Source organism: Legionella rowbothamii, assembly GCF_900639985.1.
Lineage (GTDB): Bacteria > Pseudomonadota > Gammaproteobacteria > Legionellales > Legionellaceae > Legionella > Legionella rowbothamii.
Genome location: NZ_CAAAIM010000001.1, coordinates 57,672 through 519,044, shown reverse-complemented (window position 1 = coordinate 519,044; position 461,373 = coordinate 57,672). Strand labels below are relative to the sequence as shown.

Genomic DNA, 461,373 nt, shown 5'->3' with positions numbered 1-461,373 from the left:
ATTGGTTTGGCCACTCTATAGTTGCCTTGGGTTGTATATTTAAGGATATAAATTGCATTCCTAATGGGAATGCAATTTATATTATTTTTAATGTTCCTTTTTAAAAACAGCCATTTCTGAGCCTATTTCAAGCAATTGCGCTTTACTGAGTATTTTTACAACCTCCGGAAATAACTTTTCTTCCTCTTCTTGAGCATGATGCTGTACTGCTTCTTTGAACTTTTTAAAGTGTTCTTTCCAAGCTGATTCTGTTTTTAATTCATTCATTTTTTGGATTTCTTTTTGCGCCATATTTTCTTCTTTTAATAAATGTTTCACTGTATCAGGTAACTTATTTTTAAAATGCGGATACCATACAGTGTGTTCCATTTCTTCATGGCGAATTAAATCCTTACTTAAACGCTCAAAGCGATTTTGCTGGGTTTCAAAACGATGAGATTCATCAGCTATATCGTTTAACATAGCTCGCACTCGATTATGTTCAGTAATTAAAAAGTCGATACCATTCATTTTCTTCTCCTTTAAACTATCTGAATTTGAAGGTCGAAAGCTCTTTTACATAAATAAAATGAGTTTTTAAGTTGTTATTCAGCCTTTTTGAATCAAAACTTTCTAAGTTGGCGCATAGCATATTTAAAAACCTAACTTATAAATTATAGAATGTTTTAAATTAAAAGGAGAAAATAAAGAGAGCTCAACTGAGCTCCCTTCAAGTTGAACAACTAAAACACCATCCTCGATGAATTAATCAGTGTACTTAAATAGATACGTGATTGTACAAGCTCTTCTGTTCTTACTTCATCAAGACGAGTTATTGCATCTAAATCTTGAGCGCATCCTACTCCACCTTCGTATCCACAACCGTTACAATTATTTTGACCACGTGTTATTGCGAAATTGTAGCCAAGTCCTTCTTGGGATGAAGTTAGCGGAAACCAGGAATCAACTTGTCCTGTTTTTTCATTGTAAAAGGTTAAATTCCGGGGCAAGCTCGCTTCTTTAAATTTAGGTGTTGGATAAAACGAGCGGGTTGGCTGACAGTATTCTTGTGCTACATGGGCCGGAACATCGCGTTGCGCTTTGCCAAGATTCAGCCAAGCATTGCGTAATGCGTTCAAACCATTCGCAGAGAAGAACCACGCAGTAGCGCCCGTGTTAAAATGATGTAGTGCCTGCCTTAATGGAGTAAAGTCGAAATGGGGAGAACGATGGATCTTACCGTGCTGTTGATACTCTAATCCCACCGCCTTTTTAGTTTCGGGATCGATACGATCTATTTCCTCAATACGGATAGATAAAATGGCTTTAGTTTTCTCATCCATATAGTGCTCAAGCATGTGGCGCATATGGGTGTCTTTAGCCCAATAGGCGTATTCATAGGCGGTGCAATTAAAAGTTCGGCCCGAATAATCGGTAAAAAGGCCTGGGGTTTGCAGCAGGGTTTGCGCAATGCCAGTATTTTGATTTAAAGAAATATCCGCTTCCTGTTGCTTTCCTGTGGCAACGTCGTGTAAAAATTGACGTATTTGATAGTTAGTGTGAGTACGGCACGCCTCTTTGACTGCTTCAGGTAGTTTGTCAAAAAACTCATCGGGGCTGTTTGCGATCAATTTTTCAAGTTCTATATCTGCTTCATTTAAAACCCATTCATTTTTGTGAAGAATGGTTGACGAGTGGCCTGAAAAATCAACCCGAATAGCTGAGAAATAGTTTTGATTTGGAAGGGCTGAATTAATAACTTCTGCAAAATTCACACAAATAGCCCCCTGATGAGCTACAAATTTGGCTGTTTCTCCTTTGGATTCAGTCTCTAAAATCATAAAATCATCCATGTGAGAATTTTCTTTAGTGGCTGTAATCGTGTGATAAGTACGTGCAAATTTTTGTTTAATTGCAGTTACATCATTGCCATCTAATAATTTAGATAAATCAAATTTATTTATATGCTCATTACAAAAGGTACAAATTTGTTGTTCAACATCTTCCCTGCGAATTAATGCATTGCAAATTTGTTCGACTAACTTATTGCTTAACTCTGCATCTGCATCCAGAACGGCACCAAAGTTTTTGTTACTAATGCCTTTAGCTTTACAATAAACATTAAGGAGCGCTAAAAAGAATTGAGTGAGTATGGATAAGCGCTCAGTTTGTTCTTTCTTTTTTGTGGTGGTTAGAACACTATAGAAGGGGGGAAGTGGTATATCGTTCCATAAATAGGGCGCACAAGCTCCCACTAGTGCATCAATATATTCTTTGGGGGTAGCATTATTGTTAAACCCCATAAGGGTATCGATTGTGGTTTGGGTCACCTGCTCGCTATTAGATTGCTGCGTAAAATCAATAGATAGACCAAACACAGCTAAGCATTGAGCTTTTAACGCATCTTGAATCTCTAAAAAGCAAGGATTAGCGGATAAAGTCTTTAATACACTTTGAGTTAAGGTAGCTTGCAAAGGAGGTTGTGGGATTTCAACTTGGGGATAAGCTGCATACATTGCATTATACAAGGGCGAAAGAGGGTTTCCTTCGAAATCATTTCTTCGCTCAATAGTGAATAGTGGATTAATAACGTTAGAAATTGGATCGGGTACGCGTGGCCGCAATTGAATGGTGTATAAATTAGATGTTTTTTTCAGTAAGGCATCAATCGATTGGCCATAATGATTTTTCATGGCAGAAACTGCAGTTATATAGAATTCTATTTGTTCAAGACGTTCCTTTTTGGGGGCGTACGCTGGGTGGCCCTCACCAAGCAATGTAAGATCTAGGAGTAAGGCCTTTTTATAGGTAATTAATTCATGCAGTGCTCCTCCATCAAAAAACTCACGCAAGGCTATGATGGCTTTGCACGTATTATCGGTAGAGATTTCCTCCCCTCCGACAATGGGGACCAGCAGGTGCATCTTATTGGTATCGGGATTAATGTAGATGTACCTAGGAGATACAGGTTCGGCTAGTGGAATATACATCTTGTCTCACTTTAATGATCATTAGAACAACGAATTTTCTGGCGCTTTCTTCCAGCGCCAGTTTTTTAAATAAGGTAGCTGAGAATAATAAAGCAGATTTTTTCCCAAGAGAGAGGTTCCGGCCATTAGAAGCAGGCTTAGACCAAGCAATAGGCTATAGAGCAGCTGAGAGTTCTGTTTGAATGAGGGTGGTTGAGCGAAGCTCACGGTGAATACAATTCCAATACCAATTAACCCCATTAGCGATGTAAGTAAAATACCCCATCGGTGCAATGATTTTTGTTTCCAGGATAAGCGGATTGCCCCAATAAACATGAGCACATACATGAGCAAATACATTTGAGTTGCCAGAGTAATCATAATCCAATAAGAGGCGTTAATCGAAGGAAGCATTAGGAATAGGGTGCTAATCAATGAAACGCCAAAGGCTTGTATGCACAACAGCTGGGTTACTTTCGTTTTAGTTGGTTCTGCTTTAGTGATGTCTTTGCTTGCAAATAAAAGCCCTTTTAAAGGGGAGTTTAACCAGCTATTTGCGCAGCCAATACACCCAATGACAATAAGTCCATTGATAAGGATGGTAATTTTTTCAAGATGAATTTGAGTAAAAAACAGCTTAAATAATTCTGGAATGCCACTGATAAAGTTAAGTTGTTGTGGCGAGAGAAGCATAGCTAAAGTTAATGAGCCAAAAAGCATTGTTGCAAAGATAATTAGTACGGAAAGCATGATGGCCTTTGTAAAAACTCCGGGTTTACTGTCATGGGCATGTACCGCTGCAATTTCAATGCCACAGAACGATAGGATAATGGCCGTTAATGAGGTCCATGTTTCTTGATGCGCGGGAGTGCTGAGATGAATTGATTGTGGGTGCATTATAAGCCATAAAACGCCAATAACCAAGATAAGTACAAACGGGATTAATAAACCGCATAAAGTGCATAAAATAGTTATGCGATGCGATAGATTAATGCCTCTGATATTGAAGTAAGTTAAGCCCCAAATAAGGCCATTAATGATAATAAAGAGAATGCTTTTTTGTTGGGTTAGTTGTGGATCAATACAGTAAAGAAATGCTCCGGCAATAAAACTAAAAAAAGTAGGGTAAATAAGAAGGTTTTGCATCCATTGAAACCAAATCGCTAGAAAACCGGTCTGTTGACCAAGACTGGTTTTTATCCAGCCGTAAATTCCTTCAGGTGATTGTTTTACAAACCAGCAGGCGATAAGGGCACAGGGAAATAAAAAGAACAGGAAGGCTAAAACAAAATATAGGAATAAGTCAGGCCCTACCAGGGCTGCGACAGGAAGATTGCGGATACTGTCTACCGAGCCTACCGTAATTAGCGTTAAACTCAGTACAGTGAGCGGTGACTTAGCCATCAAAATCTCAAGGAGAGACAGCTTAAGCCACCATCAATTTTTTGAAATTCACTCATATCAAGAATAATGACATTAAACCCATGACTTTGTACCGTCTTAATAGAAAAATCAAAACCAGCTGCCATGATGACTGTATCATTGACGCGGATGCAATTCGCTGCATAGGCTTCATTATCGGCAACGATGATTTGTTCGTAGGGACTAAGTTCGGGGTGACTAATTAATTCACCATTTACCAATATTTGATTGTTACCAAGATAAGAAATTCCTGTTTTTAAATGCAAGAAATGCTTAAGTTCAATAACGGAACTGCTGTAGCCATATTGGGTTAAAATCGTACTTAGTTGGCGCGCACCATCGGCATTGGTACGTTTTGATAAGCCGATGTAAAAATGATCATTGATGCGTAAAACATCGCCACCCTCAACGGTTCCAGGCATTTCTATTTGTCGTATTCTTTCTTTATAAAATGCTTGGATTGCTGGTTCAATGAACGCAACTTCACCTTGACGAGATGGAGCTCCCGGACAAGTGAGAATAGCCACCTTTTCTGTGAGTAAGGCTGGGTCTTCAACAAAACAGGAATCAGGAAATTTTTCTAAGGCTGGTAAGACAGTGACTTCAAGACCACAACGAATAAGCGCAGCAATGTAATTTTGATGCTGCTCTAATGCTTTTGCGTAATTGGGCTGACCTAGGTGAGTGGCGGATGTTAATCCATGAATTAAGCTAGCTGCCGGTGTACGTACAATCGCTTGTTGAAACATAAAAATCCTTTTTACTTATTAGATTGTAAATAATCCCAAATCATTTGTCTAAGAGCAAGAGGGTATTTAATTTTCCCTTAATATTGCTCAGATATAATGCAATCCGAATTTATTTGTTTCCTTTTGTGTTCTTTAGAAATATAAAAAACATGGGTTAATGACTTAAGTTAGAGTGAGTGAACTATGCCAACGATTTATGAGCAGATGCTAGAAGGTAAGAATAATTATGATGGCGTAACCTTGTCTTATCAAGGTGCACGATTTATCGACTCATCATTTGTAAATAACTCCTATAATGCAGATGATTCAAGTTTAACTCCACTTGAGGCATTTACCGAACGATTTAAAAATATTGGCGCCCTGTTGATTCGTTTCCATTTAGGTCAAGGACAGCGTGGCGGATTATTACAACAAGTGACCCGCCTTAATTATGCAGAAAACCCCATTGAACGCCCCGCGAAAGGCGGGGATGATTCAGCGGTTTTCTTTAAAGAGGATGCTCAATCGACCGAAAATATACTGGAGTTTTTAAGCCATCAACCTTTAGGGCGCTCCAAAGTATTAAACGAACGAGCTCAGCCCCTGCTTCATGTAAACAAAGCTCATGTTTATGGAGAACAAGGTCTCTGGGATATTTTGCATGCACCTATATGGAATGTGGGGCGTGCCATGAAATATGAATTAAAAAAACAGGGATTTATTTATTTGGCTTGCCCTCCTGGAATGAATAGTAAAGATCGGGCTTTTTTAGATCAGCGATTGGCTACATCAGGAATGCCTTTTAAGAATGTTTTTGATGAGCAAGGATTATCAGCTATTACCGGCGATATTAGTAAATTATCGTTTTGCCTGGATGATGAGAAGAAATATACTCACGAAGAAAATGGTTTAGCTATTGGCTTAGCTAATACTGATTATGCGCCTTTAGGGTGGATAATACATGCAGAGACAGGAGAAATCTTGCCTCAGGGGATTACTGAAGAGATCATTCGTGTTTCAGCAATTGCTGAGGGTGGATTTTATGAAAAGCGCAAAACACAACAGCAGATCCTGCAATCCGGATATTTAAAGAATACTAATGGCTTGGGGCTTTTCATGCAAAATCAAGCTTTTAATGCGATGTATGTTATTTTTGATTATTTGCAAAAATATAACTTTGATCCGCGTCCTTTACTTGATGGCTCCCTTTTGGCCATGAGTAAACGTGTCGATGAGTTAATGAAAAAAGATCCTTCGGTTATTGATGATTTTCTCACTGGAGCTCTTCAAGCCGAAATGGTACAGCCATTGAGGGTCAGTCAGGCTAAAAGTAAACGGACTGTATTGCCTTTGCGTTTTACGAATCCATTTGAGGTGACTATAAATAACTTAAAAGGCATCGCTTATGCGTTTGATTTAAAAGACAGCAATGGGCAACCTATTTTCAGAGAATATGATGATGCTCCAATTATTTCTCCAGCAAAAGAACTTACTGATGCGAAAGTTAATGGCATCTTAGTTGCCCCTTCATTTTCATCAGGGGGACATGTTGCTGCTATTTTATCTACTGCTGAACTGGTTGCTGAGCAAATGCTTCTTGAGCAATTATTACCACAAGCATTTCTAGGGAATGAGGCAGAAAATATTTTAGAGCAGCTTCTCTTAAAATGTCTTGGTCCGGTAAAAGGTGGGAATTTATTAGGCCTATTAGTCTATGAAGCCTCAATGTTGCCTATATCAGATAACAAACCGGTCTGTGGTGTACAATTTGAGTATTGTAATAAATTAGTCCAAGTATTACGTCAAGGTTTAGGCTTTGATAAGTTACAGAGTGCCTTGGCTCTGTTTGCAAAACCAGGTGTTAGTACCCAAGAAGTTCTAGAGAGTATGACCCAAGATGAATTGCGTGAATTAAGCGCTACGCTAAAGGTTTTGCATATTACGGGCAGTATGTTACAAAAATCCCCATTAACTAGTGCTCAATCAGAACATTCTAGAGGTATTAATGCTGGATTAGAGCCGCTAATTACTGCCTTAAATCCACATTTGGCCCAAGAGTTAGAAATTGCTTCTGAATCTATAGAAAGGGCGGTAGTTTCTCCAATTGCTCAAGGGGTTGTTAAAGACCGCCTTTCAACCCAAATTTTTACTCAATGTCCATTTCTTAGTGGTCAGTTAAAGAAACAAAAAGAAGTGGCAAGCGAAGGACACGTGGAGCATCAAGCGACACTCCAAAACTCAGGGTATTCATTTTTCAATACCTTATGGAATAACAAAGGAACAATACTCACTGCAACAGTTAGTGCTGCTGTAGTAGTTGGTGGCATTATGATGAATCAATAATAACCCAGGGCTAGGTTGTTTATAATTAATAATATCACTTAAGAAGTTATCAAGACGCAGGCTGGGCTTAACAGCTCAGCTACAGTCAGTAATGGCTAAACCTGCCCCATAGTTATCACTGCTGCACCGGTAAAGCGTCCGTGGCGCAAATCATCAAGTGCCTCATTAGTTTTTATCAAGGGATAGGTATGAACTTCCGTTTTTATAGGAATGGTCGGCGCTAAAGATAAAAATTCTTTGCCGTCGCTGCGAGTTAGATTGGCAATAGAGCATAAGGTGCGCTCTCCCCAGAGAATATCATAGGGAAAGCTAGGAATGTCACTCATGTGAATTCCTGCACAGACCACAATTCCACCTTTAATTGTGTGGCTTAAGGCAATAGGAACTAGGGCGCCAACAGGTGCAAAAATAATTGCGGCATCAAGAAGATGAGGGGGCGTTTGATTTGAGTCTCCGGCCCAATTGGCACCTAATTGATAGGCGAATTCTTGGGCCGCATAATCTCCTGGGCTGGTAAATGCATAAACAGTTCTCCCTTGTTTGCATGCAACCTGAATAAGTATGTGTGCGGCCGCGCCAAAACCATATAACCCTAAATGCTCAGCTTGTGCTGTTTTTAACAGAGCTCGGTAACCAATTAATCCCGCGCAAAATAATGGTGCCGCTTGATAATCTGAGTAGCCTTCAGGTATAGGAAAACAAAAGCGATGGTTGGCAACACAGTATTCTGCAAATCCACCATCAATTTGGTAACCTGTAAAGCGAGCTCGATTACATAAGTTTTCGCGCCCGGTTAAACAAAATTGGCAGGTTTCACAGCTACCTCCTAGCCAGGGGACACCAATTCGTTGGCCAACCTGAAATTCAGTGACCTCTGAGCCTAAGTCTTCAATCGTTCCTATGATTTGGTGTCCGGGGATAAGCGGTAATTTAGGGTTAGTTAATTCGCCGTCGACAACGTGCAAATCAGTTCGGCAAATCCCACAGGCACTCACTTTAATTAATACTTGGTTTCGGGCAGGGATTGGTTTAGCTACTTCTTTATATACTAGTTTTTGTAAGGGTTTTTCCAAAATCATTGCATACATCGAGCTTATCCTTTATCCATACATTCTATTAAAATGTAGCACTTTATTACCCACTCTGCTCAAATGGGGTAGGGTTTATTCAGCTTGACAATTAGGGTTAATGTATCAAACTTAATTAAAAATGAATCCCATTAAGGATATAAGGACGAAAAGGATGGCCTACATTGAAAATCGTGTTTTTGAAGAGATTGTTATTGGTGATTCTGCCTCCTTAAAACGAACTTTAACGCAAAAAGATGTGGAGCTTTTTGCGGTGATGTCAGGGGATGTGAATCCAGCGCATGTTGATGCTGAATATGCTAAAACGGACATGTTTCATAAAATCGTTGGGCATGGTATGTGGGGCGCATCATTATTATCCACTGTGTTAGGGACGGAGCTACCAGGACCTGGAACCATCTATTTAGAACAAACTTTAAAGTTCGAAACGCCAGTTGCTATTGGTGATAGCATCACCGTAACGTTGATTGTTACTGATAAGATTCCGGATAAAAATATTGTGGTACTGGATTGCCTTTGCGTAAATCAACAAGGGAAAACAGTGATTAGCGGTTATGCTAAAGTTATTGCACCTACGGAAAAAATAAAAAGAAAACGAATGGTACTGCCTGAAGTTGAATTTAAAGAGGAAAAGGCCCACTGGTATCAAGACTTAATTGCAGTAAAAAACCAATATAAACCTTTAATTACCGCAGTAGTGCATCCCGTTGATGTTCTTTCATTAACAGGGGCAATTAGTGCCGCCCAAGATGGTTTGATTACTCCCATATTAATTGGCCCGAAACAAAAAATCCTAGAGGCTGCAAAGGAAGCTAATCTAGATATTTCTGATTATGAAATTGTTTCCACAATGCATAGTAATGAAGCTGCGGAAAAAGCGGTGGAAATGGCGCAAAAATGTTTGGTTGAAGCTATTATGAAAGGCAAACTCCATACTGAGGAGCTGATGACTTCTATCGTAAGTAAGAAAGGGGGGTTGCGCACGGCGCGGCGTATGAGTCATGTTTTTTGCATGGATGTACCCAATTATCCGAAGCCAATCTTTTTAACCGATGCAGCAATTAATTTATTCCCAAATTTAAAAGATAAATGTGATATTGTACAAAATGCAATTGATTTATTTAGTACCTTAGGTTTTGGGGTACCCAATGTGGCTATTCTTTCTGCTGTAGAAACAGTTAATGAAAAAATTCCCTCAACCCTTGATGCCACCGCCTTATGTAAAATGGCTGAACGCGGCCAAATTAAAGGAGGGGTTCTTGATGGACCTTTAGCATTTGATAATGCTATTTCTATTGATTCTGCACGAGAGAAAGGAATTTATTCGCCAGTTGCGGGAAATGCTGATATTTTGGTAGTGCCTGATGTGGAATCTGGAAATATGCTCTACAAGCAAATGACGTACCTTTCTGGAGTTGAGGCTGCGGGAATTGTCATGGGAGCTCGCGTACCAATTATTCTTACTAGCCGTGGTAGTGGTGAGTTATCGCGTAAAGCCTCCTGCATTATGGGATTACTCTATGTTCGTAGAAAAACGGAGGGAGTTCAATAGCATGGATAAGGCGATTTTGGTTCTTAATGCAGGCTCATCCAGCATTAAATTCGCATTGTATACCTGCGCTGATTTAAAATTACTTTATCAGGGTAAGATTGGGGCTATATTTGATAAACCTCAATTTGTTGCTTATAGTCCCCAGCATGGGCAAATTATCAAGGAGTCAGTGTCATTTCCTGGATATGAATCCTCCTTAGCACACTTATTTGATTGGTTTAGCGGTCTCCCCCACCGTTTTGTTTTAAGTGCCGTAGGACATCGTGTGGTGCATGGAGGCAATATGTTCCATGAACCCTGTTTAATTAATGAAAAGATTACCACTCAAATTGATTCGCTAACCCCGTTGGCCCCTTTACATCAACCACTGAATGTGACAGCCATCAAGAGCATTAGTAAACTGTATCCCACTTTGCCACAAATTGCGTGTTTTGATACGAGCTTTCATCATACACAAGAAAAGTTGGCAACTCTATTTGCTATTCCCCGAGAATTGACTGCGGAAGGAATTGTTCGTTATGGATTCCATGGGATTTCTTATGAATACATCGCTTCAGTATTACCCAAGACGATTGGCTCGAAAGTCATTGCCGCGCATTTGGGCAATGGTGCAAGTCTTTGCGCCATGCATCAGGGTAAAAGTATGGCCTCCTCCATGGGGTTTACTGCTTTAGATGGCTTGATGATGGGGTCTCGTTGTGGAACCATTGATCCTGGAGTTCTGCTGTATTTGCAGCAAGAAAAAATGTATACAGTGAACGAGGTAAATGATCTTTTGTATTATAAGTCTGGGTTACTTGGTGTTTCTGGAATTAGCTCAGACATCCAAGATTTAGAGCTTAATCCTGATCCACGAGCTATTGAAGCGATTGATTTATTTAGTTACCGTGTGGCTGAGGAAGTGGGTAAGCTACTTTCTGTATTACAGGGATGTGACGCGATTATTTTCACAGCGGGCATTGGTGAAAATTCAGCTGTAGTGAGAAAAAAAGTGTGTGAGCGCTTGCATTGGCTTGGTGTGCGCCTGGACGAAGAAGCAAATCTTAGTAATCATTTCATGATAAGCACTCCAAATAGTGGGGTCTATGTTGGTGTTATTCCTACGAATGAAGAATATATGATTGCAAAACATGCAATGAACTGTCTTTTGCATAGTGAAGAGGATAAAAAATAGACAATAAATAAAACTTAAATTAAACTTAACGATAATTTAATTGGTAAGTGTTCACAAGGACCATAGTTGCATATCGGTGAAGGCTTATTGTATAAGGTATGCCATTATGTCTTTTGCGCCTAAGAGTAATCAAATGTCATCTAAAACAACGTATCTCCAAGAGGCTGTCCAGGAGGCCCAATCAACTCACCCTGAAAACTCACCATCTATGCTTCTTTGCCCAATTAGCGGTGACTTCATGAAGAAGCCGGTTATTACTCCTGATGGAAAGGTTTATGATGAGGCGTCTATTCATACTAGCTTAGCAACAAAAAAAGAAGATCCCCTAACGCGTAAGGAATTAAAAGCAAAGGATCTTAAGGATTTTCCTGAGTTATTAGGGATTATTAAAGAATTTACGCAACGTAAAGAAGAGTATGTAAAAAAGAAAGAAGATTTTATTCAGCAAGTTAGGAAAATTGTCCATCAAGGAGGAATACTTCCAGAAAAGCCTGCATTGTTTTTATGCCCAATAAGCCATGAATTGATTAAAAACCCCGTTATTACGTCGAAAGGAAAAGTATACGATCGTGATTCGCTACTCACCTATCTTCATAAATCTCAAGGTAAAGATGAGGCTGGGTTACCCTTATCTTCAAATGATTTTGTAGCATTCACAGAATTTAAAGAGCAATTAAAAGTATTTAAGTTTTATTTAACAAACCAACAACCTCAAGAAACAAAAGAACCTGAACTATCAAGTAGCCCTTTTAGTATATTTAAGACTATATATTCTGCGCTGTTTGGGGGGGATAGGCATTCCGATGATAATTCTAACGATAATAGCCCAACCCCAAGAATGTAGTTCATAATTTGCTCACTTGGTTTTTATTGTTATCAAAAAAAAAATTAATTGTTAAGATTTTGCTAAGTTCTCGAGCCTTATTGCCAAATTGGTCTCTTTTTCGACTATTATATATATAGTTAATTCATTATTTGGGTAACAATTATGAATCATAGAGACCTTGAAAAATATATCATCCAGTTTAAAGAAGACTTAAAAATTGCGGATACTTGTAAGAATATAAGAACAAGTATTCTTGATGCGATTACACAGGGTGAGTATTTTTCTCCTGAGCTAGCCGCTTACTTTGTAAGGGATGATGAAAAAGCTCCATTTAAGGTTTCCTCAACTGACCCATCACAAGTTGCTGTTCTTAAAAAACTACTTAATGCCTTGGAAAATGTTGAAAAGGCAATCTCCAGAATTGAAAATCTTGATATTAAACGAGATAGATACAAGATAGGTATTTATACAGATCTCGCTAAAGCTGGATATAATGCGGTGCATGAAGTAGCTGCTGCACTGGAATTAATTAACCACAGTAGTTCTGATATTCAAGAAATTGTGGCTCCCCATATCAAAGATCTAATGCCGAAAATGGCTGTTGCGGCTAATGCATTAGGACAATTTACTCCATCCAAACCCGAAGAAAGTGCGGGTGCGCTTCTTGCTGGAGCAATACAACAGCTTCCCCATGCCAAGCATACCAAAGAGCAAAGTCTTGAAAACTTAAGTACATTTATTTTTGATTTACCTCGTCGTTTTGAGGCCTTGCAAAAACTTGTGGCAACAGGGGCTTCAGGTATTGCAACTAAGTCAATTACCAGTCCAGAAGACTATCAAAAGGCAATGATTCAACGAGCAAATGAAACCAAAGAGTACTTTGAAAAATTGAGTACCAAAAGTGGTCTCTTGGGATTACCTAGTTATATAGGAGTCATACGTAAGTTAATTGCTCACAGTACTGATCTGGTAAATACAGCAGCCCCATTAACAAAACAAGCTTATTTGGATGCCGCCGATAAACTGAATGAAATTAAACACGACTTATTGCCTCAATTACTTGCTGAATTAGAAAAAATTGAGGAAGGAATGAGTTTAAAACCAGGAACCTTAACGGATCCGGTGTTGATGCAAATGAACACTTATTATACTCAATTAGCTACTCAAGTCGAAGCCATTGCGCAAACAGCAGGGGTGTTGGATTCCGCCACTGAGTATATGGATTCAAATTTAGGCACTATGGTGCGCTATTTGGCCGGGGATAAGGGCAAGTTGGAGGTAGGTGAAAAAATCAAGCCAATTGAAGGCTTAAAGGTTATGATGGATGAGCGATTTGTTGAAAAACGAAAAGCAAATCAAGCTACTCGATTGAACGAAGCACGATTTGAGGCAGACGATAATACTGCTAAAGAGGCTGCAACTCGCTTCTTTGACCGACTCAATTCCTACAACAGTATTCACCAGGCTTTATGCAAGTGGAGTTTAGCGAATGTTTCTCAAACTGAGCGAGATGCTCTTTTAGCTGATTACAAACAGTTTCAAACTCATTTTGCTGCCCAGCATCCAGGTATTGATAAACTTATTGTTGATGCATTAACACTGCCTACAGGAACTAATATCGTCTCCAGATTATGGAGTTCTGAATACAAACAACTGTATGGTTCAAATCATTTCTCTAAAGTATTAGCCTGTAAAAATGATGTGATGGAACATATTGAGCAAAGTAAAGCACAAGCAAACTTTAGAACGAGACTTATTGATAACACCATGAGTCACGCTGAAGAGGTTGCTTATGTGGCAAATGAGAAGACGACGAAGTTAAGCGCTGATGTACAACCTTATGCACCTTATGTCATTCATTTTGAAGACGGTAAATCTGCTGAGCATTATCATAAACAAGGTATTGTTGCAGCAAATCACGTCACAAAGTTAGAACAGGCTCGTGATGGGGTGAAACAATTTTTTGACTATTTAAGAGAATATGCGCAGCAAGGCGAGCCACCAAGAAATACCGTAAATGATGAGCCTTTGTACAAGTCATTAACTGCAGAAGATAAAGAGTTTTTACGTGTTCAATATAAAAAGTTTCAACCTCAGTTAGTTGGAATGGGATCTGCTTATGAGAGTCTTAATGAGCAGTTAGTTGCTATTTTAAATTCGCCAACGGCTCATGATCCTAAAGATCCTCCTTTATATTTAGCTCATATGCTCCAGCAGGATACGTTAATCGATGGCAAGTTAGCAGCATTAGAAACTAAGGCCAAACAAGATAGAAACACATATCTTGACAAGGAACAAGTGCAAAAAGCAAAAGAAGTCACTTCTGAGCCACTTACTGCTAAAGGAGAGGAGGTTGGTAAGAAAACATTGTTTGGAATGCTCAGTGAATTAAAGCTCTCTCAATCAGTGGATAACTTCTTGCAGGATAAATTCCAAAATTATTTAAGAGATAATTTATCTCCAGAAGTCTGGAAGCAGTTACCTAAAAAAGAGGGCACTGATGAGCTGGATCTGGACCCAAAACATTTGCCATACAAGGATCTTCATAAAGATAGTGAAGACGTGGTCATGTATAAACAGCTGATTAACTCATTGCATTATATGCACGTTGGTTTGAAGGAGCTTGAAGCATTAAATAACACCGCGGATGCTACGAATATTTTCACGCGCACTTGGCACTTGTGGGGAGCTTTTAGTGCGTTACTCCAAAACATTAATACGAGTAAATTCCATTTAATTGAAGCGGCTCGAAACCCTGGATTAAAAGCGATTCTTCAAGAAGGACTTGATTTACTTGAGCCTATAAAAAATATTCCGATTCTAGGTGATTATGTAAAAGAGCCTATGGCGAAAAGTGGGGACTATTTAAATGCTTCTAATGACGCATCTCAGATTGATGTGATTCAGGCTTGGAAAAATCAGCAAAAAATTGTAGAACGAGGTTTAGCAGATAGAGTTCCTTCTGAAACCACGGTTGTTGCTCCAGTGGAAGAAGAGCAAGGGCCTGTATATGGTCCTGAGCCCGCGCCAACCTCATATGTGCAATTAATTGCAGAAAAACTATATCAATTGCCGGTAGCTCTTAATCGCCTTAAAGGCGTAGATGAAGCTTCTTTAGCTTCGCAAGAAGAGGTTAACAAGCAAGTTAAAAGTTTTGTTGATGGATTAAATGGCTTGTCATTTGGACCTGGTACAGCCAATAAAGTATTGAATACCATTGCTAAGTTCCAAATGCAGGTTTCAGAAATTGGCGCGCTTAGCCATGATTTAGCTCTGGCGCGTCTGAAAGAAATTCGTTCTGAATTTGGTGCTATTTTTATGGAAGCAGCGGATAGTGCTGAGTTTCATTTAGGCTTAAAGCCAGGAACCTATTCGGATGTTGTTAAGGAACGTTTTGACCGTTTTTATGAGTCCCTTATAGTCAATGTGGCTACTGAGTTTAAAAAAGATCAGGATGGGCTTGTATTGCTCTTAGATCTTTCTGACACTCAAAAACGTTTAGCTAGAGAAGAAAAACGAAAAAATGACATACACGCTGCGAGTCCTGCCGATGTTGCACGAGGAAAGCTGACAAGTGCAAATTATAATGAGTTCGCCGAACAAATTGATGCTTTTGATGATTTGGCACAGATTCGTCTTGAATGTGACGTTCCTAGCTCTGCACTTACCAATGATTTTCCAGAATTGCAAGAAAAAGCATCAAGAGCCTATGATTTGGTCCAACCTTTACTCGCTGAAGTTGATCCAAAATTTACCGTAGATTTTATTGATAATGCTTATGATGAGCTGGAGTTACAGGACTTGTTGGGAGAAGTTCTTGCTGCACAAAATGAAGTGCTTAAACCAACAACTATTTTTGAAAATTTCCAACTTTTAGTAAGAGAATCAAATTTTGAGTCTGAAGCAGATCAGAAAAAGTTTTTACAATATTATGCAGAACTTCAACCTTACCTTAGTAAAATAGATAATGTGCATAATGTGTCTAATTTCAATGCTTATTTAAGAGAGCTGCAGGAGCCTTCAGATTTCAAAGCTCAGGGGAAAAAAATCGTTGCCATAGCCCCCAAATTGCAGGAATTAATTAAAGGGCTTGAGGATGCAAAAGAGCTAAAAATAAAATTATGTGACGAGCGTATTAATCATCTGAAGGGCATGATCAAAGAACAACAAGAGGTTATTGGCCCTGAAAGAATCGCCGCATTTAAAGATAAGCTCTTTAGTAATTATCTCAATGCTAATTTGAAAAGTGCATTAGAAGCTCAAATTGGTCCTCATGCAAAAGCATTTTTCGAATATATTTTGCCCGAGCTCAATAAGAAAAAAGCTGAAATAGTTTCAGGAATTGATATTACCCAAGATATGGAAGCGCTCATTGCCCAGCGAATTGATGATGCGTCTCAAATAATTATTGGCGAGCAAAAAGAATCATTCAAAGCAGTGTTGTTTGAGCAACAGGTGCAGGAGGCCGTTAAAAAATCTGCTGGAGAGTCCCTTGGTTTTTATGCCGGGGCATTTCTTAAGGCGATACAACCTGATTATAAGCAAGCAAAAGCAGTAGCTCTTAATGGGATTGAATTCAATGAGCAGATGGGAGAGAAGATTGCTTCCTCAGTAGGTACCGTTGTTCCTCTTGTGCTTGAGATAAACAAAGAGTTACAAGGGGCTCTGTCTAAGTTAAATAAAACTTTAGAAACAGTAAATAACTTGATTGAACAAGAACAAGCTTTTGCAGAAACTAATCCTTGCAGAGCAAAAAAACTGGCTTTATTAACTGAGCTTAAAGAGCAGCTAACACAACTTGATGTGAGCAAGGAAGCAGATAAGGTTGATAAGGTTAATGCTTATGCAGAAGAACGTATAACCGCCGCAGTAAATTATGATGCAATCATCAATATTTATGATGTGCTTAATGAATTAAAAGAAAAAATTACGACTGAATCAATGGTACCACAGGAAAAAGAAAAACGACTGCACGTAATTTCTGCAATCCAAGATGGTTTAGCTGATGAATCTTTATTGCCTTTTGAGCGATTAGAAAAGGCGTTGAGTAGGTTAAGTGCTGCATCAGAGCAGAATGTATTAAGAGGTGCTAATCATTATTTGGTTGGTGATGCTTATAAAGGACAACTTTTTGATAATCATTTAAACGTTACCTTGGTTGAGCAAATGCAAGGAGAGTTAGGTCCTTATGCTACTGCGTTTATTCAACAGATAAGTCCTGATTTTATGACTAAAAAGTCTGAAATAATTATGGATTTAGCGGTTGATGATAAAACTGAAGCTCAAATTGCAGAGAAGTCTAAAGGACATTGGGCTCAGGTTTGTTCTAAGAATCATGAGGCAAAAGATTTATGTACTTTACTGAATCAATCTTTAAAAATAATAAGTCAGGTGATTGAAGAGGAAGAGCGTATAAAGAGTGCAAAACCAGGTAATCCAGGACGAGAAGAAAAAATCAATCAATTGAAAAAATATCAAAGTATTCTCGCTGAAGGAGATAATATTCCTGAGCAGGGACGGATGCAATACCTACAAAGACGCAATGCAGAAGTTCAAGACTTTTTAGCCCGAGTACCACATTATGACTCGATCATTAAGGTACACGATAGCCTTAATGAGATGAAAGCCTATGTTAATACTAAGGAAACCTCCGTACTTATTAAAGGCAAGAAAATAGAGGAAATCTCCAAGATGCAAGCAATGTTAGAGGTTGATTCTAAAGAGCCTTCTGAGCGTCTGGCTGATGTAAAAAGTCATGGATTGAGTGAGAAATGTCAGGATGTATTGCATAAAAACTCGGATAATCCGTTTGTTAAATTGATTAAAAAGTTTGTTTCGTTCTTTACAGGACCGACTCAGGAAGAAACGATGATGTCTTCATTCAAACAACGTCTACAAGATATTAAAGTTCCCGCTGTAGACACACCGCAGGAGCAAAGTAATATCAACCTTGGGATGTAAAGTCAAAGGATTTATCCGGAGGCTGCGGTTCCGTAAAGTCCCAGCAGGAAAAGTTGTGCTGGGCTTTACAGCCCAGCCTTCGTCTTTCAATGCTTTTTAGCAAAAAACCACGGAATTAGGACGAATAAAATCAAACCACCCACTAAGAACGATTCAAATAGGAACACGTCACCGATTGGAATTTGTGAGGGGGGAGCAAAGCCCACTAGCATTGCGCTGAGGCAACACAAAATACCTAATCCCGAAATAAACCACATCGCTTTATTTCCACCAGGTATTTTATATCCACGTGGCTGATCTGGTCTTGAATATCTAAGTTTAATCGCGGCCGCGAACATAATGACATAAACCAATAAAGCCATTTGGGCGCTTAAATCACTCAACATCCAATAGGCTGCATTAATTGAATTTAATAAAATAAAGACGGTACTCAAGATGGTAACAATGATTGCTTGTGTAAATAGAATGGTAGTCGGTGCACCATATTTATTGGTTCGGGCAAATCGTTCAGGCAAAGAACCATCGCGCGCGGAAACAAGCAAACCCTTCGTTGGGCCAATGATCCAGGCAGAAACACCACTTAAACCGCCAAGAATGATTAACACGGCAATTACTGAGGTCATCCAAGGCATGTGATAGGACTTAAAGAAAACGGCATAAGCATCAATTAGGCCTGATACAACACTTAGGCTATCATTAGGAACTACGACCACAATAGCTAATGAACCTAATGAAAGGGTAGATATAATTAAAATGGTTGAATATAACAAAGCCCTGGGATAATCGCGTTGCGGATTTTTTACTTCTTCGGCATGCACGGCGGACATTTCCATCCCAATTAGGCCAAATAAAACAGCAGCAAATAAGGAAAGATTACCCAATGACTCAAAATTAGGGAACCATGACGAAGGATAGTCGACTGCCATTGGTTTGCCTTGCAGCGCCCACATGAGAGCCAATCCAATAATCACCAACATGGGAAGGACTGTGCCTAGAGTTGCGCCGATAATACTCACAATACTTGATACTTTCATACCAAAGCAATTTAAGAAGGTGAATAACCAGAAGAGCCCAACTACGGTGCCCAATAAATAAAACTTATTGTTTGCAAGCTCAGGGGCAATTAAATAAGACAGAGTAGCAGCAATAAAGGCAAGTATGGTGGGATACCAAACAACGTTGTAGATCCACTGTAACCAAATCGTAATAAACCCCGCTCGTTTACCAAAAGCCTCTCTCACCCAAACATATAATCCGCCAGTATTGGGATAGGCGGTGGCTAGCTCCGCTGCTACAAGAGCAACTGGAATAAAAAAGGCAAATGCAGCGATCACATAATAGGAAACTAAGGATAAACCTAGTTTGGCACTAATCGGTAAGGTACGTAAGCTATCAACAGCAATTACGTTAATCATTACCAAGGAAAAAACGCTCAAAACCTTTTTTGGTTGACTCATGATTAATCCTTAACGTACAAATAAATCATTAGGTTGCTTGGGTACAAAGCTATTTTAATTAAGGATTAAGAAAGCAAAAAATTCTCCACGCACCTATCTGAATTCATAGTAAATAAGCAGTCGCGCAGTATAACAGCGGGGGGTAGCTAAGACAATAAGCGGCGGGGAAAAACATAGGGTCATATTGAAAAAAGATATTACAAGTGGGCAGCTTGGTTTAAGTAGGAATACCTGGTTGCAAGCAACCAGGTTATAGGAAATAATATTTTGAAAAATTAAATTGGTGTAGCCTGGTTGCTTGCAACCAGGTTTTCCTTTACGCGATGTTTCTTAATACGTACTGCAGAATTCCACCATTTTTGTAGTATTCCAATTCGTCAGCAGTATCAATACGGCACAATGCTTGAATTTGTTCGCTCTTACCATTAGCTCGCTCTATAGTCACATTAACCATAGCGCCGGGAGTTAATGAATCAGAAGCATCAATACTGATGCGCTCATCGCCTGTTAACTCAAGCGTTTTACGTGTCATATCTTGAATAAACTGCAAAGGTAATACGCCCATACCAATTAAGTTAGAACGGTGAATACGCTCGAAACTTTCAGTAATTACCGCTTTAACACCAAGTAAGTTCGTACCTTTCGCAGCCCAGTCTCTTGACGAGCCAGTACCGTACTCCTTACCCGCAATGACAACTAAGTCGTGATGACCTTTTTGATAGAGCATCGCTGCATCATAGATTGGCATTACATCGCCAGTAGGAATATAACGAGTGATACCACCTTCCTGACCTGGAGTCATTTCATTACGAATACGAATATTCGCAAAAGTTCCTCGCATCATCACTTCATGGTTACCACGACGTGAACCATAGGAGTTGAACTCTTTCTCACTAACCCCTTTAGATTTTAAGTATAAGCCCGCAGGTGAGTTGGCTTTAATTGAACCCGCAGGAGAAATATGGTCTGTAGTAATGGAGTCGCCAAAAAGAGCAAGGACATAAGCTTGTTTAATTGGCTTAATTGGATCTGGAGTAGCTTTTAAGTTATCGAAGAATGGAGGATGTTGAATGTAGGTTGAGTCTGCGTCCCATTCGTAAGTTTTGCCCGTGCTGGTCTTGATTGCCTGCCAGTGTGCATCACCTTGGAATACTTCCGCATATTCTTTACGGAACATGCCACCAGTAACTTTAGAAACTTCCGTAGCAATTTCTGCATTTGTTGGCCATATGTCTTTAAGGAATACATCATTACCTTCATTATCCTTGCCAATTGGCTCTTGGGCTAAGTCAATGCAAGTAGTACCGCAAAGCGCATAAGCAACAACTAATGGAGGTGACGCTAGCCAGTTTGTTCTTACTTGCGGATGCACACGCCCTTCGAAGTTACGGTTTCCAGATAATACAGAGGCAACAACTAAATCATTATCGCTGATTGAATGGGAAATCGCATCAGGAAGAGGGCCTGAGTTACCGATACACGTAGTACAACCATAACCAACCAAGTTAAAACCTAATTGATCCAGATAAGATTGTAAACCCGCATGTTTCAGGTAATCGGTAACCACTTTAGAGCCAGGGGCTAATGATGATTTAACCCATGGTTTACGCTGTAAGCCTTTTTCAATCGCTTTTTTAGCAACAAGACCTGCAGCCATAAGCACACTTGGGTTTGATGTATTGGTACAGCTGGTAATTGCAGCAATAACTACATTACCATGTTTCATTTCAAAGTCATGACCTTTTACTGGGAATACTTTGTCTTTTTCTTGCTCTTTACCTGCTTCTTTTAAGAAAGCAGCAAATTCAACCGGTAATGTATGTAGATTTACTTTATCTTGGGGGCGTTTTGGACCCGCTAAAGAAGGTTCAATAGAGGCTAAATCCAATTCTAAAGTATCAGTAAATACTGGATCTTCACTGTCTTTGTCGTACCACATACCTTGAGCTTTGGCATAGGCCTCAACCAGCGCAATTGTATGGGCGTCACGACCTGTTAACTCAAGATAACGAATGGTTTCTTTATCCACTGGGAAGAAGCCACAGGTAGCGCCATATTCTGGAGCCATGTTAGAAATAGTTGCGCGATCAGCAAGTGGTAAATCACTTAAGCCCGGGCCGTAGAATTCAACAAATTTGCCCACAACGCCTTTCTTTCTTAACATTTGAGTTACTGTGAGTACTAAGTCGGTGGCGGTGATTCCTTCTTGCATCTTGCCATGTAACTTGAAGCCAATAACTTCTGGAATGAGCATAGATACAGGCTGGCCTAACATCGCAGCTTCTGCTTCAATACCACCAACACCCCAGCCTAAAACACCCAAGCCATTAATCATTGTTGTGTGAGAGTCAGTACCTACCAAGGTATCAGGATAGGCGTATAATTGGCCATCATCACTGCTGCTCCATACGGTCTTGCCTAAATATTCTAGGTTTACCTGATGACAAATACCTGTTCCAGGAGGAACAACTTGGAAGTTGTTGAATGCTTTTTGCCCCCAACGTAAAAACTCATAACGCTCGTTGTTACGTTCCATTTCAATTTCGGTATTAATGGTTAAGGAATCACTCGTACCAAATTTATCAACCATAACTGAATGGTCAATGACCAAATCAACTGGAGATAAAGGAGAAATCTTGTCTGGATTACCCCCCATTTTAACAATCGCTGCACGCATGGCAGCTAAGTCAACAACAGCTGGAACCCCTGTAAAGTCTTGCATCAGTACGCGAGCTGGTCGGAAGGCAATTTCATGCTGTGATGTTTTTTTGTCTAACCATGCAGCAATCGCTTCAATGTCTTTGGTGGTTACAGTGTTGTTGTCTTCAAAACGTAATAGGTTTTCGAGAAGTACTTTAAGAGAGTAGGGAAGGCGGCTAACCCCTTTTAAATTTTTATTTTCAGCCTCTTTTAAGCTGTAGTAGTTATAGGTCTTTCCATCTACGTGCAATTGACACTTGGTGGATAGACTGTCGTGGCCAACTTTCATAAAAAAACTCCTGGAATTAAAAGTTGAATCATAGCTCAAATTTTAGAATTTTTCATGGGGCTGATTCATGAAAACACAGAAAATGTGAGCTTTAAAAGCCGCGAAGTAAGTTTTGTTTGGGTTACAGTTTTTCTATAACCCAAGATGTGTTCTTTTTATACTGCCATGCGTTGATGTTTGTGCTCGGCTTGCAGAGTGTCTTCGTTATTCAGCTGATCCTGTAATATACTTATTCCTGTGTCAAAAATAAGCGACTCTTCAATTTTTTTCTGGGTTGTATCAAGCATTTCAGGTACGCATAAAGCAAACAAGCTAGGCGCTAAAATAGTAATGCCTATCGGAAGCATAATTGCAGAGATTAATGGGCTAAATACAAGAGCAGCAAATGATGCCATGATCAATGAGGCACCTACTGTTGTACCTGCAATCGAACCGTAATATTTCACGGGACTGGGTGTATGGTACTCATCTACGCCAACAGGAAAATAGATCTGATTAAAATAACTATTTGTATAATACTGGGCTTTAGCGGGGTTGTTTAAACAAGCATGGAGCGTTTTGGCAAATCGATAGTATTGCCATAAAACGTCAGTTTTATCGGATTTTGATAAGTTATTTCTTGAATCAAGTGCGAGGGTAAAATCACTGATTCTTTGGTCTAACATCAGAAAGAAGGCGTTATCATCTTCCATGGCATTCTGAGGGAGCAGCTGTTTCGCATCGCTGATTTTTTGCTCAACCTGTTTGCGAGTTGGAGTGGGACTAAATAAGGGATGAGTCATCGGTAGTTCCTCCTATCTTTTTGATAAAAAAAGAGTATCATCTCTGTTAAAATGCGAATAGATCTCTTTACAAAGTTTTACGCTCAAGTAATATTTATTAACGTGGTCTTAATTGTCTTTGCAGTTCGTTTGCAGTGAATAGGGATATCGCTACAATGGTTTGTAGTAAACGAAGGAGTGTTGGATGCTGGAGTTAAATAACATAGCTTTAAGTTCATTATTTATGCTTAATAGCCAAGAGAGTATTGAACCGGAACAGATAACTACAACTCAAAAAAATGGGTTACAAGACGATGATTCAGTTGAGCCTAGCACTTTTCTGTTTTTATTAGCGCAAGTTACTCCAGAGTTTGTTGCAGAAACTCCAAAAGACTCCGCAACGTCACATTCGGTCAGTTTTATTGAATCAGAGGCTACACAAAGCCCGTCTACTCAAGATCTTAGCCCTGAGGCGTTGAACAAAGAGTTTGGTAATAATTTAGAAGATAATATTGCTGTGACCTGGATTAATTCTGAGTATTATCAAGTAGAGCACAATTCTAGCGCCGCTATCTCAGTAATGGAAGCAGAGCGCATAGCCCAGGCTACAGAATTTTCCAAGAATCTTATTCCTGAGTCTCAAGTAACTCAAACGGAAACGCATTCTACGACGGAAATACCCACCACTTTATTTACATTGGAGCCACTAGACACTAGCCATGGGCAAGGGACCAATGAGCAAGTGCAATTAAGTGTGCTTAATTTAGAACCTGAATTAGCCCAAATCGGCATCGATAAAGAAGGTTTGAAAGAGTTTGAGATAAATAAACCAGAGGTTACAAGTAAGGGTTTAGTTGTTGATGGCCAATCAACAGACCGTGGTATATCAGCAAATGATGCGTGGCCTATAATGTCAGCGAATTCTAAAAATCAAAGTGATTTATCTTCCAAAGAAGAAGATATTAATTATTTTGAATCGTTGGATTTTGATATTGAAAATTTACCTCAATCCAAAACGAAACAAGCAATTTCTGAGTTTACTTTATCCGGGACTGAGGTTAATTCACCAGAACATTCAGGGGCTGTGGATCGCTCTTTAGCAAGCCATGTGGTTAGTAATTTGGAACTTAATTCGGTTGTCAGCTCGAAACAGGTAGAACCCAGTACTTCCCTGTCAACTGCTCTTTCTATTCCATTGGATGTTGATGATCCACAATGGTCAAAGCAATTTTCTGAGCATGTAATGTGGTTGGGGCAGCAAGGAGTTAAAAACGCGACCATTAGATTACATCCCGAAGAGCTAGGGCCTTTGGAGATAAGTATTAAAGTGGTTAATGATTCAGCATCGGTAAATATAATCAGCCACAGCCAGCAAGCTCGAGATGTTATTGATCAGTCTGTTTCCCGATTACATATGATGATGGCAGAACAGGGGCTTAATTTGACTGAATTTAATGTGGGTTCTGATGAAGGAGCAAGTCAGTTTGCCCAACAGCGCGAAGGCTCATCTCAAGAAGAGGCTGGTTATTTGAGCGAGACAGAGGATGAAGTAGTGTTCACGCCAGTAAAGAATAAGACTAAGCAACAGGGTGTCATTGATTATTTTGCTTAGAATGGATGCTGGGCTTTCCGCCCAGCCTACTTGTGAACACGTATGATTTAGCTATTATCTGCGACATGTACGGTTGCATCGTATAACACGTCCAGTCCAACGGTCTACTAAGCAATTTTGACGACAACCATGACCGACGTATCTCCAACCTGTCCAGCGAACACTTCTGTGGTGGTGTTGAACACGGGGGCCAACATAAACACGAGGCCCAACGTAAACAGGGGCATTGGTGTGGTAGCCTACAAAATAAGCAAGTTGTTGTCCGGCTACGGGTGATGTAGGTAAGGATTCGGCCTTAGCCGTGTTGTATAGCGCCCCGCCAATTAAGAGTACAAAAGAAAAAAGAAGTATTGATAAAGCTTTACTGTTTTTAGTTTTTGCTCGTTCCATGATTGAGGTCCTTTTTTGTTATTCAATGAAATTATAGACTATAAAATGAAGTGATTAATTTTTCCACAGGTGATTTTAATAATGAATAAAAAAACAATATTAATAACAGGTTGCTCAAGTGGTATTGGATTAGATGCAGTACAAGCGTTACAGAAAAGAGGATATCACGTAATTGCTTCATGTAGGAAAAAAGAAGATCAACAACACCTTATTGTTTTAGGTTTAGAGACGGTTCTTTTAGATGTAAATGACTCAGATTCAATCAAAACCGCTTTTGCTGAAGTGCTCACAAAAACAGGTGGTCGATTAGATGTTTTAATTAATAATGCAGGTTATGGACAGGTAGGCGCGTTGGAAGATATATCCCGTGAGACATTACGCCAGCAATTTGAGACGAATGTTTTTGGTTTGATGGAGCTTAGTGCCTTAGCAATACCCGTAATGCGCCAACAGGGACAGGGGCGGATAATTAATATTAGCTCCATCCTTGGTATTATAAGTATGCCATTTCGTGGGGCATATAATGCGTCCAAGTATGCTGTAGAGGGGATAAGTGATACTTTGAGATTGGAGCTTAAATCGTCGGGAATCAACGTAATTACCATAGAACCAGGGCCTATAGAGAGTCGTTTTCGCGATAATTGTGTTGAGAGTACACTTACAACGCTGCACCTAGACAAGAGCCATTTTAATACACAATATACCAAACTTATTGAAAGCCACAAACAAAAGGGTTCTAACTCATTTTTTACCAAAACACCCGCGGCAGTGATTGATAAGTTGATTCATGCAATTGAGTCTAAAAGACCTCGTGCAAAATACCCTGTTACGTTTCCTGCACATTTTATGATTTTTTTAAAACGGATATTAAGTACAAAAATGTTGGATAGATTTTTGTTACGCGCATTTAAAAGAGAAGTATCCTAGATATCACCAGAATCTAATTTTTATACAAAAGAGAAGAAAACTCCCAAATTCTTTGCTAATATCAGTTTTGAGTTAAAACCCATTAACCATCAAGGAAAGTTATCCTATGAAAAAAACAACAATGGCTGTAGCTGCCTTGTTAACAGTGTTAGCTGTACCTGTGCTTTCTGTTGCTTATGCTGATGAGGCTACTACTCCAGCAGCTAGCTGCAAAACTTGTAAAGGCTGTGCAGGTAAACACGATTGCAAAGGCTGCACCGGTTGCAAAGGCGATGCTGGTTGTAAAGGCTGCAAAGGCTGTGCTGGTGAGAATCATTAATTCTTAGTTCTCAAGAGGTAGTTTCCTACCTCTTTTCTTTATTCACAGATTGGCTTATATCGGTTGAGTGTAACTTAAGCCTATTTCTCAAGCAGTACATTTTGTAGGTCTAAATGCAAATCGCATAAGGACTTGTGTTATTTGCTTATTTATTAGTCTTTAGGTTACAATAATAACCACCATGAATTTCTTTTGGTCTTCAATTGCATTTTGATCTTGTAAATTTATTTAATCAATTAGGCTATGCGGAAACAGCTGGGCTTTGCCATGGTTTGGCAGTTCGTTGGATTGAAGCCAGCCTGCTTAATGAAGAACAATTATTTTTAGCACGCTTGGATGCAATTCTTGCACGAGGCGTGAATCTTAAAAAAGATTTTGCTTTGGCAAAAGCCAAAAAAGGAAAGAATTTAACCGCAGAAGATTTCGTATGTTTTGATTTTATGGGATTTTTTGATAGCCTTGCTGTTTTTCAAGAACCTGGGGCGTATTCACTATTCAGTGGTCAAAGAATGGATCAAGGAAATGTTGATTTGTTTTCATCATCAGCTTCTTCAAATAAAATACGCGAGCTTGGCGGGTTAGCCACAGTATACTCATCATCTAATCATTACCATCAGGAAGAAATAAAAAATTATTTTGATGGCTTAACTAATATAATTGATGCTTTAGACATTCCTTCTGATGAAACTCTTGGTTTCTTATTATCGAGCGTAGACCATAGTATTGCTTTATCTTACACAAAGAGTAGAGGATGGTTCTTTATGGACAGTAATCAATATCCTCCTAAATCGGTAAGCACTGCTGAATTACCACAATTGATTACCCAGGCTTTTTTCTTGACAATAGATGAAAATTATTTGGCATTTACTACTCGCGGTATAACTACTCAAAATAATCCTAAGTTAACAACGTTGAGAGATACATTTAATCAATTGGAACAAAGGTATTTATTAACTGAAGAACGAATAGAGGGTAGCTTGCGCTTATCAAGTTTGGCTCAACTTTTGGTGGCTAATAATGAGCTTCCAAAATTAAAGCAGTTAATGAGCTTTAACGCAGATATACGACGGCAACTCATGGATAATAGCGCAATACTTGCATTGACTGCTGCTCAATGTGGGCATGTAGATGTTCTTGCGGAACTAGCTAAGTGTGGTGTTGATCTGGATCAGCCAGCATTGAGTGAGGTGAAACCAATATATCTTGCCGTCCGATACGGGCATGCAGCAGTTGTTGCTGAGCTAGCTAAACATGGTGTTGATCTGGACCAGTTATTATTTGGTGATGTAGCTCCAATATATTTTGCCGTTCGATATGGGCATGCAGAAGTTGTTGCTGAACTAGCTAAACATGGTGTTAATTTGAACCAGTTATTATCTGATGAAGCAACTCCGTTATATATTGCAGCTGAATATGGACACGAAGCTATAGTTATGGACCTAATCAGTCGCAATGTTGATGTAGATAGACCATCAGCAGAAGGAGCAACTCCTATTTTTATTGCTGCACAACTAGGGCATCGTCCGGTGGTGGAATTGCTGCTAAAACAAAAAGCCAATTTGAATCTGCATTTAGTTAAATCCGTAAAGGAGCTGATCTATTTTTCAGTCTGCATGAAGGACGAGCAAGTCATAAAAAGAATGAATGACTTTGTCATACAGCAAGTACTTAAAGAGACCACCGAAAATAAGGATGTATGGCTTAATACATTCTTTAGATGCGTAATGAATTCTTTTAACGAAATGCCAGAGGGCAGCTCTACTTGGTTTTTTAATCTATTTAGACCGATGGCAAATTTTATGTTCTATTGTGTGTATAGGACTACTTCTATTCAAGTATCTCCCTGCGATATTGCTCTCATCATGGGGCATAGTGATGTTGCTAACTTACTGTGTCCTCCTCAGCCACAGATAAACGTATCATCGCATAGAGAGTCATTTTTTTCCTCTTTTACCTCTCCTCAAAATGCTTCTGAGCCCATTGTAATGAAAGAACGAACTGAATTTTTTAATGAAGAGATTCAGCAACATCCCCCCATCAGCGCATCTTGATGCTCCGAGTCAATCGAACTAATTAATCTGTACTATACTTTACATGCAAACGACAATAAGCGGAGCTATTGTATGTCCCCCCACGGCAAAAATGTATATAAGCAAGACGAAATTGAAGCCATCAATCATTATTACATGGAGATTATCAACGCAATGCCTAACATTGTTTATTGGGTTGATACGGAGTGTAATTTGAAGGGGTGCAATAGTAATTTTCGCGATTTATTAGGTTTGAAAAAACTAAAGGATTTTAATGGTACTCCTTATCAAAAAATGATTGAATTTGCTCATTGGGATAAGGCACGGATTGACGCTTTAAAATTAGAAGATATGAAGGTGCTTTTTTCCGGAGAGTCACAGCATCATATAGAAGAAGAACCAATTCAGAATCAAAATGGCAAAGTATTTTATTTTCATTCGTCACGAGTGCCTATTTTTGATTTGCAAAAAGAGGTCATTGGTTTAGTTGTGGTTTTAACCGATGTGAGCATGAATAAAGCACTTGCTGCATCAACATCAATTATTGAAGACACAGATCAAGAGGCACAAATTGCTATTAAAGAAGGGCACCTACCCACTGTACTGATGGTTGAGGATAATATAATTGCCCAAAATGTTGAAAAAGCATTGCTTACCTCCCTAAATTGTCATGTAGATATTGCTGAAACAGCTGATAATGCTCTTAAGTTATTCCAACCTGGAAAATATGACTTAGTCTTAATGGATATTGGTTTAGAAGATTCATCGGGCTATATTGTTGCGAAGCAATTAAGACAAAAAGAGAAAGACACGAAATTTCATGTGCCAATTATTGCTTTAACCGGTTATGAGGCTGATGTAGTTAAATACGATTGCCAGCATTATTTTATGGAAGGAGCAATTAGTAAACCCTTAACTAGTGAGCAAGCAGAACAAATTATCAAACATTATATTTATCATTTGGACGTTTCCGTTCGTGGTTTGAAGAGCATTTAGCATATGCTATGATGGTTTTATTTTAGTAATTGCTCAGAGCCAAAAATACGTCAACTAGTCCTGCATTTATTTAGAAAAATACTCTTGAATTATCGCGGCCTCTCAACAGCCTGGTGAAACTGGAGCGCTTAGGATGATGACGATTCAATAAGAGCTATTACCTCTTTTATAGTGAAATAATCCCTCATGAATGGAAATTCCGAACGTATATTATCTTTAGATGTGTTTCGCGGTTTAACTATGGCATTAATGGTTTTAGTGAATAGTCAGGGAACACATGATGCCTATCCTTTGCTCGACCATGCTGCCTGGAACGGTTGTACTTTCGCTGATTTAGTCTTTCCGTCTTTTTTATTCATTGTTGGGGTAACAACCGTCATTAGTTTAAAAAGACAAGTAGTAGCTAATGCTAAAGTATCTTCGGATGTTTATAAAACTATTTTTAAACGCAGTGCGTTGCTCTTTTTGTTTGGAGTCTTTTTAAATGCCTTTCCATTGCATTTTGATTTTGCAACCATTCGTATTTATGGAATTCTCCAACGTATCGCGCTTTGTTATTTTGTGTGTTCTGTTCTTTATTTAAATACGTCCGTTAGAACCCAGGCGGTGATTTTTGTGGCTATCCTTATCGGCTATTGGTATCTGATGGTTTTTGTTCCTGTGCCTGGAGGAATAGGGGCTCCCTTAAGTATAACGAATAATTGGGTGCTTTATATTGATCAAAAACTTTTATCCCCCCCACATTTTTATAAAAACTTCGATCCGGAGGGTTTATTAAGTACTATTCCCGCCATAGCGACTACTTTGGCAGGACTTTTGACTGGAAGCTTGTTGCTTACCTCATTCAGTAAACAAAAAAAATGCGCTTTAATGGTGTTGGCAGGATTAGTTTTTCTTTTATTAGGTTGGTTTTGGAGCTATAGCTTCCCTATAAATAAAAATTTGTGGACTAGTTCTTTTGTTTTATGGGTGGGGGGCGTTTCTCTTTGTGTCTTTGCCTTGTGTTTTTATGTAATTGATATTTTAGGATATAGCAAATGGGCTTTACCCTTTAAAATTTTTGGCATGAATGCGTTACTTATTTTTATTTTCCACGTTCTGTTACTTAAACTGCAAGCTATATTCAATGTCCCTATGCCCAATGGATCTTCGGATAATTTGCGCGTAGCAATTTCTGAGTATTTCTTTGGTGGCTTTAGCCAAGAAAATGCAGGGCTCCTGTATTCGTTAGCTTTTCTTTTTATAAATTTTCTTTTTGCTGCGTTTTTATATAGACGGAAAATGTTTTTTAAATTATAAGTGGGAAAATGTGACCTCATTAATGTGTGCTGAGGGGTAGGGAACATATTGTTCATCCCGCTTGACTTAGCTATAATTAAAGGTTGAATTTATTAAACTGAAGTTAATGGAGTTGTTTTAGATGCCAATTTATGAATACCAATGTACAAATTGTCATCATCATTTTGATTTAATGCAAAAAATCAGTGATGAGCCTGTCAAGCAATGTCCAGAGTGTGGAAAGGATACGGTAATTAAATTGATTTCTGCAGCGGGTTTCCAGTTAAAAGGAACAGGTTGGTATGCTACTGATTTCAAAAATAAAAGCAGTGCTCCGTCAACTACTTCTGCAAGTACAGAAACTACTTCTACAAAAGCTGGCTCAGATACTAAATCGACAAGCACGGATTAAGTAGTATTTCTGAATTTTTGGTAACGGTTCCAAATCTTAATAAAATTTAAATAGGCGGTTTTTATGCGTACACACTACTGTTTGGCAGTGGATGAATCTAGTTTAGGTAAAGAAGTTACTGTGTGTGGGTGGGTACATCACCGACGTGATCATGGAGGAGTAATATTTCTAGATATCCGCGATCGCACAGGCTTAGTACAGGTGGTATACGAGCCAGAAAATCAAGAGATTTTTGCAGTTGCAGAAAAGCTGCGTTCTGAGTTTGTTGTAGCCATTACCGGAATAGTACGCAATCGACCTGAAGGCATGATTAATGAAACTATGGCTACAGGACGAGTTGAAGTTTTAGGCACCAAACTGGAAATTTTAAACCAATCGCCTACGCCACCATTCTTACCTGATGATTTTCAAACAGTAAATGAAGACTTACGCTACAAATACCGCTACATTGATTTGCGCCGCCCTTCAATGCAAGCAAAATTGCAGTTAAGACACCAGTTAAACACCTGTATGCGCAACTACCTAAATCAACAAGGTTTCCTAGATATCGAAACGCCCATGCTGACTAAAGCAACCCCAGAAGGCGCGCGTGACTATTTAGTTCCATCCAGAGTGCACCCAGGTGAGTTTTATGCATTACCACAATCACCTCAACTGTTTAAGCAGTTGCTGATGGTAGCAGGGTTTGATAAGTACTACCAAATTGTTCGTTGCTTCCGTGATGAAGATTTACGTGCAGACCGACAACCTGAATTTACCCAGCTTGATATCGAGATGTCCTTCATTGATGAAATGGACATTCAAAATTTAATTGAAGGTTTGCTAAAGCTCGTATTTAAAGAAATTCTTAACGTTGATTTACCTGAAAAGCTACCTAGAATGGCATATGCTGAGGCCATGCGACGTTTTGGTAGTGATAAGCCGGATATGCGTAACCCACTGGAGTTGGTGGATGTTGCTGATCTGGTTAAAGAATGCGGCTTTAAAGTATTTTCTAGTGCCGCCAATGATGAAGACTCTCGAGTTGTGGCATTAAAGCTTCCTAAAGGCAATGAGTTAAGTAGGAAAGAGCTGGATGATTACGGTAATTTTGTAGGTATTTACGGCGCGAAAGGCTTGGCTTACATCAAAGTCAACGATCGGAGTAAAGGCATGGAAGGCTTACAATCCCCAATTATTAAGTTCCTTTCTGAGGAGGTAGTTGATGGGATTCTTAATCGAGTGGAAGCTGAAACTGGAGACGTCGTATTCTTTGGTTCAGACAAAATTCATATCGTAAATGAAGCGATGGGCGCTTTACGTATTAAATTAGGACATGATAGAAAGCTACTTAGCAATAAGTGGGAGCTTTTATGGGTTGTTGATTGGCCAATGTTTGAAATGGATCATGAAAACAATAGGTTACAAGCGATGCATCATCCCTTTACTTCACCAAAAGAGTTGTCCCCGGAATCATTATGTGCAAATCCTACTCACACTTTAGCTAAAGCTTATGATATAGTAATAAACGGCTATGAAATTGGTGGTGGATCCATACGTATTCATCAGTCCGATTTACAGAAGGCTGTATTTAATTTACTTGGTATTAATGAACAAGAAGCTCAAGAGAAGTTTGGCTTTTTACTCGATGCCTTACAATATGGGGCACCGCCACATGGTGGTATCGCCTTAGGTATCGATCGTTTAGCTATGCTGCTTACGGATTCTACTTCAATTAGAGACGTAATTGCATTTCCTAAAACTCAAACGGCTTCCTGTCTTTTAACCAGTGCACCATCCCCCGCTAATAGTGCACAGCTTAATGAATTAGGAATTAGACTTGCTCCAACTAAATCGACAAAATAGTATGTTTCGTCATAACACCAGCGCTACCCGTTGGTGTTATGCTTTTTTTATATTTTTCTTTTCGCTATGTTATTCCAGCTATTCTTTAGCGAAACCTGTGCCTGCACCTAAAAAATCTACAGCGGTTGCGGTACCAGTGCAACGACCCGCGAACTTCATTGAATATTTAACTCAAGAAAAAAATCATCTTACGGCCGCAATTAAAGAGGGAAAACAGCACCTGCAACCTAAAGATGAAAAAGAATATCAAGCTAAGCTGGGACAGGTATCCTCGATACTCAAGATGACTGCAACCAAAATTGAGAATTTAAATGGATTTCTGGAACAACAAAATATAGAGCAAAATACTCTTAACCAGCGCTTAAAACATTTGCAACAATTACCTATTGTCAAAGAAGGGATTACGATAGAAGAGCGGGTGGCCAAGGTCGAAGCATTGCTGACAATTAATAAGCAAGCAACCCAACTAATTAATGATAATTTAGCACTTGCGAAAGAGTTTCATGAAGTACTTACAGAAGAAGGGAAACATTTACAGTTTTGGCATGCAAACTTTGTTTTAGAGCAAAAACTACTGCAAATTAAGGCCATCAAGGATAAATTAAATCAGGATTTAAATAAACTTTATCAAAGTGATCTAGCAAAGACCAATGGCAAAAAAGCAATTGCACTAAGTGCAAACGATGCTGATTATGAAACACGGTTGTTGGTTAATAACCAAAATATTGCGGCAATTCAATATGAGCTGAATGCTTTGAGTGCGCAGAAAACGGTGGTTCGAGCTGATATGATTTATCTTAAAAACCCGGATAGTAAAAATTTACAATTGGTCACTGATATTTATAAAGACGCCGTGAGTCAATATAATAAAATTGCCAAGTCGTTGCAGCAGATTAGTGTTTTTTTGAGTTCCGAAGCAGATGCAATTAAAACACCAGATCTTAAACAGAAAGTAAAAACATTGGTGAATACTTTAACGTTGCGTCTTAATGATATTGGATTCCAAAAACAGGAAGCCTTAAAAAAACAAGCAGATTATCAAGCTCAATTAAAACAATTAATTTCTTCCAGACAAACACTGGCTGAATACAACATTAACAGTTGGCCAATTATTGTTAAAAAAATTGCCGCCATTCCCAGTTTATTTTATAAATATATAAAAACCTTAAGTTTAAAAGTTTATGACAGTTATTTATGGTTAACTCCTTTAGCCCAGGCGATATTTTGGGGAGGGCTGGGGTTGATCGCAAGCTTGTTCTTTATGTTGAATCGCTTCTTAAAAATGTTGCGCAGTGATAAAGAGCGTTCACGTTTGGCGGGTTATCTTCTCGATGGGTTTTTAGTATTAGTACAAAGAAATATACCTTACCTTTGTCTCACGGCGATGCTCATGATGGTATTCTACGTGACGCATATTTCTTTTTCTAATTACCAACTTGTACTGAAACTTATCGCAGTATGGTTCACATTCCGTATTGCTATCTTAATCCCGCGATTGGCTTTATTGGAGACCCTGTCTGATTCTTCAGGTAAAGACGTTAAACTTTATTATCGGTTGAAGTGGCTTTTACTGTTTGGGGGATGGACAACCGCACTGATGACTATTGGCCATTTATTGCCTTTATCCTTATTGCTTCAGGACATCTTTAACCGTCTATTTATGTTGTTCCTCTTAGCGGTATCTGTAGTGGCTTGGAAAAGCCGAGAGGTAGTGCGCTATTTGATCCATCCATTATTAACAAATAAGAAACGTTACGTGCTTAACGCGATTTCTTTACTAATTATTTTGGTGCCTATTACTGTATTTTCGACTGCAGTAATTGGTTTGTCAGGCTTTATTAATCTGGCGTGGACAATGAGCCAATATCAGGCTAACGCTCTTACTGTGTTAGTCACTTACATTATCGCACGAGGTTTGCTTTTTGATGCGCTTGAGCTTTTTTCAGAATGGATGATTTCTTCGTTACGTAATGGGTGGTTATGGATAGAAGTCTTTTTAAAGCCGATTGATAGTATTTTGCGAATCGGTATGCTTTTTTTCAGCTTTAGTATGCTCTGTAACTTATTTGGCTGGAATTCTGATTCCTGGGTCATTGTCAGTTTGGAGCGTCTGGTGCAATCCTCTATTGTCAATGTGCCTGGAATTCACATTACCGTTGCCAGTACGCTTGCATTTTTAATTTTGCTAGCCATTTTCTTTTGGGCTGCAAAATGGACGCGGGAGTTTTGTTACCGTTGGTTATTTAAAAATACTAAAGATGTAGGTATCCGCAATAGTCTTTCTGTCTTTAGTCAATACTCTGTGGTACTCATTGGCGGTTTTGTTACTTTGCACGTTTGGGGTTTTGATTTTAGCGGAATGTCCATGATTATTGGTGGACTTGCTGTCGGTATGGGTTTTGGTTTGCGCGACTTTGCCAGTAATATCGTGGGCGGACTTATGCTATTGATTGAGCGACCTGTGCGTGAAGGGGATTTAATTACTATTGGTGAGTATGAAGGCCAGGTAAAACATATCGGTATCCGCTGCATGCGTGTTTCGTCTTGGGATAATATGGAAATATTAATTCCTAATGCAGAAACATTTAACAAGCCATTTACTAACTGGACTCACCAAGATGGTATTGTGCGCTCAGTTGTTCCCATCAAGGTAAGCCGGGCCGATGATCCTGTAATGATTCAACAATTAATTCTTGATGTACTAGCAATTATTCCTGAAATTGTACCGGACCCTCCGGCACAAGTATTTCTTAAAAAAATTGATGAGGCACTTATTGAGTTTGAAGCCCGCTATTATGTTAATGTCCAATTACACTCACGCTTTGAAGTGCGCTCGAACGTACTTTTTGCGATAACGGCTCAATTTAAAGCGGCAAATGTTAGGCCCCCAGTTGAACCACTTGCCATTGAAATTAAAGAAGGATATGGACAACTTGTTGCAAAGGATTAGCCCCCCAACAACTGAAGCGGAGCTAATCCAACGTTGCGCTAATCTCGTAGGTTTAAGCTTTGCACAGTTGAGTTTAAGCTTGGGCTTAGCTATTCCCGAAAATCCGGATCAACGCAAAGGTTGGATAGGACAAGTGATTGAGCTCGCTTTAGGAGCAAATGCATTTAATCAGTCTTTGCCTGACTTTCAAGAGTTAGGTGTCGAACTTAAGACTTTACCTATAGCCGTATCTGGAAAACCTACAGAATCTACCTTTATTACCTCAATTCCTTTATTGACCATCCATCAGCAAGAATGGAAAACATCGCAATGCTATGCCAAATTAAAACGCGTGCTCTGGATCCCTGTTGAGGGGGATACCGATATTCCGTACTCACAAAGACGAATTGGTCAGGGATTCCTATGGTCACCAAGTGCTGAGGATGAGAGCGTCTTGGCTGCTGATTGGAATTATTTAACCCAACAAATCAGCACGGGGTATCTTGAAGCCCTGGATGCCCGTGTAGGTGAGTATCTGCAAGTGAGACCCAAAGGGGCTAGTGGTAAATCGCTCTGTTATGGATTTGATAGTGAGGGAAATAAGGTAAAAACACTACCTAGAGGATTTTATCTCCGAAGTCTATTCACAGAAAAGATACACTGCGTGCAAGACGAATTAGAGTAGTGATAGAGCGTACGACCTCGCATGTAATGACGGCAACTCAGATAAGCATCGATTTACAAAGGTTATGGTGACACCTCAAGTCTTGTTTTATAAGGGATGGACAGTGCTATCTGGATAAAACCCCTACATGATGCTGTCACGTTAACCCTAGCATAAATTTATTTTCTTAATTATTATTTAATTTTTATTTGTTATAATGCTGAATAAAGCTTGGCTACATAGGATTTTGATGTCTCAATTTAATGTCGTATTTTGGAGTGAAAACAGTTCAGGGCAATCCGCAGTTATTCAGGCCTTAGGAGCGAAAGAGTTTAAACCTGAACATAGCCCAACTATAGGGGTTAACTATTATTCTATGGAGCATAATTTTTCAGATGAGTTTCATCTTTGGGATATACCAGCTTCTCATGATGGCGCATTATCTTATCTTTATCGTGCACAGGTAGTTGTACTTTGCGTTGATTTAAGCCTCCCTTTGAATGAGACGGAAATTGCAATTAGAACACGATATATTCAACGACGCCTCATTGACATACCCATTGTTTTAGTTGGAACAAAGATAGATATGCTTTCTGAGGATGAAAAGGAACAACGTTTGCTAGAGTTTGATGAATTGGATTTATTAGAAGAATTGTTTATTAGGAAAATGATCACTTCTGCCAAAGACAATAATGGAATCGAGGAGTTGGGTATTGTTGTTACTGAGTTTGCGAAAAAGAAGCAACAATCATTCTGGCAGCGCTCTTCAAGAGTCTTATTTCGGGATTTGAATCAATTACCCGAAGAAAAGCTAACCGCTATAAAGTCAGAATTAGACATATTAGAAAGGCAATTTGTCCCTTTTGATATTCATGATGATTCTGTAAATAGTTTACAAATTAAGATGAATGCTATTCAAAACTTTAATAGCCGTTGCGAAGAGATTTTAGATGGGAAATATGCTCAACTAAAAAAAGCACTCATTTCTTTTTCCGCGGGTTTAGCGGTTGCGCTCCTTACCGCTGCAGTGGGTTTTGGTATTGGATTTTCCTTAGGTTTTTGGAGCGGCCCTGGTGCTTTATTTACTGGTGCTGCTACGGCTTATTTGTCGTTAAGCGCTACCGCGGGCATAACCACTGGAGCCTTTACAGCATATGGGCTGTTTAAGCCTTCGAAGGAACAGGTTGAATTAGAAAATTTTAGTGAACAATTAATTGCTCCAATTCAGCATTTATCTAACTCATAAAAAATATAGGCCTGCTTTCGAGCGCTCTTTCTCTCTCTTCATCAACATCGGTTTTTAGAACCCATGACGATGTTAGGGTTTGAAAGAGCAGGTATTACCTGTTTTGATACAACTTATTGTTTTACCTTAAGCATACTTCTGAATATTTTACATGGGCCACACCATTCACCCAAAAATCAACAAATAATGGAATATCATTGTCTCTTGAGTCTTTAATCCGAACGGCATTTAAAATTGCTTGAGAACACGCTCCTGATTTTTATCCAGGATATTATGAACGGCAAGCGGCAATCAACCAATAGATTTTGTTAGGGCACATTGTTAACAAAGCATGAGCTAATTTAGACTCCGTTTTTGCAACGGAGTCTAAATTATTGCGAGTTATCTATACAATCAATTAATTATTGATGGAAATAATGAAGCAATTCTTTTTTGTGGCAAATCCAGAATCAATACGTTATTTTCAATGCACTTTTTCTGCTCTTTAAATAAGCCATATGAGGTTAGAGCAGCACCTACCCCAAAAGTCGCACTTGCTCCAACTACAGAAGCTGCTGCGGTCTTAGCTCCAACTAATGCTGTAATGAATGCACCAGGGCCTGTCCATGCCCCTAATGCCAAACCAATAGCAAAACCAAGCATCGCAGTGAGCGTGGTTACCACTGCAGCGGCTACAACCGTTAATAAGGCATTCCACACCTCTGAATAATTACCCCTTAAAATAGACTGGCATTTTTTTTGAAACAATTTTATTGCCTCTTGTTTGAGTTCGTTGTTAGCATTTTCAACAACATTGGTAGGAAATACAATCTGTTCTAGCAGATTAAGCTCCTGCGTTATTGCATCATACTCCTTGTTAGGCAATTGGCTCATTTTCGCTAATAGATTACTAATTTCATCATCCCACCGTTTTTTTAGTGGTGGAATGCCGCAGGCATCAGTAATAGCCTGAAGAAGCACATCAATATCAAGCCCATCTTTTGCTGAAGTAATAAAGATTTTTTTATCTAAATTCAATTGCCGAAATTCTTGAATACGCGCTTGAGGATGATCCGATTGGGTTCCTACTAAAAACAATGTGGCGTAAGGATTATCAATAGAAAATTCTTCAATTTTTTTCAGAATTTGGTCTTGATTAATTTCTTGCGTTAAATTAATACACAATAATGCGACATTAGCTTTAGCAGCATAGCTCAGAATATCGACATCTCGACAAAATCGCGCAGCGCCACTTAACTCCCAGATATGCAATTCGTGATCATTAGCAATATATTTGACACCATAGCTAGTCCCTAAAGTAGTTTGATGCACAGCATTAAATCTATATTTCTGACTATAAACCAGGCGTCTAAATAGTTCCGATTTGCCTGCGCATTCTGCTCCCATTAAAACAACCTTATATTGCTTCACATAAATTCCTTCTTAAGTTATCAGTAAGTAAATGCATCAAATAAAAATAGATAAGAACCAATTACATGGTTTTATCTGTAAAGGATTACCTCGTAGGATGGGATATATTAAGGGATCAGCGCTGATTTACATAGTTTATCATATAAAAATTAAAAAAGTCCCTGTCGTCTATTAAAGGATTCTCGTATTTTTAAAACTGTTACAGTAGAGTTGGCTATAAGATTATGGACTTTGACCTTGAGAAACAACGTGTTTTGTTTAAAATCATAGAAGATCGCTTATTTTTTTATAAAAAACTTAAATAGTTACAATTAATTCGTTGATAATTTGCAACCAGGACTACAAGTTCGTGCACACAGCAATATTAGCTGTTTCAGGGATCTGGCAGCAATCGATCAATATCTATTACAGCAATATGCAAATGCTAAAAAATCGCTAACACTATGGTTGTACAACATCAAGCAGCATTAAATAATAGTGTTAACTATTATGTTAATAGCTATGGCACATCTCAGCTTCGCCCCCCTTATCCAATTCCAAAGATTTATTGACCCAGTACACACTAGGGACAGTAGTACGAAAGTATTTACCAGCCGACCATAATAAAATAGGTAAAGGTTTGAGTAGCCTCTTTTTGGCGAGCTACTCAAACCTTAGACTTATTAAGCCATCTTCTGGTGAGACAAGCTGGAAGTAATCACTTCAGGAATTATTCCTTTGACATATTCCATAGGTTGTTGAATTTTTGCCTTCAATAAATCTCGACAATAGGGGCTGGTGGCAAAATAACGTAGAGATTGTTCAAAGCCCGCTAAAGCGTTAATGGATAGGGCTTCGGTTTCTACCTGAATTTGCAGTGGTTTGAGTTTATCCGAAACTTCAGGAGCAGAGGCGAAGAATCGACCATAGAGACTTTGCCCCACAGCAAATACTGCACTAAAGCCCGTTTTTACTTCTTCTTCTGCAGTAACTTTAGGCCAAGCTAGCATAAACTGAAGAGAACATAGAGGGGTCAATAAGGTAATTAATCGTTGAACTTCTGGGGTATTTAACTTTTCTGTATTATTGGTTTTCCCATCATAAATGTCTTTGCCATCCTTTAGTGCCCAGTTGTAGATTTCTTTCATTTCTTGCAATTCGTTATAGAAATCAGTGGTACTAAATTTTTGGAGAATATATCCTGCTGCACCTAAATAAAGAAAAGCAGATAAGATGTAGTTGGCAAATTCCGGCAGAGGCAATAGCATTCTGACCGTGGTAAATATTCCCCAGGCCTGAAGCCCAGTATTCATACCTTGAAATAGATACATCTGATTCAGAGTAAACTCAAAATCATCAATGCGTTTTTTCAATGCCTCTAATTGCTCTTTATTGGATGGGTTAAATGGTTGGGACACAAATCGTTGTAAATTTGCTTCATGCTCTTCTCTTTCCCTTTTGATCTCTTCCATTCCCATAGCATTTACTTTGCCCATGATTGCACTCCTCCGTAAGATTTTTAAATTACCTACTCATCCTACCTGAAACGCTCAGAAAAAAGCCATCGATTTTTAATGATTAATAGCAAATTATTCTTGCAGTTTTCCATGATTAGCATCAAATTATAATCGCTGTACAATCCCACATATTATTTAAATTTATTCCATATGATTTTTATGACTTACTCTAAGATAATTACAGTAAACCCCTTGAAAATGGAGTCTGCTTTATTGGATTTTCAGTGTTTAGAGGTCTTGGCGGAATTTTTTAGGAATGTACCAACGGGAACTTTATTGAATAAGGAGTATTGTTACGAGTATAAATATCAAAATATTAAGTATCGACTTTGGTTCACCCATTCATTGTTAAAGCCGGATGAAATGGAAGAGCAATTTGCAATTTTTGATACAACTCAAGCCCCTCTAGGTAAGGGATTTTATGGGGCGGTATATCCCGTTTTGGGGACAATACAATTTAAAGCATCTCAGAGTTTTTTAAACCGTTATGCTAAGGAAGTTATCAAAATTGAAGATCATATGCACCATGAGCGAAAAGCATTAGTTGAGGCAGAGTATCAATTTTTAAAACGTGCAGGTTATCTTCAAGTGAAACCACCGGTTTTTGTTTTTGAAGATAACAGTAAAAAAAGTTATTTGCTTATGGATAAGGCAGAAGGCTGTACTTTAGAGACTCTGCTGTGGGATAAGGGGCGCCATGGTAGGCTCACGGTAAAAGAACGATTAGATATTACTTTGGCCATTTTGCATGCGGTAAAGTCCCAAGTCACGGATAAAGGAATCGTGCATCGTGATTTAAAACCATTAAATATGCTTATTGATATGAAAAAAAATCCTCCCATAGTTGCAATTATTGATTATGGACGTGCTATGTTCAGAGGAAAACAGGACGCGCGTATAGTGGGAACACCGGCATATCGCTCCCCCGAATCATTTATCACTCCTGTAAGATATTCCGAAAAGTCAGATGCTTATGCCGTAGGAAGAATATTGAGCTATGTATGGGGTGATTCTTATAAAAATTATTATCTAAACAATCGAAAATCTTGGTCTTGGCCTGAGACGAAGCAAATGACGAAGAATCATCATTTATTTACGTGCACTGGTGCTCATCTGTTTAAAAGTGATGAGGCGATTATTAGAACCTGTCTCAATGGACTATTACACGAGGATCCTGCTACTCGTTTTTCATTGGAGGAGGCGATAGAGTTATTTTCAACAGTTGCACGTCCAATGTATCAATTAGAAACAATCCAAACTTTTTCAAAAGCGAAGCTACATAATTATGAACATCGGCTTAAATTAATTAATAAATTGTTACATACTCTGGCTGAAAAGGAAGTGGATTTAGGGGAACGAGGTTTTATTGAAATTGCGAATAAGGTTAAAAAATTACATAAAAAACTTGCTGAATATACTAATAAATTTATGGAAAACCCGGATCCTATACTTCTTCCACAATACAGTAAGCGTTGTTTCGATACAATAAATAAGTACCGACCTTTCTTTCAAAAAAATCGCGATCTTCAATGGTTAATTAGTGAGATTGCAGCAGTGATTGGGCTCTTAGTAGTAGGGTATGGAGTTGCGGTAGGAGTTAATTATCTTTTTACGAAACGATGGGGATTATTTTCTCAGCCTCGAACAGATCGGATTACAGAAAATATTAAAAATAATATTCATGGTTTATTAGATTTGACAAATTGATGTAGGATTACTAATCTTGAGTTGTGCACTGCCGCATAGGGAGAAATAATGAAAAATATTCACTTTGATCAAAAAGTATTTAGTAATATGCAATTTCCATTACAAAAATTAATGGAACTGAATATCAAAACGATGCAAGGCTTTTCCTATATGAAACCTGGTGAGCTTTTGAGCATAAAAAAACCAGAAGAGCTTTTAGAGCGAAACATGAATATGTTTATTCGTAATAGTCACATGGCTCTTGATTATATGCGTGATACTTTTAGTATTTTAGAAAATCATTGGATAAATGCATCTCATCACACTGAAGAAGCAGCAAAAGACGTAATAAAAAAAGCAAGCTCAACAGTAAAGCAAGCAAGTTCGACAGCAAAAAAAGCAAGTTCAGCAGCAAGCAAAACAATAAAAAAAACAGCTAAGCCCGCAGTTAAGAAAACAGCTGCTCATACTAAATCCGCTGCAAAACCAAGCACCAAAACTGTTGCTAATGCAAGTGAGAAAAAGAGCGCGAAAAAAGCGACTAAGCCTGTAGTTCAGCACAGCAAATCCACTATGTCCCATAGTCCACAGGTTGTGAAGCAAGAACCACGTGCTGCTGATGAGAAAGCAAAACTTCATCAAGCAGAAAATAAAGAACATGGTCATAGTACTTCAAAAGTAAGCCCAATGCATGACAAGGAACATGGATTACTTAATAAGGGAAGAAATTTTCCTAATTAATATGATGTAGCCTGGATGAAGGCTATTTCTCCATCCAGGCTGTAGTTAGGATAAGCCCATACTGTTGTTTGGTTCAGGCGATCTTGATTGCTGGGTTAAGAATTTTCGATAAAATTGAGGATCTTTCTCTTCGACAAGTCTTAGCTGGAATCTACGAATTTTTTCAGCAAGCAAATCTGGAGGATTGGTTTGTCGCCAAGATCTATTGGTTAAATGGCAATAAATGCTTTCAATTAACAATGGACCACAACTGGATGCATCATCTTGGATTAATGTTTTCTCATAGGTTTTTAATGAGGGCTGTGTCCAAGAAGTGTTATAGTTCCGTATCGCTCTATTTACCTCTAAAAGTATACTGACTTGCAATGCTTCGTCATATTCATAATCTTCCACGGTGTTATAATAGGTGATTTGAGGTGATTGACCATGATTCAATTGGATACGTATACCTACCCAATGATGGTTATGTACAATAGGGATAATAATATTATGTTCTGCTTGGTTATTTATAACTAATTGTCCTTCATACCCAGCAAAGTATTGGTTTAAAACATCAAAAACTCTATTTCTTTGAGCACCTTCCCTCATATTCGCAGTGGTTAATATGCTGAGGCTCGGAGTGTTTTCTTCCCTAAGATTTAAATTTCCAAGACGTAATTGCAAAATTCGATTGATATCTTCTGTCTCATAGGAATATCGTCGATTAACTACTAGACGCCCAGGTTGTGGTGCAAACATACGTTGAGGTATTTGCGTTGATGGTCTGCGTTCTGGGTGTGGTATTTGTGTCTGAGATGATTGGTTTGTATCCGCTGTCATTCTTAATGCGAGCGCTTTTTCTGTCCTAAGATTACTAAGTACATTAGTGTGATATAGACGAGTATGAAACTCAATTGCTCGGTCGAGAAGTTGAATTTGCAATTGTTTGATCCGCTCTAGTTCCTCAGGATGTTGTGCGGCTCTAGTTTTTAGATTATTCACAAGCTTGACTAAGGCTTTGCTATCTCTATAGAGTTCTAAACTAAGTAAATTTGGTATATAACGTTCTAGCTCTTGAATCGGTAAATAAAGTAGAATGGGGAGTAGCGCATTTTTCTGCGCTAATTGATATCGTGCATGATTCGAACATGCACGCAATAACAATTCAAAATAAGCGGCATTTGCTTGGGTTATTAAAATACGTAATGCATTAGTTTCTGTTTTTTGCAACAATTGATTAACCGCAGTATTAGCTGCTTGCTGTTCGTTGCTTTCTACTTGAGAGAGGCTTCCCCACTGATTATTGCCCGTACTTGATGAACTTGATGAACTTGATGGGCTTGAAAAGGTATGAGTTCTAATGGGAAAATTTACGCCTAGTAATACCGCAAGTTGGTGCATGTTTTTATCAGCTATAGCCTTAAATAAAGCATCTTTCCTATATGCACTGTCCCAGCTTTGATGGTGGTCGGTGTTCTCGGATGGTGATGTTCTGGTAAACGTAGATCTTACCGACTGGGGCCGGGATTCTGTTCTTGTTGTCTGAGCATCACGTACTGGGGCAGATCTTTCTGACGCTAGCCTTAGCTCTGATGTTGTCGTTATTTCAGTTCTTTGTCTGGACCTTCTAGGAACAGGGACAATCCTTACTAGGGGAATTGTGCTTGTTGGCCTTACTTGGAGTGCCTCTGTTCTTCTTTGAATAGAAGCTACGCCCAATTTAATTCTTAATGATTCAGCCCAGGTGGGGTTAGGAAGAGCGGATATCATTTCGTTCAATTGTTCTTGCTCCACTCCGCTTAAAGAGCCAAATGAGAAGTTAATCGAAGATAATAGGGTTTCAAAGCCAGGGTTAAGTTGAGCCACAGGGTATACTGAACTGAGTTTAATAAACCAATCAATATACTTAATAACCTCGTCGCTAGCTAAGGGGTTTTTTGACCCAAGGACAGAATGTACTATTTGTTGTAATTGCTCCGGTCGGCAGCGCATTCTTGTTCTAAGTTCTATAAGTCCAACCAGAATTTTTTCAGCATTAATGGGGCGTATTTGGTGGAGAGGGAGAGCTTGTAGTAATGAATATAAACTGACATTTATTTGATTTATATTTACATTTTGGGTTTGTACCAATAGCCCAAGACCAGCAAAGATATCACCTACATCAATCTCATTAAGGCGAATTGCTTTAGGAAGTGTATCAAAAAGATTTTGTAGATCTTGAGCCTCAATCGTTTCTTTTATGTGGCCTTTTTGCGCTAATAGGCCAGAGATATAAAGTAGTCTAGCCATATATTGAATATTTGGAGCGCGCTTATTAAATGCTTTGATTATCTGCGAAAAATCCATAGTTCCATGTAAAAGATTTTCTTGAACTAATTGTTTTAGAATAGAAAAACCTAAGTTTAGATACTGATTTTTATCATTGAGTAATCCATACTCTAATAGCTTGGGAACGATATGGGCATCAAAGCTTCCATACAGTTTTTTTGCAGAAAGCAACCATTCCAAGCCGATGAGCATTTTATGATGGTTTGTTTCGTTTAAATAAGAAAGGTTATAAAATTCTTCAATAATAGGTTGTACCAAAGCAATCTCAATAGGTGTTGTTAATGCACCAGCCTTTGCTATGCGGCCTAATAAATTGATGGTACGGGTTATCGACGTATGATTTTCGGACTTTCCTGAACTAATTCGCTCTAGTAGTTGCTGTATTATTGCTGTATTAATTGGAGTATCTAAGCTTGGGGCTAAAAATCCAAGGCCAGTAATGCAAGCAGAAAGTTCAATGTCAGAAACTATTGGGAATTGCAGTAGTTGTTTTAAAAGATTTTCAATTAATACGGTTGGGATTTTTCCATTGCTCTTGTTCCAATCAGCGATAGTTCCCAGTCCCATTATAGAGCGTGATATAAAAGAGGGAGTATCTATTGTTTGTTGTTCTAACTGGGTGAGAATTAATGCCAATTTATCGGCAGGTAGCGATACATTCGCTAATGCTGCAAGTTTACCTAAATTATAGAAAATATACGAAATAGTTTTATTCGCAAGGTGCTTACTGCCATCAATAATTTCTCGTTGATTTATCCAGTCCTCAACGTATCTTGCTGCATGCTCAAATGAGTTAAATAGCTCTTCTACTTTTTTGCGGAACTGATTATCAGCATTATGAATGGAAGAAAATGCTTTTGTATTTTCTATCAAAAAATAGAGGCAATATTGGAATTTATGAAAAGGATTCTCTTCTACAATTCCTACAGCACCTAGTGCTTGATGTCGTCTGGATTGATGGTCGTAACTATATCCTGATCTTCTTCTTTTGGAAGAAGACTCTCCTGTATCATATTCATCATCATATCCTTTTATACATTCTCGATTACGTTTAGTCATAGTAGATTTTTTTCTTATAGAATGAAAACAATGGGTTATGATATCCCAAGGTTTAAAATCATTCAATCTGATCTTGCGATGATGACTAAGTTCGATTAGTTTTCTTTTTGTGATTTTTTAAATTCTTTTGTTAAAGCATATAATAAACTAGGGTATTTAAAATCAAACTGGTACTTTGTAAGACGTTCGGGAATTACGGATTGACCTGATAATAGTAATTCTTCACCCATCTGTCCTAACAGCATTTGAATCAGCCATGCAGGTATATGAAGAAAGGTTGGTTTTTTTAATACTTCTGCAAGGGTTTTATTAAATTCTTTTTGAGAAATCAGTTCTGGCGCTACCAGGTTTACTGGCCCGGTAATTTCAGGGTGGTGGATAAGAAATAAAATGGCATTAACCAAATCGCTATGATCAATCCATGCCAGAGGCTGTTTTCCCGTGCCGATAATTGCCCCCATTCCAAATCGAGCGGGCAATTCCAGCTTTTTTAACATTCCTTCACCGTGTTTAAGTACTACACCAAAGCGCATAAGGGTTACGGGAATATCATAGTGCATGCCTTGAAGAGCCGTTTGTTCCCATTGGTTGACCAAATGATTGGAAAAACTACTTTTCTGAGAATTGAGAGGACTTTCTTCAGTATACGTTTCATGTGAATTAGCTAATTCTTTTTGTAAGCCATAAATGCCAATAGCGCTGGCATTATATAAATGAGGTTTTTTTGAGGCATTTTTAGCCCACAGGACAAATTTTTTTGTTGGTTCAATACGGCTCGATAATAATTTATTTTTGACTTTAGAGGACCATCGGTGGTCCGCGATGTTTTCCCCGGCGAGATTAATTATCACATCAAACTCTTCAGGGTTTAAGTTAGGTAGTTCATTCCAAGTGATTCCATGTACATGATGATTAAATATTTCTTTTATTTTATCTTTATTGCGGCCAACAACCCATAAATCATGTTGAGCAACCAATAATTCGGTAATTAAAGAGCGTCCAACCAATCCTGTTCCACCACCAATAATGATTTTCATAAATTGAATTCCTTTAAAATCATGTCCTGTACATGAGCGGTAATGATATAATAATTTTCTGGTCAAAAAAACAAAAACAAAGATGGCAAAACTCTACTTTTATTTTGCAGCAATGAATGCAGGGAAAAGCACGGTACTTTTACAATCAAGCTATAATTATCACGAGCGGGGAATGCAAACCTTATTGTTTACCCCTGCAATTGATGATCGTTATCAAACAGGCACTGTCCATTCGCGTATTGGTTTATCTGAAGAAGCACTTGTTTTTAATGCTTATGATGATTTATATAAAAAGGTCATTCGCCTAGAGCAAAAATATGCTTGTATCTTGATTGATGAAGCGCAATTTTTAACTCGTGACCAAGTGTATCAATTAACAGAAATTACCGATAGATTAGGTATTCCAGTTCTGGCTTATGGCTTGCGTACTGATTTTCGTGGCGAGTTATTTGAAGGCAGCCAATATCTACTGGCTTGGGCTGATGAACTTATTGAAATTAAAACAATTTGCCATTGCGGGCGTAAAGCTACTATGATTTTACGACTCAATGAGCAAGGTGAAGCGATTACTGAGGGTGATCAGGTGTTAATTGGGGGGAATGATTTATATTCATCTACTTGCCGTAAACATTTTAAAGAACGCCAACCTCATGCACCTTTAAAAATTCACGAAGAATTAACAGATTAAGGTACTACTTTTAGGAGCGCTATGAAAGCACAAACTATATCATCTTTTGGTGATTATTCCGTTTTTAAAACAGTGGAAGTTTCTATTCCTAAAGTTAAAGCAGGTTATGTATTAGTTCGCCTTAAAGCAACAAGTGTTAATCCAGTTGATTGTAAGGTGCGTTCAGGAGCATATGGGCAGATTTCCCCTGCATTTCCTGCAATTTTGCATAGTGATATGGCTGGAGTGATTGAAGAGGTTGGGGAAGGCGTTACCGAATTCTCCGTGGGGGATGAGGTTTATGGCTGTGCGGGTGGTTTTACAACAGAGCCAGGGGCTTTAGCTGAGTTTATGCTTGCTGATTCGCGTTTAATTGCAAAAAAGCCTAAATCTTTAGACATGCTGCAAGCAGCTGCATTGCCTTTAGTATCCATTACTGCTTGGGAGGCTTTATTTGAAAAAGTTAAAGTTACTTTTGGGCAAAAGGTATTAGTTCACGCGGGTACTGGAGGCGTCGGGCACATTGCAATACAATTAGCCAAGTGGGCTGGGGCGGAAGTTTATACAACCATTTCTTCCCCTACAAAAGCAGAAATAGCTAAGGCTTTAGGTGCTAAAGAAACAATTGATTATACTAAAGAATCAGTTGAGGACTATGTTGCTCGCTTGACGGATGGTAAAGGCTTTGATGTAGTGTTTGACACCATCGGTGGTGATAATATAGATAAATCACTTGCCGCGGTAGCCATGTATGGACATGTGATTAGTATTCAAGCAAAAATGTCCCATGATTTAACACCCTTACATGCACGCTCAGCCAGTTTACATGCGGTGTTTATGTTGCTTCCCTTATTAAATAATGTGCAGCGCAAACGCCACAGCGCTATTTTAAAATCGATTGCCACTTTAGTTGATAATGGCGATTTAAAACCTCTTATCGACTTGCATCAATTTTCTCTCGAGAACGTTGGTGAGGCCCATAAGTTAATGGAGTCTGGAAAGGCTATAGGTAAGATTGTGGTTGAAATTTAGTTTATTATAGAGAACTAAGGCACATTCCAACTTTTCCAGAATTACCGCGGCCAAGCCGCGGTAATTCAGTTTTATTAATTAAGATAAAGTAGTACTTATTCTACTAGCTCACATTTCAATTTGCTTTTTTCAACAATTCAAACTAAATTTATGTCTGTAGTACGCAATTTAATCTTATTTTAATCTTATGGAGAAAAGGAAATGTCCAAAGACAATAAATTTAAGAATGAATCACAAGATGCGCGTCGCCATGATCAACAACATGCCTCTCATGATAAAATGAAAAAGCACGCAGAGAAGCCAAAATCAGATAAAAGAAAATAGGCCTTAGTGTCGCAGAGTTTCTCGCGAATTACCGCGGCTTGGCCGCGGTATTTATCAATTGGATAGCCACAAATTTATAATTCACCCAGACATTAGTTCGAAACTTGATACATTTTCCTTACGCGTCCTGGGAACGTTGGTTTAGTGTCTTTCAATTAGAGGAGATACGTTGTCCAGATCAAAAGCAAAATATGAGTAATACCTTGGTAAAAACCAGCCTAGTTTTTGGATTAATGCTTGTATTTTACTGGGTTCAAGTTGATTCTTCTCAATCGAGAAGACTAATTCATGCTGATCAGTTTCTGGAAAATAGACGAGTTTGATTTTGGCATCGTTGATACCGAAATGTTGCATGATCGCTTCAAGTAATTTTATTGAGGTAGCGGGTAAAATTTGTGCTGGCACGTCGTTGATGAGTATATCAGCGCCTTCGCGAATAATAGAGGGATGTGGTTTTTCTGTTTTAAAGGGATGATCCTCGGGTTCAGAGAACGTCCGATAGAGATGAAAACCTAAGACGTCGCCATAACTGAGATCTATAGCTTGTTTTGGATTACGTGCCTCGATGGCTATGCCAACCCCTTCGCTTATTAAGAACGTATCGATGAGGTCAGGAATGGTATAGCTTGTTATGGTACTCCCCTCATTAGGGATAGTTACAGGAAGTTCAAGATTATAGTAAGTGAAGCCTTCGGGATTGAATATAATCCCAGGTTCACCACTAGTGAAAATAGCATGGGGTAGGCATGTTATGAGACGATTATACCAAGCCGCTTTTCTGTTGATATTGTCGATCTCAAACAGTGCTCTGAGCTCTTGAGTGGTTGAAACGGAAGTAGGTTTGTTTTCGGGTTTATCCATGAAGTATATTTTCATTTATAAAAAAGCTATTGTATCAAAAATAACACAATGAAGCATATTAACTTCCTAAAAACACAGGATCCATATAATTGACTATTCCGGTCCGAGAAACCGGATTAGTCCAAAGCGGTTTTTAAGAACTGGCTGCCATCAACTAGACTACGGCCCAAATCAGTATCTGTGATATACTTAACTGGGTAATTCCATTTTTCTGATGACTCGTTCAGGGTTGATTTCTGTGAATATTGATAACAGTCTTGCTTGGGCCCATCCGATAGTACAAGAGTGGTTCTTAGAAAAATTTGGTTCAGCAACCGAACCACAAAAACAAGGGTGGCCATTTATTCGTTCCGGGTGTAATACCCTAATTTCAGCCCCAACAGGCTCAGGGAAGACTTTTGCCGCTTTTTTGGCCTGTATTGATCAGTTGGTACGCCAAGCACTTAGTGCCCAGCTGTGCTATGAAACCGAAGTCCTTTATATTTCCCCATTAAAAGCTTTAGGCAATGATGTACAGAAAAACCTAATGGGTCCTTTACAAGAAATTATGGCCTTAGCTAAAAAGCAGGGCTTAGCTATGGCAGAAATTAATGTGCTCGTACGTACTGGAGACACATCACCCAAAGAACGCCAAGCAATGCTCAAACATCCCCCTCATGTTTTAGTTACCACGCCAGAGTCGTTCTATATATTGCTAACTGCCGCTAAAAGTCGTGAAATTTTACGCAGTGTTAAAACGGTTATTGTCGATGAAATCCATGCTTTGGCTGATGACAAACGCGGTGCACATCTAGCCTTGTCACTGGAGAGATTAGAAGCTTTAACTTTTCATTCACCATTGCGTATAGGCTTATCTGCCACCCAAAAACCACTAGATTTAGTCGCTAATTTTTTAGTAGGTAATGACAGACCTCAACCAGCAATTATCAATATTGGACATGCGAAACATTTAGAACTTAACGTCGAGATTCCACGTAGCGAACTGGGCGCGGTTGCCTCTAATCAAATTTGGGATGAAATTTACGATCGTATTGCTGAGTTGGCGCAGCAGAATCGTTCGACTTTGATTTTTGCTAATACCCGTAGAGTAGCAGAACGCGCCGCGCATCATTTAGCAGAGCGTCTAGGAAAAGATTTAGTCGTCGCGCATCATGGGAGTTTATCGAAAAAACTACGTTTAGCGGCAGAAACCCGATTGAAGAATGGGGAACTAAAAGCCTTAGTGGCAACAGCCTCTTTGGAGTTAGGAATTGATATTGGTTCAGTGGATTTAGTGTGCCAATTAGGTTCACCACGTTCCATTGCTGTCATGTTACAACGGGTAGGCCGTGCAGGCCATTGGCGGGGGGCGATTTCCAAAGGACGTATTTTTGCAACCACACGCGATGAATTATTAGAATGCGCTGCAATTGTGAATGCTATTTTGGATGGGGATCTAGATCAATTAGTCATTCCTCAACAACCGATTGATATTTTAGCGCAGCAAATTGTGGCAACCTGTGCCACTGATGATTGGCAGGTTGATGAGTTATTCGCTTTAGCTCGTAAAGCCTTTCATTATAAGGATTTATCGCGTGAGCAATTTGACGCAGTGGTCCATATGCTTAGTGAAGGAATATCAGGGATGCGTGGTCGTTATGGTGCTTATCTGTTTCATGATCGTGTGAATCATCTTTTGAAAGCACGGCGAGGCAGCCGTTTGATTGCCATAACCAGCGGCGGCTCTATTCCTGATAATGGTTTATACACAGTAAAAGCAGAAGAGTCTGGGGGCGTAGTAGGGACCCTGGATGAGGATTTTGCAGTGGAAAGTCATCGTGGCGATATTATTTTGTTGGGTAGCACTTCTTGGAAAATTAACCGTATTGAAAGTGCTAAGGGTTTAGTTTTTGTAGAAGATGCTCATGGGGCTTCGCCGAACGTGCCATTCTGGCGAGGAGAGGCTCCAGAGCGCACCGCAGAGCTTTCATTACGTGTTTCTAATTTGCGAGAATGGCTTAGCTCTCAATTAACAACTTCAGAGGATTCATTCCCTGCAATGAAACAATGGCTTATCAACTCGTGTCATGTTGATGAGTTGGGGGCACAACAACTTATTGATTATATTCTCCAAGGCCGAGCTTTATTAGGTGCAGTTCCAACGCAAGAACGAATTATTGCTGAGCGTTTCTTTGATGAATCAGGAGGCATGCAACTGGTGATTCATGCTCCTTTTGGTGCCCGAATAAATAAGGCTTGGGGGTTAGCGCTACGAAAATGCTTTTGCCGTTCTTTTAATGTGGAATTACAAGCTGCCGCTACAGATAATGGCATTAATATTTCTTTAACGGAGCAACACAGTTTTCCTCTAGCGGATGTATTTGCATTCCTAAGTACTCAAACAGCCAGAGATATTGTGGAAAAAGCCGTATTACAATCCCCTTTATTTCCAACTCGTTGGCGTTGGGATGCAAGTAGGGCTTTGGCTTTAGTGCGTTTTAGTAATGGACGAAAAGTTCCTCCTTATCTTTTGCGAATGCGGGCAGAGGATTTATTAGCTGCTGTTTTTCCTGATGCTGTCGCGTGTCAGGATAATGTGGATATTGAGGATATTGAATTACCTGATCATCCTTTAGTTAATGAAGCAATGAAGGATTCGTTAACGGAAGCTCTAAATATTGATGGGCTTTTGGATGTGTTAACGAAAATCAAAAATAAAGACATTCAATGTGTTGCGATCGATACTACAACGCCCTCGGTCTTTGCCCACGAAATTTTAAATGCAAACCCCTATGCCTTTTTAGATGACGCTCCTTTAGAAGAGCGACGTGCATGGGCTGTGGAAATGAGGCAGACTTTGCCTGCGAATTTAGCTAATAAGTTAGGTAAGCTTGATCCAGAAGTGATTAATGAGGTGCGACAACAGGCATGGCCTGATCTTCGTAATGCGGATGAATTACAGGACTTATTGCAAACGGTAATTGCTTTTCCTGCAAATTATGATTCCTATCTACCGGCTACAAATTTATGGCAAAAGTTTATGGATGAGTTAATTGCCTCAGGTCGAGCCAGTATCGCTTTTTTGAGCGATCGGATGTTTTGGTTCGCGGTAGATAAGGCAAAAACTTTTTCCAGAATTTATCCTGATGCATTAATTCAACATGCTTTACAGGACATAGAAAATAAGCCGTTAGAGTCAGATGAAGGTATTTTCCATTTAGTTCAAGGTTGGATCTATCATTTAGGACCTATAACTGCTTTAGGGTTAAGCCAATCCTTAGCTTTACCCGAATCCACCATTTACCAAGTCTTAGTCCGCCTTGAAGCCTCAGGTCTTATTTTACGTGGCACATTTACAGATGAATCATTGCAACAAGAATGGTGTGAGCGTCGCTTATTAGCACGTATTCATCGTTTGACCTTAGCTAAGTTGCGTCAGGAAATTGAGCCTGTAAGCCCGAAACAGTTTGTTCGCTGGTTATTGACCTGGCAGCATATAACACCCGGATCGCAACTCCATGGTGAGCAAGGCTTATTGGCTATTATTGAGCAATTGCAAGGTTTTGAAATCCCGGCGAAAGCTTGGGAACCACTTATTTTTTCAAAGCGTGTGAAGAATTATGATTCATCTTTGTTGGATAAATTATGCATGATGGGAGTTGTTGGCTGGGGGCGCTTGTCTTCTAATTTAAATCCTGCTGACGAAGACCGCAAGCGGGTAGTGCCAACAAGTATAGCCCCCATTACTTTCTTTCTCCGCAAGGATGCCTCGTGGATGGCTGACGTTAAGGAGGGCTTAAACGAAGAGGCCTTGGTTGGCTTAAGTCATATTGCTAAGGATATTTATTTTTATCTGCTTCAAAATGGAGCCTCTTTTTTTATGGATATTACTGAGGAAGTTCGCCATCTGAAATCAGAGGTAGAGCTGGGCTTATGGGAGTTGGTCGCTGCAGGACTTGCAACAGCCGACCTTTTTGATAATTTGCGGTCCTTAATTGATCCTAAGCGACGTTTGATTAAAAAAAGACGCAGAGTAAACCCTCATTTGTACAGTTCCGGACGTTGGTTTTTGTTGAAGAAAAGTGTAGGCTCCTTTACACGTGAACAGGTAGAAGCAGTTTGTTGGATTTTACTGAAACGCTATGGTGTGGTATTTCGCGATCTTTTGGTTCGCGAAAAAAATATTCCGAGATGGCGTGAGCTACATGTGGTATTAAGAACTCTTGAGGAGAGGGGCGAAATAAGAGGTGGACGGTTTATAAAGGGGTTTTTAGGCGAGCAGTTTGCTCTACCTTATGCCGTTGATTCGTTGCGTGCCTTTAAAAATAAAGAAGCAGAACATGAGCCAGTCTCTGTTGCTGCAGTTGATCCTTTGAACGTTTCCGGATTTATTTTGCCCGGGCCTCGTGTTTCTGCAATTTCCGGTGAGATGGTTGTTTTTTAAATATTAGGAACCCTTCGTTATGGAACAAAGACAGATAGGTAAAAATGGACCTTGGGTTAGTTCAATAGGGCTTGGGTGTATGGGGATGTCGACATCTTATGGGCCCACAGACGATGCTCATTCTATAGAAGTCATTCACCGTGCGCTGGAATTAGGTGTAACACTATTGGATACGGCAGACATGTATGGCTGGGGGCATAATGAAGAGCTCATTGCTAAAGCAATAAAAGGGGGGCGGGATCGCATTGTTTTGGCGACCAAAGTGGGATTTACTAAGCAAGCAGGTGGTGGACCGCGAGACTACATTATTAATGGCTCGCCTGCCTATATTAAAAAAGCGTGTGAGGCTAGCTTAAAGCGTTTAGCAACAGAAGTTATTGATTTATATTATTTGCACCGTGTGGATAAGCAAACCCCAATAGAGGATTCAATTGCGGCGATGGCTGAGTTAGTAAAAGAAGGTAAGGTACGGTATATCGGTATTTCTGAGGTAAAACCTGATACTATTCGACGTGCTGCTCAAGTTCATCCTATTGCTGCCGTGCAAACAGAATATTCGTTATGGGAGCGCAATCCCGAGCATGAAATTATGCCTACTTGCCAGGAGTTGGGAATTGGTTTTGTAGCTTATAGTCCTTTAGGGCGAGGATTTTTGACCGGAGCAATCGCGAATATGGCACAATTAGCGGCGGATGATTTTCGCCATTTACTGCCTCGGTTTCAAGGAGAAAACTTTAATAAAAATCAATCGATTATTATTAAGTTAAGTGAAATTGCCGAATCAAAACAATGTAGTTTAGGTCAGCTAGCCCTGGCTTGGATTTTGGCTCAGCCCGGTAAGGTGATTCCAATTCCAGGAACAAAACGTTTAAGTTATCTTAAGGATAATATGGGGGCGCTTGATGTGGTGTTGTCTGAAGAGGATTTGCAATTATTAGAGCGATTGGTTCCTGTGAATGCAGTAAAGGGGGATAAATATCCTGATGCATTTAAACGGGAGGCCTAATTGAAATTGTGCAATGACGTGTAGGTTGGATTTTGGCCTAACCTTGAGTTTTGAGGCGACTCAATGTCCTATGGGCTATGGGCCACCTAAAATTTGGGTGAGAAGAGAGGTCGCTTGCAGCGGTACACGTCATGAAGTAGGAAGGAATTTATCTTGGAGTGTATAAAATAATGTCTTTATTAAAACGGTTTAAAAAGTTTTACCGAGAATCAGCAGAAAATAGAATTCAAATCCATGTTTTTTTGGGATTTGTGATTATTCCTATAATTGGAATGACTCTATTGTATATTTTTGTACGGATGTTTTGGTTGTAGAAATAAACTACTCACCAAATTGAGGGACCTCGAGAATGTGGCAGACACCACAATCAGGAGATCCTTCGCCATAAAACCTCTAAGACTATGATCCTACGGTTTCAAATAAGAACCAGACTCTTCGCTCGGCCTCGTCAATATAATTTTCTAAAAGACTAGTTGTAGCCACATCATTTTTTTCGCTGCAAATTTCATGGGCAGCGCGCATGCGAGTTAAAAAGTTTTTATTTTCTAGCATTAAATCATGTAGCATATCTTCAGGAGATAATACTGAGTTGACATCTTTAACGTGTTGTAATTCTTTAATTTGACCGATTGAATGAATGGTTTCTTCACCTAGCTTGCGTACACGCTCAGCCAATACATCAATCATCGCAAAAATCTGATCGCTTTGCTCATCAAGTAATAAATGATAGTCACGGAAATGACGGCCAGACATGTGCCAATGATAATTCTTTGTCTTAACATATAAGGCAAAAGTGTCTGCTACGAGTGGGTTAATTACTTGGGCAATTATGCGTCGATCTTTCGGTGCAAGATCATTTGGGGTAGCAAGTTTAATTGATTCCATTTTTTTCATTTTAACCTCGTTCAAGTGGTTGGTGTCAATATCCTTATCAGCTTGCCTGTATAACATACAAGTTCAATATAAAGTGTAGACTAATAAATGAAAATAATGGTCTTTTTTGGGGCGGTGTAGCCTGGTTACATGCACACAGGCTATATAGTTTTTATTTTCCTGGCGTCACGGTAATGCTCGAAGCAGCTCCGCGACCAAAGGTATTCGGATCATACATCGCTTCAGCAAATATCGGAGGAACAGTATATTTACCAATGTTAACCGCTTTAATCTTATAAATTAATTCCGTTGCGGTACTACTCAAGCCACCGAAGAAATTAACTCGGTCTTCGCGTACATCGAAATAATCCATATTATTAAGTTTTACGGAATCACGCACCACTTCAAATCCACCTGGCAATAGATCTTCAATAACAATATTGGTTAAATAATCTACTTCTAAAGTACGAACTTGAATATGAACTTCAATTTCACTACCTAAAGCAGTTGATGTAATTGCATGTCCCTGAGCATCGCGGTACTCCCTAAAGATCTCAATACCTGATTTCTCAGGTTCTTTGGGAAGAATCGTATTAAATCCTGATTGTATGAGCTGATAAAAGAACAGTTCTTTCCCTGGATTTTCAAAACGGATTTGCTTGGTATCAGCACCCAAAGAGGCCTTTTGGTAATTGGCATTATTAACTGGTACAGGAACCTGCTCATTATTGGCCAAGATTTTGGTCATGGATAAGCTAGAGGAAGTATTAATTGTGGTATTTTGAGGATAAGATCCTAATGCTAGGCTGACATAACCTGATAATACCGTATTAATTTCATTGTTATTAATCGCATCGATCAAGCGCATTAATACTGTATCACTTACTTGAGGCAATAAATTGGGGAAATGCTTGGCCACAATATAGAGGTATTGTGCATCCGCAATATTACTGTCGTAGAAGTCTGTATCTGAAGACAGATCAAGCTGCGCCTTGTATTGGCCAATCAATTGATTTGCTTCTTCATGACTTTGCAGCAATTGATAAGCACCCGCAAGATAAACCGCAGTAATGTCATTGTGCCATTGCTTTGCGTAATTTTGTTCTAAATACAATTGCAAATTCGTAATGTAGTTTGTGGTAACAATTTCATTACGTGTCAAAATGTAGATTGCATAAGCTTGGGTTCGTGCTGCATCCAAATCAGAAACATTTTGACTTGCCAGCGTTTTTAAGTAATTTATGCCATTAAAGAAGAGATCATTAGGCACGGTAAATCCTTGAGCTCTTGCTTCAGTTAAGAAATGCATTGCATAAACGGAAGCAAAATCGTTTCCTTGGTTATCACCAAGGCCTGGCCAGTAGCTGAATCCACCGCTAGACATTTGACGTTGGCTTAGCATTTGCACAGTAGCATTTATTTTACTCGTGATTTCCTTCGTTTCACTGGCAAAACCGGTTTGATTGTTCATTGCTAATAAAGGCATAACCTTGCTGGTTAATTGCTCTGTACAACCATAAGGATAATTATCCAAATAACGTTGCAAACCAAATACCAGGATTAATGGGCTGGTAGAGAGCGTTGCGTTTACATTACGGTACTCAGGATAAAAAGTTTGCATGATATCCAAAGTTTTTTGTGCGTCTTTAGATTTACCACTATCAATATAAGTCATTAGAGGTGTTGCCGGTCTGACACTTAAGGTGGCACTCATGCTACCTGACTTATCCGCTGCTGTTGCTTTAAATCCAACAGTTGCAGAACCTAATAATGATTTGGCCTTTAATTTAAAGTGAACAGTTTGCTCTTTGCCTTCTGCAATCTCTAAGGTTTGTGAGGAAGCACCAATAACTTCAACCTCAGGTGAAGTGGTCAAAACTACGTTAACTGAAGCGTGTTCTCCTGAACCCTTAATGTTATTGGCAATAGATGAAGAGATTTCAAACTCATCACCAGGAGCTACAAAGCTAGGCACGTTGGGGTTAATGATAAAATCACCCCGAATTTCTGTTAAGGTATCTTTAGAGCCAACTGAATCAGTTGATACAGCCACGGCCATTACTTTAATACTGCCATTAAAATAATCTGGAACTTGATAAACAAGCTGGCGTGGGGTGCTATCTGCATCCTGAAGACCAGACCAAAACACTACGGGCAAATCAGTCTTACGTTTGAATGGATTGAGGCGGCTCGCCATATTTTCTTCGCCATTATCACCACCAATTGCGGACAATTCTCGAGATTGAATAAATTGAGGAATAATCTGATCCACAGTTTGCTCGGTCAACACTTCCAGCGCTTGTTTTTGGAAGAAGAAGGCAAGCGGGTCAGGAGTTGTGTAGCGGGCCACCTGTAAAATGCCTTGGTCTACTGCGAATACAATGATTTTTCCAGGTTTATCGGTACTGTACTCAATAGTCAATGGTTCACCAGGGCGAGAGACTGTTGCTGTATTTAAGTCAATTTTAACACTATGGTTATCATGATTTACTGAAAAAGGTGCGATACTGTAGCTTAATGGACTAATAAAGAGCTCCGGAGAATTCCAGTCACGTATAAAGGCTACGTTAATGTACCCATTTCCTTGAAAATCAGCAGGGATATGGATGGTTTGCACCGAATTGGTAGTATCAGTTTTAAACCATTGGGCAGCATAGACTTTATCTCGCTCTATGGTGATTAATCCTGAACCGGTATAAGGTGCAGTAATCTGAATTTCTATGTCGTTATTGGCATGATATTCAGCTTTATTTAGTTTAATTGATAATTCAGCATTTTTTGCTAAAGGTTGTTGGCTAGCACCCACAATGCTAAATTTTAATTGATTAAGTACCGTATCATTTTTACCCAGAACACTTAGAGAATAATCACCAATGGTTTGCGTTGGTAAGCTATACTTTGTACCTTCTTTACCAATAGCAAACGGGGTGGTACTGACAATACTGGATTGGATTATGGATTGATATTGGTAGGTACCATCAGGCTTTTTAACCAGAGTGGTTATGGGATGTAAAGAAACCAATTGTATTTTCAAGTCACTTACATCGATATTATTCAACTCAGGGTTTACGGCAATATAATTAACGGTACGCGCAGTGTTTTGTTTGATAAACGCTAGGTCGCCGTCTGCTTTATAGCCTACAAAATAAGACAGTGGGCTGACTAGGGTTTGAACCTGACTAGTAACACTACGACCTCCATCTGCTTCAAAACCTTCCGCAAAAAAGGTTAGTTGATAGGTTGCTTGTTCAAAACGTCCAAGATTTAAATCAAACTCAGCCTCACCTTTTTCATTGGTTTTCGCGTTTGCTAAGGCTTCTGTAAATACCTTGGCCGTTTTTTTCGGATCCATTAATGGATCTGCAAATACATAGTCTGGGTATTTGGAAAACTGTACTTTTTGGGGGACTAGCAGAATTTTGCCGCTTATTGTCCGATTTGCAGCAGGGGCTCCATAAAGATTCCACAAGCTAACTTGACCTTTAAGGTTTACCGGAGAACTCCAGCCTGAGGCAGGCTTAGGTGATAAGCTAGTGTTAATACGCATTCTATCGGGTAAAAACTCAGAAACTCGCAGAGTAGTAGAGCCTAATAGATTTTGTGGGTGATTATCCTTAACTAAGAACAAGTTCACAGTGTATTGACCAGTAGGGGCGCTTGCATTGGTAACAAAATCAAGGTCCATGTAGCCTAAATCATTGAGTGTAATTTTCTCATCTTTTACGGTCGTACCGCGTGGATCAACAATGGTAACCTGCAAGGGCAAGCCTGCGGGTTGTGACTGTGCAAAGGTTTGCTTCACAATCATGCCAATATGTGCTGTGTCGCCTGGTCTGTAAATACCGCGATCAGAGAACAGAAAAGCAGTTAAACTTTGCATGTCTTGGCTGTAGTAAGTATAAAGTCCCCCGACGTCAAATTTGGAAAAATTTAGTTGGCGATTTGTATTATTAAATGGAATAAAGGAAACATCATTATTCAGTTGTGCAAGATATACAGTAGGTTCTCTATCCTCAATAAAATCCTTTAAGGTGGGGAAGTTTGCACGACCTTGGGCATCAGTAACTCGAGATAAAATAGGTAGGCCATTTTTACCTAAAACCGTTACGGTGGCATTAGCTACTGGTCCTCCTTGAGTAATGGAGTTAACAAACACATCATGACTGCCGTTATTATTATCTTTCACTAAGAGGGCAAGGTCTGTAATAAGTATTAAGCGACTGGCTTTGACATCCATAGGAGAATTATGGGCTGTGTCCCACTCAGTTGCTTGTAAGAGGAACAATCCTTGAGGGCCAGAAGTATTTGTTTCAGTAGCGAGATACTTACTAAAATCTAGGGCAGTATATTGCTGTTTCGCTAAGTCCGAAGTGTCAAATTGCTGAATATCACTAGAAATTTTACTGATGTTTTGTTGATTAAACGATGGATTAATAAAGTAGGGGTTATTAAAGTCGCCTTGGGTCTGCGTGACGAGTTGGTTGACATTGTCTGGCAGTACGCGTGCAAAATCAAATTTGACCGCGGACACACCACGTACTAACACGGATAGTTTCTTTTCCCCCCCTAAAGCCAATAGAGAGCCTTTATGTAAGAAGCTGATTTCTCTAGGAAGAACTGGAACAGGTATTACACTAGCATATCCGTTACTCAGGCTAAAGTTGCCAAATCCTTTCATGCCCTTATCGATTTTAACGTAAATGTAACTAGGCGTTTTTGCCGTGAATTTAAAGCTATGTAGTGTAGAATAGTTTTGCTCAGTTGGCAGTGTTTCTTTTGTCAATGGAGTGGCTAAAGCCAAAATATCTTGAGTTACTTCTCCAGGGTTTTGCCATTCATAATTTTCTTTTGCAGGCTCCGCTGCTGTAGCGGGGCGATCTTTAGGTAATAAATAAAAATGTACTGATTTATTAAATTCACTTTCGTTAATGCCTAAAGTTGTTTCAACCGTCAGAATTTGTTCGGGACGGTCTTTTTCATTTCTGATAATAGAGGCTGATGCGGAGGTCACTTTAAGGAAGCCATTGGCATCGGGAATTAATATTTTATCGGATAGCTCTTTGTTTAACGTTGCTGATTTAGTTAATGAACTTACGTCTTTATTTAGTGCTAATCGTAAAAAGCGGGCAACATCTTTAATGTTAATGGTGTCTGAATTTAAATAAGCAACCCGTTTATGCTGATCATAGGTATAAGAGAAGGGAAGCGATTCGGTGGTGTTCCCTGCCTTTCCTTTTTCTTGAGTTTGAAATGCTAAAGCTGTATTTTTTTCTAGGCTTTCAGGATTTACGGGGAAATTGAATTCAATCGTAGCTACTGCTTTTCTTACTTCTACATGTACAGGATCTTGATAGAGTTTGAATTCGGCGATTTTAGCGACGAATGGCTGAGTTGAAAATGAATAACTATTAGACTCCATGTTCGCTGTAGCTGCAAAAAAGTCCGGTGCAAATTTAATTGTGTATTTTTGTCCTGCAGGCCAATCTTCAGTAGGGACAAAGGTTAATTGACTGTCGGTGCTCCAGCTCCAGGTGCCTGGAACTGTTGGGGATATTTCAATACCTTTGGTTATTATTTGGCCAACTAAACTTAAAGGGGCAACGGATTTATTAATAAAGCCATTCTTATTTTTCACCCCAAAATCAATCACTAAATTTCCCGGAACTAAAGTTTCTTCGTTGGGAGTAATGGCTGGGGGGGTAATCTCGGCGATGGTGTATATTGGCTGAGGGCGGTTTTTATACCAATGTGCAGTGTATCCTGCGGCGCATAATATGAGCAAGGCGAGTAAACTTCCTCCCCAAAATGTCTTGGGAGATGCTTTCGATTTATTTTTTAGATAGCTCAGCCAGGGAGGACTATTCCAATTTAATTTGCCAAACACAGCAGAGAAAGCATTTAATATTTTTTTGCTCATAATATATCCTGGCTGTTAAGCGAGCCTTGGCTCGACGGGATTTTTTGTTTAAAGCTAAGTTAAAGTCCTCATTTGCGGGAAGGACAACTCCTTAAATCTAATGGTAGTGCTAAATGGACTTTATTTCCTTTTTATTAATTTCTTTTCAAAATTGGCGCCATTTTACTCTTTTTGGTGCATAATAGCGAACATGAAAAAAAATTTAAAACGCTTAAGCATAATCCTTGTTTTGCTGTTTGTCAGCGGCTTTGCATTATTATTTTTTTTACCCAAACCGGTTTTATTGGATGACACCCGTTTTTCCAGGGCGGTTTATGACGATCATCACCAATTATTAAGGCTCACTTTAAGCCAAGATGATAAATATCGCCTGTTCACCCCGTTGCCCAAAATTTCAAAACAATTAATTGATGCAACTCTCTTGCAAGAAGATCAATATTTTCATTTTCATTATGGAATCAATCCTTTAGCCACAGCGAAGGCAATTTGGCAAACTTATGCGGTTAAATCCCGACGGGTAGGCGCTTCCACTATTACTATGCAAGTGGCGCGGATGCACTATGGAATCAACTCCAAAAAAATAACAGGAAAGCTGTGGCAAATTATTCGCGCAATTCAAATTGAGATGCATTACAGCAAAGATGAAATTTTAGAAGCTTACCTCAATATGGCTCCTTATGGAGGCAATATTGAGGGGGTGGGCGCAGCAAGTTTGGTCTATTTTGGTACATCAGTGGATAAACTAAGCTTACCTCAGGCATTAACTTTGAGTATTATTCCTCAAAATCCTGGAAAGAGAACGCCCAATAATCAAGACTTGAAAAAGATTAGAGCGCACTTGTTTCAACGGTGGCTAGATCAGCATCCCGAGGATAAAAATAAAAGAGTAATGTTTGATCTGCCTTTAGTCATGCAAACAAATCGTTCTTTGCCTTTTGCAGCGCCGCATTTTGTGAATAAAGTTTTATCAGAGGTTTCTAAACAGCAAGATATTGTGACTACCTTGGACTCACGTTCACAAACTATTATTGAACGGATTACTCGAAGTTATTTAGCGAGAAAAAAAGGCTTAGGGGTTCACAACGCCGCGGTTTTATTAGTGGACACTCGCGATATGGGAATTAAAGGGTTAATGGGGTCTGCTGATTTTTTCAATCGTGAAATAGGTGGGCAAATTAATGGTACTGAAACCAAACGTTCCCCGGGCTCTACCTTAAAGCCATTTATTTATGGGCTGGCATTGGATCAAGGCTTAATCCACCCCAATACAGTTTTAAAAGATGTGCCGCATAGTTTTAATGGCTACAATCCAGAAAATTTTGATTATGACTTTATGGGGCCAATCAAAGCACGGGATGCTTTAGTGTTAAGTCGTAATATTCCAGCTATTTATTTGTCTAGTCTATTAAGTAAGCCTTCACTGCATCAACTATTAGAGCAAGGGCAGGTGAGTCATCTGCGCTCGGAATCATACTATGGTTTATCGTTGAACTTGGGCGGGGTGGAATTAAGCATGCGCGAGTTGATTGGTTTCTATGCCATGTTGGCTAATGATGGAGTTTGGTATCCTGCGCGTTTGTTGCAAAAAGAAATGAAGCCCAAAGGGCTGCGTTTATTAAGTTCGGAGGCCAGCTATTTGGTTTTGGACATGTTGCAAAGTACACCGCATCAGGATGTAAACTACCGAGGTTGGTCGCAATTACCGGTGGCATGGAAAACGGGCACGTCTTCGGGATATCGAGATGCGTGGAGTGTCGGTATTTTTGGACCTTATGCTTTGGCGGTTTGGGTAGGTAATTTCGATAATAAAGCAAACCCAGCTTTTATTGGAAAAGACATCGCAGCCCCTTTGTTTTTTGAATTAGTAGATGCCCTTAAGCAAGAACGCGGCCCTTTGCAATCTTTAGATAAACATCCCGAACACATGAATCTTAAAAAGGTTGAAGTCTGCAGTGCCTCGGGGATGTTACCCACACGTTTTTGCAAAGCTCGGGAGTGGACGTGGTTTATTCCAGGAAAATCTCCTATTAAAACAGATACAATTTATCGTGAAGTAGCGATTAATAGCAAAAATGGATTGCGAACCTGTCATATTGATGAAAATACTCGCTTTGAGGTGTTTGAGTTTTGGCCCTCCGATTTATTGCATATTTTTAAACGGGCAGGGATACAGCGACATATACCGCCGTTCTTTGAGGCCGATTGTAGCTTATCAAGTAATATAGGAATCACACCACAAATTACCTCGCCACAGGCGGGTATTAGTTATATTGTCCGTGCTAATTCGCAACAAAATAATACGATTCCGTTTACGGCAGTTACTGATGCAGGAATTGCTTATGTGTATTGGTTTGTTAATGAAACCTTCGTTGCGAAAACAAAGGCGGGAAAATCTTTTCTATGGAGTGCCCGCCCGGGGAAGTTTGTAGTAAGAGCTGTAGATGACCATGGGCTTTCTGATGCTCGGGATTTGTTGGTGCAGTTGGATAGTTAATTATTTGTCCGCAACGGCTCAAAAACGTTCATGTAAAAGACTGCTAAACTTAGCTATAGGTATGTCTTTAGGTGCGGCAATTAATGGACAAAAAATCGCAAGGATCCAAGACACGAGGGAAGCCTGTTCTTATTGATTTGGCATTGCAAGGCGGCGGTGCTCATGGAGCGTATACGTGGGGAGTTCTCGACCGTTTGCTTGAAGAGCCTCGCGTGAAAATTGAAGGAATTTCAGGGACCTCAGCGGGTTCTATGAATGCTGCGGTTATGGCTAGTGGTTTTACCCGTAATGGAGCGGAAGGTGCGCGTAGGGCTTTACATGCATTTTGGTATCGGGTTTCAGAAACCGCTCGCTTTAGTCCATTACAAAGAGGATGGTTGGATATTGTCTCTGGGAAATGGACTATGGATTATTCTCCATCCTTTCTTACTTTTCAGTTGGCTAGCCATGTGTTTTCACCTTATGATCTAAATCCAATCGCGCTTAATCCATTGCGTGATATTCTTGCAGAAAGTATTGATTTTTCATTACTGACCGAGTCCCCAATTAAGTTATTTATTACGGCAACTAATGTGCGTACGGGGCGTGGTAAGGTATTTAAAAATAAAGAAATTAACGCCGATGTTTTATTGGCATCAGCGTGTTTGCCCTTAATGTTTCAAGCCATTGAAATTGATGGGGAAGCTTATTGGGATGGTGGATACACCGGTAATCCTACTATTACGCCATTGGTGCAAGAGTGTGAGTCTAGTGACACGGTATTGGTGCAAATTAATCCAGTCGAGCGACCAGGAACTCCGAAAACCGCTCGTGACATACTCAATCGCCTTAATGAGGTTGCTTTTAATGCAACCTTGATGAAAGAGTTACGGATGATCGCCTTATTACGCAAAACCGTTAATGCGGATTCCGGAGAGCGAGATCGCTGGGCAAAAATGCGCATACACCGAATTACCAGCGCGAAAATGGTCAAATTGGGCTATTCTTCCAAGCTTAATGCTGAATGGGATTTTTTACGTATGCTTTTTAAAGAGGGGCGTAAAACGGCAGATGCTTTTCTAGTGAGTCATGGTAAAGCCTTGAATAAGTATTCTACTTTTGATTTAGATTCGTTTCTTTAAGCTAACTCGAGTAGGAATGCAGGGAGCGATATTATGTACAAGGTAATTTTGGTCGCAATTGATGGCAGTGACACTGCCCGAGAAGCCTTGCATGCTGCAGTGAGTTTAGCAGAAAATAATAATGCGAAATTATTTATTCTTCATGTAGCTGATGAACGTTATGTCTATCGTGGAGGGCTTTGTATTGATTGTTGTGCCCAAATAGAATTAATCAGAAGAGAAGGTAAAAAAATATTAACCTCAGCAAAAAAAGTTCTCGCTAAACATCATTCGGTAGACTATACGACTCTATTGAGCGAATTAAGATCGGTTCACGAGCATGTGGCTGAAATAATTATTGCCCAGGCATTGGAGGTAAAGGCTGATCTGATTGTTGTGGGTAGCCATGGACGTCGTGGGTTTAGTCGGTTATTTCTGGGTAGTGTGGCTGAGAAAGTACTTCGTCTTACAGACATTCCTGTTTTATTGATTAAAGGTAATTCTGTAACATAAATGTTGCTGAAATGGAGTATATAAATGGTTGAATGGATTATCAAATTGCTTTTAGTCATTTCAGGTTCACTAGCTAGCTGGTTTGTGGCACGTGATGCCTTAAATTTTGCAATAGTTGAAATGGTTATTGCAGTTTTATTATTTACCATAGTTATTTTTATTGTCGCTTTTTGGTCTACAATAAGAAACTTGTTTAAACATAAGGAATAATAAAATGAAACAACATGCCTCAGGATTTTTAGCGCTTGTAGCTGAATCTAAAAAGCATATTAAGGAAATTAATCCCCAAAAATTAAAAGAAAAATTGGATAATCATGAAAACATCCATGTAATCGATGTGCGTGAAGATCATGAGTGGACTTCCGGACATATCCCTACAGCCATCCATTTAGGTCGTGGAATTATTGAGCGAGATATTGAGAAAAAGATCCCCGATATGCAACAACAAATAATTGTTTATTGCAGTGGTGGGTTTCGCTGTGCTTTGGTTGCTGAAAGTCTGCAGAAGATGGGATATTCTCAGGTGTATTCGTTAGATACTGGGTTGCAAGGCTGGATTGACTCGGATTATCCACTTGATAAATAAATTTTATCGCGCGGTCCTTTACTATTGGCGGGATAATGTTTGAGCATTCTTTGTCAATGAAATCCCTTCGTCCTCATCAAAAAGCGAAGCACTAAAGGGGCCGTGCCCCGAACCTTTGGGTTGCTTTATCATGTTCCTTGCAATAACGCGTATAAATTAATAATTGAGCATATTATATTTGAGCTTAAACTCAATCTTTATTGCGGACGAACTGAAGCAAACCAGGGTTTAGTGCTTCGATCTATTGCCTATCACTGTTTGTAATGATGAAATAGCTATTTATTAATTTAAAAATTTGTGTGGCGGATTAATATCATGGTCGCCACCTTTTTGTTTTAGTTCTCTTTTTTCTATATAATAAGCTTCAATTCTATTTGCTTCAATTTTGGCTTTAGCCGTCAACTTGTTGACTTCTTCCGGGCTTAATCTTAAATGTTCTTGCATTCTTAATTGTGCTTTAAAAAAGGTTGAAAATGCTCCCTTGCTAGCCTCTGTTAATGATTGTCCTTGATATGCATTGTTAAGCATTGGGCCAGATATTGGCTCTAAGTATTTTGCCATTGTATAAGATTGAAAAGCCAATTGTGCAAGCTGAGAGGGCGTCCAATCCGTATTATCTTTATAGCGTATCAGTTCTTGGCATACAGATCCCAGCAATAAATACCCCGGGGCTAAATAGAGCTCGGCTGCAAGGGTTGCATAATGAAAAACGAGTAAGGCGGTGTCTTCACGGAAGGCTTCTTTTAATGTTAAAAGTCCTTCCCGACATAAAGCATTCATAGCAAAAAAACATCCGCAATCGGCTGATGCCAGTAATAGCTTTTTAGCATCAGTGAGCTCTTCTTCTGATAAGTCTCCCTCCATGTCAACTAAAGTGAGATAGCGCTGATAGAGATAATAACCTTTTAATAACTCAAAACAGGAAGATACCGTAAGCATAGGAGAGAATTCTTGAATAGGCTCATTGTTTTCTTCTGCCTCTTCCCTCGGATTAGTACCACATAAGCGCCAAAGATTAATCCAATGTGGCTCTAAGTTAGGTGATTTACACACCTCATTAAATTCTGAATTAGTTAAGGCGAGTTTGAATATTATTTCTGTATCATATTCCTTGATGAGCGCTTCAATTAATTCGGGGCTGTTGTATTGTTTACTTTTTTTCCAGGCCTGATAGAGTTTTTCTTTGTAGAATTCCTCAAGTTTAGTTAATTGATAAAACCTATGGGGGGGTATCATATTGAAGTCCTATTTATACCATCTTAATGCAAAGAGGGACTCCTGAATGAAGTATTGTCCACTATTCAGGAGATTCAACAAATCTATGAGTATATTTTGATGGTAGTCGATTGAGCTTGTCCAGTATCTTTTGAAGAATCTTCCATGTTTGTTTGTGGCGCATCAACAGTAGAGAGGAGAACATTTGCATCCCCCGTTTTCTTTTTATCCTTCTTCAACCAGGATAAGAGCGAATGAGCTGGCTTGGTTTGTGGCACTTCCACCGTAGGTATCGCATCAAGTTTTTTGTGAACTAAATGTCCGTGTCCATGAATTTCAATGAAATCATGAATATTATGTTGTACTAATAACATCTCAAGTACATCGCGTTTGCAACCTGCGGTACTATGTTTTCGTGCTTCAAGTAAATCATGAACAAAACTTATGGCATCCGAATGGCCAGCACCTGCATTTTCAAGGTATTGAATAATTAAATGTTGGCTATCCATATTGGCATTGATGCTTTCTGGCTGAATCCCCTTCAAAAAGTTATAACGCTTAATTTGTGCTCGTGAAGGAGGCATTGAGCCTGGACCTACGTCACCACCAATGTTTTCTTGGTGCAACCATTTCCATGTTTCTTTTGAATATTCTGTTTCGCGAATAGCCATGGCTGCAGCTCCAAAGAACACTACTTTTCCATCAGGTGAGCTGATATTAAGTATCATTCCATAGTTATCAAACGTAGGAACCAAGGTGGGCTCAATTTCTGCATAGACTTGTTTCATCGCACTGTCATCCTGGCCAATTGAATAGACCAACTGATCGCATTCAGTTTCAAATATTTCATCGGTACTGGAGTCCATTTTTTTGAATATCAGGACTAATTTTCCATTAGATTCTTGAGTAACTTCAATGAGCTCGCCTTGTAATAACTCACCTCGCTCTTTTGCTGTTTTTAAAGCTGTGGTTGCTAATTTACCCGTACCTGCTTTATCGAATTGTTTGGCAATCCAAAAGACTGTGTTGGATTGATTTGTGGTACTAAATTCACGGCCTTCAGTACGAACATCATTACCAAAGAACCCTTTTCGATACACTGCTGCTGCAGTTCCACCCCCACCGTAAATGACAATGGTTCTTGGTCCAGTGCCTTGTTCCTCAGTGCCCGTTAATATGAATTGGTTACCATCGACTATAGGAGTAAATTTCTTTGTGTTATCCCAGGTATTTAATCGTTTAAATTCTTCGCGAGAAAGTAGTTTGCCAGCAATGGCATTTCGAGCAGGGCCAAGGCCTGTACAGATATTAAGTTCACTCGAGTACAGTGTTTTTACTGCACCAGCAACCTCAATGAATACACGATAGTCCTGACTTAAAGCATCATCAGCCCAGTCGTTTAAATGATTTTCTTTTTTCTCTATTTTTAGCACGGTAGCGTGCATTAATGGGGCTTGAGTTTTTGCCAGGTTCACTTGGTTTGCTTGATACACATGGCGCCCATTAGCATAGGGATTATTTAAATAGTAGTTCGTTGATAAATAAGCTGATGGATTTTCGTTTGTTTGTGCACGTTCAAGGATATTTTGTGGCTGTGCAAGGGTATAGTTATGTTTCCAACTACCGCTGCCATTGCCGAGCATCAATACTGGTGGAAGCTGGTTATCTTCTAATAGAGCTGTTGTGGTTCCATGATATTCTTTATATTTTTCCAGCCAAAGGGTAGTGCCCGTATCACCTGTTCCAATAATAATGTGTGAGAAAACCGCATAGTCTTTTTTTTCTAATAAACTGGGAATGCTTGCTTGTACCGTTTTTTTTATTTGATGTGCCTGAGATAAACGATCATAACTGCACGTTACTCTGGATAAATCATCATCAGTAGGAATATTTACCAAGGCATGTGGTACGGGCGTGTCGTTTTGGGCTGCCCAGAAATTAATTAATTCAGGAGTAAAACGAATCTTTAATGCATTTACATCGTTATAAACATCAATTGCTACTTTTAATATATGATGCGCTTGTTTTTTTGATAAGCCTTTAAAAATATCAGGGTTTTGGTTGATTTGTGCAATCAGGTCATCAAATCGTTCGCCTAAATCTTTTGTGGTAGAAATCTTGCAAACTAAAAGACAAGAACAAATATAATTGATAGTAAACTGTGCAACCCTATGATTAGCTTTCATTACTTATACCTCAACAGCGAATAGAGAAAACAAGTGTTGGAGATTATTTTAACAGAGAAGCCTTAAGAGATTATTAATGAGGCAGATTAGATTGTTTTTGTTTTATATGTGGTTTTTTTTTCTAATTTAAATGTAATTAGGTTACTTGCAATTAAAGCGCACTACTTAAGAGTTTTATCAAATAATATGCTCGAATTACCGTGGCTTGATCGCAGCATCCAGATTTATCTTGCCTGTCACTTCGAACTTATGGATACAGTGGTCAAGTCACGGTAATTGGCCTTCTATGTCAAATAATATTTTCGAGCCAAATACTAAGCAAGTTATTAGTTTGCAGCCAGACTAAAACTCACGTCTATATATTAGTTTGCATCCGCGTGATGTCCGTTACCGCTGACCAATCCTTTTCACCCATTTGATGCGCTAAGGCAATGATAAATTTATCTTTAATTACATTGCCAATTGCAGGAACTATACCCATATTGGTGAACGCTTGTTGGAAAAGGCTAATGTCTTTAAATTCTCCATGTAAGTCAAAATTCACGTCGTCAAAATCACGGTTTTTAATTTTATCTACATAAAGTTTGGAATGTAGGGTGGCCATAAATTGAGTGGAGCATAGTGCTCACAATGGAGGTATCTACTTCGCTTTTTTCTGCAAAGGCATAAAGTTCTCCCATCGTTTCTATAGCGGAAACCAACATATAATTCATACATATTTTTATTACATTATTTTTCCAAGACCGATAAGGGTGATTTTCACAACTTTTCTCCATGTTATCTTACGATTTTTGTATGCCACCTAATTTATCACTAATTATTTTGATAAAGTGCTCGATTCTTATCTTAAGTGGTTGATGAATTTCATGGCCCGCATCACTAAAAAGCCAGTATAGGTATTGTGAGGACATTGCATTATTGGGCATGGTTCTTTCTTTTAAACGGTCCTTGACTTGACTGTATAATAATTCCTGTTGATATGATTCAGAAATAATTTCATTAGTAAGTACTTGTGAGTAAAAACTTTTTATCCAGTCATTTTCGCTTATTTCTTTCAATAGAATACGTACGTTGCGCAGATTTTTAGTTATTTCTTCATTCCAGATCGCGACACTGGCGCATGCGCGTGTAAATTCTTCATGGCTGATATCTTGTACGGCATAGCCAAGCCAATATGCAAACAAGACTAAATTAACGTTAGCCGAATCGGTATCCTGAAAGACATGGCAGGCTTCCTGAATATTGGAATCACCATAAATAGATAATGAAAATTGCCAAAAAGGGTTTTCAGGAGGTACCACAGAAGAGTTATTAAACATGAAATGCTCCTTATTTTTAGGGATTAATGTTCCTTAGGCGCCCTAATTTTTATTAATAGTTCTTGAGCATTGCTCAAACTAACGCGTTTATTGGTGCTAAGCCAATTTTGCAATTCTTTTTTTAATAGTTGGCTTTCCTCGTAAGTCGCTCCTACTGCGAGTACCAGATTATTAATATGTAGTTTCATATGTCCTTGCACAATACCGTTGGTACATAATGCGGTAATCGCGCCTAAATTTTGTATTAAGCCCACAGCAGCAATCACCCGAGATAATTCATTAGCTGAGTTAATTTTCATCATATTTAAGCAGAATTTTGCAGTGGGATGCAAAGAGGTTACTCCCCCAACAGTACCTACAATAATAGGAGCGGTTAATTCGCCAGTTAAAACTCCATCATTGTAACGCCAACGGGTTATTGCTTGGTAGGAGCCATTGCGGCAGGCATAAGCATGCATGCCGGCCTCCACAGCACGCCAATCGTTGCCCGTAGCAATCAATATGGGATCTATCCCATTCATGACTCCTTTATTATGGGTTGCTGCACGATATGCATCTGTTTCTGCAAAAATAGAGGCTTCTTGTAAATTATACCCCAGTTCATCGCCAACCTGTTCTAAAGTAACTATCGCTGTAGTTAGTTTTTGATCATTTAGGTTGGATAAAACGCACATGGTTACTTTTTCATTAGTTAAGCGCTCTATAGGGTCTTTAAGATATTCTAATACCTGATTAATCAAATTTGCTCCCATGGCGTCGCAACTATTAAATAGCAAGTGCACAATCATCATATTGCCTCCATCATCACGTACCCTGTGACGAAGGATTAAATCAATGACCCCCCCACCACGTTTTACCATGCTGGATGCGACATTTTTATTTGCAGAATCAATTAATGATTCACGATGTTGTGCAAAAATTTGAGTGAAAAACGCAACATCGTTTACGTTGGCTAATTGGATTTGTCCTATGATGCATGTACCTTCAACTTTCGTTTCTATTTTACCCTGTTGCCGAACCCATTTGGCTGTTTTAGATAAAGCTGCGATAATGGATGTTTCCTCTACTGCGAGTGGAATCACATAATCTTTGCCATCAATACAAAAATTTGTGGCGACACCTAATGGAAGTTGAAAATAGCCAATGGAGTTTTCAATTAATTTATCGGCTAACTCCAAATCGCGAACACCTCCATTTAATAAGTAGGCCACGTCTTCTGTGGTAAGTACACCTAACTCCTGTAAGCGGGCAAAACGTTGTTCCGAGTTCAATTTGGAGAATCCCTGGAGTAGCTCGGTAACTTTATTTTCTATTGTGGCCATAATTAATTCTCCAAATCTTATAACTCGCGGCTTCCAGTACAAAACATAGTTACCTTGAACTCATGTACTGTTTTATTGCTCATTGGTACTACTCACATAGAGATACTATGAAGTAGCTTGTACATCATGATGGCGGTGTTTGCTAGTTCCACACCTTTATGCCCATATTTACCACCAAGTCGATCCCAGGCTTGTTCTTCGTTTTCCGTGGTTAATAAGCCAAAAATAACAGGTATGTCACACCTGCATGCAACCGTGGCTCACAACATCACATACCAAATCGTAATGACTCGTGTCACCGCGAATAACCGAACCTAATGTAATAATTGATTGGGCTTTTCTTTGAATTGCCAAGCGTTTAGCTATTAAAGGAATTTCAACGGCACCTGGTACTTCAAAAACTATAATATCTTTTTTGTTGAAACCACGTTTTAATAGTTGCGAGATAACTCCATCTTGAAGCTCGTTTGTGATGTCCCTATTAAACATACTGACAACTAATGCAACAGGAAATGAGTCTACGGGGGAGGCATCTGATGTCATAGCCATATTTTGCATGATTCTCTCACTTAGCATTTTAAAATGCTTTGATGACAATTATTTGTCTGCGTTAATTTGTTGGGACAAATGGTGCATGGTAATTGCATAATCTACGCAATTTACACCTTTATGACCGAATTTTCCGCCTAATGCATCCCATGCTTGAGAGGTATGCTCTGTAGTTAATACGCCAAAAATTACTGGTATGTTGAATTCCTTGGAAACATCAAAACAATCACGGCTTACCTGTGGTCCGACCCAGGTATAATGATTTGTTTCTCCATGAACAATAGAGCCAAGAGCAATAATGGCTTCATAGCGTTTTGTAGCCGCTAACACACGTGCGAAATAGGGGATTTCAATGGCGCCAGGTACTTCAACCACACAAATGTCCTCATCTTTGAAGCCGCGCTTTTTTAAGTGCTCAATGGCACCATCTTGTAAGGGTTGAGTAATATCACGATTAAATAAACTAACTATTACAGCAATTGGAAAGGATTTTACTACTCCAGTCATCTCCGTATTTTTATAGACTTTCATTTTCTTTTCCTTGATAAGGTATTATGTAAGACATAACTTTGCTCTTAGGGCTAATCCTATTTTTAAAGTAAATGTCCTAACCTCTCTTTTTTAGTTGTTAGATAAAAAAGGTTTTCTTCAGTTGGCTTTATAATCACAGGAACACGTTCACTCACTTCCATACCGTATTTTTCTAATGCAATTATTTTTAAAGGGTTGTTTGTCATGAGACGAATACTATTTATCCCGTGTAGACGAAGGATTTGATAGGCGATGGCATAGTCACGGTTGTCGACAGGTAAACCAAGCTGAAGGTTGGCTTCTACAGTATCAACTCCTTTATCCTGAAGCGCATAGGCTTTAAGTTTATTAACTAGGCCTATTCCACGTCCTTCTTGGCGTAGATAAATGAGAATTCCACCTTCCTCATCAAGTTTTCCCATTGAATATTCAAGTTGTGTACCACAATCACACCGACAGGAACCTAAAACATCACCTGTAATACATTCTGAATGGATGCGGACTAAAGTTGGCTTACTAGGATCACGTTCTTTTTTATAAAGTTCGAAATGCTCCATTTTATCTAAATGATTTGTAAATACATTAATGGAAAAACCATTATATCCATGTAAAGGCATGTGAACCGTTGCTTGAGATTCAACGAGCTTTTCATGGCGAATTCGGTAATTAATTAAGGCTTTTATAGTAACCATAACCAAGTCATGCTTTTGTGCAAACTCAACAAGAGTATCCCGCCGACTCATTGTTCCATCAGGGTTCATAATTTCACAAATCACAGAAGCTGGAGTTAATCCTGCTAATTTTGCAAAATCAACACTTCCCTCAGTATGACCTATACGTTCCAGAACGCCTCGATCTTTTGCACGTAATGGGAATATATGTCCTGGAGAAATCAGATCTGCTGCGGTGCTCTCTGGGGCGATTGCCACTTGGATTGTACGTGCTCGATCATAGGCTGAAATACCTGTGGTTACTCCCGTTGTTGCTTCGATTGAGATCGTAAATGCAGTACCAAAAGGTGAGCCATTGCGATCAACCATCATTGGCAAATTAAATTTATCGATGATTGAACCATCCATTGCCAGGCAAATTAATCCTCGTCCATAAGTTGCCATAAAATTAACCATTTCTGGTGTCGCGAATTCCGCTGCGATGCATAAATCACCTTCATTTTCCCGATCTTCATCGTCCATTAAAATAATCATTTTTCCAGCTTTATATGCGGCGATTGCTTTTTCAACTGATGCAAATGTATCGGCCATTTTATTCTTCCTCATCCTAAGTATTAATAATAAAAATAGAGAAACTCTTATGATTTATGGTCATGGTTTTACATTGATCCAATATTGATAAATATCACCTCCAATCCATTCGTAGCATGATGTTGTTACCCATCATTTGCCAAGTAACGGATTTAGATCCTTGAAAGTAATTATTGGTGTAATTAGAAAGGGCATTAACACCAAGTATTTTTGGTGCAATGTAGATGTAGGTTCTATCAATTAAGTTGGCTTCATGTAATTGTGAAAAAATACGAGCACCTGCTTCAACCCATACATCATGATAACCCATTGTACCTAATTGGGTTATTACATCCTCTAACTTCAATCCATGTTCATTTGATGCGACAACGTGGTAGGTTACGTTCTCACGGTCAATAATTTGTTTAGGAGCATTACTACAAAAAATATGTATTTTCTTTGCGCTGGTAAAAATACGCGCATCCGCGTTTAATGAATAATACGTATCGATAATGGCAATGATTTTTGCATGAGTCTCCTGATCAACACGTGCATTTAATAAGGGATTATCATTATTCACCGTCCTTGCTGAAGTTAAGATGACGTCGGCTCTCTTACGTTGATCGTGTGTAAATTCATCACAGCGTTCATTGGATATTTTGGATGGTTTTCCCTTTGGCTCAGCAATTTTTCCATCTAGAGTCTGGGCTATTTTAGCAGTAACAAATGGTTTTCCAGTACGCCGCCAATATGTGTAACTTTCATAAAACTCATCTACTTGGTTTAACTGAATGAACGTACTTTTAATACCATGCTGCTCTAAGATGATGGGGGTATCATTGTTTCTGACTATAGGATTTGGATCCTTATAAGCATAAAAAACTTCTCGTATCCCATGATTGATGATTGCATCAACACAGGGAGGTGTTCTACCCCAATGGTTGCAGGGTTCTAAGCTTACATAGAGTGTTACATTATCAGTATTTTTAGGGAATTGTTTAAATACGAGCACTTCAGCATGAGCCGTTCCAGCTCCTTTATGATAATCTCGCGCTATAATTTTATTATTTCTTACTGCAATTGCACCAACACTTGGATTTGGGGAGCAAAAACCTCTACCTTTAATTGCCTCCCCTAACGCATATAACAGATATTGCTCATGTATCATTTTTATCTTCTTTGTTTAGCGTTTATCTTTTATACTAGAAGATCTTTTTTAACTGTGTGAAAAAAAAGAATTATTTTTTTATGAGTAATCACAGGCCACAACGTTTAATTAAGTATTTTCCCTTTTTCTATGTGATCTATACGGTGGCAACGTATCTTTCTATAGATGCTTATTTGCCTGCAATGCCCACTATTGCGAATCAATTTGGTGTGTCGCAAGAAAAAATACAGTTAAGCTTAACTTTGTTTTTTTTGGGTAATTTAATATCACAGCCGATCGTGGGGGTGCTTTCCGATCGTTATGGAAGACGCTCGCTCTTATTGTTTGGAGGTGTACTTTTTATTGCATCCTCTCTAATGGTTGTAATTCCCTGGTTTAATATATTGTTGTTAGCACGTTTTTTACAGGGGGTTGCTCTAACATCAATGCTGGTTACAGGTTTTAGCACGATTCATAGCTTCTATCAGCAGGAGGAGGCAATTAAAAGAATCGCGTGGTTAGGAAGTGTGACCATTTTATCTCCCGCTTTAGGTCCATTATTAGGCGCTTTAATTATGAAATTGGCAAATTGGGAATTCATCTTTATTTTTCTTGCTGTGATGACTTTTTTTGCTTTGATAGGACTGTTTTATTGCATGCCTGAAACAAATAATCATCAAGAGTATAGGTCATTTGAAAAAGCCTCTGAGGAATATTGGAGCACATTGACTGATTGGGATTTTCTCAAACCTATGGTTGCTGGGGGAGCATTATTTGCAGTAATGATAGCATGGAATGTATGTGGTTCATTTTTTATTATTAAGACCTTAAACTACAGTGTTTTTACATTTGGTTTTATTCAAGCATTGGTGCTAATAGGGTTTATTATTGGTAGCCAATTATTGGAAAAGCTACTAAGCAAGTATTCACTTAAAGGACTATCTACTTTAAGTGTAACGATTGTAGGCATTTTTAGTTTGATTAGTGTTTTTTTTATTCGCTTTTCTTCCAATGAATTATTAAATCTTATTGTTCTTCTTTTCCCAATTCATTTAGGGCTGGGAATAGGGTATTCTGTTTTTAACCGTTTATGTATTGAATGCAATGATAAACCCATGGGTATTAAAATCTCCTTATCAGGATTAGGGATGAATGTAAGCGCGTTATTAAGTAGCATTCTCGCTACCTCTTTTTTTAGTGAGCAAATAACCTCCTTTTCTGTTTATATTCTTGGTCTTGCGGCACTTGCGGTATTCTTTGGGTTTTATACCTTGCCTATAGAACCCACCGAGGGGTTCGATCAGGCTAAATAAAACTCTAGGGCATTATCAAACTTATCTTGAGCAAATAATATAAACTCACAAAGCTCACGTACCGCACCTTCTCCCCCTTTTTTTTGGGTCATTAAATGAGCGCGGTCAATCACTTGGGATGCGGCATTGGGAACAGCTACTCCTAAGCCTACTTGTTTAATGATGCAAAGATCAGTTAGGTCATCGCCAATATAAGCTATCTCTTCATCGTGGAACTTAAATTCTTCTTTAATTCGTTGATAAGCGCCTCTTTTAGTAGTTTGTCCAGTAAAATAGGTATCAATCCCAATCTGCTTCATACGTTGGTGTATTACATTATTTTCAGAGCTGGTAATTACTGCTAATTTAATACCGGCGGCCATCAGCATTTCTAGACCTGTGCCATCCTGTGCATAAAAAACACGCATATCATTACCGTTATTATCTATAAATATTTCTCCTTTAGTTAATACTCCATCAATATCACAAATGAGACATTTGATTTTTTTTGCTCGTGTAATTAAATCGGAATTTGCTTTACTATTCATCATACGTCCCTTTTAGTTGCTTAATGCCACTCTTTAGTATAGGAGTAAGCTATTTTCTTTTTCTTGGTAAAAATAAAAATCTTTTAAGGATTCTTTATAATTTTTTTTTTGTGAAAGCAATTGATTTTACAAAAAACTTGCTATTCTTAGGTTGTTGCCCTGTAATTTAATTTAGAAGGATAGCTATGGAAAAGAAGTCGCGCATTGTTGTGGGGATTAGTGGTGCCTCAGGTATCATTTATGGAATAAGACTCTTAGAGATATTAAAAAAACTTCCTGTTGAAACCCATTTAATTGTGAGTAAATCGGCTCAATTGACGCGAGAATATGAAACTAATTTAACGGTTTCTGAGTTAAAGGAGCTGGCTGATGTATATCATCCATGGAATGATATTGGTGCCAATATTGCCAGTGGTTCCTTTAAAACTTTAGGCATGATCGTTGCTCCTTGTTCGATGAAAACACTTGCAGAAATTGCTCACGGAATTAGTACCAACTTAATCGGGCGAGCTGCAGACGTTATTTTAAAAGACAGAAGGAAATTGGTTTTGATGACCCGAGAATCTCCTTTACATTTAGGACACTTACAAAATATGGTTTCAGTAACACAACAAGGAGCCATTGTTTGTCCTGTAATGCCAGCATTTTATAACAAACCTGAGACAGTTGATGACATTATTAATCATAGTGTAGGAAGAGCCCTCGATTTATTTGATCTGGATGCAGGTATCGTAAGACGTTGGGAATAAAATGAATACAGCTGAGAGACGCGAATGAAGTCTTTATATAATCAGCATAAGGATGTAATCCATAATATAAAAGCACATCATGCTGCTCATATGCTCGACGAGCCGTTTAGTTTTATGGGAGAAGTTAAGCATGGCAATAAACTGGGGCGCCTGTGGGGTACTCCTACAGCGAATCTGGAGGCAGATTATTTATATCCTATGTTAAGGGGGATATATTGCGTTATGGTCCGAAGAAAAAACAGTAGTTATTACTTGGGTGTTGCAAGCATTGGTGATCGACCTACCATAAAAAATTGCACTAAAAATGTACTTGAGGTGCATATATTTAATTTTTGTGGCGACTTGTATGGTGAGGTTTTGGAAGTGACTTTTCTAAGTAAATTACGGGATGAAATTTAGTTTTCATCAATTGATGCATTAAAAAAACAAATTATGAGCGATATTACTCATGCAAAGTTTACATTTCCTGATATGGTAAGCGCATTCTCTGTTCAACAAATGATGCATAAACATAAACAAATGACTTGGAAAACTAGAAAAACTAATTAGACTATCCATATTTAAAAATACCGAGGATGTCATGTTTACTGGAATAATTGAAAAAAAAGGGCTGGTGCTTAACAATCTCCGTAAGGAGAATGATAACCGCCTTATCATTGCCCCTGTTTTTGAGCAATTACAAGTAGGGGAAAGTATTGCTGTCAACGGAGTTTGTTTAACTCTATTACCTACAGACAATAACGAATTACATTTTGATGTCTCTCCAGAAACATTAAATGTGACTACCTTGGCAAATTTAACTGCAGGTCACTTTGTGAATTTAGAGCGAGCGATGCTGGCCTCCACTCGTTTTGGTGGACATTATGTCAGTGGGCATGTGGATGCAATCGCAACAGTTCGAGTGGTTAATCAACTTGAGGAGTATCTGGAAGTCGAATTAGCTGGCTTTCAGGAGGCTGCCATGGCGTACTTGCTTCCCAAAGGCAGTATTACGGTTGAGGGGGTTAGTTTAACTATCAATTCAGTTGGGGATCGAAGTATCAAATTAATGTTAGTCCCACATACTTCGGCAAATACCACATTGTCTGCATTAAAGCCTGGACAACAGGTTAATATAGAGTTTGATTATTTGACGCGTATTGTTGCGCATCAGCTTCGCGTTTCAGGTCAATTAGCATAACTTTCCTCGAATCGTCATAGCGAACTCAGCATCTTTGGGGTACTGAATTTCTTTACAATTAAGAATCAAATGAAGCAACTCAGTGGTGCGTGCTTCTAACCTCAATCACGGATTTAGCGATGAAGAGGAGCTGCCTTCAGTGTGGCTTCCTCTGGTTGAGCACTAAAGAGTAAGTTTCTATTTGTTCAGTTTATCAATTAGCTTACACATAATTCAATTTTTAATCAAAAGGCTTGGTGCTTAATCTCTGGGCTCTGATGTAAGCCACTGCAAGAATAAAATAATCGTTTTGCTTGTTCGAGCAAAATTTTAAAAATTTACCAAGTCAAGACTGTTTTTTATTTTTTTCTTTGATAAGATACACGGGTCGTAGCTTGTTACCCGTGAAAAAATCCTGTGGATATCTCTATCTAAGTTTAGCTCCTCTAATTCCTAAGCTTTTCAATTTCATGTATCAATCCCCTTATTTTATAAGGATCTTAGGGTATTTATCTTATTTTCCGTATTAGATTAGTTATCCACAAAAACTGTGGATAACTCTGTGTATAGGGTGTAAATGTTCTTGTATTATCAGTCAAACTGATGCCTGCTTTAGAACTTATCAATGTGTGTTTTTTGATGAGGCAAATTCTCTCTGTGGGGAAGGGAGGGGGACTGCTATTTAGTTAATGATGATTTTTGTAGGTTTGGACCCATGCCACAATATGGAGTTCTTGTGTTGCTTGATGTCTTGTAGGTTGGGCCATGGGCCCAACCTACAAGACATAAGTACTCTTATGGTCTCATTCCAATAGGTTGTTCCTGTTCTAGTTCATGGTTTTGTTCTTGTACGGGCTCAGCATCTAGCTTCTTCATTGATTTTACGTCTTGCTGAATAAAAAATCGATTTTGATAAGTGTTGGGGCTTGGTTGTAAAACTAGATTATTATATTTTTTAATTAAAAGTTTTTTCGCGATTGCCTCTGTTGCTAAATTTCTAGAGGACAATGTATTCTCAGGTGAGAGTTGATGCCATAGGCTGTAAAAGCTATCGGCGGCATTAGGTGCGGCGCAGAAAAAAAGATTTAGGCTACGAAGAAGTGCTCTGTTCACTTGAATAGTCACCTGTGGACTTTCTTGTGGTAGTTCCAATAGCATTCCGATGACTTGCATATTAATTTCAAACTCTTTATTTGATTGCTCCTCTGCATAAAAGCGATCAGCGATATTTAAAATTAGCCTATTTATGTTTCGGATTTCTTGTCGCAGGGTTTTAATAGCTTCTCGATTACTAAGTAATAAGGTTACTAGCTGTACTAGGTTAGGCTTCAAGATGTGGGTTACTTCAGGATTGAAATGATGGAAGATACAAAGATCCATGAATGTTTGCATATCTGCGTTGATTGATGTTTGTAGAAGGTAATGTAACAGTTTTTTATGGGTATATTCACTATTAGGTTCTATGCTTGAAAAATAATGCAGAATAATGGATTCGAGCCATTGCTGATTTTTAGGGAGCTGCTTTTGTTTTTTATTTAGCAGGTCAAAGAGTTCAATCGCGGATGCCTGCATATTTATCTGTGGGTTTGTAACCATAATGCTAATTTGCTTTTGAGCCCACACCTCCTCAATTCGATAAATTAGCGCGGACTCAGGAAAAAGTGTTTCAATTTCAAGTTGAATTTGTTCTTTTTGTTTAAGAACGTTATTAAAATTGTCAAAGGTACCTTTTTGCTCCGAGTCAGGTATGTTCTCTGGTAAACGTTTGATTAAGTCGATAGCCTCTTGAGCAAGGTTATAAATTTTTTGGTTTCGGTTCAATAAATGTTCAATTTCCGTAAGATTTTTCTGACTAATAAAGTTTCTTTTAAGATATAAGGAACTTAATGTACTGTTTTGTCCAAGCATCATTATTATACTCGGGACGCAGGCGTCACTAATTTTATTATTACTTAAATCAAGAAAAGTAAGGGAGGTATTAACCTCTAAAGCTGCAAACAATGCTAAAGCGCCATGATCATCAATCTCAGCACGTTCAATGTTGAGTGAACTTAATTGCGAATTAACTACTAATCCTTTGGCAATTGCTTTGGCTCCCTCACCGCTAAGGTCATTTTTTTTAAGGGTAAGGGATATTAATGCCTCATTTTTTTCTATTAATTCACCTACATATGCTGCTCCCACTGCGGTAATCTGATTGCTACCCAAATTTAGTGAGGACAGTTTTTCATGATCCTCCAAAGCTTTGGCTAATATTCCAAGATTTTCATCGCCAATCTGATGGTCCCATAGATCAATCTGAAGCAGGGAGCTGTTGTTAACTAAAGCGGAAGCTAAACTCTGAGCTCTATCATCATTTATGAGCCAATCTGGTTCAAAATGCTTAAAAGAAGGGTCATTATTGGCTATTTTTTGCAAGTCACTTGAAAAACTGGTCATGTTTCTTCCATTTTAAAGGTTATATGTAATAACTCAGAGGGGATAAAAAATACATAATTAAGAGCTCCCTCTCTATATTCAAGACAATGTGTTTTATAATGAATTTAAAAAAAGCGTATATTCTGTTTCATAGCCAATACAATTGGGCAAATTCGCTACCGAGTTGATGTGATAGGCAAGAGTTGTTTCCAAGCTAGTTGTTTGTGGGGGGCTATGATGAACATGGCAATAGTTAATTCCAAAATTTTTAGCTCCATGGCCATCGCTAATTATTGAGTCACCGACCATTAGAATTGAGTTTTTGTGGTAGCTGTGAATGGGTTGATTATGCGTATAAGAAAGGTTCTGTAATGCAATGTCGAAAATTTCCTTATTAGGCTTAGCGAAGCCAACGTCATCAGAAATCACAAAACAGTCAAACCAATTTTCGAGGGAAAATTTTTCTTTTTTCCTGAGTTGAGATGCAGCAAATCCATTGGTAATAATACCTAAAATGTGACCTTTTTGATGCAGGAATTCAATGGTTTTTCTAACATTAGGAATCCACTCAATATGGTCAATCAGATAATGCTCATAAGCATCAGCAACTTCATGTGAGGAGGTTGTGCATTCGATGGCTTCATTTAATTGTTTAAAACGTAAAAACCGCACCTCATTTGGCATCAGCCCATTTTCTTGGGCACCAACGCGTGACCAAAGTTCATTATTCAATTTTTTAAAGTGTTGTTCGAAGAGAGGGTAAGGGGTTGTTGGATAAAACTGGCCATGAATTTTACGTATACCGATTTGTTCTGCAGCCGCAAAATCAATTAAGGTATCATCTAAATCAAACAAAATAATTTGATACAACATCCTACTCCTCATAATAATCGTTTTATAAATAGTAGGTTGGGCCCATGGCCCAACAAGAATGCATTAAGCCCATATCTGAACTCAATGTTGACCATGTACCTAACATTGCCCACTTAATGGCTATCTGGAGCTACTTTTAGAACCACAAATGCAAATACCAATCTAAAAGCTCTTGTCCCCAAAATAATGTGGCTAATCCTGAAATGCATAAAAAAGGGCCAAATGCGATTGTAGTATCTCTTGATTTATCGTTCAAGTATAAATATAAGAGCCCAATTATTGTGCCAGCAATTGACGAAAACAGGAGAATCAAGGGTAATAATTTCCAGCCAAACCAGGCACCAAAAGCAGCAAACAATTTAAAATCCCCATTTCCCATGCCAATTTTACCTGTAGCTAAATAAAATAGTTTAATAAGAAACCACAACAGAAGGTATGCGCCAGCAGCACTAAGAACTGCATCAGGCAGGGAGGTAAATAAATTTTGCGTATTCGCAATTAAACCTAACCACAATAAGCTTAAAGTTAAACTGTCTGGCAGCAATTGATAATCTAAGTCAATAAAAAAAAGGCAAATTAAAAGCCAGATGGCGCTCAGTGCAAAAACTAACTGCCACGTAAAGTCAAAATGCCAGCACGCAAAAAGGGACAACAGCATAGTGCCTACTTCAATTAATGGATAGCGAGGTGAAATAGAGGTTTTACAGTAATAGCAACGACCCCGTAGTATTAAAAAACTTAGGATGGGGATATTTTGCCAAGCCTTAATCATGGTATTGCATGAGGGGCAAAATGAACGAGGCAAAAACAAATTTAGCGTGGTTCTTTCTTCATCTTCAATGCTCATTAATTCATTGTATTCATGCAGCCATTCGTTTTTGAGCATAAGGGGTAAACGATAAATGACCACATTAAGCAAACTCCCTATTGCTAGTGAAAGTAAGGCCACGGCCACATAAAGGAACCAGGGGTGGTAAGTGATGAGTTCATGCATCATTTTATTTTTCCTTCTAAATTACCGAGCCCAATTTAAACAAGGGCATATACATTGCTACAATCAGCCCTCCGACGAGAACTCCAATGATGGACATGATAATCGGTTCTAATAAACGGCTTAGTGCGTCCACTGAATTATCTACATCTTCTTCATAAAAGTCTGCAATTTTACTTAACATTTTTTCCAAGGCTCCAGACTCTTCACCAATCGCGATCATTTGCATGACCATATTGGGGAATAAGCGAGTATTTTCCATGGCTTTGTTTATAGGTATGCCAGTAAAAACTTCATTTTTTATATATTCTATTGCTTTAAAATACATCATATTTCCTGTTGCACCGGCAGCTGATTTAAGGCCATCAACTAAGGGCAAACCGGCGGCAAAAGTAATGGATAAGGTTCTTGAAAACCGCGCAATAACGGTCTTTTCTATAATTAAACCAATAATTGGTATTTTTAATAGCAGCTTATCAATAGCTAATGCGAAAGATGCTGAATGTTTTTGTGCATAAATAAATGCATAAATACTTAAGGCCGAAGAAGCAACAATACAATACCAGCAGGACTGAATATATTGGGAGATATTAACCACAGCTAGCGTTAGGGTGGGTAACTCGGCGCCAAATGATTGAAATAAGATTTCAAATTGTGGCACAACAAACATAAGTAAGCCTACAGTGACAATAACCGCAACGCTGATAATTGCTATTGGATAACTTATTGCCTTTTTTATTTTCTTTTTTATGGATTCAATTCGTTCTTTATAAATGGCAATCTTGTTGAGCATAATATCTAGTGTGCCTGATTGCTCGCCTGCTTTAACTAAATTACAGAATAAACTACTAAAATACTGGGGATGTTTTATTAATGCTTCAGAAAGTGTTAATCCCGCTCCAATATCATGCTTAATCTCATTAATTAACTCCTGAAGATGTAGCTTTATTTGTCCTTTAGCGATAATATCAAGCGCATGTATTAACGGTATTCCTGATTCAACCATGGTTGCGAGTTGGCGACTGAATAATGCAATGTCTTCTGAAGTAAGCTTTTTATTTAATTGATTAAAAATCATTAGATTTCTATTCGGGACTACTTTATTAATAATGATACCTTGTTTGCGTAGGTCAATTTTAGCGAGCGTTAAATTCCGTGCTTGAATGACCCCAGATATTTTTTGCCCTAATGCATTTTTACCTGTATAACGAAACCTTAGCAGGCTGCTGGTATTTTTTTTAATCTGAATCATAATTTACTCAACGGTTACCCGATTGACCTCCTCTAAGGTAGTTATTCCTTGCTGTACTTTTTCAATACCTGATTGATAAATGCTGGTCATACCTTCTTTTTGGGCTGCTTTTATAAGATCCAATGAATTAGCGCCGGCCATAATGAGTTCGGTTAAGGTATGTGTCATTGGTAATACTTCGAATAATCCAATCCTGCCTCGATATCCATCCGTACATTGAGAACAGCCTGCAGCTTTATAAAGCTGGTCTGTTTCATTAAGGCCCCAAGCTAATAAATTGGATTTATTAAGATCAGTTCGTGGAGTTTTACATTGCTCGCAAAGTTTTCGTGCTAAACGTTGCGCAATAATAAGAGTTATTGAACTCACAATATTAAAGCTTGGAATACCTATATTGCTTAAACGTGTTAAGGACTCTACAGCACTGTTTGTATGCAATGTTGATAACACTAGATGTCCAGTTTGCGCTGCCTTAATTGCAATTTCGGCGGTTTCTAAATCACGAATTTCCCCAACCATAATAATATCGGGGTCTTGTCGCAAAAAAGAACGTAAAACTTTGGAGAAGCTGAGCCCAACTTTGGGATTGATATTAACTTGGTTAATGCCAGTGATTTTAATTTCAACAGGATCCTCCGCGGTGGATATATTAACTTTATTTGTGTTAAGCAGATTTAGGGCCGCATACAGGCTTACAGTTTTCCCACTCCCTGTGGGGCCTGTCACCAAAATCATTCCTTGAGGACGTTTTATTGCTCGCATAAAATATTCGTGTTGTTTGGGGTTAAATCCTAAAGCCTCAATGTGTAGTTTTGCTGTATCCGGATCTAATATTCTGATAACTACTTTTTCACCGTTTGTGGTAGGACAGGTGCTTACACGAAAATCAATAGGGTGTTTAGTAGGCTGATTTATTTTAAAACTACCATCTTGGGGTATACGGCGTTCGGAAATGTCTAATTTTGCCATCACTTTAATCCGTGATGTAATTCGTGTAGACAGATTGACTGGCGGGCTTGCTACTTCATGCAAAATGCCATCATGTCGATAGCGAATGCGATATTCTTTTTCAAAGGGCTCAAAATGGATGTCAGAAGCTCCTTGCTGAATGGCTTTAAATAGGATTTGATTAACAAATTTTACAATAGGGGCATCATCGCTATCTATTGGATTGATAGTAAACTCATACTGATCATCATGCTGAATCGGTGTATCGTATGTAGACAATTCCTGATGATGTTTAAGACTTAATAAATGAGCGAATAAAGCAGTCAATTTATTCGCTTCTACTGCAATCGCATGGGTATTCAAACCAGTATGAAATTGAATTTCTTTTAAGCCATTATGATTGCTGGGATCTTCGGCTGCTAGATACAAATGGGTTCCACGGCAGAATAGAGGGGCCATGGCATGACGGAGCATCAGCTTTTCATCCACCAATGATAAAGGCAGGGTGCTGATCTCGATACTGTCTAGATCCAGCAGGGGAACCCCAAAGCTTTTCGCTGAGGCTTGTGCAATATTTGTAGCCGATAAGATATCATTTTTAATGAGGTATTGGGCGAGCGACATTTTTTCTGTAGAGGCTTGTTTATAATAGATTGCGGTTTTTGCTTTGCCTAAAAATTGTTCCAAGGCAAATTGTTGTCCGGCTACATTAAATTCCATTAATTTATTCCTAACCATTTTTCTATATAAAAAGGTAAAATGGATTGTTTGCGGGTGAAACTCGTTGTATTGTAGTTTAATTCAGGATTAACCTTTTTAAAAGGCATTACTTTGTTGATTAAACAGCAAAAAAAATACTATCGGGCATTGAATAAATGGTTTCAATCACCTCTGGGTCTTTTTGCTGCGCATGAGTTTTCTATTAATTTGGAAGCAACTGGCCTGGATATTTATGGGAACACCCTAATCCAGCTGGGGAGTTGTGGCGAGAATCCATGGCTAAAAAAATTGGATTTTGAACATAAATGGATTGTTTCCCCTTTTGCATTATCTCATCAAGTTCACATTGAAAGTGAGTTAAATCATTTGCCATTAAATGCGAATAGTATTGACTGTATTGTTGCTCCTTTAAGCTTAGAACCGTTTAATATGGGCTCCAGTTTAATCGATGAGATTGATCGGGTGCTAAAACCGATGGGGCATGTTATTTTGCTTTGCATTAACCCTTGGAGCTTGTGGGGTGGCGCCATAAAGTGTGGTTTATTGAATTGCTATAGTGATCACAATATAAAAATGCGTACTCCCTTAAATTTAAATCGCATGTTCATTCAACGAGGTTATAGACAGGTTTCATTAAACAATTTTTGCTATATACCTCCTGTAAATAGTGCCACATTGATTAAAAAATTAACTTTTCTAGATGAAATTGGCAAGATGCTCTGGCCTTATCCCTCAGGCTTTTATTGTTATATTGCGCAAAAGTATCAAGTAATACATCCTTCATTAACGCTAAGGTCCCTAGCACAGCCAATTAATGACTTTCAATCACCGCTGCAACCGGTTACTTTGACCTCTACGAAGTGAAAAGTAGCAGATGGGTGGATTATCTATACCCAAAACACACGTATTTTTGTATAATTCCTCTAGCGTTCAGAACAGGCTCATTTTATGAAGAAGAAAACTTTATTCAGAATTACTTTCGCTAATCAAGAGGCAATTTATGAAATATATGCACGATCTATTAAAGAGAGTGAGTTATTTGGCTTTCTAGAAGTGGAAGAGCTGGTATTTGGCGAACAGACTACATTAGTAGTCGATCCTTCTGAAGAGCGTTTAAAGTTGGAATTTAATGGTGTAAAGCGTACCTTTATTCCCATGCCATCGGTTTATCGCATTGATGAAGTAGAAAAGCAAGGAATAGCTAAAGTTAAGGATAATCCTGCCTACGGTAGTACTGTCAGTCCATTTCCTGGGAAAGGAAAAAACAAAGAGTAATATATAACCCCTATCTTTACCGAGAGACACATAAATGACTATTCCTAGTAAAATTAAAGAAGTATATGAAAAATCTACTTGCTTGTTTACGACTAATGAAGTTGAAGCAGCTTTAGATCGAATGGCGATTAACATCCATAAGGAATTGGAGGATGAGAACCCTGTATTGTTATGTGTTATGGTTGGTGGACTAGTTCTTTTAGGCAACTTGCTCCCTCGGTTGGATTTTCCTTTAGAAGTAGATTATGTTCATGCAACCCGTTATCGGGGCGCAACTGTTGGTGGTGATATTCAGTGGAAAGTTAAACCATCTCTTAATTTGGCCGGAAGAACTGTTTTAGTGGTTGATGATATTCTTGATGGGGGCATCACCCTTGCTGCCATTATTAATGAAATTAATCAATTAGGCGCTAAGAAAGTTTACAGCGCTGTACTGGTTGATAAATACCGTAAGCGTGTTGAAAATGGTTTGCAAGCAGCGGATTTTGTTGGATTACAAATAGAAGATCATTTCATCTTTGGCTATGGAATGGATTATAATGAGTATTTACGCAATGCGCCGGGTATTTTCGTTGTTCATCCGGATCACGAATAAGCAGTGTAGGTTGGGCTTATGGCCCAACCTCCCAGTCTTTATAAGATATTCACTTCATTCACTATATCATCGAACAATCCTGACGAATCGTCTTGCTCTAGAGAGTTAGGTTCATCCTTAGGTTTTTTTTTGACCCGAGAAGAGGTCTCATCTGCAAAGAAGTCCCAAATAATTCGTTGGGGATCGAGAATAAGGCGCGGTTTTGGAGAAGGTAATGTTACGTTAGCCTTCTCTAACTCCTTTTTTGCCATGTTTTTCACATCTTCAGTAGATGCTTGTTCATAAATATGAGACAAGCAATCTAACATTAATTTTTGGCGTTTCGGTTCTACCTTAATCCAGGTACTAAATTTTTCAGTGATATTCGCGGCTAAGCTTGGGTTAAGTTGTTCCAATTTCAAAATAGTTGAGGCAACTAATTCATAACCCGCACCGGAGACATCATGGAAGCCATATGGATTTTTGATAAATACACCTAATAATGCATATACTTTATTTGGGTTTGTAATATCAAAGGCTTCATGTTTCAAGAGAGCAGCTACTCGACTTACCACGGTGGTTGAATGAGACGCTGCTTGTAAATTAAACCAATAGTTAATAGCATCAATATCGTGCTTCCAGTAAGTATAGAAATGATCTAATAACTTATTCACTTGGCTGCAATTGATATTAACTAATAAGCTTAATGCCGAAACAGTTTCGGTCATATTTTTACCTAAAGCTTCATTAAACTGATTAATTAATGCTTGTTGTGATGTTTCAGGAGCAACTGTCAGCAAATAAGAATAGCACACTGATTTAAGACGACGATTACCTGCTGCATTAATATCAAAAAGGTTTGAGGTGTCTGCTTTAGCTGGGGCATTGAGTTCGTCAATCATTCCTTGTAAATCAGATTTTAAGGTCATTCCAAGCTCTTTTTGTATCAACCGGCGTGCTTCGGCAATTTTTTCAAAATTAGCATTAGGTAAACTGGCAATCAATGCCTCTTCTGAGGGCAGTGCCAACAACTCAGCTAAAACCCAAGTTTTTTGTTGGTTATTAAGCACCAAGTTCATGTACGCAACAATGAAATCGGAGTTAAATTCTAGTTCCTTGCCCGCACAATAATCACGGACCATATTGGTAATAAGCATTTTTGCAGCTTTACACTTGTTATAAATATCCCCATCATATTGCATTAACAAAAGTAGTTGCGCATTACTGTAGTCATATTCCAAGTGTATTGGTGCCGAAAATCCGCGTAGTAATGAGGGTGTTGGGCGTTTATGAATATTGGGATATTCAAACTCCATTTCCGGTTTATCAAGCATGAGCACATCTTCTTGAGAAATCGGGGAGCCATCTTTGCTGAATAGCATGAGATTCACAGGAATTGGACGGTCTTTGCCATCATGAGTGACGCATTTTATTTTATAAGTTTTTGTTTCTGGATTGTATTCATCTGTTACCATAACCTTGGGGGTGCCGGTAGTGGAGAACCAGTTTAAAAATGGACTTAATTCAATACCAGATTGACTACTTAAGGAATCAATAATGTTTTCGAGGGTGATCGCTTTACCTTTGTTTTCTTTCAAAAAGACAGACAAGCATTTATTAAATGTTTTTTCGCCCATGGCATTCATGATCATGCGGAAAATTTCTGCTCCTTTTTCGTAGGCTGCGGTGGTATATAAACTTCGTACTTCAGTATATGACTCAGGTCTTGGGGCGCGCTCATCAAGGTTTTTTCCATCAAACATGCGGTCTAAATCCACCCCTAAACAATGCTCTAAGAATAAAGAGGCTCTTAGGGTGGTTAGTCCCTCTTTATACGACAGGTTAAACCAGTCGCGAATGGTCACTAAATTACCGGTCCACGTATGGAAATATTCATGTGCTACTACGTCAAGAACGCGGATGAAATCAGTATCTGTTCTACTTGCTTGAGTAGCTAACAAATTAGCAGTATTAAATAAAATTAAACCCGTTGTTTCAGATGCGCCAGAGGCATATTTATTAACTCCCGCAATTTTAACTAGCTCTGGGAGGTACTCCAGATTAAAGCGATCTTCGTCATATTTCATCGCGCCTTTTAGTACATCTTTAGCGAAGTCGCATTTTTCAATCTCATTTTTGGGGAGATAAAATTCAATCGGTATTTCTCGGCCTTGTTTCGTTTTATATGTGGTGGTAGAACATGTTAAATCACCTGCGACCATGGCAAAAAGATAACTGGGTTTGGGAATGGGATCATTCCAGGTAACTGAATGGACTTCATTATCATAGGTGCGTTGCCCTGTAAGAGTTCCATTAGAGAGCAGGGTTGGATATTGATTTTTATCTGCGATGATGGTGGTAACATACTCCACTAAATTATCGGGTCTGTCGATGCAGGGAAATACACGTCGTAATCCTTCGGTTTCTGCTTTCACTAAGACGGTGCCCTCTGTTTTATATAAACCAAATAAGTCCGTGTTTTGGCCTAACTCAGAAATGGCCTCAATATAAAAAGGGCCGCCTTGAGGCACGTTTTTAATGGTTAATACGTTGTCCTTTAACTCGTACTCGTCAGGCTGCAGTTTTTTTCCACTTAAGGTGATACTGATTAACTTCATATTTTCACAGTTCAGATTAAGGTCAGTGACCTCCGATGAAGAGTTTGGATTTCGTTCAACCACAAGCAATGCTTTTGTTTGCACAGGCTCTTGAGTCAGATCGAACGTAAGAGAAACGCTGGGGGTAATAAAATCCAAAACTTTATAGTCACTCAGCTTGGGCATAACAACTCCTTTTTAGTTACATTTAATCCCGGTGTCACAATATAAGATCAATCTATTTATTGCAACTGTTTCAAATGGTTTTAAATCTAAGAATACGAAGGGAGGACTTGGGAACTTACCAGGATAATTATGTGTGTTTATGTTACAATATGAGTATAATTTGAAATTACTGGGGCCCCAAAATATGCGCGTTAGTAGAAGTAAAATTTCTCTGCCCAATAATCTTAAATCACTGATGCAACAAGATGGTGATAATCCGATTCAAATGATTGATAGAGATGATGTAGAAAAAAACCAAAAACAAATTCAATCATATATTGATTCATCCCGTACACATCTGATGGATTTGAAAAAAGAACTCTATAAGATTCTCGATGCTGGATACGCTACGGCAGAATTGTATCAAGTAAGCCCTGATTCCACTGCAGATTACAGTAAGAAGCCTTCGGATTTTTTAGAGAAGGCTTATACAATTCAAGAATATGATGATGAGGGCGTTGGGATTGAGAACCGAGATCAACCTTATATTAAAGCAGGTACTGATTTCACTCGTTATTGTAATACTAATGAACGCACACTGAACGGAGATCAGTTGTTATTAAATGATGCCGGTAAAATGATTGGGGCTATTAATTCGGCTTTAAGCCAATTGAATAAAATTGAAGCATCGCTGGTTAAAGCAAAAGCAGATGCAGACGAGTATGAAATTGTGGGTGGGGCTTTCCCTGTATTAGAGGGATGTATTGATACGGTTATGGATAATGCTAAAGAGTCAAAACTTATCAAGGAAGCGCCTAGCGAAAGTAAAGGATTTATAGCAAACATCCTTTCAGAATTAACAAATACTCTTTCGAATATCCGTGACTTTTTCGCAAATTTAGGTAAATCTGAAGAACAGAAAAATAAAGAGAAGTTTTCTGATTTTAAACAGCAATATCAATCTGAAATCTCAGAGCGTAAAGAAGATGTGACCAATACCGAAGAGTATAGCGGCCCAGGCAACTCAATGTAAGTAATTTATCTGATGCAATAGTGTCAATAAGTAGTGGATTGTATATTTAGGTTTGCAAAACATTTTTGAGTGTTTCATTTAGCTTAAAACGAAACGCTTTTTCTTTGTCGTTGTGTATGCCACGGCAACAATTTTTTCACTCCAATTCGAACTTGCACTGAGTATAGTTGATAATTTTGATGGTCTATACTTGATTAAAGGGCGTGATGTTCCTGTGTAATGGAGTGATTGACATGGCTATAGCAAAAAAATCATTAAGCAGTGACCAACTAGAGCAACAAAGGGTCGATGCCTTGAATGCCTTGCAAATCATGGATACCCATAGTGAAGAGGGGTATGATCGCTTAGTGCGTTTAGCTGTTGATTTATTGAAAGCGCCCATTTGTTACATTGCTTTTCTAGATGAAAAAAGACAGTGGTTTAAATCATTGCATGGCTTAAAGGAGAAAGAAACCCCAAGAGAAATTGCTTTTTGCAATGAGACAATAAAAAAAAATGAACCTTTAATTATTCAAGATTTAACCTTGGATCAGCGATTTGTAAACAACCCTTTTGTACGAAAGGCACCTTTCATTAGGTTTTATGCTGGTGTGCCTCTTACTTCTCCTGATGGTTATAATGTAGGAACTTTTTGTTTGGCTGATACCATTCCTAAAGAACTTAAGCCGGAACAACTGGATTTGTTGATAAACCTGGCTAATATCGCCAAAGATGAACTTTCTTTACGTTATTCAAATCATGTATTGCATAAAATTAGAAAACAATTAGAGATACGTAATGATTTAATTCGTAAAACCTTCAGCTTTTATATGTCTGATGATGTGGTAAACAGCATTTTGGCTTCTCCAACTCAACATAAATTGGGGGGGGACGAAACTAAAATTACCATTCTATTTAGTGATTTAAGAAATTTTACTCCTTTATCAGAAAAAGTCCCTGCTGAGCAGCTCGTTTCGCTTTTAAATGCGTATTTTACTCGAATGGTCCGGGTGATCGAGAAACATAATGGCACTGTTAATGCCTTTATTGGCGATTCGATTATGGTCTTATTTGGTGCACCATACACGACCGATAATGATTCGTTGCGGGCCGTGAATTGTGCATTGGATATGCAAAAAGAGCTTAAAAAATTTAATCGAGAAAATGCCCAAAAAAACTTACCCCAATTAGATATGGGAATTGGTATTAACACAGGAAATGCTATAGTAGGTAACATTGGTTCAAAAAGACGAATGCAATACAGTGCCATAGGTTCTTCAGTTAATTTATCTTCTCGCATCCAGGGATTAAGCTTGGGGGGACAAATTTTAATTTCTGAGGCTACCTATTCTGAGGTTGGCCAAAATATAGAAACAAATGGGCATTTGCGTGTTAAAGTCAAAGGGATTCAAGACCCGATTACGATTTATGATGTGGCAAAGGTTAAGAGACAAGCCTAGTTGCTCGCAACTAATGACACTTACTAAAATGCTATTAGTTACGAACTACTAGCTACATTACATTTTAATGCTTTTTCGCAAACACTGAGCGCAAGTGGGCATTAATGGTTTCGATGGCATTACGACAGGCAGGAGTATCTGCTAAATCATTGAGCATCAAAAAGTCATGAATCGTACCATGATGACGAATTCCAGTTACAGGAACTCCTGCTGCATTGAGCTTATGTTCATAGGCTTCCCCTTCATCGCGTAAGACATCACACTCACCATTAATAACTAAAGCGGGAGGTAAGCCTTTTAATTGCTCAACAGTTGCTTGTAAGGGAGAGGCTGTTATTTCTTTTCTTCGTTCTTTATCGGGTAAATAATTGTCCCAGAACCACTGCATTGCTTTTTTAGTAAGCCATGGGCCTTCAGCAAATTCAGTATACGAACCGTTTTCAAAATTGGCATCAGTTACAGGATAAATGAGCACTTGATAGTCAATTCTTGGGCCCCCACGCTGTTTGGCCAACAAAGTCATTGCGATGGCCATGTTTCCACCGACGCTATCACCGGCAACGGTTAATCGGGATGTATCCAGATTTAATTCTTTCCCATGTTCAGCCACGTAGTTCATTGCAGTATAGCCTTGCTCTATTTGAGTAGGATATTGGGCTTCAGGAGCTAAGCTGTATTGCACAAATACAACTGCCGCGTGGGTGCCTACAGACAATTCACGTACAAGTCGGCCGTGTGTCTGATAATCACCGAAAACCCAGCCCGCACCATGATAAAACATAATCACTGGCAAAGGCTCTTTGGCTCCTTTAGGGCGAACAATACGAATATGGAGCTCACCTTTTGCGCCTTGTTTAATCACGTGGTCATCAATGTCAACTTCGGGTTTATCCGTTGATAATGCCTGTAATTTATCAAATATAGCTCTACCTTCCTCTACAGGAAGATCATAAAGTGGCTTCCCACCGGTTTGTTTAATTTTTTCTATAAAAGCCCAAGTTTTGGGTTCGATGCGTTTACTTAAATCCATTTTTCACACCTCGTAGTTAATAGTTAACATTACAATGCGAAACAAAAGCATCCACAATAGAAGATTATAGAACATATTGGTTTGTTTGCTGGTTTAATTTTGTTAGTGAGGTATAAATAAGCTGTCCATGTGGGAACATTTTGTAATCTAGCGGTGTTATCTGGGCTGTTAAGACCAGCATTGGGATCTGGCCCTAAGAATGTTTGCTGGGCTTAACAGCCCAGCCTACGCTTTGCGCTACAATATTCCACAAGAGCGCTTACATACGACTAGATTAGCGACGAATATACTGTCTTAATTTTAATGGAGTTGGAAATTCATCTTGAATTGCTACAGCATAAACATCGGGAACGCCCGTGTCATAGTTACAAACACCATTATCGATAAGAACGCCAGGGGCTGTCATGCTGTTTAAGATGTCGTTTGCATTTTCTACTGCTTCTTCTTCAGAATCAGCCTCAACAGGCGCCATCACAAAACCCCAGTTTTCATCGGTGCCAAAATCACTGATTTGATAAGCGGCATAAACACCATAAACTTGCATTGACATTGAAAAACCTTCAGCTTGAATCGCACTTAGATCAGGGCATACTTCTGAGCTAGCAAAAGTAGTTCCAGCAAGAATTAAGGCGCTGGTAAAGGCAGCTAATTTTGCTTTAAACATATATATTACTCCTGTATTGTTAAAAAAATCATTTTCTGGATAAAGCAACATCTGGTTAAAGTACGTTAATTTACTGCCACGTATGTGGTGGAAAAATCCCTGGAACCCGCTGCTTATCTGCGGGACGTAGGCTGGGGAGAGTTAACATACTCTATGTTTAGCCATTAAATTGCTAGTGTTAAATGTACAGTAACTGTATTTATAGTCAACAAACTTTTTTTAATTCAACGTTTTAATGGCCTTCTTCATTAATCACATGGGATACAGCAGTTTGACTGAGTATTTTGTTCGTAAATGCAATTGCAAGTGCGGAAACAATAAGGGTTAAATGAATAACTACTTGCCACATAATGCCATAATTATCTAATTTGGTTGGATCAATAAATGTTCGTAAAAGATGAATAGAGGAAATTCCTATTAATGCAAGAGCCAATTTAACTTTCATACCTCCGGCATCTAAATGCCCTAGCCACTCAGGTTGGTCAGGGTGGGAGTCTAGCCGTAAGGGAGAAATGAAGGTTTCATAACCTCCTAAGATAACCATTATGAGCAGATTGGCAATCATCACTACGTCAATCAAGTCCAACACACCTAGCATAATAAGGGTATCATCGGCTTTATTGATGTGAATCATAAGCTCGGTTAACTCGCATAAAAAACGATAAACATAAGCAGCCAGAATGCAAAGAAGCCCTAAATATAAGGGTAATTGAATCCATCTGCCCATAAATATAAAGCGACTCATGATTTTTCTGATGGAATTCATTGCTGTACCTCTATTTTTAATTTAGGGCAGCATCATACTGTGTTTTATTGAGTTTGTTAATGGTTTGATAAGAGTCCGTTGCCCGTATTAGGGGAGGGCGCAATACGGGCGATGGTGCTGTAGAACTATTTAGAGGGTCATTTTTGATGCTAGAAGGTTCTGTTCTGAGTTATAATCCTCCGGAAGACGACCCTTTTTATCTGGTACACTGGAGAGTTTGGTATTCTCAGATAACCATTTTTGAGACGCCTCTATATTGTATTTTGTTGCTAGGTGCAATAGCGTTAATTCATCTTCCCCAATTCGCTCTTTAGATAGGCTTTCTATAGGAAAACCCTGAAGAGCCTTATCATTACCCATAAGGACTGCACGCATGGCTGGAGTTTTTTTGTTCACCTGGTAATGTTCGTCGAGGCCTGCCTGTAAACAAGCCATAATGTCACCTTTTGAGCCTGAATCCGCTGCGTAATGCAGTAGGGTACCTTTTTCATCGAGTAAGTTTCTTATTCGCTCATCCTCAAGCAATAGGATTAAGCTGGAGGTTTGTCCTGTAGTAATTGCTAAATGGGCTGGTGTAAGCTCTAGGATATCTCGTGCTAGAAGTAGTTCGCTTTTGGCTTTAATCAATTCGCTCAATAGGTTATTAAATCCATACACGACCATGTGATGAGCAATATTTCTTCCTTCTGCGTTCGTTTTTTGTAACACATCAGGTTTGGCGGCTTTTAACAGTCGATAAATTGTTGTCCTAGTGAGTATGCTTTGGTCTTTTAGGGAAGGTGTTTGCTCTATGATATTTAAAGTTAAGGCCAAATGAATAGGATATTCCCCTCCGCGATCCGGAAGATTTTTTGCGCCGTTTTTTAATAAAAAGTGTACGACAGCTAATAGCCCATAGCTTGTGGCTAAGTGTAGCGGAGTTCTTTTATGAATCGGATCTACATTATTTACGTGTTGTTCTAAAAAATCTTTGTATCCTTTACGTACAGCCCATTGTATCGGAGTATAACCTGCGAGATTTTTATTTGGGGTATTTAAGTCACGATTATGTTGCGGGAACAAATCTAAGTACTCTTCTGCTTGTTTTTGTAACAATTGGTATTCATCTTTGGGAGTAGATGCTGTAGGCTTGTGGGAGTCCTCTAAAAAATGATCAGCACACCAGCGTCTTAGTGCACTAAGTTGGGCTTCATTTTCATAGCTGGGTGTTAGATTTAATTCTGTAGCTAGTTGAGAATAATTTTGAGGCATATTTAACTCCTTTACTTGGAATATTTGTCTTGAGTCTCTATATCAGGAGGGGGCTCATTAGCATTTGTTTGTATTTTACTTTCGTGCTGCTCTTTCATTTGTGAGCCTGCTAAAAAGGAATAGGGATTAACAGAGGCTACATGGTGTTGCTGATTAACAGCTATATTAGCATTTGAAAGCGCCATCGAATTAACCATTGCTCCAAGAAAATTATTAATGTCTTCGAGTGACATATAAGCATAAAAGCCGACTCTATTTTCGATTTGCGCTAAATTATCCCGGATTTGAGGCAAGTGTCCATAATTTTCTTTCAACTTGTGTGTTAACGTTTCAAATGTTTGCTGTTGTTGATGAATAAAAGCTTGCTCAGCTTTATTGAGCAACTCATTAAGTTGCCCCTTGGTTGCCATTAAGTCGCTTAGTCTTAAATCAGCTTTATTAAGACTACCTCTAATTTGGTCTAATTCTTGTTGTACCTGCTTATCATTTTTATAGCGTTCTCTAGGGTGTTGCATGGTGTCAATAATAATGGCATAGGTTTGCATTGCTTCATTAATAAAGGTTAAGTCATGGTTAGTTAATAATGGACTAAGCATTTTATTTTGCCAGGAAACCATTTGATTCGCTATTTCTATGGCCATATTTGGATATTTATTTTGCATTTGATACAAGTCTGTATAATTTTTCTGATATGCGGTTAACGTTTGAGGATTTTGTCCTAAGCTTTGTATTGCCTGCATTGCTTGTTGCACTTGAGACAGAGTTAGTCGTTCAGCAGGCTTTTCTCTAATACATAGTTGAATCAATGACACATATCTTTTTCCCACGGGGGTTTGAAAAACTGACGCACTAAAATCGTATGCATCCGCATTTGCATGCTGTTCCATAAATAATTGAATTTCATTGGTTGAGCGTGAGGGAGGGGTCGCGGCTAAAAATTCATAGAGATTTTTTCCAAACATAAATGTTTCAGCATGTCCAACTGAAATATACTCATCGGGATTGGTGTTCCAGTTGATAGTCTCTGGAGGGCTTATATAATTAGTCTTAAGCCATTTATATCCGTTGCTTGATAACATGTTCAAGTTAAGTAGGAGGCCATAGGTAGGAAAAGGTAACTGTGCAGGACATAAGGATTTTGTGTCGGCTATTTTTAACAGGTCATTTTTATCCAGTAACCAATTTGAGTTTTTCATATCCATATAAAATGTTGCATTTTGTTCCATGCGAACTAGCGCATGTGCCATTTGTGAATAGATATTACCCGCAGCAGTGAGTCGTTCTGCGTCTGAAAGCTTCATATTGGCTTTAGTGCTGAGATCATTGCCAGGACAAAAATCAGTTATTTGCAAGCATCGTTCATTGTGACCATTATTGCTTTTAGTAATGACGACGGTTCTACTGGAGTGAACTGGAACAAAATATTCTTGTAAGTTAGGAATGCTTTGTAATGATCGAATATGCGTTTGGGGATTTCCCATTCGATGTTCAAGTTTTAAAATTTCTTTTTCACCAGTTAGTGCGTTAATGACTAATAAATTTTTCGAGTTTGTTCCGCCACGATACTCTACTTTATAATTGCTTAATATAAATAGTAATTGGCTTTCTTCTAAGGGAGAAAGGGGTTTCATCTCTTGTAGCATTAGAGATAAATCAAAATGTGCTCCAAGGCTGTGTAAACTATCAGAAAGAGCCACAACTTTTCGAGCATCCAATCCGGCAATCCAGCTTTTGAAGGAGACTGGCGATATTGGTGAATTAATCAATACCTGGGAGCTTGGATTAAATTGAGCCGCGTGCAATGGTTGAGCTATCGGTGTTATAGGTTGGTATGGCTCGGGTAGGGGGGACACCCCAATAGCTTGCTGCAGGTGGCCCCACGGGGCTCGCTGGCCAAGGTTTTGAATTGATGGAGGTGTTTCATATTGTTTAAGTACTTCGTCAATGATTTCTTTCGTATCCTTTATTACAGTTACTGGATCACAATTTATTATCCAAAAACCGTTAACTTCAATTATCTCAGCGGTGTTAACAGCCAGAGCCTTTAATTGCTGCTGAATTGCTTTTGCTTCTGTGTAGTAAGAGCAAGATATTTCATAATATTCAACTCCATTAGGAGTTTTTCGTAAAAAAAGCTGGACTGGGTCCATATTAGGCTCTGGAAGTTGCTCTATAGGAGGTCCTTGATTTATTAAGTTCTTTAGACGGGGAGAGGCTGCATCAAAAACAGAAAAGCGACAGTGCCTTGTCTTAATTTCAGAAAGTGTAAAGATTTCTTGCTTTGTGTTGTCCCATGGATTAACTAATACTACTTGATAATCACCATGTTGCATGGGCGTAATTTGTTCTATTCTTAATGCATGTCGCCCATGGATACGGCCAGAACCATCTCTATTTCCATAATCCATACTAATATAGATAGGTTCATTTGGGTATTTCGTTTTTAAATTAATAATTGCGTTAATATCGTGAGTATCTACTGCTTCAAGGCCTAAAAGCTTGCCGGCAAATACCGTAGATGATTCTTGATGTCGCTCAGCGATATCATGCGCAACAAGACTGGCGGATGGATCGCCGTTGTCCCAGTATCCGATATAATAATAAGAACTAATGTGTTCTAAAATTTTTACTGCAAGAGAGTTTGACTCCACACCCCGAGGATCACTATCTATTGCTTCAAGCTTGTAATTATCGATAAAAATAACATCTTCATCTGTTTGAGCATCGTAGGAGTAGCTATATTTTCCTTTCATTTTTTCTGGGTTTAAATTTTTACTTTGATCTGTACGTTTAATACGTAGAATCACGCCTTCTGGGGTTTGAGTGAATTGTGATTGAACTAGGTCTCTGTTTTCTGTTTCTCCATTAAGAATGCAATCTAATGAACATAAAAGATAACAGTCACCTGCTTTTCTTTGTTTAATAAGGATAAGTTGCCCTTTTTCTGGAAATAATGGTGTCATAGTTTCTACTTAACTACCTTAGTTATATTATAAATGTAGCATTCATTTTAATCTTCATGATTGAAAAATAATTTAATAGACGGATTGTTGATCTTTATTCTGATGGTGGTTCTAGGTCAAAATAGCCTCCATCTTTTTGCCTTAGGCATTAAAATTACCCTGCTTATGGCACCCAAGGAGGCTTAGTAAGTGATGTGCACAAGGAGAAATGTTTCTTGAAGATATTTTTATTATTGAAATACAGGGGAATGTGTATACCCGGAGCCCCTGGCCCCATAACAAGGCAACGATTCACACCATAATTCTATGTTGGCCATGGGCCTAGCCTACCATTAAATGGTTATAGCCTAATACTTCGCTGTTGCATCACTAGCAGGAAAAGTTTCTTTCAATGTTTCATCTAATTCCTTTTCACGCGCTTTTTGTTTTTCTTTTCTAGTGCTGTCGGGTTGATTGGCTTGGTTTCTTTTCTTTTGTGGCTGAGTGTTTTTGCTCATAATAATCTCCTTTTTGTTAATTATAGCAAATTGAAGATCTTGGACTCACATCAGGTTATGTTAGTCCAACGCTGGTAGCAGGAGGCCCATCATTATCCACACTTATAAATCGATAAAGATCATGAGCCACAGCATCTTTCTCATGAATATGGAGCTGTTTTTGATAGGATTTATTCAATTGATGGCCAATATACCCTACGGTAACCACTAAGGCTACAGGCCAGCAAACAACGGTGGCGGTAATGATAAACGCGATCCCACCAAAGTTAAATGCCAATGAGTTCCATAATTCAGCATGGGCTTCGTCACGTTCTTTGCGGAGCAAGCTTAATAATTGTTGATGATGCTCATTATTTAGGATTTCTCCGTTAGTTAGTTCACGAGTCACGGCAATTTGAGTTTTTTTGTATTTTTTATATTCTTCTGCGGTATTATATAATGCATTTCCTAACATACTAAACAAAGCCACTCCCGCTATGGCTAGAGGACCGGTATAAATCAGAGTGGCCGCAAAGCTGATGGCTAAGATATGAGCGCCTAAGATATTAATCGCGTAATAAGAGCATTGAGACTCCCATTCATCTTTTAGTAAATCCATTTGTCGTTGAATCACTAGAAGTTCAATCGCTTCAGCACCTATTTTTTGCTGGGTTAATTCGTATACATATTTTTTGTAGTTAGCAGCCTCATAAAGCCATTGGGTTAGGAGCAATAAGGCATCAAAGACTAAAAAAGCAAGAATTATGGGGGATACAGATGAGATTGGAACATGGAAAAAATTAGGATATGTAGTTAATAAACCGACTAGAGACCAAACTAAATCACTTGCCATAGTAAAACCACGTTTCTCTAGTTCTTGTTTGAAAACTTTAGAAACTGAGAGTTCTTTCTCAATCGATGCCTGTACGATTTGCTTAATTCCAATAATGAGATTAATGATAAAACGAAAAGCAAATAGAATAATGCCCAATGCCGCTAAGGCTTCACGGGATTGGTTTAATAGATTAATGCTATCTACAAAACCATATTGATTACCGAGAATTTCATTCATTTCCTGGATTAATTCAAAAAGCGAACTATGTTCCAGATAAGCTAACAGTTGCATGGCAAGGGCGCGGCTGTAACCAAATTTAGAGCGATTGGTATTTAGCTCCCCCACTTTTTGACGGATAGTGGTTAACGTATCAAGGCTAACATTAGGGTCATCGAAGTTACTTTTAATTTGTTCTAATAAAAAGATAAAAAATGTATTTCCGGTTGATGTGTTTTCGTTAGAAAAAGAGTGGCCTTTTACGAGCGAATCAATTTCCTTTTTTTGTTTCTTAAATTTTTCGATTTCGGCTGGGTGATAATCTATTTCATAATAGCGAATCATTAAATCACAGACATAGCTAGCATAAAGCACCACTTCAACATGGTTTGCCCAATATTCTTTATTCGATCGGAGTATTTGGTATAAAGAGGAAAATTCATTTTGTAATTGGATTAAATCAAAGTTCGCCTGAGTAAACGAAAAATTACTATCATTCCTGTAGGTACGATTAAAAAATGCCTGCTTTATACGGCTGATTTGTGATTTTCCCATAAACAAATCTCATAAATGTTGAAAATAATCAAATAGTTTTATACTGTACGATGAGTTAAGGACTTATGACCAGTCTTCATGACTGGTCGATTATAAACCAGATAATGAGATCAGGAAATAGTTAGTTAACTATTTAACCTATTGAGCGTTTTATCTAAAAGCAGTTTTCCAGGAGGAGTTTGTATGAATAAGGGTAGAACAGGCATTGCTGCTTTATTTCTTTTAGGGACAATGAGTAGTGTTGCTGCGCCAACAAGTTCTGTAGTAACTTTAAGTGGGGGCGGAAATGTAGCTCCGGGAACAAGTATGAAGGTATCGCTTGCAGGTTTGATTCCCTCGGTGACTTATAATGTTATTTGTTACATTGATACCAGTTACCCCTTTCAGTATGTTTTACTCGGCAGCTCTTTTAGTGATACTACCAGTACCGTTACTTCATATAGCTTGAATGGAAACTATGTGATGCAAGACCAGCTCATTACTGGTCATAATATCGCAGTAATTACTGGTTTTTTCACCAATCCAACAACAGGATACTTTGTCTTCACTAATTTGGATCAGAGTAATCCATTTAATGTGAATAATTGTTTTGGCGTGCCTGTTCAAGCTCATGGCCTAGTTTAACTTGTTTTGAGGGATATACGATGAAGAGAAAAGGGATTCTCAACACACTGGTAGGGCTGGTCGTCTCGACGGGTCTTTGTGCTGGAAATGCGCCAATTCAGCGGATTGATGTAGTTAATTTGTTGGGAGCAAATGGTTCTGTACCAACTTCAGTAACACTTTCTTTTGAAAATGGGCCTACAACCCCTTGCTTTACCACAACGCTCCCTTATCAAGGGAGAATAACGGTATTGGCAGGGGTCGGTCTGGCCTGTATTGCACCCATTACAAATATTGTTGTTACTCCTGTGATTGGAGCAAGTGGGGAGGTGTATACAGCACCAAGTCCTGTGGGGGTTAGCACCAATTATTATTTAAGTCAGTTAACGGTTAGCGAAAATGCGCCGCCAACTTATGATCCAACTAATGGTGCTTTAGTAATGCCTGGCACAGCTCAGGCAGTTCTGAAAAATTATTGAGATTAGAGTATCATCCCGTAGGCTGGGCTGTAAAACCGGCCTACTCCTTGCGCTCTAATTTTCTTAATCACATCGATGGAATATTATTCGGGAATGATAGAACTAATTTTTCAAGTTGATTCGCTGACATTGGCTGATTAAAATAAAAGCCTTGAACCTTATAACATGAATGCGATTCAAGAAACTTAAGCTGTCCCAGAGTTTCAATTCCCTCAGCAACTACATCTAATTTTAAACTATTAGCCATATTGATAATTGCTTGAATAATTATTTCATCAGAACGATTTGTATTTATATTTTGTACAAATGATTGGTCGATTTTTAGCTGATCAATTGGCAAATGATGCAAATAATTAAATCCAGAGTTTCCGGTACCAAAATCATCAAGCACAATGTTAACACCCATTTGTTTCAGTTGCCGAATCGCATGAATTACACTGTTGGAATTAATAAGAACATTTTCGGTAATTTCTACTTCAAGATATTTAGCTTCAAGCTTAGTCTCGGCTAAAATTGTCTTTATCATAGAAATAAAATTGGGTTGCATGAATTGTTTGGTAGCAATGTTTACCGCAATAGGGAACGGAGCAATCCCTTTATCTTGCCAAGCCTTGTTTTGCTGGCAGGCAGTACTAATCAGCCACTCCCCCATTGGAACGATAAGGCCTGTTTCTTCGGCAAGTGGGATAAACTCCATGGGTAAGCGAATGCCGTGTTTAGGATGATTCCAGCGAATTAAGGCCTCAACACCAATTAGTTTATTATTTTTAGTATCGTATTGTGGTTGATACTCTATAAAAAACTCATTTTCTAATAATGCTTGGCGTAAGTCAGTTTCTTCCTCTAAACGTGTAACACATTTTTCTTGTAATTCATGAGCATATAACTGAAATTGATTGCCGCCTAATGCTTTTGAGCGATACATCGCTAAATCGGCATGACGTAAAAGCTCTTCAACGGTTTTGCCATCTTGAGGATAAATACTAATCCCAAGGCTTGCAGAGATCATCAGTTCTCGATGAGCTATATCCAATGTTTTATTAAGTGTATCTAAGATTTTTTTTGCAATATCCGAACAATCATCACGATGCTCTGTTTGGGGGGGGACTGCAATAAAAATGAATTCATCTCCACTTAAACGAGCGATCAGGTCTTTTTTACGCCTAATACTAGATAATCGTTCGGCAACTTGTTTAAGCAAGATATCCCCTGTTTCATGATTAAAGCTGTCATTAATTAATTTAAATCGATCCAGGTCGATAAAAATTAATATAAAGCTTGAGTTGTTCTGTTGCGCATAAGCAATCTCTTGTTTGACTCGCTCCACGAGCAATACTCGATTGGGTAGATTAGTTAAACTGTCATGGGTGGCTTGATACTCCAGCATTGATAGGGTTTGTTGGAGGGAGTCAGTGCGATCTTTTACCGTTTTTTCTAATATATCCTCACGATTTTTTGATTCTTGCATTAAGCGCCATTTTTTTGTTAATGAACAGGCCAACTGACGAACTGCAACACTATCAAAGGGCTTTTTGAGAATTAATAAATTGTCTCTCAGGCCTAATGCATTGACAGTTTCTTCCCAACTATAATCTGAATAAGCTGTGCAAATTACAATTTGCATTTCTGGATCTAATTCCCAAATTTGCTTGATTGTCTGCACTCCGTCCAGGCCTGGAGGCATACGGATATCAACAAAAGCCAAGGCATAAGGCTCTCCTTCATTCACCGCTTGCTGAATACATTGAATGCCTTCGTGACCTTGAGATGCGCAGTCTATTTGAAAGTTAGGGAGACTTTTGGAGTTAAAATCAGCTTCTGGGCTCATTTCCTCACCAAAAATAAGCCGATTTAGTTTATTAAGATGATCATTAGAATGTTCGGTTTTTAATATCTTTTGAAAGTCTTGATGAATAGCAGGATTATCATCAATAATTAAGATTCGAAAATCTATTTGCTTACTCATAATAAAACTCCTACATGTTTTTTAATATGGTTGCTTTACTGTTAGGTAAATAAATGGTGAATGTGGAGCCTTGTTCCTCTCCTTCACTTGAAACCTGGATTTCTCCACCTAATTCATTAACAGCCACAGCAGATGCATGGAGTCCGAAACCATGCCCCGATTTTTTAGTTGTAAAACCAAAAATAAAAATTTGAGATAAATTAGAGTTGGAAATACCCACTCCATTGTCAGAAATTTGAATTTTTATTTTATCTTTAGTAATTAACTCAGTTTTAATGGTTAATATTTTGGGTGTATTGGCCGACTCCGCCAAGGCATCCTTACCATTAGAAATAATATTGTTTAGTATCTGGAACAGTTTTGTTTGATCAATCACAATTGGTTTGATATCACCATATTCTTTTATAACGCGAATCTCTTTATTTAAATAAGTTCCCGATAATAAAAGAGACTCATCAATGAGCTCATTAAGTGAAATAATTTGTTCGAAAGGCTCCTTTTTAACGGCTGTTTGCTGGGTGTTAATGATGCTCTTAATTAGCGTTATATTTTTAGTCATTTCTTCCAGTTCGGCGACGTCATGTGTATGTTCTTTTTCCCAGCAGAGCGCCAGTTCATTAATATAGGCTGGAATATGGGCTCCTCGAGTGTCTTGGCTAAGAAATTGGGGCAAATCATCTTTATGAGTATTAAATAAGGTCGCTAATTTTTCTAGTGCTTTTAAGGGGCTTGAATTTCTATTGGCGAGCAGCGTTTCAATAGAAATATTTATTGAGTTGATTACATTGCCTACATTATGTAAAACTGATGCAGACATTTCAGCCATGCCCAATTCACGTGCCTTTTCAAATTGTTGCTGATTCTTTGCTTCCTTATAGTTGGAGGCCAAAAAAGCCACTCCCATAATGATAAATGTTGCTGCTGCAATAATAATTGATAAGGCTGCTGGAGATATCCCTGATATTTCATCGGTGCTAATGCTGGGGGTGCACAGAGGGCTAAATACAGAAGCAGCCATGCCCGTATAATGCATACCGAAAATTGCAAAACCCATGATCATGGCAGATAAAGTTTTAATTCGATTTCTTAATGCAGCAACAACCGTATTGCTTTTTAAAGCAAACCAAATTGCTGCCTCCGATGCGATAATAGCCACTAAAATGGATAACAAAAACAAACTCGGTAAATAGCTGATATTTAAGGAAATAAGTAGGGCGGTCATCCCGGTATAATGCATCGATGCAATAGATAAACCTAAAATGAAGCCACCAGCAATCAGGTGAATAATATTTATTATCGATTTTTTTAATAAAAATAAAGCGAAACCGGAGGCGAATACAGCAACACAGAGTGAAAGAATCGTCCAGTACAGGTTATATTCTAAGGTAATGCCGGGAATGCTAAATGAAAGCATACCAATAAAGTGCATAGACCAAATCCCTGAGCCCATAGCAATAGCTCCCCCAATTAACCAGAGCCATGTGTCTTTTTTGGTATTATTGTGATCTCGTAATCGACCGGTTAAATCAAGAGCAACATAAGACGCCATCACCGCGACCAGATACGATAAGATAACTAATCTTGAATCATATACTCCTTTTAACTGATCCAATGGTAAGGCATTTGGTTGAAAAAATTCAGTATACATTTTCCTTAATGCTCTTTATGTTTTAATCTATTTGTATATCGTTTATTTCTTTAATTTTAGCACGCTATTTTTAAAGTACGTCATCCTGAGGAGTTTACGAAGGATTTCCTGTATGTGGCACAATAATAATTTATAGTATGAGTGTCATATTCAGGTTCACGGAGTTGGGGACTCGTTTTTTTTATTATTTAGGATTGAATAAAATGAATAAGATATTTAGGATGATTTTGTTTTATTTGATTCTTATTGCGCTTCTTATTGCTTATTTTGTTGTTTATCATAACCCTGTTCACTTAAAGCATGGGGTTTATATCAGTCAAACTGAACCGGTACCGAATTTTGAACTTACGGATAATAAAGGGAATTTATTTTCTGAAGCAAAGTTAAAAGGTCACTGGTCTTTGCTTTTTTTCGGTTTTAGCCGTTGTAAGATGGTTTGCCCGTTGACCATGTCTATGTTGAATCAAACCTATGAGCGATTACCACCAGACAAAAGACTACAAGTCATTTTTATTTCTGTAGATCCTGAATATGATTCAGTACAAGAGCTTAATCAGTTCGTACATCAGTTTAATGAGCGCTTTATTGCACTTAGAGGCCCAATGTCGACTATAAATTCCTTACAAAAGCAATTGCATATTACGGTGTCAGCAAGTCCCATGAGTCATGGAACAGAAATTTTGCTGATTAATCCACAGGCGAGGGTGCAAGCCTATTTTTATTATCCGATTGCTGTAAATGATCTGTTAGCTGATTTAAATTGGCTGATTGATTAAGATCAGTGCTACCCGTATTGCGCATTTCGTCTAATACGGGCTACATTTCACCTGTTACTCACTAAAGGTGAAATCATAGGGAAATACGACGGAAACACTATTTCCTGGAAAGCCTAAAATAATTGGGCCAGCTTTAAGTTTTCCTACGCCTACACCAGGTTGGGTTAGTAGTGTGTTTGATGGGGTTTCATAGGAGGTGGCTGTAATAGTTAAAGGATACTCACTGCAAGGAACATTTTCAATATATTGCGGACCTTTCGCTCCGTTTATAGTAACAGATTTACTAAATCCATATTCATTGGCAACGTTAAAAGCAACATTATCTTTGGCATCCAGAGGAGGAGAGGCTACTGCTACTTGAACCATACAACTTAAATCGATACCTCCAGCGTAGGCAGAAGAGAGGCTGATTAGCGCACAGGCTGCGATAACAGATTGTTTCAACATAATTAACTCCTTAAGTGGGCAAAAAACTTGCCAAGGACTTCCATTATATAAAAGCGAACATCAATGTACAGTTAAGGAATAGTAAATTAAAAAAAGCTGTAGAATTACACCCACTGGGTAGCCTTGTTGCGCGCAACAAGGCTACATTGGCAAAAATATCATGATTTTACATATGAGGAGATTCAGATTCTGTATCATCTTCGGAGTCGGTTTCACTAGCCAAGCTTTCTATACCGGGGGCTATTGGACCTTTTGATGCAAGCAGGTTCTCCCGTGACTCAGTTGTTGTGGCTTTATTTCCCGCATTATTTCCATTATTTACATTATGAACTCTATCTTCTTGAGGTTTTATTCCACATCTCCATGCTGGTGTAGTTGACTCTGTTGGCAGCGGACTCGCCATGGCAGGTTTTTCTGGGGTTCCACCGGTGTTTGCACCAGCCAATCTATTGTGTAGATTTGCAATATTTTGTTTCTGTTGGATATCTTTATTCACATCATATGCTAAGGCTATGGCACTGGATGCAGCTACCGCACCACCGACTACAGCGCCAACAACTGAAGTGCTAATTCCTGTCCCCATCAGTGCAGCAAATCCGCCTACTGCAGCAGCTCCTCCCGTAAATACAGACGCAGCAACAATGACTCCAATACCTATTATTGCTCCCGCGATTAAAAGCCCGCCACGCACAGGGTGTTCCTTCATGTAGCTGGCAAAACCGGAAGCCATATCCGATAACTTATTTTTAAGCCGGCTAAAAAAACCTTCTTTTTTAGGCGCTTCGGATTTGTCTGCTTGAGGCTCTATACCACTGGGAGATGAGGGTGGTGCGGACGGTACCTGGTGAGCTGGAATAGGTAATTTGATGTCTATACTGTTAGCGAGTTGGTTAGGACTTTTTTTGCCACTGGCAATTTTTTCCATATCAACCAGATAGGACTTGAACATGGTTTGGGTTTGCCAATCGGGTAAGGCTGCAATGGCCCTATCAAATTGTTCCTTGGGTATCCAGCTGTGTAATCTTTTGACTTGTTCGGCACCATCTACCAATTTTTGTAGGTCTTGCGTACGCTGAACATCAGTGTATTTTGTCGTGAATTGGCCTACCTTTAAGTTATTTTCTGCTGCATTATATTTGGTAACCGTGCTTTGGAGTTTTTTCATTAGTGTAGCATCGTCTAAAATTGGCTCTGGAACAGGCAATTTTATATTTAATTCTTTAAAAAGCTGTTGAGGACTCATGTTTCCTTTTTTTATTTCTACATATTCGCGATAGTTAGAACGTAGTGTTAATTCTTTCTCTTTGGATAAACCTTGTACGCTTTTTTTAAAGTCTTCTCCACTAAAATCTATCATTTTTATCTTTTCAGCTGCATTTACCAACCTTTGCATGTCTTGGGCTCTATCGGCATCGGTATAGGATTTATTGACTACGCCGCCAAGTCTTAAGGCATCTACGATTCCAGCATACTCAGTAACGTACAGTTGGAGCTGCTTTCTGGTCGTTTTCGTGGGAGACTGAACTAGTTTCGCTAAGGGATTAGGTGACATATTATATACTCATACTAAATTACCTGCTTTAAGTATAGACAATTTTCCTATATCTAGATCATTTCTAGATGAGGCGACTTGTAGTCCCATTCCCATAATTATTAAGAGTTTATAAGGCGCATGTAGGATGTTTGTTCTTCAAAAGAGGTAATTAAACTTCCCAAACGGCCGTCTTTTAATGCAATGTTTTCAAAAAAACCATACTGAACAGGAACTCCACGAATTTCTATTAACTTTTTATCCACTGCATCTTCTTTAGTTTGTTTGGAAGGAGATATTAAACTATGTCGGAACCTCGGATCAGTATGACGTACTTGTTTATATTGATTGAGACGAAATGAATAGAGTGCTAAATAGACAATTAGTGATTCATTATGGGCCTCATCAGGTAGTTGCATTTTTATGTGGTTTGCAAATCTAATGCTAGCAGCATAGTCCTGCTCTTTCTGAGTTGCGAAATTTGTTTCTAATAATTCATAGGTATCATCGATAAGGTGATTTCGTGATATGGGATTGTCTTGTTTTGTACTCCAAAGCAAATCATAACTCTGTGTGCTCCTGACAAACGGAGTGTAATTTGCTGGAATTAATTTAAGAATATTCGGTAAAGAATGAATCAGCTGGCGGGATCTCATATTTATACAGTCCACATGCATCGTAAAAAAGTTTAGACAGTTTGCTTTTTGATGATATAGCCATTCAAAAATAGCGAGTTCTGAGCGTCGCTCTTCATCGGTAGTGAGGGGCCGGAAATAGATTAAAAAAGGCAGTAAAGTTAATTGTTCTTGAGTGCAATGTTTTTGGATGAGATAAAAAGCCGCTCTGAGAAAGAAAATAATGTCTTCTAGTTTTGCTTGTTCTTGAGGTCTTTTTTTACTAATTTTATCCGTTAATGTGAGTTGAGGATAAGCATCAAGAGCTTTTGCATTGGCATATCCTACCCATCGACTGCAATGGATAATTAAAGTCAGCACTTCAGTTAACATATCTTGTTTTTTTGTTAATTCTTCATATAACGTATCGGTTATTTTAAGAACGGAAGCGTCCAGTGTTTTATGAGTGAGTTCACTTTCTGGCTCTAATTCATCCAGTGTTCTACTCATTTGAATGAATAAATCCATACTCTGCGTAGAGTCGTCGTCCATTGTTCTTTGTGCTTTTATTTTTTCAATTAGGTTCTGTAATTCTGCAACATTCATTATTTAATCCCTTATTAATCACTTACTCCAAGCTTAGAGAATATACGAAAAATATATAGACTGGTAGAGCATTTTCTTTATAAGGAATGTCCCTTTTATATTGTACGAAATGACAAAATTTCGATATATAACAATTGCATTAGCTATAGGAGCCCATTATGATGATAAAAAAAAATTACAGGCTTTCTTATGTTCAAATTTAAGTTTAAGTATTGGTTTTTTCTTCTCGCCTCACCGTCTTTGTACGCCTTAACAACACTCAATGTCACTTTAAGCACAGATAATAATCCGGGCGGTATGGGAGAGCCGGGTGATTTGAGGTTTTGCTTGAACACCATGAACATAGGTTTGAACTCCGTACCTGATGATTATGCAATTGTTTTTGCGTATCCAATGACTATTCAACTCAATGGAATTCTGCCGATTATTAACAACTCCCCAAATCCTGTGAATATTACACTTGGCAATCCAGGTTCTATGCCTACTGTCACTATTGACGGTAACAGCGGTGCTTATAGCGGATTTTTCATCGCAACGGGGAATGTGACGATTCAAAACATGATCTTTCAAAATCTGACTGCACAAGGAGGAGCGGGTGGTGATGGAATTTCAGGCGGTGGTGGTGGCCTCGGGGCAGGAGGGGCAATTTACGCGCCTCAATCCTTTTTAAATGGGGCGAATCCTTCAATTACCTTATTGAACGTATCAATAAATAACTGTTCTGCCGTGGGGGGAAAAGGAGGTAGTTATTTCAGCTTAATTTCTCCTACAGGTAATGAGGGAGGCGGAGGTGGCGGAGGTTTTGGCGGAAATGGCGGTTTTATTCAAACCACCGGAAGTACTGGGGGCGCTGGAGGCGGGGGCTTTGGTGGTGATGGTGGGAATGTTACTCTTTCGACCGATTTCTCTTCTGGTGGAGGTGGCGGTGGTGGGGGCGGATTGGGCTCTCGTGCTACTACTGGGGTGAACCTAGGCAACGGAGGAGATGATGTTGCATTGGGGGGCGATGGCAATGGTTATGGTCTTGCAATTGCCGCGGGTTCCGGTGGAGGGGGTAATCTTGGTGGAAGCCTTGCTGGCGGCGGCGGAGGAGGGGCGGGGGCAGGATTTCCGGGTGGAGGAGGAGGAGGAAGCGCTGGGGCGCCAGGTCTATCGGCTCAAGGTAGCACTCCCCCTCTAGATAGTCCCCAACCCTCGGGAGGTAATGGAGGAGATGGTGCTGGAGGCGGCGGAGCTGGAATTGTTGTCACGTCCTCATCAAATGGAGTTGACGGGCAAGCCGGCAATGGTGGTTATGGTGGTGGTGGAGGTGGTGGCGCAGGCACCGGCGCTTATGATTTTGATTATACCGTACAAGCTGGCTCGGGAGGTTTTGGCGGTGGTGGCGGCGGCGGTGGAGTTAACTCATCTGGTTCGACACCTGCTGGGGGCGGCAATTCGCTTGGGGGCGGGGGAGGCGGAGGTGGTGGGCCCTCTAATGCCCTAACTACTGCAGGTGGAATTGACGCTGGAAATCTCGGTGGAGGGGCGGGAGGTTTTGGTTCCAATGCTTTTGGATCAGGAGCCGGAGGAGGAGGTGGTGGCGGTGGCAGTGGTCTCGGGGGAGCTGTCTTTGTGGATAGCAATTTGAATTTCACTGTGCGAGCATTTTCGGGGATTCCAACTATCTTTAATACTGTAAACACTACGACATATCCTGGAGCTTCTGGAACTGGTGGCCCTGGAGCTTCAGACGGCAATATTGGCTCTGCATTGGGGAATAGTATTTTTCTACGCACGGGTTCCTCTCTCACATTCCTGGCGCAAGATGCTGATGATCTTTTGACACTGGGCACGCAAGTTGCGTTTGTTGATGACACTTCCTTTGGAGCAGGAGGAACGAATGTCTTTATTAGGGGAAATGGAACTATTGTTTACAACGGAACAACTGATTATCAAGGGACCGTCATGGTTAACAATGCAAACCTCAAAGTGAATGGGCAGATCACTCAAGCACCTATTTTCGTTTGTAGAAACTCCAGCTTTAGCTCACAAAGAGGAACGCTCAGTGGGGTTGGAACCTTGACTGGAGATGTTTTTGCCAATTCGGGGACGATCGCTCCGGATACTGGAGGAACGCTTACTCTTGGTCGTTTGACTTTAAATTCAGCAGACTCCGGTAATGGCTCACTTGGAAGTCTTGTCCGTATTAAAATCAATTCCAGTGGGACGTCTTTAGTTGCGGTTGCAGGACCCGCATCGCTCGCAGGTATTTTAGAAATCAATCTCGATCCCAATACGAAGCCTGGAAAATACACCGTCCTCACTTCTTCGGGCATTACGGGGACGTTTGATTCAGTTAATGTTAATTTCACTACATTGAGAGGGGCAACGCCACGTTATTCGCTCTCTTATTTACCTGCTGGTGCTCCTACTTTTGTGCAATTGGATTATTTAAGCAATCCACAACCGCCTTCGTCTGTTGACATACCGGCAACAGTAAATGGATCGCCTATTATAAATCCTGCTGTCGTTTGTTGTGGTAGGCCAGTTATTCTTGGGCCGTTACCAGTACCGGGATCGGGCCCCACAATTTATAACGTCACCAGCCAGACAGGCCATGTTACTTGTCAAATTGGGCATACCAAATTTCAAACCTTTCTGAAGATGCATGGGAAAAATGGCTCCTGCACCATCATTGGCACAAAAGATGGTATTGTTTCTAATCCTTTAACGGTAATAGCACAATGAATAAACTTTCGGCAATAACTAAGAGTGCTCTAATCACAATGGGGATGGTTGGAATAGCTTATGCTAATACGGATGTCTCCCACAAATCGTTTGTAAAATGGACTGGATTTTATGCGGGTGTGGAGGCGGGAATTGTCTTTAACCAGGACTTATTGAAATCCCAACAATTAGGCTTTACTAGTCAAGATGAGCGTTGCAATATCAGTTCAGACTATTCAACCTTTTCTCCTGGTATGCAGTGGGGCTACATGCATCAATTTATCAACGATTTGGTAGCTGGTGTCGAAGCGGATGTTTCCTTTAACACGAATCAAAAAGATAGATTACGTTGTCTTTGTCCCTATAATCTTAATGTGTCTGATAGTTTTTCTTTTAGGAATCAGATGCAAGGTTCTATTAAGGGACGAGTAGGTCGCGCTCTGAATTGGAATAAAATCGTTCCTCTTCCCTATTTAACAGCAGGGGCGAGTTTTGCTAAGGTAGGATTGTCATACACAAATGAAGGTGGCGATTACTATTCCACACATACTAGTCAAACGGGTTGGTTAATTGGTGCTGGTATCGAATGGTCAATAGGGAAAAATTGGTCCTTACGCGCGGAATATAATCATGTAGGGTATGGAAATGCGGTTAATTTGCAAATACCTACTGTTTATGACCTTGAAGATCCGAACGGTAATGCACGCGTTACTCTCAATTCTAATAATTTTGCTGTAGCGATTAATTATTGGATTTAATCATAAATGCACTACTTAGCAGTGAGTAGTGCACTCTTCAATATTGCAGCCCACACCATTAAAATTCTGTGCTACGCTTATTTTTACATTCGTACGCTAATTCTTGTTTTAAATTCATTTTTTTATAAGGAAAACAAAATGAAAAGACATGTATGCGTCTCTATCTCTTTCTTCTGTTTATTGATCAACTCATTTGCATTTGCCCATCCCGGAGGAGGTTTTCGAGGTGGTCCCCCTCCGCACCGGGGTTTTTCAAATCATGGAAATCATCAGCATGGTAATCATCGCCATCATGGCTATCAGCATCATCAGCATAACGATGACTACCATCATGGGGGGCGAGATTATCAGAAACATAATGATGGTTATGGAGGAAACAACAGTAATTGGGGAAATGATGATCGGTGGTAAACGATTTAATTTTCCTCTAATTGAAGGAAGTAATTTACAAGATTACTTAGTTTATGTTTGAATGAATAGCTTTATGGACTAGGCAAATAACCATGTTTATCAAATCAAGAAGGCCTAAAGATATTCATTTATATACGTGTGAAGAAATGAGTGCGTATGCACTAACATTGCGTAAAGATAAAATAAAACACCTGGATTTATCGGATTCTCCATTTCCGTCAATGTCTGTGGAGCAAATGGCGGCTTTGGGGAAGATGATTCACGACTCTAGGGTTACTCATCTTATTTTAAAAAGAAATAATTTCGGGGCTATTTCTCTTGGTTGTTTAGAGGCATTTGCCACGGCGCTCGATGGTGCTAAAAATCTTGTCGAATTTTCTATCGATGGGAATCGATTACAAGTGTCTGATTTTTCCTTCCATCATTGGCAAGTATTACGTACTCTTTTTGCATCATTGCCTTTAAAAACAATTTCCTTACAATATAACGATCTTGATAATTTAGAGGAAGAGCAATTTAAGCAATTTAAACAATTAATACGGGAAGCAAAGAATCAATGTCTCATTGGCATTAATAACTGGTCTTCGGAACGTTGGATTGAAATTATAAATGCGGTGGATTGGCGAAAACAGAATGTGGCTTCTTCTCGGGCCCCCTAAGCATTCGGACGTGTAGCCTCGATGCAAGTGCAGCATGAGCAAGGTTTCCCTACCTCAATCAAGCTCTCTTCCCGGATTACGCTTGGCCTTTATCCAGGCTAGAGTTCTCTAAAAATTACAGATATAATATTGTGGATATTTGTCTGGATCATGGGGGAAAATTTCTCCCGCTTCCAATTGTTCATCCAATGTAGGTATAGGGACTTCTGGAGCTTTTTGTGCTAGCGGTATGGGTTGTGATAGATTATCGATAAGCATCGGTTCTGGAGTGCTTGGTGCCCATTGAAAGAAGTGATTCCTTGTAGTCAAATACTCACCAGATCTCTGTATTGTCGGTTGAGTATGCGCCTTGGGTGGTGTTGCTCTTTGTTCATTCGTATTGGATTGAGTTATAGCATTTTGAAGTTCTGTATTGATACGACAATAATCATTAATTAATCTTAGGGTGTGTGAGACTTCCTTTTTAAGACCTTGCGTATATTTTTCTAAATCATTTTCAAACACTTGCTCGTTACAAGCCAAAGCCATACTGTAAGTATAATTAACAAAATGACTATAAAGAGTTTCATATTCCTTTATTAACGCCTTTGCCTGTATGTCGCTCATTATTTTTCCCTTAATCGCGTGATTAAGCCGTATATGGATATCAACGATTTGTTGTTTCCATTGTTTAGTAATTGCGTCCAATAGTTCATTAAGCTTCATAATATTAGATCTCGTCATTTTGGGGATGGGCGATCATATATGAAAGGAAAATTTATAACAATGATTATAATGTGATCAAAAAGACCGTTCTGTACGCTTTAAATGGCCCGTTTTTTCGTATAATACCATTTGACTAAATCAGGTGAACTTCCTTCCTCGAGGTTATCCGCGCTGATGATTTCATTTTTACTTGTTTGAGACATGACCTCTTTAAGCTTCCATTCGTGATCAAGCAGCCCAAATGTCCAATATTCTTCAAATAGGGTTACATCAGCATCTTTGCTTATGATGTTGTCATTTTGCTGCTGAATACGTTGAGCGTGTGCGCTTACGCGGGCCGTAAATTCATTTTTTGATTTGTCGTCAAAACTTTTTACTAGAAGTATTTCTACCTTGCGTATGCAAAAATTACGGTATTCAATTGTTCTTCCCGAAGCTTTCCAGGTGGCGATTGACTCATTAAATTGTTCAACAATATCGGGATATAATTGTGCTTGAGTTTCAGTGCTTAATTCGCCGGCTTCAAAAGCCAAATGGACATTCGTAAACACCAAGCGGACGCGGTTAAGCATGGCTTGCTTATTCCAGATTTTGTTGCTTTGAACTAGGAAATTAAGCATACGATCGACTTGGTTTGATTTTTCTTGCACGTTTTTAGCGAGCCAAGGGCCTGCCGTACCTAAGTTATCTACCTTATCTTGATAAATTTTTTCAATTTGCGCGTCGGTAAAGAATTCACAAAAATTCTCTTCCTCTAAATAGTCCGATTCACGTGATTGTTCTATTTCACGCAGTAGCCAAGTAGCATCTTGAAGCTGGAAGGTCCAAAATTCCTGAAATGTTTGGGGCTCTTCATCACCACGAAGGTACTGTCTGGTGCGATCATCTACATAAAAGTCACGTGCGGAAGCGGTTATTAACGCAGTAAATTCTCGCTGGTTAGGTTTTTCAGTATAGCGAACATTCACGAAATCAATGTTTAAAATCTGCAGGCGATCCAGACGGTTAATTTCATGATTACGGATCATTCCGTCAATTTGTACTGTATGCTGTTGAAACAAATCAGGCATCAATAATTTTTTCATCGGGTCATACTTTCTTTTCATCCAACAATCTTGGAGGGAAAGAAAAGTTAAATGCACCATGCTTTTTAATGCATTGGGATCAACAGTTTTATCTTGCTTGGAAAGAAAGGTCAGTAGTTTTAATGTCTTTTCTGATTTGCGCTCGATAGTATTTCGAGAATAGCTGTAATCCAGATTGGTTCTTTGTTCTCGCGCGCTTTTAATGATGCTCCATATTATAATCCCCGCTATGATAAAGAAAAAGAATCCTCCATCATCACTATTACCACTGGAACTACTTCTAAAGCCCCCACCATGACCACCTCCATGACCGCCACCCCCTCCTTTATTATGAACGGCGATGCCTGCAGCAAAATAAGTATGTGGTTCATCCGTTTGTAAGTTATAAACAGTGGCTTTTGCCTTAATTTTCTTTATCGAGGTAATTCGCTCAAACCTTAACTGATTGGCTGCAAACGCATAAATTAAATTCCCAGGATGTAGTGTTTCCACAGTTTTAAACCGACCATTACCCACATAAAATGGATGTTCACCCGTTACTTTGATGGTTGAGCTTGGTGTGCTAATCACATAATAAGAATTTACTTGATGTTTCAGTACCTGCTTTACCTTAGTCGGAACAAGAGCACCATTAATTTCATAAGCCTGGACTATGTCGCCAGGTTTAATCGTGTTAATTGCTTTATTTTGCCCGTTAGCGAGTAAAACGGGAGTATTAGGTAAAAAACAACCTTTGTTATGAACTAGAACCCCATTTGCAAAATAGGTAGCCCCTGAGTCTACTAATAGATTGAATGCGGGTTTCTGGGCTTTAATTGGGTGGATGCCGTTAATGGCTAAAGGCTGCCATTGATGATTATGCCAAATGATAATGTTATCACCAGCTTTGAGGTTACCTGCTCGACGAAACTCTCCTGGTTTTATGGCAAAAAGATGCTCTTCGGTTACATGGATAACGCCTGTCGAAAGCGTCAACTCTAAGTAATTTTGGGGTGTTACTTGGCTGGTAGCGACGACTTTGGCTTTTTGATGTTTTCCTGCAATATTGCTCCAAACCCAATCTCCAGGACGTAACTTTTCTATCGCACGTTCGCCGTGAGGCGTTGCAATTAAGGTTCCTTGTTCAAAACAGCCGCCGCCACCGCGAGTCCATCCGTTAAGGCTAAATGCACATAAGAGGGTTAGTACTAAAAGAAATTGTCCCATCCTTATAGACTCAACCATGTAGTCCAGCAATTAGTCCCCCAAGAACAGAAGCGGCAATGATGATGCTGATGCCAATAATAACGGAAGAAACCACACGCCCATAGTATTCTGCAACTGCGGTATTGCCGCGCAGCATTTCTTTTGCTTCATCTATGTGAGGAGTGTTTTTACTGAGAATTTGAGGGACAATGGTTGATGCCATGAGCATTAACCCGCTACCGAGTATTGCTCCAAAAAAGGTGAATGATAGAGCCCAACAGATATTTATTAAAACTTGTGTAAGCATTTAGTTTACTCCATGGGATTTATATTTAAAGACTCACACATAACCCTGGGATCGTCAAGTATTTGTGGGCTTGACTAATGATTTGGTTTTATTCAAAGTGAGTAGAGAGATTTGTTTTAACTCAAGGAAGAAGAATGTTTTCTAAAAGACACAGTCATTTTAAACGTATCAAAGAGTTACGTGATTTATACCCTTTATTGAATGAATTACGGAATAAGAATAAAGAATTAAAGGAGTTAGTGGATAATAATGCAGGGAATCAGAGCTATAAAAAAAGCATTATCATTACTAATCTTTGTGAGCAATTGGATGAGATTATCCTACAGTTTGATTGCCTTCCTGCCTCACCCGAACGTATCATAGAGCTTAATAATATTCTTATATTAATCAAATTATTACAAAATGCTATTTCTAGTTGTTTGGAAAAACATAGGCTGGTTTTGAATCAGCCACGACCCACGTTAACCCATACTTTGTCTAAAAACAGTACGGAGGCAAGTTTAGCTGGCTCGGCTTTTCTAGGTTTTGTTACGGGTTCTTTTTTATTTGCGAGTGTGCCTTTGTTAGGGGGCGTTGCGTTGGAGTATGGCCTGACTCAATTGGGCTTTAATATGTCAATCACTGCTTCCGTATCTATTTTGGAACGGTTGGTTAGTAAATTGGAAACTATCCACGCGTCACTTACTTTTGCGCTTGATGAATTAAAAAATACCAGTCAGGTAATTGTGGCACCTTCAGCGCCACCCATGGATGAGGAAATGAGACCAGTTTTTAAATGAAAACTGGTTTCAATAACTAATGCAATTATTTAAGAATACTTGGCTAAGATAAATATTATGGGGTCAGCAGATCCGAATGACCGCGGTACCCTATTTTATCTCGCAACTTATGAGCCTAGGGGCAAGTAGCGGGGATTCGGCTGATGGATCACTTGTAGCCTTTATTCGCGTAGTATACGAGATTCGAAGCCTGTCATCAGACAAGTAGTGCTAATACGTTTTCAGGAGGGCGTCCAATAATTGCCTTTCCCTTATAGGTTATAATTGGCCGTTGCATTAGCACAGGCTCTTTTACCATGGCTTCCAAGACCTGCTCTTCATTTTCCAGGGATAACCCGAGCTCTTTAAAAATAGGCTCATTGGTACGAACGAAGTCTTTGAGGGCAAAATGTGTCCTTAAATCATTGAGCTGTTCTCTATTAAGCGGCATTTTCAGGTATTCGACAATAGCGAACTCAATACCTTTTTCTTGCAGTAAGGCTAAGCTTTCTCTAGATTTAGAGCATCTAGGATTGTGGTAAATAGTAAGTACATGCATGTTGTTTTTATAGTGTATTTAGATTTTAACACTATAGCATGTTATCTGGATAATAATCCTGTGATAGGGTACTCTTTATTCAGAACAGGAAAGACCTAATAAATTTAATGCATTTTCAATATAATCAGCGACTAAAGGCCTAGATAAGAGATACTGCCCAGTATGGTTCGTTAATTCTTGGCTTGCGAATTCAATGGCGTTATCCCATTCACTCACATCAAAATCTTCTCGCCCCAGATACATTAAGGCGACTAGGGTTACTTGCTGGTCTGGACGTAAATTATTAATAATGTTAACTGCTTCGTCATAAACAGCATCGTTTTTATAATCAGCTAGAACATAATATGCATCCATATCATCTGTTACTTCCGGAAAAGAAACTTCTTCCTTGGCTTGAAATTGGCGCATTTTATCCAGAATATTGCAAATCATGTCTGTATCTAAGTTGAGCATGTTAATACTCCTTTTAAAATTAGCGATGCTTCTGTTTTTTGCTTCCTTAATTAAATTTTAGAACAACATTGTGCTGTGAAAAGAGAATCAGGAGAATTAAGAGAAATAAAATGTTTTTTTTATAAAATTGTTAAAAAATTCCGAGGTTTAGATCTCCCATAATTATCACTAAAAATTTTCCCCAGACTACACTTGGTTCATCCAGGTTACATTCGATTTAGCCTGGATGAATAAATGCTCTATCGTTATTTAACAAAAACTACTGGTTTTTCAAAGTTATAAATAATTCCAAAGGCAAATTGTGCTGAGACTGGATAAGTACGTGAGCTTTTGTAGACTCCACCATTAGGTTCATAAACACGGCTATGGAATTTCTCATAATTGGTTTGGCTATAATCGGCCATTAAGGCCCATTGATTTGATAGGTTATAGCGCATTCCCACACCATAACGAATACCACTACGATTCGCCTTTGAACTGCGTATGGTTGGGTCTGAGTTGTGAAGTTCCACATGGCCATTTGCATAACCAATTCGCCCATAAACGATCGCATCCTTGGTTAATAAAACTCCGGGAAGAGCACTTACACCTTCACTATAGTGAATAGTAAATGACGATTTCTCGAAATTTTTGTGAATGTATTCTTTATTGACTAATCTGTATTGGAGGGAGCTGGGATTAAAATTAGCTTCGCCCGCTAAATAAAACCAATTGTGGGTCCAAGAATATCCGCCAAAAAAAGTGCCAAAAATACCTGCACCGGAAAAATTTTGTTCATCGATAACGTTAAAACTACCGTAATTGTCCAAAACATGAGTTTTTTGGGTAAATTGAGCATATTCAGGCCCGATACCGGCACCGATGTAGAATCCCGCAATAGATGGACTACTTAGAAGTAAAGAAACAACGCTACCACACAAAATTTTCCCTAACATAGCTATTCCCTAAAAGTGGTTAAATTTGCCTTTTTACCAATGCCTCACGGATAAGCGATGGGCATTGGCGGTGATGATTCTCTCATAGCCTAAGTAAAGCGATTCATTCAGGCTCGAGTGGTCTAGCCTACATAGGTAAGATTTACTAAGAATCCATTAGTGTAGAGGTGGTTTAATGAAATTCCGGTGTTCATTGTTTGGCCTGAGGCTTTTCCTAACGAACTTTTGCCCCAATCAGCAAATTCATAACCAATACCTACTTGGATATGTTCGGTTAATGATCGCTGAATGCCTGCACCTAGTGTATAGGTAAAACTTGTTTGAGTATGAGCAGAAAAGTTAGGATTTTTAATTGCTTCTTCAATAATTGGAACATTATTGAATGCGTATGCGTGATTAAATCCTACACCCACACTAGCGCTAATCCAAGGCATTACCATATAGCCCATATCTGCAAGCAATTTACCTTTCACTGCGAGATGAGTGTGCTGAAGTTTGTAGCTGTAAATGAAGTTATTAAATTGTGGATCAGCATCATCCCAGATTTCTCCTGATAAGCTTGTGTCTGTGGTTGCCCCGACAGCAAGCCCAAATTGAGTAATCAACGTTGGATTTAGGCTGTATTGTGCGCCTAAAAGAACTCCGAAATCAGCCATTGCATGAGTTGATTTATTTGCAGCGTAAGTTTTTTCGATATCTGAATCAAGATAGAACGATTGTGTGCTACCCCCACTTTGCCAAGCTGGGCCAACACTAAACTCTCCAAGCCATCTCCAACTTGGTTTTACTGGCCCCATGGTGCCTGCAAAGGCATTACCAATTAAAAAGCTCGTTGATAATGCTAAAACAAGTCTATTTTTCTTCATACCAAATCGTCCATATTAATTTTATAATCTGCAGATATGTTGCCTTTTCTACGTAGGTGGATTTAGACAATTATCATCTTTTTAATTCTAAAAGCAAAAGTACCACATTTTTGCTTTTAGAAACCAGAGTAATCGTTAAATTTTCTTTAGAGAAAGGTAGTTGGCTGCTTGAGCTTTTTGCGTTTATGGAAATAGCAATCCAATGCAAAAGCAATATCTTTATTTTCCTACGGAATGATTCTTTAAATAATCCATGACTTGTTGTGCATAGGCTGTAGTAAATGGTTTACGTAAAAATAAAATCATACCAACATCTGCGGCTTTTTGTCTGATATCGGAGTCACCATGGGAGGTTAGAGCAATAACCGGAGTGTCCTTATTTAAAGGACTGTGTGATTTAATGTGTTGAGTGGTCTCAAAACCATTGAGACCATCTCCTAGGCCAATATCCATTAAAATAAGGTCATACTGAGTTTGAGTCGTGCTTTGAATGGCTGACTTCCCGTCCTCTGCGATATCAACTATGCATCCCAAATGCGTCATATATGCTTTTACAACAAGTTGGGCAATTCGCGTATCTTCGACGATTAGTATTCGAATAGAGTTGAGCATTATTTGCCTTGTAATAAATCCAATAAGTCTAAGTTCTATTTAATGTAGGGGCGGTCATGCCCCATACTTTACGTTTTAGGTAAGGGTTCTCTGTGTATGCAAATTTCCGCCATTACGATGGAGTTTTGTATTTAATTCAAAAATAGCACCATCGCAAACGCTTACCATTTATTTTTAATTTTTACTGAGAATACTCTAATTTTCAAGAAAAGACTTCAATGGTTATTATTTAAAAGTAAAGGGCTTTTAAAAGGTAATGTACAGATAAACGTAGTGCCTTTATTAAGTTCACTTTGGACTTCAATTTCACCATCAAGCTCATGAATTATTTGTTTTACTACATATAATCCTAATCCTGCTCCTTTGTATTTATTCTGATTGGCTGGAAATAAGCGAAAGAATTTTTCATAAATCAGCAATTGCTTTTCTTCGGAAATGCCTATACCCGTATCAGAAACAATCAATTGCAGAATCCAATGGCGTGCATCTATCCGTTCACCTAAGCGAACCTGACAAGAGACATGACCTTGTTCTGTAAATTTAATTGCATTACTGATCAAGTTCATAATTAAGCGTTTAATACGATACGGATCACCAAGAAATACATCGGGGAGGGATTTGGGGTAATCTAAAGTTAAATCAATTTTTTTTGCCAGTGCGGTTGCTTGTTCTAACTTGACTACTTGCGAGATGGTTTCATGGAGATTAAATTTCATTTCTAAAATGGGAGAGTTTCCTGCCTCATTGCGGGTAAACTCAAGAATATCATTCAATAAATCCACAAATTCCTTTGCTGATTCATGAACCGTTTCCAAATACATTTTCTTTTCAGGATCGACTTCATTGGATGCCAAAAACTCAATCAAGCTATAAATTCCGCTAAAAGGAGTTCTTAATTGATGCTCCATATTGCGTAAGAACTCTGTTTTTGCCAGGTTTGCTGCTTCGGCTGCAATTTGGGATTTGGCGAGTTCCTCTTCCATTTTCTTCCGATCACTAATATCAAATGAAATTCCAAGAACCCCATCGACTTCTCCATTAATATTGAGTAGGGGCGCCTTTTTCGATAAGAATATGGATACTTTATCTGAGTTAGCGAGTTTCGAGGCTTCTTCACGGGTAATCACATCTTTTCGCTGCATTACACAGAGGTCCATTTCACGTAAAGATTCTGCTTCATGGCTCCAGGGCATGTCAAAATCAGATTTTCCAACCATATGTTCCGGATTTGAAAATCCGGCAGACTGTGCTTGAGCAAGATTGCAGCCCTGATAAATAGAATCCTTGTTTTTCCAATAGACGTGTCCAGGTAAATTGTTCAGTATATTAAACAGTCGGTGTTCCGTTGCTTCTTTATCGGCATGTGCTTTTTCTTCCAGTGCTTTACGCATAGTAATATTTATGGAAATTCCCGCCAAACCAATAATTTCGCCTGAGGCGTTAAACAGGGGGATTTTTTGCGTAAGATAAGCTGTTTTTTTTCCAAAGTTATCAGAAATTTCTTCTTCAAAAACACATATATTACCTAAGGTTAATACTTGCTTATCGTTTTCACGTATTATATTAGCTTCATCAATGCAAAGAAAATCATAATCCGAGCGGCCAATAATTTCTTTAGGTAAGGCTAGACCTAAGTATTTTGCAAAGCCTTTATTGCAATCAATGTAATTAAAACTCTTATCTTTCCAATAAATATGTGCTGGCATCCGTTCTATGACTTGACTGTACAAATCAAATCGTTTTTTCATTATCCTTTGTTTTTTAATTAACATGATTATCACTAAGTTGTTGAACATCATAGGCATTAAAGGCCAAATTGACGTATTGAGATTCGAGATATTCTATTTCTAACTTTAATTGGCTTGCATAAATATGTTTTAGAAAAAAGGTAGTTTGATTTTCTTTAGAGCAGCCCTCAGCCAATGCCATCTTTTTCATCTCATTAAAACGGGCTTGATGCATTGTGGTCAGTTCATTAGTCTCTAACTCACGATAAGGGTCTTCACGTAAATTTTGCAACCGTTTACCAGAGTATTGAGGGTGGCTTGCTGTATTTGCCAAGATTATTTTTAAAGGGCTTATTTGCATAATGCGTTGAATGTAGGAGTTAATGGTTTCTGTTGCATTAAGCACTAATCCTCTAACAACAAGACAATAGGGCATTTCTATGTCGATTGGCTGGGCTAAGTTGTGTTGTTTTAGTTCATTACCTTCAATTAAAAAGTAAATAATATCTACTAAATTTTGTTGGTTATCGTATCGCTTAGTAATTAAAATCATAGGGATTTTTTGTAAAATATTATGATGAAAAATAACCTCACTGCTTATATAGCAGGGGAGTACCGTGCGGTTTTCATCCGCAATCTTACATACTTGCGGTAACAGTTCTCCCAGACGCCAGGTGTCTGGAAGTGCTTGGCTAATCGTGATAATAAAGTCGCATCCTAATTTGCAAATTAATTGTTGGTACTTGTGTGTAAGACGTTTTGCTCTGTATTTAGATATTTTAAGTTCTCGAGCAATATACTCTATGTTGATGGCAATAGGAATATGATCGTCGCGGACATTAAAATGGGTCAAAAACCAAGAAAGAATGATAAAGACGATTTCACTATGGAGTGAAATTAATAATTGATGGCGATTTAAAAAGGACTCAATTTTTTCGGGTGCATCTAAATGTTTGTTATAACTAACGGAATGTTTTACGGCATCTTCCCAGTGAGAAATGTGTTCGCTTAGATGTGCTTTATAAGCTTTTATTTTCTCTAATTCATCTTTGAATTGATTTAAAGCACTTTCAGAATGTAGCCACTTATAACAAAGGTGTAGAATCTTATAGGCTCTGATTTGACACAAGTTTTCGCCTACCTGTGCGTCAAATGCAGTGAGCTGTCCGCTTAAGAATGATTCAAGTGCTGTAATTGCAAGTGTTACAATGACGTTTAAAAAATATAAATTATCAAGCTTCTGTTTTTTATGTAAAAGCTCGGCCTCTTCTGTCGAGTAGGGAAGCAGGGCTAATATGGTAACGTTCTGCTCTGTGAGAGAATTCATACGTGTTTATGCTCGTTAATTTTTTTGATGTATCTAAAATAAATGATCAGGAATGTAACTGTGCCACAAGTAATTAAGCTTAAAATGTAACCTGCGACGAGTAAATGATCCGCTTCGATTAATCCGTGGCATACAGTAAAAAACTGGATAACATTAAATCCTGCGAAGGTTAGTAAGGAAACGCCTTGTACTGATTGATGCCTTAAAATGGAGATAATTTGGGGGATAAATAAAAGGGCATTTGCAATTAAGCTGATTGAAAATCCAAAATTAATAAAAAGCTTGGTAACGTCCATTGGGGGTACATATCCTAATTACATGTAATAAATCATGTGAATACTTCACATGTCGGTTTTTTTCTAATTGTTACATATCAAAGAGGAAAATATAAATTAATATTTGAGATTTATTCATCTACCAGGCTTGATATATACTATATGTTCTAAAATAAACAAATAAATGTAGTCATGAAGAATCCACAGAAAATAAAGTGTCCTACTTGCGATAACCCCGATACCTGGAAACCAGAAAATAAATTCAGGCCATTTTGCTCTGATCGGTGCAAATTAATTGATCTTGGAGAATGGGCTAATGAGTCGCGAAAAATTCCTGGTGAGCCAGCCGATCCTTTTGCTTCCAGTGAGGAGTTTGATGAGCTGTAGCCGCATCTGCAAGTGCAAAAGAGCGAATCATTTGAGCCCATCAATAATACTCCCAAATACCACGATCAAGCCGCGGTAATTCGGTCTCTTTTATTATTATGTAGTGCTTAGGGCTAATGGAAGCGTTTGCCGCAATAGCAGCCTTGAAGTAAATATTGTGATTGAGCAAAAATAATTAACTTATTAAACTCTACTTAATGAGCACTCAACCAACGGCTAACTTCTTGCATGCTTTCATGAATCACTGCAATCGCCTGTTGATATAACTTTTCCAGCAACTCAGAGTGGCCTGTTTTCCAGTAGCGCTCAAGGTACTGGCAGGCTATTTTCATTTTTACGGTGCCAACATAAATTGCGCCCCCTTTAATCTTATGGGCTAGCTGCTGAGTTTTATCCCAGTCAAGAGCTTGATGGGCTTCCTCCATGAGCTGTAAATCTTTAGGTAATGAATCCTGAATCAAAAAGCTGAGCATTTCGGCCAATATGGCTGGATTGCCCGTAGTTTTAATTCCTTCGTCAATATCTAGTAGGGGAAAGTCAGTTAGATTAAATAAATGCTCTATTGTATCCGGCAAATCAGCCAAATAGTGTGCAGTTGGGGATTCGTCCTCTTTCTTTTGGTGCTCTGGGATGAACGCATCAAGAATATCTGAGCAGTTTTTTAGGGAGAGAGGTTTTGTCAGTACGGCATTCATTCCGGCTTCAATACAGAGCTTTTTGTTTTCATCACCAATATGGGCAGTCAGGGCAATGATTGGTGTGTGCGTTTTTCTTGGCAATTCTTGCATTCGAATTTGATGTGTTACTTCATAACCGTCTAGATCAGGGAGGCCGATGTCCATAAATATTAAATCATAGGAGCTGCTTTTACACAGGGCTACGGCTCGTCTTCCTGATTCTGCGATGTCGGTATTACAATTTAGCTTGCTGAGAATAGATTTAGCTACGGTTTGTGCAATGGGGTTATCTTCTACAACCAGAACACGAAACTCATGGGTACTTAAATCGCAATAAGATGCTTTATGTTCCTCGGTATAGTTGGGTATTTTCGAAGCCTCAAACTCCTCGTAAAGCCCTAAGTTATCATCCAGCAATGGTTCTTGTAATGGAATGATACAAATAAATTTTGAGCCTTTTCTGGGGGCACTTTCCAGATAAATTTCTCCACCAAGTTCATCAATAAACTGTTTTACCACTGAAAGTCCAAGTCCCACACCTTTATAAATTCCCTGGTATGACGGTGTAAGGCGAGTAAATTGAACATAAATTTCTTGCTGTCGTTCTAGGGGTACTCCTATCCCAGAATCTTCAACAATAAGTTTGATAACAAGTTCTCTGTTGTTTCGTTTGGCAAGCTCTGCACTGAGTCGAACAAAACCATTATTTGTAAAGTTTAAGGCGTTGGCTATAAGTTCAAGAACAATTCGATGGACTCGAGTTTTATCACCAATTAAATGTTCAGGAATTGATGAATCAAAATTCAGAGTAAGTTCCAGTTTTTTTTGAGCCGCTTTGGCTTTATTGAGATCGATAATTTGTTGTAAGGATTTTTTCAAATCAAATTTTTTCTTAAGTTTGGGGATTTCTCCTGAGCTTACAATGATTGCTTCTAATACTTCATCTAATAGAGCCAGCAATGCATGGCTTGAAGCCACTAAGTTTTCGACATATTCTTTAATTTGAGCATTATCGGACTTCAGCTTCAGTATCTCCGAAAAACCTACAATGCCGGTTAATGGCGTGCGTATATCATGACGCATGTTTTCTAGAAATTCGGTTTTGGCTTTATTAGCTATTTCTGATTTTTCCATAGCCGTTTTTAATTCAGCTTCAATTTTTTTTAAATAGGAAATATCAACAGTATTTCCAACAATACCGACGACATTGCCATCTTTATCCCATAACGGTCTTTTTGCAGAAAGATGAACCAATGTTTCACCATTGGGTAGCTTGTTGATTTCTTCGCGGGTAATTTCGACTTTGTTCGCCATGACTTCAAGATCATTCTTTCGATATTCATCAGCGGTTTCTTTACTGAATAACTGATAGTCTGATTTACCGATTACATCGGAGCGGTCAGTAATAAAGCTCATTTGATTTAAGCTTTGCGCACCTTGTTTGTTAACACCAGACCAAATACCATTTTTATCTTTCCAATAAATCTCACCAGGAAGATTATCGATGAGGTTTTTTAACTGAAAACTTTCTGATTCAAGTTGGCTGATTTTATTTTGTTGCACCTTGATGGTGAGTTCCAACTCTTTAACTCGTTGGAGTAGTTTTTTTACAGTAGGATCTTGGGACACTGTATTTCTCATTGGATTAATCTCACATGCAATTTTTTGCAAGGTATGTCTAAATAATAGTCAATACTTGACGGACTCTCAATAACCTCTTTTTTCACCGAATATTAGTTTTATTCCGGATTTGATCAAATAATGCTGCGTAAGTATAATAATTAAACTCAACTTTTGTTTCAAATGGTTGAGGTGGTAAGTGGGGTATATGGATATGAGCTTTTCGAATAGAAAGGTTTAAATACATCAAGTGACTATTTATCGCTTCCTGAAATTAATTTGCTGTTATGGATACTTTATCATTTTGAACATTAATTCCGCAAAAAAGTATTTGTATGGACATTTGTCTCCACATGGTCTAAGATATCCATATGATAGAGGAAGAGAAAAGGTGATTGATATGCATGCTAGTACAAGCCCCATCAATACAATCCCTGATGAAGTTGTATGGAAGTCGTTGTTTAATCTTGTTGAGCGTTTTGACCTTAAAGAGTCTGAGGCACGTATTCTCATGGGGGATATGCCGCGTTCAACCTATACTTCTCATCGGTCAAAGCTCAGCCGAGATCAGAAGGAACGTGTTTCTTATCTTTTAGGTATTTATAAGGATTTGCGCATTTTATTTGATGATGCGGAACAGGCAAGAACGTGGATTAATCGTAAAAATACTTTACCGCCATTTAATGGCTTAACCCCCAAAGAATACATGTTAGAAGGGGGAATAGTTCGTCTTGCGGATGTGCGAAAATTTTTGGACTTTTGGCGAGGATATTAAGTGCACTCATCAATCAATTATGAAAAAAATGTGCATCGACTTGTTCCTTCAAAATTTCCTCCCATATCCTTGTTTGATTGGGCTGACTCAGAGGAAGAGCTTGAGCAAATCGCTTTACTTGAAGGATTAACAAATGAGCGTATACAGGCTGAACTTGGCCGAATAAATTTAATCACAAAAGAAGATTGGATAGGGGGGCCTGGATCAACACCACTTATGGCGGCATTTACTCATATTGGCCAGCCCTCGCGGTTTACTGATGGGAGTTATGGTGTTTATTATGCTGCTTGCTCATTAGAAACTGCCATAAAAGAGACGGTTTTTCACCGTGAACGCTTTTATCATGCATCACAAGAAAAGCCTTGCGCGATTACCATGCGTGAATACATTGCCAAACTCAAAAAGCCATTAATTGATCTGAGAGGTAGTGAGTATAATGAGTTATTAAACCCAGATCCTATGTTTTACGATAAAAGCCAGGAATTTGGGAAAAAAGTTTATGATGAAAAGCATTGGGGTTTGCTTTATCCAAGCATTAGAAATGCAGAGGGGTTATGCATGGCGATTTTTAGACCTCCTGCGTTAACCTTACCTAAGCAAGGTTGTCATCTTCGTTACATGTGGGATGGGAATCGTATTTCTGAGGTTTATCAAGAGAGTAAGATCGCTAATTTTTGATATCTGGTTAACTGTATAAGTAGGTTGGGCCCATGGCCTCAACCTACAGGCAAGAAGCGGGGAGTCAACCCAAACACTGCTCATTAGCAAAACGCTCGGCTTCAGAACGCGTCTTATTCATACCGCCGCTGGAATAAGCAAAATTATAACTATCGATATAACATTGTAATGACTTTGTAGCATAAAACTTAGAAGCTTCATAATCGCTCAATCCAGTGGCAAAATTCTTTGCTTCCGAACGTGTCTTATTCATACCGCTACTTGTATAAGCGAACTTATAGGATAATTTAAACACATCAAGATATCCTGCCCGGCATAATTTTGCAGTAACCAGGTTGGCAAATTTTTCTGCTTCTGATGAGGTTGAGTTTAAACCATCGGAACCATAAGCCCACTTATAGGCCGCTTGAAATGTCTCAATTTTAGTTCCGCAGGTAATGTCATTAGGTAGACTAATCACTGCATCAAGTTGACTTGCCAATTCGTCCGCAATCTGTCGCTGCTCAGTGCTTAATAAGTAGTCAATATAATAAGCTTTCTCAGAAAGCTTATATAATTTTTCATATAAACTAAGGCTGCTTGTTGATGCTGTAGCGGTTATAGATAAAGAGCAGATCATTAAAAATAAGGGTTTTCTAATATTCATCATTTTCTTCCTTGCATAGTAATGAGTCAGTGGGGACTGAGAGGCATTTTCTATGAGATGAATAGTTTTTTCAAGGAGCGATATTTTATGGCCGTCATTGCGAATAATGTGAAACAGTGTAGGGGCTGTGCTTTAAACTCCTGGGGGCTTCTTCACTACATATCTTTCAATTAAATCAATAGAGTTAAGCTCCATTCATTAATTTAAATTCCGATGCTAGACTTTAATTTACGGCTTATTAATGCGAGAACTTTAAGGACAATTTTATTATGGATATAAGAACAAAAAGATTTGCTATCGCATTGACATTCTTGGCCTCAGAATCTGTGTTTAGTGCCATCACCTCAGGGCAAATTATTATTATTAATGGCCTAGCTAATGAAACTGGCTCAGGAACAGGAGCTACAGCATCAAGTATTAATGTTCAGGTTGTAGATGCTACGGGATTTTGTGCCACTACACGAACAGTGAATTATAATGGCTCAACAGTAGTTAAATGGGATTCTACAAAAGCACATTCGACAACTCAGTGCACAGGAATTGTCTCGGTTAAGATTACGCCGTTGAAAAGCCGTATAGGTAGTGTAAACACTATTGTCTACGATACAACAACGTCTACAACTGTACCTGCACCTACAGCAAGTGGTGCAACCACCTATATGGCTCCAACTAATCGGATGTCTAATTTAGTTCTTCTGATTACAGGCTCTGGTAATCCAAGCTCTAGCCAGGTCGTTTCAGGAACTGCATGGGGAATTAATGCTGCATCGACTCCTGTTTTTGATATAAAAAATGGAGAATTAACTACTGTTGGGGTGCCTGGTGGAATGGGTATGGCCGGAGTTCAAGCGGAGCAAACCGCAAAGCTTTATGGGGTTTTACCGTATATGTCTGAATAAAAAAGGAAGAGGGGTTGTTATGAATAAAAGAGAATGTCAATGTATTAGGTTAGCTATGGCTTTTTTTGTATTAATTTCTGGCACGGCATTTAGTGCTGTTACCTCAGGGAAAATTACGATTATTAATAGTTTGGCTAATGGGATAAATGTTGGTTCTACAGCTACAAGTATCCTGGTTCAGGTTTCCGATCATATCGGCGCATGCTCTTTGAAGCAGATGTTAAATTTTAATGGCTCACTTGTTGTAAAATGGGATGCCAAAAAAGGCCATTCTGCCACTCAATGCACCGGAGTTACTTCGGTTTCAGTAACCACTTTGCGAACAATTATCGGCTCAACGAGCACCATTATTTATGATTCAACTACAAGTACGCCAGTACCTGCAACCGACGCAACAGCTCCAGTGCATTATCTAGCTCCTACGGTTCCTGTAACTAATTTAGCTTTATTGATTACAGGAACAGGGATTCCTGCATCAACTCAAGTTGTTTCGGGAACCTCCTGGGGAATCGGTGCGGCAGCAGCCCCCGTTTTTGATTCAACAAATGGTAATTTACTCACTATGGGGATACCTGGTGGGGAGGGAATGGCTGCTGTTAGGGGAGAACCATATTAAGTTTAAGCCTCATTACAAATGTCCAGCATAAGGTCTCGGAGGGAGTAATTTCCTCCGCGTTATCTGATAGAGTTCCATTTGTTTAAGCGTTCTCTGTAGTTATCCCCTAGAAAGGCCTTCAGGTTGAGTTTCATGGGATGAGGTGGCGGCATCTAATTGAGTTTCTTGTGTAAATAGTTCCTGTGCAGCAAGGGCGGATACATTATTTGGCGTAGTTTGTTTCGTGTCCATGAGATCAACGAGTATTTTTAGGATATTGTTTAGCTCCTGTTCTTCATGTTAAGTGTAGGCTGTCACTTCAGCAGTCAGCTCTTTGCTATGCGTTCCTCATTTGTTTTTTTCAAGGCGTCTTCAAAGAGAACAAGCATCAGTCTTGCTGCTGTATCGGGTTCAACATTGGATCTTTGCTCAAAATATTCTATGGCATTTGGTAAATCATTTTTTAGTAAATAGAGTTGGACCATCAACGAATTATACGCGCCGTGTCGCTCGGTAGGTGGAGTTTGGTTGTTCCTCAAAGGGTTGAACAGTTTCATATCCCCTCAATAAAACCCCATGTTTAATATCCATTAATTAATCCGGCTGCTCGTAAAAGTCTAGACTGAGATAATTATAGAATATTTAATAGGCATAATGAGTTGTATGCGGTCTATTTTTCCTTGGCTGCATGCAATTCTACTGTATTTGAGGAACCCCCTCAATTATATTCAGGCTCTGTTTTCTTTGTTCATGTAAGTACGCCAATATGTCGGTGTCTTAAATGTTCTAACTGAGGTTCTAACCTTATCTAGAAAAGTAGGGCCAGGATCTTCTTTATCTGTTTGATAATTCGGATCTAACTCTTGCCAAAGAGGGGTGTTTTTAAAACCTAAATAATCATTATGCCCAATCACATATTCTATTTGTGGGTATTTTTTCTTTAAATGGCAGACTAAAAAGGCATTTGCTTTTACTTGGGCATCTGTTAGGTCATCTTTACCATCTATCCCACCGATATTTTCAATACCAATGGCATAGTGATTAAGGCCAATTACATGGCGTGCCATCCAATTATCGGGCATGAGTTGATAAATGCTGCCATCGCGATCGACTACAAAATGGCTAGATACATTTAATGCTCCTGGCAAATCTTTAGTGCGTGGGGAGTTTTGGGGAAACGCAGGTGAGTCAAATACACGAAAGGTTACTTTTAAGCTTGAGATACAGGTCCAATGTAGCACAATCATTTTGGGCTCAATCTCGATGGATTTAGAGTCTATTCCGTAATGATCCTTTTGATATTGCTGAGTTAAGGCAATACGCTCTTTACCGAATTGAATTGGAGCCTGATGAATCACTTGAGGTTTTTCACAAGAAAAAGCATGTGCAAATGAACTGATAAAACATAAAAAAAGTAGAGAGTTTTTCATATTAGTTTTTTAATACCATAAAATAAGCGTTTACATAGTCCGGTAAATGGCGATTAGCTTTGTAAAATGCTTCATTACCTGCGTATGTCCCTGTCAAAAAGTCGACTTGATATTGATTATGTGTAAAAGCACCGCCCGTATCTGCAAAAATACCTGCTCGCGTGATTAGTTTTCCTGAAGGATCGGGATATTGAACCATTAGTAATTTACCTAGACCAAATTGCTCAAGATCTGCTGCAAAGGTCACCTCACTATTTACCGTAATTTTGTGGTCTGCGTCTTTACCATAGCCTTTAATGCCATTAACCTGTTTAAAGTACCAATAACGTTCCTGCTGGTAAGGTGCTTTTGCTTTATCATAGGCAATGTTATTACAACGATGTACATTAAACACTTGAGTTTTATGGCCTTGATCGATAAATTCGACCACGACAGTGCCTTGTAGCAAAGCGGCTTCGAAATCAGCACGTTTTAAATAAGCTAAGACAGGAACATTTTTATTTACTAAAGCTCCTTTTATAATGGCTTGTTTACCATAATGAAAACGCGTTAATCCTGGCTTGGAATTGGCTTCTTCAAGCGATAAGGCTGCTTCATCTTGAGGAAGAGCGTATAAGGCAACAGGATAGGATGGACTAGGCTTAGACACCCCTTTTGCTCGATGCACGTAATATTTAGTCATCAAAATTTTATCTTGAGGCAGGTGTGCAAGAAGGGCTTTTTGAGCTTTAAGTGGTTTTGCTTGCGCTTGATCAGGGTACCAACGCACAAAGTCAAAATGTTGTTTCACAAACACTGGGTCATTTAATTTATTTTGGTTTTGGCAAATAAAGTTTAATGTTCGTTTCACTCGGATAAGAGGTATTTTAAAGACTTTACCCTCATGAATTACTTGAGAATCATAGTGTTGCCCTTTGTTTAAATAAGCTAGAGTTTCTTTCGCAGTTGCGCACAAGGCTGCGCCATTTAGTGTATAGCTTGGGGCTGGGAGTGGTTGGGTGGGAATAAATTTTGCTGCGGCAAAGCTTGTGCTACAAATGAGCATTCCCAAAAAGAAGGCTTTAAGATTCATTATTGATATAAATGGATGAAAAGCAAGATGATATCACATCTTAGGGGCGAGGTGGTTCAAAATCACAACCAAGGTCTTTTGATAGTTTGTTATCAATTGCTTCATTGAGCTCTTTTTTTAATGCTTTTTTAAATGATGATTGAACTCCAAAAGGTGTAATCGCATCTATTTGCCTATTAAAATCTTTTTTCCATGCCCGTATTAAGAGCAAACTCGCATTCCCTTTGTCATTGATTGCATCCTTCATAAACTTTATACAGCTAGAAACCACACCTTTTGCTTCCAACTTATGTTTGTATTCATCTGTTTTTAATAACTCTTGTAATACGTTGGGCTTGCAGCGTTTTAGCATTCCTTTTTCTAATTCGTTCATTCGGTTTATTAGCTGATTACCTTGCTCAATGTGCTGAATTATTTTTCCTTTTTTTCCTAAATATTCCTGTTTTAAAGCAGTCAATTGTTTGGATTGAACTTCTTGGTTATGTTGTTCAACTGCTGACTGTATTTCGGGAATATACTTAGCTGCTGGGCGTTCATTAAATACCTCAATATAACAATCTGAACCAAAAGGAGGATTGACCAATTCATACCCCCATTTTTTTTCAACAATCTTCGTTTGTGGATATTCATTAGGTGTGATGCGTGTCTTAGCCTCGTCAGTAAGTGTTTTTAAGTCTAATTGTGCACCGTAGACTTGCATTGATGTTGACGGATCAATATGCACACAATAATCTGAAATAATGCTCTCATTATATAATTCAATGCTATTTGAAGAGATGCAATGCTCGATTTGGTTGGGTAAAATTTCATCACCATTTTCAAGTATACGGCGAATGATCAGTTCTTTACTGTGCTGCAATGCATGGTCTAAGCAGATATCAATGGCTTGTGTATAACAGGCTCCTCCTTGAGTTTTTACCTCGAAAACGCTTCCGGTTGAAATGATGATGTCACGTTCTCCACTGATATTATCTGCATGAAAGGTCACTTGCTCATCTTTTTGTTGTGAAAATAATGAGTCGCCTCCATCATAATTAATATCATTTTTAGAGGCGGTATTTTTAGAAAACACATGGATTGCAGGTGGACTGCCGCTCTCAATAAATACGGACATGTTTAATAGCGTGCCATCTTGGTTTTTCACTGCAAATGAGCTTAATAACGCATGGACATTAGGCGTTAGTTTTCCTGCCATCGTTTCTATCTTACTTAAGATTGATTGAAATTCAGCGAGGGTTAATGGTTGTTTAGTGTAAAAAGAGAATTCGTGAGTAGAGATACGAGTAATGTTATTTCTTTTATCTTTTTTTAACTGATAACTAGTTGATCCAAGATCACAATTGATCATACCGTGATATTCATTCGCAAATGCAAGGAGGGTTGAAATATATGCCTGAAGCCGAGCTATAGGGGGGGGGACTGAGGTAGGGGGGGAGGAAACGGCTTCACCATAGGGGGCAAAAGGCGATCTTACGATTAAATCAGTAATCGCAACATTTTGATTCAATTGTTCCAATGCACTCTTTTGTTTCTGCGACACCTTATTAAGCAAGGGCTTAATCTGTTCAAGAGCGATGTACATACTGGCTAAGTCATCAATAAACATGAAAAAACCTTCCTACTAAGATGTTAAGTTCTAAACTTTGCGAGTTCTTTGTGCTTCCTTAACCTATTATAGTGGAGTAGCAAGATTTTTGTTCAATAATTGATCTTCTTGAGTTTACTCTGATTTGTAGAAATAAGTTTAAAAACAAAAATTTTTGTTTATTATTTTGTCAAATATGTAATAATCTAGCTCGACCTCATGCTTAATACATAGGAATTTTTTATTAAAAATGAGCATGGTATGATTAATTTAGGATAATGACTGAGACAAATTGATGAAATATAGTTTGCTTGATAAAGCTTATAAGCATTGTGTTCATAACGGTTATCGATACACAGAGCCGCGGGAGAGGGTGCTTAAAATATTAGTGAATGAAAATAAGCCCTTAGGCGCCTATGAAATTCTAGAAAAGCTTTCTCAAGAAGTAAAAAACCCCAAACCGCAAACGGTTTATAGGGCTATTCAATTTTGGCATGAAGAGGGATTTATTCATTGTATTGATAGTCTTAAATCTTATGTGATTTGTTTGCATGAGCATCATGTAGGCCAGACGCAATTTCTTATTTGTAACCATTGTGATTTTGTTCAAGAACTTGATTGCGCCACTGATATTAATTCCACATATAGCGCGGCGAATCAAATAGACTTTTCTATTAGCAATATAACTATTGAAATTAAAGGCTTATGTAAGAGCTGCAGAAATACTTAGCCCTTCTTCAATAAAACTAAGGAAGGGCTATTAAGGTAAGAATTATCTGACAAGAACATATCTGCCATTTCGTACCACATATTGATGACCATTATGGTAAACAACTTTGTTCTGATATGTAGCGGGTCTTCCTGTTACAACTCCAACTCCTGAACCAACTACATGACCTACAAATCCCACGCCTTGGCCCACAGTTTGAGCACCATATCTCACGCCATTACCTACAGTATTAACGCCGTACTTTATGCCATTACCTACAGTATTGGTTGTGTATCGTACGCCATTTCCCACAGTTTCACCGGCAGTATTCATTGTATTACAACCGGATAAACTCAAAACCGCAAGTAAAGCTGATGATGTAATGATTAATTTTTTCATTATTTTCCTCCATGAGTGTAATTCTTTAATGATCACACTTTAAGAATATAGTACAAATTTTATTCATTTGCCCTTGGGTTAGGATTAAGAGCTTATTTAGGAAGAACAAACTGATTTGTAATCAGCCATCACAAGAGGCCAATAAGTTTAAAGAATGGCAAGCGAGATAAATAATACATTGGACAATAGGCTCTTTTTTTCAGTCCAATCTACGCCAATGTTGATTTTAATTTCATACTGTGTAAAATTGATTCCGCTATGAATAAGAAATTACTTTGTACAACCATTACTATTGGCCTTGTTTCTTGCGCTTGGGGATTGTTAAATTACCCAAAACCTCAGAAGCCTATTAAACAAGAATCTATTTCAAATGTTAGCTGTGTTAGTAAGTCGTCAAAGATAATAAAGAAGACACCGACGCCGTCTACGAAAACAGTAAAGCTAATTGCTGATGCTGCGCGTGAGATGGTTTCAAAGCAGGTAACCACTCAATTAGCTAAAGCTGAAAAAATAGTTAAAAAAAGTGAGCCATCAAAGCCTCATGAAAAACCGATCAAAGTAAAGCGTAAGATTAGCGGTAATCTAGCTTTATCATCGGTATCTTTTGAAGAATTACCCGGTTGGGATACGGCGGATGTTAAAAAGTCTTTATTGGCATTTCAGTTGTCCTGTGAAACATTTTTGAAACAACAACCGTCTCATCCGATTGGTTCTCAGCATATTAAGCTAAAAGCGGGGGATTGGCATCCTGCATGTAAAGCCGCTGTTGGCATTAAAACTATTTCGGAAGATACTGCCCGAACATTTTTTGAAAAGTGGTTTCATCCGATTAAGTTTGAACAAAAAAAGCCGGTTAATGGTTTATTTACGGGATATTACATGCCCCAAATCAAAGGTGGGTTAACAAAAACATCTAAATACAGTACGCCGATTTATGGTTTACCCAAGTCCGGAGGGCGTAATAAGACGCGTGCGCAAATTGATAATGGTGCACTTAAGAAAAAAGCTCCAGTTATTGCTTGGATCCACAGTCCTATTGAACGATTATTTTTAGAAATTGAAGGTTCTGGGGTTATTATATTGCCTAATGGTAAGAGCATTTATCTTGGTTATGCTGGAGAAAATGGGGCGCCTTATACCTCAGTTGCCAAAATTCTCATAAATAAAGGAATTATGACTCGTGATAATGCTTCCAAAGAAGCGATTATTCGTTATTTAGAGGCACACCCTCAAAAAGCAAAAGAGATTATGCATCAAAATAAGTCTTTTGTTTTTTTTGAATCATTAAAGAAGCCGATGGCTCTAGGGGCTCAAGGAATGGCCCTTACACCGGGTTATTCTTTAGCTGTCGATAAAAAATGGATTCCGTTAGGTGCGCCACTTTGGCTAAGTACAACACGTCCTAAAAAGGATCAGGATGAGGACAAGCGTTTACAACGCCTTATGATCGCTCAAGATACGGGTGGGGCAATCCGTGGCTTTATGCGAGGTGATATTTATTGGGGCTCCGGAAAAATGGCTGCATTTTTGGGTGAGCATATGAAGAATAGGGGGCGTTATTGGCTTTTGTTGCCGAAACATATTCTTAAGCGTTTTGCTAAGCGGTAGTTTTATCATATTTATAGCTCGACTAAGCGCTTATTCACGAGAATGTTTTGGCGCGTGTTCCTAATTGTTTTTAATCTCTATAAACCAGGTAGTATATAGGGCTAAGCACAATTATCGACGAGGGCATACGTTCTCGTGAATGAGCGCGCTATTCCATAAAGGTCAAAATTTCTAACTCCCCATTCTATCCGACTGAAATTGAGCCTGATGCCAATAAGGGTAAGGAAGTGTTTGTGTGCTGGCCTCATCAAGCTTTTTTATTTGCTCATTCGTTAAGTTCCAACCCACAGAGCCTAGATTTTGATGCAGCTGCTCTTCCGTTCTTGCGCCAATAATTACGCTGCAAACGCTGGGCTTTTGTAAAAGCCAATTTAATGCAATTTGGGGGACCGTTTTTCCTGTTTCATTCGAAAGCTGCAGCAATACATCCACAATATTATATAATGTTGCATCAGAAACTGGTGGACCTGATTCTGTAGATGTATTGTGAAGCCTGCTTATAGGAGGCAAAGGTTTATTGCGTTGTATTTTTCCTGTTAAACGTCCCCAGCCTAAAGGACTCCAAATAAGAGCGCCTACCCCTTGATCTAAGGCTAGAGGCATTAATTCATGCTCATAATCCCGCCCAATCAATGAATAATAAACTTGATGCGCTATATATCGGTCTGTGCCAATCGCATCAGCTACTGCAAGTGATTTCATCAAATGCCACCCTGAAAAATTGGAGCAGCCTATATAGCGTACTTTTCCGCTTTGTATCAGGGTTTCTAATGTTCTTAATACTTCTTCTACAGGAGTGAGTGGATCAAAGCCATGCATCTGATACAAATCAATATAATCAGTTTTTAAGCGTTTAAGTTGCTCATCACATGATTTTAATAAATGAAAACGAGAAGAACCTAGGTCATTTGCTTCCTTACCTAAACGAAAAGTAGCTTTAGTCGATATGAGGACTTGCTCTCGTTTACCAGATATAGCTTTGCCTAAAATCTCTTCTGCAAGCCCATCAGAATAGATGTCCGCAGAATCAAAAAGATTAGCTCCTGCATCAAGGCATATACCAACAAGCCGTTTTGCTTCTTTTACTCCTGAGCTACCCCATGATTTAAAAAAATCATTTCCACCACCAAAAGTAGCCGTCCCGAAGCTTAGCACGGGGATCTTAAAGCCTGACTTTCCAAGTTGTCTGTATTCCATCGAAATTGTCCTTAGTTATACAAAATTAAACACAGGGATAGAGGCTGAAGCCTTTATCCCCAAATTTTACTGCGAAAAATTATAATGGTGGAGGTGGGGGTCGTCGTCCTAGCAAACCCATAATTAAAAATACCAGGAAAATGACCAAGAATAAAAAGAATAAGATTTTTGCAATCCCTGCAGCAGCTACCGCAATACCACCAAACCCAAATGCTGCAGCAATAAGTGCAATAATTAAAAAGGTTAATGCCCATCCTAACATGATACCCTCCTTATTACTCTTATTTGTTTGAAAGAGTATGTTACTTGTTAAGTATAGCTTGTTCTGCTGATCGATTTAACTAAGAGCAAATTGAAATAAAAAAGCATTTAGAAACAAAATATTTGTTTTACTGTGCTAAATCTACCATAATAGACCTTTTTTCATGCTAGTAACCTTATGTCATCGAAGTCACTTACAATTAGTTTGTTACAAGAGCTTGCGCAAGCAGCTGAATTAAATAAAGAAGGCAAGACAGCTGATTACATTCCCGAACTTGCTAATGTCAATCACGAATTAACAGCAATTGCTGTACACCCTATAGGAGAGTCGGCGCTTTCTTATAGCAATAGTTCTCTTCATCCGGTGACACTACAAAGCACCGCTAAAATGATTCCCCTCATCGGTTTGCTCGAAGAATTTGGGGAGGAGCAATTATTTGAATGGGTTAAGGTGGAACCTTCGGGGGATGATTTTGCTTCAATTACTCGTTTAGAACAATTTGGACCCAAACCGTCAAATCCCATGCTCAATGCGGGAGCAATTACTTTATGCTCACGCATACCTGGTGCTGGCGAGCAACAATTTAGGTGGTTAGAACATTGGGTACAAAAATTATTTAAAGAACGATTAAATATTAATCCTTTAGTTTTTGCTTCGGAAAAACGCACAGGAAATCGCAATCGCTCACTCGCTTATTTATTGAAAAGCAGAAATAATCTCGGTGCCGATGTTCATGAAACCTTAGATCTTTATTTTGCGTTATGTTCTTATGAGGCAATGTTGGAGCAAATGCTGTATCTCCCTACCTTATTGGCCAATGGGGGAAGGGATCCCATGAGTGGTGAACAAATTATCTCTGCTGAAACTTGCAAAATTACGGTTGCTATCATGGCTACCTGTGGTTTATATGACGAAACAGGTACTCACATGGTAAAAATCGGAATGCCTGCTAAAAGCGGGGTCTCTGGTTACACTATAGCGACTGTTCCTGGCAAGGCTGGTATTGTTGTTCTTAGTCCACGAGTTAACTCTAAAGGCAATAGTATACGTGGAGAAATCATGTTGGAAGGACTGTCTAAAGCAATGGGATGGCATTTTGCTCTGCCATAAAAGCTGCGGGAACGCGAGGAAAATCGCATAGGCTGGGCTTGTTAAGCCCAGCAGAAAAGGGCGTGCTATACTCCAATTCTGGGCGCCTACATAATGACATCGAACTATAGAATACGGGATCTGTACCCTGGTTTAAAAAACTATAGAGCAATTTCCTTATTTTTCAAACAGTATATGGTGAGTGATGGGTTCTCTGCTCGCCGAATCAGAAATTACTTTCATCGATGGGGCATGTGGTGGAAAAACTTCAGCAACTTGGCAATACCAGGTGCTTTTGCAGCACTTTATTGATGTGTGTAAGCACGAGAAAGCAGCCGCGTTCGCGACTGCACTTTCAAGCCTTCATTTCACAGAATTAGACATCCAGTCGGTTGATGCACTGGTTGTGACTGCATAAGTTCTGCAAGTTGTAAGTTTTTGTTCGACATAAGTTTTTCCAAACAACGATGCAGGTGTCGTGCGGTGCCACAGGAAACCCCAGTATTCAAAGCCGACGGGCCGAACCCGAATATATTGACCGAAAAATCCCCACCAAGACCATCAAGCGAATCATCGGTAGTAAAAATTGAAAAATTCCCATCACCATCTCTAAATTTATAGGACCTCCCGACCGACTCCTTTTTTTCTATCATATAATAAAGACCCTGCGCCATCAGACATCTATCAATACCGGGCAAGCGCCTCATTTCAAAACCGATTAATTGCCGCCACACCAAACGAATCTTGTCCCAATTATCGCCGCTTGTTTTATATAAATCATCCCATTCACGGTCAAGTAGTTCAAAAGCATATAGAAGACTTGCATAGTTATAATGCATACAGGGTTTCGTCATAATTCGAGGCGCCCAGTCCTTTCGAAATTTAATGATGGCATCACGAATCTTACTCGCGCGCGTCATATCTTTTTTGAGCAGTGCCGTTACATCTTCAGCAGAAGCATCTTTAATGATTTGAATTAATAGCTCTAATTTATAGGGTTCTTGTTTCAGTATGCCATCAATGTGGGGTTTATAGCGCTCATATTGGCGTATTTTTTGCTGCTCACCATCTTTTATTTTTGAGAAATAACCCTGCACCATCTTAGCCAGCTCATAATCCCCAGCACCCAATACCAATTCATAAATGGTTACATTTCTTATTTCATTGCCACCAGGTGTTTTCACATCGGCTCTTTGAAGCAGTAACGTTGGATTCTCATCTAACATTTTAAGCAGTGCGTCCACATCTTCTTTTCGAGCATACGCTGCATACTGCAATGCCTGTGCTACATCGCTTGTTGCCCACCCTCTGATTTCTCGAATTGAATCAACTGGAAATTCAGAAAAAATGGTGTTTTCGCGATTACGTATCATGAGCATGGTGTATATTTGTTCACGGCTTAGCATGGTTTTATACCTGGTTGTGGTTAGTGGGTATTAATTCGCTTAACAATTGCTGTGCATTATACGATCAATGTGCCTTATATTCAACCTACCCCGGGATGGTTCAGGTCAAATGCACAAGATAATGGACGCTTTACCTTGTAATTTACTTTAGTCGTGAAAATTTACGAGAACGGTGAGTTAAATACATACCATTAGTTGGAACAATCATGCTACGCTACTTTTAATACACTACCTACCTTATGATCTATAGTACGGCTACTATACGATTTGGTTCCAGGTCTTGGTCTTTTACAAACCGTTTTTTTGGAACAGATGTCTTCGCAAAAAATATATTTCTTGACTCATTGAGATTGAGTCGCTCTTCTTGCACCTTAAAGCGTTCATTTTTCTCTTGGTTCGAATTAGGAATATTAACCGGGTTACTATTAAGCAAAGCCAATGGCGAGGGTTCAGATGGCGGTTCGTTAGGGTCTATATTTTGCACAGGCTCTAGGTTGCTAGAAATTTGTTGTTCAAGGAGGGGGAATGCCATCCAGCCCATAAGAAACACACCAGTAAGTGCGAGGCTAATTGAAAGATAGACCGCACTGCAAGCTAGAATAGCTAAAGTCGCCGAGCATATTAATATCTGTTGCATACTCCAAAAGCTTTTTTGTGGAACTTCAGCTTTTAAGGTAGAAGGCTCTTCTGGTTTTATCACTAGTCTTGGTTTTAATCGCTCTAACCCTGTGGTGAACCGCTCCATGGTTAGGCTAAATTTAGTACGCAAATGCAACAAGTCCTGTTTGCTTTCTTCGGCAATTCGTTCAGGATCTTTTTGATAATCTAGGAATTCTTTTAAGGCATTTTGGCAATCAACAGGCAAATCCTCAGGTATGTTTTCCAGCCACTGGCAGAGCTGTTCGTAGTGGGTCGCTGCTGGAAGTTTTCCCAATAGAGAAAAGAAATTGGGATGAGCAATAACTTTTAGTAAATTTAAAAACTCATAGGAAGAAAGGTTACTAATTTGACTAATAAAATCAGAGTTTAGTTGAGATGCTCGCTGCAAACTCATTTTATACGGAGTATTTTCTAGAGCGTTTAAAATAGGTTCAGAGCGAGATGCATAGGATAAAAACGTCATTAAAGCATCGACGTTTAATAATGCTCTGGGTTGTTCTTCTCGATAAGCTTCTAAAAGGTTTAAAACTTCCGGAATTATTGGAATTAGGGGGATAAGCTCCTTCTTCCCAGTTAGTTCTAAATATTTTGATAAGGCCAACAGTAGCGCTTTATTTTTTGCAAGTGGCCCCAAATTATCTAGGATCCAACCCACTTTAATTTCCTTTTCATTCGATATCTCTGTAAGTGCTTTAATTACCGTGCACAGGTCATTACCAATATCATCAAGTCCAATTAGTATTTGTGCTATTAGTGATTCTGAATCGCTAAAGCTGCTTTTAAGTTTGTTTTTTATCCACCCAAAAATAGTAGGTATTATAAAACTCTTTATAATGTAGGGGATTGGACCTCCCATCAACACCGCACTGATTGTCAATGCCGTGCTGATTCCACTAAACCAAGAACGAACGCTCGATAAATCTATTTGTGGTAGACTTATCTCATCCCATTTTTTCTCTTCAATTTGCTTTTTAGTGGTCTCCAGATACTCTGAAACAAAGGTTTTAATGCGCTCAGCAGGTACTAAATAGCCGATTACTGGGATATTTTGTGCATAGGCAATGAGCTCATCAACATTAGATTTAACCTCTAGAGTGAGGCTGTGAATAAGTTGTGGCTGAAGATATTTCTTTTGTTCTAATGCTTGTCCGAGTGCCTGTTTAAAGCTGCATTTATTTTTAAAGTAAGGATCAAACAGCTCATTAATCTCTTCTAGTCTATGAATATTTTCTACCGTTTTCTGATGACCATCCATGCTCCATTTGCGATAGAAAATATCGGCCATAGCACTTAATTGATTAAGTGTTACATCGGAGAATTGCGGCGCAGCACTCGTTAACACGTCAAGAGGAATAGATGGCTCCACAAATTGCACTGAATTAAATTTATTTTGCGGAAGCCATAAATCAAGCACTCTATTCTGATCGCTAATTCGGGCAGTTAAAAACTCATGGGTAGCATTGCTATCCAGTGCCTTGTGATTATTTAACAATTGTTCATAATGCTTCTCTGCATTGTGATTCAGCGTGCTTAACGTTCTAAGTAAACTTGCGTGATCTGTAATTGATGCGCTTTCCCCATATTGACGAATTAAAATTTTATCCGCTGTTTCACGAAGTTTAAGAACATACTCGTGGATCATAAAATAGCGAGCGTCTTCTAGTAGACGCATTTTTGAACGTTCTTGCTGCTGTTTCCAACTAATTTGGAGTTGATGGGCTTTAAAGGCATCAGCTAATGTTTGTGCTGAATCATTAGGGCTACCAATATTTTGTGCATCAATAAGAGAAATATATCCCCCTTGTTCGCCATTGCGGGCAGCTCGACCTTTTATTTGATCTAACTCGCTGGGGGTCAGATCGGTGCAGGTGTTAATAACCAGTAATCCTTGTTCATGCTCCGGATTTATATCTGCTCCACGCCCTAAACTTTGATTTGCTAGAGTAAGAAAATCATCTTTACCTGCGGTATAAATGACATTTGCCTCTGATTTTCCAGCCTCAGCGTAGCCGTGAAAACATTGCAACGGCCATTTGGTTTTTGTTTTTAAGAAGGCCCATATATTTTCTGTAGCTTGGGGAGACGGGGTGATCAATAAAATAGGCTGTGAGGGGTTTTGTCGTTTATAAGTTGCAATCCATTCATGGATTTTTTTCAGATGCTCTTCTCGCCCAAAGGCTGTGACTAAGCCTAAGTCTTCAGAAAGATCGGGGTAGAATGTTGGGTATTTAAACGCGACTAATCCTTGTTGCTCATAAAATTCGGCCAGCTCGACACGACTTCCAGAGGTTCCGGTTAATCCGACAACTGGCCCATCATTTAAGCGGTAATAATCAAAAAAGTTTTTAGCACTGGTTGCTACCAATGTTTCGGTGCTTGGTTTTATAGCAAAAGGATACGTCGGAGGTGGATTTTTGTCATTGAGTGCGGTATGCAATAGCTGTTGTACATATTCTGAATAGCTTACTTTAGGATCAGGTCTTTTAGTAGTTGCAAGGATTGGGGCTGCATAATATTGTTTCTCATCCGCTTCAACCACATAATAATCCACTTTTTCTTCTAACTCATGAGTTACCATAGAGGATTCAATTAAGGTGTTGAGTAATTCATTAGAAATTTTGTTCGTAAATTCAAAGAAGTCTTGGTCAGGATTTTTGGCAATAAAATAGTTTCTTAAATTTAAAACGTCATCTTGTGTACTGCAGGGATTATCTAGATAGATTTCTTTTTCTTTTACAAACTCCAGAAGCAATTGATAAGCTTTGGTCCATTTCTTAGTCTCAGTTAATAATGGATCTAGGCTGGCAGCCAAACGAAACTGGATGGTTGTTGTTAATATCGCATCAATCTCATCACATACTAAAGCAGGATTTTTAGGAAGTGGCTTCTTTTCTAAAGTCATGCGCGTGCGAAAAAGCGCAAGATTTGATGCGGTGGAATAATTTATACCATTGGAAACATATTCATGATGAGCGCTTTGAGCGGCAAGAATATTTTCTCCGTGGCCAATCCCTAAATACTGATAGAAGGGGCCAAATTTATCTAAAGCATTATGAGCTAATTCGTCGTTTTCAGTGGCTATATCGACCGTGTGCCCTAGAGCGCAAAGCCAGGCACCATGCATGGCACCTACAATACTTTTCCCTTCTCCTGTTTTGAGTTCGTGGATCAAGTTTCCAGGATAGTGCAAGCGTTTTAATAAAGTGAGTATTTGTGTGCAACGTGGAAACTTTTTTGTGGTTTGGTAAAGCGCTTCTGCACTTAAGGCGATTAAGAGTAATTGATTGTGATGGCATTCCTCTCCTTTCGCAATACGTTCTTGCAGCGCTTTAAATACAATCGGAAAGTCAGTTTCATCTAAATCATAAATGGTGCATTCTTTTGTGATTCCAGAGGATTCAAATTTAAATGGTTTTTCAACCATGTGCGCCATTAATAATTGATAATCAGCCCATAAACGCTCTTGTTCTTCCTCACTTAAAGGAAGGGGGGCATCAGTTTTATGAGATTTCAGTTTAATCGCGGCAATTTTTGCTTTAACCACTTCGGCATCATACTCAAAGCGCTGCAGATTCTCTTGGGATTTTTGACGTTTAAGGTGAGTGATAGCCCCATCTAAAGAAGCCCTATCTAATAACGTTAAAATTTCTGAAGTGCTAATGAACTGCACTTGATGCAGTTGAGCTAGTTTTTTTAACGCTGATAAAGGTTTATCTTTTAATTTTCGTAACTCATCGGCCAAAGGTTGTTTTGTATGCTGACAAATACTCTGAGCAAGTTTTAATAAACATTGTGCCTCTTCACTGTTTTTTTCATTCAAAGCCGCATTTAATTCGGCAAGATCATAAGCACTATCTAGCTCGAATAGGCCCTTGATAAGGTCTATGCCTAAGGAGTATGAGTTAACTTTGGTGAGAAATAGGGTGATTTCTTTTAATTGCTGCGCGCTTAAATAAGAGTGGGCATTTAAAAATTCAAGCCCATCATTATTTTTTATCATTTGATTTAGAACAGTAAATACCTTTTCGGCCTCCTCGTTACCTAGAGGTAGTAGTTTTTCTATGAGGTCTAAAAGGAATCGAGGATGTTCTTCAAATTTAAAAGAAGACTCTATAAGGATACGAATTAACGTTTTTGCTTGAGGCAAGCCATAGTAAATATGCGGTTTTTTAGCAAGGGCTAAAAGAAAGGATGAAGCCTTTTTATCTGTAATGGCTTGCCCTTGTTGTTTGGATATCTCTGTAGCAAAGAGTTTAATAAAGCATAATAAAGCCTCTACATTGGTATTTTTTTCAATGAGGGTCTCTAGTGTTAAATAAATAAAACCATTAGGATTACTGCGTGAAATAGAAGATAGTGACTCTAAAAAAATGTTAATCTGGATCAGATTACGCAAAAGGATTTTGGCATCCAACCCAGGATAAAGTCTCTTTAAATAAGCAAGTATGAGTTTTTGGTGTACTGCTGCGATATTAAACTCATCCATCCACAGACAAATAAGAGATTGGACAATTTGAGGATTGTTATTTAGTCCAGGGAGTGCTTTTTCCAATTGTTCTTTTTGAGTAAATAAAAAATGTCCTAACTTTTTTGAAGAAAATTTTCTTAAAAAAATGTTTGGAATAGGTTCTTTGTTTATTTTAAATGCATCCAGCCGCTGGCCTCTCCAAATACTCCATAAACTGTGTATCCCATTATGCTCATCTGTTGGGATTTGGTTTAGATGTCCGAGAAAGCGATTAATTTGGTCAGAAATTTGAAGAGGGGATAAATCTATACTTAAATGGTGAGTTGCTAAAAAGCGAATAAAATTTTCTTTAAATGTTTCTGCAACAAGTGTCTCGTGATACCCATTGTCAGTAAAAGTAAGTGCGTGGTATGCACATAAAAGTTCTGAAAGATAGGCGTTAGTCGCATCATTGGTGTCTGTTGTAGCTTGATACAATTGACGATAAAATGAAATGTCCTGACGAAGGGACTGAGTTCCCAAGAAGCGAAAGAGCGTGGTTTTTAGTGATGGTGCTTCTGTTTGATGAGCCATCATAGCGTGTACTAATTCTTCACTAGAGACAGCGTAAGACTTAGTAAATGGATTGATGGCAGCAGAGTGAATTTGCATTTCTGCACTTAGCACATTAAAGCCATTCCATTCCAAAGCATAATGTGCATCAGTGGCTAATAGCGAAATACCCTTGATTTCGTCAATTTGCTCTTTTAAAGAATTCTTTTCTATTGCATGATCAATCAGCTTTTCTAAGCCAATATAGAATGTTTTAATTTCAGAAATTGGAGCAATAGATAAGCCATCGTTATGAATTAATTCTTGGGTAAGCTGATGAGTTAGTTTTCGTGCTTCCGCTTCTTGATTACCACTATAAAACAAGAATTTTGCATAAATGCGATTCCAGAAGCGCTCTAATTCTACGAATTCATGATAATCTATGATTAGCCTGTTTTGTGCGGCAAAGATTAGGAAATGAAAGGCGAACAACTCAAAATCAGGCCATTCATTAATTTTTGCTCCCATTGGAATTCTGGACGCAAGTTTTAAAAACGGATTAAATGAGGCATTTTGAAGTATTTGCTCAACGGATGAAACGTTTAAAGCGTATTGAAAATAGATTTTGTAAAAATAATCTACTAGAGATCGTGACTTTAAAAAGGACAGCAATTGGAAAAATGCTGCCAACCCACTTTTATGTTTACCAATTATGATTTGCAGTAAGATTTTTAAATTGTCTTCATTATGATCTGTAAACTGAAAAATAAATTTTTCTAAACGCGCTATATCCCCCTCATTATTTGGGAAATAAAAACAAACCAAGCTTAAAAGCTGAGTCTCTAGAGCTTGGATCTCTCGTGCATTAAGTGGCGCATGAGGCTTAAATAAGCTTAATAATTGTTCTGCTGTTTGTATCAGTTTACGTTGGAAATCTTCTTTAACGGCATTGAGTTGTTCCTCAGATAACAAGGCCGAATGAGTTAATGGGGTTTGAAATACGGTTGGTGTTGTGTTGTCCGAGTTCTCTGTTTGCAACTGAGCTTGGTAGGATAAACTAGAAAAAATTTTAGGAGGCGTGAATAGATGCACACCTGGTTTGAGTTTTCGTTTTAAGCCGCATAAAGTACGCCCATAGAAAAAAGAATCTTTAATGACGCATTCTTTAGGAAAAAGACCATCTGTTTGCTCAATGTCCTTTATTAATGCATCAGCAATGGGTTCCTCCATTGCATCTAATGGGAAGTGAGGGAGTGGAACCTGAAGTAATTTGCCTTTTTCATCTTCAATTAAAGCATTACCAAAAATACGTGAAGCAATCTGTAATCGAAAGTTAGAGTTACTCGCTAACTGCTCATAGAAATGGAGTTTACTGTGTTTTTTAAGATAAAACTGGGTAAGATAACCTGCTTGTTCTAACATGCGCTCATGTTCAGTAATTTGTGACAGTGCTTTCTTTGCATAAGCTTCTATTTTTTTGCAGAAATCACCCAAACTTGTTTTAAAATCCCAAGAAAGCCCATGCTCAAACGTAAAATTTTGCTGCAGAGTTACGTTTTGAGTCAATTGTTCCTGTACTTGTTCATTGATTGCTTGAGTTTGGCTTAACTCCTCTTGATGCGCTACGCTCTGCTGATGAGTAATCGACAATTGTGCTTTAGATTTTAATTGTTCTCGAGTTAATGTTTTTGAATCTCGAACATTCTTGCTTACTTCTGGAGCGTATATATACGCTCCAGGAAGTGGTTTTCGACGTGTATGTAGCTCTAAACTGGATAGCCAGGTATTTTTTACGGTTTCTCGGGCTTGAATCTCTCGATAAATGAGCGATGTTGCTTTTGCTGAAGAAAAATAATAGCCTGCACCATGCGCTAGAGGCTGAAAACCCTCTATTTTTTCTTGTGAATGAGGTTTTAAATTCAGTAGGTTGCTGTCAACATTATCTTTTGTTATTAAAACAAAATGGACAATGAAATTGCACTTGCTCTCAGCGATTAATTCGATAAGTTCTTCATAGGCTCGTTGTCTTTCGAGCTCATCTTCATAGTGATGTCCTTTGAGGACAATCGTTAATTCTTGAGAAGAGTTTTTTGCAAGATTGTGAAGAAAAAGCATCAATTCGCGAATCGAGAAGGGATAAGTAAATGCTATGACGTTTTGGTTTTTGAACTCGTAATGGCGTTGATAATATAAAGAAAGATAGGCCGAAAAAACAGAATCGAAATAATCATAATCCTTTAAAGGTGTTTTATAGTCACTCCAGTTAAAATCCCTGGAGTTAGCTTGATTAGGAGCAAATTTAAATTTGTTAATAAGGTATTTTCCCAACTGATAAGAAAGTCGGTTTCTCGCTTTATTATAATCTGCAACATTGGTCACCAAGATGTCGATATCTGGACGATAATGCTCAGGAGGTGTTTCATTCTTAGGAACAAAAAAAACCTCTCTGAAATTAATACCAACGGTTTCCCCCTGGTTGATATGACTAATAATCTCTGATAAGACATAACCGAAAACAGAGGCGAAATCTGACCATTGAACAAGATTTAACTCATCAAAATCTTCTAAATGTATTTTATGTTTATATTTTCCCAGAGGCAGGGACAGTGATGTTTTATTTTCTTTTGCTATCCTACTAGGTCGTTCAGGAGCTTTGAAACTAACCCTATTTTGTTGGCAGGTCTTAATCAGAGACTCATATATACTCAGGCTGGTGTCCTGTTCTGCACCGATGGCCTGTGTGCTCCATAAGTATTTTTTCTCGTTACTAATAAAAAAAAACGGCTGTTCTTTCTTTTTAACATAAATAAAAGGAGCTAGGCCTAGAGGGAACATAAGCTGATTTAAGTTAAATAAAATGAGGATGATTATAACATAATGTTCTTCATTGGTACAGTTGTGAAAATATAATTACGATATGGATATATAATATATATAAATACTTGCGTATCAAGGAATCGACTATGCGAGAACGAATAGAAGTTGAAATGGATGGTCCTGGAGCGATAGAGCCCAACGATACACATAAGGAGATTTTTACTACCGATTTTAGTGGATGCACCGCTTTTTATGCGAAAACCGACCAGGGCTATGGACTTTATCATATGCGCTCAACTAGAGAAAACCGCGATAATAGCTTTAATCAAAATTTTAAAGAGTGGTTAAATACGTTAAAAAGTTATCAGGGACAAGACAAAAAAATTCATTTTGAACTAGGGACACCATGTACCACTATTCGAGAAGAGCAGCATGGCAATGTTTTTGATACGCATCCTTTAGTAGGCATGGAAACTTATTTAAAACAATTATGCCAAGAGGAGAGTATAAACGACTATACAATAAGTTTTTTAGATATGTCTGAGGTGAAAAATGTTTTTGCAACAGTTAATGGAACCATGTGTTCATGTTATTCAGAACCTTATACTCCTAAAAAAGCAAAGTATCAAAACGATGAGCAGATTTTACAGGGGCTCGAAGAACTTAATGGTACTTGGACAAAAAAACGATCGGTGGAGTTTATTGTTAGTGATCCCCATATGGGTTCTGATCCACTGTTTAAAGAAAAATATCGGGAGGAGTATGAACTCTATTGCCAGGAACTATCTGCTAAAAGAGATGCTTTATTAGCAAAAATACAACGAATGATAAGTTTTGCAGGTCCTGAGCAGAGTGATTTGTTAAAGGATGTAGCTGAGGCAGTACGTAAGAGGGATTTTAATTTTTTATGCGGAGATATAATAGAAAAGCCATATTATCGAGGCAAATCAACTGATGAGGAAACTATTTACAGGGAAGCTATAATGCTCACAGGGAAATCCTTAAGTGGCGAACTTGAACCAATACCTGAAGCTCTTAAAACTACAACGAATACAATGCAAATCACTACTCAATATAAAAATCAGTTGATGGATTCTAAAACACCAGAAACAGACGAAGAGGTGAATACTAATCGAAAATCAGGGGACTGCACTATTTTATAGGAGTAAGTATGCATCATTCGCTTCCGTTAATAACTACTGTTGCATTTGCCTTCGCCTTAGCGGTTATGTTTGGCTTTATTGCACTCAAATTAAAACTACCTACCTTAGTGGGCTATCTAATGGCAGGAATTGTAATTGGTCCATTTACTCCTGGAATATTTGCCGACGTGAATATTGCCCAAGAGTTAGCTGAATTAGGAATTATGTTGTTGATGTTTGGTGTAGGACTCCATTTCTCCCTTGGTGATTTATTAAAAGTGAAAGCGATTGCGATACCCGGAGCAATTGTACAAATAGTGGTGGCTACCTTGTTGGGGGCAGCTGTTGCTATTTTATGGGGCTGGAGCTATGGAAGTTCATTGATCTTTGGGCTGTCTCTATCCGTAGCGAGTACCGTAGTTCTATTGCGCGCTTTGGAAGAACGGGGAGCTATTGAATCCATTAATGGGCATATCGCCGTAGGCTGGCTCCTGGTTGAAGATTTGGTTATGGTCGTCGTATTGGTATTGCTCCCCCCATTTTCTTTTTGGCTTGGTGGTTCAGTAGGACAAATCGATGCGACTCATCCTTTTGCTGTTGTTTTAAGTATTACTTTGGCTAAAGTTGCGGCTTTTATTCTTCTGATGCTCGTAGTAGGCAAGCGTATTTTTCCTATAGTGCTTTGGCATATTGCGAGCACCGGATCGCGGGAATTATTTACTTTATGCATTATTGCAGCAGCAATCAGTATTGCATATATTGCATCAATGCTATTTGGCGTTTCATTTGCCTTAGGTGCTTTTTTTGCAGGAATGGTTTTACGCGAATCTTCTTTTAGTAATCGAGCAGCTGAAGATTCGCTACCCTTAAGAGATGTGTTTGCGGTCTTGTTTTTTGTCTCTGTTGGAATGTTATTTAATCCGATGGTGTTAGTCCACGATCCTTTAAAAATCTTTGAGGTAATCTGCATCATTGTTCTGGGAAAATCTGTTGCGGCTTTTGTATTAGTCCTTCTTTTTCGATACCCCTTTTATACCGCATTAATTGTTTCGGCAAGTCTTGCGCAAATAGGGGAGTTTTCTTTTATTCTCGCCGAATTAGGAGTGCGCTTTGGTGTATTGCCTGTAGAGGCACGAAGTTTTATTCTCGCCGGAGCGCTGATTTCTATTGCGATGAACCCATTAATTTTCCGTTTGATAGACCCCATAAAGAAATGGACCAAGAGGCATTCAAAATGGTCGGTTTTTCTTGAACACTCAGATGATCTATTAGCTCATTTACCGGTTAATACTCCCGGTAAGTATCGCAGCAAGCAAGTGGTTTTAGTTGGCTATGGTAGAGTAGGAGAACGTGTGGCTAAGTTATTAATTCAAAAAGAGATTCCTTATGTGGTAGTGGATAATAATCGGGAATTAATTGCCAAATTACGAGCAGATGGAATCCCTGCTATTTATGGTGACGCAGCTGACCCCTTTGTTTTGGAGCAAGCTCAAGTAACCCATGCGAGTATGCTGATGCTTCTTATCTCAAACACCATTGATGTACGAAAAATGATAGGGAATGCGTTGAAATTAAATCCTGATATAGATTCAGTAGTGCGCATTCATAATGAAAAAGAAGCAAAATTATTGCAGGCAGATATAGAAGGAAAAGTCTTTTTTGCTGAGGAGGAGATTGCTCGGAATATAGGGGCTTATGTACTTAATCGGTATGATAAGTTGCATGTGGAGAAGGAGTAAACTATGGGAAATCTCCACGAATTACCGCGGCTTGACCGCGGTATCCATCAGTTTCGGGGTGAGTGGCAAAAAAATCTGGACTGTGGGCAAACTACGGTAATTCGGGCTTTTATGAGCCAAGAGGTACGTGCCCAGATGTAAGCAAAAGGCAAGCAAATTACATACTACTAATCACTGCAGTCGCAACACAGGCTGTCGCTGCAACAGCCAACCCTATAACTGCCGCGGGTTTAAAAAAACTATTACTATTAGTTGACACATTGGTTTTTACTCGAGCACTCTCCTTGATTAACGCGTTTTCTGCGGTTTGAGAAACCTGTTGAGTCGGACCATTAGGTGGACTCGCATTCACTAAAACACCTGCCCGAGCAGTAACGTGCACTTTCGAGAACACATACCCCTCTTTCTCAGCATACAAATCATATTCGCCTGGTGGAACATTTGAAAAAAGAATGCCTCCATCTAATGAGGTGCTCGTTAATGATTTATCAAAAGGATTCGTTTTATGTGTTATTGGAAAAATACCGAAATAAAACGGAGCGGTTTCAACTTCAGGAGAAAGTCTTACTTTAACGCCTTCAATACCTTGAGGAATATCATCTAAGGTCATATTGGGTGGTGTAATTGTTGCTGCAATCTGACCTTTGTCTGGGGAGGGTGTAAAGCCTGCTGCCCATTGAATAAATGAGTAGGCCATTTCAGATGGAACTTGAAATGATACATTTTTTAAATAGTTTTTATCATTTATGCCTTCAGGAGGTACGATGAGGGTTGCTGATTGTGTGGTTTTGTATCCAGACCAATAAGAGCCTGGCTTTTCAAAAACTAAGGTAATTGGTTGACCCACAGGCCATTCAATGGAAAATTTTCCTTCCGAGTCAGTGTAAACTCCTTTTTCTTTAGCACCCAGCGGCCAAACAAATCCACCCGCAATAGCATTTCCTGATATAAATGAACGTGCAAATCCAGAAACTAAAGCTGTTTTTTGGTTCATAAAAAATCCCTTTGGATTAAAAACGGAAATAATATCATAGACTATTATAATGAAAATGGTCCTTTTCGACTGAGGCTATTTTCTTGAGCCTCATTGACGCCTTGTTGAAGAGTTGGGCGGTTTTTAAATCGGAAGATAATCACTTCTAATTCTTCTTCAAATTCGGAGCAATAAATCCCGGCATTTTTTAAAAGCTCAATAGATTGTTTTACTAACTTTCTGGCGGTTTGAGGTTTTTCCTTATGCTGTACTATACCTTGTTCCCAAAGAAGTAGATGGTTTTTCAGGGTTTGCATGATAAATAAGCTGGTAGTAATTACTTCATTGATGCTTATTTTATAGCTTCTAACTGCGAGGTAACAAAGTAATTCTTTTACTGCACCATCTCGTGCAAAAAGAGCAATCTTTTCCAAACGCTTTGAGTTGATTGAATGTGTTGTTTCGAAGATTTTTATATAAGAAAAATCCTGTTTTAAACGTTTCAGAGCAATCAAAGCATTTTCATCATATTGGCCTACGGAGCCCCATTTGGAGTTCCAGGCAATTGTCTTTAAATCTAAACCCAAACGCACCAGCTTCTCTAAAATTTTTATGGTCATTTGATCGGTAGGTTTAATATGTCCGCTGTTGTTATCCATTTTATGGAGAATCCAGTGCAGATTATTCGTGGTATCTAATTTACTCTTGAGGATTATTTTTCCTGCTCCTTGAGTTTGCTCTCCGCCAAAAAAGCTGGAATGATTTATCACTCCTCTTTTTTTCACGCCACCCAAAAATACTAAATTATCTTCCAGATCTCCTAAGACATAGATGATTTCAACCAGCTCCTCTTGTTTCGTAGGTTTAGGCAAGCTGGCTCCTTCAACAATATTTCCTGGCTTAAAATGCACTATCCAAGGGATTCTTTGGGTAGAGGTAGTTAGGTAATTTACCTTAGGTAGAGCATTTAAATGGTTTATTCCGTATTTTTGTAGCTTGGGTAGGGACTGCTTGTTTAACCATTCTAAAAATTTTTGCGGATGGCGACTGTGGGGCGAGGTAGTCATTAAATAGTCATGCCAGATATCTAATAATTTGGCGCCATACAAGTGGTTGGAATAAATTTCACATTGATATTCAATGCTTAATCCATTTCCCAGCGCGCTGATGTCTAAATGATGAGCTAGGGGTCGTTTCATTTTAGCTGCAAGGATTCTTTGTAATGCTTGGTGTGATGAAATAAGATGTGGCAAAGCAATAGCACCCCATTGCTGCCACGTGCTTTGCATGCTTTTACAGCGAGTGACCTGTCCATGATCCTCAATAATGCAACGTATATTTTCATATTGAGTTTCTTCAATTATGGAAAAAAAATAAGGAAATTTAGCCATTACTTTTTGCGAAGATAAGGCTTGGAGCATCTTATTTAAATCAGTTACTTTAATTGACTGCGTCGTCACATTTGTTTCAATGGACAGCTCCTCAAGATTTATATTGAGTAATTTGGAAAAACCTTGTTTGTTGAACGAAACCTTCGGATGCTTATCACCAGAAATCCCAATAATTTCTTCTTGGCTCATGTTAAGAGAGTCTAACAATAAAAAAAGAAGCACTCCTTTTTTTAGAGTAGTTACTGCTTCAGAAATTGTATAAGTGCGGGTATTTAAGGGCATTTTTTATTTTTCTGGCATGCATTATACGTAAAGTGTTCAATTATCTTAAATACGAAGCATTAATTCAATGCAGGAATAACACCATGCTTTAGGCCAGTTACCGATTCATTTTGCAGCCAAAGCAGGTCAGGTAGGTCATTGAAAATGATCATTGCGCGGGACAATCGCAATTAGAAAAAATAACACTTAGGGGAGCGACGCGGTAATAATAGCGACAGAATCACGAAAAAAGAAGTTGTAAAAAATTATTAGCATTAGGCGCTAACCCAAATCATGGCTTGGGTGAGGTTTCTCATCACGAGACAGGAATGATGAATCATAGAGCCTGATGGCGATGCTTGGGAGCTAGGGGGCCTTTGATTCATAATTGTGATCATTTTCCTCATCATCAGTATTTGTTGGGGTGTTTCTGTTCTGTGCAAAAAAGGTTGATGGATTTGTTTGAGTGGGTGGATCTAATGGAATAGCTGGCATTGCTGTAGGTCCCCGATCATCCATGAACGAATCAGGGGAGAAGCTCATTTTGGTATATCGTTCATCAGGATTAATATAGAACGTGCTTAGTCTATTTATTACTGATTCAAAGGGGGATCCAGCTTTGAGATAATAGAGTATTGTATCAGCAAGTCCCTTAAATTGGGGGTTAGTGGATGCCTGAAAAAGAAAAGTAATTGCTGCATGGCTTTTTGTTTCATCTGTAGGAGACGATTCATCTATAAAGCTAGCCACTAAATTATAAAAACTTGTTTCAGGAAAGAGTAAATAAGCACATACCAGCGGGGCAAAAGTATGCTTACTGCGTTCTAATTGATGAATAAGTGCAGCACGTTCATCATCTGTTAATGATTTCGTCTGTTCATGAAAGCTTAGAGGAATAGGATAAAAGTTATTATTATCAAAATCATCTTTCAGTGATTTGAAAATAGGAGTCATAGCTTTATTACGCGCTAAAAGCATTTCTATCGGCTCTACATATTCAGTAGTATATATTTGTTGTACCGAATAATTGTTTGCCAGGGCTTCGAGGACAAGGTCGATATTTTGTTGATTAAAGTCAATATCGTAAAAAGCTAGTTCCTCTAATGAGGTATTATTTTTTAGATATACTGCAAGCGCACCTACTAATTGCTCCTGAGTTTCATTAGAAAATGGTGTATTATAAATCCCTAATTTGGCTAGGTTCTGGCTCGATTGAATACTCTTCAATAATTTTAAAAAACCATTCGTGATGAACGTTTTATCGAGCACAAGTTGAATCTCTAAAGCGGTTTTATTATTAGTAATGATATTCTCTAGGGCAACAACATCATTTTCCGTAAGAGCCGGGAATTCAATATTTAAATACTGAATTTGAGAGCAGAATTTAGGTAGAGACTGAAGCAACGCAGCACGTGCATCTAAAGGAACATCTCGGCTTATTTTAAAACCCCATGGTTCTTGTTTATTTTGATTCAATGCCTTTTCCAGGGCGCCTAGTTCTTCCGTAGTCAAGGCCCATTTTAAATTAAAATCAATGATATTCTCGGTCACTGTTCCATTTGCGAGGGCAATAACTTGCTCGTTAAAGTTATAATTCGTTATTAGGAACATTCGATCACTCCTGGAGTTCATTATTCCCAGTATAGCACTCTGGGTCAAAAATAGTCAGTGTATAGTTGGTATCTACACTTTAACCAAAATTAGATCTTTATTTAATGCAGGAGGAGCTGTAAAGCCCAGCCTTGGGATTTGAAAGTCTTCAGGGGCTTGATGGTCCTGCATACCTGTTAGCTAACGAGTGCAATTAAATTACTAGCTCAACCATACTTTCAAGTCCAGAGTTCGGGTGAGCTGAAAAAAGAAGAGGCATTGCGCTCACATGCTTGCTCTGCGCGACGAAAAAATTACTCATTTTGTTTAAATTCAACTAAAGAAGGGCCAGGATATTTTTAATATTCGTGAAGGGTTGTTTTAACGATCGTCATCATGCTTCGTTTCTTGTCTATAATTCCAGGAGGATAATTTTAAATATGGAGATTTAAATGAGCAATCAATTTCGGTATAGACGCCTAGATAAAGAAGATTGTGCTTTATTATTAGTTGATCATCAATCAGGCCTTATCTCCTTAGTCCAAGATTTCTCGCCTAATGAATTTAAGAATAATGTACTTGCAGTTTCTGCCTGCGGTAAATACTTTAAATTGCCCACGGTGCTAACCACAAGTTTTGAACAAGGACCTAATGGTCCTCTTGTACCTGAACTAAAAGAAATGCATCCCGAGGCTGCTTATATTCCACGGCCTGGAAATATTAATGCCTGGGATAATCCCGATTTTGTTAAAGCGGTAAAAGCCACGGGTAAAAAACAATTAATTATCGCAGGTGTAGTAACTGAGGTTTGCGTTGCCTTTCCCGCACTTTCGGCAATAGAAGAGGGGTTTGAGGTATTTGTTGTGACTGACGCCTCAGGTACGTTTGATGAGGTCACTCGTCACAGTGCCTGGTTACGAATGCAAGCCGCAGGGGTTCAATTAATGACATGGTTTGGTATGGCTTGTGAGCTTCATCGTGACTGGCGCAATGACATCGAAGGATTGGGCAATTTGTTCTCTAACTATATTCCTAATTATCGAAATCTAATGACTAGCTATTTTGATAAAATGAATGCGGGTAAATAATTATTAGAGCCTGGTTGCATGCCGCCTGGTTTTCCTGTGCGAGATGACGGAATGTTGGCTGAAAAAATGAAAACCCGGTTACAAGGAGCCAGGTTAGATTAAAACAGGGTTGATTATTTACATGATATGCGACAGCATAAAATGATAATTTGCTGGCTGAAACCCTCTTTAAAAAGCATCTATTTATTTGATAAGTGCCCTTACCTGAGGCGGTAAGGGCATGATAAATGAGGCTCGGCATCGTCAGGAATTAATAAGTTTTTGCACTGGGAGTACTCTCATTGTTTTGTCTCATTTTTTTTCATAACCTGCTTGAATAAGAAAATATTTTTATCAGAATGATCAATAACTTCATTGACAAGAAAAAAACTATTCTATAAATTCCGGCCCTTTAGCTCGAAGCAATTAAGGGACTTGGATATGCCTAAAAATGATTTCTTTCGGAGTTCTAGTGTAACTACTGCCGCCATTCCTGGTGGGACAACGGCTACCTTTTCTGGAATTGGTAGTGGACTCTCTCAATCCGCCTTAGCAGCACAAAAAGCGAGTGCTGTACTTTCAGTAAACAGTGGCCAGCGAGATTCATTATTCCACGCATTAAAAGCTTTATTTGATGACCAACCTCAAATAGAGCCTTCTGTTTTAGAAACTTATTTACCTGAGCTGAAAGATGGTCTGATTGCCACAGATAATTCTATTGCATTTGTGGTTCAAAATACTTTATTAAGTATTTACAGCGGTGCAATTCATTTAGCACAAGTTCCTAGTGATGTGTCCTCAGTAATTAAACATACGGCAAACGGTTTATCACACTTAGAAATTCCATCAGATAAAGTGCACGATGCATTTAAAAAGACATCTACCTTTAAAGCGAATGGTAATGGTTCATTCCCTAGCATGCAGAGTGTATCAGAAGCTATTGGTAAGCAGGGCGAGAAAGTAATGGAGGGCGTGTATAAGGAATTTCCGCGAAATAACTCACATGCCAGTACCCATGCACAATTAGGCTCCACTCTTGCGGGAGGGAGCATAGGGATTACTGGAGCGATACCTACTGCATTGGCTTTAGGGACTGATCTTGTTGGGCAAACGTTCAAAGAAATAAGTGCAACGAGTCATTTTTTAACAGAGGAATCGGTAAGCAGAGACGGTAAAAAAAATGTATATGTTGCAAGCAGTGATGTTTCAAAAGCTACTCAGAATACTGATAGCCAACAATCAAAGGTACGTTTACTGGAGCTAGATGAAGAATTATCTAATATGGATCAGGCTTCTAATTTATTGTCTAACCAAAGTATGAGCTCTCCGATAAATACGGTCTTAATTCGTTTAGTTGCTTTATCATTATTTGTAAAATCATCACGTGCACTTAACAAAACTTCGCTTGTAATGTCCGAAGGACGGTTAAAAAGAGCTCTAGTTGAGGCAACAGCTCAAGGGCCATCTGGAGGGGTTGATCGCATCAATAGCTTACATTCCAATTTTAGTTCCTTGTCCAATATCTTGCGTCTTTGTGCAGATAATTTAAAAGGCCCAAGTGCAATTGAAACTGCAGTAGAAAGCAGTGAGGTGATTTCTAGCCGCTCCATGTCCGTATTATTAAGTAATGTTTCGCAACTTGCTGAGGCAGTACGTCAATTGCTTAATCAACAACCCGTAAATCAAGAAGAAAGTTCTTCGAGTGTCAGTAGCAATCATGTTGTCGATTTAGCTAAGCAGGGTGTTTTTAATAATTCCGAAGGCAGGATCAAAGCAATACTTGATCGCATTGAACAAGAAAACGGCCAACATGTTATTCCCAAACTAAATCGAGACATGGCAAGTCAATTGGAAACTACCTCTCAGTCGGGATTAACTTCTCTTTTATTGACCCACAGTGTATTTACTAATCCAGGCTTATTGGCTACAAAAGCGAGTAAGGGAGGGGTTAATACGAATGATGCTCAGAAAAATGAAGCATTAATGGAAACACTACCGAGCATAACCCAAGGGCTTAACATGATCCAAGCATCAACACGAAACATGATGCAAGAAATGGAACAAGTTATGGGGCAAGGTAGCTCGAAAAAAGAGGGTTCTTTATTATCAACGCATCAAACGGGTGCTAGTAATACAGCCGCTCTTTATTGGGCAGTAAGTGCTATTTTGCTGATATGTGATGAAATGATCAGTGTTTGCCGCTCACTGAGCTTAATTGATAAGAATCGTGCCAATGAGCTTTCTCAAAAAATTAATGAGCTACCCAGCAAAGATGAGTCTGCTCAATCCAGTGAACAGATTGCTTGGGACAGTCACTCGCAACAAGAAAGCAGTGCAATTCATGCTATGACAGCGTTACGCCTAACCTTATCACATAGCGGGGTTTCTCTAATGAGAATCGCTATGGCATTACACCATGCAGTAAAAGATAATATGGATACTGAGCAACGAAATCTTGCAATGCACTCTTTACAACGAACGATCTTGTCTTCAGCAGCGGAAGCATTGCGCTATCTTGTGGAGGGATCTTTATGGTCAACTGGTGGTGCTTTAGCTTTACCCGCACTGTCGAATGATTCTGCTAATTGGTCGCATAAACAAGCCCACTCCACTGATCAAAACTTGCATCCGGTGCAAACCCATGAAAGTGAAAAATCCAGCAAAGAGAGCACTGAGACATTTCAACCAATCGGTTTTTTCACCGATGCTGTCGCAGGCACTGTCACCAATGTTCTGAAAGTTTTAGCTCAAAGCAGTTTAGTGGGATTAGATACTACAATTGAACTCATTAAAATTTTGGAAATTCTTAGTTTGCATCGGGATTCTCATGTCGCATTACGCGTAGAAAGTAACGACTCATCTAACCCCAATGGTCTATCTAAAAATGTTGTTGAAGATCCCTGCGCCGGTTCGAGTGCTGGAACAGGAGCACTACTTATCAACATGTTGGCTTCACTACAAACACTAGATCAAAGCTCACAAACACAATCAACTTTATCTGCTCAAGAACGCTTGAAGCAAGTGGTGGATCAGCAGATTGAAGGTCTAGCAGTGTTGGATGACGATGAAGAAGGGCGTGATAATAAAAAAGGTTTAAAAGAGTTTTATCGCATTATTATTGGGTTGTTGGTACCTAACCAAAATGTACAAGTACAAGATGACTTAGTAAGACGACTTGATTTTGGTGGTATTGCTTTATCTAGTTATCATTCGCTATTTGGCGCTTATGATGAGGCCCCTAGAACAGATCTACAATTTGTAGGGCAATTTGCAAATGATGATGATGCACAAGGTATATTGCGCCGATTCATTGATGAAGCCAAAAAACGTGGTTCTCCTTTATTGAACAACTTACATAACGCATTGCCTGAAGAGCAACGTAGTGCGAAGGCACAAACATTGTATGAACACGTGTTTGAAGAGGTATACCAACGTTATAAGCAAGTTAAAATAAATGACATTATCATCCATGGGTCGGGTAGAAGAAAAGAACCTACACGCGATGCCTTCAAAACGGATATGGGCTTGGTGTCAGTCCAGCAAGAAGAGAATGTTGAAGAGGCTAATCTAATGGAATTAAGGTAAGTATATGCCGCAGTATGAAGCATTAACTACACCTGATGAAGTAACTGGAAGTTCTAAGTTATTGGAACAGCTTCGAGCGAAACTGCCACGTATGATGCGTGAGCAGCTAAACTCAGACACGCTAACGCATGCGTACTTTTTGCTGGCGATGTTAAGTGATGATGAATGTATTCATGAATTGCACACTAGCTTACAAGAGCAATATACAACATTGCCTACTGAGCAATCGCCAATTGAACAAGCCTTAGCATTAGTAGCTCAATTGCAGAAATCTACGTGCAATCCTAATGCTCCGTTCAAATACCGCTTGCCCAGTTTTTTGGGCGAATATCCTATCCATAGCCAAGAAATCAATCGCAAAATTGAACAATTTAACCAGCTCATTGAAGCCTATCATGTTAATGAGCTAGATCAAGACCTTGAGCCTGCTGCTTTAGATGAGGCCTATCAAAGGGTCTTGCATGCTATTGCAATCCATCATATGGGATGCAATCCTCATAGCTTATGGCAATTGCTAAAAGCAATGATTCCTTGGTCTACTGCTCCTATTGAAGAGTTTTTGGAAACATCCTCTTATTTATTGTCACCCATCACCAACACAGAACCATCCGCATTAAAAGAACAAGAACCATTACCTAAGCAGCCAGTTGCTGAAATTAATCTGCCTTTATCCTCGAATAAGAGTTCCAAGGAAAAGCCTTTTTCAGAAAATTTTAACTACAAGTTTAATGAGGCAGGGCTTATTGAATCCAGTGATTATTTATTAATTAATGGATTTGCCTTTAAGCCTGGTGGACATGCTGATGCTTTAACAAAGCAGGCACCGGAATTCTTGCCTTGGAAGCAATGGAGGGGGGCTATTCGGCGTCAACTCTCTCAACTAATTGAATTACCGTTAAATGATGAGTTTTTTGATTGGTTGCAGATTGTATTACAACGTCTCGGTGTTGAGTTTATGACGCTGCAGGCTTCTTCTTATGAATGTTACGTTAGTCCTTTTTTGCGCCCGCAGACCACATTAAGCACCTTAAATGAAGACATGATTCTGGGCATTTTGCGAGAACAATGTAACGTAAGTGAAACGGTTATTGATGACGCAAATTTGTTAGTAATCAGCCGCTACCTGATGCGGTTTTTACAGGCGTTTCAATTTAACCGTGGACAAGCATTAGGAATTGGTGCCAACTGGGGTGGGGTAGTTAACGAATCTAATGAAGCGGGGACTGATGCTTTTCGCTTTAATGATTCTGAATGGGCTTCGCATTTTAGAAATTTGAGCCTTCATCGCCAAGGTCCGGCTGAGGCTCATATGAACGCAACAATCGGGGTACGCTTTGAACTTGAAGCATTACTATCAAGCTTTGAGTTCATGACACAGCTACAACCTTCCGAATATGGTAATACGCTCTACAGTGCCTTAGTCGACAATCTTATGGGGACCCTGTTCCCTGAACCTCATTATTTTGAAAACTCTGCTTATGTTAAGTACCGTCGGCACTTTGTTCTTAAATATACTGATGAAGGCATGCCACAGGTTGAATCTTTTTATCAACCCGATTCTCAAGGTACTTATTTTAAAACTAAAAAAGGTGACTTCAAGCAGACCCCCATGTTTCGCCAAGCGGGCTCTTTAGTGGTGGAGTCTTTTCCGCGAGATATTGGTTCTGGTGAGTGCTTACAGTCACTTTCGGTGGCAAACCCATTATGGCCTTTACAATTGCAATATGCCCAAGCTTCTTCGAGTAGCATCAGAGGTCATAGTGTTTATAACCCAATCGGTCCAGATGAATTTATTCCTGATACGTTTTATGGACAAATCATCCGTGAAAGTGAGCATGTATCAGTGCCCTTTATTGGGGTAGTCCCCAAAAATTTTGATAGTCATTTTAAACAAGTAGAGCTTTGTGCCTCCTTCGTAGTACGTATGCTGCAATCATCACGTTTAATGACATATTGCCCTACCTTCAAAGAGTATTACTTTTCTATTTTGTCTCGATTTTTACCGTCTATGGCGTGTGAGACCCCAGCATTACCTCATAAGATGAATGCTACAATAAGGCATAAATGGAGTGACTTTGATCGTATTGTGCATGACACTGAACGGAGTGCAGAGAGTTGTCAGGAGGCATTCTTTTCCTTATTTAAAGAATTAATTCATAGCCTTTATTCCCTAACCAAGGACGATGCTGATTTACACTATTATTTTGTTGAGTTGACTCGCTCCCCTAAAATGTTTAGCCCTCATAATCGTGCAACTTGTGAGCGTTTAATTCGTGAACTGAAAACATTAAAGCCTTTACTAACAAATGAAAATAGGGCGAACTGCAGTCAGTATGAGTCTACCTTGGACTATCTCGGTGAGCTTACTCGTTTCTTCTATCCCGCTCCTAGCGATGAAATGGCAAAAGCCGTTGCAGAACAAGCTCGTATTCATATTAGTCCACTACTAAAGAAGCCTGCAATCAAAGATTATTTTGCGATGCTTAGCCAGGACGCACAAGCGAATATTTCACCTAAGGTTTCACCAGGATTGATGCATGATGCTTTAAAATATCAACGCCCATCTCCTGAGGTATTTCGCGATTTTTATAGCCGGCGTCATGAAGATAACTTTTCCTCTAGTTTTCGTGGCATCGATGGTGAGCAAATAGTGATGCCTTCAACGCGTGAGGTATTATTAGATAAGTTAAGTAAAATGGTAGGGGCTGCATTACCACTTATTCGCCGTAATAAATCCATTTTCAGCTTGATAACGCAACCATTTTCTCAGGCTTACATCCAAGGTAATCAAGCTTTTCACCGTAAAGAACAGCATAAAGTATTTTGGGGGGTATTAGCAGGTATTGGCGGTTTTTTTTATGGCGCAGTGCTTGGCGCTAATTATGCGTTAACAAGCCTTCCCAGAGCGATTTATTATGGTTGGTTTGCTCCTAGAATAGAGCAACGTAAAGCCAATCACGTTTTAGCCATTTCTTCAGCTGCTAGTAATGAGCCGAGTGCACATATTAAAGCGATGATGAACATTCGAGATCATTTATTGCGGCTTATGGCTACCTCAAATGACCATACGCCATCAACCGAACACTTAATTGCTTTATTGTTGCACCATGTGAAAAAGATACATCCTGAGTTATTATCCAGTAAGTTAATCACAGAGGCGCGTTATAGAGAAATCCTGCAAGCGACTTTTCCATTAGACTTAAATGCTTGGAATGAATTATTTGAGCCAGTAATACAGGCCGGAGATGATAAGGTCTTGCAAGCTATTCTTAAACAATATCCTTTGCAAATCGATCGCGTACTCGTTTATGCTTTATATGAATGTTTGACTGCATCGAATAGTCAACAAGGTGTTCCTGCTGTCATTAAAACGGTTGTAGATAAGCATAAATTAAAGAATCCGCAAGACAAGGCATTAGCTGCTTTAGTTCATTATTACACAAGTAATCCTGAGGCCCAAAAACGAGATATTGAACAATATCGTTTTCACGGGACAGCGGTAAGAAAATTAAAAGAGCAAGAGAAGCAATTACGCAAAATTCAAACATGGATAAATAACGCTCTTGATCTTCAATGGTCTTTAGAGACGCTTTTTAGCCAATTTCTCAAGCAATACCATGTCTTTTTGAATAAAGACACATTGGAGCACATTGTTTCCAAACTCCCTAACAGTATGAAAGCAATTCTGTTAGAGCTTTTTTCTAGTCCAGCAGATCAAGAAATAAAAATCTTGAATGAGTATGAGCTAGATCGACCACAAAAGGTTTTTCTCCTGCAATGTTCACGTTGTTATAGGGAAATTACTTCTCAAGTAGTACAACAATGTATCCAGAGATTAGCGGATGTTACTAAAGAGTCGGAGCAAATACTAAGCGTTAAGGCCCAAGAGCATTTGAAATTAACTCAATTTAAGCTGCGCGAATGGCAGCATCGATTAGTACCTATGGATGCTGTAGCCCCTATTATTGAAGAAACAAAGAAGCTGCTGGCTTTATCTTATCATTCAGGTTTAGATGAGTTAGTGCGTATTTATGAAAACTGTTTAAATAGCACTAACAGCATCCAGGCTTTTAATTCGTTTTATAGTCAGGCCACAGACCTACTGGATGCGTGTTCTATAGAAAGTCCTTTGCGTGATTGGGTTAATGTGACTATGAACGCTTTTGTAAATGGGCTTTTAGATCAGCAGCAAGCATGGACTAATACTAAGACCATTAATAATCCTTTAAGTAATTCACCAGCGGTAAAACAATGGTTAAGTAATTTGATGACGGACAACAATGCGTTGCGGGCATTACTTAGTCAGCAAATGGAACAAGCGCTATCGTTTGATCATGCGGCATTACGTTGCCAATACATTCTGCATGCATTAGAAACATCACAACCCACGCAACAGCCTATTCGGGGTACAGGTATGCAAAAATTATTACGTATCATTTCCCAAAATACGAATGTATTGACAGCAACAGGTGATCAACAAGCCAAACAAGTCCCGATTTCGGCTTTATGTAAACATTCTATTACCATGACGCGGGCCATAGAGCGGGTTCAGGAAAAAGTTCCCGATAAGGATTTTGTGAGAGCGGTTGATATTAGTTGGAAGGGCGGCTTTAATTAAATTCTTCTACTGGTTCAGTTAAAAATTAGATGTAATAGAAGCATGTGATTTTTTTCCTGATTTCGATGTTTTGGAAGACAATTCAGTGAGCCAGTCTCTTCGATTGGCTGTAAGGTTGGGCCATGGACCCAACCTACAGGTTAACGAGATAGCGAAAGGCGATAAACTATGTTTACAATTTCATATATCGCTGACCATGCTTCTCATGTAATTTGTGTTCGACGTACATCTCATCATCTTCATTACTCACACTTTGTGGCGGATGATTTTCCATCTGCTCTAGTTGCTCTTTTACTCTTGCCAAAGCTTTTTCCATAGTAATTGGAATATTGGCAGAAAAAAGCTCAATAATGCTCTTTATGAATTGTCCCTGCTCACTTTGAAACACAGGATGGCTAAAATCATAAATATTCTCCCAGCTGTTGATGCTCCCATTGGCCTCTGGTAGCTCACCACATGCTAATTGATAGATAGTGGCAGCTATGGTCTGACACTGTAATAACTCAAGATTAACAGAATTATCATTGAAGAACACGTTGGAGGAATAGTAGCCCTTAGTGGCATTGATCATATTGCTTGGGATTTTATACGATTGGCTAGCCAATAAACCTTTAACATCACTAAGAATAATTTTTCCTTCATTTAATAAAATATTACTTGGCTTCATATCGGTGTACCAAATTTTACGCTCATTTAAAGAGACGAGAAACTCCATTAATTGCTTACTACAGTCTAATAAGGCTTTATCAAATGCTGGTTCGTTAATATTACCTTCTTCTTTTTGTTCGCGTAAATTTTCAAAATAATTCTTTAAATTGCCTTCGGGATAGAACTGACTGTATTCAAAATACAATTCATCATTGCCCTCTTTAGTGATCGGCTCCATTGCTAAAGGAGCAGGAACTTGTGGCATGTCCTTACTGCATTGCTCACGAATTTCTTTTGGCGAAAGATGCTTACCATCCCCTGCATTTTGCATGCGGAAAAAACGAACAATAAAACGCATATTTTTATCGGGACTAGTGACCACAACAGCCGGATTATTTTCTGCATTTAACGATTCAAATTCTAAATTTTCATCGATTGTTTTAAGTTTATCACCGATCAAATTAGGATAGGTTGATGGGCTGTTCTCTAGGCGATAAATGCTTGACAATTTTGCTTTTTTGGTGAGGTGCTTTACTGTTTTTTGCAGTTCACGCTGCTTGTTCTCACTAATGATGCTTTTTTTAAACTCATCAAGTGAGTTTTGCTCTGCCCATTCTTTTATGGGTTGCTTTATTTTTTCTTCGCTATCGAGTTGCTGTATGTAGGCTGCTAGCTTATCAATGTAAGGTATTGCTTTCAGAGGCTGATTTTTTTGTTGATATTTGTTAATTTTTTGTATTATAGAATTAACGTGTTTGATTTGATTTCTTGTTGTACTAAAAGGAGACATGCTTTTTTGCTTTAATAAAGGTAACATAATATCCATTGTCCTAATAAGTTCCATTATGTTTTAAATATAGGCTTATTGGGTGTTTTTTCAAGTTCTGGATTTGTACAATCTGTTTTTTATGATTTGTAAAAGGAGAGTAGGCCCATAGCCCAACAAGGGCATAGAGCCATGTAAGAATTCAACGTTGGGCCATGGGCCCCACTTACAACTTGATGAAACCTACATTGATGGACTCATGCTAGATTCATGCTCCACAGGTTCAGAATTTGTAACGACTTTCTGACGATTTAACTGGATCGAGGACAGGACGACTTCAAACTTTTCTAATAATTTTCGACCGGCTTGAATGTCTGATAATTTTATAGGCTTTTTAGTAATAGGGTCTTTATCAAGTAAATTCAAAGTAGACAGATCGTAATAGGCTTCTTTATACCCAACAGGAATATCACTGAAGTAATATTTCATGATGGGATCAATAAACTCCTCAAGCAATTCCTCTTCTTGGGGGCTTAATTTACCCAATTTTTCGACGCGAGCAGCGATTGATTCGGGATTTGCCCGATGAAATCCATCAATATAGGCCTGAGCATATTCTGTATATTGATCTGCAACAGAAGTTTGTTGCAAAGATGATGAAGCTGGCACCGGTATGTTTCGTACAATAACTATTGGTTCAGGAGGGGTATACCGTCCCATATTATGATGGGTGTAGCTTGAGCTAGGTGCGGGTAGAAGTATACCTGCACAATAGATCTCAGCAGTAACGCTGCCTCTTTTAATGGATTTGATGACATCTGCATGAGGCTGGCGTGTAAAATATACTTTCCCTTGACCATAAATGGTCAATTTTAAATCTCGTGCTACCTCGCCATCAATCGTCAATGTTCCATCGCCATCTTTAAAAATCTGACATTTAGCACCGATATTTCCCCTGATAATAACATTGCTTTGCTCAGAAATATTTATTTTAACATTGTATCCTACTGAGCCACTAATGGTAGTTGATCCACTGTCTTGCCGAAAGAAATTCGTGTCATTTGCAATCTCATTTAACTCGACATTATCTGAGCCCTTGTGGGTGATGGTGAGTCTTCGAGAGCTCCAAAAAAAATCAAACAGTCCCATTATATCTCCTTATTAAAGGTCGGATAAAAACAGTCGATTTTGAAAGCTAAAAGAATAAAATGCAAGAAATTTAAGCGCTTAAAGGTTGTTATTAAAATCAACTTGTAGCTGGGATGGAGGAGTAAGAGTAATCCGGGAGCTGGGATTAAATAAAATAAATTCCTAGCCCCGGATTACAGCCATTTTTTTACGCATAAGGAAGAACTAACACCGCTGTTCCTACATCAATGAATTGTTCATTTAACCACTTTGCAGCCCCTGGTAATACACGAATGCAGCCATGGCTAGAATTTGCTCGTGGAACCTCATAAGCGGCATGAATTGCATAGCCATTATGGAAATGCATGCAATAAGGCATTTTAGCACCACCAATTACATGCCCATCTTTAGCAATAGGGTATTCATTAGACTTACAATCAGCTCCTTTTTTATTAAAAACAGAAAAAGTTCCGGTTACTGTTTTACATCCTTCTTTGATGTCATCACAGTAGTTCATCCCACCCGAAGCACTGCCAGTCATAACTCGATTACCTTTAGCATCATAAGCCGCCCAAGCGTATTTTTTAGGATTAAATACAAATAACTTCTTACCTTTAACATCCCAGGTTTTGGGAAAGGCTTTTCTGCCTCGTGTATCATCCTGGTAGGGCGTTGTATAATGTAATCCTCCAGCATCATCAGTAATTACATCTTGTTGTGTGCATGATGCTACCATCATTCCCGATAAGAGAAATATTAGTATGGTTTTTTTCATTATTTAACATCCCTATTTACTAAAAGATGTTTGTATCATACGTCTTTTTGCTTTGACTAGGAAATAGTTTTAGATAAATCAATTGGTTGCAATTTAGCACTTCTCTCTATCCAGATACAATGAACAAATAGAATTAAACTTTTCTATTACCAGTAGAATCCATGATGAATTAATGCCATATATCCCAATATATTTTTAAGGAGAATCACATGTTTGTTAAGGATTTACTTATTGATATCCCTGACCGAGATAATGCACAAAAAACCCGATTGCATATAAGAATAGTCAGTGAAAATGAGGACAGTCTCAATACGATGCCATAGGTTTTTATGCTCCCGGGTGGTCCCGGTGCTAACTATTCTCATTACAAAGATTATGAATGCCTTCATTTGACCGGTAATCTAGTATTTTTTGATCCCAGAGGATGTGGGTTAAGTGAAAAGAGTGAGCCCTCATCATACACTATGGATAATTACATTCAGGACGTTAATGTAATTCGTAAATATCTTAATCTGGAAAAAATAGTCTTGTTGGGCAAATCGTACGGAGCAATGTGTGCCTTAGGGTATGCCCTGATTTACCCAGAACATGTTTCTAGCCTTGTTCTGGCTGCCGGTTCACCAAGTTTCAAAAACATTGAGTCTGCCCGCATAAATATTGAAAAAAGAGGTTCTTTTGCTCAACAAAAAGTCTGTAAACAATTATGGGCAGGAAATTTTAAAAGTGATGAAGAGGTAAGTAATTTTTTTGATATTATGGATACAATGTACTCGTGGAGAAAAAGACATAATCTTCCTGTGAATCGCCCCGAAGCAGACCATCCTTTTGCGCGTGAGCCGTTCAATCAAGGATTTGGTGGATTTTTGCAAACTTTTAATTATGAAGATCGCCTGCATGAAGTGGCATGCAATACGCTCATTCTTGTTGGGGAAGAAGACTGGGTTACTGATAAAAAACATTCTGAGTTCATGGCTAGTAAGATCCCAAACAATCAGTTGATGGTGTTTCCCAATGCGGATCACTCAATGGAATCTGATGTTCCACAGCAATTCTTTTCAAGTATCGAAGCTTTTTTGAAAAAGCAGTTTGAAAAAAGAAAGCAACATTATTAAAGAAGATGAGCGTACAAAGAAGGAAAATCGGTTGCACATGCTGATAAAGCCAGACCTACCATTAGCGCAGCATATACATGCAATCAATGCCTGAGGCCGTTATTGATAGCTTAGTGAAGTAGCCCTGGCTTCAGTGCTGAATCTCTTGGTTACCTCGTCACTACGTTTTGCACAATGGTGATGGTTTTTAAATACGCCCAATAGGATCGTGAACACTTATGCTAATCTTTAATGCATACTTGCTACTGGGGCTTGCTTTTCCTCATAGTGTTCATTTCAGTTAGACTCACAAAGCTTCCTTCATTACAAGTTAAGAATTTATTATAAGCATAAAAAGATAAGAGAGGGAATTAGTTGGTGTAGATGTAGATGAGAATCTCTCAAGCACAGAGTTTATACTAGCCTCAGACCAGAGCTCGTAGTGGAAGTAGGCTGGGTTGTTAAGCCCAGCATCGGGATTGCTGCCTGGCAATTACTTTATTTCAAAGGCACAGGCATTAATTCCCGCAGAACAAATATTCGGGGACTTATCTTGCTGCCAATAGGAGCCATAAGAGCGTATTTTCTGATTAACCAATGGAGATAATTTAACAGTCATCCATAAATTAGTTCCAGGTTCTTTAGGGTTATTCCATTGATAATAACAAGACACATTGTTATCTTCAGTGATTAACACTTGCATAAAACCTATTTTTTCTGGAGCAGGCCAACCATGGTAATCAACAACCCAATTTATTCCATTGATGCTAAAAGCGTCAGGATTTGATTGATTTGCTGCTACCTGAGCTGGGGCAGGGCAAAACCAAAGTTGTTTGGGTTTGGGATGAAGCCAATTTCGCACATAATCAGTAATTTGTTCATGCCAATTAAGCGCCATAATTAATCCAGCAAGCATTAAGATAAGCAAGAGGTTTTTTCGTTGCATTGTTATAATCTCAATTTATTGAACTTACATTTTTATATTAAATATATACTTATCTCACGGGTACATCTAATTGCTTAAGTCTCGTAAACTCAAAGTAATTTCCGTTTGAACTTTTTTACATAAATTAAACTAAGCTAATATGCAATTTCTCGCACACATGCCACAGCGTAGGCATTAGTTTTATTGCCAAGAACTTGGGTATGATATATAAAATATCCAAAAATAAGCGCCTGGACCGGGACCTCCATCAGTTTGCTGTGTGGAGCTCCAGTAAGTAGACGAGCCTAGAGCATCATTTCCAAATCATAATTGTACTAGATTAGTATCAATATTATCTACTGCGGGGGAACCTCCCAGTTGTTGTATTGCAGGTAAATACCATGTGCCCACTGGAGCTCCGCCACTTGTATTATTATAACAATCCAGAGCAGCATTCGCACCGATTCCTGGGGTGTTGATTATAATGTTAGTAAAAAAGCGCTGATATTATTTGCGTTAAATTTTGAGTTGTTTTTAATAGTAATTTTGCCCGGAGTAGGGAGGCATTGAGTTGAGTTTTGACTTACCGTAATGGAGCAATTGTAGAATACTAGAGCAGCTATTAAACTCATCGTTTTTACTAATTTCTAAATTTATTGAATAATATGAAGTCGCCCATAAAAATGCTGGAGCAAGTAGGGTGCTAAACACTAAGAAAAATTTTTTCATGATCATTATCCGTAATTTAACAAGAGTTCTGGATAAGCCTTAAAATTTGTTATCTTGTTAGGATAACTCAGAAAAAATCCAGATCTAAGTCTTTGAGTTTTTTACTTTTTTTCTTGGGTGAAGGTTAGCATTATTGACACCTCGTTGCTAGTTTATAGCGGATACTTAGGCGACATCGTCAACTTACTTATTCGTCTTGAGAGCGTGGGCTTAATGAGAATACTAATGGGCTTGTTTGCAAATATTTAAAGAAAAGAATAACTGATAAACCGTTAAAAATAATGATGAATAAACTTAATAAGCGATCTAGAAAAACATTAGGATTTAAAACTCCAAATATGTTATTTTTACAGCAAACAACTAGGTAAAGTGGCGTTGAAAGAGAGCATATTCATTATAAGACTTCATAAAATACAGCCTCTACTTATTTCCACCTACAAGAAGCGTAAAAAATATACGTGGCATTTTCTTTTGATGAAACATACAAACTGCATCATAACTGGTTTTTTCTTGATTAAACTTAATAGCACATCATAAGCTGAGGGAGTCTATTTGGATGCTTTTTAATAAAAAAATCAAAAACAAATCAATCAAATGGTCTATAATTAAACCACGTGGAGCAGAAGAAAAATACGACCACAGATAAGGAAGTTTAGACGCCTGTCAAAAGAAAAAAAGGATTTAATTATTATTAAACTAAGCTAAAGGATTTACATGAATACAAGCATTCTGGATTCGCATTGTTATATTCCTGCGAAAGAAGTAGCTAATGACTTTTTTGAAACTAGATTTAATCTAGATCATGATTGGATCGAGAGAAGAACAGGAATTAAATTAAGACACAAAGCATCCCCTGATGAGGCAACTTCGGACTTAGCCGTGAAAGCAGTAAGGCCCATATTAGAAAGAAATAACCTTCATATCGACTTTCTTTTATGCGCTACTTCAACACCCGACTCCTTATTACCAGCAACAGCTAATAAAATTTGCAATAAATTAAATCTAAATGATAATCTTTTTTGTTTTGATGTTATGGCTGCTTGCAGTGGTTTTCTCCATTTACTAGCTACGGGAAATGCCTTAATTCGTTCAGGGTTGTATAAAAATGGTATTATTGTCGGGGTCGAAAAAATGTCGGCGATCATTAATGACGACGATCCACAAACGAGCCCTTTATTTGGCGATGGCGCAGGAGCTTTTTTAGTAGGAGAAAATTTCCAGGAACAAAAAGGCATTATTGCTAGCGTATTAGGTAGCGACAGTTCAGGGATAGACAAGCTCTACATTAAAGCGGGCGGTTCAGAGATTCCTCTAACCCAGGAGCGACTGATGAATAAAGAGCATTATGTTTCGATGTTGGGAAAAGACGTCTTTATTAATGCAATCAAACAAATGAATAATATGATTGAGCAAGTATTAGAAAAGGGTAATCTTAACCTAGGAGAGATCGATTATATTATTCCCCATCAGGCCAATCAGCGTATCTCGGATGCCCTGTATGAAAAACTGGGTTCGCCAAAGCATATCAAAATGTGCAATACTATTGCTGAATATGGCAACATAGGCAATGCCAGTGTTCCTGTCGCTTATCATTCTTTTAAAGATGAAATTGGCACGGATAAGCATATTATTTTAGTTTCTTTTGGCGCAGGCTTTAATTACAGCGCCCACCTCATAAAAACATAAGATTCTGTATCTAATTTTTCTATTAAATTAGTATTATGTGAATTCAGTGCTTATTGTAATAAAATAAGTGCTGAATTCATCTCATTTAATCGTTTTAAAATTCTTTTACACCTAGTGGCAATTATCACGCTTATTAGTTAACAAAAACAACAAAAGGTATTTCAGGTAATTGAAAGGGCTCCAATGTAATGAACCATCCCACCCACTGAGCTGGAAGCCGTTTTTCGCAGGCGCCACAAACGCCCCGTAGGAATTTCCTGGAGGATGGATGAGACCTATATCAAGGTCAAAGGCCAATGGGTTTATCTGTACCGTGCCTTTGATAAAGAAGGTCAAACCGTTGATTTCATGCTGTCAGAGAAACGGAATGAGCCTGCTGCACGAGCATTTTTTGATAAAGTAACTATGGATAAAGGTGGGGTCAATAAAGCAGGGATTGAATTACACCACATGCTTCGGAAAGGACAACATAAAGAATCTGCTAATCAAACTATTTTTGAACAGTTCTACGCGCTCGCTGCATAAGTCCGGATTGCGCCCGCTGTAAATTTTGCGACAAAGCCAAATTAAAGTGGCTCATGTTTACATGACTTTATTTTGCTCATGATAGCATAGTAGGTCTTGGAGTGGGTAATAGTTGCCCACTTTTAAAAAATGCTGGCCCGATTAGGCTTCTTTCATTTTCTCGCTGGCCGAAGCCCCAATTCGCATTAGCCCTAATCCTATGCGGACACCCAATTAGCTTGACTTCGATTTATATCCTCATATTCTTCAGCAGAAATAGTCTCATAATCATCACTGCCAGAAAATCCATCGCGCATAGTAAGTATGGTACTAACAACCAAATCAATAGCATTTATTATGGGACTTAATAGAGCAGAATTTAAGGCTTGCACCGATGACAATAGATATGTTCCTGATTTTAGAAAATCATTTTTTGCCCCATTCAGATCAAAAATAGCAAGGTGTAATAACGCTATTAAAGCATAACCCAAAGCTGCTCCAGCATTCGCTAAAGATTCAACTGAAAAAGCACATGGCGCTAAAGGTATGGATGCTATTTTTGTGAAAATATCATCATCCGATTCAAAAGGCATAAATAAAACACGCTGAGCTGGTCTGTTTCTACTCATATTACTTCTTCTCATTCTAACATCACGTTTAATAACCGTATGTTGAAATTGATTTTTAGATATAGCTGAACCTGTTGCACCAAAAAAGGTATCAAAAATTAGATCCTTTAAGTTTTTGTTTGACATTAGTATTATCCGAAGTTGTATACTTTATGATGTAATCACTATCTTATCCACTTCATAATTTAAGCAGATCATAAAGGAACACTTAAAATATGCTGCGGAAGAAGTTCATAAATCCACGCAGATTGTCTTAATATCGCTCATTCTATCAGCGACTTGATGAATTGATAATGCGTTCATTTGGAAATTAATCTATTCTAAAATGGAAATTTTGATGGTCCTTAATTACAGAAACGCGTCAAATGCCCTCGCTAGACCCAGTACATCGTGTATTAAATCGCGGAGATGTTTTTCATCAGCTGCGTAAAGCGTTGTTACAAGTTAGTGGTAAAAATATATTAGGAAATCAGTAACCAATGTAACAGGGTATTAGCTTGTTATATTATTTACTATAATGCTTCGTTGTTATCAGAGCTATTAATACAATCTGAAATAGCTGGTGATGCGCAGTTAGCCAGTCAAATTAAACAATGGTCACTCGTTGATATTAAAGAAATTATTAAGAGTTTGCTAATGAGTTTTAAAGAGAGCAAGGACACTCAAAACCCTTATTTTATAAGGGATGAAAAGGTTAATCAGGACAAACCAGTGCTATCTGGATAAAACCCCTAAAAGGCTCATCAAAATCTGTTACCCCTGTTCTCACCGCTGATAGTATAAGTGGTACTGCCAGTCATTTTGCTAAGGTTGGGTTTTTCCGCATATCCAGCCCATTCTGGCAACTGATGCTTAAAATAGGAAAAAGTACAAACTATTTGGAATAAATTTATCTTTTATAGCGAGTGAATTTATAAACTTAAAGAGAAAATAGTATCAAATTTCTACTCGCATGAAATTTTATTTTATTGATTATTAATAATTTTTATCTATATTGCCAGAATGGGCTGGATATGCGGAAAAACCCATTTTAAGCAGAAATTGACCTCGAAATGGACCCTCGGCCGGGATCCTCGTAAAAAAGGGTCCTGTTCAACTTTCACAACTATAAATTGGCCCATGGGGAGTAAGTAGTATGGAACGGCAAACCTCCACCAATGTCTGTGCAATGTATATTCAAATAGGATATAATTCTGCTTTGTTGAAATGTACTTTCTTCATGTTTTGAACCGAAATAAGGAAATGTTGTTATGAAAATTAAAGTAATACCCGATTTAAGCATCCCAAATATGAGCAATCTTGTTGATGAAATGATAGAGATATTAAAACATAACCAAGCGGTAATTGCTGAAATTGAACGACGAGGTGGTAATAGTAACCAGGCTCCCATTTATCAAAAATATCAGAATGAGTTAGAAAATACCAAAGCTCGTTTGACTGAACTTTCTGAATATGAATTGACCGAAGAAGACAAGATAAAACTGGAAATAGCTTGTGCGTATTTCTGCCTATATCACTTAGTGTATGGCTCTCGTATTGACGAACTTTATTTATGTAAGTTAATAGATGCCGATACTTGGTTGAAGCACCCTTCGAAAGGAATAGTGGGTAAATTAGAGAACTGTACTGATCATTCAATTCTGCTTGCAAATAAATATGCTTTATTCATAGAAAAGGGTTCAGATTATTATGCAAAGCGATTTGAGCAGCTTGTTTCAGAAATTCAAGACCAATATGAATATTCTTCTAGCATGAGACCATAGCCCCCATGGGGTATGGACACCTAGCTAAGTGCCTAGTGTGTACGTAGAGCCCATTTTTGGACAATATTTAAGAATTAATTTAGAATAAAGTGGCCAATTTCTTGAGTAATTTGAGGTGTGGAGCGCTAGGCCTAATTCATCTTTAACGGAACTGTTCCTAAGAGGACTTGATTAGGTGTGGCATACAATCTGGGAAAGAGCCTCACCTAAAGAACTTCCAATGATTATCGAGTTAAAATCTACAGGGAAAATTATTTCTGTTTCTGGCTAATGAAAAAAGTAATTTTGAAGTTCCAATGTTTGAAACGGGATATTGGATTAATACCGAATTTACAGGCAATGGATTTATTACAGAAGCAATTGCAGCTATCGCACGATTTGCTTTCGAACATTTTTCAGCCGTCTGTGCGCAGAAAGAAAATATTAAGAGTATCAATATTGCTAAACGTGTGGGGTTTATTGAAGAGGCAATTTAAAAAACTTCAGGATAGATTGATTATCTAAAAACCTTGCGATGAAGTGATCTATGTATGCTTTGGAAAAGGATGTTATCAAACCTTGATGTTTTTAGGATAATTAAGCAAGAATAAGCTGTTGCATTAGCTAGTTGAATTCGCCCCTTCCCATAAATTTTTAGGTCTGATTATCAAAATAATCAGACCTAATCATAGTGTTAGATGATTATTTTAACGCCTCTCTTTTAAGGTACATCGAGTTACCTATGCTTATCGCGCATACGCTGCATACTGCAATGCCTGTGCAATATCGCCATTTCTCCACCCAATGATTTCTCGAATTAATTCAGTTGGCAATTTAGTAAATAAGTTGCCTTCGCGCTGACGTAACACGAGCATTGTTTTTACTTGTTCACGGCTTAGCATGGCTTATATTCAATCAATCCGGGTATTCAGTCTGGTTTTGGGCTCAAGTAGCCGCGAGTATTCGTAGAGTTTTACAATTAAGTTAAACTAATAGACCTCGAGTTTAGCCATTTAAGCGGCTAACGAGAGCTGATAAATCAAGGTGGTAATCGTTTTATCAGGACATTTATCCGAGTCAAGCTGATTTTCGGACTTTGAAAAATACTTTTGTGCCCAAATTGATCGTCTAACGATTGCCAAGATATCGGAGAATGTAAGGTCTCCTTCTTTGTTGTACCAAGAAGCTGTTTCCATACTGACAAGCGCTGTTGTTTGATGCATATTGAATGCCACAAGCGTAACAAAAGAAAATAGCCCCATCAGGAGAGGAGTTGTTCGTGCAATAGCTTCACCACCATACCAATTCACTAAATCTGTCTGCCACTTTTGGTTTATGTCATTCATAAATTCTTTGAGATGAATACGTGCACCCTTGATGGGCTTTCGACCTAACTTCTTCTTTTCATGAATAGGAAACTGGTACAGTTGAGCATCCAGACGCAAGCGAGAGATGAGAGTCACCTTTCGTTTGATACATGCGATGGCTAAATCCATACAGGCATAAGCTTTGTCACCTATCAGAATCCATTGTCGTTTTAACCATCGACTTACTAAGATAACCATTTGCCGAGTCCAGTCCATAGAAGTTTTATGTCGGTGCCCTGCTTTTTCATTTGATTTTTTAGCGCAAGCACCGTTAGAAACGGCAAAGCCCATGGACGCTTGCACCAAGGCAAAGGGACAATAAGCATCATTGACTCCCATTTCAATCCAAAACTGGTTACTACATGGGCTTGGCTAGAGCGTACAGCATCTCGATACAAACCTTTTGCTTTGATTTTTTTACCACGACGTCGCTCAAGCGTTTCATCCACTGCAATTAGAATAGGCCATGAATTGGGAAGAAGTTTGATTAGCAGACCAAGCAAAATTTTAGCTAATGCTAAACCACCCCACTCTGCGCGGCTTAGTACACGATGATACTTAGAAAAATTTAGTACCGACGCAACGCCCATAACCCTGAGTATGCAGCTAACTCGTCTTGGTCCACGACAAAGAATGGCTCCAATCAAAAGAATTTGAATGTTCTTCAGGGTTGGGCGTGAAAATTCAGGTGAAAATGCTGCTAAAACTGCTAAAATATCTGTCGTCAATGCTAATACTCCATGTATTTCTTCATCGAAACACATAATAATGAGTTTATTAGCATTGACAATCTAATTTAGCAATCGGAATGAATATGCCACAGTTAACGCTCACCATTTCAAAAAATATTAATGCTAATTTGATTGATTTCAAAAATTTCTTTAGGCAGATTCATGAGACTCTGTCAGTTGTTCCTGATATGGATGTGAATACTGCTCATGCCGGTGTAATTCAAGAATCATTTTCGTACATCGGTTTTGATAATCCTAAAGCAACAAAAGTTTACTTGCAGCTTTATTGGCTAGAAAACAAAGCCCGTACAGCGCTGAAATTAGCATTAGGAAAAGCATTTCTAAATATTCTTGAAAATACGATTGTCCCAGAAGTGGAAAAACAAGGGTTCATCTGTATACCTAGAATCCGGATTGCCAATCTTGGGGAATTAAATCAAAGTTATTTTATTGGGGGAAAGCAACGATAAGCGATCGCTCATCAGACAAAAATGGCTAAAGTTGAGTAGACTATAGTATTATAAATGGCTAATTATGAAATTCACTCTCATTACAAATACCAAGAACTAGAGGATTAAATCTAAGTAGGCCCCAATTAAATTAGGTTTTTCTGAGGGACACGATCCCTGCAGGTGGTGAAGAATTGCAGAGTTTCCACATAATCAGGAATAAATACTATGTATCTAGGTATAAAAATAAGAAAGTATTATAAAAAGTCAATTCTTACGTCTGTATGTATTTTTTTATTATGGTCTATATTCCTCGATGTTCTTTTTTTATATCTGAAAAAGGAAAAGAAAGTGAATAAGGAGCCGGTTAAATCAACAAGTGCCTTACAAACTCAAAATGAGCTAGCGCCCAATGAGCAGTCAGTTAAACCAACAAATGTCTTACTAACGCTAATGGATAACCAACCCGCTCCTTGTCAAGAAGCGTTTACTAAAGCCAGTCAACCGAAAGATAGCAACCATGTTTATCGTAGTATTGAAAATATCTGCGCTACTGCTGGAGGGCAAATTCAATTTCGCATAATAAATTCTGAAAAAACCGGAGAACCTATTGGTGTTTTATTTACTTGTCAGGCAAACAATACTCAATCCCCGATTTTTTCTTGTATACTGAGGCGGTCAGGTCCATAAGTTTAGTTGACAATACCTAATAACAGAACAATGGCCATAGAAGAAAAATAAGTCATGAAGAAGTATTTTCCAATTCTAAAAAAATGCAGTGAGATTATTTACTTCTGAAAAAGATGCTCGATTCTATGCAATATCCTTAAATCAAGAATGGGACCGGTATTCACCATCAATTTTCAACGAAAATACAAGACCTCGAACTGAGGTCAGTACTTTTAGAAAGCATTGGTTGCCCAAGGGGGTGTGAATTATTTGATCTTGCGAGCCTTCACTTCACAGTAATCTGAATTTGATTTATTCGTAATTCATCATTTTCTACCATTTTTGATTCTTGGAGTTGTTGCTTGAGAGCCATAGAACGTTCAATATGAGTATGTGGAGCATTTTTGCTTGTGTGAACTTGGCTTTGCTTTTCATCTTGTTGTATTTTCTTTTCTTGCTTTATGATTTTAATTTGCAGCTGGCGTTGTTCCGTGCCATTTTCGTGAATAGCATCTTCACACTCATGCAGCGACAATCTGTTTTTTTCTATTGATTGTTCTTTCTCAGCAATTTGGTGTTCCATTTCTCTTATTGAACTTAATCGCGAGTTTAAATCCCCTTGTTGTTCTCTAATAACTTGTTCTTTCTCTGCAATCATTACATGAGTATTACTGATAATTTCTTTTTGGCGACTAATATTTCCTGTAAGCTCTCGAACTTTAATGTGGCTATCTGTTTCTGCCTTTTTTAGTTGCTCTATATCTTGTTCGGAATGGATGATTTCGGTTGCTAATCTATCAACCTTTTTAGTTTGTTTTTCAATTTCTTTATTTAGATCATCATTAACATCTACACTGTCTTGGATTGACTGTACCCTGCTACTTTGCTCTTTGATACGTTTTTCTAAACCATCCACGTTAACTTTTTGATTTTGAATGATTTTTTCTTGTTGTTCAATGCTGTTATCTAATTGACCAATTTCAGCTTGTAATTGTTCAATTTCTTTTGCTTTTTGCGTAGCAAGGCTATTTTCTCCCTTATTCGAAGCTGAGCCAAAAATAGATTTGAAAAATGAAGTAATGGCATTAAAGAATCTCGTTATCAATGATTTATTCTTTTCTTCTTTTGCGGTTTCTTGTTGTATTTTATTGAGCTCCTCGGTCATTTCGGATTTTTTAGCCTCTACTAACTGCTTTTTATCTTGTTGATTTTTGAGTGAAAATTCATCTTGCTTAAATGCTGCTGTTTCTTTATGGTATTCTTTTGTTAACCCGTCAAGAGTGAGCTTTTCTTGTTGTAGTTGGGTCAGGCGTTCAAGTTTATTACTTTCTTGTTGGTGTTCTGTTACAAATTGTTCAAGATTAGCTTTTTGAGAGTCTAGTTGTTCCGACATTGAGGAAATGTGCTCTAAATCGCTTTCTAATTGGAGTAGCTCATTTTTTTGAACTTGAACTGCCGTATGAAGATGATCCAATAGCTCAATTTCTTGAGTTAATTTTATATCCATCTGATTTGCAGTTTCTTTCTCTTTAATTAGTGCCGTAGAGGCGAGCGCTAATTCATTTCGTTGAATGCTTAGCTTTTCCTTTGTTTCGGCTAGTTGGTGCTTATTTGTTTCCATCTCTTTTTTCAACTTAGTTAACTCCGTTTGGAGTTGGGTAAGTTGGCCTTTTTCTAAATCGAGTCGTTCTTGGTTTTGAGCTTGGGCTAGCTTTTGAACACGGTGAGCGCCACTGCGCACAGGCATTTCACGCTGGGGCTCAGGTATTTGTTGTTTTGTATCAATTGCTGGGGGTTGTTTAGCATCTATCGTGGATGCGTTTTCTTTTTTTTGATATTGTTTTTTTTCCTCAATTAATTTATTGTTGTCTTCATATTCGTGAATGATTTTTTTAATCAGTTTAATGGTTTGATCTTGTCCAAGCCCTGTTTTTGATGAAAAAATGCGTTTATTTTTTTCATCAGTTAAAAACTCATTTAAAGCAGGAATTAACTCTTTGCCATTTTTTATGTCCGAGATTAATTGATCCAATAATGCAATTTTCTCTTTTTTTCCTGATTTTTGTTCTAGTTCATGTTTGCGATGCTGCAGTTTTTCCAGGGAAAAGTCGGTAAATACATCTGCTTCAACAACTGCTTTATTGTGGTCAAATTTTTTGAGAATCTTTTTAACGAAGGCTTCTTCGGTTTTATTTATATTGGCCCTACTATTACTCATGGTGTAGTTAGCACCTAATGCTTTAGCAATATCAGAACAAAGCATTTTTGCACTGTCTTTAATACCAAACGCACCAATAGTGTTGCCTGAAGCGGATTCATGGATCTTTAACGTATTGAATAAATGAGCAAAAATCTCAACGAATTGTTCTCTTTTTCCAGGACCATCATCATAGCTTGGCAGCTCATTATATAAACTATAGTAAGTTAACATGGCATTATGATAAAGCTCCTCAAGACCGGTGCGGTCTTTACCACTTTTACAATTGGTACAGACTTTACCCCCTGCTGCTTCAATAAGGATCGAGGTAAGCGCTGTTTTAAAGGCTGCTTTATTGCGGTCGCCTAAATCGGGAGCTTTTTTTAATGCTTCTAATTCGGCTAAGGCTGCTGTCATTATCTTCATTTGAGGGTGATTGCTATCAACGCCCGCTTGTTGAAGATTTGTCATCAGCGTTCTTGAGTAATCCATTACCTCATTTGTATATTTCCAATCAATAGTCTGAGCCTTACGGAAAATATTTACGGCATCATTACCAAAGACGATTTGAAATTTATCTTTATATCGAGGATCTTTAGCTAAAAGTTCCACGGCATCTCTTTGCGCATTAATCATCTTGTCATCTGCGATGCCTAGTAATGGACTTAATAAGCTTTGACTGGCGATCATGATTCTGCCGGGTAATTTTGCATCTGAACTTAACCCCCAATGGGCTCGGAACCGCTCTTCAGCACCTTGTATCTGGTTTTCTATTAATTGTTCTGCATTTTGAATGGTTAGTTGTTGGCGTTCTTTTTTAGGTACTTCAATTGGATTGAGGGTCGCATTTTTGGTGCTCTCACTCTGTAATGTTCCATCAATAAAAAAGTAGTTTTTGCGGGCATTTTTCAGCTCAAGCGCTTGTTGCATCGCAGATGTGCCATAGATTTCTTGCGCAAACGTTGTCCATCCATCTGTTGATTTAGTCGCCCTCTTCACTCGCTCCTGATACCAATGTTGCTCTTCTGGATTTAGTTTTTGAAACCATTCAGGTTTTTTAGAGTCTAACACTCGGAGATATTCTTTCTTCTGTGCTTCAGTTAATTTGGCATCCAAAGGAATATCCATTTGGATAAGGTTTTTCTTACCTTTATTTGTAGTCACGGTGCTTTCATTAATAATCACTCTTCCTGCATTCATCTCTGAAAGGACATAACGCTCATATCCTTTAATGATTCTAACGGCTTCATTATGATTTTTAATTGGGGCGTTATTATTTAAAATGGTACCTAGTTTATTGATGAACTCATTCGTTTCATCATAAGTATTCACTTTCTGTCCAGGATTTTCTGCTTGTTTGATGGCTTCTTGAATCGACTCGTTTACCAGTTGTTCTATTTGAACACGTATTGTTTTTAATTGGTTTTTCCCTGTTACATGCTGGGTTGCATAGGCTTCTAATGTTGCGGCCAAGGCTACTTTTCTTAACAAAAGTGAATTGACACTCACCTGATGTAGTTGTTCCCTGGATAAATTTATTTGTCCATCCGCTTTGATGTAAGTAACTGGAATGGCTTTACCATCAACTTCAATAGTTTGTTGTTGGCAGGTAAATGGAGGATGGGGGTATTTGGCTAATTGTAAGTCGTCAATGAGCTTTTTAAATGGACTTTTTAGCGTGCCGTTACTATCTGCTTTTAATTGAGTTGTTTTAAGATTGGAATGATTATTAGCTGTTTCCGTTTTCTTAAATTCAGATTGCGCTTTATGGAGTACTTGCTCTGCTAGTATAGGCATAATTCACACAGGGATAAACGTGACCAGTATGTGTAATTATAGACCTCAAAAAGTTAACGAAATATTAAAAAGAGAACATATTTGTTATTATTGGTTCATTCTGTTCGTCTTAGCACTGAGGGGATGTACACCCTTTGTGCAACTCAATTGGAATAATCAGTATGATGTGTAAATTTTTCGATGATTCGATGCTTTATGGCCCCAAACCAACCGTTCATTATTTAACTGAACAATTGCTGGGCGATGTATGGGAGGTTGTGCAACGAAGTGGTATTCGTATTAATCAAGCGGAGCTTGCTCAATATGTATTGAGTTTGGATGGTGAGTACTCGTTTAAGTTTTCGGTAATTGCTTTGTCGAAAAAGGAAATTATAGGTTTTGCTCTATTTAGCGATTACGAAGACGAAGTATTTTTGAATCATTTATATGTATGCCCCACTAAAAGATTTCAAGGTATTGGTTCGTTACTTATGACAAGGGTTCAGCAATATGCTGGAAGTCGAGAGGTGTCCTTTATTGATACGAGTAATAATTTTATGCCTTGGATGTGCGTATTACCTATAGAGGATAGGATTAATTTAATTAATACCATGGGGTCTTTTTATTCGCGGTAAGTGCTTTTTTTGTTTTGATGGATTAATAATCTTCGAGTTCAGAGCACTGAGCCCTGGGTTGCTTCGGCGGAGTTTAAATTTTAAAATTAGTGTTTAATCTTTTTATTAGAGCTCTTCATTGCGAGAAACGTAGGGACGAATCAATCCAGGGGGGTCGTAGCTCGGACCCCAGGAAGTTTCACCAGGTCATCTTTTACGAATGTTTAAATCCAAAATAACACAGAACAATGCCTAGAATTACATCAATTGTCGCAGCAATGTAATTGATTGTTGCTGTATAGGTATACAACATCGCTGGGTGAAAAATTATACTAGCCCCTTTAAGTAAGGTCAGCCATGCGATAAGTGTAATAATTACTCGCCAATCCCACTCCCAAACGTTATGACTTAATACGAGTAAAATACCGATAATTAATGTGAAAAAACCAGTAACAAAAACGAGTGGTTCGTTCCTTGTCATCTCGTTAACCAAATTTACAAAAGAATGCATGTTGATAAACATAGATAGACTGACGATAAGAAGATAGGCACCTATAGCCTTGGCCAAGAAACGTGATTTGTCCATTTCAAACTCTCCTATAAAATAAGCTAAGAAATTGATTCTTAACTCATTCTAGCTTCCTTATAAGTATAGCATAATTCAACTAACATGGCTTTTTATTAACCAAGAGAGGCTGTGTTTACTCTATAAATCGTACGTTTGGTACAACCAGCCTAATCCAGTCTTGTACAGCACTAACTCTTGGAAACCATGAAATGTCGCCATAAGCAGCATTTCCATTACCATCGGAATTAATTCCAGCAATAACCCAACCGTTTTTAATGTAAATCCATGCGGGGCCACCGCTGTCTCCTGAGCCAAGAATGCCAACAAGCGGTGAGATTGGCATGGTTATACCTTGATTAGTCAGGGGATTGGGTATTGAGCCATCTTCTTTAGGTAGCCAGAGTCCTAAATAGTTGCCCGCATCACCTGTTTTTGGGGTTGGGACTTGAGCATTCACTACGGATTCAATCAATCCTTGCGCAGCTGCGGGCTGATCTCCAGTCTCAATGGAGGTATCTTGCCCCTTGGTGCCAGTACCACGCCAGCCATAGCCTATCATCGTTAGCACTTTGCCCCGTTCTTCACTACCTTTATAAAGCGCTGGTTGCATACCTCCTGTAGTCACCTCTTCTTTTAAACGCACAATGGCAAAATCATAGCCTGTCCGATCATTGGCATTAGCATTCCATAATGGGTGTAAAAAAACGGCTTCACCATGATAATCCCTACCATCAAGGGTTTCATAAGTATAATCTGCTGCTTTAGTGCCTGAAGGAAACATGTGTCCTGCTGTTAAAATATATCCATGCCCATTGTAGTTAGCTATCCATGACCCCGAGCCATCCATGGCGTTTGATTGTAGAAAAATTAATGAGCTAAATTGCGGGGACCAAGCAAGTGCTTCGGCTTTTTTAAAACCTGACTTTTTATAAGTGCTATCAAGAATAATAACGGCCCAACTTGTTGTTGTTAGGCTTAAGGATAATATCACTGTTATAAGTCGTGCCATCCAAGTCATCGTGTCGCTCCATTGAGTTCACAATTCATCCATTACTTATTCAATCATAGTTCTACGCCAACTTACCTGCAACCGCCTTCATTGACTCTTCAGAGTAATCTAACCTATGATAATGCTCCCATTTTTGAATGGTTTTTTATTTGTTTTAACAAGGGGTTATAGTAGCGATCATGCTTGGGCCCCTATCATCATTCAAAGATTATATTTGTAGGTTGGACCAATGGGCAACATGGAATTCTGAAGAAGCTTAATGTTGGCTAGGGCTCCAACCTACGGTTATGAAACTCATAGTTTACGGATAATTTATGATAAAATATTTAAGGAATTTTAGTGTTGTCTTGTTATTGTTGATTTATCACAGTGCTTTCTCTGCGAATAGTTCTTTTTTTAATATTTCTGCGACAGGGACTCCTGCGAACCTAAGTATCACATTGTGTTTAAATGGGAAAGGCGCTTTGTCATGTCAAAATTATAATGTTTCTGCCTTAACATTGAGTATACTTACAACTGTACGTAATCGCAGCTATCCATGGGCGGGAATTAAAATAAACACTCCTGGTTATGCACTTTCAGGCTGTAGTCAAAACAGTAATGGGTATTGTCTATTTTCCGTGAGTAATACCAATGCGGCAATTATTCCGATTACACCGCCGACATGCCAACCAAGTGTAATTAATTTCACACCATCAGTGACCCAAGTCAACAATCCATCGGGTAACCGTGCTAACCTGGCTCAGCAGTTTACCGTTAGTATGACTATGTGTAATTCTCAAGGCAAACCACTTATTCCTTCTGTGAATAATCCAATCCATGTCGATGTTTATGGTGCACCCAACGGGGTAATTTGGCCTACTTCAACGACGACTAGTACTGGGACTGTAACATTTACCTACAGTGGACAAGCATTCCCAAATAATATTTCAATCAATGCTTGGATTAGCGACAGCACCAATAATGGCGCCGCGCTTGGTGTAACTCAGGTGCTAAAGAAAAATAAACCCTCCTCGTGTACTTATGGCATTACAAGTTATCACGTGCCTTTATCACAGACATTACCCTATGCTTTAAAAATAAAAGCTGACGTAGGCTATGACCAAGATGACTCTATTGGTACTCTCACTGGTTATACGATTGATACTGGTTCTTTGGGGGTTGTTGTACCCACTCAAGAGCTGCCTCATAATGGGAACGTAATCGGTCCTGGAGCACCAGGGGTGAAATATTATGATAGCAGCGGTAATACTTATTCAGGCAATTATTATTTAGCTCCAGTGCGTATCAAAACAGCTACAGGTACTGTACAGACTCAGCCAATTATGGTGCTAGGAATTGATAAAGCTTATTGCGTGGGCCCTGCTGATAAATCATGTCATACCACTCCACCTACACCTGATTTACATTACATTGGCGTTGGTTTTAACCGTAACAGTACGACTTCAAATGACTTATTCAACTCACCAACGGCCAATGCATTTCTGCACATAACTAATGCCAGTAATGGAACAGATATGAGCCCTGGCTATTACCTCACACCCGGGGATGCAAGCACAAGTCCTGATAGTTTAATTCTAGGCATTACCTCCACGGCAACAAGCTATGATGTAGTTAATTTAACACCCAATGCGGCAGTTCCTGGTGACTTTAATGCGCAATTAGGATGTTATAGTTTTCCAGGGTCGTCAACACCCAATCAGTTCTGCGGGACTGCCCTGCTTGATGTTGGAATTGACTCGATGTTCATCGATTTACCTAAAGCCCAATGGCCGGATGGCACCTATGGTGTTGATAATTATGTACCGGCAGGAATCGATATGTCTGTTTTAATGGGGCCCTTGAGTACGCCTGCGATGAGTTATAGTTTTACCACGGTTAATGGGAGTACACCTCCAAGCGATAGTCCTACTCCCGTGAGTGTGCAATGGATTAATACTACCGCAACAGGTATGGTTTTTATTAATACTGGAAGACGGCCATTATATTCATATAACTATTTTTATAATGGTCAGTGTGGCCAGGTAGGGTTTAAGGCTTTGCCCTAGGAGCCTGCGTAGGCGAGCCTTGATAGTCTGTAGCCGTTAATAACTTTGGCCGAATTCCCGCGGCTTGACCGCGGGAGTGAGACGCTTATAAAGTTGGTTGGATCTGATCTATAGGCGCTGTCGTTGAAACCGTTATTGCCACCTCATCAGAAACTTCTTTAACTTTTTCTAATTGATCCTCATAAATTGCTCTAATATTCTCTTCGTTGATTAAGCTTTTATTATTGTATTTTAATAATCTTTCAGCCACCTGAGGATTTGCTTCATTAATCGCATTCTTAATTTGATTAAGAACCTCTCCTGGCTTAATGAGCGCCTCAAATCGTTGAATTAATTGTTCTGCTGCTGTTGGTTGCTCAGCCGAGTGTTTATCATGAAGCTCTTGCCATCTATTTATCGTGGGGGCTTTGTGCGGTACTTGAGATGATAAGGGAGCAGGTGTAGTTATTGGTTTAGAAGGACATTCTATGCCGTAAAGCTTATTAACATTATTTTTTAGATGCATCTGTTCGTCTTGGTTAAAGGGAATGACCTTCGTCTGATTGACTCGAAAATTATCACCAAAGATCTTAGTTAGTTGCTGTGCTTGCACTTCTGTTTTAGGAACAATTTTTAGTGAGGCTGTTTTTTGATCGGCACTCCATAGACGACTAATATCTGCTTTTTCTTGGTGATGTTCATTTTTCGCATTAACTATTGCTGCAACTCGAGGAAAGACATTCTTATCACAAATGATATACAGTTGGGAAAGGTCTTTTTTCTGATGGTATTTGTTTTCAACCATTTCTACGAGCGTATTTAATTTTTCTTGGGATAAATTGCAACTTAATCCTCTAGATGATTGGGCTATAGCCAAACCAAACTCCTCGCCTAGGGTCTTTGCAACTGAATTATTAGTAGTACTGAGGGTATAGGTCCCATTCTCTTCGTGTTTTAATTGAAAAGGAATCCGGCCTTCTGGCGGATCAATGCGTAGAGTGTTAAGTAGAACCTTTGCATCTGGAGAGACTGCAGAGCTTTTAGAGCAATACTTTTCTAAGTGATCGAGTAAATTCAACTCGTGTCGAGTAAGCGGCATACGCTGCTCAAATACCATCAAAATCAGCTGATTATTTTTATGAGCTTGGGCTGCCATACTATCAACAAATTTAATGTAATCATCAAGCTCTGCGTGAGGCATTCCACTTTTTACCGCCATTTCGATCATATCCGTTTTTATTTTGATAAAATATAAATCAAAATGGCTGGCTTTTCCGGTAGCAATCTCCATGCTGTAGGTATCCACTAAAGCCTGTATTTTGCTTGCATTAACGCCACTGCTTTTAATTGCTGCCATCTGTTTTAATAAGCCTTGGGGGGATGGTGTGTTTTCTTCAATACGACGTAGCTCTTGTCTTAATCCAGGAAAGCTTTGTATTACTTCTTCATCAGGATTTTTTCCGGTGATCATCTTTTTTAATAAATGAAAACCAACCATACGTTCGGATAACTCGGTATCATAAAAAATAGTGTAATTTCGATACATTGCGTGTCGTGCTACGCCGATTGCTGATGATCCTCTAAACATAGCTGGTACATTTGCATAGGGATTTGTAAATGAAAAATCATCCTGAAGACTGGCGCATACCCCCTCTCCTTCATAAGGTTTCCCATAGTCAAAGCCATAGAAGGCCCCATCAGCAAAGCCTTTATTTTGGGCATCTTTACCGACGCCATCGCGGTCACCTACTGCAATACCAAAGATTAAATTTTTAGCTAAGCCAGGAATCTGTTTTGAATGGGTTAGAGATACGTTTTTCTTATCAACCAGAATTCCATTGTAATCAGGTTCTCCTCCATTATGAAGAAAACTGGTGAGTTCTTGTAAGCCATTTTTCCAAGCGCATGCTAATAAGGCATGCGCATCTGTTCCTTTATTATTAACCCAGGCCAGTTCTTGTCTTTGATTGTGGGCACTAAAGATACCGGCTAACCGAGTTCCTACAAATTCTCTTATTGCCTCTTTATTGGCTTTGGTTCGCTCTTTTTGCCCCTCAGCATAATCCAGTTTATACATCCATGAACTTAATTTTTCATTCTTAGCCACGCCCTCTTTGACCTGATCACAAAGCCATCCAATACACGAATGCACCTGTTTTGGGTCATGGGGACCCGGAACAAATGAATGGATAAAGTCAGCAAATATTTTTTGTTTTTGATTCAAATCTACCTTTTTAAGGGCCTTATCTAACTCCGCGAGCATAAGTTTATCATTTGCTTTTTTTACATTTTGGGGATCGGCTAAAATTCGTTCTAGCTCCTTAAAGAAGGCATCATCTAAATCAATCGCTCTAAATCCAGGTTCAACACCGCTAGGCTTTTGGGCATAACAAAATTGGTTTGGGCCAAACATTGATCCCAAGCGGCTAAGCTCTTTATTTTTGCGTAAAGTACTTTGACTAATTGAGCCTTCCGAAGGTGTTATTCTGGGTTCAACTTTTGGGGCTGAGCTTAAAGTTGGGGCACTTTGTGAAATAGGATTACTCCCTACTGTTTTTTTTTGAATTGGCGGCAATAGCGATTCTGGCTTAACCTCAGCTTGAGCATCAAGTAAACGCCTAATTACTCCATCATTTTTTACTTGATAGCGAGGATTAACACCTATTTCGACTCCCAAGATCTGCTCACAAAGGGCTTTAATCTGTTGACTAACCTTATTATTAACTCCTAATGAGGCATATGCAGTAGCCATAACGTCTAGCATTGCAAAGAGCTTTGCATCTTCAGAAAGGTCTTTGCGCAGTAATACCTCATATATTTTCTTATGTACATTTTTAGCATCAACATTCTTACTGGCGATTTCCCCTAAGGGTTTTAGTGCCTCAACAAAAGCTACATACTCTTTTACACAATGTGCTGATGAAATGGAATTGGCAGCTTTTTTATTGCTGGTGATGGATTCCATATAATTCTGCGTAAATTTGCTATCCAGATTATAGGGTTGTCCCAGTTCTACTTGAGGGGTTACTTTATTAGCTAGCTTCATGCGTTCAACATACCTAGGGTCAAGTTGTATTCTATCGAGCAAGGAATGGTAAACCGCATCGCGTAGGGCAACAGAGTCATTGCCTGCATTGGCAAGCCTCTGCCAATCGGCTCCATAATTGATGTTTCCTTGACCTGGAAACCTAGGATTAGTAATTAAACTTTGGAGTGCGCGATAACCACAACTCCAACTGTCTTTTTGTAAATTATCAGTCGTGGGATTAATATTTTTTGCTGCTGCATTTGGGAATGCTCTATGAGGGGCATCTTGATAATTAATTGCATTTAGAAGAATATCCCGCTCGTTCCCTCTTAGTGGCATTGAATCTTTATAATCAATGCTAACTGAATTGGTGACCGGATTAACCGCTACTATCGCGCAAGTCCAATGCGAACCTTGAGCGCGTAAAGATCCATTGTTCCCGCAATTGATCAATAAAGGAATGGTATAAGGCACATTGCTATTCCCATGCTTTTCTCGTTCAAAATGTAAAATCATCCCAATATCATTAGGATTTAAACGGGTAATATGGGTGCTGTTTTTTATATTGAGTTTAATCAACATACGTTCTAAATCCACTTCACCAAGCCATTCGGTGGCTCCTAGCTCACCGTTAAGTAACTTTTCTGCAACACCTAAATTATTATGTTGCGCATGTAAATCACGTAAGGAACGTCTCGCTACCTTCTGATTTTCTTCTAACCACAGCAAAGAGGCATTTTTCTCATCAAATCCTGTGGCAACTGGTGGGGTTGTATTGGTGAATTTAATTTGCTTATCTAATAATTGCTTTAAAAACAGGTATTCCGCAGTATAATCTTTACGGGTTTCAGGATTATTGCTCCCAATACCGGCGAGATTTGAGTTGTTCCCATTGTCTAATTTATTAATATGATCCAGTGCAGCAGACAATTGTGTAAAATTGGCCATATTCCCTAACCAGGCAGGATTATATTGCTCTTTGAAGGTATCTCGTAGGTAACGCTCAATAATCAGGCGTTTCTTGTCGGCATCCAATACATTTTTAGCATCGTTAGCTGATATCATCTCATCATCCTTGGGGTTCACGTTATCCCTACACGTGAGAACCTCCTGAATTGAGAGCTGTTTAGCTATTAATACAGAGCCTCATTCGGGAGATCCTTTGTCGACGTAAGTGTACATCTACTTCTCTTTATTGAAATCCTGGGTGGACATCATCACTTGGTGTCGTCGGTGTTATTACCAGCTCATCAGGTATTTCTTTAATATCTTTTAGTCTTTCTTGAATAATTGCCTTGATATTGTCTTCATTACCTAATGTTTTATCATTGCATAGCAGTAGTCGTTCTACATCATCAGGATTGGCTTCAATAAGAATGTCTTTAATCTGCGCTATAACCTCAGTTTTATCAACTAATGTTTCAAATCGTCTCACGAGTTGTTCGGTAGGAGTTAGCTCATGCTCTTTTTTATGAAATGCTTTCCATTTCTCCCCACCAGAATTGTTGGACTCAGAGACTGTTTTCACTATGGAGCTAAGCTCTATTCCTACGTCATCAACAGTGGATTTAGTCTTGATACGGCTTGCGTAGTCATCACGAGCATAAATTGCATCGAGTCGTTCCTTGAAGACTTGCAGTGTTCCGTGGCGAATGTTAAGAATTTCTGCCTTATTTAGTGTTACGCGCAGGCCAAAAATTTTATGAATGTGTTCCACTTGCTTTGCTGTTCTTGCTTCGATTCGTATCGATAAATCGCCATTCTTTTCCCATTTAATCCCAAATCCTGCTCTGGGTGTTTCATGAGTATTGTCACTATTTATCATTGATGAAGCACGTTTTAATACCGTTGCCTTATATGTAGGTTGGAAAAGTTGTTCTTGTACTTTTTCATTATATTTTTGGTCAGCAATCGCCATTAATTTACTTAGTTGCTCTTGAGTCAGAGTATAACTCACTTCTCCTTTTGACCTGTTCGGGCTCGTTAAGCCAAATTCTTTTGCTATAGTATTGGCCATGGTCTTATTGGTAGTACTTAAGGTATAAGTACCATTTTCTTCATGCTTTAATTGGAAAGGAACACGTTGATTTTGTGGTTCAAAACGTAACCTGTTTAGGAACACTTCGCCATCTGGAGACATAATTGATGTAGGCGAACAAACTTTTTCCAAGTTATCCAGTAAGGCAAGTTCTTGTCGAGTAAGCTCTATACGTTGCGCAAAGGTTTGTAATATTCGTGCATTGTTTGTATGTGCTTGAGCTGCCATTTTATCAATAAATTTTATGTAACCAGAAAGTTCTTCATAAGACATACCACTTTTTACCGCCATTTCCATAATATCAGTCTTGATTTTGTAAAAATACAAATCAAAATTAGATAATTTTCCTGAACCTACATCCATTACATGAGCTTCGAGTAAAGCCAGTGTTTTGAGATTAGTACAGTTATGTCTAATAAGATCTAATTGTCTTAATAAAGCCTTGGGAGTGGGTGTATTTTCTTGAATACGATGTAGTTCTTGTCTGAAACCGGGGTAGCTTTTAATTACTTCTTCATCAGGATTTTCTCCAGTGATCATTTTTCTTAATAAATGCAAACCCACCATACGTTCAGATAAGGGCGTGTCATAAAACACGCTGTAGTTTCGGTACATTAAGTGGCGTGCCACGCCTACTGTTGTTTCTCTTCTAAGGAATTCAGGCACTTTAGCGTAAAAATCATCGAAAGAAAAATCATCTTTCAAACTATCACAGACACCATCACCTTCATAAGGCTTACCATAGTCAAAACCATAGAAGGCACCATCGGCAAAACCTTTATTTTGAGCATTTTTACCGATACCATCGCGGTCTCCAATGGCAACACCGAAAATTAAATTTTTAGCTAACCCGGGAATGATCATCGATTGTTTCAATGGAGCATCTTTATTTTCAACTAATACCCCACGATAATCAGGTTCTTTTCCATTACAAAGAAAATCAGTAAGTTCACGCAAGCCATTTTTCCAACCGCAAGCTAATAAGGCATGTGCCTCATCCTCTTTGTTATTTACCCAGGTAAGTTCTTGTTTTTGGTTTTGCTCACTAAAAATACCAGCTAATCGCGTACCTACGAATTCTCTTATTGCCTCTTTATTGGCTTTTATTCGCTCTTTTTGCCCTTCTGCATAATCAAGTTTGTACATCCAGGCTTGCAAGTTATGATTATTCGCGACGGCCTTTTTGATTTCTTCACAAAGCCACTTAACACCAGGATTGAGCTCCATGCTCTCACCATATGGTTTTGGAGTATGGGTATTAATATAAATAGCAAAAATTTCTTGCTTACGTTTTAGATCCTCTACTCTATCAAGAGCTGCTCCTAATCGACTTAGATGATGGGGGTCGTCGGAAGGTACTTGGGATAAAATTTTGCTCAATTCTTTAAAAAATGTCTCATTTAAATCAATGGCTCTAAATCCAGGCTCAACACCGGAGGGTTTTTGGCCGTAGCAAAACTGAGTGAGGCCAAACATGGTGCCGAGGCGTGCGTCCTTTACATGCTCACGTAATTCAGGCTGATTTAAACGCGCCCCTTTCCTGTTTATTGACCCTTCTGAGGGGGTTACTCTGGGCTCGATAGTTTCAGTTGTTCTTACTGTGGGCGCGCTATGAGATACTCCTGTACCTGTTGTTTTCTTTTTAACTGGGGGCAATAAAGACTCCGTTTCTCTTCTCTCCAATTTAACTCCCGCTTGGTTATCTAGCATACGACTCATTAAACCATCTTTTTTAAATCGATAAAGAGGATCTTTACCTAATTCTACACCCATCTGTTTGTCACAGAACCCTTTAATATAGGTACCTAATTCACTATTAGCGCCGCCAAAGGAGGTTATAATTTTTGAGTACTCAGTTCCCATCACATTGAGAATCGCAAATAATTTTTCGTCAGAAGATAACTCTTTATTCGTAATTACTTCATTTACGCCGTGCTTTAACTCGTCAAGAGCGGATGTTCGGCTGGTAGAAACACGTATGGTTTTCAGCAGAATACTTATTTTTCTATAATCTTCGGCAAAATTCTCTGATGCACCAAGGCGAGTGGCCCCATGACCTCCTCCTAGTAACTCGCGGTAATGCTGCGTAAATTTACTGTCGAGCTTGAATGTTTTTTCACTGGTTGAAGTAACCATGGATGGATCCAATTCCATGTCTTCAGCATATTGATGGTCAATTACCACCCCATCTAAAAGCTCATCGTACACGACATCACGCAGAGTTGTAGAGGTACTCGCTGCACCGGTAAGCCTTAACCAAGTAGCCCCTTGGTCTACATTTCCTGGTGTAGTAGGGAATCCAGGGGCTGTGATTAAACCTTTTAATGCGCGATAGCCACAACTCCAGCCATCTCTTTGTAGTCCAGTAGAGGCGGTATTTACTGTTTTAGTTGTATATGTAGGGAACGCTCTATATGCACCATCTGAATAATTAATAGCTGCTGTAAGAACTGTGCGTTCTGAGCCTCTAAGAGGCATTGAGTCTTGGTAATTAATGGTAACTGAGTTGGTTGTGGGGTTCACGGAAACCACTGCATAAGTCCAATGTGAACCCTGGCTGCGTACAGAACTACTTCCGCAGTTAATTAACAAGGGAATGGTATAAGGTGTTGTGGATGAGCCATGTTTAATTCGCTCGAAATGCAAAATCATGCCAATGTCTTCTGCATTTAAGCGAGTGATGTGAGTGCGGTCTTTGACTCCTAATTTAATTAGCATGCGCTCTAAATCTACCTCACCGAGCCATTCTTGTTGTCCCAAGTCCCCATTTAATAGTTTTTCTACAATACCTAAATTACTGCTCTGAGCATGCAAATCCCGTAAGGAACGAGTTTCTAAATGCTGATTAAGGTGCAAGCTCCAAAGAACCGCATTTTTTTCATTAAACTCTCTCGCGATTGGTGGAGTATCATCGGTCAAAGGAACTACATCATTTAATATTGTTTGTAGCATCATGAATTGTTCTTTATGATCTTCGCGCGTTGTTTCATTACTGCTGCCGATGGCTGCTAGTTTTAAATTGTCATTCCCTAATTGGTCAAAAAAATTAAGTGCCTTTGCTAAAGGTGCATAGTTACCCATAGTGTCTAGCCAAGCAGGATCAAAGTTCTCTTTGAATCGCGCTCTTAGATAAAGTTCGATAATGCGACGTGTTTTTTCTTCATCTAATGTGCGTACGGCTTCGCTTGTAGATAACATATCATCGTCCTCTAAAGATTAATGATAAAATATGAAGCCTTACTATAAAATCTGCTTCGTTACTAAACTACTTTATGCTTCTAAAATTAAGGCACGATTAATCGGAGTGTAAAAAAAATGCAAAATTTAAATCTATTAAACAAGTTGTATTGCAGTTTATATGCTCATATTGCTTAATTTAAAGTATAGTACGTTAATCTTATGATAGGCACTCTGGTATTTTTTAATACATTTAGTTGTCTTGGAATCGTACAATGTTATAATTAAAACCAGTAACTTAATTTAAGGCCAATCTCATGGGAGCTATAGAAAAGGACGACAATTCATTACCCTATACCTTGTTTCCAGTGAAGCAATCTAATGGTACGATTTCATACTATTGCAGCGATTTTAGTGAAGAATTAGGTCATCAAGTCTACAAGGGATATCCCTGTAGTCTAAACCAGCCAGCTGCGTCAGGTTTAACACCTTCACGTATAGAAAAAGAAAAATTAGCGATTAATAAACAAGAACCAGTGGCAATCAAGGTCTATGATGGAGAGCAGCAACCTTCACTTTATCAATATTATGCTTCTGAAATTGCAGTGCTAACTATCGAAGATCGTGATGTGCTCATTATGGATTATATTGAAGGATTCCACATTACTCCAGAATTGAATGATAATTCTCCAATAAAGCAATTAACCTTTTTTCAAGCAGTGGATCTTGCATGGCAGTTAATCCTAGGCCTCAACCACCTACATTATAATAATCTCAGCGGCCTTCCAATCGTACATGGTGACATTACCGGTAATAATGTCAAAATCAGAAACAAAGAACTGATAATTGATGGAAGAACTGTACGTAAAATGGATGCTTTATATTTGGATTTGGATTTTGCCAAACGGATAACTGACACTTATCAAGCTCCTCAAGGGACTCCAGAGCACCTGGCGCTTGAAGTACTTGATGGTATCTATTCTGAAGCCAGTGATTTTTTTGCTCTAACTCCTTTATTATTAAGTCTTTTTGGTGCCCACAATCCTTTTCAAGCGATTATTGAATTTCGAAACAGCCATGAGTCTCTGGAGAAAACGGAATTAATAAAAAAATTTCGTGATATTCCTTTTTGTACGGAAGGTCTATTTTCTCATTTTGATAAGAAACCTGAGCTTAGCGTCCTTGCTTTGTTGGAACGTTTTATTATGCAAATGGGAGCCAAGGAGCGTAAAAGTCGCCCCATGTCGAATACTATTCTTGAGTTTTTTACAGCATTGAGGCAATTATGCCTAATTAATCCCTCAGATACAGAGCGTGACTTTTATCTATTGCGTTTAGATATTGCAGCCCAAAGCGAGAACTGGCTTACAAAGCCACAGTCCTTCCAGCGGTTTTTAGACTTAGAATCAAATATACAAGATCGCCTCATTGGATTAATGAACTCGAGCATTTGTCTTTTATTATATCGACGCGCTAAAGAATATAATGCAGCTCCCGAACTGATAGAGCGGTTGAGGAATAGTCTTGCTGATCATTTAAGTGAAAAAAGTCGATTATTACAGCCCCCTTCTCGATTCAAATCGATATTCTTCTCCTCTGTTACCCAGGGCGATATCCAATGGTTACTTCATTGTTATAAACATAATGAGCTCGATACATTTAATGCACCGGCGAATGAAAAATTAAAATCTAAACTGGTACATTGCTCGGAACTGAGTATTGCCCCCTTTATTTCTGCCGTTATTGAAGGAATAAAAAAACCTTTGGAGCCATTATTAACATTGAATATGCCATCTTGAGAACAAAATTGCTTAGGGGAATTTTTTAGGAAAGCTGAACTCATATACATCACCTTTAAATGGAAAAAGAAATTCAAATTGAGCTTGAGCAGATGGTATTAGCTTAATTAGTGCAGTTAGATATACTGATAACCAGTTTTTTATTGATGTAGCATTTTGTGGTGGATTGATAACAATTAATGATTTATTTTTTTGATGGTCAAAAAATGGAAATAGGAGGCTTTGGTAAAGCAGGAAAGCCATTAGCTTTAGGCTTAGTAAAGCAATTTGCAAAACAGATTGATGAATTGACTCGTGATTATAATATATTCGATTACTTATCAGAACCATCTAAACCAATTACTATGCGTTAATTTCTGTCTGAATATTCAACACTAGAGATACGAACTTCAAAAACAGTACTCATTTTATGCCATAATGGTAGAGAAGAAGGAATCCAATAATCAACGAAAAGGATGTCATTCGCCATGGCTGAAAGACTGATTGATTTAGCACTACAAGGTGGGGGGGCTCATGGTGCGTTTACATGGGGTGTATTGGATCGTTTACTTGAAGAAGAAAATCTACGAATCGATGGTATTTCCGGTACCTCCGCAGGCGCGATGAATGCGGTAATTCTTGCGAATGGATATACCACAGATGGTCCTCAAGGAGCACGTGAGGCACTTGAAGCTTTTTGGAAACAAGTCTCTGACGCTGCTCGCTTTAGCTTCTTACAACGAAGTCCTTTGGATGTGATGTTGGGAAAATGGTCCCTCGATCATTCTCCTTTTTTTATCACTATGGATCTTTTCTCCAGATTATTTTCTCCCTATGATCTTAATCCATTAGGGATTAACCCACTGCGTGACATTTTAACCGAATCCATTGATTTTAAAAGACTATCGAAAAGTTCAATTAAATTATTTATTACGGCGACTAATGTAAGCACAGGCCGAGGAAGAATCTTTCGTAATAACGAAATTACACCTGATGTACTTCTTGCTTCAGCTTGTCTTCCTACTATGTTCAAAGCAGTCGAAATTAATGGAGAGTACTTCTGGGATGGTGGATATTCAGGGAATCCAACGATTACGCCATTGGTACGTGAATGTAAATCACAAGACACCATATTGGTACAAATAAATCCAGTAACCCGGCCTGATTTTCCTCAATCAGCAAGAGAGATACTCAATTGGTTGAACGAGGTTTCATTCAATGCCGTGTTGCTCAAGGAGCTTCGCATGATTGCCCTCTTACGGCAATTAGCTATTCCCGATAATTGCGAAGGGGGAAAATGGGCTGGTATGCGGATACATCGTGTCAGTAGCGATATTATGGTTGAACTTGGTTATTCATCCAAGCTTAATGCGGAATGGGAGTTTTTACTTATGCTTCGAGATGAGGGGCGTCGTTCGGCACAAGAGTTTCTTACAAACCATGCCGCAGATATTGGGAAACGATCCTCATTGGACCTCGATGAATTACTTGAAGGAGTATAACTCGTGGGTTTATTGGGAATTTTAGTTGGTCTCACCCTACTCATCGTGTTGGCATTTCGCGGTTGGAGCATACTTCTTCTTGCGCCTGGGGCCGCCTTAATCGCCACATTAATTTCTGGTGAACCTTTGCTTGCTCATTGGACGCAAACCTTTATGAATGGAGCAGCACGCTTCATTGCTCAATTCTTTCCATTATTTTTGTTGGGAGCCCTATTCGGTAAATTAATGGAGGACAGTGGCTCTGTATCGACAATTGCAAACTTTATGACTCAGAGGCTTGGAACGAAGCATGCCCTCTTGGCTGTTGTATTAGCTGGAGCATTAGCAACATATGGTGGTGTAAGTTTGTTTGTTGTTTTTTTCGTACTTGCCCCCATGGCCCAATCTTTATTCAAAGCAGCGGTTATTCCTCGTAGATTGATGCCGGCAGCTATTGTTCTGGGAACATCGACATTCACTATGTCCGCCTTACCGGGTACACCTTCAATACAAAATGCCATCCCCATGCCATTTTTTGGTACTACACTATTCGCAGCACCAGGCCTTGGGATTATTGCGTCTGCCGTGATACTCGCTTTTGGAATGTGGTGGCTTAAACGAGCGGAAGCTGATGCCAAACACAAGAATGAACCTTTTGGTGAAGGAGTTCTCGCTGAAGTTGATAGCATTGTTAATGATCAACTTATCCGAGGACGCGCAACGGCGGACCATGAATTTGATACGGCAGAAATTACTCATGGGAGGCATAGTAATAGCACACCCACAATTACACTTGCCTTTTTGCCAATGTTTATTGTTATTAGTGTCAATTTTGTAATGGCACTGTTAATTCTTCCACATTTTGATTTTTCATTTTTAGCAAAAAAAGAATGGGGGGCAACTTCTTTTTCCGAAGTGGGTGGTATCTGGTCTATTTTGATTGCTTTGACATCAGCAATTTTTGCCCTCATAGTTCTTAATCGAAAACGTTTTCCTAGCTTGCGTGAGACAATGGACGCAGGGGCAAATGCTTCGGTTTTACCAGTTTTAACCGTGGCAAGTTTAGTTGGTTTTGGTGCCGTGATTGCGGCGCTTCCTGCTTTTGCGGTGGTACGTAATTGGGTTTTGGAGTTAGGTGGTGGGCCCTTAGTCTCAGTGGCAGCAGCAACCAATATCCTTTCTGCGATTACAGGCTCGGCATCGGGTGGGCTTTCCATTGCCCTTGAGTCATTAGGCAGTACTTATCTAAATATGGCACAGCAATATGGAATTGAGCCTGCCTTATTGCATCGTGTCGCAGTTATTTCATCTGGAATATTGGATACTCTCCCTCATAATGGAGCGATCGTAACACTCCTTGCCGTATGCCAAGTGACTCATCGTCAAAGTTATTGGGATATTATAATCGTTGGAATTGTTGGACCTGCTCTCGCTCTCGGTGTAGTTATTTTTCTAGGGGCAAGGTTTGGTTCATTTTGAGCGAAATAAATGAAAATTGTTATAATTTTAAAATTCAGCTTAATCAATGAGGTTCTGAAAAACTGGCGAAGGGATCGAATCTCTAGTCTTGCTGCAGCTCTGGCTTACTATACTTTATTTTCGCTGGCTCCGCTTTTATTAATATGTATTTCCATAACTGGAACTTTATTTGGTGAAGAAGCTGCCCGTGGACAAATATTTGGGCAACTCAATTCCTTTTTAGGCGAGCAGACGGCTTTACAAGTCCAAGAAATGATACAAAATGTCAATCAGCCTTCTACTGCGTTAATAGCCCGGATTTTCGGTATTCTCCTTTTATTACTAAGTGCATCACGAGCTTTTAGTGCAATTCAAGAAGGATTAAATATTATTTGGGGCGTGCAGCCTTCTGCGAAGAGGAATTGGTTTGATGCCCTTAAACAACGGGTTGTTCCGTTTACGATGGTATTTATTTTTGCTTTATTATTGTTTGTCTCCTTAGCGGTAAGCGCTTTTTTGGCTATTTTAAGTAGCCATATGACTCATTTTATGGGAATAAATATTTATCTAGAACTACTCGTTAGTTACCTGTGTTCATTTTTATTCGTGACTCTATTATTTGCACTAATGTTTAAAAATTTACCTGGTGTTGAGCTTCGATGGGAGAATATTTGGGGAGGAGCCTTAATTACTGCCTTAATGTTTAATTTGGGAATAATAATCATTGGTTTTTACCTAAATAAAGCTCATCTTGATTCTGCTTTTGGAGCAGCAAGCTCAATCATTGTTCTTTTAATATGGGTTCATTATTCAGCTCAAATATTCTTTATTGGCGCTGAAATTACCAAGATTTATGCCGAGGAAAAAGCAGGTTGAATTCCCTATCTCAAGTTAGTCTCCTCTTTTCTAATTTAGTTAAATGCTTGGGAGTGCGACATTAAATGCCGAACGTCGTTCTGTGGCAGTTTAAATTATTTCATTCAGACATAGTAATAATTCGGTGTAAAAGGCAATAGTACTGGAAAACTTGTATCAAGGCTGCTTAGACATTAATCTATACTGAGGTTCGGAAGGGATACTGACAAAAGGACCGTTTCTTGTTTATTTTTGATTCAATCGCTGGATACTCTGGAAGGCTGAAGGACGCAGCGACTGAATACCTGTTCCATTTAAAAGTTTCGAATACAACGAACCCGTTTCGAGCCATACTTATCTGAAGGACCGAAATTACCACTCGGAACGTCTACACTATAAGCATTAGTAGCTGCAAACCATTGTGTTGAACTCCAGTAAACTGTAGAACTGAATGCACCGAAGGCACAAGGATAGGAGGACCCTGGGCACAGAGCGAAAATTACGGCTTGAAGCTCATTTTTTGCCGGCAAATACCAATCAGCGCTGATAGCTCTGCAGCGGTAAGCAGCACAGTTACCCGGTTGGTTTGTACAAGCTGAATTAACGACAATGGCATTGGTGTTGCTAACGCCATCATTATTGCTCATTGCACCAGGAATGTCGGCTTTACTGGGAAAAGTCCATTCACTGGTAAACTCAGATCCAGCATCAATGACGACCTTACCATTAACCCCACTTTTTTGAAACACCAACCCACCTAGATGCGAAAAAGAAATCAATGTCGTGGGACTATTGCCTGTATTGCTACCCCTAATAGTAATGGTACAAGGCGCATATGGTGTTGTTGTGGTAAGTGCCAACAGACAGTTTGCTCCTGGTGCTACGCTGGTACAGTTTGAAGCGTCTACCGACAAATTTGGGCAGGAAGCTTTATCACTGACAGTAATATTATTGGCATTAAAAATACTGTCTGAATTGTTAGTGACCTCTAAGTCCAGAGTAGTAAACCCGTCAGTCGAAACAATTCGGCTTTGCTGAACAGGGCCTGTAATGCTAATCAGTGGTTGATCTGTTACAGCAGCATATACATTAGCCGTATTGGTATTGTCACCTTTAACTGGAATTATAGTTGGTCCTTCCTGAGTAGTCGAAGCAAATGTAATCGTGCAGTTTGCACCAATTAAAAGGCTGCTTCCACAGGTTGTACTTTGAATACTAATGCCGCTGCCACTAGGGATAGTCGCGATCACATTATTCGCCGAAGCTGAGGAACTTGCCTCATTGGTGACAGTTACTGTTCCTGTTGAATGTTCAGCAATCAGTAAAATAAATGGCTTAACCGTAATTTTCACTCCAACAGGAGGGTTCGTTAAAGTAATATTTAAATTATCAGGGGCACTTGGTCGGTAACATTGATTGGGATTAGGAGTTCCATTTGAATTGGCCTCACACAAAATGGGACCTGTTTGCACTCCTTTTTTTGGTAACTGATTGCCAGTAACCGAGAGTATTAACGAGCAGCTACTACCTGGCTGACCATGGGGAGTCAACCGACAAGGAAATGCTTGTTCAACTCCAGTGATAGGCTGCATCACCAACCATTTAGATTTGCGAGACTGGTTTTGAACTGAGTATACAACAGTAGCCGTTTGGCTTGAATTTATCGATACTTTCGGCGGATAGTTCGGATTTGGGGTGAAAGTCCATAATGGATAAGCGGCGGATGCAGTTGAGATAATGCAGAAGGCACTTAACCCAACACTAAGTTTGCGTACGAATTGCGTTACTTTCATTTTCATATCCTTATGAGCACTAAGTGAGGTTAAATAAAATACCCTTGGTCTAAAGGTGATTAAGCCCTATACGTTATTTAACGTTTGTTCTGCTGCACGCCCAATGTCAAGTGTCCTGCTCATCTCTGACTGGCTCAAGCCCATTTTAAACATAGAACTAATTTTTATGGTTTTGGCTGTTGCTGGACGTCCGTGTGCCTTTCCATTGCTTCTAGCATGTGCAATACCGGCTTTAACACGTTCCCGTAAAATTTCTCGCTCAAATTCAGCAAAGATTGCCAGCAAACCTGCCATACCTCTTCCCGTTGCCGTAGTTAAATCTAAAGCCCCAGTCAAAGATATAAATCCAACCCCAAGATCACTTAACTGATGAATGGTATGAAAAAGATCGTTGATAGAACGACCCCAGCGATCCAATTTCCAAACAATTATTACATCAATTTGCATGCCTAGTGTATGTTGGTCATGTGTTGAAACTCGGGCATAAACTCCTGCTTTCATACCTGGTCAAAAAACCCTTGAAATATAAGGATCAAAAGTCTTGATTTTTACATGGCCATAAACTAGTGTTTTGGGCCACTAAAAAATATACCTTAAATACACAATGACTACAATTCACGAAAACCCTTATCCAAGATTGAAACCAATCCTGACAACCAAGAACTCAAACAGAATTTTTTGCCATCAAAAGCAGAGCCTGAACTACTCAATAAGAGCACCAGTGAGAAATGACTTCATAGCCAGCTTGGGTTTATGCATTCGCTAAAATGGAGATTTATCGATTTTAGCGGCGTATTTTAGGGGGAATATTAACCGCATATCAAGTCATGAGCATCTTTCCAAATCATACGAAAAAATGCTAAGCACTGCAAATGAGCAAATTAAACATAACTGCAACACTATTTTACAAAACCTAAGCCAATATAAATTGGGGCAAGATGATGTGGCTGTAGATGATTATATTAAGCAGAAGAAAATAGAGTTAGAAGAAGCTGCAGACTTAAATGCGATCGCAAAACTCTAATAAAGAGTTAAGCGCTTCGTTAATCGAGCTTTTCTGGATCTTAAAGCAAGGGATAGTCTCGGCCAAACTGCACTGTCTTTAGCCATAGAGGCGGGAAATGAAGAGGCGGTCCGAGAACTTATAGCTCAAGGTGTGGATATGGAAATAACACATAGTTATGCTAGCAATAGCCCCCACCACATACTTTTTAAGTGCAGGTTGGTTACCCTCCTCCGAATCCCGTGGCTAAGACATGGCAATTCAGAGGACGTTTTTGTGGATATAAAAAAGTCAGTGGTTTTTGAGACGAAGTATTGGCTTGACAGCTATCGGCTTTAACGCTCTGGAGAGTGAGGTTCTACGACACCTAACTGAATGACAATGAAGAGGGGCAATCTTCAATTTGAGCGTTATTCTCTTCAGACTCATGGATGGTTTGATTGGCTTTATCTTTAGTATAAATTACATTTAAATTTCTATTTTCAACATCAAGGCACTGATACGCTCTCATATTATAAATATGTAAGGTTATGCTAATCTCGGTGCTCGATGTTTTTCTACACTTAAGTTGATGCACAAAACCACCGGTTAAATCATCCCAATTGGTATCAAATTGCTCTCGCTCAATACATTTATCCAATGCGGCAGTATTTTCCCCTGTAGGTAAATAAAATTTTTCCGTTATGGGGCCCTCCAGAACAGTCACAGTACCCTTGTATTTGTGATCATGAATTGATGTTTTTTGTTTTCTTAAAAAAACAAATATCCATATAGAAAAAGGGTTTTCTAAATCCTTATGATCATAAATAAGATGTCTACCGACACCTGTATTCTTGGCTAGATCAGCTGGCTTATAAACAGAAGTGTTTAATTTCAATTTACCCTCTACAAGTAATCTAGGTAGTAATTTTGAAACTTCTTGATAATCGATAGTTTTCAAGCTATGAATCGCCTCGCTAATTGCTTGTTTATTCGATTCTTTTGTAAGAGCAACTTCAGTTTTAAACATCATAACAAACACTCCTTTAATCCTTAATTGTCCTAAGCATCCAGTTTAGGGCATGTTGATCACGAATACCAATGCTCACACGCCCTTTTATCTTGATGCTAGTGTTCTTCACATACTGTATAATAACCATGGCGGTAAGGGTTACTACGTGCTCTAAATTTATAGTCACGGCAATGCTGACCACGATCATCAATGTATCGCTTATCTAGGCGAAATGAAAAATCGCCAAAATTCATGTCTTTTTGCCATTCACGTTCCTGACGAGCTCGGTCCTCTTTGTCCAAGTCTTTAAAAAACTTACTAAGTTTACTTGGATGACCAACAGAGATAACGCACATCAGACATAACAGCAAGGTTAATTTTTTCATAACTAGACTCTTTATAGATCACAAAGACCCCAATTAAACCATATTTTATTTAAATAACAAATATAGATATACTAATTACCACACAATGGAGTTATACCATTTAGTTTTACATTGAAAAATAGAACTTTGTTTTTTGCGAGGCATGTAGTGATGTAGCAACCTAAGGGCCTGTGGCACCTACCGTGGATTGCTTCACTTCGTTCGGACAAGTTTGAATAATTAATTAAAGAGGTTTGTATGTCAGGACGATATTTTAAAATAAACTTAGCACTTATTTTGATGTTCATGGTGCTTTACCTATTATTACTTCCATTTATACATTACCCCTGGACCACACTGCTCAAACCCATTCCGATTATCCTACTCATGATTCTTACCACACACATTCAGCCTAAACAGCAAATAGAAAAAATTTTTTTAATGTTAGCGCTAAGTTTTTCAGCACTGGGTGATATTAGTTTAACGCTTCCTGGAGCTGAAGCTTTACCAATGGGAATACTGGCATTTATGGTAACGCACTGTTCCTATATTTGTTTATTTTTAAAGAAAGGCCATTTTCAAAGAAGAAGAATAATTGCTTTTTTACCGATGTTACTTCTGATCCTCGCATTTTTTAGCTATATATGGCCTTATCTGGATAACATGAAGATCCCTGTAGCGGTTTACATCTGTTTGCTTGGCACGATGCTACTTTGTTCCTTCCAAGTATATCAATACGTGTTATTAATTGGCAGCGGCGCTACTTTGTTTTTATTTTCGGATTGTATTTTGGCGTTAGGGCAGTTTGCCGGGATGGGAAGCACCTCCCTATTGGTAATGCTCCTATATTACAGCGCCCAGCTTTTGATAACCCTGGGAATTATGTGTACTTGGGCTAAAGAAAACTGCTAGCCCACACCCTACTCATCCTAGAAATTGACAAAAAGAAGCAATTTGATCAATAATTCCCCAGTTTATTTTCTAGACATAAGGGTTATCATGCAGTTTAAACAAATGACAAGCACATTAATGCAAGCCTCTATCCTTGCATTATCAATGACAGGTACTGTTTTTTCTGGGGATGTTACTGTCGTCGGTTCAATAAAACAAACATTGAAACAATCTAATACAAATCCTTCTGCTCAATATGGTGTCATTAATAAAGATACTAGTGAGAAGGTAATCCAATTGTTACGTGTCGAACTTTCTGATGAGGCAAAAAAAAATCTAATTAATCAATCTCAAGTTTTAGCTCACACTAAAACTTCGTTAAAAGCGGATCTTTCAGTATTTCCTGCAAGCATACAATTAGGTATGAGTAACGTACCGGTACTGGATCAAGGAATTCATGGAACCTGTGTTACTTTTGCTGTAACAGGTGCCATTGATGCCGCACTTGCTAAAGGTGATTACATCAGCCAAGTGTGTAATTTACAATTAGGAAGTTATTTAGAAAAATTCGGTTATGGCGACAGCGGCTGGGATGGCAGCAATGCAGAGCAAGTATTTAGTCAAATTCAACAATATGGAATAGTTAATAAAACAAAAGAACGTACCCTAGGTTGTGGCGGCTACAAACAATATCCTACTTATTTGCCCCGTAATTCTGCTCTGATTATGGAGCCCGCACAGTATATTGCGATGCGTGAATTGGTTTTTGGCACTCAGGTAAACTGGTTTAATGTATTACAGGAAAATAATTCCGAACTTACTTTAAACGGAGTAAAACAAGCCTTAAACTCAGGAGAACGCTTAGTTTTTGGTGTACTTTTACCACGTGTGGATCTCGGTTTAGCTGGCGCGTTAGCAAAGCATAAAGCGATTAAACTGCCAGACACTTGGGTGATAACCCCAGAAATAATCAATGGCTTGGAGAGTATTGAAGCCGGACATGAAATGATTATTACTGGCTATGACGATAACGCTGTGGCTATTGACAACAAAGGGAAAAAGCATCAAGGATTATTAAAGATACGTAACTCATGGGGTCGTTTCGTCGGAGATGCTGGTGAGTTTTATATGTCCTACGATTATTTTAAATTACTCGCTATAGAAGTTTCACGAATATCCCCTGCTCATTAATCTTCTAAGTGAAAGGCATCTAGCCTTTCACTTCCTTTCTACACAATATGATACACTATGCATTATTCTTAATTAGTTAACCAAGAAAAATGTACATTAAACATACTTTAGCATGGATTCAATCCATGGTTATTGGACTCAATTTGTGCCCCTTCGCAAAGCGTGAGATAAATAATAATACTGCACGAATCGAGACTAGTTCGGCCACAGTTATTGACGATGCACTTGCTGATTTTATGATGGAAGTTGAGTACCTACAGGTAAACCCAGAAACCGGCACCACAGTACTTATTTATCCGCATATTTTAAGTGATTTTTACGAGTACTTAGATTTCGTTGATTTAGCTAATGATTTATTAGCCCAGGCAGGATATAAAGGCACTTACCAAATTGCAACGTTCCACCCTGATTATTGTTTTCAAGGCGTGAAAACAGATGATGTGACCAATTATACCAACCGCTCCCCATACCCCATGCTTCATCTTTTGAGAGAAGAAATGTTGGATAAGGCTATTTCCTATTATGGTGATACGGAGGTCATTCCTGAAAATAATATGCGCTGTTTGCGGGAATTAGGATTGGTTGAGGTAAAAAAACGTTTGGAACAATGTATGAAATAGATAATAGAGGTTTAAAATGAAGCTAACAAAACATCAATTTACAGGTGTATGGTTTCTTTCGGGCACTCTTATTTCCGTATTGAGCGAGTTTATTCAACTTTATCAGCCAAGTTCGAGCTTTTTAAGCCTCATAGTAGGCCTAATTTCGGGAGCTGCTGCGTCCTACTATTTAGGATATCATTATGGTTATTTAATAATCGAACTTCCAGAGTGGCATGTCCGTAATTGGTTTAAGACCCTTGTTTATGGATGGGTTATTAGTATTACAACGCTTTTCTGGATTTTATTTTTTTTAGCACTTTGTAGTTTCCTGCAAACAGAGTTTATAACGCTCATTTCGACTCATCAATACTGGCAAATTGCTTTACAATTAGCGCTCCTCCCCTTTTATTCTCTGTTCGCAGCAATTATAGGCTGTGTCTTAGAGCCAGTCCTTGTAATAGGAGTAAGTAGCCTAGGGGCTTTAGGTTTATTCCTATTACGTAAGTTCGTCATTGCTTTTGCGCAATAGGATGTTCATGATTACGTAATCGCCTTGCTTGCCTCTGAGTGCCAAGCTGCAGAACTTCGCTCACCTACTATTTATTCAGACTCTGCTAAAATAACTATAAAATAGCTTTAAACAGCATAGAATGGATAAGAAGAACACCATGGACAACTTTTCTGAAACAGAACACAGCCTTTTAAGAAGTAGCGAATTATTAAAAGGGCTTTCTGAAAAAAATTTTAATACTTTTCTAAGCTTATCACATCGCGCGGCTTATTCTAAAAATGAAAACTTGCTTGAAGAAGGAAAACATAGTGATTACTTATATATTGTAATCTCTGGCGGCGTTGATCTTTATAAATCTACCGGGACTAATCAATATTTGATTGGTAGTCTAACTACTGGTCAATCAATTGGAGAGATGCGGATAATTAAAAATCGCCCCTGCTCTTTAACGGTAACCACTAGTTCCCCTACAGTTGTTTTATGCATATTACTTAGTAAGTTACGTCATTTAGAATACAATCAATGCTATGAATCTATTCTTGACTCGATTATTGATATTCTCAGTTTTCGCTTAACCAATACGAATACTCTTGCGGTCAAAGGTGGGGCCAATAAAAAGAAAAGTTGGAAACGATATTTTTTCCCAGGGATGGTGATAGTAACAGCGCTTTTATTCGTAAGTGAACTTGGGGTTGCGGCTTATTATTTGCTGACTTAATCGAGCAATGCTATATTAAAAGACCCAGATTGTTCTGGGTTTTATCAAATATTTAAATTAAGGATTAATTTATGCCTAAGGAAATAATAGTATCAGGTAATCCTCATTCGTTTTATAACCAACACGGACATACCGTACAACATGGACATCCAAGTCAGCCGCATAATGGCCAACATGGGCACCCAGGACAACAACATGGACATCCAGGCCAACATTATCCCGTCGCAGGACAAGGTTATCCTTTACCTAACCAACATGGACATGTTTATCCGCATGTGAATGTAGAGCACCACGCACACACACATTCACACCAACATCCAAAGTTTTAATCTATCAAGACTCAACGAACCTAGCCCGTATTAAACGAATTCGTAATACGGGATATTTGGTCATAAATACCCGTATTACGAACACGGACAGTTTTAATTTATGTTTGAGCTTAAACCTAAACCTGACGTGGGGACCACTTGAGTATTCGATGTTCTCATGTTGCTGCCACCACTAAAAAAGCCTACACCTGATGCAGATGAATTTTGTTTGACAGGCTCTTCTTTTAGCAGAGAACGTTGATCATCAAGAATTACGTCGCCATTTCCATCTGTAATCTTCAAGTGAACCCTTCCATCCATACTAAGCTGAGTATCTAGAGCAACAAACTGGCCTGACATATCATAAGCCTGAACATATTCCCTTGTTTGGTCATCAATACTAAGTTGACAGGTAAATAAGTCTCGTTTTGCAGCCCATTCCTGCATTTTATGCACATCAGATAATGCCTGTATAAAATCAACGTTTTGTGAGTTAATTACTAGAGAATTAAATAAAGCGGTAAGTTGCTTTATAATGGAGGCTTGCTCATAGTCATAACTAATAACGAAAAATTTATTTCGTGCTTTAACTAATGGCAAGTTCTCTTCTACTTGTTTTATTAAATCGCTCAAGTGTATCTCAGAATAGATATAATCAGACTCGTTTCGCCCATCAGTAAATAACAAAATATTATGATGTTTATTTGATTTGCTCAATAACTCCAATTGCTGTCTACTTACCTCATAAAGGCAGGTAGAACCTTGTGGAGATAAAGCATTCACATTCATCTGTAATTTGTTTAATTCATCATTCTTGTAGGTTCCCACAGTTCTATGTGCCGTATTAAATTCAATAATAGAGATGCTTGCATTTGGTTGGAACAGGAACAATGCTTCTGAAAGTTTAATTACGCTTTTCTTTAAGGCACCGAGGCGATCGGATCCACTCATACTGCCACTGGTATCTACAACAAAAGTATATTCTGGAGGGGATGAAGCATAAGGAATAAAAAAATAAGGTTTGATTTCAAGCTCCCCTGTTTCTAATGCTTTTTGAGCATAAAAAACTTTTTTATTTTCAAACGCACTTACATTAATAAGTAGTAACGGTGATTCACTATTAATCCCAATGAGGTCCTCAGGATAAGACTTTAGGAACTGTTTAATATTAAATCGTAACTTATTGTCTACAATGCTGAGATTTTTATATTGAAGCATGTTGAAAAAAGTGGCATATGCAGCCTCTGGAAGTTCAAACTCAATATGCTCTTTTTCCTCATCAAGCGTATATTTTAAACCGTCTTCGATCAAAACCTGCAGTACCATATTACAGGATAATTTATTTGTTTTTTCTTTTTTCTGATCTGTACAGGTGCTCATCGCTATTTCATTGGTCAATAATTCTTCCAGAGAAAATTGTCTGTATTGAGGCTGTATAGAATTATTTGCTAATAAAGATTGCAAATTTTTGGAGAGTTGCTCACTACGTTGTAGGGCGTCTGACTTAAAAACAAGTAATTCATCATAACAGGATACCTCTGTGCCCTCGAGGCTGATACCCATATCATTTAATAACTGAATCATATTTTTTGTACGCAAAGCGTTATTTGCAAGTTGGCCCATTCTCACCCCATCTATTTAAATTAAAATCATATTTGTGCGAGATAATACATACAAACAAAGCATTGCTCAATAAAAACTTTTATTGTTCTAATGTTTGGGTTTTAAAGCCGTATTTCTATAGATGATCGCATGATTTGAAAAATATTTAATCATGCTGTATTGTTTAAGTATAAAACTCAAGGAAATTAACTATGCCTCTTACTGTACTTTTGGATGTGGATGATACCCTAAGAATGACTCATCAAGACGCTGAAGGTGGACGGTACCGTGAGCTTAATCAAGCACTTGTAGATGGGCTTAAAGCCAGTGGAGTCCAAGAAGTTTATTTTCTAACCAATATGGATTTGTCTGATTCTGCCCCAAGTAATAGAGAGGTACAATCTGATGAGGAACGCATGACGCGTAAAATCCTTATTGATGAGCTAGAACGTCAGGGTATAAAAGTAAATGCTGTTCTTACTGTTGCCGACGTTGCCTATGGCAAGGGGCCTGGAGCAGCTTATAAAGATCTTTATACAGCAGCTTATGCCACGGAAAAGAAAGAAGACCATCAAGCTTATCAAACACGTTGGCATGCTTATGCGAGCCAGCCCTATGATGTAGTTGCGGTGAAACCTAGAAGAGAGGAGCAAGCCGCTTTCCAAAAGGAACAGGCATTTCGTTATTTTTTAGCGCATATGAGCGATGAGCAGCTGGGAACATTGCTCTATGCGGATGATGATATCAGTTGTCTTCAAAAAATTGACTCAGTTGCCCAAGCGCGCCACATCCCAATGAAATTAATCGTTGTCAAACCAGAGCATTATCATACCGAGGAAGAGCGTGCAAAATATAAGCTGTTATTACAAGATGCCAATCCATTTGGTCCAGTTCTAGCTCATTATAGAAATTTTATAGGTAGCTACTTTTTCAGTACGCATAATGCAAAGGGTTTAGTGACAGCTGAAGGATTTATTAAGCAAGTAAATAAATTGAGCGACCAGGATGCGCGTTCCGCAATGATAACAGAGTTTCTTACTCAGGGAGAATACTCGAAACAAGATCGACACTCTTTTAGGACTCTTTTACTTGCTCATTTGCTTGGGAAAGACATTAAACAAGATTCAGAATTAAAAGAGGTTGCAAATAATTATACGGCTCATTTGAGCTCTTATCGCCAACAAGTTGTTGCTGTCGCAACCTCGAGCACATCCTTGAGTGGGGAAGATTTAGTCGAAAGTAGAAAGATCATTTCGAGCTTAACCGATTCAGAATCCCATGACTTTTCCGATGAGATCCCGAAGTCACCGAAGTTTCCTTAATAGTTGAGTGTGATTGCACTATTTTAGCTAGCTGGGACTAAATACAGTGGCATTCTCATTAGCACTCTGCTCACTCTTAAATACAAACGTATTACCATAGTACTGCTGAAGTAGTAGATTGCTCACCACATCAGGAGATATAATTAACAAACTGCGATGATAATTGGCACATAAGGATCCTCCGATTTAAGATATACTGCAGCCAGAGGAGGTCACCTGTCCCATGACTTCCAATTGGTGCAATAGAACGTTCGATGGAGTAACTATTGTCCTCTATTTCTTGGGCATCAACATGATTGTTTCTTCCTATTTTATAAGCCATTTGTGCAGCGGAGACTAGGAAACCCACCGTACATTTTGACTTTTTACTCATATAAGCAACACGAGGAAGAGACTTGCTTTAAGTATAGCCAATAAAAAATAAGCCAGCCCATAAATTGCTTTACCCATCCCTAATAAAACCTTAATAATTTTCAGATAAAATACTCAACTATGAATCACTCTGATCAGGTTTTGACTATATGACTATCTCGAAACAGCCTAATGAATACACCAGCGTTCATGGTAAGAAAAAACCAGAAATAAATTACTTTGTCATCTTTGGTGATAGTCTTTCTGATGGCAAAAACATGGGTGAAAAAGCTTCATTTTTAGGCTCATGGGCTAGATGGTTATGGTTGAAAATGCTTCATTTGGATAAATCACCCACAGAGCGATTTACCAATGGATACACTTGGGCTGATGCGCTAAAAGCAAGGCTGGTTAGCAAATTTGCAAGTGATACTCAAATAAAAAAAGATTCGGCTCATGGGTTTAGTCGATATAATCTGGATAATGCAGACATAAGTGATGATGTAATTTCTCAGACGCGTGCAGATCGTACAAAATTTACTTGGGATGAGGTTTATAATCAATCGATTCAGGTAAAACGTAAGAAAAGAGAACAGGATTCTGAAGAGGCAATTTTAGTCGCCCAAGAGACAAATAAGCCGAAGGGTAAAGCTAAAATCCTCGATAATGCTGATGCTGCAGATGCTATTATTGCTCACGATAAAAACGCCGAGCAGGTAGCTTTAAATGTTCAACTCCAAGAGTCTAGCGACGATTTAGCAGACAAATATATTACTGATCCCCGTTATAGCCGTTATGTACAAGAGAGCTATTCGCTTGATAGTGGTCGTAAAGCCCATTTTAATGGCCAGGTGTTTCTTGAAAACAATAGCCAAGGTGGCTCTACATCTCATAATTACAACGGATCAACCAAATTCCTTTCTATTTTCTCTCCGTTTACAGCATTAAAATTGTTTTTTACTCGTTTAATCGTTTCTAACTTACCAGAGCAAATTACTCAATTTTTGAAGCGTAATGAACAACGGGAGATTACTCAGGAGCAAAAAGACAAAACGTTGATTACCTTGTTTTCTGGAGCTAATGATTTAATTACAGCCAATGCCAGACCAATGGAAGCTGCAGCTAATCTTGCGGTGAAAGGAACTATTGACAGCCTTGAGCGCTTGTTGGATCAAGGTTATAGTCATGTTGTCGTATGTGATTTACCTGATTTATCGTTAACGCCTCGTTTTCAAAACAGTTCTGAAGAAGAACGTACCAATGCACATAAAGTATCTGAGTATTTTAATACCCAACTCAAATTAAAACTCAATGAATTAAAAGTTAGGCATCCTAATTGCTCGATTGAACTCTTTGATATTAAATCTGTTTTTAGTGAAATTTATCAAGATGTTCTTACACAAGGGGCGCAATCAAAATATGCTGAATACTTTGACCAAAGTAAGCTTAAAGAAGCGTATGTTTCTTCAAAAGATTTTCAAATCACTCCAGAGGGAACTTCCCCTGGGTGTAGACATATGTTTTGGGACGATGTGCACCCTACTGCTACCATGCATGCTTTATTAATGGAGCGATTTGTCCAAGATAAAAAAGGTTTAGCTATGTACAATGTTTCAGCGCCAGAGGAGCAAACTGCTGAAAAATTGTGCCACTTATTTAGAGAAAAATACCACGATAAATTGCAAGGAAGTTTCTTAGGCTTGTGGTCTTATTCTAGAAAAGGATTACCAATTGATTATACGGCCCCTCAAGAAGCATTGAGGATGATTTTAAATTACGCACTTAAAAATCCTACGCAAGCAGGAGATTATGTACGTGAAGCCATGAGTGATTTAGGCTGGTGGTCAGAGGAAAAAGGTCCCAATCTGACTATTCCTGCCATCGCTGATGCGATGGATGCTTTAGAGCGTCAATCGCCGAAGAATGAAAGAATAAGTTCACCTGCAAAAATGGCGAGTATGCTGGATGTTAAGGTTGCTCCGGCTCGACGCCATAATTTAGAGTTAGATCCCGTGGTTGTGAAAAAACTTGAGCACTTAAAGAACAGAAAGGAGCATGAGCCTGCTGCTATAATGCAGCAAACCGAAGAACACGCTGTAGTTTTAGGGATGTAAAACACACTAGCTCGTTCATTTATCCTAAACTAGCGAATTACCGCGGCTCGACCGCGGTATCCATAAGTCAGGATACCGCAGTCAAGCCACAGAAACTCCTCTAGCGCTGCTCCAAGAGATGCAATCTCCACTTCCGAGAAAGGGCTTTAAGAACGGCCTGACCGCGAACACTTGTACCTGCTTTATCAAGACGAGGCGAGTACACCGCAATGGCCATTTTATTGGGTATAATTGCAATGATTCCCCCACTCACCCCGCTTTTTGATGGAATACCAATGGTAACAAACCAAGATCCACTTTTCTCATAAATCCCGTTGATCACCATTTCAGATAAGACATCACGCACAAATTCGGGAGCAATGACCTGTTGTTTGGTTATCGGGTGGATACCATGGTTTGCCAGAGTTGCCCCCATTAAAGCTAGCTGCTTGGTATTCACCATAATTGAACAGGCTTTAGTATATCTATCTAACACCTCATCCGGCTCACCAACAAGCATGTCACGGGATTTTAGTAATTGAGCTATTGCGTGATTACGTCTATTTGTCTGTGATTCTGATGCGTAAATTTTCTGGCTTAAAAAGGGCTTTCCATCACTTAAGTTTCCAATAAACGATAAAAGACGATTCCATTTTTGAGTTGAATCGTCTCCTTTGATGTAGCTCGTAGTTTGTATGGCACCGACATTAACAAAGGGATTATGAGGTGTATCCTGCTCCAGAGATCGAATAGAGTTAAAAGGCTCCCCGGTTGCTTCGAGACCAATCTTATTAAAAATAATCTCTTCACCATTATCCGATAATGCCAAGGCATAGGCAAATATTTTGGATATAGATTGCAAAGAAAACAAGGTATCTGCATTACCTACCGACAATGATTCCCCATCAACAGTTACTATAGAAATAGCAAATAATTCCGGATCAACCTTTGCCAACTCCGGAATATAAGAGGCCTGCTTTCCTTGGGTAATAGCTTTGCCTTTTTCGTAGAGGGTATTTAAGGTCGTCGTCGCGTCGTTGGGTAAGCTATTTTTGTTAAAAGAGTATGAGGAAGAATAAAACAGGCACAGGATTATAAAAATGTTAATTTTGGTTTTCATCGATACCCGCCTTGCTAAACCATTATTTAGTTAAATTGGTCAATAATTCTGAAACGGACTATTTTTACCTCGAATCCAGTTCCCTACATGCTGCTTTTATTAGTTTTTCAATGTGCTCCACTTCTTTTGAGCAAAATACTTGTCTTTCAAGTATAGATGATGATTTGTTGTTACATTTACGACTCGTGTGATTATTATGTGCCCTAATAAGTTAGATATTAGTCCAATTATAGCTATAATTAATAAGGGTAACTTTGATGTAAGCTGTTATGACCTCACCCAAACAAGAATGGCTAATCGATGAAAAGATAAATGTTTATCGTATTAATCGAGGTCGCGTCAAATTAGCAAACACATTAATGCCAGGTTATAGTCTGGGGTTGGGGCTTTTGTTCTGCAACTTTGCTGGAGCTAAAGAATGGAATAAGTTTTATAGCCTAATCGAGAATATTAACGCCTGGACAGAAGATGAATATTTATTAGAGCACATTCGGCGGCTCAAAGAAACCCAAGAATGGCGCCAAGCCAATGAAAAATATAAAGAACTTTTGATTCAATTTCCCGGTCTTAAAAGTCTAAACTTTCGTGATCAAATTCAACAATTGGTTGCATCCTTACATATCAGCCCAGACGAACGACATTGTTTATTAAGCGTAGAAATTCCCCGTGATCCCTTTATGGAGGAGTTTATCGGGTCGCTAGATAGGTTGCAAAACCTATATTTGTGGCTTGGCTCTCAACATGACACAGATATCATCGCTCGGTCTGAATTTGAGTCCTACCAGGTTTTACCGAAACAAAGACTCACAGAGATATTGCAAAAACTTCCAGCGAATGTCCCTATTTTAATGAGCACAGGTCGGAAAATCTTTGCGCTTTATCATCAATTATCCTCAAATGAATGGATTTATTATAATTCGGATCATTTGAAAATAATCTCACCCTTCAGTAACGTAGAGTCCCTATCCAATTTTATTCTTAATACAGTTTATAAAAATGAATCTAAAGGCACACACATTCCATTGGGGATAATAATTCCCAAACAAAATAAAGAGCTTGTATTTGATTTTAGTGAGTTAGAGCAACTTTGCAGTCAATTTATCGATGAAAAAAATGCAGAGCAGCACATTATTACCACAGAGCCTAGCGATTCTCCTACTGATTATTTATCCCCTTTGCATTTAGCTGTTATAGGTAATGCTCAGAAAAATATAAAACAATTACTTGCTCATGGCATTGAAATAAATGCTAAAGATGGCTTAGGTTTTTCACCGCTTCATTATGCTACAGCACGTGTTGCAAAAATACTGATAGCTCATGGTGCTGATGTGAATCAGCCTGTAACGAAGAAAATACTGCTCAAAGAACCAAGTGAATCATTATTTCACTCCATAGAGAATGTTACTCCTCTTTATATGGCTAGCAATTTCGGTGAATTAGATAAGGTAAAACTTTTAATTGCTCATGGCGCAGACGTCAATGCCTACTCATCTACAGGGATGAGCCCCCTTATTATCGCGGTGCTTAAAGGTCATGCAGAAGTAGTAGATTATTTATTAGAAAATAATGCTCAGATTGATTCTTTACTTAGAACACCTACAATTCCGATGTTAATTACACCGGATGACAATATTCTGAGGGCGCTGAGTTTTTTTGGGGCAGTGTTTGCACCATTTTATGCAAATCATACTGCTGCAATGTGTGCTATGGACAATGAAAATAGTGAGATACTCAATCTATTAATTCAGCATCGCGATGTGGTGAATGAAAAAGATCAATATGGCGTCACATTATTACATCGAGCAATCTGGTCAAGTAACCGGCTTTTGGCGAAACAATTATTGGAAAGTGGGGCTGATCCGAACGCATTGAGTTACTTTGCAAATTCCCCCAATTCCCTTATGAGTCCGCTTTATATTGCGTGCCAGCAAAATAATTTTAAAATGGCTCAATTACTGCTTCAGTATGGTGCATTAACTCAGATTAATCGTGCTGGAGAATTATCCTGTATTCTTACCGTAATAGAAAATGGATCACTTCCATTAGTTACCTTATTTACTGAATATGGAAGTAATTTTAGGCAATTACATCAAGGGGTTAGCCTACTTGATCTCGCTATTCGTCAAAAACACTATCATTTGGTGGATGTATTATTGGCTCAAGGGGTTGAGCCTAGAATGAGTATGGGTTTTATTTCAACCTTACATCTTGCGATTTATCAAAGGCATATTCCCACCATTAGCAAAATTTTATCCTGGTATGTGCAGAATGGCATTCCTTGTAATGAGGAGATGAATATAAGCAACAAAAATATAGCCTTACTATTAAATCTCTATCAATCATTAAAACATGCACTCCCGTTACAAAAGCAATTATGCTCCTGTCTTATGAATATTGAGCCTGCAGATCGTTTCCCGATAATAGAGCAAGCAGTATTAAGTCCACATGGTGATAAAGCATTGTTTATAAAAATTATGGAAGTAATTAAAGCTCAAGTTAATGCAAGCCCCGGAGAGATAATCTCCATAATTCAGACTGAAATGGATGCCGATATAGGTTTATCTCAAGAAGGAAAAGATTTTTTAGAAATGCTAATACAATTTGCTTGTGATTATAAAACTACGATGAGATTAGCATCGTAGCTTGATCATTAGGCGAAGCCTGGTTGCGAGCAACCAGGTTTTTGTAGATTTTTAAGCTGCGCTAATCCGATTTAAGTAGGATTTTTCCTGATAAGCCAAAATAAGAAACCCTAGTACTCCGGCTGCCAGAGTTACAGGAATTACCCCAATTCCGTAAACAAAAGCTTGCGGATCATTAACCCCGCCATAAACATTAATTACAAAGCCAATCGTGGAGTGAAACGCATAGCCAAAAATCATAATGATCATATTTGCAATTGCAGTGGCAAGACCGGCCAAATCTTCCGGTACATAAGTCGATATTTTATAGATAGCTAAAATCTGATAAGCACAACAAACCCCTACCAGCGCAAAGCTTATAGTAATGCTCGGTACTGCTAAAATGCCTGTAATTAATAAGGCAAAAATTAAGCACATGATAATACCTGAAGCAATAATAGTCCCTAAGTAATAGCCCGTTTTTTCGGCAATAAAACTTAATACTGGTGCTCCAAAGCACATCCCCAAATAAATCATTGAAGGCAAATAGGTGGCTGTAGCGCTATTTAACTGATAAGCCTCTTTTAAGAAAACAGGTCCCCATACATCAGAAAACCCCTCTAGCGGTCCCAGCATTAGACCAGCAAAAAAGCACATCATCATGATTTTACTGTTAGTAAAAATAGCTTTTATATTGGCACGGACCGATTCATGCTGAACTGGCTTGGCATCGGGCACAATTAACCAAGTCACTAAAGCCAAAACTAGCCCCATTACAACAAATATCTCAACTACTTGCTTATAACCCAACCACTGGCAAAGATAACTTACTGGTCCACCGCCATAAATCGCCCCAACAAGACCTATCATAACGGACAAACTTAGCATACGTGGGAAGAGACGCTCATTAAATGTCATGCGAATTATTTTAAAAACACCTAAGATTGCCGCTGAGGAGCCAACGCCAATTAGCGCCCTGCCCACCAATGGATACACCCAATGTTCTGCAAAAATAATCGGTAATAGTCCGATGACGGTCAATAAAATACAACCGGTCATTACTTTGCGTGGTCCGAAACGGTCCAACATAATGCCTATAGGTAAATGTAGCAAGGAATAACCAAGGTAATAAACTCCAGAGAATTGACCAAACTCAGTCGCATTAATATGAAACTGTGAGGTAATATCATTAAGCATGATACTTGGCATTACTCTTAATATATATTGATAGGCATAAAAAATTGAAACAATAATCCAAACAAACCAGGCGATAACGCGTGAAACAGACATAAGCATCCTCAAATAAAGCAATATTAAACACATCTTGCGCACTCTATGAGCAACGACTATTTTATCGCATTTGGATTGAAATTTTTTTTCAAAAATTAATATAAAAAGATTAAATTTGAATTAAAATTTCATTTTTTCATGAAAAAACCAAAGAAAATGCTATTATGAAAAATAATCATGATACTTATTAAAAATAAAATGACCCTAGACCGAATTGATAAAAAGATCCTTGAAGTCCTGCAAATAAATTGTCAAATTAGCAACCAAGAACTCGCCGAACGCGTGGCTCTATCACCTTCATCTTGCCTTCGCCGTGTTGGCTTATTAATGGATCAGGGCTATATTAAAAAACAAGTTGCGCTACTTGAACCTGCAAAACTGGGGTTAAATCTAACGGTAATTATTTTAGTGGGCCTAAACAGCCATCAGCCGTCAGTAATGGCCCAATTTGAAGAGCATATTGGTTTCCTTCCGGAGGTGGTGCAATGTTATTTAATTACTGGGCAATCCGCTGATTATTTGTTAAAGGTAATAGTACCTGATTTAAACGCTTATCAAGCTTTTTTATTAGAACAGTTAACACGTATTAATTGTGTAAGTAGTGTTCACTCAAGTTTTATTTTAAGAAACATTTGCGAAACAACGGCCCTGCCTTTAGAGCATTTATAAAAGAGAAGAAGCAAGCAGGCTACAGACTATAGAATAAGGGATTAATCATGCCAAAAATTAATTTAGAACACTATCTGCAAAAAATACAGGTAACAGTCCCCGTGCCTCTTGTTAATTTATCGCCCACTGAGCGTCTAGAATTGTAGGGTTTTACCGCATATCCAGCCCAAACTGGCAATGAGATAGCTAAGCGACTGTGCGCCATAGGCGCCTTGAATGCATTCTAACATTTGGTCTTTGGAACTTGATAAGCACTCCTTTCCATAAATGGGCTGGACGTTGATACTCAGAAAGGAAAGTACTAATTTTATAAATAGAAATAATTTAATTTTCATGAAGTTATTTAAAGAATTTTTTCTAGAATATAATCCAACTTTAGGATAAGAAGAATATTTAGCTTCGATCTCAATATGGAACGTTGTAATTAAGTGCTCAGGAAAATAAGTGCGATCTAACTTACATCCTCGTTATTTGATCATTCCTGGATCCTATCTTGATTGACTATTTTTAGTGACAAAGCCCGATATTATGCTATCGGCTAAAATGGAATTTGCTGACGGAACCCTCATACCCATTGATCAAGTTGTGATAAATGGGTATGAGTTGCTAGTTGTATCCAGGATAGTTATTGGGTTCGACATGAACTTTTAGAACTTTTCTTGTCATTCGAAGCAGAGGATTCAGGTTCGCTTCTATCAGTTGAGGATGGACTAAAGAACGAGTGAGGGGTCTGCGTTGAAGTCGGTTCTTCTTCCTTAGCCAAGTTATTCATTGTTGAAAACCAGCTAGACGTTGTATAAAGCTGTTTAATATATTCTCTTTCCAAGAAAGCATTTATTCCTTTCTGATTCTTGAAAAGCGCTTTTTCTGAATCAACCACTGGATAGTCAATTACGTGAGGTAAAATATCCATTTGAATGAGTTCTTTGAAGTTCTCAACTCCTTGCTCCTCGTAACAAATATAAGCACATAAGTCGAGTAGCCCAAGTAAGAAACGATAATCTGTCTCATCACCAGATACCTCAGCCTTAGCCTGCAACATCGCAAAATGAAATTGAGTTTTTATGTATTGTGAAACAAAGGTTGGATATAAATTTATGGCCGAAGCAATTTTTGCTATTGCTTTGATTCGTGAACTCTCATTTAAGTATTGAATACCAGATTTTAAGTCAGCGTTTGCTTGAATTAAGGCTGAAAAATCAGTTTGATTTTTTTCATCAAATTGGCGGATATTACTATCTAAGTTGCGATATGTTGCTTCCCTATAAGCGAATGTTGTCAATTCAGGCTTTGCACCATAACAGAGCAAATGAATCGCTTCGGTTGTATTCATCTTTACGATTGTTGCAGTCAGAGCCTGCTTGTAGGAGCATTTTTCCTTGTTTACGGTCAGAGTCCAATGCCAATTTGTTACTTCCCTATCGAGGGAAAATACAGAGCGGTTACAATGATAAATTTCTAGCAGGTAATCAACGAAACGAGTTTGATTAAGAGCAATAAATCTGGTTAATACTTCAGCAAATACGTCGGCTTTTTTTTCATTGTTTAGTAAGTTCGTTTGCATAAAATGATCGAAGAGCAACTCGAATATTTCAAAGTCATTGCTAATATCCAGCAGATAATTTCTGATCTCTTTTTCATAATGGTCATATTCAATTGTAAGACTTATTAAGTTGCATTCTTCAAATTTTTTAGCGGCCTCAACCAAACATTCGATTTGTTTTCTATTTTCTTTTTTGCTTTGTTCCATTTGTTCATTAGAGCTAGATAGATCTTCTATTTTTTGAGTTAATTCCATTAACTTCTGCTCAAGAGTTTTATTTTTCTCTGGAAGTTCAGCCAACTTAAGCTTTAACGATTCATTATCTTCATTAATCTTTTCTACTACTTTTACCAAGCGCTCTCGTTCTTCCCCGGTAAGGGTTTCTAATTTTAGCGATTGCTCACTAAACCGTTTGGATTCATCTATAAGCCTTTCTTCTAAAGATTTAATCTCTTCGTTATTCGTTGCAATCGCTGCATTAGCTTCTTCAATTTCTATAGTATATTTTGCACATTGCTCTTCGTTCGCTAATAACTTCGTTCTTATTGTCTCACTAGCAAGCAGCGCCGTTCTCAACTCAAGCGTTAACCCAGATGGCATAGAAATCTCCCATTTTTTATTATTAAGATTCATTTGGAGTGGCGATTGTAAAGAGGCGACAAAAATAAGTCAAATTAAGGCCAAAGAAATCTTATTTTGATAACTGTGGTTATAATTTGCGTAACTCGATGATTCTTCTCGAAGTCATAGGATGTACATCGGAAGTTCCTTAAAAGAGAGGAAATTTCTTCATTAGTTTAATAAAAAACAATATCAACAGGTATCTATCTTTTGACCATGCAGGATCATTTAGGGCTGTGTTGCAAATAATTTTAAAAATGAAGAATCATGAGTTTTGGGCGTAGCTCAACTGTATAAATCAAATTGTTCATTAATAAAAGAAATTTCCTTACGGTTCCCATACATCCACAGGTTAAACTGACCTTTTTTAAACATGCGCCTAACTTCAAAACCTTTGATGGTAGCATAAGCAGTTTTCATTGAGTGAAATCCTCGCACAGGATTAATAAGACGTCTAAGTTTTCCATGGTCTGCTTCGAGTCAATTATTCCTATACTTGATTTGCAAATGCCTGACATGTGGCGCTAAATGGCCTTCTTGTTTTAACTCCTGAATAGCTTGATTATATGTGGGATTTTTATCCGTATTAATCACACTAATATCACATGGTGGATTGTTCTTTATAAGTTTCTTCAGAAAACGTTTGGCTGCAATAGTATTGCGTCGGTGAGACAAATAAAAATCAATCGTATTGCCTTGCTCATCAATGGCTCGGTATAAGTTCTTCCACTCACCTTTCACTCGAATGTAAGTCTCATCCAAATGCCAACGCCTGGCATAACGTTTTTTATACCAGTCAAGTCGTTTTTTCAGTTCCGGTGCATAATGCTGAACCCAGCGATAAACAGTCGTATGATCAATTGTCATCCTTCTCTCTGCCATCATTTCTTCTAAATCTCGATAGCTAATGCCATACTCCATACTTTTGATTGGCTAAGTATAGACAATGGATTTTCTTGCAACACAGCCGTTATTAATGACTTTGAAGAAGGATGACGGTTATTAGAGGCGGAGTTTGATATTCATCATATTTCGGCTGATGATTTAGCGAGCTATTGCACTAATACTGTTTTCCCCACTCCCTTGAATTTCATTTCAAGACAGTTGCTACATTCATATACAAACCCAAGCAACCCTCTCTACCCAAATAATGCCTTAATAATTTTTAACTTAAGGTTCGTATAAGGCGGATATTTTATAGGCGCCTCAAACCAAAATGGTTTCTTCAAAATACTCTTAAAATGGCTAAAGGTCTTAAACCCCGCCTCACCATGGTAGCTTCCCATACCACTTTCGCCGACTCCACCAAAAGGGAGTTGCGAGCCAGTAATGTGCATTAATACATCGTTAATACAACCGCCACCAAAAGAAACATCCTGTAAAATTCGTTGCTGTATCGCTGTATCTTTACCAAATACATAAAGTGATAAGGGACGCGGCCGGGCTTTGATCTCTTGTACGGCTGCAGATAAATCAGTAAAGGGAATTACCGGCAAAATAGGACCAAAAATTTCTTCATTCATAATTTCATCTGTAAAGCGAATGTCTTTCAAAATTGTTGGCGCAATATAGTTTTCTTCTTCAATAACCTGCCCCCCAGTAAATAATTTTTGAGGGTCAATCAGTTTTTTTAAGCGCGCTACATGTTTTTGGTTAATAATGCGCACATAACTTTCGCTCTCCAGAGGATTAAGGCCGACAATGGGTTCTATTTGTTTTTTAAGCGCCTCAAGAAATGGTTGATAGATTGACTCCTCAACTAAAAGGTAATCAGGAGCAATGCATGTTTGGCCTGCATTTAAAAACTTTCCCCAAGTAATTCGCTGTGCGGAACGCTCCAAATCGGCATCAGCAAAAACGAAACAGGGACTCTTTCCGCCAAGCTCTAATGTTACTGGAGTTAAATGCTCTGCAGCCGCTTTGGCTACAATTCGTCCCACCGTGGTGCTGCCTGTAAAAAATATTTTATCAAAGCGATACATCAATAATTTCTGCGTTATCTCAGCGCTCCCTTCTGCTACATAAAGATACGCAGGATCAAAATGTTGATTAATAATCTGTGCTATCGCTGCGGAGGTATTAGGTGGTAACTCACTTGGCTTAATAATACTGGTATTACCTGCAACCATGGATGCAACTAATGGTGCAAAAGTCAACTGATAAGGATAATTCCAGGCTCCAATAATTAAGGTAGTGCCATAAGGCTCAGGAATTATAAAACTTTTTCCAGGTTGATTCGCCAGATCCGTTTTTACTTTTTTGGGTTTTGCCCATTTGCTAACTCGTTTAATCGCGGTATCGATTTCATGATAAATCAAAGCTAATTCAGTAAGATAAGTTTCAAATTTTGATTTTTTTATATCTTTATGAATTGCTTGATAAAGAAGAGGCTCATTTTCTTTAATAATGTTTTTTAACTTGTGCAGTTGTTGTTTGCGGAAATTAATATCTTTAGCTGTCCCTACAGCTGCAAACGCACGTTGTTTTTCGATAACAGAGTGAATATCCATAAGTAGAACCCGTGCAAAAGTTTTTATTGAATTCAGTATATACTATACAGTTAAGTAAAGATAATTGACCTTTATTGAGCGCATCATGTGTCTTGCATTAATAGCCATTGAACAGCATCCACTCTATCGATTGATTATTTTATCTAACCGAGATGAGTTTTATAATAGGGCAACTGCTCCTGCGCATTATTGGGACGATGCTCCTGGAGTTTTTGCCGGGAAAGATTTAGTCAGTGGTGGGACTTGGCTTGGCGTGAATCAACAAGGGCGTTTTTCCTTGATCACCAATTATCGAGATCCTAGTCATTATAATCCGGAACGTTTATCAAGGGGGCTTTTAGCTAAAAATTTTTTATTAGAAAATGTTCATACATCCCCTGAAGAGTATGTGCACGAGTTAATTCCAAGCACCAATAGCTATAATGGATTTAATTTAATAATCGGCCGCATGGGGGATATTGTTTATTTTTCAAATATAGAAAATAAGATAAAAAAACTCAGTCCAGGAGTCTATGGATTGAGCAATCATTTATTAGATACCCCCTGGTATAAGGTGTTAAAAGCAAAAGAGCTTTTCCATAAAATAGCTCCTCAGCTAATCAAAACCCACACACCTGAAGAAATGAACGCCCTGTTATTTCCAATCTTGGAGAATCATTACGTTGCCCCGGAACATTTATTACCTCACACGGGAGTACCTTTAGAGTTTGAACGTGCCTTAAGTTCAATCTTTGTTAATATACCTACTCGTCAGTATGGGACGCGTTGCTCGACGAGTGTTTTATTCGCTAACGACACTATATTCTTTGCTGAACGAATAGCTGAAAATGCTCAAGTAAAAGCGCCAATTAAACATCAAATACAGCTTTTTAGAGCTTAGGTGCCTTACCAGGGCATTCATCGCATAGAACATCAACACCAGACAGAGGTTCATCATCCAGCTCGATTTTCCCTACAAAAAATGTTAATCGCTCATTGTGTGGTAATAAAATCAGTTCATTTTGGGCTCTCTGCTGATATTGGCAATACCCTTCAAGAATATTCAATCGTGTGGTACTGGTTAGCTTATATTCTTTTATCCATCGTTTGTATTGGTGATCAAATTGTGGAATTGTTAGATTGGTTGCATCCGCTTTCGAAAAATCAAGTATCTCTTTAAATAAAGGAACACTTCCTTCATATAATTGTTCACTAAATCCATTAAGATACTCGTCAATATGCTTTTTTATCTCAGAAAGCAGTGTTCCTAAGACATTAGCTGCTTTGTTATATGCAGGATCTTGAACATTAACATCTTTTCTGCGGCACAATCTAATGTAGTTAAGCAAATAATTAAAATCCTCTTTTTTTTGTTCTCTTGTGTGCACATAAATTGTTTGGCCAGCATTCTTATTAAGAAGAAAACTCATAATCATCTCTTTCGCTTCATTGGGCGTATAGGGATATGCAAACCCTTTAATTTCAATACTTTGCTCCATTTTAGTTTCAAGATTATTGAGTTTTGAACGTAAAATGGCCATTGAAGAAGGTTTTAGGGTTGTTTCGAGGAAAGATGAACTGGTTTTGTAGGTCCTCTGACTATTAGTTGCATTTTGTTGGGTAAACCCATCACACATAAGAGCATAGATGGTATTAATTTTTATATGAGCTGCCGAGAGCTGTTGCACTAATTCGGTAATAAGGCAAACATCTATATCATATTTTCCGGGACTTCCATGAGTGTTAAGTACAATATTTACGTTTGTTTCACCAACCTTTTTTAGTATAAGCATTAATTTGTGGAGTTCTTTCTTCTGCTCCGTAAGTTCTCCCCAGGATAAAGAACCTGCTGGTACGATTAATTCAAGCCAATCATTAAATAGTTCTTTAACAGTTTGGCTATCAGTTTGGACCTCCTCATTTAGCATTTCCTGGTTTGGCAAAGATTTAGCATATATGCTGCTTATAATTAATGTGTACATCAAATAACCTCGTGTAAAAAAATACTTGCTGTTAAGGATTCCTTAATGATACATACAGTAGTATCGATGGCAGAAGTAACTAAATTTGCATGGTGTAAAATGAAAAAGCTCTGTATTCACATCTATACGTCATATTCCGATTATACAAAAAATGAACAAAACTTGCTATGGGATAAAGAAGTTAATCAGGATGCTCTAACGGTTAGAACCGTATTTAAAAATGACACCATTGTTGACATCCCTGTTATTGCCGGTGCTAGCAAGCAAAAAAAGTTAAATAGCGACGCAGTGTTAAGTCCTTTGTATGAAGTTAAACTAGCCGATTATGACGAATGTCATATCGTGCTTAATACTCATGGTGCAGCAGGTGTTAATGATTTATCAGATGAGGTGGTAAAAGCAGTTGTATCTGCAGTGTCGATCCACGAAATCAACATAACGCAAATAAGTGCGCTGCAGTGTAATGGTTTGAAGGGATTAACTGCGATCGAGAATAAACAAAAAGATCTCATGGCACCAGAACATAAAGAGGTGGGCAGTAAATCCGCGTCAATGGCTATATTGCAAGGAAAGCTCAATCACCTTAAGACTAAAATTGAACAAACTTTTTCTATTCATGGGTTTATGTCAGCTTACGATCCTGCGACCGAAAGCGATAAAGTAGAAAGATTACTTTTACGTGGGTCTGCCAAATCATTATCCGTGAAGACAGTACAGGCAAAAGAAGAAAATATTCAAACAGTAAACGAATGTATTGATATTTGCAGAACGGCTACAAATAAGGGATCTCTGGAATATATCAATGCAACTAATGAGCTAGCCAAACTTTTACATAAGATGAAACAAAATATTAGCCTTTATCTTCAGGGAAGAGAGGACCTTGATGACAGGAATAAAATTTTACTGCAAAAGGTATTGGGTGATTCAAATGTTGAGGGTGACGCTACGAATGTTGATTTTCAACGTGAATACAAGCGCTGGTTAAGAACACATAAAATAACCAGCACTGAACGTTTAGATGTGTTTCAGGGTTATTGCGCCGCGATACAAGTAAACGTCGAGCCTGAAAAGACGAGAACACAACTATCTATTTCTACACTGTGTTATGGAAATATAGGGTATTTTACCAAAATTGTCTCTGAGAAGGATACCGTTGTAATTCCGGAAGTAGATAGAAGCTGCACATTCTAGTTTTTAATTGTAGCCCGTGTTAAGGGCTACGCACTACCAATTGCGATCGGTTAATATCGGCCGTGGATGCCACACCAGTTAATACCATTGCTGTGCTCATCTCTTGAGCAATAAGATCAAGCATATGCTCTACTCCAGCTTGTCCTTGAGCAGCTAAAGCATAAACCCCTGCCCGTCCAAGTAATACCGCTTTGGCTCCCAATGCGAGCATACGTACAACGTCCAATCCAGAGCGCACACCCGAGTCAACCAGAACGGTTAAATCATTACCCACCCTATCGACAATTCCCGGCAGTGCTTTAGTGGTTGATAAGGCCCCATCCAATTGCCGCCCACCATGATTGGATACGACAATACCATCAGCTCCAAAGCGTACCGCATCTTTGGCATCCTCAGGATCAAGGATTCCTTTGATGATGATAGAGCCCTTCCAAAAACTTCGTATCCATTCGAGATCAGACCAGCTAATTGACGAGTCAAAATTATTACTTAACCAGCCCATATAATCTTCTAGGCCAATCTCTTTGCCTAAATAAGTAGAGATATTTCCCAACTCATGTGGTTTTCCCATCAACCCGACATTCCATGTCCAAGATGGTTTCATTAATGCTTGTAGCCAGCGGCGTTCACGGGAAAATGGGCCTGACATTCCTGAGTGAGCATCACGGTACCGAGCTGCGGGAACCGGCATATCGACAGTAAATACCAGATGTGTGATACCACAAGTTTGTGCCCGTTCTAAGGCATTTCTCATAAACCCCCGATCTTTAATTACATAAAGTTGATACCATATAGGGACCGGACTATGGCGAGAAACTTCTTCCATAGAACAGACAGAAAGTGTTGATAAGGTATAGGGTATACTTTTGTTTGCAGCTGCTTTGGCGGCTTGAACCTCACCTCGCCGAGCATACATCCCGGATAAGCCAACGGGGCTTAAGATTACTGGCATAGCTAATTTTTGGCCAAATAATTCAGTTTCTAGAGAAACCTGGGCGATACTTTTTAAAACGCGTTGACGTAAAGTGACTTCTGCCAAATCAGCAATGTTTTTTTTAAGAGTGTGTTCTGCATACGCACCACCCTCGATATAGTCAAATAAAAAGCGGGGTAATTTACGTCGAGCAGCCTTGCGATAATCGTCAACCGATGAAATAATCATACGTTTATAATCCATAAAAGCAGAATAGCTTGGTTAGGGCATTTACTTAAGTTTTTCTTGAGCAAATAATACGCTCGAATTACTACAGCTTAACTGCGAGAAGCAGGATAAAGAGGGATACCGCGGACAAGCCGCGGTAATTCGAAGCCGCAAAAACAACATCAGGCTACTTCTTAGAGAATTGCTCGTCTTCTGTACTACCATTTAATGCTGTTGTCGCGCTTTGACCTTGCATAATGACATTTTGTACTGCGTCGAAATATCCTGTACCGACAAAGCTTTGATGTTTGGTAGCTCTAAAGCCATTTTTCTCTTGTTGTATCTCACGTTGTTGCATTTGTGAATAAGCAAACATTCCCTCATTTTTGTAATCTTTAGCAATTTCAAACATGCTTAGATTCAAACTGTGCCAACCTGCAAGGGTAATAAATTGATATTGATATCCCATCTCAAATAATTGTTCTCTAAAGGTGCGTAAATCTTTTTCACTTAAATTAGCTTGCCAATTAAATGATGGAGAACAGTTGTAACATAATAGTTTGTTTGGATATTTGTGGTGAATTGCTCGCGCAAATTCTTCCGCTTCAGCAATATTGGGTTTTGATGTTTCACACCAAATAATATCGGCATAAGGCGCATAAGCTAGACCACGGCTGATAGCCTGTTCTAAGCCTGATTTTACATAGAAAAACCCTTCATTCGAACGTTTTCCAGTTAAAAAAGTAACGTCATTATCATCAAAATCGCTAGTGATTAAATTAGCACCATTAGCATCAGTACGGGCAATAATTAAAGTAGGAACCCCTTTAACGTCTGCAGCAAGACGCGCAGCAATTAATTTTTGAATCGCTTCAGTTGTTGAAACCAGTACCTTGCCACCCATATGGCCACATTTTTTAGCGGAAGATAATTGATCTTCAAAATGTACAGCGGCAGCCCCAGCCTGAATCATATGTTTCATTAATTCAAACGCATTTAAATTTCCGCCAAATCCTGATTCAGCATCAGCAATAATTGGTGCAAACCAATCGATAGAGTAATCCTGATCCAAACAATGGATTTCATCGGTTCGTCTTAGCGCATTATTAATTGCTTGTACTAAATTTGGTACAGAATCAACGGGATAAAGGCTTTGATCGGGGTACATTTGTCCAGAGCTATTCTGATCCCCAGCAACTTGCCAGCCTGAACAGTAAATAGCCTTCAATCCAGCTTGTACTGCTTGAATGGCTTGGTTACCAGTCATGCAACCTAAAGCAGTTACTAACTCATTATGCTGCAACATCTTCCATAGTTTCTTAGCTCCATGAGTAGCAATACTGTACTCAATTTTTAGAGAGGGTCTTAATTTAACCACATCTTCTGCACTGTATGTACGTTTTATTCCATTCCATCGGGAGTTATTCTTCCAGTCATGTTTTAATTCATCAATTTGCTCTTGGATTTTCATTCTAGGATCCTTTCACTAAATTAAATGGGAGTAAGCTTTTGTGGTTAAAAAGTCATCAAAAGTTTCTTTGAATATCATTTCTTCCATTAAAACTTTGGCATCTGTTAACGCTTTTGAACTTCCTTCATCGGTACCACGACCTTGCATAATCATGTTATACTCTTCATCAAACCATTGATGAAGCATTGGGACAGTGAGCGCTACACCAGTATCTAACGAAGCCGAAAACTTCAACCATTGCCATAATTGTGCTCTGCAAATTTCTGCAGTAGCAGCGTCTTCCATCAAATTACGGATAGGAACACAACCATTACCAGTTAACCATGCCTCCACATAAAGTAATCCAACCGTAATATTATTTCGAACACCTGTTTCTGTAATTGTTCCTGGAGGAACCATTAATAAATCCTGCGCTATAATCGATACTTCAGGTATTTTTGATAATTGGTTTGCTGCGGGCATTAGCTCATCAAAAGCTTTAAGCGCTATAGGAATAAGTCCTGGATGTGCAACCCAGGTTCCATCATGTCCGGCAAGAGCTTCACGTCGTTTATCGGCATAGACACGTTCCATTGCCTCTTGATTTGCATGCTCATCCCCTTTTATAGGGATTTGCGCCGCCATACCCCCCATGGCATGCACTCCACGACGATGGCACGTTTTAATTAATAAATTGACATAAGAACTAAGAAAATGACTGGTCATAGTCACTTGTTGTCTGTCAGGTAATAAAAACTCTTTATGATTGCGAAATTTTTTAATATAAGAAAATATATAATCCCAACGACCACAATTTAAACCAACAATGTGATCACGTAGCTCATAAATGATTTCATCCATTTCAAAGCCTGCGGTAATGGTTTCAATCAATACGGTTACTTTGACGCATCCACGTGGTAAATCTAATAGCTCTTGCGCTTTAAGAAATACATCATTCCACAATCGAGCCTCCAAATGAGACTCCATTTTGGGCAAATAGAAATAAGGACCTGTTCCCTGCTCCAATAAAGTCTTTGCATTATGATAGAGATAGGTTAATGCATCAAATAATGATGCAGACATAGGCTTTTCATCAATTAGCACATGAGGTTCATCTAAATGCCAACCTCTGGGGCGGACAATAAGCACCGCTGTTTTTTCATTAAGTTTGTAATGCTTATTCGATTGTGGATCTGTGTATGTTATTTCTTTGCGGACCGCATCGTACAAATTAATTTGCCCATCAATACAGTTATTCCATGTTGGCGAATTTGAGTCTTCAAAATCAGCCATAAATACTTTTGCACCGCTATTCAGTGCATTAATAATCATTTTGCGATCAACAGGGCCCGTAATTTCCACTCTTCTATCTTGTAGATCGGGAGGTGTATTATCAACTCGCCAATTACCTTGACGAATGGCGGCTGTATCCTCTAAAAAATTAGGATAGATGCCTTTGTCAAACTCCTGTTGCCTTCTTTCTCGAGCTAACAAGAGTTCCTGACGACGGTCACGTGAAAATCGCTCCATAGTAACCAAGAAACTCATTAAATCTGGGGGTAAAATAAAATTATTTGTGTGAGATAATCTACCACTGATCTTATAGTAGTTATTATTCATTGGATGCATCTCCACATGTTTTTTATCCAATTTTTTCAAATTGGTCCTTGTTATAACATAGTTGAGAATACTAGAATTGCAAATGATTTAGCGAAAAATTAGCACAATTTTTGTGCGGCGCACTATTTATACTATTTACTGCTCCCCTGCTTTTTTAAATCTCCCATTTGCAAGAAATTCAAGAATAAGCTCACGTACTTTTGAATTATTCATAATAACCATATGATTTGTATTAATAACCATAGGTTCCATTTGTCCGTCTAAGCGTGCATATTCAGGCGGTACTTTGGCATCGTATTTTCCTGCGATTATGGCCATTTTAATTTTCGGGACAGGCACACGATGAACATAAGATGATTGTTCTGAACTAAGTTCAGCTAAGGGCTTTATGGGAGAGGTAAATAGGGGAAATACTTTTGTGGAGAGCTTAGCTAGGGCAGAACCTTGATTTGGTGGCGCTAACATAATTAAGCAACCAATTTGTTTGACTTGCTTTGGCTTTAATTTTGATACCGCTTCACGAGTAATGATTCCTCCTAGACTGTGCGTAACGAAATTAATTTTTTTCCCAGGATTTTTGGCAATTAAATCCCCAACAAAGCTCTGTAAACGAACCCCATGCTGCTGAATCGAATAACGTGCTGATGGATAGCTATATAAGTAAACCTGATATCCATAGCCTTCTAAGAAGGATTTTAACGGGCGCATACTCAGTGAAGTGCGCATTAACCCATGAATTAAAACAATAATTTCTTTTGGATGTTTGGTTTTTAGGCTAGCACCGGATGAATTCATCGGGAGGGCCATAACCTGGACGGTTGAAAAGACTAAGATAAACATAACAAGCAAACGACTGAAAATAGCTTTAGCCATGATAATCCTTTTTTATATCGAATATCTTGCATAACTCAGCATTATCGCAAAAAATACAGCAAAAAATTAACCTATTAGAAATCGATGAACTATACCACAATAACTCGTTTTTGTTTCTTTATCTTATTGATCTCTGTTGTTATTTATTTACTACTCGCCTTTCATATTGCTAAAAATGCGGAACATGATAATAAAAAGCAAGCAGATGCAATTTTAGTACTCGGTGCCCGAATCTATCGTGATAATGCAATTAACCCTTGTCTGGTTGCACGAGTTGAGCATGCAGTTGAGTTATATAAAGCACATTATGCCCCTAAACTGCTGGTTTCAGGTGGTGTTGATAAAGAGGATAATGTTAATGAGGCTCAGGAAATGAAACGAATCGCAATGTCTCTAGGCGTTCCTGAATCAGACATTTTGCTTGAGTCCGAATCGACATCAACCTATGAAAATATGCTGCTTTCTAAAAAAATAATAAATGAAGAGCATATGCATTCAATTATCATCGTAACTGAACCATTCCACTTACCCCGAGCCATGCTTGCCGCAGAAAAAGTTGGGCTTAAAGCTGTAGGCTCTCCTGCGATGAAAAGTATGTGTTGGGCTAACAATAAATATCTAACACTTTATTTCGCCAAAGAGCCCTTGGCAATTATGTATTATAAATTAAGAAATAGAGTGTAATTCTTAGGCTGGGCTGCCAAGCCCAGCATTCAGTTACCTAATATTCGACCCAAGGTTCTAGTTCAAATGTTAAAAAAATCACTATCCTCATGGTTATTACTAATCCTAACTACATCTAGCACACAGGCTCTTTCCATCGACAACATAGAGAAATCTAAACTTCCTCCCCCCTATGATTTTTTACTAACTCAACCCCTAATGACTCAAACGCTTGAACAATATTATAAACGAACGCCAATTATTCAAACACAATCAACTCATTTTGATTCAATCCAAAATAGCTATGCTCGAACCATTACAATGCTTATTGATCGCGATAAACAGAGAAATAATGCTGCCTATGCACAAAAAACAGGTGCTGCACAAGCAATTGAATTAGCATTTATTAAAATAAACTTTAGTGAATTACCTAAAGAGGTTATTGAGAGAATTCGTCATACCAACACCCCTTTTGGCAAGCTCTTGGAAAAATATAAGATAAAAATACTTACCCAAAATCGGGTGTATTTTACAATAGCCTGCACCAACGAAATTGCCTCGCTCATGCCTTGTGATTTAAATAAAATTCTTTATGGGCGTAAAAACACCATTGTCAGAGCGGACAATAATCAATGGCTTGCGCAGGTTGTGGAGATATTGCCGTAATTGCTAGTAAGTCCTAGAAAAATTAAACCCAAGCCATAACCTAAAAGTCATGGCTTGATTTTTACCGATGAAACCCCAGATTATTGGGAGAAAGGAGCGGGATCAGCATCAAACTCTTTTTCCTCTATTGAGTGCTCACTTAATGCTGACGCATCATCATTGAATGATGATGGCGCAAAAAGTGAAAGACTAGGAAGAGCGCTAAGCTCCTCTTTTTTCTCCTTATCCAAGACCATCTTCGCTTGATATAACTTAATTAAATCAAAGAACAGCTCTAAAGTACTATATAATTTTCTACGATAACCATCAAAATGAACTGGATTATCCTCAATTTTGGTTCTCGTTAATGGACAAGTGCTCAAGAGTGTTCCATTAGAGAATAATGCTGCAGCATCGTAGACCATGCCTGTTTCGACAACATAATAGGGTTCTTCAAAAAGAGTAAGTAATACTGGACATAGGAGATCAAAGGTTAAAGCATTTGCCGCTAACCAATCGTCAAATAAGTCTTTAAGTTTTTGAGCGTGATTATCTGATTTAAATGGCTTGCTAACCCTTCGTAGTATATTTGATAAGGTAATTCTATTGTAGAAAAGTTTTATGCTATCAAGACCTTTCATATCTTTAGTGACAGCCTTGTTTGCATTTAAATTAGCCATACAATCTCTTATTACCCCATTTACTTTCTCTAAAGACTGCAAAAGATTAGCATAAATTGCTTGATCCGTCGTTCTCTGTTTGGTTGTAACATAACTAACCGAATCAATGTAATAAGCTTGTTGTTTGGTGGCCTGCTCCCAAACAGGCTTAATCATTTTGTCACTTTTTAATGTAAATTTATTTGTAGATTTATTAGAGAAATCATTGATTGCCTCCAATAACAACTCGAACTTTGATTTTACACTCACTCTATCTACATGCTCGTAAGTAATTATAGAAGAGCCGTCTATATGCTTATCGCGCATAGTATTATTTACAAGAACCCACTTATCTTCAATAAAAGCAAAACGAGTATGGGCGATTTTACCTTCGTCTCGTTTGAGAGTTACGGATATCATTCCCTCGGTACGACTTTCACGAATTAGCCAAGAACCAGGTACCTTTGTTTTAAAAAACTCATCGAATCCCTCAATAATGGGTAAATGAGGATAGTTCGGTAGCTCCATCTTGAAAATTGGGACCAAATCACTTTGCTCTTCATTTTTAGTAGATGTTGCATCTTGCTTTTCTTGCATGAAAACTCCGACGGTAGGCATAAATAGAATACGCACATAGTAACAAATTTGATCATTTAGTCAATATGAAAAACAAAATCGCGCTGAAAATTATTCTTTTATACATTCATGTATAACAAATAAGCTTTATCTACTACAAAATCTTTTAAGCAGTATATACTTGTTTAATATAGTATATTTGATGGACCAAGAACGATGGTTAAAAAAACTAAAGGACAAGTACAAAAACAAGCCCTCGGCGTAATTAATATGCCTTACAAATCGATCCACGAAAAGCAAACATACAAGCGCATTGCCTGTGTATTTCAAGGTGGTGGCGCCTTAGGTGCATATCAAGTTGGAGCTTACCGGGCAATTCATGAGCGGGGTTATATCCCTAATTATCTTTCTGGAGTATCCATTGGAGCCATTAATAGCTCTATTGTTGCGGGTAACCCTCCTGAAAAGCAAATCGAAAAATTAATGGAATTTTGGAATACGATTGTTCCTAAATTATGGAGCGATCAATTTTCCCCCTGGAGCTCTTTTGATTATTTTCGACATGTAAACAACAGTATCACGGCCTTACATGTCATTATGTTTGGTTTAGAGGGCTTTTTTAAACCTCGTTATATAGCTCCTAATGAATTTACAACAGGCACTCCTGATAAATTAAGTTACTATGATACTTCGGAGTTACGAAATACTCTTGAAAAAGTAATTGATTTTGACCGAATTAACTCGAAAGAAGTTACTTTATGCCTTGGAGCAGTGAATGTCGAATCAGGGGAAATGTCATTTTTTAATAATCAATTAATGACGATTACTCCGGAGCATATTATGGCTAGTTGCTCTTTGCCCCCCGGATTCCCGGCAATGAAAATAGATGATAATTATTACTGGGATGGAGGAATCTATGCGAATACCCCGCTCGTTACAGTGCTCGATGCCCTCCCAGAAGAGGATACTTTGTGTTTTGTCGTGGATTGCTTTAGTTTAGCTGGTGAGTTACCTAAGAACATGGACCAGGTGGATGAGCGGCAAAAAGACATTCGTTATGCCAGTCATTCTCGTCGCCTAACTAATGTCTACAGTAGTCGCCAAAATTTACAAGCAGCCATTACCATATTAGGAGAACATTTAACGCCCGAAGCGCAAAATGATCCACAGATACAACAAATTTTGCAATTAGGTAATCAAAAGCGTTTTAGTGTGGTACATATTATTTATCGAGGCTCCCCTTTTGCCCATTCATTCAAAGACTACAATTTTGGGAGCGAGGTAATCGAGCGGCGCATGAATACGGGATACGAAAATGCTATTGAAGTATTAAGCGAACCTAAATGGGAAGAAAAATCAACGAATCCCTTAGCTTGTTCAATTTATGGTGTGACACCCGATTATTTTGATCAAAGATAAAATAATTTTTTCAGTAAAATAAAAAATACCCAATGTGTGCATATAATAATCATATAGCGTGTTATTTTATGAGAATTATATGCCTAATCCAAATGTAACAAAACACTTTGAAAAAGGTAATGTAGTCGATGTAATTGATTCGTTTAAACAGCTTAACAATCAGGCTGCTCGCGATTATAGTCCAGCATTAGGTCCTCTACCCAAAACAGATTATACCTTCCTGTTTGAGGAATTAACTCGAAGGCTAATGGCTGGTGAGCCATTTACTTATGAAAAAGCAGAAGACAACAATAATATTATCCGTTTTAAAAATAAAGTATATAATCTGACTGAAATCATCGCCTATGCAAACTTAGATCATTTAACATTTACTCAGAATGATTTGGACCAATATGCAGGATATTGCCAAAATACCTCTATCGTCCGCCCCGAGAATGAGCATGAAGAGTACCCTACAGAAGAGTATTTTGAACAGCAAAATAAAAAAGCGGGCGGAGTATTCTCAGATATGCATTATGGAGAAAAATTAGCATTAAATGTTTATTCTACAAATTATTATAATGAGATGAATCCACTATTACGTGGATATTATAATTTTGCTAAGAAATCCCCCGATCAAATAAGAGATGTTATAGTACATAGTGCGATGTGCGGACAAGCACTTGCTCGAGCCCCAAATAAAACAATTGATGGCACCTTCCGTTATGAAAGTGTTTATAATGCCGATCTATTGGCAAATCGAATAAAAATAGCTCAAGAAGGTGGGGCTGAAGTAGTAAGGGGCTTTATTAGTACAGGTGAAGAGCCCGCACTTCCTTTTAAAGATAAAGTAGCAATTACTTATACTGGATTGGTTGGAAAATATGTCGGTCCTTTATCTCGATTTCCTACAGAAAAAGAGTTTTTAATTCCCCCTACTCAAATGACTTATGAGGGGTATGTTCACGAAAATGGGGTACATTATTTTCACGCAAAACCTGTAGTAGATTTGAATTTAGTTCATGAGAAGGCTCAAGAGTCTGCTCACACAGGCAATATAAATACCTCGAAGGTTCACGCGTTATATAATTACCTAAAAATAATTGATAAAACGCTGAAAGATCATTGTTCTCCAGCAGAATATCAAATTTATAAAGCACAGGTTGATGAAATAAAAGCGTGGGCTAACGTTAAATTAAATGAACTAGGCAAAAACCCAAGCCCAGCAACCATTGCAGCTGATCTAAGCGTCATGTGGGATAAATTGTCAAATGTAAGTGTAAACGCGCTAAAGAATCATGCAAGATTTGCAGCATACCAGGCAGAAATAGAGGAAAAACGAGATTCTGAAAAACAAATGGCAGTCTTTCAGCTTTCCAATGAATGTAGGATCGTAATGAATGAGCTCCAAGCTGACAATAGTCCTCAATACGGTCCATTGCTTGCCAAATATCCAAATGGTTTTGACGAGTTTGGTGTCTCTGACCTGCTAAAAATAAGAGATGAAATTAGCAAGGACTTACTTGCCACTAAAAAACTCGAGTGCTTAGTTAAATTAAGTGAGATTAAGGACCATGGAGATCAACTCAAAGATCAAAACATCAATAATTTTATCGGTCCAATGAATGAGGAGATTCTTCGTACCAAAAGCGTTGTTCGACTTGAGCAAATAAAAGAACAGCTCGAGTGCAAAGATCTTCTACAAAAAATCGATGCGACCCGCTTTGGTCCAAATGACAAGCAAATGCATAAATTTGTTCAAGATACGATAAAAAAAATGGAGCGATGCGCTAATCTAGATCAGCTTAAGGACCTTAAAGAAGAGCTTAAATCTACTTTAACCACATTAGAAAAAAATAAACCAGCAATTGATGAATTAAAAAATATTATTCAAGATTTTCGCGACAGGTCAAATGTATTTAGTGTTGGCATGAAAAGCAAAGCAAATCGAATTGAACGCGCAATTGGTGATAATGTGCCCATATCCGAACGAGCAAAAGTTCAAGACTCAGAACCTGTGTTAGAAGCCCTAGCCTCACACCGTCATAAGCACGGAAAAGTTTATCACGAGGATGGGCATATTAATGAAAAAAAAGCTTCTGGAAGCTTTCATCAGTTTAAACAGAAGATGAATGAATTAAAAGAAAGTAAACCCGTGATGGATGCACCATCCTCGGGGGTCGAGCATGAAGTTACCCCTGAGCCCGCTCTAAAATGTTAGTGTTATTAAATATTCATTCTCTTGGCGTTGCATAGCACAATAAACGTACGCCAAGGGAAACTTCTAACCATAAATCATTGATTTAAAAATTCACACTTGGTAAAATATACCTTTTTTATGGGCTTTTATTGAGCATGATTTATTTAGCAAAAAAAGAATTAGATGCGGCTAATGCGGCATATCAACTTGGGAACTACTCAGATGCATTAGCAAATTACGAAAATGCGATAACTAAGCTTCGTGAACTTGGTGCCCAAAAAGGTTTCTTCCCCACAAAATTCTATTATGATGAGTTGGCTTATACCCATAGCCAAATTATTAAGTGCATTTCCCAAATAGTACAGGCCCTAATTGCTGAGTCTCCTAATACACTGCAAAATTATGATCTTATACAATTTAACATGAGAAAAGCGCGCAGTAATCGAAAGGATTTTTTAGTTCTCCACAACACACTAGCTCAATATTTTGGTGGCATTAGCCGAAATTCCACTGAGCGTCTAACGGAAGTTTTTGGTTCTTTAGCTGAGACTGCTGAAAAAATTAGTGATGCCATCAGTGATTATGCGGACAGTGAACAATACTGGGTAAGAAAAGACAAAGCATATATGAAAGCAGTTATGTGGTTGCAACGTGCCCAAAAATATCAGCTTAAAGCCAATAGTTCTTTAGACACTGGAAAAAACAACAAGAAAACAAGTAATATTATAAGAACTGAGCTGCATCTTGGATGTTTAAATCTCATGGAGCGTGCATATTATTGTAATCATGATGAGACGTATCTCCTCGAAATAACTAAATACATCAGCGACAATAGATTACATGGCTTGAATTTAACCAGCGAAGAGCAACTAGAGCTTTTGAGTTATGAGCTTCTCGTTGCAGTTGAAGAGAGCGATGAAGAAGCCATCCATATTCTAAGCCAATACTATGAGGCAATATTAATTAACAACCCTGATTTTGATGAGAACTGCTCTCTTATTCAAGATATTAAGAAGTTACTGGCCAAGGTTAATGTGACAGAAGAGGCTATAGAACCCGAACCAACTTCAGAGCCTAATCCTAAAAAACGAGACCGAGAAGAAGCAGAAGTCCTCTCTTTAACTAAAAAAGCAAAACTCACTGAGAATGTCATGGGGGCAGATGTCCCTCATTTATTGGAGGAGGCGCCATATTTAGAGAGTAATGTACCCTCAGAAGAACAAGCTCCAATGCCCCCTCTTCTTCAAGTTGAAATGGTAACTAGACCTTTACCTCAAGTAGTACTAAATTTAACTCGAGTTGCCCCCTCACTCCCATTTTTTGCTCCTGTACCTATGCAAAAACCGAGTCAAATTACTTTTAGCGAAACAATGAAGGAATTAGCCGGAAGCTATAATAATTCTGAAACCTTGGCTAATTTGCTAATCGTCGTTGCTGATTTTTATTCTCAAGGCAAGCATTCCCAATCACCAAAAGCGATGTTTATAGCCTGCTCATTGTATGAGGACGTACTTAGACTCAATCCAAAACATAATGTAGCCCGAAGCAAAAAAGATGAACTCAAAAGTACTCCTTTGGGTGCTCAAGTTTTTAAGCTGGTTGTGAGTGATAAAAAGCACACTGCTGTGCAATACAAAACCGCATCAGACCTTTTTAACCATTCAATTGCTGAAAGTATCAAAAATGTTCAAACCTATTTAGTTGAAAACAATCAAAAACAATTAGACGAACTATTTACGAAACTTCTTCAATTTATTGGGGCTACGTTAAAAAAAGAACATAGTGTTGGAAATCAATCTGAGGAAATCGCCGATTTGATATTAAGTAAATGTCTAAATGATATGTTAGTTGAGCAATCGTTTGCTACACCAAGCTTTATTTAAGCTGAAAATAGCGTTATTTGCTACGTCATAGCTCATATAAGACCGAAGTACCGCGGCTTAGCCGCGGACTTATAGATGTCACAATCATAACTTTCCAGCTTCCAAAATCACCACAACTAAATATCCCCAAAACTATAAATTAGCCAAATACAGATTAATCATCTATATTGACTTAGTTGACCAAGTATTTTACAACAGGGAGAAAAAATCATGGCCGATTATCATGAACACGCCGATCTAGCACGTTTAAAAGATCTTTTTGGATTTGCCAAACCCGAAGCTGATGGATATTTATCTTTAAATAATGCTTTTAATCGTGATGACGGTGCGATTCCCAAAAAATATCGTGAACTAATGGCACTGGCTGTAGCATTTACTACTCAATGTCCCTATTGCTTAGAAGTACACACGGCCGCAGCAAAACGTTCGGGGGCAACAAGAGAAGAAGTTGCTGAAGCCTGCTTTATTGCTGCTAATTTACGTGCTGGGGCAGCTGTTACTCATGGAACTTTAGCCCTAAAATTTTATGAGCGTTCATAAAAGAACGGTGAGGCCTGGTTGCTTGCAACCAGGTTTTCATTTTATGGTAAAACATAAATAACTAAAGTAATTAATCCCGCCAGCGCAACCAAAGGATGAATGATAACTAATAACTTAGGGACTTTCATTTTCTTACGCCCCATCGTAAATAAAGTTAACCCACCCATAGCCGCAAGTAAAAATAAAATCAAACTGGCGACCAATAAAGGAGCGGTTCCATAAATAATTAAATAAGCGACCATAGTCAAAATCGCTATCCCTGCAACCATACCATGCCCAATCAATGCGATTTTATTCGCAGGCAAGTCCTGCAATATAGCAACTAAAATAGCTAAACCAAAAGTTGCAGCCAAAAGAAATAAACAGATTGCTAATATTAACATACAAGATCCCTCCCTTAATTAATATATAACATTTCATCTTCTAACAAAGGTTCTAAACCATCACTCTCCTTTTCATCTTTAGGCTCATGGACCGGCGGAAAATTAAGCGCCGGAGCTGGATTTTTTAATGCATCAGTTAAACTAATAAATTTATATCCATTTTTTTGATACATTTCGAGCACATCTCCTAACAAATAGCTATTGAGCAAATTTGCATGAATAAGCAATATTTGTTTCCCATTTTTTCCTTCACTTTTCTTCTCTGCTAAAAGCGTTTGCTTCCAAATAAAGGCTAAATACCGAGATTTTAATTTTTGAATATAGGCTGCTCGTGCGCGAAAAGGAACCCCATATGCCATTTTATTAAATTCATAATCTTTACTATCAATCGTCACCGGAGCAATAACATAGTGGTGCTCATTCAGATAATCATAAACCTTTTGTTTGGTCTTTTTATTTCCTTCAGCTAGATAAGGATAACGGAAATATTTAGGTTCCGTCATGATCGGCGCCAGAATCTTATCAGCGCGTTCAACATCTCCAATGTATTTTTCAGCGCTCATTTGATTCAAGTTATAATGTGAATACGTGTGGTTTCCCAGCATGAATCCTGCCTGACGAAATTGTTCAAGGAATTCCCATTGCCCTTTTTCAATCGCTCCCGCAATAACAAAACCGGTGGCGGGAACTTTATATTTTTGAAATGTTTGTACGATTTGTGTAAAACGTTCTGTGGAGCGTTGCTTATTACCAGGCGTATTCATTTGTGAAGCAACCAGGGGTAAATCATCGATAGTAATGGCAATTTCTTTATCTTGCGCATTACACAAAGAAGAAAATAAGAGCGTGAATAAAAATAATATCCTTAACATGAACGTCGTTCCTTATCGTTTAAAGATTCTATATTAACCTAAATCAAGCTAAATTAAACTCTGCTAAAGTGCAATATATACGCCCTCCTTGTGCAGGACGACTTTCAATAAGATAAATTTTATCAATTAATACAGAAGGGATCTTCATGTTCTTAATTTGTTTTATCCAGCCTTTGGATAGATTATGCGTGATGACCCTCCCCATGGACATATGCCCTCGAAATGGACGAGATTCAACAGAACACTCCAATTCAATAAGAATCTGATAGATACACTCAGATAAATGCTTCAGTATTTTTTGAGGCTCTACAGACAATGAAAGAATTTTAGGATGTTCCATGCTAGGAAACCACTCCAGAGCGCCTAAGTGTAACAAAAATGAAGGTTGCTTATTTAACAAGGCAGTTACGCGATCGATAAGTACGGCTATTTGTTCTTGCGGAATTGCATTAATAAATTGCAAAGTACAATGTAAATGCTCTAAACCAATCCACCTTAGGATTTTCTTTGGAAATACCACTCGAGCAAGCTCTAAAATATTACTTAAGGGCTCGTGTATGGATTTAGGCGGACGAATAGCGAAAAAAACACGTACTGTATTCATTATTCCCTTTCTGACTAAATGTTCATTTATTACTAGAAGTATATCGCTTAATATACAAATACACGTGCCCGGTTAGTGGCACGTCAGTATGTGAATATAGACTTAAAAATAATAATTAATGGAGTTTTTATGAAATTCAGCACCAAATTATCACTATTAGCCGGGGCCCTAATGTTCACAGGTTCCTCTTTTGCTGATCCAGTATGCCCTGATCTCAAAGAAATCCAATTAGGTGGTTTCTCTGTAGCTTTTGGTACGGCAAATCATTATTTCGCATACAAGCTCAGTAATTATAATACAACTACAAATTGGGGCTTTATCATGGGACCATTTACCGTGCCTACTCGTGAAGGTGCTTTAGAAGCTGCATACTCAGCCTTAAGTAACATGAATGGCTCAGGTATTTATTATCATGAGTGTATTTATAGCACTGGGGTTTCCGATCTTTATGCTATTGCTATCCAGGATCCTATTGTTATCCCAGCAAAAATGAAAGAATCAATAGAAGCCTTAATGTAGTCGATTGATAGGAATGAAAAAACAGTCTTCATTGCAAATGAAGCACAAGCTCCTTGGTTGCTTCGTCACTATGTTCCTTGCAATGATGCAATTACACATTTGAGGAATCATTAGGAGCTGTAGGGGTATTTTCGCAGCGTACTACGGGAGTGGGTTTTCTCCACTCCCATCCAAGCTTTTAATCCGGCAATGACATCAAACTCGCATTTCCACCAGCCGCGGTCGTATCCACCGTATAAGTACGCTCATGACAAAGTCTAATCAAGTAATTCGGTCCACCTGCTTTAGGACCAGTACCGGATAAACCCTCACCACCAAAAGGCTGCAAACCAACCACAGCTCCAGTCATATTACGGTTTACATAACAGTTTCCAGCATGAACACGCTTTCTGATGTATTCAACCGTTTCATTAATCCGGCTATGAATTCCCAAAGTTAAGCCGTATCCCGTCGCATTAATTTGCTCAATAACTTTATCCAAATCTTTGCGCTTAAACTTAACGACATGCAATACAGGACCAAATACTTCTTTTTCTAAAGAGTCAATACTATCAAGAGCAAGTGCTGTTGGTGGCATAAAATATCCCGACCCTAATGATTCATCTAAACGGCACTGGTAAATAACCTCATGACGTTTTTTCATATTATCTACATGGGCTTTAAGCACAGCTAAAGCCGGTTTATCAATCACAGGCCCCACATCAGTAACTAACCATTGTGGCTCCCCAACAACTAACTCCTCCATAGCCCCTTTCAACAGCGCTACAGTGCGTGGATAAACCTCTTCTTGAACAAACAACACGCGTAAAGCAGAACAACGCTGTCCTGCACTTCCAAACGCAGAGTTCACTGCATCAACAACGACCTGCTCCAATAATGCAGATGAGTCAACCAGCATCGCATTTTGCCCACCCGTCTCCGCAACTAATGGAATAATTTCTCCACCACGTGTAGCTAAAGTCCGATTAATTAAATTCGCCGTATCTGTAGAACCAGTAAACAAAACTGCCTTAATCCGCTTATCAGCAACTAAAGCCGCCCCAACGGTTTCACCATCCCCAGGTAATAATTGGATTGCGCCAACAGGAACGCCAGCCTGATGCATCAATTTCACAGCCAACGCAGCAATCAATGGGGTTTGCTCTGCAGGTTTGGCAATAACACAGTTACCTGTAACCAACGCAGCAACCACTTGGCCAGTAAAGATTGCTAATGGGAAGTTCCAGGGGCTAATGCATAGCACTGTACCACGTGGATATAAGCCTAATTCATTTAGCTCACCTGTATATCCGGTCAAAAGTTTTGGTATTAAAATATCTTGAGCTAAGCTCGCATAATAACGGCAGAAATCGATTGCTTCGCGTAGCTCTGCGATTCCATCATTAAGCGTTTTTCCCGCTTCCAGACAAGCTAGAGCTAAAAACTCAGCACCATGCTCTTGTAATAAATCAGCATAACGATTCAAGCACGCCGCGCGCTCAGCAACTGATGTTTCAGCCCAAGTTGAAAATGTAGTTACCGCCGCGGACAAGGCCTTTTCAACATCATTAACTGAAGCATTCTGTACCATACCCACAACACGTTCAGCCTGCTGGGGGGACCGTACTTTTTGCGCCTGATTTGGCTCCGGAGTACTGGCAATAATAGGGCCTGCAGTCCATTGTTTTCCAGTGAAATCAGCTAATACTTCCTGTAATTGAGCGCGTTCGGAACGGTTACTAAAATCAATACCTTGAGAATTTTTTCGTGGAGCAAAAATATCCTTGGGCAACGGAATATTTTTATTAATTCGTCCAAATAAAGAGCGTGCTTTTGCTACTGGATCTTCAACTAAAGAATCAATAGGCGCATTATCATCAACGATACGATTCACAAAAGATGAGTTAGCCCCATTTTCTAACAAACGACGTACTAAATAAGGAAGTAAATCTTCATGACTTCCCACAGGAGCATAAATACGGCAAGGAATTCCATGACAATTCGCTGGAACGACTTGTTGATAAAGCTCACTTCCCATTCCATGCAAACATTGAAATTCAAAGTCACGATAACTTCCAGTGATATTTAGAATCATCGCCACGGAATACGCATTATGCGTTGCAAACTGAGGATAAATAGCATCCGTCATCGTTAGTATTTTTTTAGCACAAGCTTGAAAAGATACATCGGTAAACACTTTTCTAGTAAATACAGGATATTCAGCAAGCCCCTGCATTTGGGATTTTTTAACTTCACTATCCCAATAAGCACCTTTAATCAAACGAACCATCATTCGGCGTTTCTTGCTACGAGCTAAAGCTGCAACCCAGTCCAATACATAAAATGCTCTTTTTTGATAGGATTGCACTGCCAATCCAAAGCCATTCCATCCATCCAAACTGTCATCAACAAAAACACGCTCCATCACATCAAGAGATAAATCCAAGCGCTCCGATTCTTCAGCATCAATGGTTAATCCAATGCCATATTCTTTTGCTAAACGCGCAAGAGCTAAGAGTTTAGGTGGTAGCTCAGCCATCACTCGATCATATTGGCTTTCATTATAGCGTGGGTGTAATGCGGATAATTTAATTGAGATTCCAGGGCGTCGATAAACATCTGAGTTTTTCTCTGCTTCTTTGCCAATTGCTTCGATTGCATCTCGATAGGCCTCAAAATAGCGTGCTGCATCAACAGTAGTTAACGCGGCCTCTCCTAACATATCATATGAGAAACGATAGCCTATCGCTTCTTTCTTTTTAGCGCGAGTCAGTGCTTCTTTAATTGTGCGCCCTTTAACGAATTGCTTACTCATGATTCGCATTGCTTTATCAACCGCAGTTCGTACCACAGCTTCACTACTACGATTAACCACTTTCATTAAGGACTTAGTCAATGCATTTTCTGCTTTTTCAGGAGTTAATACTTTCCCAGTTAACATTAAAGCCCAGGTTGTTGCATTAACAAAAAAAGAATCACTCTGGCCGATATGAGACTTCCAATTACCACCCGCCAGCTTATCTTTAATTAAATTATCAATTGTTGCACTATCTGGCACACGCAATAAAGCTTCAGCCAAGCACATTAAAGCAATCCCTTCTTCACTGGACAATGCGTACTCAGTTAAAAAGGAATCGATACCTGTACTCTTTTTACGGTCGGAGCGTACGGACTCAACTAATTTAGTTGCGCTGGCTTTAATTGCCGCTAATTGTGATGCATCTAAATCTGCTTTATCGCAAAGCTCTGTTATCAACGATAACTCATCACCGCGATAAGCATGATTAATAGCAGCGCGTAACCCTTCTGGTAATTGTATGGTCTGCTTTTCAAGCATAGTATTCTCCGAACTAAAAATAACAACGGGACATCATAGTTGAGCCCCAGGAAAAATGGAATGATTCACTTCAGTTTTGCGACATTATATGTTTTTTAACCGCATCAATAAAGCAACAACTGTGCCAAATCCAATGTAAATGTTGTGTAAATTATAATCTATTTTGTGTAATTTAATTCAAATTGAGCTATTAATTAACCTTGAAACAGTGCAAATTTTACACAAAAAGCCCGGTAATTGTCTCATACTCTTTTTGCTTACTTTTCTAAGCTCCTGAATTGAATAACATTTAACCCTTATGGACAAGGAAAGATCTTGTGATTTTACAATTGCCTCAATTGTTAATATAATCACCGTTTTTTTAAGAGCCAATAACGGTGATTTTATAAGAATAGGGAGCTGTATGAATACATTATTTACTCTAATTTCAACCGTCCTGTTAACCGGTAATTTAACATCTAGTACCCCATCTTTTGCAAACACAGAAACAGATATAAACGCAAAAGTCCAACATTTGGCATCTAAAGCCCCAAGGTTAAATAAAAGAGTACTAAAACTCGCCTTAACCGCATACACCAATGCTAACAAAAAAGGGGCTGTAAAGAAGCCTGTACTTACAGTAATTGATTACTCATTACCGTCAAACAAAGAACGTATGTGGGTATTTGATCTCAACTCAGAACGGCTGTTATATAATACTTATGTTGCTCACGGCAGAAACTCTGGCGGTAATAATGCAACTCATTTTTCAAACACAAACTCAAGTAAGCAATCCAGTCTAGGTACCTATATTACTAAAGGAACCTATATCGGCCACAAAGGATACTCATTAAATCTGCAAGGATTAGATAAGGGATTCAATGACAATGCATACAACCGACGCGTTGTAATGCATGGAGCCTGGTATATGGATCCAGGCTTCATTCGTAAATCTGGCCGCGCTGGCTTATCTTGGGGATGCCCAGCAATCTCTGAAAAATTAGCTAAGCCTGTAATTAATACCATTAAAAATGGTTCTGTAATCTTTGCCTACTTCCCTGATAAGAAATTCTTATCTCGTTCAGGTTATCTAGTCGGCTAAGAAATTATTTGATAAAATAAAAAAGCCAGGTTTTTAACCTGGCTCTTTTCGCAGTCATCCGTATAAGAACGTCCAGTTCTTATATGTCATCACTGACAAAATCAAATCCGTTTGATTTCAAGTCCATTTGTTGACTTAAATTTCCCTATAAGTCATGTTCTGAATTTAGCAATTGTGATTACGAAGTGCAAGTCTCAAAAAATATAAAAAAATATTAATTTTAATCGTTAATTTTATTAAAGATTAATAAAAAACCTTATAATACAAAGAGTTATTTTGTCAGGTAAAATCACACGAAAGCAATGTCGGCTATTTTCTACGTCTATATTGAGATATTTCTTACAAATCTTTAAGCAATAAGGTCTTTTTTGTTCTACAATTTGACAATAAATATTGGTTAATTTGCATACAAAGCTTGATTCTGTCCTCGGATATGGTAGCTTATTCGGCAAATGATAACGCTTTAGAGCAAAATGATGGATAAGCAACAACAAATTGCAATAAAAAAAGACAAGCTGCAAATTATAGATTGGTTAATCGAACACTTCCCCAGTGCCTTCTTTAAAAAGGGAAGCCAAATTAAACCGCTAAAAATTGGAATCTTTGACGATATAATTGATTTTTATGAGCGCCTAGATTCTCCTCCATTTAGCAAAAAAGCACTTCGTGAAGCATTAAGCTATTACAGTGCCTCCCCTGCTTATTTGAGCTGCCAAAAAGAAAATGCCGCCCGGGTGGACATCTATGGAAATGAAGTGGATGTAGTGACAACGGAACAGGCTAAATATGCGTACCAGAGATTTCAGGAACGTTATAATAAGAAGAAGGATACAGAACAAGCGCATAGCTAGTTAACTGAAATCAAGGCGTAGGCTGGGCTGTAAAGCCCAGCAAACACAGCCTCTATTCCTGGACGCAGGGCTTTACAGCCCAGCCCACATTAGGATGAAGTCTCTGGCAGATGCAAGGCTACCAAATAATTCACTTGCACATCAGCCCCTAAAGTAGCGGTTCTCAAAAGAGGGTTGTAATCCATCCCTTTCATGTCCATTAAATTAAAGTCAAAAGACCTCGCCATAGAGATCAACTCGCTAGGTTTTATAAATTTGCTGTAATCATGCGTTTGTCGAGGCAGAAGATTCAATATATATTCAGCGGCAATGATTGCACTTGCATAAGCCTTTAATGTGCGGCTAATCGTTGATAGAAACAAAAATCCATTTGGCTTGAGTAAGCGTTTACAATGCTCAAAAACCATGTGTGGATTTTCCACATGCTCCAACATTTCCATGCAGGTGATTACGTCATAGCGTTTACTTTCATAATCTTCAATAGGGGTACAAAAATAATCAATTGAGAGGTTATTATCTTTCGCATGCTCCCGGGCTGCATGAATGGCATCTTGTTCCGCATCAATGCCCGTAACCTTCGCGCCTGACTTTGCCAGTGCCTCACATAAAATTCCACCACCACAGCCGACATCTAAAACAGTGGCATTATTTAACGTAACATGCTGAGCAATAAACTCTAATCGAGCCCCATTAATATCATGTAGGGTTTTTAATGGCCCCTCAGGATTCCACCAATGTTTCGCATGTTGAGCAAACTTATTTACTTCTTCTGCATTAATTGTTGATTTATTCATAATGACATTAAGTCCAGGCGTTTAAAAAATTCAATCACATTGGGATTGCTTATAAAGCTAACATTATATGGATGTTCTGCACGCAATCCTACAGGTAATTGATCTTGTGAAATTTTTTCTGCAATTTTTCCTAATAAAATTAATTCTATAGTCGGTTTGATAGCCGCTAATTGACTCAAAAAACTTTGCATAAAAGGCTTCCATTGACGCGCATGATAAGGTACTTTTCCTTCGCTATAAACTAAGCAAGCATTAAGTAATAAAATTCCTTTGTTCATCATTCCCTGGAACAGTTGCTCTCCTGTTTGTACTAGGCTGTTTTTATTCAACTGTGCAATACTCTCTTGTGAGGTATTATCAATAGATAAATCCCCACGTGCAACAAGCATCATTTTAATCCAGTTGCGTAATGAGGTAGCGCGATTGACTGCTGTACTTAATCCTTTAGGGCTCCACAACTCACCAACGGCATTATCCCAAAAGGCATAGCCATTAGCTGATTCCTCGCGTGGATAAGGGGACTCACCAAATAAAATATATTGAGTACCCTCCATCGGTAAACTAAATGCAGCAAAAATACGTGCGGAACCCGGAAGCCAACTAGGATTATCCATTAATTGTTCTAAGTACTCTTCGTCCATAGCGTCTAAAGCCTGGCTCAAAATACTTTTCCAATCAGAATGACAGACATCAAGACAACTATAATTTTTCACAATTTTACCTTAAAACAAAAATTTGTAGAGAAATACTCCCCCACTTCCATTATGCCCTTATTTTTAATATAATGGCGAATATTTGTTCAATGGAGTCCGCGTTATGACCACTACTGCACCTACTCAATCACTATCAAGCGATGCGGTACACAATCGTAACTGCTATGCCTATTTTCTTCAATTAAAACCCGCACTAAATCCTACCCTTATAAACTTACTGCCCGAACTTGAGCAATTAGAACTGTGCCTGCAAGAGACTTATAATGAAAATACGCCTTATGGAAACTTATACTCATCCATTCTTGCTTCTCTAGAACAATTAATTGAAAATGAAGTGTCCCTTACTGATGATCAAAATGACTCATTAGATGAATTAGTTAAAGTTATTTACCACAATGATAACCACATCTTGGAGCAGGAGTTAGCAGGATGGATAAATGCGCTTTCTTCACAGGCTCGTCCTTTAGAATCCAACATCAGTAGCTTAATTAAAAAACAGTTAATTAACTCCGAAAATGTTGTAAACGAAATGTCTCCTGTTGATGCGGAGGGAGTATTTAATCGTCTACTTTCTATATTTTCACGAAATTTTAAGCCACAATTATCTACAAATATTCCAACGATTAAAAACTTTTCCTATAAAACTACTGATGATGCACTTGAATATCGTTTTAGCACGCAAGCCCAACGACATAATGGCCAGGAACGTGTAAGCCCCCTCTTTATGCGCTGGTTGAAAATCAATGCAAAAGAATCATCACGAGAGATAAATCATATTTACTTTAATAATTTGGGCTATCATCGAAGTGATTTAGATATTCCTGGTTCGAAAGAACGCGACTTAACTCTTACGCTCCATAAGTTAGAAGATGCATCTGAATTAAAAGTGATGGTGATTACCCTACCTGCGCATGAAGGAATAATGGCTTCCCATAATTATCAAATTACTGATGATAAAAATTCCTATGATGCTGTATTTAATGAGCTTTGTGAGATTGCAAAAGGTAAATCACATCAAAGTGGGGTTTCTGATTTAATTATTAGCCCTAAAGCTAGGGCTATCTTATTTCGAAGCTCAGAAGAGGAACATAGGATACTCACAGAGCTATTGGAAAAAAGTTTTAAAATACAAGGTATCTCATCAGAAAATTCACTTTCAACAGCACAAAAACAAGCTGTTTGGCTCCATTTTATAAAATATGAGCTAACAGATTATATAATTAGAACAATCAATCCTAAGAGCTATAATTTTTCATGCAAAGACGCAATTGATCGAGGCGCGGTGTCCTCAACCTATTATAATCTACTCAAATCCTTTGAATCTAGTTATCCGCTCTCCAAAGAAGAGTTTGAACGCTCTTTAGATGCCGCGGCAGCAATGGTCAAGGGACGTGGAATGAACTTTCACCGGCGGATTATATGGAACGCCTTGGATAGTTATATTAATGCACATTATAATGAATTAGTAGCAGACTCACGCAAATCATGGTTAATTTATTGGCGTGATATGAATTGCCCTCATTTACGTGTTAAAGCATTGCTCCCTCTTCGGATTGAGCAAGGAATACAGCTACTCGCGCTACCCCAAATAAACCCCTCAATTAAAGTGGTTGGTAACCAATTATTTACTATGATGGGCACTTTAAATGATCTAAATATCAATGGAAAGCGACTTTTACTTGAAGCGGTTTCGCGCACCGCTGAATTAATCATGATGCCATCAGAACAATCCATCAAGAATTATGAGCTGCTGGCCAAAGAATTAAAGGTGAAACATCCAAAACTCATTAATATAGTGGGAATTATGGAGATGATTTTAGGGATTATCCTCTATTTGCCTTCATTTGGCTTTTCTCAATCATTAATCACACATGGAAATGCTCTAAGAAAAAAAGGCTTTTTTGCAGAACAATGCGAAGAATTATCCAAAGAAATGGAAAATTTCTCAAAACAGTTCACACTATAGTTTAGCTGCTTATAACTAATAATACGTACTTGCTAAATAATACACTCAAATTATCGCTATCAAGCCGCGATAATTTGGATCTCTATAGGATACACACTACTTATCTTAGCAAGTAAACTTAAGTTAGAGCCAAAGTTACTTGAAACCAGGTTTTAAAGCGCGTTGATAAATTAACGGATTTTATAAAATATAATATTTTACTTGCTTCTCTATGAATTTGTGATTAAAAATAGTCATTATATGGAAATTCTTAACAACAGGGAGTAAGCTATGGCGACGACAAAACACAAGCTTGCAAAGTTAGTACAAGCAGATAAGGGAGTACAACCAAGCCCTCCAAATGCAGAGTACGTACTTTCACAATTACAATTTTCTGATGCAGCAAAAAAAATCATATTAGACCCCAATTCGTTTGATCAAAATACCAAAGGCCTCGAATCAATTGCTCCATCAAATGAGTTGTTAATCCAAGTTAGAAATAGCCTGGAAGCCATTATTGACTCGCTAGAGCAAAATCCGAGCATACTCACATCAATCACTAAATATTGGGGTAGTCTCTCCTTATGGGAAAAGATTTTTGGTGGACTGTTAGTTACAGGCCCAACTTTAGTGGTAGGTGTTGCTGCTAATGTTGGTTTTCTTATTACTCTAAGTGGTTTAAGTGCTGGTGCCTATATTACTGGCGGTATCGTGTTTGAAGATCATTTTGAAAACACAAAAATAATTACGGAAAAACTAAAACGAGGCGTTTTTGAGATTGCTGATGTCCTTGTATTAACCATTCGCTCTTTAGACATTATTCGTCAAAAACTAACTACTGAAGTTGAAAAGTTTCAAGAAGAAAATAAACGACTGACGTCTAATATCAATAAATTATCTGATGAAGTCTCTGATCTTAGCGTGCAAATTGAAAGCTACATGATCACAGAAAAACATTTGCGACAAACTAAAGAGCAACTGGAACACACGGCCGAAGAACTAAAAATAGATCTGGGCCGTAATCAACAAAAATATGATACGGCTGTAAATGAAATAAGCTCTTTACAAAAACATCATGAGCGTTGCACCCAGCTATTAACATTACAGGTTGATGAATTAACTGTAAAAAGAAAACAATTAGAGGACGAGTTAGAAAAAACCCGCAAACTTACATCAACATTGCAAGTAGCAGTACAAACTCTTTCAAGTACTGTAATTAATGATGCCCAGCAACGAGACGCTTTCCAAGAACGGTTAGAAAAATTTGTAAAAAATAAAGAACAAAGTTTTACTCAAGTTGCCGACCGTATTTGTTCAGCAGAATCAGAGTTGATCTCGGTTAAGAAACGATTAGAAGAGAGTCTAAAACAGCATGAAGAGTTAATGGAAAAACAAAATCAGTTGATTATACGACTGGAGATGATCGATCAATTAGTCCCAGCACCTCCTGAAACTCGAGACGATAAAATAAATATTAATGCGCTGTGTGCCCATGGCTTTTTGGGAAAAAACTTACAATTATCACCTAAAGAAGCTAAGCCAGGACTCGAACAATCGGCAAACAATATATAAGTAAAAGTTGTGGTAATTATTTTCTCCTGCTTTACACACGGGCATTCAAAGATGAGAGAAAAAATATTATACCAACGACCCGCGGCTTGTCCGCGGGCTTCAGGAGCACGGAAAGTACCCTAGAGTTGTGAATCCTTTTAATTTAAGCTATTGTTTAAAATTAAGATTTAGAGTTTGAAATCATGATGGAACCATACAAAAAACTAATAAGTATCATAAGCAATAATGAAGAGCTTATGGTGCAACAGTTACACTATTTTTGTGAGATTAATTCCGGAACTACTAACTTACACGGACTTGCTCAAATCGCTACAGCGTTAAGTGATGCGTACAAGCCCATCGCTGATGCAATTGAGGTAAAAAAACTCGCTCCTTTATCCGTAATTAATATGTCAGGAGCGGAGGCTATAGAAAGTTGTGGTGATGCCTTGTTCATTAGAAAACGTCCTCATCTACAACGCCGAATATTACTGAGCGGACATATGGATACTGTATATCCCGCCAATAGCTCTTTTCAAAAACTAACCTACATTAATGATAACCATGTCAATGGTCCCGGTGTTGCCGATATGAAAGGTGGGTTAATCGTAATGCTGCATGCCTTAACTGCTTTTGAGCAAACAGAAGCAGCAGCACAATTAGGCTGGGATGTACTAATCAATTCTGATGAAGAGATTGGCTCACCGGCCTCCAGCATTCTTTTTGATGAGCTAGCTTCTCATTACCAAGCCGCCTTAGTTTATGAGCCCGCAATGACACCGACAGGAACATTGGCCAAAAACAGAAAAGGCAGTGCTAAATACACGTTAATCGCCAGCGGTAAAGCTGCTCATGCAGGCAGAGCATTTGCTGAAGGTAGAAATGCTATTTGTTACTTAGCGGAGGCTGTTTGTGAAGTTCATGCCCTAAACGGCAAACGTGAAGGAGTTACGATTAATGTTGGAAAAATTGCCGGTGGTGAAGCCTTAAACGTCGTTCCAGATAAAGCAGTTGCAAAACTCGATATCCGCATCAGTCAACCTGAAGATGAAATATGGGTTAAAAATGAGCTTGCTAAAATTGGTCAGAAATTAAAACGTGCTGATTATTCATTAACAATGCATGGTACTTTTGGTAGACCGGTCAAGCGAGTATGCGCCGGTACAGAACGTTTATTTCAACGAGTTCAACACTTAGGAAAAGAGCTGGGTTTAACCATTGACTGGAAAGATAGTGGTGGCTGTTGTGATGGGAATAATCTAGCCCGACATGGCTTACCTGTTTTAGATACCTTAGGAGTACGAGGTGGAAATATTCATAGCCATGACGAATATATTTTACTGGATAGTTTGGCTGAGCGAGCAACGTTAAGTGCCTTGCTTTTGCTTGATTTGGCACAGGGTGGTTTAGAGGACTTAAAAAAATGATGTTATTTCGCAGCGCGCTTGATTCTGATTTAGAAGCAATTCATGATTTGGCAGAACAAAGCGGTATAGGGATGACGACGCTTCCTAAGGATATTAATCTATTAAAAAAACGGATCGATTGGTCCTGTGCATCGTATAAAAAAAAGATAGTCCATCCCAATAGTGAGTACTATCTTTTTGTTTTGGAAAACCAAAAAAACAAAGAGCTTGTCGGGGTATCAGCAATTGAAGCTCGTATAGGTCATGATACGCCTTTTTATTCTTATAAACTTTCCAAGCGCACACGAATATCACGTACTTTGAATATACGCAGTGAGTATGAGGTATTAAGTCTAGTAAATGATAATCAAGGGCGCAGTGAAATATGTACCCTCTTTTTGAGTCCTAAATATAGAAAGGACAATAATGGGCTATTGCTCTCTAAGGGACGTTTTATTTTTATGGCTCAATTTCCGGGACGTTTTGCGCCGATTGTGATTGCCGACATGCGCGGTGTCTCCGATAAGCATGGGCGCTCACCCTTTTGGGACAATGTGTGTAGCCATTTTTTTCAAATGTCTTTTGCTGAAGCAGATAGACTGACCTTAGCCACAGATAAACAATTTATTGCTGATTTAATGCCACGAAATCCAATCTACGTCAAATTACTTTCGGAAGAAGCACAGGCAGTCATTGGTCAGCCACATCCATTAACTGCCCCAGCTATGAGTATTTTATTAAAAGAAGGTTTTCGTTATAACAATTATGTTGATATTTTTGATGGGGGCCCTACTCTGGAAGTGCCATTAAACGAAATAAAAACAGTTAAGTTAAGTCGTTTAGTTACCGTTGGTAGTCTAAGTGATGAAGTAAGTAGCTCGAATTATTTACTAGCAAATGCTCAATTAAATTTTCGTGCCACCATCAATACCGCATTAGTTAATAAAGAGCACAATACCTGTATTCTCAGCAAAAAAACTGCTGATCTACTACAGGTAAATCGAGGGGATGTAGTGCGTGTTTCTCCTTTACAAATTGCGACCACACCTTAGGAAGCTTAAATATGATGCAAAGCAAAGGTCAATACATTAATGGACAATGGGTAAAAAGCAATGGCTCTGCTTTAGAGTCCATTAATCCCAGTTATGGCACGGTATTCTGGCAAGGAACTAGCGCCACAGAAGATGAAATTTCTGGAGCAGCAGACGCGGCTCATCAAGCACTACCAGCCTGGGCTGCCTTTGATTTTGAACAGCGCGCCCAATACACCAAAAAATTTGCTGAACAAGTAGAAAAAAAGCGAGAGCAACTCGCGCTACTGATTGCTCAGGAAACAGGAAAACCACTATGGGAATCACAGACAGAAGTAAGTTCTGTAGTCGCTAAAATTAACATATCGATTCAAGCCTACCAAGAGCGTACAGCAGCAAAATACAATGCAACAGCTGAAGCAAATGCTTGTCTACGTTTTAAACCTCAAGGTGTTGTTGTTGTCTTAGGTGCTTTTAATTTTCCTGCCCATTTAAGTAACGGGCATATTGTCCCCGCACTGTTAGCCGGGAATACGATTCTTTATAAACCTAGTGAACATACCCCTGCAGTAGCTGAACTAATTATGCAATGCTGGCATGATAGTGGGTTACCCGCTGGGGTAATTAATTGCATCCAAGGTGATGCTCACTCAGGCAAAGTGCTTTTAGCTCAAGATATTCAGGGCGTTTATTTTACAGGCAGTTATCCAACTGGATTACGCATTCATCAACAATTTAGTGCTCGACCTGAAGTAATTCTGGCCCTGGAAATGGGGGGCAATAATCCCTTAGTTATTGATGAAATTAGTAATATTAATGCGGCAGTATATCATACCCTATTGTCTACCTTACTTACCGCGGGACAGCGTTGTACCTGCGCTCGTCGAGTTATGATTCCTGATACAGTACAAGGCGATGCATTTCTTAAACGCTTCATCAAAGCCTGCCAATCATTAAAAGTAGGTCCCTATGATCAACAGCCAGAACCATTCATGGGACCGGTGATTAGCCATGACCAAGCATTAAAACACCTACAGAGTCAAAAAAAATTGCTTGAATCTGGAGGCGAATCCTTATTATCTATGAGCCTATTGGCAGAAAATACAGGTTTGCTTTCTCCAGGTATTGTCGATATGACTAAAGTGATTAATCCTGCTGATGAAGAGATTTTTGCACCCCTAGTTCAAATTCACCGCTACACCCATTTTGATGAGGCGATTAGCCTTGCGAATCAAACACGTTATGGCTTGGCTGCAGGTCTTCTGAGTGATAATGAAGCAAATTATCAGCACTTTTATCAGAGGGTTCGTGCGGGATTAATCAATTGGAATAGACCAACAACAGGAGCCGCAAGCAGCCTACCTTTTGGCGGAGTTGGTTTTAGCGGCAATCACCGACCCAGCGCCTATTTTGCTGCCGATTATTGTGCTTATCCAATAGCTAGTATGGAGCAACCTTTATTAACAACGCCAACGCAGAAATTACCTGGCATTATATTGGATAGCAAATGACAATGTATGAATTAAACATGGATGGCCTAGTTGGTCCGACCCATAATTACGCTGGCTTGGCTGCGGGTAATATCGCATCGACAAATAATGCACTTAGCATGGCTAATCCACAAGCAGCCGCGCGTCAAGGCTTAGAAAAAATGCGTCTCTTGCATAATATGGGACTGAAACAAGGTGTATTACCACCTCATCAACGCCCAAATCTTGAGTTACTACGACAATTAGGTTTTCAGGGTAGTGCTGCAGAGCAAATAAATAAAGCATTTAAAATAGCACCTGAGCTTCTTAGTGCCAGCTATTCAGCATCTAGTATGTGGACTGCTAATGCAGCAACAGTTTCGCCGAGTATTGATACTTTAGATCATAAAACTCATTTTACCGCGGCCAATCTAATCGGTAATTTGCATCGCCACCAAGAAGCCGATTTTTCGCAAAAACTGCTGCAATTTATCTTTGCTGATGCGAACTATTTTAGCCATCATCCTATATTACCTCGCTCAACAGTTACTGGTGATGAGGGAGCGGCGAACCATAGCCGTATCTGCCAGAACCACGCACAACGCGGGATTCATCTTTTTGTCTATGGAAGAAAAGCATTAACAAGAGGAGAGCACTCTATAGGCCCAAGCAAATACCCTGCTCGTCAAACATTGGAAGCATTTGAAGCAATTGTTCGGAATCATCAATTACCAAGTGAACAGGTTATTTTCGCTTGCCAAAACCCTTTTGCGATTGACCAAGGTGTTTTTCATAATGACGTTATATCTGTTGCAAATGAGGCCGTATTTCTTGTCCATGAGCAGGCATTCTATAACCAAGAAATAGTTTTGAATGAATTACGCGAAAAAGCATCTTTTCCCTTATCCATTATTGAAATCACCAAGGAGCAACTGAGTATTAAAGATGCAGTAGAATCGTACCTATTTAATTCACAGATTATTAGTTTAGCGAATCAAAATGAGATGATGCTGGTCGCACCGATTGAATGTGAAACTAATCCTCGCGTTAAGCTTTGTATTGATGAGTTACTTATCGATAAGCAAAATCCAATTAATTCTGTGTATTATATGGATCTTAAGCAAAGTATGCGTAATGGTGGAGGCCCTGCTTGTTTAAGACTGCGTATTCCTCTGCAGGAACAAGAGCTTCAAGCAATGCACCAAGGTGTTTTAGTGAATAATCAACTATTAGATACCTTAGATAGCTGGGTATTAAAACATTACCGTACTGAATTAAGTACAGCAGATTTAGTGGATCCACAGTTAATTACCGAGAGCTTTCAAGCTTTAGATGAATTAACGCAGATACTTAAGCTTGGTTCCATCTATCCCTTCCAAACAGAATAGATGCACTGCAATGTGGAAAACAAAGTTTGGCAAATGTATTTATGAATCACCTTCAGGCTATAAGGTTTATCAAAATTTTTTTTATCGTTGGTTAACCTTAGGCTCGACCGCGCTTCAAACCGTAATTAACCGGCGCCATCCACAAAAGCCAGTACTCCATTATTTACCGGCTTTAACCCTGATGGCACGTCAATATCCTGGTCCAAGTTGTCTACTTGGGCTTGGTGGCGCAGGAATCCCATTAATGCTATCTACAGAACAGCCGCCACCTCCATTAGTGGTGATTGATAAAAGTGATGAAATAATTGATATTGCAAAACGCTTTTTTATTTCAGAAGAACTTAAGAACCTGACAATCATTCATGAGGATGCCAAGAATTATGTTACCCAAACTCAAGCGACGTATGCACATTTAATGATTGATCTTTACAACGCCAACTATTTCCCTCCTGAATGCAACAATGAATTATTCTTTAGCTCATGCCAAAGAATAATCGCTCAAGATGGTTTTTTAGCGCTCAATCTTGCCAATATTAGAGAACAATGGCCCCTATTCCTGCTAGTAAAAAAATACTTTAAACACATTCTAGTAGTCCCCATTAAAAAAAGCGCCAATATGGTGATCATCGCCTCTAATGAGGAGAGTAAAGAGCATTTTTTTCAACGAGTAGGAAAATCAGGGGAGTTGAAAAAAATTATGTGGGTCGAATCATGGGATTATGTAGGTGATTTATAGTAACTCATAGAAAAGGCTGAGCTTGAAGCCATTACTAGATTCATCTAAAAAAAGGCTGTTTTTTGTAAATGCCTACCGAATTCCTGGGGTCAATGTGGTTTTTCTTAACTTGGTGGCTATGACATTACGCATCTGAACCTAAACACGCCATAAATACCATGAAGCAATGCTTCGATAAGGACTCCAACTCTCCCCTAGTTTTGCTAATTCTTTAGGCGTAGGCTGTTTATCTAAAGATTTCATTCGCTTATATCCCTCTCGAATCCCAAAATCATGAACGGGAAGCACATCCAAACGCCCCAGATTAAAAATTAAAAGTATTTCTACAGTCCATGGTCCAATTCCTGGTAAAACCGTAAGTTCACGAATCAAGTCTTCATTTGATAATTCTTTTGCCTTGGTAAGGGTAGGAACAAAACCACTAAGGCAAGCCTCCGCAATCGCCTTTATCGTATTAATTTTCCTCATTGAAAAACCGCATTTCCTTATTACTTCACTCTCAATCGATAAAATCTGTTCTGGCTCAGGAAATTTATCTTCAGGAAATAAAGCCAAAAAACGTTTTAGAATTGCTTCAGCCGCCCTACCATGCAATTGTTGATGCGCAATTGTACGAATTAAGGTCTCATAAGGCTCTTCAGTTAATTTAGGCTCTAATCTACAAGAACCAACCCGCTCAATGATTAACGACCAATCAGCATCTAAGTCAGATAGGTAGACACATGCCTGCTGATAAACTGGATTAGAGTATTCTTCATCATTTGCTGCCATTCTTGCTCCCATGCTCAAATCCAATACCGCATAGAGATACATTGGTAAGTTCTGAAACACTATCACTTTTACTGATAATACACGAAATTTTACACCCTATACACAGAGTTATCCACAGATTTTGTGGATAAGATTCCCGTGAATTCAATAGAAAAAACAGCCGAAAATCCTTATAAAATAAGGGCTCTAATTAGGTTAGAACAAGATATCAGGAATTAGTGAGATTGAATGAAATTAGAAATATCCACAGGATCTTATTTCAATAGAAATAAAGTCCAGGTATCTTATCAAAGATAGAAATAAAAAACAGTATTGACTTTCAATATTTTAAAAATATATTTGAACTAATTATTAATAGTGTAGCTAGGCGCTCGCAAGCAGGTTTCCTTAACGGTAACCAAACTAAATAGAGGGAGTATAGTCTAGTTGCAAGCAACTAGACTATACAACAAGATTAAATTTCCATTAAATCTTTTTCTTTATTAGCTAATAATACATCCACCTCAGCAATGTATTTATCAGTTAATTTTTGAATTACTTCTGTAGCACGACGTTCATCATCTTCAGAAATAGACTTATCTTTAACCAAATCTTTTAATTGGGTATTCGCATCACGCCTAATGTTACGAATAGAAACTTTCCCTTGTTCGCCTTCATTACGGACAACTTTAATCAACTCTTTTCTACGCTCTTCTGTCAATGGAGGCATAGGTACACGAATTGCAGCTCCAGCAGTAGATGGATTAAGTCCTAAATCAGAAGTCAAAATTGCTTTTTCAACAGCAGCAACCATAGACTTTTCCCAAGGAGTAACCATAATAGTTCGTGAATCACTTGCTGTGATATTCGCGATTTGGTTTAGCGGGGTTGGGGTACCATAATAATCAACATGAACATGATCCAGCAAACCAACATTAGCTCTTCCAGTACGAATCTTTGTCATATCAACCTGCAATGATTCAATGGTTTTTTTCATGCGTCTTTCTGAGTCTTGCTTAATCTCATTAATCATTATTCGCTCCAACTATAGTTCCTACACGTTCGCCCTCAACAATGCGCTTTAGCGCATTAGGAGCAGCCATATCAAACACCTGTAATGGCATGTTTTGATCTTGGCATAAACAAATTGCCGTAGAATCCATTACCTCTAAGCCTTGAGTTAATACCTCTTTATAAGTTAAATAATCATAACGCGTGGCATTAGGATTTTTAACAGGATCTTCGGAATAAACCCCATCTACTTTAGTCGCTTTTAAAACCACATCAGCGCCTATTTCAATAGCTCTCAAACAAGCAGCGGTATCAGTAGTGAAAAATGGATTCCCTGTTCCGGCTGCAAAAATAACTACATGGCCGGTACGCAAATGAGTAATCGCTTTACGTCTGTGGTAGGAATCAACTACTCCCATCATGGGAATAGCTGACATAATACGAGCAGGTAAATCGATACGCTCTAAGGCGTCTCGCATTGCTAAAGCATTCATAACTGTAGCCAGCATCCCCATATGGTCACCGGTTACACGTCCAACTCCAGCTTGAAAAAGCGCTTTACCACGGAATAAATTGCCACCACCTAATACCAAGCCAACTTCTACACCCATTTGAATTAGTTCAGCGATGTCTTTGGCTAAAGTATCTAAAACCGCAGGATCAATACCAAACTGTGACTTACCCATAAGGGCTTCGCCACTAAACTTCAGTAGAATACGTTTATATTTTAGTTTTAGGTGACTTTCATTCATCATGAGCGAACCTGAGCCATTACTTCTTCAACAAAGTTGTCTTCTTTCTTCTCAATACCTTCACCAACTTCATAACGAATGAATGCAGTGACTTCGGCATTTTTTTCTTTTAAAAGCTGACCAACTTTCATATCTGGGTTTTTAACATAAGGTTGACCCAATAGACTTACTTCATCAACAAACTTGTTGATTCGACCTTCAATCATTTTATCGATAATTTCTTGTGGCTTACCACTTTCTTTAGCTTGAGCAGTGAAGATTTCTCGCTCATTTTCAATTGTTTCAGTAGAAACTTGGTCACGGCTAACAACAATTGGCTTGCTCGCAGCGATATGCATCGCAATATCTTTAGCAAGCGTTTCGTCACCATTTTTCAGGGCAACCATTACACCAATTCGAGAACCATGCATGTAATGACCAATAACTCCATCAGTGCTCTTACGCTCGATACGGCGTAATTTAATATTTTCACCGATCTTAGCAACAAGCTCTTGTCTTGCTTGCTCCACTGTAATACCAGAATCTAATGTAAGCGCAGATACTTCTTCTATGGTAGTAACTGAGCTGTTTAATGCAGCTGCAGCAACTTTGTCTGCAAAGCTAGTGAAGTTCTCATCGCGAGCAACGAAGTCTGTTTCACTGTTGATTTCGATCATTACCGCTGAACGTCCATCAGCGGAACGAGCAATAATAACCACACCTTCAGCAGCAACGCGATCTGCTTTCTTATCAGCTTTTGCTTGACCTGCTTTACGCATTTCAGTAATAGCAGCTTCAATATCACCATTGGTAGCGATCAGGAATTTTTTGCATTCCATCATACCAGCACCTGTGCGCTCGCGTAATTCCATGACTAATTTTGCACTAATTGACATCTTAATTTCTCCGCATAGAAAAAAGGGGCTGAGTTAGGTTTTAAAACCTACTTGCCCCTATTCATAATATTAATTATTCACCAGCTTTTTCAGTACTGCCTTCCTTCTCAACAACTTCAACAAATTCAGCGTCAGAAGAAAGTCCACCAACAGAGTTACTGTTTTTTGCATCCAAAATAGCATCGGCAATGCAACGAACATAGATGTCTACTGCACGCATAGAATCATCATTACCAGGAATAATGTAATCGATGTTTTTAGGGCTGTTATTTGTATCAACAACACCAATAACAGGGATCTTTAAGCGACGAGCTTCTTCAACAGCGATGTGTTCAAAACCAACGTCAACAATAAATAATGCATCAGGCAACCCGCCCATGTGTTCAATACCACCCAAGCCACGCTCTAATTTTTCAAGCTCACGGGTTAGCATTAAGGCTTCTTTTTTGATCATCCCTTCGAACAGTCCTTTGTCTTTCATTTCTTTTAATTCTTTCAAACGGAAGATCGACTGGCGAACAGTTTTGTAGTTAGTTAACATACCACCTAACCAACGGTGATCAACATAAGGCATGCCACAACGTTTCGCGTGTTCACGAATACTTTCTTGTGCAGCTCGTTTAGTACCAACAAAAAGGATTTTAGCTTTGTTAGAAGCCAAACGACCAACGTAGTTAACTACGTCGTTTAACATAACCATCGTTCTTTCAAGATTGATGATGTGGATCTTATTACGAGCACCAAAAATGTACTCTCCCATTTCAGGATTCCAGAAACGTGTTCTATGTCCAAAATGAGCGCCCGCTTCGAGCAATTCACGCATACTTACATTCATTATTATTTCTCCAGGGTTATGCCTCCACGTTCCCCATACGCCACCCCAAGGGACCCTAACGTACGTGCCGAAACGTGTGTGTATTTAAAAAGCGCCATATTTATAACATAAAGTGGAATATTCGGCAATCTAATACTTTAATTAAATTAACACTACTTAAAAAAAATATGATTATGAATACATACAGATACAATCCGCACCACCACATAAAAATATGGTTGAGCAATAATCGCGACCTATTTATGAATCTAGAAAATCAGATTCGTCTCAGTAAGATGCGCGAGACAAACCCATCAGATGTCATTCATTTGATTTACGATTCTTTACTCATTAATAGTAAATCAATCCAAGATTTAATGCACTACTGCCAAGAGCACCGAATTATACCTATTGACGTACGCATCGCATTCACCGGGATAGTCTCTGATAATGAGCAAAGGCTATTTCATTTTTACAATGATGAAATTACTCACTTAAATCAAGGTGGAAATCTTGCCGTTGCCAGCGATATATTAAGATGGCTATCACCATTTTATAAATTGGGAACTTACTCCGATTTTGATTATCCAATTGATACTTCTGACTTTCCAGAACTAATTGATGTTGATGCTCCCCTATTACTCAATATTGGTAGTTTAAAACTAGGGAGCAAAGAGTTTATCTTGGCAAATAACGATTTTATTGCGGTAGTTGATGCTGATGCCGCGACTCAATTGGTAGATAAAGTACATCATAACCTGTTAATGAAGTTGACACATTATGACAATGATTTTAATGAACAGGTCGAAAAACAATTTAGTGATACCTTATTAAGTCGTTATGTAATTCGACTGATGAGAAATCGACCAGAAACCCTTTATATTGCTAAATCAAAAGATCTGAAACAACAGCCTGGGCTTATTGATTCAACACCGTTGACTTCATCTCGGAGTTATAGAAATTATATTCAACAAATCATGGCGAGCAATGATTTATTTATACGTTTTAATAGGACGGGTGATGAATCATCAACAGATACCATACAAAGACTCAGAAATGAGGTAGAACAAAACCTGAATCTGGTTAAGTTTTTATTTTTTAATAAAGAATATGTAGAAACCAAACACATTCTACACTTGAATGATGATGATTTTTTAAACTATTACAGAAAAAAAGAAATTAATCTTTACCTTAAATCCATCATTGTTTGTACCACAGGACCTGTTGAAATTGCTAACGCGCTTTTTGGTAAATATGTAATGAATAGTCATGAACTTATTCATGAGGTACAACCGCTGTCATTTTACCATTATCAATTGCATAACGCATTTAAATCGCCCAACTCAATTCCATTGCATGAAAATCCATTAGGAATGATGAAGTTCCTTGGCGCTAACGAGGGTGAAGTCAATGACTCCTCGTGGTTGGAATCAGGAAAACAATTACAAGAAGCACGAATAAAAACGCTTAAAGAACAAAAAGAAGTTTTTTCTTCAAGCCTATCTCAATCGCTTTTAGATATAAAAAAAGATATAGAGACTAATCTTCAAAAAAGCAGGAATCCACTATTTAAGAAACGTAATGAAACCCAAAAGAAACTGCTTAATGAGGTATTGAATTGCTTCCATGAAGAACAAGAGTACGATTTTGATGTGGATCAATTTCAAAACATTTTGTTAAAGAAAAAAGACCAGGTTTCTCATTTACATTTCAGCCCAGCTAAACGCCTCATTCAAGGCTTACAAAAATTAAGTCACGAGGCAGTAGTGTTTGGCTTAACGGAGCAAAGAAAAATTATATTAAATGTACCTGATAAGAGAATAAGACAAAGACACTAAGTTATTAGCCTGGTTGCATGCAACCAGGTTTCTCTCATTATTTTATACAATTTCACAGTTCCCTCTTCCCAACTTCGGGCTACTTGCAACTAAGGGTTAGTTAACGTTTTATTACCAATTAATGCTGCCTCATAGACATACTATAAGCCATTAGCAATGGTAATAGCAAAACTCCATTTTTTCCTATAAAAACATACATAAAAGTTTATTGACAAGCCCATAGTTTAAACTGTAGGATCACATTTTTATCACCAGGGGTGCTAAACCAATACCCGGTTTAGCTGAGAATCACCCTTTGTACCTGCTCTGGATAATGCCAGCGAAGGAAGAGTGAATTATGTACAGTAAAAGCTTATCTTTTTTTCCAGCACCAATAACAGTTAATTTTGTTTCGTCTTTGTTGAAAACACCGCCCATTGCTCGAAACTTAGAAAAAATTTATAAACATCCTTTTAATCAACAATTATTTGACGGCACTTTAAAAGCGGATACTTTTGGCAACTTTTTACATGACGACTATATTTATCTGCATCACTATGCGTTCATATTAAAAAATATCTCCAAAAGAGCCGCTAAAGTTAATCCAAAGCTATCTCAACAACTAGACTATTTGCACAGCGACATTATTTCAGGTGAACAACGCATGCAAGAGCGGTATAAAAAGTATTTTACCCACACCGAAACATCTCAACCCGGCCTAGCCATTTCATCTTACGTGGAGTATCTTCAAGAAAAGTCTCTTGATACTGAAGAGCTTCCGGTATCGCTCTGCAGTATTTTTCCTTGTTTTTGGATTTATTATAAATTGGGGACCAAAAAATTAGCACCAAAGCAATTACTTGCAAATCCCTATAAAGACTGGATAAAGACCTATTCAAGTAACACTTTTGTTGAGGCAACCCTAACACTTGCAGATGCGATTGATACTTTAGCGCTCAAGTCGACAAAGAACACTCAGATGAAAATGAAAGCAGCCTTTGGCCAATCCGTAGAATACGAGTTGCAATTTTTTGATGAAACCCAAGAACAAATACTACGCCCATGTACACTATAAAATGCCCATGAAGAGATTAAGGTGTTGCTCTGGTTGGGAAGGCCTGCATAGGAAGTAGCTCAAGCTGTGTTTGCTGGGCTTGATAGCGCCCAGCCTACGCTTTATCCGACAAGTTGATCGCCTCCCTTACAATGCAGGCTGAGTATACCCCCCGCTATAATATTCCTGCCAATTTCGAGCCGGAGGAACAGGACAGGTTTTTGAAACCATATGCCATCCTTTCTCTCCCTGAAATTCCTTATAACATGCTGATTGGTTTGGACTATTTGCTAAGATCATAGAAGAAGTAAGCACTAATCCCGCTGCTAATGATTTGATTATCATATAGAGCTCCTTTCTGGGTTACACCAAAAATGAAATAAATAAAATCATCTTGAGTATATTATTAACACCTCGAGCATGCAAATTTGTTATCTTTTCACAATAGAGTACTTATTAGCGCAGCCTAATACGGAGGGACATCATTACTTCTTACGTGTTGCCGCGACTTTAAAATTAACTGTTACCTCATCTTTAACTGTATCGGTACTTGCCCACTCCCCTGAGCCGACACCAAAATCACTGCGTTTAATTATCGTTGAGCCCTCCACAGCCCCATGATTTTTTGGAGACTCTACAGCAGTAAACTTCAAAACTATAGGCTGAGATTTATTTTTAATGGTTAAAATACCTGCGGCGCTATAATGTTGATCATCGATTTTGCTAATTTTGTTTGATTTAAACTCCGCGGTTGGAAACGCCTTAATGTCAAACCACTCAGGAGTAATCAATATATTTGCTAAATCCGCATAGGAAACTGAGAGTGAGTCCATATTTATAATAAAATCGAGCTTAGCACTTTCAGGTTTTTCAGGATCAACCTCGATAGTTCCTTTAAATAACTTAAATGCTCCAGTTACAGGGGCATTATTTTGCGTTCCAGTAAAACTAATACTGCTTTCTGCTGGAATAATATCCCATTGGGATAATGAGCCCGCATAAACACTGGAAAAAAAAGATAAGATAAAAAATAAAAATAGTTGGCTTAATTTCATCATAGCATCCTCCTTAATATATCATCCTTATTAATAAAATGGTGTTTTAAAGCCGCAGCTGCATGCAAGCAAATCGCAGCAATCAACGCATAACCTAGCCATTGATGCATCCACTCAAATAATGCAAGTTTATGTTGATCAGGAGACACAAGATTAGGCAACGAAAATAAGCCAAAAAAAGAAGCAGGCAAGCCTGCTGCAGAGGTAATTAACCACCCCGTAATGGGCATAGCAAACATAAATCCATAAAAAATCCAATGCATGGTGTGCGCTGCGATTTTTTCTAGCCAGGGCAATGCCAATTCTGGCGTCGTATTACATAAACGCCAAATAAGACGAAACAGTGCAAGAAACAGTACTAAGAATCCATACTCCTTATGCCATCCATAAAGTTTTAATTTTTCCAGGCTAAGGGGGAGGTTTACCATGTATAAACCCAGCACTAATAAGCCAATGATTAATCCAGCAATAATCCAATGAAGCCAAATAGCAATAATACCAAAACGGGTCGCGCTATTTTTAATTTGCATTGTAATTCCTTATATTTTTAAGGAAGTGAAAGTTTGTTGAACTCCCATATTACGAATGTAGCCCCTATTAGCTCAGCGTAATACAGGATCGATGCTTGGTTGTGCGCCGATCCTATATTGGCTCAAACGGTTGGCTTAACTTTATGGCAATGAACTAGCCTCTCTTCCCAATAAAAACTTACCCTGCCTTTTTATCCTGATAAGCTTCAGCATTTATATTCAACTCAACTTCATCTCCCAGAGAAGGTAATAAAGTATTGATTCCAAAATCAGAACGTTTAATCAATGCCGTTGCAGTAAATCCTGCCGTCATTTTATTATTGATAGGATTCATGGCTGCCTTATTAAAAGTCACATGCAATACCACCGGCTTGCTCACACCATGTAGGGTTAATATACCACTAACATCCGCCTTGTTTTTACCGGTTACTTGAACTTTATCACTAACAAAGGTTGCCTTAGGAAAATGCTCTACATCAAAAAATAATTTACCTTTTAAATGCTTATCCAATTCAGGTAAACCAGTCACGATATCAGCAACATTAATATTAGCTACAACTTTACTATTCTCAGGATGATCTTTATCAATAATAAGCTGTCCTGTTGCATACCATTTGCCTGTTTGCGTTGAAAAACCCAAATGTTTAATATTCCATGCAACATAAGTATGATGGTTATCAAGGATAAGAGTCTCTGGCTCCGCTTGCAGTGTAGCAGAGAAGGTAATTAAACTTATAAATAATAAACCCCAGTGGGCAATCCTTTGTTTCATTTTCACTTCCTTATTCTGATTTAAGACTTCCACCTACAATTTTTTCACAAAGTCCTTTGGGCATAAAAAGAAACGCGTCTTTTTGCTGATCTTTAGTTGCTGAACCAGCGCATGATGCAGTAGCCGTAGAACAATCATTCATACCCATTTTAGCAATACCGTAACATTTTTCCATTGCAGGGGCTTCATTAGCATCCGTTGCATTTGCACTGCTAGTAGCAAGAACTAAAAACGCCGTCATAACTGAATGTACAAGCTTATCCTTGGTCAACATAAATCACCTCTAAGCTATTGATAGTCGTAAATATATTATTGGACAACAACTAGGACATCAAGTGGTTTTATTTGAACAAAGGGAAAATAGTAACGAAACAACTCGTGCTCCATACACTTAATCCTGAGGCTCTTCACCTTATTCACAATAGTTACAGTTTTTTCTTTGAATTTAAAAATGCTATAAATTAACTTCAGAAAAAGTACCTGCAAAGGGCAATGTTGCTAAAAGAGGAGCTTTAAGCAACGACTTTAATGTCTCTATATTTGCGGATAAAGCTAACATCTTCGGATCAATGCAATTCGCAATCCATCCGGCACACTGTATCTTATGGGCTTTTAATGCGGTTTCAGTCAACATGGCATGATTGATGCAGCCTAACTTCATTCCCACTACGAAAATTACAGGAAATTGAGTGATTTTTAAAAAATCTATCCACATTTCATGCTCATTTAGCGGAACCATTAAGCCCCCCGCTCCTTCAATAAATAACCGATCAGTGCCTGCTAAATGTAAATTAAGACAATAATCCGCGATCTCGGTAACAGATAAAGAACATCTCTCTTCCTTAGCCGCAAGATGAGGAGAAATGGGTAACTTAAAACGCCAAGGATTAATTACATCCAAACTTAAATTACTATGCTCTTGTAACGCCAAAGCATCCAAACTCACTAGCTGATTATCTAGCTCTATACAACCGCTCGCAACGGGTTTAATTGCAGCAGATCTAGAAAAATGCTTAACTAAATGTGCAGTAACATACGTTTTCCCGCAATCCGTATCAGTCCCTGTAATAAAATATCGCTTCATTTAATAAACCCTCGGAGTTCATTAAGAAATAAATCTGGATGTGATAAAAATGGCATATGCGCTGCACGATTGAAAAACACGTAATTAAAGTTAGGATATATTTCTTGCATCACTCTCATTGTCTTAACCGGGACAATAGGATCCAGGCGGCTAAACATATAACAGGCCGGACGGTCAAATTGAGTCATTTGCTCGCGAAAATCCCAAGTATCTAAGATTTCCAATCCAGATGCTAAGCCTTCTGCAGTCGGTAAACCCCCTAATTCAATTTTGAATTTAATTCTACTAGTTTGTAGCTCAATAAACTCCTTCAACGTGTTCCGTGGGGCGTGTGATAATTTACGATAAAACTCAGCAAATACCTCCCTAGCAACCCCTGGCCAGGAGTTATCTAGCAAAAAGCGTGGTGAGGAACAGATATTCATTAAATGAGTCACCCGCTGTGGAGCCTCTAACGCCAAGCGCGTGCCATACAATCCTCCCATAGACCAGCCAACAACAGCAAAATAGTCGGGTAATTGAGCTAATAAGCTTGTTTTAAAAGCAGGCCAATCCATCATAGGGCTTTGCCCAAAGCCTGGTAAATCAACGAGAATAAGCTGATACGTTGACTGTAACTCTGACACTAAAGTCACCCAAATGTGCTGGTCAAAGCCCCACCCATGGAAAAAAACCAATGGAAATCCCGAACCGTGCTTATTGAGATGTATATTCATAAATCACATTTAACTTCTTAAATAAACTATTAATCTGCTCTGGAGTATGCTCATAATTCAAAATAATACGTAATCCGGTTTCTTTTTTACCTACAGTCGGTTTACGAATCGCCAAGCAACTGATACCTTCCTTTTTGAGCTCTTGGGTATAGTGCAAGGCCAAATGCGGACATCCCAAGCGTAGTTGCTGGATGGGTGTCGATGAATCAGCCCAATCAAAAGGTGACGATTGAGCGTGCTCACGAAACAAGTTTACCAACTGCTTCAGTTTTGAGCGTCTCTCATCCGCAGCAGCAAGTACATCTAGAGTGGTTAATAACCCATAACTTAAGGCCGGGCTAATAGCTGTAGAATAAATTAATGAGCGACCTGCTTGCAATAACGCAGCAATCCAAACATGTGCCCCTGCAATCAAAGCTCCTTGTGACGCAAGTGATTTTCCAAAAGGAATAACGCGTAAAGGAACTTCTTGTTGAGTTAGTCCATGATAGGCAACCGCTCCCCTACCTTGCTCACCAATAATTCCAAAAGAATGAGCCTCATCAACCAATAGCTCAGTTTGGTTGGCTTCACATAAAGCAGAGATAGACGACAATGGCGCTATTTGCCCACTCATACTGAAAATACCTTCAGTAATTAAAGCGGAATTTGCTGAATGTTGTGATAACTTACGGGTTAAGTCCACTAGGTCATTATGAAAATATCGTGTAAAACTAACTTGTGACAAAGCTAAACCATCATAAGCCGATGCATGTAATTCTTTATCCACAAAACAATGCGCTTTTAATCGCCCAAGCAATGCAGTCATGGCAAGATTCGCAGCGTATCCTGAAGAAAATAAAATGCATTCATCTACAGCTAAGAATTGAGCAAAAGCCTGCTCCAGTGCACGATGATTTTCGTGGTAACCGCTAAGGAGCATGGATGCACCACTACCGCTAGGATAGCGAGAATATCCTAGTTGATAAGCAGCTGAAATACGCTTGTTCGTAGTCAATGATAAATAGTCATTACTGTCAAAATGAATTAATGACGAGTTATCCGATTGAAGTACGGTTCGCTGTCTCAATAAGCCTTGTTCTTTAAGTTGATTAGTATAGCTTGTTATTTTTTTGTTTAAGGACATTATTGCTCTATTTATTAAAAGAACGTAGTCGTTTTAGCGCAGCGTAATATGGGATCGAACCCTGATTTGCGCACAAATCCGGAATTACTCTACGCTTCGTCCATGCCACACTTCAAGCACCTCCCCGAACCCATACAATTTATGCTTCAGCAAGCTCAGTTAAGCCTAATTTATTAAATAACAGCTTATCTTTGGCACGTTGTGGATTATCTTCCGTTAATAACTTATCACCAATAAACACCGAGTTTGCGCCTGCAAAATAACAAAGAGCCTGCAACTCATCGCTCATTTCAGTTCGTCCCGCAGTTAAACGAATAGCACTTTTAGGCATTAATATGCGTGCAGTAGCAATGGTGCGTACTAATTCGATACCTTCAACAGGTTGGGCTTTGGCCAAGGGTGTTCCCTCAACTGGGATTAAACGATTAATTGGAACGCTTTCTGGTGGCGTATCCATATTGGCTAAAGTTAATAAAAACTCAATACGATCTTCTCGAGTTTCCCCTAAGCCTAAAATTCCCCCACAACAGACATTAATGCCCGCTTCACGAACATTATCTAAAGTTTCTAAACGCTCGCTAAATTTACGAGTAGTAACTACCTTTTCATAATAGGAGGGAGAAGTATCAATATTGTGGTTGTAGTAATCTAAGCCCGCTTCTTTTAAGCACGTAGCTTGCTCTTTATTAAGCATCCCTAGCGTCATGCATGTTTCTAAGCCTAAAGCTTTAACACCAGCAATCATTTCTTGTAATTGAGGCATTACTTTCTCTGGAGGACAACGCCAAGCAGCCCCCATGCAAAAACGTTTGGCACCACCATTTTTTGCTTCTTGCGCACTTTTTAGCACGGTATCCACCGTCATCAACTTTTCTTTTTCCACATGCGTCTGATGATGACCGCTTTGAGAACAATAACCGCAATCTTCCGGACAAGCCCCTGTTTTGATACTAAGTAAGGTTGCAAATTGCAACGCATTCGCATCATGATTTTCCCTATGGATGCTATGCGCTTGATTTAATAAATCATTAAATGATTGCTCATAAAGCGCCGTAATTTCGGATGTTGACCATTTTTTTATTTTTTGAGTCACAATTAACCCCTATTATTTGCCATAGAGGACATGATAAAGTGGCGTACAGTCTTGTCAACCAAAATTTTAAAAATGGTCAACATAGAACAATTAATTCATCGCGATTTAAAACACGTTTGGCATCCTTGTGCCCAAATGAAAGATTTTGAAGCTATCCCCCCGCTTGTTGTTGAGCGCGCGAAAGGAAGTTACCTTTATACAAATAAGGGACAGCTTATAGATGGGATTTCCAGCTGGTGGTGTAAATCTTTAGGCCACGGTCATCCTGCAATAATTGAGGCAATTACAACCCAGCTGCATCGCTTCGAGCATGTAATTGCAGCAAATACTACGCATCCCGCTTTAGTTGAACTGGCTGAAGAGTTAGCCCAGGTAACCCAAAAGCAACATATTTTCTTTGGTAGCGATGGCTCAAGTGCGGTTGAAATCGCTTTAAAACTGACAATTCATGCAAATCAAATCAAAGGCTTAAGTAATAAAAAACAATTTATTGCTCTAAAAAATGGTTATCATGGTGAAACCCTTGCCACCATGGGAACGAGCGATTTGGGTCTCTATAAAGCCCCTTACGAAGCCTACGGAGTACCCTGCCAATTTCTTGAACATATTCCTTATGTCTCAGGAAAAAATGATCCCCTCTGGAATAATTGTGAGGAGTATTGGCCTGCAACAGAAAAGCAACTAAATGCCCTTGTCGAGAAAACCTGTGCAATCATCTTTGAACCCATAGTACAAGGGGCTGGAGGTATGTTGTGTTATAGCCCTGACTTTCTAAAAAAACTGTCTCTCTGGGCCAAAGCAAACGATGTTTATCTTATTGCCGATGAAATCATGACTGGACTTTGCCGAACTGGTGAATGGTTAGCCTGCGATCATGCAGGCATTCAGCCAGACTTGATTTGCTTATCTAAAGGTTTAACATCGGGTTCAGTTCCACTGAGCTGCGTGATGATCGATAACGATATTTTTGAGCTTTTTTACAATGATTATTCTAGCGGAAATTCGTTCCTACATTCACATACGTATAGTGGCCATTCGTTAGGTGTCTGCGCTGCATTAGCCACAATAAAAGCCATGCATACAGAACAAATTATTAACCAAGCACGTTCACTTGGCGATTATATGTTTGCTTGTATGCAAGAAATTGCCCAAGTATCAGGTAAATTAACCAATGTTCGCGGTGTTGGTGCCCTGGTTGCTGCGGATTTAGAAACAACAACACCATCAAATCGTATAGGAAATAAAATATATCAGCAGGCATTAGAGCATGGTGCATTAATACGCCCTATTGGAACTACTCTCTATTGGCTTCCTCCACTAAATACGAATAAAGATATTATTGGGAATTTAGCAGAAATCACACTAAACTCTATAAAGGACGCCTATGCATAAAACATAACATTATGGACCAATTGCGGCATCCCTTTTTACACTATATTAACAGGCAGTTTACTGTGTTTTGGGGGATACTTACTCTGACAACTCTTTGTTTCTGCTCCTACATTATGTGGCAGAACCATATTGCCAAAGCCTACATTCAAGTATCAAAAGCAGCCCATGTTTCAGCATATAATCTTGATAGCTTAATAAACGAAGCCTTTTATCTCCTGCAGACCTTACCCATCTTAAAAAAAGCTAAATTAGATTGTAAAGAGGATCTTTTGCCCTATTTAGATTATATAAATATTGCTCATCCTAAAATTTTAGCAATCTCAATTAAGGATACCGACCATAACCTTTTTTGCTCCACCCTATCTTACAGTAACAGTTTTCTTATAAATGAGGATACTCCATCCCCAACTATAGTCGGCCCCTTAGAGCGTCCTACTTATAATTTTCCAATTTACTCATTAAGAAAGAACATTGGCCATTACAAAATAGAATTAATTTTTATGGCCTCGATGCTTGAAGATCTACTTAAACCAAATGGGCAAGATAATTACACGATCATTTTATATAATCAGAATAATAAAGAAAGTTTACTTAAAATATCTAAGAAGCCAAAAACATCACTGATGGATCACACTATGGCCCCTCCCCGATTTCCTTTAATTGTTAAACCGATTGTTGCCAGCGTTAATCTCCAAAACATTAAGGGAGTAAGTGTAAAATTAATTTATTCGCCTCAAATTTTATTTAGCAACTTACGAAACAGCCAAATTCTACTTACTCTTGATATTTTAATCTTGTCGGCTTTTTCATATTATTTATTAAAAAATTTAATTCATGTACGAACCTCATTACTATGGTCGATAAGAAAAGCCATCAAACGCAGACTGTTTTATCCAGTATATCAACCCATTTTTAACGTTAAACTGAATCAATATTCGAGTGTAGAAGTTCTAGTAAGATGGAGGACTAAGCATGACGAAGTTATTATGCCCGACTCATTCATAATTGAGGCTGAGGAGGCAAGGTTAATTGTCCCCATCACGTTGCAAATTGTTGAAATTACCTTTAAAGAAACTCAAGATATTTTAAAATCCAGCCCTTTATTTCATTTATCCATCAATATTTGCGCAGCCCATTTTATTGATTCCGATTTTTTTGATAAGTTTTATCAATTGCAACAGGACTATTCAATTGCCTCAACTCAGATTTTACTGGAAATAACTGAACGCAACTTACTCGATGAACATAATGATATTTACCTACAAAAGATGCAAGAATTACGCAATAAAGGATTTTCATTGGCTATAGATGATTATGGGACAGGCCATGCAAGCTTAAGTTATCTACAACACTTTCCTTTTAGCTATTTAAAAATAGATAAAATATATATTCAGGCCATTGGCAGCAAAGCCATTACTGAATTACTCAACGATGCAATTATTGATTTAGCTAAAAAACTCAATTTAATTATAATTGCAGAAGGTGTTGAAACGAAAGAACAAGTAAATTATTTGCTTAAAAATGAAGTACAATTACTACAAGGATGGTATTTTTCAAAAGCTCTATCCATTGAGCAATTAAAAAAACTGCTCCAGGGAGAAAAAAAATGAATTATTATGTACGCATCTGTTTTTTATTTTTGCTCAGTTTTTCTTTTTCAGCATTTGCACAACTGCCGTTGGATGGGAACTATTGGCAATGTACAACTTATGATGCAAGTGGCAAACCATGGATTGCTGCGAGCACTTATCGAAAAGTCGCTGTAAATTTTGCCTTTGACATGTGTAAAAAAGGAAGTGCGAGCCCAGCTACCTGTAAGATAAGAAGAAATAATTGTGAACGCTTCGTTCAGGGGGTAAGTGTTGAGCCTATGTGGGTATGCTCGGCCCTAGACCGAACCGCGATTGTTTGGCGCAGTAATCCTTATCCACAACGCGATGACGCCGCATTAGCAGCCAAAGATTTTTGTCGTCAAAAAAGTACGGTACCTGGAACCTGCTATGTCAATTTAATTACGTGCGTTAATAAAAATGGGTTAGATTAATGGTGTATTGTGTGGGGTTAACTGGTGGAATTGCAAGCGGCAAAAGTCTTGCAGCCGAAGTATTTTCTGAATTAGGAATAGACATTGTCAATGCAGATAACATATCGCGCGCCCTTACCCTCAAGGGCCAAGATGCCTATACTCAAATTGTTGCGCATTTTGGTTCTAAAATTTTAAATGAACATAATGAACTTAACCGTAAAGCATTAAGAGCAATTATCTTCAGCGATCCCAAAGAACGCACATGGCTTGAACAACTTCTACATCCGCTCATTCGGCAAAAAATTAAAGAGCAAGTTGAATTAAGTACTACACCTTATTGCATTGTAGAAATTCCTTTACTAATCGATAAAAAAAACTACCCTTATATTAACCGTGTTTTATTAATTCAAGCACCCAAACACATACAAATAGAACGTCTCATGCAGCGAGATAACTGCGATCATAAGCAAGCCCTATCAATTTTGGCAGCACAGCCTGATGTAAGTCTACGTTTAAAAAACGCAGATGATATTGTTATTAATGACTCAGGCGTTGATAAATTAAAAACAGCGATTATTGCCCTACATCATCAATACCTCCTAAAAACGTAACCTGGATGGACATTACATCAGCATTGTTTTTTATTTTTCATCACCGCAAAAAACTTAATTAAATCATCCAAATCATTTTCAGATAAGGATATAGGATCTGAACCACTCATCCTTCCTTTAGGCAAAACACGAACTGATTTTGGCTCACGAATAAACTTCTTCAACACCACTCGATCGGGATAATAATCCCATGGATTTTTATAGCAATTTAAATCAGGACCAATCTTGCTTTTTCCCATGCGATTCATCGCATGGCATCCTTCACAGTGACTAATGTATATCTTATGACCATTAATGATCGATCTATCCGTGGTTTTAGGTGCTGGAAGCACATTTTTATAATCATGGCCATTGGTAATTTTTATAGCAACTACACCCCATGCCCAATATTCATTAGAGATGTATGATCGTTCAGGATAAAGCCAAATAATTTCATAAGGTCCAGCCGTAGTTCCAGTATGATTATCAATTACTGGCCATTTAGACATAGGTTCGATTGCTAGCACCCCAATGGATGATTGTTTAGTACAATCCATAATTTTCTGTATCGGTACATAGACATGAAAATCATCTTTGGCGATAAACTCAATAACTTCATTACCCTGGACAACATAAGGCTTAAGGAGTTTACATAAGGGGATACCTTTATGAGACATTATTTGATTAGGATACGCGCGATCATTGTTAATTGTTACACGGGTGAGTTCTGAATGAGCAAGCAAAGCAGCTCGGTCTAAAATAATTGTTTTATCTGGGGTGATAATACGTAATTGAGATTCTTGCTTTGTATATGCTACAGCCGTAAAGCAAATGCAGGTGATTAATAAAATATAATATTTCAATCCGTTCACACAAACTCCTTGGTTTTAATCAAGGTCAGCGTTACAAAAAACTATTTTGCTGTCAATTAGGGAAAACCCGAAACATTTTTATCCGCGAATATGGATATAATGTAACCACCCTCTGGAATTATTTTAGCTAGATAGGCTATGATTATTGAATAAGATCAAAGACATGAGCAGGGAATGAAGCTAGTTACATTAAATTTATGGGGTGGTCATTTAAGAATCCCCTTATTGAAATTTATAAATCATTATAAGGATGTGGACATTTTTTGCCTTCAAGAGGTCTATCACAATGCGCATCGCGTTGTCTCTCGTCAAGAACGGGAGTTAAGTTTAAATATTTTCTCTGATCTACAAAAACTACTACCTGAACATTACGCCATATTTAAACCCGCGGTGGATAACGTTTATGGCATAGCCATGTTATTAAGAAAGAACATTGATATTTTAAGTGAAGGTGAAATTAATATTCACCAGAAAAAATATCATCCCGGAATTGGCGAGAATCATCCTCGGAACATGCAATGGGTTGAATGCGAGTCCAATAATCAAACCTATTCGATTTTAAATGTGCATGGGCTTTGGAATGGCCGAGGTAAAAGCGATACCCCTGATCGAATCGAGCAATCCCTACGTATTCGCCATTTTATGGATACAATTAACACACCTAAAATAGTATGCGGTGATTTTAATTTAAGACCAAACACACAAAGTATGCATATTATTGAAGAAGGCATGACGAATCTTATCACCGTTAATAATGTACGTTCTACACGGACCAGTTATTATAAAAAAAGTGAAAAATTTGCAGACTACATCCTGACTTCGCCAGAAATAACAATTAATCAATTCGAGGTTATGAGTGAAGAGGTTTCAGACCATGCCGCTTTGTATCTTGATTTTAACTAATCACAAGCATAGGAAGGCCTCACCTACTTTCTAGACCGAACGTTCAAGTTTATAACTTAGGAATTAACTGCATTACTTCCCGATTGGCTGCAGGAAACTCATCAGGATTTAGCTCATCCTGGCAAATCCATTTCATCGCAAGCTGCCCCTCGATGCATAGAGGACTTCCAGAAAATTTTGTTACAAGGAAAATAAGCAATTGCACCGACCGCTCAGCATACTGATGCTGCACTTCACCAAGAAACTCGTGCTGAAGCACATCCAAACCTACTTCTTCCTTTATTTCTCGAATAAGCGCCTGTTCGGCAAGTTCATTAGCTTCTAATTTACCGCCAGGGAACTCCCAATACCCACCATGCGATGCATGAAGTGGGCGTTGGGTTACTAAAACGCGCTGCTGTTCATCAACAATAATGGCTACAGCAACTTTAATCACGACAAACTACCATGACAGGACTTGTATTTCTTACCTGAACCACATGGGCATGGATCATTTCGCCCTATTTTCTTCTCTTGACGTCTGAATGTCTGTGACTGAGGATTGCCACTTTCGTCATCATTGAACGACTCACCATGATTTAAACTCATTTTACTTACTTGATCTGCACGACGTTGTTCTTCAACAGCATCTACATCCGACTCACCTTGAATTTCAACTGAAGAAAGCAAACGAACCACATCGTATTTTAAAGTATCCAGCATGCTGGTAAATAAAGAAAACGCTTCCTTTTTATATTCTTGCTTTGGATCTTTCTGAGCATAACCACGTAAATGAATTCCTTGACGCAATTGATCCATTGCTGCCAAGTGTTCACGCCATTGGTTATCTAAAGTTTGTAAAATTACCGATTTTTCAAACTGCGACATAACCGGTCTACCAGCCTGTTGTACTTTTGCATCATAATGCGTTATTGCCAAATCAAGAATTTGCTCTTTAATTTGCTCAGGTTGGATGTGATGATCTTCTTCAATCCATTCAAGCAAAGGAGTTTTTAATTTAAATTCTTCAGATAAAACATCGCTTAATGCCTTAGGCTCCCACTGATCCTCTAAACTTTGTGGCGGAATATAAGTATCAACAAGATTGTTGATTACTTCTTCGCGCATCATCGTTACAACTTCTTCAGTGTCTGCCATTTCCATAATGGAAGCACGTTGGGTATAAATGACTTGTCGTTGATCATTAGCCACATTATCGTAATCCAACAGCTGCTTTCTGACATCAAAATGATGTCCTTCTAATTTACGTTGAGCATTTTCAATCGCCTTAGTCACCAAGCTGTGTTCTATCGGCTCTCCAGGCTTCATTCCCAAACGTCTCATCATCGATGCAACACGCTCTGAAGCAAAAATACGCATCAAATTATCTTCAAGTGATAGATAGAAACGGCTGCTTCCTACATCACCTTGACGGCCAGAACGACCACGTAGCTGATTATCAATACGGCGTGATTCATGACGCTCAGAACCGATAATTCTTAAACCACCAGCCGCAAGCACTTCTTCATGACGTTTTTGCCATACACGTTTCACTTCCTCTTTTTCTTCAGCAGTAGCAGTTTCAGGCAATTGTGCTAAATCAGCAGATAAGCTTCCTCCAAGCACGATGTCTGTTCCACGGCCAGCCATATTCGTAGCAATGGTTACCGCTCCAGGACGTCCCGCTTCAGCAATAATTTGGGCTTCTTTTTCATGAAACTTAGCATTCAAGACTTGATGCTTAATTTTCGCTTTATTAAGCAATTGGCTTAAGAACTCTGAAGCTTCAATTGATGCAGTACCAACGAGAACCGGTTGTTTACGCTCCACACAAGCACGTACGTCATCAATAACCGCTTGGAACTTATCCTCTTGATTTAAGTAAACCAAATCAGCTTCGTCTTTACGCATCATAGGCTTATTCGTTGGAATAACCACAACATCAAGGTTATAAATTTGTTGTAATTCATAAGCTTCTGTATCTGCTGTACCCGTCATTCCAGATAATTTGTTGTACATACGGAAAAAATTCTGGAACGTGATGGATGCTAAAGTTTGGTTCTCATTTTGAATTCTTACACCTTCTTTTGCTTCCACTGCCTGATGCAAGCCTTCAGACCATCTACGGCCTGGCATAGTACGTCCAGTGTGCTCGTCAACAATAACTACTTGGTTATCACTAACAATGTAATCGATATCACGATGGAACATGGAGTGCGCTTTTAAAGCAGCGTTCACATGGTGCATCAACATAATATTGCTGGCGTGATACAAACTCTCGCCTTGATCCAACAAGCCGGCTTTAAGTAATAACTCTTCAATATGCTGATGACCCGCATCCGTTAAATGCGCCTGTTTTTGTTTTTCATCAATCGTGTAATCACCATCACCTACCTCTTCACTTTCTTGCTTTTTCAGGTTAGGAATTAGTTTATTAATTTTAATATAAAGCTCAGAACTGTCTTCAGCAGCACCAGAAATAATTAAAGGAGTGCGAGCTTCATCAATAAGAATAGAGTCTACCTCATCCACGATAGCAAAATTAAGCTCTCGTTGAACTTTATCAGTCAGACTAAAAGCCATATTATCGCGTAGGTAATCAAAACCGTATTCATTATTAGTTCCATACACGATATCACAACGATATGCTGCTTGCTTCTCACTATGAGACATATCTGGGTAAATTACCCCAATAGTCAAACCTAAAAACTCAAATATAGGACGCATCCACTGACTATCGCGCTTAGCTAGGTAATCGTTCACCGTTACCACATGTACACCATGACCAGTAATGGCATTTAAATAGGCTGGTAATGTTGCAACAAGTGTTTTACCTTCTCCGGTACGCATTTCGGCAATATTTCCTTCATGCAATACCATTCCACCGATTAATTGCACGTCAAAGTGACGTAATCCCAGAGTACGTACAGATACTTCTCGGACCGTAGCAAAGGCCTCAGCTAATAACTCATCAAGACTTTCTCCGTCATTAAAACGGGCTTTAAATTGTGCGGTTTTTCCTGCTAACTCGGCATCGGTCAGGGCTTGCATCTGTGATTCAAACGCATTAATAGCCATTACTGCCTTTTCCATACGCCGCAATGTACGCTCATTTCGGCTTCCAAACATTTTCTTGATCAACGTATTCAGCATGGCCTAAACAATCCTCTGAAGGTTTTAAATAATAAATGTGTTAATGTACTAAAAATTAGAAGAAAATACTATGAATAACATCAGAGTCTGCTGACATTTCGCTAGTTTGATCCCAAATGGAGCGATTTTCGAGCACAGAAGCGTAAATTAGGCACATCATCTCGGGCTCTCCTCATGATGGCACTAATAATCCCTCATTCTGGAGATCCTTCGCCGTCAACGCCTCAGGATGGCATGCAGACGGCAACCGCCTCTTCTATCTCTAATAAATAATGGCTTATTTGCTCTAAAAGAGATAAGTCTTTAGTTTGTAGCAAATGCATTAATGTTTTTTTCCACTGACTCGCCCCAGGTAAGCCAAAAGCCAAATTAAATATTGGTTTTACCAATAAACTTAGAGCGGTACCTTGGTGATATTCTGCAAGCAAATAATCTTTGTACTGGCTAAATAACTGACTACGCAATAACATTGGGCTTTGTGGATAAAGTGCATTGTGGATGCTGGCTATTTGATAAGGATTATCACAAGCTAGGCGCCCTAACATCACACCATCTACATGCTCAAGATGTTCTTTGATTTCTTGGTAGCTTTTAATATTGCCATTAATGACCACTGGAATATGAGGGATTTCTTTTCTTATTTTATAAACAAAATCGTAATTAACCGGGGGAATTGTGCGATTTTGTTTTGGACTCAGGCCATTAAGCCAGGCTTTTCGCGCGTGCACAATAATTTTTTGACTGCCCGCATCAACCAATTGATGCACGAAATCACTAAAAAACTCGTAACTGTCTTGGTGGTCAATCCCAATCCTCGTTTTTGCAGTAACTGGGATTGTCACTGCATCGCACATCGCTTTGATGCAATCAACGACCCGCTCAGGCTGAGTCATTAAACAAGCGCCAAAATGCCCTGCTTTTACTTTATCACTAGGACATCCCAAATTAATATTAATCTCATCATACCCTTCTGCTTGCGCTAATCTAGCTGAAAACGCTAAAGCCTGTGGATCAGAACCCCCAAGTTGTAATGCTATCGGATGTTCTTGTTCTTTAAATGGTAAAGAGCGTTGAGGGTTATTTTGAATTGCTCCAGTAGTCTGCATTTCAGTATATAAAAGAGAATGAGGCGCCAGGATACGCATGAATATGCGAAAATGACTGTAAGTCCAGTCGATCATGGGGGCAATTGCCAAAGATGAAAACAGTGTGTCCGATGTCATTGCAGGCTAGTAAAAAAAAGAAGTAATTATACCTTAATAATCGATTATTGTACAAAATTATAACCATAGCCTGGTCGCTAGAAATTAATGACACTAGGTATATTTGGCGAAGATAAGTATTGGCTTGACCACAGTAATGCGAGCGTACCTGTAATTAATCATTGATTGGACACATTCATCGCTTGAACCATCAGCTGTAAACGCGATCTCCCCTGATAAAAATTAATATCCAATTTATAAGCCATATGAACAAACTTGGCTCGGTGATTTGGCCATGCGTTTAAATCCACATTAAAAGCAATTGCATCAACCTGTTGCCCGCCTTGATTAGAAACCAAGGTCATTTTTAGATGATTCTTGCCAACAAGACGTTGATCTAAAATTTCAAAAATATTATCAAAAACCGGTTCGGAAAATTGCTGTCCCCAAGGTCCTGCCTGTTGAATTAATTGTGCAGTTTCTAAGTTCATTTCATCTGGAGCTAATGGACCATCCGTGAGTAGCTCACCTTCACATTGAGATAAATCAAGATGCTTTCCTACTTCAGCAACTAAGGCATCACGAAAAGCGTTTAAAGCCTGCGGATGAATACTTAAACCAGCGGCCATGGCATGGCCACCAAATTTAATAATCAATCCTGGATGGTCTCGATCAATCGCTGCTAACACATCACGAATGTTCAAATCAGGCACTGAACGAGCAGAGCCTTTTAACTCACTATCACCTACCTCGGCAAAGGCAATAACAGGTCGGTGATAGCGCTCTTTCATTCGTCCAGCCAAAATACCAATAACCCCTTGGTGCCAAGTTTTATCAAAAAGGCATAACGCAATTGGTAAATGATTGCCTTTATAATCATTACTCACAGACAGTTTGTCCAAGGCCAACATGGCTTGCTCTTTCATTTCCGTTTCGATTTGCTTGCGTTCTTGATTTAATTCATCCAATTGCTGGCTATAATTTCTGGCTTGCTGAAAATCTGAGGAAATCAAACACTCAATTCCCAAAGCCATATCATCAAGTCTTCCTGCTGCATTTAATCGAGGGGCAATAGCAAAACCTAAGTCAGACTCTCGTAATCGCGAACATTCACGTCCAGCAACTTCGATCAAGGCTTTAATTCCATCTCTGCAATTTCCCTGGCGAATACGTGCCATCCCTTGATTCACCATAATCCGGTTGTTTTGATCCAAACCTACGACGTCAGCAACGGTACCTAAAGCAACCAAGTCGAGAAAACTTGCCATGTTAGGCTCGGCAATTTGCTTTTCAGCAAACCAGCCCGCATTCACCAAATGTCGACGTAAAGCGAGCATGACGTAAAAAATTACCCCTACACCAGCAATAGACTTACTGGGAAAGGCACAGCCTTTTTGATTGGGATTAACAATAGCACAGGCATCAGGAGTTTTATCTGCTGGCAAATGATGATCGGTGACTAAAACATCAATCCCTAATTGATTCGCTTTTTCTACCCCATCAAAACTGGCAATTCCATTATCCACGGTAATAATTAAATTCGGACGCCATTTGCTCGCAACTTCCACAATTTGTGGTGTTAGCCCATAACCAAACTCAAAGCGATTGGGGACTAAATAATCAATAAACTGAGCCCCCATAGCGCGCAAAGCCGTAATGGCGACAGCAGTTGATGTAGCCCCATCGGCATCGAAATCCCCAATAATCAAAATGCGCTGCTGTTCACGCAAAGCTTTTTCCAAACGTAAGCATGCCCCATCAATCCCCTTTAACAAATTAAAAGGCAGCAAGGTTTGTAATTGTTTATCCAACTGAGCGATATCGGTAATCCCTCGTGTCGCATAGATTCTTTTTAGCACCTCAGGTATATTGGGTAAGTTTAAAGGATGTTCTGGTTGAGCACGACGCTTAATTAGCATGAATCAATTTTCTCCATAGGCGAGTAAACCAGTTATCGGAATAACTGCTGTAAGCGGCATTATTCCAATACCATTGAACTGATCGCTTTGTTAATTCCTCTTGATGTGATTGACTAAGCGTGGAATATTCACTAATCAATACGATCTCGTATTCTTTGAGGTTTACTTCAGGACTATATAAAATAACGTTTGTGCTGCATTGTTTTGCTAAAGGGAAAAAAGCAGCATCAGCACAAATTGCTGTTGTTTTGGGTTCTTTAAGTTTTGCATTGCCCCAAGGCCATAATCCATTAGCAGCAAACGAATTGGGTTTTGATGCAAAAAGCATTTGCGACTCAGTAACAAAACGTTGCCAAAATAAGCTTTTGTCTAATTGTGCCAACTCCGGCATCAATGATTTATTCACTAATTGATAGACAGGTTTTGCTTTAAGTACGCGCTTTTTATGGTCTTGGAGAAGCCAAGTTTCCGCATCATGATAATGTAAAGTAATATCTTCTTCGACGAAATAGTTGGCAAAAAGCTCAAACCAAAGCTTAGTTTCGGACTCTTGGAGTTCTAAGCCTTTTCCTGCCGCTAAAATCAATGCGTCGTTATGGCTGGCTTGCCAATAAACTGGGCTAACAATTAGCCAATCCCCATCAAGTTGATGAACCTTTCGTAGCAAGTCTCCAAAAGGTGGATCGGCTGGATCATAACCCAGACAGCATAATAAATTAAGTAATGCAGTTCCTTCTGAGCTTAATGGTTTTACTCCTTCAGGAATAGAACTACACTCAGAATTAATAACAAGGTGCATGTAATGTCTCTTACTAAAACGTTAGGCGCTTATTAATCCATCTCGGCGAAACATCGCTTTTAAGTTCCGTAAAGCTTGGCGTGTGCGATCTTTGTTTTCAATCAGGCCGAAACGGACAAAACCATCACCTTGCTGGCCGAAACCAATACCTGGTGATACAGCGACTTGCGCCTCTTTAAGTAAGTATTTGCTAAACTCTAAGGATCCCATGGATGCATAATGAGCAGGAATCGGTGCCCAGACAAACATCGTTGCTTTGGGTTTAGTGACTTCCCAACCGATTGCATTCAATCCTTCACAAAGCACATCACGGCGCCTTTCATAAAGGGCTCTAATTTCTTCAACACAATCATCAGAGCCTTCTAAAGCAGCAATTGCAGCAACCTGGATTGGAGTAAATGTACCATAATCTAAATAGGATTTAATGCGTGTTAATGCACCGACCAGCTCTGTATTACCACAAGCAAAACCAACGCGCCACCCAGGCATATTATATGATTTAGACATTGAATAGGTTTCTATAGCAATGTCGGTTGCTCCTGGTACTTGTAATATCGAAGGGGCTTTATATCCATCAAAAACGATATCAGCATAAGCAATATCATGGATAATCCAAATCCCATGCTTTTTACCAAGTTCAATGACTTTCTCAAAAAACGGGTAGTCAACACAATGGGTGCTAGGGTTTGCAGGAAAATTGATTACTAGCGCTTTAGGTTTTGGCCAACTACTGTTAATCGTCTCTTCAACTGACTCTAAAAACTGAATTTCATCAATTAATGGAATTTGCTTTACGTTGGCACCGGCGATTATGAACCCATAAGTATGAATTGGATAGGCAGGATCAGGAACTAACACGGTATCACCAGGTCCACTAATCGCTAAAGCTAAATGTGCCAGCCCTTCTTTAGAACCAATAGTTGCTAAAATTTGAGTTTCACTATCTAAATGAACATCATAATTACGATGATACCAGGATGCCATTGCCCGTCTTAATCGCGGTATTCCTTTGGACATAGAATAACGATGCGTATCTGGTCTTTGCACTACTTCAATTAGTTTGTTCACAATATGAGGTGGTGTGGGTTGATCTGGATTTCCCATGCCAAAATCAATAATATCCTCTCCGCGCGCTCGTGCTTCCATTTTTAATTGGGTCATCGTATTAAAAACATAAGGTGGTAACCGTTTAATGCGGGGAAATTGACTCATAATATCGACCTCTGTAGTATACTCGTAGCCACTATAACTCAACGAATCATCTAAAACCATGAATATTAATTTAGAAGCAGCAGAAAAAAATGCGGTGCAAGCTTACAGTGAAAATCAAGTTCAGATTCATTCTATTGTATATGAGCGAAGTCTAATAGTTTCTAAAGAAGAAATCATCTCTGATCTAATAATTCATGATATTCAAGCTATTGATGATCGGTATTTACAACAGCTACTTCAATTTAATCCTGAAGTCGTTATTATCGGGCATGAACAAACTGGAAAATTCCCACCAATGTCCATAATCAGCACCCTATCACAGCATCGAGTTGGTATTGAATGCATGTCCATTGGTGCAGCATCAAGAACATACAATGTTTTACTAAGTGAACAAAGAGCCGTTGTTGCAGGTTTTATTTTTTCTAATTAGCATCTGATTGCTCACCGCTAGAGTTGAATAATTTTCAATTACCTTGGGCCCTTAGCGGGCCTTTATTGATAATAAAATAACCCACCATGAGTATAATGGGTTTCCCCCCTAGATAAGTTAATTATATGACTCGAGCCCAAGTTCTATTTCACGCGAAACGAATCCATGAGAAACCCTTTCTAACATAAAATACCAGGAAACCCTGCAAAAGATCATTTCTGAGACTCATACTCATATCGAGGGGTTGGAAAATGCTCTCTATGAAGGTCAGGTTATGCGCCTTTTAAGCACGGATGAACATAAACAGAGGCTGTTTAATTACTTACGTAACAATAACGCATTAAATGATTTAGCAACCTAATTTTTAACGAGTTAATTTCTTAGATTATGGTTCAATTTCATTAATTGTCGCACCCCAAACATAAAACTGGTCTATGAGGGAACTATAGCGTACTGTACTTATCCAGCCATCGAGAGACTTCCTCTATAGTTTGCTGATTAATTTCAATAATCTGGGTGTAGAGGAGCTTGAGCAATGATCGATGCCCGGCTTTATAGTAGCGCTCTAAATATTGGCAGGCTAGAAACAATCGTTTCATTCCAAGGCATGCAACCCCTCCTTTGATTTTATGAGCCAGCTTCTCTACCTCATTCCAATTGCTGTCCTGATAAGCTTGTTGCAGCAGGACTATGTCGTTTTGAATCTCGGAGGAAAGGAATTGCTTTAACATCTGGAACATGAAAGACACTTCACCAATGTATTTCATAGCGTCTTGAGGGTCAAACAAAGCAAAGGATTCTAAAGCAAATAATTCGTCTTCCGTTATGGGTAAATCATGCCCTAGAGGACTTGAACTTTGTGATAACGGGATTGTTCTCACTTCCGACTCTTTCTCAGATTGACGCACCCACTGATTGATGATTTCTTGCAATATGGGTTGTGATATCGGTTTTCGATAGACCTCATTCATACCCGCATCAAGACATTCAAATTGTGCTGATTCCAACGCATGCCCAGTTAAGCCAATAATAGGGGTACGAGGCAGTTGATGTTCCTTTTCCCAAGAACGAATCTCCCTGGACAATTGAACTCCTGATACATCCGGAAGACCGATATCAGTAATAATCAAGTCAAAAGATGTGGTCTTCACGTAATTGAGGGCATGTGCTGCATTTTCAGCCGAAGAATATCGAGCTCCTAGATTCTTCACGAACGCTTCTAAAACTTTCAATGCAATCATATTATCTTCTACCAATAAAAAATGAGGCGCGTCTTCATCGACATCCTGCACAGCAGAGGATAGCATGCTGGTTTTTATTTCATGCCTCTCGGATAGGGTAGGAGGTTGCTTAGCGTCCACATGATTTTGAGCCACACCTTCACGGCAAGTTATATCGAAAGAAATAGTCGTCCCCTTCCCCTCCCTACTTTCTAAATGAAGTTGTCCCTTTAAAAGGGAAACATAAGATTGGACGATATGAAGACCTAAACCATATCCTACATATTTCCCTTTATAAGAGGGAGAAACACGGAAAAAACGCTCAAACACTTTTTCCTTTTGGTCTTCAGGGATGCCAATCCCTGTATCGGTCACACTAAAGTGTAATACAACCTCTTCTTCGGTGCGTGATAATTGCGTTACAGCAAGAGTTATTCCTCCTTGCTCAGTAAACTTTACCGCATTCCCTAAGAGGTTTAACAAAATATGATGAATTTTTTTCCTATCACTGACTATCCATTCGGGAACATCGGGCGCTACCGTATAGCCCAGCGTTAACTGTTTAGCAGCAATAGTTGGCGCTTCTAATTTAACTAAATCCTCAAGACATGCCCTAAGAAGAAATGACTCTTCATTCACCCCAGACTCTGGAGTGCTGCCCGCACGCACATCATCCAAAATTCCATTAAGCATACTCAGCAGTTGATTACCGCTTTCATACAATAAATGAGCCTCTTCCTTATGTATCGGATTAGTTAAATCTTTTTCCAACAGCTCTGATAAACCAATGACCCCTGTAAGGGGCGTGCGAATGTCATGGCTCATATTGGCAATAAATTCGGTTTTAGCGATTTCAGCCTGTTTTTCCTTGGTCACATCAATCGTAATCCCTAATATACCCACTATAGTCCCATCCTCGCTGGTAATAGGTACTTTACTGACGAGTGTGTGGAAGGTTTCTCCATTATGGTGCGCTAAAATTTGTGGTAATTTTAATACAGGCTTTCCCTGCTCTAAAATTTGCCTGTCTACTTCACGATAACTTTCTGCAAGTACCGGATCGGAAAATAAATCATGATCGGTTTTTCCAATAATGTCATCTGGAGAGGCCAGACTAAAAAAATCCGCAGCCAATTCATTACAGCCAATGTACTCTAATTCTTTATTTTTCCAATACACATAACAAGGAATACGGTTAATTATATTCGTTAGAAAATGACGCATTTCATCCACGTATTGATTGACTGGAAGATGGTGTTGAAAGACATGTCCGGTGATTTTTGCGATTTCATGTTCTAAGGTGGTATAGGTTTCATCTACCTCAGAAATGTCTTTATCCAATAAAATCCAATGCGTTTTATTATCAATAGTCACCCGAATTTTACGCCAAACACGATAGGAGTTATGAATCACCATAATTTTGGGGCAAATAAGATTGGCATGTACGTCTATAAGAGGAGGTAAGTTTAATAATTCCCACAACTCATGAAAGGGTTTTCCTTTCCAAGAAGAGTCTTTATTAAGGCCTATCAGTTTTTGAACTGAATGATTCATCCATACAATATGTAACAACCGGTCAATCACAATAAAGGAATGTGAGGCCAGGTCGTATGCTTTAGCCATAACGGGTAATTCTTCTTGAGTAATCTTCATCAGTTAGTTGTCCATGCCCTTCTCTTTTCTTAACACAGATTTCATTGTTTGCAGGTACTCAGCAATCATCTTGCTGTTCTGAGCGTTTAATATGGAATCATGATCGGCATCGATTAACTTACAAATAATAGTTCCTTTATTAAATTTAGACCATCCATTATAGGGATCGTCAATGGATTTATATCCCTCGTTTAACTGTTTGGCTTTAAAAAGCACCATCTCCTGATGCGTATGTGTGGGACAATGATTTAATAATAGTTTCATACGTTGTGCCGCCAAACGTGCCAACTCATTAGAGCTTTGGTCCCCTACAGGCAAAAATTGTTCTATCGCATAACCCATTTTGTGCTGTGTTTCTGAAAATACAGACCAACTTTCAATTAAAGCCAATAAGCCAATTTCTTGCCCCTCCTCCCTTAAAAGATGGGCGACCTCATAAAGAACTGTTCCCCCAAAAGAATAGCCGACCAAATAATAAGGGCCATCGGGTTGCAATTTTTGAATGGCTTTAGCATAGGATTTTGCCATGGACGCTAAACTATCATAAAGTAAAGTACCGTGAGAGATACTCGGGTCTTGCATACCATAGATGGACGCAGAAGACCACTGAGAGGCAAGCTCATTAAAGCAATACACCATCCCACTGACCGGATGGCAAAAAAACAGATTAAATCCAGAAGGCTCAGGCGTTGTTAGAGGAACAAGAATATCGATGGAGTCATCAGGATGTTCTATAAGTCCTGCTAATTGAGCAAGAACTGGAGCTTTGTACAGATGTTGGATTGATAAAGAGCACCCAAACCGGTTATTTATTTTCTCGATAAGTGTTAAAGCATTTAATGAATGGCCACCTAATGCAAAAAAATCATCCTTTCGACCAATGGCATCGATGTGCAAGCTGTCTTGCCAAAGCATGGCAAGTTGCTTTTCTAAATCACTTTGAGGCGCGTCATACTTATTTTTAATGTTTAAATGAGATCGAGAAGCTTTATGTTCTGTTGTGTTGTGCTCAAACTCTGCCTTCAACAGCGCATCTTCATAATCTTTCGGGTCGTAATTGGATATGACGACATTGTGCTCAGAAAAAGATAGGGCATTCAAAAACAGTTTCTGTCCATCCTCGCAACTGATGTCATTGCCAACATTGAGCAAATCAACAGTCTGAGGAGTACCTGATGAAACACTCATGCCTACCGTTCGCCAGGCATTCCAACTGATACTAATTGTGCTTTGGGCATGAAACAGTTGAGATGAGGCAAAGGCATCCAAACAAGCATTAGCACCACTGTAATCCGCCTGCCCTTTTAACCCAACATGCGCCGCTATTGACGACATCAACACGACAAAATCAAGTTTTGGGATTTTTTGAGTGGCTTGTGCCAAATAATGGGTTCCGAACAATTTTGGTGCCAACACGTCCAATGCTTTTTCTTTGTTTTTAAGTTGAATCAACCCCTCTCCAGAAACTCCCGCTGCATGAACCATTCCATGCAGTGCGCCGTATTGGCTAAAACTCTTGTGGATCAGTTCGAGTACTTCCTGCTTGTTGGTCACATCGCAACGGACAACACGCACTCGAGCCCCCAACTCCTTGAGCTGTTGCAATTGCATAAGAACATGCCTGCGCTCATAATGAGCATCCTGTACAAGAACTTCCCATTGCTTTTCTTCTGGGTATTCGGTTCGTGAACTCAAAATAAGAGTCGGTCGTTCAACTTGAGAGGCTATGGCATGCGCTAAGTTTAATCCTATTCCCCCAAGGCCTCCGGTAATTAAATAAATTCCCTGGTTTCTAAGTGGTGTTGCTCGGGGAGACCGCATTGGGGAAACATAGGAAGGCACCCAGCGAAAAGTGTTCCTGTAAGCAATTAATGCGTCTTTAGAGTGCCCCAAAGTTGTGGCTAAAATATCTACCACAATATCCGCCACATCCCTTGGATGAGTGTCTTTTAGGATATCTGCTAAACGACAGGTTAAAAAGGGATGTTCTAAGTGGGCTACACGACAAAAGCCTACAAGACTTGCCTGAGCAGGATGCATGGATTCATGCCCCAGAACACTTTGCGTGCCTGATGTAATGATGGAATAATCAATACATTGAGACTGATTGATGACACTAACTAACGCTTGAAGAGCATACATAACACTGAAAAAGCCATTCTCTAAAGAGACATCAAGCTCTTGTTCCTCAGTATCTGCAACAACATTCAGTGACCAACAGTGAATGACTTTAGGATTAGAAAGCGTCCTGTTTAAGGCATTAAAGCATGCATTATACTGCTCTTTTACGCCAGGATTTATTAAAAAATGATAGGGTGAACGGATTGCAAAATCAGACGCGGCTTCTATGACAAAAATCTCTGCGTTACATTCCTTCAACATCTGAATCAAAAGTTCGCCTATCCCCGTCTCGTCTTTAAAGACAATCCATTGATGGTCTTTAATTTGTTCCACATGAACTCTACTTAATGGCTGGCGCACCCAGACGGGGCTGTAACATCGCGGTTGCCCTGCTGTAAGACGTTCTTTACTGTCAGGAGAAATCCAATACCGCTGTTTTTGAAAGGGATACGTAGGCAAGGCGACACGTTGGTTCTTTCGATGTGCATTCAACGCATCTAAGTTAATGGAAACGCCTTTTCCCCATAAAAAGCCTAAGGCGCGTAACAAGTGCTCCTTGTCTGTTCCCGATTGAGAACGACCTGGTAAGGTGTGAGTGATTGTTTCTTTATTTTGGGCTAAAGGATGAATCAATGCAGATAAAGACTGGCCTAATCCCACCTCCAGAAAAAGGGGATGCTCGTCTTTTAAAAGCAACTCAATCCCTTGAGCAAAGTGTACGGTATGACGCACATGACGATACCAATAATCGGGCGACACGGCATCCTGAGCTGAAAGCCATTCTCCTGTAACGTTTGATACTATAGGAATGGTAGGCGCAGATAAGGTGATGTTCGACAAAATATCCTTAAACGCTGGTTCGACAAAAGCCATTAACTCCGAGTGAAAGGCATGGTTTACGTTAAGCTGATGATATCGTTTGTGCTCTGTGATAAGGTGCTGTTCTAAAACACGCATCCTATCAATGCTTCCCGCCACAACATACTGGTCTTTGCTATTGTGCAACGCAAGCTCTATGCCAGGAAACGAAAGGTATGATTTAAGTTCTTCCTGAGTACAGGTCAGGGCAAACATTCGCCCTGGTGGTGCTTGAGCCATTAAAAGCCCCCGCTCACACACAAGTGCAATCCCATCTTCAAAAGAAAAGACACCCGCAAGACATGCTGCTACGTATTCTCCAAGACTATGTCCTATCAACGCATCGGGCGTAACATTACAATCCATTAAAAGTCGAGCTAAGGCGTATTCAATAATAAATAATGCGGGCTGAGCAAATTGTGTTTGGGTTAATAACGCATCATCAGATGCCCGTATCACATCAAGGACATCGCAATGCAGATAGCGTTGGGCAAGCGTCGCTCCGTGCGTCATGTACTTCTGGAATGCAGGAACTGTCTCGAATAATTCCATAGCCATTTTAGCATAGGAGGAGCCCTGCCCTCCCAAAACAAAAACAATGCTGTGCTGCACTTCATCATCATGCAAAATAGCTTTGTACTGTCCTAGATTCTTTTGAATCTCATCATGCTTCTTACCTACAACAAAGGTGCGCCAGGCAAAGTCCTCCCGCCCAACATGAAGGGTGTAGGCAATGTCAGACAGGCTGTCTGTTGTGGTATGCAAATAATCAGAAAATCGTTCTACCTGGTGGTGCAGCGCTGATTCTGTTTTTCCTGATAAAAGAAACAGTTCCTCAGTAGTGTTGGTGTGCTCCTCATAGCGCCTGGGTTGTTCGTGATCTCTTAAAATCATATGAACATTCGTACCACCCACCCCAAAAGAGCTTACGCCCGCATAGCGTGCTTCAGATTTTTTTGGCCAGTTTTGTAATTGTGTAGTAACAAAAAATGGGCTTTCATCCAGTTCTAAATCAGGATTAGGTTGTGAGAAGTGCACTAAAGGGGGAATTTTTTGATGATACAAGCTCAATGCAGTTTTAATAAGGCCTGCAATTCCGGCTGCCGCATCGGTATGGCCAATATTGGCTTTGACTGAACCTAACGCACAATAATGGATGCGTTCGGTTTCTTCCCGATATACAGTGGATAACGCATGGACTTCAATCACATCCCCTAAAGCAGTTGCTGAACCATGAGCCTCTACAAAATCAATTTTATCTGCACTAAGTTGCGCTTGATGTAATGCATCTTTGATACAGGACATTTGCCCACTAATACTGGGTGCGGTGAACCCTAATTTATCGACTCCATCATTGTTGACCCCACGAGATTGTATCACTGCATAAATCGTATTGTTATCGCGTAGTGCATCTTCTAAGCGTTTGAGCACGACCACTCCTACCCCGTTTGAAAAAACGGTACCATTCGCATCTACCGAAAAAGGCCTGCAATACCCATCCGGTGAGACGATGCTTCCTGGCTGGTATGTGTATCCTGAATTCTGAGGCACCACAATGCTGCTTGCACCTGCAAGAGCCACATCGCTTTGTCCTAATATCAAATCTTGGCAAGCATGATCAACAGCAATTAAGCCTGTAGAGCAAGCGGTGTTTACGTTCACACTTCGACCTTTTAAATTCAATCGATACGATGTTTGTGTGCTCAGCATACTCATGCTGGTTGCGATTCGTTGATGAAATACATCATGCTCACGACAAAATTTTTGATTCTTTAATAGATTTTCATGAAGATAGGAACTATCCGTCATGCCGGCAAAAACGCTGATGGCTGTATTGCCGCTTTTTTCTGGTGCTACAGCAGCATGCTCCAATGCTTCCCAGACGCATTCTAAAAAAACACGATGTTGAGGATCGGTACTCTTTGCATCGGCAGGATTAAAATTAAAAAAGGTCGCATCAAATTGGTCAATATCGGCAACAATTCCCCTCACAGGAACCAATGGTGCAGGAGTTCCATAGGTTGACTTCATCTCGTCAGGATCAAAGCGTGACAGACAATCGACTCCTTTGCATAAATTATCCCAAAACTCCTCAAGAGTGTTTGCCTGGGGAAACCGGCAACTCATCCCTACAATAGCAATTTCACAGGAAGTCGTTGCATGAATTTCACGCACCATGGGGGCATCCACATCACCATCAATGTACTTGCTTAACTTATGGATGGTAGGATGTTCCATCAGTTCTACTACGTGTAATTGGGTATGCAAGGCATTATTGATTTGAGTACAGGCATCAGTAACCAGTAAGGACGTAGCCCCTAGATCAAACAGGTTTTTATTGACCTCAACGTTGTCACGGTTAAGCAGATGCTGCCATATGCCTTTTAATGTTTCTTCAGTACTGTTGGTTGCCGATTTATCGATGTGAAACTCCAAATCAGTATGGGGTAACTCACTGAGCCCTATCTTATCGATTTTACCTATTGGGGTTAAAGGGAGAGCGTCTACCATCACAAATTTTGCAGGGATCATATAGGGTGGTAATTGCTGATTTAAAAATACACGTAAATCACTGGCATGAACGGGTTTATCCTTAAAAACAAGGTAGGCTGTGAGCATTTTATGATGGCCACCACCTATTTCAACAATAACTGCGGCAAGGCTTACTTCATCATGTTTCATGAGTTGCCGTTCAATTTCACTTAAATGGATTCGATAACCGCCTACTTTCACCTGATCATCCACGCGTCCTGTATAGACAAGCTCTCCAGAGGGAAGTTTTTTGACCAAGTCTCCCGTTTTATACATTTTTTGATAGGGTGCTTTTTTATGAAAGGGATTTGGAATAAATTGTTTAGCATTGAGGTCTTCGCTGCGATGATATCCCAAGGCTAAATGTATGCCACTGATGTACAGTTCCCCTTCCTGAGCTTCATTGTGATGTTCATCTAAAACATAAACCTTTGTGTTTTCGAATGGAATTCCAATGGCTGATAAAAGCTCCTCATTATCCATCATGAGCTCACTGACAATATGGCGGCAGGCAAAAGTTGTTCCTTCAGATGGACCATAACCATTTATCAATCGTACTGTTTTTTGAATGCGTGTTCGATGTTCTATAAATTGCCTAAGCAATCCGGGATTGATTTGCTCCCCACCATAAAGAATAGTTCTAGGTTGATTTAATGTATGTGGAGATGATTTAATCAGCTGGTGAAATAAGGCAGTTGGAAGCAAAATATGATCTACCCCATACTCTTCCAATGTGTTTTTTAATTCATTGGGTCGGGTACGCTCCTCCTTTGGAATGACACTTAAAGTACATCCATTAAGTAATGCACTCCATATTTCAAAGGTGCTGGCATCAAAGGCAAGGTTATTAAATTGTGCAATAACATCCCCTTCATGTACAGAAGCATAATTGACAACAACAGCTAAATTAGCAACAGCCTGGTGAGGAATAAGTACGCCCTTAGGTTTCCCTGTAGAGCCGGATGTATAAATCATATAAAGAGCATCTTCAGGACTGATACGGACACCCTGATTTTCTTTAGGCTTACTGATGGATTCAATATGTAGTTGTTTTATAAGAAAGTAATCAACATTCAGAGGTTCAATATTTTGTTTTAGCTGTTCATCAGTGATAATAAGTCGAGGTTTTGTATCGTCAACTATCGTTTCAAGACGAGATGTGGGAGCAAGAGTATCAAGGGGCACATATATTGCTCCAAGTTTTATTATAGCTAAGATAGAAAGAATAAAATCAGCACTAGGTTCCAATAATATAGCAACAAAATCCCCTTTGGTTACACCACTATCTTGTAAAGTCTGGGCAAATTGATTGGCTTTATTATTTAATTCATCGTAACTGTACGCATACCTTTTATCGACTAAAGCCTCTCTTTTGGGTGTATTTTTTACTTGTAACTCAAATAATTGAGAAACAGAGATTTTGTAAGACTCTATTTTCTTTTTCATTAGCAAAACTTTTTCCCCATTTTTTTATGATTTGCTCATTCCTTTTAAGAATGTTTAATAAAATAAGATTACCTATATGATAGTACGAAAAAAAACCTTTTGACCCATATAAGAACAAACTTTTCATTACACCGTATACAGCTCCACCTATTGGGAAACTATTTAGCTTAAATGGCTCAATCATTAGATTGTAGGACATTATAGGGCAAGGATACGGGGGTATGATTTCACCAATTCCATTACCACCAAATCTTTTCAAATCCAAATTTAGTTTTATTGCTTTCTTTTTTTAAGCAGAAATTTTAAGCAATATAATAGCTAGGCTTAAACCGTCCACAGCTGCCAACCAAATTCAATAGATAGATTGATGTAATTTTTTCTGTAATTCTGCTTTGGGCGGCAACGTTGTAATATATTCCATGAATGCCGCTTTTGTCCAACTCTACCAACTCAATTTGTCCATGGTTTTTTCCTTTACATAGTATGATACCTAATGGCCAGATTTTCGCCTGGCTCTTGTGCATATTTTGCCAGTCAAGGTAAATAAAGCTTTGTAAGCCACATTTTGATATAATGCTCACTGACATTGGGCTTCTAGGCATCTCTGGAAATGACCTATGCCGGAGAATTCGTGAACAGGAGCATCAAGTTAGCAAATCACGGAATTCCCATCATTGGACTTACCGGACATGCTAGAGAGTCTGTTCTGGATCTCCCGCTTAAAAAAGGGATTTCGACCTACCCGCTGGATCAGCAATGTAAGAATAATTTAGCATCAGAATGCGAGTTCGGATGCGCGCGAGTATTATATCGTAATCTTGCTCATGGACCATTCTCCCTTTTGATTAGATTAATCAAAAAGACTGCAAATTTACGCAACACATTACGAAACCGACTGTAAGGTTGAATGGGCCCATGTTGATTACACCAAGATGGGAACGAAAGAAGTAACTACACTTGCCGTCTCGCCTCCAAAACATTAGGAATTTGCATCAACTTCGCCAAAAGCCGTGACAAGCTACTTAAGCCATCGATATCAACGGTTAAAGTAATAAACGACATGTTTTCATGTTTATTACTTTGCGTTTGTAAAGCATAAACATGAGCCTTCTCATTCGCAAGTAATGACGTCACATCCTTCAATAACTCGGAACGATTAAATGCTTTAATCAAAATGTCTACAACATAATTTTCGCGAGTAGCACTTCCCCATGTTACCTGTAAAAAACGTTGTTTTTGTCGTTCACTTGCATGAATAATGTTAGGACAATCCTGACGATGCACAGAAACACCACGTCCAATAGTGATATAACCAATCACATTGTCTCCAGGAACAGGCTGACAGCAACGTGCCATGAAGGTAAGTAAATTTCCAACGCCTTCAATACGTAGATCACTTCCAGTTACCTCAGGCTTTCCTTGGGTTCTGACAAATTTATCAAGATTGACTTCAGAGGTTTGCGGAGGAGCAAGTTTATTAATAATCTGCCCAATTTTGATATCTCCACGTCCTAAATTAGCATAAAGATCATCAAGTTTTTTGAAATGCAGTGCACTCACTACTTCATTAAGCTTATCTGATTTAATTCCTAAGGATTTCAATTCCTTATCTAATAACTCTCGCCCCTCTTGCAGATTACGCTCATAATCCTGCATCTTAAACCAGTGCAACACTTTAGCCTTCGCTCGGGAGGTTTTTAAATAATTTAAATGAGGATTAATCCAATCGCGTGAGGGTTTAATTTGCTTCCCGGTTAAAACCTCTACCTTATCACCTGTTTTTAATTGATAAGTAAGCGGTACAATATGCCCATTAATGCGCGCTCCTCGGCAACGATGCCCTAAATCACTGTGCACATGATAAGCAAAATCCAAAGGTGTAACACCTTGTGGTAAATCTAAAACATCGCCATCGGGTGTAAATACATAAACTCGGTCTTCCAAAAATTCAGTGGTAGCACTTTCAGGAACCCCTTTATTGCTGGCCATTTCTCTATGCCATGCTAATACATCACGCAGCCATTCAATCTTGCGCTCATGGCTCTCTTTATGAGTAACCCCACCTTCTTTGTATTTCCAATGCGCGGCCACACCCATTTCGGCTAGGTCATGCATATGGAACGTTCGAATTTGTACCTCAAATACTCGCCCTTCAGGGCCTTCTACCGCTGTATGTAATGACTGATATCCATTCTCTTTGGGATTAATAATATAATCATCAAATTCAGCTGGAATCTGCTTCCATAAGGTATGTACCATTCCCAATACTTCATAACATTGATGGTCTGTTTCCACCAAGACACGCACCGCGGTAGCATCATATATTTCATCCAGTGCTACATTCTTCCGCGTCATCTTTTTATAAATACTATGAATATGCTTGGAACGCCCATACACTGCAAAATGTTCAACTCCGCTGCTTTTGATCTGCTCATTTAATTGTGCAACGATGTCATTAACAAAGCTGTCTCGCTCCAGACGTTTGGCTTTTAATCCTTTAGCAATGGCCTTATAATCTGCGGGATGCAAATGACGGAAGGCTAAATCTTCCATTTCCCATTTTATAGCCCCTATCCCTAAGCGGTTTGCTAAGGGAGCATAAATTTCCATCGCTTCAGTAGCCAATTGGATGCACAAAGCTTCAGGTAAATGAGCAGTTGCTCTAAGAATACATAAACGTTCGGCCAATTTGATCAAAACGACGCGAACGTCATCGACCATAGCCAATAACATTTTACGGATGTTATCAATCTGATGCTTATTTTGTGGGTATTTATTCAAGGCCTGAAAGCTATGCATCGCGCTCATGCGCTCAATACCCTTAACTAGCTTAGCAATGTTAGGACCTAATTGCTCCTCAACATCATCAAGGGATAAATCAGCATAATGAACATTTTCGAAAATAATTGCCGCAGCCAATGTTTCCGGATCGACTTCAAGATCCGCAAGCAGATCGGCCATTTCTAATCCTTGTTGCAAGCAGGAATGTCCTGTCTCTGTAGCATGATCCTGCCCTGACAATTGACTTAAAGCACAAGCACTTCGAATGAGTTCAATACTGTCCAAATAACCTTTTGCACCAAGTTGATGTAACCATAAATTGACATCAATGCTGCCATCCGCAGCCAGGGGAACAGTATCTTTGACTCTAACCATGAGTATTATCCTTTTTCAAACAACGCGATTGACTCAACGTGAGCAGTATGGGGAAACATATCCATCACACCTGCTTTAATTAAGGCATAACCTTTTTGATTTACTAAAATATCCGTATCTCTTGCCAATGTTACGGGATTACACGACACATAGACAATACGTTCAGGATTTAAGGCATCAATTTGCTTCACAATTTCCAATGCCCCAGAACGAGGAGGATCAATTAAAATCTTATTGCATTTTTGCTGTACTAATTTTTGTACCTCATGAACATCATCTAAATTTGCAGCATAAAAATCAACATTGCTCAGCTGATTTAATTTTGCATTCATATAGGCTCGTTCAACCATTGCCTCACTGCCTTCGACACCCAATACCTTGGAACAAGATTTAGCCATAGGAAGCGAAAAATTTCCTAAGCCACAGAATAAGTCTAGCACGACATCTGTACTTTTTAAGTCCATAAGTTCCAGCGCGAGTGCAACCATTGAGCGATTTAACTCCGAGTTTACTTGAGTAAAGTCTGTAGGATGAAATGAATAAGTTATTTGATAATCAGGTAAACTATAAGTCAAATAGTCACTTGAGTCAGGTGGATAAAAACAATAAACACTATCTGGACCTGCGGGCTGTAAGAAAATCTTATACTGATAGTCTTCTGCAAATTGCTGCAGCCTTAATTCATCAGCCGAAGTTAATGCAGATAGATTACGAAAGATAAGGCCAATCTCCTCATCACCCGCGGCTACCTCAATTTGCGCAATACAATATTTATCTTCCATAGAATTAATTAAATTTCTTAGGGGGATAATATCTTGATCCAATCGAGTATTTAAAACAGGACACTGGGTAATTTCAGCAATATACCTTGGATTATTTCGTTCTCTAAATCCTACCATTGAGGATTCCTTTTTATCGACATAGCGCACACTTAAACGTGCCTTATTTCGATAATTCCAATGGTTAGCAACTAAGGGCGGCAATATGGTTTGCGCTTGGGTATGGCCATACCGCGTCAATAAATCGATCAATTGCTCTTGCTTAAAATGAATTTGTTCTTTTTCGCTTAAGTGCTGTAATGAACAACCACCGCACATCGTATAATGTGGGCATTTAGGTTCTACTCGTAAAGCAGAGGGTTCAATCACTGATAATAATTGCCCTTCATCAAAATCTTTTTTTACACAGATATATTTAAAGTCTACCGTTTCACCAGGTAATGCACCTTGAATAAAGGTAGCTTTCCCATTAATACGAGCCACACCTTTTCCATCATGGCTTAAATTAACGATTTGAGCGGTTTGCGGTGTGGGATTGGGTTTGGGTTTGGAGCGAGTTCTTCTCATGAATTTCTTCTCAACAAATGTGTTTTTTAATCAAGGAAATACAAGTTGCAAGGGTATCATATCCCCTTCCCACTTGTCATGATAATTTGGCGACCACTAATTCATAGTGAATAATTAAATATCATTTATCCCACCCTGTTCTCTCAAACCAGGAATGTTGAATTTTGACACAAGGCAAAAACAAGCTGATAAATCAAGTAATTACAACACTATACACAAGGTTATCCACAGATTTTGTGGATAAAACATAAATGCTTTGATCATAAGAAAGAAGGCAAAAACCGCTTTGCCAAAGGGTTCAAACAATAAAATGAATGCATCAACTCAGTAAAGACATGAAAGCAGGTGAAAAAGTTATCCACAGATTGTGGTTAGGTAGGATAGGACTTCAAGTCGCACATAATAACAAAGAAAAAAATAAAAAACAGTATTGACTTGGCATTTATAGTTAAACTTTTTTAATGACTGCCAATTTTCATCAATTGCGATATCTTTTACTCCAAATGTAGGCTGGGCTGTTAAGCCCAGCCTACAAACATTGTAGAGAATTCATTTGGTTTTACAACAAGGCATGTCAACTTGGGCTAAATGAACTACCTAATTGCTCGGCCCCTTTCGCATCGTGGCTACCAACCTTAAAGAACCCTCCCGCAGTTACAGAAACAACCGGCTCTTTTTTATCTAAAGCATGTTGTTTCTTAAAATCATCCATACTTAATCCAGTTTCTCTTTTAAAGTCTTCAGCAAAGCTCTCTTTAACCATCCTTTGATTTGAAATTTCGGTGATATAAGAAATATGTAGTTCCATTTGCAAATGAATCGCCTCAGGGCACTCTTTTTTTATTTCTGCAGAGACAACCTTACTCGCTGTATCAACAAGCGCCATATCGTTAAAAGGTAAAAGTTTTGCTAAGTTAGGATAACTAGTTGCAAACTCACTTCCATACAGCTCAATCATATATTGGGATTTAATCTTACGACTTATTTCGCCCAAGCGCTCTAAATAATCAATATTATCTTTAGAAAAGGCAAGGCAGTTATTTTTAAAACATTCATAGTGCGGAGCAATAAGTTCTGACGATTTGGACAAAGCTCCAGCTAATGTTGGCAAGATACAAGCTAAGGACTTTTCATAAGAAAAAATAATCCGTTCTTTCATACTTAATGGAGAGTTCGCTTTTGCTAATTCTTCATGGCATTTAAACGCAAGATCTACAACATCTGTAATAACTGGTCCTAATAATGCTTCATCGATTTGCTCACGAGTGCAATCTAAACCCGGAATAGTCAGCAAGGAAGTTACAAACTGAATCCGAAACTTTTCCCACATACCATAAGTTGATACCTTCATGTATAAATCTCCATATAAAAATCTCATCATCCTAAATTAGGAGCGAACCTATTCTACTTCTACATCTAGATTTATCAATACTTAAATCTGTAGGGCAGTATTGGTTAATATTAATACACCCACTAAAAGTGATTGGTTTTCAAATAACTCACAGATCTATACACAAGGTTATCCACAGATTTTGTGGATAACCCCTTTTCCAGGAAAAAGATAGAAATATAGCGTAGATGTAAGTCTTAAAAGGATTTTTTCTTAATTGTGCGCAAAGATAATCAGGGTGTATTAGAGGTTTTTAGAAAAGTTATCCACAAGAGAGTGTGGTGAAAAGACAGTTGTCTGGGTTGGGTATGATAACAAAGAAATAATAAAAAAACAGTCTTGACAGACTACTTTTTCCTGATTTTTTTGGTGCGCGTCATCCTTAGAAGTTTTGGACGAAGATCTATTGACGATGTCGTGCTAAACTCATAAAAATTTCTTTAAAAGAATTGCATCCTCTACTTTGTCATTATCTTTATAATAATCCGGCTTAACTTCCGTTTCCTCAAATCCCATACTTTTATAAAGATGTAATGCAGATGCATTACTTGGCCTGACCTCGAGCATCACTGTGTGAGTATCTTTGGCCTTGCTTAACAAGTTAAGTACATGCTCTAAAAACTTACGGCCATAGCCTTGGGATTGCAAATGTTTAGCAATGCAGAAATTTAAGATATGACAAACATGGTCCCGTTGTCTACAAATCATGTAGCCCCCAAGCACCCAATCATCATTTATTCTCGTTTCAAGAGCGAGGCAGTTATAACCTACCAGCACGCAGTCTCTTAAAATGGTACGACTCCAAGGGGTAATATGAACCGTGGTTTCAATTGCATAAACGTTATCTATATCAGACTCGTGCATACAGCGGATATTCCACATAATTCCTTGTGCTCCTAAAGAATGTTGCCCGTATTACACAATAATCGTAATACGGGCACCGTGCTTAATCTTTCTTTTTCTTAGGCAAATAGAGATCAGTAATCGTTCCTTCAAATGCTTCAGCAGCCTGAGCAATTGTTTCAGATAATGTTGGGTGAGGATGAATCGTTAATGCGATATCTTCCACATCACAGCACATTTCAATTGCTAATGCAGTTTCAGCAATCAAATCACCCGCGTTAACACCAACAATACCAGAACCTAGGATGCGATTAGTGTCTGGGCAGAACAATAATTTCGTCATCCCTTCTTCACGTCCCATGCTTAATGCACGGCCACTAGCAACCCAGGGGAACGTTGCTTTTTCGTAACGAATGTTCTTCTCTTTTGCTTCTTTTTCAGTTAAACCAGCCCAAGCTAATTCGGGATCAGTATAAGCAACACTAGCAATGCAATTAGGATCAAAGTAATGTTTCTTGCCTGCAATCACTTCAGCAGCCACTTTACCTTCTGGGATCGCTTTATGTGCCAACATAGGTTGCCCTACTACATCTCCAATGGCAAAAATATGTGGAACATTAGTACGTTGTTGTTTATCTACATTAATAAATCCACGCTCATCAACATTAACGCCAGCTTTATCAGCATCAATCATACCACCGTTAGGTTTTCTACCCACAGAAACAAGAACCTGTTGGAAACAAAGAGGCTTATCAGTCTTGTGTTCGCCTTCCATAGAAACGTAGATGCCATCTTTCTTCGCTTCAACTGCAGTAACTTTAGTTTTTAACAGGAATTTTACGCCTTTTTTGCTCATACGTTTTTGTAACACGTTAACCAAATCAGCATCAGCACCAGGAATTAATTGATCCATAAACTCCACAACGGTAACATCAACGCCTAAAGCAGAATAAACAGTTGCCATTTCCAGCCCAATGATTCCACCACCTAGAACTAATAAACTGCCTTTAATATCTGCAAGTTCTAAAGCGCCTGTTGAGCTAAATATACGCTTGTCTTCTGGAATGAATGGTAAGTTAACCGATTCAGAACCTACGGCAATAATTGCATTTTCAAACTCAACATCAACCGGACCATCTTTAGTATCAACAGTAACTTGATGCGTGCCGGAAAACTTACCTAGGCCAGTAACTACCTCAACTTTACGTTGTTTTGCTAGTGCTTTTAACCCTCCCGTCAATTTGCTAACAACGGAGTTTTTCCAAGCAACCATTTTTTTATTATCCATAGTTGGTTTGCCAAAGCTTACGCCTTGATCTTCCATCTCATGAGCTTCTTCAACAACTTTAGCAATGTGTAATAAAGCTTTAGATGGGATACAACCTACATTTAAACAAACACCACCTAATGAATCATAACGTTCAACTAAAACAACTTTTTTTCCTAAATCAGCTGCTCTGAATGCAGCGGTATATCCCCCAGGCCCACTTCCTAATACGACAACATCAGTCTTTATTTTACTAGCCATTGCAAAACCTCTTTATTTATTAATATGTTATTAAAGCAAAATTCGTCGAATATCACTTAAGCTATCACAAATAAATCGCGTGAAACGTGCAGCTTCTGCACCATCAATAACACGATGATCATACGATAATGATAAAGGTAACATCAGTCTTGGTTGAAATGCGCCTTTCTCATAAACAGGTTTTATCTCAGAACGAGACAAGCCTAAAATCGCAACCTCTGGGCTATTCACTATAGGCGTAAATGAAGTTCCACCAATACCACCAAGACTAGAAATGGTGAAGCAGCCACCAGACATATCCGCGGGCATTAATCCCTTATCGCGGGCTTTGGCACTTAAACGTCCCATTTCCACAGCAATGTCTGCAATACTTAATTTATCAACATTCTTAATCACAGGAACAACAAGGCCATTAGGTGTTTCCACCGCGATACCAATATTGCAATATTTTTTATAAATTAAATTAGCACCACTTGCATCCAAAGAAGCATTAAATTGTGGGAAGGCACGTAATGCTTTGCTCACTACGGCGCAAACAAAAGCCAATAAAGTGAGTTTATATCCTTTATCTTTAGACCGTTCTGCTTCATCTTTTCTAAATGCTTCAACATCAGTAATGTCTGCAGAATCAAACTGAGTCACATGTGGAATAGTGATCCAGGAACGATGAACATTAACACCAGTAAGTTTTTTAATTTTATTAAGTGGTTTTGTTTCAATCTCACCAAACTGAGTAAAATCAATTACAGGAGCTGCCGGAATTCCTAAAGAACTCGAGCCAGGCTGTTCGCTCAAACGTGCTTTAACATAAGCTTGAATATCTTCTTTGCCTACACGTCCTTTGCGCCCACTGCCTTTTACATCCGCTAAATTAACACCAAGCTCTCTTGCCATGCGTCTAACCGCAGGACCTGCAGAAACGAATGCTGCAGAGGCAGAACTATATTCAGTAGGTGCTGGCTGACCACTAACGGGCGCTGGAACTGTAGCCGGCGGTTCCGCAGCAAGCTTTACTTCCTCTTTAAGCGCTGGCGCCATAATACCTGCAGTCAGTGCAAGAAGAATTAGATCCCCTTCGGAAACCTTATCGCCAACTTTAAGACTTAACTTGGTTATGGTTCCTGCAACTGGAGATGGTATCTCCATACTGGCTTTATCTGACTCTAAAGTAATGAGGGGCATATCAACAGAAATTTGGTCACCGACTTGAACCATCACTTCAATTACATCAACTTTGCCACCACCAATATCAGGAATCTTAACTTCAACTTCCCTTTCTACGGTTGCGGTAGAAGTTTCTTGAACAACACTTGGTTCAGGACTATGTTGAGCCACTGACTCACTAGGTTTAGCCTCTTCTTTCGATGCAGCGCTATCATTATCTACAGTAGCTAAAAGAATCACATCGCCTTCAGAAACTTTGTCTCCAACTTTAACTTTTAAGCTGGTGATTGTTCCTGCAACTGAGGAAGGAATCTCCATGCTGGCTTTATCTGATTCTAAAGTAACTAATGGCGTATCAATATCAATCTTATCGCCAACTTTAACCAATATTTCAATTACATCAACCTGGGTAGAACCACCTATATCAGGGATCTTTACCTCTATTTCATTTGCCATATCTGTCCTCTAATGTAGTCTGGATAAAGGCTAGAGTATATTGTCCTAGCCTTTGTTTGGAATCACTTAATGAGTTACTGGATCCAGCTTGTCAGGATTAATGTTGTAACGCTTAATTGCATCAACTACTTTAGACTTATCGATGCTGCCTTCAGCAACTAAAGCGTTCAATGCCGCTAATACGATGTATTTTGCATCAACTTCAAAGAAATGACGTAGACGTTCGCGAGTATCACTTCGTCCATAACCATCAGTACCTAAAGTTACATATTGATTTGGTACAAAAGGACGAATTTGATCGGCAAAAAGACGCATGTAATCCGTTGCAGCAATAACAGGACCTTGTTTTCCTTTTAATTGCGTGGTCACATAACTTTCTTGAGCTGTTTGTTCTGGATGCATCGCATTGTATCGTTCTACCGCTAAACCTTCACGACGCAATTCATTAAAGCTGGTGACACTCCAAATATCTGAAGTGATTGAATAATCTGCCTTAAGCATTTCAGCGGCTTTAATTACTTCACGCAGAATAGTTCCACATCCCATTAGTTGAACATGCTGCTTAGATTTCTTCTTGCTTTCTTGTAATAGATACATCCCTTTGATAATACCTTCTTCAACTCCTTCAGGCATATCAGGTTGTACGTAGTTTTCATTCATTACAGTAATGTAATAAAACACGTTATCCATTTTTTCATACATACGGTATAAGCCGTGCTGGATAATTACTGCCACCTCATAAGCATAAGTTGGGTCATAGCAAATACAGTTAGGAATTGTCGATGCCATGATATGACTATGGCCATCTTGATGCTGCAATCCTTCCCCTGCAAGTGTGGTTCGACCAGCAGTACCACCTAGCAAGAAGCCTCGAGCTTGCATATCACCAGCAGCCCATGCCAAGTCCCCAATACGTTGGAAACCAAACATTGAGTAGTAAATATAAAAAGGAATCATCGCCAATTGATTGCTACTGTATGAAGTCGCAGCCGCAATCCAAGAACAGAATGCACCGGCCTCATTAATACCCTCTTCGAGAATTTGACCATCTTTGGCTTCACGATAGAACATAACCTGCTCATGATCCACTGGCGTATAAAGCTGGCCAACTGGGGAGTAAATTCCTATTTGACGGAACAATCCTTCCATACCAAAGGTTCTACACTCATCAGGAACAATAGGAACAATTCGTGAACTAAGTTCTTTATTCTTTAACAAAACACCAAGAATACGTACAAAAGCCATTGTGGTAGAAATTTCACGCTCGCCTAAGCCTTTAGTAACTGATGCAAAATCAGCCAGGTCAGGAGCTTTCAGTGGTTCCACTTTAGTCGTACGCGAAGGCAAGTAACCACCTAATGCTTCACGTTGCTTTTTAAGGTATTTAATCTCGGGGCTATCATCTGCTGGCTTATAAAAAGGTATATCAGCGATTTGCTCATCAGTAATCGGAATATTAAAACGATCCCTAAAGACCTTTAACTGATCCGCAGTCATTTTCTTTTGTTGATGCGTGATGTTTTGCCCTTCGCCGGCAGCACCCATGCCATAACCTTTAATTGTTTTAGCAAGAATTACAGTAGGACTTCCTTTATGAGCTACTGCTTCAGAGTATGCAGCATATACTTTTTGAGAATCATGGCCACCACGATTTAAGCGCCAAATCTCATCATCGGAATAGTGCTCAACCATTTTCTTTAACTCAGGATATTGATTAAAGAAATGTTGTCTTACGTAAGCGCCATTATTTGCTTTATAAGCCTGGTATTCACCATCAACACATTCTTCCATGCGTTTTTGCATCCAGCCATCTTTATCCACTGCAAATAAGGGATCCCAACGACTACCCCAAATCACCTTAATTACATTCCAGCCAGCTCCCCGGAACACGCGTTCAAGCTCTTGAATGATTTTGCCATTACCACGAACAGGACCATCAAGACGTTGTAAATTACAATTCACTACAAAAATAAGATTATCCAGTTTCTCTCGGGCAGCAATACTTAAAGCACCTAAAGATTCTGGCTCATCAGTTTCACCATCACCTAAAAAAGCCCATACTTTTCTACCGGTTTCTTTAATAAGGCCGCGATGCTCCAAATATTTTAGGAAGCGTGCTTGATAAATAGCTTGTAATGGCCCTAAACCCATCGAAACTGTGGGGAATTGCCAAAAATCCTGCATTAACCAAGGATGTGGGTATGAAGACAAACCGTTCACTTCAACTTCTTGCCTGAAATTGCTTAACTGATTTTCATCTAAGCGACCTTCAAGAAATGCACGAGCATAAATACCAGGCGAAGAATGGCCTTGGATGTAAAGTAAATCACCACCACCTTCACTATTTGGGCCCTTGAAAAAATGGTTGAAGCCAGTCTCATAGAGTGTTGATGAAGAAGCATAAGAAGCAATATGACCACCAAGCTCCGCAGCATATTTTCCAGCGCGCAATACCATAGCTACTGCATTCCAGCGAATTAGGGCATTAATGCGTGTAGCCATTCCCTCATCAGGAGGGATTGGTTTTTCCTCATAAGTCTTAATCGTATTTCGATAAGGCGTATTCAATGAGCTTGTTAACCTTACTCCTTCAGTATTAGCCTTATTTAAAAGTTGCTGTAAAATAAAAGCTCCGCGCTCAGCACCATCATTGGTTAATACAGCTTGTAGGGCATCCAGCCATTCACGCGTTTCAATAGGATCCAAATCTAAATTAGTTTCATTTGCCATGAACATGTCCCCGACATTCTTTTTAACTATTAAACACAATTAGGTATCGCTTGTAATCGTTTATGGATTACACCTGAACAACTTTGTTTACATGCTATTAAATCAGCTATGCAATCACATGTAACTTTGCGGCATTGTAGTGGATCGCGGTAAGAATTCAACTCACGCATTACCTTTTTACCCTCTACTTTTCGCTCATTCACATATTTTGAAAAATTTACTGCAGATTGGTGCGTTGAACTCCAAGAACAAGTAGGGCAATTATCAACACAATTTTGCTTACAAAACTCAAAATGTTGCATGCATGTAGCAGTGCATGGAGCTAAAGCTTGTCCTCGAAGTCCAGCTTTCGATACACAGCCCAAGAGACTAAGTAATAGCACACAAAAACAAATACGTATTAAAAAATTCATCGACTAAGTCCGTCTATTTAAATAACATGATTTTCCTTTCCGACCTTCCGCAGCGTGTCTGCAGAATCCAGTATTACATCAAGCACTCAGGATCCGCAGATAAATCGCGGGAGTCGGTAGAGGTATGTTGTTCTTACAACCAAGAAATCAATGTAAACAAAGCAATGAGTACCAGCGTAACAATAATTGCATGCTCTACAAGTCCTTCAGCTATCGGCATAGGCACTTCGTCTGAATCATTAGTGCGTGCAGCCTGCAAACCACATTCGCGGATCATTTCATTATTGAAATCTGGCTTGGCAAAAAGGTAGTTAGAAAACAATTTAAAACCACGTTGAAAATTTCCCACCAATAAAAATAAAAGGACAGTCAAACGTGCCGGTATCCATTCAAGTAGATCAGCAATTTCATTTGCCTGAAAACTAACTGGAGTAATAGTTCGACATAAAGCGATTAATCGGTAAGCCACCATTACAATTGGGCCAGCAACAATGTACCAAAATATCACTGAGAATAACTGTTGATTTACCATAGAGAGATAATTGCCAGCAAGCTCATTACTATTTTCGGTCTCCGAATGAGTTACAGGATAAAAGACATTCTGAGGCCCCAAACAATAAAAAAATAATACGATATTTAAAATCACTCCCATAAAACCGTAAAATATTCCGTGAAGTAATATATAAATAAATCCCGTCGCAACAATGAGAGGTAATACTATTAATCCTAGCAAAGCCCAAGGATTACTAAAAAAGCCATGTTTGTCTGCAATGTTTTTAATTGATTGATAATAATTACCAAACCAATAAAACCGTTGATAAGAAATGGTATGAACCAAAAAACGTTCACTAAACAAGCACAATAATATGACCAATAATTTCATTATAATTAATCCTTACGCATTTTATCAGACAGTGCTATAGGGGTTGGGTATCTCAGCACAACCAAGTAGGAAGAAACAATAAAGGTTAAAATAGTTGTTGCTTGAATTAGATTAGAAGCTAACTCTGAAATAAGTTTAGAACTTAATGCAATGCTTGCAACAAGCAAAGAGAATTCACTAGCCTGTCCCAATCGAATACCCACCTCTTTAGAAACCTGTTTCTTTTCACCAGACTTTTCTAATAACAGGTAAAAAAATGCCGGTTTAACAATTAAAAGTAACGCAGACAGAATAACTGCTGGAACAATTACCTGTCCCGCAAAACCAAAATTGAATGTTGCACCAATAGAAAAGAAAAACATCACCAAAAAGAAATCTCTTAACGGTTTTAAACTTTCTGCGATAAAAAGAGAGATCGGACTTGCAGCTAAAGCTACCCCGGCTACAAACGCACCGATGTCTTCAGAAAGACCTATTTTCTGTGCTAATACCGACAAGCCAAGACACCAGCCAATAGACAATAAAAAGACATATTCTTGGGTTCTATCAAAACGAGCTAATAGCCTAATTAAAATATGTTTTTCAAAGGCAAATGCAAACAGACATAATGCGGGTAAGGCAAGGCCTACTAAGAAGACGTCATCCCATGAAAGTCCACCGGTTTTTTGCGCTCCATTAATTAAAATCAGCACCACAATCGCAATAACGTCTTGCATAAGCAACACACTGATCATAACCTCACCGGTATGCTGATGATGTAAAATAGTTGTAGGCAATAATTTTAAGCCGATGATTGTGCTGGAGAACATCATCGCCCCACCTAAAATCCATGATTCAGTTACTGTAAGCCCAAAATAGCGACCAACACAATAAGAGAGGACAGCAAAAAGAAGTGAGCTAACTAAAGCAATCCAAGTTACCTTCTTGAGCATATGCACCAGGTTTTGTGGTTGTAAGTGCAAGCCTAACAAGAACAAAAGAAACACAATCCCTATGTCACCTACTTGCTGTACTGTAGTCACATCAGGTACCAGCCTCATCCCCCAAGGGCCAAGGATGGCGCCAAGCAGAATATAGGCAACTAATAATGATTGCTTGGTATACAATACCAGCGTCGATAAAAATGCAGCCCCAGCAAAAATTAAAAATATAGTATAAAAGACAGAGCCTTCATGCATTGATCGAACACCTCACCATTAAAATTAAACTAATTTTGATATCACTTAAGCTCGTCATCTCGAATGCAATAAGGAATCTCTTGAATTTGACATAAGAGTTATAAACTATCTATGCCCCACATTCAAAAAGCCTTCGTCGTAAACACTTCAGGATGACGTTTTTTCAAGTTCTACATCGACTTATGTTAATTATTCCATATACCGCTGCTAAATCAAAACAGAAAAAGTATCTTTTACGCCATTACGTGCTAATTTTTGTTTTAAATTGTCCGCCATATTCTTACTAGTAAATGGCCCTACTCGAACAATATAGTGTTTTTTATAGTGTTCTATTGTTACGGGAGCGCGCGATAAGCGATCTAATTTCGCCTTCAGCTGCTTTGCCGATGTTGCCGTTACAAAAGCCCCTGCTTGGATAAAATAGCGCCCCTCAGTCGCAGGACCCGCTAATGCTTCGATCTCAACAAGAGCCGTACCTTTAGGAAACACTCCCAGCTTTAATGCTGCTGCATAAGATAGGTCGATTATACGATCAGAATGAAACGGGCCTCGATCGTTTACTTTGACTATGGCTACCTTTCCATTATTTAAGTTTTTTACACGTACGTAAGTAGGTAATGGCAAGGTCTTATGTGCTGCCGACATAACATACATGTTATATGGCTCACCACTTGAAGTTCGTTGTTTATGAAACTTAGTTCCATACCATGAAGCCATTCCGCGCGCTTTATATCGGTGTGTATTTGTCATCACCTGATAGTTTTTACCATCTACGTTATATTCCGTAGGATTCCCATAACGGCTTAAAGGCTCTTTAGCCGGAATAGGTTCTTTAAAACTCATTTTAGGGTCTTTAATAGGCGCTCCATCCTGAGCTTGAATGTAGCGATTTCCTTTATTTTTATATCGATTATAAATCGCTTGGTTTCTATTCTGCTGGGTACTTTTTGCAGCGTGTTTGTTTCCTGACACCCCAGAGTTAAGAGACTGATTTGTAGTTTGGCAACCTGATAACAAGATTGCTACAGCAATAAGTATCTTTCTCATAAATTCCCAAATTTGAAATAAATGTTTGCTGTAATATACAGAAAGATTATGAATTTTCGAAGGATTAACTGGAAAAAAAACCGATAATCACAAAAATCAAACTCAAAGAGTTTTAATATAAACCGAATAGACAGATATAAGACCCATATGAATTAATAATAAAAATTATGTGCTAAATTACTTTAATTGCCAATGGTATAAATAGGCGTAATTTTATAAAATAATTCAATATTTCTTAATCTGTTAATTGGTCGCTTGCCCTAGCCTGTGGTAAGATATGACATTTTGTAACCCATATCAGGTAAAAACATGACACGTGCAACGTCTTTTTTATTGACTACATTGTTTCTTATCACTTTATTCGTTCAATCAACAAATACTTTTGCTGATGGAACAGACACCTTAGAAAGGCCAACGCCTAATGCGGATCTTGAAAGGCCATCTCCAACGGTTACCAATAAACCACTAGTTACTCCGGCAGCCCCAATACTGAACGCTAAAGCCTACATTCTTATTGATGTAAACAGTGGAAAAATTATTGCTGAAAAAAATAGCGAAGAACGCTTGCCTCCTGCCAGTTTAACTAAGATGATGACTTTATATGTTATCTCAAATGCGCTCCAGCATGAGCAAATCCATTTAACTGACCTGGTTCGTGTGAGCAAAGAGGCCTGGAAAATAGGTGGCTCACGAATGTTCATAAAAGAAGGTCAACAAGTTCCCGTTGAGGATTTACTTAAAGGAATTATCGTTGATTCAGGTAATGATGCTTGCGTAGCAATGGCGGAACATGTTGGTGGAACGGAAAACTCATTCACCGATCTGATGAATCAGCAAGCTCAAAACCTAGGCATGAAAAATAGCCATTTTACAGACAGTACCGGCTTACCTGATGCAAACCTATATACAACTGCAAAAGACTTGGCTATTCTCGGTAGAGCCTTGGTTGTTGATTTCCCACAATACTATGACTGGTACAAACAAAAATGGTTTACGTATAATGGAATCCGCCAACCCAACAGAAATCGTCTTTTATGGCGTGATAACCAGGTCGATGGCTTAAAAACAGGCCATACTAACGAAGCTGGTTTTTGCCTGGTATCCTCAGCAAAACGAGATAATATGCGCCTATTAGCCGTTGTTTTAGGCGAGCCAAGTGACTCATCACGTGCGGACGATAGCGAAAAATTATTAAACTATGGTTTTAGATTCTTTGAAACGCATCAACTTTATAAAAAAGGCCAAGCAGTTACTGAACTTCCTCTTTACAAAGGAACAGCAGATAAAATATCTGTAGGTTTGAATGAAGAGCAATTCATTACGATACCTACTGGCCAATATCAACGCCTGAATGTATCAACCAAGATCCCTTCTTATTTAGAAGCACCAATTAAAAAAGGAGACAAAGTAGGTGATTTAGTTGTACAGTTTGATAATAACGTTGTGGCGACTCGTCCTGTTTATGCATTACAAGATGTCGAGTCTGGAGGCTTTTTTACTCGTATGAAAGACTCCATTCGCTTAACATTTAGAAGCTGGTTTGGCTCTTAAGGTATAAGATGACTAAAACAACCTTAATTGAATTTCCCTGTCATTTTCCTATAAAAATAATGGGGAATAATTCCCCATCGTTTCTTAAAGAAATTAGGGAAATAACGCTAAAACATTTTCCAACAATTGAGCAAGAGAAAATTACTCATAAGCCAAGTAAGGAAAATAATTTTTTGGCAATTACAGTAGTTGTTTATGCAGAAAATCAGGCGATGCTTGATGCATTTTATCAAGACGTGACAAAACATCCCGATATTAAAATGGTCCTATAATGCAAATACGACAGCTTGGCATTCAAAACTATAGTGATGTTTGGTTACAGATGAAAGAGTTTACATTAAATCGAGACGCCCAAACTCACGATGAGCTATGGCTGTTAGAACATCACGCTGTCTATACCCAAGGTCAAGCAGGAAAACCTGAACATATTTTAAATCCCGCTTCCATACCAGTCGTTCAATCCGATCGAGGCGGGCAAGTAACCTATCATGGCCCAGGCCAATTGGTTGCTTATATTTTAATGGATATAAATCGAAAAAATCTAGGTGTTAGAACCTTAGTTTCTCAATTGGAGCAAACATTAATATCTGTCCTAATTCAATATGATATTAAAGCAACCATTCGTTGCGGGGCTCCTGGTGTTTATGTTAAAGAACAAAAAATTGCCTCGATTGGTTTACGAGTCAAAAATGGATGTACCTATCATGGAATTGCACTGAATGTTGATATGGATTTAAAACCATTCTTAGGAATTAACCCTTGTGGATTTGCTAAAATGGAAATGACACAAATCAGTCATTTTTATCCTAAAGTATCATTTGAAGAAGTCAATCAACAATTCACGCAATATTTTCTACAACAATTTAGTTAATGAGCCCATATGAGTTTGTTCGTAGATTATGTAGCACCACTTAAAGACTGGTTACAACATTACCCTCATTGGGCTCTGCTCATTACTTTTTTAATCTCATTAGCTGAATCTTTAGCGATTATTGGCAGCATAGTCCCTGGAAGCGTCACGATGACGGCAATAGGAATGCTGGCAGGTTCTGGGGCGATGCGTATTGATCTGACACTAATCGCTGCGATTCTTGGAGCAGTGGTTGGCGATAGCCTAAGCTATGCTCTAGGCTATGTTTACAGTGAGCGATTAACAGATATTTGGCCTTTTAAAAAATACCCGTCCTTGATCAAATACGGCAAAGATTTTTTTGAAATACATGGTGGCAAAAGCGTGTTAATTGGCCGATTCGTTGGTCCGTTACGCTCAATTATTCCTGTTATTGCCGGCATAATGCATATGCCACAATGGCGTTTTCTTATTGCAAACTTCTTATCTGCCATAGGGTGGTCCCTGCTTTATGTAATGCCTGGAGTCGTTATTGGTGCAGCCAGTCATGAACTTTCAGTAGACTCCGCAACCCATTTATTTGTCATAATTCTCATTCTTTTGGGAGCTCTCTGGCTAATAAGCTTAATGATAAAATGGCTTGTTGTGAAGTTAAGCAACTTCTTTAAAAGCAACCTACATAGTTTTTGGCTTAACCGATTAAAACGGAAATCTCTATTATCGCCATTATGTCGGGCAATTACCCCAAAAAATGAAAAAAATCACGACACCACTGCTTCACTTGTTCTTATAACCCTATTCTGTTTTTTTTGCTTTGTTGTATTTACTGGATTAACCCTCCAAGAAGAATGGCTTCATGCAATAAATACCCCAACCCACTTATTTATTCAAAGTTTCCATTCATTAGTATTAGTAGTTTTTTTTATTTTTTGTACCCAACTTACTTCCACAATCACAATAGTTTGTCTTTTTATTGCAAGCTGTTGCTGGTTTATTTATAGCAAGAATTATAAAGCGATTATTTATAGCAGTGGCTTAATTCTTTTCAGTGTCCTATTAATTTTTATACTTTCTCATTTTGTATACACCCCAAGACCACCAGGGTTATTGGTTCTCATGCCAGGCTCCTCCTATCCAGAACCTCATATTCTCGTAGCTTCTGCTTTTTACGGGTTTATTCTATTTTATATTAATAGTATCTATTCTCCATTCACCAACACATTAAAAACTTTTGTATTTAGTATTCTAGGCTTAAGTGGCTTTGGGGCTCTTTATTTAGGAGATTATTGGCTCACGGATGTATTGGCCTCTTATTTTGCCGGAGCAAGTATCGGTTTGTTTTGTTGTTTACTTTATAGGCGATGGCCTTTAAAGCCAGTCACAGTAAACAATGCAGTTTATATGATTTTGTCGCTTTTTGCCTGCACCCTTTTTGGAACTATAATTTCTACTTACTGTAATTTTCACACTCTTTCGTATAACCACACTCCATATCATAAAGAGTTTGTTCTCGATGAAGCCGCTTGGTGGAATCAAAAAAAAACCGCATTACCTATTTACAGGCTAAATCGAATTGGAAAAAGGATTAGCTTATTTAATATTGAATATTCTGGAGATCTAACAGTTCTTGAGGAACATCTAACGCAAAAAGGATGGACCACACATTCTGAATCATTTTTATCTAATTTGCTTACGTGGATAAACAGCCAGCCCACTAATATTAATTTACCATTGCTAACTCAGTTATATGAAAATAAAGCACCTTCTTTAAGCATGATTTATACGGATAGCAAATCTAATTTAACTTTGGAGTTGAGGATTTGGGAATCAAATTATAATTTTTCTAAATCGAAAAAACCTTTATGGATTGGAAGTCTGCATCCGAGAAACCCTGTCAATAGAGCACGTAATAACTTAGGTTATACTCCCAATTTGATTAATCCACTGGACTATCTAACTAGTGTTCAGAGCACTTTTAATGTCCGAAAAATCATTCTTCCAGATGAAATGGTTAAATCAACAACATATCCAACACAACAGTATATTATTTTAATTAGGCAAAAATCGTAGATTGATTGGGTGTAACTAACGGTACTTGCTTAATTAAATCCATGATTATGTGTCATATACAAGATCGAATTACCCGCGGTCAAACTACGCTAATTCGGTATAAATTGTTTTGCTAAGTCTACTGAAGTAAATCCCATTAGTTTCCCATATCACGGCTAAACCTAATCAGAAAAAAACAGCCCCATTTCTTTTGATATGACGACTAGCCAACACTTTAAAATCCTGATATAAATATGTAAATCTAGGAAAAATAAGCTTTAATTTAAGAAATGAATTTAATGTACACGCTGGCTCAAGTTATTCAATATTTTTTTCCATTAATTGCATTGGTGCATTTAATTATTGGAATGAAAAGAAAAGCTATTCAGTATATTATTTCCTCTCTTTGGATTAGCCTTATTGCTGTGCTTATTCACTTCCAATTTTCTGGAAATCAAATTTTTAGTACCTATTTTGATTATACGAATGCAGCAATTTATTCCTTTACTCTAGTGGTTTTACTAGTTGCACTGATTCGTGTCATCATGCACTTGAGTAGTGGGCATCCAGTTTTTAATTATATTGCTACCTTTATTAATGCTTTAGTAGTTGTTGGCGCTTTTTTAATTGTAATCAATATATGGATTAATGCCATTTTCATTGAAAATAAAAAACCAGGGACACCGGTAATGCAGGTTGCCCTATTTAGCAAACCAAGTTATTGTGATTATAAATATGTTTTTTATAAAGTTATGCCTGATGACACAGTGATGTATCTGTGCCCTAATTATTATGGATTGGTTGCGTCTGTAGGCCACTTGTCAACAAGTCCAAGTTTTGTTACAAATCAGTTACATTTATTGTCAACAAAAGCTGCTAAACCAGAAAAAAGTAAGTAAGGTTATTGATACCCAAGCATTTTTAGGAGCTGTTTATGTTCCCCGCTTGGGAGTTTTGAATTGTTCTACGGACTATTATTTGATACCATGCCTATAATTTATCATCTTAATATTGTTATGAAACGTTTTATTACTTTTGCAATTATGCTGTTGAGTTTGAATAGCTTTGCGATGTCACATAAGCTTGATTGGGATCAAGCGGTTGATCGTGCAATAAAACGCTATGGTTTACGTGTTGAGCCGCAATTGAAGTCCTACTTTGCCAAAGCCAAAGTAAGTTATCCTCCACGCGAAATTGCGCTGCTTGCGTTCAAATCAGAGCGCCGAGTAGAGCTTTGGGCAAAAAACTCTGATCAAGATTGGACACATGTACATAATTATCCATTAACTGGGTTTAGTGGTCGCCTTGGCCCGAAATTACGTGAAAATGACAAACAAATTCCTGAAGGGGTTTATAAGCTGGTGAATTTTAACCCGTTCAGCAGCATGCATTTATCCATGATGATTAACTATCCCAATAACTTCGATAGAAAAAAAGGTTATGAAGATGGTAGACGACAATTAGGTAATAACATTTTTATTCATGGTAAAAGCTTATCTGTGGGCTGTTTAGCAATTGGCGATCTGGCGATTGATCAGCTGTTTATCTTGGCGCGCCGTGTTGGCTTAAATAATATTCAGGTAATTATTGCCCCGAATGATCTACGCCATGAAAAACCATCAACATCAACTTTTGCACAACCACGTTGGTTGCCTGAGTTATATGAGCATATTGCCGATTCACTCAAGCCATTTGGCAAGAACGCCACTACCTACACTACCTAACTCTCCGTAGCCTCAACAAACATGTAGCCGTATTAGACGAAGTCGTCATACGAGATGTTCTGGCACAAAATGGCTGTCATGAGAAGTATACAAACTAGATTCAACCCCGTATTACGCTGCGCTAGTACGGCTACGTTTTCTAAATTTTTACGTAGACTGGGCTCTGAAAAGCCCAGCAAACAAAGTCCATACAACCGACGATGTAGCTATCCGTTAGATTGTTAGGTTGGCTCTTTCGGCAATGACGCCAAAAAATCACTTACCTCTTTAGGTGTTAATTCATAGGTCTGCCCACGAACCAAATATCTTGGCATCGAAATCATGCCATAACGAACACGTATTAGACGGCTTACCTCAACGCCTTGGGATTCCCATAAACGACGTACCTCACGATTACGACCTTCGTTTAGTGTCACATGGTACCAGGAGTTTGTTCCCTCGCCACCTCGATATTCCAGACGAGTAAATTTGGCAACTCCATCGTCGAGCTCAACACCTTTTAGTAAATTCTTTAATGATTCAGGGCTCACTTGACCATGCACACGCACTGCATATTCGCGCTCTAAACCATATCTAGGATGCATAAGCTGATTTGCTAATTCACCATTATTAGTGAAAATTAGCAAGCCAGATGTATTTAAATCCAAGCGCCCTACTTGCACCCAACGACCTTGTCTTAAATGAGGCAAGTTATCAAACACTGTTTTTTCAAATTTAGGATCATGGCGGCTTGAAATTTCACCGACAGGCTTATGGTAAAGTAAAATTCGGGTATTTTGTTTCACTTTAAGTGGATTGGCAATTAACTTACCTTTTACGGTAATTTTATCCTCGCCAGTTGCGGAATCTCCCAACTTTACGGGCTTACCATTGACTTGTACCCAGCCATTTTCAATCCATCGCTCCATTTCACGACGTGAACCAAGACCCGCTTGGCTTAATATTTTTTGTAACCGTTCGCTGCTCATTCAGTAGTACACTCTTCAATAGAATTATCTAGGGTTAATGTTTCCAATACTTCGGGTAAGGATGGAAGTTCATTTAAATTTTTAAGGTTAAAATAATTTAAAAATTCTCTCGTTGTTGTATAAACCGCAGGTTTACCCGCAACATCCTTATACCCTGCAATACGAATCCATTCCCGCTCCAATAATGTTTTCATAATCTGACTGTTCACAGTCACACCACGTAACTCTTCGATATCCGCACGAGTTACTGGCTGTTTATAGGCAATTATTGCCAAAGTTTCCAGAAATGCCCGTGAATATTTAGCTGGCTTTTCGATCTGCAAACGTGCTACCCAAGGACCAAATTCTTTTTTAGTTTGAATTATATAGCCTGTAGCAACCTGAACTAACTCAAATGCACGTGCGGCATAATCTGCTTTTAACAGATCAATTACGCCACTCAATTGCTCCTTAGTAGGTTTTTGCCATTCATCGAAAGCCTCTGATAATTTATCCAAAGACAAAGGATCAGAAGAACTTAATAATAAAGCTTCTACGATATTTTTTAATTCAGTTTCATCCATTTTAAGCAGCCTGTAGATGTATCGAAGAAAATGCTTCTTGCTGTGTAATAACAATTAGCGATTGTCTGGCCAACTCAAGTATCGCTAATAACGAAACAACTAATCCCATGCGGCCTTCTTCTAAAGTAAATAACTGTCGAAACTCCAGCAACTTATGCTCTTGTAATTGCAACAATACGGCATTCATACGATCCCGAACTGACATTGCTTCACGTGAGATCTGGTGATGGCTAATATGTTCTTCTCGTTGCAATAAAGTCTTCATTGCCGTAATCAATTCAGCTAACTCTACCTTTGGATGCACTTTAATTAACTCCATTTCCGGAGACTCTAATTGGATTGCGAAATTATCCCGATCTTGCCTAGGTAAACCATCCAATAATTCAGCAGCAAGCTTAATCTGTTCATACGCTTGTAATCGACGAACTAACGTCATGCGCGGGTCTTCATCCTCTTCCTCATCACCATTAGGTGTAATTGGTAATAACATCCTTGATTTGATCTCGGCCAGCATCGCAGCCATCAACAAATAATCAGCGGCGAGCTCCAGCCGTCGGTATTCCATTAATTGAATATAATGCAAATATTGCTTTGTAATACTGACAATAGGAATATCTAAAATATCAATATTTTGCTTACGAATAAGGTATAACAGCAAATCCAACGGCCCGCTGAAGGAGTCCAGAAGAACCTCCAGCGCATCAGGTGGGATGAACAAATCATCAGGAATCTCAGTAAACTCTTTGCCATCAACAACGGCTTTAATTTCCGGTTTACTGAGTAATTCAGCTTCCATCAATAATCAATTCCCATCACTTCTCTAACCGTATTCATTGTCTTACAGGCTTCTTCTCGTGCAGCCTCACTTCCTTCCGTAACAATACGTTTTACAGAACCCAAATCGAATTCATAATCAGCAATAGAAGCTTGTATCGGTTCCAGCTCTTTATTGATTGCATCAATGACTGGTCGTTTACAATCAATACAACCTATTCCCGCAGTACGACAACCGGTTTGCACCCAATCCTTCATATCATCTGGAGAATAGATTTTATGGAACTGCCATACAGGGCATTTCTCTGGCTCACCTGGGTCAGTTCTCTTAACCCGCGCAGGATCGGTTGGCATTGTTAGCACTTTCTTTTCTACTTGCGCCGGCTCTTCTCTTAGCATAATGGTATTATGATAAGATTTAGACATTTTTTGCCCATCAGTTCCAGGCATTTTTGAAGTTGCAGAAAGTAATGGCTGAGGTTCGGTAAGAATGATTTTACCACTACCTTCTAAGTATCCTAAAAGACGCTCTTTATCACCAATCGATAAATTGGGTTGATCTTCAAGCAAAGCTTGCCCTGTTTTAATGGACTCATGGTTACCATGTTCTTGGAACTGGCGGCGTAACTCGCTGTAAATTTTACCATTTTTCTTACCCATCTTTTTAATGGCTTCTGTAGCTAGCTCTTCAAAATTAGCCTCTTTACCATAGATGTGGTTAAACCGACGTGCAATTTCACGAGTTAACTCAATATGAGCAACCTGATCTTCCCCCACAGGTACATAATCAGCGTGGTATAACAATACATCCGCACTCTGCAATAAGGGATAACCTAAAAAGCCATAGGTTGAGAGATCTTTTTCTTTCAACTTTTCCTGCTGATCTTTAAAGCTAGGTACCCGCTCTAACCACCCTAATGGAGTAATCATGGATAAAAGTAAATGCAGCTCGGCATGCTCAGGAACCCAGGATTGGATAAATATTCGCGATAGGCCTGGATTAACACCACAAGCGAGCCAATCAATGATCATATCCCACAGATGCTTCTCCATAAATCCTGGTTCATTATATTGAGTTGTCAAGCCATGCCAGTCTGCGGCAAAAAAGAAGCAATCGTATTGATGTTGTAATTTGATCCAATTTTTGAGTACGCCATGATAATGGCCAAGATGTAATCGTCCACTCACACGCATACCAGAAACAACACGTTTATTGGAAGTAAATAATGCTGACATCAATATCCTCTTTTTTGTTATTAAAATACAAATTTAGGGTAATTAAAGGAGATGAGTCCGTTTTCAAAATTATCTAAACGGCTCCGGATCCCCTTTTCCTTCCCTTAAAATCACCGGATAATCACCCGTTAAATCAACAACAGTAGTCGGCTCTTGTCCACAATTACCGCCATCGATTACTAAATCAATTTGGTTTCCTAAGATATCTCTGATTGCCTCAGGCTCACTCAATGGAGCCTTAGCTCCAGGAAGAATCAAAGTACTGCTCATTAAAGGAGCTTCTAAAGCATCCAACAAGGCCAGAGTAATCACATTGTCAGGGACTCTTAGTCCTAATGTTCTTTTCTTTGGATGCAACATTAATCGTGGTACTTCATGAGTTGCATTCAAAATAAAGGTATAAGACCCTGGTGTTCGTGATTTTAATAAACGAAATATAGGATTTGAAACACGAGCATAAGTACCAAGTTCCGATAAATCACGACACACCAATGTCATATTGTGATTTTTATCCAGCTGTCTTAACCGTCTAATTCGCTCAAGTGCAGCTTTATTTCCTAAACTACAACCTATGGCATAACCCGAATCGGTTGGATAAACAATTACGCCACCATCTTGAATTATAGATACAGCCTTTCTCAATAAACGAGCTTGAGGGTTATCGGGATGTAATGCAAAAAACTGACTCATAAAGTCCCCTGTTTTATGTTCCATTCATGCCAAAGAGGCACACAGTTTACCGGCAATTGCTTCTGACCGCCAAGGTTTACACGAGATATACCATCAGCATGAAAATCAGATCCAGAAGAAGCTAATAGATTAAATCGTAAGCAAACTCCTGCCATATCATTGATTTCAGTTACAGTCATTTCCCCTGAAACCACTTCAATACCTACACCACCAGCTTCTTTAAAATCTTCAATTAACTCATGCAATTTAGAGCGCGTCAATCCATATTTCAGTGGATGTGCAATAACAGCCTGCCCACCCGCTGCAACAATGCCTTCTACCGCTTCTTGCACAGTTAGCCAGGGAGTAGGAATATAAGCTTTTCTCCCACGAACTAAATATTGTTTAAATGCTTTTTGTAAGTCCCTAGCTTTTCCTTCATTAACTAATACACGAGCAAAATGAGGTCTAGCAACACGAGTATGTCCGGCTAATTCACATGCTTTTGCATAGGCATCAGTGACACCTACCTCCTTGAGTGCCTCACCAATCTGCTTTGCCCGTTCAATACGGCTTTCAACTTGGCGCTGAATTAATGCAAATAAGCCATCGGTATGATTGATTTTGTAACCTAGAATATGAAAATCATGTTTTTTCCAGCGTGTACTCAATTCAATTCCATTAATAATCTTAATGGAGGTAGATGCCGCTGCCTGGACTAATTCAGCATAGCCTTCAACAGTATCGTGATCCGTAAGAGATAAGCACTGAATTCCTTGTTTTTGCGCTCGTTCTATGAGTTCGTTAGGACTTAAAGCACCATCTGAAAAATGACTATGGCAATGAAGATCGATCATGTGTTTTGCATTTTGCTAAAAATTTAATTGTACCATGAATATTAAAGAAATGAATTAGCCCCAAGCGTAATACGGAGCTATTGTCGGTTGGAGTGATAGCCCCACAAATGCATCGGCACCCAACTTACACGCCATTGCAAAATTTACTTAAGGGTTTGTTATTTTGCCACGCACTATATCTTTACGTAAAAACCGTGCTGGCGATAAAGCTTGTTGTAAATTTCTAGGAAGAAAAGTCATTTCATTATTAATAAGTGCAGCTAACCATTCGGCGCACAAAGGAATGGTAGTTAAACCACGAGAACCAAAACCCGTACAGGCGTAAAGGCCTGGATAATAAGGTCCAGCCTTGGGTATCCAACGTTTTGCATTACTTTCGAGCCCAGCATAGAGCGTATTAAAAGCCGTCGCATCCGCTACCCTACCCACGATGGGTAAATAATCGGTTGTTGTTGCGCGCACCCCAGCCCAATGAGATTTGACTTCATGAGACCATGATACGTCAAGGGCTATCTGCTTTAGTTTCTCCAAATTAAGTAAATCATCTTGTACTTTAATAGTAGCATGATCTGTTTTTAGCTCATAAGATGCACCAAGGTAATGTATACCTCCATGTGCAGGTAATACATGACCATCAGCACATAAAGGCATTCGCAAAGCGGCAGTTTCTAACGTTGCTGAAATAGCCGTCATCTGGCCTCGGATTGGTTTAATTGGTAGTGATTCAGTCTCTGGAAAGGTGGTTACCTTATATCCATTAGCTAAAATTAAAACTTCTGCCTCATAATTATTTATGCACCACCTTTTATCAAACACTAAGTGATCTACTGGGGTATCCGGAATTAAAGTAATCCCTTCTGTCCGAATTAGAAGCTGGCATAAATCAGGGGAATTAATCCACCCTGATAAAGGTATGAATAATCCCGAGTGCTGTAACGGAATCCCCGCCAGCTCTGAGGCTTGTTGCGCATTAACTAAGGTGCCCAAAGATGGGTATTGATCGAGCCAATCCTCCAGGCTTGTGTGTGCCTGCTGTTCTTTATGGTTGTATGCTAATAGGAGAGAACCCTTGAGCATACCTATGTCATGTTGGCTTAAAATAGCTTGATACTCGCGGCTAGCATATAAAAAGGCCGTCAACATAAATTGTGTCAATGGCGAATTGTATGCCGATAGCTTCGGAAATAAAACTGCATGTTGATTTGCAGAAGCCCCCTGTCCTACTTCATTGAGCTCATCAATTAAAGTAACCTTCCATCCGCGTTTAGCTAAACAATGAGCTGTAAAACATCCTGCAAGTCCCGCACCAATAATTAATGCTGAACGCTCTTTATAACGCTCAGGCTTACTTACATGCCATGGTGTGTGCCTTTTTTTCTGACTTACTAATTCACTTGGGCTAAAATAAGCGCTAATCATATGACGCTTGGGGCCGAAGCCTTTTTTCTTCTCAACCATAAAGCCATGTTGGCGTAAATTTTCTTTGACTATGCCTGCTGCGGTATATGTCGCTAAAGTCGTACCCTCTTGCGATAACATCGCAACCACCTTCATTAATGAATCAGACCACATACTTTGATTTTTAGCTGGTGCAAAGCCATCAAGATACCAAGCATTTACATGGGTAGTACGTAATGAACGCTCTAAATTTGCCTCACCGCAAATTAATAACTGTTCATAACATTCCAGTGCGTCTCCAAGCATTAAGGTTAAACGAACGCGCCCATTGGCAAATATTAAATGATGATAACCTGGGGTTAGCACTGGATAATGTTCAATAAGCTGTGCAGCTTGCTTCTCCAATTGAGGCCAGCAAGCTAACGACTTGATTAAATCATTGCGTGTTAAGGGGTGTTTTTCGCAGGAAATGAAATGCAAACATTGTTGCTCTGAAGCATAGTGCTCCCAGAGTTGCCAGGTTAATAGAAAATTTAAACCCGTACCAAATCCTGTCTCAGCAATAGTAAATTGGCTTTCGTCTAGCATATTCTGCCATCGCGAAATTAAATTATTTCCATCAATAAATACGTAACGGCTTTGCTCAATCCCGCTCGTTGATGAATGATAAACATCATCATATTGAATAGAAAAAGGCAGATCCTGATGCCAATCAAGCTCTGCCGTTTTAATCGGTACAAATAGATTACTCACATACAACCACTCGTTCAGAAACCAAAGCTTTAGCTTCTTGCAATCCAGATTCCCCGTTTTCTTTGATTAAGGCGCGTAATTTAGGAACTAGCACAGACAAAATCACCGCAGAAGCCACTGCAAATAAGCCTAACATTAAAAATACGTAACTGTAGCCACTATTCGTTGCTAATGGAGAAACACTGCTTTGTCCGGCTATCATCCAATTGGAACTGTAGCTGGATAAAGTTCCTCCAATACCTGAAGTTAGCATCCACATACCCATCATCATACCTTGTAATGATGTAGGTGCCAAATAGCCAATCATAGCATAACCAATTGGGGAAATTAAAAGCTCCCCAATACTTTGTAAGACATAACATAGAAAAATCCATGAAGGATTAACTAAACCTAGATCATTTGCATAAGCAATTCCAATCGGTAATACAATGAAGGCAAAGCCGATACAAAATAAGGCAATTGCAAACTGGGTAGGAATATTTACTTGGATTCCTTTTTTCCGCATCCTGTGCAGAATGACTCCGAGTAAAGGCCCTCCAATAACAATGCAAACTGTATTAATATTTTGAAACCATTGTGGGGGGATAATCCAGCCAGCAAATTGTCTTTGAACATTATGATCGATAAAAGTTGTCAGCCCCATGGGCGCAACATGATAGAGCATCCAGAAAATAGTCCCAACAACCATCAATACAACAAAAGCGAGCATTTTATCTTGGGCAATTTTGGTTTCTTGTTGCTTTGCAAGATAAACAATAACACCAACCATCAATATGCCTGTTAATAAAACCAACTTTTTTGCCCATTCGGCATTTTGTAGTAATTGGCTTAACGCAACAGGAAGTGCAAGGATTAATAACATCCCCAAGACATTTGATTTTTTCTGTTCTGCTTTATCTTTTAGAGAGTACTGTGTTTCACGATCTGCCAATTGATTCCAGCAGTATAAACAAATCATTAATGCAGCTAGATTTCCCAAACTGCTTAACAAGAAAAGACGCTCATAATTTTGGCTTAACTGAAACACACCACTTAAGCTAAAACCAACAAAAAAACCAATATTCATACCCGCATAATTCATTAAAAATGCCGATTCACGTTGGCTATCCTCAGGAGTAAATCGTTGGGTCAGCATGCAATTAATGCAGGTTACGTTTAGACCTGATCCCGATAGAAATGCAGCTAAACCGTAATAAAGTAAGCTTACATCACAAAATGATAATAAAACACAGCCAATAACTTGAAGAACCATACCAACGCAAAATAAGGCGCGGTTAGACAATAAGCGTCCGCCCCATAGGCCGCCAAGTAGATGCAGACCATAGTTGAACGCGACAAAAACGCCCATAACGCTGTGCGCAGAACTGACTTGTATGCCTAATTTACCTTCCATGTATAAAACTAAAGTTGAATACAAAACACTAAAGCTTAAGGTAGAAACTATCTGCATAGCAAAAAGGGCAAGAATACCCTCTGGCATAGAACTAAATAAATCCTTTTTTCTATTCAAGATGCCCGTCCTTTCAAGCATAAAACGTAAAATCACTATGACATGGGGAAAAATAGCTGTCTAGTATTTTAAAAATTTATTTTGAGCAGGGAAAATTGGCCTAGATATTGCATGAAATGGGTTTGTAAAAAGTTTTGCATGGCTTATAGAAGACCGAATTATTTGGCAAAAAAACTTAAGAAAGCGGCATTAGTTGCAAGCAGCTAGGAACCGTAGCCCGTATTAGCCCAGCATAATACAGGTCGAATCCTGATTTATGCATTGAGCTAGATGCAAACTAAATGTTGGGCCATAGGCCCAAATCTACAAGCCATGCAAAATTTCCTTGTTTTCCGTATCGTTGCAAGCAACCAGGATACACTTAAAAACATAAAGGAATAACGCTAAATCTTAGCCAAGCTACGTAAAATCTGCTCCGCAGCTTCCTGTGTTTTAGCAATCTCACGTTCACCATGAGCAATGGACACAAATCCGGCCTCATACATTGACGGAGCAAAATAAACACCTTTATCTAACATAGCATGATAAAACTTCTTAAACAAAACTTCATCCGAAGCAGCAATATCCGCATAATCAGCTATATGCTTTTTCTCTGTAAAACAGAAACCAAACATGCCGCCTAAGGAGGCAGTAAATAATGGAATTTTTGCAGCTTCTGCAGCCGTAGCTAATGCTTGGGCTAAATTCTGTGTAGTACGACTTAGAGCATCAAAAAAACCTGGTTTTTCAATTTCACTTAAGGTCGCCAAACCAGCAGCCATAGCTAAGGGATTACCTGAAAGTGTTCCTGCTTGGTATACAGGTCCCTCTGGAGCTAAACGAGCCATAATCTCCGCACGTCCGCCTAAAGCTCCAACAGGCATACCTCCACCAATAACTTTACCTAACGTAGTGAGATCAGGTTTAATGCCAAAAACGCCTTGAGCACCATGTAATCCAACTCTAAAGCCCGTCATGACTTCATCAAAAATAAGTAAGGCGTTATATTGATCGCATAATTCACGTAAACCCTTCAGAAAATCTGGTTCTGGCAATACAAAGCCCATATTTCCAGCAACAGGCTCTAAAATAATAGCAGCAATGTCATTGGGATATTTTGCAAATAGAGCTGCAGTCTGCTCTAAATTATTAAAATCCGCGGTTAAAGTATGCTCTGTAACGCTTTGGGGAATTCCTGGCGTTGCGGGAATGCCCAAGGTTAAAAGTCCCGAGCCTGCTTTAACTAATAAACTGTCGCTATGGCCATGGTAGCAACCATTGAACTTAATAAATTTGTTTTTACCAGTAACCCCACGAGCAAGTCTGATTGCCGTCATAGTAGCTTCAGTACCTGAATTCACCATACGTACTTTTTCAACAGAAGGAATTAACGAAATAATTTTTTCTGCTAATTGCACTTCAAGCGCGGTGGGTGCACCAAAGCTCATTCCACTATGCAGAACTTCAGTTACTGCATCAATTACAGCAGGATGACAATGTCCTAAAATTAGCGGTCCCCATGAGCCTACATAATCAATGTATTCCTTATTATCTTCATCAATAAGATAAGCGCCTTTCCCCTGTTTGAAGAAAATAGGATCACCACCAACCCCTTTAAATGCACGTACCGGAGAGTTAACCCCTCCTGGGATGAGAGTTTGGGCCTTGTGGAATAGATCAGATGAGCGGGTCATAAAAGTCTCCATAATTTTTGCCGGTATACTACAATCAAATATGGAATTTGGCAAAAAGACCTTGACTAATAAAGTTTCGCTTTACATCTAAGCCTCCAGCCGATAAATTACACATTTTTTTATGAGTATCAATGATTATGCAAGAATATAAAAAATATATCTGTGTTATTTGCGGATTCATCTATGACGAAGCCGAAGGTTGGCCTGAGGATGGCATTGAGCCAGGCACTCGCTGGGAAGATGTACCCGAAAACTGGTTTTGCCCTGATTGTGGCGCAGGTAAAGAAGATTTTGATATGGTGGAAATGGATTAAGCACTGCTTGGGCGGCGCTATGCTGTAGGTTGGGCACATTGCCCAACCGAACATTGAACCATACCAAAATCCTGAATCTGGAACCATGGGTCCCACCTACAAATCGAATAGACTGGTTACTTCACTACCACAAATAAAACAATTCCTAGTAATAACAACGTTGGCACTTCATTATAAATACGAAAGAAACGGGAGCTTTTTTGATTTTTACCCAGAGCAAAGGCCTTTCGATAGTGCCCGCACAATAGATGATAACCCCATAAAATTATCACTAAAGTCAATTTCGCATGCATCCACCCTGCTTTCAAATAGTAACTGGGGTTGTAACTTAATAGCCATACCCCAAGTGCTGTCGTTAGAATCGCGGCAGGCCAGGTGATTCCATAATACAAACGCCGCTCCATAATTTTAAAGCGCTCATTACTGATCTCATCCTGTGTGTCAACATGATAAACAAATAATCGTGGTAGATAAAATAGGCCAGCAAACCAAGCCACCATGGCAATAATATGAAAAGCTTTAACATATAACATAAATTAACGTCCTGAAGTTTTTTTGCCTCTTTTCCGAGAGCGTTTGATTAAATTTAAAGATTCTACAGCTAATGAAAATCCCATTGCAAAGTAGAGATACCCACGTGGGATATGAAAGGAAAGTCCATCAGCAACAAGTACCATGCCAATCAAAATTAAATAACTTAAAGCCAACATTTTAATGGTTGGGTGTTTTTTTATAAATGCGCTAACCCATTCGCTGGCAAAAATCATAATTAAAATGGCGAAAGTAATTGCAAAAGCCATAACCCAAAACCGCGAAGTTAGCCCGACCGCCGTCAATACGCTATCTAAGGAGAAAATAATGTCCATGAGCGCAACTTGAAAAATCACGATGTTAAAACTTGCCTTGGCCGGAGTCATCGTCCTTTGATCTGACTCATCAATCTCTTCAGCTACCACGTCCTGATGAATTTCGTCCGTGGCCTTCCAAATTAAAAATGCGCCACCAAGGATTAGAAATATATCACGCATTGAAAGAGAAAGCTGGCTAATCGTAATTAAGGGTCTAGTCAAGCGAATCAAGTTGACTGCTAATGCCAGTAACATTAATCGTGTTACCCAGGAAAAAGTAAGCCCCCAACGCCGTGCTTTTTTTCGTTGATGAGCAGGAAGTTTTTCCGTCAAAATGGAGAGAATCACCAGGTTGTCAATTCCTAAGACAACTTCTAGGATCACTAGCACAATTAAACTCGTAATAATATCTAAAAATTCCATCTATATCTCTGATTAATAAGTGATTTACTTGTGATATGACACGTCACAATATACCCTGCGAAAACATTATTTGTAAGATATCATAAAACATCGGAATCTTTATCATCTTAAATAAGATAATAAGAATTGCAATGAAGCTAGCAAAAAACATATAATCAGACCTCTTTTTGACCTAAATGACACATGAGAGGGCATGCTATTATGTCAATTCGCCATGATTTGCTTTTTAAACTTCCACAATATTTATTGAGCCATCTTGTATATTATCCTGATATCATTCCCTTTCAACATAATGAGGCCCAATATTCTCAACATTGGAATTTATTAACCAAAAGTAAATACATATATACCAATGGCTATGTAATAGAACCAACCAACTGGTTTATGTATGCGTTTCAAAGTTTTAAAGGTTGGCTTGGTCTTAACAATCACTGTCAAACAGAAAAAGTCCAATTTAGTTTAGAAAAATTAGCATACTACGGATATCTGCGGGGTTATGACCAATCACCTGCTAGGAAAATGCACTATTATCCCATACCAACCGATTACTTGGATCTGGTAGATACGAACATCAAAGCTAAAAAGCAAAAAACTACCCATAGCCTACAGCAGAGGCTCATACTGGACTACAATAATCTCGTTGCTCCATATACTTCCGAATATCTCTACGCACATTATGTATTTGGTCAAACCCTAGAAGAATTGAACTTATCAGAAGAAATTCCTTTGCTTGATCCACAAAATGTGAACTTAGTTGAGACGACTATAGCAACTCTTGAATCGGTGCAAAGTTTGAATTTTAATCACTTACAAAAACATATAGCAGCACCCAAATACAAATATCCTAAATCCAGTCTTTATGCCCAAAAAATGGCAGAACACTATATCAAAGCAGCTAAGACTGAAAAAGGAAGGTTCTTTTATGGGGTAAACTTACTGAGCTCTGCAAAACCCAAGGCTCAACTACTTCTTGAACGAGCAAAACAGATTGATCCTATTGCTTATAATAAGGAATTAAATTTATATATTGAACACCACCTCGAACACAAGGAATTTGATGAAGCTTTTAATTTGATTAATCAGCTCTCAAACTTAGATAAAGCCCTAAAATACCTACTTGAAAAATTTAGTGCAGAACAACGAACTGGCTATGTTATACAAGATTCACCTTTGGCATTAAAACTGGCCCAACATATTCTTCAAGAAAATGATACCGTACACAATATTGAGCTTGCTTCACATTATGATTCACACCTAGCAGAGCATAATCCGGATAAAGCATTCGCTCTTTTAGTACAAACTAAAAAATATGAGGAGGCGTACGCATTATTTGAAAAACATCACAAATTAATGCAATTTCCTGCTTCTCAAATAAAACTATTAGCCCAGCATTTTGATAGTATCGGTGAAACTCTTTATGAACAAGGTGCAGATGAGCGCGCAAATAAGCTATGGGACAAAGCAGAAAAAAACTATCTGAACAGCCTATATGCTAAGAAAAAAGCAGCTGCTTTACTGCCCGAGGCCTATATAGAAGTTTATTACACTCACAGAAGACTTTATGCTCAAGTACTCATTGATGCAGATGCAGAAAGTGCTAAGGGCCAATTGGAAGTGATCAATAAAGCAATTCGCTTACTCGATGGCTGTTTCCCCAAAACAGATGAAGAAAAGAAGCGGCATCAAAAAGCATTAGCTAAAGGTTTAATGAGTCAAGTAGCTTATTTAAGTGCAAAAATTAAGGTTGGTGTAACATATGATTGTGATTCTGATGAGCAAAAAAGGCACCATGAAGCACATCAAACTAATTTTACTCAAATTCGTTCATCATTGCTACGAGTCATTGAGTTATTAACAATGACTGATGAATCAGAGCAAAAGCTAGTACTGGCAAAAGCTCATTTTATTCTCGCAGATATGATTCTATTCTTCAATTTAGGTGAAGAATATCGTACTCATTTTGAAAAAGCAGCACGATTAGCCCCAGAAAACCCTATTTATCTATTTAAAGTTTCAGAACTTTTATACGGTATTGAAGGAAGCGAAGAAGATTACGAGCGAAATCGCGATTATGCCATTCAGCAACTGAAAGCCCAAAGCTATCAAGTAATGGACTTTGTACATTGGGATGCAGAACGCTGGAACAAGAATAGCTTAGCAGCAAGTTTTATTCCTGACATTCATATATTAAGCAAGAATACAGCTACGATTGAAGAGGAAGATAGCCGCGGTCAAATGTGGTTGAGCCTTTTGGGTACTTGATAAACATTCTATGAGCTCTCATTTCGGATTCTTTGAGGCAATGGTGTCAAAACCCATTGCCTCACTTCACTTTAGCGCCAGATGAGCCAGGGGTGGGGCTAATTATAGGTGCATTTCCTTCTTTTGATAATTCATTATATTGCTTAATAAAATCTCGAACCTTTCCACTACCCGGAGAGGTAAAATAAGTATGTGGATTATCAGATATTCTTGGACTAGATACTGTTTTAGAACTTGTTTTTTCATTAGTTCGACCATCTAAAAGCAGCTGTTTATGCTCTGCAAACTGCGTTTTCAATTTAGGTAGGGTACTAAACTTAAGTACTTGTGAGGTACTCATCAAATCATAGCTTTTAAAAAATAACTCCTCTCCATTAGCAATTATTTGTAATAGCAAATTAAGTTGCTTCATGCTTCTCTTTTGTTCTTCATTCCATGTTGGATTAGCCAGGGTAAAACTGTTAATAAACTCCCTTACTTCTTTTGTAAATTCAATTAAAGATGCCGTTAAAAATTCCAGTTCATTAACATCGTCTTGGATTTCTGTAAAATGCTCCCGTAATGGGGTCAACATTTCCGCTTCGGAACCATATTCAATGATACTTTTCCTAAAACTAGAAAAAGGCATTAACTTATCTGCAACAGGATGTAATTTAGCAAAAGCAGCTACATCTTTTTCAAGTTGTTTTGTGGGTGGGAGGGCTTTGGCTGTGCTCGCGCTGAATGATGATACTGATGCTTTACGCGATTTAACTGATTTTTTTTCACTTTCTATAAATATCGGAGGCTTATTAGAATTTGCTAACTCAGTAGACAAATTATATGTTGCCTGCAACGCCGTCCTAATATCCGAACAAAGCATCGTAGGATCAAGCTTCATCCCCAAAGAACCAGGTGTATTCCCTGCCGCTGCTTCTTGAGCCTTCATGCTATTGAAAAGACATACAAAAATATCTACAAAATTTTTGCGAGCTATTCCTTGATCATCAAATTTAGGTAAAGCGCCATAAACTGAATAATAATATATCATCGCATTTTTATAGAGCTCTTCAACCCCTGTTCTATCCTTGCCACTTTTACAGTTAGTAGAAACAATTCCCCCCATGGATTCTACAAAAATGCTGGTGTACGCTGCTTTAAAAGCAACGAAATTTCGCTCCCCTCCTTGACTAGTAAAATTCTCATCTCGCAGATTACTAATCTCTTGCTGTGCCGCCTTCATCAAAACCAATCGAGCGGTTTGCTTCGGGGTAAGACTATCTTTAGAAAGCTCTAATTCTAGATACACAATGAATTGCTTCCCATACATTAGAATAGAATCAGTGTGCGCCCAACGATTAAGTTTTTTGGATAAGCCTCCAGACAAAGCATCGCCAAATCGCAAAAAATTCATTGGATCATTACCACTAACAATAGTTACTTCTGGATAAGTGCCACTCAAGCTGATTTCCTGAATCGCCCTTCTTTGTTCTCTTGTTAACTGCGTATCCGCCGTTGCAACTAGTCGATCAATCACGGTATCGCTCAAGAGTGATTGCACAAAAATTAAAGGGCGAGGTCGTCCACTAGTGTCCAGGCCCGCCCAAATTTGCTTAAAATCTTGGGTTACTTCTTGGCTTAGATGGTCTAAAGTCTGTTCTGCAGTTTGTTTTACATAAAAGGCTCGATCTTTTTTATCCACATGCAATTCATAAGGAACCATGGTACCGGTTTTAAGGCTACGTGATAGTAAAGTGTATTCCTTGCCATCAAAAGTTACTAAAGAGTTCATACGAGCATTTTGTATGCCCGGGATATGGGACATGGCTGAAGATTGACTTAAACTTTCAAAATCCTCCCAAGACTCTTCTAAAGTAAGTGGTACATGTTTGAGTAGCCAAGTTTTTTCCCAAGAAGAAAGTCCTCTGAACCATAGAGGCCTATTATCTTCCGGTAGCTTGTGAATACTCACAAACTCTCTTTTTTGATCTGCAGTAAGCTGATTACCAAGATACTGATCCACTTGAAAAATAGACTTTTCAGAATCAATTTTTATCTCATTAATAAGAATCTGATTACGCTTATAATCAGCAACAAAATAACGTTCTGCTGTACGAATATCACTAATAATTCGCTTAGGGTCAGTATTCGTTTTAGTCGCAATTAAAGTAACTAAGTTGTTTATAAAAGTGTTAATGTCTGTTTTGTCAGGAAAGAGTAATCCCCCAATGTTTAATTGTTTACCTAGTAATTCAAGAAGCGACTTTAATTGCGCTTCGCTATTGATACCAAGGAATCCATCTCCTAAATTTGCAAATTCAAGAGCATTTAATATACCGGCAATTACACTAAGCTTACGAACAATAAGGGCGTTATCTGCGAAGGTATGCAAATATTTTGGCTCATCAACAGGAGCCCCTCTATAAGTCACATGAGTAACCTCTTTTCGTTTCGCATCAACAGCAAGAGAGAGTTTATTGTGAGTATAAAGAGGTGATGGATATTTTTTTTCCTCATACTCTTTCATTTTATTAGAGACAAAATCTAAGTAAAAACGCGCCTCGCTAATAGAATCGGGAGCTTTTTTCTGATCATCAATAGACACGGCTGTTCTATCTTTCACTGCTTTAATAAGATCTATTGTTGTCAATGGCATTAAATTAGTTCCTGACGTCGTGGATTAAATTAGATAAACTTGTTTAAATAATGCAGGTATTAGTATAAGTATATTAGCACGGAAATGAGCACAAAGAGAGCATCGTGCTCGTTTTATGTCTTAATAAGGGCTTATTTAATTTTCCCATATTCGTTTTGAAAATAATTTTATACTTGGGACATTGTTTCTAAATACAAAAGATTCACTTTCTTGATTTGCTTCGCTATAATTGTCTAGTTTTGTCTAATAATGTGAGAAACTACGATCATCAAATTTATTAAAAAGCTGCTTAAGAGAAACAGGGCTCCTACAAATCCTGTTAGCACAGCTTACATCATTCCCAGGAATCATCATTCCATATCTAAAGCGGACATTAGCAGCAATGCATTAAAAGTGCTTAACCGCTTAAATAGTAGTGGATTTCAAGCCTACATTGTCGGTGGCAGTGTTCGTGATCTTTTACTTAATAAAGCACCTAAAGATTTTGATGTTGCGACTAATGCAACACCAAATCAAATCAAAAGCTTGTTTCGTAATGGACGCATTATTGGACGCCGATTTAAGTTGGTCCATGTGCTTTTTCATCGTGAAATTATTGAAGTAGCAACCTTTCGTGGCCACGCTGCTCTTGATGAAAGCCAACAGACGAATGAGCGCGGCATGCTGGTTCGTGATAATACCTTTGGCTCCTTGGATGAAGATGCCTGGCGGCGCGATTTCACCATCAATTCACTTTATTATAATATAGTGGACTCCTCCATTATTGATTTTACTGGCGGCGTTAAGGATGTTCAGGATAAACTTATCCGTATGATTGGCGATCCAGTAACTCGTTATACGGAAGATCCAGTAAGAATGCTGCGTGCAATACGATTTAGTGCCAAACTACATTTTAATCTGGCTCCAGAGACTGAAGCGCCATTCCCTGAAATTAGTTCATTGATTACACATGTCTCCAACTCTCGTTTATTCGATGAAATGACTAAGCTGTATCAATGTGGAAATGCGGAAACAGTCCAGAAATTGCTGATGCAATATGGCTTATTTCAGCATTTATGCCCACAGACAACCGCCCTATTTAATAGCCAGTACCCTGTTAATGCTTTATTAGCAATTGCTCTTGAAAATACAGACACCCGCATCCAAGATGACAAACCAGTCACGCCTGCCTTTTTGTTTGCGGTAATTTTATGGTTTCCAATGATCGAGCGCTCTAAACAATTACAAAGTTCAGGTATGGATCCGTTACCTGCTGTAGAAAAAGCGATGTCTATTGTTATTGCAGAACAAAATAAAATCATTTCAATTCCTAAACGCTACACCCAAATTATTCGCGAAATATGGCTATTACAATACCGTTTTGTAAAACGTTTAGGTGGTAGAGCATTTAACTTATTACAACATCCACGATTTAGAGCAGCTTATGATTTCATGGCCTTGCGTGCGCTTGCCGGTGATGAGTCAATGGAACTCGCGCAATGGTGGACCTCATTCCAAGAAGCAAGTGAGGAAGCACGTAATCAAATGGTGGCTGAACTTAATGCTGGCTCGCCAGCCAAAAAAAGCAGGCGCCGTAGAAAACCTAAAGCCGCAGCACCAAAATGAATATATGCTATCTCGGGTTGGGTTCAAATCAAAAATCACCTGAACGCCAACTCCGACGAGCCATCCAGGCTATCCGTGCATTAAGCTCTACCTCGCTAACTAAAGTATCGAGTTTTCATTGGACCAAAGCCTGGGGTTTACAAGGCCAGCAAGATTTTTGTAATGCCGTAGTTGAAATCAGGACTACCTTAGCGCCTTTGCAGTTATTAAAGGCTTGTCAGTACCTTGAAAAACGACAAGGCAGAGTACGTAAGAAACGCTGGGGACCTAGAGTTATTGATATAGATATACTTACTTATGGTAATAAAACGATCCACATTAATAATTTGACGATTCCTCATCCCTATATTGCATCACGAGATTTCGTACTCCAACCACTTTCTGAAGTAGGGGGAATTAATTTAATAAATAAACTACTCAAAAAACAGCCTACTAGTGCGACTACTCCTTTCTTCCTCACTGAGAGAATAGAGCAAGAAACGCTTTGTGAAGAACTGATATAAACGTATCATCAAAGAAATTATTCTTTTAAAAATTTCTTTTTAATTATGAACACTTACCTCAAATCAGCTACACTTCAAAATAAAGAACATACTTATTGCGAGGGATGCCATGTATACGAATATATTATTTGCTACGGACTTACTCAAAGAACATAGTCATCTCGCTGAAAAAGCAGTTGAAATAGCAAAGCAACTTAATGCTCAACTATACCTTCTACACGTAATCGAATTGCCTGCTAGTATCCAATTAGCTCAAGGGCTTGGATTCACTGAGTTAGTAAATCCCGCAAAAGATGATGCGCAGACGGTTTTATCATTACTTGGAGAGAGTCTTGATATCCCTGAAGAACAACAATTTGTTGAGATTGGCTCAGTTAAAGAGCATATCTTTAGTAAAGTGAAGGAATTAAATTGCCAATTAATCATTCTTGGCAGCCATTCAGTTTCAGGGTTCAGTTCTTTGCTAGGAAGTACAGCACATGCCACCGTAAACCATGCCCCCTGCGATGTATTAACGTTGAGAATAATAAAATAGTTGTGCGTTGGAATGAGGCATATTCATGTTATCATTGCAAGGCTAAGTGAATTTTGTAATGACCTGTAGATTGGGCTCATGGCCCAACCTCCAGGTGAGGTTCTTTACTACTTCTTTTTGGCTTTCGCTTTTTTCTTTTTAGACCAACTCATTAATCGTCTTTTCTTGTTTACTTGACGTTCTGACAGTTTATTTTTCTTCTCAGCAAAGGGATTTGAGCCACCTTTAAATTCAAGTTTCAAAGGAGTACCAACCAGTCCCAAGTGCTTAGTAAACTCATTGTTCAAATAACGTCTATAACTATCCGGTAAATCAGCAAGCTGGTTTCCGTGGATAACGATTACTGGAGGATTGTGCCCACCAAGATGCGCATATCGCAGCTTGATACGTCGACCACTGACACAAGGTGGGGTGTGCTTAGTGCTAATATCTTGTAATAAACGAGTTAACTTTGGTGTGGAAAAGGATTGTACTGCCGAAGCGTAAGCCTCATTAATATCCTTAAATAGAGTGCCAACACCACTGCCATGTAAGGCAGAAATAAATCTGATTTTAGCAAAGCTGGCAAAGTGTAATCTTCTCGATAACTCACTTTTTATTTTTTCTTTATGCTCCTCATCTTTGCCATCCCACTTGTTGACTGCAATAACTAAAGCTTTACCCGACTCAATAATGAAGCCAAGCAAATTCATATCCTGATCAGTAATCCCTTCATTAGCATCAAGAAGTTGTAAACAAACATTCGATTCTTTAATGGCTTGTAAGGTTTTAATTACGGAAAACTTTTCTATTTTTTCATCAATACGTGATTTGCGGCGTACACCTGCTGTGTCAATTAAGACATAGCGCTTTTCATCCCGTGTAAAAGGAATCGAAATACTATCGCGCGTTGTGCCTGGCATATCAAACACCACAACACGTTCCTCACCTAAAATACGGTTAATAAGGGTTGATTTTCCTACATTTGGACGACCTGCAAAGGCAATTTTGATTTCGTCCCCTTCCCTTGCTTCGGCCTCTACTTGAGGTGCAAATGGAGCTAAAACCTCATCAAGCAATGAATAAATACCACTGCCATGGGATGAAGAAATCGAATGAATATCACTAATACCTAAGGATTGAAAATCTGCGCAAGCCACATCATCATCCAGTCCTTCAGTTTTATTAACAACAAGATGGACTTTTTTACTTAATTTTCTTAAATTTTCCGCGATATTCTCATCAATCCCAGTTAAGCCAGAACGCCCATCAACGAGAAAAAGAACGATATCCGCTTCATTTAAAGCAACCGTTGATTGTTTAGACATTAAACTATCAACTTCAATATCATCAACACCAATCCCTCCTGTGTCGACTACTATATAAGACTTACTGTCATGTATTGCTTGACCGTATTGTCTGTCACGCGTTAAACCTGGAAAATCAGCAACAAGAGCATCTTGGGTTTTAGTCAACCGATTAAATAGCGTAGACTTGCCTACATTAGGACGCCCAACCAGTGCAATTACAGGAATCATTATATTAACTCACAGATAGTTTACTAAGTATTCCATTATCAGTTAGCACATAAAGCGTTCGTCCTTTTACGCTAGGAGAAATACTTACCCCACCTGCAGCTTTAAAACGAGCCAGCATTTCACCATTTTGAGGATCGATAAAATGCAGGTATCCCGTTTTATCGCCAACGACTAAATTAGAACCTACAAGTGCCGGCTCCGTTAGTCCTCGCGCCTTTAACACTTTTTGCTTCCAATTAACTTGGCCGCTTTGCTTATTAATGGACCAAATAACGTCGTGGCTATCGCTCACATACAAAGTGTTACCACTTAACAGCATATTTTTATAAACTGAGCCTGGTTTTTTCCAGATGAATTGTCCATCATTCAAGGATAAAGCACCAATATAACCTTGATAGCTAGCCAAATAAGCAACATTACCATCAATAATTGGATCGGCATCAATATCGACCAACTGTTCTACATCGCTCGCGCCTGATGCATAAGCAATACTTCGCTGCCACATTAACCGCCCGCTGCTAATATCATAGGCATCCATCTTTCCATCAGAAAAACCGATTAGCACTAATCCACCAACAACTACTGGAGACGAACTTGCTTTTAAAATTAGGTTAGGTGAGCCATGTTCTGCCATCCAAAGTTGCTTACCATCTTTTGCATTAAAAGCATAAACTTTGCCATCGATAGTTTTGGCAATTACTTTACCGTGCGTCACTGCCGGTGGCGATAATACCTCGCCAGTAACCTTCTTTTGCCAAACTTGTTTTCCATCAGCCTGGTTCAATAGCACCACTGAAGCATTATCGGTGCCAACAGCAAGATAGCCATTACCTAAAGTTGGGCCGCTTACTAAACCATGCTTTAATGGGGTTGTCCAGCGAATTTGACCATCCCGCTTACTGATGGCACGTACTAACCCGCTAGCATCAGCAGTATAAATAATGCTTCCACGAACTACTGGCTTTAGTCTTAAATACTCTTTATTTTTCGTAGATTTACCTACGGGCGCAGACCAGCCCTGCGCTACTTTAATTTTATCGTGTAGTTCTGCCAGCTCTTTAGGTTTAGGGGTATTATCCTTGCCTAATAGATAATCATCAACTTTTGAACATCCTTGCATGGCTACACAAAGAGCTAAAATACTTAATTTAACTTTCATCAAACTAAACCTCATTATGCGGCTTGAGTCTTCTTCTCATCCGAAATCATTGATTGAGTCTTAACGGCAATTTCATTGGTCTTCATTTCTAAAAATAAGTTACCCATTCCATTTACCTTAACCTCGTCCATCGCTTGCTTATAGGAATTCATCGCCTCTTCGTATTTTCCTGTAGCACCATATATATCACCCTTCAATTCATTAATTACGGGTAAATAAGTAGCATCTTCAACGTTGCTTAGCTCGCTTAACGCATTAGCATATGATTTGTTCGCCACAAGAATACGTGCAAGACGAATCTTCGCTATTTGTTTTAAAGTACGTAATTTACTGTTATCAGCCACCATACGTAATTCACTTTGAGCTTGATCCAGTTTATTTTTAGATACATAAACTTTGGCAAGTGTCATATGAGCAGCATCAGCATATACAGACTTGCTGTGGTCTTTAATAAGCTCATTGGCAAAGGATTTTACCGCCTTAGTATTATTATTTGATAAAGCAATCATCATTTGCTCGTAGGCAATAGATGCTTGCTGCGTCAGTTTATCCTGGTGCCAGGTGAAATATCGATAGCCAGCAATACTAAAAAGTATGATCGATATGATAACAGAAATTACATTACCATAGCGTTTCCACCACTTTTTTATCGATTCTAACTGTTCCTCTTCTGTCATATAAACTGACATAACACTCTCTCCTGAACTTTCAACGTAGCCTTATTTCAAATAATCATTTAGGAACTGATTAACCGCAGTTTGATCTACAGTAATCTGTTCCATTCCAGTACGCAAATCCTTAAGACTAATCTTATGATTAGCAAGCTCATCTTCGCCTAAAATTAAAGCCAAACGCGCCCCACTTTTATCGGCCTTCTTAAATTGGCTCTTAAAACTACCACCGGCGGTGTTTACAATAACTTCAACCCTGGGGTATGCCTCACGAATGGATTCAGCAATTACAAGCCCTTTAACGATCGCTTCTTCATTTGTACCAATAATAAATATAGAGTTCGTTTTAGTTTCTTGTTTCAATAACTCTAAGGTTTCCATCAGCAAATAAATACGCTCTACTCCTAATGCAAAACCTGCCGCTGATGTAGGATTACCGCCTAATTGTTCCACCAAAATGTCATAACGACCACCAGCACAAATTGTTGCTTGACTTCCTAGGCGATCAGTAACCCATTCAAATACAGTATGTCCATAATAATCTAGACCTCTTACTAAAACGGGGTTCACAGTATAAGGAATTTTTAATGCATCTAAACCTGCACAAAACGCTTGGAAATGATCAAGACTTTTTCCTTGAAGTACATCAATTAACTTCGGCGCATCGGCAACTAATTGCTGCATTTCAGGATTTTTGCTGTCTAAAATACGTAATGGATTACGAGTTAATCTTCTTTTGCTATCTTCATCAAGCTTATCAATATGATCATTAAGGTATTCTACCAAGATATTTTTATAGTGTTGGCGCTCGGAGAGTTCTCCAAGAGTATTCACTTGTAATTGAACTAAATCAGCAAATCCTAACTCAGTCCAGAATTTGCGACATAGGGCTATTAGCTCCAATTCACTTTGAGCTCCTGGAACGCCAAATGCCTCTACCCCTAATTGGGTAAATTGTCTGTATCGACCTTTTTGAGGACGTTCATGACGAAACATAGCACCTAAATACCATAATTTTTGTTGCTGATTGTGTAGCAACCCATGTTCCAGACAAGCACGAACACAGCCTGCAGTTCCTTCAGGTCGAAGGGTTATGCTATCACCGTTTAAATCATTAAAGGTATACATTTCTTTTTCAACGATGTCGGTAACTTCGCCAATAGTTCGTTTAAAAAGTTGTGTACTTTCTACTAAAGGAAAACGAATTTCCTGATAGCCATAATTGCTAAGACAGGTAATAAACGTATTCTCAATGTGACGCCATAATGCAGTTTTTTCCGGCAAAATATCATTCATGCCTCGGATTGCTTGGATTTTCTCAGCCACCTGTTTTCTCCAAAGGAGACATATCTGGTTTAGGATTTAATATTGATTGCATTTTAGAGATATCTGTTAATTTTACTTCATTGATTGTTTTATTATTCAATGACAAATCAACAGGTGCACTTTTTTCGGAAAACAATTGTTGATTTTCTTGGTTTTTTTGCCACCAAACACCAACAGCAACCATAACCCCTAAAGCAAATAAAATAGTAACCCAACGAATCAAGTGCTCCGCTTTATTCGGTTCGCGTTTCGTTTGTTGCCATAAAGCACGGTCTGCTTTTTTCTCAGGAGCATAACGCTCATTAAACACAGCAAGATAAGGCTCAGGAGAGACATCTAATAGTTTGGCATAGGCGCGTAAATAGCCTTTAGTAAAGACAGCACCTGGCAATGAACTAAACTCATTACTTTCTATGAGTTCGATAACGCGGCTTCTTAAATGCAGCTTATCGGCAACATAATCAACTGTATACCCTTTTTGCTCACGGATGCTCGCAAGTTGTGCTCCGGGATTAATCGCATGAACGATTGTATTATCATCAAGCGTGGTTATTGTACTCATTATTTGCTCCACCTATATCGAGATTTGGATCCATTTTTTTAATAGTTTGTTTATACATTGCAGCTATTTCATATTGGCCAGCTTTTTCTGCAACTTCCTTGGCCAAAAACAACAAAGTCCTATCATTTAAAACTAAATCAGCATGTTTTTTTACTAGTGCATACGCACTTGTATTACGACCACTCGTCGCTTCAATTTTAACTAATTCGTAAAAAGAAACTTTTCTTGATGGGTCCTGATTTAATGCCTTTATAAAATAAGGCCTCGCATGCTCTATCTGATTTGCAGATAAAGCACAAAGCCCTGCATTCTCATAAGCACCTGCAGTATGCACATAGTGCAAATCTGCAGCAGCCTTTAAAAAATAATACTCAGCTTCTTTATAATTGCCCTGCCGACATAAAAAAGCACCATAATTATTAAGTTGTGCTCCTGCGTTACCCGTCAAAGACAAAGCCTTTAAATAAAACATCTTCGCTTGTGCTGGCTCACTAGTTTGCTCAAGATAATAAGCCATTGCTGAATTAGCATCGGCGGATCTTGGCTCTTGTTCTAAAGCAGTTAGTAATTTCTTTTTCGCTCGAGGCCTATCACCTTGTTTTAAATACCCTAATCCTAACTGCACGTTATACGCTGAAGCCTTAGAGAGATCTGGCTTTGTGAGTGTTTGGCGATCATTTGCATTATTATTATGCATGCATCCTTGCAAGAGCAAACACAAGGCGATGCCAGAGAAATAACGTACGTTCAACACGATGCTCACATAACGATTCACAAAAGAATCGGCATTATACCTGCTAACAGGTAAATTAAAAATATTTAATCACGAATAAAGTCAAACGATGAATCGTCACCTATTTCATTTTACGCGACAAAGTTATCCTGCCTTCCCATCTGTTTTAGTCTCGGAGCCAGGTTTGGTCATAAAATTCAATTTTTGCCAGCGCTGAGAGCGGCTCGTTCTGTCTTTTACTTCACCCGCCAATTGGCCACAAGCAGCATCAATATCATCACCTCGTGTTTTACGTGTGATTGTATTAATTCCATGAGCAATTAACTTATCTCTAAACGCATCAATAGCTTCTTGTGGAGAGCGTTCATAATGCGCCATAGGAAATGGATTAAAGGGGATCAAATTCACTTTAGATGGAACGTTTTTCAGTAACTTAATTAACTGATTTGCATGTTCGGGTTGATCGTTCACCCCTTTTAACATCACGTATTCAAAAGTCACTTTTCTTCTTGGCTCATCTTTAAAATAAGATTTGCATAAAGCCATAAGCTGTGCCAAAGGATACTTTTTATTAATAGGCACCAACTCATTACGTAATTCATCATTAGGAGCATGTAATGAAACGGCAAGCGCTACTGGACTAGCTTCTCTTAAACGCTCTAAATCGGGTAAGACACCGGATGTGCTTAGGGTTACTCGTCGTTTTGATAGACCATATGCAAAATCGTCCATCATAATATTCATTGCTGAAACAACATTATCAAAATTAAGTAAGGGCTCACCCATACCCATCATAACCACATTCGTAACACGTTTATCATGGACTCCCTGGCTAGCAGATAATTCTCTAACTGCGAGCCAAACCTGACCAATAATTTCTGCAGTTGTTAAATTACGATTAAATCCTTGTTTTGCTGTAGAGCAAAAAGAACAATTTAAAGCGCAGCCAACCTGTGATGAAACACAGAGAGTTCCGCGATTTGCTTCAGGAATAAATACTGTTTCAATGCAGTTACCACAATCAAGCTTAAGTAACCACTTATGAGTGCCATCACTTGATTTTTGACAAGCAATGATTTCAGGCACTTGAACATAGGAAAGCTGGGAAAGCTTTGCCTTCAAAGCCTTCCCCAAATTGGTCATTTGAGCAAAATCGACTAAGCCAGTTTGATGAATCCATTGGATTAGCTGTTGAGCACGATAAGGTTTTTCCCCCCATGAACTCAATAGCTCTCGCATTTGCTGATAATTATAATTCAATAGATTTACTTTTTGCTCAGTCATTTTTACTCCAAACCTTATTCTTATCGCTCACAAATTTCGTGTGGTTCAAAGAAGAAAGCAATTTCACGAGCTGCATTTTCTAAACTGTCAGAACCGTGAACCGCATTTGCATCAATACTGTCAGCGAAATCAGCACGAATAGTGCCTGGGGCTGCTTCTTTAGGGTTAGTAGCGCCCATGATGTCTCTGTTTTTCATTACAGCATTGTCGCCTTTTAATACTTGAATCATTACAGGACCAGAAATCATGAACTCAACTAAGTCGTTGAAAAAAGGACGAGCACGGTGAATGTCATAGAAGTTTTCAGCTTGCTCGCGAGATAAACGAGCCATTCTTGCAGCAATAATATCTAAACCAGCATCTTCAAAACGGGTATAAATTTTACCAATTACAGACTTAGCTACAGCATCCGGTTTAATAATCGATAATGTTAATTCTTTTGCCATTATGCACACTCCATAGGAATTAATAGTTAAAGCGCGCTATTATACACGAAATAGATGCTTTATGGCTAATATAAATTCATTAGGCGTGAGCCGAGCTTTATTGTACGACTGAAAAGCAACTATCGTGCTACGCGCAGCTTCAGCTGTGGGCAATTTGCAAGAGATCTTATGAGTCAGTGGGTAAAGACCTTGGAAATTCGGCTGATGCAGTTAAAGTACCCGTTGTGCCCTTAGCCGATGTCATTTCGAATTCCCAGGGTCTGACTGCGAGCTCCCTTCTTGTTATAAGCAATCAAAATACATTCATTAAATTAAGCCTTTTCAAGCTGGCCTATACTTTTATCAAAATATAAAGATTCTCTATTGATGAGATCCTGCTCAGAATTAATCTTATATTCAGGCAAAATTTTAATTAGCTCAACAACCCGCAAAATAGTCTCATAAAATTGTGTTCTAAATCCATTTGCGAAGATAGTCATATCCTCTACACGCTCTTGAAAAGCACGAGTTTTATCATCAAAATGAAGAACTATATCCGTAAGATCTGAGATACTCTCTATAATTTTCCTTTTCAAATCATCATTTAATGATAATTTAAGCTGTTCATTCATTTTTTCGACAAAGAGTAAGGGATCACTTTGCAACTTAGGATTAGTTAAATCACAATAAATTAAAGCAAAATTAACTGCCTTACGAACTTTGCTTTTGTCTTCAGTAAGACCTTCTTTTTTTAATATTTGGGTGATTGAAGTAATACTCTTCTCAAGAGCTTTATTAAATTCAGCCGAAAGTTTTATTAGAAAATTTTGGCTGCTTGAAATTAAATGATTATGCTCTCCTTCTTTTTGATGATATTCCTCGCCTAAAGCAAGAAGTTGTTGGCGTGCATTTTCCAGTGCTTCGCGAGTACTCGCACCAGGCGATGATTCATCCTTAGAGTTTTCCCCAGACAATAAATAATCAATAAAAAGCTTTTGTACGTAGACATGATAATCATTTGCCTGCTGTAATACGATCCCGTTAAGAACATTCCTTAACGGTATTTGCAGCACTTTATGATAAAAACTAAACGTGCTTTTTACAGCTGCGACTAAATCAATTTGCGCTAAATTGATATGATATCTATTTAGAATACGCTCAGCGGTTATCACCCCGTAAGTTGAAAACCAGTGGCTTAAGTCATTCTCTGATTTTTCTCCGCTCATTTTTCATCCAATTTAATTTATTTGCAGTATGTGATATAAGAATATTTATTTGAAAGTATAGTGTATTTCCCAGATGTTAAAACGATTAGATACTGATTTACAAACATTAAATGAATTTCTCCAAATTAAAACCCCCAAATTGTGGTTAGATCATGCTGCTCAGCAAATTCCTTTATTACTAGTTGATCACGCACACTGTGAACGAAAAGCAGCCGCTACTGCCATTAATTTTATGAGTAAATATCCTGAACGTAAGGAACTTATTGAGGTTATGTCCCCATTAGCACGCGAAGAGCTCCTGCATTTTGAAAAGGTCGTAAATGTAATGACTAAGCGTGGAATTAAGTTTGGCCCATTGCATCCCTCAGGCTATGCTACTGTATTACATAAACAAGTCACACGTAAGGATGGTACTGAACGCTTATGTGATCAGCTGATTGTCGGTGCTATTATTGAGGCCCGCTCCTGTGAACGTTTTTATGCGATTATGCCTTACATTGAAGACGAGCCTTTAGCAAAATTTTACGGCACACTGGTTAAATCTGAGGCTCGACATTTTGAAGATTATTTACGTTTGGCTAATTTATATGGGGGGGATGTAAGTAAGCGCATTGCTAAATTTTTAGCAGTTGAAAATGAATTTATTTTAACTGCAGATACGGTATTTCGCTTTCACAGCGGGATACCAGATGTGGGCATGCAAAGCTCCTAGTTACAATAGCATACCGCCATTGCTTCGCCAAGGCTCGCAATGACAGCTTTTTATTTAATTTCAAATAACATGCCTAAGGAGGGCTTGGACTATCAGTATCAAGCTCTTGACGGTATTGTACTTCTGATGCTCGATTTAAAAACTCATTTAATCCATTGCCAGGATCATTTTTTAGCTCATCAAAGGCTTCCGCAGTTAAAGGTTCATGCCCTTCTTTAGTTCTAAATCCTTTCTCATTATTCGGGTCAATTTCATATCCACGTTCATTTAACCACAGGGAAACTAAAGTTCTTAGACCTTGAGGGAGATTTTCTGTTGCTTTCAGCTCCTCATCACCAGCAAGTAATTTTACTTCTAATTTATTACCCTTCCCTATTGTAACGTCGTGAACTAATGTGGGTAAATCCACTCTGGGATTACCACGCAGCTTATCTAAAAGAGTATCTTTCATATCGATAACACCATTTTTTAGAGCATGCTTTAGCGGGACTATATAGGGTGCCGTTTTCTCATTCACCTCTTGATTCGTGGCTGCAACAAATGCGGATAAAACAGACGTCAAGGCCATCATGGACGATTTCCAGTCATGAATTGAACTTTGTTCAGAACCCATTACTGATTTAAGCTTATCTAGAAAAATATCCTGTTTCGTAATCGCTCTTCCTTTTTCATCATAACGTTCAACGGCTTGTTTCTTTATTTTGTCAATTTCGTCGGCCATGGCGGCTTTTCGGAGCTCGTCTGCTTGATCTTTGGCTGCTAAAAAGGCTTTCTTAGCATTCGCTTCAGCTAAACGCCTAGCCTCATCATCCATCCCCTTTTTCTTTTGGGCTATTTCATCTTGAGTTGATCTATCTTCTGCCATCTTTAGCTCCTAAAACGAATCATACGTGGGTAAAACAAAGCCCTTTTGTATTATGATAACACAATCGTTTCGGATTGTCATCCCAGCCACTAAATACATAACGTAGTTTCATCATAACATTCAACAGCTTGTTTCTTTATTTTGTCAATTGCCTCGGCCAAGGCCGCTTTTCGGAGTTCATCTGTTTGATCTTTGGCTGCTAGAAAGGCTTTCTTAGCATTCTATTCAGCTAAACGTCTAGCCTCATCATCTATTCCCTTTTTCTTTTGGGCTATTTCATCTTGAGTCGATATATTTTCTGGCATCGTTAACTCCTCAAAAAGATTTACATATGGGTAAAATAAAGCCCTTTTGTACTAGAATAACACAGCAGCCTAGGGTTATCATCCCAATCACTAAGTACATAACGTGCAAACTCTTCTTGCTCAACAGGATAGGTTGTTACACCGGGTTTATGAGTATGCCCATGAATAAGTTGGGTAACCCCATGCTCTTGCATATGGCGTATTACGGAGTCAGTAACCACATCCATTTGTTCCATCGATTTACTCACATTACTTTGGCTGCGGGTGCGTACCTGATTCACTAAACGCTCACGATATTTTGACGATAAGCTTAAAAATAAAGCAGGAAAAATTTTATTGCGAGTAAGAAGTCTGAAGCGCTGGTGAGCCACATCTTTAGTGCAATAACGATCCCCATGCACTAACATTATTTTTTCATTATCTAAATAAATAATCGTTGGTTCTTTTAAAACAGACCATCCTGCCAATTTGGCAAAACTTTTTCCTAATAAAAAATCTCGATTGCCATGCATATAAAACAAATTAATCCCTTGTCGTGTTACTGCATGTAATTGTTCTGCAATGCCCCTACTCCAATCATTGAGTGTATCATCACCAGCCCAGGCATGAAAAAAATCACCTAAAATATAAATATTTTTTACTGAATGCTGTACGGCCCATTTTAGAAAAGATTCAAAATGAGCCTGAATGCCGTATTCTTCTGGATGTAAATGAAGATCAGAAATAAAAACAGCATCAATCATAAAGGCTCGATGTGGATATGGTCATCTAATAGATAGATTTGGCATGGGCCATTATGGGGTTCAATGGCATCACTCAAACGATAAAATCCAGCAATTGATACCAACTCAGCTTCCAGTGACTGACAAAAAATACGCGCGTCTTTATCACCAGATATTCCAGCTAAAGCTCTACCACGCAAAGCGCCGTAAACATGGATTGAACCATCAGCTAATAATTCAGCACCATGACTTACAGAGGAAGTCACGATTAAATCAGCATTTTTAGCTACAAATTGTTGTCCAGAACGAACCGGTGTTGTTAATAATTTAGTTTTTGCTGCCTCAGGCTGTTGTTGAGCGGGCTCAATAGAACGCTCAATAATTGGCTTATCTTGAGTCGCAGAAGCATGCAATACTGCTAAGCCTTGGCATTGAGCCAATGTATCATGCAAAGGACTTCCACCCTGAATAGCAACAGGAATCATCCCATTGGCACGTGCTACTTGAATTAAAGCATTCAAATCAAACTCTAACTGATAAACCGCAGCAAGATCAAAAACAACTGGTGTTCTATCAAAAAGCTTGGGGGCTCTTGTCACAGTTTCAACCAATTGCTGGGCAAAAACTTCACTATCAGTATTCAGTACTTGCAAAACAGTGAAGGTATAAAGTCGGCCTTTAAGCTTAAATGCTTGAGTTTGTGTTGTATTTTCACTCATGAGTATGATATCCATAACCAGATTTTTTGTTTATACTAACATTTATACTAACATGTGAAAAACAATAACAGAAGGATATTAAGGTGGATAAACGGTGGTTTGAACAATATCAGAATGGCGTTCCACATGAAATTGACCCCAGTCAATACTCTTCCCTTGTCGCTTTGTTCAAAGAATCATGCACTAATCATGCAACAAAAGTAGCTTATTCCAATTTAGGATCCGAGATTACTTTTGCTGAATTAGAAGAACTAAGCCACAGTTTCGCAGCCTACCTCCAACAGCTTAAATTGGAAAAAGGCGCGCGTATCGCTATTATGATGCCCAACTTATTGCAGTACCCCGTTGCACTGTTTGGTATTCTACTTGCGGGCTATGTCGTAGTGAATACGAACCCTTTATATACAACTGATGAAGTGATTCATCAAATGAATGATGCAGGCGCTGAAGCAATTATTGTGCTTGCTAATTTTGCCAAAACGGTTCAAAACGCATTACCATCAACTCCCACAATAAAGCACGTTATCGTAACGCAAATCGGTGATTTATTTCCTCCAGTAAAACGCTTTATTGTTAATGCAGTTGTAAAATACATTAAAAAAATGGTCCCTACTTATACTATCCCACATGCTGTTGCCTTTAACTACGCATTACTTGAAGGCAAGCAATCCACCTTACACCATGTCGAGCTAAATCATAGTGACATTGCTTTTTTACAATACACTGGTGGTACAACTGGGGTTGCTAAAGGCGCGATTTTAACCCATGGAAATTTGGTTGCTAATTTGTTGCAAGCCTATGCATGGATATCCCCCGCCTTACAGGACGAAAAAGAAGTCATTGTGACCGCGCTACCTTTGTATCACATCTTCTCGTTAACAGCGAATTGCCTAACCTTTATGAAGATGGGGGCAAAAAACATACTAATAACCAATCCCCGAGATATGAAGCACTTCATTAAAGAAATAAAAAACTGTGGATTCACTACCATTACTGGTGTTAATACCTTGTTTAATGGATTACTTAATCATCCTCAATTTAAAGAAGTAGATTTCAGCAAACTAAGATTATCCTTATCGGGTGGAATGGCCTTACAAAAAAGTGTTGCTCTACGTTGGAGAGAAGTAACCAAATCCCCTATATTAGAAGCTTATGGACTAACAGAAACAAGCCCTGCGGCAACTATCAACCCAATGACACTTTCCGATTACAATGGCAGCATTGGCTTGCCTCTTCCTTCCACAGACATTGTGATACTTGATGATGAAGAAAATGAAGTCCCCATTGGCTCCAGTGGAGAAATTTGTATTAAAGGCCCTCAGGTTACACCTGGATATTGGAAGCGGCCTGATGAAACTGCTTTGGTCTTTACCAAATCAGGCTATTTAAAAACTGGCGATATCGGCAGGATGGATGAAGAGGGTTTTATCTATCTGGTTGACAGAAAAAAAGACATGCTCCTGGTTTCTGGATTCAATGTATATCCAAATGAAGTAGAGCAAGTCATTAGCATGCACCCAGGGGTTCTTGAGGTCGGTGTGGTTGGCGTACCCGATGGAGAATCAGGTGAGCGTGTTAAAGCCTGTATCGTAAGAAAGGATCCTAACTTAACTGCCGAAGCGGTGATTGCGTATTGTCGCGAGCATTTAACTGCCTATAAGGTCCCTAAAATTGTGGAGTTTTTTAATGAGCTTCCTAAAACAAATGTAGGTAAAATTTTGCGTCGTGCATTGAAATAGCAAAACCAGCATTAAACATAATGCTCTTTCTAATTAGCGCGGTAAAACCGCGCTAATTCAGTTTCTATAACAAGATGATACTTAACACGAATTAGAACAGCGACACACCCAGGTTGCTTCTTTGCTCTCCCAACCTCGGTACTCATTCAACAATCAACTGCTTCATAATCTTCGCGGTGGCTCCCCACACCCAATCGTCATTAAAAACAAACTCACAGCTTTTTAAACGAAAGCGCCCTCGCTCCACGACTATATCCTTATAGTTTTTTGCCGATTGCACCAAGGGCATAGGAATCATAATCAATCGTGCTACTTCGTCAGGGTTCATCTGATAAGGATTAACGGATTCAATATGAGCAAACCAAGGCTGGATAATTTTACCTAATAAAGTAGGTTGAGGATCTAAAGCTCTTATTAATGTGACCCGGTCTCCAGCAATTCCTAGTTCCTCATACAGCTCCCTTAACCCCGTAGCATATAAATCTTGATCGCCCTCTTCCCAAGTTCCACCAGGAAAACAAACCTCACCCGGATGAGCACGAAGATTTTCTTTGCGCTTTGTTAAAATGAGTGAGTCTGAGGCACGCTCATACAAAACCATAACCGCCGCAGGAATGGGATCCCCCTCACTGAATTCACTTAAGTCCATTAATTATCGCCGCAATTTTGATAAAACATTCACGATATTCGTCTTCACAATTAGAGTCAATAACTATACCCCCACCTGCAGCGAGGTGTAATAGATTATTTTTAGCAATCACTGTTCTTATCGCAATGTTCGTATCAAAATACCCATGTCGGGAAAAATAACCAATAGAACCGCAATAAACCCCCCGGGCATAAGGTTCTTCTTGGCTAATAATCTGCATGGATTCAATTTTGGGTGCACCAGTAATTGAGCCCCCAGGAAAACAAGAGAAAAAAGCATCTAAAGGATGAATGGTATCTAAACATTGGGCCTCGATGGTACTCACTAAATGATGTACTGAATTATAACTTTCAATAGCACATAAAGAGGTTACGCGCACGGAGCCTGGTTTAGCTATTTTTCCCAGATCATTACGTAGCAAATCAACAATCATGACATTTTCAGCTTTGTTTTTCTCACTCGCTTCCAATTCATCGATTAAGCGCTGATCTTCGACGGGATCGGCTGAACGACCGATGGTTCCTTTAATAGGTGATGTAAGTAGTTTACCTTTATCGTATAGAAGAAAACGCTCAGGCGAGAAACTTAAAATGTCAGCATCCTGGGTTCGTAAAAAGGCAGAAAATGGAACTGGATTTTTACGACTTATTTTTTGATAAAAACCCCAACTGTCCCCTTCATATCGTGCATGAAATGGCTGAGTTAGGTTGGTTTGATAACATCTGCCTTTTATTAAAGAATGATGGATCGAGTTAAATGCTTCTTGGTATTCATCTTGAGAAATTAAGGGATTAAAATCACAGGTTAACTCCCCCTGGCTTGGTTCATCCTGGATACCATTCCATAAAGATAAAACCTCATCAATAATATTCTTAGTTGAGAGTTGAGTATTCGCAGCAAATAAAGTTACTTTCTTGAGTTGATGGTCAACAATAATAGCCCAATCATACAATCCTAAATCCAATAAAGGCATTGTCTCCAAGCTAGGTTGCGAAAAGGACTCAATACCAACCAGCTGAGCCCCTAAATCATAGGAAATATAACCTATTGCCCCACCTTGAAACGGAAGATCGGCCACAGAGTCTTGCACGGTTAAAACTTCGCGTAATGAGGATAATATTTCGGATACATTTTGCGTTTGAGGATCGAGCCTAAACCGATCATATGGATAAGCACTCACGAGATCATAACGTGCCTGAGAACGGTCTGTACTTTCCAAAAGCACAAATCCTGGTAAGTGACGCAATTTCTGATAGTACTCTTGCATTAAAGGGAAATAATCGAGCATCATGAGCACGGATTGCTTTATAGTATTTCTTGTCATTTGATACAAATAATTAACTGGTTTTTAGATTAATTTGTGAGTATGCTATGCAAACGCTTTGTTGACAAGGAGCCATGCATGGCAACAGTTGCTCAATTTGATATTACATATACTCAATTTCTAGATGAACAAGGCAAATTAGCAGGGGAACTCCCTGCCTTTGCCAATAACCCTGAAGCACTGAAAGAACTCTATCGAGTCATGGTGCTGACTCGAACTTTTGATAAGAAAGCAATCGCATTACAAAGGACAGGTAAAATGGGGACCTATGCCCCAATTAATGGTCAGGAAGCGATTTCTACCGCTATAGGCCATGCAATGAAGCCTGAGGATGTATTTGTTCCTTATTATCGCGATTATGCAGCGCAAATTCAGCGCGGCGTAAAAATGTCAGAAATTCTAACCTATTGGGGCGGCGACGAGCGTGGCAGTGATTTTTCCTGCAAATCTCAAGACCTACCCATCTGTGTACCTATTGCCTCTCAATGCTTACATGCAACAGGGGTTGCCTTTGCGTTCCAATACCGAAATGAACCAAGAGTAGCCGTAGCGTGTATTGGCGAAGGTGGAACCTCTGAAGGTGATTTCTATGAAGCAATTAACGTAGCCGGTACATGGAAATTACCCGTAGTTTTTGTAGTAAACAATAACCAATGGGCTATTTCAGTCCCCAGAGACAAACAAACCGGAACGGAAACCATTGCCCAAAAAGCCATAGCAGCCGGATTTCCTGGTGTACAAATAGATGGTAATGACATTTTGGCAACCCGCCAAGTAATTGGTGATGCCATTGAAAAAGCCCGTCGTGGTGAAGGACCTACTTTGATTGAAGCTATGTCCTATCGTTTGTCCGATCACACCACTGCAGATGATGCGACTCGCTATCAACCCTCCGCAGAAGTAGAGCAAGCCAAGCCCAAAGAACCGATTGCTCGCTTCAAGGAATACTTAGTACAGAACAACCTCTGGAGTGCTGAGGAAGAAGAGCAATTAGTAATGCATTGTGCTACTGAAGTTGAAAAAGCAGTGGATGAATACCTCAGTAGAACACCACAACCAATCAGCAGTATCTTCGATTATCATTTTGCCGAACTACCTGAATATTTAGTGGAACAACGCGCAATCGCTATGGAGGAAGCATCTAATGCCTGATATCACCTTAATTGAAGCAGTTACTCAGGCCCTAGCTTATGAGTTAGCTCATGATGATAATGTTGTTGTTTTTGGAGAGGACGTAGGCAAAAACGGAGGGGTTTTCCGTGCTACAGTTGGCTTGCAAGAACGGTTTGGCGAAAAACGAGTGTTTGATTCGCCACTTGCTGAATCCATGATCGCAGGATTAGCTATTGGAATGTCATTGCAAGGGTTAAAACCTGTAGCTGAGTTTCAATTTATGGGATTTATTTATCCAGCAATGAACCAGATTATTTCTCACGCCGCACGTATGCGTAACCGTACACGTGGGCGTTTGAGTTGTCCCTTGGTGTTTCGCGCCCCATTTGGTGGTGGAATTAGAGCACCAGAGCATCATTCAGAAAGCACAGAAGCATTATTTGCCCACATTCCAGGCTTGCAAGTAGTAATTCCTTCATCACCGAAAAGAGCATACGGCTTATTGCTCGCTGCCATGCGTAATCCTGATCCTGTTATATTCCTAGAGCCTAAACGTATCTACCGTTTAGTGAAACAACCAGTGGAAGATAATGGAGAGGCACTCCCAATTGGCAAATGCTTTACCTTAAAACAAGGTGATGACGTTACCTTGGTTACTTGGGGAGCAAGCTTGCATGAGACCCAACAAGCTGTGAAACAACTTGAAGATGAAGGCATTTCTTGTGAACTCATTGATGTTGCAACAATAAAACCATTAGATATCGAAACAATTCTTGCTTCTGTAGAAAAAACGGGGCGTTGCGTTATTGTTCATGAAGGGGCAAAAACTTGCGGTGTGGGTGCAGAAATTTCAGCACTTATTATGGAAAACTTAATGACAGAGCTCATGGCTCCAGTTCAACGCGTTACTGGTTATGATACCGTGATGCCCTATTTCCAATTAGAAAAACAATACATCCCAAGTGTTGCACGTATTAAAAACAGTGTTATGAGCATAATGGAGTAATAATGAATATTTTTAATCTGCCTGATTTAGGTGAAGGTTTACCTGATGCTGAAATTCATGAGTGGTTTGTCAAGGAAGGCGATACAGTTGTCACTGATCAGCCGCTAGTTTCTATGGAAACAGCGAAAGCAGTTGTTGATGTTCCCTGCCCTCAAAGTGGAGTTATCGGTAAGTTATTTGGTAAGCCAGGTGATGTAATCAAAACAGGCGAGCCATTAGTCGCATTTGAATCAAGCGCAGCAAAGGCAACGGATAAAGGTACTGTGGTTGGAAACTTAGAAGAAAGTAACGAAATCAGTGAAGATAATTTTGTTATCGGTATTCAACATTCTGGCAAGGCACGAATTAAAGCAACTCCTGCAGTAAAAATGCTTGCTAAAAAATTAGGTGTGGATTTAGGAGTCCTAAAAGGTACTGGTGAATTTGGCCTGATTACACGAGAAGATGTACAAACTCAAGCGGATAAAAACTCCCAAGTCCCTGTTGGATATGAGCCTTTACGCGGTGTACGACGAGCCATGCTAAATAGTATGGTGCAATCACATGCAGAAGTAGTTCCTGTGAGTATTTTTGATGAAGCAGATATCCATAATTGGAAACCAGGAACCGACATTACCGTACGTTTAATTCGCGCCATAATTCATGCCTCTGAAAAAGAACCGGCGATGAATGCTTGGTTTGATACCAAACATGGGGCTCGCCAATGCTTTAAGGAAGTACATCTTGGACTCGCCATGGATAATGATGAAGGCTTATTTGTACCGGTTATTCATGATGCAGCCAAACGTTCTGATGCCGAGTTACGTCAAACGATTAATCAGTTTAAAACCTCTGTGGCAAATAGGGAGATTAGTGCTGAAAAATTAAAGGGGGCAACCTTTACCCTATCTAATTTTGGAAAATTCGCAGGCCGGTTTGCAAGTCCAATCATTGTCCCACCAATGGTTGCAATTTTAGCTGTAGGAAGACTCTATAAAGGAGTCGTTGCGAATGATAATGGGACTGTTGAAATTCATAACATCCTGCCTTTATCGCTTAGTTTTGATCATAGAGCGGCAACTGGAGGAGAGGCTACTCGCTTCTTGGGCGCTGTGATTGAGTCACTGCAAAAAGCGTAATTTTTTAACTTTTGAAGAGTAAACATCTACTCTCGTTTTGCAATGTAGGCTGGGCTTGACAGCCCAGCCTACATTGCTTCCTTTGTACTACATTCTACCTTTTACTTTCTGAGCAATTTTAGCTTTGCAACCTTGGAGTTCATTTTGGCTAAAATTAGTATTTGGCAATGTTTTAGAACCCATCACAACTGGCATAACACAGTCTTTTACTAAACCTTTATGTTCCTTTTCGCCTCCTTTATGATAGCCATTTTGCATGCACGCTTTTGCAATAGGCATACACGCATTAGCCCATCCATAAACAGAAACACTAACTAATAAAGTAAACATACCGGCTTTAGCAAGAATTTTGTTCATAATTTAATTCCTTTTAATGAAAGATATTTATTATTTTTGTACAGTTGCCCATAAAATATAGCACATCTAATTAAATTTGGTGTGCTAACAATAAAATTGAGGGAGTTGTTAAAATTGAGGATTAATTGAAAGCAAAAATAATTCCGTTATCAAAATTCTCAAAAAAGCTTTTTTTCAAATATAATCATGCAGCTATTTAAGATTTATAGGCAATGGAAATCCCATGGTAAACCTTTTGGTATTTGGATATAAATACTGCGTTAGAGTAAATTCCCTCTCTCTTTTTAACGCTGCTCTGCCAATTCCAGAAAGATCAAAATAATACGCGGGATTTGCTCCCACGCTACTTAATAAGAGCTGTTGTATGATTTAAGGTTGCGCTTGATTAGAGTTTTTCTGTTGAAGAGCCTGCACAAATTCACGCACTGTAGAGACTTCTTTTCCCACTAATGAGCTACCCACGCCCGACTTAACAAATTCTCGCAGCACCGTACCCAGACCACCACTTCTTAATATAGATAGGTGTTCATTTAAATCAACCCTCTCACCCTTTAACGCTAATTTTAAAGCATCAATTGCATCACTTTCTTGTGTAAAACTGTTTTGAAAGGAAGAAAAGAAACTGCTGCGCAAATACTCTGCTGTTGCTCCAGAGGCTTCTTTTATAGCGGCTCTCTCCTCACGATAAAGCTCCAACACCAAGTCGAGATCGTATTTCAATACGCTCTCACGATCGCCGGCCTGGGCGTAACCATGAGTAATAACGTTAATATTTGCCCCGTGTTGATTAAGGTAGATTTCCACTTGCTTATGGTGACCGCCTTGTGCGTATCCCTGAGCAATAGCATGAACATTTTCAGCATCTAGTTGACGGTAGATTTCCACTTTTTCATGGTTGCCTGCTAGTGCATAGGCATAAGCAATATCTCTAGGGTTTGCGCCGAGCATCCGAAACCATTCTACTTTATCATGATGTCCTTCTAAAGCTAAATGAGCGGCCACAGTCCCCTTAAAGCCATTTTTACGTCCTACCGCATCAAGAGGAGTTCCCCCAATAGCTGCTTCAATAAACGGGTCTATGGCATATTTATCTAAAGGGTCTTGTAATTTTCTTTTTAATTCTTCATAATCATTAGATTCTATCGCTATTCTATAAAATTCATCAAACATAAAAAGCCTCAAAAAAACCACCTTGTATTTAATTCTAACAATAAACCATGTAAAATGCCATTTCATGCATTCGAATAAAACATAGAAAGCTTATCTTTCTTTTTCAACTACTATATTAGCTTGTTTTATGAGCTACTTTTAAATGCCAGCTAACCACAGTGGATATGCGAATTAAAATCGGGAACCAATTATTTTTTATTAATGTTTAACCTATTAACGAGCCCACGAACAAAGCGTAGGACGCAAGATATTTCCCTAAACAAGTGTCATATCCCTTCTTATTGAACCAATCCATTAGATACAACCTGGTCATGCAGAGATTGGTTCTCTTGCCCTTTTGGAATATCCCCAACGGGAGAACAATGATGAAAAGGAGGCTCAGCCCCACCAGCACCCTTACTTTTTGTCACTGGTTTGCTTTTCAGCAACTCATGCATGAAATTGGTTGTCAATTCACGCTCAGACTCAGCTTCTATTGTTTGATCATTATCAAAGCAGCGTTGCCGCTTATTATTGGCATATCCAACAAAATCATAACAATAAAGAGGACTGCTTAAAAAAGATAAAGTAAAAAAACATGCAAACACGGTGGCTGTCATTCCGACCAGCGCAACAGCAAAGGTAACATACCGAACCAACTCAGTTAACGTTGCGGCAGTTAAAATGAATGCGGCAGCAACCACTTGTATAGGACGAAGTAATAATAATGAAACACCATTTACCGGTTCAGTGATTGCTTTATAGAAGGCCATAAATATACGTTTTATACGACCAAAACCATTGATATAGATACTGTCATTAATTTTTTTATTATGGCCATCTAATATATCGCTCTTATGTTGTTCTTTATCTGTAATCCAACCCTTAAGCAACTCTTGATACTGTGTTAACGTTTCATTTTCTTTTTGAGTTGGAGCTTCTTTATAAAGACCATTTTCATCAAGTTCATTTTTTAAAATTAATGCAAAAAATTGCTCATCATTTAAACTTTGTAATTCGTGATGGTCCAATTCACTCCATATAGTCTTGGCAATATACTCATCACGTAAAGTAACTAAATACTCTTGTTTGTACTGATCAAATTGTGATGAAAGATAGCTATTGAGCTCTTGGGCATCATGCCTCCCTACAAAAACTGGAGTCAACACGTTTATAAAAAAATCAATAACCGATACTGCTAAATCGACCGTTCTTATCGCAACAAACCCAAAAAAAATAGCGATAATTAATGGTATTAGTAGGCTTAAATAAATTGCTTTTGATAAAAAATTAAACGGCTGTGTGTAACGCGCCAATTGAGTTGTTAATGGATTTTCTAATGTATACTCTAACAAGGTTCTTAATGCTTTGCTCTTAACAAGATTTTTAAATAATTGTTTACGATCGTGATATTTTTTATGAAGACTATTTAATATTTCTCGTGGTCTATCTGCCAACTTCAAATAACTTAAAGTGCTAAACAACTCGGGATAAAAACTTTTGAATTTGTCCGATTGAAATCGGAAAGATAATTCATGATAGAACGTATTTTTATCTTCTTTTCGTACTTCAGCATACGACTTGCTAACATGACTACGAATAAGAGCCAAAACTCTTTTGGGACTTAACGTTATTCCATGTTCTTGCATTGTTGAAAGGTCATTACCAATCGACTCTATTGTATGAACTGCTAACAGGTCAGGTGATTTATTCATCAAATAAAAACCATTTATCGCAAAGTGGTCAAATAGTAACACGAAATAAAATCACGAACAAACAATCCCTCCACTAAAAATTATTCGCTTTTAAACAATGAGTTAGAATAAAGACACCCAACCCTATCCTTATAAGCTCACAAGGTCTCAGTAAGTTTTAGTCATTGCATTTTGGAAAACACGAGATAATTTAGCGTGTCCTCGATCGGCATTTGGACATCTGTCTTTTTTAAAGGGTATTTAATAGGTGAACTTATATGAACAGGCTCCACTTCAGAGTTTAGCGAGCCTACAGTATTCACAGGCGAATCGAATAATAAATACAATGGCGTTTTCTTACTCTTAGTTGCACTTGTCTCTTGGTCGACAATATCTGTATCCAAGAGGTACTCAAATAGAGACACTGAGGCGTCATAGCTAATAAGAGGAACATTTAATGCGGTAAACGCTACATAACATGAAACCAAGTTTGCCGCATCCACCATGGTAAAAAACCAACGTTGCACCCATAAAGCGGCATCACCTAAAGCTACTCCTGCCAATACAAAAGGAGAGGCAATTAAGGGGGTAGCGCGTTGTAATGCATTCTTATTTACATCAATTCCAGCTGCATAAAGTGCCAAAAAAGCCAACTTTACTTTATCTAGTGTACCTAGTGTGCCCTTCTGTATTCTTTCATGAACTATGTGTTCAGCGGCAACATTATAATACTCTGTCATTTGCTCATATCTATTATCCGTAACTTTATTTAGCCCGAGAATAATAAGATTGTTCGTTGCATTGATAAGTGAACAAGTTATAGCAGAGCCAAGCATACTTAATATGGTAATCACAGAGTAACTAGCTACAGAAACAGTCAATAGGAGAATTGCACCCAATTTAACTGGATCAGGATAACGCTGCAGATTACTAACTAATGGATTATCTGATATGCGTCGTGTAAGAATATCTAGAGACTGGCTTGGCTTACTAAAAACGTTTTTGAAAAAAGTAAAAATTGATTCAGCAGATTCTCTCGTATAGCATTCATTTAAAATTTTCTGTGGCTCATCAAGTAACTTCTTCTCATTTAAATAAGTTGCAAGTTCTAAGTACTCTGAATCTCTGGCAAACCGATCAGAATGAAGCAATAGCGATAGCTTTTTATAAAAATCCTGCCTCAATGATCTTTTACACGATTTATAATCATGTTGAATAACCTCAGCTATTATTTGAACTATTTCTCCTGTCTTTAAAAAAGCAGCTTGTGGAGACGCAACTAATTGTTGGCTAAGCTTTTGCACTGTTTGGTGAGCTAATAGTTCAACTTGATTTTTCATTTAAAGCTCCTGAGAACAATTACCTGGTAATTAGATTAAGCTAAAATACAAATTTAGCATGATTTAACATAAGGTTTACCATAGTGTACAAATAACCGACACAAAAAATCTAATGTAGTAACTAAAGTGGAGGTTAAGTTGTAAAGCCTACGATACAATTTACGCTAGTCTAATTCTATACTTAATGGCCCAACCTACACCTAAATCAGACTATTAAGATTTATTTGCTAATTCATTAAGCACCGAAGCAAGACGACAGCCTGCAGTAGCAGTCTGCTTTTGAATTAAGCTCTGCGCTCTCAATTGGTATTGCTTACTAGGTATTTCCTTGGGATGAATGTGATAGGCCTGATTTGTAGCTAATTCATAAGATGCTTTAGCCCATTGCCCCGGATCTTTTAAAGTGGGCATCTGATTACAAGACCACCGCTGTTCTAATAATCGCGCCTTAAACTTAATTTGACTTACTTTACTGCGACCAATAAAAAAACCTGCACCATTATCCCAATATTGATGCAAATTGCCCCCAACATAATTGGTACCTAAGGGGAATAAATTGCCGCCCAAATCACCTTTAGGCAAGCGATGGCTGACTTTAGTTGCTGCATGTAGAGGCTGATGAATATCGCCCACCAAGTGAATCAAAATTAGTAACGACAGACGCTTATCAGAAGCACTGATTTTTTTGGCCGACAGTGCGGCAATCGCATTCTTTATACCCCAAATTGCATTGCTCGCCTCTACCGAAGGAAGCGCAGTATCATCTTCAGCAAATGGAGTATTAATATAATGGAAGGTATCATACCAATGCACATTTTTAAAACGAATCTGATCTAACCAGATTGCCGCGGCAATAAAATTGGAGTTAAATGAATTTTTTGAACGTGAATTCAAAATCTTGCGACACATTTCTTTGGCTTGTGGCGTCAAATTATCATACGCAATTTGCGCCACAACCTGATGGCCTTGCATATTCCATCCATGAGAATTTAATGCCACCAAACCAAGTATTAATATATAAAAAATCCGTTTCATATGTGGATTAACCTTAGCCTAAATAAGGAGACCATGCTGGCTCTTGTACATCACCTTCACGTGCAGGTAACTTCATCCGGATACGACCGTCAAGAGAAACAATACCTAAAACCCCCTGATCCTGATTATGAGTTGCATACAATACTAATCGTCCATTAGGAGCTACAGATGGAGACTCATCACGTCCAGAAAAGGTTAAACTCACTACAGGGCCACCACTGGCACTTTGTAAACCAATATTAAATTGGCGATCATCACGATGCAGCATAACGATATTTTTCATATCAGGAGTGTATGAAGCACGAGCATTATAGTTGCCATCAAAAGTAACACGGCTTACTTGTCCATCCCCTAAAGATAAACGGTAGATTTGGGGGGAACCGCCGCGACCAGAAGTAAAGAGAATGCTCTTGCCATCAGGAGCATAGCGAGGTTCCGTATCAATTGCATCACCAAAGGTCAGTTGCTTCATCGTCCCACTACCTACATCAACACTGTATATTTTGGGCGTACCGCTTTTTGATAAAACCACAGCTAATTGATTGCCATCTGGTGACCATGCTGGAGCACCGTTAATACCGGGGAAACTTGTAATTAATCGACGCTGCCCTGTTTCAACAGAGACAGTGAAAATTTGCGCTCGCTTTTTCTCAAAGGATACATAAGAAATATTTCGGCCATTGGGTGCCCAAGAGGGAGACATAATTGGCTCAGAAGATACCAATAAACTTTGTGGGTTATAACCATCTGCATCCGCAACTTCTAATGAGTAACGAGATCCACGAGAGCTTCTTTGTACAGAAATATAAGCAATACGCGTTGAGAATATACCACGCTCCCCAGTCAGCTTTTGATAAACTTCATCACTGATGTGATGTGCTAAAGGTCTTAACTGATTAGCACCAACTTTATAAGTTTTCGTTAATAAAGTCGCTCCATTGGCTACGGCATCAGATAAAGTAAAACTAACCTCATATTGGCCACCCACAGCGACAACTCGTCCCGTCACCACGCTATCAGCGCCTAATTGTTTTAAAGTAGCAACAGATGATTGGGCATTAGGACCTTGGGGGCCTGAAACAATTTTAAATTGGCCCGAAAAAGTTAAATCATGCTCAACAAGTTGGGCTATCTCTTGGGCGCCACGATCAGAGCCAAAAGAATTAATAGCAATAGGTAACGCGGAGTTGATCCCTTGCGTTAGCTCTAAATCAAGAGCGAAAAGCTGTTGCGTAAACAACAAAAGAAATAATGTAGTAATTCGATTAATCACGAGTTTTACCCCCTAACTTGTTCTGGACGAACGGTTAAACTAATATCGCGAAACAGATTAAACGTCGTAGCATCCGTAGGTACAGGAAGTGGTGACGCCTTGCGAATGGCTGTTTGCGCTGAACGATCAAGAAGTGGATCGCCGCTGCTACGTATTAACGTAACTTCCAATACAGCACCATCTGGAGCTAAACGTATTCTAAATTGGCTGGACAAGGTGCTGTCTACATTTTCAGGAAGAATCCAATTTCTTCCAATTGCATTAACAATCAGTGCCTTATACTTATCTACCTCACCCGCAATTCGCGCTTCACGCTCTGCATTTTGTGCTGCCGTAGCTTGGGCTTGTCTTTTGCGCTCGGCTTCAGCTTTGGCAAGATCAGATTTTTCTTTGGCGATACGCTCTTTATCAGCAAGCTCTTTTGCCGCTTTAGCATCAGCTTCTGCTTTAGTGTTTTCGGCCTTTTGCTTTTCTGCCTGCGCTTTTTCGGCAAGCTTTTTCTTATTGAGCTCTTCGAGTTTTTTAGCTTCAAGCTTCTGTTGCTTTACCAACTCTTCCTTTTGTTTTTTTAATTCTTCAATGCGCTTGGCTTCCAATGCTTTTTGCTCAGCCATCTGCTTCAGCCGTTTTTTCTCTTCCTCTGCCTGTTTCTTACGGGCAATGGCGATTCTATTGGCCTCTTCTTTCAGACGTGCAAGCTGTTGCTGCTCTTTAATGCGTTGCTGTTTGGCTGCCTCTGCTTGTCGATTCAGCTCTCGTTGACGATTTTGTTCGGCTCGCTTTTGCTGCTCACGCTCTTGCTTTAAACGATTAACCGTCTCCATCACTTGCTTGTTATCAACGCTTACCGCTTTAACAACTTCTTGCTGAGGCGGGGGAGTTGCGGCAATAGGTTGATCAATTCCTGGCTCGTTTTTAGCCTCAGCGGTCAATACTGGACGTTGGCTTGAATTATCGGACAGAAGCATCACAATTAAAAAAAGATGCAAACCAATAGCTATAAAAAAAGCATTACGGTAACTAGGATTTATCATGCTTGCCCCTCTGATTGATTGGCTGTTGTGTCATCAGTCAGTAATCCTACTTGTTCAGCGCCAGCTTGCTTTAATAATGCCATCGCTTGTACTACTTTACCGTAAGCGACGCCTTGGTCTCCCTTAACTAATACATTTAGTTTCTGGTTTGACTGTTTTGCTAATTCTAATTCAGCGGCAACACGAACCGTTAAAGCTTGTGGATCAATAGGATCGGCTGGAGTACTGCTGATATTAAGAAAATAAGTACCTTCTTGATTTACTGAAACAATAATGGGCTCTCTATCTGTAGGCGCCAAGGTCTGGCTTGCCGCTTTCGGTAGATCTACAGTCACCCCTTGACTCAGCATTGGGGCCGTAATCATAAAAATAACCAGCAGAACTAACATTACATCAATATAAGGCACAACGTTAATCTCAGATATGGGACGCTCACGTTTGGTCTTTGCTTTGATCATTTTGAACTTTATCCTCTTACAGTATTACTGTTTTGTTGTTCTATAAGCGATATCAATTCTTCCTGAAACAATTCAAATCGGTCCAATAAACCATTAGCACGAGTTGAATATCGGTTGTATGCAATAACCGCTGGTATTGCAGTGAAAAGTCCTAACGCAGTTGCAACTAGGGCTTCAGAAATACCGGGAGCAACCATTGCAATAGTAGCCTGTTGTGCATGTCCTAAAGCTTGGAACGAAGTCATAATCCCCCAAACCGTACCAAATAATCCTACGTAAGGTGCAATGGAGCCAACTGAGGCAAAGAAAGGTAAATGTTGCTCTAACTTCTCGGCTTCTTTGGCATGGCTAATTTGCATTACACGCTGAATTGGCTCTAAAACCACCTGTCCTTGTTTTCTAGCACGCACAAATTCCTTAAAGCCCGCATGAAAAATTGCCGCCATTCCTTGGCGCTCATCAGCATTACTATCAATATCCGCATAGAGTCGGCTTAAATCACCACTATCCCAAAATCTACGGCTAAATGCCTCGGTCATTTGTTTTTTACGGTTAAAAAACCATGCTCGTTGAAAAATCAATGTCCAAGAAGTAATAGACGCAACGGCGAGTAACATCATTACTGATTTAACTACTAACCCTGCTTGCATAAAATACATTAATACATTTGCCTGACTACCCATCTCTTTTTGTCTCCGCTACCAAGATCTTTATTTTAATTAGTCCTCAAAGAACGTCACCTGCAGGGTTCCTGAATGAACACCAGTCTAAGACATCTAGTGCCTCATTCAGGAAGTCCTCACTTCGTTCGGAATGACGTCCCCTATTATTTACCTGGAAATCGTTTCGGTTTTAAATTTCCATCAACACAAACCACTTTAATTTGCGCTTTACACAGCAGCTTTCCCTGCTGATTTTTCATTTCCTGTTCAAACTCAAAACTACAAGCTCCTGATTTTCCTACTTTAGTAGTAATGCTTAACAAGTCGTCTAATCGTGCTGGGGCAAGATATCGGATATTAATCTCAGTAATGGCAAAGAGTGTATCGGTTTTTGCTAAATCACTAAGAATTAAATTATCTTGACGCAGCATTTCAGTTCGTGCACGTTCAAAATAGCACAGGTAATTTGCATGATACACAATACCCATATAATCCACATCTTCGGTATACACACGTACATCATATTGATAAATCGTTTCCTGATTCATGAATTATCCTGTGCAGCAGTACTTAAACCAAAATGCTGATAAGCCCGAGCTGTTGCTATTCTACCTCGTGGTGTGCGCATAAGGAATCCTTGTTGTATTAAAAATGGCTCTAAAACATCTTCAATTGTCCCTTTTTCTTCACCAATTGCAGCAGCAATACTATCTACGCCTACAGGACCACCACTAAATTGTTCAATAACCGACATTAAAAGCTTTCTATCCATCAGATCGAATCCGTGCTTGTCTACATCAAGCATCTCCAAGGCTCTTTGCGCAATGTCTAAACTTATTATTCCACCACCTTTCACTTCAGCATAGTCGCGAACACGGCGTAACAAACGATTAGCAATTCGAGGGGTACCTCTTGAACGCATCGCAATTTCTCGCGCTCCTTCCTGCTCAGTCTTAACATTTAATAATTGGGCTGAACGCGCCACAATCTGCGATAAAGAGTCTACAGAATAATATTCCAATCGTTGTACGATGCCAAATCGATCGCGTAATGGTGAGGTAAGTAAGCCTGCTCGCGTTGTTGCTCCAACTAAAGTAAACGGGGGCAACTCTAATTTAATCGATCGCGCTGCGGGTCCTTCACCAATCATAATATCCAATTTATAGTCTTCCATTGCTGGATAAAGAATTTCTTCAATAACTGGGCTTAAGCGATGAATTTCATCGATAAACAATACATCATTTTCTTGCAAGTTCGTTAATATTGCAGCGATATCCCCTGCCCGTTCAATAACAGGGCCTGAGGTTTGACGAAGATTGACACCCATTTCATGAGCAATAATATTGGCCAGGGTGGTTTTGCCAAGCCCTGGAGGACCAAAAATTAGCACATGATCCAACGCGTCTCCGCGCTTTTTTGCCGCATCAATAAAAATTTGCATTTGTGAACTCACTGCCTCTTGGCCAATGTATTCACGAAGACTTAGCGGTCTAATAGCGCGATCAATGGCCTCTTCCGAGACAAGACTTTGGGTACTGATTAAGCGATCACTTTCCAGCATAGTTCTTATTAGGATTCAGATGAATGCAGGTATGTTAACATATGTTTTTTTAATAACAGATGATTTATTTCGTATATCTGGGGCAGAATTTAAAAATGTTTCTAAAAATAGCTTACTTAGCTAAAAAGAAACTTCAACTAATGGACTCTCCACATTAAATGATTGTGATGCTAATTCAATAGGATTCGATCTGAAAAATGACATTACACTAACTTCGCGCTTGCATTCATCTTTAATAGGAGCAGAAACTTCAAAATCAATGTATGGGCTAAGAATCCTATTCAACTGCTCAATAAATAATTCTGAAGCCAAAACAAGCACCGCAAAACCAATAATCGGTTGGATGGGAAAACAAGAAGCAACAAGCACATATAAGGATAAATAAGCTGCTGTTGCTAAAAGGAATAAAAGTGCTAGTGAAAGTCCGTTAAAACCATTATTCCAAAAAATTTCATTTTCTCTTGCCGCAGCTTTCTGCTCAACACGCCTTATTGCCTCGCTTAACGTGATTGTCTTATTTCTCGCTTGATGCAGTGTATTGATCAAGAACTCATACATTTTAATCACACGCTCTCCATGTGCACCAGCATTAAGGATCATACTATGATAATGGATTTTAATCGCTTGTAACTGGATATTAAGCTCTTTGCTCAAAATCAATCCTTGGAAAAGTTTATCAAGTTGACCATTACAATAATTTAAACGTTTTTCAAACATGCCTGGCATAATGATACCCTTTATGTCGTAATATGATTTGGCTTATTTTAAATCATTCGTGGCATTAAACAAAATTTTCGATTGATGCCATCAATAATTTTCTGGCCCTAAAAATGCGGGAACGAACTGTTCCTATGGGACAATCCATCTTTTTAGCAATATCCTCATAGGTTTGACCGTCAAAAATATGCATTCCATAACATGCTCGTAATTCTTCAGAGAGCATGGATATAGCTAACTCTAATTGTTCTCCAAATTCAATAGTTATTAATGCATATTCTGGAGATTGATGGTTCATGGAATGAGTTTGATTCTCTTCAAATTCAGTTTCCAAATCGCTACGAGTACTTGCTGTACGATAATGATTTTTAATGGTATTTCTTGTAATGCGATAAAGCCATGTGGAAAATTGGCTTTCTTCTTTGAAGTAACGTAAGTAACGGAAAACCTTAAGTAGTACTTCTTGGGCCAAATCATTTACATGAGTGTGATCATTGATGTGAAAATAAATAATTTGCTGTACCTTATTATGATAGCGTGTAAACAGCAGATTATATGCGTTCTGATTTCCTTGCTGTGCTAAGTTTACGAGTTCTTCGTCACTATAAGAAACTTTACTCTTCATTACACCCTCTTTCTTTTCATTCCATTGTGCGAAATTGGATTTTAATTTGTCCGTTATGATTTAGTATATATCATTTCGAGGAATAAGTTTTCTTAACTACATCTGGATGATAACTATTATTCGGCGTAGCCGGGTTGCAAGCCAACCCGGCTGCATCTAATTTATTTTGCTACATGGATATGTGTAGGCTGGGCCACTATCTGATACTCATCATCACCTTCATCGACCACATCCTCTTTAAAAAAGCCTAAACTTTTTGAGGATTTATGAGGAGCAATTACTTGCACTGCTTTAGTTTCAGCTGGCTTCTTCTGAATTAATGGCTGTTTATCAGTATCCTGACTAGATCGGGTAGTATAATGCCCAACCACCCCGCCAATCGCCATTCCACTTGCACTTAAGCTAAGACAAATCACTAAAGCCCAAGGGGCGAAAGCAATACTAAGGGCTACCCCCAAAGCAGCACCTATCAATAATCCATCAAACAGCCCCCAAAAGGTTCTGGTTGCTGATTTGCTTGTTGATTTTTTAGGCTTGTTAAGTACATCATTCAGTTGCATATCTAAGAGAGGATCGTTAAATGAGTCTTCTCTAAAAGCTTTTAACTCTTGAAGCGCTCTCGCAAAAGACTCTTTCTTAACTAATTTTGGTTCATCTGCCTGCTCCACTACATCAACTTGCGGTTTCACAACAATTTCTTCATTTAAACTAAAATGAGCCTTAGTTCTTTTTAGCAAAGGTACTGGCTTTATGGATAGCGTATTAACACGTGGTGATCTTGCTAAGACGTCTTCTGCCTCTTTAACTTTTTTCGCATTATGTTTTCTTATTGACGGCAAGAATTCGTATCCTTTCTCCACCCATTCCTTTAACTCCAAGAATCCGCCTTGATCTCGAGCAGCTAATGTTGCCAAATCTTCCGGTGCAGATTTTTCAAGTAAAGTATGCCAGCGCTTAAAGTATTCCATTGCAACATCATAAACCTGTTCAAATTCTTTCTTCGTGTGCATTCCCTTTGTATACTTCTTTTCCGCATCAAGCATTTGGAAAAACAACCCTTTTGCCTTGTTCACATGTCGTGCATAATCCAAACCACCCCAATTTATTTTGACCTTGTTCCATTCAATTCGAATAGCCTGGAAAGGATCTTGTAGTGCTGCAACTTTATAGCCTGACACTTTGTCGTGTGAAGTATATTTAACTCCCTCATTACGCACCGAACTGTAGATTCCTAAAGCCCTATCGCTTTTATCAATAACTCCGGGACGAATACCAGCCTCATACAATATTGGTTCAATTCGTTCCAAAAGATCATTGTATTCACGTTCCTTTCCTTCAGGAATATAAATAGTAATTTGCATTCCATTAAACACACGAATGATATCACGCAAAGCTTGTTCTTTTTCCGCAGCGGTCAGGGAATTGCTACTTGTATCAGCCTTATCCATTGCTGTATACATAATTTGTGATACGGTATTACGCGTCGTTTTAAAACAAGGGACTTCATGCTCCATAAGAAAAGGATAAATTAAATCCCATGCTCGATTAAGATCGTTAGGATGAATACTTAAATGAATTTTCCAAGATGAATCCTTTTCATTGTTCGAATCAGTTTTTCTGAAAAAAGCAAAAAGCTCGGAGTCATCGATTCGATGTGGGGGCGAATCTTTATTAAAAGCGCTCCAACAGCCAGAAACACCGCCAATATATGCTTTGTAGGAACCAACTTTGACCGCAGTACTTTTAGGATAAATTTCATCCAATGTGGTATAAGACATATCACTAAGCCCCGCATTCACTGCTGTTTTATCTTGTTTTGATTCAATTCCCATGGTCACATCTCTTAGCATACAAAATGAATACATTGTATCATAAGAGAGCACTGATTAAACAATATAAATTTATTCTCCTCTACAGAAGCTTCAAGTGTAATTGTCGAAATTGACTTTCTGAAATTTGATCAATAAAAAGAATGACATACTTCTTTTGAGTTAAATGAGTAAATTGAATTAATTGAAATAGGACATTATGAAGAAGAACTTGGGCCTCCTGATAATCTTGGCTTTTATTGTTGTTGAACACCAAAATCCACTTGCTCGTCCTGAATCTAATTTCCTTAATGCCATTTCTCGGCTTTTTATTTAACCAATCAAACCGTAATACAGCCAGAAGAAAGCCAAGGAGAATAAGTTTTACAGCTAAATAAAGCGCGGAATAAAAAATTAGCCCCGTGGTTAATAAACTGATAACTACAACCAGGCGGAAATAAATCTCGGATGGCCCCAGCTTAATGTTGATTTCGGATAAGTGTGACAATTGCTTTTAACTCGTTATCCTCTGGGTCAATTTGTCCCATTAACCATGCATAGAGCTCAGGATCAGTACAGCTCAATAGTGAATCAAACGCGCTAACCTCATCGGCTGATAGCTTATCAAGGCCTTGCTCTAAAAAGCGTTGCAGTATCAAATCCAGCTCAAGCATTCCGCGGCGACAGTGCCACGCTAATCTTGCTTTTTCACGTGCATCCAACATTGTAAATCTCTTAATGATTTAATGAACCCGCAAATGATACACTACTGTCTTTGAAATCGGAAACGCTTATCCATTATGAACACAACATTTAATCACTTAATTAATCATAGAGCCTTAACAACTTTTGGTTCTATTGAGGCAGAACTTAAACTCCAATCAGAAAAGAATTATTTATTTGATTTATCTTATTTAGGTATCCTTGAGGTGATTGGAGAGAAAGCAGGCGAATTTCTGCAAGGCCAACTTACTTGCGATGTGAATTCAATTTCTGATATACAAATGATTCAAGGCGCACAGTGTAATCTCAAAGGCCGCATTCTTACCTTAATGGACGTATTAGATTGGAAAGGAATAAAACTAATGCTCCCTAAAGACTTATTGGAAGCAACAGTTAAATCCTTAAATAAAACAGCGATGCTTTCACGAGTTAATCTTAAAGAAAATAATGAGTTGGTTGTTCTTGGTTTTTATTTACAAAATCCTCAAGATATAGTACCTGACTCACATTTTTTTCCTAATAATCTTTATGCATTAACCTATGGCACAGGCTATTGTTATTTTCACTTAGGTAATGGTTTTTACATTTTTATTGGCGAATCAACTTTTGCTGAGGCAGTCACACAACGTTTCGCAGAACAACAGCAATTATTAGGCTCTTTAACTTGGCACAGCTTAAGGCTCGCACAACGCCAGTTTGAATTTTACCCCGAATCACGCGGTTTATTTTTACCCCATCGTCTAGATTTGCAGCAAACCCCCTACCTTAGTTTTAATAAAGGCTGTTATAAAGGCCAAGAAATTATTGCCCGTATGCATTACAAATCGACTTTAAAACATCAATTAAGTATTTATTCAATTGTAACTGATGAAGATATTTACTCTGGACAAAAGCTAGTTCATGAGGCTAATGGTTCGGAGTTAGGTGAGTTAATTGATTATTCAATACTAGGAGCAGGACATTATTTAGTTGCGGTAAGTGTGCTTAAAGGGATTGAGCCCGTAGTATTATTTGAAGGTCATAAAAAGGCTGTGCAGTTAGAGAGGACCCCATTTAAATAAGAAAAACCTGGTTGCTTGCAACCAGGCTAGACTATAAAAAAAGCCCGTACTAAAACGGGCTTTTTTTGTTATACAACCTCTACTTCGGAATAAGACTGTAATGTCGTCTGAGTCAAATCCAGTAACTCTCTTATCGCAACAAAAAACATCGTATAGTTCAACACTGAACTTGCTTTTAAGTCTGATAAAATAAAGTGCCAACGCTCGATCAATGCCGTATGAGCATCTCCCCAGGACGTCAAACGTTCTTGTAAATCTATACTAGCACCATCATAGTTAAGTAAACCATCTGTTAACTGTCGTTGCTGCCAATCTAAATCATCACGTAGTGCTTCCCGAGATAAAGATTCCCAATGGTTATCAGTTGGATGCATAATGATTTGCTTTCTTATCCAAGCAAGATCCAAGAACTCCCCAATACCAAAGTAAACTTCAGCAACTTCCGGTACTTTCATATCACGCTTACTTGCAATTTCAATGATATCAGTTGCAGAGAACAGTCCACGAGCTACTGTCAGTTCGTGTGCTAAACTAGCTGGAATACCTTCTTTAATCAACTCTTGATGGTGTTCTTCGTATCGAGCTCTACGTTCTTCACTGAGAATAGACGGAATAGACATCTTCAACTCATTCATACCTTGGGAATACAACTTCACTACTTCACTAATATCCATTGCTTTACGCTGTGTGCGTAGGAACCAACGGGTAATACGTCTTGAAAGTCGAACATAAAACATCATCATTTCAATTTGTCGTTTCGCACTAATATGAGTTCCAAGATCTTCAATCTGCTTCCAAATCGACTCTAAGTTAAGCACAGTCCGCGTAATCATATACGCCCTAACAATAGCTGAAACCGGGGCGCCTGTTTCATCTTGTAATCTGTAAACGTAGGTAAAGCCCATTTCATTTACAATGATATTACTTAATTTAGTTGCAATAATTTCCCTCTTTAGCGGATGGTCTTGCATTTGCTTGCTAAACCGTTCTTGAAGCTGTTTCGGGAACGAGCTAATTAGGAACTGTTCCATATAACTTTCTTCAGGAACCCCAGAAGCCAGTATTTGCTCTTTTAAGATTGACTTACTGTAGCACATTAACACCGCAATTCCTGGACGTCCCAGACCTTGCCCCATTAACTTGCGCTCCTGTAATGCTTTATCATCAGGTAAGAATTCAAGATGACGATCTATTTTTCCAGTTCGCTCTAATTCTTTAATATATCGACCTTGTAATTCCAACGCCTGCATGGCCTGTGAGGCAGATAAGCTAATCGCTCGCGTTTGCAGGAAGTTATCACGAAGTACTAATTTAGCTACATCATCAGTCATTTCGCTAAGCAACTCATTTCGTTGCTTAGGTGTCAAATCACCCACAGCAACAATACCATTTAGCAAGATTTTGATATTTACTTCTTTATCGGAGCAATTTACACCACCTGAGTTATCAATGAAGTCGGTATAAACTAGTCCACCACCGAGCGAATATTCCATACGTGCTAATTGAGTTAAGCCTAAGTTACCGCCTTCACCAATTACCTTACAACGCAATTGCTTCGCATTAACCCGAGTCGCATCGTTAGCCCGATCGCCTACATTCAGATTGGATTCAGAACTTGCTTTCACATAAGTTCCGATACCACCGCTCCAGAGTAAATCAACCTTTGCTTTTAGAATCGTTTTAATTAAATCATTCGGTTCAATTTCAGTCTGTTTAATACCGAAAACTTCCTGCATTTCTTTACTGACTGGAATTGATTTGGCATTACGATTAAATACACCACCACCGTTGGAAATGAGTTTTTTATCATAATCAGTCCAATTAGAACGAGGTAAGTTGAACAGACGCTCTCGTTCTTTAAAACTAAGTTCTGCGTTTGGATCTGGGTCAACAAAAATATGAATATGGTTAAAAGCACCAATGAGCTTGATATGCTTGGACAACAGCATTCCATTACCAAACACATCCCCCGCCATATCACCAATACCGACAACGGTAAAATCATTATTTTGAATGTCTATATCCAATTCATAGAAATGACGTTTTACTGATTCCCAAGCACCTTTAGCAGTAATACCCATCTTTTTATGGTCATAGCCTACCGAGCCACCGGATGCAAAAGCATCACCCAGCCAGAAACCATATTCTAAAGAAATTGCATTCGCTAAATCGGAGAATGTTGCAGTACCTTTGTCCGCAGCAACAACTAAATACGGATCATCTTCATCATGACACACAACATAATCAGGCTTAACAACGCTATTATCAACATAGTTATCTGTTACATCTAACAGACCACGAATAAATATTTGATAACAAGCAATACCTTCTGCCATGATGTCTTCACGACTACCATTAACAGGTAAGTTTTTAGGTACAAAACCACCTTTAGCACCAGAAGGTACAATAACGGAGTTCTTTACTTGCTGTGCCTTCATCAAACCTAGAATCTCAGTACGGAAGTCCTCTCGGCGGTCAGACCAACGTAATCCTCCACGAGCTACTTTACCACAACGTAAATGGACCCCTTCAAGGCGTGGTGAATAAACAAAGATTTCAAACATTGGGTAAGGTTTTGGTAAACCTGGTATTGTTTTGCTATTTAATTTGATTGAAATGTAGTCTTTAGGCTTACCTTGATTATCAACTTGGTAGAAGTTAGTACGAAGAGTAGCCGCAATAGCATGGATATATTGTCTGATAATCTTATCTTCATCAAGATTCGATACTGAATCTAAATCAACTAAAATTTCCTCAGACAATTCATTAAAGCGATGTTCGCGAAGAACTTGCTCTTCAGCCGGATTGCAACGTATCTCAAATAATTGAACCAATTTTTTAGCAATATTAACGTTATTATTTAACGCCCTTTCCATATACTCTTGACTAAAAGTAAAGCCCATTTGTTTAAAATATTTGGCATAAGTACGTAAAATAGCAACTTCACGCCAATCAAGACCAGCAGCTAACACTAATTGGTTAAAACCATCATTTTCTGCGTTACTAAACCATACTTTAGCAAAAGCATTCTGGAATAATTCTTTAATGTCATCCAGCTCAATTACACAACCATCTTTATTGTATTGAATGGCAAAATCATTAACCCAGGTTACTTTACCATCGTCAAATTTTAATGCATATGGACGTTCAGTAATTGCACGTAAACCAAGATTTTCCAAAATAGGCAACACATCAGATAAAGGAATAGTTGCATCATGATGATAAACTTTTAATCTAAAGTTATTTTCTGACTCATCCAATGCACGATAGAAATTAATTCCTAAAGGATTTTCTGGGGTCAGCATTTCAATGTGTTTAATATCATAAACTGCCGTTCTAGCAGTAAAGTTTTCACAGTATGCTATAGGAAAAGAACCTCGATAACGCGCAAATAAACTATTTGCTTGTTCTTCGCCATAAGCTTCATACAAATTATATTGCAGCTCATCGGTCCAGGAACGTCCGGCCTCGATCAGTTTCATTTCGATTTCTTTAAAATCATATTCGGGGCAATTCTCAGGATCAATTTTGATAATATAATGAATTCGCGCAAGAACTGACTCAGTAAACAAAGTCGTATAATTTGTTTCAACGGCGTTAAAGCTCGTTTCTAATATCCGCTTCATTGCCATTCTTAATTCCGTATTTACGCGCTCCTTAGGCACATAAACCAGACAAGAAACAAAGCGACGATATACGTCCATACGTGCAAACAAGCGAATTCGCTTTCTGTCTTGCATGTAAAAGATACCCATTGCTATTTCTAACAGCTCTTCTTCTGTACCTTGAATTAAATCATCGCGCGGTAATGTCTCAAGGATATTTAATAAGACTTTCGCAGCATGGCTACGTGGCTTCAGGTGAGAATTTTCCATAATCACTGCTACCTTCCGGCGCAAGAAAGGAATTTGAGTAGGATTCGTATGGTATGCGGCAGACGTATAAAGACCAATGATTCGACGCTCACCAATAACATTACCTTGAGCATCAAAACGCTTAATACCAATATAATCGGTATAAGCATCACGGTGAACACTTGCTAAAGTATTCGTTTTAGACATGACTAAAATACGAGGTGATAAAGTAAATTCGCGTGCTTCAGGAGCCATTGCAGAGATACTGCGCGTCATTGACTTAGTCACGCTTTCTCGTAACAGACCTAGACCCGTTTCAGGGATTGCTTGTAATAACGTTTCACTGCCTTTTTGTACTAACTCATAGTCTCTTATGCCTAAGAAGGTAAAATGGTGATCTTCTATCCACTGTAAGAAAGCCTTTGTTTCAGCAACCTCTCCGGCATCCAGAACTGAAGAAACTTTATCTATTTCTACCACCGCTTCCCGGACTTCGGAGCGCATTTTTTCCCAGTCCTCAAAAACAACTCGGTTGTCCTCAAGAGCATGCAAACAGCGATCATGTAATTCTTGCAGTACTTTGGGGTCAGTTTGACGATCAATTTCTAAAAATAGAGGCGCTTCATGGATTACACCCTTCTCTTCACCTACACTGTCACGTGGTAAAATAGCGGAGATGTGATTATTTTGATCGCGCTTAACACGAATACCCCCCATATGAATGCTCAAATGAGATGCGAAGCCCATTCGATGAATAACTAGGCGAATGGAATCAACTAGAAAAGGCATGTCATCACAAACAACTTCAATTACTGTATGCGTTGTTTGCCAACCATGACGCTCAAAATCTGGGTTGTAAATGCGAATTTTGGTCTCATGAGGTTTGCGTTCACTAAGAAGCGACCAAAAATTTGCTACAGCGCCATAAAGGTCATCTAGTTCCCATGCGCTCAGGTCTTCCATGGCGACAGTTCCATATAATTGCTTGGCAAATTCGGCACAAAATTCAGCTTGTTCACCTGTCATAGAATTTTTAATCCTATCGACAATAGCTTCTATTAATACCCCTTTACCTTCTTCAAATTTATATGACATTGCTTACCCCGTCAGTTTTGCCTTTTAGGGACGATGTAATCGCTCCTAGTTTACAGCAACTATTATTTTAATTATTACGAATCACTAATTCCTACGGTTTTGGTATTCACAAATTCTAAGATGCCCTCTTTCGACAATTCGCGCCCATAACCTGAATGTTTTATTCCACCAAAAGGTAATCGTGGATCTGAGGCAACCATTGCATTTACAAAACAGACGCCTGCATCTATTTCCTGTGTAGCAATACGCTCTCCTTTCCCCAAATCACGCGTAAACACTGCAGCACCTAAACCATATTGGCTTTGATTTGCATAAGCGATTGCTTCCTGTTCACTCTCTGTTGGAATAACAGAAATAACAGGTCCAAAGAGCTCTTCATCAAAAGCCGGCATGCCTGGCATTACATTTGTAAGTAACGTTGGAGGATAATAAAACCCTTGACCTTCGGGAATTATACCACCACACAATAATTTAGCACCCTGTTTAAGCGATTTTTCTACTTGTTTATGCACTGTATCACGCAAGTCAGCACGTGCGAGAGGTCCAAGCTTGGTTTCTGCATCCAAAGGATCCCCCATTTTAAATAGTTTCATTTGCTGACTAATCTTTTCTGTAAGTTCTTTTTCAATTGAATTTAAAGCAATAATACGTTTGGCAGCGATACAAACCTGGCCTGAATTATTAAGCCGTGAACTCACAATGCAACGTGCAGCTAAATCTAAATCAGCATCTTCGAGCACCAAATAGGGATCACTTCCCCCGAGTTCCAATACCACTTTCTTTAAAAATTTCCCCGCTTGTGAAGCAACAGCCATACCAGCACGCTCGCTTCCAGTAAGTGTAACAGCCACAATCTTGGGATGGGCAATAATCTGGGCAGCTACCTCGTTATCAACAATAACGTGTTGAAATAAATGTTCAGGAAAGCCTGCGTCGTTAAATAGCTGTTCTATTTTATTCCCAGTTCCAGATGAAATGGGGGCATGTTTTAAAATAGCGGCATTTCCAGCCATAATTGTCGGTACTGCAAATCGGAGTACCTGCCAAAATGGAAAATTCCAAGGCATAATCGCAAAAACCACTCCCAGAGGCAGATGACATACTTTGGCTTTTTTCATTTCTGTCTGAATTATTCTCGGAGCCAAGTAAGTTTCTGCATGTTCTGCATAGTGCTCACATAGCCAGGCACATTTATCAATTTCTGCTTGACCTGCAGTAATTGGTTTACCCATTTCCATAGCCATTAAAACTGCCAATTCTTCTTTTTGCTCTTTAAGCATTTGTGCCAAGTTCAGCATCAAATTCTTTCGGTCAGCAAAAGCAGTTAATTTCCATTGGCGAAAAGCATGGTCTCCTGCCTTAATTCGCTCATGGCTCATCGACTCATCGAGACACTGATAAGTTTGAATAACTTTATCAGTTGCCGGATTAATAGTTTGAATTTTCATCAAATCACCCTATGAAATTTTATATTTCGTTAAAGTTAACAACTTTTCTTGCGCACTACTTTTGATTATTGATACTATTTTTGTATTCTATGAATGTTGTACGAAAATCAATAAGTAATAAATCATGATGTTAATAGTGCCGGTTTATTCTTTGGCCATGAATATGTAGAGGCAAAAACAGCTCTACTTAAATTAACATTCATTAACACTAGGATAATTAATGAGCTTAAGCAAACCACAGTTCCCACCAATGCAATATCTAGCAGCATGGTCGGTACATCTATTTACTGCAAGTGCAGCTTGCATTGGCGTTTTTACTCTCGAAAAAATATATCACCATCAATACATTTTTGCATTATGGCTCATGGCAATTACGGTATTCATTGATGCAGTGGATGGAAGTCTTGCGCGCCAGGTTAATATAAAAAAAGTATTACCCAAAATTGATGGAGCCTTACTCGACAATATTGTTGACTACGTAAACTATGTAATCACTCCCTGCTTTTTCTTGTTAGTTAAGCCTGATATGCTGCCACCAGATTACTCCATACTGATTATCGCAGCTGTTACAATCACCTCGTCTTATCAATTTTGTCAATCGGATGCCAAAACTCCAGACCACTTCTTTAAAGGATTCCCCTGTTATTGGAATATTACAATTTTCTATATGATTCTTTTTAATACGTCCGCCACCGCAAACGCCCTGATATTAACCATACTTTCAATCCTTATTTTTGTGCCGGTAAAGTATGTTTATCCTTCTAGATTAGATTATCTAACTGATTCTAGGATATTAAAAATTTTGATGCATTGTTGCTCGATTGTTTATGGAATCAGCTCAATTTGCTTATTAATTAACTACCCGAACACCAATAATGTTTGGCTTTCTTTATCCATGGCTTATGTTGCTATGTACTTGTATTTAAGTTTTTATCGAACCTACTATCCCATGATAAAAGCAAAAATTGCGGCAAGTAAGGATTAAGCTTAACCTGCGTAGCTTGGTTGCAAGTAACCAGGCTATTTAATGTCTCTTGGATATATTTTTTATTTTCCAATAGACTTTGATTTTTTTATGATTAAAATAGCACCCAAATTTGCTTATAGAGGTAATTATGTCACGGTTCAGCTGTATTAGTGCATCCATTCTTTTTTCTAGTCTTTTAATGAGTAACGCTCATGCTGTAGGCTCATTTCCTAGAGGATGTGAGGTTACAGGTTTTGGTTATAATCAAAATTTTTTAGTCTTAAATGAGACTGGAAAACAGGCTTATTATTTAATCCAAAACCATTCAAATACATCAATTGAAATGGAACATCAAGCTTCTGATGAAGCATTTATGAGTCCTCCCTTGCATGCAACTTTTGATCCAATGAGCTGGGGAGCTTTTGCGTCGGACGTTAAGAATTTAAACTTTAAGTGTTATAGAAACGAAGGTGAAGCAACGGTACTTGTCGACTGCCATACTGTTTTAGATGTATGCCAATACCCACGAGTGCGTTTTGCATTGAGTAATATGGGTAATTACTGGGTTGCATTCAATAAATCTCAAAATGCAATCATCCAAGAGTCTGTTAATAAAGGTATTTATCTCAAATGGTGATCCATGACTAATATTTATGAAAATAAATATTTATTCCTAGGTATTATTGGGGCGCTTATTGTTCTTTATGGAACAACACAGTGGCCCCCTCAGCCCTATTATATAATTGGTGCAATCGCCCTGCTTGGCACGGCGATCCATTATAAACTTTTTTATTATGTCGCTCTGGAGCTTATTCTTATTGCGGGGCATTTAGCCATTGTATTCGGCAGTGGAAGGTATACCCAGCTTGCTCTACCAATTCTATTATGTGTACAACTTTTAATTTTTTATTTATTTTTGGCTAAAGAAAGTAGTCTTTTTTTACTACTTGGAATTTGTGGCATTGCCTTGCTTTCAGTAGGATTTGCCTATGACCAGCAATGGATATTTGGTACCGGAAGTAGCTTTATTGCAATTTACTCTTATTATAGTGGTTACAGAGGCCGTCGCCCAGCCTATATTTGGGCTGTATTGAATAGCATTTTTGCACTGTTGTCCGTTTATAAAATATATTTTTTGTAGACCTTCCCCCAGAAACACCTCTCATATCCAACTTGAAAAAAATCACAAAGTGAGTTATTATTGTGCAAAGTTTATTTTAAATGCCCACATGTAAAATGATTTTGAGGTGTGCACGTGTTTGACAGAAGTATTTCTAACTCAAGGATTAATTGGGACGATCAAGCCCAAATTAAGTTGATAAAACAAGCAAAATACGTACTTAGTAAATGGTTAGGTACAAAAAATTTCGTATTAGATACAACACTCCTCGCATTTATTCATATTCAATTTGCACAGACACCCTCACAAGATGAGCTGGTCACTTATACTAATGCACTTAATGATGCAGGTATCAAAGCAACCCTTAGATTCGGAAAACAAATACATCTTATCGATACTAATTTATACCAACTAGCCAGCCATCATCCAGAGTTATGGGACGGAACAGATGTTAAAATGGCTGAGCTCTGGACTAAACAAAACCCTAACTGGATTTATGAGACAGATAAAAATGGGCAATCCCCCTTATTTAAAGCAATAGGCCGAAGTTCGCTCGAGGCAGTCATATTTTTGCTTAATAATAATGCCTTAGTGACCGACTTAGTGCTTAAAACAGCCTTAAGTATTTATACCGGGTCTGATCATGAGCATGCTCTTGCTGTTTTAAATATATTAAAACAACACAGTACTGATAGCGATATCCAAACTCAAATAAACGAATTTGAAGAAAATAAAAAAAGGGCCGTCTTAGATGTAGCAAAACATTTTGTAAGCAAAGCAAGAGCATTAATCCCTTTCTCGGTCAATCTTCCGGGAGGAAATCTTTATAAAAAAATAATATTGTTACAGCTTGCTCGTTGCAGTAGCACTGAGTTCGCGAAACAACTTACGACACTCAATCTTGATCCCAATATTGATACACCTACCGCTCAATCCTTTATGGTTGAACAACCCAATGGTGAAGTTACTGTCTATACCCTACACAGTCTCATGCATGAGCTTCTCGGACAACTGGTTCCCCGCGATAGAAAAATCTACCATAAAGATGGTAAACCCGTATCGAAAATAGAGCTCCTTGAAAGCTTAGCTAAAAACTCTGTTAAACATGGTGTGGGTAATTGTATGGAGTACATTGTTTTGGTTTGCATGTTTCTAGCGGAATACCAAGCCCTAGCCCCTATAAGATACGAAGCACTAGGTATGATGGGAAGAGATAAAGGAGATCATAGCTTTATTGTTCTTAATCGACTACCCAAATCAGATCCCACCGATCTAAAAACTTGGGGCGGACAAGCAACAATCTGTGATCCGTGGTTTAATGAGGCAGTGAATGTCCAGGAACAATTACAATTAGAACCAAGTAAGCAGGCAGCTGTCATAAAACACTGTTTAAAGTATCAAGATCATATTATAACGGTATTAAGTACCCGAGATACCGGACTGGGACATTCTAAACGCTGGAACATTAAATATGGAGCTTATCCACAAATGCTGTTTTCTCACAGAGAGCCCTATAGTAAAGAAGAAAACTTGCCAGCTCCAAATTCTGCTTTGCATTCGTCTAAGGGTGGATAATGGACTATAAGGAATTGATTAGGGAACGTAGGCTGGGCAGTAAAGCCCAGCTTTCAGAGTAACGTAAGCATTATTTACTGGGCTTCACAGCCCAGCCTGTCTGTTCCGCTACAAACACACTACTATTTGAAATCAACTTATTTTGCTGGAGAAATTTCAACTTGTAGGTTAGCAATAACATCACTATGAACATGAACTTCAACAACGAAACTACCAATTGAATGTAAAGGGCCTTCTGGCATAACGATTTCGCGTTTGCTTACTTCAATGCCTTTTGCAACCAAAGCATCTGTGATTTCATTAACGCCAACAGAACCGTAAAGTTTGCCTTCATCACTTGCCATTGCACTAATAGCTAAATTAATATCATTTAACTTAGCAGCACGTTGTTCTGCAGCAGATAATGATTGTTGTGCTTTTTGCTCAAGCTCAGAACGACGTTGTTCAAACAAATCTATGTTTGTAGCTGTAGCAAATACCGCTTTGTTTTGTGGAATTAGGTAGTTACGACCATAACCAGATTTCACGTGAACTTTATCACCTAGGTTACCTAAATTTCTCACTTTTTCTAATAAGATAACTTCCATCTTAATAACCCTCAAATTGACTCGTTTACCCGTTCCGGGAGATACGATCTAAAATTAAATATACTATCTAGTGAACCAAAAACGATGTAGGCAAATAGCGCAAAAGTTGGTTTTAACAATATTATCAACAGTAATAATAGAAATACCTTAACTTGACTTTTACGAGCCAAAATAAAATAAGCCAAACCAAATCCAGAAGCTAAGAAATAACTCAAGACAATTGGTAGAACATTAATTGCTAAAGGAATTTCATGGTAAGTACCCAACGAGACGCATAAGAGTATTAACAATGAAAGCCTACCGCTACGGAACATTAAAAACTCATGTTTAAACCCGCCGGGTAAAAATAATTTGGCTTGGATTGATCGAGCAAACATTAAAGAAACTACTGAAGAAACAATAGCACTTAATATCTGAATACCGAAAAATAATTGCGCCAAACTGAATGAGTTTATGCTATCCATACCAGTTTCAACTAACTCCTGATATTGTATCAGTAACGCTTTAAGCTGGTTAAACTGAATTACAATAAAATCAGGAGCGAGTAATTGAATAAGCAAACATCCAAGAACTGCTTGAATTAAAAACACACCAAAAACCGCCTGCCATTTTTGAGTACTGCGCAATGCAATCGCTGCCAAATAGCATGGCAAATAGGCAATTAGCGTATTAATTAATGCGCCGGATATTGGTATTAACATCATCAATGGAACAGAATGAATTACCAGCGCGGGTAACAAAACATCTAAGCCGGATCGAGCACCTTTTCTTAATGTTACCAAGCTTACAAGGGCAACTGATAACCAAGTGGCAAAAGGTATGATTGAAAGTAATGCAGCATACATAATTGCCTGCTGTTTATTTTCAAGTAAAACCTTGCACTGCTTTGTTATAAAGTCACCCATATGCATCATTCACTATCCGTGGCTATCGCAGTAAGGTAATAAACCAATAAATCTGGCATGCTTAATTGCTTTAGCTAATTGTCTTTGAAAACGGGTTTGAGTACCAGTAATACGGCTTGGTACGATTTTTCCAGTTTCAGAAATATAGTTCTTTAATAAATTGATATCTTTATAATCAATTTCATTGCCGCCTTCAGCGCTGAAACGGCACATTTTTTTTCTACGAAAATAAGCTGACATATCTAAATGACTCCCCTTAAGCAGGTCTAACATCTTTTTCTTTCTTCATTAAAACAGACTCTGTAGTAATCGCTTGTTTTTGAAGAGTAATTAAGTTTCTTAAAATTGCATCATTGTATTTAAATGCATTTTTAATTTCTTTTAGTGCTTCAAGTGAGCACTCGATGTTCATCAGAATGTAATGAGCTTTATGCACATCATTGATTGGATATGCTAATTGACGGCGACCTAAGTCTTCCTTACGATGAATTTTACCTTCATGTTTACTGATGATCCCTTCATAGCGCTCAACCATTGCTGGTACTTGTTCGCTTTGATCCGGGTGCACAAGAAACATAATTTCATAATGTCTCATGGTTTCTCCTTATGGATTAATAGCCTTCTGCGCAACATATCGCAGTAAGGCAAGGTTTTAAAAAAGCTGCCAATTGTAACGCTTTTAATCGTTCATGACAATGATCATGCATAATTTTATACATTCCTTTGCAAGGAAAAGCACAACCTAATTTTTTTTATCATTTTCAACTAAATATATAGTGACAAGCATCTACAAATTAGGTTAACTTTCTATTCGATATCGTTGATTTACAACGAGCTTGGACATAATGATGAGGTTTTTAATGGATATTGTTTCTCTTCACTTTGAAGAACCCTTAATGATTAGTATTAATGATACAATTGTTAAGATCTTGGCATTTAAAACCCAAGAACATGGGAATATTAAATTTGGCGTTGAAGCCCCTCGTTCGGTTAATGTGCACCGAGAAGAAATTTTCCATGCAATTAAACAAAAACAGCTATTAGAAACAACTGAATAATTCCTTAGAAATGCGTCAGGTATCTTCTCGATGTGTTAGTTCACTTGCTGGATTTATTCTTTTTTTTTCCTTTATAGCTCTTTTTATCAATTATTTTATTTATCAGTTTCCGGGAAATAATTATTTTCCGGATAACGTAGTACCTTTTGGTATATTCTTAGTTCTTCTTAATGTCGGCTTTCATTTGTGTTTTGCAAAGGAGAGCAAAGCGTGTCAGATAGGTAATGAGTTAATCTATTTTTTTGTAATTATGGTGATTATTGCTGTAGCAACAATATCGGTTCAATTAACGCCATTTCCTGTAATTGATCAATATATTGTAAGGCTGGAGGCCTCGGTAGGGATTAATATTTCTTCTATTGTGAGTTGGACTAATGATCATCCACTGTTAAAAACTTGGCTTGGCACGATTTACGACAGTTTAGCTTATCAAATGAGCATTATTCCTTTACTCGTATTATTTTCCTGCCGGTTTCATTTGTTACGTGAATATTATTTCTTATTACTTTCCACAGTGCTTATTGGTTTTGGATTTTATTATTTTTTTCCTACTGCTGCACCAGCGAGTATATTCAACCATGACTTATTTGAGTCAAGCCAAATTGCCACAGGCTTGAAATTTTCCGAACTCCACCGTCATATCGTACCAACCACAAATGAAGGTGGATTAATTGCATTTCCATCGTTTCATGCTATTTGGGCAATTTTGTGTGTTAATTTACTTAGAGAATGGCCTATACCTTGTATTATCTTGGCAGTTATTAATACGGTGCTCATTGCTGCTTGTGTTTTATTAGGCTGGCATTATGTTACGGATATTGTCGGAAGTTTGATTGTGCTTTTTGTTAGTTATTTTGCATTAAAGTATTGCTCAAATAAACAAACATAGCCTGGTTGCTTGCAACCAGGCTATGTTTAAAGTCCTACAAACTTTCGTCTACTTTAAAACGCTCTCCGTACTTGGTTTCTAGCATCTTAAATAAACTCTCCAAATTATTGGTTCCGCAGTCTTTGGCATAATTCATTGGCCCACCACGGAATGGTGCAAACCCTGTTGCAAAGATCATACCCGCATCAAGTAAATCAGAATCGGCTACGACCCCTTCGCGTAAGCAAGCTGCTGATTCATTAACCATTCTTAGAATCAACCGATCTGCAATATGTTGATCTTTAGCAACTTCTGCTGGGCGACCTTTTACTGGCTTACCATTTTTATATTGATAAAAACCTTCGCCAGTCTTACGACCAAGTTTACCTGCTTTGACCATGTCACGTAATTTCTGTGGCACGGTACCACCATAATGTGCAGTTAAGTTTTCTGCCACCGCCAAGCAAACATCCATACCTACGGTGTCTGCCAACTCAACAGGCCCCATAAACATTCCAAACTCTAAAGCAGCTTCATCAATAGTCTCTGCACTATAGCCTTCTTCTAGGAGCTGGACACATTCCATTAAATAAGGCATTAACACTCTGTTAATTAAAAAACCTGGGCTCGATTTAACAGGTAAAGGTAATTTGGCAATTTGCCCAACGAAAGCACAAGAGGCCTCCGCTACCTGCTTAGCCGTCGATGCCCCACTTACTATTTCAACTAAATCCATCTTAGCAACTGGATTAAAGAAATGAATACCAACTAAACGTGTTGGATCGCTCATCACGATACTGATCTCATCCAAAGGAATACTGGACGTGTTCGTAGCAATAATTGCATCTTTTTTAGCAAGTAACTCTACTTTTTTGAAAATTTCCTGTTTCACAGTCAGATTTTCAAAAACTGCCTCAATAATCACGTCTGCTTGAGCCATACCCCGGCCATCCGGATCTGGAATTAAATTATCCATAGCAGCTTGAATTAAGCGGGGCTTACGCAGTTTTTTCTTGTACAGGGAATAAGCTCGACCAATTGCAGGTGCAATACGCTCATAAGATTGATCTTGCAGTGTTACGCGAAGACCGCGTAAAGCACACCAGGCAGCAATATCCCCCCCCATAACCCCAGCACCAATCACATGCACATGCTGCGCTTTAAAGTTACTGTCTTTGGCAAAAGCTTTCAGCCGCTCTCTTAATCCAAAAGCACGAATTAAATTCTTGGACGTAGTGCCCTGAGTAACCAATTGCTCAACCGATTCAATTTCTTTCTGATACGCTCTATCGCCTATTCCCCCTTCTTTTTCCCATAAATCAATAATTGCATAGGGAGCGGGATAATGTTCCTTACGCACACGCTTGGCAACATTTTTACGCATTAATGCTGCAAGTGGTTTGCGCACCCAAGCCGCATTGGTTAATCCTTGTAAAAATGAGGGTTTGTGGCGTGGCGGTTTATTTTTGATAAAATAAACTGCTGCTCGCTTTAATTGACGAACAGGAACTACATCATCCACCATACCTAACGCTTTAGCTCTAGAGGCTGCAACAGTACTACCGGTTAAAATAGTTTGTGTTAACGCATTAAAACCACCGATAAGCTGCGGCAAACGCACCGTACCACCCCAGCCAGGGTGAATCCCTAACATCACTTCAGGCAAGCCAATACGCGTATCTTTTTCGTCTGTGGCAATACGATAAGTGCATGCCAGAGCTAATTCATATCCGCCTCCCATACAAAAACCATCAATCATTGCAACGGTTGGAATGGCTAGTGCCTGTAATCGGGCGAAAACGGCATGGCCTTTACGTAGAAAATCGACGGCTTGGGCAGGTGTTTCAAATTTAGAAAATAAAGAAACATCTGCTCCAGCAATGAATCCCTTCTCTTTTGCTGAATAAATAATCAAACCGATGGCATTTTTATCTTGAGCAATTTCTTGAAGCTGGCTGTTTAGCTCATCCAATACTTCTTCATTCATGCTATTCACACTAGTGCCGTGTCTATTTAGCCCAAGCCATATAATGTTATCGCTATCTCGTTTTAAATCCCAGTTTTTATAATTATTCATGTCCTTTCACCTCGGTCACACGTTCCAGATACATAGCCCCGCCTTGTCCCCCGCCGATACAAATAGAGGCCATTCCACGTGACTCATTTCTTTGCTCTAATGATTTCAATACATGAAGCACAATACGCGCACCACTAGAACCAACAGGATGTCCAGCAGCTATTGCGCCCCCTTCACGATTTAATTTATCTATGGATGGAGCACCAAAAGCCTTATCTAAGCCTAATTGCGTCTTACAATATTCCTCATCATTCCAAGCAGCCAGGCAACCTAAAACTTGAGCCGCAAAAGCCTCATTGATTTCCCAACAATCAATATCGTCTGCTTTTAGGTTATGACGTTGCATAATTGGTGTTGCGGCATGTACTGGCCCCAATCCCATTTTGGCAGGATCGAGTGCAGCCCATTGTGAATCCACAATGCGACCAATTACTCTTAAACGGTATTTTTTAACTGCATCTGCACTGGCCAACAATAATAAACAAGCACCATCAGTTACCTGAGAGCTATTACCTGCCGTAACCATGCCGTACTTTTTATCAAAGAAAGGTTTTAATTTTGCTAATTTTTCCAAAGTAGAATCAGGCCGCACGCCATCATCCTGAGCATAGACACGCCCTTTGCTATCAATAATAGGCGTTACTTCGGTCATGCGATGTTCACTATATGCTTCCGCTAATTTCAAATGGCTACGTAAAGAAAACTCATCCATTTGTTCGCGAGTAATATTGAATCGATAAGCAACTTTTTCAGCTGTTTGGCCCATGTTTAAGCCGACTATTGGATCAGTTAACCCGCGCAATAGAGCAATCACAGGAGCTAAATAAGAAGGTCTGAACTGAGTAACTAACCCTAACTTCTGTCCAATACTTTTGGCACCATACCAATTAGCTAACCAGGAAACCATTTTATGATTGAATAATAAAGGCGCATGGCTCATTGACTCTGTACCCCCAGCCAATATCAGGTCGCTGCGACCGCTGGCAATTTCTATTGCCGCATTATCAAGCGCTTGCATACCTGAGGCACAATTTCTCATTACCGTAAATGCAGGAACTTCATCGCCACAACCTAATCTTAAAGCGACTACACGGGCAATGTTTGCCTCATCGGGGCCAGGCATAGCACTACCAATAATTACTTGATCCAATTCGGTTGGAGAAAATGGTTGTCGATTTAATAAAGTCATACCAGCAGCAACCGCTAAATCAGATCCTGAAAACGGGCCTAGTCCTTTCGCTTTCAGATATGGGGTTCGGTTGCCATCAACTACATAGACATCGCGACCACTTAAATTCGACTTCTGATTCATTGATCCTCCTTAAATAATTGGTCTGATTTTAATAGTGTAAGAGTAGCAGTAAACATATAAATTTGGAAACGGTTAACACAGTTTTTCAACATAATTACATAGAGTTAAGCTTAATGAAATACATTGCTTTTTTTGGAATACAATTAAACAAATATTGCACATTAATCATGTTTTTTTTATGGTTTTAACATATTTTCAAAAGAAGTGTTGACGTTATAAAAATACCTGAGTATACTGCGCGGCATTGATTGGAGAGATGGCCGAGTGGTCGAAGGCGCTCCCCTGCTAAGGGAGTATGGGAGAAATCCCATCGAGGGTTCGAATCCCTCTCTCTCCGCCAGTCAACGCGCCCGTAGCTCAGTTGGATAGAGTATTTGGCTACGAACCAAAGGGTCGGAGGTTCGAATCCTTCCGGGCGCGCCATTTTCAGAGTGATTTTTAAGAACAACAAAAATAAGATCACTGCATTATAAAGACACATTTGTGTCTTTTTTTTTTCTAGCTTTTCCTTTTTTACTCGTTTATGTCTGTCTCAAATCAAATCCAATGTAGGCTCAATGCAAATGAGTGTAATGCGTGCACTATAAGCACAGCCCATAAGATGATTAAATACCCATTGGTTTACTTGTCCCCTTGCCTCCAAGAATATTAGCAACCGTTTGAGGAATTAAGCAATAATCAGAACAAGATTGAAATACATCATCGATGTGAGTCGTTGTCTAATGGATTGGTTTAAAATTAAAAAATTTGTCATGTATAATTAAATAAAGACATAAGGGAAAATAACATGGACGGTAACTTACTTTCAGGAAAAAAAGCCTTGGTGGTTGGTATTGCCAATGACAGCTCAATTGCCTATGCATGCGCACGCACGTTAAAAGCATCAGGAGCTGAATTAGCAATCACCTACATCAATGAAAAAGCAAAACCTTTTGTTGATCCCATCGCACAAGAACTCCATCCATCCATTTATATGCGTTGTAATGTAACTAATGACCAAGATTTAACTGATTTATTTGCCAAAATTTCCCAAACTTGGGGACAAATTGACATCATCGTGCATTCAATTGCTTTCGCTCCAACAGCAGATTTGCATGGTCCTCTATTCGCATCATCAAAAGATGGATTCTTGTTAGCGATGGACATTTCCTGCCACTCCTTTATACGTATGACCAACCTTGCGAAGCCGTTAATGAAAAATGGCGGTGCCCTATTTACTATGTCTTTTTATGGTGCGGAAAAAGTAGTGCACAATTACAATCTCATGGGTCCCGTAAAAGCAGCATTAGAAGCATCCGTGCGCTATATGGCAGCAGAACTCGGCCCAGAGAATATTCGTGTCATTGCGATTTCCCCAGGGCCTCTTAAAACACGTGCAGCCTCCGGTTTAGAAAAATTTGATGAGTTAATACAAGATGCTACACATAAATCTCCTCTCGGCTTTTTAGCAAATATCAATGACATCGGTGCCATGGTAACTTTTCTTGCCAGCGATTATGCGAAAAGTATTACTGGAGATACGATTTACATTGATAGTGGTTATCACATCATGGCATAGCCGTATTAAGGAAGATGTCGTTACCAAATAAAGGGTATGAGGCGCGATCTGACTTTCTTTTGATACTCTGTATATCCAGGCAAATCTCGTACAAGTACTTTTTCTTCATTCAAAATACGCGCAACTAAAATTACGAATAAGATGGGAATTAAAAGAAGTGCCCACCAGGATCCGAGAGCAATTGGGGTACCAACGAAAAAAAATATAGCGCCCAGATACATCGGATGGCGGACAAATCCATAGAGGCTACTGGAAATAACTTGTTGCCCCTCCTCAACACGAATATTGGCTGCAGCATAGGTATTCACTTTTGAAACGAGATGAAAAACATAAAAAGAGAATACAACGACTAGATCACCTAAGATAGATATGTACCATTGCATGTAAGACCAGCCAAAACGTGCATCGAGGGCCGATAAAATGACCAGTGCGATACAAATGACAAAAAGCAAAGAAATAATGATTTTCTGTGCAGGTTCTTTTTCATAAGATATACCTGCTTCCGTACGACGTTTAAGTAATGCGGGATCATGTTTTGCTAAATACACGGTATATGCGGTGGAGACACTAATAAATACCAAAGTATAAACCCAGCCTTGCCAATAGTTAAGAGTTCCTGCAGGAATAAAAAGGAGTGACAATACAATTACTATGCCAATAATTGACGATCGAATTAATTGGCTTGCATAAATATCCATGATATTGCTCCTTCCTTAGGCTGAACGGTTTTTCCTAATATCCGAAACTTTTTCATACCATTATCTAATAGTGTAGTCTGGTTGCTTATGACTAATGGCTGTTACTTAAGGTTATTCTTCCACGAGTTACCGCGGTCAAACCGCGGTAACTCGTCTATAAGCCCACACTGCACTACATGGTGCCGCTCAGATTCAAGTCCTCTATATTAGCGTTTTTTACACTTTCAATAAATTCACTCGCTGCGCTCTTGACTGGTTTCTGGAAAAAACTACTCCCAAAATAAGCAATGGAAGTCAGATTGGTTGCTGTGGTTCCCGCAGCAAATGCAGCAGCCCCTGTAGTCCCTTCCACTAATGCAGTAAAAAATGCAGAAGCACCCGCCCAAGCACCAAATACAACACCAGCACCAAAGAACAGGCCCGCAGCTAAAGCAGTAACTAAAACTACCGCTGCAAAAGTTTTAACTGCAGCCTTAAGGCCATGATACATTTCGGTAAACTTTGCGTCACAGTTTACAAGGAACTGATTATATGCTTTGGTCTTATCTAACAGCGTCGAATCGGTTATTGCGACAAGCAAATTGCTGACCTCATTGCCTAAAGCATCAATTTCATCAGCATTTAGTCCCAAATGAATCACTTCGTTATTTAACTTATTTAAAGCGCTATACAAATCCGAGTCATTAGGAAATTTATTACGTAAAATTAACAGGTTATTTAAGTTCACATAATGATTAAGTACCCTAAGCAATGGTTGCGTGCCACGAGGACTTGCTGTGGTCACTGCAACGACCGCCATAAAATTAGGCTCTTGCAATTGATTACACAATGATTCCATAGTATTTTCTGGGAGAGCCTCGTCGCTGCAGGTGCCGACTAAAATTAATTTGGCATCTGGGTTCAGAGCGCTAAACGATATTAAATCTAGTTTAATTTGCTGTAAAACATCATTATCAATCACTTTAGATAAATTAATACAATAAATGCCAAGCTCGGCGCCAATTCTAAAGTGACGGGAAGACTCTTTGTATTCACTATTGGTTCCAGTGGAGTCCCAAATCATCAGACCATTTACCAATTGAAAATCCGGGCCTATTGTCGGATGATAGTCAGCTCCGCGTGTAACCCCTTGATCTATTAATTGCCTTAATAATTCCGTTTTACCTGTACCAGAGGCACCGAAAATAAAAACTTTTTTTGTCATAGGAATCCTCTCTTAAAACGCGCATGTTACTTTATTTTGACCTTTAAGTCCATTATATGGTCAAATCAAGGGGTGGGGGAACCAATACAAAAATGTAACTCCAACAGAAAAATTTTATTTGTACTCAATCCATGAAAAAGCATAGAATCGATCTTTTCATTTGTGCTTTTTGGATATTGCCCAACATGAGTCACCTTCTTAACCTATCCATTCTTAAAAGAAATCGTGATTTCCGATTACTTTATTTAGGGCAGTTTATTTCTTTCATTGGGACCATGATCACCAGTGTGGCACTTCCCTACCAAATTTATCATATCACCCAATCAACCTGGATGGTTGGGCTTTTAAGTCTTGTGCAACTATTGCCCCTTTTAATCACGGCACTTATTGGCGGGGTATTTGCCGATCGTTACAATCGACGTTGGTTATTAATTATCAGTGAGCTGCTGCTCGGTATTGGCTGTTTCTTGCTTGCATTAAACTCTTACCAGGAGCATCCTTCATTACTTCTTATCTTTATTACATCAGCAACCATGTCTGCGATTACAGGACTGCATCGCCCTGCCTATGACAGTATCACACAGCAAATTGTTGCCCCGAAAGACTATAAGGATGTAGGTGCTTTATCTGCATTTAAATACAGCTTTTGTATGATTATTGCTCCAGCAATTGCCGGATTAATTCTTGCTCACCATGGAATTGTCATTACCTATCTTATTGATTTGATAACCTTTTTCCTTTCATTAATTATGCTAATGAAAATGCACAACATTCCTAAACCTGTGGCCGAAGAGCACCCCTCTATTTTCTTATCTCTGAAACAAGGAATTTCTTTTGCCTTTAGTCGACAAGAATTAGTTGGCAGCTATTTGGTTGACTTTTTTGCTATGGTTTTTGCGATGCCTAATGCATTGTTGCCCGCTATAGCTCAATCCTTTGGTGGAGCGCAAACTTTAGGGTTACTTTACTCAGCCCCCGCCATTGGCTCATTAATTGTTTCATTTTTTAGTGGCTGGACCTCAAAAATCACTCATGATGGCAAAGCCATTGCAATTGCTGCGGCTCTTTGGGGAGCGGCGATTATTGGTTTTGGTTTGTCAACCTCACTTTGGCTTGTACTCTTGTTTCTCGCCCTTGCTGGTGCGTTTGATGCAATCAGCGGTATATTTAGAGTAACACTTTGGAATAATACGATTCCTACTGAGCTTCGTGGGCGATTGGCGGGAATCGAAATGATTAGTTATTTGAGTGGTCCCAAATTAGGTGATACTCGCGCAGGATTCGTTGCAGCAAGTTTAGGAATTGGTACAGCGCTTATTTCTGGTGGGATATTATGCATTTTAGGGGTAAGCATTTGTTGTTATTTCTTGCCTAAATTTTGGAATTATCAAACTAAAACATAAGGTAGTAATAGCCTTGATGCAGCATAGCTGCATCAAGGCTACGTGTTATCCTTTTCGACAGGTATGCAGTAAATCATACTTCTTATGATAACTTTTTGTCTTCACATCAAATAATGACAACACAGTTGAAAAAAGGTAGTCATGTGAAATCGCTTGTTCTTTTTTGCTCTGCATGCACTCGTCATCAAGTGCTAATTGTTCTGACAGCCCTTTCGATGACCAAAAAATCATAGGTACTTTTTTCTGCTCATCAGGGGCCATGAAATAAGGTAATCCATGCAGAAATAAATTATGTTCTCCTAGTGACTCACCGTGGTCAGAAACATAAATTAATCCCGTATCATGTGTTGTGATAGTACTTAACTCATCCAATGCACGAGCTAAAACAGCATCCGTGTACAAAATGGCATTATCATAGGTGTTTACTATTGATTCCTGAGAGCAACTGGCTAAATCAGCTGTATCACAAGTTGGCTGCCAACGTTTGAACTGCTCAGGATAGCGCTCAAAATAAGCTGGACCATGGTTTCCCAGCATATGTAATACAATCAATTGATCGCCCTTTACTGAATTAATTTTTTCTTTTAATTGATGCAACAGAATTTCATCAAAGCAACGTCCATTCTTGCAGATCGCCTCAATTTTTAATTTTTCCACAGGCAACCCATCGCATACACCCTTACAGCCCGATTGATTATCGCGCCACAATACAGAAATATTTAAACGATTTAAAAGATGCAGTAATGATTCACTTTGATTAATACGTTGTTCATCGTAATGACGAAGACCATAAGGAGAAAACATGCATGGCAAGGATACGGCTGTTGATGTCCCACAGCTGCTTACCTGGCTAAAGTTAATAAGCTGGTGCTTTGCTAATTCGGGGGTTGTCTGACGACTGTATTCTCCTAGGCCCCAATTAGCAGCACGTACAGTTTCACCAATCACCAGAATGATTGCACGGGGCTTTGTTCCCTCGGCTCGAGGTATTTGCTGTGCGTCTTTCGCAATAAGCACCTTTGTTTTATTTGCCTTAGTTTTCTGGGCTCGCCAATAAACCTTTGATGAGGACGAAAACAAATTTAAAGGGGTAACTAAATAGACAATTTCTTTTTTAGCACGATGTATTGGGCTCAAATCATTATATACAGTCCATCCTGCGCCAAAAAACATGAGTAACGATAAAAATATGCAGCCAAATCGACCAATCCAATATGAGAATAAACTTCGCTTATAAATACGAATATTCCATATAATCCAGCTGGGGATTACTCCAAGTAGCAAAAGATAAGGAATAATTCGCCATTGTAATAGCTCTTTGCTCTCCTGATAATCGGTACTTATAGCATTAGTAACCATATTCGGATCGATATAAACATGAAAGGTATTCATGAAATAGACCATAATGGAGGTGACTAAAAACAAAGCCATCATAAACCATCTAAAAGTCCAACGGTTAATGATCAGCAATAACAAAAACCATTGTAATCCTGTAATTGCAATTCCAGTACAAATAATAATAAGCCAAGTATGTGCGAATATTAATTCTTTACCACTTAATAACTCAGACCAGAATGAAGCATTGCATGCAAGAGTAAAAAATAGACTGCTTAGTAAAGTAATCAGTTCACTTGACCAGTAAGTCGGTCGTCTCGTATTTAAAATGGTGATTCTCCTCAAAATAGGCGCATAGTTTACAAATTTTTTGTCCAGCGTTCAAAAAAAATCATTAATTAAATAGTTAAATTTGAGAATGAATGGCGGAGTAAACCCAAGATCTAGAGGCCAGAACCCTGGGTTACTTCTCTTGGTTCACAATGACGACGGAGTTTAAAGTGGCGCTAAATCTTAGGTTGAGGAATATGTTCCAATAATACTCCGTCCTTGCGAAGAGAGCGTAGTGAGTACTTCAATGCATGCACATGAAGGAGAAATTTTATCAACTATGGTATTTAAACCAAACAGGCATCACTTTATTAAGATAGACCATAAACTTCCACAGACCTACCTGTGACTCTACATTACCAAAGGGATCCGTTTTGCTTTCTGGGTAAGCGATCCCTAAACCAAATAAACCAGGTCCAATAATACCCACATGAGGGTTATGTCGTGTATCTTCATAATCACCAATGATAATATTTTTACGCTTTTCAAAACCAACGGCATAAATAACCCGATCGCATTCAGGTAAATAACGCGCAATATTAGGCTCAGCCGTGTTATAACGCACTAAATTTCCCGGCAATACACCATCAATATTCTCTCTTGCCCAAGCAGCGGTTTGCCCTTTCAGCCCCGTATTATCAAAAAGTATCCAATCATCCATTTCAATCGCATAACGACAAGGTGAGCGATAAAAATTAATTACTTTTTTAACCCCAAGTTCCACCAAATAGCGCACGATAATAATGGCCGAGTGCGATGAACCAAAGACCCCATAAGTTTCATTAAGATTAATCTCTGCAGCTAATTTTTCTTTGTCAATTGCCGTATCAAAGGGAATTACATTAAGGCCAGGATAATTCAACGAAGAGGCAGATGCGCCCGTAGCTAGAATAACATTTTTAGCTTGATAAGATTCAGTTGCTGTAGATAAAGTCCACATCCGTTCCGCTAAAGACATATTATGAATCATTGCTTTTACTGTAGGTACTTTCTGAATTAAATGCGTACAAACCCACTGCAATGGTTCCACCGCATAACCTAAAGTGCAGGTTTCCTCTTTTGGCAAATGCTTTAATGCAAAATCAGGCGCCTCTTCGTAATTGAAAGCTCGAACGTCCTTTAAAAAACTATTAAAGTATTTTACGCTCGTATTACTTGAAACATTGCGCCATAGAAGCCCTAAGTCGCCAACTTTAAAATGCGGATCAACCCACAAAATATCATCAGATAAAATACCTTGATCTAATAATTTTCCTACCGCAGCAATGCCCGCAGGCCCTGCCCCAACAACTGCCCATTGGAATTTCTTTTTATTCATAATAATCCATGTTAGTCACACTTGTGCTGCGTGATGCATTTTCCCTCAAATGTACAGGTTTGCACCGTCATACATGAAGGATCAAAATGTCCAGTCACAGGAACACCAATAACTTCCTCATTATTTACACTATTATCAAACCAAACTGTGTCTCCACCCCTGTTAATAATCACTGTTCCACCTTCATTATACCAATCACCATGGCGGCCACCAGCGCGATATACAGTCCCGCGACTCCCCTCAATATACCAGACATTATTACTGTAAGGATGATTATAACTATTATAATCAACGTTATCATATACCGCATTATGGTTACTACCACCATAATGGCCTTTATGAACATGTGCAATGGATATGGAATTAATAAATAGGCATGCTATAAATAGCAATAAGCGCTTTTGATACATCATTTTCTTTCCTTGGGTTGGACAAGCAGTTTCTTCTATTGAAGTATAGTATGATAAGTTGACCAGTGGCTTGGAAATAGTTACCGACCAACGATAAATGACTCATGAATAAGTCAAATACTGTTGATCAATAATCAATTATGCTACTATTCACACTGTTCCACATTATTATTTTGGGATTCACCACATGGCCGTTACCATAAAAACTCCTGACGAAATAGAAAAAATGCGCGTTGCAGGCAAACTTGCAGGCGAGGTTCTTGAAATGATTGGCCCTTATGTAAAAGAAGGTGTTAGCACTGAAGAACTGAATACCATTTGTCATGATTACATTGTTAATGTACAAAAAGCTATTCCAGCACCTCTAAATTATAATGGCTTTCCAAAATCGATATGCACTTCGGTAAACCACGTAGTTTGTCATGGCATTCCTGGAAAAAAGACATTAAAAGATGGCGATATCATTAATATTGACATCACCGTAATTAAAGATGGTTATCATGGTGATACTAGCAAAATGTTTTATATCGGAGCCCCTTCCGTTAAAGCCAAACATGTAGTGCAAATTGCGCATGAATGCTTATTTATCGGTATCGAGATGGTAAAGCCTGGAGTACAATTAGGCGATATTGGCCATGCAATTCAGCAACATGCAGAGAAAAGCCGCTGTTCCGTAGTTCGCGATTATTGTGGACATGGGATTGGGCGAGTCTTTCATGAAGATCCTCAAGTATTGCATTATGGAGTACCCGGAACCGGTATGAAACTAGAACCAGGTATGACCTTTACCATAGAACCAATGATTAATGTGGGCAAACACCACACCCGTTTGTTACCTGATCAATGGACCGTGGTTACCAAAGACCATAGCCTTTCCGCACAATGGGAGCATACCCTATTGGTAACTGATGATGGTGTAGAAATTTTGACTCTACGCGATGAAGAACGATAATCAACAGCTCAAAAATACGGTAAAACAGTTTAAAGAAAAACTGCGGGAAGACTTTGATCAAAAGGCTAATGTCAGCACCGTCATTCATAGGCTTGTTACATTTACTGATGAGCTGCTCATTAGCCTTTTTCATAAAAACCAGCTCGATCAAGGAGATAGTTTCTGTCTCCTTGCTTTAGGAGGTTATGGGCGACGAGAACTCCTACTTTATTCCGATATTGATCTATTACTGCTGCATACGGATAAAATTTCTAAAGCAAAACTACAACGAGCACAAGCTTTCATCCAAGATTGCTGGGATGTTGGATTAGAAATCAGCCATCAAATTACAAACGTATCCGCTTGCGCTGAATTAGCGTGTCGTGACGTTACAGTTATTTCAAGCATTATGGATATGTTTTTGCTCTGCGGACGCGGCGCCTTAATGGAAGAATTAGTGTATCAAACCCACCCCCTACATATGTGGACGAGTAAAAACTATTTTATCGCCAAACTACAAGAACAAAAAAAACGGGATATTAAATACGGTGAAACTGCCTATAATCTAGAACCTAACGTCAAATATGGCCAAGGGGGGCTTCGTGATCTGCAAATATTGTATAGTATCGGTAAACGTCATTTTAACATTAAAAAATTAGCCGATGGCATCAGTTATGGATTTATTACCGATAAAGAATATGAAAAGCTAATGTACTGCCACCATTTTCTTTGTCGAGTTCGATTTGCCTTACACTGTCTTGCAGAAAAAGCAGAAGAACGTCTCTCCTTTGATTATCAAGTAAAATTAGCGAGTTTTTTCGGATATGAGGATAAACCTCATTCCTTAGCTATTGAGCAATTCATGAAAGACTATTTTAAAGTAATAAAAAGCAGTCGTGAATTAAATGAAATGCTCTTACAGTGGTTTGATGAAACAATTGCCCAGTCCCCGAAACAAAAACTAGTTCCATTAGATAATGAATTTCAATTATCCAATCAATACATTGAGGTACGAAATAACCGAGTCTTCCGCCAATCCCCTCAAGCTTTACTAAAGTTATTTCTATGGATAGCCGATCGCCCTGATATTGAAGGAGTAAGAGCTAGTACCATTCGTTTAATTAGAGAGTCTCTCTATTTGATTAGTCGGCGCTTTAAAATATCCTCAAAAACCACAGAACTCTTTATGAGCATTCTAAAGGCCCCTAACGGCCCTTATGAAGCATTGCATTACATGAGCCAATATGGAGTTTTAGCTCATTATATTGAGTGTTTTGCCCAAGTTACAGGGCAAATGCAATATGATTTATTCCACGTATTTACCGTAGATCAGCATACCTTATTTGTGGTTCGCAATATGTCGCGCTTTAGGCAAGCAAATTATACACAACAATTTCCCCTTTGTGCGCAGATCATGCCAACATTGGATAAACCTGAAATCCTTTATCTAAGTGCGTTATTCCATGATATAGCAAAAGGACGAGGCGGTGATCATTCCGAATTAGGAGCAATTGAGGCTCAAAATTTTGCTCAAAATCATCACTTAAAACAAGAAGACTGCGATTTACTTACTTGGCTAGTACGGAATCATTTATTAATGTCACAAACAGCACAACGCCAAGATATTTATGATCCCAATACAATAAAAAATTTCTGCCAATTATTACCTCATCCCCATTATTTAGATTACTTGTATTTGCTCACAGTAGCTGACATTTGTGGCACTAATCCCCAGCTATGGAATGCATGGAAAGACTCATTACTAAAAGAATTATATCGCGCAGCAAAGCATATGATGCATAAAGCACAAGAGCTCATGGATAAAACAGCCTTAATTACGACAAGAAAACAGTTCGCTTTAAACATCTTAGTATCAGAAAGCATTGAATCGAAAACAGTTGAAGAGCTCTGGTCTCACTTTAAGGACCGATACTTTTTACATGAGTCACCCGAAGTTATTGCGCGTCATACTAAAGCCATATTGAACTGCTCTCAATTCCCGCTAATTATGATTATGCCACATCATAGCCAAGGGGGTACGGAAGTGTTTATCTACATGCCGCACCGTGATGCTCGTTTTGCTATTACCACTGCCGTACTAAGTAATCACCATGTTACAATTCAAGAAGCAATGATCATCACCTGCGATAATCAATTCGATTTAGATACTTATATTATTTTAGACGAACAAAATCAGGCTTTTTTGGATCCACAACAATCTGAAGACATACGCCAAGCATTATGTTTTCACCTAGAAAAGCAGGATAAATTACCCGCTATAGCTCAAAAAAGACGCTCTCGAGTTTTAGCTCATTTCAATGTCAAAACCCAGATAAACTATAATGATGATCCTTATAACAACTTTACCCGTTTATTTTTGGTAACCGGTGATAGGCCTGGGCTTTTAGCCACTATTAGTCGTATTTTCTTGACTTTAAACATTCATTTACATAATGCAAAAATAGCAACGGCTGGAGAACGTGCAGAAGACATGTTTTACATCACTAATCAAAAAAATCAGGCACTTAGCAACGAAGAAAAAGATAATTTACGTCATCATCTTATTAAAGAACTATCATAATCCCCCCAATCCTTGTAACCGAAAAAAAAATGCTGCAACCGCACATTTTTTTATCTTCTTGTACTATAATAATAACAATAGACTTCAAAAATCGCGCAGTTATTATTTTGGAGTTAACCATGATAAATGCAGAAAAACCCAAAAATGAGCTACAACGCTTACAATCGCTCTATAATCTTCAGATTCTAGATACAATGGCTGAAGAACGCTTTGATCGCATCACACGGATTGCGCAAGGCCTCTTTAAAGTACCCATTGCCTTAGTATCCCTAATTGATAAAGATAGAGAGTGGTTCAAATCAAAATACGGCTTACATGTTCAAGAAACACCTAGACCAATTTCTTTTGGTGCTCATACTATTCTTCAAGAAGAGATAATGATTGTAAATGATGCACAGAAAGACATTCGTTTTAAAGATAATCCTTTAGTGATTGGTGAGCCGAAAATTCGATTTTACCTAGGATGTCCTTTACAAATTGATGGGCAATTTAATATTGGTACATTATGTCTCATGAATGATATGGTTCCTCAATTAAATACTTTAGGGCATATTGACTTAAACATTGTAAAGGAACTAGCTACTGCCGTGTCTAAAGAATTCATTACCAATCGCTATGCGACAACCGACTCCCTAACAGAAATTTCCAACCGTCAAGGCCTTCTTGAAATTGGCAGACAAATTTTCAAACTGTGTGCTCGTTATGATAAAAGCCTTATGTTGCTTTATTTTGATATTACACATTTAAAATCCATCAATAAGGAATTTGGTTATGAGGAAGGAGATAAGGTATTAAAAACATTTGCCCAGTTATTGATAGCCAATTTCCGCCATTCTGATGCCATTGCACGAATCGAAGGCGACAAGTTCTGTGTATTATGTCCTGGAATGCTTGAGGAAAATATTTCTGGTGTTCTACAAAGACTACAAAATAAATTAGCTACAACTAAATCTGACCACCCAATTAATTTTACTATGGGACATATTCAATATGACCGTCTAAAGCATTTTGCACTGGCTGGGTTTCTTGAAGAAGCAGAGAAAGCCATATACGAAACAAAAATGTATCATTAGCGATATTTATTGCAGGTCAGGACTACTAAACAAGGTTTTCACTTTTTTGCTAACGGCAAGTTTTAAAGAAATCAGAGAGCAAGAGAGCGCATTCTGGCTGCATAATACCTTCATCAATTTCCACCTTATGATTTAAAGGATAGCCCTGTAGTAAATTATATACTGAGCCCGCAGCACCTGCTTTAAAATCACGCGTCGCAAATACCAAGCGTCTAATACGTGCATGAACAATAAGTCCTGCACACATAGAACAGGGTTCTAAAGTAACATATAGCGTGCTATTAATTAAGCGATGATTTTTAAGTTGCTTTGCCGCTTGCCGGATGGCACGTACTTCAGCATGTTCAGAGGGGTCGTGATTGCACTGTACTGCATTTCGGCTCATGCCTAGGAGCATTCCTTTTTGGCTTACTAATACCGCCCCTACGGGAACTTCCCCCTCAATCTGAGCAAGGAGCGCTTGTTCATAGGCCTTTTGCATCCAATATCGATCGTTCATTATCATCACTGTAGCCTAAAAACAGCTTACTTTAGTATACTTGGCTAAGAATAAGTATTATTTGTTTATAAAAGTTTTGCATGGCTTGTAGAAAGCGGAATTACCGCGGTCAAGCCGCGGTAATTCGGAAGGATCATTTGGCAAGAAAAACGTAAATGCTTGCCCTTAACTGTATAACCAAGCCACACTATTTATTCCCACTCAATGGTGGCAGGAGGTTTACCTGAGATATCATAAGTTACACGAGATACCCCAGAAACCTCATTAATGATTCGATTGGAAACATGCCCTAAAAATTCCCACGGCAAATGCGACCAATGAGCAGTCATAAAATCAATAGTTTCAACGGCTCGCAAGCAAATTACGTATTCGTATTTACGCCCATCCCCCATTACCCCCACACTTTTAACCGGTAAAAATACGGCAAATGCTTGGCTGACTTTATGATACAAATCCGCTTTTCGTAATTCTTCAATATAAATGGCATCAGCTTTACGAAGAATATCAGCATATTCTCTTTTAACTTCCCCTAAAATCCGTACGCCTAAACCTGGGCCTGGGAATGGATGTCGATAAACCATATCATGCGGCAAACCTAACTCCAAACCAATCTTTCGCACTTCATCTTTAAATAACTCGCGAATAGGCTCTAATAATTTTAAATGTAGGGTTTCAGGTAGGCCACCAACATTATGATGAGACTTAATGACAACTGAAGCTCCATTCGTGCTTGTTGCAGCAGACTCAATAACATCAGGGTAAATTGTTCCCTGAGCAAGCCAAGAAACGCCATCTATTTTATGTGACTCTTCATCAAAGACGTCAATAAAGGTATGACCAATAATTTTTCTTTTTTCTTCAGGGCAATTAACACCAGAAAGCGCTTTTAAGAAACGCTCTTCAGCATTGACCGCAATAATCTTAATCCCCATATGCTGACCAAACATTTTCATGACTTCATTAGCTTCATTAAGACGTAACAAACCCGTATCAACAAAAACGCAGATTAATTGGTCACCAATTGCCTTATGCAATAAAGCGGCTACAACTGAGGAATCAACCCCACCTGATAAACCAAGCACTACTTTCTCAGAGCCCACTTGCTTTCTAATTTTATGAATAGCTTCATCAATAATATGTTCCGAAGTCCAATTAGTGGGCGCCTGACAAATATCCACCACGAAACGGTGCAAAATACGCGTACCTTGTAAGGTATGAGTTACTTCTGGGTGAAATTGCAGTCCATACATGCGACGATTTTCATCAGCCATTCCCGCGATTGGAGCATTGCGCGTTTCGCAAATAACACTAAATCCAGGAGGCAATTGGGTTACTTTATCACCATGGCTCATCCACACATCTAATAAAGCCTCACCCTCATCCGTAGTGCGATCTTCGATTTGTGCAAATAACTTGCTATGTCCATGCAATTTCAATTCAGCGTAGCCAAACTCTCTAATGTTCGAAGATTGGACTTCACCACCTAATTGCACGGCCATAGTTTGCATACCGTAACAAATACCTAATATTGGCAGTCCCGAAGTCAAGAGCCATTCAGGAGCTCGAGGGTTTGCGTGATGTGTTACTGTTGAAGGTCCACCTGATAAAATCACCCCACATGGATTAAGTTTTGTAAACGTTTCCTGACTGATGTTAAAAGGATGGATTTCACAATATACACCTAATTCACGCACCCGGCGTGCAATTAGCTGGGTGTATTGAGAACCAAAATCAAGAATAAGCAAGAGATGTTGTTTTAAATCATTCATTGTTATTTGTCTACCTGATAATTCGGGGCTTGTTTCGTGATACTCACATCATGGACGTGTGATTCACGCATTCCCGCATTAGTTACTTGTACAAACTCAGATTTAGTATGCAATTGATCAATTGTTTCACATCCAGTGTACCCCATGCATGAACGTAAACCACCTAATATCTGGTGAATAATTGTTTGTACTGGGCCTTTATAAGGTACGCGACCCTCAATTCCCTCAGGCACCAATTTTTCAGAGCCTGCTGTAGCATCTTGGAAGTAACGATCACTTGAGCCATGAGAAGCTGCCATGGCACCAATTGATCCCATACCACGATAACTCTTATAAGTAGTACCCTGATATAATTCGATCTCACCAGGAGACTCTTCAGTTCCTGCAAACATACTGCCTAACATAACTGTGTCTGCACCTGCAGCCAAGGCCTTACACACGTCGCCTGAAAATCGGATACCGCCATCGGCAATAACTGGTATTTTACCTTGTAACTCATGAGCAACATTCGCAATCGCACTGATTTGCGGTACACCTACGCCGGTAACAATTCGTGTAGTACAAATAGAACCCGGTCCAATTCCCACTTTAACCGCATCCGCACCTGCCTCATATAAATCTCTAGCTGCAGCTGCTGTAGCGATGTTTCCACCAATTACCTGTACCCCAGGGTAATGTTGTTTAACCCATTTCACCCGATTGAGTACGCCTTGTGAATGTCCATGGGCAGTATCAACAACCAGAACATCCACGCCTGCCTCAACTAAAGCTGCAACACGCTCATCGGTAGATTCACCAACTCCAACAGCAGCACCCACGCGTAATTGTTCGGCATCATCTTTAACGGCATAAGGATTTTCTTTTGCCTTTTGAATATCTTTAACAGTAATTAAACCACGCAACTCAAATGCGTCATTTACTACTAAGAGTTTTTCGATACGATGCTTATGCAATAAACTACGAACCTCTTCACGACTGGCACCTTCTTTCACCGTAACCAAACGCGCCTTGGGAGTCATTACCTGAGACACAGGTAAAGATAAGTTGGTTTCAAAACGAATATCACGGCTGGTTACAATCCCTACCAAATTTTGACCATCAACAACCGGTACCCCTGAGAAATGATGGTTTTGCATGACATCAATCAACTCTCTAACCGTAATATTAGGAGTGACGGTTACTGGATCTTTAACCATACCACTTTCAAATTTCTTTACTTTACGAACCTCTTCAGCTTGCGCACTGATTGTCATATTCTTATGAATGATTCCTAATCCACCATCTTGCGCCAAAGCAATTGCCAAACGAGCTTCCGTCACCGTATCCATTGCAGCAGATACTAGGGGCATATTCAGGCTTATTTCGCGAGTTAATTTGGTTTTTAGGGACACATCTTTAGGTAGAATTAAAGAGTGTGCAGGGACAAGTAAAACATCATCAAATGTTAATGATTGCTGCACAATATTAAGAGACATTTTCTTCTCATTAAAGTAGTTAAATTAACCAAACAGTATACCACAAATACCAAATAAATTAAAGGAAATAGCTTGTTTAATACGCAAAATCCTGATGATATCGCTCACTTCCTCCAAGATGAAATGTGCTATACTCATTAGCCCAGATATAAACCAATTCCTGCAACTATTGCCCAACATCAGCACGGGCTAACTCTTTAACGCTCAGCTTGACTATTATCAGTTATGATTAAAACGAATTAAATGGATAATACTTGAATTGAAGATTCATTAACGTGTACACTGTTGGTTAATTATTGTGTTGAATCAACAAAACGGGAAGGGTTCAGCGTTGGCTAAAATTATTGTTATTACTTCAGGAAAAGGCGGAGTTGGAAAAACTACTTCATCTGCAGCTATTTCATCAGGTCTTGCTTTATTAGGGCATAAGACAGTAGTCATTGATTTTGATATCGGATTAAGAAATCTGGATATCATCATGGGTTGTGAGCGACGTGTTGTTTATGACTTCATTAATGTAATCAATGGTGAAGCAAGCTTAAATCAAGCATTAATTAAAGATAAGCGTCTTCCCAATCTTTTCATTCTTCCTGCATCACAAACTCGTGACAAAGATGCATTAACCATCGAAGGGGTTGAGAAGGTTCTGAATGATCTTTCTAAAGAGTTTGATTTCATTGTTTGCGATTCCCCTGCAGGTATTGAAACAGGTGCATTAATGGCAATGCATTTTGCAGATCATGCCGTTGTGGTTACTAACCCGGAGGTTTCTTCTGTTCGTGACTCTGACCGTATTCTTGGCATCCTTTCTAGCAAAACGAAAAGAGCCATTGATAACAATAAACCAATTCAAGAGCACTTATTGTTAACTCGCTATGACCCTGAGCGTGTTGAGCGTGGCGATATGCTCTCTGTTTCAGATGTAAAAGAAATATTGGCTATTCCGTTAATTGGCGTTATCCCAGAATCTAAGTCAGTACTTAAAGCGTCGAATACAGGTGTACCTGTTGTACTTGACACAAACAGTGACGCAGGCCTTGCTTATCAAGACGCTATTGCACGCTTCCTTGGTGAAGAAAGACCAATGCGCTTCATTAATAATGAGCGTAAAGGATTATTGCGCCGCTTATTCAGCAAAAACAAGGAGGAAGTGACTGTATGAGCATTTTCAACTATTTACGTCGGAGAACCGCTTCTGCTTCAGTAGCAAAAGAACGCTTACAAATAATCATTTCTCATGAGCGTTCACAAAGAAACACTCCAGATTATCTGCCACAACTTCAGGATGAAATTCTGGCAGTTATTGCTAAATACGTTCATGTAACCCGTGATCAGGTGAGTGTTAATCTTGAGCGTATGGGCGACAATTCTGTACTTGAATTGAATATCACCATGCCGGATGATGTTGCTGAAGAAGCTTAGTTTGCTTAGCTGATTATTTTTTCCTTGGTTCCTTTCCCCGAGGCAGTTTTCTTTTTCTTGGTTTTATCAAATAATAATTACCTCAAGGTCTATTATTAACCTTTTTTAACTATTCTTTTTGTCCTAAGTGGAACCTGGTTGCTTTAACCAGGTTTTTATTCATAATACTGCGCAGCTGAAATTCCCCATGCAAGCAACCAAAATCACTTACTAATTTTACCTTGTCAAATAATCTGGGGCTCGACCGCGTTATCCATAAGTTCGGAGCGAAAAGCAACATAACTTTGGATACCGCGATCGAGCCCCAATAATTAGGTCTTCCAACGCCACATAATATTTATCTTAACCAAATACTTAACTAAGTGACATTCGTTGCAAGCAACTAGGCAAATTAATGTAAAGGTATTTCTGGTTCTGAATTTACAACATCTTCATTCAAGATTATTGCAGATTGTTCCTTTTTAGCTGCTGCTTTTTTCTCTTTAGAATCACTATTTGGGCGACGTAATTCATCATCGCTAAAATCGTCGACCTTAATGGCATCTTGTCGAGCTAACTCAGCATCTTGCATTTGCTTGGCCTCTTCTTCAGTTAACAAGCCAGATGCTAATGCCTCATCAATTTGCTCTAATAGAGTTAGTGATTTTAATACGTCATCTTTTACAGCGCGCATTATTTTTTTCTCTATTTCTTCAACCGCACAAATTTTATAGAATGCCTCTTCCAATCGGCCAATTGGGCAATTTTCTCCAGCCTTCTTATAAACAAAATGTGTTAGTCGGTTACGTGCTTCACCTGGTTCTATTAAAATACGTGCTAACTTATGACCTAATTGATCTGTGGGTCTGTGTCTGCGATTTCCTAAAGGTCTTAAAATAATGTTGAGTACAACACGTGCCCAGCGTTGCGGGAAGTTAATAATAACTCCTTGCATCGCCATTTCACATTCGTGCAACAATTGTTGGCAACTCCACTCGACTAAAGGTAGATCAGCAACAGGCTCACCATCATCATGATAGCGTTTTAACACAGCTGAAATTAAATATAAGGTACTTAGCATATCCCCTAAACGAGCGGATAACTTTTCCTTACGCTTCAAGTCACCACCAAGAATGGTCATAGAAAAATCGGAAAGGAAAGCCAAATTAGTACTGTATTTATGCGCTAACTGATAATAACGCTTCACCGAACTAGTTGGAGCCTTAGAAAAATGAGCGTCCGTCAAACTGAATAAGAGCGACTTAGTAAAGTTTGCAATATAAAAGGCCGCATGTGAGAAAAATGCATCATCAAAGCCTACCAGATCATGCTTTCTTACACTTTCCAACTCTTTAAATACATATGGATGGCAACGAATTGCGCCCTGCCCAAAAATAATTAAACTCCGTGAAAGAATATTTGCACCCTCAACAGTAATAGCTATAGGAGCTCCCTGGAACCCTCTTCCTAGATAATTATTAGGGCCAAGACAAATACCTTTACCACCATGAATATCCATAGCATCTATAGAAACCTGACGGACTCGATCTGTTGTATGGTATTTTAAAATCGCGCCAGCTACTGAAGGTTTAGCACCATGATCAATAGCCGCAGCAGCCATAGTAACCCCTGCATCAATAATATAAGTATTTGCTGCAATTCGAGCTAATGGCTCCTCAATTCCTTCAAACTTACCAATAGGTTGATTGAATTGTTTGCGAACACGTGCATAAGCTCCTGAAGCCAAAGCGGCTGCCTGAGCACCACCATTGGCACTTGAAGGTAAAGAAATTGCTCTACCCGCACTTAAACACTCCATAAGCATTCGCCAACCATGACCAGCCATTGCAGCGCCACCAATAATGTAGTCTAAAGGGATAAATACATCTTTACCTTGTGTAGGGCCATTTAAAAAGCCTATATTTAAGGGAAAATGACGGCGGCCTTTAATTACCCCCGGGGTATCTGCAGGGATTAATGCGCAAGTAATACCAACATCTTCGCCCTTTCCTAATAAATTCTCAGGGTCAAACATTCTAAAAGCTAAACCAACTACTGTAGCTACTGGACATAAAGTAATGTAGCGCTTATTCCAAGTTAAGCGAATACCAACTACTTCTTTACCATTAAGCTCTTGGCGGCACACAATTCCTTGGTCAGGAATTGAAGCAGCATCAGAACCCGCATTAGGACCAGTCAACGCAAAACATGGGATTTCTCGTCCATCTGCCAATCGGGGTAAATAAAAGTTCTTTTGGTCTTCAGTCCCATATTTGAGTAATAACTCGCCTGGGCCTAAAGAATTAGGTACAGAAATTGTGGAAGCCGCTGTAATAGAACAGCCATAAATTTTGGCTAAAATTGTCATTTGCGCTGTAGCTGAAAACTCTAAGCCACCATAACGCTTAGGAATAATCATGCCAAAAAAACGATTTTCTTTAATGTAGCTCCAAACTTCAGGTGATAGATCAGTTTGTTTATGGGTAATATCCCAATCATTAAGCATAGAACATAAGGTATTAACCGGACCATCTAGAAATGCTTGCTCCTCTTCGCTTAAACGAACAGGAGGAGTACTACGAAGCACAGAAAAATCAGGGTTTCCACTAAAGATATCACCTTCCCAGCTCACTGTTCCTGCTTCTAAAGCTTCTCGCTCTGTAGCAGACATAGCAGGCATAGCCTTACTCACCGTCTTGAATAAATGTTTCGAAACAAATTCACGTCGTAATGGTTTAATTGCGAATGCGATTAACGTGAGCTCAGTCAAGATTAAAATCGCTTTAGTCAAAAATCCTGGGGTGCCATAATGGAAAACAAGCCCCGTGAATATAGCAAAACTAATAGCCCATACTGAAACCGCGGCTTGTCGCGTTAACAATACACCTGCAGCTCCTATTGTTAGAAGCACTAAAATAGCATGTAGCACGGTATTCTCCTTATGTTAGCTTATCCAAAACCCTTAAAACTTGTGCAGCTACAACCTGTGGATGCTCCATAGGAAATAAATGGCTCCCATGGGTTTTATAGCAGGTAATATTAAAATTCTTTTTCATATACCGAAGATCCATTTTACCAACCACTGTACTTTTGTCACCATAAATTAGTGCTGAGGGGGTTAATAACTTTCCCTCATACCTAGGGATAATATGCGGTATCGTTCGATAAATTTGATACTCTACATGGCGATTAAAGCGAAGATAGTAACCGTCAGTTTTATGTTCCAGACCATATTTAATATAGTCGTTCAAACAAGCATCTGTAAAGTTTTTAAACAAATCTCTGCTTTTTAAATACGGCAGTATTTGCTCATAACTTTCCCAATACTCACGACGCCCTTTTGTTCTAAACGCAGGGGTCACTCTATCAATGATGCCAAAAGCTTTCGCGAGTCGGACTGCGCTGGATTTTAATACTCCAAGCAAAGGAGAATCCAACATAACAACTGTTTTAACTAATTCAGGACGTTCAATGGCAGCTAATAAACTTAAAACGCCTCCCAAAGAGTGGCCGAGAGCAATTACGGGGCGATCGGCTTGCCGTTCAATACTGGCAATCACCTCTGCGATCAAATTATGCCAATTTTCTCCCACTGGAAAGGCCGGATCGTGACCAACTCTATCGATATAACAATAATCATAATAAGGCTTGAGGCCATCCAGCATCTGCTTATAGCATAATGCTGGGAACCCGTTTCCATGAGCAAAATGGATTAGCTCTTTCATACAATAGCTACTTGCCTACTTTCAGCTCTTAATGCATAAAGTGCAAAACTGTAATAAGCTATCAAGAGGAAGAATAAGAGAATACCCAACCCCGTAAATACGCTATTCAGTGACAAAATCGTCATTAACACCAATAACATTGGCGTTCCTGCCACCATAAGCATACGGCATGAAGCGGCAAAGGATATTTTAAAAGAAAAGAAGATCGATGAAAAAGTTTGCCCTAACAAAGCAAGAACTAAAAAGAAAACAATAAAAATAGAGAAGAAAATACCCACAATAATGGGGTAAAGCACCGCCTGTGATGCATATTTAAGTCCAGTTACAGAGTTTGCTTCCACCATTTTTTTACCATCAAATACTAAATTCGACCCCTTATCAAAAGTCTGCACAATAGGAGTACTTCTACTTGGTGGCGCTTCTTTACCCATAGTAAAGAGCTGTGGATTAGGTATCCTAAATGCAATCTGATTTTTATTAATCAGAATATTTAAATAAGGATATTGTGCCGTAAAATCATTTACTGCCCCAGTAGTATCAATGACAACCACTGTCTGACCTTTATCATTTTTAACATAATAAGGCATTGGTTTATCAAAAAGAACATCACCATTTTGGATGTAAAAAACAGGAATTTTTAATAAAGGATCAACAATCTGCTCTTTAAAAGATTCATCTAAACTAATCGACATTCTAAAAAAGAATGGGACACTCAGTATCGCAATAACCAATAAAAGATAAAGCACTCCAAATCCCTTCCAGCGCTTGCCCACATCCACATACAAGCGTCGTGAATAAAATGATCGATACAGCGCAGACCAATAACTATATACCGGTGTATCAATTGGTTTTAATGCAGTTTTTTCTTTACTCACGACATTCTCCAATACGTTGTCCAGTTTGCTGATTAAATACATGTAGTTTCATTTTAGGTAGTTCAACCTCGAATTGTCCACTAGGAATTAATTGATCGGCGGAAACTCGTAAATTTAATTGCTCCCCATTACTGATACATCGGGCTCTAATTAACTTATCAGCACCCATATCATCGATAAGTTCAACAGCAACTTCGACGCATTGCGAATTAGGTTCAGAAGCCAATTGCACGTGCTCGGCTCTAATTGCCAAAACCAATTCCATCTTGTCCTCAAGTGAATAATCTGTATCGGAAAAGGGGAAAGTAATACCTAAACTTGTTTCAATAGTAGCACTATTTTTATTAAATACCCCTGAAAACATATTTAATGGATAATGGCCAGTAAACCCTGCTACAAATAAGCTCGCTGGATTTTGATACAATTCTTGTGGTGTGCCAATTTGCTCGACAACACCCTGATTAAGCACAATCACTCGCTCGGCCATAGTCATAGCCTCTGTTTGATCGTGGGTTACATACACACTGGTGGTATTAAGCTGTTGATGCAAGCGTCTCAATTCATGGCGCATTTCAGTACGAAGCTTTGCATCCAGATTCGATAACGGTTCATCAAATAAAAATACAGCAGGAGATCGAACTATGGCCCTTCCCATTGCCACGCGTTGCCGTTGTCCGCCCGATAATGCTTGAGGCTTTCGCTCCAAATAAGGAATTAAATGCAACAACTTCGCGGTATCGGCCACTCTTTCTTTAATCACATCCGTTTTAAAGCCCCGCATTTTTAATCCATAAGCCATGTTCTCAAAAACAGTCATATGCGGATAAAGGGCGTAATTTTGAAATACCATTGCCATATCGCGTTTCGCGGCCGGAACATCATTAACTTGTTGGTCATTGATTAAAATGGAGCCAGAACTCACATCATCTAAGCCAGCGATTAATCGGAGTAAGGTCGATTTACCGCAGCCAGATGGCCCGACAATGACCATAAACTCACCTTTTTTGATGCTGAGATTAATTCGGTCTAAGATACTCGTTTGCCCGACACGCTTTGAGACATTAACCAAAGTTACTGTTGCCATGTTACTTTAATCCTTTTTCAAACCATCGCTGCATCAACATCACAACCAAACAAGGTGGAATTAAAGCAACCAGGGCAATTGTCATAATATAATGCCATTGCGGAACTTGATCAGCTACCCCCGCAAGATAACGAATTCCCATAACTACCGTCGCCATTTTCGTTTCAGTAGTAATGACCAAGGGCCATAAATACTGATTCCATCCATAGACAAATAAAATTACAAATAAAGAAGCGATTTGCGTTTTAGATAAAGGTAAGAGAATATCAAAAAAGAAGCGCACAGCTCCTGCACCATCTAATTTTGCTGCATCCACTAATTCAGCGGGTATGGTTTTAAAAAACTGTCTAAATAAAAAAGTTCCTGTTGCCGAAACAAATAAAGGCAAGGTTAACCCCGTAAATGAATTTAACAATCCAAACGAGGCCACCACTTGAAAAGTGGGAACAATACGCACCTCAACCGGTAACATCATCGTTGCAAAAATCAGCGCAAAACAAAGTCTCTTAAAAGGAAAATCAAAATAAACTAAAGCAAATGCCGACCCTAGAGCCAAAATAATCTTCCCCAGAGCGATGGCCAAAGCCATAGCCAAGCTATTAAATAACATAGTGGTAATCGGTTCGCCCCCGGTAACAGATAGGCCATCACTCAAAACTGCTTTTAGGTTTTTTAGGAATAGGGTTCCTGGAGTCATGGGGATAGATGAATGCATCATTGCACTGCCATCGTGACTCGCAGCAACAATAGCTAAATAAATCGGTAACAGCATTAGTAAAATGAATAAGGATAAAAACCCATGGGATAAAATGCGAGATATTAATTTCATGCGTAATGAACCTTTTTCTCGAGATACTTAAATTGCACCAAAGAAACAAGTATCACAACAACCATTAGAATTACAGACTGAGCTGAAGAACTTCCCAGATCCATTCCCTCAAATCCATCCTGATAGACCTTGTACATCATATTCGTTGTACTATTACCTGGTCCGCCATGTGTCATCACATGAATAATCCCAAACGTATCAAAAAATCCGTACATTAAATTCATAATCAATAGGAAAAAAGTCGTTGGCGATAACAAGGGAAAAATGATTTGCCAAAAACGCTGCCAAGTCGATGCCCCATCAATAATTGCAGCATCAATTAGCGAAGGAGGAATCGCTTTTAATGCCGCAAAATAAAATAAAAAATTATAGCTATATTGCTGCCAACTGGCCGTAAGAATCACAACCAGCAAGGCTTGATTTACATTATTTACGTAGTCAAAATTAATTCCTAGGGAGTGTAATACCTGAGTTAACCAGCCCAATGTAGGATGGCATAAGAAACGCCAAAGGATTGCAGCCACCGCTGGCGCTACAGCATAGGGCCATAATAATAAAGACTTATAAACCCCTTGCGTTTTGCCACGATTGTTAACTAATATGGCTGTAAGAAGTCCAAGACACATAGTGAGAAAAGTCACACTGCACGCAATAATAAAAGTTACGCCTATGGCTTTGCGGTAGCTTGAATCAGTAAACAAATCAGTAAAATTGGTTAAGCCAGCGAAGTGTTTGTGTAATCCAAAGGCATCAGTATAAAAAAATGCTTGTACTAGGGCATTACATGCAGGCCAAATAAAAAATATTAGGGTGACGATAAGTTGTGGGACTATAAAAAGCCAGGCATACAAACGCTGATGATTAAATTTTGACATTAGCCCTACATGGTGTAGAAAGTCGTGTAAGGCTATGATTATATACTTTGGGTATATAGATTCAAGTGAAGTAGTAACCTGTGAGGGCAAACAAAATATAATTAGCACTCACCCAGGTAATGCAGTCAACTGAACCGGCATCATCTCTCATACTCATGTAGATGGGGCTGTAAAGCCCTGCATCGGGAGTAGCGTACAAGGTGTATGCTGGGCTTTTGCAGCCCAGCATACGATTGCTCCAAGTTGGCCCCATTATTTGTTCGGGAGAATACTTGAATCTTCGGCCAAAATCCGAGTAACAATTATCATAATTAAGGAAGATATTTTGCGCTATATACATATAGAAAACCCCGGCTCATATAGCCGTCTTACGATTGAAAATGCCCCTATCCCTGAATGTAAAGACAGCCAAATATTAGTTCAGGTCAAAGCAACAGCGCTAAACCGTGCGGACTTAATGCAACGCTATGGAAAATATCCTCCTCCCCAAGGAGAATCAACGATCCCAGGTTTAGAACTTGCTGGTGATGTAGTTGCAGTAGGCTCTAAGGTAACTCAATTTAAACCTGGAGATAAAGTCTACGCTTTAGTGGGAAGTGGTGCCTATGCCGAATACTGCCTGGTTGAATCCACCCTTGCGCATTTAATTCCAGAAAGCTGGAATTACCCCCTTGCCGCAGCCCTTCCTGAATCATTAGTCACGGTTCATGCAACCCTATTTAACCTCGGCACATTAAAATCAGGGCAAACATTACTAATCCATGGGGCTGGAAGTGGGATTGCTTCATTAGCAATTCAAATGGCAAAACAAGTGGGTGCCAAAGTCATCACTACTGTAGGTAAAGATGATAAAATTAATAAAGCAATACAACTTGGTGCTGATCAGGTAATCAATTATAAAACACATGATTTTGAGGATTTAATTGACAAACAAAGTCTTGACTTAATTTTGGACTTTATTGCTGGCGATTATTTTGACAACCACCTACAACTGTTAAAACCGCAAGGTAAATTAATTCAAATTGCCTGCCTTCAAAGCTGCAAAGTTGAATGTAATCTCGCTTTAGTCATGCATAAACGATTACAGATTATTGGCTTTGTATTACGATCACAAAGCCTACAGGAAAAAGCGCTTTTATGGAAGTTAGCTCATGAGCAGTGGGGTGATACCTTAGCTCAAAAACAAATCAAGCCAATTATTGATTCAGAGTTCAACTTGGAGCAAATCGAAGAAGCGCAACAACACATGCAAGAAGGCATCCACTTTGGAAAAATTGTTATTCATGTAGCCTAGTAACAATGCGCCCCGTATTCGCGCAGCGTAATACGGGAACGAAAGATGAATCATAGGTATGGAGCTGGCATTACGATAATGTACTATTTCTCATAGTACGCGCTAACAACTGAGCATAAATAGGCTCATTGCGCGCAAGCTGCAGCATTATCGTGGCACAAATACAGGTTATCATCACAGGGAAAATAAGTGCGTAATTTTGAGTCATTTCCACCACTAAAATTCCCCCCGTTATTGGTGAACGAGTAATTGCAGCAAAAAATGCGGCCATTCCTGCTACGGCGAACATGCCTGGATGCACCAGAAAGTCTAGATGAAAAAACACCAACATCTGAAACGAAGCCAAGCCGAGTAACGTTCCTAAGGCTAAAGTTGGGGCGAAAATTCCGCCCGGAATGCCGGTAGCATAACAGCCAATGGTCCCAATAAACCGAATAAGAAAGAGCAGGTATAAAATAGCAAATCCCGGGGAGAGGGTTAAGGCCTGATGAATAATATGCATTCCACCTCCAGTAGCTGCGGGAGTAGAGACGGCTAAATAGCCAATAAGGAAACTTACACTTAAAACATAAACTAACTTTTGAGATGCTGATAATCGGTCAGTCCAGGCCAAGGTTGCCATAAGTCCTTTATTAAATAGAAGACCTGCCACACCTACAATAAATCCAAAAAATACAAAAAGCCATAATGCATCTAACGAAGGAAATTGAAACACATCCATAGGAATGGTTGCTTGGGTACCGATGATCAAATCCAACATCACCGTCGCCGTAATGCAAGTGATCACCACCATCGTAAAGCTGGTAAATGAGTAGTTAAATTGATTACGCATTTCCTCCATCACAAAAATAACCCCGGCCAAAGGTGCATTAAAAGCTACAGCAAGACCCGCTGCTGCTCCAGCGGCGATTAGACTATCACGGCGACGGCGGCTGAGGTTAAATAAACCTCCCAGCATCTCTCCCAAATTCCCTCCAACATGGATGGTGGGGCCTTCACGACCCAAAATCATGTTGGAAGAAATAGCTAAGATACCGAAAAAATATTTTACAGGTACTAAGCGTCGCCAAAAGATAGGTCGTACATGCAATAAGGCCCCCTCAATTTCCTGAACCCCACTACCACCAGCTTCTGGAGCTATGTATTTCACGGCCATGAATGCAGAAAACACCATGAGCATAGAGAACGTCCCAGAAATTACTCCAGCCAGCCATCCCTGCCCGCCAAGGTGATACACATGCATTAAAGCAGAACCTAGCAAATCAATTGATAAACGAAATGAAGATCCAACTAATCCAACAATAATTCCCAGAACAACAGATACAAAGTATAAAATTGCAATTTTATGGCGCATTCCTTGTTACCATTCCCATTAAGTTAGTAATAATTTTCAATCCGGCTTGATTCACTAAAGACAAAATAGTTTCTGGATGAAATTGCACAGCATAAATTGGTAAATGTTGATGAGATATCGCCATCACAACACCATCCTCACTCAGCGCAGTTACCTTAAGCGCTTCAGGCATTGCATTAAGTCGTGCATAGAGTGAATGATAGCGGCCGGCTTTGAACTCCCCTCCTAATCCTGCAAATAAACCAGCAGAATCTAAAACCTTAATCATTGACGATTTACCGTGCATGGGGTATTCCAGAATATCTAATACACCACCAAAATGCTCAACCAGCCCTTGTAGCCCTAAGCACACACCAAACAGGGGGATACCTCGTGCCACAACAGCATCAATGCTTGCAGATAAATTAAAATCACTTGGCTTTCCTGGCCCAGGAGATAAAACTACTAAGTCATAGGAATATTCTTGTAAATATTGTTGTGCTTTATCAAAACGAATCGTACTTACTTCTGCACCAGTTTGGCGAATATAGTTAGCGAGTGTATGGACGAACGAATCCTGATGATCAATCAATAACACATGCTTCCCTTTTCCAGTTAATGGTAAAGACTCCCTATTCGCGATCGCAGGAGCTTTATGATTTAACATATCCAAGAATGCCGAAGCTTTTAAGCGAGTTTCTTGTTCTTCAGATTCAGGAACTGAATCATAAAGCAAAGTGGCGCCCACACGAACTTCAGCAATGCCTTGAGATATACGTACAGTTCTTAAAACCAGCCCCGTATTTAAATTGCCATTAAAGCCAAACCAGCCAACTGCTCCTGCATACCATTTACGAGGTGATTTTTCATGTTGCTCAATAAAATTTAAAGCCCAAATTTTCGGTGCACCAGTTACTGTAACCACCCACATATGGGTCAAGAAAGCATCCACGGCATCAAACTCAGCTCTTAAAGTTCCCTCAACATGATCTACTGTGTGAATCACTCGTGAATAAACTTCTATTTGGCGTCGACCAATTACCTTAACCGAACCCGCTTCACAAATGCGTGACTTATCATTACGATCCACATCAGTACACATAGTTAATTCAGATTCTTCTTTTGGGGAATCAAGTAAGCTCTGGATATTTTGAGCATCTTCAATCGCATCAGCACCGCGTTTAATGGTGCCAGAAATAGGACAGGTTTCTACTCGCTTACCAGTCACACGAACATACATTTCTGGAGAAGCACCAACCAAATACTCCCCTTCACCCAAGTTAATAAAAAATCCATAAGGTGAAGGATTCAACTGACGCATTTGCTTGAATAAATAAGATGGCTGCTCGGTATAATGAGTAAAAAAAGTTTGGCTTGGCACTACTTCAAATAAATCACCACAAGCGAATCGCTCTTTTGCTTTATTGACTACTGCTGCATATTCGCCGGGCTCATGATCACAAAATTTTTCAGGTCTATTGAGTGATTCATAAGCTAAGGGAGTACCTTCACGAGGATGACCATGAGTTGCATGATCATGAAATTGGAACTCATAGCGATTAACAAAAGCTTCCTCTTTACGATGATTTACAACAAAAATTTCATCCGGCAAATAAAGAACCATGTCGCGCTGAGCGGGATCGCGTTCTTTATGCTGAAGCAAATCTTCAAATTGAAAAATTAAATCAAAACCCAAAGATCCATATAGGCCTAAATAAGGCTCCTGCTCAGATTTAAAAAATGAAAGTAATAATCTGATTACGCTAAATACGGAAGGCTGTTGACTGCGCTCTTCCTCACTAAAAACCTGCTCCGAGGCCTTTATGTTAATCTGGATTTGACTCTCAGTCTGAGAAACAAGTTCCAAGTAGTCATCTGAGCTGAATAACTGCTGCACAAAAGCCAGTAAAACCGCTCCGCGTTTATTTAGGGCATCAATCTGAATAGAGTTCTGCTTGCACACAAGGGCTAGGGGCGGATTACAAAATCCAATATCCCAGCAAGTGTAACGCCCTGGATATTCAAAACTGGAAGCAAACACCGCCCCTCTTTCCGAATCCAAACGATCAATCAGATTTGTGATACCTTCTTGGTAATCTAATTGCTGTTGAGAAACCTCAATCTGAACACCCCCCTGGGTTTTAAATTGTTGCAGCATGAATAACTTACTCGACTGATGATTAGGGATTACTCAACATTCTACTGTAAAAATAAGCAAGTTCCTATCAGCGTAGAAACTAAAAAGTGTTCTCCCTTATAACTCATAAGCTCCCTTTCTCTATTCTTTAAATTCATCAAAAACTTGCGCCTAATGCAAGTTCAAGAATTAGGACTAATTCTGCAAACAGGGATAAGCGCTAAATCAGAGATAGCTAAATCTCTGATTCAGGGCTGCATGCAATAAAAATAACTAATTTTTAAATTTTGATGAAAATTGTGGTGATATGACCAGATACTCGGCGTCATCGTCTAAAGGGATTGTTGCACTTGAATTCAACAAAGATCTTGTTGATACAAGGGTTCCGGAGAAAAATCCAGACGCACTTGGCCGTACATAAACAGGCGACGCCCTAAAGCTGCTCATTCGCTTTTCACTAGAGGTTATAAATTTACTAACATCAAAGGCCTCAACTTGTTTTAACCTCCCAGCATCAACTGCAGGAACCATTGCTACCGGTAGTCCTACAACGGCTTTAGAGGAATATGCTTCAATGTTTGCCCCATAACGAGAAACAATTTCACAAATCATGTAAGCAATTGCATCCGGTAATTTATTATGCATCATAAGCTGATGAGCTTCCTCGGAATCCATAAACGGATCGGTGTGCTCCAGAGCATTTCTTAAGCCAACATAGCCGACTAACAAAAGATTTAGGTCTGGATGTATTTCCTTAAGCTCACCTAAACTGTACAGTTTATTAAAGAGACTAACAATTTGTCCAACCAAATAACTGGTTGCAAAATACATACTAACATCAACAGACAAATGTTCCTTTATAGCGATTATATTCTGAGGCTCTGCTGTAATTACGGTGCCATTCTCTTTAAACATCCGCTCTAACAATTTAATGCGGTTTTTAAGCGTATCAATTAACTCAGATACGGAAGGCGGATCCCCCATTAACTCACTCTCTAGTTCAACAGCACATTGTGTGATAGCTGGGTAACTCTGTTGCATTTTCTTTTTTACAACATCTTTTCGTACTTCATCCTGTTTAGTAAGCTCTTCTTCAAATTGGGCATGGCGTGCTTCAAATGCCTCCCTTTTCGCCTTTCTCAGCTCACTCGAATAAAACTCTGCAGCCTCAATAAGTCCTTTCACAATAGGAAGATTTGGATCTTTTATCGACAAAGTTACGAACACTTTGTCCAATAATCTGTCTTTATGTAATACCTTCTTACCATGGAAAACATCTTCTAACTCTGTTAACACATCTCTGTGTGCTGCAAAAACATGTCTTAGATATTTTATATAGACCTCAAAATTAATATCGGAGTCTTCGTCCATTCCAAGTTGCTTTCTAATTCTTCCTTCCTGACGATAATGAAGAAGTGAGATGTCTGATCTTAATATTTCTTGTCCGGGAATAAAGTTTTCTTTGTATAGAGGAGATGGATCCTCTTCAAATTTAAATTGGCTAAATTGTGTTCCATAATAAGTTTTAGCAGACTCCCAATATTCAGTAACACGTTGCAACCAGAAAACAATAGATCCCATCATCTCTTCGGGAGGGAACGGCTTAAAATTAGTGTCTCTGCCTTTTAGAACAATTTGCAATAAATATGACTTTAAATGAGCCAACTCGTTATGCAATTGCTCCAGGCGAGTGGTATCTGCTTCAAGCCGGAAAATCACCTCACTTCGCGTAAGTTGCTCTATATGTACTAAGGCATTCCTAATATTTATTACCATCATCGGATCAAAATAGTCCATGGTATTTAAGAAAAAACCCCAATTTTTGCGTGTAAACAACTCCCCGATAAGTTGCAATCTCCTGATAAAAGCCAATTGTGATTTCAAATCACAAGGCTTGGAGCCCATTAGATCCATCTTATATAACAGGGCCATAGGATTACGCTGAGAATCGAAGAACTCTACAGCACTTTTATGCATCACGGTACCCTCTCTAACACCATTGGGCAAGAAGACTTGTAAGCGATATAGATTATATAGATGCTTAAAATACCATATTATTTTTTTGAATGTGCTCAATTCATCTATCTTGGGTAATTCGTCTGGTTTTACAGTATTACCGTTAGTTTTAAGATTTTCTTGTATGCTAGCAAAAAAGGTTTTTAACTTGCTCAGATCATCATAAAATCCTTGGTCTAGTAAGGCTGCTTTTAACGTACAATTACTGAAACAAAGACTCAAAAAATAACTCATTGCATTACTGTTTTCCTCGGCCGTATTATTTATCTTCAAGCTCAAAGAAAACATCGTATTGAAAAATTCTGAATCGCGAATGTCCATTAAACTGCCAATAAAATAGAGGAAATACCAAGAATTAGAACCCCACGGTAATAAATGAACTAAGTCTTTGCATTTATCACGAGGCAATGCATGTATCGTTTTGAATATCATTCTTAAAACAAGCTGAGCATCATCAAGATAAATATCTTTACAATATCCCTCAATTTCAGCTTTCCCAGATTTTTCGAATATATCGGGATCAGGTAAAAAAGAATTCCTCTGTCGCAATCCTGTTAACAGCATCTTATCCGCAATTTTAAGTCTCATAGACTTCGCTAGATCACTATCATCAAGATATTCGGGCATAATATATAGCTTTCTATCAACATACGTTTGCAAAAAGAAATTCATTAACTCATTGATATGCTCCACTTGAGCGTGAAATGTGACCGGGCAGATTTTGTGATCATTTTTTAAACGATCTAATGCTCTAACGTAGCTCTTCTTCCTCATATCAGAACGTACTTTTTCCGCGTTAGTGAGAGACTCCAAATCCAAGGTCAATAAGCCACTTTGTACTCCTGCCACCAAACGCCCCCATTCATCCTTAATAAGCGCATCACACTCAGCCACAGCTTGAGGTTTATTTTGTTTTCTAGATATATTTTTTGCTTCCTCTAGTGCATAGATGCCTTGAGCAAACTGATACTGGTGAAAATGGCTTCGGGCGAGATAAATGCATACCTCATAATTAAATTCACCATCATGCGAATGAAGAAATGTCTTACACTTACTTATGACTTTTTCATATGCTTTTTGTTTAAAAGCCTTTTGAATTTTGGTAAATTTTACCGCAGCTTTACCCATTTTAAGTTCGCCTATCAATAATTAAAACATTTAGAATGCGTAATGATACATTATGACTTAATTAAAGACAATCAAGTTGGGAGCAAGTTGTGCTATTAATGTAAAAAGTAACTTTCTGGCTCATCAGTCCGCTTCTTTCGATTATTGAAACGGATATTCGATCAACTAATTTCGCATTATTAATACAATCTACCCCTTCTTTTAATTAGCATTAATTACATAGAAAAATTTAAATTCTCAACGTTGTTATAACAAAAATTTTAGGATAAGATGATTGATTATTCATCAATTTTCCAACTTATATCAAAAGCAAGGAATGCCCTATGTTCTATTCTCATTTATCCAAAGTAGCAATTGTTTCTCTAATAACCAGTAATGTGGCATTTTCAGGAACCATGGGTTCTTCATGTGCTTCTGGTTTAGTAACGGTCCCTTGTTCTTCTATAGGCTGGGATTTGGGAATGGAAGCGTTATATTTGCAACCTTTATATAATAAATCTCTAAGTTATTTAGGAACCAATAATAATGCTGATGGAGAAGTTTTAAGCCTTGTCAAAAATAATCCTGAGTGGAATTGGGGTTTTAAACTGGGAGCTTCTTATTATTTTAATACGGGTAATGATATAAACCTAAACTGGATTCATCTTGATAGCACGACGACTAAAGTTAATGCAGAAAATACGATTGGTTTTGGTTTTCGGTCAATGACTACCAACATAACCTTACTCAAACCAAGTTGGGATGCTGTGAATTTTGAATTAGGCCAACATGTTAATTTAGGCGATGTTAAAACAATACGTTTTCATGGCGGTGTCCAATATGCAAACATTACCACAAAAATTCATAATAAAGACACTCTTTTGGTTCTCGGAGATTACAATACAATCTCCATGAAAACTTCAAATTTTGGACCACGAATAGGCAGTGACTTATCTTATAATTTAGGGAATCGTTTTTCAATCTTCGCAAAAAGCGCTGTTGCTCTTTTGGTGGGTACAAGTACCCTTAACCGAACTGTAGGTAATATTGATTTTCCTGAAACAATAAATAATCATGCCAGAAAAACAACTATTATTACTGATTTTGAAGCAAAACTCGGGATAAATTATTCTCATATCACGAGCAGCGGTAGTTTAGGACTGAACCTTGGTTATATGTGGGTTAATTATTTTAATGCTCAACCGGTTTTTATTCCTTTCGGTCCTGGATCTATGAGCGATCATCTCGCAACTTCTGATTTTGGTGCACAGGGTCTTTTTGCAGGACTTAAGTGGGTGAGCGCTCGTATTTAAGCAATTGAATTATCTAAACGAATAACTGTTTTCTTTTGGGAAACAGTTATTCGTTTAGATATCATTTACCTAATGTTGGGAGATATTTTTACTTTTTGTAAACACCCTACTCAGTTTAGCGACTGTATATATTCTCGCTGAAAGGAAAAGTAATTCGTTCTAGACGTTCAACACTTAACCATCTTATTCTACCTGCCTAAAAGCTCTGTTACATTGGACTGGACATTTAAAGCTAATTGTCCTGATTGAGTTTGCATGTTGAAAAATAAAAATGAATTGCCTCGAGTAGCTATTGCCTGAACAACGCCAGCAACAAGCCCAGGAACAATACCTGAAACTAGAACAAGCAAAATTGATTTCCAGAACGCTCCGGTTATACGATTTTCATTGAGAATGTCTATTGCTTCCTTATTTTTTTCTAAGTAATTAACGAATGCATCTAACTGACCCGATTCAAATGCAGAAATGCGTTGTTCGGTGTCCATAATAAAAGCATTAATTTTTTGCACTTTCAGCAGGGTGTGCTCATTGGTCGAAGTTAAATAGTCATATTTATATCGATTTAACTTACCAATAGATTGTTTTATTGAAATCAATTTCGGTGATAGTTCAGAGTAAACCAAACTGGAGAGCCTATCGATTTCAGTTAAAAATACACTTTTATATACAAAATAAAATTTATATTCGGAAGTAAATACCTGGCCAAAATCAATAGGGTATGTTTTATTGCCCTGAGTCATAAAATTCCTTGGATCACGACAATCCCCCATAATAAATCCTTTCGCTAACATTTGTTTCAGACAAAAAAGTCGTTCTAAATTTGTTGGATAGCACCCATTAATAAAAGGTAGAGAAAGTTCATTTCTTCGAGTAACTAATGCTGTTGCGAACTCAGTACCTTTATAATATTCATTCCAATATCGCACTTGATCCACAAAAGATAATTCAAAACCTAAGCCTTTAGAAATTTTAAAAACACGCTTGCCTTCAATGCGGGTAATGTTATTGTTACCTTGTTCAAATGATTTGGCTTTTTCAGTTTTTCCTGGCATGGTATGTGTGCATACTAAAGAGTCAGTAAGGACGATTTTAACCTAAAAAGATTAAGAGATAATTAGCAAGCCCATATTAAGTTCTAAAGTTGTTCGGCAATGACATCTAAGTTAGGTCCATGGCCTAAAATAGAGTTCTTCACTGGCTTGATGTCCGTTGTTGGGCCATGGGGCCCAACCAACAGCTTAATTCTTAGCTAAGGGGCCTTAGTCTTTACTATCTCAGCTAAAGAACATTTTTTTTCTATTGCTTCTTTAATCCAAAGTCCTACTTGATGATGCGCATCGCGGAACGGAATCCCTTTTAGAACCAAAGACTCCAAAACCTCAGTAGCATCAAGATAACCGCTACTTGCCTTTTCCTGCATTAGCGTTGTATTAAAATGAATGCTTTGTAAAAAAGGAGGGATAATCTGCAAGCTTGCGGTAAGCGTGGCTACCGTATCAAATAGACACTCTTTATCTTCTTGCATGTCCTTATTATATGCTAGCGGTAATCCTTTCATTATGGTTAAAATGCCCATTAAATGTCCGAATACCCTGCCACTTTTGCCGCGAATTAACTCCAATACATCAGGATTTTTCTTATTCGGCATTAAAGACGAACCTGTAGCAAAAGCATCATCAAGGGTAATAAAACCAAACTCTTGCGTTGCCCATAAAATTAAATCCTCTGCCAAGCGTGATAAATGCATCATAATGATTGCAGCAAGCGAGCAAAACTCTATTACAAAATCACGATCACTCACGGCATCTAATGTATTTTCAATAACTCCGGAAAAACCCAATGCTTTAGCCGTCCAACTTCGATCGAGGGGTAAATTACTTCCAGCCAAAGCCCCTGATCCCAAAGGCGAGTAATTCATACGGGCATGCCAATCAACAACTCGACTTAAATCACGTTGAAACATAGCAAGGTATGCGGCAAAATATTGGCCCAGATAAATAGGCTGTGCTTGTTGTAGATGGGTATATCCTGGCATTTTTGCTTCGGCATGTTGCATAGCCAAATCGTCCAATACCACATTCAAATCGTTCAACAAGGCACTGACTTTCTCTCCTGCATCGCGCGCATATAGTCGTAAATCAAGAGCCACTTGATCATTGCGGCTTCTTCCTGTGTGTAATTTTTTCCCTACATCGCCAATTTTAGTAATCAATAATTGCTCAATGAACATATGGATATCTTCACAGGAGTCATCAAACTCTTGAATACCATGCTCTATTTCATGGCCAATCTGAGCAAGCGCCTGGCAAATCAATTCTGCCTCGCTGTATAAAATAAGCCCTTGTTGTGCAAGCATCGTGGCATGAGCCTGACTTCCAGCAATGTCATGGGCATAAAGGACTCGATCAAAAGCTAATGAGGCATTAAAATGCATCACCCGTGGATCGAGTTCTTTACTAAAACGTCCGCCCCAAGTTTTGTGACTCATAAAACATCCCCTTTATGGACCATACCGTATATCTTAGCGGATAAAGAAAATAAGTTAATAAATCCTTCGGCATCATATTGATTATAAACGCAATCCTCTTCGAAGGTAGCTAAAGCTGGGTCATGTAAACTGAAGGAAGATTGCATGCCATAAGGAATCATATTCCCTTTAAACAATTGTAAGTTAACTGTTCCTGTTACATGCTGTTGCGTTACATCAATTAGTGCATCCAAGGCTTTTTTAGCTTGTGAAAACCAACGTCCTTCATACACCATGTTGGCGTAAGTCTGTTGTAAGGATTGTTTTAGATGTAATGTGGCCCTGTCCAAGCATAGGCTTTCGAGCATTAAATGAGCTTTATACAAAACAGCTGCTGCAGGAGCTTCATATACTCCTCTAATTTTCATCCCCACTAATCTATTCTCAACAAGATCAGCGACACCGATACCATGTTTCCCTGCGACTTTATTTAGCTCTGCTAATAAAGTTACAGGCGACATTGCTTTTGAATTTAAGGCAACAGGTACGCCTTGATTAAAATCTATACTAATCAGCTCAGGGGTCGCTGGAGTGTGCTCTAAAGGAGCAGTCATTAATAATAAATCATCTGGTTTAGGCTGAGCTGGATCCTCCAAAATCCCACCCTCATGGGAAATATACCAAGCATTATGATCCCTTGAGTACGGTGATTTAGGTGTAACTGGCACCTCGATTCCATGTAATTTTGCATATTCAATTGCTTCTTGTCTGGATTTAATTGACCAAACTCGCCAAGGAGCAATGATTTTAAGCTCAGGTGCCAAAGCTTTAACTGTGTATTCAAATCGCACCTGATCATTGCCTTTGCCTGTAGCCCCGTGAGCCACCGCTTCCGCTTGTTCTTCTTTAGCGATTTCAACTAGCTTCTGAGCAATCAATGGCCTAGAAATGGTTCCCAGGATGTACTGGTTCTCATACAGGGCCCCTGCTTTGACTAATCTCCATAGATAATCATCGACAAACTCTTCCTGTACATCAATAAGATAAGCTTTAGATGCCCCACTACGAATTGCCTTTTCTTTAATCGCAGGCAAATCTTCACTTTGGCCAAGATCACAAATCACTGCAATAATTTCTGCTTGTTGGTAATGTTCCTTTAACCATGGAATCATTACTGAGGTATCAAGCCCACCAGAATAAGCCAGTACAATTTTTTGGATGGATTCAGCCATGATTTACTCCTGATAATAATGTTTTAAATACGAAATGGGGTCAGCCAAATTTTTAGGTGATACATCAGCAACAATTTTCCCTGCGTTCAAAACCACCAAACGATCTGCCATTTTGCTAAGAAAATCAAGGTCATGTGACGCAATTACCATAGTGACACCTAAAGATTTAACCGAATTTAATAAATAAATGACCTCATCAATCGTTACTAAATCCAAGCCTGATGTAGGTTCATCACAAAGTAATAAAGTAGGTTGCATCATCAAACATCTTGCTAAGGCAACGCGCTGCTTTTGCCCACCAGAAAGCTGCTGCGGATAAGACCCTGCTTTATCACTAATTCCTAAACGTTGAAGCAAAGCTTGGGCCTGAGAATCATGATTTACGTTCTTGTGCTGCAAACTAGGTGCGTAGATTAGATTTTGCAATACCGTCATATGCGGAAACAATTGAAAATCCTGAAACATAAACCCACTTTTACCACTATAGTTGATGCTACCTGAATCCAAAGTTTCCAAACCTTGAATGCATCGTAATAAAGTAGATTTCCCACCTCCTGAAGACCCTGCTAGTCCCAAAACAGTTTGCGACTCAATCTCAAGACTAATCCCATTTAACACGGGTAAGGAACCAAAATGCTTATAGGCATTGTTTATCGCTAGCATAACGCCCCCTTTGACTCAATTTTCTTGCCTAAATATTCAATAAATAAAACTAATCCGTAATAATAAGCAGCTGCGATACATAAAGGAACAAAATAAGTAAATTGCTCGGCAGCAACGGATTGAGCTCGCCGCATCACATCCATACCCCCAATCGTTGCAATCAATGCCGTTTCTTTAAGTAAGGCGATTGTTTCATTAATAAATGCTGGAAAAATATTCTTTATCACTTGCGGTAAAATGATGTCTTTCCATAAGTAAAAACCTGAAATCTGCAACGTTTTTGCCGCTTCAAATTGCCCTTTTGGCAAACTATCTATCCCTGCTCTTAAAATTTCTGCCACATAAGCGGAACTGTTCAAACCAAAGGTTACCAATCCTGCCGTTAAAATATTCGGCTTTAAACCAATCAGAACAGGTACGGCAAAGTATGCAAAACTTAATTGCAAAATCATTGGGGTCCCTCTCATTATGGAGATAAATCCATTAATCATTGGCTTTGCAATGCCTTGATGACGCAGCAAGGCCAGGATCGTTCCCAATACAGTTCCAATCGCTAATCCGCCAATTAAAAGAGTTAGAGTCATCATGACCCCTTCCCCGATAAACACAATATTTTGCTTCAACTCTTCCATTAAGCACCTCCAAACCATTTTTGTTTGAGTTTGCCCAACTCACCATTTTGCTCAAGTTGTTGTAATACCTTATTGATATCATGAGTAAATGACGAGTTCTTTTTCAATGCCAAGCCATAACCATCATTCGATTTAGAAATTACAGTAAACGATAACCCGGGATTCTTCTGGCTAAAGGATGCACCTTGTGCCCCATCTACCAAGACCGCATCCGCATGCCCTGCTTTTAAAGCCGCAATGGCTTGATTGTTATTATCCATAACCAGCAGCGTCGTATTAGGAAGATTATTTTTTAACCAGATCTCCATGGTACTGCCTAATTGCACCGCAATTTTTTTATTCGCAAGTTGCGTCACATTTTTAACAGGCTGCTGCTGAGAATAGACAACTGCAAGGCTTTCAAAATAGTAAGGAGTACTAAAGTCAAAATTCTTTTTTCGCTGTTCGGTAATTGTGAGGGTCGATATGGCCACATCAACTTGCCCCATGCTCAAAGCAGGTAAAATACTGCTAAATTGCATGCTATCAAAAACAGCTTCTTTACCGAGCTTTTTTGCGATTAAACGAGCCAAATCTATATCAAATCCTTTAATTTCACCACGCTCATTATATTCAAAGGGTGGATATTCTGCGGAGACAGCAAAATGAATAAACTTCTTATTTTCTGCTGGAATATGAGCATAGCACCATGATACAACCAGAGCAAAACTAATAGCCAATATATTGATTATCTTTTTCATATGAATACAAATCCAAATCTTATCCGTTTTGTGAATTTATCAAAATCGGACTTGTCATGTCAAGAACAAATGAATATAATTTCCAAAAAATGATTATGTATTCAATAGAGGGATATCATGAGCCAAGATGCACTTCTCGACGGACATATATTAAATATTGTGCAAACAGAAAAAATTTACGAGCAGAGCGATTTACAAAAGAGTCTCATGGATCGAGGTTATAATATCCCGCAAGCTACCTTATCTCGTCGGTTAAAAAAACTAAAAATTGCTAAAGTTTCCGGTGTCTATCAGGTCGTGGATTTTAATATCCCAAATCTTCCTTTGGTACTGAATATACAGGTCTCTGATTTTGGGTTAATCGTCTTGCATACTCATCCAGGTAATGCCAATGGTCTTGCTTATTATATCGATAAGAAATACATCTCTTTTTCGATGCACGGGAATAAGAACACCGGAATTTTAGGGACTATAGCCGGAGATGATACCGTGTTATTGATTGTTAAAAGCAAGGAGAAGCAAGAAGAGGTCTTACAGCTACTGCGTGCAGAGTTCCCCTATTTAACATAAAAGCTATCCATTTGAATTGTTTACTTGAGGAGCACGCCTCGAATTACCTTATATCTTTCTTGGCGCTGCGACTATTTTCGAATTACGGCGCCTTAACCGCGGTAATTCAATTGTCGATAAGACATATTACACCTCTACAGAATTCCATATTATATTTGTAACTTAATATATCCTCGCTATAATAAGCTGTTTCTCTATTTGGACGTTGTTCATCATGACCATCACACCTGCAGAACTGGAAAAAATCGCGCAACTCGCTTATCTGGACCCAGATACGGATCATACCCCCCAATTAATACAAGAAGTTAATGAAATCATGGACTTTGTAGAGCAATTACGTTCGGTCGATACCTCCAATGTTGCCCCTTTATTCCACCCATTCGCCTTACAACAACGATTAAGACCTGATGCCATTACGGAAGAAAGCTGCTTGGCTGAGCTAGAAGCCATCGCCCCTTTGTTTGAAGATGATCTTTATTTAGTTCCCCAAGTGATTGAACAGGAAAAATAGCCATGGATTACACTTTAAAACAATTATCCGAAGCATTACATAATGGAGTATTATCCAGTGTCGAAATTACTCAGCACTACTTCGCACAAATAAAAAAGCATACAAAATTGAATGCCTTTATTAGTCTCGATGAGGAACAGGCATTACAGGCAGCACAACAAGCCGATCGGCAACTACGGCAGGGTAATGCCCATCCGCTCACTGGTATTCCAATGGCGCTTAAAGATTTGTTTTGCACTCAAAGGATGACTACTACCTGCGGTTCAAAAATGCTGGCAAACTTTCAATCCCCCTATGAAGCAACTCTTGCAACCAAATTGAAAGAGTGTGGCGCCATATTGGTCGGCAAGACCAATATGGATGAGTTTGCTATGGGTTCCAGCAATGAAAATAGTTATTTTGCTGCAGTAAAAAATCCTTGGGATAAAGAGCGAGTTCCTGGTGGTTCTTCTGGTGGCTCGGCTGCAGCAGTTGCTGCAGGTTTAGTCCCCTTTTCTATTGGCTCCGATACGGGGGGTTCCATACGTCAGCCTGCAGCCTTTTGCGGTATAAGCGGTATTAAACCAACTTATGGCTTAGTTTCACGTTTTGGAATGGTTGCTTATGCCTCCAGTTTGGATCAAGGCGGTCCAATGGCTCGTAGCGCCGAAGACTTGGCTTTGGTTTTACAAGCTATTGCAGGGTTTGATAATAAAGATTCAACCTCTGTAGAAACTAATATCCCTAATTATGTAGACGAATTAAATAAACCTTTAGAGAAATTAAAAATTGGCTTGCCCTCTTGTTTTTTCCAGCCTCAAGTAGAGCCTGAAATTCAACAAGCAATACACAAAGCAGTGAAAGTTTATGAACTCCTGGGGGCGGAAATCATTCCTCTTGATTTAAAACTGCAACCTTTGTGGGTGCCTTGCTACTATGTCGTTGCCTGTGCCGAAGCATCTTCTAATTTATCGCGTTATGACGGGCTTCGCTTTGGTCATCGCAGCACTAAAGCAACCAGCCTGAATGAATTAATCCGCTGTTCACGTAGTGAAGGTTTTGGTGCTGAAGTAAAACGCCGCATTATTACAGGTACTCATGTTCTCTCTTCAGGTTATTTTGATGCCTACTATTTGCAAGCACAAAAAATCCGTCGTTTGATTCAAGAAGAGCTGCTCACCACTCTTCGCTCTGTGGATGTGATTATTGGCCCAACCACCCCAACAACGGCATTTAAATTAGGGGAAAAAATCGCTGATCCCATTCAAAACTATCTGGCTGATGTCTTTACTGTAGCTGCAAATCTTGCGGGTATTCCCGCAATATCAATACCAGCAGGCTTTGCTAAAGGATTACCTATAGGTATGCAACTGATGGGTAAGCATTTTAGCGAGGGACTTCTACTGAACGCAGCGCATCATTACCAACAACATACTGATTGGCATCAAGCCAAACCACAGCAATAGAGGTGAATTATGGAATGGGATACAGTAATTGGGCTTGAGGTACATGTCCAACTTAAAACAAAATCCAAACTTTTTTCGGGTGCCTCTACTGCTTTTGGTTCGGCACCCAATACCCAAACCTGTTTGATTGACGCAGGCCTCCCTGGCGTTTTGCCTGTATTAAATCAAGAAGCCGTGACTATGGCGATTCAATTCGGCCTGGCTGTTCATGCAGATATTAATGATCAATCCATTTTTGAACGTAAAAATTATTTTTATCCCGATCTACCGAAAGGATATCAAATCAGCCAATTCCAAAAACCCATTGTAAGCAATGGCGTACTAAAGATTACTCTGGATGATGGCAGTGAACGTGAAATAGAAATTGTACGAGCCCATCTAGAAGAAGATGCTGGAAAGTCCTTACATGGTGTACAGCAAGGGTGTAGCGGCATTGATTTAAACCGCGCAGGCACCCCTTTATTGGAAATAGTAACTGCCCCTTGTTTGTATTCAGCGCAAGAAGCTATTAGTTATTTAAGAGCCTTACATCAATTAGTCCAGTTTTTAGGAATTTGTGATGGAAACATGCAGGAAGGATCTTTTCGCTGCGATGTGAATCTTTCGTTAAAGCCGAAAGGTTCCACTGTGTTAGGAACGCGAACGGAATTAAAAAATCTAAACTCCTTTCGTTATATTGAAAAAGCCATAGCTTATGAAGAATTAAGGCATCAAGATTTATTGGAGTGCGGCGGAAAAATCATACAAGAAACCCGTCTATATAATCCGGATACTAACAGCACACATACATTGCGTGAAAAAGAAAATGAAAATGATTACCGTTATTTCCCTGATCCTGATTTATTACCCATTCAAATCACTCGTTATCAAATAGCTGAAATAAAAAGGCAACTACCTGACTTACCAAGTAAAATTCGCGCCCAATTAAGTGAGATTTCGAATCTAAAGGGAGATGACATTGATTTTCTTCTTTCAGCTCCAGCAATCTATCACTTCTATAAAGACATCAAAACCATGAGTCACGCGACAGAAAAAGTGATTGTTAACTGGTTAAAAGGCCAATATGCAGCCGCATTAAATAATGAGCACTTAAGCTTTGAAACCCCTAGAGTATCTGCAAAAACGATGGCACAGCTTTTAGATAAACTGCATGAAGAGAGTATTTCATTAACAAATGCTCGTTCCTTATTTACATTATTATGGACGGGGGAAGAAGACATCGATGCACTTATTGAGCGAGAAGGTTATCACAAGGTTGATGATACCGTAGGCTTAGAAGAGATGATTGCTTCCCTACTCCTGCAATTTCCAGAGCAAACTGCTGAATATCGTGCGGGAAAGGAACGCCTACTAGCCTTTTTTGTAGGTCAAATAATGAAGCAGACGAAAGGACAGGCAAATCCAGAATTAATTAACAGGCTGTTGAAAAAGCATTTGGCTGGCTAAGAGCATCAAAAACAATATAGCCTGGTTGCGCGCAACCAGGATTCCTTAAACGGCATCACACAAGATTGCAATGAGCATAAGCATTTACGAATATTTTTTGGACGTCTTATATAATTAAAGAGGCTAACTAAACTCACCGTTGGGCTTTTCAGCCCAACGTAACAACAACACAATGATTATATGAACGAAAATAGAAAGAGTCGGTCGATAAGCCGGGTTCTGTCTTGGACAATCATTCATCTGGGACATGCGTCACCGCATGCCTCAAGCAACCTACCCGAATCCCGTACGGGTCGCACGTCATGACATTGTAGTCAAATGGATTCCTATTTGGTCTTGCTCCGAGTGGGGTTTTCCCTGCCACGTCTGTTGCCAAACGCGCGGTGCGCTCTTACCGCACCATTTCACCCTTACCTCCGAAGAGGCGGTATATTTTCTGTGGCACTTTCCGTAGGCTTACGCCTCCCAGGCGTTACCTGGCACTCTACCCTATGGAGCCCGGACTTTCCTCCCCTTACCGAGGCAAGGAGCGATTGTCTAACCAACTCTGTTACCAATAGTAGCAGAGTGCTTAGCTAAAGGCCACCAGAATACGTGCTTTATACGAAAAAACCACAAAAAACTATAACTTCACACGCAATATCAAATTAGAAATCGCGAGTACCGATGAACTCATCATCAAAATAACGCTTTAGCTTAGTACGCAAAGTACCACGGCTTACACCCAAAACACGAGCAGCTTTAGATTGATTGTAACGAGTTAATTCCATAACAGTTCTGAATAAAGGCGCTTCAACTTCTTCAACAATTAATTGATATAGGTTTAAGTTAGCATCTTTATTATTAACCGTAGTTAAATAGTTTTTTACAGCATGAACAACTTGATGCGAAAGCGACTCGCTGCTTTGCACCATAACTTCTGTACTCATTTAAGTCTCCTAGTACAAATTAACAAATAAATTATGCTCAGTAAATTCTCTCACTGAACACCATGGTCTATATAGTATCAAACATCTCAAAGAGTGTAAACATTGTTTTAATGATATTCATTTATTAAGGAAATATTAAGATAAAAAATTTTATCACTTAACGCGGCAAATCCCAAGGTTATTTCACTATTTAATTTTATTTATTATGCTCATAAAGGTTTTTTTTTGTACTAAACGTCTGTTTAATAATGAATAATTTTTATTTTTCTTAAGGAAAGCTTAAGGAAACCTTAAGAAAAAAAAATAATTTTCGTAAGGTAGGCTAATTATTGGACGATCAATTCGAAGGAAAAAAATTTAAAATTCTCAACTTCAATCTTAATATTAATACCCGAAGATTAAAAAAACACCACTTGAAGTCATATGAAACGCACTGAACCAATATTACTCCAAGCCACATCTAATGCAGCCTAGATGCAACTCAGTGCAATCCGGGAACCATTTTATTATTAAATAAATTGTGACCTTGCTTAAAAGCGTGTGACGAAGCAGCACTCAAAGGTTCAACCACGCAGGATTCGCAATGACAGCTGTTTTGGCTCAATCAGACATTAATACCGAGAGGAGCTATTCAACAGTAAAGCTCTCTCCACAACCACATTGACCTGTTTGATTTGGATTATTAAAAATAAATTTATAATTTAAGCCCTGCTTCACATAATCAACATTCATATTTCTAAGAAAAGGATAACTTGCCTTATCCACGCAAACCACATAACCCTCATTCAAAGGCATTACTAAATCACCTTCTACAGGAGCATGGACATAATCAACAACATAAGAAAAACCCGAACACCCAGTTTTTTTAACTGACAAACGCACACCCGCATGCCCAGTATTTTTTTGTAAATAAGAAATTAAGTGTTTTACTGCTGATTCAGTGAAACTGATTTCCGGCGTCAGCTCATTTACTGCATGTTGCATTACTACACTCATTATATATACCTCTAGGTATGCTGCTCATTCGCAAGCAACTTGTTATTCATTAAAATTAACGTTTCTTTAAAAACACTAAAAATTCGTAAAGCCAATGGATATTGAGTTACGGGGATATTCAACTCCTTCACCAATAACTGATAATCAATTGGCGGTAATTCATCAATTTGCTTACCCTCAATCTGCCGACATAACCACTCTAAGCCAGCAATGAGATAAGGATTCCCATTCGTTTTAAAACAAATACGCTGAATCACCCTATCCTGTCCACATTGCATATAGAGCTCAATAGTTCCTTGGCTTTTTTGATTATTTTTAACAGCAACCGTATGGTTATTTAGATCAATAATACCTACATGCTCAGGTAAAAAAAAATAATCAAGTACTGTTTTATTATACATCATAATGGGGACATGTTATGTAAATGGATCACTTGAGCATTAATCACCGCGATTGCATGCTCTACCTCTTCTTCTCGGGTAAAACGCCCTAAAGACAATCTAATCGAACTCTGCGCTAATTCATCAGATAACCCTATTGCCTTTAAGACATAAGAAGGCTGGATACTTGCTGAACTACAGGCTGAAGTAGTAGATACCGCCAAATCACTCAAAGCGAGTAATAACGAATCACCATCCAATCCTTTAAAACTGATGTTCAAATTACCCGCAATACGTTGTTGCTCATGACCATTGAACTGAATTCCGGGTAAGTGTTTAATTCCATCCCATAATTGTTGGCGAAAATGTAAAAGGCGCGCTTGCTCTTCTTCACGTGCACGTTCAGACAGGGCAAATGCCTCCCCCATACCAACAATTTGATGCGTTGCCAATGTACCTGAACGCAAACCGTTTTCATGTCCACCACCAAAAGTTTGCGGCTGCAACCTCACTCTAGGCCGTTGACGGACATATAGGGCCCCAATGCCTTTAGGTCCGTAGCACTTATGGGCCGAAAAAGACATTAAATTGACGGGAAGTGTACTCACATCAATAGCAAGGCGCCCTGCGCTTTGTGCTGCATCGACATGAAAAATGATGCCCTTACCTTTCAATAGCTCGCCAATGGCCGCAATATCTTGAATCACACCAATTTCATTATTCACATGCATAATCGACACCAGAATGGTATCGGGTTGTAAGGTTCGTTCCAATTGCTGCAAATCCAGCAAACCATCAGCATCTGGCTCAAGATAAGTGACTTGAAAACCATCTTTCTCTAAACGATGAAAACTATCCAGCACTGCTTTATGTTCAGTGCTCATGGTAATCAGATGCTTACCCTTGTTCTGATAAAAATGTGCAGCACCAATAATCGCTAGATTATCGGCCTCTGTGGCCCCAGAAGTAAAAATAATCTCTTGAGGAGAAGCCTGAATCACCTCAGCAATCTGGCTACGCGCATGATCAACAGCATGAGCAGCTCTACGACCAAAGTCATGCGTAACAGAAGCAGGATTACCAAAATCACCATCAGGGCCTAGAAAATGCAGCATGCGCTCAACCACCAGTGGATCCACCGGGGTTGTGGCCATATAATCTAGATAAATAGGAATCTTAATTTCCGTCTTCACTCTTACCTCGTTTGCTAGCCCATTCCAGTGATTTTTGAACCTGGCTTAACATACCCCGTAAAATACTAACTTCCATCTTTTCCAAGTTCACTCTATTAAACAAGCGTCTTACGCGCTGCATTAGGCGTCTTGGATTTGCTTCCTTTAAAAACTTAATTTCAATAAACACTTCTCTTAAGTGCTCATAAAATTGTTCAATTTCCTCAGCAGTAGCATATTCATCAGCTCGTAAAGAAACTTCGGCCTTAGGCGCTAGTAGTTTCATACGTAATTCATAAGCAACAATTTGCACTGCCTGAGATAAATTAAGTGAGCTGTACTCAGGGTTACTTGGAATATGTATATGATAATGACATTTTAGCAGTTCTTCGTTAGTAAGACCGGCATATTCTCGTCCAAATACAATAGCAATTTGGGTTTTATCCGCTTGCTTGCTCACCAACTCAGCACTTTCAGCCGGAGTTAGTCCAGGCAAAGAGAGCCCTCGAGGTCTTGCACTGGTAGCTAAAATTAACTGGCAACCTATTAAAGCCTCATCGAGGGTTTCGGTAACCACTGCAGCTTCTAAAAGATCATCAGCACCAGCAGACATTTCGCGAGCTTTCATGTCAGGAAAAGACTTAGGACTAACCAAGTAAAGAGAATTTAGTCCCATAGTTTTCATAGCTCGAGCAGTTGAACCAATATTACCTGGATGTGATGTACCAACTAAAATAATACGAATTGAACTTAAATTCATAAAAACGATTTAACTTAACGCAAAAGAGACGTATATGATATCATTTAAGTGCTTTTGCACCTAGCTGAATCCTATTAAGGCATCATGTAAGTGAAAAGAGTTACCTTGGTACAAAAAAAATATGCTAGAATCACCGGTTTTGTAAATTCAACGAGAAATCCATGGAACCACTTTTAAATATTGCAGTGAATGCGGCACGTCAAGCCGGGGAAATTATTATTCGCCACATGGAGCAAGTGGATCATCTCAAACTTACCGCGAAAGCGCCTAATGATTTCTTTACCGAAGTAGATATTAAAGCGGAACAGGCAATTATCAACACCATCCGTAAAGCCTACCCAGAACATGGAATTCTAGCTGAAGAAAGTGGAATGCAAGAAGGCGCTGATGAGGATGCGGTCTGGATCATTGACCCTTTAGATGGCACCTCTAATTACTTGCATGGGTTCCCATTTTTTTCTGTTTCAATTGCGTTAAGAATTAAAGGAAGGATAGAGCATGGGGTTATCTACGACCCACTTCGTCATGAATGCTTTGCTGCCAGCCGTGGACGTGGAGCACGCTTAAATGATCGAAGAATACGCGTATCAAACCAAACTCAATTAAGTGCCTCACTTTTAGGAACCGGCTTCCCTTCTCGTGACGCAAGTATAGGCCAGCGCTATTTACCTGCATTCGAAGCCCTATTTGGCAAATGTGCAGGAATAAGAAGAACAGGCTCCGCCGCCCTTGACTTGGCATATGTTGCCAGTGGCCGTATTGACGGCTTTTGGGAGTTAGGCTTACGCCCTTGGGATATTGCCGCAGGTTCATTGATAGTTAGAGAAGCAGGTGGTTTAATCAGCGATGTTCAAGGCGGTGAAGACTTCTTAAAGCATGGCGATGTAGTAGCAGGAACACCTAAAGTCTTTAAAGCATTATTACAAACAATCTCTCCTACTTTACGATAAAACATATTAGTACTCTTAAAATAATGTAACCTGGTTGCTCGCAACCAGGCTTTCCTTAAACGACAGTCGAATTATAGTAATAAAACAAGGAGAGCCTTCGCACAAAGCAAAATAATAGCCCGAATCCAGTTCCCAGCCACAAAGAGTGATATAATGAACTCGACCTGTCATAACGACTACCATAATAGGAGCTTGTGGTGAGTAAGCAATTCACTAAAAAACATAATGACGCACCGCGTATTAAAAATTATATGACCCCTATTGGTTTTTCAATGTTGCAAACTGAATTACGTGATTTAGTTAGTAATGAACGACCTAAAATTGTGGGTGTAGTAAGTTGGGCAGCGAGTAATGGTGATCGCTCGGAAAATGGTGATTATATTTATGGAAAAAAGCGCTTACGCGAAATTGATAGGCGCATTCGCTATTTGACGAAACAACTAGAAAGCGCCGTAATTGTCGACCCCAAACTTCAAGTAGGCCTTCCTCAAGTATTTTTTGGCGCCACAGTCCAATATACTAATGAATGTGGTGAATCCCTTACTGTCAAAATTGTGGGGTTAGATGAGGCAGATATTAACGTAGGAAAAATAAGCTGGATTTCCCCTTTGGCGAAAACATTATTGAAGGCTAGAGTTGGCGATAATATAACCTTACGAGTTAGTGATGGTGTGCGTAATTTAACGGTGACCAATATTTTTTACGGCGAGTAATTTAAACACTACCGATTAATCTTTTAGCATCTTGCAAAGGTATTCTTTCATCATCAATCCAAATTGTCAGGCTACGAAATCCATTTCTTGAAAAGGCTCATTTTCTACTATCTCAGTGCATTATGATGCCGTACAGAAAAAATTGACTCGCAAAAAAGTAATATGTATCATATTTGACCCTTTTATGACAATGTTTTGAAGAAAACATCATAAATTTTTGAGGTCCTATAATGCGTTTAATTTCTTTCCTGTTATTGTTTATTTCCAATGCCGTCTCAGCAACTACTCTTGAATTCGATGTAGCCAATATTATCCCTCAACAAAATTTAATTCGGACGGTCAAAATTGAAGCCGAAAGTCTTCAAGCAGAAATGACTCTAAATAATGGGCAAATCTTGGATCCTTTAGCTACGAGCTCATGGCCTTCATTTTCTGAAATTGCTCAAATTTTAGTACAAGGACCCGAAGTAGAATTCAAAGTTCTCACAAAAAATGGTAGCGAATGGACACGCTCTTTAGGTTCTTTTGATTTAAAATTCTTAAATGTTGTTAATGCTAATCGAAGAGAAATGAGCCTAGATTTGCATGCTGTAACTCTTCATAAAGTATTTGAGCAGAAAAATACTAAAAAATCAGCCAGCTTTGGCCATTATCTGCTCAAAGCCTTAATGCTAATCGCGAAGGGAAACATCCATGTTAATTTATTAATAGCTACGGATTTAGAGGAAAATGCTCACCCCTTAATAAAAATGACATATGAGCTAAATAAGCAAAGCTTAGACTTTGAATTACAAGATCAACTCAATGAGCTAACGAGCGGAACCTGGAAAATTTATAGCAATGGGCTGGGGCAAAACTCTTTAGTAGATCTGCTCATAAAGGCACTACGTACTATGAGTGAGGAATATAAAAACTTAAAAGAAAAGACAGCGTATGATCAATTGCTCCAAAAAGCATTCTACGGCATAGAGTTATTTTTGGATTTTACCGCGCCGATTTCTGAATGGAGTGGTATTGGCTTAACGATAGAAGGCTCGTTTGATTATCTGTCTAATAGCAGTGTTTTTTCCACGCATATTAATAACTACGTCCAACTTGATGCTTACAATGGAAGCTGGAGCACCTCTTTTGGCAGTAAAAGTTATATGTCTCTCGGCATCGCCGATTCGCCGACGTGGAGTCAAGAATTTAATCTAAAAAATCCAGCTAATGACCTGCAAAAAATAGCTGAATGGGTTCAACGTAATGGGGCCAATCAGCTTGCTGAACTAATTAATATGCCTTCTATAAAATATTATATTGATTATTTTCCCAAGTATTTTATACAAGGGTTGACTGTAGTTATGTCAAGTTTAGGGGAAAATCAAGAGGATAAAACGATGTCTTTTAAATTTGTTGGCAATTCTGATGGTTCCTTTACTATAGGGGGCTTAAATACTTCGGAAGTGTCTTCTTTAATTGTTGCTAAAATCAAAGAAAAAATGAGTGGTTGGTAAAATAATTCATTGCTTATCAAAAGCTCACCAATGAAAATGAATCAGAGCAAAGGCCACCAAGTGGCCTTTGCTATTTTAATAAATGTAACTTACAGGATATTTACGTAGCTCATAGGCTGTATACAGGAACTTGGACTACAACATCCCATATTACGCTGCGCGAATATGGCTACGTAAATTTGAAGGAATCTATCTAATTCCCGCTCTCATACCCAAACTAGATGGCAACTCATCAGCCATTGCTGTACCTAAGTTTTTTGTTACGCGGTCAAAAATATTTTGCTTATGCGTGTAATCAATTAATGAATCGATTTTAATAACATCGCGGGCCAATTGACCACTGCTAGCAAAGCCATCAATCAAACCTAAAGGATAAGCTTGCTCTCCAGTCCACATAAGCCCTGAAAAAGTATCATTATCAATATGCAAACGACTTCCACGCCCTTCTTTAACACGATTAATAAATTGCTCATGCACTGTATCAAGCATTACTTGTAATTTTTGTTTTTGCGCATCAGTTTCTGGAGAGAATGGGTCTAAAAATCCTTTATTTGCTCCTGAAGTTTGTAGTCTGCGGCTAACTCCGACCTTATTCATGACATCCACAAAACCAAAACCGCTATAGATAACCCCGATTGAGCCCACCATGCTTGCCGGACTAGCATAAATATCATCCGCAGCAGCTGCTACGTAATAGGCGGCAGAAGCACACAAATCAACACATACTGCGTAAATTTTAACATCAGGATGTTTAGTTCGATAGTATTTAATGGCATTGTACATATACTCTGCCTGTACTGGACTACCACCAGGGCTATTAATTCGAATGATTAAGGACTTTAATCCCGAATTTTTATATGCCGATTCCATTCCCTTTGCAAAATCATCAGCATTAGCCGGCTTCGCATCAAATATTTCACCATTCAGATCAATCAATCCCACATGCGGTTTTGTATTAGAACCGGATTCATCATTGCCACTAGACATAAGCTGGTACGCAATAAAAAGGACTATTAATAAGTACACCACCCGCATAAACCAGCGCCATCGTCGCTTACGTTTTTGCTCTTTTATGTAGTCTATAATAATTTGATTAAGCAAAGCTTGCGAATCAGGATTAGAATTAGAGTTAGAAGAAGTTTCTTTAGTCATATTAATCACTTGAAATAATTAAATTAAACCTCATTCTACGGTAGATAAGATAGAAATAACACCCATAAGATAAGGTGAATAAATATGCGAATGGACAAATTGACCTCAAAATTCCAAATGGCTTTAGCTGATGCCCAATCTTTAGCCTTAGGTGGAGATAATAACTTCATTGAACCTGAACATTTGATGAAAGCGCTCTTGGATCAACAAGGCGGGAGTTGCCGACCTTTGCTTAGTAAAGCAGGGGTAAATATTTCAATCTTAAGAACACATTTAGATCAAGCATTAGATAAGCTCCCTAAAGTGTCTGGAGTTGGTGGTGATGTTCATATCTCCAATTCATTAAATCGACTCTTGAACCTTACTGACAAAATAGCTCAGCAAAAAAAAGATAATTTTATCTCCAGCGAGTTATTTGTCTTAGCAGCTATCAATGAAGAAAGCAGTTCTCTAGCGCGTCTGTTAAAACAAGCTGGCGGCGACCCCAAAGCCATTGATAATGCTATTAATGAGCTTCGTGGGGGCGACACGGTAAAGGATGCCAACGCGGAAGAACAACGCCAAGCGCTAGAAAAATATACTCTTGATTTAACTGCGCGTGCCGAACAAGGTAAATTAGACCCTGTTATTGGACGTGATGATGAAATTCGTCGAACCATTCAAGTACTGCAACGACGTACGAAAAATAACCCCGTTTTAATTGGTGAACCGGGAGTCGGTAAAACAGCCATTGTCGAAGGCTTAGCTCAACGCATCATCAATGGTGAAGTGCCTGAAGGCTTGAAGAATAAACGGCTGCTATCCCTTGATATGGGAGCACTCATCGCTGGTGCAAAATTCCGTGGTGAATTTGAAGAGCGCCTTAAAGCGGTACTCAATGATTTGGCGAAACAAGAAGGTCAAATTATTCTCTTTATCGATGAAATTCATACCATGGTAGGCGCGGGTAAAGCTGAAGGGGCTATGGATGCTGGAAATATGTTAAAGCCAGCTTTAGCACGCGGAGAGTTACACTGTATTGGCGCCACTACACTTGATGAATATCGCCAATATGTTGAAAAAGATGCAGCTTTAGAGCGTCGTTTCCAAAAAGTACTCGTTAATGAGCCTACTGTTGAAGATACTATTGCTATTTTACGAGGCTTAAAAGAACGCTATGAAGTACATCATGGTGTGGAAATTACCGACCCAGCAATCGTTGGTGCAGCGACTTTATCTCATCGTTACATCACCGATCGGCAATTGCCGGATAAAGCTATTGATCTCATTGATGAGGCAGGAAGCCTTATCCGTATGGAAATCGATTCAAAACCTGAAAGTATGGATAAATTAGAGCGTCGCCTTATTCAATTAAAAATTGAGCGTGAAGCACTGAAAAAAGAACATGATGAAGCATCCAAAAAACGATTAGAGGACTTACAAAATAGCATTGATGAGCTCGAACAAAACTACTCTGATCTTGAAGAAGTTTGGAAAGCTGAAAAAGCAACAATGCAAGGTGCAACTCAAATTAAAGAGGCTCTAGAGAACGCCAAACAAGAAATGGAAATGGCTCGCCGTGCCGGTGATTTGAGCCGTATGTCTGAGCTGCAATATGGACGCATCCCTGAATTAGAAAAACGCCTCACTCAAGTTGCTTCAGCTGAGGAACATGAAACTAAATTAGTCCGTAATAAAGTCACTGAAGATGAAATTGCCGAGGTGGTTTCGAAGTGGACTGGTATCCCTGTTTCTAAAATGATGGAAGGCGAACGAGAAAAACTCTTAAAAATGGAAGAGGTATTACATCAGCGTCTCATCGGACAAGAGGAAGCTATTAACGCCGTATCCAATGCTATACGTCGTTCTCGTGCTGGATTAGCAGACCCCAATCGACCTATAGGCTCCTTTTTATTTTTAGGACCTACAGGTGTAGGTAAAACGGAGTTATGTAAAGCATTAGCGGCATACCTCTTTGATACTGAAGAAGCCATGATACGTATTGATATGTCTGAGTTCATGGAGAAACACTCTGTTGCCCGTTTAATTGGCGCTCCTCCTGGCTATGTGGGCTATGAGGAAGGTGGTTATTTAACCGAGGCGGTTAGACGGCGACCATATTCAGTCATTTTACTTGATGAGGTAGAAAAAGCGCATACCGATGTATTTAACATTCTCTTGCAGGTAATGGATGATGGTCGTCTCACTGATGGGCAAGGTCGTACTGTGGACTTTCGTAATACGATTATTGTCATGACCTCTAATTTAGGCTCTCATGTCATTCAAGAAATGGGTAGTAAATGCAGTTATGAAGAGGTGAAAAATGCGGTTATGGAACTTGTAGGCCAGCATTTCCGTCCTGAATTTATCAACCGTATTGATGATACTGTAGTATTTCATTCGTTGGCTCAAGCACAGATTGCCAAAATTGCTGACATCCAAATTGAACATCTACGTAAGCGTTTAGTTCAACAAGAAATCCATCTTGATGTCAGCACAGAAGCCCTTGCTCATTTAGCTGAAGCTGGCTTTGATCCGGTGTATGGAGCACGTCCTTTAAAACGTACGATTCAACAGCAGCTTGAAAATCCATTGGCACAATCAATATTGTCTGGGAAATTTAAGTCTGGAGACACCATACGTGTTGAGTATAAGGATGGCCTGATGCAGTTTACAGTTTAAAAGTTACCTGGTTGCTTGCAACCAGGCTACATTACATTACCAAAGAATGTGCCGTTTCTTCACCTAACATGACAATTAATTGCGTGGTCTGGCTTATCATTGTTTTTGATGCGCCAAAAAATTTGTAATCTAATTGAACTTCACCTTCAGGAGCAAGCACATCACTAGGCTCTGCTACAGCATCAGCATAAGCTTTAAAAGCCTTAAGACAAGCTACCTGCACTTCTATTGTAAGCTTCTCACTAAAACCAAAAATATCAGTCATTTGTGTAGTTAACTTTTTATCTAAATTTCCTTGTTTCAATAACAATACATAAGCACCACAACATATACTACGACTTGGATCAGTATTAGAGGTCACTAATTCTTTTAAAAATTTATTATAATCATTGCTGGCGATGTAAGTCTCATTATTCAATATACCTTCAAGTAGGTATTGTATATGCTCTTTTTCGCTCGCTTTTTCAGGTTTGGATTGATAATATTGATTAAGATGTTGAACAATGCTCTCTCTATTTAGCGCACTAAAGTTTTTGTGGGTTTTAGCTAAACTTGCACACCAACCTTTTATTTCTCGCTCAACGGGCTGATTTTCCTGATCAAGCTTTTCCATTAATGACTGAAAAAAATCAATTGCTGCAAAATTTCGAACCATAGATTTCCCACGCTCTTTATAAAGGGAAATCATTTTCTCTAAGTTGCTTTTGAAATTAGGATCGACCGTATTAAAATGCTCATATGTTTCATATCGCTTCTTTTTTACCAACTTTTTCTCTTTGCCAACCAGTTCCTCGACCTCAACCTCCATATCCATATTTTCTTGAAATACCTCCAAGGCATTAATTATGGTATAGTCATCTAGTTTATTGGCGTCACTAAGTGCTAATGCACTCTTTACGGCATTATACAAGCGACAATCATTGAGATTCCAAAGATTTTTGCTGCTAAACCATGAATAAAGATTAAGTCTAGATTTATTATAATCGTTATATTCGGTTTCGATTCTCAAAAAACGATGGATTAATCCGCCCAATAAATAAAGCGTTGCTCTTTTTATCTCTTTGGGGGTCCCATTAATAAAACCACGTACCTCATCCGCCAATTTAGGAAATACATCACGATCACTTCCTCGACCAGTCTGGCATTGACTAACATGCTTATTGACTCGAGCCAGTAAAATCAAAAGGGGATTGTCTGTTATTTCAGCTCCATTTTTCCATGCCTCTTCCTTTTCCTCTTCGCTCATCCCGATTGTATAACGTGCTAAATAATTAGAATATTCTCTCTTTAAATTCTGAATATTAGTTCTTAGAAATTCATACCCTACTGTTTTTAATGTCATACAATCTCCTTTTGCTAATACCCTAATCCTAAGGATTTTTTCTCTAACAGCTAAAATCTATACTGAACTCTTAGCTTGATATATCTATTCTCTAAAATTGTTTAAGAGCATAGTAAATACCGGCGTGTCATTAATCTCTAAGGGCACTCTTTTTTTTATAACAACCAATCTGAAATATTGCAACTATTAATTTAACTAATTGAACAGAAAAAGAATCATTAGCATTTTTTGGTAAGAAAGTATTGAGCTGTGAAGGAATAGGAACAGCTAACTATGCCCCTTGGACAAGCCTCGGGACATAGCTTACCTCTTAATATTAGCAATGAATACTAGAATAACGTGCGTCAATTGAGTTAATTAATTGTTGATGAATACCATTAAATCCACGATTACTCATTACTAAAATAGCATCGCCCTCTTGCACAGAGCCAGTAATTTCTTTGACAATTTCCTCAGTATTTTTACAAACATAATAAGGACAAGTCCAATTGCCAATAGTTTCCGTAAGATCAAAATCATGAGGTTCTAGTACATAGGCGCCCTGGACAGGTGCTAAAGCTTGTGCCATTTCCGCTGCGTGTACTCCGGTACGCATGGTATATGAAGCAAATTCAAGAACAGCAAAAATACGATGATGTCGATTACTTCGTTTTAAGGCGTCAATCGTGCGAGTAATTGCCGTAGGATGATGGGCAAAATCATCATAAACAGTTATCCCATACTTATTTGATTTTACTTCCAATCGGCGTTTTACTGGCGTAAAGCGCTCTAAAGCTGCTGCAGCAACTTTTGGATCTACACCAGCGTTTACACTTGCAGCAAGCGCAGCTAAAGCGTTTTCCACATTAAAGCGCCCTATTAAAGACCAATTAATTTCAGCTACTTCTTCACCGCGATGTAGAACTTTGAATGAACTACCATTTTCCTCAATTAGTTTAGCACACCATTCCGCATCACCATGTAAAGCAAGTTCCTCCACACGTGAGTAACTGCCTCGAGCCAAGACCTCATTCAGAGCTTTATCATCACGCGGTTTAATAGCAACACCACTAGCTGGAATAGTCCGCAGCAAATAATGGAATTGCTGCTGGATTGCCGCTAAATCAGGATAGATGTCTGCATGATCGAACTCAAGATTGTTTAATATAGCAATGCGCGGACGGTAATGCATAAATTTAGGTCTTTTATCAAAAAAGGCACTGTCGTATTCATCCGCTTCAATAACAAACCATTTTCCACTTCCTAGGCGCGCACTGGTTTTAAAATCAGAAGAAACACCGCCAATTAAAAATCCAGGGTTTAATCCTGCTTGATCCAATATCCAAGAAACCATAGACGTTGTCGTCGTTTTACCATGAGTTCCTGCAACAGCTATAACTTGATATTTGGATAAAATATTTTCTGCAAACCACTGCGGCCCGGAAGTATAATTTTTTCCGGCTTCAATGACTGCTTCAAGAACAGGCATACCGCGTTTAATCGCATTACCGACAATTACTACATCCGCTTTTAATGCCAAACTGGCATCCTCATATCCCTCGGTCCAAGTGATGCCTTTGGCGGTTAACAAATCACTAATTGGAGGATAACAGTTGGCATCACTCCCACTGACGGTATGGCCTGAGTCGCGTGCGAGTAGCGCAAGAGCGCTCATAAAAGTCCCACTTATCCCTAAAATATGTAAATGCATAATTCTCTCATTGTAGTGAAGAAACAGTTAAAATATTAACAGCAATTAAACCAAAAGCAGCGATCACTGATTGTATAGATGTAGTGCTCAGCGCATATTTATAAATATGTGCAGTAATCACAAATTGCCATACAGATAAGCCAATACTCGTAAATAAATAAAGAACACCTAGAAATAATAGTGCTGGGTTTTTTATGTGTATATGTGATAAATGCGGAGCAAAAAACACCAATGGCGCCACTAGAATATGAATAATGATACTAGTATAAAATAATGCTGTTACTGTTTGTACTAATCTTGAATTAAATCCTTTTAAAAATAATATGGCATAGGTATAAATAGCATAAGAAAAAAGCAAACTAGTAGCAATAATCAATAACCAACCAAGATCTCCTGAGGAGTTGTAATAAGAATAGTTCCATTCAATTACCATGATGATGGCTAACACAATACCACTTAAAAATGCGCGAATAATTGAATAAGGTGTATTTTCAGGGCTTTCCTTCAATAGACAAATATTCCAATATCGGCCCAAAACAAAGTGAATCATTTAAAACCTTCATTTTTATGTGTAGCCTGAATCGGTAAGCTTACTGCTACAGGTTACAGCGTGGTTGATTAGGCAATATCTCGACACCTTGTGGAAAACTCACTCTTTCCATAATTAAGTTTAGTCTAGGAGAGGCAGATAATTCTACTATCTTGATAAAAATATTATGTTTTTTATATGGAAAATGCGTAATTCAGTATCCTATATACCGAGTAAATACTGTAAATGACAATAGTTGCCGTGGGTGTTCTTGTATTCGAAATTCGTCAGGTAAGGAAGCCCAGTTGCAAGCAACCAGGCTCCGATAGCTAAATCAATCCAAATTAAGCTGATCTTTCATTAATCCTTGGCCTGCCTGGATGGGGTTATTCTTTTTCTTAACAATCGTCAATTGTTGTACTACCGGTTTTTTCCACGGGCCAGAAACCTTGTAGCTGTAAGCGGAAATTTTTTGCATGCCCTGATTAATAATTTTCGTCGCAACCCAGGTAGCAACACCAGCAACTGGACCACCTGCAATTGTTGCCACGATGGGCAAACTGGCAGTAATGTGCGGAGAGATTTTTAAATTCATATCATAAGTTTGTCTTACTAAATCTAAATCACCCTTCATACTTGCATAAGCAACAGGCCCATCAATATAACTGTCTTGGGTCGTCATTCTTCCCTTATGAATCGAGAAGTTACCTTGAAAGATATCAAAGCTGTAACCTTGTTGTGCTAAATCGCTAAAATCCAGTTGTAATCGTCGTGGTATTGTCTGCAAACTTAAGATACTTAGTAACTTACCTAAATCCAATTTTCCTTCAGTTGATTTGCTCAAATCAGTGATTCTGCCATTCTTAAGCTGCAAGAACATATCACCATTTAGTTTCGCTAATGAAAAACCAGCTAAATCGCTGTTCCAGCCACCTTTAAATTCGATATAGCTTTTTTTGGCACGGACTGAAGGATGAATACCCCAACGCTCAAGACTTTTAGCTAAATTAGTCATCTCGAGTTTTAAATGGAACGTCGACTGATCAGCTGTTTTCGTCTGTGACCATGCGCCATCGATGTTAAATTGGTATACAGGAGAATCAATCCGGCAATAATTCAATGACCAACGCTTCGAGTTTGACTGACTTTTTAAAGTCACATCACCAATGAGTACTGTCCCTACGGATAAGTTGTCAACTCGCAAATTAAGATTTGGAATTTGGCCTGGGTGGAATTTTTCCGAAGATTCGTTCGACTTAATATCTTTTGTATTTAACGTCTCTAAATGTAAGCGTTGAATATGACCACTTAACTCATTGGCGGACACACGATACAATAAATCTGCGGCGACATTTTTTTGATTTAGGCTAAAAGACCAATCTTTATTGGGCAACAACTTTGCTTTAACGGTCAATGCATCAAATTGCTGTTTCAAAATACTAACCTTATCTAACGTAACATTAATAATACTTAGTTTATTAAGTAAAGAAGGACCTGTGTTTTGCGTTAGTGCATATCGATTATATATATTCTTCCATTCACCTAGATCAAAACCCTTTAATGATCCAACCACCGCTAATCCTGGTAGTTTTTGACTAAGCGCAGCATTTGCGCTACCTAAACGTAACTGGCCTGAATCTAGATCTAAAGCACCATTAGTTGTCTTAAATAATAAATCTGTACTTAAACGTGCATCATAATTAGATTTCAAACGTATTGATTTATCCGGATTTAAATTCACACTCACTTCTAAAGGAAGTGTTTCTTCATCCGCTTTGCCAAGCGGCGCAGGTAAATTAACAGCCAAACCTTGCAATGAAGAAGTTAACTTAATTGTATCTACTTCTGAGGGATTGTTTGCCAATTTCAAAATGGCTTTAACAGGGAAAGATCCATTCAAGAAAGCAAGAACTGGCGCATTATGGCGAGTTTTCAATGAGTCAGCAGTCCAAGTGCCTTCTACAGCAATCGAGGTAGCTGGTTTTGGGGTTTGAACCGACTTAATCTTAATGTTAAGTGGATGCCCCAATGAGTTAGCAACTAATGAACTATCACTCACCCCATCATCAGTGAAGAACAATTCACCAGTTACACCCTTTAACATAAACTTCACGAACTCATACTTCACTGTAATGGTATTATCTTTAAAGTTTAAATCACCTTTAGCTAAGACCTTGTCGTTTTCAGGATATAAAGGAACTTGTAAATTGAGACTCAACTGAGCAAAGCCATCTATTGCCAATTGTTTTAATAGGGATAATTTACTTTTTAAAGGAGAAGACATCACATAATTCACCATTTTTTGCACGGGTGCATTGATGCTTCCTGTAATAATCAGGTTTTCTTTATTATTACCTATATTATCGATACGCAAATTCATTTGATTGACAGCAACACCTTGAAAATCTGCATTTACAATATCAATATTTAAATTACGATTAGTTAGTTGAATATCCCCTTCAATCTCTTTGATTATCTTCCATTTAGGATTAATGTAGAGTTCCCCACCACTTGCATGGCTTGTAATAGTAAACTCACCATTATGATCATCAAAGGGAAAGTCTTGGGCCATTCCATTTAAGCTAATAGTCCCGCTCATTTCAGCAATATGCTTCAAGTCACGTGTTAGCCAGGTATACAGCTTAGCTTTCATATGTTTTTTAGGGAGAAATGGAGCCCATTGCTCAATATTTTTACCTGAAAACTCTGCATTCAAACGGATAGCGCCAACCGAATCCTGCATCACCTGATCGACAGCCCCCTGCGCACTTAAAGTAAGTTCTGGTTTGCTTAGGACAAACCGGTCAATACTAATTCGTAACCCATCACTTAACTCTTTCCAATCGATAGCTCCATTAAGTAAAGTCAGATTTTGTGTAGGATAACCGTGGATAACAACCAGTGTATTCTCAGAATCCAACTCCAAACGCCCTTCTTCAGGCTGCCAATTGACTACGCCAGAAAGATTTCTTACTTCCGGTATTTTCTTTTTCGAGTTGCCATTCCATCCCAATTGATCAAAACGCGTGAGCACATAGCTAATTTCATTCCCTTGTGCCCATGTGTTGACAGGCTCCTGAGAAGCACTCGCTGATGATAATTGAGGAATCAGTGGAATACGGAAAGAAGGATCGGCAAGCCTCACCAAGACTTGGGTATCATGTAAAATACCTTGTGGTTTTATCTGCAGCAGATTTTGAATACTCTTAGGCCAATTAATCGCGTCTGAAAGTAATGACTCAATAATGATGCTCTTAATAAAAAACTGATACGTTTGTTGCTCATGATTATATTTCACCAAAAGCTGATTCTCAGGCCAATTTAAACCACCAACACGCAACTGGATGTGATCACCGTGTAACTGCCAACCTTGATTGTCTGGTTTCCAAGACAGGTTTGCAAAAAATGATTGGACTAACTGACTTTTTTCTTTATTGAGCAAACGCCAGGCCAAATGCTCTAATTTTACTTGAGCTTGTACCGATGCAACCGACCCTTTATGCACATCCATCCAGAGCTGTAAGCCCCCTTTCCCGCCTTCTAAATGCTCCGTCGCATTGGGAAATAAGCTTTGCCATTGAGCTGGCATAATATTTTGTGCAGAAAAATAAAACTTACCTTCTATTTCACCAAAATTATCAGGATCAAAATAGCCGTCCCCAAGCAACTGAAAATCTGTGCTATTAGTTTGATCCAGTCGAGCACTACCTTTTAATTTATAATGGCCACCATCATTCAATACAGAAACATTCAGGCCATCAACAGGAATCAAGCCGCCATCGCTAAAATGAAAATACATAGAAACGCGTTTAATGATTAAACGTTCTTGTTGGGATAGCCAAATTAAAATTTGTTTTGTTTTTTCAGGAGTCATATCCTCACTATTAAGCGTATCCGTGCTAATGCCATCAAGAGTCCAATGATCGCCTTTTTCTCTTAGCGTTAAATGCATGTCATCAATATAAAGAACACCGGGCTGGATCTGCCAGTTCCATATGGATCTAAAGACATTAATTCCTACAAGTAATTTATTTAAATGAAATGATTTTCTGGAGTCACTGCCTAATGTGACTTGCTTCAATTTAAGTACGGGTTGAAACCAATACCATCCTGTTTCCATAGTTTGAATGGTCACGGGCTGGCCTAAAAGGACAGATAGATGCTGTTCAACCTCACCTTTATATTGTTTTGCCCAAGGAGTTAGCGAACGAAACACGCTGGACAAAACAGCCATAAGAATAATGAGGATGGCGAGAGTCATCCAAATTTTTTTAAGAATCTTATTCACTGTATCCGCTTAATCATTCGTCGTTAAGTTCTCTACTATACCACTGCTTTTGTGCATACTCATCATTTTCTTTCTGTTCTTGGAGGTTCAATTTAGATTTTTGAGCCTTTTTAACACGCTCTATTAATAAATTAACACTCTCTTCAGAAATTTTAGCTTGCTTATAGGTTGATTCTGCATTTCGCCTTACCTTGGCAAGTTGTGCTAAATGACCATTTAACTGCACTAAAGCCATATCGAGATGGCTGATAAAATCAATGCGATTACGCAAACGCCTCACATAGGTACCTTGTTCGCCCATTGTTTCTAATTGTTGTAAATAATCTTGTCGATAACCAACTAATTGGTCATGCTTTTCTTTATTTTTGCTAAACTGCTCCTGTGCATGTAAAAGCTGTTGGTAGGCAGTGTTTGTTAAGTCTTTTTTTATTTCCCACAATTGCGTCAAGCGGTCCAATCGCTGATTCATGAATTAACTCCTACTCGAAGGGTTGTTGACATTTCGCTAGTCAGGGATAATAAGCTAAATAGTAGTAAGCTCAACGGCCAGTAAATGACTTCGCCAACTCGGATAATAAACGGGTACTCTCTTCATAGCTAACCTGCTCATTCATTCCCTGTTCCATGTATTTTCTGATCTTATCTCGAGCTAAGATAGCTTTATCCAAGTTAGGGTCCGAACCTTTTACATAAGCCCCCAACAAAATAAAATCTTTATTTTTTTCATAAAGAGATAAATACTTTTTCAGCTGCAGCATATCCTTCATTTGCTCTTCAGAAGCTATAGTTTGCATCACGCGACTAATGGATGCCTCTAAATCAATAGCAGGATATTGTCCTTCCTCGGCTAAAGAACGGCTTAAAACAATATGACCATCTAAAATAGCTCTCGCAGCATCAGCAATGGGATCTTGTAAATCATCACCTTCGGTTAATACTGTGTAAAATGCAGTAATTGACCCGCTTCCTGGCTCACCATTTCCTGCACGCTCAACCAGTTTAGGTAGTTTGGTAAATACCGAAGGAGGATAACCTTTAGTTGCTGGCGCCTCACCAATAGATAAGGCAATTTCACGCTGGGCCTGGGCAAAACGTGTCAAAGAATCCATTAACAGAAGCACATGTTTTCCCTGGTCACGAAAATACTCAGCAATACTGGTAGCAACTTTTGCGCCATGTAACCGTCTTAATGGGCTTTCATCCGCAGGAGCGGCGACAACCACGGCTCTCTTTAATCCCTCCTCCCCTAAGCTGCACTCAATAAACTCTTTAACTTCTCGACCTCGTTCCCCAATTAAACCTACCACAACAACATCAGCTTTTGTAAAGCGCGTCATCATACCTAATAAAACGGATTTACCCACTCCACTTCCTGCAAAAAGGCCAATTCGTTGACCACGCCCCACCGTGAGTAAACCATTAATTGCACGAATTCCAACGTCCATATGGGTATCTATAGCAGCTCTTTTGAGCGGATTAATTATTGCAGACTCTAATGGATAGGTTTCCGTCAGCTCAATAAGAGGTCCCTCATCAATAATCGCTCCTGAACCATTGACAATACGCCCTAATAAAGGCCAGCCAACATCGATTCTTGCCACACGACCAGTAGGGGCAATAATCATACCTGGAGCCAGTCCCTGAATGGCACCAATTGACATTAAATAGGCACGATCTTGGCCAAAACCAACAACTTCTGCTTCAATTGAATGAGATTCATTGACGTTAATAAAACAACGAGCTCCTACGGGTTGATTAAACCCTTTTGCTTCTAAAGTAAGACCAACCGCACGACTGATTCGTCCACAATGTAATAAACCAGAATGCTCCTGAGTACGTACATCAGACATTATTTTCACAAGGCGAGACTCATACTGTTCCATA

The 461,373-nt window shown here is 38.8% G+C and carries 372 protein-coding genes, 2 tRNA genes, 1 other RNA gene, 4 pseudogenes and 1 riboswitch; of the genes and pseudogenes, 154 read left to right on the top strand and 225 right to left on the bottom strand.

What is annotated here, in order from left to right; translation table 11 throughout:
- Positions 1-87: 87 nt before the first annotated feature.
- From E1P08_RS02100 to E1P08_RS02085, 4 genes are all read right to left on the bottom strand, one after another.
- The gene (locus E1P08_RS02100) at positions 88-510 is read right to left on the bottom strand and encodes a hemerythrin domain-containing protein (RefSeq protein ID WP_133135361.1); all 423 of its coding nucleotides are present in this window, start codon (positions 508-510) and stop codon (positions 88-90) included.
- 212 nt (positions 511-722) lie between these two features.
- Positions 723-2,969 (bottom strand): hypothetical protein, encoded by a 2,247-nt coding sequence (locus E1P08_RS02095; protein ID WP_133135360.1) that lies wholly within the window; start codon positions 2,967-2,969, stop codon positions 723-725.
- A 21-nt stretch (positions 2,970-2,990) separates the two neighbouring features.
- Positions 2,991-4,352 carry an APC family permease gene (locus E1P08_RS02090; RefSeq protein WP_165485063.1) on the bottom strand — a complete coding sequence of 454 codons (1,362 nt, stop codon included), beginning with the start codon at positions 4,350-4,352 and terminating at the stop codon, positions 2,991-2,993.
- Positions 4,352-5,119, bottom strand: coding sequence for a dimethylarginine dimethylaminohydrolase family protein (locus tag E1P08_RS02085; RefSeq protein ID WP_133135358.1), 768 nt, complete (start codon positions 5,117-5,119; stop codon positions 4,352-4,354). The genes E1P08_RS02090 and E1P08_RS02085 overlap by 1 nt, the downstream gene beginning before the upstream one ends.
- A 183-nt stretch (positions 5,120-5,302) precedes the next feature.
- Here E1P08_RS02085 and ceg17 point away from each other — a divergent pair, with 183 nt between their 5' ends.
- Positions 5,303-7,441, top strand: coding sequence for a Dot/Icm T4SS effector Ceg17 (ceg17, locus tag E1P08_RS02080; protein WP_133135357.1), 2,139 nt, complete (start codon positions 5,303-5,305; stop codon positions 7,439-7,441).
- A gap of 95 nt (positions 7,442-7,536) precedes the next feature.
- Here ceg17 and E1P08_RS02075 read toward each other — a convergent pair whose 3' ends face one another.
- On the bottom strand, positions 7,537-8,529 hold the full coding sequence (locus E1P08_RS02075) for a zinc-dependent alcohol dehydrogenase family protein (RefSeq protein ID WP_133135356.1): 993 nt from the start codon (positions 8,527-8,529) through the stop codon (positions 7,537-7,539).
- 154 nt (positions 8,530-8,683) lie between these two features.
- Here E1P08_RS02075 and E1P08_RS02070 point away from each other — a divergent pair, with 154 nt between their 5' ends.
- The 4 genes from E1P08_RS02070 (at position 8,684) to E1P08_RS02055 (ending at position 18,042) form a co-directional block, all read left to right on the top strand.
- Positions 8,684-10,081, top strand: coding sequence for a bifunctional enoyl-CoA hydratase/phosphate acetyltransferase (locus E1P08_RS02070; protein WP_133135355.1), 1,398 nt, complete (start codon positions 8,684-8,686; stop codon positions 10,079-10,081).
- Position 10,082: 1 nt separating this feature from the next.
- Positions 10,083-11,255, top strand: coding sequence for an acetate/propionate family kinase (locus E1P08_RS02065; protein ID WP_133135354.1), 1,173 nt, complete (start codon positions 10,083-10,085; stop codon positions 11,253-11,255).
- 106 nt (positions 11,256-11,361) lie between these two features.
- Positions 11,362-12,099: a U-box domain-containing protein gene (locus tag E1P08_RS02060; protein WP_133135353.1), complete on the top strand. Its 738-nt coding sequence runs from the start codon at positions 11,362-11,364 to the stop codon at positions 12,097-12,099.
- A gap of 144 nt (positions 12,100-12,243) precedes the next feature.
- Positions 12,244-18,042: a hypothetical protein gene (locus E1P08_RS02055; protein WP_133135352.1), complete on the top strand. Its 5,799-nt coding sequence runs from the start codon at positions 12,244-12,246 to the stop codon at positions 18,040-18,042.
- A gap of 86 nt (positions 18,043-18,128) precedes the next feature.
- Here E1P08_RS02055 and E1P08_RS02050 read toward each other — a convergent pair whose 3' ends face one another.
- The 3 genes from E1P08_RS02050 to E1P08_RS02040 form a co-directional block, all read right to left on the bottom strand.
- A complete protein-coding gene (locus E1P08_RS02050) occupies positions 18,129-19,499 on the bottom strand; it encodes an amino acid permease (RefSeq protein ID WP_133135351.1) in 1,371 nt (456 codons plus the stop codon).
- A gap of 316 nt (positions 19,500-19,815) precedes the next feature.
- A complete protein-coding gene (acnA, locus tag E1P08_RS02045; RefSeq protein WP_133135350.1) occupies positions 19,816-22,488 on the bottom strand; it encodes an aconitate hydratase AcnA in 2,673 nt (890 codons plus the stop codon).
- Between the two features lie 155 nt (positions 22,489-22,643).
- The gene (locus E1P08_RS02040) at positions 22,644-23,270 is read right to left on the bottom strand and encodes a lpg1689 family Dot/Icm T4SS effector (protein WP_133135349.1); all 627 of its coding nucleotides are present in this window, start codon (positions 23,268-23,270) and stop codon (positions 22,644-22,646) included.
- Between the two features lie 184 nt (positions 23,271-23,454).
- Between E1P08_RS02040 and E1P08_RS02035 the strand changes: the two genes are divergently transcribed.
- Entirely contained in the window at positions 23,455-24,861 is a 1,407-nt protein-coding gene (locus tag E1P08_RS02035) for a flagellar hook-length control protein FliK (protein WP_133135348.1), read from the top strand.
- Positions 24,862-24,915: 54 nt separating this feature from the next.
- Here E1P08_RS02035 and E1P08_RS02030 read toward each other — a convergent pair whose 3' ends face one another.
- Complete coding sequence (locus tag E1P08_RS02030; protein WP_133135347.1) at positions 24,916-25,251, bottom strand: hypothetical protein; 336 nt, start codon at positions 25,249-25,251, stop codon at positions 24,916-24,918.
- Between the two features lie 81 nt (positions 25,252-25,332).
- Between E1P08_RS02030 and E1P08_RS02025 the strand changes: the two genes are divergently transcribed.
- The 10 genes from E1P08_RS02025 to E1P08_RS01980 all read left to right on the top strand — a co-directional run bounded on the left by E1P08_RS02025 (position 25,333) and on the right by E1P08_RS01980 (position 37,897).
- A complete protein-coding gene (locus E1P08_RS02025) occupies positions 25,333-26,178 on the top strand; it encodes an SDR family NAD(P)-dependent oxidoreductase (protein WP_133135346.1) in 846 nt (281 codons plus the stop codon).
- A gap of 106 nt (positions 26,179-26,284) precedes the next feature.
- On the top strand, positions 26,285-26,497 hold the full coding sequence (locus E1P08_RS02020; protein WP_133135345.1) for a hypothetical protein: 213 nt from the start codon (positions 26,285-26,287) through the stop codon (positions 26,495-26,497).
- A 203-nt stretch (positions 26,498-26,700) separates the two neighbouring features.
- Complete coding sequence (locus tag E1P08_RS02015) at positions 26,701-28,548, top strand: ankyrin repeat domain-containing protein (protein WP_133135344.1); 1,848 nt, start codon at positions 26,701-26,703, stop codon at positions 28,546-28,548.
- Positions 28,549-28,620: 72 nt separating this feature from the next.
- Positions 28,621-29,523 (top strand): response regulator, encoded by a 903-nt coding sequence (locus tag E1P08_RS02010; RefSeq protein ID WP_133135343.1) that lies wholly within the window; start codon positions 28,621-28,623, stop codon positions 29,521-29,523.
- Between the two features lie 186 nt (positions 29,524-29,709).
- Positions 29,710-30,822: an acyltransferase family protein gene (locus tag E1P08_RS02005; protein WP_133135342.1), complete on the top strand. Its 1,113-nt coding sequence runs from the start codon at positions 29,710-29,712 to the stop codon at positions 30,820-30,822.
- A gap of 121 nt (positions 30,823-30,943) precedes the next feature.
- On the top strand, positions 30,944-31,213 hold the full coding sequence (locus tag E1P08_RS02000) for an FmdB family zinc ribbon protein (RefSeq protein WP_133135341.1): 270 nt from the start codon (positions 30,944-30,946) through the stop codon (positions 31,211-31,213).
- Between the two features lie 63 nt (positions 31,214-31,276).
- Positions 31,277-33,058 carry an aspartate--tRNA ligase gene (gene aspS / locus E1P08_RS01995; protein WP_133135340.1) on the top strand — a complete coding sequence of 594 codons (1,782 nt, stop codon included), beginning with the start codon at positions 31,277-31,279 and terminating at the stop codon, positions 33,056-33,058.
- Positions 33,033-36,008, top strand: coding sequence for a mechanosensitive ion channel domain-containing protein (locus E1P08_RS01990; protein WP_242602344.1), 2,976 nt, complete (start codon positions 33,033-33,035; stop codon positions 36,006-36,008). The genes aspS and E1P08_RS01990 overlap by 26 nt, the downstream gene beginning before the upstream one ends.
- On the top strand, positions 35,983-36,672 hold the full coding sequence (mutH, locus tag E1P08_RS01985) for a DNA mismatch repair endonuclease MutH (protein ID WP_133135339.1): 690 nt from the start codon (positions 35,983-35,985) through the stop codon (positions 36,670-36,672). The genes E1P08_RS01990 and mutH overlap by 26 nt, the downstream gene beginning before the upstream one ends.
- Positions 36,673-36,901: 229 nt before the next feature.
- Positions 36,902-37,897, top strand: a complete 996-nt coding sequence (locus E1P08_RS01980; RefSeq protein WP_165485062.1) for a GTPase domain-containing protein — start codon at positions 36,902-36,904, stop codon at positions 37,895-37,897.
- A gap of 393 nt (positions 37,898-38,290) precedes the next feature.
- Here the strand turns inward: E1P08_RS01980 and E1P08_RS01975 are convergent, their stop codons facing one another.
- Together E1P08_RS01975 and E1P08_RS01970 are read right to left on the bottom strand one after the other, a co-directional pair.
- Positions 38,291-39,307 (bottom strand): GTPase domain-containing protein, encoded by a 1,017-nt coding sequence (locus tag E1P08_RS01975; RefSeq protein WP_133135337.1) that lies wholly within the window; start codon positions 39,305-39,307, stop codon positions 38,291-38,293.
- Between the two features lie 662 nt (positions 39,308-39,969).
- Positions 39,970-40,782: a hypothetical protein gene (locus E1P08_RS01970; RefSeq protein WP_133135336.1), complete on the bottom strand. Its 813-nt coding sequence runs from the start codon at positions 40,780-40,782 to the stop codon at positions 39,970-39,972.
- Positions 40,783-40,962: 180 nt separating this feature from the next.
- On the opposite strand from E1P08_RS01970, the gene legK1 reads away from it, so the two are divergent.
- Positions 40,963-42,510, top strand: coding sequence for a Dot/Icm T4SS effector kinase LegK1 (gene legK1, locus E1P08_RS01965; RefSeq protein ID WP_165485061.1), 1,548 nt, complete (start codon positions 40,963-40,965; stop codon positions 42,508-42,510).
- A 48-nt stretch (positions 42,511-42,558) separates the two neighbouring features.
- Positions 42,559-43,230, top strand: coding sequence for a hypothetical protein (locus tag E1P08_RS17320; RefSeq protein ID WP_207387329.1), 672 nt, complete (start codon positions 42,559-42,561; stop codon positions 43,228-43,230).
- 45 nt (positions 43,231-43,275) lie between these two features.
- Here E1P08_RS17320 and E1P08_RS01955 read toward each other — a convergent pair whose 3' ends face one another.
- Together E1P08_RS01955 and E1P08_RS01950 are read right to left on the bottom strand one after the other, a co-directional pair.
- Positions 43,276-46,596 (bottom strand): Ulp1 family isopeptidase, encoded by a 3,321-nt coding sequence (locus tag E1P08_RS01955; RefSeq protein WP_133135334.1) that lies wholly within the window; start codon positions 46,594-46,596, stop codon positions 43,276-43,278.
- A gap of 95 nt (positions 46,597-46,691) precedes the next feature.
- Positions 46,692-47,633: a TIGR01777 family oxidoreductase gene (locus E1P08_RS01950; RefSeq protein ID WP_133135333.1), complete on the bottom strand. Its 942-nt coding sequence runs from the start codon at positions 47,631-47,633 to the stop codon at positions 46,692-46,694.
- Between the two features lie 82 nt (positions 47,634-47,715).
- Here E1P08_RS01950 and E1P08_RS01945 point away from each other — a divergent pair, with 82 nt between their 5' ends.
- The 3 genes from E1P08_RS01945 (at position 47,716) to E1P08_RS17610 (ending at position 49,656) form a co-directional block, all read left to right on the top strand.
- A complete protein-coding gene (locus tag E1P08_RS01945; protein WP_133135332.1) occupies positions 47,716-48,321 on the top strand; it encodes a thymidine kinase in 606 nt (201 codons plus the stop codon).
- Positions 48,322-48,342: 21 nt separating this feature from the next.
- A complete protein-coding gene (locus E1P08_RS01940; protein ID WP_133135331.1) occupies positions 48,343-49,332 on the top strand; it encodes a zinc-dependent alcohol dehydrogenase family protein in 990 nt (329 codons plus the stop codon).
- Positions 49,333-49,533: 201 nt separating this feature from the next.
- Positions 49,534-49,656, top strand: a complete 123-nt coding sequence (locus tag E1P08_RS17610) for a hypothetical protein (protein ID WP_278041937.1) — start codon at positions 49,534-49,536, stop codon at positions 49,654-49,656.
- A gap of 141 nt (positions 49,657-49,797) precedes the next feature.
- Here the strand turns inward: E1P08_RS17610 and E1P08_RS01935 are convergent, their stop codons facing one another.
- Positions 49,798-50,517 carry a hypothetical protein gene (locus E1P08_RS01935; protein WP_133135330.1) on the bottom strand — a complete coding sequence of 240 codons (720 nt, stop codon included), beginning with the start codon at positions 50,515-50,517 and terminating at the stop codon, positions 49,798-49,800.
- 238 nt (positions 50,518-50,755) lie between these two features.
- On the opposite strand from E1P08_RS01935, the gene E1P08_RS01930 reads away from it, so the two are divergent.
- The gene (locus E1P08_RS01930; RefSeq protein ID WP_242602343.1) at positions 50,756-54,940 is read left to right on the top strand and encodes a DEAD/DEAH box helicase; all 4,185 of its coding nucleotides are present in this window, start codon (positions 50,756-50,758) and stop codon (positions 54,938-54,940) included.
- 19 nt (positions 54,941-54,959) lie between these two features.
- On the top strand, positions 54,960-55,946 hold the full coding sequence (locus E1P08_RS01925; RefSeq protein ID WP_133135328.1) for an aldo/keto reductase: 987 nt from the start codon (positions 54,960-54,962) through the stop codon (positions 55,944-55,946).
- 399 nt (positions 55,947-56,345) lie between these two features.
- Here the strand turns inward: E1P08_RS01925 and E1P08_RS01920 are convergent, their stop codons facing one another.
- Both E1P08_RS01920 and E1P08_RS01915 read right to left on the bottom strand, forming a co-directional pair.
- On the bottom strand, positions 56,346-56,840 hold the full coding sequence (locus tag E1P08_RS01920) for a Dps family protein (protein ID WP_133135327.1): 495 nt from the start codon (positions 56,838-56,840) through the stop codon (positions 56,346-56,348).
- A gap of 151 nt (positions 56,841-56,991) precedes the next feature.
- Complete coding sequence (locus tag E1P08_RS01915; protein ID WP_133135326.1) at positions 56,992-62,736, bottom strand: alpha-2-macroglobulin; 5,745 nt, start codon at positions 62,734-62,736, stop codon at positions 56,992-56,994.
- 190 nt (positions 62,737-62,926) lie between these two features.
- Between E1P08_RS01915 and pbpC the strand changes: the two genes are divergently transcribed.
- From pbpC to E1P08_RS01890, 5 genes are all read left to right on the top strand, one after another.
- Entirely contained in the window at positions 62,927-65,230 is a 2,304-nt protein-coding gene (gene pbpC, locus E1P08_RS01910; RefSeq protein WP_133135325.1) for a penicillin-binding protein 1C, read from the top strand.
- A gap of 83 nt (positions 65,231-65,313) precedes the next feature.
- Positions 65,314-66,351, top strand: a complete 1,038-nt coding sequence (locus E1P08_RS01905; protein ID WP_133135324.1) for a patatin-like phospholipase family protein — start codon at positions 65,314-65,316, stop codon at positions 66,349-66,351.
- 33 nt (positions 66,352-66,384) lie between these two features.
- A complete protein-coding gene (locus E1P08_RS01900) occupies positions 66,385-66,843 on the top strand; it encodes a universal stress protein (protein ID WP_133135323.1) in 459 nt (152 codons plus the stop codon).
- 24 nt (positions 66,844-66,867) lie between these two features.
- Positions 66,868-67,053: a hypothetical protein gene (locus tag E1P08_RS01895; RefSeq protein WP_133135322.1), complete on the top strand. Its 186-nt coding sequence runs from the start codon at positions 66,868-66,870 to the stop codon at positions 67,051-67,053.
- A 4-nt stretch (positions 67,054-67,057) separates the two neighbouring features.
- Positions 67,058-67,429: a rhodanese-like domain-containing protein gene (locus E1P08_RS01890; RefSeq protein ID WP_133135321.1), complete on the top strand. Its 372-nt coding sequence runs from the start codon at positions 67,058-67,060 to the stop codon at positions 67,427-67,429.
- Positions 67,430-67,711: 282 nt separating this feature from the next.
- On the opposite strand, the gene E1P08_RS01885 is transcribed toward E1P08_RS01890, so the two are convergent.
- The 9 genes and pseudogenes from E1P08_RS01885 to ribD form a co-directional block, all read right to left on the bottom strand.
- On the bottom strand, positions 67,712-68,665 hold the full coding sequence (locus E1P08_RS01885) for a DUF5630 domain-containing protein (RefSeq protein ID WP_133135320.1): 954 nt from the start codon (positions 68,663-68,665) through the stop codon (positions 67,712-67,714).
- A gap of 83 nt (positions 68,666-68,748) precedes the next feature.
- Positions 68,749-70,830: a hypothetical protein gene (locus tag E1P08_RS01880; protein WP_133135319.1), complete on the bottom strand. Its 2,082-nt coding sequence runs from the start codon at positions 70,828-70,830 to the stop codon at positions 68,749-68,751.
- 355 nt (positions 70,831-71,185) lie between these two features.
- Positions 71,186-71,434, bottom strand: a complete 249-nt coding sequence (locus E1P08_RS17315; RefSeq protein WP_207387328.1) for an NAD(P)-binding domain-containing protein — start codon at positions 71,432-71,434, stop codon at positions 71,186-71,188.
- Positions 71,435-71,612: 178 nt separating this feature from the next.
- Positions 71,613-72,149, bottom strand: a complete 537-nt coding sequence (locus E1P08_RS01870) for a TIGR02444 family protein (protein ID WP_133135318.1) — start codon at positions 72,147-72,149, stop codon at positions 71,613-71,615.
- Positions 72,150-72,172: 23 nt separating this feature from the next.
- Positions 72,173-73,471, bottom strand: coding sequence for a hydroxymethylglutaryl-CoA reductase, degradative (locus tag E1P08_RS01865; protein ID WP_133135317.1), 1,299 nt, complete (start codon positions 73,469-73,471; stop codon positions 72,173-72,175).
- 92 nt (positions 73,472-73,563) lie between these two features.
- Positions 73,564-73,960 (bottom strand): annotated as a pseudogene (ribH, locus tag E1P08_RS01860) (6,7-dimethyl-8-ribityllumazine synthase).
- Between the two features lie 108 nt (positions 73,961-74,068).
- Positions 74,069-74,551: a 6,7-dimethyl-8-ribityllumazine synthase gene (gene ribH, locus E1P08_RS01855; RefSeq protein WP_133135316.1), complete on the bottom strand. Its 483-nt coding sequence runs from the start codon at positions 74,549-74,551 to the stop codon at positions 74,069-74,071.
- Between the two features lie 62 nt (positions 74,552-74,613).
- Complete coding sequence (gene ribB, locus E1P08_RS01850) at positions 74,614-75,813, bottom strand: 3,4-dihydroxy-2-butanone-4-phosphate synthase (protein ID WP_133135315.1); 1,200 nt, start codon at positions 75,811-75,813, stop codon at positions 74,614-74,616.
- A gap of 94 nt (positions 75,814-75,907) precedes the next feature.
- The gene (gene ribD / locus E1P08_RS01845) at positions 75,908-76,960 is read right to left on the bottom strand and encodes a bifunctional diaminohydroxyphosphoribosylaminopyrimidine deaminase/5-amino-6-(5-phosphoribosylamino)uracil reductase RibD (protein ID WP_242602342.1); all 1,053 of its coding nucleotides are present in this window, start codon (positions 76,958-76,960) and stop codon (positions 75,908-75,910) included.
- 80 nt (positions 76,961-77,040) lie between these two features.
- On the opposite strand from ribD, the gene E1P08_RS01840 reads away from it, so the two are divergent.
- Entirely contained in the window at positions 77,041-78,252 is a 1,212-nt protein-coding gene (locus tag E1P08_RS01840) for an MFS transporter (RefSeq protein WP_133135314.1), read from the top strand.
- Here E1P08_RS01840 and E1P08_RS01835 read toward each other — a convergent pair.
- On the bottom strand, positions 78,240-78,782 hold the full coding sequence (locus tag E1P08_RS01835; protein ID WP_242602341.1) for a KdsC family phosphatase: 543 nt from the start codon (positions 78,780-78,782) through the stop codon (positions 78,240-78,242). The two genes, E1P08_RS01840 and E1P08_RS01835, sit on opposite strands and share 13 nt — an antisense overlap.
- Positions 78,783-78,964: 182 nt before the next feature.
- Between E1P08_RS01835 and E1P08_RS01830 the strand changes: the two genes are divergently transcribed.
- The 3 genes from E1P08_RS01830 to E1P08_RS01820 all read left to right on the top strand — a co-directional run bounded on the left by E1P08_RS01830 (position 78,965) and on the right by E1P08_RS01820 (position 80,708).
- A complete protein-coding gene (locus E1P08_RS01830) occupies positions 78,965-79,528 on the top strand; it encodes a UbiX family flavin prenyltransferase (RefSeq protein WP_133135313.1) in 564 nt (187 codons plus the stop codon).
- Between the two features lie 24 nt (positions 79,529-79,552).
- Positions 79,553-79,927 (top strand): riboflavin kinase, encoded by a 375-nt coding sequence (locus tag E1P08_RS01825; protein ID WP_133135312.1) that lies wholly within the window; start codon positions 79,553-79,555, stop codon positions 79,925-79,927.
- A 181-nt stretch (positions 79,928-80,108) separates the two neighbouring features.
- The gene (locus tag E1P08_RS01820) at positions 80,109-80,708 is read left to right on the top strand and encodes a riboflavin synthase (RefSeq protein ID WP_133135311.1); all 600 of its coding nucleotides are present in this window, start codon (positions 80,109-80,111) and stop codon (positions 80,706-80,708) included.
- 774 nt (positions 80,709-81,482) lie between these two features.
- Here E1P08_RS01820 and E1P08_RS01815 read toward each other — a convergent pair.
- From E1P08_RS01815 to pilB, 5 genes are all read right to left on the bottom strand, one after another.
- Complete coding sequence (locus E1P08_RS01815) at positions 81,483-83,126, bottom strand: leucine-rich repeat domain-containing protein (RefSeq protein WP_133135310.1); 1,644 nt, start codon at positions 83,124-83,126, stop codon at positions 81,483-81,485.
- Positions 83,127-83,219: 93 nt separating this feature from the next.
- The gene (locus E1P08_RS01810) at positions 83,220-83,978 is read right to left on the bottom strand and encodes an HAD family hydrolase (RefSeq protein ID WP_133135309.1); all 759 of its coding nucleotides are present in this window, start codon (positions 83,976-83,978) and stop codon (positions 83,220-83,222) included.
- A 136-nt stretch (positions 83,979-84,114) separates the two neighbouring features.
- Complete coding sequence (locus E1P08_RS01805; protein WP_133135308.1) at positions 84,115-84,975, bottom strand: prepilin peptidase; 861 nt, start codon at positions 84,973-84,975, stop codon at positions 84,115-84,117.
- A 13-nt stretch (positions 84,976-84,988) separates the two neighbouring features.
- The gene (locus tag E1P08_RS01800) at positions 84,989-86,212 is read right to left on the bottom strand and encodes a type II secretion system F family protein (protein WP_133135977.1); all 1,224 of its coding nucleotides are present in this window, start codon (positions 86,210-86,212) and stop codon (positions 84,989-84,991) included.
- A gap of 12 nt (positions 86,213-86,224) precedes the next feature.
- Positions 86,225-87,889: a type IV-A pilus assembly ATPase PilB gene (gene pilB, locus E1P08_RS01795; protein WP_242602340.1), complete on the bottom strand. Its 1,665-nt coding sequence runs from the start codon at positions 87,887-87,889 to the stop codon at positions 86,225-86,227.
- 111 nt (positions 87,890-88,000) lie between these two features.
- Between pilB and E1P08_RS01790 the strand changes: the two genes are divergently transcribed.
- The 3 genes from E1P08_RS01790 (at position 88,001) to E1P08_RS01780 (ending at position 89,759) form a co-directional block, all read left to right on the top strand.
- Positions 88,001-88,753 carry a methyltransferase domain-containing protein gene (locus tag E1P08_RS01790; protein ID WP_133135306.1) on the top strand — a complete coding sequence of 251 codons (753 nt, stop codon included), beginning with the start codon at positions 88,001-88,003 and terminating at the stop codon, positions 88,751-88,753.
- Between the two features lie 84 nt (positions 88,754-88,837).
- Positions 88,838-89,164 carry a DUF1820 family protein gene (locus tag E1P08_RS01785; protein ID WP_133135305.1) on the top strand — a complete coding sequence of 109 codons (327 nt, stop codon included), beginning with the start codon at positions 88,838-88,840 and terminating at the stop codon, positions 89,162-89,164.
- A 34-nt stretch (positions 89,165-89,198) separates the two neighbouring features.
- Positions 89,199-89,759, top strand: a complete 561-nt coding sequence (locus E1P08_RS01780) for a hypoxanthine-guanine phosphoribosyltransferase (RefSeq protein WP_133135304.1) — start codon at positions 89,199-89,201, stop codon at positions 89,757-89,759.
- Positions 89,760-89,797: 38 nt separating this feature from the next.
- Here the strand turns inward: E1P08_RS01780 and pepN are convergent, their stop codons facing one another.
- Positions 89,798-92,521, bottom strand: coding sequence for an aminopeptidase N (gene pepN, locus E1P08_RS01775; RefSeq protein ID WP_133135303.1), 2,724 nt, complete (start codon positions 92,519-92,521; stop codon positions 89,798-89,800).
- A gap of 184 nt (positions 92,522-92,705) precedes the next feature.
- On the opposite strand from pepN, the gene E1P08_RS01770 reads away from it, so the two are divergent.
- Together E1P08_RS01770 and E1P08_RS01765 are read left to right on the top strand one after the other, a co-directional pair.
- Positions 92,706-93,533 carry a hypothetical protein gene (locus E1P08_RS01770; protein WP_133135302.1) on the top strand — a complete coding sequence of 276 codons (828 nt, stop codon included), beginning with the start codon at positions 92,706-92,708 and terminating at the stop codon, positions 93,531-93,533.
- 233 nt (positions 93,534-93,766) lie between these two features.
- Complete coding sequence (locus tag E1P08_RS01765) at positions 93,767-94,972, top strand: adenylate/guanylate cyclase domain-containing protein (protein ID WP_133135301.1); 1,206 nt, start codon at positions 93,767-93,769, stop codon at positions 94,970-94,972.
- Between the two features lie 64 nt (positions 94,973-95,036).
- On the opposite strand, the gene E1P08_RS01760 is transcribed toward E1P08_RS01765, so the two are convergent.
- From E1P08_RS01760 to E1P08_RS01735, 7 genes are all read right to left on the bottom strand, one after another.
- The gene (locus tag E1P08_RS01760; RefSeq protein ID WP_133135300.1) at positions 95,037-96,002 is read right to left on the bottom strand and encodes an alpha/beta hydrolase; all 966 of its coding nucleotides are present in this window, start codon (positions 96,000-96,002) and stop codon (positions 95,037-95,039) included.
- 274 nt (positions 96,003-96,276) lie between these two features.
- Complete coding sequence (locus E1P08_RS01755) at positions 96,277-96,666, bottom strand: DUF4949 domain-containing protein (RefSeq protein WP_165485060.1); 390 nt, start codon at positions 96,664-96,666, stop codon at positions 96,277-96,279.
- A 232-nt stretch (positions 96,667-96,898) separates the two neighbouring features.
- A complete protein-coding gene (locus E1P08_RS01750) occupies positions 96,899-97,432 on the bottom strand; it encodes a TIGR00645 family protein (protein WP_133135298.1) in 534 nt (177 codons plus the stop codon).
- Between the two features lie 129 nt (positions 97,433-97,561).
- Entirely contained in the window at positions 97,562-98,683 is a 1,122-nt protein-coding gene (locus E1P08_RS01745; protein WP_133135297.1) for an ankyrin repeat domain-containing protein, read from the bottom strand.
- Positions 98,684-98,694: 11 nt separating this feature from the next.
- A complete protein-coding gene (locus tag E1P08_RS01740; RefSeq protein WP_133135296.1) occupies positions 98,695-101,646 on the bottom strand; it encodes a protein kinase domain-containing protein in 2,952 nt (983 codons plus the stop codon).
- 347 nt (positions 101,647-101,993) lie between these two features.
- The gene (locus E1P08_RS17095) at positions 101,994-102,143 is read right to left on the bottom strand and encodes a hypothetical protein (RefSeq protein ID WP_165485059.1); all 150 of its coding nucleotides are present in this window, start codon (positions 102,141-102,143) and stop codon (positions 101,994-101,996) included.
- A gap of 55 nt (positions 102,144-102,198) precedes the next feature.
- On the bottom strand, positions 102,199-103,728 hold the full coding sequence (locus tag E1P08_RS01735; RefSeq protein ID WP_133135295.1) for a hypothetical protein: 1,530 nt from the start codon (positions 103,726-103,728) through the stop codon (positions 102,199-102,201).
- Positions 103,729-103,911: 183 nt separating this feature from the next.
- On the opposite strand from E1P08_RS01735, the gene E1P08_RS01730 reads away from it, so the two are divergent.
- Together E1P08_RS01730 and E1P08_RS01725 are read left to right on the top strand one after the other, a co-directional pair.
- Positions 103,912-104,352 (top strand): hypothetical protein, encoded by a 441-nt coding sequence (locus E1P08_RS01730; RefSeq protein ID WP_133135294.1) that lies wholly within the window; start codon positions 103,912-103,914, stop codon positions 104,350-104,352.
- A 20-nt stretch (positions 104,353-104,372) separates the two neighbouring features.
- Positions 104,373-104,810: a hypothetical protein gene (locus tag E1P08_RS01725; RefSeq protein WP_133135293.1), complete on the top strand. Its 438-nt coding sequence runs from the start codon at positions 104,373-104,375 to the stop codon at positions 104,808-104,810.
- A 67-nt stretch (positions 104,811-104,877) separates the two neighbouring features.
- Here E1P08_RS01725 and E1P08_RS01720 read toward each other — a convergent pair whose 3' ends face one another.
- Positions 104,878-106,776 (bottom strand): two-component system response regulator, encoded by a 1,899-nt coding sequence (locus E1P08_RS01720; protein WP_133135292.1) that lies wholly within the window; start codon positions 106,774-106,776, stop codon positions 104,878-104,880.
- Positions 106,777-106,786: 10 nt separating this feature from the next.
- Entirely contained in the window at positions 106,787-108,424 is a 1,638-nt protein-coding gene (locus E1P08_RS01715) for an MHYT domain-containing protein (RefSeq protein ID WP_133135291.1), read from the bottom strand.
- Between the two features lie 203 nt (positions 108,425-108,627).
- Here E1P08_RS01715 and E1P08_RS01710 point away from each other — a divergent pair, with 203 nt between their 5' ends.
- Entirely contained in the window at positions 108,628-109,200 is a 573-nt protein-coding gene (locus E1P08_RS01710; RefSeq protein ID WP_165485058.1) for an SCO family protein, read from the top strand.
- Between the two features lie 54 nt (positions 109,201-109,254).
- Here E1P08_RS01710 and E1P08_RS01705 read toward each other — a convergent pair whose 3' ends face one another.
- The 3 genes from E1P08_RS01705 to E1P08_RS01695 form a co-directional block, all read right to left on the bottom strand.
- Entirely contained in the window at positions 109,255-109,647 is a 393-nt protein-coding gene (locus tag E1P08_RS01705) for a hypothetical protein (RefSeq protein ID WP_133135289.1), read from the bottom strand.
- Positions 109,648-109,813: 166 nt separating this feature from the next.
- Positions 109,814-111,199: a hypothetical protein gene (locus E1P08_RS01700; protein ID WP_133135288.1), complete on the bottom strand. Its 1,386-nt coding sequence runs from the start codon at positions 111,197-111,199 to the stop codon at positions 109,814-109,816.
- 101 nt (positions 111,200-111,300) lie between these two features.
- Positions 111,301-112,398, bottom strand: a complete 1,098-nt coding sequence (locus tag E1P08_RS01695) for a hypothetical protein (protein ID WP_133135287.1) — start codon at positions 112,396-112,398, stop codon at positions 111,301-111,303.
- A 189-nt stretch (positions 112,399-112,587) separates the two neighbouring features.
- Here E1P08_RS01695 and E1P08_RS17090 point away from each other — a divergent pair, with 189 nt between their 5' ends.
- The 4 genes from E1P08_RS17090 (at position 112,588) to E1P08_RS01660 (ending at position 116,935) form a co-directional block, all read left to right on the top strand.
- On the top strand, positions 112,588-115,128 hold the full coding sequence (locus tag E1P08_RS17090) for a hypothetical protein (RefSeq protein ID WP_165485057.1): 2,541 nt from the start codon (positions 112,588-112,590) through the stop codon (positions 115,126-115,128).
- Positions 115,125-115,865 (top strand): outer membrane protein, encoded by a 741-nt coding sequence (locus tag E1P08_RS01670; RefSeq protein ID WP_133135285.1) that lies wholly within the window; start codon positions 115,125-115,127, stop codon positions 115,863-115,865. Before E1P08_RS17090 ends, E1P08_RS01670 begins: the two co-directional genes overlap by 4 nt.
- Positions 115,866-116,003: 138 nt before the next feature.
- The gene (locus E1P08_RS01665) at positions 116,004-116,276 is read left to right on the top strand and encodes a hypothetical protein (protein ID WP_133135284.1); all 273 of its coding nucleotides are present in this window, start codon (positions 116,004-116,006) and stop codon (positions 116,274-116,276) included.
- Between the two features lie 92 nt (positions 116,277-116,368).
- Positions 116,369-116,935 carry a leucine-rich repeat domain-containing protein gene (locus E1P08_RS01660; protein WP_133135283.1) on the top strand — a complete coding sequence of 189 codons (567 nt, stop codon included), beginning with the start codon at positions 116,369-116,371 and terminating at the stop codon, positions 116,933-116,935.
- A gap of 108 nt (positions 116,936-117,043) precedes the next feature.
- On the opposite strand, the gene E1P08_RS01655 is transcribed toward E1P08_RS01660, so the two are convergent.
- The 3 genes from E1P08_RS01655 to E1P08_RS01645 form a co-directional block, all read right to left on the bottom strand.
- A complete protein-coding gene (locus tag E1P08_RS01655; protein ID WP_133135282.1) occupies positions 117,044-117,640 on the bottom strand; it encodes a hypothetical protein in 597 nt (198 codons plus the stop codon).
- A gap of 98 nt (positions 117,641-117,738) precedes the next feature.
- The gene (locus E1P08_RS01650) at positions 117,739-119,931 is read right to left on the bottom strand and encodes a polymorphic toxin-type HINT domain-containing protein (RefSeq protein WP_165485056.1); all 2,193 of its coding nucleotides are present in this window, start codon (positions 119,929-119,931) and stop codon (positions 117,739-117,741) included.
- A gap of 10 nt (positions 119,932-119,941) precedes the next feature.
- Positions 119,942-120,217 carry a hypothetical protein gene (locus tag E1P08_RS01645; protein WP_133135280.1) on the bottom strand — a complete coding sequence of 92 codons (276 nt, stop codon included), beginning with the start codon at positions 120,215-120,217 and terminating at the stop codon, positions 119,942-119,944.
- 134 nt (positions 120,218-120,351) lie between these two features.
- Here E1P08_RS01645 and E1P08_RS01640 point away from each other — a divergent pair, with 134 nt between their 5' ends.
- Positions 120,352-120,996 carry a F0F1 ATP synthase subunit delta gene (locus E1P08_RS01640; RefSeq protein ID WP_133135279.1) on the top strand — a complete coding sequence of 215 codons (645 nt, stop codon included), beginning with the start codon at positions 120,352-120,354 and terminating at the stop codon, positions 120,994-120,996.
- 196 nt (positions 120,997-121,192) lie between these two features.
- On the opposite strand, the gene arsC is transcribed toward E1P08_RS01640, so the two are convergent.
- From arsC to E1P08_RS01600, 8 genes are all read right to left on the bottom strand, one after another.
- On the bottom strand, positions 121,193-121,534 hold the full coding sequence (gene arsC, locus E1P08_RS01635) for an arsenate reductase (glutaredoxin) (RefSeq protein ID WP_133135278.1): 342 nt from the start codon (positions 121,532-121,534) through the stop codon (positions 121,193-121,195).
- Between the two features lie 75 nt (positions 121,535-121,609).
- Positions 121,610-121,987 (bottom strand): DUF3775 domain-containing protein, encoded by a 378-nt coding sequence (locus E1P08_RS01630; RefSeq protein ID WP_133135277.1) that lies wholly within the window; start codon positions 121,985-121,987, stop codon positions 121,610-121,612.
- Between the two features lie 245 nt (positions 121,988-122,232).
- Positions 122,233-122,922: an outer membrane protein gene (locus E1P08_RS01625; protein WP_133135276.1), complete on the bottom strand. Its 690-nt coding sequence runs from the start codon at positions 122,920-122,922 to the stop codon at positions 122,233-122,235.
- Between the two features lie 122 nt (positions 122,923-123,044).
- A complete protein-coding gene (locus E1P08_RS01620) occupies positions 123,045-123,788 on the bottom strand; it encodes an outer membrane protein (protein WP_133135275.1) in 744 nt (247 codons plus the stop codon).
- Between the two features lie 219 nt (positions 123,789-124,007).
- On the bottom strand, positions 124,008-124,400 hold the full coding sequence (locus E1P08_RS01615) for a response regulator (RefSeq protein ID WP_133135274.1): 393 nt from the start codon (positions 124,398-124,400) through the stop codon (positions 124,008-124,010).
- Positions 124,401-124,615: 215 nt separating this feature from the next.
- Complete coding sequence (locus tag E1P08_RS01610; protein WP_165485055.1) at positions 124,616-126,148, bottom strand: PAS domain-containing sensor histidine kinase; 1,533 nt, start codon at positions 126,146-126,148, stop codon at positions 124,616-124,618.
- Between the two features lie 13 nt (positions 126,149-126,161).
- Positions 126,162-127,454: a hypothetical protein gene (locus E1P08_RS01605; protein ID WP_133135272.1), complete on the bottom strand. Its 1,293-nt coding sequence runs from the start codon at positions 127,452-127,454 to the stop codon at positions 126,162-126,164.
- Positions 127,451-127,750: a PQ-loop domain-containing transporter gene (locus E1P08_RS01600; RefSeq protein ID WP_133135271.1), complete on the bottom strand. Its 300-nt coding sequence runs from the start codon at positions 127,748-127,750 to the stop codon at positions 127,451-127,453. Before E1P08_RS01600 ends, E1P08_RS01605 begins: the two co-directional genes overlap by 4 nt.
- A gap of 171 nt (positions 127,751-127,921) precedes the next feature.
- On the opposite strand from E1P08_RS01600, the gene yacG reads away from it, so the two are divergent.
- Positions 127,922-128,116 carry a DNA gyrase inhibitor YacG gene (gene yacG / locus E1P08_RS01595; protein WP_133135270.1) on the top strand — a complete coding sequence of 65 codons (195 nt, stop codon included), beginning with the start codon at positions 127,922-127,924 and terminating at the stop codon, positions 128,114-128,116.
- Positions 128,117-128,310: 194 nt separating this feature from the next.
- On the opposite strand, the gene E1P08_RS01590 is transcribed toward yacG, so the two are convergent.
- Entirely contained in the window at positions 128,311-130,434 is a 2,124-nt protein-coding gene (locus E1P08_RS01590) for a response regulator (protein WP_133135269.1), read from the bottom strand.
- A 379-nt stretch (positions 130,435-130,813) separates the two neighbouring features.
- Between E1P08_RS01590 and E1P08_RS01585 the strand changes: the two genes are divergently transcribed.
- Positions 130,814-131,188: an MbcA/ParS/Xre antitoxin family protein gene (locus tag E1P08_RS01585; RefSeq protein WP_133135268.1), complete on the top strand. Its 375-nt coding sequence runs from the start codon at positions 130,814-130,816 to the stop codon at positions 131,186-131,188.
- The gene (locus E1P08_RS01580) at positions 131,189-131,866 is read left to right on the top strand and encodes an RES family NAD+ phosphorylase (protein WP_133135267.1); all 678 of its coding nucleotides are present in this window, start codon (positions 131,189-131,191) and stop codon (positions 131,864-131,866) included.
- 64 nt (positions 131,867-131,930) lie between these two features.
- Here the strand turns inward: E1P08_RS01580 and E1P08_RS01575 are convergent, their stop codons facing one another.
- Complete coding sequence (locus tag E1P08_RS01575) at positions 131,931-132,515, bottom strand: hypothetical protein (protein ID WP_133135266.1); 585 nt, start codon at positions 132,513-132,515, stop codon at positions 131,931-131,933.
- A 266-nt stretch (positions 132,516-132,781) separates the two neighbouring features.
- On the opposite strand from E1P08_RS01575, the gene E1P08_RS01570 reads away from it, so the two are divergent.
- Both E1P08_RS01570 and E1P08_RS01565 read left to right on the top strand, forming a co-directional pair.
- Entirely contained in the window at positions 132,782-133,411 is a 630-nt protein-coding gene (locus E1P08_RS01570) for a hypothetical protein (RefSeq protein WP_133135265.1), read from the top strand.
- A 19-nt stretch (positions 133,412-133,430) separates the two neighbouring features.
- Positions 133,431-134,027 carry a hypothetical protein gene (locus tag E1P08_RS01565; RefSeq protein WP_133135264.1) on the top strand — a complete coding sequence of 199 codons (597 nt, stop codon included), beginning with the start codon at positions 133,431-133,433 and terminating at the stop codon, positions 134,025-134,027.
- Between the two features lie 99 nt (positions 134,028-134,126).
- Here E1P08_RS01565 and E1P08_RS17605 read toward each other — a convergent pair whose 3' ends face one another.
- From E1P08_RS17605 to E1P08_RS01545, 5 genes are all read right to left on the bottom strand, one after another.
- Positions 134,127-134,258, bottom strand: a complete 132-nt coding sequence (locus E1P08_RS17605; RefSeq protein ID WP_278041910.1) for a hypothetical protein — start codon at positions 134,256-134,258, stop codon at positions 134,127-134,129.
- Between the two features lie 74 nt (positions 134,259-134,332).
- Complete coding sequence (locus tag E1P08_RS01560; protein WP_133135263.1) at positions 134,333-134,563, bottom strand: hypothetical protein; 231 nt, start codon at positions 134,561-134,563, stop codon at positions 134,333-134,335.
- Positions 134,564-134,734: 171 nt separating this feature from the next.
- A complete protein-coding gene (locus E1P08_RS01555) occupies positions 134,735-135,436 on the bottom strand; it encodes an N-acetylmuramoyl-L-alanine amidase (RefSeq protein ID WP_133135262.1) in 702 nt (233 codons plus the stop codon).
- Between the two features lies 1 nt (position 135,437).
- Positions 135,438-136,508: a hypothetical protein gene (locus E1P08_RS01550; RefSeq protein ID WP_133135261.1), complete on the bottom strand. Its 1,071-nt coding sequence runs from the start codon at positions 136,506-136,508 to the stop codon at positions 135,438-135,440.
- A gap of 40 nt (positions 136,509-136,548) precedes the next feature.
- Positions 136,549-138,114, bottom strand: coding sequence for a hypothetical protein (locus tag E1P08_RS01545; RefSeq protein ID WP_133135260.1), 1,566 nt, complete (start codon positions 138,112-138,114; stop codon positions 136,549-136,551).
- Between the two features lie 274 nt (positions 138,115-138,388).
- Between E1P08_RS01545 and E1P08_RS01540 the strand changes: the two genes are divergently transcribed.
- Positions 138,389-138,823 carry a Fur family transcriptional regulator gene (locus tag E1P08_RS01540; RefSeq protein WP_133135259.1) on the top strand — a complete coding sequence of 145 codons (435 nt, stop codon included), beginning with the start codon at positions 138,389-138,391 and terminating at the stop codon, positions 138,821-138,823.
- A gap of 42 nt (positions 138,824-138,865) precedes the next feature.
- Here the strand turns inward: E1P08_RS01540 and E1P08_RS01535 are convergent, their stop codons facing one another.
- The gene (locus E1P08_RS01535) at positions 138,866-139,201 is read right to left on the bottom strand and encodes a hypothetical protein (protein ID WP_133135258.1); all 336 of its coding nucleotides are present in this window, start codon (positions 139,199-139,201) and stop codon (positions 138,866-138,868) included.
- A 258-nt stretch (positions 139,202-139,459) separates the two neighbouring features.
- Here E1P08_RS01535 and mltA point away from each other — a divergent pair, with 258 nt between their 5' ends.
- Positions 139,460-140,809, top strand: a complete 1,350-nt coding sequence (mltA, locus tag E1P08_RS01530; RefSeq protein WP_133135257.1) for a murein transglycosylase A — start codon at positions 139,460-139,462, stop codon at positions 140,807-140,809.
- Positions 140,810-140,980: 171 nt separating this feature from the next.
- Here mltA and E1P08_RS01525 read toward each other — a convergent pair whose 3' ends face one another.
- Positions 140,981-142,006 (bottom strand): aldo/keto reductase, encoded by a 1,026-nt coding sequence (locus tag E1P08_RS01525; protein ID WP_133135256.1) that lies wholly within the window; start codon positions 142,004-142,006, stop codon positions 140,981-140,983.
- Between the two features lie 79 nt (positions 142,007-142,085).
- The gene (locus E1P08_RS01520) at positions 142,086-142,268 is read right to left on the bottom strand and encodes a DUF1328 family protein (protein ID WP_133135255.1); all 183 of its coding nucleotides are present in this window, start codon (positions 142,266-142,268) and stop codon (positions 142,086-142,088) included.
- 177 nt (positions 142,269-142,445) lie between these two features.
- Between E1P08_RS01520 and glsA (E1P08_RS01515) the strand changes: the two genes are divergently transcribed.
- Positions 142,446-143,378, top strand: a complete 933-nt coding sequence (glsA, locus tag E1P08_RS01515; RefSeq protein ID WP_133135254.1) for a glutaminase A — start codon at positions 142,446-142,448, stop codon at positions 143,376-143,378.
- A gap of 347 nt (positions 143,379-143,725) precedes the next feature.
- Here the strand turns inward: glsA (E1P08_RS01515) and E1P08_RS01510 are convergent, their stop codons facing one another.
- Complete coding sequence (locus E1P08_RS01510) at positions 143,726-144,763, bottom strand: hypothetical protein (protein ID WP_133135253.1); 1,038 nt, start codon at positions 144,761-144,763, stop codon at positions 143,726-143,728.
- 244 nt (positions 144,764-145,007) lie between these two features.
- Complete coding sequence (locus tag E1P08_RS01505; RefSeq protein WP_133135252.1) at positions 145,008-153,257, bottom strand: preprotein translocase subunit SecA; 8,250 nt, start codon at positions 153,255-153,257, stop codon at positions 145,008-145,010.
- Positions 153,258-153,385: 128 nt separating this feature from the next.
- Here E1P08_RS01505 and E1P08_RS01500 point away from each other — a divergent pair, with 128 nt between their 5' ends.
- The 3 genes from E1P08_RS01500 to E1P08_RS17085 are packed head-to-tail and all read left to right on the top strand — an operon-like array spanning position 153,386 to position 156,261.
- On the top strand, positions 153,386-154,402 hold the full coding sequence (locus tag E1P08_RS01500) for a hypothetical protein (protein ID WP_133135251.1): 1,017 nt from the start codon (positions 153,386-153,388) through the stop codon (positions 154,400-154,402).
- Between the two features lie 8 nt (positions 154,403-154,410).
- Complete coding sequence (locus E1P08_RS01495) at positions 154,411-156,120, top strand: cation:proton antiporter domain-containing protein (RefSeq protein WP_133135250.1); 1,710 nt, start codon at positions 154,411-154,413, stop codon at positions 156,118-156,120.
- Positions 156,121-156,123: 3 nt separating this feature from the next.
- Positions 156,124-156,261, top strand: a complete 138-nt coding sequence (locus E1P08_RS17085) for a hypothetical protein (protein ID WP_165485054.1) — start codon at positions 156,124-156,126, stop codon at positions 156,259-156,261.
- A 16-nt stretch (positions 156,262-156,277) separates the two neighbouring features.
- On the opposite strand, the gene E1P08_RS01490 is transcribed toward E1P08_RS17085, so the two are convergent.
- The 3 genes from E1P08_RS01490 to E1P08_RS01480 all read right to left on the bottom strand — a co-directional run bounded on the left by E1P08_RS01490 (position 156,278) and on the right by E1P08_RS01480 (position 160,356).
- Positions 156,278-157,114 carry a peptidase associated/transthyretin-like domain-containing protein gene (locus tag E1P08_RS01490; protein WP_133135249.1) on the bottom strand — a complete coding sequence of 279 codons (837 nt, stop codon included), beginning with the start codon at positions 157,112-157,114 and terminating at the stop codon, positions 156,278-156,280.
- 44 nt (positions 157,115-157,158) lie between these two features.
- On the bottom strand, positions 157,159-158,766 hold the full coding sequence (locus tag E1P08_RS01485) for a hypothetical protein (protein ID WP_133135248.1): 1,608 nt from the start codon (positions 158,764-158,766) through the stop codon (positions 157,159-157,161).
- A 345-nt stretch (positions 158,767-159,111) separates the two neighbouring features.
- A complete protein-coding gene (locus E1P08_RS01480; RefSeq protein WP_133135247.1) occupies positions 159,112-160,356 on the bottom strand; it encodes a hypothetical protein in 1,245 nt (414 codons plus the stop codon).
- A 431-nt stretch (positions 160,357-160,787) separates the two neighbouring features.
- Between E1P08_RS01480 and ycaC the strand changes: the two genes are divergently transcribed.
- From ycaC to E1P08_RS01465, 3 genes are all read left to right on the top strand, one after another.
- Positions 160,788-161,423, top strand: coding sequence for an isochorismate family cysteine hydrolase YcaC (ycaC, locus tag E1P08_RS01475; protein WP_133135246.1), 636 nt, complete (start codon positions 160,788-160,790; stop codon positions 161,421-161,423).
- A 420-nt stretch (positions 161,424-161,843) separates the two neighbouring features.
- Positions 161,844-164,987, top strand: coding sequence for a hypothetical protein (locus E1P08_RS17400; RefSeq protein ID WP_242602339.1), 3,144 nt, complete (start codon positions 161,844-161,846; stop codon positions 164,985-164,987).
- Positions 164,988-164,991: 4 nt separating this feature from the next.
- Positions 164,992-169,605 (top strand): hypothetical protein, encoded by a 4,614-nt coding sequence (locus E1P08_RS01465; RefSeq protein ID WP_242602338.1) that lies wholly within the window; start codon positions 164,992-164,994, stop codon positions 169,603-169,605.
- Positions 169,606-169,777: 172 nt separating this feature from the next.
- Here E1P08_RS01465 and E1P08_RS01460 read toward each other — a convergent pair whose 3' ends face one another.
- The 3 genes from E1P08_RS01460 to E1P08_RS01450 form a co-directional block, all read right to left on the bottom strand.
- The gene (locus E1P08_RS01460) at positions 169,778-171,070 is read right to left on the bottom strand and encodes a protein kinase family protein (protein WP_133135245.1); all 1,293 of its coding nucleotides are present in this window, start codon (positions 171,068-171,070) and stop codon (positions 169,778-169,780) included.
- A 192-nt stretch (positions 171,071-171,262) separates the two neighbouring features.
- Positions 171,263-172,168: a hypothetical protein gene (locus tag E1P08_RS01455; RefSeq protein WP_133135244.1), complete on the bottom strand. Its 906-nt coding sequence runs from the start codon at positions 172,166-172,168 to the stop codon at positions 171,263-171,265.
- A 187-nt stretch (positions 172,169-172,355) separates the two neighbouring features.
- On the bottom strand, positions 172,356-172,922 hold the full coding sequence (locus E1P08_RS01450; protein WP_133135243.1) for a L,D-transpeptidase: 567 nt from the start codon (positions 172,920-172,922) through the stop codon (positions 172,356-172,358).
- Positions 172,923-173,251: 329 nt separating this feature from the next.
- Here E1P08_RS01450 and E1P08_RS01445 point away from each other — a divergent pair, with 329 nt between their 5' ends.
- Positions 173,252-174,034, top strand: coding sequence for an alpha/beta hydrolase (locus E1P08_RS01445; protein ID WP_242602337.1), 783 nt, complete (start codon positions 173,252-173,254; stop codon positions 174,032-174,034).
- 472 nt (positions 174,035-174,506) lie between these two features.
- On the opposite strand, the gene E1P08_RS01440 is transcribed toward E1P08_RS01445, so the two are convergent.
- Positions 174,507-174,959, bottom strand: coding sequence for a hypothetical protein (locus E1P08_RS01440; RefSeq protein ID WP_133135242.1), 453 nt, complete (start codon positions 174,957-174,959; stop codon positions 174,507-174,509).
- Between the two features lie 908 nt (positions 174,960-175,867).
- Between E1P08_RS01440 and E1P08_RS17710 the strand changes: the two are divergent.
- From E1P08_RS17710 to E1P08_RS01430, 3 genes and pseudogenes are all read left to right on the top strand, one after another.
- Positions 175,868-176,035, top strand: a pseudogene (locus E1P08_RS17710) (IS30 family transposase); the annotation flags it as partial.
- A gap of 346 nt (positions 176,036-176,381) precedes the next feature.
- Entirely contained in the window at positions 176,382-177,353 is a 972-nt protein-coding gene (locus E1P08_RS01435; protein WP_133135241.1) for a 3-oxoacyl-ACP synthase III family protein, read from the top strand.
- A gap of 210 nt (positions 177,354-177,563) precedes the next feature.
- Positions 177,564-177,878 (top strand): annotated as a pseudogene (locus E1P08_RS01430) (DDE-type integrase/transposase/recombinase); the annotation flags it as partial.
- Between the two features lie 197 nt (positions 177,879-178,075).
- Here E1P08_RS01430 and E1P08_RS01425 read toward each other — a convergent pair.
- Positions 178,076-178,612: a hypothetical protein gene (locus E1P08_RS01425; protein WP_133135240.1), complete on the bottom strand. Its 537-nt coding sequence runs from the start codon at positions 178,610-178,612 to the stop codon at positions 178,076-178,078.
- A gap of 1,124 nt (positions 178,613-179,736) precedes the next feature.
- On the opposite strand from E1P08_RS01425, the gene E1P08_RS01420 reads away from it, so the two are divergent.
- Positions 179,737-180,249, top strand: a complete 513-nt coding sequence (locus E1P08_RS01420) for a hypothetical protein (protein ID WP_133135239.1) — start codon at positions 179,737-179,739, stop codon at positions 180,247-180,249.
- Positions 180,250-180,545: 296 nt separating this feature from the next.
- The gene (locus E1P08_RS01415) at positions 180,546-180,725 is read left to right on the top strand and encodes a GNAT family N-acetyltransferase (protein ID WP_133135238.1); all 180 of its coding nucleotides are present in this window, start codon (positions 180,546-180,548) and stop codon (positions 180,723-180,725) included.
- Positions 180,726-180,974: 249 nt separating this feature from the next.
- Here the strand turns inward: E1P08_RS01415 and E1P08_RS17080 are convergent, their stop codons facing one another.
- The 3 genes from E1P08_RS17080 to E1P08_RS01405 form a co-directional block, all read right to left on the bottom strand.
- Positions 180,975-181,130 carry a hypothetical protein gene (locus E1P08_RS17080; RefSeq protein WP_165485053.1) on the bottom strand — a complete coding sequence of 52 codons (156 nt, stop codon included), beginning with the start codon at positions 181,128-181,130 and terminating at the stop codon, positions 180,975-180,977.
- A 111-nt stretch (positions 181,131-181,241) separates the two neighbouring features.
- A complete protein-coding gene (locus E1P08_RS01410) occupies positions 181,242-181,793 on the bottom strand; it encodes a hypothetical protein (protein WP_133135237.1) in 552 nt (183 codons plus the stop codon).
- Positions 181,781-182,323 (bottom strand): transposase, encoded by a 543-nt coding sequence (locus E1P08_RS01405; protein ID WP_165485052.1) that lies wholly within the window; start codon positions 182,321-182,323, stop codon positions 181,781-181,783. The genes E1P08_RS01410 and E1P08_RS01405 overlap by 13 nt, the downstream gene beginning before the upstream one ends.
- An 86-nt stretch (positions 182,324-182,409) precedes the next feature.
- Here E1P08_RS01405 and E1P08_RS01400 point away from each other — a divergent pair, with 86 nt between their 5' ends.
- Positions 182,410-182,796 (top strand): hypothetical protein, encoded by a 387-nt coding sequence (locus E1P08_RS01400; RefSeq protein WP_133135235.1) that lies wholly within the window; start codon positions 182,410-182,412, stop codon positions 182,794-182,796.
- A 330-nt stretch (positions 182,797-183,126) separates the two neighbouring features.
- Positions 183,127-183,465, top strand: a complete 339-nt coding sequence (locus E1P08_RS01395) for a hypothetical protein (RefSeq protein WP_133135234.1) — start codon at positions 183,127-183,129, stop codon at positions 183,463-183,465.
- A 265-nt stretch (positions 183,466-183,730) separates the two neighbouring features.
- Here the strand turns inward: E1P08_RS01395 and E1P08_RS01390 are convergent, their stop codons facing one another.
- Complete coding sequence (locus E1P08_RS01390) at positions 183,731-187,438, bottom strand: hypothetical protein (protein ID WP_133135233.1); 3,708 nt, start codon at positions 187,436-187,438, stop codon at positions 183,731-183,733.
- Positions 187,439-187,599: 161 nt separating this feature from the next.
- Between E1P08_RS01390 and E1P08_RS01385 the strand changes: the two genes are divergently transcribed.
- Positions 187,600-188,052 carry a GNAT family N-acetyltransferase gene (locus E1P08_RS01385; RefSeq protein WP_133135232.1) on the top strand — a complete coding sequence of 151 codons (453 nt, stop codon included), beginning with the start codon at positions 187,600-187,602 and terminating at the stop codon, positions 188,050-188,052.
- Positions 188,053-188,245: 193 nt separating this feature from the next.
- On the opposite strand, the gene E1P08_RS01380 is transcribed toward E1P08_RS01385, so the two are convergent.
- Entirely contained in the window at positions 188,246-188,617 is a 372-nt protein-coding gene (locus tag E1P08_RS01380) for a hypothetical protein (RefSeq protein WP_133135231.1), read from the bottom strand.
- A gap of 115 nt (positions 188,618-188,732) precedes the next feature.
- A complete protein-coding gene (locus E1P08_RS01375; protein ID WP_133135230.1) occupies positions 188,733-189,617 on the bottom strand; it encodes a trypsin-like serine protease in 885 nt (294 codons plus the stop codon).
- Between the two features lie 305 nt (positions 189,618-189,922).
- Here E1P08_RS01375 and E1P08_RS01370 point away from each other — a divergent pair, with 305 nt between their 5' ends.
- Complete coding sequence (locus E1P08_RS01370) at positions 189,923-191,656, top strand: hypothetical protein (RefSeq protein ID WP_133135229.1); 1,734 nt, start codon at positions 189,923-189,925, stop codon at positions 191,654-191,656.
- Positions 191,657-191,741: 85 nt separating this feature from the next.
- On the opposite strand, the gene E1P08_RS01365 is transcribed toward E1P08_RS01370, so the two are convergent.
- Positions 191,742-195,728, bottom strand: a complete 3,987-nt coding sequence (locus tag E1P08_RS01365) for a hypothetical protein (RefSeq protein ID WP_133135228.1) — start codon at positions 195,726-195,728, stop codon at positions 191,742-191,744.
- A gap of 127 nt (positions 195,729-195,855) precedes the next feature.
- Complete coding sequence (locus E1P08_RS01360; RefSeq protein ID WP_133135227.1) at positions 195,856-199,899, bottom strand: hypothetical protein; 4,044 nt, start codon at positions 199,897-199,899, stop codon at positions 195,856-195,858.
- Between the two features lie 296 nt (positions 199,900-200,195).
- On the opposite strand from E1P08_RS01360, the gene E1P08_RS01355 reads away from it, so the two are divergent.
- The 5 genes from E1P08_RS01355 (at position 200,196) to E1P08_RS01340 (ending at position 205,471) form a co-directional block, all read left to right on the top strand.
- The gene (locus E1P08_RS01355) at positions 200,196-201,677 is read left to right on the top strand and encodes a protein kinase domain-containing protein (RefSeq protein ID WP_133135226.1); all 1,482 of its coding nucleotides are present in this window, start codon (positions 200,196-200,198) and stop codon (positions 201,675-201,677) included.
- A 179-nt stretch (positions 201,678-201,856) separates the two neighbouring features.
- Complete coding sequence (locus E1P08_RS17075) at positions 201,857-202,030, top strand: hypothetical protein (protein ID WP_165485051.1); 174 nt, start codon at positions 201,857-201,859, stop codon at positions 202,028-202,030.
- 114 nt (positions 202,031-202,144) lie between these two features.
- Entirely contained in the window at positions 202,145-203,158 is a 1,014-nt protein-coding gene (locus tag E1P08_RS01350) for a patatin-like phospholipase family protein (RefSeq protein WP_242602336.1), read from the top strand.
- A gap of 3 nt (positions 203,159-203,161) precedes the next feature.
- Complete coding sequence (locus tag E1P08_RS01345) at positions 203,162-204,616, top strand: GntP family permease (protein ID WP_133135224.1); 1,455 nt, start codon at positions 203,162-203,164, stop codon at positions 204,614-204,616.
- Positions 204,617-204,625: 9 nt separating this feature from the next.
- The gene (locus tag E1P08_RS01340; RefSeq protein ID WP_133135223.1) at positions 204,626-205,471 is read left to right on the top strand and encodes a YihY/virulence factor BrkB family protein; all 846 of its coding nucleotides are present in this window, start codon (positions 204,626-204,628) and stop codon (positions 205,469-205,471) included.
- A 293-nt stretch (positions 205,472-205,764) separates the two neighbouring features.
- On the opposite strand, the gene E1P08_RS01335 is transcribed toward E1P08_RS01340, so the two are convergent.
- Positions 205,765-207,243 (bottom strand): Lcl domain-containing protein, encoded by a 1,479-nt coding sequence (locus E1P08_RS01335; RefSeq protein ID WP_165485050.1) that lies wholly within the window; start codon positions 207,241-207,243, stop codon positions 205,765-205,767.
- A 66-nt stretch (positions 207,244-207,309) separates the two neighbouring features.
- Positions 207,310-207,744: a recombinase family protein gene (locus E1P08_RS01330; protein ID WP_133135221.1), complete on the bottom strand. Its 435-nt coding sequence runs from the start codon at positions 207,742-207,744 to the stop codon at positions 207,310-207,312.
- A 355-nt stretch (positions 207,745-208,099) separates the two neighbouring features.
- On the opposite strand from E1P08_RS01330, the gene E1P08_RS17070 reads away from it, so the two are divergent.
- A complete protein-coding gene (locus E1P08_RS17070; RefSeq protein WP_165485049.1) occupies positions 208,100-208,267 on the top strand; it encodes a hypothetical protein in 168 nt (55 codons plus the stop codon).
- 33 nt (positions 208,268-208,300) lie between these two features.
- The gene (locus tag E1P08_RS17705; RefSeq protein ID WP_423202197.1) at positions 208,301-208,585 is read left to right on the top strand and encodes a hypothetical protein; all 285 of its coding nucleotides are present in this window, start codon (positions 208,301-208,303) and stop codon (positions 208,583-208,585) included.
- A gap of 28 nt (positions 208,586-208,613) precedes the next feature.
- Here the strand turns inward: E1P08_RS17705 and E1P08_RS01325 are convergent, their stop codons facing one another.
- Positions 208,614-209,258, bottom strand: a complete 645-nt coding sequence (locus tag E1P08_RS01325) for a cupin domain-containing protein (protein ID WP_207387327.1) — start codon at positions 209,256-209,258, stop codon at positions 208,614-208,616.
- A gap of 95 nt (positions 209,259-209,353) precedes the next feature.
- A complete protein-coding gene (locus E1P08_RS01320; protein WP_133135220.1) occupies positions 209,354-209,623 on the bottom strand; it encodes a hypothetical protein in 270 nt (89 codons plus the stop codon).
- Positions 209,624-209,860: 237 nt separating this feature from the next.
- Here E1P08_RS01320 and E1P08_RS01315 point away from each other — a divergent pair, with 237 nt between their 5' ends.
- The 6 genes from E1P08_RS01315 to E1P08_RS01290 all read left to right on the top strand — a co-directional run bounded on the left by E1P08_RS01315 (position 209,861) and on the right by E1P08_RS01290 (position 213,844).
- Complete coding sequence (locus E1P08_RS01315; RefSeq protein ID WP_133135219.1) at positions 209,861-210,514, top strand: lysoplasmalogenase; 654 nt, start codon at positions 209,861-209,863, stop codon at positions 210,512-210,514.
- An 87-nt stretch (positions 210,515-210,601) separates the two neighbouring features.
- Positions 210,602-211,684, top strand: coding sequence for a C1 family peptidase (locus E1P08_RS01310; RefSeq protein WP_133135218.1), 1,083 nt, complete (start codon positions 210,602-210,604; stop codon positions 211,682-211,684).
- 89 nt (positions 211,685-211,773) lie between these two features.
- Positions 211,774-212,304 (top strand): DUF1415 domain-containing protein, encoded by a 531-nt coding sequence (locus E1P08_RS01305; RefSeq protein ID WP_133135217.1) that lies wholly within the window; start codon positions 211,774-211,776, stop codon positions 212,302-212,304.
- 16 nt (positions 212,305-212,320) lie between these two features.
- Positions 212,321-212,815 carry a hypothetical protein gene (locus E1P08_RS01300; protein WP_133135216.1) on the top strand — a complete coding sequence of 165 codons (495 nt, stop codon included), beginning with the start codon at positions 212,321-212,323 and terminating at the stop codon, positions 212,813-212,815.
- A gap of 139 nt (positions 212,816-212,954) precedes the next feature.
- Positions 212,955-213,515 (top strand): Crp/Fnr family transcriptional regulator, encoded by a 561-nt coding sequence (locus tag E1P08_RS01295; protein ID WP_165485048.1) that lies wholly within the window; start codon positions 212,955-212,957, stop codon positions 213,513-213,515.
- A 71-nt stretch (positions 213,516-213,586) separates the two neighbouring features.
- Positions 213,587-213,844: a hypothetical protein gene (locus tag E1P08_RS01290; protein WP_133135214.1), complete on the top strand. Its 258-nt coding sequence runs from the start codon at positions 213,587-213,589 to the stop codon at positions 213,842-213,844.
- A 93-nt stretch (positions 213,845-213,937) separates the two neighbouring features.
- Here the strand turns inward: E1P08_RS01290 and E1P08_RS01285 are convergent, their stop codons facing one another.
- Positions 213,938-215,446, bottom strand: a complete 1,509-nt coding sequence (locus tag E1P08_RS01285; protein WP_133135213.1) for a VWA domain-containing protein — start codon at positions 215,444-215,446, stop codon at positions 213,938-213,940.
- A 191-nt stretch (positions 215,447-215,637) separates the two neighbouring features.
- Between E1P08_RS01285 and E1P08_RS01280 the strand changes: the two genes are divergently transcribed.
- A complete protein-coding gene (locus E1P08_RS01280) occupies positions 215,638-216,747 on the top strand; it encodes a hypothetical protein (RefSeq protein ID WP_133135212.1) in 1,110 nt (369 codons plus the stop codon).
- A gap of 521 nt (positions 216,748-217,268) precedes the next feature.
- Entirely contained in the window at positions 217,269-219,212 is a 1,944-nt protein-coding gene (locus E1P08_RS01275; RefSeq protein WP_133135211.1) for an SGNH/GDSL hydrolase family protein, read from the top strand.
- Positions 219,213-219,312: 100 nt separating this feature from the next.
- Here E1P08_RS01275 and glsA (E1P08_RS01270) read toward each other — a convergent pair whose 3' ends face one another.
- Entirely contained in the window at positions 219,313-220,311 is a 999-nt protein-coding gene (gene glsA / locus E1P08_RS01270) for a glutaminase A (protein ID WP_133135210.1), read from the bottom strand.
- Between the two features lie 269 nt (positions 220,312-220,580).
- Here glsA (E1P08_RS01270) and E1P08_RS01265 point away from each other — a divergent pair, with 269 nt between their 5' ends.
- Positions 220,581-222,953, top strand: coding sequence for an ankyrin repeat domain-containing protein (locus E1P08_RS01265; protein ID WP_133135209.1), 2,373 nt, complete (start codon positions 220,581-220,583; stop codon positions 222,951-222,953).
- A 51-nt stretch (positions 222,954-223,004) separates the two neighbouring features.
- Here the strand turns inward: E1P08_RS01265 and E1P08_RS01260 are convergent, their stop codons facing one another.
- The gene (locus E1P08_RS01260) at positions 223,005-224,222 is read right to left on the bottom strand and encodes an MFS transporter (protein WP_133135208.1); all 1,218 of its coding nucleotides are present in this window, start codon (positions 224,220-224,222) and stop codon (positions 223,005-223,007) included.
- A gap of 198 nt (positions 224,223-224,420) precedes the next feature.
- Here E1P08_RS01260 and E1P08_RS01255 point away from each other — a divergent pair, with 198 nt between their 5' ends.
- Complete coding sequence (locus E1P08_RS01255) at positions 224,421-224,891, top strand: Lrp/AsnC family transcriptional regulator (RefSeq protein WP_133135974.1); 471 nt, start codon at positions 224,421-224,423, stop codon at positions 224,889-224,891.
- A 625-nt stretch (positions 224,892-225,516) separates the two neighbouring features.
- Here E1P08_RS01255 and E1P08_RS01250 read toward each other — a convergent pair.
- The 3 genes and pseudogenes from E1P08_RS01250 to E1P08_RS01240 all read right to left on the bottom strand — a co-directional run bounded on the left by E1P08_RS01250 (position 225,517) and on the right by E1P08_RS01240 (position 229,565).
- Complete coding sequence (locus E1P08_RS01250) at positions 225,517-227,067, bottom strand: hypothetical protein (RefSeq protein ID WP_133135207.1); 1,551 nt, start codon at positions 227,065-227,067, stop codon at positions 225,517-225,519.
- A gap of 273 nt (positions 227,068-227,340) precedes the next feature.
- Positions 227,341-227,976, bottom strand: a pseudogene (locus tag E1P08_RS01245) (IS6 family transposase).
- Between the two features lie 218 nt (positions 227,977-228,194).
- Positions 228,195-229,565, bottom strand: coding sequence for an aldehyde dehydrogenase (locus E1P08_RS01240; protein WP_133135206.1), 1,371 nt, complete (start codon positions 229,563-229,565; stop codon positions 228,195-228,197).
- 85 nt (positions 229,566-229,650) lie between these two features.
- Between E1P08_RS01240 and E1P08_RS01235 the strand changes: the two genes are divergently transcribed.
- Positions 229,651-230,445 (top strand): NRDE family protein, encoded by a 795-nt coding sequence (locus tag E1P08_RS01235; protein ID WP_133135205.1) that lies wholly within the window; start codon positions 229,651-229,653, stop codon positions 230,443-230,445.
- Here E1P08_RS01235 and E1P08_RS01230 read toward each other — a convergent pair.
- Positions 230,435-231,526: a hypothetical protein gene (locus E1P08_RS01230; protein ID WP_133135204.1), complete on the bottom strand. Its 1,092-nt coding sequence runs from the start codon at positions 231,524-231,526 to the stop codon at positions 230,435-230,437. The genes E1P08_RS01235 and E1P08_RS01230 overlap by 11 nt on opposite strands.
- Before the next feature lie 45 nt (positions 231,527-231,571).
- Here E1P08_RS01230 and E1P08_RS01225 point away from each other — a divergent pair, with 45 nt between their 5' ends.
- Entirely contained in the window at positions 231,572-232,717 is a 1,146-nt protein-coding gene (locus E1P08_RS01225; RefSeq protein WP_133135203.1) for a hypothetical protein, read from the top strand.
- Positions 232,718-232,736: 19 nt separating this feature from the next.
- Here E1P08_RS01225 and lldD read toward each other — a convergent pair whose 3' ends face one another.
- From lldD to E1P08_RS01205, 4 genes are all read right to left on the bottom strand, one after another.
- Positions 232,737-233,879, bottom strand: coding sequence for an FMN-dependent L-lactate dehydrogenase LldD (lldD, locus tag E1P08_RS01220; RefSeq protein ID WP_133135202.1), 1,143 nt, complete (start codon positions 233,877-233,879; stop codon positions 232,737-232,739).
- Positions 233,880-234,045: 166 nt separating this feature from the next.
- Positions 234,046-235,329, bottom strand: a complete 1,284-nt coding sequence (gene aceA, locus E1P08_RS01215; RefSeq protein ID WP_133135201.1) for an isocitrate lyase — start codon at positions 235,327-235,329, stop codon at positions 234,046-234,048.
- 15 nt (positions 235,330-235,344) lie between these two features.
- Complete coding sequence (gene aceB, locus E1P08_RS01210; RefSeq protein WP_207387326.1) at positions 235,345-236,928, bottom strand: malate synthase A; 1,584 nt, start codon at positions 236,926-236,928, stop codon at positions 235,345-235,347.
- A 135-nt stretch (positions 236,929-237,063) separates the two neighbouring features.
- On the bottom strand, positions 237,064-237,801 hold the full coding sequence (locus tag E1P08_RS01205) for an esterase/lipase family protein (protein ID WP_133135200.1): 738 nt from the start codon (positions 237,799-237,801) through the stop codon (positions 237,064-237,066).
- 84 nt (positions 237,802-237,885) lie between these two features.
- Between E1P08_RS01205 and E1P08_RS01200 the strand changes: the two genes are divergently transcribed.
- On the top strand, positions 237,886-238,485 hold the full coding sequence (locus tag E1P08_RS01200) for a YdcF family protein (protein WP_133135199.1): 600 nt from the start codon (positions 237,886-237,888) through the stop codon (positions 238,483-238,485).
- Positions 238,486-238,551: 66 nt separating this feature from the next.
- A complete protein-coding gene (locus E1P08_RS01195; protein ID WP_242602334.1) occupies positions 238,552-239,130 on the top strand; it encodes a hypothetical protein in 579 nt (192 codons plus the stop codon).
- Between the two features lie 80 nt (positions 239,131-239,210).
- Here E1P08_RS01195 and E1P08_RS01190 read toward each other — a convergent pair whose 3' ends face one another.
- On the bottom strand, positions 239,211-240,365 hold the full coding sequence (locus E1P08_RS01190; protein ID WP_133135198.1) for an RING finger protein: 1,155 nt from the start codon (positions 240,363-240,365) through the stop codon (positions 239,211-239,213).
- Positions 240,366-240,560: 195 nt separating this feature from the next.
- On the opposite strand from E1P08_RS01190, the gene E1P08_RS01185 reads away from it, so the two are divergent.
- The 4 genes from E1P08_RS01185 to E1P08_RS01170 all read left to right on the top strand — a co-directional run bounded on the left by E1P08_RS01185 (position 240,561) and on the right by E1P08_RS01170 (position 246,365).
- Positions 240,561-241,763: a patatin-like phospholipase family protein gene (locus tag E1P08_RS01185; protein WP_133135197.1), complete on the top strand. Its 1,203-nt coding sequence runs from the start codon at positions 240,561-240,563 to the stop codon at positions 241,761-241,763.
- Positions 241,764-241,842: 79 nt separating this feature from the next.
- On the top strand, positions 241,843-243,963 hold the full coding sequence (locus tag E1P08_RS01180; protein ID WP_133135196.1) for an ADP-ribosyltransferase family protein: 2,121 nt from the start codon (positions 241,843-241,845) through the stop codon (positions 243,961-243,963).
- A gap of 134 nt (positions 243,964-244,097) precedes the next feature.
- Positions 244,098-245,825, top strand: coding sequence for a hypothetical protein (locus E1P08_RS01175; RefSeq protein ID WP_133135195.1), 1,728 nt, complete (start codon positions 244,098-244,100; stop codon positions 245,823-245,825).
- A 210-nt stretch (positions 245,826-246,035) separates the two neighbouring features.
- On the top strand, positions 246,036-246,365 hold the full coding sequence (locus E1P08_RS01170) for a carboxymuconolactone decarboxylase family protein (RefSeq protein WP_133135194.1): 330 nt from the start codon (positions 246,036-246,038) through the stop codon (positions 246,363-246,365).
- Between the two features lie 41 nt (positions 246,366-246,406).
- Here E1P08_RS01170 and E1P08_RS01165 read toward each other — a convergent pair whose 3' ends face one another.
- The 3 genes from E1P08_RS01165 to thpR are packed head-to-tail and all read right to left on the bottom strand — an operon-like array spanning position 246,407 to position 248,224.
- On the bottom strand, positions 246,407-246,748 hold the full coding sequence (locus tag E1P08_RS01165; protein ID WP_133135193.1) for a hypothetical protein: 342 nt from the start codon (positions 246,746-246,748) through the stop codon (positions 246,407-246,409).
- Positions 246,749-246,762: 14 nt separating this feature from the next.
- Positions 246,763-247,620, bottom strand: a complete 858-nt coding sequence (locus E1P08_RS01160) for a polysaccharide deacetylase family protein (protein WP_133135192.1) — start codon at positions 247,618-247,620, stop codon at positions 246,763-246,765.
- A gap of 43 nt (positions 247,621-247,663) precedes the next feature.
- Positions 247,664-248,224 (bottom strand): RNA 2',3'-cyclic phosphodiesterase, encoded by a 561-nt coding sequence (gene thpR / locus E1P08_RS01155; protein WP_133135191.1) that lies wholly within the window; start codon positions 248,222-248,224, stop codon positions 247,664-247,666.
- A gap of 129 nt (positions 248,225-248,353) precedes the next feature.
- On the opposite strand from thpR, the gene E1P08_RS01150 reads away from it, so the two are divergent.
- Positions 248,354-248,743, top strand: a complete 390-nt coding sequence (locus E1P08_RS01150) for a DUF4949 domain-containing protein (RefSeq protein WP_133135190.1) — start codon at positions 248,354-248,356, stop codon at positions 248,741-248,743.
- A gap of 178 nt (positions 248,744-248,921) precedes the next feature.
- On the opposite strand, the gene putA is transcribed toward E1P08_RS01150, so the two are convergent.
- Positions 248,922-252,059 carry a bifunctional proline dehydrogenase/L-glutamate gamma-semialdehyde dehydrogenase PutA gene (gene putA, locus E1P08_RS01145; protein ID WP_133135189.1) on the bottom strand — a complete coding sequence of 1,046 codons (3,138 nt, stop codon included), beginning with the start codon at positions 252,057-252,059 and terminating at the stop codon, positions 248,922-248,924.
- A gap of 403 nt (positions 252,060-252,462) precedes the next feature.
- On the opposite strand from putA, the gene E1P08_RS01140 reads away from it, so the two are divergent.
- Both E1P08_RS01140 and E1P08_RS01135 read left to right on the top strand, forming a co-directional pair.
- Positions 252,463-253,140 carry a murein L,D-transpeptidase catalytic domain family protein gene (locus E1P08_RS01140; RefSeq protein WP_133135188.1) on the top strand — a complete coding sequence of 226 codons (678 nt, stop codon included), beginning with the start codon at positions 252,463-252,465 and terminating at the stop codon, positions 253,138-253,140.
- A gap of 476 nt (positions 253,141-253,616) precedes the next feature.
- Complete coding sequence (locus E1P08_RS01135; protein WP_165485094.1) at positions 253,617-253,991, top strand: ProQ/FinO family protein; 375 nt, start codon at positions 253,617-253,619, stop codon at positions 253,989-253,991.
- A gap of 89 nt (positions 253,992-254,080) precedes the next feature.
- Here the strand turns inward: E1P08_RS01135 and ubiG are convergent, their stop codons facing one another.
- The gene (gene ubiG, locus E1P08_RS01130; protein WP_133135186.1) at positions 254,081-254,785 is read right to left on the bottom strand and encodes a bifunctional 2-polyprenyl-6-hydroxyphenol methylase/3-demethylubiquinol 3-O-methyltransferase UbiG; all 705 of its coding nucleotides are present in this window, start codon (positions 254,783-254,785) and stop codon (positions 254,081-254,083) included.
- The gene (locus tag E1P08_RS01125; protein ID WP_165485047.1) at positions 254,782-255,498 is read right to left on the bottom strand and encodes a uracil-DNA glycosylase family protein; all 717 of its coding nucleotides are present in this window, start codon (positions 255,496-255,498) and stop codon (positions 254,782-254,784) included. The genes ubiG and E1P08_RS01125 overlap by 4 nt, the downstream gene beginning before the upstream one ends.
- A 103-nt stretch (positions 255,499-255,601) precedes the next feature.
- Here E1P08_RS01125 and E1P08_RS01120 point away from each other — a divergent pair, with 103 nt between their 5' ends.
- The 7 genes from E1P08_RS01120 (at position 255,602) to E1P08_RS01090 (ending at position 265,024) form a co-directional block, all read left to right on the top strand.
- Positions 255,602-257,464 (top strand): hypothetical protein, encoded by a 1,863-nt coding sequence (locus tag E1P08_RS01120; RefSeq protein ID WP_133135185.1) that lies wholly within the window; start codon positions 255,602-255,604, stop codon positions 257,462-257,464.
- 270 nt (positions 257,465-257,734) lie between these two features.
- On the top strand, positions 257,735-259,015 hold the full coding sequence (locus E1P08_RS01115) for a LegC2/C7 family Dot/Icm T4SS effector (protein ID WP_133135184.1): 1,281 nt from the start codon (positions 257,735-257,737) through the stop codon (positions 259,013-259,015).
- Positions 259,016-259,197: 182 nt separating this feature from the next.
- Positions 259,198-260,421 carry a hydrolase gene (locus E1P08_RS01110; RefSeq protein ID WP_133135183.1) on the top strand — a complete coding sequence of 408 codons (1,224 nt, stop codon included), beginning with the start codon at positions 259,198-259,200 and terminating at the stop codon, positions 260,419-260,421.
- Positions 260,418-261,452 (top strand): arginine N-succinyltransferase, encoded by a 1,035-nt coding sequence (astA, locus tag E1P08_RS01105; RefSeq protein WP_133135182.1) that lies wholly within the window; start codon positions 260,418-260,420, stop codon positions 261,450-261,452. The genes E1P08_RS01110 and astA overlap by 4 nt, the downstream gene beginning before the upstream one ends.
- Positions 261,453-261,463: 11 nt before the next feature.
- On the top strand, positions 261,464-262,942 hold the full coding sequence (astD, locus tag E1P08_RS01100) for a succinylglutamate-semialdehyde dehydrogenase (protein ID WP_133135181.1): 1,479 nt from the start codon (positions 261,464-261,466) through the stop codon (positions 262,940-262,942).
- Positions 262,939-264,288 carry an N-succinylarginine dihydrolase gene (gene astB, locus E1P08_RS01095; protein WP_133135180.1) on the top strand — a complete coding sequence of 450 codons (1,350 nt, stop codon included), beginning with the start codon at positions 262,939-262,941 and terminating at the stop codon, positions 264,286-264,288. The genes astD and astB overlap by 4 nt, the downstream gene beginning before the upstream one ends.
- A gap of 10 nt (positions 264,289-264,298) precedes the next feature.
- Positions 264,299-265,024 (top strand): spermidine synthase, encoded by a 726-nt coding sequence (locus tag E1P08_RS01090; protein WP_133135179.1) that lies wholly within the window; start codon positions 264,299-264,301, stop codon positions 265,022-265,024.
- A gap of 138 nt (positions 265,025-265,162) precedes the next feature.
- Here the strand turns inward: E1P08_RS01090 and E1P08_RS01085 are convergent, their stop codons facing one another.
- The 5 genes from E1P08_RS01085 to rpsB form a co-directional block, all read right to left on the bottom strand.
- Positions 265,163-265,795 carry a DNA-3-methyladenine glycosylase family protein gene (locus E1P08_RS01085; RefSeq protein ID WP_133135178.1) on the bottom strand — a complete coding sequence of 211 codons (633 nt, stop codon included), beginning with the start codon at positions 265,793-265,795 and terminating at the stop codon, positions 265,163-265,165.
- 454 nt (positions 265,796-266,249) lie between these two features.
- Positions 266,250-266,807: a ribosome recycling factor gene (gene frr, locus E1P08_RS01080; RefSeq protein WP_133135177.1), complete on the bottom strand. Its 558-nt coding sequence runs from the start codon at positions 266,805-266,807 to the stop codon at positions 266,250-266,252.
- Positions 266,800-267,540 (bottom strand): UMP kinase, encoded by a 741-nt coding sequence (gene pyrH / locus E1P08_RS01075; RefSeq protein WP_133135176.1) that lies wholly within the window; start codon positions 267,538-267,540, stop codon positions 266,800-266,802. Before pyrH ends, frr begins: the two co-directional genes overlap by 8 nt.
- On the bottom strand, positions 267,537-268,412 hold the full coding sequence (gene tsf, locus E1P08_RS01070; RefSeq protein ID WP_133135175.1) for a translation elongation factor Ts: 876 nt from the start codon (positions 268,410-268,412) through the stop codon (positions 267,537-267,539). The genes pyrH and tsf overlap by 4 nt, the downstream gene beginning before the upstream one ends.
- 73 nt (positions 268,413-268,485) lie before the next feature.
- A complete protein-coding gene (gene rpsB, locus E1P08_RS01065; protein WP_133135174.1) occupies positions 268,486-269,250 on the bottom strand; it encodes a 30S ribosomal protein S2 in 765 nt (254 codons plus the stop codon).
- Positions 269,251-269,414: 164 nt separating this feature from the next.
- Between rpsB and E1P08_RS01060 the strand changes: the two genes are divergently transcribed.
- Together E1P08_RS01060 and E1P08_RS01055 are read left to right on the top strand one after the other, a co-directional pair.
- Positions 269,415-271,064 carry a glycosyltransferase family 88 protein gene (locus tag E1P08_RS01060; RefSeq protein ID WP_341272474.1) on the top strand — a complete coding sequence of 550 codons (1,650 nt, stop codon included), beginning with the start codon at positions 269,415-269,417 and terminating at the stop codon, positions 271,062-271,064.
- A 243-nt stretch (positions 271,065-271,307) separates the two neighbouring features.
- Positions 271,308-271,410: riboswitch (TPP riboswitch) on the top strand.
- Positions 271,402-272,118 (top strand): TenA family protein, encoded by a 717-nt coding sequence (locus tag E1P08_RS01055; protein ID WP_133135172.1) that lies wholly within the window; start codon positions 271,402-271,404, stop codon positions 272,116-272,118. Its footprint overlaps the riboswitch before it by 9 nt.
- Positions 272,119-272,244: 126 nt before the next feature.
- Here E1P08_RS01055 and E1P08_RS01050 read toward each other — a convergent pair whose 3' ends face one another.
- From E1P08_RS01050 to bioB, 9 genes are all read right to left on the bottom strand, one after another.
- Positions 272,245-272,442 carry a hypothetical protein gene (locus E1P08_RS01050; protein WP_133135171.1) on the bottom strand — a complete coding sequence of 66 codons (198 nt, stop codon included), beginning with the start codon at positions 272,440-272,442 and terminating at the stop codon, positions 272,245-272,247.
- Positions 272,443-272,582: 140 nt separating this feature from the next.
- Positions 272,583-273,155 (bottom strand): YceI family protein, encoded by a 573-nt coding sequence (locus E1P08_RS01045; protein ID WP_242602333.1) that lies wholly within the window; start codon positions 273,153-273,155, stop codon positions 272,583-272,585.
- Positions 273,152-273,682, bottom strand: coding sequence for a cytochrome b (locus E1P08_RS01040; protein WP_133135170.1), 531 nt, complete (start codon positions 273,680-273,682; stop codon positions 273,152-273,154). The genes E1P08_RS01045 and E1P08_RS01040 overlap by 4 nt, the downstream gene beginning before the upstream one ends.
- A 178-nt stretch (positions 273,683-273,860) precedes the next feature.
- Complete coding sequence (locus tag E1P08_RS01035; protein WP_133135169.1) at positions 273,861-274,454, bottom strand: YceI family protein; 594 nt, start codon at positions 274,452-274,454, stop codon at positions 273,861-273,863.
- A gap of 10 nt (positions 274,455-274,464) precedes the next feature.
- Positions 274,465-274,728 carry a BufA1 family periplasmic bufferin-type metallophore gene (locus E1P08_RS01030; RefSeq protein ID WP_133135168.1) on the bottom strand — a complete coding sequence of 88 codons (264 nt, stop codon included), beginning with the start codon at positions 274,726-274,728 and terminating at the stop codon, positions 274,465-274,467.
- Positions 274,729-274,908: 180 nt separating this feature from the next.
- Positions 274,909-275,538 carry a dethiobiotin synthase gene (gene bioD / locus E1P08_RS01025; RefSeq protein ID WP_133135167.1) on the bottom strand — a complete coding sequence of 210 codons (630 nt, stop codon included), beginning with the start codon at positions 275,536-275,538 and terminating at the stop codon, positions 274,909-274,911.
- On the bottom strand, positions 275,535-276,254 hold the full coding sequence (locus tag E1P08_RS01020) for an alpha/beta fold hydrolase (RefSeq protein ID WP_133135166.1): 720 nt from the start codon (positions 276,252-276,254) through the stop codon (positions 275,535-275,537). Before E1P08_RS01020 ends, bioD begins: the two co-directional genes overlap by 4 nt.
- Positions 276,235-277,380 (bottom strand): aminotransferase class I/II-fold pyridoxal phosphate-dependent enzyme, encoded by a 1,146-nt coding sequence (locus tag E1P08_RS01015; protein WP_133135165.1) that lies wholly within the window; start codon positions 277,378-277,380, stop codon positions 276,235-276,237. Before E1P08_RS01015 ends, E1P08_RS01020 begins: the two co-directional genes overlap by 20 nt.
- A 139-nt stretch (positions 277,381-277,519) precedes the next feature.
- The gene (gene bioB / locus E1P08_RS01010; protein ID WP_133135164.1) at positions 277,520-278,473 is read right to left on the bottom strand and encodes a biotin synthase BioB; all 954 of its coding nucleotides are present in this window, start codon (positions 278,471-278,473) and stop codon (positions 277,520-277,522) included.
- 72 nt (positions 278,474-278,545) lie between these two features.
- Between bioB and bioA the strand changes: the two genes are divergently transcribed.
- The 4 genes from bioA to coaE all read left to right on the top strand — a co-directional run bounded on the left by bioA (position 278,546) and on the right by coaE (position 282,502).
- Positions 278,546-279,865, top strand: a complete 1,320-nt coding sequence (bioA, locus tag E1P08_RS01005; protein ID WP_133135969.1) for an adenosylmethionine--8-amino-7-oxononanoate transaminase — start codon at positions 278,546-278,548, stop codon at positions 279,863-279,865.
- A 113-nt stretch (positions 279,866-279,978) separates the two neighbouring features.
- Positions 279,979-281,475, top strand: a complete 1,497-nt coding sequence (locus tag E1P08_RS01000; RefSeq protein WP_242602332.1) for an EAL domain-containing protein — start codon at positions 279,979-279,981, stop codon at positions 281,473-281,475.
- Positions 281,472-281,909: a hypothetical protein gene (locus E1P08_RS00995; protein WP_133135162.1), complete on the top strand. Its 438-nt coding sequence runs from the start codon at positions 281,472-281,474 to the stop codon at positions 281,907-281,909. The genes E1P08_RS01000 and E1P08_RS00995 overlap by 4 nt, the downstream gene beginning before the upstream one ends.
- Entirely contained in the window at positions 281,909-282,502 is a 594-nt protein-coding gene (coaE, locus tag E1P08_RS00990; protein WP_133135161.1) for a dephospho-CoA kinase, read from the top strand. The genes E1P08_RS00995 and coaE overlap by 1 nt, the downstream gene beginning before the upstream one ends.
- Positions 282,503-282,519: 17 nt before the next feature.
- Here coaE and E1P08_RS00985 read toward each other — a convergent pair whose 3' ends face one another.
- Positions 282,520-283,353 (bottom strand): c-type cytochrome, encoded by an 834-nt coding sequence (locus tag E1P08_RS00985; protein WP_133135160.1) that lies wholly within the window; start codon positions 283,351-283,353, stop codon positions 282,520-282,522.
- A 174-nt stretch (positions 283,354-283,527) separates the two neighbouring features.
- On the opposite strand from E1P08_RS00985, the gene E1P08_RS00980 reads away from it, so the two are divergent.
- Positions 283,528-284,256, top strand: coding sequence for an endonuclease/exonuclease/phosphatase family protein (locus E1P08_RS00980; protein ID WP_133135159.1), 729 nt, complete (start codon positions 283,528-283,530; stop codon positions 284,254-284,256).
- 49 nt (positions 284,257-284,305) lie between these two features.
- Here the strand turns inward: E1P08_RS00980 and mutT are convergent, their stop codons facing one another.
- The 6 genes from mutT to alaC form a co-directional block, all read right to left on the bottom strand.
- Positions 284,306-284,689: an 8-oxo-dGTP diphosphatase MutT gene (gene mutT, locus E1P08_RS00975; RefSeq protein WP_133135968.1), complete on the bottom strand. Its 384-nt coding sequence runs from the start codon at positions 284,687-284,689 to the stop codon at positions 284,306-284,308.
- The gene (gene secA, locus E1P08_RS00970) at positions 284,689-287,388 is read right to left on the bottom strand and encodes a preprotein translocase subunit SecA (protein ID WP_133135158.1); all 2,700 of its coding nucleotides are present in this window, start codon (positions 287,386-287,388) and stop codon (positions 284,689-284,691) included. Before secA ends, mutT begins: the two co-directional genes overlap by 1 nt.
- Before the next feature lie 224 nt (positions 287,389-287,612).
- The gene (gene dusA, locus E1P08_RS00965; RefSeq protein WP_133135157.1) at positions 287,613-288,611 is read right to left on the bottom strand and encodes a tRNA dihydrouridine(20/20a) synthase DusA; all 999 of its coding nucleotides are present in this window, start codon (positions 288,609-288,611) and stop codon (positions 287,613-287,615) included.
- A 158-nt stretch (positions 288,612-288,769) separates the two neighbouring features.
- Positions 288,770-290,509 (bottom strand): single-stranded-DNA-specific exonuclease RecJ, encoded by a 1,740-nt coding sequence (recJ, locus tag E1P08_RS00960; RefSeq protein ID WP_133135156.1) that lies wholly within the window; start codon positions 290,507-290,509, stop codon positions 288,770-288,772.
- Complete coding sequence (locus E1P08_RS00955) at positions 290,499-291,308, bottom strand: hypothetical protein (protein WP_133135155.1); 810 nt, start codon at positions 291,306-291,308, stop codon at positions 290,499-290,501. The genes recJ and E1P08_RS00955 overlap by 11 nt, the downstream gene beginning before the upstream one ends.
- Positions 291,309-291,329: 21 nt before the next feature.
- Positions 291,330-292,520 (bottom strand): alanine transaminase, encoded by a 1,191-nt coding sequence (gene alaC / locus E1P08_RS00950; RefSeq protein ID WP_133135154.1) that lies wholly within the window; start codon positions 292,518-292,520, stop codon positions 291,330-291,332.
- Positions 292,521-292,578: 58 nt separating this feature from the next.
- Here alaC and E1P08_RS00945 point away from each other — a divergent pair, with 58 nt between their 5' ends.
- On the top strand, positions 292,579-292,950 hold the full coding sequence (locus tag E1P08_RS00945; RefSeq protein ID WP_133135153.1) for an Mth938-like domain-containing protein: 372 nt from the start codon (positions 292,579-292,581) through the stop codon (positions 292,948-292,950).
- A gap of 443 nt (positions 292,951-293,393) precedes the next feature.
- Here the strand turns inward: E1P08_RS00945 and E1P08_RS00940 are convergent, their stop codons facing one another.
- From E1P08_RS00940 to E1P08_RS00875, 13 genes are all read right to left on the bottom strand, one after another.
- On the bottom strand, positions 293,394-295,823 hold the full coding sequence (locus tag E1P08_RS00940) for a PAS domain-containing sensor histidine kinase (protein WP_133135152.1): 2,430 nt from the start codon (positions 295,821-295,823) through the stop codon (positions 293,394-293,396).
- A 3-nt stretch (positions 295,824-295,826) separates the two neighbouring features.
- Positions 295,827-302,780 (bottom strand): polyketide synthase, encoded by a 6,954-nt coding sequence (locus E1P08_RS00935; RefSeq protein ID WP_133135151.1) that lies wholly within the window; start codon positions 302,778-302,780, stop codon positions 295,827-295,829.
- 951 nt (positions 302,781-303,731) lie between these two features.
- On the bottom strand, positions 303,732-305,936 hold the full coding sequence (gene relA, locus E1P08_RS00925; RefSeq protein ID WP_133135149.1) for a GTP diphosphokinase: 2,205 nt from the start codon (positions 305,934-305,936) through the stop codon (positions 303,732-303,734).
- Between the two features lie 5 nt (positions 305,937-305,941).
- Positions 305,942-307,282 carry a 23S rRNA (uracil(1939)-C(5))-methyltransferase RlmD gene (gene rlmD, locus E1P08_RS00920; protein WP_133135148.1) on the bottom strand — a complete coding sequence of 447 codons (1,341 nt, stop codon included), beginning with the start codon at positions 307,280-307,282 and terminating at the stop codon, positions 305,942-305,944.
- A gap of 574 nt (positions 307,283-307,856) precedes the next feature.
- Positions 307,857-308,633 carry a hypothetical protein gene (locus tag E1P08_RS00915; protein WP_133135147.1) on the bottom strand — a complete coding sequence of 259 codons (777 nt, stop codon included), beginning with the start codon at positions 308,631-308,633 and terminating at the stop codon, positions 307,857-307,859.
- Between the two features lie 465 nt (positions 308,634-309,098).
- Complete coding sequence (gene rimI, locus E1P08_RS00910; RefSeq protein ID WP_133135146.1) at positions 309,099-309,557, bottom strand: ribosomal protein S18-alanine N-acetyltransferase; 459 nt, start codon at positions 309,555-309,557, stop codon at positions 309,099-309,101.
- 61 nt (positions 309,558-309,618) lie between these two features.
- Positions 309,619-311,043: a dihydrolipoyl dehydrogenase gene (gene lpdA, locus E1P08_RS00905; protein ID WP_133135145.1), complete on the bottom strand. Its 1,425-nt coding sequence runs from the start codon at positions 311,041-311,043 to the stop codon at positions 309,619-309,621.
- Between the two features lie 30 nt (positions 311,044-311,073).
- The gene (gene aceF / locus E1P08_RS00900) at positions 311,074-312,663 is read right to left on the bottom strand and encodes a dihydrolipoyllysine-residue acetyltransferase (protein ID WP_133135144.1); all 1,590 of its coding nucleotides are present in this window, start codon (positions 312,661-312,663) and stop codon (positions 311,074-311,076) included.
- A 66-nt stretch (positions 312,664-312,729) separates the two neighbouring features.
- Positions 312,730-315,393, bottom strand: a complete 2,664-nt coding sequence (aceE, locus tag E1P08_RS00895; RefSeq protein ID WP_133135143.1) for a pyruvate dehydrogenase (acetyl-transferring), homodimeric type — start codon at positions 315,391-315,393, stop codon at positions 312,730-312,732.
- A gap of 29 nt (positions 315,394-315,422) precedes the next feature.
- Positions 315,423-315,806 carry an acyltransferase gene (locus tag E1P08_RS00890; protein WP_133135142.1) on the bottom strand — a complete coding sequence of 128 codons (384 nt, stop codon included), beginning with the start codon at positions 315,804-315,806 and terminating at the stop codon, positions 315,423-315,425.
- A 133-nt stretch (positions 315,807-315,939) separates the two neighbouring features.
- Positions 315,940-316,689, bottom strand: coding sequence for a regulatory signaling modulator protein AmpE (gene ampE / locus E1P08_RS00885; protein ID WP_133135141.1), 750 nt, complete (start codon positions 316,687-316,689; stop codon positions 315,940-315,942).
- Positions 316,690-316,694: 5 nt separating this feature from the next.
- The gene (locus E1P08_RS00880; protein WP_133135140.1) at positions 316,695-317,867 is read right to left on the bottom strand and encodes a cation:proton antiporter; all 1,173 of its coding nucleotides are present in this window, start codon (positions 317,865-317,867) and stop codon (positions 316,695-316,697) included.
- 207 nt (positions 317,868-318,074) lie between these two features.
- The gene (locus E1P08_RS00875) at positions 318,075-318,914 is read right to left on the bottom strand and encodes a septal ring lytic transglycosylase RlpA family protein (protein WP_133135139.1); all 840 of its coding nucleotides are present in this window, start codon (positions 318,912-318,914) and stop codon (positions 318,075-318,077) included.
- A 309-nt stretch (positions 318,915-319,223) separates the two neighbouring features.
- Between E1P08_RS00875 and E1P08_RS00870 the strand changes: the two genes are divergently transcribed.
- The 6 genes from E1P08_RS00870 to E1P08_RS00845 all read left to right on the top strand — a co-directional run bounded on the left by E1P08_RS00870 (position 319,224) and on the right by E1P08_RS00845 (position 325,088).
- Positions 319,224-320,465, top strand: coding sequence for a D-alanyl-D-alanine carboxypeptidase family protein (locus tag E1P08_RS00870; protein ID WP_165485045.1), 1,242 nt, complete (start codon positions 319,224-319,226; stop codon positions 320,463-320,465).
- 8 nt (positions 320,466-320,473) lie between these two features.
- A complete protein-coding gene (locus E1P08_RS00865; protein WP_133135137.1) occupies positions 320,474-320,737 on the top strand; it encodes a YbeD family protein in 264 nt (87 codons plus the stop codon).
- On the top strand, positions 320,737-321,336 hold the full coding sequence (gene lipB, locus E1P08_RS00860; protein WP_133135136.1) for a lipoyl(octanoyl) transferase LipB: 600 nt from the start codon (positions 320,737-320,739) through the stop codon (positions 321,334-321,336). The genes E1P08_RS00865 and lipB overlap by 1 nt, the downstream gene beginning before the upstream one ends.
- A 9-nt stretch (positions 321,337-321,345) precedes the next feature.
- On the top strand, positions 321,346-323,385 hold the full coding sequence (locus E1P08_RS00855; protein WP_133135135.1) for a bifunctional DedA family/phosphatase PAP2 family protein: 2,040 nt from the start codon (positions 321,346-321,348) through the stop codon (positions 323,383-323,385).
- 278 nt (positions 323,386-323,663) lie between these two features.
- On the top strand, positions 323,664-324,263 hold the full coding sequence (locus E1P08_RS00850; protein ID WP_133135134.1) for a type I secretion system protein LssZ: 600 nt from the start codon (positions 323,664-323,666) through the stop codon (positions 324,261-324,263).
- A gap of 117 nt (positions 324,264-324,380) precedes the next feature.
- A complete protein-coding gene (locus tag E1P08_RS00845; RefSeq protein WP_341272475.1) occupies positions 324,381-325,088 on the top strand; it encodes a L,D-transpeptidase family protein in 708 nt (235 codons plus the stop codon).
- 221 nt (positions 325,089-325,309) lie between these two features.
- On the opposite strand, the gene rluB is transcribed toward E1P08_RS00845, so the two are convergent.
- The 9 genes from rluB to hemL all read right to left on the bottom strand — a co-directional run bounded on the left by rluB (position 325,310) and on the right by hemL (position 335,489).
- Positions 325,310-326,056 carry a 23S rRNA pseudouridine(2605) synthase RluB gene (rluB, locus tag E1P08_RS00840; RefSeq protein ID WP_133135133.1) on the bottom strand — a complete coding sequence of 249 codons (747 nt, stop codon included), beginning with the start codon at positions 326,054-326,056 and terminating at the stop codon, positions 325,310-325,312.
- Complete coding sequence (gene scpB / locus E1P08_RS00835) at positions 326,053-326,619, bottom strand: SMC-Scp complex subunit ScpB (protein ID WP_133135132.1); 567 nt, start codon at positions 326,617-326,619, stop codon at positions 326,053-326,055. The genes rluB and scpB overlap by 4 nt, the downstream gene beginning before the upstream one ends.
- 1 nt (position 326,620) lies before the next feature.
- Positions 326,621-327,415, bottom strand: coding sequence for a segregation and condensation protein A (locus tag E1P08_RS00830; protein WP_133135131.1), 795 nt, complete (start codon positions 327,413-327,415; stop codon positions 326,621-326,623).
- Positions 327,415-328,629 carry a tryptophan--tRNA ligase gene (locus tag E1P08_RS00825; protein ID WP_133135130.1) on the bottom strand — a complete coding sequence of 405 codons (1,215 nt, stop codon included), beginning with the start codon at positions 328,627-328,629 and terminating at the stop codon, positions 327,415-327,417. Before E1P08_RS00825 ends, E1P08_RS00830 begins: the two co-directional genes overlap by 1 nt.
- 69 nt (positions 328,630-328,698) lie before the next feature.
- On the bottom strand, positions 328,699-329,319 hold the full coding sequence (locus E1P08_RS00820; protein WP_133135129.1) for an L-threonylcarbamoyladenylate synthase: 621 nt from the start codon (positions 329,317-329,319) through the stop codon (positions 328,699-328,701).
- Positions 329,316-330,155: a PHP domain-containing protein gene (locus E1P08_RS00815; RefSeq protein WP_133135128.1), complete on the bottom strand. Its 840-nt coding sequence runs from the start codon at positions 330,153-330,155 to the stop codon at positions 329,316-329,318. Before E1P08_RS00815 ends, E1P08_RS00820 begins: the two co-directional genes overlap by 4 nt.
- Positions 330,156-330,302: 147 nt before the next feature.
- On the bottom strand, positions 330,303-332,306 hold the full coding sequence (gene mnmC, locus E1P08_RS00810; RefSeq protein WP_133135127.1) for a bifunctional tRNA (5-methylaminomethyl-2-thiouridine)(34)-methyltransferase MnmC2/FAD-dependent 5-carboxymethylaminomethyl-2-thiouridine(34) oxidoreductase MnmC1: 2,004 nt from the start codon (positions 332,304-332,306) through the stop codon (positions 330,303-330,305).
- Entirely contained in the window at positions 332,299-333,786 is a 1,488-nt protein-coding gene (locus tag E1P08_RS00805; protein WP_133135966.1) for a peptide MFS transporter, read from the bottom strand. Before E1P08_RS00805 ends, mnmC begins: the two co-directional genes overlap by 8 nt.
- A gap of 413 nt (positions 333,787-334,199) precedes the next feature.
- A complete protein-coding gene (gene hemL / locus E1P08_RS00800) occupies positions 334,200-335,489 on the bottom strand; it encodes a glutamate-1-semialdehyde 2,1-aminomutase (protein WP_165485044.1) in 1,290 nt (429 codons plus the stop codon).
- A 137-nt stretch (positions 335,490-335,626) separates the two neighbouring features.
- Here hemL and E1P08_RS00795 point away from each other — a divergent pair, with 137 nt between their 5' ends.
- The gene (locus E1P08_RS00795) at positions 335,627-335,803 is read left to right on the top strand and encodes a rubredoxin (protein ID WP_058535029.1); all 177 of its coding nucleotides are present in this window, start codon (positions 335,627-335,629) and stop codon (positions 335,801-335,803) included.
- A 116-nt stretch (positions 335,804-335,919) separates the two neighbouring features.
- On the opposite strand, the gene hemJ is transcribed toward E1P08_RS00795, so the two are convergent.
- On the bottom strand, positions 335,920-336,336 hold the full coding sequence (gene hemJ / locus E1P08_RS00790; RefSeq protein ID WP_133135125.1) for a protoporphyrinogen oxidase HemJ: 417 nt from the start codon (positions 336,334-336,336) through the stop codon (positions 335,920-335,922).
- Positions 336,337-336,339: 3 nt separating this feature from the next.
- The gene (locus tag E1P08_RS00785) at positions 336,340-337,074 is read right to left on the bottom strand and encodes a TerC family protein (RefSeq protein ID WP_133135124.1); all 735 of its coding nucleotides are present in this window, start codon (positions 337,072-337,074) and stop codon (positions 336,340-336,342) included.
- 201 nt (positions 337,075-337,275) lie between these two features.
- Here E1P08_RS00785 and E1P08_RS00780 point away from each other — a divergent pair, with 201 nt between their 5' ends.
- Positions 337,276-339,336: a hypothetical protein gene (locus E1P08_RS00780; RefSeq protein ID WP_133135123.1), complete on the top strand. Its 2,061-nt coding sequence runs from the start codon at positions 337,276-337,278 to the stop codon at positions 339,334-339,336.
- A 61-nt stretch (positions 339,337-339,397) separates the two neighbouring features.
- On the opposite strand, the gene E1P08_RS00775 is transcribed toward E1P08_RS00780, so the two are convergent.
- Positions 339,398-341,971, bottom strand: coding sequence for a hypothetical protein (locus tag E1P08_RS00775; protein ID WP_133135122.1), 2,574 nt, complete (start codon positions 341,969-341,971; stop codon positions 339,398-339,400).
- A gap of 285 nt (positions 341,972-342,256) precedes the next feature.
- On the opposite strand from E1P08_RS00775, the gene pcnB reads away from it, so the two are divergent.
- The 3 genes from pcnB (at position 342,257) to E1P08_RS00760 (ending at position 344,614) form a co-directional block, all read left to right on the top strand.
- Positions 342,257-343,576: a polynucleotide adenylyltransferase PcnB gene (gene pcnB / locus E1P08_RS00770; RefSeq protein ID WP_133135121.1), complete on the top strand. Its 1,320-nt coding sequence runs from the start codon at positions 342,257-342,259 to the stop codon at positions 343,574-343,576.
- Positions 343,573-344,079: a 2-amino-4-hydroxy-6-hydroxymethyldihydropteridine diphosphokinase gene (folK, locus tag E1P08_RS00765; protein WP_133135120.1), complete on the top strand. Its 507-nt coding sequence runs from the start codon at positions 343,573-343,575 to the stop codon at positions 344,077-344,079. Before pcnB ends, folK begins: the two co-directional genes overlap by 4 nt.
- 109 nt (positions 344,080-344,188) lie before the next feature.
- A complete protein-coding gene (locus E1P08_RS00760; protein WP_133135119.1) occupies positions 344,189-344,614 on the top strand; it encodes a universal stress protein in 426 nt (141 codons plus the stop codon).
- Positions 344,615-344,721: 107 nt separating this feature from the next.
- On the opposite strand, the gene der is transcribed toward E1P08_RS00760, so the two are convergent.
- The 9 genes from der to E1P08_RS00715 form a co-directional block, all read right to left on the bottom strand.
- Entirely contained in the window at positions 344,722-346,131 is a 1,410-nt protein-coding gene (gene der / locus E1P08_RS00755) for a ribosome biogenesis GTPase Der (protein WP_133135118.1), read from the bottom strand.
- Positions 346,132-346,135: 4 nt separating this feature from the next.
- The gene (gene bamB, locus E1P08_RS00750; protein ID WP_133135117.1) at positions 346,136-347,290 is read right to left on the bottom strand and encodes an outer membrane protein assembly factor BamB; all 1,155 of its coding nucleotides are present in this window, start codon (positions 347,288-347,290) and stop codon (positions 346,136-346,138) included.
- A 14-nt stretch (positions 347,291-347,304) separates the two neighbouring features.
- Positions 347,305-347,979, bottom strand: a complete 675-nt coding sequence (locus E1P08_RS00745) for a YfgM family protein (RefSeq protein ID WP_133135116.1) — start codon at positions 347,977-347,979, stop codon at positions 347,305-347,307.
- Between the two features lie 30 nt (positions 347,980-348,009).
- Positions 348,010-349,287 carry a histidine--tRNA ligase gene (gene hisS, locus E1P08_RS00740; RefSeq protein WP_133135115.1) on the bottom strand — a complete coding sequence of 426 codons (1,278 nt, stop codon included), beginning with the start codon at positions 349,285-349,287 and terminating at the stop codon, positions 348,010-348,012.
- On the bottom strand, positions 349,280-349,849 hold the full coding sequence (locus E1P08_RS00735; RefSeq protein ID WP_133135114.1) for a helix-turn-helix domain-containing protein: 570 nt from the start codon (positions 349,847-349,849) through the stop codon (positions 349,280-349,282). Before E1P08_RS00735 ends, hisS begins: the two co-directional genes overlap by 8 nt.
- Complete coding sequence (gene pilW, locus E1P08_RS00730) at positions 349,827-350,606, bottom strand: type IV pilus biogenesis/stability protein PilW (protein ID WP_133135965.1); 780 nt, start codon at positions 350,604-350,606, stop codon at positions 349,827-349,829. Before pilW ends, E1P08_RS00735 begins: the two co-directional genes overlap by 23 nt.
- A 120-nt stretch (positions 350,607-350,726) precedes the next feature.
- The gene (gene rlmN, locus E1P08_RS00725) at positions 350,727-351,866 is read right to left on the bottom strand and encodes a dual-specificity RNA methyltransferase RlmN (protein ID WP_133135113.1); all 1,140 of its coding nucleotides are present in this window, start codon (positions 351,864-351,866) and stop codon (positions 350,727-350,729) included.
- 20 nt (positions 351,867-351,886) lie between these two features.
- The gene (ndk, locus tag E1P08_RS00720; RefSeq protein WP_133135112.1) at positions 351,887-352,312 is read right to left on the bottom strand and encodes a nucleoside-diphosphate kinase; all 426 of its coding nucleotides are present in this window, start codon (positions 352,310-352,312) and stop codon (positions 351,887-351,889) included.
- Between the two features lie 311 nt (positions 352,313-352,623).
- On the bottom strand, positions 352,624-353,517 hold the full coding sequence (locus E1P08_RS00715; RefSeq protein WP_133135111.1) for a hypothetical protein: 894 nt from the start codon (positions 353,515-353,517) through the stop codon (positions 352,624-352,626).
- Between the two features lie 73 nt (positions 353,518-353,590).
- Here E1P08_RS00715 and E1P08_RS00710 point away from each other — a divergent pair, with 73 nt between their 5' ends.
- The gene (locus tag E1P08_RS00710; RefSeq protein WP_133135110.1) at positions 353,591-354,229 is read left to right on the top strand and encodes a MiaE family protein; all 639 of its coding nucleotides are present in this window, start codon (positions 353,591-353,593) and stop codon (positions 354,227-354,229) included.
- A gap of 73 nt (positions 354,230-354,302) precedes the next feature.
- Here E1P08_RS00710 and E1P08_RS00705 read toward each other — a convergent pair whose 3' ends face one another.
- The 3 genes from E1P08_RS00705 to minC form a co-directional block, all read right to left on the bottom strand.
- Entirely contained in the window at positions 354,303-355,094 is a 792-nt protein-coding gene (locus E1P08_RS00705; protein ID WP_133135109.1) for a hypothetical protein, read from the bottom strand.
- A 325-nt stretch (positions 355,095-355,419) separates the two neighbouring features.
- On the bottom strand, positions 355,420-356,142 hold the full coding sequence (locus tag E1P08_RS00700) for a UDP-2,3-diacylglucosamine diphosphatase (RefSeq protein ID WP_133135108.1): 723 nt from the start codon (positions 356,140-356,142) through the stop codon (positions 355,420-355,422).
- Positions 356,139-356,840: a septum site-determining protein MinC gene (gene minC, locus E1P08_RS00695; protein ID WP_165485043.1), complete on the bottom strand. Its 702-nt coding sequence runs from the start codon at positions 356,838-356,840 to the stop codon at positions 356,139-356,141. Before minC ends, E1P08_RS00700 begins: the two co-directional genes overlap by 4 nt.
- A gap of 83 nt (positions 356,841-356,923) precedes the next feature.
- Between minC and E1P08_RS00690 the strand changes: the two genes are divergently transcribed.
- Positions 356,924-358,579, top strand: coding sequence for an AMP-binding protein (locus tag E1P08_RS00690; RefSeq protein WP_133135106.1), 1,656 nt, complete (start codon positions 356,924-356,926; stop codon positions 358,577-358,579).
- A gap of 142 nt (positions 358,580-358,721) precedes the next feature.
- On the opposite strand, the gene E1P08_RS00685 is transcribed toward E1P08_RS00690, so the two are convergent.
- Positions 358,722-359,228 (bottom strand): NUDIX hydrolase, encoded by a 507-nt coding sequence (locus E1P08_RS00685; RefSeq protein ID WP_133135105.1) that lies wholly within the window; start codon positions 359,226-359,228, stop codon positions 358,722-358,724.
- The gene (gene pabB / locus E1P08_RS00680; RefSeq protein WP_165485092.1) at positions 359,215-360,537 is read right to left on the bottom strand and encodes an aminodeoxychorismate synthase component I; all 1,323 of its coding nucleotides are present in this window, start codon (positions 360,535-360,537) and stop codon (positions 359,215-359,217) included. Before pabB ends, E1P08_RS00685 begins: the two co-directional genes overlap by 14 nt.
- A 93-nt stretch (positions 360,538-360,630) precedes the next feature.
- Here pabB and pdhA point away from each other — a divergent pair, with 93 nt between their 5' ends.
- The 3 genes from pdhA to E1P08_RS00665 are packed head-to-tail and all read left to right on the top strand — an operon-like array spanning position 360,631 to position 363,789.
- Positions 360,631-361,704 (top strand): pyruvate dehydrogenase (acetyl-transferring) E1 component subunit alpha, encoded by a 1,074-nt coding sequence (pdhA, locus tag E1P08_RS00675; protein WP_133135104.1) that lies wholly within the window; start codon positions 360,631-360,633, stop codon positions 361,702-361,704.
- Positions 361,697-362,671 carry an alpha-ketoacid dehydrogenase subunit beta gene (locus tag E1P08_RS00670; protein WP_133135103.1) on the top strand — a complete coding sequence of 325 codons (975 nt, stop codon included), beginning with the start codon at positions 361,697-361,699 and terminating at the stop codon, positions 362,669-362,671. The genes pdhA and E1P08_RS00670 overlap by 8 nt, the downstream gene beginning before the upstream one ends.
- A 2-nt stretch (positions 362,672-362,673) precedes the next feature.
- Positions 362,674-363,789, top strand: a complete 1,116-nt coding sequence (locus E1P08_RS00665) for a dihydrolipoamide acetyltransferase family protein (RefSeq protein ID WP_133135102.1) — start codon at positions 362,674-362,676, stop codon at positions 363,787-363,789.
- 87 nt (positions 363,790-363,876) lie between these two features.
- On the opposite strand, the gene E1P08_RS00660 is transcribed toward E1P08_RS00665, so the two are convergent.
- From E1P08_RS00660 to E1P08_RS00590, 16 genes are all read right to left on the bottom strand, one after another.
- Positions 363,877-364,146: a hypothetical protein gene (locus E1P08_RS00660; RefSeq protein WP_133135101.1), complete on the bottom strand. Its 270-nt coding sequence runs from the start codon at positions 364,144-364,146 to the stop codon at positions 363,877-363,879.
- Positions 364,147-364,515: 369 nt separating this feature from the next.
- Complete coding sequence (locus E1P08_RS00655; RefSeq protein WP_133135100.1) at positions 364,516-365,316, bottom strand: hypothetical protein; 801 nt, start codon at positions 365,314-365,316, stop codon at positions 364,516-364,518.
- A 278-nt stretch (positions 365,317-365,594) separates the two neighbouring features.
- On the bottom strand, positions 365,595-367,010 hold the full coding sequence (locus E1P08_RS00650; protein ID WP_133135099.1) for a ferritin family protein: 1,416 nt from the start codon (positions 367,008-367,010) through the stop codon (positions 365,595-365,597).
- A 161-nt stretch (positions 367,011-367,171) separates the two neighbouring features.
- On the bottom strand, positions 367,172-368,329 hold the full coding sequence (locus E1P08_RS00645) for a hypothetical protein (protein WP_133135098.1): 1,158 nt from the start codon (positions 368,327-368,329) through the stop codon (positions 367,172-367,174).
- A 213-nt stretch (positions 368,330-368,542) separates the two neighbouring features.
- On the bottom strand, positions 368,543-369,364 hold the full coding sequence (locus E1P08_RS00640) for a S1/P1 nuclease (protein WP_133135097.1): 822 nt from the start codon (positions 369,362-369,364) through the stop codon (positions 368,543-368,545).
- Between the two features lie 13 nt (positions 369,365-369,377).
- Positions 369,378-370,637, bottom strand: coding sequence for a Tol-Pal system beta propeller repeat protein TolB (gene tolB, locus E1P08_RS00635; RefSeq protein ID WP_133135096.1), 1,260 nt, complete (start codon positions 370,635-370,637; stop codon positions 369,378-369,380).
- Between the two features lie 5 nt (positions 370,638-370,642).
- Positions 370,643-371,671 (bottom strand): cell envelope integrity protein TolA, encoded by a 1,029-nt coding sequence (gene tolA / locus E1P08_RS00630; protein ID WP_133135095.1) that lies wholly within the window; start codon positions 371,669-371,671, stop codon positions 370,643-370,645.
- Positions 371,668-372,129 (bottom strand): protein TolR, encoded by a 462-nt coding sequence (gene tolR, locus E1P08_RS00625; RefSeq protein ID WP_133135094.1) that lies wholly within the window; start codon positions 372,127-372,129, stop codon positions 371,668-371,670. The genes tolA and tolR overlap by 4 nt, the downstream gene beginning before the upstream one ends.
- Before the next feature lie 8 nt (positions 372,130-372,137).
- Positions 372,138-372,812 (bottom strand): protein TolQ, encoded by a 675-nt coding sequence (gene tolQ / locus E1P08_RS00620; protein ID WP_133135093.1) that lies wholly within the window; start codon positions 372,810-372,812, stop codon positions 372,138-372,140.
- 143 nt (positions 372,813-372,955) lie between these two features.
- Entirely contained in the window at positions 372,956-373,339 is a 384-nt protein-coding gene (locus E1P08_RS00615; RefSeq protein ID WP_133135092.1) for a YbgC/FadM family acyl-CoA thioesterase, read from the bottom strand.
- Positions 373,336-374,352 (bottom strand): Holliday junction branch migration DNA helicase RuvB, encoded by a 1,017-nt coding sequence (ruvB, locus tag E1P08_RS00610; RefSeq protein WP_133135091.1) that lies wholly within the window; start codon positions 374,350-374,352, stop codon positions 373,336-373,338. Before ruvB ends, E1P08_RS00615 begins: the two co-directional genes overlap by 4 nt.
- 120 nt (positions 374,353-374,472) lie before the next feature.
- Complete coding sequence (locus E1P08_RS00605) at positions 374,473-375,078, bottom strand: DUF5638 domain-containing protein (protein WP_133135090.1); 606 nt, start codon at positions 375,076-375,078, stop codon at positions 374,473-374,475.
- Between the two features lie 55 nt (positions 375,079-375,133).
- On the bottom strand, positions 375,134-375,694 hold the full coding sequence (locus E1P08_RS00600) for a sigma-70 family RNA polymerase sigma factor (RefSeq protein ID WP_133135089.1): 561 nt from the start codon (positions 375,692-375,694) through the stop codon (positions 375,134-375,136).
- Between the two features lie 161 nt (positions 375,695-375,855).
- Entirely contained in the window at positions 375,856-377,526 is a 1,671-nt protein-coding gene (locus tag E1P08_RS00595) for a hypothetical protein (protein WP_133135088.1), read from the bottom strand.
- Positions 377,527-377,605: 79 nt separating this feature from the next.
- Positions 377,606-378,010, bottom strand: a complete 405-nt coding sequence (locus tag E1P08_RS17700) for a protein YgfX (protein WP_423202171.1) — start codon at positions 378,008-378,010, stop codon at positions 377,606-377,608.
- On the bottom strand, positions 377,982-378,224 hold the full coding sequence (locus tag E1P08_RS00590) for an FAD assembly factor SdhE (RefSeq protein WP_207387334.1): 243 nt from the start codon (positions 378,222-378,224) through the stop codon (positions 377,982-377,984). Before E1P08_RS00590 ends, E1P08_RS17700 begins: the two co-directional genes overlap by 29 nt.
- Positions 378,225-378,302: 78 nt before the next feature.
- On the opposite strand from E1P08_RS00590, the gene ygfZ reads away from it, so the two are divergent.
- Complete coding sequence (gene ygfZ, locus E1P08_RS00585) at positions 378,303-379,286, top strand: CAF17-like 4Fe-4S cluster assembly/insertion protein YgfZ (RefSeq protein ID WP_133135086.1); 984 nt, start codon at positions 378,303-378,305, stop codon at positions 379,284-379,286.
- 68 nt (positions 379,287-379,354) lie between these two features.
- On the opposite strand, the gene E1P08_RS00580 is transcribed toward ygfZ, so the two are convergent.
- Both E1P08_RS00580 and E1P08_RS00575 read right to left on the bottom strand, forming a co-directional pair.
- Positions 379,355-384,235, bottom strand: coding sequence for an NAD-glutamate dehydrogenase (locus tag E1P08_RS00580; protein WP_133135085.1), 4,881 nt, complete (start codon positions 384,233-384,235; stop codon positions 379,355-379,357).
- Between the two features lie 74 nt (positions 384,236-384,309).
- The gene (locus tag E1P08_RS00575) at positions 384,310-385,683 is read right to left on the bottom strand and encodes an NAD-dependent succinate-semialdehyde dehydrogenase (RefSeq protein ID WP_133135084.1); all 1,374 of its coding nucleotides are present in this window, start codon (positions 385,681-385,683) and stop codon (positions 384,310-384,312) included.
- A gap of 220 nt (positions 385,684-385,903) precedes the next feature.
- Between E1P08_RS00575 and pcsA the strand changes: the two genes are divergently transcribed.
- The 4 genes from pcsA to E1P08_RS00555 all read left to right on the top strand — a co-directional run bounded on the left by pcsA (position 385,904) and on the right by E1P08_RS00555 (position 389,345).
- A complete protein-coding gene (pcsA, locus tag E1P08_RS00570; RefSeq protein WP_133135083.1) occupies positions 385,904-386,668 on the top strand; it encodes a phosphatidylcholine synthase in 765 nt (254 codons plus the stop codon).
- Between the two features lie 181 nt (positions 386,669-386,849).
- The gene (locus E1P08_RS00565) at positions 386,850-387,287 is read left to right on the top strand and encodes an enhanced entry protein EnhB (RefSeq protein ID WP_423202196.1); all 438 of its coding nucleotides are present in this window, start codon (positions 386,850-386,852) and stop codon (positions 387,285-387,287) included.
- 3 nt (positions 387,288-387,290) lie between these two features.
- Complete coding sequence (locus tag E1P08_RS00560) at positions 387,291-387,791, top strand: hypothetical protein (RefSeq protein WP_133135081.1); 501 nt, start codon at positions 387,291-387,293, stop codon at positions 387,789-387,791.
- Between the two features lie 114 nt (positions 387,792-387,905).
- Positions 387,906-389,345 (top strand): ankyrin repeat domain-containing protein, encoded by a 1,440-nt coding sequence (locus tag E1P08_RS00555; protein WP_133135080.1) that lies wholly within the window; start codon positions 387,906-387,908, stop codon positions 389,343-389,345.
- 137 nt (positions 389,346-389,482) lie between these two features.
- Here E1P08_RS00555 and rplI read toward each other — a convergent pair whose 3' ends face one another.
- The 4 genes from rplI to rpsF are packed head-to-tail and all read right to left on the bottom strand — an operon-like array spanning position 389,483 to position 391,432.
- The gene (gene rplI / locus E1P08_RS00550) at positions 389,483-389,932 is read right to left on the bottom strand and encodes a 50S ribosomal protein L9 (RefSeq protein WP_133135079.1); all 450 of its coding nucleotides are present in this window, start codon (positions 389,930-389,932) and stop codon (positions 389,483-389,485) included.
- A gap of 11 nt (positions 389,933-389,943) precedes the next feature.
- Positions 389,944-390,846 (bottom strand): hypothetical protein, encoded by a 903-nt coding sequence (locus tag E1P08_RS00545; RefSeq protein WP_133135078.1) that lies wholly within the window; start codon positions 390,844-390,846, stop codon positions 389,944-389,946.
- A gap of 3 nt (positions 390,847-390,849) precedes the next feature.
- Positions 390,850-391,077, bottom strand: a complete 228-nt coding sequence (gene rpsR, locus E1P08_RS00540; RefSeq protein WP_006871756.1) for a 30S ribosomal protein S18 — start codon at positions 391,075-391,077, stop codon at positions 390,850-390,852.
- A 16-nt stretch (positions 391,078-391,093) separates the two neighbouring features.
- On the bottom strand, positions 391,094-391,432 hold the full coding sequence (gene rpsF / locus E1P08_RS00535; protein ID WP_133135077.1) for a 30S ribosomal protein S6: 339 nt from the start codon (positions 391,430-391,432) through the stop codon (positions 391,094-391,096).
- 265 nt (positions 391,433-391,697) lie between these two features.
- Here rpsF and E1P08_RS00530 point away from each other — a divergent pair, with 265 nt between their 5' ends.
- Positions 391,698-391,895 carry a carbon storage regulator gene (locus tag E1P08_RS00530; protein WP_058534980.1) on the top strand — a complete coding sequence of 66 codons (198 nt, stop codon included), beginning with the start codon at positions 391,698-391,700 and terminating at the stop codon, positions 391,893-391,895.
- Between the two features lie 10 nt (positions 391,896-391,905).
- Positions 391,906-392,784: a phosphatase PAP2 family protein gene (locus E1P08_RS00525; protein ID WP_133135076.1), complete on the top strand. Its 879-nt coding sequence runs from the start codon at positions 391,906-391,908 to the stop codon at positions 392,782-392,784.
- A gap of 34 nt (positions 392,785-392,818) precedes the next feature.
- Here the strand turns inward: E1P08_RS00525 and E1P08_RS00520 are convergent, their stop codons facing one another.
- A complete protein-coding gene (locus E1P08_RS00520) occupies positions 392,819-394,840 on the bottom strand; it encodes a 3-hydroxyacyl-CoA dehydrogenase NAD-binding domain-containing protein (RefSeq protein WP_133135075.1) in 2,022 nt (673 codons plus the stop codon).
- Complete coding sequence (locus E1P08_RS00515) at positions 394,833-396,152, bottom strand: acetyl-CoA C-acetyltransferase (protein WP_133135074.1); 1,320 nt, start codon at positions 396,150-396,152, stop codon at positions 394,833-394,835. Before E1P08_RS00515 ends, E1P08_RS00520 begins: the two co-directional genes overlap by 8 nt.
- Before the next feature lie 250 nt (positions 396,153-396,402).
- Here E1P08_RS00515 and E1P08_RS00510 point away from each other — a divergent pair.
- The 3 genes from E1P08_RS00510 (at position 396,403) to fabI (ending at position 397,710) form a co-directional block, all read left to right on the top strand.
- Positions 396,403-396,492 (top strand) — tRNA-Ser (locus E1P08_RS00510).
- 6 nt (positions 396,493-396,498) lie between these two features.
- Positions 396,499-396,575 (top strand) — tRNA-Arg (locus tag E1P08_RS00505).
- 364 nt (positions 396,576-396,939) lie between these two features.
- Entirely contained in the window at positions 396,940-397,710 is a 771-nt protein-coding gene (gene fabI, locus E1P08_RS00500) for an enoyl-ACP reductase FabI (RefSeq protein WP_133135073.1), read from the top strand.
- Positions 397,711-397,730: 20 nt separating this feature from the next.
- Here the strand turns inward: fabI and E1P08_RS00495 are convergent, their stop codons facing one another.
- Together E1P08_RS00495 and E1P08_RS00490 are read right to left on the bottom strand one after the other, a co-directional pair.
- The gene (locus E1P08_RS00495; RefSeq protein WP_133135072.1) at positions 397,731-398,408 is read right to left on the bottom strand and encodes a methyltransferase family protein; all 678 of its coding nucleotides are present in this window, start codon (positions 398,406-398,408) and stop codon (positions 397,731-397,733) included.
- Between the two features lie 172 nt (positions 398,409-398,580).
- Positions 398,581-399,612: a Rab family GTPase gene (locus E1P08_RS00490; protein ID WP_133135071.1), complete on the bottom strand. Its 1,032-nt coding sequence runs from the start codon at positions 399,610-399,612 to the stop codon at positions 398,581-398,583.
- Positions 399,613-399,797: 185 nt separating this feature from the next.
- On the opposite strand from E1P08_RS00490, the gene E1P08_RS00485 reads away from it, so the two are divergent.
- Positions 399,798-401,015, top strand: a complete 1,218-nt coding sequence (locus tag E1P08_RS00485) for an MFS transporter (RefSeq protein WP_133135070.1) — start codon at positions 399,798-399,800, stop codon at positions 401,013-401,015.
- A gap of 45 nt (positions 401,016-401,060) precedes the next feature.
- On the opposite strand, the gene E1P08_RS00480 is transcribed toward E1P08_RS00485, so the two are convergent.
- The 3 genes from E1P08_RS00480 to E1P08_RS00470 all read right to left on the bottom strand — a co-directional run bounded on the left by E1P08_RS00480 (position 401,061) and on the right by E1P08_RS00470 (position 404,411).
- Entirely contained in the window at positions 401,061-402,695 is a 1,635-nt protein-coding gene (locus E1P08_RS00480; protein ID WP_242602330.1) for a phosphoethanolamine transferase, read from the bottom strand.
- Positions 402,696-402,954: 259 nt separating this feature from the next.
- Complete coding sequence (locus E1P08_RS00475; RefSeq protein ID WP_133135068.1) at positions 402,955-403,998, bottom strand: FAD-dependent oxidoreductase; 1,044 nt, start codon at positions 403,996-403,998, stop codon at positions 402,955-402,957.
- Positions 403,999-404,009: 11 nt separating this feature from the next.
- Positions 404,010-404,411 (bottom strand): hypothetical protein, encoded by a 402-nt coding sequence (locus E1P08_RS00470; protein WP_133135067.1) that lies wholly within the window; start codon positions 404,409-404,411, stop codon positions 404,010-404,012.
- A gap of 184 nt (positions 404,412-404,595) precedes the next feature.
- On the opposite strand from E1P08_RS00470, the gene map reads away from it, so the two are divergent.
- From map to E1P08_RS00455, 3 genes are all read left to right on the top strand, one after another.
- Positions 404,596-405,360, top strand: a complete 765-nt coding sequence (gene map / locus E1P08_RS00465; protein WP_133135066.1) for a type I methionyl aminopeptidase — start codon at positions 404,596-404,598, stop codon at positions 405,358-405,360.
- On the top strand, positions 405,347-407,920 hold the full coding sequence (gene glnD / locus E1P08_RS00460) for a [protein-PII] uridylyltransferase (RefSeq protein WP_133135065.1): 2,574 nt from the start codon (positions 405,347-405,349) through the stop codon (positions 407,918-407,920). Before map ends, glnD begins: the two co-directional genes overlap by 14 nt.
- Positions 407,921-408,039: 119 nt before the next feature.
- Positions 408,040-408,993, top strand: a complete 954-nt coding sequence (locus E1P08_RS00455) for a sensor domain-containing diguanylate cyclase (RefSeq protein WP_165485042.1) — start codon at positions 408,040-408,042, stop codon at positions 408,991-408,993.
- Positions 408,994-409,042: 49 nt separating this feature from the next.
- Here E1P08_RS00455 and tadA read toward each other — a convergent pair whose 3' ends face one another.
- The 3 genes from tadA to guaB all read right to left on the bottom strand — a co-directional run bounded on the left by tadA (position 409,043) and on the right by guaB (position 412,736).
- A complete protein-coding gene (gene tadA, locus E1P08_RS00450; RefSeq protein ID WP_133135063.1) occupies positions 409,043-409,492 on the bottom strand; it encodes a tRNA adenosine(34) deaminase TadA in 450 nt (149 codons plus the stop codon).
- A gap of 191 nt (positions 409,493-409,683) precedes the next feature.
- The gene (gene guaA / locus E1P08_RS00445) at positions 409,684-411,261 is read right to left on the bottom strand and encodes a glutamine-hydrolyzing GMP synthase (RefSeq protein WP_133135062.1); all 1,578 of its coding nucleotides are present in this window, start codon (positions 411,259-411,261) and stop codon (positions 409,684-409,686) included.
- Positions 411,262-411,263: 2 nt separating this feature from the next.
- Positions 411,264-412,736, bottom strand: coding sequence for an IMP dehydrogenase (guaB, locus tag E1P08_RS00440; protein ID WP_133135061.1), 1,473 nt, complete (start codon positions 412,734-412,736; stop codon positions 411,264-411,266).
- A 331-nt stretch (positions 412,737-413,067) separates the two neighbouring features.
- Between guaB and minD the strand changes: the two genes are divergently transcribed.
- Positions 413,068-413,898 carry a septum site-determining protein MinD gene (minD, locus tag E1P08_RS00435; protein ID WP_133135060.1) on the top strand — a complete coding sequence of 277 codons (831 nt, stop codon included), beginning with the start codon at positions 413,068-413,070 and terminating at the stop codon, positions 413,896-413,898.
- Complete coding sequence (gene minE, locus E1P08_RS00430; RefSeq protein WP_133135059.1) at positions 413,895-414,158, top strand: cell division topological specificity factor MinE; 264 nt, start codon at positions 413,895-413,897, stop codon at positions 414,156-414,158. Before minD ends, minE begins: the two co-directional genes overlap by 4 nt.
- A 391-nt stretch (positions 414,159-414,549) precedes the next feature.
- Here minE and E1P08_RS00425 read toward each other — a convergent pair whose 3' ends face one another.
- Genes E1P08_RS00425 through E1P08_RS00400 form a run of 6 tightly spaced genes read right to left on the bottom strand, consistent with a single transcriptional unit; the run spans position 414,550 to position 421,525 of the window.
- The gene (locus E1P08_RS00425) at positions 414,550-417,066 is read right to left on the bottom strand and encodes an acyl-CoA dehydrogenase (RefSeq protein WP_133135058.1); all 2,517 of its coding nucleotides are present in this window, start codon (positions 417,064-417,066) and stop codon (positions 414,550-414,552) included.
- 10 nt (positions 417,067-417,076) lie between these two features.
- Positions 417,077-417,862, bottom strand: a complete 786-nt coding sequence (locus E1P08_RS00420) for an alpha/beta fold hydrolase (RefSeq protein WP_133135057.1) — start codon at positions 417,860-417,862, stop codon at positions 417,077-417,079.
- Positions 417,859-418,737, bottom strand: a complete 879-nt coding sequence (locus E1P08_RS00415) for a DUF1189 family protein (protein WP_133135056.1) — start codon at positions 418,735-418,737, stop codon at positions 417,859-417,861. Before E1P08_RS00415 ends, E1P08_RS00420 begins: the two co-directional genes overlap by 4 nt.
- A complete protein-coding gene (locus tag E1P08_RS00410) occupies positions 418,730-419,821 on the bottom strand; it encodes an ABC transporter ATP-binding protein (RefSeq protein WP_133135055.1) in 1,092 nt (363 codons plus the stop codon). Before E1P08_RS00410 ends, E1P08_RS00415 begins: the two co-directional genes overlap by 8 nt.
- Before the next feature lies 1 nt (position 419,822).
- On the bottom strand, positions 419,823-420,650 hold the full coding sequence (gene ugpE / locus E1P08_RS00405) for a sn-glycerol-3-phosphate ABC transporter permease UgpE (protein ID WP_133135054.1): 828 nt from the start codon (positions 420,648-420,650) through the stop codon (positions 419,823-419,825).
- Positions 420,647-421,525: a carbohydrate ABC transporter permease gene (locus E1P08_RS00400; RefSeq protein WP_133135053.1), complete on the bottom strand. Its 879-nt coding sequence runs from the start codon at positions 421,523-421,525 to the stop codon at positions 420,647-420,649. The genes ugpE and E1P08_RS00400 overlap by 4 nt, the downstream gene beginning before the upstream one ends.
- A gap of 325 nt (positions 421,526-421,850) precedes the next feature.
- Here E1P08_RS00400 and E1P08_RS00395 point away from each other — a divergent pair, with 325 nt between their 5' ends.
- The gene (locus tag E1P08_RS00395; protein ID WP_133135052.1) at positions 421,851-422,819 is read left to right on the top strand and encodes an NAD(P)H-quinone oxidoreductase; all 969 of its coding nucleotides are present in this window, start codon (positions 421,851-421,853) and stop codon (positions 422,817-422,819) included.
- Between the two features lie 70 nt (positions 422,820-422,889).
- On the opposite strand, the gene clcA is transcribed toward E1P08_RS00395, so the two are convergent.
- From clcA to E1P08_RS00380, 3 genes are all read right to left on the bottom strand, one after another.
- A complete protein-coding gene (gene clcA, locus E1P08_RS00390) occupies positions 422,890-424,173 on the bottom strand; it encodes a H(+)/Cl(-) exchange transporter ClcA (RefSeq protein WP_133135051.1) in 1,284 nt (427 codons plus the stop codon).
- Entirely contained in the window at positions 424,163-426,310 is a 2,148-nt protein-coding gene (locus tag E1P08_RS00385; protein WP_133135050.1) for an anthranilate synthase component I, read from the bottom strand. Before E1P08_RS00385 ends, clcA begins: the two co-directional genes overlap by 11 nt.
- 252 nt (positions 426,311-426,562) lie before the next feature.
- Complete coding sequence (locus E1P08_RS00380; protein WP_133135049.1) at positions 426,563-429,433, bottom strand: hypothetical protein; 2,871 nt, start codon at positions 429,431-429,433, stop codon at positions 426,563-426,565.
- 323 nt (positions 429,434-429,756) lie between these two features.
- Here E1P08_RS00380 and E1P08_RS00375 point away from each other — a divergent pair, with 323 nt between their 5' ends.
- Positions 429,757-430,725, top strand: a complete 969-nt coding sequence (locus tag E1P08_RS00375; RefSeq protein WP_133135048.1) for an Lpg1974 family pore-forming outer membrane protein — start codon at positions 429,757-429,759, stop codon at positions 430,723-430,725.
- Between the two features lie 188 nt (positions 430,726-430,913).
- Here E1P08_RS00375 and E1P08_RS00370 read toward each other — a convergent pair whose 3' ends face one another.
- From E1P08_RS00370 to E1P08_RS00345, 6 genes are all read right to left on the bottom strand, one after another.
- Positions 430,914-431,777, bottom strand: a complete 864-nt coding sequence (locus E1P08_RS00370) for a BUD32 family EKC/KEOPS complex subunit (RefSeq protein WP_133135047.1) — start codon at positions 431,775-431,777, stop codon at positions 430,914-430,916.
- Between the two features lie 197 nt (positions 431,778-431,974).
- Complete coding sequence (gene argH / locus E1P08_RS00365; protein WP_133135046.1) at positions 431,975-433,213, bottom strand: argininosuccinate lyase; 1,239 nt, start codon at positions 433,211-433,213, stop codon at positions 431,975-431,977.
- Positions 433,210-434,424 (bottom strand): argininosuccinate synthase, encoded by a 1,215-nt coding sequence (locus tag E1P08_RS00360; protein ID WP_133135045.1) that lies wholly within the window; start codon positions 434,422-434,424, stop codon positions 433,210-433,212. Before E1P08_RS00360 ends, argH begins: the two co-directional genes overlap by 4 nt.
- 3 nt (positions 434,425-434,427) lie before the next feature.
- Complete coding sequence (locus E1P08_RS00355) at positions 434,428-435,087, bottom strand: ATP-binding cassette domain-containing protein (RefSeq protein WP_133135044.1); 660 nt, start codon at positions 435,085-435,087, stop codon at positions 434,428-434,430.
- Positions 435,081-435,719: an amino acid ABC transporter permease gene (locus tag E1P08_RS00350; RefSeq protein ID WP_133135043.1), complete on the bottom strand. Its 639-nt coding sequence runs from the start codon at positions 435,717-435,719 to the stop codon at positions 435,081-435,083. The genes E1P08_RS00355 and E1P08_RS00350 overlap by 7 nt, the downstream gene beginning before the upstream one ends.
- Positions 435,719-436,459 carry a substrate-binding periplasmic protein gene (locus E1P08_RS00345; RefSeq protein ID WP_133135042.1) on the bottom strand — a complete coding sequence of 247 codons (741 nt, stop codon included), beginning with the start codon at positions 436,457-436,459 and terminating at the stop codon, positions 435,719-435,721. The genes E1P08_RS00350 and E1P08_RS00345 overlap by 1 nt, the downstream gene beginning before the upstream one ends.
- 117 nt (positions 436,460-436,576) lie before the next feature.
- On the opposite strand from E1P08_RS00345, the gene E1P08_RS00340 reads away from it, so the two are divergent.
- From E1P08_RS00340 to gatB, 4 genes are all read left to right on the top strand, one after another.
- Positions 436,577-437,029 carry an arginine repressor gene (locus tag E1P08_RS00340; RefSeq protein ID WP_133135041.1) on the top strand — a complete coding sequence of 151 codons (453 nt, stop codon included), beginning with the start codon at positions 436,577-436,579 and terminating at the stop codon, positions 437,027-437,029.
- A 214-nt stretch (positions 437,030-437,243) separates the two neighbouring features.
- The gene (gene gatC / locus E1P08_RS00335) at positions 437,244-437,540 is read left to right on the top strand and encodes an Asp-tRNA(Asn)/Glu-tRNA(Gln) amidotransferase subunit GatC (RefSeq protein WP_133135040.1); all 297 of its coding nucleotides are present in this window, start codon (positions 437,244-437,246) and stop codon (positions 437,538-437,540) included.
- A 2-nt stretch (positions 437,541-437,542) separates the two neighbouring features.
- On the top strand, positions 437,543-438,985 hold the full coding sequence (gene gatA / locus E1P08_RS00330) for an Asp-tRNA(Asn)/Glu-tRNA(Gln) amidotransferase subunit GatA (RefSeq protein WP_133135039.1): 1,443 nt from the start codon (positions 437,543-437,545) through the stop codon (positions 438,983-438,985).
- 9 nt (positions 438,986-438,994) lie between these two features.
- On the top strand, positions 438,995-440,431 hold the full coding sequence (gene gatB, locus E1P08_RS00325; RefSeq protein ID WP_133135038.1) for an Asp-tRNA(Asn)/Glu-tRNA(Gln) amidotransferase subunit GatB: 1,437 nt from the start codon (positions 438,995-438,997) through the stop codon (positions 440,429-440,431).
- Between the two features lie 192 nt (positions 440,432-440,623).
- On the opposite strand, the gene rnpB is transcribed toward gatB, so the two are convergent.
- From rnpB to trmJ, 6 genes are all read right to left on the bottom strand, one after another.
- Positions 440,624-440,980: RNase P RNA component class A (gene rnpB, locus E1P08_RS00320), an RNA gene on the bottom strand.
- 98 nt (positions 440,981-441,078) lie between these two features.
- Positions 441,079-441,360 (bottom strand): helix-turn-helix domain-containing protein, encoded by a 282-nt coding sequence (locus E1P08_RS00315; RefSeq protein ID WP_133135037.1) that lies wholly within the window; start codon positions 441,358-441,360, stop codon positions 441,079-441,081.
- 627 nt (positions 441,361-441,987) lie between these two features.
- Entirely contained in the window at positions 441,988-442,356 is a 369-nt protein-coding gene (locus E1P08_RS00310; RefSeq protein ID WP_133135036.1) for a HesB/IscA family protein, read from the bottom strand.
- Between the two features lie 11 nt (positions 442,357-442,367).
- On the bottom strand, positions 442,368-442,760 hold the full coding sequence (locus E1P08_RS00305) for an iron-sulfur cluster assembly scaffold protein (RefSeq protein ID WP_207387325.1): 393 nt from the start codon (positions 442,758-442,760) through the stop codon (positions 442,368-442,370).
- A complete protein-coding gene (locus E1P08_RS00300) occupies positions 442,757-443,929 on the bottom strand; it encodes an IscS subfamily cysteine desulfurase (RefSeq protein ID WP_133135035.1) in 1,173 nt (390 codons plus the stop codon). The genes E1P08_RS00305 and E1P08_RS00300 overlap by 4 nt, the downstream gene beginning before the upstream one ends.
- On the bottom strand, positions 443,913-444,668 hold the full coding sequence (gene trmJ, locus E1P08_RS00295; protein WP_133135034.1) for a tRNA (cytosine(32)/uridine(32)-2'-O)-methyltransferase TrmJ: 756 nt from the start codon (positions 444,666-444,668) through the stop codon (positions 443,913-443,915). The genes E1P08_RS00300 and trmJ overlap by 17 nt, the downstream gene beginning before the upstream one ends.
- 161 nt (positions 444,669-444,829) lie before the next feature.
- Between trmJ and E1P08_RS00290 the strand changes: the two genes are divergently transcribed.
- The 3 genes from E1P08_RS00290 to E1P08_RS00280 all read left to right on the top strand — a co-directional run bounded on the left by E1P08_RS00290 (position 444,830) and on the right by E1P08_RS00280 (position 447,827).
- Entirely contained in the window at positions 444,830-445,618 is a 789-nt protein-coding gene (locus tag E1P08_RS00290; protein ID WP_133135033.1) for an inositol monophosphatase family protein, read from the top strand.
- Between the two features lie 197 nt (positions 445,619-445,815).
- Positions 445,816-446,331 carry a transcription elongation factor GreB gene (gene greB, locus E1P08_RS00285; RefSeq protein ID WP_242602329.1) on the top strand — a complete coding sequence of 172 codons (516 nt, stop codon included), beginning with the start codon at positions 445,816-445,818 and terminating at the stop codon, positions 446,329-446,331.
- A gap of 230 nt (positions 446,332-446,561) precedes the next feature.
- Entirely contained in the window at positions 446,562-447,827 is a 1,266-nt protein-coding gene (locus E1P08_RS00280; RefSeq protein WP_133135032.1) for a hypothetical protein, read from the top strand.
- Positions 447,828-448,016: 189 nt separating this feature from the next.
- Here the strand turns inward: E1P08_RS00280 and E1P08_RS00275 are convergent, their stop codons facing one another.
- Positions 448,017-448,979, bottom strand: coding sequence for a S49 family peptidase (locus E1P08_RS00275; RefSeq protein ID WP_133135031.1), 963 nt, complete (start codon positions 448,977-448,979; stop codon positions 448,017-448,019).
- 84 nt (positions 448,980-449,063) lie between these two features.
- Here E1P08_RS00275 and clpB point away from each other — a divergent pair, with 84 nt between their 5' ends.
- Complete coding sequence (gene clpB / locus E1P08_RS00270; RefSeq protein WP_133135030.1) at positions 449,064-451,640, top strand: ATP-dependent chaperone ClpB; 2,577 nt, start codon at positions 449,064-449,066, stop codon at positions 451,638-451,640.
- A gap of 31 nt (positions 451,641-451,671) precedes the next feature.
- On the opposite strand, the gene E1P08_RS00265 is transcribed toward clpB, so the two are convergent.
- From E1P08_RS00265 to fliI, 6 genes are all read right to left on the bottom strand, one after another.
- Positions 451,672-452,982 carry a hypothetical protein gene (locus E1P08_RS00265; RefSeq protein WP_133135029.1) on the bottom strand — a complete coding sequence of 437 codons (1,311 nt, stop codon included), beginning with the start codon at positions 452,980-452,982 and terminating at the stop codon, positions 451,672-451,674.
- 316 nt (positions 452,983-453,298) lie between these two features.
- Complete coding sequence (gene mpl, locus E1P08_RS00260; protein WP_133135028.1) at positions 453,299-454,672, bottom strand: UDP-N-acetylmuramate:L-alanyl-gamma-D-glutamyl-meso-diaminopimelate ligase; 1,374 nt, start codon at positions 454,670-454,672, stop codon at positions 453,299-453,301.
- A gap of 7 nt (positions 454,673-454,679) precedes the next feature.
- Positions 454,680-455,222 (bottom strand): hypothetical protein, encoded by a 543-nt coding sequence (locus E1P08_RS00255; RefSeq protein ID WP_133135027.1) that lies wholly within the window; start codon positions 455,220-455,222, stop codon positions 454,680-454,682.
- Positions 455,223-455,535: 313 nt separating this feature from the next.
- On the bottom strand, positions 455,536-459,489 hold the full coding sequence (locus E1P08_RS00250) for a YhdP family protein (RefSeq protein ID WP_278041768.1): 3,954 nt from the start codon (positions 459,487-459,489) through the stop codon (positions 455,536-455,538).
- 13 nt (positions 459,490-459,502) lie between these two features.
- Positions 459,503-459,958, bottom strand: a complete 456-nt coding sequence (gene fliJ / locus E1P08_RS00245; RefSeq protein ID WP_133135026.1) for a flagellar export protein FliJ — start codon at positions 459,956-459,958, stop codon at positions 459,503-459,505.
- A 70-nt stretch (positions 459,959-460,028) separates the two neighbouring features.
- Positions 460,029-461,372 (bottom strand): flagellar protein export ATPase FliI, encoded by a 1,344-nt coding sequence (gene fliI / locus E1P08_RS00240; protein ID WP_133135025.1) that lies wholly within the window; start codon positions 461,370-461,372, stop codon positions 460,029-460,031.
- Between the last annotated feature and the right edge of the window lies 1 nt (position 461,373).

Bases quoted from the DNA above. Each gene is read 5' to 3' on its own strand.
- E1P08_RS00305 (WP_207387325.1), bottom strand. From the start codon at position 442,760: ATGATGTATAATAAAACAGTACTTGATTATTTTTTTTTACCTGAGCAT.
- E1P08_RS01435 (WP_133135241.1), top strand. From the start codon at position 176,382: ATGAATACAAGCATTCTGGATTCGCATTGTTATATTCCTGCGAAAGAA.
- fliI (WP_133135025.1), bottom strand. From the start codon at position 461,372: ATGGAACAGTATGAGTCTCGCCTTGTGAAAATAATGTCTGATGTACGT.
- E1P08_RS00545 (WP_133135078.1), bottom strand. From the start codon at position 390,846: ATGATGCATATGGGTGACTTTATAACAAAGCAGTGCAAGGTTTTACTT.
- E1P08_RS01000 (WP_242602332.1), top strand. From the start codon at position 279,979: ATGTGGCAGAACCATATTGCCAAAGCCTACATTCAAGTATCAAAAGCA.
- der (WP_133135118.1), bottom strand. From the start codon at position 346,131: ATGATTCCTGTAATTGCACTGGTTGGGCGTCCTAATGTAGGCAAGTCT.
- E1P08_RS01620 (WP_133135275.1), bottom strand. From the start codon at position 123,788: ATGAAGAAAAATAGACTTGTTTTAGCATTATCAACGAGCTTTTTAATT.
- E1P08_RS00825 (WP_133135130.1), bottom strand. From the start codon at position 328,629: ATGTCAGCATTATTTACTTCCAATAAACGTGTTGTTTCTGGTATGCGT.
- E1P08_RS00685 (WP_133135105.1), bottom strand. From the start codon at position 359,228: ATGGACTTAAGTGAATTCAGTGAGGGGGATCCCATTCCTGCGGCGGTT.
- astA (WP_133135182.1), top strand. From the start codon at position 260,418: ATGATGTTATTTCGCAGCGCGCTTGATTCTGATTTAGAAGCAATTCAT.
- E1P08_RS00290 (WP_133135033.1), top strand. From the start codon at position 444,830: ATGGAACCACTTTTAAATATTGCAGTGAATGCGGCACGTCAAGCCGGG.
- gatB (WP_133135038.1), top strand. From the start codon at position 438,995: ATGGAATGGGATACAGTAATTGGGCTTGAGGTACATGTCCAACTTAAA.
- E1P08_RS00420 (WP_133135057.1), bottom strand. From the start codon at position 417,862: ATGAAAGAGCTAATCCATTTTGCTCATGGAAACGGGTTCCCAGCATTA.
- E1P08_RS01450 (WP_133135243.1), bottom strand. From the start codon at position 172,922: ATGAAAAAAACCATACTAATATTTCTCTTATCGGGAATGATGGTAGCA.
- E1P08_RS01760 (WP_133135300.1), bottom strand. From the start codon at position 96,002: ATGGATTTAAGTAAACGCATCGAACCCAAAACTTGGGCTTTTATAGAA.
- arsC (WP_133135278.1), bottom strand. From the start codon at position 121,534: ATGCATGTACTTACTATTTACCACAATCCTAGATGCTCTAAATCTAGA.
- E1P08_RS00665 (WP_133135102.1), top strand. From the start codon at position 362,674: ATGAATATTTTTAATCTGCCTGATTTAGGTGAAGGTTTACCTGATGCT.
- E1P08_RS01545 (WP_133135260.1), bottom strand. From the start codon at position 138,114: ATGTTTATTGATGACTTAGCCAGTATGTACATCGCTCTTGAACAGATT.
- E1P08_RS00355 (WP_133135044.1), bottom strand. From the start codon at position 435,087: ATGCTAGCGATAAACAATGCCTATAAGCATTTTGGTTCCTTACCCGTG.
- argH (WP_133135046.1), bottom strand. From the start codon at position 433,213: ATGAGTCACAAAACTTGGGGCGGACGTTTTAGTAAAGAACTCGATCCA.
- E1P08_RS01185 (WP_133135197.1), top strand. From the start codon at position 240,561: ATGGTTAAAAAAACTAAAGGACAAGTACAAAAACAAGCCCTCGGCGTA.
- clpB (WP_133135030.1), top strand. From the start codon at position 449,064: ATGCGAATGGACAAATTGACCTCAAAATTCCAAATGGCTTTAGCTGAT.
- E1P08_RS01830 (WP_133135313.1), top strand. From the start codon at position 78,965: ATGGAAAAGAAGTCGCGCATTGTTGTGGGGATTAGTGGTGCCTCAGGT.
- E1P08_RS00785 (WP_133135124.1), bottom strand. From the start codon at position 337,074: ATGGAATTTTTAGATATTATTACGAGTTTAATTGTGCTAGTGATCCTA.
- E1P08_RS01495 (WP_133135250.1), top strand. From the start codon at position 154,411: ATGCATCATTCGCTTCCGTTAATAACTACTGTTGCATTTGCCTTCGCC.
- E1P08_RS01955 (WP_133135334.1), bottom strand. From the start codon at position 46,596: ATGACTAAACGTAATCGAGAATGTATAAAAGGATATGATGATGAATAT.
- E1P08_RS17610 (WP_278041937.1), top strand. From the start codon at position 49,534: ATGTCCAAAGACAATAAATTTAAGAATGAATCACAAGATGCGCGTCGC.
- E1P08_RS00360 (WP_133135045.1), bottom strand. From the start codon at position 434,424: ATGGCTGAATCCATCCAAAAAATTGTACTGGCTTATTCTGGTGGGCTT.
- E1P08_RS01060 (WP_341272474.1), top strand. From the start codon at position 269,415: ATGATTATGAATACATACAGATACAATCCGCACCACCACATAAAAATA.
- E1P08_RS01385 (WP_133135232.1), top strand. From the start codon at position 187,600: ATGATGTGTAAATTTTTCGATGATTCGATGCTTTATGGCCCCAAACCA.
- E1P08_RS17070 (WP_165485049.1), top strand. From the start codon at position 208,100: ATGCTAAGCACTGCAAATGAGCAAATTAAACATAACTGCAACACTATT.
- E1P08_RS01900 (WP_133135323.1), top strand. From the start codon at position 66,385: ATGTACAAGGTAATTTTGGTCGCAATTGATGGCAGTGACACTGCCCGA.
- E1P08_RS01460 (WP_133135245.1), bottom strand. From the start codon at position 171,070: ATGTTACCTTTATTAAAGCAAAAAAGCATGTCTCCTTTTAGTACAACA.
- E1P08_RS02030 (WP_133135347.1), bottom strand. From the start codon at position 25,251: ATGGAACGAGCAAAAACTAAAAACAGTAAAGCTTTATCAATACTTCTT.
- E1P08_RS01325 (WP_207387327.1), bottom strand. From the start codon at position 209,258: ATGATGTTTAAAACTGAAGTTGCTCTTACAAAAGAATCGAATAAACAA.
- pbpC (WP_133135325.1), top strand. From the start codon at position 62,927: ATGAAAAAAAATTTAAAACGCTTAAGCATAATCCTTGTTTTGCTGTTT.
- ampE (WP_133135141.1), bottom strand. From the start codon at position 316,689: ATGAAATTATTGGTCATATTATTGTGCTTGTTTAGTGAACGTTTTTTG.
- E1P08_RS00455 (WP_165485042.1), top strand. From the start codon at position 408,040: ATGATAAATGCAGAAAAACCCAAAAATGAGCTACAACGCTTACAATCG.
- E1P08_RS01365 (WP_133135228.1), bottom strand. From the start codon at position 195,728: ATGATATCAGCTAACGATGCTAAAAATGTATTGGATGCCGACAAGAAA.
- E1P08_RS01480 (WP_133135247.1), bottom strand. From the start codon at position 160,356: ATGTTCCTAATAACGAATTATAACTTTAACGAGCAAGTTATTGCCCTC.
- E1P08_RS00645 (WP_133135098.1), bottom strand. From the start codon at position 368,329: ATGAAAAATCAAGTTGAACTATTAGCTCACCAAACAGTGCAAAAGCTT.
- E1P08_RS01755 (WP_165485060.1), bottom strand. From the start codon at position 96,666: ATGTTTAAAGCAAAATTAGCTGCCTTTACCAGCGCCTTAATTCTTGCT.
- E1P08_RS01035 (WP_133135169.1), bottom strand. From the start codon at position 274,454: ATGAAACAAAGGATTGCCCACTGGGGTTTATTATTTATAAGTTTAATT.
- aceA (WP_133135201.1), bottom strand. From the start codon at position 235,329: ATGAAAATCCAAGAGCAAATTGATGAATTAAAACATGACTGGAAGAAT.
- rlmD (WP_133135148.1), bottom strand. From the start codon at position 307,282: ATGAGAAGAACTCGCTCCAAACCCAAACCCAATCCCACACCGCAAACC.
- rlmN (WP_133135113.1), bottom strand. From the start codon at position 351,866: ATGACTGAGCAAAAAGTAAATCTATTGAATTATAATTATCAGCAAATG.
- E1P08_RS00700 (WP_133135108.1), bottom strand. From the start codon at position 356,142: ATGATTGATGCTGTTTTTATTTCTGATCTTCATTTACATCCAGAAGAA.
- E1P08_RS00600 (WP_133135089.1), bottom strand. From the start codon at position 375,694: ATGAAGAGTAAAGTTTCTTATAGTGACGAAGAACTCGTAAACTTAGCA.
- E1P08_RS00380 (WP_133135049.1), bottom strand. From the start codon at position 429,433: ATGGGTAAAGCTGCGGTAAAATTTACCAAAATTCAAAAGGCTTTTAAA.
- E1P08_RS00350 (WP_133135043.1), bottom strand. From the start codon at position 435,719: ATGGAAGAGTTGAAGCAAAATATTGTGTTTATCGGGGAAGGGGTCATG.
- E1P08_RS00855 (WP_133135135.1), top strand. From the start codon at position 321,346: ATGAGTTTGTTCGTAGATTATGTAGCACCACTTAAAGACTGGTTACAA.
- minE (WP_133135059.1), top strand. From the start codon at position 413,895: ATGAGCATTTTCAACTATTTACGTCGGAGAACCGCTTCTGCTTCAGTA.
- E1P08_RS01195 (WP_242602334.1), top strand. From the start codon at position 238,552: ATGTTAAAAAAATCACTATCCTCATGGTTATTACTAATCCTAACTACA.
- E1P08_RS01240 (WP_133135206.1), bottom strand. From the start codon at position 229,565: ATGGATATTCACTCTGTTATCGAAAAACAACGTGCGTTTGCAGCTGTA.
- guaA (WP_133135062.1), bottom strand. From the start codon at position 411,261: ATGAATGATTTAAAACAACATCTCTTGCTTATTCTTGATTTTGGTTCT.
- E1P08_RS01335 (WP_165485050.1), bottom strand. From the start codon at position 207,243: ATGAAAGTAACGCAATTCGTACGCAAACTTAGTGTTGGGTTAAGTGCC.
- recJ (WP_133135156.1), bottom strand. From the start codon at position 290,509: ATGCTAATTAAGCGTCGTGCTCAACCAGAACATCCTTTAAACTTACCC.
- E1P08_RS02005 (WP_133135342.1), top strand. From the start codon at position 29,710: ATGAATGGAAATTCCGAACGTATATTATCTTTAGATGTGTTTCGCGGT.
- fliJ (WP_133135026.1), bottom strand. From the start codon at position 459,958: ATGAATCAGCGATTGGACCGCTTGACGCAATTGTGGGAAATAAAAAAA.
- E1P08_RS02050 (WP_133135351.1), bottom strand. From the start codon at position 19,499: ATGAGTCAACCAAAAAAGGTTTTGAGCGTTTTTTCCTTGGTAATGATT.
- putA (WP_133135189.1), bottom strand. From the start codon at position 252,059: ATGCTTGAAAAGCAGACCATACAATTACCAGAAGGGTTACGCGCTGCT.
- E1P08_RS01160 (WP_133135192.1), bottom strand. From the start codon at position 247,620: ATGTTAAGGATATTATTTTTATTCACGCTCTTATTTTCTTCTTTGTGT.
- E1P08_RS02060 (WP_133135353.1), top strand. From the start codon at position 11,362: ATGTCTTTTGCGCCTAAGAGTAATCAAATGTCATCTAAAACAACGTAT.
- E1P08_RS01020 (WP_133135166.1), bottom strand. From the start codon at position 276,254: ATGAATATACATCTCAATAAGCACGGTTCGGGATTTCCATTGGTTTTT.
- pdhA (WP_133135104.1), top strand. From the start codon at position 360,631: ATGGCAACAGTTGCTCAATTTGATATTACATATACTCAATTTCTAGAT.
- E1P08_RS01725 (WP_133135293.1), top strand. From the start codon at position 104,373: ATGAAGAGAAAAGGGATTCTCAACACACTGGTAGGGCTGGTCGTCTCG.
- legK1 (WP_165485061.1), top strand. From the start codon at position 40,963: ATGACTTACTCTAAGATAATTACAGTAAACCCCTTGAAAATGGAGTCT.
- E1P08_RS01715 (WP_133135291.1), bottom strand. From the start codon at position 108,424: ATGTATACTGAATTTTTTCAACCAAATGCCTTACCATTGGATCAGTTA.
- E1P08_RS00915 (WP_133135147.1), bottom strand. From the start codon at position 308,633: ATGAAGGTATCAACTTATGGTATGTGGGAAAAGTTTCGGATTCAGTTT.
- E1P08_RS01905 (WP_133135324.1), top strand. From the start codon at position 65,314: ATGGACAAAAAATCGCAAGGATCCAAGACACGAGGGAAGCCTGTTCTT.
- gatA (WP_133135039.1), top strand. From the start codon at position 437,543: ATGGATTACACTTTAAAACAATTATCCGAAGCATTACATAATGGAGTA.
- E1P08_RS00995 (WP_133135162.1), top strand. From the start codon at position 281,472: ATGAATTATTATGTACGCATCTGTTTTTTATTTTTGCTCAGTTTTTCT.
- E1P08_RS00945 (WP_133135153.1), top strand. From the start codon at position 292,579: ATGAATATTAATTTAGAAGCAGCAGAAAAAAATGCGGTGCAAGCTTAC.
- E1P08_RS01040 (WP_133135170.1), bottom strand. From the start codon at position 273,682: ATGCAAATTAAAAATAGCGCGACCCGTTTTGGTATTATTGCTATTTGG.
- E1P08_RS01555 (WP_133135262.1), bottom strand. From the start codon at position 135,436: ATGAAAAACTCTCTACTTTTTTTATGTTTTATCAGTTCATTTGCACAT.
- E1P08_RS01295 (WP_165485048.1), top strand. From the start codon at position 212,955: ATGGACAACTTTTCTGAAACAGAACACAGCCTTTTAAGAAGTAGCGAA.
- E1P08_RS01700 (WP_133135288.1), bottom strand. From the start codon at position 111,199: ATGTCACCTAATCCCTTAGCGAAACTAGTTCAGTCTCCCACGAAAACG.
- E1P08_RS00710 (WP_133135110.1), top strand. From the start codon at position 353,591: ATGTTAAAACGATTAGATACTGATTTACAAACATTAAATGAATTTCTC.
- E1P08_RS01440 (WP_133135242.1), bottom strand. From the start codon at position 174,959: ATGCAACGAAAAAACCTCTTGCTTATCTTAATGCTTGCTGGATTAATT.
- acnA (WP_133135350.1), bottom strand. From the start codon at position 22,488: ATGAAAGTTGGCCACGACAGTCTATCCACCAAGTGTCAATTGCACGTA.
- glsA (WP_133135254.1), top strand. From the start codon at position 142,446: ATGTCATCGAAGTCACTTACAATTAGTTTGTTACAAGAGCTTGCGCAA.
- E1P08_RS00400 (WP_133135053.1), bottom strand. From the start codon at position 421,525: ATGTCAAAATTTAATCATCAGCGTTTGTATGCCTGGCTTTTTATAGTC.
- E1P08_RS01315 (WP_133135219.1), top strand. From the start codon at position 209,861: ATGTCAGGACGATATTTTAAAATAAACTTAGCACTTATTTTGATGTTC.
- minC (WP_165485043.1), bottom strand. From the start codon at position 356,840: ATGAGTGAAAATACAACACAAACTCAAGCATTTAAGCTTAAAGGCCGA.
- E1P08_RS01660 (WP_133135283.1), top strand. From the start codon at position 116,369: ATGTTTATCAAATCAAGAAGGCCTAAAGATATTCATTTATATACGTGT.
- E1P08_RS01940 (WP_133135331.1), top strand. From the start codon at position 48,343: ATGAAAGCACAAACTATATCATCTTTTGGTGATTATTCCGTTTTTAAA.
- E1P08_RS00485 (WP_133135070.1), top strand. From the start codon at position 399,798: ATGAGTCACCTTCTTAACCTATCCATTCTTAAAAGAAATCGTGATTTC.
- E1P08_RS01015 (WP_133135165.1), bottom strand. From the start codon at position 277,380: ATGTCCTTAAACAAAAAAATAACAAGCTATACTAATCAACTTAAAGAA.
- bioD (WP_133135167.1), bottom strand. From the start codon at position 275,538: ATGAAGCGATATTTTATTACAGGGACTGATACGGATTGCGGGAAAACG.
- astD (WP_133135181.1), top strand. From the start codon at position 261,464: ATGATGCAAAGCAAAGGTCAATACATTAATGGACAATGGGTAAAAAGC.
- E1P08_RS01565 (WP_133135264.1), top strand. From the start codon at position 133,431: ATGAATAAAAGAGAATGTCAATGTATTAGGTTAGCTATGGCTTTTTTT.
- E1P08_RS00255 (WP_133135027.1), bottom strand. From the start codon at position 455,222: ATGATTCACTTTGTTTTGGGCCGATATTGGAATATTTGTCTATTGAAG.
- lpdA (WP_133135145.1), bottom strand. From the start codon at position 311,043: ATGGCTAGTAAAATAAAGACTGATGTTGTCGTATTAGGAAGTGGGCCT.
- E1P08_RS17095 (WP_165485059.1), bottom strand. From the start codon at position 102,143: ATGAGCAAAAACACTCAGCCACAAAAGAAAAGAAACCAAGCCAATCAA.
- E1P08_RS01600 (WP_133135271.1), bottom strand. From the start codon at position 127,750: ATGGACGTTACCAAGCTTTTTATTAATTTTGGATTTTCAATCAGCTTA.
- coaE (WP_133135161.1), top strand. From the start codon at position 281,909: ATGGTGTATTGTGTGGGGTTAACTGGTGGAATTGCAAGCGGCAAAAGT.
- glnD (WP_133135065.1), top strand. From the start codon at position 405,347: ATGAAGAACGATAATCAACAGCTCAAAAATACGGTAAAACAGTTTAAA.
- E1P08_RS00495 (WP_133135072.1), bottom strand. From the start codon at position 398,408: ATGGATATTTATGCAAGCCAATTAATTCGATCGTCAATTATTGGCATA.
- E1P08_RS00845 (WP_341272475.1), top strand. From the start codon at position 324,381: ATGAAACGTTTTATTACTTTTGCAATTATGCTGTTGAGTTTGAATAGC.
- E1P08_RS01655 (WP_133135282.1), bottom strand. From the start codon at position 117,640: ATGAAGCTTAATGAACTATTGGACGCAATTACTAAACAATGGAAACAA.
- yacG (WP_133135270.1), top strand. From the start codon at position 127,922: ATGAAGAATCCACAGAAAATAAAGTGTCCTACTTGCGATAACCCCGAT.
- E1P08_RS00560 (WP_133135081.1), top strand. From the start codon at position 387,291: ATGACTAATATTTATGAAAATAAATATTTATTCCTAGGTATTATTGGG.
- E1P08_RS00655 (WP_133135100.1), bottom strand. From the start codon at position 365,316: ATGTTTGATGAATTTTATAGAATAGCGATAGAATCTAATGATTATGAA.
- ribH (WP_133135316.1), bottom strand. From the start codon at position 74,551: ATGAAAGTCTATAAAAATACGGAGATGACTGGAGTAGTAAAATCCTTT.
- E1P08_RS01840 (WP_133135314.1), top strand. From the start codon at position 77,041: ATGAGTAATCACAGGCCACAACGTTTAATTAAGTATTTTCCCTTTTTC.
- E1P08_RS01120 (WP_133135185.1), top strand. From the start codon at position 255,602: ATGACCACTACTGCACCTACTCAATCACTATCAAGCGATGCGGTACAC.
- mutH (WP_133135339.1), top strand. From the start codon at position 35,983: ATGGACAACTTGTTGCAAAGGATTAGCCCCCCAACAACTGAAGCGGAG.
- relA (WP_133135149.1), bottom strand. From the start codon at position 305,936: ATGGTTAGAGTCAAAGATACTGTTCCCCTGGCTGCGGATGGCAGCATT.
- E1P08_RS01390 (WP_133135233.1), bottom strand. From the start codon at position 187,438: ATGCCTATACTAGCAGAGCAAGTACTCCATAAAGCGCAATCTGAATTT.
- astB (WP_133135180.1), top strand. From the start codon at position 262,939: ATGACAATGTATGAATTAAACATGGATGGCCTAGTTGGTCCGACCCAT.
- E1P08_RS01135 (WP_165485094.1), top strand. From the start codon at position 253,617: ATGGATAAGCAACAACAAATTGCAATAAAAAAAGACAAGCTGCAAATT.
- E1P08_RS01320 (WP_133135220.1), bottom strand. From the start codon at position 209,623: ATGAAAAAATTAACCTTGCTGTTATGTCTGATGTGCGTTATCTCTGTT.
- E1P08_RS02000 (WP_133135341.1), top strand. From the start codon at position 30,944: ATGCCAATTTATGAATACCAATGTACAAATTGTCATCATCATTTTGAT.
- E1P08_RS01705 (WP_133135289.1), bottom strand. From the start codon at position 109,647: ATGTTGAAACAATCTGTTATCGCAGCCTGTGCGCTAATCAGCCTCTCT.
- E1P08_RS01380 (WP_133135231.1), bottom strand. From the start codon at position 188,617: ATGGACAAATCACGTTTCTTGGCCAAGGCTATAGGTGCCTATCTTCTT.
- E1P08_RS01115 (WP_133135184.1), top strand. From the start codon at position 257,735: ATGGCGACGACAAAACACAAGCTTGCAAAGTTAGTACAAGCAGATAAG.
- E1P08_RS01535 (WP_133135258.1), bottom strand. From the start codon at position 139,201: ATGAAAAAATTAATCATTACATCATCAGCTTTACTTGCGGTTTTGAGT.
- trmJ (WP_133135034.1), bottom strand. From the start codon at position 444,668: ATGAATTTAAGTTCAATTCGTATTATTTTAGTTGGTACATCACATCCA.
- E1P08_RS01140 (WP_133135188.1), top strand. From the start codon at position 252,463: ATGAATACATTATTTACTCTAATTTCAACCGTCCTGTTAACCGGTAAT.
- E1P08_RS01190 (WP_133135198.1), bottom strand. From the start codon at position 240,365: ATGCAAGAAAAGCAAGATGCAACATCTACTAAAAATGAAGAGCAAAGT.
- E1P08_RS01415 (WP_133135238.1), top strand. From the start codon at position 180,546: ATGTTTGAAACGGGATATTGGATTAATACCGAATTTACAGGCAATGGA.
- E1P08_RS02075 (WP_133135356.1), bottom strand. From the start codon at position 8,529: ATGTATGCAATGATTTTGGAAAAACCCTTACAAAAACTAGTATATAAA.
- E1P08_RS01645 (WP_133135280.1), bottom strand. From the start codon at position 120,217: ATGCTTACACAAGTTTTAATAAATATCTGTTGGGCTCTATCATTCACC.
- E1P08_RS01055 (WP_133135172.1), top strand. From the start codon at position 271,402: ATGTACAGTAAAAGCTTATCTTTTTTTCCAGCACCAATAACAGTTAAT.
- mltA (WP_133135257.1), top strand. From the start codon at position 139,460: ATGAATAAGAAATTACTTTGTACAACCATTACTATTGGCCTTGTTTCT.
- E1P08_RS01980 (WP_165485062.1), top strand. From the start codon at position 36,902: ATGTCTCAATTTAATGTCGTATTTTGGAGTGAAAACAGTTCAGGGCAA.
- E1P08_RS01175 (WP_133135195.1), top strand. From the start codon at position 244,098: ATGATTTATTTAGCAAAAAAAGAATTAGATGCGGCTAATGCGGCATAT.
- E1P08_RS01310 (WP_133135218.1), top strand. From the start codon at position 210,602: ATGCAGTTTAAACAAATGACAAGCACATTAATGCAAGCCTCTATCCTT.
- E1P08_RS01045 (WP_242602333.1), bottom strand. From the start codon at position 273,155: ATGATGAAATTAAGCCAACTATTTTTATTTTTTATCTTATCTTTTTTT.
- E1P08_RS01525 (WP_133135256.1), bottom strand. From the start codon at position 142,006: ATGGAATACAGACAACTTGGAAAGTCAGGCTTTAAGATCCCCGTGCTA.
- E1P08_RS01260 (WP_133135208.1), bottom strand. From the start codon at position 224,222: ATGTCTGTTTCACGCGTTATCGCCTGGTTTGTTTGGATTATTGTTTCA.
- E1P08_RS01730 (WP_133135294.1), top strand. From the start codon at position 103,912: ATGAATAAGGGTAGAACAGGCATTGCTGCTTTATTTCTTTTAGGGACA.
- E1P08_RS01640 (WP_133135279.1), top strand. From the start codon at position 120,352: ATGTTTTCTAAAAGACACAGTCATTTTAAACGTATCAAAGAGTTACGT.
- E1P08_RS01605 (WP_133135272.1), bottom strand. From the start codon at position 127,454: ATGAATTCTCTCACAGAGCAGAACGTTACCATATTAGCCCTGCTTCCC.
- E1P08_RS01330 (WP_133135221.1), bottom strand. From the start codon at position 207,744: ATGAAAGCAGGAGTTTATGCCCGAGTTTCAACACATGACCAACATACA.
- E1P08_RS17320 (WP_207387329.1), top strand. From the start codon at position 42,559: ATGAAAAATATTCACTTTGATCAAAAAGTATTTAGTAATATGCAATTT.
- E1P08_RS00575 (WP_133135084.1), bottom strand. From the start codon at position 385,683: ATGAAAATTCAAACTATTAATCCGGCAACTGATAAAGTTATTCAAACT.
- E1P08_RS00660 (WP_133135101.1), bottom strand. From the start codon at position 364,146: ATGAACAAAATTCTTGCTAAAGCCGGTATGTTTACTTTATTAGTTAGT.
- E1P08_RS01890 (WP_133135321.1), top strand. From the start codon at position 67,058: ATGAAACAACATGCCTCAGGATTTTTAGCGCTTGTAGCTGAATCTAAA.
- dusA (WP_133135157.1), bottom strand. From the start codon at position 288,611: ATGACATCGGACACACTGTTTTCATCTTTGGCAATTGCCCCCATGATC.
- E1P08_RS01665 (WP_133135284.1), top strand. From the start codon at position 116,004: ATGAAAAGACATGTATGCGTCTCTATCTCTTTCTTCTGTTTATTGATC.
- E1P08_RS00940 (WP_133135152.1), bottom strand. From the start codon at position 295,823: ATGAAGATTACTCAAGAAGAATTACCCGTTATGGCTAAAGCATACGAC.
- E1P08_RS01540 (WP_133135259.1), top strand. From the start codon at position 138,389: ATGAAATATAGTTTGCTTGATAAAGCTTATAAGCATTGTGTTCATAAC.
- E1P08_RS01375 (WP_133135230.1), bottom strand. From the start codon at position 189,617: ATGACTTGGATGGCACGACTTATAACAGTGATATTATCCTTAAGCCTA.
- bioA (WP_133135969.1), top strand. From the start codon at position 278,546: ATGGTCAACATAGAACAATTAATTCATCGCGATTTAAAACACGTTTGG.
- E1P08_RS02095 (WP_133135360.1), bottom strand. From the start codon at position 2,969: ATGTATATTCCACTAGCCGAACCTGTATCTCCTAGGTACATCTACATT.
- E1P08_RS01285 (WP_133135213.1), bottom strand. From the start codon at position 215,446: ATGGGCCAACTTGCAAATAACGCTTTGCGTACAAAAAATATGATTCAG.
- E1P08_RS01225 (WP_133135203.1), top strand. From the start codon at position 231,572: ATGATACATACAGTAGTATCGATGGCAGAAGTAACTAAATTTGCATGG.
- E1P08_RS00520 (WP_133135075.1), bottom strand. From the start codon at position 394,840: ATGAATAATTATAAAAACTGGGATTTAAAACGAGATAGCGATAACATT.
- E1P08_RS01650 (WP_165485056.1), bottom strand. From the start codon at position 119,931: ATGGGACAATTTCTTTTAGTACTAACCCTCTTATGTGCATTTAGCCTT.
- E1P08_RS01205 (WP_133135200.1), bottom strand. From the start codon at position 237,801: ATGGCTAAAGCTATTTTCAGTCGTTTGCTTGTTATGTTTATCTTAGTC.
- E1P08_RS01810 (WP_133135309.1), bottom strand. From the start codon at position 83,978: ATGTTGTATCAAATTATTTTGTTTGATTTAGATGATACCTTAATTGAT.
- E1P08_RS02035 (WP_133135348.1), top strand. From the start codon at position 23,455: ATGCTGGAGTTAAATAACATAGCTTTAAGTTCATTATTTATGCTTAAT.
- E1P08_RS01425 (WP_133135240.1), bottom strand. From the start codon at position 178,612: ATGTCAAACAAAAACTTAAAGGATCTAATTTTTGATACCTTTTTTGGT.
- E1P08_RS00615 (WP_133135092.1), bottom strand. From the start codon at position 373,339: ATGAATCAGGAAACGATTTATCAATATGATGTACGTGTGTATACCGAA.
- pyrH (WP_133135176.1), bottom strand. From the start codon at position 267,540: ATGATGAATGAAAGTCACCTAAAACTAAAATATAAACGTATTCTACTG.
- E1P08_RS01710 (WP_165485058.1), top strand. From the start codon at position 108,628: ATGAATAAGATATTTAGGATGATTTTGTTTTATTTGATTCTTATTGCG.
- E1P08_RS01630 (WP_133135277.1), bottom strand. From the start codon at position 121,987: ATGCTCAACTTAGATACAGACATGATTTGCAATATTCTGGATAAAATG.
- E1P08_RS01050 (WP_133135171.1), bottom strand. From the start codon at position 272,442: ATGATAATCAAATCATTAGCAGCGGGATTAGTGCTTACTTCTTCTATG.
- aceF (WP_133135144.1), bottom strand. From the start codon at position 312,663: ATGGCAAATGAAATAGAGGTAAAGATCCCTGATATAGGTGGTTCTACC.
- hemL (WP_165485044.1), bottom strand. From the start codon at position 335,489: ATGACCCGCTCATCTGATCTATTCCACAAGGCCCAAACTCTCATCCCA.
- E1P08_RS01835 (WP_242602341.1), bottom strand. From the start codon at position 78,782: ATGATGAATAGTAAAGCAAATTCCGATTTAATTACACGAGCAAAAAAA.
- E1P08_RS01740 (WP_133135296.1), bottom strand. From the start codon at position 101,646: ATGACACCATTATTTCCAGAAAAAGGGCAACTTATCCTTATTAAACAA.
- E1P08_RS00795 (WP_058535029.1), top strand. From the start codon at position 335,627: ATGCAAGAATATAAAAAATATATCTGTGTTATTTGCGGATTCATCTAT.
- E1P08_RS02040 (WP_133135349.1), bottom strand. From the start codon at position 23,270: ATGACTCATCCCTTATTTAGTCCCACTCCAACTCGCAAACAGGTTGAG.
- E1P08_RS01825 (WP_133135312.1), top strand. From the start codon at position 79,553: ATGAAGTCTTTATATAATCAGCATAAGGATGTAATCCATAATATAAAA.
- E1P08_RS17605 (WP_278041910.1), bottom strand. From the start codon at position 134,258: ATGGACACGAAACAAACTACGCCAAATAATGTATCCGCCCTTGCTGCA.
- E1P08_RS01785 (WP_133135305.1), top strand. From the start codon at position 88,838: ATGAAGAAGAAAACTTTATTCAGAATTACTTTCGCTAATCAAGAGGCA.
- E1P08_RS01420 (WP_133135239.1), top strand. From the start codon at position 179,737: ATGAAAATTAAAGTAATACCCGATTTAAGCATCCCAAATATGAGCAAT.
- E1P08_RS00375 (WP_133135048.1), top strand. From the start codon at position 429,757: ATGTTCTATTCTCATTTATCCAAAGTAGCAATTGTTTCTCTAATAACC.
- E1P08_RS17090 (WP_165485057.1), top strand. From the start codon at position 112,588: ATGTTCAAATTTAAGTTTAAGTATTGGTTTTTTCTTCTCGCCTCACCG.
- E1P08_RS01935 (WP_133135330.1), bottom strand. From the start codon at position 50,517: ATGGATAAACCCGAAAACAAACCTACTTCCGTTTCAACCACTCAAGAG.
- E1P08_RS01085 (WP_133135178.1), bottom strand. From the start codon at position 265,795: ATGGCAGCAAATGATGAAGAATACTCTAATCCAGTTTATCAGCAGGCA.
- E1P08_RS01575 (WP_133135266.1), bottom strand. From the start codon at position 132,515: ATGATGAATATTAGAAAACCCTTATTTTTAATGATCTGCTCTTTATCT.
- E1P08_RS01350 (WP_242602336.1), top strand. From the start codon at position 202,145: ATGGCTGAAAGACTGATTGATTTAGCACTACAAGGTGGGGGGGCTCAT.
- E1P08_RS00775 (WP_133135122.1), bottom strand. From the start codon at position 341,971: ATGCCATTGACAACAATAGATCTTATTAAAGCAGTGAAAGATAGAACA.
- E1P08_RS01355 (WP_133135226.1), top strand. From the start codon at position 200,196: ATGGGAGCTATAGAAAAGGACGACAATTCATTACCCTATACCTTGTTT.
- E1P08_RS01750 (WP_133135298.1), bottom strand. From the start codon at position 97,432: ATGAATTCCATCAGAAAAATCATGAGTCGCTTTATATTTATGGGCAGA.
- E1P08_RS00410 (WP_133135055.1), bottom strand. From the start codon at position 419,821: ATGGCAACAGTAACTTTGGTTAATGTCTCAAAGCGTGTCGGGCAAACG.
- tadA (WP_133135063.1), bottom strand. From the start codon at position 409,492: ATGAACGATCGATATTGGATGCAAAAGGCCTATGAACAAGCGCTCCTT.
- E1P08_RS00515 (WP_133135074.1), bottom strand. From the start codon at position 396,152: ATGAATCAGAAGTCGAATTTAAGTGGTCGCGATGTCTATGTAGTTGAT.
- E1P08_RS01950 (WP_133135333.1), bottom strand. From the start codon at position 47,633: ATGAAAATCATTATTGGTGGTGGAACAGGATTGGTTGGACGCTCTTTA.
- frr (WP_133135177.1), bottom strand. From the start codon at position 266,807: ATGATTAATGAGATTAAGCAAGACTCAGAAAGACGCATGAAAAAAACC.
- hemJ (WP_133135125.1), bottom strand. From the start codon at position 336,336: ATGTTATATGTTAAAGCTTTTCATATTATTGCCATGGTGGCTTGGTTT.
- E1P08_RS00275 (WP_133135031.1), bottom strand. From the start codon at position 448,979: ATGACTAAAGAAACTTCTTCTAACTCTAATTCTAATCCTGATTCGCAA.
- E1P08_RS01150 (WP_133135190.1), top strand. From the start codon at position 248,354: ATGAAATTCAGCACCAAATTATCACTATTAGCCGGGGCCCTAATGTTC.
- E1P08_RS01500 (WP_133135251.1), top strand. From the start codon at position 153,386: ATGCGAGAACGAATAGAAGTTGAAATGGATGGTCCTGGAGCGATAGAG.
- E1P08_RS00640 (WP_133135097.1), bottom strand. From the start codon at position 369,364: ATGAAACGGATTTTTTATATATTAATACTTGGTTTGGTGGCATTAAAT.
- E1P08_RS00315 (WP_133135037.1), bottom strand. From the start codon at position 441,360: ATGAGTACAGAAGTTATGGTGCAAAGCAGCGAGTCGCTTTCGCATCAA.
- E1P08_RS01485 (WP_133135248.1), bottom strand. From the start codon at position 158,766: ATGCCCTTAAATACCCGCACTTATACAATTTCTGAAGCAGTAACTACT.
- E1P08_RS01255 (WP_133135974.1), top strand. From the start codon at position 224,421: ATGACCCTAGACCGAATTGATAAAAAGATCCTTGAAGTCCTGCAAATA.
- E1P08_RS01445 (WP_242602337.1), top strand. From the start codon at position 173,252: ATGCTCCCGGGTGGTCCCGGTGCTAACTATTCTCATTACAAAGATTAT.
- E1P08_RS01695 (WP_133135287.1), bottom strand. From the start codon at position 112,398: ATGAATGTTGCAGAATTACAGAACCTAATTGAAAAAATAAAAGCACAA.
- E1P08_RS01970 (WP_133135336.1), bottom strand. From the start codon at position 40,782: ATGGGCAAAGTAAATGCTATGGGAATGGAAGAGATCAAAAGGGAAAGA.
- E1P08_RS01235 (WP_133135205.1), top strand. From the start codon at position 229,651: ATGTGTCTTGCATTAATAGCCATTGAACAGCATCCACTCTATCGATTG.
- lldD (WP_133135202.1), bottom strand. From the start codon at position 233,879: ATGATTATTTCATCGGTTGACGATTATCGCAAGGCTGCTCGACGTAAA.
- E1P08_RS00870 (WP_165485045.1), top strand. From the start codon at position 319,224: ATGACACGTGCAACGTCTTTTTTATTGACTACATTGTTTCTTATCACT.
- E1P08_RS00605 (WP_133135090.1), bottom strand. From the start codon at position 375,078: ATGCCAGGCATGTTTGAAAAACGTTTAAATTATTGTAATGGTCAACTT.
- E1P08_RS02085 (WP_133135358.1), bottom strand. From the start codon at position 5,119: ATGTTTCAACAAGCGATTGTACGTACACCGGCAGCTAGCTTAATTCAT.
- E1P08_RS01290 (WP_133135214.1), top strand. From the start codon at position 213,587: ATGCCTAAGGAAATAATAGTATCAGGTAATCCTCATTCGTTTTATAAC.
- ubiG (WP_133135186.1), bottom strand. From the start codon at position 254,785: ATGAATAAATCAACAATTAATGCAGAAGAAGTAAATAAGTTTGCTCAA.
- E1P08_RS01735 (WP_133135295.1), bottom strand. From the start codon at position 103,728: ATGGGAAAATCACAAATCAGCCGTATAAAGCAGGCATTTTTTAATCGT.
- E1P08_RS01300 (WP_133135216.1), top strand. From the start codon at position 212,321: ATGAAGCTAACAAAACATCAATTTACAGGTGTATGGTTTCTTTCGGGC.
- E1P08_RS01455 (WP_133135244.1), bottom strand. From the start codon at position 172,168: ATGGGACTGTTTGATTTTTTTTGGAGCTCTCGAAGACTCACCATCACC.
- E1P08_RS01410 (WP_133135237.1), bottom strand. From the start codon at position 181,793: ATGGTTATCTTAGTAAGTCGATGGTTAAAACGACAATGGATTCTGATA.
- E1P08_RS17080 (WP_165485053.1), bottom strand. From the start codon at position 181,130: ATGCTAAGCCGTGAACAAGTAAAAACAATGCTCGTGTTACGTCAGCGC.
- ceg17 (WP_133135357.1), top strand. From the start codon at position 5,303: ATGCCAACGATTTATGAGCAGATGCTAGAAGGTAAGAATAATTATGAT.
- E1P08_RS01915 (WP_133135326.1), bottom strand. From the start codon at position 62,736: ATGAGCAAAAAAATATTAAATGCTTTCTCTGCTGTGTTTGGCAAATTA.
- E1P08_RS00705 (WP_133135109.1), bottom strand. From the start codon at position 355,094: ATGGCAGAAGATAGATCAACTCAAGATGAAATAGCCCAAAAGAAAAAG.
- E1P08_RS01615 (WP_133135274.1), bottom strand. From the start codon at position 124,400: ATGCTCAACTCTATTCGAATACTAATCGTCGAAGATACGCGAATTGCC.
- pepN (WP_133135303.1), bottom strand. From the start codon at position 92,521: ATGCCCAAGCTGAGTGACTATAAAGTTTTGGATTTTATTACCCCCAGC.
- clcA (WP_133135051.1), bottom strand. From the start codon at position 424,173: ATGCGCCATAAAATTGCAATTTTATACTTTGTATCTGTTGTTCTGGGA.
- rluB (WP_133135133.1), bottom strand. From the start codon at position 326,056: ATGAGCAGCGAACGGTTACAAAAAATATTAAGCCAAGCGGGTCTTGGT.
- E1P08_RS00310 (WP_133135036.1), bottom strand. From the start codon at position 442,356: ATGAGTGTAGTAATGCAACATGCAGTAAATGAGCTGACGCCGGAAATC.
- E1P08_RS01585 (WP_133135268.1), top strand. From the start codon at position 130,814: ATGCATGCTAGTACAAGCCCCATCAATACAATCCCTGATGAAGTTGTA.
- E1P08_RS00875 (WP_133135139.1), bottom strand. From the start codon at position 318,914: ATGAGAAAGATACTTATTGCTGTAGCAATCTTGTTATCAGGTTGCCAA.
- E1P08_RS00530 (WP_058534980.1), top strand. From the start codon at position 391,698: ATGGATATTGTTTCTCTTCACTTTGAAGAACCCTTAATGATTAGTATT.
- E1P08_RS00850 (WP_133135134.1), top strand. From the start codon at position 323,664: ATGTACACGCTGGCTCAAGTTATTCAATATTTTTTTCCATTAATTGCA.
- E1P08_RS01275 (WP_133135211.1), top strand. From the start codon at position 217,269: ATGACTATCTCGAAACAGCCTAATGAATACACCAGCGTTCATGGTAAG.
- E1P08_RS01030 (WP_133135168.1), bottom strand. From the start codon at position 274,728: ATGTTGACCAAGGATAAGCTTGTACATTCAGTTATGACGGCGTTTTTA.
- E1P08_RS17075 (WP_165485051.1), top strand. From the start codon at position 201,857: ATGATTTATTTTTTTGATGGTCAAAAAATGGAAATAGGAGGCTTTGGT.
- map (WP_133135066.1), top strand. From the start codon at position 404,596: ATGGCCGTTACCATAAAAACTCCTGACGAAATAGAAAAAATGCGCGTT.
- E1P08_RS01340 (WP_133135223.1), top strand. From the start codon at position 204,626: ATGAAAATTGTTATAATTTTAAAATTCAGCTTAATCAATGAGGTTCTG.
- glsA (WP_133135210.1), bottom strand. From the start codon at position 220,311: ATGAAAACCAAAATTAACATTTTTATAATCCTGTGCCTGTTTTATTCT.
- E1P08_RS00830 (WP_133135131.1), bottom strand. From the start codon at position 327,415: ATGGAAGCTGAATTACTCAGTAAACCGGAAATTAAAGCCGTTGTTGAT.
- pilB (WP_242602340.1), bottom strand. From the start codon at position 87,889: ATGGAATTTAATGTAGCCGGACAACAATTTGCCTTGGAACAATTTTTA.
- E1P08_RS01265 (WP_133135209.1), top strand. From the start codon at position 220,581: ATGACCTCACCCAAACAAGAATGGCTAATCGATGAAAAGATAAATGTT.
- E1P08_RS02020 (WP_133135345.1), top strand. From the start codon at position 26,285: ATGAAAAAAACAACAATGGCTGTAGCTGCCTTGTTAACAGTGTTAGCT.
- E1P08_RS01230 (WP_133135204.1), bottom strand. From the start codon at position 231,526: ATGTACACATTAATTATAAGCAGCATATATGCTAAATCTTTGCCAAAC.
- tolA (WP_133135095.1), bottom strand. From the start codon at position 371,671: ATGATAAATCCTAGTTACCGTAATGCTTTTTTTATAGCTATTGGTTTG.
- E1P08_RS17315 (WP_207387328.1), bottom strand. From the start codon at position 71,434: ATGGCCACCCTACATTCCAAACTTTATGTAGATAAAATTAAAAACCGT.
- E1P08_RS00935 (WP_133135151.1), bottom strand. From the start codon at position 302,780: ATGAAAAAGAAAATAGAGTCTTACAAAATCTCTGTTTCTCAATTATTT.
- E1P08_RS01670 (WP_133135285.1), top strand. From the start codon at position 115,125: ATGAATAAACTTTCGGCAATAACTAAGAGTGCTCTAATCACAATGGGG.
- E1P08_RS00890 (WP_133135142.1), bottom strand. From the start codon at position 315,806: ATGAATTTTTTAATACGTATTTGTTTTTGTGTGCTATTACTTAGTCTC.
- thpR (WP_133135191.1), bottom strand. From the start codon at position 248,224: ATGAATACAGTACGTGTTTTTTTCGCTATTCGTCCGCCTAAATCCATA.
- aceE (WP_133135143.1), bottom strand. From the start codon at position 315,393: ATGGCAAATGAAACTAATTTAGATTTGGATCCTATTGAAACGCGTGAA.
- E1P08_RS00265 (WP_133135029.1), bottom strand. From the start codon at position 452,982: ATGACATTAAAAACAGTAGGGTATGAATTTCTAAGAACTAATATTCAG.
- ygfZ (WP_133135086.1), top strand. From the start codon at position 378,303: ATGAACACAACATTTAATCACTTAATTAATCATAGAGCCTTAACAACT.
- ribB (WP_133135315.1), bottom strand. From the start codon at position 75,813: ATGGCCGATACATTTGCATCAGTTGAAAAAGCAATCGCCGCATATAAA.
- E1P08_RS00280 (WP_133135032.1), top strand. From the start codon at position 446,562: ATGCGTTTAATTTCTTTCCTGTTATTGTTTATTTCCAATGCCGTCTCA.
- ribD (WP_242602342.1), bottom strand. From the start codon at position 76,960: ATGATACATGAGCAATATCTGTTATATGCGTTAGGGGAGGCAATTAAA.
- E1P08_RS01865 (WP_133135317.1), bottom strand. From the start codon at position 73,471: ATGGCCACAATAGAAAATAAAGTTACCGAGCTACTCCAGGGATTCTCC.
- E1P08_RS01360 (WP_133135227.1), bottom strand. From the start codon at position 199,899: ATGTTATCTACAAGCGAAGCCGTACGCACATTAGATGAAGAAAAAACA.
- E1P08_RS01780 (WP_133135304.1), top strand. From the start codon at position 89,199: ATGACTATTCCTAGTAAAATTAAAGAAGTATATGAAAAATCTACTTGC.
- E1P08_RS00525 (WP_133135076.1), top strand. From the start codon at position 391,906: ATGCGTCAGGTATCTTCTCGATGTGTTAGTTCACTTGCTGGATTTATT.
- rpsR (WP_006871756.1), bottom strand. From the start codon at position 391,077: ATGTCAGCTTATTTTCGTAGAAAAAAAATGTGCCGTTTCAGCGCTGAA.
- E1P08_RS02055 (WP_133135352.1), top strand. From the start codon at position 12,244: ATGAATCATAGAGACCTTGAAAAATATATCATCCAGTTTAAAGAAGAC.
- mpl (WP_133135028.1), bottom strand. From the start codon at position 454,672: ATGCATTTACATATTTTAGGGATAAGTGGGACTTTTATGAGCGCTCTT.
- E1P08_RS00815 (WP_133135128.1), bottom strand. From the start codon at position 330,155: ATGATCGATCTTCATTGCCATAGTCATTTTTCAGATGGTGCTTTAAGT.
- E1P08_RS01625 (WP_133135276.1), bottom strand. From the start codon at position 122,922: ATGTTAGGGAAAATTTTGTGTGGTAGCGTTGTTTCTTTACTTCTAAGT.
- E1P08_RS01180 (WP_133135196.1), top strand. From the start codon at position 241,843: ATGCCTAATCCAAATGTAACAAAACACTTTGAAAAAGGTAATGTAGTC.
- E1P08_RS01170 (WP_133135194.1), top strand. From the start codon at position 246,036: ATGGCCGATTATCATGAACACGCCGATCTAGCACGTTTAAAAGATCTT.
- E1P08_RS00805 (WP_133135966.1), bottom strand. From the start codon at position 333,786: ATGCCAGAGGGTATTCTTGCCCTTTTTGCTATGCAGATAGTTTCTACC.
- E1P08_RS00820 (WP_133135129.1), bottom strand. From the start codon at position 329,319: ATGAGTCAGTTTTTTGCATTACATCCCGATAACCCTCAAGCTCGTTTA.
- E1P08_RS01110 (WP_133135183.1), top strand. From the start codon at position 259,198: ATGATGGAACCATACAAAAAACTAATAAGTATCATAAGCAATAATGAA.
- E1P08_RS02100 (WP_133135361.1), bottom strand. From the start codon at position 510: ATGAATGGTATCGACTTTTTAATTACTGAACATAATCGAGTGCGAGCT.
- E1P08_RS00735 (WP_133135114.1), bottom strand. From the start codon at position 349,849: ATGAGTACAATAACCACGCTTGATGATAATACAATCGTTCATGCGATT.
- E1P08_RS00955 (WP_133135155.1), bottom strand. From the start codon at position 291,308: ATGCACCTTGTTATTAATTCTGAGTGTAGTTCTATTCCTGAAGGAGTA.
- E1P08_RS17085 (WP_165485054.1), top strand. From the start codon at position 156,124: ATGGGAAATCTCCACGAATTACCGCGGCTTGACCGCGGTATCCATCAG.
- E1P08_RS00880 (WP_133135140.1), bottom strand. From the start codon at position 317,867: ATGCATGAAGGCTCTGTCTTTTATACTATATTTTTAATTTTTGCTGGG.
- E1P08_RS00780 (WP_133135123.1), top strand. From the start codon at position 337,276: ATGTCAATTCGCCATGATTTGCTTTTTAAACTTCCACAATATTTATTG.
- E1P08_RS00715 (WP_133135111.1), bottom strand. From the start codon at position 353,517: ATGAGCGGAGAAAAATCAGAGAATGACTTAAGCCACTGGTTTTCAACT.
- E1P08_RS02090 (WP_165485063.1), bottom strand. From the start codon at position 4,352: ATGGCTAAGTCACCGCTCACTGTACTGAGTTTAACGCTAATTACGGTA.
- E1P08_RS01510 (WP_133135253.1), bottom strand. From the start codon at position 144,763: ATGCTAAGCCGTGAACAAATATACACCATGCTCATGATACGTAATCGC.
- E1P08_RS01590 (WP_133135269.1), bottom strand. From the start codon at position 130,434: ATGAGAAATACAGTGTCCCAAGATCCTACTGTAAAAAAACTACTCCAA.
- E1P08_RS01870 (WP_133135318.1), bottom strand. From the start codon at position 72,149: ATGTTTAATAACTCTTCTGTGGTACCTCCTGAAAACCCTTTTTGGCAA.
- E1P08_RS01550 (WP_133135261.1), bottom strand. From the start codon at position 136,508: ATGAATCTTAAAGCCTTCTTTTTGGGAATGCTCATTTGTAGCACAAGC.
- E1P08_RS00370 (WP_133135047.1), bottom strand. From the start codon at position 431,777: ATGCCAGGAAAAACTGAAAAAGCCAAATCATTTGAACAAGGTAACAAT.
- E1P08_RS01770 (WP_133135302.1), top strand. From the start codon at position 92,706: ATGCGCGTTAGTAGAAGTAAAATTTCTCTGCCCAATAATCTTAAATCA.
- E1P08_RS01490 (WP_133135249.1), bottom strand. From the start codon at position 157,114: ATGAACCAAAAAACAGCTTTAGTTTCTGGATTTGCACGTTCATTTATA.
- bamB (WP_133135117.1), bottom strand. From the start codon at position 347,290: ATGAAAGTTAAATTAAGTATTTTAGCTCTTTGTGTAGCCATGCAAGGA.
- gatC (WP_133135040.1), top strand. From the start codon at position 437,244: ATGACCATCACACCTGCAGAACTGGAAAAAATCGCGCAACTCGCTTAT.
- E1P08_RS01280 (WP_133135212.1), top strand. From the start codon at position 215,638: ATGCCTCTTACTGTACTTTTGGATGTGGATGATACCCTAAGAATGACT.
- E1P08_RS01465 (WP_242602338.1), top strand. From the start codon at position 164,992: ATGCCGCAGTATGAAGCATTAACTACACCTGATGAAGTAACTGGAAGT.
- tsf (WP_133135175.1), bottom strand. From the start codon at position 268,412: ATGTCAATTAGTGCAAAATTAGTCATGGAATTACGCGAGCGCACAGGT.
- E1P08_RS01920 (WP_133135327.1), bottom strand. From the start codon at position 56,840: ATGAAAAAAATGGAATCAATTAAACTTGCTACCCCAAATGATCTTGCA.
- E1P08_RS02070 (WP_133135355.1), top strand. From the start codon at position 8,684: ATGGCCTACATTGAAAATCGTGTTTTTGAAGAGATTGTTATTGGTGAT.
- E1P08_RS00470 (WP_133135067.1), bottom strand. From the start codon at position 404,411: ATGATGTATCAAAAGCGCTTATTGCTATTTATAGCATGCCTATTTATT.
- tolR (WP_133135094.1), bottom strand. From the start codon at position 372,129: ATGATCAAAGCAAAGACCAAACGTGAGCGTCCCATATCTGAGATTAAC.
- E1P08_RS01370 (WP_133135229.1), top strand. From the start codon at position 189,923: ATGATAAAATATTTAAGGAATTTTAGTGTTGTCTTGTTATTGTTGATT.
- E1P08_RS01520 (WP_133135255.1), bottom strand. From the start codon at position 142,268: ATGTTAGGATGGGCATTAACCTTTTTAATTATTGCACTTATTGCTGCA.
- aspS (WP_133135340.1), top strand. From the start codon at position 31,277: ATGCGTACACACTACTGTTTGGCAGTGGATGAATCTAGTTTAGGTAAA.
- rplI (WP_133135079.1), bottom strand. From the start codon at position 389,932: ATGGAAGTTATCTTATTAGAAAAAGTGAGAAATTTAGGTAACCTAGGT.
- E1P08_RS00385 (WP_133135050.1), bottom strand. From the start codon at position 426,310: ATGCTGCAACAATTTAAAACCCAGGGGGGTGTTCAGATTGAGGTTTCT.
- E1P08_RS01885 (WP_133135320.1), bottom strand. From the start codon at position 68,665: ATGATACCCCCCCATAGGTTTTATCAATTAACTAAACTTGAGGAATTC.
- E1P08_RS01765 (WP_133135301.1), top strand. From the start codon at position 93,767: ATGGCTATAGCAAAAAAATCATTAAGCAGTGACCAACTAGAGCAACAA.
- E1P08_RS01745 (WP_133135297.1), bottom strand. From the start codon at position 98,683: ATGCCTCAAAATTATTCTCAACTAGCTACAGAATTAAATCTAACACCC.
- rpsF (WP_133135077.1), bottom strand. From the start codon at position 391,432: ATGAGACATTATGAAATTATGTTTCTTGTGCACCCGGATCAAAGCGAA.
- E1P08_RS00670 (WP_133135103.1), top strand. From the start codon at position 361,697: ATGCCTGATATCACCTTAATTGAAGCAGTTACTCAGGCCCTAGCTTAT.
- E1P08_RS01165 (WP_133135193.1), bottom strand. From the start codon at position 246,748: ATGTTAATATTAGCAATCTGTTTATTTCTTTTGGCTGCAACTTTTGGT.
- alaC (WP_133135154.1), bottom strand. From the start codon at position 292,520: ATGAGTCAATTTCCCCGCATTAAACGGTTACCACCTTATGTTTTTAAT.
- E1P08_RS01305 (WP_133135217.1), top strand. From the start codon at position 211,774: ATGTACATTAAACATACTTTAGCATGGATTCAATCCATGGTTATTGGA.
- E1P08_RS01610 (WP_165485055.1), bottom strand. From the start codon at position 126,148: ATGAAAAAACGATTTGATTTGTACAGTCAAGTCATAGAACGGATGCCA.
- pcsA (WP_133135083.1), top strand. From the start codon at position 385,904: ATGAGCTTAAGCAAACCACAGTTCCCACCAATGCAATATCTAGCAGCA.
- E1P08_RS00345 (WP_133135042.1), bottom strand. From the start codon at position 436,459: ATGAAAAAGATAATCAATATATTGGCTATTAGTTTTGCTCTGGTTGTA.
- E1P08_RS01090 (WP_133135179.1), top strand. From the start codon at position 264,299: ATGTGGAAAACAAAGTTTGGCAAATGTATTTATGAATCACCTTCAGGC.
- E1P08_RS01250 (WP_133135207.1), bottom strand. From the start codon at position 227,067: ATGAATCTTAATAATAAAAAATGGGAGATTTCTATGCCATCTGGGTTA.
- E1P08_RS01925 (WP_133135328.1), top strand. From the start codon at position 54,960: ATGGAACAAAGACAGATAGGTAAAAATGGACCTTGGGTTAGTTCAATA.
- E1P08_RS00490 (WP_133135071.1), bottom strand. From the start codon at position 399,612: ATGACAAAAAAAGTTTTTATTTTCGGTGCCTCTGGTACAGGTAAAACG.
- E1P08_RS02025 (WP_133135346.1), top strand. From the start codon at position 25,333: ATGAATAAAAAAACAATATTAATAACAGGTTGCTCAAGTGGTATTGGA.
- E1P08_RS01895 (WP_133135322.1), top strand. From the start codon at position 66,868: ATGGTTGAATGGATTATCAAATTGCTTTTAGTCATTTCAGGTTCACTA.
- E1P08_RS01200 (WP_133135199.1), top strand. From the start codon at position 237,886: ATGAACTATACCACAATAACTCGTTTTTGTTTCTTTATCTTATTGATC.
- E1P08_RS00650 (WP_133135099.1), bottom strand. From the start codon at position 367,010: ATGAATAAATCACCTGACCTGTTAGCAGTTCATACAATAGAGTCGATT.
- secA (WP_133135158.1), bottom strand. From the start codon at position 287,388: ATGCTGAATACGTTGATCAAGAAAATGTTTGGAAGCCGAAATGAGCGT.
- lipB (WP_133135136.1), top strand. From the start codon at position 320,737: ATGCAAATACGACAGCTTGGCATTCAAAACTATAGTGATGTTTGGTTA.
- E1P08_RS00340 (WP_133135041.1), top strand. From the start codon at position 436,577: ATGAGCCAAGATGCACTTCTCGACGGACATATATTAAATATTGTGCAA.
- ruvB (WP_133135091.1), bottom strand. From the start codon at position 374,352: ATGCTGGAAAGTGATCGCTTAATCAGTACCCAAAGTCTTGTCTCGGAA.
- E1P08_RS17400 (WP_242602339.1), top strand. From the start codon at position 161,844: ATGCCTAAAAATGATTTCTTTCGGAGTTCTAGTGTAACTACTGCCGCC.
- ycaC (WP_133135246.1), top strand. From the start codon at position 160,788: ATGAGCAATCAATTTCGGTATAGACGCCTAGATAAAGAAGATTGTGCT.
- E1P08_RS02010 (WP_133135343.1), top strand. From the start codon at position 28,621: ATGTCCCCCCACGGCAAAAATGTATATAAGCAAGACGAAATTGAAGCC.
- E1P08_RS01720 (WP_133135292.1), bottom strand. From the start codon at position 106,776: ATGAGTAAGCAAATAGATTTTCGAATCTTAATTATTGATGATAATCCT.
- E1P08_RS01570 (WP_133135265.1), top strand. From the start codon at position 132,782: ATGGATATAAGAACAAAAAGATTTGCTATCGCATTGACATTCTTGGCC.
- E1P08_RS01880 (WP_133135319.1), bottom strand. From the start codon at position 70,830: ATGAAAGCTAATCATAGGGTTGCACAGTTTACTATCAATTATATTTGT.
- E1P08_RS00565 (WP_423202196.1), top strand. From the start codon at position 386,850: ATGAGTAACGCTCATGCTGTAGGCTCATTTCCTAGAGGATGTGAGGTT.
- E1P08_RS00865 (WP_133135137.1), top strand. From the start codon at position 320,474: ATGACTAAAACAACCTTAATTGAATTTCCCTGTCATTTTCCTATAAAA.
- ndk (WP_133135112.1), bottom strand. From the start codon at position 352,312: ATGGCAAAAGAATTAACATTATCGATTATTAAACCGGATGCTGTAGCT.
- E1P08_RS01400 (WP_133135235.1), top strand. From the start codon at position 182,410: ATGCCACAGTTAACGCTCACCATTTCAAAAAATATTAATGCTAATTTG.
- E1P08_RS01820 (WP_133135311.1), top strand. From the start codon at position 80,109: ATGTTTACTGGAATAATTGAAAAAAAAGGGCTGGTGCTTAACAATCTC.
- E1P08_RS00580 (WP_133135085.1), bottom strand. From the start codon at position 384,235: ATGTCATATAAATTTGAAGAAGGTAAAGGGGTATTAATAGAAGCTATT.
- E1P08_RS00595 (WP_133135088.1), bottom strand. From the start codon at position 377,526: ATGGGAATTGAATCAAAACAAGATAAAACAGCAGTGAATGCGGGGCTT.
- E1P08_RS01815 (WP_133135310.1), bottom strand. From the start codon at position 83,126: ATGACCAGTTTTTCAAGTGACTTGCAAAAAATAGCCAATAATGACCCT.
- E1P08_RS00760 (WP_133135119.1), top strand. From the start codon at position 344,189: ATGTATACGAATATATTATTTGCTACGGACTTACTCAAAGAACATAGT.
- E1P08_RS00980 (WP_133135159.1), top strand. From the start codon at position 283,528: ATGAAGCTAGTTACATTAAATTTATGGGGTGGTCATTTAAGAATCCCC.
- scpB (WP_133135132.1), bottom strand. From the start codon at position 326,619: ATGGATGAAACTGAATTAAAAAATATCGTAGAAGCTTTATTATTAAGT.
- E1P08_RS01560 (WP_133135263.1), bottom strand. From the start codon at position 134,563: ATGAAACTGTTCAACCCTTTGAGGAACAACCAAACTCCACCTACCGAG.
- ugpE (WP_133135054.1), bottom strand. From the start codon at position 420,650: ATGAAATTAATATCTCGCATTTTATCCCATGGGTTTTTATCCTTATTC.
- E1P08_RS01945 (WP_133135332.1), top strand. From the start codon at position 47,716: ATGGCAAAACTCTACTTTTATTTTGCAGCAATGAATGCAGGGAAAAGC.
- aceB (WP_207387326.1), bottom strand. From the start codon at position 236,928: ATGAATAATAACTACTATAAGATCAGTGGTAGATTATCTCACACAAAT.
- E1P08_RS01805 (WP_133135308.1), bottom strand. From the start codon at position 84,975: ATGATGCATGAACTCATCACTTACCACCCCTGGTTCCTTTATGTGGCC.
- E1P08_RS01505 (WP_133135252.1), bottom strand. From the start codon at position 153,257: ATGTTCCCTCTAGGCCTAGCTCCTTTTATTTATGTTAAAAAGAAAGAA.
- E1P08_RS00745 (WP_133135116.1), bottom strand. From the start codon at position 347,979: ATGTCAGTTTATATGACAGAAGAGGAACAGTTAGAATCGATAAAAAAG.
- E1P08_RS02065 (WP_133135354.1), top strand. From the start codon at position 10,083: ATGGATAAGGCGATTTTGGTTCTTAATGCAGGCTCATCCAGCATTAAA.
- guaB (WP_133135061.1), bottom strand. From the start codon at position 412,736: ATGTCTCTTAATATTGTGCAGCAATCATTAACATTTGATGATGTTTTA.
- E1P08_RS00475 (WP_133135068.1), bottom strand. From the start codon at position 403,998: ATGAATAAAAAGAAATTCCAATGGGCAGTTGTTGGGGCAGGGCCTGCG.
- folK (WP_133135120.1), top strand. From the start codon at position 343,573: ATGAATATATGCTATCTCGGGTTGGGTTCAAATCAAAAATCACCTGAA.
- fabI (WP_133135073.1), top strand. From the start codon at position 396,940: ATGGACGGTAACTTACTTTCAGGAAAAAAAGCCTTGGTGGTTGGTATT.
- tolQ (WP_133135093.1), bottom strand. From the start codon at position 372,812: ATGGGTAGTCAGGCAAATGTATTAATGTATTTTATGCAAGCAGGGTTA.